This is a genomic window from Candidatus Giovannonibacteria bacterium (assembly GCA_016432405.1).
Lineage (GTDB): Bacteria > Patescibacteriota > Minisyncoccia > UBA11713 > 2-01-FULL-45-33 > MFHE01.
Window position 1 is genome coordinate 1 of record CP066687.1, and the last position, 445,085, is coordinate 445,085.

General features: G+C 47.2%; 500 protein-coding genes, 33 tRNA genes, 3 rRNA genes and 2 pseudogenes (1 of these 538 running past the window's edge). 271 read left to right on the forward strand and 267 right to left on the reverse strand.

Features of this window, described 5'->3' with window-relative positions; all coding sequences use genetic code 11:
• The 5 genes from HYW15_00005 to HYW15_00025 form a co-directional block, all read right to left on the reverse strand.
• A partial coding sequence (locus tag HYW15_00005) for a DNA polymerase III (protein QQG42600.1) occupies positions 1-306 on the reverse strand: 306 nt, incomplete at its 3' end.
• Between the two features lie 274 nt (positions 307-580).
• Positions 581-1,237 carry an MFS transporter gene (locus HYW15_00010; GenBank protein QQG42601.1) on the reverse strand — a complete coding sequence of 219 codons (657 nt, stop codon included), beginning with the start codon at positions 1,235-1,237 and terminating at the stop codon, positions 581-583.
• A gap of 2 nt (positions 1,238-1,239) precedes the next feature.
• Positions 1,240-1,881: a uracil-DNA glycosylase gene (locus HYW15_00015; GenBank protein QQG42602.1), complete on the reverse strand. Its 642-nt coding sequence runs from the start codon at positions 1,879-1,881 to the stop codon at positions 1,240-1,242.
• Positions 1,882-2,068: 187 nt separating this feature from the next.
• A complete protein-coding gene (locus HYW15_00020; protein QQG42603.1) occupies positions 2,069-2,629 on the reverse strand; it encodes a hypothetical protein in 561 nt (186 codons plus the stop codon).
• Positions 2,630-2,698: 69 nt separating this feature from the next.
• Positions 2,699-3,310: a VTT domain-containing protein gene (locus tag HYW15_00025; protein QQG42604.1), complete on the reverse strand. Its 612-nt coding sequence runs from the start codon at positions 3,308-3,310 to the stop codon at positions 2,699-2,701.
• A gap of 35 nt (positions 3,311-3,345) precedes the next feature.
• Here HYW15_00025 and HYW15_00030 point away from each other — a divergent pair, with 35 nt between their 5' ends.
• Both HYW15_00030 and HYW15_00035 read left to right on the forward strand, forming a co-directional pair.
• Complete coding sequence (locus HYW15_00030; protein QQG42605.1) at positions 3,346-3,900, forward strand: hypothetical protein; 555 nt, start codon at positions 3,346-3,348, stop codon at positions 3,898-3,900.
• The gene (locus HYW15_00035) at positions 3,897-6,500 is read left to right on the forward strand and encodes an HAD-IC family P-type ATPase (protein ID QQG42606.1); all 2,604 of its coding nucleotides are present in this window, start codon (positions 3,897-3,899) and stop codon (positions 6,498-6,500) included. Before HYW15_00030 ends, HYW15_00035 begins: the two co-directional genes overlap by 4 nt.
• On the opposite strand, the gene HYW15_00040 is transcribed toward HYW15_00035, so the two are convergent.
• From HYW15_00040 to rplD, 43 genes are all read right to left on the reverse strand, one after another.
• On the reverse strand, positions 6,495-7,637 hold the full coding sequence (locus HYW15_00040) for a hypothetical protein (protein QQG42607.1): 1,143 nt from the start codon (positions 7,635-7,637) through the stop codon (positions 6,495-6,497). The two genes, HYW15_00035 and HYW15_00040, sit on opposite strands and share 6 nt — an antisense overlap.
• A 15-nt stretch (positions 7,638-7,652) precedes the next feature.
• Entirely contained in the window at positions 7,653-8,105 is a 453-nt protein-coding gene (locus HYW15_00045) for an MgtC/SapB family protein (GenBank protein ID QQG42608.1), read from the reverse strand.
• Entirely contained in the window at positions 8,098-8,670 is a 573-nt protein-coding gene (locus HYW15_00050) for a hypothetical protein (protein ID QQG42609.1), read from the reverse strand. The genes HYW15_00045 and HYW15_00050 overlap by 8 nt, the downstream gene beginning before the upstream one ends.
• A gap of 103 nt (positions 8,671-8,773) precedes the next feature.
• On the reverse strand, positions 8,774-9,445 hold the full coding sequence (locus HYW15_00055; GenBank protein ID QQG42610.1) for a hypothetical protein: 672 nt from the start codon (positions 9,443-9,445) through the stop codon (positions 8,774-8,776).
• A gap of 267 nt (positions 9,446-9,712) precedes the next feature.
• The gene (locus HYW15_00060) at positions 9,713-10,747 is read right to left on the reverse strand and encodes a class I SAM-dependent methyltransferase (protein ID QQG42611.1); all 1,035 of its coding nucleotides are present in this window, start codon (positions 10,745-10,747) and stop codon (positions 9,713-9,715) included.
• Positions 10,748-10,802: 55 nt separating this feature from the next.
• On the reverse strand, positions 10,803-12,122 hold the full coding sequence (locus HYW15_00065) for an MBL fold metallo-hydrolase (GenBank protein QQG42612.1): 1,320 nt from the start codon (positions 12,120-12,122) through the stop codon (positions 10,803-10,805).
• Positions 12,119-12,502: a hypothetical protein gene (locus tag HYW15_00070; protein ID QQG42613.1), complete on the reverse strand. Its 384-nt coding sequence runs from the start codon at positions 12,500-12,502 to the stop codon at positions 12,119-12,121. The genes HYW15_00065 and HYW15_00070 overlap by 4 nt, the downstream gene beginning before the upstream one ends.
• Complete coding sequence (locus HYW15_00075) at positions 12,502-13,092, reverse strand: nucleoside-diphosphate kinase (GenBank protein QQG42614.1); 591 nt, start codon at positions 13,090-13,092, stop codon at positions 12,502-12,504. Before HYW15_00075 ends, HYW15_00070 begins: the two co-directional genes overlap by 1 nt.
• Positions 13,093-13,221: 129 nt before the next feature.
• Positions 13,222-13,791 carry a hypothetical protein gene (locus HYW15_00080; protein ID QQG42615.1) on the reverse strand — a complete coding sequence of 190 codons (570 nt, stop codon included), beginning with the start codon at positions 13,789-13,791 and terminating at the stop codon, positions 13,222-13,224.
• 50 nt (positions 13,792-13,841) lie between these two features.
• Positions 13,842-14,717 (reverse strand): MBL fold metallo-hydrolase, encoded by an 876-nt coding sequence (locus tag HYW15_00085; GenBank protein QQG42616.1) that lies wholly within the window; start codon positions 14,715-14,717, stop codon positions 13,842-13,844.
• Positions 14,714-16,117: a ComEC/Rec2 family competence protein gene (locus tag HYW15_00090; protein QQG42617.1), complete on the reverse strand. Its 1,404-nt coding sequence runs from the start codon at positions 16,115-16,117 to the stop codon at positions 14,714-14,716. The genes HYW15_00085 and HYW15_00090 overlap by 4 nt, the downstream gene beginning before the upstream one ends.
• Entirely contained in the window at positions 16,108-16,554 is a 447-nt protein-coding gene (locus HYW15_00095; protein ID QQG42618.1) for a ribonuclease HI family protein, read from the reverse strand. Before HYW15_00095 ends, HYW15_00090 begins: the two co-directional genes overlap by 10 nt.
• Before the next feature lie 2 nt (positions 16,555-16,556).
• Positions 16,557-17,138, reverse strand: coding sequence for an alpha/beta hydrolase (locus tag HYW15_00100; protein ID QQG42619.1), 582 nt, complete (start codon positions 17,136-17,138; stop codon positions 16,557-16,559).
• Complete coding sequence (locus HYW15_00105; GenBank protein ID QQG42620.1) at positions 17,131-18,117, reverse strand: hypothetical protein; 987 nt, start codon at positions 18,115-18,117, stop codon at positions 17,131-17,133. Before HYW15_00105 ends, HYW15_00100 begins: the two co-directional genes overlap by 8 nt.
• A complete protein-coding gene (locus HYW15_00110; GenBank protein ID QQG42621.1) occupies positions 18,072-18,887 on the reverse strand; it encodes a hypothetical protein in 816 nt (271 codons plus the stop codon). Before HYW15_00110 ends, HYW15_00105 begins: the two co-directional genes overlap by 46 nt.
• A 16-nt stretch (positions 18,888-18,903) precedes the next feature.
• Entirely contained in the window at positions 18,904-19,833 is a 930-nt protein-coding gene (locus HYW15_00115; protein ID QQG42622.1) for a phosphoglycerate kinase, read from the reverse strand.
• Complete coding sequence (locus HYW15_00120) at positions 19,830-20,603, reverse strand: triose-phosphate isomerase (protein ID QQG42623.1); 774 nt, start codon at positions 20,601-20,603, stop codon at positions 19,830-19,832. The genes HYW15_00115 and HYW15_00120 overlap by 4 nt, the downstream gene beginning before the upstream one ends.
• The gene (locus HYW15_00125; protein ID QQG42624.1) at positions 20,600-21,595 is read right to left on the reverse strand and encodes an HIT domain-containing protein; all 996 of its coding nucleotides are present in this window, start codon (positions 21,593-21,595) and stop codon (positions 20,600-20,602) included. The genes HYW15_00120 and HYW15_00125 overlap by 4 nt, the downstream gene beginning before the upstream one ends.
• Positions 21,592-22,335: a glycosyltransferase family 2 protein gene (locus HYW15_00130; GenBank protein QQG42625.1), complete on the reverse strand. Its 744-nt coding sequence runs from the start codon at positions 22,333-22,335 to the stop codon at positions 21,592-21,594. Before HYW15_00130 ends, HYW15_00125 begins: the two co-directional genes overlap by 4 nt.
• Before the next feature lie 84 nt (positions 22,336-22,419).
• Complete coding sequence (locus tag HYW15_00135) at positions 22,420-23,091, reverse strand: hypothetical protein (GenBank protein ID QQG42626.1); 672 nt, start codon at positions 23,089-23,091, stop codon at positions 22,420-22,422.
• A gap of 159 nt (positions 23,092-23,250) precedes the next feature.
• A complete protein-coding gene (gene map / locus HYW15_00140; GenBank protein ID QQG42627.1) occupies positions 23,251-24,027 on the reverse strand; it encodes a type I methionyl aminopeptidase in 777 nt (258 codons plus the stop codon).
• Positions 24,024-24,626 (reverse strand): nucleoside monophosphate kinase, encoded by a 603-nt coding sequence (locus HYW15_00145; GenBank protein QQG42628.1) that lies wholly within the window; start codon positions 24,624-24,626, stop codon positions 24,024-24,026. Before HYW15_00145 ends, map begins: the two co-directional genes overlap by 4 nt.
• Positions 24,619-25,884, reverse strand: a complete 1,266-nt coding sequence (gene secY / locus HYW15_00150; GenBank protein QQG42629.1) for a preprotein translocase subunit SecY — start codon at positions 25,882-25,884, stop codon at positions 24,619-24,621. Before secY ends, HYW15_00145 begins: the two co-directional genes overlap by 8 nt.
• On the reverse strand, positions 25,874-26,305 hold the full coding sequence (locus tag HYW15_00155; protein ID QQG42630.1) for an uL15 family ribosomal protein: 432 nt from the start codon (positions 26,303-26,305) through the stop codon (positions 25,874-25,876). Before HYW15_00155 ends, secY begins: the two co-directional genes overlap by 11 nt.
• Positions 26,292-26,774, reverse strand: a complete 483-nt coding sequence (rpsE, locus tag HYW15_00160) for a 30S ribosomal protein S5 (GenBank protein ID QQG42631.1) — start codon at positions 26,772-26,774, stop codon at positions 26,292-26,294. Before rpsE ends, HYW15_00155 begins: the two co-directional genes overlap by 14 nt.
• Positions 26,775-26,778: 4 nt before the next feature.
• On the reverse strand, positions 26,779-27,132 hold the full coding sequence (locus HYW15_00165; protein ID QQG42632.1) for a 50S ribosomal protein L18: 354 nt from the start codon (positions 27,130-27,132) through the stop codon (positions 26,779-26,781).
• Between the two features lie 44 nt (positions 27,133-27,176).
• Positions 27,177-27,722, reverse strand: coding sequence for a 50S ribosomal protein L6 (gene rplF, locus HYW15_00170; protein QQG42964.1), 546 nt, complete (start codon positions 27,720-27,722; stop codon positions 27,177-27,179).
• A 4-nt stretch (positions 27,723-27,726) separates the two neighbouring features.
• Entirely contained in the window at positions 27,727-28,119 is a 393-nt protein-coding gene (gene rpsH, locus HYW15_00175) for a 30S ribosomal protein S8 (GenBank protein QQG42633.1), read from the reverse strand.
• 38 nt (positions 28,120-28,157) lie between these two features.
• Entirely contained in the window at positions 28,158-28,490 is a 333-nt protein-coding gene (locus HYW15_00180) for a tRNA-binding protein (GenBank protein ID QQG42634.1), read from the reverse strand.
• Positions 28,491-28,498: 8 nt separating this feature from the next.
• On the reverse strand, positions 28,499-28,897 hold the full coding sequence (locus tag HYW15_00185; protein QQG42635.1) for a GxxExxY protein: 399 nt from the start codon (positions 28,895-28,897) through the stop codon (positions 28,499-28,501).
• 37 nt (positions 28,898-28,934) lie between these two features.
• Positions 28,935-29,120, reverse strand: coding sequence for a type Z 30S ribosomal protein S14 (locus HYW15_00190; protein QQG42636.1), 186 nt, complete (start codon positions 29,118-29,120; stop codon positions 28,935-28,937).
• Complete coding sequence (rplE, locus tag HYW15_00195) at positions 29,113-29,658, reverse strand: 50S ribosomal protein L5 (protein ID QQG42637.1); 546 nt, start codon at positions 29,656-29,658, stop codon at positions 29,113-29,115. Before rplE ends, HYW15_00190 begins: the two co-directional genes overlap by 8 nt.
• A gap of 2 nt (positions 29,659-29,660) precedes the next feature.
• Positions 29,661-29,969, reverse strand: a complete 309-nt coding sequence (locus HYW15_00200) for a 50S ribosomal protein L24 (GenBank protein QQG42638.1) — start codon at positions 29,967-29,969, stop codon at positions 29,661-29,663.
• Positions 29,970-29,973: 4 nt separating this feature from the next.
• Positions 29,974-30,339, reverse strand: coding sequence for a 50S ribosomal protein L14 (rplN, locus tag HYW15_00205; protein QQG42639.1), 366 nt, complete (start codon positions 30,337-30,339; stop codon positions 29,974-29,976).
• Positions 30,336-30,563 (reverse strand): 30S ribosomal protein S17, encoded by a 228-nt coding sequence (gene rpsQ, locus HYW15_00210; protein QQG42640.1) that lies wholly within the window; start codon positions 30,561-30,563, stop codon positions 30,336-30,338. The genes rplN and rpsQ overlap by 4 nt, the downstream gene beginning before the upstream one ends.
• Before the next feature lie 4 nt (positions 30,564-30,567).
• Positions 30,568-30,762 carry a 50S ribosomal protein L29 gene (gene rpmC, locus HYW15_00215; protein ID QQG42641.1) on the reverse strand — a complete coding sequence of 65 codons (195 nt, stop codon included), beginning with the start codon at positions 30,760-30,762 and terminating at the stop codon, positions 30,568-30,570.
• Positions 30,762-31,172 carry a 50S ribosomal protein L16 gene (rplP, locus tag HYW15_00220; GenBank protein ID QQG42642.1) on the reverse strand — a complete coding sequence of 137 codons (411 nt, stop codon included), beginning with the start codon at positions 31,170-31,172 and terminating at the stop codon, positions 30,762-30,764. Before rplP ends, rpmC begins: the two co-directional genes overlap by 1 nt.
• A 9-nt stretch (positions 31,173-31,181) precedes the next feature.
• The gene (gene rpsC / locus HYW15_00225; protein QQG42643.1) at positions 31,182-31,883 is read right to left on the reverse strand and encodes a 30S ribosomal protein S3; all 702 of its coding nucleotides are present in this window, start codon (positions 31,881-31,883) and stop codon (positions 31,182-31,184) included.
• Positions 31,880-32,212, reverse strand: a complete 333-nt coding sequence (rplV, locus tag HYW15_00230; GenBank protein QQG42644.1) for a 50S ribosomal protein L22 — start codon at positions 32,210-32,212, stop codon at positions 31,880-31,882. Before rplV ends, rpsC begins: the two co-directional genes overlap by 4 nt.
• A 22-nt stretch (positions 32,213-32,234) precedes the next feature.
• Positions 32,235-32,606: a 30S ribosomal protein S19 gene (gene rpsS / locus HYW15_00235; protein QQG42645.1), complete on the reverse strand. Its 372-nt coding sequence runs from the start codon at positions 32,604-32,606 to the stop codon at positions 32,235-32,237.
• Position 32,607: 1 nt separating this feature from the next.
• On the reverse strand, positions 32,608-33,447 hold the full coding sequence (gene rplB, locus HYW15_00240; protein ID QQG42646.1) for a 50S ribosomal protein L2: 840 nt from the start codon (positions 33,445-33,447) through the stop codon (positions 32,608-32,610).
• A 4-nt stretch (positions 33,448-33,451) separates the two neighbouring features.
• Positions 33,452-33,916, reverse strand: coding sequence for a 50S ribosomal protein L23 (locus HYW15_00245; protein ID QQG42647.1), 465 nt, complete (start codon positions 33,914-33,916; stop codon positions 33,452-33,454).
• Positions 33,917-34,044: 128 nt separating this feature from the next.
• Positions 34,045-34,698 (reverse strand): 50S ribosomal protein L4, encoded by a 654-nt coding sequence (rplD, locus tag HYW15_00250; GenBank protein QQG42648.1) that lies wholly within the window; start codon positions 34,696-34,698, stop codon positions 34,045-34,047.
• A gap of 107 nt (positions 34,699-34,805) precedes the next feature.
• Between rplD and HYW15_00255 the strand changes: the two genes are divergently transcribed.
• Complete coding sequence (locus HYW15_00255) at positions 34,806-35,195, forward strand: hypothetical protein (GenBank protein QQG42649.1); 390 nt, start codon at positions 34,806-34,808, stop codon at positions 35,193-35,195.
• A 37-nt stretch (positions 35,196-35,232) separates the two neighbouring features.
• On the opposite strand, the gene rplC is transcribed toward HYW15_00255, so the two are convergent.
• The 9 genes from rplC to HYW15_00300 form a co-directional block, all read right to left on the reverse strand.
• Positions 35,233-35,772, reverse strand: a complete 540-nt coding sequence (gene rplC / locus HYW15_00260) for a 50S ribosomal protein L3 (protein QQG42650.1) — start codon at positions 35,770-35,772, stop codon at positions 35,233-35,235.
• A 3-nt stretch (positions 35,773-35,775) separates the two neighbouring features.
• Positions 35,776-36,132, reverse strand: coding sequence for a 30S ribosomal protein S10 (gene rpsJ / locus HYW15_00265; protein QQG42651.1), 357 nt, complete (start codon positions 36,130-36,132; stop codon positions 35,776-35,778).
• 5 nt (positions 36,133-36,137) lie between these two features.
• Positions 36,138-37,331 (reverse strand): elongation factor Tu, encoded by a 1,194-nt coding sequence (gene tuf / locus HYW15_00270; protein ID QQG42652.1) that lies wholly within the window; start codon positions 37,329-37,331, stop codon positions 36,138-36,140.
• An 86-nt stretch (positions 37,332-37,417) separates the two neighbouring features.
• Positions 37,418-37,762, reverse strand: a complete 345-nt coding sequence (locus HYW15_00275; GenBank protein ID QQG42653.1) for a hypothetical protein — start codon at positions 37,760-37,762, stop codon at positions 37,418-37,420.
• Between the two features lie 315 nt (positions 37,763-38,077).
• Positions 38,078-40,180 (reverse strand): elongation factor G, encoded by a 2,103-nt coding sequence (fusA, locus tag HYW15_00280; protein QQG42654.1) that lies wholly within the window; start codon positions 40,178-40,180, stop codon positions 38,078-38,080.
• Between the two features lie 11 nt (positions 40,181-40,191).
• Positions 40,192-40,581, reverse strand: coding sequence for a hypothetical protein (locus tag HYW15_00285; GenBank protein QQG42655.1), 390 nt, complete (start codon positions 40,579-40,581; stop codon positions 40,192-40,194).
• Positions 40,582-40,740: 159 nt separating this feature from the next.
• Positions 40,741-41,211 carry a 30S ribosomal protein S7 gene (gene rpsG, locus HYW15_00290; GenBank protein QQG42656.1) on the reverse strand — a complete coding sequence of 157 codons (471 nt, stop codon included), beginning with the start codon at positions 41,209-41,211 and terminating at the stop codon, positions 40,741-40,743.
• Positions 41,208-41,621, reverse strand: coding sequence for a 30S ribosomal protein S12 (rpsL, locus tag HYW15_00295; GenBank protein QQG42657.1), 414 nt, complete (start codon positions 41,619-41,621; stop codon positions 41,208-41,210). Before rpsL ends, rpsG begins: the two co-directional genes overlap by 4 nt.
• Before the next feature lie 27 nt (positions 41,622-41,648).
• On the reverse strand, positions 41,649-42,269 hold the full coding sequence (locus HYW15_00300) for a site-2 protease family protein (protein ID QQG42658.1): 621 nt from the start codon (positions 42,267-42,269) through the stop codon (positions 41,649-41,651).
• Between the two features lie 47 nt (positions 42,270-42,316).
• On the opposite strand from HYW15_00300, the gene HYW15_00305 reads away from it, so the two are divergent.
• Positions 42,317-42,523, forward strand: a complete 207-nt coding sequence (locus HYW15_00305) for a 50S ribosomal protein L28 (GenBank protein QQG42659.1) — start codon at positions 42,317-42,319, stop codon at positions 42,521-42,523.
• Positions 42,514-42,584: transfer RNA gene (locus tag HYW15_00310), tRNA-Pro, on the forward strand. Before HYW15_00305 ends, HYW15_00310 begins: the two co-directional genes overlap by 10 nt.
• A gap of 8 nt (positions 42,585-42,592) precedes the next feature.
• On the opposite strand, the gene HYW15_00315 is transcribed toward HYW15_00310, so the two are convergent.
• From HYW15_00315 to HYW15_00340, 6 genes are all read right to left on the reverse strand, one after another.
• On the reverse strand, positions 42,593-43,414 hold the full coding sequence (locus HYW15_00315; protein ID QQG42660.1) for a hypothetical protein: 822 nt from the start codon (positions 43,412-43,414) through the stop codon (positions 42,593-42,595).
• Between the two features lie 7 nt (positions 43,415-43,421).
• Positions 43,422-43,493, reverse strand: a tRNA-Arg gene (locus HYW15_00320).
• 30 nt (positions 43,494-43,523) lie between these two features.
• Complete coding sequence (locus tag HYW15_00325) at positions 43,524-44,006, reverse strand: ribonuclease H-like YkuK family protein (protein QQG42661.1); 483 nt, start codon at positions 44,004-44,006, stop codon at positions 43,524-43,526.
• A complete protein-coding gene (locus tag HYW15_00330) occupies positions 43,984-44,604 on the reverse strand; it encodes a ribonuclease H-like domain-containing protein (GenBank protein QQG42662.1) in 621 nt (206 codons plus the stop codon). Before HYW15_00330 ends, HYW15_00325 begins: the two co-directional genes overlap by 23 nt.
• A complete protein-coding gene (locus tag HYW15_00335; protein ID QQG42663.1) occupies positions 44,588-45,010 on the reverse strand; it encodes a DoxX family protein in 423 nt (140 codons plus the stop codon). Before HYW15_00335 ends, HYW15_00330 begins: the two co-directional genes overlap by 17 nt.
• Complete coding sequence (locus HYW15_00340; GenBank protein ID QQG42664.1) at positions 45,003-45,179, reverse strand: hypothetical protein; 177 nt, start codon at positions 45,177-45,179, stop codon at positions 45,003-45,005. The genes HYW15_00335 and HYW15_00340 overlap by 8 nt, the downstream gene beginning before the upstream one ends.
• 18 nt (positions 45,180-45,197) lie before the next feature.
• Between HYW15_00340 and HYW15_00345 the strand changes: the two genes are divergently transcribed.
• The gene (locus HYW15_00345; protein QQG42665.1) at positions 45,198-46,121 is read left to right on the forward strand and encodes a hypothetical protein; all 924 of its coding nucleotides are present in this window, start codon (positions 45,198-45,200) and stop codon (positions 46,119-46,121) included.
• Here the strand turns inward: HYW15_00345 and HYW15_00350 are convergent.
• Positions 46,111-46,572 carry a TrmH family RNA methyltransferase gene (locus HYW15_00350; GenBank protein ID QQG42666.1) on the reverse strand — a complete coding sequence of 154 codons (462 nt, stop codon included), beginning with the start codon at positions 46,570-46,572 and terminating at the stop codon, positions 46,111-46,113. The genes HYW15_00345 and HYW15_00350 overlap by 11 nt on opposite strands.
• On the reverse strand, positions 46,565-47,566 hold the full coding sequence (locus HYW15_00355; GenBank protein QQG42667.1) for a group II intron reverse transcriptase domain-containing protein: 1,002 nt from the start codon (positions 47,564-47,566) through the stop codon (positions 46,565-46,567). Before HYW15_00355 ends, HYW15_00350 begins: the two co-directional genes overlap by 8 nt.
• On the opposite strand from HYW15_00355, the gene HYW15_00360 reads away from it, so the two are divergent.
• Entirely contained in the window at positions 47,555-47,962 is a 408-nt protein-coding gene (locus HYW15_00360; protein ID QQG42668.1) for a four helix bundle protein, read from the forward strand. The two genes, HYW15_00355 and HYW15_00360, sit on opposite strands and share 12 nt — an antisense overlap.
• A 454-nt stretch (positions 47,963-48,416) precedes the next feature.
• Here the strand turns inward: HYW15_00360 and HYW15_00365 are convergent, their stop codons facing one another.
• From HYW15_00365 to ruvA, 4 genes are all read right to left on the reverse strand, one after another.
• The gene (locus tag HYW15_00365) at positions 48,417-49,052 is read right to left on the reverse strand and encodes a hypothetical protein (protein ID QQG42669.1); all 636 of its coding nucleotides are present in this window, start codon (positions 49,050-49,052) and stop codon (positions 48,417-48,419) included.
• A gap of 158 nt (positions 49,053-49,210) precedes the next feature.
• Positions 49,211-49,978 carry an SIMPL domain-containing protein gene (locus HYW15_00370; protein QQG42670.1) on the reverse strand — a complete coding sequence of 256 codons (768 nt, stop codon included), beginning with the start codon at positions 49,976-49,978 and terminating at the stop codon, positions 49,211-49,213.
• An 8-nt stretch (positions 49,979-49,986) separates the two neighbouring features.
• Positions 49,987-51,234: a UDP-N-acetylmuramoyl-L-alanyl-D-glutamate--2,6-diaminopimelate ligase gene (locus HYW15_00375; protein ID QQG42671.1), complete on the reverse strand. Its 1,248-nt coding sequence runs from the start codon at positions 51,232-51,234 to the stop codon at positions 49,987-49,989.
• A 9-nt stretch (positions 51,235-51,243) separates the two neighbouring features.
• A complete protein-coding gene (ruvA, locus tag HYW15_00380) occupies positions 51,244-51,813 on the reverse strand; it encodes a Holliday junction branch migration protein RuvA (protein QQG42672.1) in 570 nt (189 codons plus the stop codon).
• A gap of 20 nt (positions 51,814-51,833) precedes the next feature.
• Here ruvA and uvrB point away from each other — a divergent pair, with 20 nt between their 5' ends.
• Complete coding sequence (gene uvrB / locus HYW15_00385) at positions 51,834-53,888, forward strand: excinuclease ABC subunit UvrB (protein ID QQG42673.1); 2,055 nt, start codon at positions 51,834-51,836, stop codon at positions 53,886-53,888.
• Between the two features lie 14 nt (positions 53,889-53,902).
• Positions 53,903-54,136 carry a 30S ribosomal protein S20 gene (locus HYW15_00390; GenBank protein ID QQG42674.1) on the forward strand — a complete coding sequence of 78 codons (234 nt, stop codon included), beginning with the start codon at positions 53,903-53,905 and terminating at the stop codon, positions 54,134-54,136.
• A gap of 33 nt (positions 54,137-54,169) precedes the next feature.
• On the opposite strand, the gene HYW15_00395 is transcribed toward HYW15_00390, so the two are convergent.
• The 10 genes and pseudogenes from HYW15_00395 to HYW15_00440 all read right to left on the reverse strand — a co-directional run bounded on the left by HYW15_00395 (position 54,170) and on the right by HYW15_00440 (position 62,976).
• Positions 54,170-55,042, reverse strand: a complete 873-nt coding sequence (locus tag HYW15_00395) for a hypothetical protein (GenBank protein ID QQG42675.1) — start codon at positions 55,040-55,042, stop codon at positions 54,170-54,172.
• Between the two features lie 2 nt (positions 55,043-55,044).
• Complete coding sequence (locus HYW15_00400; protein QQG42676.1) at positions 55,045-56,001, reverse strand: ABC transporter substrate-binding protein; 957 nt, start codon at positions 55,999-56,001, stop codon at positions 55,045-55,047.
• 1 nt (position 56,002) lies between these two features.
• Entirely contained in the window at positions 56,003-56,473 is a 471-nt protein-coding gene (locus HYW15_00405; GenBank protein QQG42965.1) for a response regulator, read from the reverse strand.
• Positions 56,474-56,485: 12 nt separating this feature from the next.
• Positions 56,486-56,836: pseudogene (locus tag HYW15_00410) on the reverse strand (response regulator).
• Positions 56,837-56,854: 18 nt separating this feature from the next.
• On the reverse strand, positions 56,855-58,954 hold the full coding sequence (locus HYW15_00415; protein ID QQG42677.1) for a PAS domain-containing protein: 2,100 nt from the start codon (positions 58,952-58,954) through the stop codon (positions 56,855-56,857).
• Positions 58,955-58,958: 4 nt separating this feature from the next.
• Positions 58,959-59,966: an ABC transporter substrate-binding protein gene (locus HYW15_00420; GenBank protein ID QQG42678.1), complete on the reverse strand. Its 1,008-nt coding sequence runs from the start codon at positions 59,964-59,966 to the stop codon at positions 58,959-58,961.
• Positions 59,967-59,997: 31 nt separating this feature from the next.
• Entirely contained in the window at positions 59,998-61,026 is a 1,029-nt protein-coding gene (locus HYW15_00425; GenBank protein ID QQG42679.1) for an ABC transporter substrate-binding protein, read from the reverse strand.
• 31 nt (positions 61,027-61,057) lie between these two features.
• A complete protein-coding gene (locus HYW15_00430) occupies positions 61,058-61,963 on the reverse strand; it encodes a hypothetical protein (protein QQG42680.1) in 906 nt (301 codons plus the stop codon).
• A 13-nt stretch (positions 61,964-61,976) separates the two neighbouring features.
• The gene (tsaE, locus tag HYW15_00435) at positions 61,977-62,543 is read right to left on the reverse strand and encodes a tRNA (adenosine(37)-N6)-threonylcarbamoyltransferase complex ATPase subunit type 1 TsaE (protein QQG42681.1); all 567 of its coding nucleotides are present in this window, start codon (positions 62,541-62,543) and stop codon (positions 61,977-61,979) included.
• Between the two features lie 37 nt (positions 62,544-62,580).
• Entirely contained in the window at positions 62,581-62,976 is a 396-nt protein-coding gene (locus HYW15_00440; protein QQG42682.1) for a hypothetical protein, read from the reverse strand.
• Positions 62,977-63,097: 121 nt separating this feature from the next.
• Here HYW15_00440 and HYW15_00445 point away from each other — a divergent pair, with 121 nt between their 5' ends.
• The 8 genes from HYW15_00445 to HYW15_00480 all read left to right on the forward strand — a co-directional run bounded on the left by HYW15_00445 (position 63,098) and on the right by HYW15_00480 (position 69,071).
• Entirely contained in the window at positions 63,098-64,111 is a 1,014-nt protein-coding gene (locus HYW15_00445) for a hypothetical protein (GenBank protein ID QQG42683.1), read from the forward strand.
• An 18-nt stretch (positions 64,112-64,129) separates the two neighbouring features.
• On the forward strand, positions 64,130-65,797 hold the full coding sequence (locus HYW15_00450; protein QQG42684.1) for a type II/IV secretion system protein: 1,668 nt from the start codon (positions 64,130-64,132) through the stop codon (positions 65,795-65,797).
• Positions 65,798-66,013: 216 nt separating this feature from the next.
• A complete protein-coding gene (ruvB, locus tag HYW15_00455) occupies positions 66,014-67,057 on the forward strand; it encodes a Holliday junction branch migration DNA helicase RuvB (GenBank protein ID QQG42685.1) in 1,044 nt (347 codons plus the stop codon).
• 24 nt (positions 67,058-67,081) lie between these two features.
• Entirely contained in the window at positions 67,082-67,282 is a 201-nt protein-coding gene (locus tag HYW15_00460; GenBank protein QQG42686.1) for a hypothetical protein, read from the forward strand.
• Entirely contained in the window at positions 67,279-67,785 is a 507-nt protein-coding gene (locus HYW15_00465; GenBank protein ID QQG42687.1) for a PH domain-containing protein, read from the forward strand. Before HYW15_00460 ends, HYW15_00465 begins: the two co-directional genes overlap by 4 nt.
• On the forward strand, positions 67,769-68,344 hold the full coding sequence (locus tag HYW15_00470; protein QQG42688.1) for a YebC/PmpR family DNA-binding transcriptional regulator: 576 nt from the start codon (positions 67,769-67,771) through the stop codon (positions 68,342-68,344). Before HYW15_00465 ends, HYW15_00470 begins: the two co-directional genes overlap by 17 nt.
• Entirely contained in the window at positions 68,341-68,817 is a 477-nt protein-coding gene (ruvC, locus tag HYW15_00475; protein ID QQG42689.1) for a crossover junction endodeoxyribonuclease RuvC, read from the forward strand. Before HYW15_00470 ends, ruvC begins: the two co-directional genes overlap by 4 nt.
• A gap of 86 nt (positions 68,818-68,903) precedes the next feature.
• The gene (locus HYW15_00480) at positions 68,904-69,071 is read left to right on the forward strand and encodes a hypothetical protein (protein QQG42690.1); all 168 of its coding nucleotides are present in this window, start codon (positions 68,904-68,906) and stop codon (positions 69,069-69,071) included.
• A 1-nt stretch (position 69,072) separates the two neighbouring features.
• Here the strand turns inward: HYW15_00480 and HYW15_00485 are convergent, their stop codons facing one another.
• Positions 69,073-70,245 (reverse strand): tyrosine--tRNA ligase, encoded by a 1,173-nt coding sequence (locus HYW15_00485; protein ID QQG42691.1) that lies wholly within the window; start codon positions 70,243-70,245, stop codon positions 69,073-69,075.
• A gap of 52 nt (positions 70,246-70,297) precedes the next feature.
• Between HYW15_00485 and HYW15_00490 the strand changes: the two genes are divergently transcribed.
• Complete coding sequence (locus HYW15_00490; protein QQG42692.1) at positions 70,298-72,754, forward strand: penicillin-binding protein; 2,457 nt, start codon at positions 70,298-70,300, stop codon at positions 72,752-72,754.
• An 8-nt stretch (positions 72,755-72,762) separates the two neighbouring features.
• Here the strand turns inward: HYW15_00490 and dnaN are convergent, their stop codons facing one another.
• Positions 72,763-73,866, reverse strand: a complete 1,104-nt coding sequence (gene dnaN / locus HYW15_00495; protein ID QQG42693.1) for a DNA polymerase III subunit beta — start codon at positions 73,864-73,866, stop codon at positions 72,763-72,765.
• 111 nt (positions 73,867-73,977) lie between these two features.
• Entirely contained in the window at positions 73,978-75,342 is a 1,365-nt protein-coding gene (gene dnaA, locus HYW15_00500) for a chromosomal replication initiator protein DnaA (GenBank protein QQG42694.1), read from the reverse strand.
• A 112-nt stretch (positions 75,343-75,454) separates the two neighbouring features.
• On the opposite strand from dnaA, the gene rpmH reads away from it, so the two are divergent.
• The 4 genes from rpmH to HYW15_00520 are packed head-to-tail and all read left to right on the forward strand — an operon-like array spanning position 75,455 to position 77,127.
• Entirely contained in the window at positions 75,455-75,589 is a 135-nt protein-coding gene (gene rpmH / locus HYW15_00505; protein QQG42695.1) for a 50S ribosomal protein L34, read from the forward strand.
• 21 nt (positions 75,590-75,610) lie between these two features.
• Positions 75,611-75,922 (forward strand): ribonuclease P protein component, encoded by a 312-nt coding sequence (locus tag HYW15_00510; GenBank protein ID QQG42696.1) that lies wholly within the window; start codon positions 75,611-75,613, stop codon positions 75,920-75,922.
• Complete coding sequence (locus HYW15_00515; protein ID QQG42697.1) at positions 75,909-76,667, forward strand: YidC/Oxa1 family membrane protein insertase; 759 nt, start codon at positions 75,909-75,911, stop codon at positions 76,665-76,667. The genes HYW15_00510 and HYW15_00515 overlap by 14 nt, the downstream gene beginning before the upstream one ends.
• Positions 76,654-77,127, forward strand: coding sequence for a hypothetical protein (locus tag HYW15_00520; protein ID QQG42698.1), 474 nt, complete (start codon positions 76,654-76,656; stop codon positions 77,125-77,127). Before HYW15_00515 ends, HYW15_00520 begins: the two co-directional genes overlap by 14 nt.
• Positions 77,128-77,189: 62 nt before the next feature.
• On the opposite strand, the gene HYW15_00525 is transcribed toward HYW15_00520, so the two are convergent.
• The 18 genes from HYW15_00525 to HYW15_00610 all read right to left on the reverse strand — a co-directional run bounded on the left by HYW15_00525 (position 77,190) and on the right by HYW15_00610 (position 95,110).
• Positions 77,190-77,792: a hypothetical protein gene (locus tag HYW15_00525; GenBank protein ID QQG42966.1), complete on the reverse strand. Its 603-nt coding sequence runs from the start codon at positions 77,790-77,792 to the stop codon at positions 77,190-77,192.
• Between the two features lie 31 nt (positions 77,793-77,823).
• Complete coding sequence (locus HYW15_00530) at positions 77,824-78,135, reverse strand: hypothetical protein (GenBank protein QQG42699.1); 312 nt, start codon at positions 78,133-78,135, stop codon at positions 77,824-77,826.
• A gap of 71 nt (positions 78,136-78,206) precedes the next feature.
• On the reverse strand, positions 78,207-79,448 hold the full coding sequence (locus HYW15_00535) for a hypothetical protein (protein QQG42700.1): 1,242 nt from the start codon (positions 79,446-79,448) through the stop codon (positions 78,207-78,209).
• A 15-nt stretch (positions 79,449-79,463) separates the two neighbouring features.
• Entirely contained in the window at positions 79,464-80,036 is a 573-nt protein-coding gene (locus HYW15_00540) for a nucleotidyltransferase (protein ID QQG42701.1), read from the reverse strand.
• Entirely contained in the window at positions 80,002-80,199 is a 198-nt protein-coding gene (locus tag HYW15_00545) for a hypothetical protein (GenBank protein QQG42702.1), read from the reverse strand. Before HYW15_00545 ends, HYW15_00540 begins: the two co-directional genes overlap by 35 nt.
• A 4-nt stretch (positions 80,200-80,203) precedes the next feature.
• A complete protein-coding gene (locus HYW15_00550) occupies positions 80,204-81,391 on the reverse strand; it encodes a hypothetical protein (protein ID QQG42703.1) in 1,188 nt (395 codons plus the stop codon).
• Entirely contained in the window at positions 81,388-82,371 is a 984-nt protein-coding gene (locus HYW15_00555) for a hypothetical protein (protein QQG42704.1), read from the reverse strand. The genes HYW15_00550 and HYW15_00555 overlap by 4 nt, the downstream gene beginning before the upstream one ends.
• Complete coding sequence (locus HYW15_00560) at positions 82,368-82,820, reverse strand: hypothetical protein (protein ID QQG42705.1); 453 nt, start codon at positions 82,818-82,820, stop codon at positions 82,368-82,370. The genes HYW15_00555 and HYW15_00560 overlap by 4 nt, the downstream gene beginning before the upstream one ends.
• Positions 82,821-82,823: 3 nt before the next feature.
• Positions 82,824-84,638, reverse strand: coding sequence for an ATP-binding protein (locus tag HYW15_00565; GenBank protein QQG42706.1), 1,815 nt, complete (start codon positions 84,636-84,638; stop codon positions 82,824-82,826).
• A 1-nt stretch (position 84,639) separates the two neighbouring features.
• A complete protein-coding gene (locus HYW15_00570; protein ID QQG42707.1) occupies positions 84,640-85,302 on the reverse strand; it encodes a hypothetical protein in 663 nt (220 codons plus the stop codon).
• Positions 85,303-85,323: 21 nt separating this feature from the next.
• Positions 85,324-85,728, reverse strand: a complete 405-nt coding sequence (locus tag HYW15_00575; GenBank protein QQG42708.1) for a PrgI family protein — start codon at positions 85,726-85,728, stop codon at positions 85,324-85,326.
• 1 nt (position 85,729) lies between these two features.
• The gene (locus HYW15_00580; GenBank protein QQG42709.1) at positions 85,730-86,359 is read right to left on the reverse strand and encodes a hypothetical protein; all 630 of its coding nucleotides are present in this window, start codon (positions 86,357-86,359) and stop codon (positions 85,730-85,732) included.
• A gap of 4 nt (positions 86,360-86,363) precedes the next feature.
• Positions 86,364-89,348, reverse strand: a complete 2,985-nt coding sequence (locus HYW15_00585) for a hypothetical protein (protein QQG42710.1) — start codon at positions 89,346-89,348, stop codon at positions 86,364-86,366.
• Positions 89,345-90,748, reverse strand: a complete 1,404-nt coding sequence (locus HYW15_00590; protein QQG42711.1) for a hypothetical protein — start codon at positions 90,746-90,748, stop codon at positions 89,345-89,347. Before HYW15_00590 ends, HYW15_00585 begins: the two co-directional genes overlap by 4 nt.
• The gene (locus HYW15_00595; GenBank protein ID QQG42712.1) at positions 90,745-91,779 is read right to left on the reverse strand and encodes a hypothetical protein; all 1,035 of its coding nucleotides are present in this window, start codon (positions 91,777-91,779) and stop codon (positions 90,745-90,747) included. The genes HYW15_00590 and HYW15_00595 overlap by 4 nt, the downstream gene beginning before the upstream one ends.
• Positions 91,780-91,809: 30 nt before the next feature.
• Positions 91,810-92,502, reverse strand: a complete 693-nt coding sequence (locus tag HYW15_00600) for a hypothetical protein (protein QQG42713.1) — start codon at positions 92,500-92,502, stop codon at positions 91,810-91,812.
• Positions 92,503-92,505: 3 nt separating this feature from the next.
• On the reverse strand, positions 92,506-93,324 hold the full coding sequence (gene rsmA / locus HYW15_00605) for a ribosomal RNA small subunit methyltransferase A (GenBank protein QQG42714.1): 819 nt from the start codon (positions 93,322-93,324) through the stop codon (positions 92,506-92,508).
• Entirely contained in the window at positions 93,302-95,110 is a 1,809-nt protein-coding gene (locus HYW15_00610; GenBank protein QQG42715.1) for a UvrD-helicase domain-containing protein, read from the reverse strand. The genes rsmA and HYW15_00610 overlap by 23 nt, the downstream gene beginning before the upstream one ends.
• A gap of 74 nt (positions 95,111-95,184) precedes the next feature.
• Here HYW15_00610 and HYW15_00615 point away from each other — a divergent pair, with 74 nt between their 5' ends.
• The 3 genes from HYW15_00615 to HYW15_00625 all read left to right on the forward strand — a co-directional run bounded on the left by HYW15_00615 (position 95,185) and on the right by HYW15_00625 (position 97,505).
• Positions 95,185-96,297, forward strand: a complete 1,113-nt coding sequence (locus tag HYW15_00615; protein QQG42716.1) for a peptidoglycan DD-metalloendopeptidase family protein — start codon at positions 95,185-95,187, stop codon at positions 96,295-96,297.
• A 116-nt stretch (positions 96,298-96,413) separates the two neighbouring features.
• Positions 96,414-96,728 carry a hypothetical protein gene (locus HYW15_00620; protein QQG42717.1) on the forward strand — a complete coding sequence of 105 codons (315 nt, stop codon included), beginning with the start codon at positions 96,414-96,416 and terminating at the stop codon, positions 96,726-96,728.
• 402 nt (positions 96,729-97,130) lie between these two features.
• Positions 97,131-97,505: a hypothetical protein gene (locus HYW15_00625; protein ID QQG42718.1), complete on the forward strand. Its 375-nt coding sequence runs from the start codon at positions 97,131-97,133 to the stop codon at positions 97,503-97,505.
• Here HYW15_00625 and HYW15_00630 read toward each other — a convergent pair.
• Positions 97,502-99,079, reverse strand: a complete 1,578-nt coding sequence (locus HYW15_00630; protein QQG42719.1) for a YifB family Mg chelatase-like AAA ATPase — start codon at positions 99,077-99,079, stop codon at positions 97,502-97,504. The two genes, HYW15_00625 and HYW15_00630, sit on opposite strands and share 4 nt — an antisense overlap.
• Before the next feature lie 107 nt (positions 99,080-99,186).
• Between HYW15_00630 and HYW15_00635 the strand changes: the two genes are divergently transcribed.
• Complete coding sequence (locus HYW15_00635; protein ID QQG42720.1) at positions 99,187-99,651, forward strand: hypothetical protein; 465 nt, start codon at positions 99,187-99,189, stop codon at positions 99,649-99,651.
• 10 nt (positions 99,652-99,661) lie between these two features.
• Here the strand turns inward: HYW15_00635 and HYW15_00640 are convergent, their stop codons facing one another.
• The 6 genes from HYW15_00640 to rpsO form a co-directional block, all read right to left on the reverse strand.
• On the reverse strand, positions 99,662-100,246 hold the full coding sequence (locus HYW15_00640) for a peroxiredoxin (protein ID QQG42721.1): 585 nt from the start codon (positions 100,244-100,246) through the stop codon (positions 99,662-99,664).
• A gap of 1 nt (position 100,247) precedes the next feature.
• Positions 100,248-100,607 (reverse strand): TraR/DksA C4-type zinc finger protein, encoded by a 360-nt coding sequence (locus HYW15_00645; protein ID QQG42722.1) that lies wholly within the window; start codon positions 100,605-100,607, stop codon positions 100,248-100,250.
• A gap of 169 nt (positions 100,608-100,776) precedes the next feature.
• Positions 100,777-101,640: a hypothetical protein gene (locus tag HYW15_00650; GenBank protein ID QQG42723.1), complete on the reverse strand. Its 864-nt coding sequence runs from the start codon at positions 101,638-101,640 to the stop codon at positions 100,777-100,779.
• A gap of 1 nt (position 101,641) precedes the next feature.
• Positions 101,642-103,786, reverse strand: a complete 2,145-nt coding sequence (locus tag HYW15_00655; protein ID QQG42724.1) for a polyribonucleotide nucleotidyltransferase — start codon at positions 103,784-103,786, stop codon at positions 101,642-101,644.
• A 228-nt stretch (positions 103,787-104,014) separates the two neighbouring features.
• Positions 104,015-104,521: an NYN domain-containing protein gene (locus HYW15_00660; protein QQG42725.1), complete on the reverse strand. Its 507-nt coding sequence runs from the start codon at positions 104,519-104,521 to the stop codon at positions 104,015-104,017.
• Between the two features lie 4 nt (positions 104,522-104,525).
• Positions 104,526-104,795 (reverse strand): 30S ribosomal protein S15, encoded by a 270-nt coding sequence (gene rpsO / locus HYW15_00665; GenBank protein ID QQG42967.1) that lies wholly within the window; start codon positions 104,793-104,795, stop codon positions 104,526-104,528.
• Between the two features lie 62 nt (positions 104,796-104,857).
• Between rpsO and HYW15_00670 the strand changes: the two genes are divergently transcribed.
• Positions 104,858-105,730: a tyrosine-type recombinase/integrase gene (locus tag HYW15_00670; protein QQG42726.1), complete on the forward strand. Its 873-nt coding sequence runs from the start codon at positions 104,858-104,860 to the stop codon at positions 105,728-105,730.
• Between the two features lie 116 nt (positions 105,731-105,846).
• Here HYW15_00670 and HYW15_00675 read toward each other — a convergent pair whose 3' ends face one another.
• Positions 105,847-106,089 (reverse strand): hypothetical protein, encoded by a 243-nt coding sequence (locus tag HYW15_00675; GenBank protein ID QQG42727.1) that lies wholly within the window; start codon positions 106,087-106,089, stop codon positions 105,847-105,849.
• Between the two features lie 292 nt (positions 106,090-106,381).
• Here HYW15_00675 and HYW15_00680 point away from each other — a divergent pair, with 292 nt between their 5' ends.
• Complete coding sequence (locus tag HYW15_00680; GenBank protein ID QQG42728.1) at positions 106,382-107,935, forward strand: HD domain-containing protein; 1,554 nt, start codon at positions 106,382-106,384, stop codon at positions 107,933-107,935.
• Here the strand turns inward: HYW15_00680 and HYW15_00685 are convergent.
• A complete protein-coding gene (locus tag HYW15_00685) occupies positions 107,928-108,476 on the reverse strand; it encodes an HD domain-containing protein (protein QQG42729.1) in 549 nt (182 codons plus the stop codon). The two genes, HYW15_00680 and HYW15_00685, sit on opposite strands and share 8 nt — an antisense overlap.
• A gap of 22 nt (positions 108,477-108,498) precedes the next feature.
• On the opposite strand from HYW15_00685, the gene HYW15_00690 reads away from it, so the two are divergent.
• The 3 genes from HYW15_00690 (at position 108,499) to HYW15_00700 (ending at position 109,198) form a co-directional block, all read left to right on the forward strand.
• Positions 108,499-108,569 (forward strand) — tRNA-Pro (locus tag HYW15_00690).
• A gap of 2 nt (positions 108,570-108,571) precedes the next feature.
• Positions 108,572-108,642, forward strand: a tRNA-Ala gene (locus tag HYW15_00695).
• Positions 108,643-108,832: 190 nt separating this feature from the next.
• Positions 108,833-109,198, forward strand: a complete 366-nt coding sequence (locus HYW15_00700; GenBank protein ID QQG42730.1) for a YraN family protein — start codon at positions 108,833-108,835, stop codon at positions 109,196-109,198.
• A 17-nt stretch (positions 109,199-109,215) separates the two neighbouring features.
• On the opposite strand, the gene HYW15_00705 is transcribed toward HYW15_00700, so the two are convergent.
• Both HYW15_00705 and HYW15_00710 read right to left on the reverse strand, forming a co-directional pair.
• The gene (locus HYW15_00705) at positions 109,216-109,434 is read right to left on the reverse strand and encodes a hypothetical protein (protein QQG42731.1); all 219 of its coding nucleotides are present in this window, start codon (positions 109,432-109,434) and stop codon (positions 109,216-109,218) included.
• Between the two features lie 33 nt (positions 109,435-109,467).
• Positions 109,468-109,686, reverse strand: a complete 219-nt coding sequence (locus HYW15_00710) for a hypothetical protein (protein QQG42732.1) — start codon at positions 109,684-109,686, stop codon at positions 109,468-109,470.
• A gap of 132 nt (positions 109,687-109,818) precedes the next feature.
• Here HYW15_00710 and HYW15_00715 point away from each other — a divergent pair, with 132 nt between their 5' ends.
• A complete protein-coding gene (locus tag HYW15_00715) occupies positions 109,819-110,565 on the forward strand; it encodes a hypothetical protein (protein ID QQG42733.1) in 747 nt (248 codons plus the stop codon).
• Positions 110,566-110,574: 9 nt separating this feature from the next.
• Positions 110,575-110,645, forward strand: a tRNA-Pro gene (locus tag HYW15_00720).
• 7 nt (positions 110,646-110,652) lie between these two features.
• Here HYW15_00720 and HYW15_00725 read toward each other — a convergent pair.
• Positions 110,653-111,018, reverse strand: coding sequence for a hypothetical protein (locus HYW15_00725; protein ID QQG42734.1), 366 nt, complete (start codon positions 111,016-111,018; stop codon positions 110,653-110,655).
• 78 nt (positions 111,019-111,096) lie between these two features.
• Here HYW15_00725 and HYW15_00730 point away from each other — a divergent pair, with 78 nt between their 5' ends.
• The 3 genes from HYW15_00730 to HYW15_00740 all read left to right on the forward strand — a co-directional run bounded on the left by HYW15_00730 (position 111,097) and on the right by HYW15_00740 (position 112,542).
• On the forward strand, positions 111,097-111,885 hold the full coding sequence (locus HYW15_00730) for an RMD1 family protein (GenBank protein QQG42735.1): 789 nt from the start codon (positions 111,097-111,099) through the stop codon (positions 111,883-111,885).
• Positions 111,886-111,901: 16 nt separating this feature from the next.
• A tRNA-Gly gene (locus HYW15_00735) sits at positions 111,902-111,973 on the forward strand.
• Positions 111,974-112,059: 86 nt separating this feature from the next.
• Positions 112,060-112,542 (forward strand): hypothetical protein, encoded by a 483-nt coding sequence (locus HYW15_00740; protein ID QQG42736.1) that lies wholly within the window; start codon positions 112,060-112,062, stop codon positions 112,540-112,542.
• 67 nt (positions 112,543-112,609) lie between these two features.
• Here the strand turns inward: HYW15_00740 and HYW15_00745 are convergent, their stop codons facing one another.
• Positions 112,610-112,897, reverse strand: a complete 288-nt coding sequence (locus tag HYW15_00745; GenBank protein ID QQG42737.1) for an HU family DNA-binding protein — start codon at positions 112,895-112,897, stop codon at positions 112,610-112,612.
• A 1-nt stretch (position 112,898) separates the two neighbouring features.
• The gene (locus HYW15_00750) at positions 112,899-113,741 is read right to left on the reverse strand and encodes a YmdB family metallophosphoesterase (protein QQG42738.1); all 843 of its coding nucleotides are present in this window, start codon (positions 113,739-113,741) and stop codon (positions 112,899-112,901) included.
• Between the two features lie 89 nt (positions 113,742-113,830).
• On the opposite strand from HYW15_00750, the gene HYW15_00755 reads away from it, so the two are divergent.
• Entirely contained in the window at positions 113,831-114,127 is a 297-nt protein-coding gene (locus HYW15_00755; GenBank protein ID QQG42739.1) for a hypothetical protein, read from the forward strand.
• Between the two features lie 145 nt (positions 114,128-114,272).
• Here the strand turns inward: HYW15_00755 and rny are convergent, their stop codons facing one another.
• Positions 114,273-115,799 (reverse strand): ribonuclease Y, encoded by a 1,527-nt coding sequence (gene rny / locus HYW15_00760; protein QQG42740.1) that lies wholly within the window; start codon positions 115,797-115,799, stop codon positions 114,273-114,275.
• A 136-nt stretch (positions 115,800-115,935) separates the two neighbouring features.
• A complete protein-coding gene (locus HYW15_00765) occupies positions 115,936-116,394 on the reverse strand; it encodes a hypothetical protein (GenBank protein QQG42741.1) in 459 nt (152 codons plus the stop codon).
• A gap of 96 nt (positions 116,395-116,490) precedes the next feature.
• Here HYW15_00765 and HYW15_00770 point away from each other — a divergent pair, with 96 nt between their 5' ends.
• Complete coding sequence (locus HYW15_00770) at positions 116,491-118,062, forward strand: 2,3-bisphosphoglycerate-independent phosphoglycerate mutase (protein ID QQG42742.1); 1,572 nt, start codon at positions 116,491-116,493, stop codon at positions 118,060-118,062.
• A 4-nt stretch (positions 118,063-118,066) separates the two neighbouring features.
• Here the strand turns inward: HYW15_00770 and HYW15_00775 are convergent.
• From HYW15_00775 to HYW15_00790, 4 genes are all read right to left on the reverse strand, one after another.
• Positions 118,067-118,138: transfer RNA gene (locus tag HYW15_00775), tRNA-Val, on the reverse strand.
• A 102-nt stretch (positions 118,139-118,240) separates the two neighbouring features.
• A tRNA-Leu gene (locus HYW15_00780) sits at positions 118,241-118,322 on the reverse strand.
• A 7-nt stretch (positions 118,323-118,329) separates the two neighbouring features.
• Positions 118,330-118,725 (reverse strand): 50S ribosomal protein L19, encoded by a 396-nt coding sequence (gene rplS / locus HYW15_00785; protein ID QQG42743.1) that lies wholly within the window; start codon positions 118,723-118,725, stop codon positions 118,330-118,332.
• An 8-nt stretch (positions 118,726-118,733) separates the two neighbouring features.
• Positions 118,734-119,354, reverse strand: coding sequence for an RluA family pseudouridine synthase (locus HYW15_00790; protein ID QQG42744.1), 621 nt, complete (start codon positions 119,352-119,354; stop codon positions 118,734-118,736).
• Between the two features lie 120 nt (positions 119,355-119,474).
• On the opposite strand from HYW15_00790, the gene HYW15_00795 reads away from it, so the two are divergent.
• From HYW15_00795 to HYW15_00825, 7 genes are all read left to right on the forward strand, one after another.
• A tRNA-Glu gene (locus HYW15_00795) sits at positions 119,475-119,549 on the forward strand.
• Between the two features lie 140 nt (positions 119,550-119,689).
• Positions 119,690-120,679 (forward strand): hypothetical protein, encoded by a 990-nt coding sequence (locus HYW15_00800; GenBank protein QQG42745.1) that lies wholly within the window; start codon positions 119,690-119,692, stop codon positions 120,677-120,679.
• Positions 120,680-120,848: 169 nt separating this feature from the next.
• A complete protein-coding gene (gene tsaD / locus HYW15_00805; protein ID QQG42746.1) occupies positions 120,849-122,012 on the forward strand; it encodes a tRNA (adenosine(37)-N6)-threonylcarbamoyltransferase complex transferase subunit TsaD in 1,164 nt (387 codons plus the stop codon).
• Between the two features lie 322 nt (positions 122,013-122,334).
• Entirely contained in the window at positions 122,335-122,889 is a 555-nt protein-coding gene (locus tag HYW15_00810) for a hypothetical protein (GenBank protein QQG42747.1), read from the forward strand.
• Positions 122,890-122,918: 29 nt separating this feature from the next.
• Positions 122,919-125,003 carry a valine--tRNA ligase gene (locus tag HYW15_00815; protein QQG42748.1) on the forward strand — a complete coding sequence of 695 codons (2,085 nt, stop codon included), beginning with the start codon at positions 122,919-122,921 and terminating at the stop codon, positions 125,001-125,003.
• The gene (locus tag HYW15_00820; protein ID QQG42749.1) at positions 124,991-125,710 is read left to right on the forward strand and encodes a PrsW family intramembrane metalloprotease; all 720 of its coding nucleotides are present in this window, start codon (positions 124,991-124,993) and stop codon (positions 125,708-125,710) included. Before HYW15_00815 ends, HYW15_00820 begins: the two co-directional genes overlap by 13 nt.
• A 3-nt stretch (positions 125,711-125,713) precedes the next feature.
• A complete protein-coding gene (locus HYW15_00825; protein QQG42750.1) occupies positions 125,714-126,157 on the forward strand; it encodes an Hsp20/alpha crystallin family protein in 444 nt (147 codons plus the stop codon).
• Positions 126,158-126,505: 348 nt separating this feature from the next.
• Here the strand turns inward: HYW15_00825 and HYW15_00830 are convergent, their stop codons facing one another.
• On the reverse strand, positions 126,506-126,949 hold the full coding sequence (locus tag HYW15_00830) for a hypothetical protein (GenBank protein QQG42751.1): 444 nt from the start codon (positions 126,947-126,949) through the stop codon (positions 126,506-126,508).
• 167 nt (positions 126,950-127,116) lie between these two features.
• Positions 127,117-127,188, reverse strand: a tRNA-Arg gene (locus HYW15_00835).
• Positions 127,189-127,229: 41 nt separating this feature from the next.
• Here HYW15_00835 and HYW15_00840 point away from each other — a divergent pair.
• Complete coding sequence (locus HYW15_00840) at positions 127,230-128,291, forward strand: trypsin-like peptidase domain-containing protein (GenBank protein ID QQG42752.1); 1,062 nt, start codon at positions 127,230-127,232, stop codon at positions 128,289-128,291.
• Between the two features lie 16 nt (positions 128,292-128,307).
• On the opposite strand, the gene HYW15_00845 is transcribed toward HYW15_00840, so the two are convergent.
• Positions 128,308-128,547: a glutathione S-transferase N-terminal domain-containing protein gene (locus HYW15_00845; GenBank protein QQG42753.1), complete on the reverse strand. Its 240-nt coding sequence runs from the start codon at positions 128,545-128,547 to the stop codon at positions 128,308-128,310.
• A gap of 30 nt (positions 128,548-128,577) precedes the next feature.
• On the opposite strand from HYW15_00845, the gene HYW15_00850 reads away from it, so the two are divergent.
• Positions 128,578-129,270: a peptidoglycan-binding protein gene (locus HYW15_00850; GenBank protein ID QQG42754.1), complete on the forward strand. Its 693-nt coding sequence runs from the start codon at positions 128,578-128,580 to the stop codon at positions 129,268-129,270.
• Here HYW15_00850 and HYW15_00855 read toward each other — a convergent pair.
• From HYW15_00855 to HYW15_00865, 3 genes are read right to left on the reverse strand one after another with little or no spacing between them, the layout of a single operon-like run.
• Positions 129,253-129,804, reverse strand: coding sequence for a DNA-3-methyladenine glycosylase (locus HYW15_00855; protein ID QQG42755.1), 552 nt, complete (start codon positions 129,802-129,804; stop codon positions 129,253-129,255). The genes HYW15_00850 and HYW15_00855 overlap by 18 nt on opposite strands.
• Positions 129,786-130,391, reverse strand: coding sequence for an AAA family ATPase (locus HYW15_00860; protein ID QQG42756.1), 606 nt, complete (start codon positions 130,389-130,391; stop codon positions 129,786-129,788). The genes HYW15_00855 and HYW15_00860 overlap by 19 nt, the downstream gene beginning before the upstream one ends.
• Positions 130,392-130,396: 5 nt before the next feature.
• Entirely contained in the window at positions 130,397-131,584 is a 1,188-nt protein-coding gene (locus HYW15_00865) for a hypothetical protein (protein QQG42757.1), read from the reverse strand.
• Between the two features lie 14 nt (positions 131,585-131,598).
• Here HYW15_00865 and HYW15_00870 point away from each other — a divergent pair, with 14 nt between their 5' ends.
• A complete protein-coding gene (locus tag HYW15_00870) occupies positions 131,599-132,123 on the forward strand; it encodes a cob(I)yrinic acid a,c-diamide adenosyltransferase (protein ID QQG42758.1) in 525 nt (174 codons plus the stop codon).
• A gap of 9 nt (positions 132,124-132,132) precedes the next feature.
• Here the strand turns inward: HYW15_00870 and HYW15_00875 are convergent, their stop codons facing one another.
• Both HYW15_00875 and HYW15_00880 read right to left on the reverse strand, forming a co-directional pair.
• A complete protein-coding gene (locus tag HYW15_00875) occupies positions 132,133-132,513 on the reverse strand; it encodes a hypothetical protein (protein ID QQG42759.1) in 381 nt (126 codons plus the stop codon).
• A gap of 49 nt (positions 132,514-132,562) precedes the next feature.
• A complete protein-coding gene (locus HYW15_00880) occupies positions 132,563-133,084 on the reverse strand; it encodes a VIT1/CCC1 transporter family protein (protein ID QQG42760.1) in 522 nt (173 codons plus the stop codon).
• Positions 133,085-133,247: 163 nt separating this feature from the next.
• On the opposite strand from HYW15_00880, the gene HYW15_00885 reads away from it, so the two are divergent.
• The 3 genes from HYW15_00885 (at position 133,248) to HYW15_00895 (ending at position 134,688) form a co-directional block, all read left to right on the forward strand.
• Positions 133,248-133,526, forward strand: a complete 279-nt coding sequence (locus HYW15_00885) for a hypothetical protein (protein ID QQG42761.1) — start codon at positions 133,248-133,250, stop codon at positions 133,524-133,526.
• Positions 133,513-134,334: a hypothetical protein gene (locus HYW15_00890; GenBank protein ID QQG42762.1), complete on the forward strand. Its 822-nt coding sequence runs from the start codon at positions 133,513-133,515 to the stop codon at positions 134,332-134,334. Before HYW15_00885 ends, HYW15_00890 begins: the two co-directional genes overlap by 14 nt.
• A 138-nt stretch (positions 134,335-134,472) precedes the next feature.
• On the forward strand, positions 134,473-134,688 hold the full coding sequence (locus HYW15_00895; GenBank protein QQG42763.1) for a hypothetical protein: 216 nt from the start codon (positions 134,473-134,475) through the stop codon (positions 134,686-134,688).
• Here the strand turns inward: HYW15_00895 and HYW15_00900 are convergent.
• The 6 genes from HYW15_00900 to HYW15_00925 form a co-directional block, all read right to left on the reverse strand.
• Positions 134,680-135,747 (reverse strand): hypothetical protein, encoded by a 1,068-nt coding sequence (locus HYW15_00900; protein ID QQG42764.1) that lies wholly within the window; start codon positions 135,745-135,747, stop codon positions 134,680-134,682. The genes HYW15_00895 and HYW15_00900 overlap by 9 nt on opposite strands.
• 137 nt (positions 135,748-135,884) lie before the next feature.
• The gene (locus tag HYW15_00905; protein QQG42765.1) at positions 135,885-136,904 is read right to left on the reverse strand and encodes a hypothetical protein; all 1,020 of its coding nucleotides are present in this window, start codon (positions 136,902-136,904) and stop codon (positions 135,885-135,887) included.
• Positions 136,905-137,073: 169 nt separating this feature from the next.
• Positions 137,074-137,146: transfer RNA gene (locus HYW15_00910), tRNA-His, on the reverse strand.
• A 17-nt stretch (positions 137,147-137,163) separates the two neighbouring features.
• Complete coding sequence (locus tag HYW15_00915; protein QQG42766.1) at positions 137,164-137,712, reverse strand: hypothetical protein; 549 nt, start codon at positions 137,710-137,712, stop codon at positions 137,164-137,166.
• A 1-nt stretch (position 137,713) separates the two neighbouring features.
• Positions 137,714-137,962 carry a hypothetical protein gene (locus HYW15_00920; GenBank protein QQG42767.1) on the reverse strand — a complete coding sequence of 83 codons (249 nt, stop codon included), beginning with the start codon at positions 137,960-137,962 and terminating at the stop codon, positions 137,714-137,716.
• 73 nt (positions 137,963-138,035) lie between these two features.
• Positions 138,036-138,107: transfer RNA gene (locus HYW15_00925), tRNA-Phe, on the reverse strand.
• Between the two features lie 96 nt (positions 138,108-138,203).
• Here HYW15_00925 and HYW15_00930 point away from each other — a divergent pair.
• Positions 138,204-139,235 carry a sigma-70 family RNA polymerase sigma factor gene (locus tag HYW15_00930; protein ID QQG42768.1) on the forward strand — a complete coding sequence of 344 codons (1,032 nt, stop codon included), beginning with the start codon at positions 138,204-138,206 and terminating at the stop codon, positions 139,233-139,235.
• 153 nt (positions 139,236-139,388) lie between these two features.
• Here the strand turns inward: HYW15_00930 and HYW15_00935 are convergent, their stop codons facing one another.
• From HYW15_00935 to HYW15_00975, 9 genes are all read right to left on the reverse strand, one after another.
• Positions 139,389-139,886 (reverse strand): hypothetical protein, encoded by a 498-nt coding sequence (locus HYW15_00935; GenBank protein QQG42769.1) that lies wholly within the window; start codon positions 139,884-139,886, stop codon positions 139,389-139,391.
• 145 nt (positions 139,887-140,031) lie between these two features.
• Positions 140,032-140,370: a hypothetical protein gene (locus HYW15_00940; protein QQG42986.1), complete on the reverse strand. Its 339-nt coding sequence runs from the start codon at positions 140,368-140,370 to the stop codon at positions 140,032-140,034.
• Between the two features lie 110 nt (positions 140,371-140,480).
• Positions 140,481-140,552, reverse strand: a tRNA-Val gene (locus tag HYW15_00945).
• Positions 140,553-140,586: 34 nt separating this feature from the next.
• Positions 140,587-141,204: an ATP-dependent Clp protease proteolytic subunit gene (locus HYW15_00950; GenBank protein QQG42968.1), complete on the reverse strand. Its 618-nt coding sequence runs from the start codon at positions 141,202-141,204 to the stop codon at positions 140,587-140,589.
• A gap of 83 nt (positions 141,205-141,287) precedes the next feature.
• Entirely contained in the window at positions 141,288-141,617 is a 330-nt protein-coding gene (locus HYW15_00955; GenBank protein QQG42770.1) for a hypothetical protein, read from the reverse strand.
• 81 nt (positions 141,618-141,698) lie between these two features.
• Positions 141,699-143,726, reverse strand: a complete 2,028-nt coding sequence (locus HYW15_00960; GenBank protein ID QQG42771.1) for a sodium-translocating pyrophosphatase — start codon at positions 143,724-143,726, stop codon at positions 141,699-141,701.
• A 163-nt stretch (positions 143,727-143,889) separates the two neighbouring features.
• Positions 143,890-144,249: a hypothetical protein gene (locus tag HYW15_00965; GenBank protein QQG42772.1), complete on the reverse strand. Its 360-nt coding sequence runs from the start codon at positions 144,247-144,249 to the stop codon at positions 143,890-143,892.
• A gap of 242 nt (positions 144,250-144,491) precedes the next feature.
• Entirely contained in the window at positions 144,492-145,721 is a 1,230-nt protein-coding gene (gene nusA / locus HYW15_00970) for a transcription termination/antitermination protein NusA (protein QQG42773.1), read from the reverse strand.
• Between the two features lie 69 nt (positions 145,722-145,790).
• Complete coding sequence (locus tag HYW15_00975) at positions 145,791-146,483, reverse strand: hypothetical protein (protein QQG42774.1); 693 nt, start codon at positions 146,481-146,483, stop codon at positions 145,791-145,793.
• A 98-nt stretch (positions 146,484-146,581) separates the two neighbouring features.
• Between HYW15_00975 and HYW15_00980 the strand changes: the two genes are divergently transcribed.
• From HYW15_00980 to HYW15_01060, 17 genes are all read left to right on the forward strand, one after another.
• Positions 146,582-147,538 (forward strand): HAMP domain-containing histidine kinase, encoded by a 957-nt coding sequence (locus HYW15_00980; protein QQG42775.1) that lies wholly within the window; start codon positions 146,582-146,584, stop codon positions 147,536-147,538.
• Between the two features lie 22 nt (positions 147,539-147,560).
• Positions 147,561-147,935, forward strand: a complete 375-nt coding sequence (locus tag HYW15_00985; GenBank protein QQG42776.1) for a response regulator — start codon at positions 147,561-147,563, stop codon at positions 147,933-147,935.
• Between the two features lie 5 nt (positions 147,936-147,940).
• A complete protein-coding gene (gene tadA, locus HYW15_00990) occupies positions 147,941-149,695 on the forward strand; it encodes a Flp pilus assembly complex ATPase component TadA (protein ID QQG42777.1) in 1,755 nt (584 codons plus the stop codon).
• A gap of 68 nt (positions 149,696-149,763) precedes the next feature.
• Positions 149,764-150,384 (forward strand): CRISPR-associated endonuclease Cas2, encoded by a 621-nt coding sequence (gene cas2 / locus HYW15_00995; GenBank protein QQG42778.1) that lies wholly within the window; start codon positions 149,764-149,766, stop codon positions 150,382-150,384.
• A 126-nt stretch (positions 150,385-150,510) separates the two neighbouring features.
• Positions 150,511-151,737, forward strand: a complete 1,227-nt coding sequence (locus HYW15_01000; protein QQG42779.1) for a type II secretion system F family protein — start codon at positions 150,511-150,513, stop codon at positions 151,735-151,737.
• 2 nt (positions 151,738-151,739) lie between these two features.
• Positions 151,740-152,186, forward strand: a complete 447-nt coding sequence (locus HYW15_01005; GenBank protein ID QQG42780.1) for a hypothetical protein — start codon at positions 151,740-151,742, stop codon at positions 152,184-152,186.
• A gap of 18 nt (positions 152,187-152,204) precedes the next feature.
• The gene (locus HYW15_01010; protein ID QQG42781.1) at positions 152,205-152,687 is read left to right on the forward strand and encodes a hypothetical protein; all 483 of its coding nucleotides are present in this window, start codon (positions 152,205-152,207) and stop codon (positions 152,685-152,687) included.
• Entirely contained in the window at positions 152,687-153,160 is a 474-nt protein-coding gene (locus HYW15_01015) for a type II secretion system protein (protein ID QQG42782.1), read from the forward strand. The genes HYW15_01010 and HYW15_01015 overlap by 1 nt, the downstream gene beginning before the upstream one ends.
• Complete coding sequence (locus HYW15_01020; GenBank protein QQG42783.1) at positions 153,157-154,371, forward strand: hypothetical protein; 1,215 nt, start codon at positions 153,157-153,159, stop codon at positions 154,369-154,371. The genes HYW15_01015 and HYW15_01020 overlap by 4 nt, the downstream gene beginning before the upstream one ends.
• Before the next feature lie 7 nt (positions 154,372-154,378).
• Positions 154,379-155,437, forward strand: coding sequence for a pilus assembly protein PilM (pilM, locus tag HYW15_01025; GenBank protein QQG42784.1), 1,059 nt, complete (start codon positions 154,379-154,381; stop codon positions 155,435-155,437).
• A 1-nt stretch (position 155,438) separates the two neighbouring features.
• Entirely contained in the window at positions 155,439-156,008 is a 570-nt protein-coding gene (locus tag HYW15_01030) for a hypothetical protein (GenBank protein QQG42785.1), read from the forward strand.
• Positions 155,995-156,531, forward strand: coding sequence for a hypothetical protein (locus HYW15_01035; protein ID QQG42786.1), 537 nt, complete (start codon positions 155,995-155,997; stop codon positions 156,529-156,531). The genes HYW15_01030 and HYW15_01035 overlap by 14 nt, the downstream gene beginning before the upstream one ends.
• Positions 156,528-156,806: a hypothetical protein gene (locus tag HYW15_01040; GenBank protein ID QQG42787.1), complete on the forward strand. Its 279-nt coding sequence runs from the start codon at positions 156,528-156,530 to the stop codon at positions 156,804-156,806. Before HYW15_01035 ends, HYW15_01040 begins: the two co-directional genes overlap by 4 nt.
• Positions 156,807-156,833: 27 nt before the next feature.
• Positions 156,834-156,905, forward strand: a tRNA-Arg gene (locus HYW15_01045).
• A gap of 433 nt (positions 156,906-157,338) precedes the next feature.
• Positions 157,339-157,409: transfer RNA gene (locus HYW15_01050), tRNA-Ala, on the forward strand.
• Between the two features lie 64 nt (positions 157,410-157,473).
• On the forward strand, positions 157,474-158,058 hold the full coding sequence (locus HYW15_01055) for an RNA polymerase sigma factor (protein QQG42788.1): 585 nt from the start codon (positions 157,474-157,476) through the stop codon (positions 158,056-158,058).
• A 13-nt stretch (positions 158,059-158,071) separates the two neighbouring features.
• Positions 158,072-158,428, forward strand: a complete 357-nt coding sequence (locus HYW15_01060) for a hypothetical protein (GenBank protein QQG42789.1) — start codon at positions 158,072-158,074, stop codon at positions 158,426-158,428.
• A gap of 220 nt (positions 158,429-158,648) precedes the next feature.
• Here HYW15_01060 and HYW15_01065 read toward each other — a convergent pair.
• Positions 158,649-158,735: transfer RNA gene (locus HYW15_01065), tRNA-Ser, on the reverse strand.
• 67 nt (positions 158,736-158,802) lie between these two features.
• Here HYW15_01065 and HYW15_01070 point away from each other — a divergent pair.
• Positions 158,803-160,032 (forward strand): DNA integrity scanning protein DisA nucleotide-binding domain protein, encoded by a 1,230-nt coding sequence (locus HYW15_01070; protein ID QQG42790.1) that lies wholly within the window; start codon positions 158,803-158,805, stop codon positions 160,030-160,032.
• A gap of 20 nt (positions 160,033-160,052) precedes the next feature.
• Here HYW15_01070 and HYW15_01075 read toward each other — a convergent pair.
• Both HYW15_01075 and HYW15_01080 read right to left on the reverse strand, forming a co-directional pair.
• A tRNA-Ser gene (locus HYW15_01075) sits at positions 160,053-160,139 on the reverse strand.
• A gap of 19 nt (positions 160,140-160,158) precedes the next feature.
• Positions 160,159-160,231 (reverse strand) — tRNA-Lys (locus tag HYW15_01080).
• 63 nt (positions 160,232-160,294) lie between these two features.
• Here HYW15_01080 and HYW15_01085 point away from each other — a divergent pair.
• The 3 genes from HYW15_01085 to HYW15_01095 are packed head-to-tail and all read left to right on the forward strand — an operon-like array spanning position 160,295 to position 162,532.
• Entirely contained in the window at positions 160,295-160,771 is a 477-nt protein-coding gene (locus HYW15_01085) for a DUF4446 family protein (GenBank protein QQG42791.1), read from the forward strand.
• Positions 160,761-162,188, forward strand: a complete 1,428-nt coding sequence (locus tag HYW15_01090) for a GTP-binding protein (GenBank protein ID QQG42792.1) — start codon at positions 160,761-160,763, stop codon at positions 162,186-162,188. The genes HYW15_01085 and HYW15_01090 overlap by 11 nt, the downstream gene beginning before the upstream one ends.
• On the forward strand, positions 162,185-162,532 hold the full coding sequence (locus tag HYW15_01095; GenBank protein QQG42793.1) for a ribosome-binding factor A: 348 nt from the start codon (positions 162,185-162,187) through the stop codon (positions 162,530-162,532). Before HYW15_01090 ends, HYW15_01095 begins: the two co-directional genes overlap by 4 nt.
• 5 nt (positions 162,533-162,537) lie before the next feature.
• On the opposite strand, the gene HYW15_01100 is transcribed toward HYW15_01095, so the two are convergent.
• From HYW15_01100 to HYW15_01150, 11 genes are all read right to left on the reverse strand, one after another.
• A tRNA-Gly gene (locus HYW15_01100) sits at positions 162,538-162,608 on the reverse strand.
• Positions 162,609-162,631: 23 nt separating this feature from the next.
• Positions 162,632-162,713: transfer RNA gene (locus HYW15_01105), tRNA-Leu, on the reverse strand.
• Positions 162,714-162,726: 13 nt separating this feature from the next.
• A tRNA-Cys gene (locus tag HYW15_01110) sits at positions 162,727-162,799 on the reverse strand.
• A 4-nt stretch (positions 162,800-162,803) separates the two neighbouring features.
• A tRNA-Leu gene (locus tag HYW15_01115) sits at positions 162,804-162,889 on the reverse strand.
• A gap of 1 nt (position 162,890) precedes the next feature.
• Positions 162,891-163,196: a hypothetical protein gene (locus HYW15_01120; protein QQG42794.1), complete on the reverse strand. Its 306-nt coding sequence runs from the start codon at positions 163,194-163,196 to the stop codon at positions 162,891-162,893.
• Positions 163,193-163,480 (reverse strand): hypothetical protein, encoded by a 288-nt coding sequence (locus tag HYW15_01125; GenBank protein QQG42795.1) that lies wholly within the window; start codon positions 163,478-163,480, stop codon positions 163,193-163,195. The genes HYW15_01120 and HYW15_01125 overlap by 4 nt, the downstream gene beginning before the upstream one ends.
• Before the next feature lie 9 nt (positions 163,481-163,489).
• Positions 163,490-163,846, reverse strand: a complete 357-nt coding sequence (locus HYW15_01130) for a hypothetical protein (GenBank protein ID QQG42796.1) — start codon at positions 163,844-163,846, stop codon at positions 163,490-163,492.
• Positions 163,847-163,912: 66 nt separating this feature from the next.
• Entirely contained in the window at positions 163,913-164,275 is a 363-nt protein-coding gene (locus HYW15_01135) for a hypothetical protein (protein ID QQG42797.1), read from the reverse strand.
• A 4-nt stretch (positions 164,276-164,279) separates the two neighbouring features.
• Positions 164,280-165,134 (reverse strand): hypothetical protein, encoded by an 855-nt coding sequence (locus tag HYW15_01140; GenBank protein ID QQG42798.1) that lies wholly within the window; start codon positions 165,132-165,134, stop codon positions 164,280-164,282.
• Positions 165,131-166,420, reverse strand: coding sequence for an extracellular solute-binding protein (locus HYW15_01145; protein ID QQG42799.1), 1,290 nt, complete (start codon positions 166,418-166,420; stop codon positions 165,131-165,133). Before HYW15_01145 ends, HYW15_01140 begins: the two co-directional genes overlap by 4 nt.
• Before the next feature lie 2 nt (positions 166,421-166,422).
• Positions 166,423-166,956: a class I SAM-dependent methyltransferase gene (locus tag HYW15_01150; protein ID QQG42800.1), complete on the reverse strand. Its 534-nt coding sequence runs from the start codon at positions 166,954-166,956 to the stop codon at positions 166,423-166,425.
• Positions 166,957-167,079: 123 nt separating this feature from the next.
• Between HYW15_01150 and HYW15_01155 the strand changes: the two genes are divergently transcribed.
• On the forward strand, positions 167,080-167,742 hold the full coding sequence (locus HYW15_01155; GenBank protein ID QQG42801.1) for a hypothetical protein: 663 nt from the start codon (positions 167,080-167,082) through the stop codon (positions 167,740-167,742).
• A gap of 28 nt (positions 167,743-167,770) precedes the next feature.
• On the opposite strand, the gene HYW15_01160 is transcribed toward HYW15_01155, so the two are convergent.
• The 11 genes from HYW15_01160 to lepB form a co-directional block, all read right to left on the reverse strand.
• Positions 167,771-168,130 carry a hypothetical protein gene (locus tag HYW15_01160; protein ID QQG42802.1) on the reverse strand — a complete coding sequence of 120 codons (360 nt, stop codon included), beginning with the start codon at positions 168,128-168,130 and terminating at the stop codon, positions 167,771-167,773.
• 36 nt (positions 168,131-168,166) lie between these two features.
• Entirely contained in the window at positions 168,167-169,300 is a 1,134-nt protein-coding gene (gene ftsZ, locus HYW15_01165; protein ID QQG42803.1) for a cell division protein FtsZ, read from the reverse strand.
• Positions 169,301-169,400: 100 nt separating this feature from the next.
• Positions 169,401-170,615 carry a cell division protein FtsA gene (ftsA, locus tag HYW15_01170; protein QQG42804.1) on the reverse strand — a complete coding sequence of 405 codons (1,215 nt, stop codon included), beginning with the start codon at positions 170,613-170,615 and terminating at the stop codon, positions 169,401-169,403.
• On the reverse strand, positions 170,615-170,974 hold the full coding sequence (locus HYW15_01175) for an rRNA maturation RNAse YbeY (protein QQG42805.1): 360 nt from the start codon (positions 170,972-170,974) through the stop codon (positions 170,615-170,617). The genes ftsA and HYW15_01175 overlap by 1 nt, the downstream gene beginning before the upstream one ends.
• Positions 170,971-171,438 carry a GatB/YqeY domain-containing protein gene (locus HYW15_01180; protein QQG42806.1) on the reverse strand — a complete coding sequence of 156 codons (468 nt, stop codon included), beginning with the start codon at positions 171,436-171,438 and terminating at the stop codon, positions 170,971-170,973. The genes HYW15_01175 and HYW15_01180 overlap by 4 nt, the downstream gene beginning before the upstream one ends.
• A gap of 22 nt (positions 171,439-171,460) precedes the next feature.
• Positions 171,461-171,676 carry a 30S ribosomal protein S21 gene (locus tag HYW15_01185; GenBank protein ID QQG42807.1) on the reverse strand — a complete coding sequence of 72 codons (216 nt, stop codon included), beginning with the start codon at positions 171,674-171,676 and terminating at the stop codon, positions 171,461-171,463.
• 4 nt (positions 171,677-171,680) lie between these two features.
• Positions 171,681-172,001, reverse strand: coding sequence for an HIT domain-containing protein (locus HYW15_01190; GenBank protein QQG42808.1), 321 nt, complete (start codon positions 171,999-172,001; stop codon positions 171,681-171,683).
• Positions 171,998-172,291 (reverse strand): hypothetical protein, encoded by a 294-nt coding sequence (locus HYW15_01195; protein ID QQG42809.1) that lies wholly within the window; start codon positions 172,289-172,291, stop codon positions 171,998-172,000. Before HYW15_01195 ends, HYW15_01190 begins: the two co-directional genes overlap by 4 nt.
• Entirely contained in the window at positions 172,272-172,496 is a 225-nt protein-coding gene (locus HYW15_01200) for a hypothetical protein (protein ID QQG42810.1), read from the reverse strand. The genes HYW15_01195 and HYW15_01200 overlap by 20 nt, the downstream gene beginning before the upstream one ends.
• A 97-nt stretch (positions 172,497-172,593) precedes the next feature.
• Complete coding sequence (gene hisS, locus HYW15_01205; protein ID QQG42811.1) at positions 172,594-173,970, reverse strand: histidine--tRNA ligase; 1,377 nt, start codon at positions 173,968-173,970, stop codon at positions 172,594-172,596.
• 1 nt (position 173,971) lies between these two features.
• Positions 173,972-174,502 (reverse strand): signal peptidase I, encoded by a 531-nt coding sequence (gene lepB, locus HYW15_01210; GenBank protein QQG42812.1) that lies wholly within the window; start codon positions 174,500-174,502, stop codon positions 173,972-173,974.
• Positions 174,503-174,513: 11 nt separating this feature from the next.
• Here lepB and HYW15_01215 point away from each other — a divergent pair, with 11 nt between their 5' ends.
• Positions 174,514-175,071: an aminoacyl-tRNA hydrolase gene (locus HYW15_01215; protein ID QQG42813.1), complete on the forward strand. Its 558-nt coding sequence runs from the start codon at positions 174,514-174,516 to the stop codon at positions 175,069-175,071.
• Here HYW15_01215 and HYW15_01220 read toward each other — a convergent pair.
• Entirely contained in the window at positions 175,068-175,286 is a 219-nt protein-coding gene (locus tag HYW15_01220) for a hypothetical protein (GenBank protein QQG42814.1), read from the reverse strand. The genes HYW15_01215 and HYW15_01220 overlap by 4 nt on opposite strands.
• Positions 175,287-175,375: 89 nt before the next feature.
• Between HYW15_01220 and HYW15_01225 the strand changes: the two genes are divergently transcribed.
• Positions 175,376-175,927 carry a hypothetical protein gene (locus HYW15_01225; protein QQG42815.1) on the forward strand — a complete coding sequence of 184 codons (552 nt, stop codon included), beginning with the start codon at positions 175,376-175,378 and terminating at the stop codon, positions 175,925-175,927.
• Positions 175,928-176,062: 135 nt separating this feature from the next.
• Here the strand turns inward: HYW15_01225 and HYW15_01230 are convergent, their stop codons facing one another.
• Entirely contained in the window at positions 176,063-176,320 is a 258-nt protein-coding gene (locus tag HYW15_01230; GenBank protein QQG42816.1) for a hypothetical protein, read from the reverse strand.
• Between the two features lie 71 nt (positions 176,321-176,391).
• Between HYW15_01230 and HYW15_01235 the strand changes: the two genes are divergently transcribed.
• Positions 176,392-178,326 (forward strand): DEAD/DEAH box helicase, encoded by a 1,935-nt coding sequence (locus tag HYW15_01235; protein ID QQG42817.1) that lies wholly within the window; start codon positions 176,392-176,394, stop codon positions 178,324-178,326.
• Positions 178,327-178,383: 57 nt separating this feature from the next.
• On the forward strand, positions 178,384-179,250 hold the full coding sequence (locus HYW15_01240; GenBank protein QQG42818.1) for an inositol monophosphatase family protein: 867 nt from the start codon (positions 178,384-178,386) through the stop codon (positions 179,248-179,250).
• A 31-nt stretch (positions 179,251-179,281) separates the two neighbouring features.
• Here HYW15_01240 and HYW15_01245 read toward each other — a convergent pair whose 3' ends face one another.
• Positions 179,282-180,433, reverse strand: a complete 1,152-nt coding sequence (locus HYW15_01245) for a S1 RNA-binding domain-containing protein (protein QQG42969.1) — start codon at positions 180,431-180,433, stop codon at positions 179,282-179,284.
• 37 nt (positions 180,434-180,470) lie between these two features.
• On the opposite strand from HYW15_01245, the gene HYW15_01250 reads away from it, so the two are divergent.
• The 8 genes from HYW15_01250 to HYW15_01285 all read left to right on the forward strand — a co-directional run bounded on the left by HYW15_01250 (position 180,471) and on the right by HYW15_01285 (position 186,875).
• On the forward strand, positions 180,471-181,112 hold the full coding sequence (locus HYW15_01250; protein ID QQG42819.1) for an MBL fold metallo-hydrolase: 642 nt from the start codon (positions 180,471-180,473) through the stop codon (positions 181,110-181,112).
• Positions 181,109-181,336, forward strand: coding sequence for a hypothetical protein (locus HYW15_01255; GenBank protein ID QQG42820.1), 228 nt, complete (start codon positions 181,109-181,111; stop codon positions 181,334-181,336). Before HYW15_01250 ends, HYW15_01255 begins: the two co-directional genes overlap by 4 nt.
• On the forward strand, positions 181,333-183,321 hold the full coding sequence (gene ligA, locus HYW15_01260; protein QQG42821.1) for an NAD-dependent DNA ligase LigA: 1,989 nt from the start codon (positions 181,333-181,335) through the stop codon (positions 183,319-183,321). Before HYW15_01255 ends, ligA begins: the two co-directional genes overlap by 4 nt.
• 167 nt (positions 183,322-183,488) lie before the next feature.
• The gene (gene gatC / locus HYW15_01265) at positions 183,489-183,785 is read left to right on the forward strand and encodes an Asp-tRNA(Asn)/Glu-tRNA(Gln) amidotransferase subunit GatC (protein QQG42822.1); all 297 of its coding nucleotides are present in this window, start codon (positions 183,489-183,491) and stop codon (positions 183,783-183,785) included.
• Positions 183,782-185,143 carry an Asp-tRNA(Asn)/Glu-tRNA(Gln) amidotransferase subunit GatA gene (gene gatA, locus HYW15_01270; protein QQG42823.1) on the forward strand — a complete coding sequence of 454 codons (1,362 nt, stop codon included), beginning with the start codon at positions 183,782-183,784 and terminating at the stop codon, positions 185,141-185,143. Before gatC ends, gatA begins: the two co-directional genes overlap by 4 nt.
• Positions 185,140-185,676 (forward strand): hypothetical protein, encoded by a 537-nt coding sequence (locus tag HYW15_01275; protein ID QQG42824.1) that lies wholly within the window; start codon positions 185,140-185,142, stop codon positions 185,674-185,676. Before gatA ends, HYW15_01275 begins: the two co-directional genes overlap by 4 nt.
• A 168-nt stretch (positions 185,677-185,844) precedes the next feature.
• A complete protein-coding gene (locus tag HYW15_01280; protein QQG42825.1) occupies positions 185,845-186,186 on the forward strand; it encodes a helix-turn-helix transcriptional regulator in 342 nt (113 codons plus the stop codon).
• Complete coding sequence (locus HYW15_01285) at positions 186,183-186,875, forward strand: ImmA/IrrE family metallo-endopeptidase (protein QQG42826.1); 693 nt, start codon at positions 186,183-186,185, stop codon at positions 186,873-186,875. The genes HYW15_01280 and HYW15_01285 overlap by 4 nt, the downstream gene beginning before the upstream one ends.
• 230 nt (positions 186,876-187,105) lie before the next feature.
• On the opposite strand, the gene HYW15_01290 is transcribed toward HYW15_01285, so the two are convergent.
• From HYW15_01290 to HYW15_01300, 3 genes are all read right to left on the reverse strand, one after another.
• Entirely contained in the window at positions 187,106-187,429 is a 324-nt protein-coding gene (locus tag HYW15_01290) for a hypothetical protein (protein ID QQG42827.1), read from the reverse strand.
• 142 nt (positions 187,430-187,571) lie between these two features.
• On the reverse strand, positions 187,572-187,898 hold the full coding sequence (locus HYW15_01295; GenBank protein ID QQG42828.1) for a hypothetical protein: 327 nt from the start codon (positions 187,896-187,898) through the stop codon (positions 187,572-187,574).
• 15 nt (positions 187,899-187,913) lie between these two features.
• Positions 187,914-187,984, reverse strand: a tRNA-Met gene (locus HYW15_01300).
• 88 nt (positions 187,985-188,072) lie between these two features.
• On the opposite strand from HYW15_01300, the gene HYW15_01305 reads away from it, so the two are divergent.
• The 5 genes from HYW15_01305 (at position 188,073) to HYW15_01325 (ending at position 190,601) form a co-directional block, all read left to right on the forward strand.
• A tRNA-Met gene (locus tag HYW15_01305) sits at positions 188,073-188,144 on the forward strand.
• A 14-nt stretch (positions 188,145-188,158) separates the two neighbouring features.
• Positions 188,159-188,233: transfer RNA gene (locus HYW15_01310), tRNA-Asp, on the forward strand.
• Between the two features lie 60 nt (positions 188,234-188,293).
• On the forward strand, positions 188,294-188,971 hold the full coding sequence (uppS, locus tag HYW15_01315; GenBank protein ID QQG42829.1) for a di-trans,poly-cis-decaprenylcistransferase: 678 nt from the start codon (positions 188,294-188,296) through the stop codon (positions 188,969-188,971).
• Positions 188,972-189,003: 32 nt separating this feature from the next.
• Positions 189,004-189,456 (forward strand): C40 family peptidase, encoded by a 453-nt coding sequence (locus HYW15_01320; protein QQG42830.1) that lies wholly within the window; start codon positions 189,004-189,006, stop codon positions 189,454-189,456.
• Positions 189,453-190,601: a hypothetical protein gene (locus HYW15_01325; protein ID QQG42831.1), complete on the forward strand. Its 1,149-nt coding sequence runs from the start codon at positions 189,453-189,455 to the stop codon at positions 190,599-190,601. The genes HYW15_01320 and HYW15_01325 overlap by 4 nt, the downstream gene beginning before the upstream one ends.
• 121 nt (positions 190,602-190,722) lie before the next feature.
• On the opposite strand, the gene HYW15_01330 is transcribed toward HYW15_01325, so the two are convergent.
• Entirely contained in the window at positions 190,723-190,929 is a 207-nt protein-coding gene (locus HYW15_01330; protein QQG42832.1) for a hypothetical protein, read from the reverse strand.
• Positions 190,930-191,060: 131 nt separating this feature from the next.
• Here HYW15_01330 and gyrB point away from each other — a divergent pair, with 131 nt between their 5' ends.
• The 7 genes from gyrB to HYW15_01365 all read left to right on the forward strand — a co-directional run bounded on the left by gyrB (position 191,061) and on the right by HYW15_01365 (position 196,351).
• Positions 191,061-193,025, forward strand: coding sequence for a DNA topoisomerase (ATP-hydrolyzing) subunit B (gyrB, locus tag HYW15_01335; GenBank protein ID QQG42833.1), 1,965 nt, complete (start codon positions 191,061-191,063; stop codon positions 193,023-193,025).
• Positions 193,026-193,108: 83 nt separating this feature from the next.
• The gene (gene secE / locus HYW15_01340; GenBank protein ID QQG42970.1) at positions 193,109-193,288 is read left to right on the forward strand and encodes a preprotein translocase subunit SecE; all 180 of its coding nucleotides are present in this window, start codon (positions 193,109-193,111) and stop codon (positions 193,286-193,288) included.
• Between the two features lie 12 nt (positions 193,289-193,300).
• Positions 193,301-193,846, forward strand: coding sequence for a transcription termination/antitermination protein NusG (gene nusG, locus HYW15_01345; protein QQG42834.1), 546 nt, complete (start codon positions 193,301-193,303; stop codon positions 193,844-193,846).
• A 7-nt stretch (positions 193,847-193,853) separates the two neighbouring features.
• The gene (gene rplK, locus HYW15_01350) at positions 193,854-194,279 is read left to right on the forward strand and encodes a 50S ribosomal protein L11 (GenBank protein ID QQG42835.1); all 426 of its coding nucleotides are present in this window, start codon (positions 193,854-193,856) and stop codon (positions 194,277-194,279) included.
• Positions 194,280-194,320: 41 nt separating this feature from the next.
• Positions 194,321-194,881, forward strand: a complete 561-nt coding sequence (locus HYW15_01355; protein QQG42836.1) for a hypothetical protein — start codon at positions 194,321-194,323, stop codon at positions 194,879-194,881.
• 89 nt (positions 194,882-194,970) lie between these two features.
• Positions 194,971-195,909, forward strand: coding sequence for a thymidylate synthase (gene thyA, locus HYW15_01360; protein ID QQG42837.1), 939 nt, complete (start codon positions 194,971-194,973; stop codon positions 195,907-195,909).
• 10 nt (positions 195,910-195,919) lie between these two features.
• A complete protein-coding gene (locus HYW15_01365; protein ID QQG42838.1) occupies positions 195,920-196,351 on the forward strand; it encodes an HIT domain-containing protein in 432 nt (143 codons plus the stop codon).
• Between the two features lie 45 nt (positions 196,352-196,396).
• On the opposite strand, the gene HYW15_01370 is transcribed toward HYW15_01365, so the two are convergent.
• The 3 genes from HYW15_01370 to HYW15_01380 are packed head-to-tail and all read right to left on the reverse strand — an operon-like array spanning position 196,397 to position 198,329.
• Positions 196,397-197,209, reverse strand: coding sequence for a hypothetical protein (locus HYW15_01370; GenBank protein QQG42839.1), 813 nt, complete (start codon positions 197,207-197,209; stop codon positions 196,397-196,399).
• Positions 197,206-197,805 (reverse strand): adenylyltransferase/cytidyltransferase family protein, encoded by a 600-nt coding sequence (locus HYW15_01375; GenBank protein QQG42840.1) that lies wholly within the window; start codon positions 197,803-197,805, stop codon positions 197,206-197,208. Before HYW15_01375 ends, HYW15_01370 begins: the two co-directional genes overlap by 4 nt.
• Before the next feature lie 2 nt (positions 197,806-197,807).
• On the reverse strand, positions 197,808-198,329 hold the full coding sequence (locus tag HYW15_01380; protein QQG42971.1) for a dihydrofolate reductase: 522 nt from the start codon (positions 198,327-198,329) through the stop codon (positions 197,808-197,810).
• Positions 198,330-198,409: 80 nt separating this feature from the next.
• On the opposite strand from HYW15_01380, the gene secD reads away from it, so the two are divergent.
• The 11 genes from secD to HYW15_01435 all read left to right on the forward strand — a co-directional run bounded on the left by secD (position 198,410) and on the right by HYW15_01435 (position 210,641).
• Complete coding sequence (gene secD / locus HYW15_01385) at positions 198,410-199,648, forward strand: protein translocase subunit SecD (GenBank protein ID QQG42841.1); 1,239 nt, start codon at positions 198,410-198,412, stop codon at positions 199,646-199,648.
• A 67-nt stretch (positions 199,649-199,715) separates the two neighbouring features.
• Positions 199,716-200,054 (forward strand): hypothetical protein, encoded by a 339-nt coding sequence (locus tag HYW15_01390; protein ID QQG42842.1) that lies wholly within the window; start codon positions 199,716-199,718, stop codon positions 200,052-200,054.
• Between the two features lie 109 nt (positions 200,055-200,163).
• Positions 200,164-201,693: a lamin tail domain-containing protein gene (locus HYW15_01395; GenBank protein ID QQG42843.1), complete on the forward strand. Its 1,530-nt coding sequence runs from the start codon at positions 200,164-200,166 to the stop codon at positions 201,691-201,693.
• A gap of 20 nt (positions 201,694-201,713) precedes the next feature.
• Positions 201,714-203,951 carry a glycosyltransferase family 4 protein gene (locus HYW15_01400; protein ID QQG42844.1) on the forward strand — a complete coding sequence of 746 codons (2,238 nt, stop codon included), beginning with the start codon at positions 201,714-201,716 and terminating at the stop codon, positions 203,949-203,951.
• An 8-nt stretch (positions 203,952-203,959) separates the two neighbouring features.
• Complete coding sequence (locus HYW15_01405) at positions 203,960-205,003, forward strand: glycosyltransferase (GenBank protein ID QQG42845.1); 1,044 nt, start codon at positions 203,960-203,962, stop codon at positions 205,001-205,003.
• Positions 205,000-205,998, forward strand: coding sequence for a glycosyltransferase family 4 protein (locus HYW15_01410; GenBank protein ID QQG42846.1), 999 nt, complete (start codon positions 205,000-205,002; stop codon positions 205,996-205,998). The genes HYW15_01405 and HYW15_01410 overlap by 4 nt, the downstream gene beginning before the upstream one ends.
• Complete coding sequence (locus tag HYW15_01415; protein ID QQG42847.1) at positions 205,995-206,825, forward strand: glycosyltransferase; 831 nt, start codon at positions 205,995-205,997, stop codon at positions 206,823-206,825. The genes HYW15_01410 and HYW15_01415 overlap by 4 nt, the downstream gene beginning before the upstream one ends.
• A complete protein-coding gene (asnB, locus tag HYW15_01420; GenBank protein QQG42848.1) occupies positions 206,803-208,608 on the forward strand; it encodes an asparagine synthase (glutamine-hydrolyzing) in 1,806 nt (601 codons plus the stop codon). Before HYW15_01415 ends, asnB begins: the two co-directional genes overlap by 23 nt.
• Positions 208,605-209,702 carry a glycosyltransferase family 4 protein gene (locus HYW15_01425; GenBank protein QQG42849.1) on the forward strand — a complete coding sequence of 366 codons (1,098 nt, stop codon included), beginning with the start codon at positions 208,605-208,607 and terminating at the stop codon, positions 209,700-209,702. Before asnB ends, HYW15_01425 begins: the two co-directional genes overlap by 4 nt.
• A 28-nt stretch (positions 209,703-209,730) precedes the next feature.
• A complete protein-coding gene (locus HYW15_01430) occupies positions 209,731-210,171 on the forward strand; it encodes a hypothetical protein (GenBank protein QQG42850.1) in 441 nt (146 codons plus the stop codon).
• A gap of 5 nt (positions 210,172-210,176) precedes the next feature.
• The gene (locus HYW15_01435) at positions 210,177-210,641 is read left to right on the forward strand and encodes a hypothetical protein (GenBank protein ID QQG42851.1); all 465 of its coding nucleotides are present in this window, start codon (positions 210,177-210,179) and stop codon (positions 210,639-210,641) included.
• Between the two features lie 81 nt (positions 210,642-210,722).
• Here HYW15_01435 and HYW15_01440 read toward each other — a convergent pair whose 3' ends face one another.
• Entirely contained in the window at positions 210,723-211,460 is a 738-nt protein-coding gene (locus HYW15_01440; protein QQG42852.1) for a polyprenol monophosphomannose synthase, read from the reverse strand.
• A complete protein-coding gene (locus HYW15_01445) occupies positions 211,457-213,079 on the reverse strand; it encodes a hypothetical protein (protein ID QQG42853.1) in 1,623 nt (540 codons plus the stop codon). Before HYW15_01445 ends, HYW15_01440 begins: the two co-directional genes overlap by 4 nt.
• A gap of 39 nt (positions 213,080-213,118) precedes the next feature.
• Here HYW15_01445 and HYW15_01450 point away from each other — a divergent pair, with 39 nt between their 5' ends.
• The 3 genes from HYW15_01450 to HYW15_01460 are packed head-to-tail and all read left to right on the forward strand — an operon-like array spanning position 213,119 to position 216,508.
• Positions 213,119-213,820, forward strand: coding sequence for a glycosyltransferase family 2 protein (locus HYW15_01450; protein QQG42854.1), 702 nt, complete (start codon positions 213,119-213,121; stop codon positions 213,818-213,820).
• 2 nt (positions 213,821-213,822) lie between these two features.
• On the forward strand, positions 213,823-215,055 hold the full coding sequence (locus HYW15_01455) for a glycosyltransferase family 39 protein (protein ID QQG42855.1): 1,233 nt from the start codon (positions 213,823-213,825) through the stop codon (positions 215,053-215,055).
• A complete protein-coding gene (locus tag HYW15_01460) occupies positions 215,042-216,508 on the forward strand; it encodes a glycosyltransferase family 39 protein (GenBank protein QQG42856.1) in 1,467 nt (488 codons plus the stop codon). The genes HYW15_01455 and HYW15_01460 overlap by 14 nt, the downstream gene beginning before the upstream one ends.
• Here HYW15_01460 and HYW15_01465 read toward each other — a convergent pair.
• Positions 216,502-217,245 carry a glycosyltransferase gene (locus HYW15_01465; protein ID QQG42857.1) on the reverse strand — a complete coding sequence of 248 codons (744 nt, stop codon included), beginning with the start codon at positions 217,243-217,245 and terminating at the stop codon, positions 216,502-216,504. The two genes, HYW15_01460 and HYW15_01465, sit on opposite strands and share 7 nt — an antisense overlap.
• On the opposite strand from HYW15_01465, the gene HYW15_01470 reads away from it, so the two are divergent.
• Positions 217,193-218,632 carry a hypothetical protein gene (locus HYW15_01470; protein ID QQG42858.1) on the forward strand — a complete coding sequence of 480 codons (1,440 nt, stop codon included), beginning with the start codon at positions 217,193-217,195 and terminating at the stop codon, positions 218,630-218,632. The genes HYW15_01465 and HYW15_01470 overlap by 53 nt on opposite strands.
• Here the strand turns inward: HYW15_01470 and HYW15_01475 are convergent.
• Positions 218,576-219,373: a class I SAM-dependent methyltransferase gene (locus HYW15_01475; protein QQG42859.1), complete on the reverse strand. Its 798-nt coding sequence runs from the start codon at positions 219,371-219,373 to the stop codon at positions 218,576-218,578. The two genes, HYW15_01470 and HYW15_01475, sit on opposite strands and share 57 nt — an antisense overlap.
• A gap of 26 nt (positions 219,374-219,399) precedes the next feature.
• Between HYW15_01475 and HYW15_01480 the strand changes: the two genes are divergently transcribed.
• The 24 genes from HYW15_01480 (at position 219,400) to HYW15_01595 (ending at position 243,253) form a co-directional block, all read left to right on the forward strand.
• A complete protein-coding gene (locus HYW15_01480) occupies positions 219,400-220,122 on the forward strand; it encodes a glycosyltransferase family 2 protein (protein ID QQG42860.1) in 723 nt (240 codons plus the stop codon).
• Positions 220,119-220,784, forward strand: coding sequence for a nucleotidyltransferase family protein (locus HYW15_01485; protein QQG42861.1), 666 nt, complete (start codon positions 220,119-220,121; stop codon positions 220,782-220,784). The genes HYW15_01480 and HYW15_01485 overlap by 4 nt, the downstream gene beginning before the upstream one ends.
• Before the next feature lie 9 nt (positions 220,785-220,793).
• Positions 220,794-221,471: a glycosyltransferase family 2 protein gene (locus HYW15_01490; GenBank protein QQG42862.1), complete on the forward strand. Its 678-nt coding sequence runs from the start codon at positions 220,794-220,796 to the stop codon at positions 221,469-221,471.
• 7 nt (positions 221,472-221,478) lie between these two features.
• Positions 221,479-223,422, forward strand: coding sequence for an FAD-dependent oxidoreductase (locus HYW15_01495; protein QQG42863.1), 1,944 nt, complete (start codon positions 221,479-221,481; stop codon positions 223,420-223,422).
• 28 nt (positions 223,423-223,450) lie between these two features.
• On the forward strand, positions 223,451-224,437 hold the full coding sequence (locus HYW15_01500) for a galactokinase (GenBank protein ID QQG42864.1): 987 nt from the start codon (positions 223,451-223,453) through the stop codon (positions 224,435-224,437).
• Between the two features lies 1 nt (position 224,438).
• On the forward strand, positions 224,439-226,178 hold the full coding sequence (locus HYW15_01505; GenBank protein ID QQG42865.1) for a hypothetical protein: 1,740 nt from the start codon (positions 224,439-224,441) through the stop codon (positions 226,176-226,178).
• 4 nt (positions 226,179-226,182) lie between these two features.
• Complete coding sequence (locus HYW15_01510; protein QQG42866.1) at positions 226,183-228,006, forward strand: hypothetical protein; 1,824 nt, start codon at positions 226,183-226,185, stop codon at positions 228,004-228,006.
• A 30-nt stretch (positions 228,007-228,036) separates the two neighbouring features.
• Complete coding sequence (locus HYW15_01515) at positions 228,037-228,657, forward strand: SIS domain-containing protein (protein QQG42867.1); 621 nt, start codon at positions 228,037-228,039, stop codon at positions 228,655-228,657.
• 76 nt (positions 228,658-228,733) lie between these two features.
• Entirely contained in the window at positions 228,734-229,369 is a 636-nt protein-coding gene (locus tag HYW15_01520) for an AAA family ATPase (GenBank protein ID QQG42868.1), read from the forward strand.
• 64 nt (positions 229,370-229,433) lie between these two features.
• Entirely contained in the window at positions 229,434-229,979 is a 546-nt protein-coding gene (locus tag HYW15_01525) for an HAD-IIIA family hydrolase (protein ID QQG42869.1), read from the forward strand.
• The gene (locus HYW15_01530) at positions 229,963-230,697 is read left to right on the forward strand and encodes a hypothetical protein (protein QQG42870.1); all 735 of its coding nucleotides are present in this window, start codon (positions 229,963-229,965) and stop codon (positions 230,695-230,697) included. Before HYW15_01525 ends, HYW15_01530 begins: the two co-directional genes overlap by 17 nt.
• The gene (locus HYW15_01535) at positions 230,685-231,560 is read left to right on the forward strand and encodes a decaprenyl-phosphate phosphoribosyltransferase (protein ID QQG42871.1); all 876 of its coding nucleotides are present in this window, start codon (positions 230,685-230,687) and stop codon (positions 231,558-231,560) included. The genes HYW15_01530 and HYW15_01535 overlap by 13 nt, the downstream gene beginning before the upstream one ends.
• The gene (locus tag HYW15_01540) at positions 231,550-231,957 is read left to right on the forward strand and encodes an HAD hydrolase-like protein (GenBank protein QQG42872.1); all 408 of its coding nucleotides are present in this window, start codon (positions 231,550-231,552) and stop codon (positions 231,955-231,957) included. Before HYW15_01535 ends, HYW15_01540 begins: the two co-directional genes overlap by 11 nt.
• Positions 231,936-232,979: an NAD(P)-dependent oxidoreductase gene (locus HYW15_01545; protein QQG42873.1), complete on the forward strand. Its 1,044-nt coding sequence runs from the start codon at positions 231,936-231,938 to the stop codon at positions 232,977-232,979. Before HYW15_01540 ends, HYW15_01545 begins: the two co-directional genes overlap by 22 nt.
• A 3-nt stretch (positions 232,980-232,982) precedes the next feature.
• Positions 232,983-233,576, forward strand: coding sequence for a GtrA family protein (locus tag HYW15_01550; protein ID QQG42874.1), 594 nt, complete (start codon positions 232,983-232,985; stop codon positions 233,574-233,576).
• Entirely contained in the window at positions 233,573-234,241 is a 669-nt protein-coding gene (locus HYW15_01555) for a methyltransferase domain-containing protein (protein ID QQG42875.1), read from the forward strand. The genes HYW15_01550 and HYW15_01555 overlap by 4 nt, the downstream gene beginning before the upstream one ends.
• 25 nt (positions 234,242-234,266) lie before the next feature.
• Positions 234,267-236,024, forward strand: coding sequence for a dTDP-glucose 4,6-dehydratase (rfbB, locus tag HYW15_01560; protein ID QQG42876.1), 1,758 nt, complete (start codon positions 234,267-234,269; stop codon positions 236,022-236,024).
• Positions 236,017-236,412: an FdtA/QdtA family cupin domain-containing protein gene (locus tag HYW15_01565; protein QQG42877.1), complete on the forward strand. Its 396-nt coding sequence runs from the start codon at positions 236,017-236,019 to the stop codon at positions 236,410-236,412. Before rfbB ends, HYW15_01565 begins: the two co-directional genes overlap by 8 nt.
• The gene (locus tag HYW15_01570) at positions 236,409-237,245 is read left to right on the forward strand and encodes a class I SAM-dependent methyltransferase (protein QQG42878.1); all 837 of its coding nucleotides are present in this window, start codon (positions 236,409-236,411) and stop codon (positions 237,243-237,245) included. Before HYW15_01565 ends, HYW15_01570 begins: the two co-directional genes overlap by 4 nt.
• Positions 237,242-237,760: a class I SAM-dependent methyltransferase gene (locus tag HYW15_01575; GenBank protein QQG42879.1), complete on the forward strand. Its 519-nt coding sequence runs from the start codon at positions 237,242-237,244 to the stop codon at positions 237,758-237,760. Before HYW15_01570 ends, HYW15_01575 begins: the two co-directional genes overlap by 4 nt.
• Position 237,761: 1 nt before the next feature.
• Positions 237,762-238,832 carry a DegT/DnrJ/EryC1/StrS family aminotransferase gene (locus HYW15_01580; protein ID QQG42880.1) on the forward strand — a complete coding sequence of 357 codons (1,071 nt, stop codon included), beginning with the start codon at positions 237,762-237,764 and terminating at the stop codon, positions 238,830-238,832.
• Positions 238,825-240,561, forward strand: a complete 1,737-nt coding sequence (locus tag HYW15_01585; protein ID QQG42881.1) for a hypothetical protein — start codon at positions 238,825-238,827, stop codon at positions 240,559-240,561. Before HYW15_01580 ends, HYW15_01585 begins: the two co-directional genes overlap by 8 nt.
• Before the next feature lies 1 nt (position 240,562).
• Positions 240,563-242,212: a methyltransferase domain-containing protein gene (locus tag HYW15_01590; protein ID QQG42882.1), complete on the forward strand. Its 1,650-nt coding sequence runs from the start codon at positions 240,563-240,565 to the stop codon at positions 242,210-242,212.
• Positions 242,213-242,248: 36 nt separating this feature from the next.
• On the forward strand, positions 242,249-243,253 hold the full coding sequence (locus tag HYW15_01595; protein QQG42883.1) for a GDP-mannose 4,6-dehydratase: 1,005 nt from the start codon (positions 242,249-242,251) through the stop codon (positions 243,251-243,253).
• Positions 243,254-243,287: 34 nt separating this feature from the next.
• Here the strand turns inward: HYW15_01595 and HYW15_01600 are convergent, their stop codons facing one another.
• The 3 genes from HYW15_01600 to HYW15_01610 form a co-directional block, all read right to left on the reverse strand.
• Positions 243,288-243,749, reverse strand: a complete 462-nt coding sequence (locus HYW15_01600; GenBank protein ID QQG42884.1) for a Dabb family protein — start codon at positions 243,747-243,749, stop codon at positions 243,288-243,290.
• Between the two features lie 77 nt (positions 243,750-243,826).
• Positions 243,827-244,933 carry a DegT/DnrJ/EryC1/StrS family aminotransferase gene (locus HYW15_01605; protein QQG42885.1) on the reverse strand — a complete coding sequence of 369 codons (1,107 nt, stop codon included), beginning with the start codon at positions 244,931-244,933 and terminating at the stop codon, positions 243,827-243,829.
• Between the two features lies 1 nt (position 244,934).
• Entirely contained in the window at positions 244,935-246,152 is a 1,218-nt protein-coding gene (locus HYW15_01610) for a class I SAM-dependent methyltransferase (GenBank protein QQG42886.1), read from the reverse strand.
• Positions 246,153-246,236: 84 nt separating this feature from the next.
• On the opposite strand from HYW15_01610, the gene HYW15_01615 reads away from it, so the two are divergent.
• The 3 genes from HYW15_01615 to HYW15_01625 all read left to right on the forward strand — a co-directional run bounded on the left by HYW15_01615 (position 246,237) and on the right by HYW15_01625 (position 248,827).
• The gene (locus HYW15_01615; protein ID QQG42887.1) at positions 246,237-246,959 is read left to right on the forward strand and encodes an HD domain-containing protein; all 723 of its coding nucleotides are present in this window, start codon (positions 246,237-246,239) and stop codon (positions 246,957-246,959) included.
• Positions 246,960-247,028: 69 nt separating this feature from the next.
• A complete protein-coding gene (locus tag HYW15_01620; protein QQG42888.1) occupies positions 247,029-247,628 on the forward strand; it encodes an N-acetyltransferase in 600 nt (199 codons plus the stop codon).
• An 8-nt stretch (positions 247,629-247,636) separates the two neighbouring features.
• Positions 247,637-248,827 carry a glycosyltransferase family 4 protein gene (locus HYW15_01625; protein QQG42889.1) on the forward strand — a complete coding sequence of 397 codons (1,191 nt, stop codon included), beginning with the start codon at positions 247,637-247,639 and terminating at the stop codon, positions 248,825-248,827.
• Here the strand turns inward: HYW15_01625 and HYW15_01630 are convergent.
• Together HYW15_01630 and HYW15_01635 are read right to left on the reverse strand one after the other, a co-directional pair.
• Complete coding sequence (locus HYW15_01630; protein ID QQG42890.1) at positions 248,811-249,647, reverse strand: FkbM family methyltransferase; 837 nt, start codon at positions 249,645-249,647, stop codon at positions 248,811-248,813. The two genes, HYW15_01625 and HYW15_01630, sit on opposite strands and share 17 nt — an antisense overlap.
• A complete protein-coding gene (locus HYW15_01635) occupies positions 249,628-251,139 on the reverse strand; it encodes a hypothetical protein (protein ID QQG42891.1) in 1,512 nt (503 codons plus the stop codon). Before HYW15_01635 ends, HYW15_01630 begins: the two co-directional genes overlap by 20 nt.
• 55 nt (positions 251,140-251,194) lie before the next feature.
• On the opposite strand from HYW15_01635, the gene HYW15_01640 reads away from it, so the two are divergent.
• The 12 genes from HYW15_01640 to HYW15_01695 are packed head-to-tail and all read left to right on the forward strand — an operon-like array spanning position 251,195 to position 262,295.
• The gene (locus tag HYW15_01640; protein ID QQG42892.1) at positions 251,195-251,746 is read left to right on the forward strand and encodes an acyltransferase; all 552 of its coding nucleotides are present in this window, start codon (positions 251,195-251,197) and stop codon (positions 251,744-251,746) included.
• Positions 251,747-251,749: 3 nt separating this feature from the next.
• A complete protein-coding gene (hisF, locus tag HYW15_01645) occupies positions 251,750-252,508 on the forward strand; it encodes an imidazole glycerol phosphate synthase subunit HisF (GenBank protein QQG42893.1) in 759 nt (252 codons plus the stop codon).
• Complete coding sequence (gene hisH / locus HYW15_01650; protein QQG42894.1) at positions 252,495-253,103, forward strand: imidazole glycerol phosphate synthase subunit HisH; 609 nt, start codon at positions 252,495-252,497, stop codon at positions 253,101-253,103. The genes hisF and hisH overlap by 14 nt, the downstream gene beginning before the upstream one ends.
• Entirely contained in the window at positions 253,100-254,374 is a 1,275-nt protein-coding gene (locus HYW15_01655; protein QQG42895.1) for an N-acetyl sugar amidotransferase, read from the forward strand. The genes hisH and HYW15_01655 overlap by 4 nt, the downstream gene beginning before the upstream one ends.
• Before the next feature lie 15 nt (positions 254,375-254,389).
• A complete protein-coding gene (locus HYW15_01660) occupies positions 254,390-255,115 on the forward strand; it encodes an acylneuraminate cytidylyltransferase family protein (protein ID QQG42896.1) in 726 nt (241 codons plus the stop codon).
• Between the two features lie 7 nt (positions 255,116-255,122).
• Positions 255,123-256,028 (forward strand): Gfo/Idh/MocA family oxidoreductase, encoded by a 906-nt coding sequence (locus tag HYW15_01665; protein ID QQG42897.1) that lies wholly within the window; start codon positions 255,123-255,125, stop codon positions 256,026-256,028.
• On the forward strand, positions 256,018-257,010 hold the full coding sequence (locus HYW15_01670; GenBank protein ID QQG42898.1) for a Gfo/Idh/MocA family oxidoreductase: 993 nt from the start codon (positions 256,018-256,020) through the stop codon (positions 257,008-257,010). The genes HYW15_01665 and HYW15_01670 overlap by 11 nt, the downstream gene beginning before the upstream one ends.
• 2 nt (positions 257,011-257,012) lie before the next feature.
• Positions 257,013-257,759 (forward strand): class I SAM-dependent methyltransferase, encoded by a 747-nt coding sequence (locus HYW15_01675; GenBank protein QQG42899.1) that lies wholly within the window; start codon positions 257,013-257,015, stop codon positions 257,757-257,759.
• Positions 257,749-258,981, forward strand: coding sequence for a class I SAM-dependent methyltransferase (locus tag HYW15_01680; protein QQG42900.1), 1,233 nt, complete (start codon positions 257,749-257,751; stop codon positions 258,979-258,981). The genes HYW15_01675 and HYW15_01680 overlap by 11 nt, the downstream gene beginning before the upstream one ends.
• 8 nt (positions 258,982-258,989) lie before the next feature.
• Positions 258,990-260,123, forward strand: a complete 1,134-nt coding sequence (locus HYW15_01685; GenBank protein ID QQG42901.1) for a hypothetical protein — start codon at positions 258,990-258,992, stop codon at positions 260,121-260,123.
• A 5-nt stretch (positions 260,124-260,128) separates the two neighbouring features.
• Positions 260,129-261,073: a polysaccharide deacetylase family protein gene (locus HYW15_01690; GenBank protein ID QQG42902.1), complete on the forward strand. Its 945-nt coding sequence runs from the start codon at positions 260,129-260,131 to the stop codon at positions 261,071-261,073.
• A 37-nt stretch (positions 261,074-261,110) separates the two neighbouring features.
• Positions 261,111-262,295 (forward strand): CDP-glycerol glycerophosphotransferase family protein, encoded by a 1,185-nt coding sequence (locus HYW15_01695; protein ID QQG42903.1) that lies wholly within the window; start codon positions 261,111-261,113, stop codon positions 262,293-262,295.
• Positions 262,296-262,313: 18 nt separating this feature from the next.
• On the opposite strand, the gene HYW15_01700 is transcribed toward HYW15_01695, so the two are convergent.
• Positions 262,314-263,108, reverse strand: coding sequence for a methionyl-tRNA formyltransferase (locus HYW15_01700; protein QQG42904.1), 795 nt, complete (start codon positions 263,106-263,108; stop codon positions 262,314-262,316).
• Between the two features lie 59 nt (positions 263,109-263,167).
• Here HYW15_01700 and neuC point away from each other — a divergent pair, with 59 nt between their 5' ends.
• The 10 genes from neuC to HYW15_01750 are packed head-to-tail and all read left to right on the forward strand — an operon-like array spanning position 263,168 to position 273,664.
• Positions 263,168-264,310 carry a UDP-N-acetylglucosamine 2-epimerase (hydrolyzing) gene (gene neuC / locus HYW15_01705; GenBank protein ID QQG42905.1) on the forward strand — a complete coding sequence of 381 codons (1,143 nt, stop codon included), beginning with the start codon at positions 263,168-263,170 and terminating at the stop codon, positions 264,308-264,310.
• A gap of 2 nt (positions 264,311-264,312) precedes the next feature.
• A complete protein-coding gene (gene neuB, locus HYW15_01710; GenBank protein QQG42906.1) occupies positions 264,313-265,374 on the forward strand; it encodes an N-acetylneuraminate synthase in 1,062 nt (353 codons plus the stop codon).
• 14 nt (positions 265,375-265,388) lie between these two features.
• Complete coding sequence (locus tag HYW15_01715) at positions 265,389-265,811, forward strand: acyltransferase (protein ID QQG42907.1); 423 nt, start codon at positions 265,389-265,391, stop codon at positions 265,809-265,811.
• A 22-nt stretch (positions 265,812-265,833) separates the two neighbouring features.
• On the forward strand, positions 265,834-266,973 hold the full coding sequence (locus tag HYW15_01720) for a DegT/DnrJ/EryC1/StrS family aminotransferase (GenBank protein ID QQG42908.1): 1,140 nt from the start codon (positions 265,834-265,836) through the stop codon (positions 266,971-266,973).
• Positions 266,951-267,907, forward strand: a complete 957-nt coding sequence (locus HYW15_01725) for an NAD(P)-dependent oxidoreductase (GenBank protein QQG42909.1) — start codon at positions 266,951-266,953, stop codon at positions 267,905-267,907. The genes HYW15_01720 and HYW15_01725 overlap by 23 nt, the downstream gene beginning before the upstream one ends.
• Entirely contained in the window at positions 267,891-268,928 is a 1,038-nt protein-coding gene (locus HYW15_01730; GenBank protein QQG42910.1) for an SDR family NAD(P)-dependent oxidoreductase, read from the forward strand. The genes HYW15_01725 and HYW15_01730 overlap by 17 nt, the downstream gene beginning before the upstream one ends.
• Positions 268,928-270,727 (forward strand): ABC transporter ATP-binding protein, encoded by a 1,800-nt coding sequence (locus tag HYW15_01735; GenBank protein QQG42911.1) that lies wholly within the window; start codon positions 268,928-268,930, stop codon positions 270,725-270,727. Before HYW15_01730 ends, HYW15_01735 begins: the two co-directional genes overlap by 1 nt.
• Position 270,728: 1 nt before the next feature.
• Positions 270,729-272,243, forward strand: coding sequence for a sulfatase-like hydrolase/transferase (locus HYW15_01740; protein ID QQG42912.1), 1,515 nt, complete (start codon positions 270,729-270,731; stop codon positions 272,241-272,243).
• Positions 272,244-272,262: 19 nt separating this feature from the next.
• The gene (locus HYW15_01745) at positions 272,263-272,508 is read left to right on the forward strand and encodes a hypothetical protein (GenBank protein QQG42913.1); all 246 of its coding nucleotides are present in this window, start codon (positions 272,263-272,265) and stop codon (positions 272,506-272,508) included.
• Positions 272,501-273,664, forward strand: a complete 1,164-nt coding sequence (locus HYW15_01750; protein ID QQG42914.1) for a CDP-glycerol glycerophosphotransferase family protein — start codon at positions 272,501-272,503, stop codon at positions 273,662-273,664. Before HYW15_01745 ends, HYW15_01750 begins: the two co-directional genes overlap by 8 nt.
• Here the strand turns inward: HYW15_01750 and HYW15_01755 are convergent.
• Together HYW15_01755 and HYW15_01760 are read right to left on the reverse strand one after the other, a co-directional pair.
• A complete protein-coding gene (locus HYW15_01755; GenBank protein ID QQG42915.1) occupies positions 273,632-274,171 on the reverse strand; it encodes a hypothetical protein in 540 nt (179 codons plus the stop codon). The genes HYW15_01750 and HYW15_01755 overlap by 33 nt on opposite strands.
• Position 274,172: 1 nt before the next feature.
• Positions 274,173-274,601, reverse strand: a complete 429-nt coding sequence (locus tag HYW15_01760; GenBank protein QQG42916.1) for an adenylyltransferase/cytidyltransferase family protein — start codon at positions 274,599-274,601, stop codon at positions 274,173-274,175.
• A 68-nt stretch (positions 274,602-274,669) separates the two neighbouring features.
• Here HYW15_01760 and HYW15_01765 point away from each other — a divergent pair, with 68 nt between their 5' ends.
• From HYW15_01765 to HYW15_01780, 4 genes are read left to right on the forward strand one after another with little or no spacing between them, the layout of a single operon-like run.
• Entirely contained in the window at positions 274,670-276,124 is a 1,455-nt protein-coding gene (locus tag HYW15_01765) for a hypothetical protein (GenBank protein ID QQG42917.1), read from the forward strand.
• Positions 276,111-277,706, forward strand: a complete 1,596-nt coding sequence (locus tag HYW15_01770) for a hypothetical protein (GenBank protein ID QQG42918.1) — start codon at positions 276,111-276,113, stop codon at positions 277,704-277,706. Before HYW15_01765 ends, HYW15_01770 begins: the two co-directional genes overlap by 14 nt.
• Complete coding sequence (locus HYW15_01775) at positions 277,703-279,055, forward strand: nitroreductase family protein (protein QQG42919.1); 1,353 nt, start codon at positions 277,703-277,705, stop codon at positions 279,053-279,055. Before HYW15_01770 ends, HYW15_01775 begins: the two co-directional genes overlap by 4 nt.
• Positions 279,030-280,775: a hypothetical protein gene (locus HYW15_01780; GenBank protein ID QQG42920.1), complete on the forward strand. Its 1,746-nt coding sequence runs from the start codon at positions 279,030-279,032 to the stop codon at positions 280,773-280,775. Before HYW15_01775 ends, HYW15_01780 begins: the two co-directional genes overlap by 26 nt.
• A 25-nt stretch (positions 280,776-280,800) precedes the next feature.
• Here HYW15_01780 and HYW15_01785 read toward each other — a convergent pair whose 3' ends face one another.
• Positions 280,801-281,445, reverse strand: a complete 645-nt coding sequence (locus tag HYW15_01785; GenBank protein ID QQG42921.1) for a transposase — start codon at positions 281,443-281,445, stop codon at positions 280,801-280,803.
• A gap of 115 nt (positions 281,446-281,560) precedes the next feature.
• On the opposite strand from HYW15_01785, the gene HYW15_01790 reads away from it, so the two are divergent.
• From HYW15_01790 to HYW15_01810, 5 genes are all read left to right on the forward strand, one after another.
• A complete protein-coding gene (locus tag HYW15_01790; protein QQG42922.1) occupies positions 281,561-281,737 on the forward strand; it encodes a hypothetical protein in 177 nt (58 codons plus the stop codon).
• A 76-nt stretch (positions 281,738-281,813) separates the two neighbouring features.
• Entirely contained in the window at positions 281,814-284,057 is a 2,244-nt protein-coding gene (locus HYW15_01795; protein ID QQG42923.1) for an O-antigen ligase family protein, read from the forward strand.
• Between the two features lie 120 nt (positions 284,058-284,177).
• Complete coding sequence (locus HYW15_01800; protein ID QQG42924.1) at positions 284,178-285,023, forward strand: hypothetical protein; 846 nt, start codon at positions 284,178-284,180, stop codon at positions 285,021-285,023.
• 32 nt (positions 285,024-285,055) lie between these two features.
• On the forward strand, positions 285,056-286,219 hold the full coding sequence (locus HYW15_01805; GenBank protein QQG42925.1) for a peptidoglycan-binding protein: 1,164 nt from the start codon (positions 285,056-285,058) through the stop codon (positions 286,217-286,219).
• 55 nt (positions 286,220-286,274) lie between these two features.
• Entirely contained in the window at positions 286,275-287,057 is a 783-nt protein-coding gene (locus HYW15_01810; GenBank protein QQG42926.1) for an NAD-dependent epimerase/dehydratase family protein, read from the forward strand.
• Here the strand turns inward: HYW15_01810 and HYW15_01815 are convergent.
• Entirely contained in the window at positions 287,042-288,241 is a 1,200-nt protein-coding gene (locus tag HYW15_01815; protein ID QQG42927.1) for a glycosyltransferase family 4 protein, read from the reverse strand. The two genes, HYW15_01810 and HYW15_01815, sit on opposite strands and share 16 nt — an antisense overlap.
• On the opposite strand from HYW15_01815, the gene HYW15_01820 reads away from it, so the two are divergent.
• From HYW15_01820 to HYW15_01880, 13 genes are all read left to right on the forward strand, one after another.
• Positions 288,240-289,652 carry an exopolysaccharide biosynthesis polyprenyl glycosylphosphotransferase gene (locus tag HYW15_01820; protein QQG42928.1) on the forward strand — a complete coding sequence of 471 codons (1,413 nt, stop codon included), beginning with the start codon at positions 288,240-288,242 and terminating at the stop codon, positions 289,650-289,652. The two genes, HYW15_01815 and HYW15_01820, sit on opposite strands and share 2 nt — an antisense overlap.
• A gap of 10 nt (positions 289,653-289,662) precedes the next feature.
• Positions 289,663-290,664 (forward strand): NAD-dependent epimerase/dehydratase family protein, encoded by a 1,002-nt coding sequence (locus HYW15_01825; protein ID QQG42929.1) that lies wholly within the window; start codon positions 289,663-289,665, stop codon positions 290,662-290,664.
• Positions 290,665-290,931: 267 nt separating this feature from the next.
• Complete coding sequence (locus HYW15_01830; protein ID QQG42930.1) at positions 290,932-291,510, forward strand: arginine decarboxylase, pyruvoyl-dependent; 579 nt, start codon at positions 290,932-290,934, stop codon at positions 291,508-291,510.
• Entirely contained in the window at positions 291,507-291,854 is a 348-nt protein-coding gene (gene raiA, locus HYW15_01835) for a ribosome-associated translation inhibitor RaiA (protein QQG42931.1), read from the forward strand. The genes HYW15_01830 and raiA overlap by 4 nt, the downstream gene beginning before the upstream one ends.
• Positions 291,855-291,929: 75 nt before the next feature.
• Positions 291,930-294,581: a preprotein translocase subunit SecA gene (secA, locus tag HYW15_01840; protein ID QQG42932.1), complete on the forward strand. Its 2,652-nt coding sequence runs from the start codon at positions 291,930-291,932 to the stop codon at positions 294,579-294,581.
• Positions 294,582-294,679: 98 nt separating this feature from the next.
• Complete coding sequence (locus tag HYW15_01845; GenBank protein QQG42933.1) at positions 294,680-295,177, forward strand: NUDIX domain-containing protein; 498 nt, start codon at positions 294,680-294,682, stop codon at positions 295,175-295,177.
• A gap of 8 nt (positions 295,178-295,185) precedes the next feature.
• Positions 295,186-295,857 (forward strand): HAD family hydrolase, encoded by a 672-nt coding sequence (locus HYW15_01850; protein ID QQG42934.1) that lies wholly within the window; start codon positions 295,186-295,188, stop codon positions 295,855-295,857.
• Between the two features lie 21 nt (positions 295,858-295,878).
• Positions 295,879-296,025: a hypothetical protein gene (locus HYW15_01855; GenBank protein ID QQG42935.1), complete on the forward strand. Its 147-nt coding sequence runs from the start codon at positions 295,879-295,881 to the stop codon at positions 296,023-296,025.
• Positions 296,026-296,058: 33 nt separating this feature from the next.
• Entirely contained in the window at positions 296,059-297,681 is a 1,623-nt protein-coding gene (locus HYW15_01860) for an efflux RND transporter periplasmic adaptor subunit (protein QQG42936.1), read from the forward strand.
• 5 nt (positions 297,682-297,686) lie between these two features.
• Positions 297,687-298,370: an ABC transporter ATP-binding protein gene (locus tag HYW15_01865; GenBank protein QQG42937.1), complete on the forward strand. Its 684-nt coding sequence runs from the start codon at positions 297,687-297,689 to the stop codon at positions 298,368-298,370.
• Entirely contained in the window at positions 298,367-299,578 is a 1,212-nt protein-coding gene (locus tag HYW15_01870; GenBank protein ID QQG42938.1) for an ABC transporter permease, read from the forward strand. The genes HYW15_01865 and HYW15_01870 overlap by 4 nt, the downstream gene beginning before the upstream one ends.
• A gap of 66 nt (positions 299,579-299,644) precedes the next feature.
• Complete coding sequence (locus HYW15_01875) at positions 299,645-300,274, forward strand: hypothetical protein (protein QQG42939.1); 630 nt, start codon at positions 299,645-299,647, stop codon at positions 300,272-300,274.
• Between the two features lie 10 nt (positions 300,275-300,284).
• Positions 300,285-300,512 carry a hypothetical protein gene (locus HYW15_01880; GenBank protein QQG42940.1) on the forward strand — a complete coding sequence of 76 codons (228 nt, stop codon included), beginning with the start codon at positions 300,285-300,287 and terminating at the stop codon, positions 300,510-300,512.
• Positions 300,513-300,576: 64 nt separating this feature from the next.
• Here the strand turns inward: HYW15_01880 and HYW15_01885 are convergent, their stop codons facing one another.
• Entirely contained in the window at positions 300,577-301,305 is a 729-nt protein-coding gene (locus HYW15_01885) for a hypothetical protein (protein QQG42941.1), read from the reverse strand.
• 103 nt (positions 301,306-301,408) lie between these two features.
• Here HYW15_01885 and HYW15_01890 point away from each other — a divergent pair, with 103 nt between their 5' ends.
• The 5 genes from HYW15_01890 to HYW15_01910 all read left to right on the forward strand — a co-directional run bounded on the left by HYW15_01890 (position 301,409) and on the right by HYW15_01910 (position 304,978).
• Positions 301,409-302,074, forward strand: a complete 666-nt coding sequence (locus HYW15_01890; protein QQG42942.1) for an endonuclease III — start codon at positions 301,409-301,411, stop codon at positions 302,072-302,074.
• 47 nt (positions 302,075-302,121) lie between these two features.
• Entirely contained in the window at positions 302,122-302,964 is an 843-nt protein-coding gene (locus tag HYW15_01895) for an aminotransferase class IV family protein (protein ID QQG42943.1), read from the forward strand.
• A gap of 31 nt (positions 302,965-302,995) precedes the next feature.
• Positions 302,996-303,658, forward strand: coding sequence for a 16S rRNA (cytidine(1402)-2'-O)-methyltransferase (rsmI, locus tag HYW15_01900; protein QQG42944.1), 663 nt, complete (start codon positions 302,996-302,998; stop codon positions 303,656-303,658).
• Positions 303,658-304,365 (forward strand): 16S rRNA (uracil(1498)-N(3))-methyltransferase, encoded by a 708-nt coding sequence (locus HYW15_01905; protein ID QQG42945.1) that lies wholly within the window; start codon positions 303,658-303,660, stop codon positions 304,363-304,365. The genes rsmI and HYW15_01905 overlap by 1 nt, the downstream gene beginning before the upstream one ends.
• Before the next feature lie 133 nt (positions 304,366-304,498).
• Complete coding sequence (locus HYW15_01910) at positions 304,499-304,978, forward strand: hypothetical protein (GenBank protein ID QQG42946.1); 480 nt, start codon at positions 304,499-304,501, stop codon at positions 304,976-304,978.
• A gap of 172 nt (positions 304,979-305,150) precedes the next feature.
• Here the strand turns inward: HYW15_01910 and HYW15_01915 are convergent, their stop codons facing one another.
• Positions 305,151-305,537: a hypothetical protein gene (locus HYW15_01915; GenBank protein ID QQG42947.1), complete on the reverse strand. Its 387-nt coding sequence runs from the start codon at positions 305,535-305,537 to the stop codon at positions 305,151-305,153.
• A 169-nt stretch (positions 305,538-305,706) separates the two neighbouring features.
• On the opposite strand from HYW15_01915, the gene HYW15_01920 reads away from it, so the two are divergent.
• The 10 genes from HYW15_01920 (at position 305,707) to rrf (ending at position 313,851) form a co-directional block, all read left to right on the forward strand.
• Positions 305,707-306,201, forward strand: coding sequence for a 50S ribosomal protein L10 (locus HYW15_01920; protein QQG42948.1), 495 nt, complete (start codon positions 305,707-305,709; stop codon positions 306,199-306,201).
• Between the two features lie 41 nt (positions 306,202-306,242).
• On the forward strand, positions 306,243-306,614 hold the full coding sequence (gene rplL, locus HYW15_01925) for a 50S ribosomal protein L7/L12 (protein ID QQG42949.1): 372 nt from the start codon (positions 306,243-306,245) through the stop codon (positions 306,612-306,614).
• A 5-nt stretch (positions 306,615-306,619) separates the two neighbouring features.
• Positions 306,620-307,288 carry a hypothetical protein gene (locus HYW15_01930; protein ID QQG42950.1) on the forward strand — a complete coding sequence of 223 codons (669 nt, stop codon included), beginning with the start codon at positions 306,620-306,622 and terminating at the stop codon, positions 307,286-307,288.
• A 90-nt stretch (positions 307,289-307,378) separates the two neighbouring features.
• Complete coding sequence (locus HYW15_01935) at positions 307,379-307,642, forward strand: GIY-YIG nuclease family protein (GenBank protein ID QQG42951.1); 264 nt, start codon at positions 307,379-307,381, stop codon at positions 307,640-307,642.
• Positions 307,633-307,704 (forward strand) — tRNA-Val (locus tag HYW15_01940). Before HYW15_01935 ends, HYW15_01940 begins: the two co-directional genes overlap by 10 nt.
• A 24-nt stretch (positions 307,705-307,728) precedes the next feature.
• The gene (locus HYW15_01945) at positions 307,729-308,094 is read left to right on the forward strand and encodes a hypothetical protein (protein QQG42952.1); all 366 of its coding nucleotides are present in this window, start codon (positions 307,729-307,731) and stop codon (positions 308,092-308,094) included.
• Between the two features lie 82 nt (positions 308,095-308,176).
• Positions 308,177-308,242 (forward strand) — tRNA-Val (locus HYW15_01950).
• Between the two features lie 236 nt (positions 308,243-308,478).
• Positions 308,479-309,168, forward strand: coding sequence for a hypothetical protein (locus tag HYW15_01955; GenBank protein ID QQG42953.1), 690 nt, complete (start codon positions 308,479-308,481; stop codon positions 309,166-309,168).
• A gap of 270 nt (positions 309,169-309,438) precedes the next feature.
• Positions 309,439-313,684, forward strand: a 23S ribosomal RNA gene (locus tag HYW15_01960).
• Positions 313,685-313,744: 60 nt separating this feature from the next.
• Positions 313,745-313,851 (forward strand): 5S ribosomal RNA (gene rrf / locus HYW15_01965).
• An 8-nt stretch (positions 313,852-313,859) separates the two neighbouring features.
• On the opposite strand, the gene HYW15_01970 is transcribed toward rrf, so the two are convergent.
• Positions 313,860-314,774, reverse strand: coding sequence for an N-acetylmuramoyl-L-alanine amidase (locus HYW15_01970; GenBank protein QQG42954.1), 915 nt, complete (start codon positions 314,772-314,774; stop codon positions 313,860-313,862).
• A 420-nt stretch (positions 314,775-315,194) separates the two neighbouring features.
• Positions 315,195-315,371 carry a hypothetical protein gene (locus HYW15_01975; protein QQG42955.1) on the reverse strand — a complete coding sequence of 59 codons (177 nt, stop codon included), beginning with the start codon at positions 315,369-315,371 and terminating at the stop codon, positions 315,195-315,197.
• Positions 315,372-315,496: 125 nt separating this feature from the next.
• Between HYW15_01975 and HYW15_01980 the strand changes: the two genes are divergently transcribed.
• From HYW15_01980 to HYW15_02005, 6 genes and pseudogenes are all read left to right on the forward strand, one after another.
• Positions 315,497-316,261 (forward strand): hypothetical protein, encoded by a 765-nt coding sequence (locus tag HYW15_01980; protein ID QQG42956.1) that lies wholly within the window; start codon positions 315,497-315,499, stop codon positions 316,259-316,261.
• On the forward strand, positions 316,258-317,412 hold the full coding sequence (rodA, locus tag HYW15_01985; protein ID QQG42957.1) for a rod shape-determining protein RodA: 1,155 nt from the start codon (positions 316,258-316,260) through the stop codon (positions 317,410-317,412). Before HYW15_01980 ends, rodA begins: the two co-directional genes overlap by 4 nt.
• Positions 317,413-318,245: 833 nt before the next feature.
• The gene (locus tag HYW15_01990) at positions 318,246-319,280 is read left to right on the forward strand and encodes a hypothetical protein (protein ID QQG42958.1); all 1,035 of its coding nucleotides are present in this window, start codon (positions 318,246-318,248) and stop codon (positions 319,278-319,280) included.
• On the forward strand, positions 319,258-320,544 hold the full coding sequence (locus tag HYW15_01995; protein QQG42959.1) for a hypothetical protein: 1,287 nt from the start codon (positions 319,258-319,260) through the stop codon (positions 320,542-320,544). The genes HYW15_01990 and HYW15_01995 overlap by 23 nt, the downstream gene beginning before the upstream one ends.
• Before the next feature lie 41 nt (positions 320,545-320,585).
• Positions 320,586-322,280: pseudogene (locus tag HYW15_02000) on the forward strand (type IV secretion system DNA-binding domain-containing protein).
• A gap of 163 nt (positions 322,281-322,443) precedes the next feature.
• A complete protein-coding gene (locus tag HYW15_02005; protein ID QQG42960.1) occupies positions 322,444-322,953 on the forward strand; it encodes a hypothetical protein in 510 nt (169 codons plus the stop codon).
• A 106-nt stretch (positions 322,954-323,059) separates the two neighbouring features.
• Here the strand turns inward: HYW15_02005 and HYW15_02010 are convergent, their stop codons facing one another.
• Positions 323,060-323,653: an elongation factor P gene (locus HYW15_02010; GenBank protein QQG42961.1), complete on the reverse strand. Its 594-nt coding sequence runs from the start codon at positions 323,651-323,653 to the stop codon at positions 323,060-323,062.
• 25 nt (positions 323,654-323,678) lie between these two features.
• On the opposite strand from HYW15_02010, the gene gatB reads away from it, so the two are divergent.
• Positions 323,679-325,151 (forward strand): Asp-tRNA(Asn)/Glu-tRNA(Gln) amidotransferase subunit GatB, encoded by a 1,473-nt coding sequence (gene gatB, locus HYW15_02015; GenBank protein QQG42962.1) that lies wholly within the window; start codon positions 323,679-323,681, stop codon positions 325,149-325,151.
• 235 nt (positions 325,152-325,386) lie between these two features.
• Here the strand turns inward: gatB and miaA are convergent, their stop codons facing one another.
• Positions 325,387-326,319 (reverse strand): tRNA (adenosine(37)-N6)-dimethylallyltransferase MiaA, encoded by a 933-nt coding sequence (miaA, locus tag HYW15_02020; GenBank protein ID QQG42963.1) that lies wholly within the window; start codon positions 326,317-326,319, stop codon positions 325,387-325,389.
• Positions 326,320-326,354: 35 nt separating this feature from the next.
• On the opposite strand from miaA, the gene HYW15_02025 reads away from it, so the two are divergent.
• A complete protein-coding gene (locus HYW15_02025; GenBank protein QQG42274.1) occupies positions 326,355-326,723 on the forward strand; it encodes a hypothetical protein in 369 nt (122 codons plus the stop codon).
• Positions 326,724-326,776: 53 nt separating this feature from the next.
• Here the strand turns inward: HYW15_02025 and thrS are convergent, their stop codons facing one another.
• Positions 326,777-327,961 carry a threonine--tRNA ligase gene (gene thrS / locus HYW15_02030; GenBank protein QQG42275.1) on the reverse strand — a complete coding sequence of 395 codons (1,185 nt, stop codon included), beginning with the start codon at positions 327,959-327,961 and terminating at the stop codon, positions 326,777-326,779.
• 45 nt (positions 327,962-328,006) lie between these two features.
• On the opposite strand from thrS, the gene HYW15_02035 reads away from it, so the two are divergent.
• Positions 328,007-328,300 carry a hypothetical protein gene (locus tag HYW15_02035; GenBank protein ID QQG42276.1) on the forward strand — a complete coding sequence of 98 codons (294 nt, stop codon included), beginning with the start codon at positions 328,007-328,009 and terminating at the stop codon, positions 328,298-328,300.
• A 16-nt stretch (positions 328,301-328,316) separates the two neighbouring features.
• Here the strand turns inward: HYW15_02035 and dnaE are convergent, their stop codons facing one another.
• Positions 328,317-331,526 (reverse strand): DNA polymerase III subunit alpha, encoded by a 3,210-nt coding sequence (dnaE, locus tag HYW15_02040; protein QQG42277.1) that lies wholly within the window; start codon positions 331,524-331,526, stop codon positions 328,317-328,319.
• Positions 331,527-331,601: 75 nt separating this feature from the next.
• Here dnaE and HYW15_02045 point away from each other — a divergent pair, with 75 nt between their 5' ends.
• From HYW15_02045 to HYW15_02085, 9 genes are all read left to right on the forward strand, one after another.
• Entirely contained in the window at positions 331,602-332,042 is a 441-nt protein-coding gene (locus tag HYW15_02045) for a hypothetical protein (GenBank protein ID QQG42278.1), read from the forward strand.
• Positions 332,043-332,075: 33 nt separating this feature from the next.
• A complete protein-coding gene (locus HYW15_02050; GenBank protein ID QQG42279.1) occupies positions 332,076-332,405 on the forward strand; it encodes a hypothetical protein in 330 nt (109 codons plus the stop codon).
• A 107-nt stretch (positions 332,406-332,512) separates the two neighbouring features.
• Entirely contained in the window at positions 332,513-333,097 is a 585-nt protein-coding gene (locus HYW15_02055) for a ribonuclease HII (protein ID QQG42280.1), read from the forward strand.
• A gap of 60 nt (positions 333,098-333,157) precedes the next feature.
• Positions 333,158-333,700: a hypothetical protein gene (locus tag HYW15_02060; GenBank protein QQG42281.1), complete on the forward strand. Its 543-nt coding sequence runs from the start codon at positions 333,158-333,160 to the stop codon at positions 333,698-333,700.
• Positions 333,701-333,813: 113 nt separating this feature from the next.
• Positions 333,814-334,227 carry a hypothetical protein gene (locus tag HYW15_02065; GenBank protein ID QQG42282.1) on the forward strand — a complete coding sequence of 138 codons (414 nt, stop codon included), beginning with the start codon at positions 333,814-333,816 and terminating at the stop codon, positions 334,225-334,227.
• Between the two features lie 69 nt (positions 334,228-334,296).
• A complete protein-coding gene (gene rpmF / locus HYW15_02070) occupies positions 334,297-334,536 on the forward strand; it encodes a 50S ribosomal protein L32 (protein ID QQG42283.1) in 240 nt (79 codons plus the stop codon).
• Between the two features lie 131 nt (positions 334,537-334,667).
• Positions 334,668-335,564 (forward strand): transcription antitermination factor NusB, encoded by an 897-nt coding sequence (gene nusB / locus HYW15_02075; protein ID QQG42284.1) that lies wholly within the window; start codon positions 334,668-334,670, stop codon positions 335,562-335,564.
• Between the two features lie 2 nt (positions 335,565-335,566).
• The gene (gene rnc / locus HYW15_02080) at positions 335,567-336,280 is read left to right on the forward strand and encodes a ribonuclease III (protein ID QQG42285.1); all 714 of its coding nucleotides are present in this window, start codon (positions 335,567-335,569) and stop codon (positions 336,278-336,280) included.
• A gap of 2 nt (positions 336,281-336,282) precedes the next feature.
• Complete coding sequence (locus HYW15_02085) at positions 336,283-338,430, forward strand: AAA family ATPase (protein ID QQG42286.1); 2,148 nt, start codon at positions 336,283-336,285, stop codon at positions 338,428-338,430.
• Between the two features lie 82 nt (positions 338,431-338,512).
• On the opposite strand, the gene HYW15_02090 is transcribed toward HYW15_02085, so the two are convergent.
• Together HYW15_02090 and HYW15_02095 are read right to left on the reverse strand one after the other, a co-directional pair.
• On the reverse strand, positions 338,513-338,824 hold the full coding sequence (locus tag HYW15_02090) for a hypothetical protein (protein ID QQG42287.1): 312 nt from the start codon (positions 338,822-338,824) through the stop codon (positions 338,513-338,515).
• Positions 338,825-338,848: 24 nt separating this feature from the next.
• Positions 338,849-339,784 (reverse strand): hypothetical protein, encoded by a 936-nt coding sequence (locus tag HYW15_02095; protein ID QQG42288.1) that lies wholly within the window; start codon positions 339,782-339,784, stop codon positions 338,849-338,851.
• A 134-nt stretch (positions 339,785-339,918) separates the two neighbouring features.
• On the opposite strand from HYW15_02095, the gene HYW15_02100 reads away from it, so the two are divergent.
• The gene (locus tag HYW15_02100; GenBank protein QQG42289.1) at positions 339,919-340,548 is read left to right on the forward strand and encodes a hypothetical protein; all 630 of its coding nucleotides are present in this window, start codon (positions 339,919-339,921) and stop codon (positions 340,546-340,548) included.
• A 41-nt stretch (positions 340,549-340,589) separates the two neighbouring features.
• On the opposite strand, the gene HYW15_02105 is transcribed toward HYW15_02100, so the two are convergent.
• The 6 genes from HYW15_02105 to HYW15_02130 form a co-directional block, all read right to left on the reverse strand.
• Positions 340,590-342,689, reverse strand: a complete 2,100-nt coding sequence (locus HYW15_02105) for a copper-translocating P-type ATPase (protein ID QQG42972.1) — start codon at positions 342,687-342,689, stop codon at positions 340,590-340,592.
• A gap of 86 nt (positions 342,690-342,775) precedes the next feature.
• Entirely contained in the window at positions 342,776-343,201 is a 426-nt protein-coding gene (locus HYW15_02110; protein ID QQG42290.1) for a vitamin K epoxide reductase family protein, read from the reverse strand.
• Complete coding sequence (locus HYW15_02115; protein ID QQG42291.1) at positions 343,192-343,554, reverse strand: hypothetical protein; 363 nt, start codon at positions 343,552-343,554, stop codon at positions 343,192-343,194. Before HYW15_02115 ends, HYW15_02110 begins: the two co-directional genes overlap by 10 nt.
• Before the next feature lie 8 nt (positions 343,555-343,562).
• Positions 343,563-344,264, reverse strand: coding sequence for a hypothetical protein (locus HYW15_02120; GenBank protein QQG42292.1), 702 nt, complete (start codon positions 344,262-344,264; stop codon positions 343,563-343,565).
• An 11-nt stretch (positions 344,265-344,275) separates the two neighbouring features.
• The gene (locus tag HYW15_02125) at positions 344,276-344,776 is read right to left on the reverse strand and encodes a DUF1573 domain-containing protein (protein QQG42293.1); all 501 of its coding nucleotides are present in this window, start codon (positions 344,774-344,776) and stop codon (positions 344,276-344,278) included.
• Positions 344,777-344,839: 63 nt separating this feature from the next.
• The gene (locus tag HYW15_02130; GenBank protein QQG42294.1) at positions 344,840-345,214 is read right to left on the reverse strand and encodes a hypothetical protein; all 375 of its coding nucleotides are present in this window, start codon (positions 345,212-345,214) and stop codon (positions 344,840-344,842) included.
• 19 nt (positions 345,215-345,233) lie between these two features.
• On the opposite strand from HYW15_02130, the gene mnmA reads away from it, so the two are divergent.
• The 15 genes from mnmA to rpsI all read left to right on the forward strand — a co-directional run bounded on the left by mnmA (position 345,234) and on the right by rpsI (position 355,903).
• Positions 345,234-346,283: a tRNA 2-thiouridine(34) synthase MnmA gene (mnmA, locus tag HYW15_02135; GenBank protein ID QQG42295.1), complete on the forward strand. Its 1,050-nt coding sequence runs from the start codon at positions 345,234-345,236 to the stop codon at positions 346,281-346,283.
• Entirely contained in the window at positions 346,280-346,975 is a 696-nt protein-coding gene (locus tag HYW15_02140; protein QQG42296.1) for a hypothetical protein, read from the forward strand. The genes mnmA and HYW15_02140 overlap by 4 nt, the downstream gene beginning before the upstream one ends.
• Before the next feature lie 52 nt (positions 346,976-347,027).
• Positions 347,028-348,794 (forward strand): alanine--tRNA ligase, encoded by a 1,767-nt coding sequence (locus tag HYW15_02145; protein ID QQG42297.1) that lies wholly within the window; start codon positions 347,028-347,030, stop codon positions 348,792-348,794.
• A gap of 73 nt (positions 348,795-348,867) precedes the next feature.
• Positions 348,868-349,389: a hypothetical protein gene (locus HYW15_02150; protein ID QQG42298.1), complete on the forward strand. Its 522-nt coding sequence runs from the start codon at positions 348,868-348,870 to the stop codon at positions 349,387-349,389.
• Positions 349,390-349,554: 165 nt separating this feature from the next.
• Positions 349,555-350,724 carry a hypothetical protein gene (locus tag HYW15_02155; GenBank protein ID QQG42299.1) on the forward strand — a complete coding sequence of 390 codons (1,170 nt, stop codon included), beginning with the start codon at positions 349,555-349,557 and terminating at the stop codon, positions 350,722-350,724.
• A complete protein-coding gene (locus tag HYW15_02160; protein ID QQG42300.1) occupies positions 350,708-352,018 on the forward strand; it encodes a hypothetical protein in 1,311 nt (436 codons plus the stop codon). The genes HYW15_02155 and HYW15_02160 overlap by 17 nt, the downstream gene beginning before the upstream one ends.
• 21 nt (positions 352,019-352,039) lie before the next feature.
• Complete coding sequence (infA, locus tag HYW15_02165; GenBank protein ID QQG42301.1) at positions 352,040-352,261, forward strand: translation initiation factor IF-1; 222 nt, start codon at positions 352,040-352,042, stop codon at positions 352,259-352,261.
• Positions 352,262-352,287: 26 nt separating this feature from the next.
• Positions 352,288-352,401 carry a 50S ribosomal protein L36 gene (gene rpmJ / locus HYW15_02170; GenBank protein QQG42302.1) on the forward strand — a complete coding sequence of 38 codons (114 nt, stop codon included), beginning with the start codon at positions 352,288-352,290 and terminating at the stop codon, positions 352,399-352,401.
• 18 nt (positions 352,402-352,419) lie between these two features.
• Positions 352,420-352,806 (forward strand): 30S ribosomal protein S13, encoded by a 387-nt coding sequence (rpsM, locus tag HYW15_02175; GenBank protein QQG42303.1) that lies wholly within the window; start codon positions 352,420-352,422, stop codon positions 352,804-352,806.
• Position 352,807: 1 nt separating this feature from the next.
• Positions 352,808-353,242, forward strand: a complete 435-nt coding sequence (rpsK, locus tag HYW15_02180) for a 30S ribosomal protein S11 (protein ID QQG42304.1) — start codon at positions 352,808-352,810, stop codon at positions 353,240-353,242.
• The gene (rpsD, locus tag HYW15_02185; protein QQG42305.1) at positions 353,239-353,841 is read left to right on the forward strand and encodes a 30S ribosomal protein S4; all 603 of its coding nucleotides are present in this window, start codon (positions 353,239-353,241) and stop codon (positions 353,839-353,841) included. Before rpsK ends, rpsD begins: the two co-directional genes overlap by 4 nt.
• Before the next feature lie 23 nt (positions 353,842-353,864).
• A complete protein-coding gene (locus HYW15_02190; GenBank protein ID QQG42306.1) occupies positions 353,865-354,776 on the forward strand; it encodes a DNA-directed RNA polymerase subunit alpha in 912 nt (303 codons plus the stop codon).
• Between the two features lie 3 nt (positions 354,777-354,779).
• Positions 354,780-355,133: a 50S ribosomal protein L17 gene (rplQ, locus tag HYW15_02195; GenBank protein ID QQG42973.1), complete on the forward strand. Its 354-nt coding sequence runs from the start codon at positions 354,780-354,782 to the stop codon at positions 355,131-355,133.
• 4 nt (positions 355,134-355,137) lie between these two features.
• Complete coding sequence (rplM, locus tag HYW15_02200; protein ID QQG42307.1) at positions 355,138-355,506, forward strand: 50S ribosomal protein L13; 369 nt, start codon at positions 355,138-355,140, stop codon at positions 355,504-355,506.
• Positions 355,490-355,903 (forward strand): 30S ribosomal protein S9, encoded by a 414-nt coding sequence (gene rpsI / locus HYW15_02205; GenBank protein QQG42308.1) that lies wholly within the window; start codon positions 355,490-355,492, stop codon positions 355,901-355,903. Before rplM ends, rpsI begins: the two co-directional genes overlap by 17 nt.
• Before the next feature lie 112 nt (positions 355,904-356,015).
• Here the strand turns inward: rpsI and HYW15_02210 are convergent, their stop codons facing one another.
• The 3 genes from HYW15_02210 to HYW15_02220 form a co-directional block, all read right to left on the reverse strand.
• The gene (locus HYW15_02210) at positions 356,016-356,234 is read right to left on the reverse strand and encodes a hypothetical protein (protein ID QQG42309.1); all 219 of its coding nucleotides are present in this window, start codon (positions 356,232-356,234) and stop codon (positions 356,016-356,018) included.
• A 104-nt stretch (positions 356,235-356,338) separates the two neighbouring features.
• The gene (locus tag HYW15_02215; protein QQG42310.1) at positions 356,339-356,725 is read right to left on the reverse strand and encodes a hypothetical protein; all 387 of its coding nucleotides are present in this window, start codon (positions 356,723-356,725) and stop codon (positions 356,339-356,341) included.
• 16 nt (positions 356,726-356,741) lie between these two features.
• A complete protein-coding gene (locus HYW15_02220; protein ID QQG42311.1) occupies positions 356,742-356,963 on the reverse strand; it encodes a hypothetical protein in 222 nt (73 codons plus the stop codon).
• A 188-nt stretch (positions 356,964-357,151) separates the two neighbouring features.
• On the opposite strand from HYW15_02220, the gene HYW15_02225 reads away from it, so the two are divergent.
• Genes HYW15_02225 through HYW15_02245 form a run of 5 tightly spaced genes read left to right on the forward strand, consistent with a single transcriptional unit; the run spans position 357,152 to position 361,843 of the window.
• Positions 357,152-357,856: a hypothetical protein gene (locus HYW15_02225; GenBank protein QQG42312.1), complete on the forward strand. Its 705-nt coding sequence runs from the start codon at positions 357,152-357,154 to the stop codon at positions 357,854-357,856.
• A complete protein-coding gene (locus HYW15_02230) occupies positions 357,837-358,349 on the forward strand; it encodes a nucleotide exchange factor GrpE (GenBank protein ID QQG42313.1) in 513 nt (170 codons plus the stop codon). The genes HYW15_02225 and HYW15_02230 overlap by 20 nt, the downstream gene beginning before the upstream one ends.
• Before the next feature lie 14 nt (positions 358,350-358,363).
• Complete coding sequence (dnaK, locus tag HYW15_02235) at positions 358,364-360,232, forward strand: molecular chaperone DnaK (GenBank protein ID QQG42314.1); 1,869 nt, start codon at positions 358,364-358,366, stop codon at positions 360,230-360,232.
• Complete coding sequence (locus HYW15_02240; protein QQG42315.1) at positions 360,232-361,341, forward strand: DnaJ domain-containing protein; 1,110 nt, start codon at positions 360,232-360,234, stop codon at positions 361,339-361,341. Before dnaK ends, HYW15_02240 begins: the two co-directional genes overlap by 1 nt.
• Positions 361,342-361,348: 7 nt before the next feature.
• Positions 361,349-361,843, forward strand: coding sequence for a hypothetical protein (locus HYW15_02245; protein ID QQG42316.1), 495 nt, complete (start codon positions 361,349-361,351; stop codon positions 361,841-361,843).
• Positions 361,844-362,007: 164 nt separating this feature from the next.
• Here HYW15_02245 and HYW15_02250 read toward each other — a convergent pair.
• Positions 362,008-362,080, reverse strand: a tRNA-Lys gene (locus HYW15_02250).
• Between the two features lie 80 nt (positions 362,081-362,160).
• On the opposite strand from HYW15_02250, the gene HYW15_02255 reads away from it, so the two are divergent.
• From HYW15_02255 to aspS, 4 genes are all read left to right on the forward strand, one after another.
• Positions 362,161-362,964 (forward strand): hypothetical protein, encoded by an 804-nt coding sequence (locus tag HYW15_02255; GenBank protein ID QQG42317.1) that lies wholly within the window; start codon positions 362,161-362,163, stop codon positions 362,962-362,964.
• A 94-nt stretch (positions 362,965-363,058) separates the two neighbouring features.
• Positions 363,059-364,219, forward strand: a complete 1,161-nt coding sequence (locus tag HYW15_02260) for an SDR family oxidoreductase (GenBank protein ID QQG42318.1) — start codon at positions 363,059-363,061, stop codon at positions 364,217-364,219.
• Between the two features lie 117 nt (positions 364,220-364,336).
• On the forward strand, positions 364,337-365,911 hold the full coding sequence (locus HYW15_02265) for a hypothetical protein (protein QQG42319.1): 1,575 nt from the start codon (positions 364,337-364,339) through the stop codon (positions 365,909-365,911).
• 19 nt (positions 365,912-365,930) lie between these two features.
• Positions 365,931-367,325, forward strand: coding sequence for an aspartate--tRNA ligase (gene aspS, locus HYW15_02270; protein QQG42974.1), 1,395 nt, complete (start codon positions 365,931-365,933; stop codon positions 367,323-367,325).
• 273 nt (positions 367,326-367,598) lie between these two features.
• Here aspS and HYW15_02275 read toward each other — a convergent pair whose 3' ends face one another.
• Positions 367,599-367,994 (reverse strand): hypothetical protein, encoded by a 396-nt coding sequence (locus HYW15_02275; GenBank protein QQG42320.1) that lies wholly within the window; start codon positions 367,992-367,994, stop codon positions 367,599-367,601.
• A gap of 139 nt (positions 367,995-368,133) precedes the next feature.
• On the opposite strand from HYW15_02275, the gene HYW15_02280 reads away from it, so the two are divergent.
• From HYW15_02280 to HYW15_02335, 12 genes are all read left to right on the forward strand, one after another.
• Entirely contained in the window at positions 368,134-368,832 is a 699-nt protein-coding gene (locus HYW15_02280; protein QQG42321.1) for a segregation/condensation protein A, read from the forward strand.
• Positions 368,825-369,370: an SMC-Scp complex subunit ScpB gene (gene scpB / locus HYW15_02285; GenBank protein ID QQG42322.1), complete on the forward strand. Its 546-nt coding sequence runs from the start codon at positions 368,825-368,827 to the stop codon at positions 369,368-369,370. Before HYW15_02280 ends, scpB begins: the two co-directional genes overlap by 8 nt.
• Positions 369,367-370,218 (forward strand): D-alanyl-D-alanine carboxypeptidase, encoded by an 852-nt coding sequence (locus HYW15_02290; GenBank protein ID QQG42323.1) that lies wholly within the window; start codon positions 369,367-369,369, stop codon positions 370,216-370,218. Before scpB ends, HYW15_02290 begins: the two co-directional genes overlap by 4 nt.
• Positions 370,219-370,395: 177 nt before the next feature.
• A complete protein-coding gene (locus HYW15_02295; GenBank protein QQG42324.1) occupies positions 370,396-370,845 on the forward strand; it encodes a hypothetical protein in 450 nt (149 codons plus the stop codon).
• 90 nt (positions 370,846-370,935) lie between these two features.
• On the forward strand, positions 370,936-372,006 hold the full coding sequence (locus tag HYW15_02300; protein ID QQG42325.1) for a hypothetical protein: 1,071 nt from the start codon (positions 370,936-370,938) through the stop codon (positions 372,004-372,006).
• Between the two features lie 3 nt (positions 372,007-372,009).
• The gene (locus tag HYW15_02305; protein ID QQG42326.1) at positions 372,010-373,554 is read left to right on the forward strand and encodes a hypothetical protein; all 1,545 of its coding nucleotides are present in this window, start codon (positions 372,010-372,012) and stop codon (positions 373,552-373,554) included.
• Position 373,555: 1 nt separating this feature from the next.
• Positions 373,556-374,653 carry a putative lipid II flippase FtsW gene (gene ftsW, locus HYW15_02310; GenBank protein QQG42327.1) on the forward strand — a complete coding sequence of 366 codons (1,098 nt, stop codon included), beginning with the start codon at positions 373,556-373,558 and terminating at the stop codon, positions 374,651-374,653.
• Positions 374,650-375,771 (forward strand): UDP-N-acetylglucosamine--N-acetylmuramyl-(pentapeptide) pyrophosphoryl-undecaprenol N-acetylglucosamine transferase, encoded by a 1,122-nt coding sequence (locus tag HYW15_02315; protein ID QQG42328.1) that lies wholly within the window; start codon positions 374,650-374,652, stop codon positions 375,769-375,771. Before ftsW ends, HYW15_02315 begins: the two co-directional genes overlap by 4 nt.
• Entirely contained in the window at positions 375,764-377,068 is a 1,305-nt protein-coding gene (locus HYW15_02320) for a glutamate--tRNA ligase (GenBank protein QQG42329.1), read from the forward strand. The genes HYW15_02315 and HYW15_02320 overlap by 8 nt, the downstream gene beginning before the upstream one ends.
• A 32-nt stretch (positions 377,069-377,100) precedes the next feature.
• Entirely contained in the window at positions 377,101-378,345 is a 1,245-nt protein-coding gene (locus tag HYW15_02325) for a peptidoglycan DD-metalloendopeptidase family protein (protein QQG42330.1), read from the forward strand.
• A gap of 25 nt (positions 378,346-378,370) precedes the next feature.
• On the forward strand, positions 378,371-378,652 hold the full coding sequence (locus HYW15_02330) for a hypothetical protein (GenBank protein ID QQG42331.1): 282 nt from the start codon (positions 378,371-378,373) through the stop codon (positions 378,650-378,652).
• Between the two features lie 44 nt (positions 378,653-378,696).
• Positions 378,697-379,881: a PD-(D/E)XK nuclease family protein gene (locus tag HYW15_02335; GenBank protein ID QQG42332.1), complete on the forward strand. Its 1,185-nt coding sequence runs from the start codon at positions 378,697-378,699 to the stop codon at positions 379,879-379,881.
• Positions 379,882-379,890: 9 nt separating this feature from the next.
• Here the strand turns inward: HYW15_02335 and HYW15_02340 are convergent, their stop codons facing one another.
• The gene (locus tag HYW15_02340; protein ID QQG42333.1) at positions 379,891-380,397 is read right to left on the reverse strand and encodes a DUF5317 family protein; all 507 of its coding nucleotides are present in this window, start codon (positions 380,395-380,397) and stop codon (positions 379,891-379,893) included.
• Between the two features lie 204 nt (positions 380,398-380,601).
• On the opposite strand from HYW15_02340, the gene HYW15_02345 reads away from it, so the two are divergent.
• Both HYW15_02345 and rpmA read left to right on the forward strand, forming a co-directional pair.
• Positions 380,602-381,471 carry a hypothetical protein gene (locus HYW15_02345; GenBank protein ID QQG42334.1) on the forward strand — a complete coding sequence of 290 codons (870 nt, stop codon included), beginning with the start codon at positions 380,602-380,604 and terminating at the stop codon, positions 381,469-381,471.
• Between the two features lie 43 nt (positions 381,472-381,514).
• Entirely contained in the window at positions 381,515-381,787 is a 273-nt protein-coding gene (gene rpmA / locus HYW15_02350) for a 50S ribosomal protein L27 (protein QQG42335.1), read from the forward strand.
• Here the strand turns inward: rpmA and rplI are convergent.
• Positions 381,738-382,208 carry a 50S ribosomal protein L9 gene (gene rplI / locus HYW15_02355; GenBank protein QQG42336.1) on the reverse strand — a complete coding sequence of 157 codons (471 nt, stop codon included), beginning with the start codon at positions 382,206-382,208 and terminating at the stop codon, positions 381,738-381,740. The genes rpmA and rplI overlap by 50 nt on opposite strands.
• On the reverse strand, positions 382,205-383,464 hold the full coding sequence (locus HYW15_02360) for a S41 family peptidase (protein QQG42337.1): 1,260 nt from the start codon (positions 383,462-383,464) through the stop codon (positions 382,205-382,207). The genes rplI and HYW15_02360 overlap by 4 nt, the downstream gene beginning before the upstream one ends.
• A 44-nt stretch (positions 383,465-383,508) precedes the next feature.
• Between HYW15_02360 and HYW15_02365 the strand changes: the two genes are divergently transcribed.
• From HYW15_02365 to recR, 3 genes are all read left to right on the forward strand, one after another.
• Positions 383,509-384,837, forward strand: coding sequence for a cysteine--tRNA ligase (locus HYW15_02365; protein QQG42338.1), 1,329 nt, complete (start codon positions 383,509-383,511; stop codon positions 384,835-384,837).
• 62 nt (positions 384,838-384,899) lie between these two features.
• Complete coding sequence (gene dnaB / locus HYW15_02370; GenBank protein QQG42339.1) at positions 384,900-386,252, forward strand: replicative DNA helicase; 1,353 nt, start codon at positions 384,900-384,902, stop codon at positions 386,250-386,252.
• Complete coding sequence (gene recR / locus HYW15_02375) at positions 386,242-386,835, forward strand: recombination protein RecR (GenBank protein ID QQG42340.1); 594 nt, start codon at positions 386,242-386,244, stop codon at positions 386,833-386,835. The genes dnaB and recR overlap by 11 nt, the downstream gene beginning before the upstream one ends.
• On the opposite strand, the gene rplU is transcribed toward recR, so the two are convergent.
• The 5 genes from rplU to HYW15_02400 all read right to left on the reverse strand — a co-directional run bounded on the left by rplU (position 386,806) and on the right by HYW15_02400 (position 389,186).
• Positions 386,806-387,096 (reverse strand): 50S ribosomal protein L21, encoded by a 291-nt coding sequence (gene rplU / locus HYW15_02380; protein ID QQG42341.1) that lies wholly within the window; start codon positions 387,094-387,096, stop codon positions 386,806-386,808. The two genes, recR and rplU, sit on opposite strands and share 30 nt — an antisense overlap.
• Before the next feature lie 11 nt (positions 387,097-387,107).
• Positions 387,108-388,151: a DNA recombination protein RmuC gene (locus HYW15_02385; GenBank protein QQG42342.1), complete on the reverse strand. Its 1,044-nt coding sequence runs from the start codon at positions 388,149-388,151 to the stop codon at positions 387,108-387,110.
• A gap of 30 nt (positions 388,152-388,181) precedes the next feature.
• Positions 388,182-388,252: transfer RNA gene (locus HYW15_02390), tRNA-Ala, on the reverse strand.
• A gap of 34 nt (positions 388,253-388,286) precedes the next feature.
• Positions 388,287-389,000 carry a hypothetical protein gene (locus HYW15_02395; GenBank protein ID QQG42343.1) on the reverse strand — a complete coding sequence of 238 codons (714 nt, stop codon included), beginning with the start codon at positions 388,998-389,000 and terminating at the stop codon, positions 388,287-388,289.
• Between the two features lie 3 nt (positions 389,001-389,003).
• Positions 389,004-389,186, reverse strand: a complete 183-nt coding sequence (locus tag HYW15_02400; protein QQG42344.1) for a hypothetical protein — start codon at positions 389,184-389,186, stop codon at positions 389,004-389,006.
• A 209-nt stretch (positions 389,187-389,395) separates the two neighbouring features.
• On the opposite strand from HYW15_02400, the gene HYW15_02405 reads away from it, so the two are divergent.
• Positions 389,396-389,467: transfer RNA gene (locus HYW15_02405), tRNA-Ile, on the forward strand.
• A 211-nt stretch (positions 389,468-389,678) separates the two neighbouring features.
• Here the strand turns inward: HYW15_02405 and HYW15_02410 are convergent.
• The 3 genes from HYW15_02410 to HYW15_02420 all read right to left on the reverse strand — a co-directional run bounded on the left by HYW15_02410 (position 389,679) and on the right by HYW15_02420 (position 394,313).
• Positions 389,679-391,800 (reverse strand): 16S ribosomal RNA (locus HYW15_02410).
• Positions 391,801-392,097: 297 nt separating this feature from the next.
• Complete coding sequence (locus tag HYW15_02415; protein ID QQG42345.1) at positions 392,098-393,330, reverse strand: glycoside hydrolase family 1 protein; 1,233 nt, start codon at positions 393,328-393,330, stop codon at positions 392,098-392,100.
• Positions 393,327-394,313: a beta-galactosidase gene (locus HYW15_02420; protein QQG42346.1), complete on the reverse strand. Its 987-nt coding sequence runs from the start codon at positions 394,311-394,313 to the stop codon at positions 393,327-393,329. The genes HYW15_02415 and HYW15_02420 overlap by 4 nt, the downstream gene beginning before the upstream one ends.
• A gap of 24 nt (positions 394,314-394,337) precedes the next feature.
• On the opposite strand from HYW15_02420, the gene HYW15_02425 reads away from it, so the two are divergent.
• From HYW15_02425 to HYW15_02435, 3 genes are read left to right on the forward strand one after another with little or no spacing between them, the layout of a single operon-like run.
• Entirely contained in the window at positions 394,338-394,658 is a 321-nt protein-coding gene (locus HYW15_02425; protein ID QQG42347.1) for a hypothetical protein, read from the forward strand.
• Positions 394,655-395,221, forward strand: coding sequence for a peptide deformylase (gene def / locus HYW15_02430; protein QQG42348.1), 567 nt, complete (start codon positions 394,655-394,657; stop codon positions 395,219-395,221). The genes HYW15_02425 and def overlap by 4 nt, the downstream gene beginning before the upstream one ends.
• Entirely contained in the window at positions 395,211-395,960 is a 750-nt protein-coding gene (locus tag HYW15_02435; GenBank protein QQG42349.1) for a methionyl-tRNA formyltransferase, read from the forward strand. Before def ends, HYW15_02435 begins: the two co-directional genes overlap by 11 nt.
• On the opposite strand, the gene HYW15_02440 is transcribed toward HYW15_02435, so the two are convergent.
• The 6 genes from HYW15_02440 to HYW15_02465 all read right to left on the reverse strand — a co-directional run bounded on the left by HYW15_02440 (position 395,932) and on the right by HYW15_02465 (position 401,195).
• Complete coding sequence (locus HYW15_02440; GenBank protein QQG42350.1) at positions 395,932-396,630, reverse strand: ROK family protein; 699 nt, start codon at positions 396,628-396,630, stop codon at positions 395,932-395,934. The genes HYW15_02435 and HYW15_02440 overlap by 29 nt on opposite strands.
• A 2-nt stretch (positions 396,631-396,632) precedes the next feature.
• Positions 396,633-396,703: transfer RNA gene (locus HYW15_02445), tRNA-Gln, on the reverse strand.
• A gap of 8 nt (positions 396,704-396,711) precedes the next feature.
• Entirely contained in the window at positions 396,712-397,740 is a 1,029-nt protein-coding gene (gene dnaX / locus HYW15_02450) for a DNA polymerase III subunit gamma/tau (GenBank protein ID QQG42351.1), read from the reverse strand.
• A 1-nt stretch (position 397,741) separates the two neighbouring features.
• Entirely contained in the window at positions 397,742-398,398 is a 657-nt protein-coding gene (locus tag HYW15_02455; protein QQG42352.1) for a GtrA family protein, read from the reverse strand.
• Positions 398,395-400,809, reverse strand: coding sequence for a type IV secretion system DNA-binding domain-containing protein (locus HYW15_02460; protein ID QQG42353.1), 2,415 nt, complete (start codon positions 400,807-400,809; stop codon positions 398,395-398,397). The genes HYW15_02455 and HYW15_02460 overlap by 4 nt, the downstream gene beginning before the upstream one ends.
• Entirely contained in the window at positions 400,806-401,195 is a 390-nt protein-coding gene (locus HYW15_02465; GenBank protein ID QQG42354.1) for a hypothetical protein, read from the reverse strand. Before HYW15_02465 ends, HYW15_02460 begins: the two co-directional genes overlap by 4 nt.
• Before the next feature lie 30 nt (positions 401,196-401,225).
• On the opposite strand from HYW15_02465, the gene HYW15_02470 reads away from it, so the two are divergent.
• Positions 401,226-402,821, forward strand: coding sequence for a glycosyltransferase family 39 protein (locus tag HYW15_02470; protein QQG42355.1), 1,596 nt, complete (start codon positions 401,226-401,228; stop codon positions 402,819-402,821).
• Positions 402,822-402,864: 43 nt separating this feature from the next.
• Here the strand turns inward: HYW15_02470 and HYW15_02475 are convergent, their stop codons facing one another.
• The gene (locus HYW15_02475; protein ID QQG42356.1) at positions 402,865-403,386 is read right to left on the reverse strand and encodes a hypothetical protein; all 522 of its coding nucleotides are present in this window, start codon (positions 403,384-403,386) and stop codon (positions 402,865-402,867) included.
• 472 nt (positions 403,387-403,858) lie between these two features.
• On the opposite strand from HYW15_02475, the gene HYW15_02480 reads away from it, so the two are divergent.
• Positions 403,859-405,523: a glycosyltransferase family 39 protein gene (locus HYW15_02480; protein QQG42357.1), complete on the forward strand. Its 1,665-nt coding sequence runs from the start codon at positions 403,859-403,861 to the stop codon at positions 405,521-405,523.
• Here HYW15_02480 and HYW15_02485 read toward each other — a convergent pair.
• The 24 genes from HYW15_02485 to HYW15_02600 form a co-directional block, all read right to left on the reverse strand.
• Positions 405,506-406,165 (reverse strand): hypothetical protein, encoded by a 660-nt coding sequence (locus HYW15_02485; protein ID QQG42358.1) that lies wholly within the window; start codon positions 406,163-406,165, stop codon positions 405,506-405,508. The two genes, HYW15_02480 and HYW15_02485, sit on opposite strands and share 18 nt — an antisense overlap.
• A gap of 116 nt (positions 406,166-406,281) precedes the next feature.
• A complete protein-coding gene (gene serS / locus HYW15_02490) occupies positions 406,282-407,493 on the reverse strand; it encodes a serine--tRNA ligase (GenBank protein QQG42975.1) in 1,212 nt (403 codons plus the stop codon).
• A 24-nt stretch (positions 407,494-407,517) separates the two neighbouring features.
• On the reverse strand, positions 407,518-407,811 hold the full coding sequence (locus tag HYW15_02495; GenBank protein QQG42976.1) for a dihydrofolate reductase family protein: 294 nt from the start codon (positions 407,809-407,811) through the stop codon (positions 407,518-407,520).
• A gap of 23 nt (positions 407,812-407,834) precedes the next feature.
• The gene (locus HYW15_02500) at positions 407,835-407,987 is read right to left on the reverse strand and encodes a hypothetical protein (GenBank protein ID QQG42359.1); all 153 of its coding nucleotides are present in this window, start codon (positions 407,985-407,987) and stop codon (positions 407,835-407,837) included.
• A gap of 18 nt (positions 407,988-408,005) precedes the next feature.
• Positions 408,006-408,083 (reverse strand) — tRNA-Glu (locus HYW15_02505).
• Between the two features lie 15 nt (positions 408,084-408,098).
• A complete protein-coding gene (locus tag HYW15_02510; protein ID QQG42360.1) occupies positions 408,099-409,382 on the reverse strand; it encodes a hypothetical protein in 1,284 nt (427 codons plus the stop codon).
• Positions 409,379-411,076, reverse strand: a complete 1,698-nt coding sequence (locus HYW15_02515) for a penicillin-binding protein 2 (GenBank protein ID QQG42361.1) — start codon at positions 411,074-411,076, stop codon at positions 409,379-409,381. The genes HYW15_02510 and HYW15_02515 overlap by 4 nt, the downstream gene beginning before the upstream one ends.
• The gene (locus HYW15_02520) at positions 411,063-411,407 is read right to left on the reverse strand and encodes a hypothetical protein (protein QQG42362.1); all 345 of its coding nucleotides are present in this window, start codon (positions 411,405-411,407) and stop codon (positions 411,063-411,065) included. Before HYW15_02520 ends, HYW15_02515 begins: the two co-directional genes overlap by 14 nt.
• 2 nt (positions 411,408-411,409) lie before the next feature.
• Positions 411,410-412,273: a 16S rRNA (cytosine(1402)-N(4))-methyltransferase RsmH gene (gene rsmH, locus HYW15_02525; protein QQG42363.1), complete on the reverse strand. Its 864-nt coding sequence runs from the start codon at positions 412,271-412,273 to the stop codon at positions 411,410-411,412.
• Positions 412,274-412,275: 2 nt separating this feature from the next.
• Positions 412,276-412,710 carry a division/cell wall cluster transcriptional repressor MraZ gene (gene mraZ, locus HYW15_02530; protein QQG42364.1) on the reverse strand — a complete coding sequence of 145 codons (435 nt, stop codon included), beginning with the start codon at positions 412,708-412,710 and terminating at the stop codon, positions 412,276-412,278.
• 224 nt (positions 412,711-412,934) lie between these two features.
• Positions 412,935-414,458, reverse strand: coding sequence for a lysine--tRNA ligase (lysS, locus tag HYW15_02535; GenBank protein QQG42365.1), 1,524 nt, complete (start codon positions 414,456-414,458; stop codon positions 412,935-412,937).
• A 3-nt stretch (positions 414,459-414,461) separates the two neighbouring features.
• A complete protein-coding gene (gene greA, locus HYW15_02540; protein QQG42366.1) occupies positions 414,462-414,932 on the reverse strand; it encodes a transcription elongation factor GreA in 471 nt (156 codons plus the stop codon).
• A gap of 307 nt (positions 414,933-415,239) precedes the next feature.
• Complete coding sequence (locus HYW15_02545) at positions 415,240-415,824, reverse strand: hypothetical protein (GenBank protein ID QQG42367.1); 585 nt, start codon at positions 415,822-415,824, stop codon at positions 415,240-415,242.
• Positions 415,825-415,868: 44 nt separating this feature from the next.
• Entirely contained in the window at positions 415,869-417,569 is a 1,701-nt protein-coding gene (locus HYW15_02550; protein ID QQG42368.1) for a hypothetical protein, read from the reverse strand.
• Positions 417,553-417,861, reverse strand: a complete 309-nt coding sequence (locus HYW15_02555; GenBank protein ID QQG42369.1) for a hypothetical protein — start codon at positions 417,859-417,861, stop codon at positions 417,553-417,555. The genes HYW15_02550 and HYW15_02555 overlap by 17 nt, the downstream gene beginning before the upstream one ends.
• Positions 417,858-418,547 carry a hypothetical protein gene (locus HYW15_02560; protein QQG42370.1) on the reverse strand — a complete coding sequence of 230 codons (690 nt, stop codon included), beginning with the start codon at positions 418,545-418,547 and terminating at the stop codon, positions 417,858-417,860. The genes HYW15_02555 and HYW15_02560 overlap by 4 nt, the downstream gene beginning before the upstream one ends.
• A complete protein-coding gene (locus HYW15_02565) occupies positions 418,528-419,580 on the reverse strand; it encodes a rod shape-determining protein (GenBank protein QQG42371.1) in 1,053 nt (350 codons plus the stop codon). Before HYW15_02565 ends, HYW15_02560 begins: the two co-directional genes overlap by 20 nt.
• An 11-nt stretch (positions 419,581-419,591) precedes the next feature.
• Complete coding sequence (locus HYW15_02570; protein ID QQG42372.1) at positions 419,592-420,815, reverse strand: prolyl-tRNA synthetase; 1,224 nt, start codon at positions 420,813-420,815, stop codon at positions 419,592-419,594.
• 49 nt (positions 420,816-420,864) lie between these two features.
• On the reverse strand, positions 420,865-421,536 hold the full coding sequence (locus HYW15_02575) for a transposase (GenBank protein ID QQG42373.1): 672 nt from the start codon (positions 421,534-421,536) through the stop codon (positions 420,865-420,867).
• A gap of 66 nt (positions 421,537-421,602) precedes the next feature.
• Positions 421,603-422,664: a site-2 protease family protein gene (locus tag HYW15_02580; GenBank protein ID QQG42374.1), complete on the reverse strand. Its 1,062-nt coding sequence runs from the start codon at positions 422,662-422,664 to the stop codon at positions 421,603-421,605.
• 8 nt (positions 422,665-422,672) lie between these two features.
• A complete protein-coding gene (frr, locus tag HYW15_02585) occupies positions 422,673-423,224 on the reverse strand; it encodes a ribosome recycling factor (protein ID QQG42375.1) in 552 nt (183 codons plus the stop codon).
• On the reverse strand, positions 423,221-423,829 hold the full coding sequence (locus HYW15_02590; GenBank protein ID QQG42376.1) for a hypothetical protein: 609 nt from the start codon (positions 423,827-423,829) through the stop codon (positions 423,221-423,223). Before HYW15_02590 ends, frr begins: the two co-directional genes overlap by 4 nt.
• Positions 423,826-424,839: a rod shape-determining protein gene (locus HYW15_02595; protein QQG42377.1), complete on the reverse strand. Its 1,014-nt coding sequence runs from the start codon at positions 424,837-424,839 to the stop codon at positions 423,826-423,828. Before HYW15_02595 ends, HYW15_02590 begins: the two co-directional genes overlap by 4 nt.
• A gap of 45 nt (positions 424,840-424,884) precedes the next feature.
• Entirely contained in the window at positions 424,885-426,150 is a 1,266-nt protein-coding gene (locus HYW15_02600) for a UDP-N-acetylglucosamine 1-carboxyvinyltransferase (GenBank protein QQG42378.1), read from the reverse strand.
• A 35-nt stretch (positions 426,151-426,185) separates the two neighbouring features.
• On the opposite strand from HYW15_02600, the gene HYW15_02605 reads away from it, so the two are divergent.
• Together HYW15_02605 and HYW15_02610 are read left to right on the forward strand one after the other, a co-directional pair.
• Positions 426,186-427,094: a hypothetical protein gene (locus tag HYW15_02605; GenBank protein QQG42379.1), complete on the forward strand. Its 909-nt coding sequence runs from the start codon at positions 426,186-426,188 to the stop codon at positions 427,092-427,094.
• A 79-nt stretch (positions 427,095-427,173) separates the two neighbouring features.
• Positions 427,174-427,398, forward strand: coding sequence for a MerR family transcriptional regulator (locus HYW15_02610; protein QQG42380.1), 225 nt, complete (start codon positions 427,174-427,176; stop codon positions 427,396-427,398).
• 62 nt (positions 427,399-427,460) lie between these two features.
• Here HYW15_02610 and HYW15_02615 read toward each other — a convergent pair whose 3' ends face one another.
• The 10 genes from HYW15_02615 to HYW15_02660 form a co-directional block, all read right to left on the reverse strand.
• Positions 427,461-427,808, reverse strand: a complete 348-nt coding sequence (locus HYW15_02615; protein ID QQG42381.1) for a four helix bundle protein — start codon at positions 427,806-427,808, stop codon at positions 427,461-427,463.
• A gap of 72 nt (positions 427,809-427,880) precedes the next feature.
• Positions 427,881-435,026, reverse strand: a complete 7,146-nt coding sequence (locus HYW15_02620; protein ID QQG42382.1) for a DUF5011 domain-containing protein — start codon at positions 435,024-435,026, stop codon at positions 427,881-427,883.
• Positions 435,027-435,204: 178 nt separating this feature from the next.
• The gene (gene trmD / locus HYW15_02625) at positions 435,205-435,933 is read right to left on the reverse strand and encodes a tRNA (guanosine(37)-N1)-methyltransferase TrmD (GenBank protein ID QQG42383.1); all 729 of its coding nucleotides are present in this window, start codon (positions 435,931-435,933) and stop codon (positions 435,205-435,207) included.
• A gap of 46 nt (positions 435,934-435,979) precedes the next feature.
• Positions 435,980-436,627, reverse strand: a complete 648-nt coding sequence (locus HYW15_02630; protein ID QQG42384.1) for a transposase — start codon at positions 436,625-436,627, stop codon at positions 435,980-435,982.
• Between the two features lie 102 nt (positions 436,628-436,729).
• A complete protein-coding gene (locus tag HYW15_02635) occupies positions 436,730-437,056 on the reverse strand; it encodes a KH domain-containing protein (protein QQG42385.1) in 327 nt (108 codons plus the stop codon).
• 57 nt (positions 437,057-437,113) lie between these two features.
• Positions 437,114-437,356, reverse strand: a complete 243-nt coding sequence (gene rpsP / locus HYW15_02640; protein QQG42386.1) for a 30S ribosomal protein S16 — start codon at positions 437,354-437,356, stop codon at positions 437,114-437,116.
• Between the two features lie 81 nt (positions 437,357-437,437).
• On the reverse strand, positions 437,438-438,316 hold the full coding sequence (locus HYW15_02645; protein QQG42387.1) for a hypothetical protein: 879 nt from the start codon (positions 438,314-438,316) through the stop codon (positions 437,438-437,440).
• 69 nt (positions 438,317-438,385) lie between these two features.
• Positions 438,386-439,153 (reverse strand): endolytic transglycosylase MltG, encoded by a 768-nt coding sequence (gene mltG / locus HYW15_02650; protein QQG42388.1) that lies wholly within the window; start codon positions 439,151-439,153, stop codon positions 438,386-438,388.
• Positions 439,137-439,883, reverse strand: a complete 747-nt coding sequence (locus HYW15_02655; GenBank protein QQG42389.1) for a protein-L-isoaspartate O-methyltransferase — start codon at positions 439,881-439,883, stop codon at positions 439,137-439,139. The genes mltG and HYW15_02655 overlap by 17 nt, the downstream gene beginning before the upstream one ends.
• 16 nt (positions 439,884-439,899) lie before the next feature.
• Positions 439,900-440,556: a transposase gene (locus HYW15_02660; GenBank protein QQG42390.1), complete on the reverse strand. Its 657-nt coding sequence runs from the start codon at positions 440,554-440,556 to the stop codon at positions 439,900-439,902.
• 96 nt (positions 440,557-440,652) lie between these two features.
• Between HYW15_02660 and HYW15_02665 the strand changes: the two genes are divergently transcribed.
• Genes HYW15_02665 through rpmG form a run of 3 tightly spaced genes read left to right on the forward strand, consistent with a single transcriptional unit; the run spans position 440,653 to position 443,068 of the window.
• Positions 440,653-440,904 (forward strand): hypothetical protein, encoded by a 252-nt coding sequence (locus tag HYW15_02665; protein ID QQG42391.1) that lies wholly within the window; start codon positions 440,653-440,655, stop codon positions 440,902-440,904.
• A gap of 8 nt (positions 440,905-440,912) precedes the next feature.
• A complete protein-coding gene (locus HYW15_02670; GenBank protein QQG42392.1) occupies positions 440,913-442,892 on the forward strand; it encodes a hypothetical protein in 1,980 nt (659 codons plus the stop codon).
• 17 nt (positions 442,893-442,909) lie between these two features.
• Positions 442,910-443,068, forward strand: coding sequence for a 50S ribosomal protein L33 (gene rpmG / locus HYW15_02675; protein QQG42393.1), 159 nt, complete (start codon positions 442,910-442,912; stop codon positions 443,066-443,068).
• Positions 443,069-443,174: 106 nt separating this feature from the next.
• Here the strand turns inward: rpmG and HYW15_02680 are convergent, their stop codons facing one another.
• Together HYW15_02680 and HYW15_02685 are read right to left on the reverse strand one after the other, a co-directional pair.
• Positions 443,175-443,960, reverse strand: a complete 786-nt coding sequence (locus HYW15_02680; protein QQG42394.1) for a hypothetical protein — start codon at positions 443,958-443,960, stop codon at positions 443,175-443,177.
• A tRNA-Trp gene (locus tag HYW15_02685) sits at positions 443,960-444,033 on the reverse strand. Before HYW15_02685 ends, HYW15_02680 begins: the two co-directional genes overlap by 1 nt.
• Before the next feature lie 86 nt (positions 444,034-444,119).
• On the opposite strand from HYW15_02685, the gene HYW15_02690 reads away from it, so the two are divergent.
• Positions 444,120-445,085, forward strand: the 5' portion of a protein-coding gene (locus HYW15_02690; GenBank protein ID QQG42395.1) for a matrixin family metalloprotease. The gene runs 3 nt beyond the window's last position; only the first 966 of its 969 coding nucleotides appear in the window; the start codon lies at positions 444,120-444,122; its stop codon lies off the right edge, out of view.

Below are 445,085 nucleotides of genomic sequence, written 5' to 3' on the forward strand. Positions count from 1 at the left end.
CCCTACGCCCTCAACCGCCGTAAGTTCCGAAATATTCACCGGAATTTTCTTCTTTAGTTTTTCGTATTCGGCAAATTTACTCCCGCGAAGAAGCGTTTCTATATGGTAAGCGATGCCCTTGCCCACTCCGGGTATATTAAGCAAGGCGCCTGCGCCGCCTTCTTTATAAATCTCCCTTATTTCCCTGTCCAGCGCTTCAACGCCAAGCGCGGCTTTCTCATACGCCTGCGGCTTGAAGAGAACTCCCTCCATCTCATAGAGTTCAGCCATCTCATACAAAATTTTGGCGATTTCCTGATTGGCCATTAAGAATATTTTAGCACCAATAAATCTTATCCACAGCCCCGGCTTGCGCATCCCTTAATGTTTTGGGATAATGAAAGCAGGTAACAATTTGCCCGTTTATCGAGCTGGCGCAAGCAAAGCGTGCCAAAACAATGTTTGCCGTCTGGCAACATCATTAAGCTCAACCGAGCATATCCCGCGCTCTTCGCTCGCGCTAATATTTAGTTCCCTACCATCAACAATATTTCCTCTTTTACCCCCGTGTCCTCGCACCGGGGGACAGTTTTTTATATTATTAATGTTTTGTTGCCGGATTTTTAGGAATCGGCGTAAAGGGCGGAAGGGCGGCCGGCCGAGCGCCGTCAAGCAAAGGGTAAAGACGAATCAAAACAAAAAACACGACGAAGTTTATAGCTCCGGCCAAGATAAAAAGCAATCTAAATCCGAAAATATCCGCGAGCACTCCTCCTATCGCAGCTCCTATTGCGCTGGAAATAGTGAGCCCTCCCACACTAAACAAACTCCACTCAAAGCCCTCCGCTCCTTTGTCCACATGGCGCGCAAACAAGGAATAATAAGACGCCATAAGCGCCGCGGAGCTAAAACCCGCCAATATTTCCAGTGTGTAAAGATGCCAAATTTGCGATATAAAAATGAGGGCAAAAGGATACAATACCTCAATTAGCGCTCCGGCCATGAGGATATAAAAATCATCTCTTTCGCCTTTTTTAGTATCCAAAACTTTCGCTAACGGAATCTGTAAAACTGACTTTGCGATAGCGTAAAGCGCCAAAGCAAAACCGACCGTTTTTAAAGTCGCGCCTTCAATAAAACCCGTGATAAAAATAGCAAAAAGCGGCCCGAAGAGCCCCGCGGCCACGTTAATGGCAAAAAGATAAACCAGCAAAATCTGCACAGCTCGGTTTACGGTGATGTTTATGTGAATGCGCATAATTAGAATAAAGAGGTTTGTTTGGTCGCCTCTCTTTTCTCTTCTATCTTAACACCTTCATCATTTTTTAATAACTCCGGCAATTTTTTAAAATCCGCTTCCAAATCTTTTAAAACCTGCGTTGAACGTAGTGCGGCGGCGGGGTGGTAAAGAGAAACAATAATCCGTCCGTCAATTTTCTGAACCTTGCCGTGGTCTCTGGAAATTTTCGCCTCCGGCAAAAAGTAGGCCATTGCAAACCTCCCGAGCGCGACTATCATTTTTGGATTTATTATTTCTATCTGCTTCGTAAGATACGGCTTATACGCTTCAATCTCCTTCGGCAGTGGGTCTCTATTTTCCGGCGGACGCCTTTTTAAAATGTTGGTGATATACACCCCCACACCAAAATTTTTTGTGTGGGGGTAAACGGCTTCTCGCGGCCAGCCAATACTAGCAAGTAGTTTGTCAAGCAATTTCCCCGCCTGCCCAACGAAAGGCCTTACCAACCTGTCCTCATGAAACCCCGGCCCCTCGCCGATAAACATTACCTCCGCGTCCGGGCTCCCCTCCCCAAAAACCAAATTCGCCGTCCCATAAAGCGGCAGTGATTTATCCGCCTCCATTTCTTTTTTTAGATTCTCTAATGCTTCGTTTTTATCCATAGTCCCAATTTATTTTACATTTCTTTTGAGATTCGGCGATGCATTAATGATCAAAATATTTATCATGGATAGCATAAGGGTATCACTGTGCTCAAAAAATTTCAAACTAAACACTCAAGGCCGAACGGTTAATGATGTTTAGTCACATAATTAGTCGCATAAACAAACCAGAAATTTACGGAGTGCATTATGAAATATTTAGAGTACCAGCACGCCCAATACTAACGATGTGCACAAACCCCCTTAAACCCAGAGCTTCCAATGCCTCAAAAAAAACTTGCGGCATGGGACGTCGCCCCAACCAAACGCTTTTCTGCAACATTTCATAACCGTAACTCGCAAGTTCGATTCTTAACCAAAGCCGTTTTTTGCGATCGCGTTCCGGAATATCAAAGATAATCAAGCGGATAACTCCGTCCTCCGGTGGCAAAACGGGTCTAGGGTTATAATTTACTTTGTGAATAAATTTCTTACCTAAATCCGTGATGTGCCATCCTTTTGTGTTTTTTGCTACTAACTTCTGTCTCTGCAATCTCTGAAGAGTTGAATGAAAAGTCTGCTTAGAAAATCCGTGCGATTTGTCCAATCCTAAAATCTCCCTCCACACTCTCGCTTCCGGATACTTGGCAGGAAAAAATGCGTCAACGGTGCCGTATCCGATTTCTCCCAACTTCTTCAAAATCAAAGTGGCGATACTAGGCCTCCTAATTAAAGGTTCGCTTTTTGGTTTTACCTTGTGGCGCTTCATAAACCTATACTATACACTCAAGACCGGTCGGTCAATATTGTTTAGTCTCTATAACCATCAATTTTATTTTTATTTCTGTGCGTAATTTCTATTTCTTAAAATATGAATCAGTGTTGGCAGGATGGAAACAACAATTATTACCAAAATTATCGGGATAAGATATTTATCCACGCCCGGAATAGTGGCGCCCAAAAAATAACCGAGCCAAGTTATGCCCAAGGCCCAAAGCGCGGCGCCCAAAATGTTATAAAAAAAGAATGTCGGATAATGCATCCTGCCGACCCCAGCCAAAATCGGCGCGAAGGTGCGGACAATCGGCAAAAAACGGGCGAGCACTAAAGTTTTCGCTCCATGCCGCTCGTAAAAAATTCTCGCGCGCTCCAGATGGTCTCTATGAAAAAGCCATGAATCTTCGCAGCTGAAAATCGCCGGCCCGACTTTTTTGCCGAAAGAATAGCCGAAGTTATCCCCCAAAATCGCCGCAAGAAACATAAGCAGGGCAAGCGGCCAGACGTTCAAAAATCCCTGCGAGGCCAAAAACCCGGCGGTAAAAAGAAGCGAGTCCCCCGGCAGAAAAAAACCTATAAATAACCCGGACTCCGCGAACACGATTACAAAAAGCCCCGCGTATCCCGCAGTTTTTATGAGCGAAACCAAATCCCAGCCGGCTAGAAATTCCATAAGTTTTAGCTTAACATAAATATAAAGAAGGTTATATGAACCATAACCAACACGATTTAGTGCAAGACTTGGCGATTATGGCGTTGAGCGTGCTTATCGCCGTCATTTTGGCGACAACCGATATTCTTGCAAAAATACTCGCCTCTGCCCAAGAATTGAAACTTCTTGGCAGTTTTATCGCCGGAATGTTTTTTACATCGGTTTTTACAGTCGCCCCTGCCGTAGTCGCGCTCGGCAAAATCGCCCAAGCCAATTCCGCGCTACAAGTTGCCATTTTTGGAGCGGCGGGAGCGGTGGTGGGCGACTTAATAATTTTCCGCTTCGTCAGGGACCGGCTTTCCGGGCACCTCGCGGAGCTGATGCGGAATCGCGGCGTCTGGAAAAGAATCTCGGCGCTTTTTAAGCTCAAATCCTTCCGATGGGTCGCTTTTTTTGTCGGGGGGCTGATTATCGCCTCCCCTCTCCCTGACGAGGCAGGGGTGAGTTTAATGGGACTTTCAAAAATAAAAACTTCGTGGTTCATCCCGCTTTCGTTCGCGTTTAATTTCGCGGGCATTTTGCTCATAGCCGCGGCCGCCAAAGCTCTATGAAACCCTTAAACAAAGAAGTTGAACGGATGTCTTTTTGGGCGCTTGCGGCGGAGGAAGCCGCAAGCATTCTGCAAACAGATTTGCAAAACGGCCTCTCCGAAAAGGAAATTAAAAATCGCGTCCAAATATTCGGGCCGAACGTGATTGAAAAACCGCGCCGCGCCGCAGGCCTCGCCATTTTTTTAAACCAATTTAAAAGCCCTTTGATTTTAATTCTTTGTTTCGCCGGCCTGACGACGCTTTTTATAGCCCATTACCGCGACGCGATTTTTATTTTGGCGGCGGTAGCCGTAAACGCGATTTTAGGATTTTATCAGGAATATAAAGCTGAAAAAGCACTCGCGGAACTTAAAACTTATCTCAAAGAGCGCTCGCGGGTTGTGCGCAGCGGGGTGGAACGCGAAATTGACGCGGGAAATCTCGTGCCCGGCGACATCATCCGCCTTGCCCAAGGCGACCGCGTTCCGGCGGACGGGAGGATTGCTTCCGCGAACGACTTGCAAGCGGACGAAGCAATTCTTACCGGCGAATCGTTGCCGGTAATAAAATCTGCCGACCCGGCGGGGCGGGGCGCAATCCTCCCGGACCAGAATTCAATGGTGTTTGCCGGAACGCTTATCACTCAAGGGGCCGGCACCGCGATAGTATGCCGCACGGATTTTTTTACGGAACTCGGAAAAATCGCCTCGCTCGTAACTGAATCGCGGAGCGAAGAAACTCCCCTGCAGACAGCTATCAGGCGTTTCAGCGTGCGCGCCAGTATTTTACTTGGGGCGCTTACGCTCCTGATTTTCGGAGCGGGCATAGCGTTGGGACATTCGCCGCTGGAGATGTTTTTGATATCGGTTGCCATTGCCGTCTCGGCGGTGCCCGAGGGCTTGCCCGTTGCCCTTACCGTGATTCTGGCGATAGGGGTGGAACGCATGGCCAAGAAAAAAGGCGTCATCAGAAAATTGGTCGCCGCGGAAGCGCTGGGGAGCACAACAGTCATACTCACGGATAAAACGGGGACGCTGACCATGGCAAAAATGGAACTTAGCAAAATACTGCCTGCTGCAGGAGAAGAGAAAAAACGACTGCTTGAACTGGCAATTCTCAACACCAACGTGCTCATTGAAAATCCGAACGACTCCGTTTCGGAATGGCGGGTGAGCGGCAAGATAATGGAAACGGCTCTGGTGCAGCACGCGGCTCTGCGCGGAGTAACGATGAGCGAAATAAAAAATAAAATGCAGATTTTGGGTTCTATGCCGTTTAACGCCGTAAATAAATTCTCCGCCGCGCTGGTGCATGAACGCGGAAAGCATTTCTTGGTCTTTTTGGGCGCGCCGGATATTCTCATCAGCCACTCCGCTTTGGGCGCGGGGGAGCAAAAAGAGGCCCTGGAACGGGTAAACAGATTGGCCGCCTCCGGTGAGCATGTTTTGGGAGTGGCTCTTAAAAAAATTGGCGCGGAAAAAGATTTTGACTTTTCAAAAGATTTAAAATTAACCCGTCTTTCTTTCACGGGACTGATTACTTTCTCCGACCCAGTGCGGCCCGGCGCCAAAGAAACAATCCGCCGTATTGAGCGCGCCGGGATAAAAACAATTATCGTTAGCGGCGACCATCAGGGCACGGCGGAGGCGGTGGCAAAAGAAGTGGGCATGCAGATTGATAAAGAAAACGTTCTGGACGCGAGCGAACTGGCGTCTTTGTCCGACGCCGATTTAAAAGCGCGCCTGCCAAAGCTTCGCGTCATCTCGCGGGTATCGCCCACCGACAAAGTCAGAATCTTAAAAGCATTTCAAGAAGCGGGCGAAGTGGTGGCCATGACCGGAGACGGCGTAAACGACGCGCCATCAATAAAACAGGCGGATATAGGCATCGCCATGGGTTCAGGGACGGAAGTGGCGCGAGACGTGGCCGATTTGGTGCTCTTGGACAATAATTTAGAAACGATTGCCGCGGCGGTGGCGGAAGGACGCCAAATTATGAATAACATCCGCAAAGTTATTGTATATCTTCTCTCCAGCGCGGCCGATGAGCTGTTTCTCATAGGCGGAGCGCTGGTTCTGGGCATCGCGCTTCCGCTCAACGCCCTTCAGATTCTCTGGGTTAATTTTTTTTCAGACAGCTTTCCGGCGATCGCCTTCGCCTTTGAAAAGGATATTGACGGGCTTGAGGTTCGCGCGCGGAGCGCCAAAGCCGGCATTTTTGACCCGCTGATGAAATTTTTAATCCTCTTCATCGGCATTGTCACAAGCGCCTTTTTGTTCGCGCTTTACTGGATACTGCTCCGGGCCGGGTTCCCTGAAGAGCTTGTAAAAACATTTATCTTCGCAAGTTTCGGAAGCTACAGTCTATTTTTGGCGTTTTCCGTAAGAAGCCTGGAGAAAAACATTGTTGCTTATCCGCCGCTGTCCAATAGTTATTTGGTCGCCGGCGTTTCCATCGGCATTGCGCTGATGCTGGCGGCAATTTATATCGCGCCGCTGCAGCGGCTCTTTGGCACGGTTGCTCTGCCGCCGCTCTGGCTCTTGGGAGTTTTTCTCATCGGCGCGCTGAATATCGCTGCTGTTGAGTTTGGGAAATGGCTTTTCCGGCCGAAAGGACTATAGCACCTGGTAGAAAATTTCGTAGAGAATGCTGGCGGCGAATATCAAAAAGAGCGCGGTTTTCTGGAGCGCCCCGAACGGCAAAAATCTTTCCTCCGCGATGCCGAGTTTTCTCATTTTGTGCAGAATGAAAATAATGAAAAAACTGTCCAAGGCGATAAAAATACCGCCAACAATAGAAATTATTTTTACAAAATCAGTCAGCCCAAAAAGAAAAAAGGCCGCGGGAACTACCACGCTTAAAATCCAAGCGTTGATTTTAGAAATCCCCACATCCAGACGATAAATTTGTTTAAGATCGTATGCTAAAACCAAAAAAGAAGTGAATACCGCTAAAAATCCGACAATCGCCCCCAAAAGCACCGCGGAGCGCCCCAAAACCCCCTCAAGAGAAGAAATCGCGTCCTCCGAGACTAATCCATCTACGGCCATAAGCGCGGCGACAATAAAGATCGCGTATAAAATGAGCGGAATAATCGTGCCCAAAATAATTACTTTTTTTAACGGTTTTTTCCCTTCGACATTTCTGAATATGAAAATATCATAAGCATCCGGTATCACCGAGAGTCCAGTGAGCGCGAAAACAAAAACGCCGAAAACAAAAAACGGGTCTCCGCCATAAATAGGAATATTAGCGACGCCTCCCTTCCCAAAAGCCAAAAAGGAAATAAAAAGAATCGCCAAAATCATAGGCATAGTTAAAATAAAATTTAAAAAACCTATCCCCTCAATATTTTCAAAAAGCAAAATCAGGGCGGAGGCCGTCAAAAAAAATAAAGTCCACCAAAATGAAGAACCGCCGAAGATTGTAGATAAAAAAATCCCGCCCAAGACCGCGTAAATCAGAAGCGTCGCGTTAAAAAAAATTATCTGCCCTGCTTTATTTAAATTTCCGGCAAACTTGCCAAGATAGGCCCTCACATATCCGGGCAAACGATGCCGCTTCTCCGTATTGACGACTATCTCTCCGTAAGCAAGATGTATAGACATAACCGCAAAGAGCGCGAGGCCGGCGGCGATCAAAGACGCCCAAAGGCCGGAAACGGATACGGCGTAAGGCAACGCGAACATCCCGGAGCCGATTATCATCCCGCCGAAAACCCCTACCGCCTCCCAATATGGAGATTTTAAAAATTTCATCCTGTCATTAGTTTATCATTCATTGCCGTGGATAGTGCTTTCCAAAAAACGGAGCGCCCAAAGGACGAGAAGAACCAAAATCGCCGCGTAAACTGCAATCGCCGAAAAGCCGAACCCTGCCGCCATGCCTATGGCGGCGGTCGCCCAGAGCCCGGCCGCCGTGGTAAGCCCCTCCATATGCCCGCCGCGCATAAAAATGAGCCCTGCGCCGATGAAGCCGATACCCACCACAACATTGGCGGCAATTCGCGCCGGGTCAAAAGAAGTGCCCGCGACACTGGCGGAGGAAAGTATCGTAAAAAGCGCCGCCCCCAAAGCGACAAGCGTGTAAGTCCGCAGCCCCGCCGGCTTTCTCCGGTGCTCTCTTTCAAAACCGATTATCATCCCCAAAACCGCGGCCAGCGTCAGCTGTTTTATCATCCAAACGGTTTCCGGAGTCAAAAAATCGCCGTACATAGTTTTAAACATTAATTGTTTTTCCTTTTTTTACGAGCTCCAAAACTTTCTCAACCAGGCGCTTCGGGTCCGGGTCGTAAACAATGTTCCCCGGTCCGCGTTCGGATTTGGCGATGATGTCCTTGATAACCTCCGTGGAGCCGCCGGAGCCGTCCAAAACCCCTATGGGCTTGCCGTCTTCCAGCGCGATGGTAAATTCGTTAATCGTCCCCCATCTGCCGCAGCCGACAATCACCGCGTCAGCCGTGCGCGTGAGCAAAAGATTTCTTCCCGAATATCCGAATCCGGTGTAGACGATGATATCCATATAATCCACAGGCAGCTGATAGGCCTCAATATGTTCCTTTTCGGATGAGGCCGGGGAAAGGCCTATTGTAAATCCGCCGGCTTCTTTGGCGCCAATCGCCGCCCACATCGGGAAGCCGGTTGTGGCGCCATTAACCAAAACCGCGCCGGACTTTGCTATTTCCTGCCCCAAAATTTTGGCTTTCTCCAAAGTATCCGGCGAGCAATGGCCAGTCTCGGCCGCCCCCGACACGCAGATTTTGTATTTAAGATGGATATGCTTTCCGTCCATTGTTTAATTGTAGCAAAAAAATTAAAAAAAATAAAAAGAGACGCCGGATGTTCAGAGCGAACACCCGGCGTTACGGAAAGGGACAAAGAGCCAGAGGGACAAATCAGTTGCGGAAAGAAGCACGGTTCTCGACGTTCCAGCGATCGGCGTGGGCGAACTCGAGGATGCCCACACGCCAGCCATCCGAGTGCCGAAAGGCGAACACCGCGAAGACGTTACCGCCAACCTCTATAAAAAAGATGCTTGCGTAGCCGTCGGTGCGGAGCTTCAGAGGATTTTTCCCCTTCTCGCAGTTGCGAATAAGCTCGTCAATCTGCTTTGGGCTCCAGCACCTTCCTTTCTCGATGAGAGCTCTCTTGAGTTCATTGACGGAGTTGCAGGGGGCCCCGAGATTCGCCGCGGTCATCTCTTGGAACGTCGGTTCCTTGGCGAGTTCAAGTGTCGAGGCGGTTCCCGCGCCTACGGCCGGAACGGTTTCCGGCAGCCAGCGGTCAAAATCCGAGTCGCGGTAGGCGAAGACGCCGTCGCCGATTTTGAAGCAATCCACTGTTTTCACGGCGGGTGCTTCGGATATAGATACTCCGGAGGCAATGAGCTTGAGAAGCTGGGGCATCGGTTCTTTATTTTTCTGGATAGGCGCCCAGCAGGGTTCCTGACGGAGGAACTTTTTGAGCTCTTGCTCCCAAATATCGCCTTCATTGCCGAGAAGATTTTTCTCCAGCTGATGACGCAGTCCGATGTTTTTTCGGAGCGCGTTTCTGAGCATGATGTTCATGGTCAGACTCCTTTCTTTTTGTCAATTTGCGCCTTGCATAAATCAAGGGCTTTATGCTCGCCCCTTGGCTTTATTTAGCCCTATTTTAGCTTTCTGCCTCTATTATACTCCTATCCCTAAACTTTGTCAAATGCAAGTTTGAGAGCGATAGCTGTCAAACTTGTAATCAGTAATATCAGTTATTAGTGCTAAATTTCCACACTCTCGCCGTATTTTGGGGCGAAGGCCGGAATGCCTAGATTATCGCGGAGTTTGAGAAATTAGCTTTTACTCTATAGAATTTGGCTCCAACACGAACCTCATTATCAACAAGTTATGGTCATCAAAAAGTTTCCATATGCCGGCGAAAAAATAAAGATATTTGTTATAATTTTTTAATCCAACTAATTCTATGGCCCTGTTTTTATTTTCTGCTAATCGTTCAAACCAGGCTCTCAAAGTGGGACGGTAATCGTGGATTGAATGGTGGACGATCCTAAAACCGGCCTTCTCAAAGATGTTTAAATGATTTTGAAGCGAAGAAAGTTCGGAACCAGGGAAAATACTAAGTCCGCCCGCTAGCGCGTTAGGGCAAGGCACTTCGTCTATTTGACAGAAAAAATGATGAACTATCCTGCCGTTGGGCTTTATGGCTTTCCGCAACTTTTGAGATAAGAGCAACAAATCTTTTTGTCTTACATGCTCCCAGCTTCCGATAGAGAAAATTTTATCAAAAGAGTTTTCCTGGTATTTCGTGGTTATAAAATCCTTAAATTCAACGTGAAAGCCGTATTTTTCGTTAATATATTTTGTTTGTTCCTCGGATAAAGTATAGCCAACCAAGTTTTCTTTATCGCCGGTAACTTCATAAATTTTTTGCAACATACTGCCCCAGCCGCACCCCAAATCTAAAATTTTTTCACCAGGCCTCGGATCAATTAGATTAACTAAATAATTGGCCTTATTTTCTTGGGCATCTTCGAGGCTCTCTGTTGATTTTATAAAGTCAGCGCAACTGTAAAACATATATTTTTTATCAAGGAAGAGTTTATAAAATTCGTTAGAAATATCGTAATGTTTGGATATGCCATAAGAGTGGCTTTTGTACATTAAAGTATGCCGGTAGTAGGAGATGATAAATTTTCTAAACATTTTTGGCGGATAATGATCCTCAACCCATTTTCTAAACACGCCCGGTTTTGTAATTAAATCCCAGGTTTTTTGCGGATCCAGCGGCTTTTTGCCTATAATCAAGAATTTAAACAAAGCAAAGCCCAAACCGAAAACAATCAACTCTGGTAAAAATAAGATAAATTTTTTCATATTGATAGGTATAGTATTATAAAATTATCAGAAAATCAAGTAGGGGGTGTTTTATTTAAATCTCAACACTCTCGCCGTATTTTGGGGCATAGGCCGGAATACCAAGATTGTCACGGATTTTTTGGACGAGAGCCAAAGAGGATTTCGGCTCGCCGTGGACAGCGTAGACCTTTTTAAGCGTGTCGGAGTGGGCGCGGACGAATTCAAAAAGCGCGTCGCGGTCGGCGTGCGCGGAATAGCCGGAAATCACCTCAACGCGGCATCTGACCGGAATTTCCTCGCCGAAAATCTCAACGCTTTTTGCGCCGTCCTCTATGCGCCTGCCCAGAGAGCCGGGCGCCTGGTAGCTTACAATGAGAAGGGTGCTTCTTTCGTCGGGCAAATATCTCCGCTCATGATGCAAAATCCTCCCACCGGTCGACATCCCCGAACCGGCGATAATAATTTTAGGCGGCGGGACGCCGTTTATTTTTTTGGATTCTTCGGTGGTCAGGGAAAAATTGACGCCGGGAAACTTAAAAAATGGAATCTTCAAATATTTTTCGTAAATTGACGTCGCCTTGATTGAAAGAGGGCTGTCCAGATAAACTGGAATTTTAGGGATTTGTTTTTCTCCCATCATTTTGGATATCACCGATAAAAGCTCCTGCGTCCTCTCCAAAGCGAAAGCGGGAATCATTAAAACTCCTCCCTGTTTTACAGTCCGCTCAATCACCCGTTCCAGCATCAAAACCCTCTCTGCGCTTTCGTGGGCGCGGTCGCCGTAGGTTGATTCCATAATCAAACAAGTCGGTTTTTTGACCACCTCCGCAGACCTTTGCAAAATGCTTTCAGCGTTGCCGATGTCTCCACTGAATAAAATCCGCTCGCCGCCGGAGTCAAAAACGGCCATGGCCGAACCTAATATGTGCCCGGCGTCGTAAAGAGCCGCGGAAAAGCCGCCTATTTTTATCTCCTCGTGCGTTTCTTTTGCTTCCCACAAAGACGCCGCCTTATCCACGTCGGCTTCGGAATACAACGGCCCCTCGCCCTCGCGCCTCGCCTCTTTCTCCAAAACGCCGACGCTGTCTTTTAACATAAGTTCCGCCAGCTCTTTGGTCGCGTGGCTGGAAAAAATCTTTCCGCGAAAGCCGTCTTTTATGAGTTTCGGAATCCTACCGGTGTGGTCAATGTGCGCATGGGTCACAAAAAGCGCATCTATGCTTTCCGGGCCGAACGGAAATGGCTCGCGGCTCCGAATATCGCAGAATTTCGGACACTGAAACAGCCCGCAATCCACCAAAATTTTTGTCCGCCGGCCAGCGGATTCCGATTCAAGCAAAAAACAGCTTCCGGTAACCTCCTGTGCCGCGCCGTAAAAAGAAAGCCGGGTCATATTATAAGGAAAAGGCCAACAGCCCCGCCCAATAAGTCAAAGAATAAATCTGAAAGCGTGTCTTCATAGCCGAGAAAACCGATATTTACGACGTAGCGGTCTAAAATAAATTCAAAAAACTCCCAGAAAACTCCGGCAAATGCGACCGCACCCAAGACGGCTGCAGCAAATAAAAACCTTGGGGGAGAAAATGGCGGACCAAAACGTTTCGCGCACCAATTAAAAACAAGCGACACCCAAACTCCTCCCAAAAAATGGTGCGCCATATCCAGCCACCAAAAGAGATAATAAAGGTTAAACCACAAAGCCAGACCGTGGATTAACAAAAGAAAAACTAAAAATACAAAAATTAAAAGATAGGATTCAAAAAATGGTTTCATCAAAACATCACATTCTCGTCAGCGCGCTTATAATCGTGGATTTCCTCCGGAGCAAACCAATGCTCTATCTCATGCGCCGCCTCTTCTTCGTTTCCGGAAGCGTGCACAATATTTTTAATCGCCCTTTTCTCAACATTTGCAGCTGAGGGAGTATCAATGGAAAAATCGCCTCGGATAGTCCCCGGCAGCGCTTCAACCGGATAAGTATGGCCGACAATTTTCCGTACCACAGTTACAGCGTGCATCCCTTCTATGATGAAAGCGGTTACTGGCCCGGAGGTCAGGTGTTCTGCCAGCCACCCTTTGACCTGTTTGCCGATCGCGACATTTTCGTCCGTCCCGAAATGTTCTTTTACGTCAACATTCTTGGCCTTAAAAAATTCCTTCGTCCGCGCGCCGACATTTGAAAACCAATCTTCATCGGAAGGATAATGTTTATTTACGTGCTCCGCGGAAGGCCAAACCATCTTTAGCGCGATAATTTTAAGCCCCCGCTTTTCAAAGCGCGAAACTATTTCCCCAACGATGCCGCGCATCACCCCTTCTGGCTTTATTAAAACAAAAGTTCTCTCTTCTTGCGGTTTTTGCATATTAAATTGACAATAACAAATCTCCACGCTGCTTTCAAGTTGTTTTTCTTATTATCTTTTTTATCATTAATTACTAAAATTCTATAACGATCGTTTTAAAATTTTAGCAAGCTTGCGCAACAACAATTTTTATACCAATTCCCTAACCGTCCCCGCTTTACCAACTTCTAAAATATGCACACAACCAAGCAAGTGCCTCGTGCGCAAATCTTCCAAAAATCTTTCCGGGATTCTGCTCTTACCTATCCAAACGCTTTTCTGTAACATTTTAAAACGCAAAAACTTTAACGCTTCCCTAATCCAAGCACGTTTCCATTTCTCTTTCTCCGGAATATCAAATAGCACGATTTTCAACTTATCATCGCGGGCAATTTCGTAATCAACCCCACCTCTCTCTTCAAACAATTTAAGCTTATCAAGACCCGCCGCCGTTATTTTCCACAAAATTCCGCTGCTGTTGCTGTTTTTTTCAACCAATCCTTGCCTTTTTAAGTGGTTAAGCAACGAATAAAATTTCTGCTTTTCAATACGTTCTTTTAAATCCTTTTTGGCTGCGAGAGCCCCTGCATATAATGCTCTTCTAGCACTTTTATAAGACCGCTGGTAATTTGGTAAAATTTCATCCAAAATCTCCAAAGTGGCCAATCCTCCACCAGCCAAAACTTTTAAAATTTCTTCTATTTTCTTGGATCTCCGCATTGTGACTATATTACTAAAATTATAATGCGATCGTCAAATAATTTTAGTGACTATTTCCAAACTAAATCGCCATTCCTAATTTCTAAAGTAATCGTTCCGTCTAAATCGGTACGGAAAATTTTAGCGCCGATGGCTTCAAGATTTGATAAAGTTTGCTGATGCGGATGTCCGTAGCGGTTTCTGGCGCCTACGGAAATCACGGCGTATTCGGGTTTTGCGGCGGCCAGGAAAAAATCGTTGCTGGAGGTTTTGGAGCCGTGATGTCCAGTTTTTAAAACATCAACATCACCGATTTTTCCTTCGTCAGCCAAGCGTTTCTCAATATTTTTTTCGGCGTCCGACATAAACAAAATCTTTTTGCCGTTAAAATCCAGCTCGGAAATTAAAGCGGAGTCATGCACGTTTTTTAAAGTTTTTCCCAAAAAAGATTCTTCCGGGTAAATGAACCTCAAAACCGCGTTATTATAAAAATTTAAACCAACGGGGCGCTCAATAATTATTTTCTTAATATTTTTTTCTTTGACCATCTTCTCAAATATTTTCGCTTCTGCTGTATGATAATCCGCTCCGCTTTCTATGAGCATACCGACATCATACTTTTCCAGCACTTCAATGAGTCCCGAGACGTGGTCGGCGTGCGGATGCGTAAGCACAACCACGTCAATATACTTGTCAAAGTATGGCATCCGCTCCCCAAGAAGCGGCAAAATCCTGTTAGGCGGGCCGCCGTCAATTAAAATCTGCGTGCCGTCATAGGATTCAATAAAAATCGAGTCTCCCTGCCCGACGTCAAAAAAGCTGACCATGAGTTCTGGTTTTTCCTGGCTTTGGTAAAACGCCAGCGCGGAAACAAAAAAGAGAGATGCGGAAAGCGCCGAGGAGGCGAAAAATATTTTTTTGCCGTTTGATCTGAAAAAATCTTTCATATGAGCCCGGAGAAAAAATTAACCAAAAAAAGCTGCCAGGAAATCAAAAGATAAGCGGGCGCGGCCAGCGCTTGTCCCAAAGCCCCGGAAATAAAACCGCCCAAAGCGCCCAAAAAACCAAAAAACATAACCGCCGGCACGGCAATTACAACCAGAATGTTCGCCGGAAGAGAAAATACTGAAACCGCATTTCCCCAAGAAATTAAAAGCGGAAGAACAAAAAGCTGGGCCGAGGCGGAAGCGGCGGCCGTTTCGCGGATGCCCCAAAATTTAGGGAAAAGCCAAAACTTTTTTTGGAAAAACCCGGAAAGCAAAATTAGGCCGAGCGTCGCCATAAAAGAAAGCTGAAACCCCCTGTCAAATTTTAAATACATCGGGTTCCACAAAATCATAAAAAGGGCCGCCCAAAGCAAGGAAAGCGCCGGCAATGTTTTCCTGCCCACGCGCAAAGCCAAAAGGCCGATTAAGGCCATAATAGCCGCGCGCACAGCGGCCGGCTCGGCTCCGGTCATTAAAGTAAAGGCCAAAATGCCGAAAATGGAAATAGACCAAGCGAAAGTTTGCGGCAGGAAAAAACTAAAAAACGCCAAAAGCGCGTTGCCGACAATGGTTATATTGTAGCCGGAAAGAACCAAAATATGGATGGTGCTGGTGTTTCTGAACGCGTCAACAATATTTTGAGGTAATACTCCTTCACGGCCCAAAAGCATGCCGTCCGCCAAAGAGGCGTGGGGCTCCGGCAGGATATTTTTTAAACTTTCTTCAAATTTTTCACGAACCCAAACAAGAGCGCCCAAAATAAAGTTTCCGCCGCCGCCTCCGACTTTTTTAATTTCCGGAAAAATCATCTGGGAGTAGATTTGCTGTTTGGCCAGAAATTTGGCTGTGTCAAATCCTGCGTAATTTTCCGGCTCCTCTATTTTTCCCTTAATCTCCAGCTTGTCGCCATACTTGTATTGCGGGTATGGGCGCGAAACAACCAACAATCTGCCCAAATCCGTTTCTAAAATTATTCTGGCGGAATTCGGTTTGGGTTCGCTGGAGACAACCTGTCCGCTCAAAGTTAAAATTTCCCCGTACCGATTATGAAGCTGGTCTTTTGCTATACTATTTTCAAAAATGGAGAAACGCAAAGCGCCGAGGAGAAAAAAGAGCAAGAGCAACCCACACCCCACCCCCTGAAAAGAGAAATACTTTCTCTTTTTTTCCCCCTCTCCTTCACAAGGAGAGGGGGTTAGGGGGTGAGGTATCAATCTTGTGCTAAAAAACAAAGCAATTATAAATCCAATCACCAACCCCAAACCTCCAAATATCCAGCTTTGCGGCACATCAAAAAACGAGCGGACTCCAACTCCCGCCAAAAACGCCGAAAGAAAATAAGGTATGTATTTTATTGCCACAGCTTACCCTGTTCGGAATCAAGCGCCATATTTACCAATCTGTCCGCAGCTTTATTCTGCTCTCTCCGCACATGGCTGAAAGTAACCTTAGCAAAATCCATCTTTAAATTCCACACAAAAATAAACAGCGGAAACAATTTTTCTTCCTCAACTTTGTATTCTCCGTTTAACTGCCTCATCACGAATTCCGAATCCATTTTAAAATTTACCTCCATTTTTTTTGTTTTTTCTTTCCCAAAAAGCGCTTTTATTTTTTTGAGCGCGAAAATCACCGCCGCGTATTCGGCCTCGTTGTTGGTTTTTATGCCGATTTTCTCCCCACATTCTTTAATCACGCGCCCCTTCTCATCCGAAATCACCACTCCCAGCGCCGCCGGCCCCGGATTTCCCCGCGACCCTCCGTCTGTATAAACAATTAGTTTCTCTGATTTAGGCATGTTTATTTTGCCATTTTCATTAATTCCGATAAAACAACGGGTAATTTTTTTACGCCGTCGCTTCCAGAAAAATGGCCTTTTTTATGCTCTAGTATAATCTTCGCACCAAGTTTTCGTTTAAATATTTTTGAATTTTGGACAAAAGGCACATAAAGGTCATTGTCTGAAAATACTGCAACAAATTTTTTAGCTGATTTTTTAACTTTGGCAAAATTTATTTTGGTTTCAAGCCACGGCTTAGCAATTTTTATCTCCCCGGGCTCAAGATTTGTTAAACTCGTCCATCCCGCCACAAAAATAGCTCCACCGATTTTCTTATTCTTTGGCAACTTTTCCAAATATCTCATAATCGCCTGCGTGCCGACGCTATGCCCGACAAAATAAGTATTTCCATCTGCTTTTTTAGCTAGCTTACGCAATTTAGAAACCCAAGTGTTTATTTTTGGCTTGCCGGTTTCCGGCATTTTTGGAATAAAAACTTTAAACCCTCTTTTTTCAAGTTCTTTTTTAAGCCAAGGAAACCATCCTTCTTTCGGATAGCCCCACCACCCGTGAATTATATAAACTATTTTTTGATTAAGCATGTTTATTCAAATAATCGGTGATATTTGAAACTTCACGCAATGCTTCCTTTTTTGTTCTAAAAGGAGCAGATCCAACGACAGCATGTCCTCCGCCGCCATATCGTTTTTCTAAAAATCGCCCTATGTGCGCTGGGTTTTTAGAACGGTTCCAAGGATTTGAGCCAACACTCAAAACAAAATTTTTTCCGTGTTTTACAAGCCGAATAGAGTAATTAGATTTTGGGTAGAAAAAATAAGGCATCCAGCGAGTGCCAACTAGCTCTTTACCCATAGAATTCAAAAACACCATGTTGCCGCGGAGGATAAGCATATTTTTTACTTTTCGCAACGATTCGTCAAATCTTTTTTTATATTTTAAAAATCCGTTCCTAATCCAAGTTGTTTTTGCGGCTGAATACAACGGCATTTCGCTTAAAAGACGGATAAGATTTTTCTGACGCGAGACAGGCATTTTAGCAACGCTGTCCAAATAGAAACCAATTTGCATTGCCGGCGGGTTTAAATTAAGCGCTTCTTTTACCGACCCAAATTGAGCTCTGTCCGTGATATCAACCCAACTGGCGAGGTCGCGCAGATATTTCGGCACTTTGATTTTTAAAGTTTTTGTAAAATGCCTGTAAATTAGTCCGGCACACGACGGACTTTTGACATTGAGCTTATGCTTTAAATCCGGCTGAAAATTTTTTTCCCATTTTTTATCAATAAAAGTCGTTGGGTGATGGTCAAACCAAATTTTCGCCTTGGGATGGTAAAGTATATCAACAATCGCGCTTGGATTTTTCATTTTTAATTTTCTCCACCATTTTTTGTCGACCGGATGCGTCAACGGAATAAATTTTCCGTAACCATCTCCCCGCAATCTTAGAAAATACAAAAGTATCGCAGCCGACGCCGCCCCGTCAAAACACCCCCCGTGAAAATAAATATCGTATTTCATCTCAAATACCCAACCTGCCGGAGCCAGTAATCGTTTTCCCATTCCCAGAGAGTTTTGGCGGCCAAAAATGCTTTTATGTCTTTAAAATAATACGGAAACTCGCGTATTTCAACAATGCCTTCAGCTGGACCCCAATAATGGTCCTCGTGCGAAGAGCCGCAGTGGCCGTTGCTATTACCATTGGAGTCATTGGCTCGCGCTGTCCGCACTTTGTTTCTTCCGCCTTTTTCGCGAAGCGACGCACCGCACCGCAGGCATTTTTTTTGCTGGTCTACCCGCAAAATCCACCGCGTTTCAATATCACGCGGCAAAGCAAGCGCGCGCTTCAAATCGTTTTCCTGAAGCGCTAGAACATAAGCCGCCGTCTGAAGGTTGTATTCCGGATAAAATCCGGTTGAGGTTTTAATATCCAAAACTCCGAATTTCCCGCCTATTGTAGCGAGCGCGTCAACCGTTCCCGCGTAGCGGTGCAAACCCGACCAGATTTGGCGCTCAACATATTCCGGATGGAAAAAAATCTGCCGTTCACCCTGAAATTTCTTGAAGGCGGACGCGGCCGGCTCCACTTCTTTAGGAATCTCAACGGGCTCGCCCACCGCCAATTTCTGAATCGTCTCATGCACCAGCGTCCCCTCTTCGGCAGATTTATTTTTCACCTCCTCTGCCGCCGCGTAGCTTTCCATTTCTTTGAAAAAAATATCCAGCGCCGGCTTCGCTTTTATTGAAAGTATGCGCGTCACTCGCGGATACCACGCGCCGTCTACTTCATGCCCGCAACTTGCTTTAAAATGTTCCGCGTCCCGGTACCACATATTAAGGTAGTATAGCTTATTTTTTGAGCGCTTCAATGCCCGGCAAGGTGCCTTTCGCCAAAAACTCCAGCATCGCCCCGCCGCCGGTTGAAATGAAGATGTTTTTTGGCAAGTTGCGAGGCAGACAATCCGCGGTATCGCCCCCTCCAATAATAATTTTAGCTTTGGATTTTTTTAGAGCGGCGACGAGTCTTTTGGTTCCGGCCGTAAACCCCTTTTCAAGAAAACCCATTGGGCCGTTCCAGACAACGAGTTTAGATTTATTAATAAGCGGCGTCCAGCTCTCAATGGTTTTCGGCCCAACATCGTAAATCCGACCTCCGCTTTCCACCACGTCGATAGGCAGAAAAATTTTCTCTGAAGAGATCATTTTTCGCTTTAAAAATTTATTTCCGATAATTCCGCCCAAGAGCACACAGTCTGTTTTAGCTAAAAGCGCTCGCAACAAAGGAAGTTTGGTTTCGATTTTTCCTCCGCCCAAAATAAGAGTGAGTGGGTGGGGCGGATTAAAAACTCGGGAAAGATTTTTTATCTCCTCCTTAAATAACAATCCGGAAAAGGAGGGCAGAAGCTTAGGCAAAAGCACAATGGAAGCGTGTTTGCGATGCGAATCAGAGAAGGCCTCGTTTACATAGACATCTCCGAGGCTGGCCAGATATTTTGCAAATTTTAAATCATTCTTTTTCTCCCCTGGAAATTTTCTTAAATTTTCAAAAAGCTTTATCTCGCCCATAGGCAAAAATTTTTTGAGATAAGGAAAAAGTTTTTTTGTGCTCGGGGTCTTGCCGTCATTCGTCTCCAAATGAGTAAGTAAAATTATTTTCGCTTTTTTCTTTAAAAGGTATTTTATTGTCGGGAGGGTTTTTAAAATTCGCGGCTCCCGCGGTTTCAACGGCAGCACGTTAAAATCAACTCTTAAAAGAACTTTTTTGCCGCGAAAATTCATTTTATTTTATCAACTGCTTTTACTAAACTAACAAATTTTTTGGCGTTCAAACTGGCCCCGCCGACCAAAAGCCCATCAACCGCGCCCTTGGCGACAAAATCCGCCGCGTTTTTTTCATCAACCGAACCGCCGTAGAGCACCGGTATTTTTGAAGCCGCGCGCTTTCCAAGCGCGCGGTAAAGCTCGCGCCGTATCAAAATCGCCATTTCATAAACGTTTTTCGGAGTATCGGCTTTCCCGCGTCCGCCGCCGCTTATCGCCCATACCGGTTCGTAGGCAATTATTAAATTTGCAAGCAAAGATTTTTTAATTTTGCGGATTCCGCCCAAAAGCTCCTCGCGGACGATTTTCGGGAAAACTTCGCCGGGTTTTCGCTCTTTTTCTCCAACGCATAAAACGGCTCGCATGCCGGATTCCAAAACGGCCTTTGTTTTTTTATTTACCGCCTCATCCGTTTCCCCCATAGCCCGCCGTTCCGAGTGCCCGATGACAACAATCCTTGCGCCGGACGCTTTAAGTTGTAAGGGAGAAATCTCGCCCGTAAACGCTCCTTCTCTTTCGTAAAACACGTCTTGAGCGCCGAGTTTGAATATATTGCGTACGGCGTACGGCGTATGGCGCAAGATTGGCAAAAACACAAACGGAGGAACCAAAACAATTTCTACTCCCCGGACGCTTTTAACTCCGCGCCCGACTTCGTTAGCAAGGTGCAACGCCTCGCGGGGAGTTTGCGGCGCCATCTTCCAGTTTGCGATAATTATTTTTTTCATTTTCTTAAAAGTTTGGCTGTCTCTTCAGGCGAGACCTTGACCACGTCTATCCCCGCGCCGAGCTCAAGCCCGCCCCAAATAGCGACTCTTGGCAAAATCTCCATATGCCAGTGGTAGTGCTCGGCATGCCGTTCTTTCGGCGGAGCGGTGTGGATGAAAAAATTATAATCAGGGTTTTTAATTTTTTTAAAAATCTTCTGAAAAATGAATTTCATCGCTTCCGACAAGTCCCGCCTCTGCGCTTCATCTATAACTTCAAAGCGAGACTCGTGGAATTTTGGAAAAATTCTCGCTTCGTAGATAACGCGGGAGGCATAGGGCGCCAGAACAATAAAACGTTTGTTTTGGTAAATGATGCGCTCCTTTTCTTTAAGCTCGCCCTTTAAAATGTCGCAGTGGACGCAGCGCCTGTGAGCGCGGAAGTATTTGCGCGAGCCCTCCAAGCTTCTTTTCACGTCCGGAGGGATTATCGGAATGGCAAAAATCTGGGAATGCGGATGAGGAACCGTTGCGCCGGCTCTGAAGCCATGGTTATGGATTATAAGAACGTAATCCACGCAGGGCTCGCTGGCCAGCGCCTGAAACCTGGACTGGTACGCTTCCAAAACCAAGTTTATCTCCTCCTGGCTCATAAGCGCGAAGTGTCTTTCGTGTGACCTCGTCACAATGACCTCTTGAAACCCGACGCCGATTTTTTTTTCGTGCATGCCGCGCCTTTCCAGCGGCGGGCAAATACCGGAACGCGCGACAACGGGATATTTATTCGGAAAAATCTGCACCCACCAATCCCTGAAATCTTTGCCTCCGGGCTTGGGCGCCCAAAACAAAACTTTTTCTTGCCTTGATTTTTTTGCGTCGTCAAAAGGGCATTTTGATTTGGGCAGCGGCCTTTCCTCCGGGCGCTTAAAAAAAACGGGTTTTTTCTGAATTCCGGTGGATATCAAAATCCATTCACCTGAAACCGCGTCTTTGCGAAATTCAATTTTGCTCATAGGAAGTACTTGCTTTTTCTTATGTTTCTGCTGATTTTAAAAACCTCCCAGAGCGTATGCAAGTAGCTGGAAAGGCGGACGGCCGTGCGCGGGTCATTTACCCAATTCGCGGGCACTATTCCTATTTTATAATTTAATTTTCTTGCAAGAGCCAGCGCCTCAACGTCAAAAGCCCAGCGGTTGACTTTGGCCAAAGAAAAAATCCGCTCGGCCGCGTAATCTCTAAACGCCTTAAAGCCGCACTGGGTATCCCAGATGCCCCGGACAGCCAAAAGTTGGATGTAAAGATTGCCTAAATTACCCAAGAGTTCTTTCCACAAGGGCTGGCGCACAACCAGTTTTGCTCCCTTGGCGTCCTTGGGGTCTCTAGAGCAAATCACAATATCGTATCCTCCGTCAAAAAGCGGGCGCATTTTGTCAAAATGGGAAATGTCCGTGGCGTTGTCCGCGTCGGCGAAAAGGCGAATTCGGCCGTTGGCGGCCAGCATCCCCTCGCGCACCGTATGCCCCTTGCCCATATTTTTTCCGCGGTCAATGAGCCGCAGGTTTTTAATCTCACCGGCCATCTTGTTTACAACCGCCGCCGTGCCGTCGCGCGAGCCGTCGTTTACAACCAAAATTTCGTAACTGTACGGCTGCGCGGCGAAATATTCATCAAACCTGCGCAATGTCTTCGGCAGACGTTCCGCCTCGTTATACGCAGGAATTATTACAGACAAGTAGATATCCGGTTTCGGCATAAGATTATTTTAACATAAAAAGAGAAAAGGGTCGGCTTTGCCGACCCCTTCGTTTCGAAAGGATAAAAGACAGAAGATACAAGATTAAGAAACTACCTCGCGGGGACGCAGAGAGTCGTGGGCGTGGGAAGGAGGGCACCCGTGAACGCCGAGCCCGCCGCCGTCCCAGCGGACACTCGGAATGCCGCCAACGTAATCGCGAGAGCCGGCGCAGTAAGTGGTGTTTTCGACATCGAGATGCTGGCCGGTTCCCAGATGATAAACGAGGCCGTGTAGAAGCCGCTCGGGAAGCGTCTCGGTAGCGAGTTTCATCTCGCGGACTTTATCAGCGGAGATGTTTTTCAACCTCTTGCTCGGCTCCTGGGTATCCTCAACCCATATAGCATAAGCGCCTTTTCGGGGGTCGCGTTCGTGTTCGGCCACTGCCTCGTCGAGATTCCCTCCGTATATTTTCCAACACGGGAAGTATTCACTGCTTTTGTCGAACAGGGGCTGGGATATCGCCGGCTCCGCGAGGACCAGCAGACAGTCAAATCCCTTCCGGCTCTCTGGTACAAACAGCCCGGAAACATCGAGGTTGTACTTAAAGAAGCCTCGGTAGAAAAACTCCCACCAGCGGAACCACCACTCCACCGAGACTTTCCTGTCTGCTTCGCTGAAAAGCCCGACAATCTTGCGAGCAAAGCCGGACTTTGCGTTCTGAACGAGGTCGGCCATTTGAGGAGAAAAACCAAACCTCCCCAAAGTAACCAGCATCTCATGCGGCTGACCACCAGAAAAATCCGATGGTCGATATATTCGGCTCGCGATTTTCATCGCACGCCTCCTTTCTTTTTTGTTAAATAACACGCCTTGCCTAGATCAAAGGCACTAGGTTCGCCCTATTTCAAACTATTCTAGCCCCATTATAGCAAATTAAGATATTGCTGTCAATATCTCCGCGCCATCTTTTGTTACCACAACCGTATGTTCAAAATGCGCCGCTCTTGAGCCGTCGCGGGTAAGCCACGTCCAGCCGTCGGCGGCGAGTTTAACTTTTGGGCTGCCGTCTGTTGCCATTGGTTCTAACGCAATCACCATTCCCTCTATTAACTCTGGCCCAGCGCCTCGTTTACCAAAATTCGGAATTTCTGGGTCTTCGTGCACAGCATGGCCTACGCCATGCCCAACAAGTTCGCGCACCACACTGAAACCCTGCCCGTCCGGCAAGCTGGCTTCTTTTTCTAAATACTTTTGAATCGCGTATCCGATATCGCCAACATGCGCCCCCACGCGGACCTCCGCGATGCCAATCTCCAAAGATTTTTTTGTTGCTTCAATTAATTTATTTGTCCCGCCGCCGACCAAAACCGTCAGCGCGGTATCTGTACATAGCCCTTCGTACCACATCCCTATATCCAATCCCACAATATCGCCGGCTTTCAAAACCCTGTCCGTCGGCAAGCCGTGCACCACTTCGTCGTTAATAGAAACGCAAAGCGAGCCCGGATAAGGCATGAGCGTGTCTTTTACTTTATACCCCTTAAATGACGGCTTGCCTCCGGCTTTTAAGATTAATTTCTCCGCAAGCGCGTCCAATTCTCTGGCAGAGACTCCGACAATTGCGCGGCGCGCGACTTCAGCCAAAACGGCGGCAAGTTTCTTGCCGCCTTCACGCAAAATTTCCAGCTCTTTTTGGTTTTTTATAATCATAAACCGACGGCTTTTACGATGTCTTCGTGAACTTTTTCTATACTCTGCTCGCCGTTGATTTCTACAAACTTGTGTTTTTTATCTTTTTTATAAAATTCAATGGCCGGAACAACGTCTCTTTCGTAATATGCCAAACGATGCCTAATGCTCTCCGGGCTGTCATCAGATCGCCCACGTTCCTCCATGCGCGCATTTGCCCACTCCTCGCTCACATTCAGCCAAATATGAAAAAGGTTGTTGCGTTCAAGAAAATCAAACATTTCATCCAACGCTTCCGCTTCCAGCGCCGCGCGCGGAGAGCCGTCTACAATAATGTGATTGTTTTCCGTAACCCCGTGAATAAATTCAGTTGTGCATGCCCAAATGGCCAAAGAATTTGGGGTTAATTCGCCGGACTTCAAACTTTTTTTATCCAATAACCTTGCCGTAAAAAACTCCGAGTGGCCGGCGAGTTCCCTCAAGCGAGCGCCAGTATAAACATACAGTATGTTTCCTGCTCCATCCCTCTTTTCCAATAATGTTTTCAAAAGTTCCGCTTGCGTGCCTTTGCCGCAGCCGGAGCGCCCGATGAAAACGATGTTGTAGCGTTTATCATTCATACGCGCGGAGAGAAAGCTGGCCCTGAACCTGTTTAGCGGTTTCCAATACGACCGAAACCACGATGAGCAAGGCCGTGCCGCCGATGGTAAGAGTGGTAATGCCCGTCAAACCCTGCAAAATCAAGGGCAACACCGCCACAGCGCCCAAAAACAAGGCGCCAACGAAAGTTATGCGGGTTACTATTTTTCCCAAAAAACCGGCGGTGGACGCCCCGGGCCTGATTCCGGGCACGAACGCCCCGCTTTGCTGCAAATTCTTGGAAACGGACTCCGGGTCAAACGTGACCGCGGTGTAAAAATAAGTGAAAAGGAAAACCAAAATAAAATAAGCCGACGCGTAAGTCCAGGAACTCCCTAAAAAATTGATTATGAAGGAAGCAATCGCCCGCAAAACCGCGTTTCCGGAAGACGCGAAAAAATTCGCCACCATCTGCGGCAGAAGCAAAATGGAAAGCGCGAAAATTATTGGGATTACCCCGGCTTGGTTCACTTTCAAGGGCAGATAGCTCGTTGTCCCGCCGTACATGCGCATGCCGCGGATGCGCTTGGCGTAATAAACCGGTATTGGCCTGTCGCCCTCCGATATGTAAACAACGGCCGCCACGGTTACGAGGCCGACTGCCGCAAAAGCGATGAGCGGCGGCAGCTGCGACGGGTCAAAAGCCGCGAATGTCTGGGCTAGGTCCGCAGGAAGGCGCGCCACAATGCCGGCGAAAATCAAAAGCGACACGCCGTTTCCGATGCCGTATTCTGAAATCAGCTCGCCTATCCACATAAGCAAAATGGACCCTGCGGCGACGATGATAACATTGGCGAATTTGTCGTAGAAACTAATAAACTGCAAAATCCCCTGCCGTTCCAAAATGGTCAAAAGCCCGAATCCCTGCACCAAAGCCAGGGGCACGGTGAGCAAGCGCGAATACTGGTTAAATTTCTGCCTCCCGGCCTCCCCTTCTTCCTGCTGCAACTCTTTTAACTGCGGAAAAATCATCGTCAAAAGCTGCATTATAATGGAAGCGGTGATATAAGGGCCCACGCCCAGCATCATTATGGAAAGATTCCCCAAAGCGCCTCCGGAGAAAAGATTTAAAAGCCCGAAGAATTGATTTGAATCAAAAAACTGACGCAGACGCAAAGCGTCAACCCCCGGAATCGGCACCGCGGAAATCAAACGGAAAGCGGCCAGAAAGCCAAAAAGATACAAGAACTTGTTTCGGAGCTCCGCTTCCTGCAAAATCAGTTTGACTTTAGCCCACATTGAATTTTTCTTTAACCGGGCGAGACATTAAAATATCTTTGTCAAAAATAAACTTTTTAATCAGTTTGCCCGCCTTGACTCGGCGAGGCAAGCCGCTTCCCAGAATTTTTACCGGCCTTTTGGATCTAATCAAACCGCGCTCGACAAGCAGTTCTTTGGTTATTTTCTCGCCGTCTTTAAACTTCGTTTCCAAATCTCTCAAGTTTACAACCGCAACTTTTTCGGCAAAGCCCCTTTTGAAGCGATAGCCGCGCCTTTTATGGATTTTCTTTATAATATCACGAATTTGCGGGCGGATTCTCCTCCCCGCGCGCGATTTTTGCCCCTTAATGCCCCGGCCCGAAAATGACCCGCGCTTCCCCCCGCGCCCTATTCTCCTGTGTTTTTTATTGCCTGATTTTAGTAAATTATGCGCCTGCATCTTTTTGTTTGTTTCTTTCTTTTAATAATTTCAATGCTTCCAAAGTGGCAAGCGCGTTGGTGAGCTTGTTTTTGGTGTGCGATAAAATTTTGGCGCTGGCGTTTTTTACCCCCGCCAAAGCCAAAACCGTCCGCGCCGCGCCTCCGGCGACCAGCCCCCGGCCGGCTTTTGCCGGCCTTAAGATAACCCGCGCGCTGCCGAACTTTGAATAAACTTCGTGCGGAATTGACTCATCCTTTGTGAGCGGGACGTGAATCAGGGATTTTCTGGCCTTCCTCACGGCTTTTTCAATCGCCTGCGAAGTGTCAGCCGCCTTGCCCAAACCGAACCCCACATCGCCTTTTTTATTTCCGATAACAACCGCTGCCCTGAAGGTGAAGCGGCGCCCGCCGGCGACAACTCTCGCAACCCTCCGGAGATCCGTCAGTTTTTGCTCGTATTCGCTTTTTTGTCTTGGTTCTCTGGCCATAAAATTAAAATTTTAATCCGCCTTCCCTTGCTCCCTCTGCAACTTTTTTGACGCGGCCGTGATATTTAAATCCGCCCCGATCAAACACCGCGCTTTTAATTTTTTTGCTCTTTGCCTTCTCCGCCAAAAGTTTCCCCGTTTCATATGCCTTGTCCGATTTACTCGCCTTTTTTTTAACGTTGATTTCTTTATCCGACGCGCTCAAAATTGTTCTTTGTTTTTCGTCATCAACAAGCTGGAGAAAAATATGCTTGTTTGAACGGAAAACCGAAAGCCGCGGGCGCTCGGCAGTCCCAAAAACCCGCGCCCTCACCCTTTTATGTCTTATCTCCCGTTTGTGTTCTTTTATTTTTGTCATTTGGATTTGTTTAGAAATTAGAAATTTGAAATTAGAAATTGCCGCTAGGCGGCCGCTACGGCCTTTTTGCCGGCCTTGCGCCTTATAATTTCACCCGCGTAATGGATGCCCTTCCCTTTGTACGGCTCCGGGCGCTTCTGCGCCCTGATATTCGCGGCCGCCTCGCCGACTTTTTCTTTATCGGCGCCGCTTACCACAATCATGTTCTTCTCAATTTTGAATGCCACACCTTCCGGCGCGGGAATTTTTACCGGATGCGTAAATCCCAAAGACAAAGAGAGGTCTTTGCCGTCCAATTGCGCTTTGTATCCTACGCCCTCTATCTCTAATTTTTTTTCATAGCCGTCTTTCACCCCCAAAATGGCGCTTTTAAAAATGGAGGCCGCCGTGCCCAGCACCGGATAAAATTCTTTGGGAGAATTTTCTTTCAAACTTATTTTAAATTCGCCGCCCGCGTCTTTTATGTCCACATAATCGGGAAAGCGCTTTTTAAGCTCTCCCTTTGGGCCATTAAACAGCCAGAAATCTCCGGCGCGGTTTACGGAAACGCCTTCCGGAATTTTTATTGATTTTTTGGCGAGCCGGGACATCGTTTTACCAAATTTCAAATAAAACTTCTCCGCCCAATTTCGCCCTTTTCGCTTCTTTATTGGTCATAAGCCCTTTGGGAGTGGAATAAACCGCAATGCCAAACCCTCCGCGCGGAGGATAAATTTCCCGGTGGCCGCGGTAAAACCGCCGCGACGGTTTGGATGCCCGGCGCGCTCCGGAAACTTTCGGCGCGCCGTCCTCTTCGTAAAGCAATTTCATTTCTATCAACTTGGCGTTTTTCTTGCCTCTTTGTTCAACCTGCCCGGCGTAACCGGCGCGTTCAAGCAGTTTGGCTATCTCAAATTTAATTTTGGAGTAACCGAAAGAAACGGCGCCCTTTCTAACCGCCTGCGCGTTTTTTATCCTTATCAACATGTCTGCGATTGGGTCTGTCATAATACTAATTACTAATTTTTTACGAATATACTAATAATTTAAAACATCTTTTTTCCCAACGGGACACTCTTTGTCGGAGACAGAAGCACAACATCTCCATTTTCATCAGGAAGACCGAGCGTCAATACTTCGGAGATAAACGGGCCGATTTGCTTCGGCGGGAAATTGACTACTGCAATCACTTGTTTCCCTAATAATTTTTCTTTCGTATAATGTTCGGTGATTTGTACAGATGATTTTTTAATACCGATTTCTTCTCCAAAATTAATATCCAGTTTATAAGCTGGCTTTCGCGCTTCAGGAAAGTCCTCCACTTTAACCACCTCGCCTACTCTAACATCAACTTTTTCAAAATCTGAATAATTTATCATCGTGGTAATTATTTAATATTAAGTATCCTCCTAAATTTAATGCCGCTTGGGGTAAATTGCGCAAGAATTCCTAATTTTAGACCTGTGGCTATTAGGTAGGCGTAAATTTGGTCAATATTGCTTTTAGCAACTCGTTCGCCTCGTTTCAACTCCAATACAACTTTATCATCCACAAGAAAATCTAGGAAATAATTTCCAATTTTCTCGTCTTTAAACTTTAAAGGAACAAGATATTGCTCTTTGTAATTCAATCCGGCCAATTTTAACGCGGCCGCGGTAGCTTTCTCATAATATTTTTCTTGGTATCCGTAACCTAGCTGATTATAAACATCAAACAAAATGCCAATTATTTTATAGCTTAGCTCTGGATATATTAAATCTGTTCTTATTTCTTTTTTCGTATTCATATTCGTATATTCGTATCAGATTCGTAATTCGTACTCGCTACCAGCTACTTTTTCTAATTCCGGGTATCATGCCTTCGTTGGCAAGTTCCCTGAAACAAATCCGGCAAAGGTCAAAGTCGCGCATATAACCGCGCTTGCGCCAGCATCTGAAACAGCGCCTGACCACCCTGCTTTTGAATTTCGGGGGCTTTAATGATCTTGCGTACGTGGAAGTTTTAGCCATTGCGTTGAAAAGGAAAACCCAATAATCTGAATAGCTCCGCGGCTTCATCGCGTTTTCTGGCGCTGGTTACAATCGTTACCTCCAATCCAAAAATATTTCTCACGTCTTCGCCAACCATTTCAGGAAACACTATATGCTCTTTGATTCCCACTGTCAAATTGCCCGACGCGTCCACGGATTTCAGCGGAATGCCGCGGAAATCCCGGGTGCGCGGGATGGCAAAGCCGACCAGTTTGTCCAAAAAGTCATACATCCTTTTTCCGCGCAAAGTGACTTTGTATCCCACAGTCATTCCCTGCCTTGTTTTAAAAGACGACACAGCGATTCTGGCAGGGCGCGGCGAGGGTTTTTGTCCCGTAATCAGCGCGAGATGTTTCTCCACGGCTTCAATTGCCTCTTTTTTGTCGCGCATTTTGCCGGTTCCGACGTTCACGACAACTTTTAAAACCCGCGGCACAGCCATGGGAGTTCGGAGGCCAAACTCTTTCATCATTTTCGGCACGGCCTCTTTTACATATTTTTCTTTGATTGATTGCATATTCAAATCTCGTTTTTACATTTTTTGCAAACTCGGGCTTTCCGCCCGTTTTCTAAAATCTGAAGTCCAGCGCGGACTCCACAGCCGCAGTTCGTGCAGAATAACATGGTGTTGGAAACATGAATAGGAGAGGGCAAAGTTACAACTTCACCTTTTTGCCCTTGCCTTCTCGGGCGCCGGTGTTTTTTGCGAAGCGCGACTCCTTCCACAACTATTTTTTCTGATTTCGGGAACGCGCGCAAAACCTTGCCCTGCTTGCCGCGGTCTTTTCCGGAAATTATTTTAACAATGTCTCCCTTTTTTATGCGCATAAGTTTAAACTATCTCTTCCGCCAAAGACGCTATTTTGTTAAATCCCTTTTCTTTAATCTCGCGTGGGATCGGGCCGAAAATACGGCCTCCTTTCGGTTCTTCTCCTTCCAAAATAACAATTGCGTTATCGTCAAAGCGGATGTATGAGCCGTCCGGGCGCCGAAAAGCGTTTTTCTGCCGGACCACCAAGGCCTTGTGCACCTCGCCTTTTTTAACCGCCTTTCTCGGCTCCGCCGCCTTTATTGCGACGACAATTTTGTCGCCTACGCCGGCGTAGCGCCGGCGGGTTCCTCCCAAAACCTTAATACACTGGGCGAGCTTCGCGCCGGAGTTATCCGCGATATTGAGCATTGTGCGGTGTTGGATCATAAAACTTTAACCAATTTCCACTTTTTATTTTTAGATATCGGCCGGCACGCTTCCAGCACGACTTTCGCGCCCTCCGGAACGTCCTCCGTAGTATGTGCCTTGTACCTTTTTGAAATCTTAATAAATTTTCCGTAAAGCCGGTGTTTTTTGATGCGCGAAACTTCCACAACTATTGTGCGGCGCATTTTGTTTGAAACAACTGTTCCTTTTACTGTTTGCGGCATGATTTTAATTTTTATTTTGTAACAACGTTAAAATTCTGGCTACATTTTTTCTGATTTCACGCGCCTCTTTGACGTTTTTCGGCTTTGATTCGTGCGCCCTCATTTTAAGCTCCAATAATTTCTCGCGTTCGCCGGATAAAAGCTCTTTAAGCTCCGCCTCCGCCTTGCCTTTTAAATCTTTTATTTTGAGCTTTGCCATTATCTTGAAACAAATTTGGTTCTAATCGGCAGTTTCGCTCCGGCCCTGCGAAGCGCCTCCTCGGCCGCTTCCTTTGTCACCCCGTCCATTTCAAAAAGAATTCTCCCCGGCAACACGGGGAAAACATACCCCTCAACGTCGCCTTTTCCTCCGCCCATCGTCACTTCCGGGGGTTTTTTCGTAACCGGTTTATCGGGGAAAATCCGAATCCAAATCTTTCCGCCGCGCTGGACAAAATTCGTCATCGCTTTTCTCGCCGCCTCCAGCTGTTTGGAATTCACCCAAGCGGCTTCCTCCGCCTTGAGGCCGAACGAGCCGAAAGCCAAAGACACGCCCCGCGTTTCTTTGAGGTTGCGGCGGGTGGCCATCCTCTGCCATTTTCTGAATTTTACTCTTTTTGGAAACAGCATATGTTTAATTTATTTGGCTTGTTTGGTCTTCTTATCAAAAATCTCACCTTTATAGATCCAGATTTTTATGCCCAAATCCCCGTAAGGAAGGTGCGCCCGGCCTCTGGCAAAATCAACATCGGCGCGTAGAGTCTGCAGGGGAACTTGCCCTTCTTTCAGCCATTCGTATCTCGCCATCTCGGCGCCATCCAGCCGCCCGGACAGAGAAATTTTTGCGCCTTTCACTTCCTTGGAGGCGGTTATTTTCGCCATTGTCTGCTTGAGCACCCTCCGGAACGGCAAGCGGCGCTCCAGATCCTGGGCGATTGATTCAACCATAACTTTGGCGTGCTGCTCGGGTGACTTGATTTCTTCAACGGTGATTTTAAGCCCGCTCTTTTGATTTTTGTCTTTTGATTTCGGCGCCGATTTTTGCTTTCTCAATTTATTCAAAAACGCTTCCGTGTCTCTTTTTAATTTTTCAATTCCTTCGCCTCCCCTGCCTATAAGCAGGCCCGGGCGCGCTGTTTTTATAATCAAGTTGATGCTTGCCGGAGAACGCTCTATTTCAACGGAATCAACAAAAGCGCCTTTTAATTTTTTATCCAAAAAATTGCGGAGCATGACGTCTTCCTTCAAAGCGCCGGCGAATCCGCGCGCGGAAAACCAGCGCGACCTCCAAGGCCTCAATATCCCCAATCTCATTGCGTATGGATGCGACGTGTGGCTCATTTGTTTTTTAAAATAATGGTAACATGGCTTTCGCGCTTTCTGATGGGAGCGGCGGAGCCCCTCGCGCGCGGCATAAACCGCTTAAGCGTCGGCCCTTTGTCCACGGTAATGGTTTTTACAACCAAATTTTCTTTCTCAATGTTGAAATTATGCTTGGCGTTGGCGATGGCCGACTTTAAAAGTTTTTTTAATGGCAGCGCCGCGCGCTTCGGCAAAAATTCCAAAACCGCTTCCGCTTCTCCGGCCGATTTTCCTTTGACGGCGCCGGCCGCGAGCCGCACTTTGCGCGGCGCCATCCTCAAATATCTCAAATGCGCTTTTATCTCCATAACAATACTAAATTGGTAATCATTATTTTTTGGCCGGCGCCGTCGCGGCCGGAGATGACGCAGAAGCCGCTTTAGCTTTCTCTGCTTCTTTGGCTTGTAATTCCAACTCTTTTTGCATTTTGCCTCCGTGCTTTACAAACTTGCGCGTGGGCGAAAATTCTCCGAGGCGGTGTCCGACCATCTCTTCAGTAACGCCCACCGGTATAAAATCTTTGCCGTTATGCACGCCGAAAATAAACCCGACCATCTCGGGCGTAATCTGCGACCTTCGCGACCATGTTTTTATAACGTCTTTTCCGCCTGCCTTGCCGGCAGGCAGGCCCGCGCGAAACTTGCCCAATTTCTTGAGCAATTTCGGGTCCGTATACGGGCCTTTTTTTAAACTCCGCGCCATACTAGTTTTTAGTTCGCCTGCTGATAATAAATCTTGAAGAAAATTTATTCGGGTTTCTGGTTTTCACGCCCCTTGTTCCCTTGCCCCATTTGTTTTTCGGACGGCGTGTCCCCCTAAGCGTCCTGCCTTCGCCTCCGCCGTAAGGATGGTCAACCGGGTTCATCGCCGAGCCGCGCACAGTGGGCCGCACGCCCATGCGCCGCGACCTCCCGGCCTTACCGATGACGACAAGGTTGTGCTCCTCATTGGAGACCTGCCCGATGGAAGCCCAGGCATCGTCTTTTATTTTTCTGACCTCCCCGGAAGGAAGCTTCAGCGTCGCGTATCCGCCGTCGTGCGCGACAACTTCCGCAAAAGAGCCGGCAGACCTTACCAAAGCCGCCTTGCTCTCGGCGGAAAGCGAAATATTATAAACAAAAGTGCCAGGCGGAAGCTCCCCCAAAGGCAAGCGATTGCCCGGCAAAATCGGGGCTTTTGCGGACGCCAAAATTTCCCGCCCCGGGCGGACGTCTTTGGGCAAAACCATGTATCTTTTCTCTCCGTCTTTGTATGTCACCAAGCCGATGAAGGCGGTGCGGTTGGGGTCATACTCAACCGATTCAACCCGGCCCGGGACATCTTTTTTATCAAATCTAAAATCAACGATTCGCAAAAGCCGTTTTGCTCCGCCGCCTTTGTGGCGTGTCGTGATGCGGCCGAAGCTGTTCCTGCCGACATCGCGCTTTCTGCCGAATACCAGAGATTTTTCCGGCGCGGAGCGCGGGCGCGTTAAAAGCTCCCGGTAGTTTATTCCGGTCATCTGCCTTCTCCCCGGGCTCCTTGGCGCAAAGGTCTTTATCATAAAATTAAAATTCAGTTATCTTGTCACCTGCCTTTAATACCACTACGGCTTTTTTAAATCCCGATTTTACGCCGAGAATCTGGCCGCGCCTCCGGTTTTTATCTCTCGGGGCGATAATATTTATAAATTCAACGCCGACGCCGTAACGGCTTTCAATCGCCCGTTTTAACGAATTTTTGTCCGCGTTGTCCGCAACTTTAAATACATACCTGTCATCGCCGAGCATCGTCGCTTTCTCAGAAATATGAGGCGCGATAAGTAATTTCCAAGCGATTCCGCTTTTATTTTTGACAACGCCTCGCGGGAAAACACTCGGTGTTTTTGAGGATTCAACACCGAGTGTTGAGGAGCGAGGCGGCGTTGCGGAAGGCGCGCGCCCACGCCTAGAAATTTCATCCGCAGGGCGCGGAGCTTTTTTCGCCTCTTTCCTCCTCCACCCCCCGAAAATTTGCGCTAAATTAAACGGCATACCAGGTAGTAGAAAAATCGATTAGTGATAATGCTTTTGTAAATATAACCTCAAATTTCGGCCCAATATAAAACTGCCGGATAGCCGCTGGATTTCGTAATATCACCAAAAAGCAATCGATTTTTTCACTACCTGGCATAAGTTTTTTCTAATTCTTTAATGCTGGATTTATCCAAAATCAAATATTTGTTATGCAAAAGCTCCATAATGTTCAAATTCCTCGGCTCAATATAAGAAACATACGGCAGATTTTTCGCGGCGCGTTTTGGCGTCTCGGATTTCGGCAGAGCCAAAAGCGCACGCCCGCCCCGCTCGCCGATTTTGTAAATCTCCGCCCCGCTTCGTAAATTTTTAAAAACACTGAACGCCTCTTTGGTTTTGGGCCGCGAGAGCTTAAACTCGTCCAAAATCACAACCTCTTTCTCTTTTAATTTTCTTGAAAGCAGAGAAAGCAGCGCCCCTCGCCTCATTTTTTTGTTCATCTTCACTTCGTAGCTCCTTTCTTTCCGCGGCCCGTGGGCGACTCCTCCTCCGACCCACAAAGGAGAGCGTATTGAGCCGTGACGCGCCCGCCCTGTTCCTTTTTGCCGCCATGGCTTTCTTCCTCCGCCCCGGACCTCACCTCTTGTTTTTGTATGCGCCCAAGGCCGCCTGCGGTTAGCCATCTCGCCGTCAAAAACCTGTTTTACCAGCGCCGGCTTCCAAGCCGCGCCGAAAATCCCCTCCGGCAATTCCGCGGTTCCAGCTTTCTGGCCTTTTACGTTGTAAATTTCCGTTTTCATATTTATAAATAAAAGCTTAAGCTTTTATCCCGACGTACGTCGGGATCGTTGCTAAAGCAACGAAAAACGAGGGGGCAGAACCCCCTCGGCTAAAAACCCGGGATTTCATGCCTTTTTATCCTCCTAAACCGTATTTTGGTTCTCTTCCCACAAGTGATTTAGATGATAGCATATTGACTTTCCAGATGCAACAGGATAACTTAACATCAGAGGAGGGGAAAAATATGGCTAAAATCAGCCGTGAAAAGGTTTTTGGAGTGATAGATCAAGAACTTAGCGAGCGACGGAAATGCTGTTTAACGCCGCAGGCATCGGTCGGGGATTATCTTAAACTCATAGAAATTACTTGCGAAACCGCACAAGGATTTGGCCCGGATATGCTACTGCACGAAATAAGAATTGTGGCTGCAATAGCGGTGGAGTGCATGCAGAACTACGGGGCGCCCAAAGTGTCAGATAAGCCTCGATTAAAGATGCGGCCCCGTGCCCAATTTTAAAGTAAAAATTTTGCCGCCTAGCCCAGGCGGCGCTTTTTTATCCTCTCACTTCCACCAAACTTCCGCGATGCCCCGGAATTGCGCCGGAGACGGCGAGCAGATTTTTTTCGGGGATTATTTTTATTACTTTAAGATTCTGTACCGTGACGCGCTCTCCGCCCATTCGCCCGGGCATGCGCTTGCCTTTTAAGACCCTCTGCGGCCAAGTGGCGCCGATTGAGCCCGGCTCGCGCTCGGAATGCTTCTGGCCGTGTGTCCTCGGACCGCCATGAAACCCGTGTCTTTTTACAACGCCTTGAAAGCCCTTCCCTTTGGAAGTTCCAGAAATATTTACGGCATCGCCCTCTTTGAAAACCGAAATGTCAATTTTATCGCCGACATTAACGGGGGAATCGGCGCGAAATTCTTTTTTCTTTTTGCCGAATCCAACCTGCATAGCAACATACCCGTCTTTCTCTTTGGATTTTTTTTGCGTAACAAAAACCGGCCCGGCTTCCAGCCATGTGACCGGGCGCACACTGCCATTGTCGTCAAAAACCTGCGACATTTCAATTTTTCTCGCCAAAATAAATTTCATAGATTACATTTTAACTTCAATGTCCACTCCCGCCGGAAGATTAAGATTCGTCATCGCCTCTATCACTTTCGGCGTGGGGTTCAAGACGTCAATCAGGCGCCTGTGCACCCGCATCTCAAATTGCTCTCTAGCGTTTTTGTGCACAAAAGTGGAGCGGTTGACGGTGTATTTTCTGATTTCGGTAGGCAAAGGCACGGGGCCCATTATTTCCGACCCGTATCTTATGGCTGTGTCTACAATCTGCTTTACGGACGAATCCAAAATTTTGTGGTCGTAGGCGCGGACGCGGATGCGAAGCTTCTGCTTTTCTTCCGGTTCCGCGGCCTCTTTCGTTTTAATTTTAACAGCCGCCTTTGCCATCCGATTTATTTTATAATCTTGGTGACGACTCCCGCGCCCACCGTCTTGCCGCCTTCGCGGATGGCGAACCTTTGTTTTTCCTCAAGCGCCACCGGAGCGATAAGTTTGACCGTAAATTTTATTGTGTCTCCGGGCATAACCATCTCCGTCCCCGCTGGCAGCGCGACGTCTCCGGTCACATCGGTCGTGCGGATATAGAACTGCGGCTTGTAGCCGGTGAAGAACGGTGTGTGCCGCCCGCCCTCCTCTTTGGTGAGCACGTAAACTTCGGATTCAAAATCCGTGTGCGGGGTAATTGACCCTGGCTTGGCGATAACCTGCCCTCTTTCCACATCTTCTTTTTTGACTCCGCGCAAAAGCACTCCGGCGTTGTCCCCGGCAATCGCTTCGTCCAGTTGCTTATTGAACATCTCAATTCCGGTAATCACGGTCTTTTGCGTGTCTTTGAGCCCGACGATTTCAATTTCATCGTTCAATTTGGCCTTGCCCCGCTCCGCTCTGCCCGTCACGACCGTGCCCCTTCCTTCAATGGAGAAAACATCTTCAATCGGCATTAAAAATGGGCGGTCAATATCGCGAACCGGTTCTGGTATGTATTCGTCAAGCTGTTTCGCCAATTCCAAAATCGGCTTGGCCCACTCGTCTTCCGCGGATTTCGCTTCCAACGCTTTCAAAGCCGACCCGCGGATAATCGGGGTTTTGTCCCCGGGATACTCGTATTTTGTAAGAAGTTCCCTGATTTCCGTTTCAACCAAATCAACAAGTTCTTTATCGTCAACAGCGTCCACCTTGTTTAAAAATACGATAATCGCCGGCACTCCGACCTGGCGCGCCAAAAGAATGTGCTCCCTTGTCTGCGGCATCGGGCCGTCGGAAGCGGAAACCACCAAAACGGCTCCGTCCATCTGCGCGGCTCCGGTAATCATGTTTTTGATGTAGTCGGCGTGCCCCGGCGCGTCAATGTGCGCGTAGTGGCGCTTGTCCGTTTCGTACTCCGAGTGGTGAAGCGCGATTGTAATGCCCCTTTGCCTTTCCTCCGGAGCGTTGTCAATATCTTCAACCTTTTCCACCCTCGCCTTTTTGCCGGCCAAATTCAAAACGTGCAAAAGGGCGGCGGTCAGCGTGGTCTTGCCGTGGTCAACATGGCCGATTGTGCCGACGTTTAAGTGCGGCTTTGTCCTCTCAAATTTCTCTGCCATAGATTTACATAAAAATTAACTTGATAATCTTACAAAGTATATCTTATAGAATAAAAAAGGCGGCGTCAAGCGCCGCTCTCTGCCGCTCACTTTGGATGGTTTTTCACAATCCCCACCAGCCGGTTCTGCTGGTCAAAGATGGCGAACAGGTCCTTGCTCTCCAAAAGCCGCCTCTGCTGCTCCGGCGGCAGTTCAAAGAACTTAAAAGCGGTGGTGCTACCCAATTCGTCCTCGCCCCAATTTATCTGCATGTTTTCGGGGCGGAAGCACACGAAGCCGCTCGGATTTTTTACATTCACGGAGCAAACCGGAACCCTTTTGGTGCGATCAATACTAATCTTGATTTTTGTCCCATCAGGGAGTTCTAACATTGCGCGCCTTTGTCCATCGGAAACCCTAAGTCTTTCGACTTCTATATTTTTTTCTGCCATTATACAGTTCCCCTTTCTCCATAAATTGCTCTAAAGCCATCCTAGCATTAAACCGGCAGCTCGTCAAGTTTTAATTTAGTACTAAACTATACACTCAAAGCCGATCGGTTGAAAGTGTTTAGTCTAACAAAAAGCGACATTAAAGGCGCTGCAAACCAACTTCCAGCGATCGCTGAAAGTTGGTACAGACAATAATGGTTAAGTCCTACACCGGCAAATCGTCAAGTTCGGGCTCCGAATCCAAATCTTCGGCGAGCAATTCGTCGGACAATATTTTTTCTTCTTTCTCTGTGTTTTTTTCGTCTTCGTTTTCCATTATTTCTTCCCCTCTTTAATCAGCTCCGCAATGTTTGCCGGAACTTCTTCGTAATGAGAAAATTCCATAGTGTAGGAAGCGCGGCCTTCGGTCATGCTTCTTAATTTTGTCACATAGCCGAACATTTCGGAAAGCGGGACTTTGGCGTCCACAACCCGCGCGTTGCCCCGCTCCGACATATTTTCAATTTTTCCGCGCTTGGAAGAAAGGTCTCCGGTTATGTCCCCCAAAAACTGGTCGGGCGTCACCACTTCCACTTTCATTACCGGCTCAAGAAGAACGGCTACCGCGCGCCTGACTGCTTCTTGCAACGCGATGGAGCCCGCGATTTTAAAAGCGGCTTCGGACGAATCAACGTCGTGGTATGAACCGTCGTAGAGCGCGGCTTTTATGTCCACCAGCGGGAACCCGGCCACCACTCCTTTTTCCAGCGCTTCTTTCACGCCTTTTTCAACCGCCGGAATAAATTCCTGCGGAATAATTCCTCCTTTGATTTCATTTATGAATTCGTTCCCCTTCCCGCGCTCATTTGGCTCAACTCGCAACCAAACATGTCCATACTGCCCCCGTCCGCCCGACTGGCGAATATATTTTCCTTCTGCCTCCGCCGTTTTTTTAACGGTTTCTTTGTAGGCAACCTGCGGGCGCCCGACATTTGCCCCGACCTTAAATTCACGCTTCATCCGCTCCACGATAATTTCCAAGTGGAGTTCACCCATTCCGGAAATAATCGTCTCCATTGTCTCTTCGTCCCCTTTGATGCGGAAAGTTGGGTCTTCTTCTGAAAGCCGCCTCAAAGCCAGTCCCATTTTTTCCTGGTCTTGCTTGGTTTTGGGCTCAATCCGCAAAGAAACCACCGGTTCGGGGAAAATAATTGATTCCAAAGTAATCGGATGCTCCGGATCGCAAAGCGTGTCTCCGGTCTTTGTATTTTTTAAACCAACGATGGCGCCAATTTCTCCGGCCTGCATTTCTTTAACCTCTTCTCTGTGATTCGCGTGCATGCGCAAAATTCTCCCCACTCTTTCTTTATCTCCAGTGCGCGTGTTTAACACATACGACCCCGCCGGCAAAGCGCCGGAATAAACCCTGAAATAAGTAAGCTGCCCCACGTAAGGGTCGGTCTGTAATTTGAAAGCCAAAGCGGCAAACGGCGCTTCATCTTTGGACTCGCGAAAAATCTCTGTTCCTGTTCTCGGGTCGGTTCCTTTGACCGGAGGAAGGTCGGCCGGCGAAGGAAGATAGTCAACGACGCCGTCCAGCATCAGCTGCACTCCCTTGTTTTTCAAAGCCGAGCCGCAAAAAACTGGGATAAGTTTGTAAGACAAAGTCGCAGCGCGCAGAGTTTGTCTCAATTCGTCCAAAGAAATTTCTTCTCCACCCAAATATTTTTCAGTAAGCGCGTCGTCCTCTCCGGCAACGCGCTCAACCAATTTATGCCTCCAAGTTTCCGCTTCCGCTTTTTTGTTTTCGGGAATTTCTTCTTGAATAATATTTTCTCCATGCTCGCCTCCAAACCTTATAAATTTCATCCGCATAAGGTCAATTACGCCGGAAAAATCGCCTTCCAAGCCAATGGGGATGTTCACGGCCACCGCGTTTGGAGTCAGGCGGTCCAAAATTGATTTGAAACTTTTTTCAAAAGAAGCGCCTATTCTGTCCAGTTTATTTATAAAGCATGTGCGGGGGACTTTGTATTTATCCGCCTGCCGCCATACGGTTTCCGATTGCGGCTCAACGCCCGCGACTCCGTCAAACACAACGACGCCTCCGTCTAAAACCCTTAAAGACCTTTCCACCTCAACGGTAAAATCAACGTGTCCGGGGGTGTCTATAATATTTATGCGGTGTTCGTTTTTCTTATCCCTGGGCAAATATGACGGGGTCCAAAAACATGTCGTGGCGGCGGCGGTAATTGTAATCCCGCGCTCCCGCTCCTGCTCCATCCAGTCCATAATCGCCTCGCCCTCGTGCACCTCGCCGATTTTATGCGAAACTCCGGTATAAAAAAGCACCCGTTCGGTTACGGTCGTCTTCCCCGCGTCTATGTGCGCGATAATCCCGATATCGCGCGTCCTTTCTATCGGATATTCCCGCGCCATAAAAAATAAAATTAGATAAGAGAAGCTTTTATGTCCTGCAAAAGCTTTTCTGCTTTATTTATTGTATCTTTACTTATCGCTCCTCTCCCCTCACTCCTTACGCGTTGTAACAAATCATTCAACTCTTCCCGAAAACGCGATTTCTGATTTTCGTCAGAAACATTGTTTTCAATAATTCTATCAAGGTATCCTACAACCGGCGTAAACCACCATGTTACGGAGTATTTGTTGTGGCTCCATTTGCGCTTCTTTTCAGCGAGCTCGCTCCCAATCTCGGGTTCTGCGGTCTTTTCCTCATTTGTAAGCCAGATGTCCGGATATTCCCCAAAATCATCCAATAAATGATCAATTATTTTCTTTGCTTCTTCTCTCGGATCCAATTGTTCCTTGCCTCCTTCCATAAAATTTTCAAATTTACCCCCACATCAACTTATATTTCTAAAGATGCGCGTATTCTCAATCTAAGCTGCGCAAAAGCCATCGACCTTAACTTCAAATTTGATTCTCTGTCTACTTTGCTCCTTAAAACATAAACATAAAACATAAGTTGGTGTGGGGGCTTACCAGGCGAAATGCGCGAAGGCGCGGTTGGCTTCGGCCATGCGGTGGGTGTCTGTTTTTTTCTTGATGGCGGCGCCTTCGTTTTTCGCGGCCAAAAGAATTTCCTCGGCCAGTTTTTTAGCCATCGGCTTGCCTTTTTTGGCGCGGGAGGCGCCGATAATCCACCTGGCCGCCAAAGCGAATCCCCTCTCCGCAGAAACCTCCCTCGGCACCTGATAAGTCGCTCCGCCGATTCTTCTGGGGCGGATTTCCACCAAAGGCGTCACGTTTTTCAGCGCTTCTTCCAAAACCGCCACGGGGGTTTCAGTTTTTTTACCCTTTTTTATCTCTTCAAAAACGCCCTCCATAACTTTCTGGGCGGTTGTCTTTTTGCCGGAAAGCATTAAATAGTTGGTAAGTTTCGCCACCAGCCGGGAGCCATAAACTGGGTCTGGCCTCAATTCTCTTTTTTCTTTTTTCTTTCTCCTCATGCTTTTGGTTTCTTAGTCCCGTATTTACTGCGCTGTTGTTTTCTGCCCTCAACGCCAGTTGTGTCCAAAACCCCGCGGACAATATGGTATTGCACCCCCGGAAGGTCCTTAACGCGCCCGCCACGTATCATTACGACCGAGTGCTCCTGCAAGGCGTGCTTCTCGCCGGGAATGTATGCGGTTATTTCCATGCCGTTTGTGAGGCGCACTCTTGCTACTTTTCGCAAAGCGGAATTCGGCTTTTTGGGCGTCATAGTTTTCACCGCCAAACAAACCCCTCTTTTGAAAGGAGACGGATAAAAACGCGGCCGGTTTTGGAGCACGTTAAAAGACTTGGCCAAAGCCACGGACTTCGCCTTGTATTCCATTTTTTTTCTGCCTTTTTTAACCAACTGATTTATAGTAGGCATATTGTATCGCAGTTTATCACACTTCAATTAAAAAGCAAAGCCCGTAATCAGGCGGAACAAAAACGCGGCGACTGGCAAAATTATGCCCGAGAGAAAAAATATAAAAATCACAAGGATAATAAGCCCGTATCTTTCAAAAAATACTTCCAAATCTAAAGCGCGCGCCGGTAGAAGGGCAAAAAGAACTTTGGAGCCGTCTAACGGAGGTATGGGTATAAGATTAAATATCGCCAAAATCAGATTAAGAAAAACGATGAAGATGGCAATTTGCAAAAATTGCGGCGGCAAAGCCAGCGCTCCGGAGAAACGAATCAGCGCCCCGAAGACAAGGGCAACCATTATATTGGAGAGGGGCCCCGCCGCGCCGACCAACCCCGGCCCATATTTCTGACTTCTTAAATTGTAGGGATTATACGGCACCGGCCGCGCCCAGCCAAAAATGAACCCGCCAAGAAGATAAGTGATTGTGGGCAAAATCACCGAGCCGAAAGGGTCAAGGTGCTTGAGGGGATTGAGCGTGAGCCGGCCTTCGTCTTTTGCGGTGTTGTCTCCCATCGCGTAGGCAACGGCGCCGTGAGAAACCTCGTGGACAACAACGGAGAAAATCAAAATCAGAATTTGAAAAATAAACTCCAGCGCTTGATTCATGTATAATATAATGCTAATTTACGAATGATATCCGAATATCACAAATTATGGCAAAAATTTGCGCGATTTGCAAAAAGGGGTCGGTTGTCATGGGCACAAGGCGGCTTTTGCGCGCCCACTATAACCCGACCAAAAAATCGCGGAAATATCCCAATCTCCAATGGGCACGGCTTCCCTCCGGCAGCCGCATCAAAATCTGCACAAGATGTATGAAAGCCGGGAGGCATTTGAAGCTTAAACGGAGCGGGCCATAGTATAACGGCAGTACGCACCCTTGGGGTGGGTGTGGCGGCGGTTCAATTCCGCCTGGCCCGAAAGATTGTTTATATTTTTTGGCACCGCGGGCAGAAATAGCCGGAGCGGCCGGAAATTTTTTTGCGGATAATTCCGGCGCGGCATCTTCGGCAGGGCTCGCCTTCTCTATCGTAAATAAATCTTTTTTCAAAATAAGCCCCTCGGGTTCCCTCGGGGTGCAACCAATCGCGCATCGTAGTGCCGCCGGACTTTATGCTGCGGTTTAAAATAAATTTGATTGATTTCCACAAATTTCTAACTTCTAATCCGCTCAAACTTCTAACTTCTCTTTCTGGATGGATTTTCGCGCGCCACAAAACCTCGTCTGCGACAATATTTCCGACTCCGGCAAGATTTTTCTGGTTGAGCAGAAATGATTTGATCTTTGTCCCCCTTAAGGTAAGGGGGATTAAGGGGGTTATGTATTTTGTTTTAAATAATTTCCTAAAATCCCGCAGAGATATTTCTAACGCGTCCTTTCCCAATGTCTTAAAATACGGGTCGCCCAAAACTTTTTTGGAATCTCCATACCAAACAACGCCGAATTTGCGGACGTCGTGAAAAACCAAATCCCCGCCCCCACACCTATCGGATAGGTGTGGGGGTAAACCGGAAAGACAAAAGGTGCGGCGAATATGCTTATCGCGCGTTCCGTGAGGCACAATCAAAAGCTTCCCGCTCATTCGCTGGTGAAACCCCAAAATCTTTCCGCCCGAAAGACAAATTAAAATCGCCTTGCCTTTGCGCTCTATATTTAAAATCTTTTTTCCGCTTAAGTTTAAAATCCGCTTGCCCACAATAAGCGGCTTTAGTTTTCTTACCGTTGTTTCCACCTCCGGCAATTCTGGCATAATTTTGCGTCCTCGCCGAGATTCGAACTCGGATTTCAAGCTTCGGAGGCCTGCGTCCTATCCATTGGACGACGAGGACAATCTCAATCTCAACTTAGACGTCGGATGTCTACGTGTGCCGGTCGGCGACGATTGACGCTCCGAAAGAATTGGGCTTGATTATAGCGTCAAAGCCGTAGCCCCTTACCATGCCGACGACGCCGTCTATGAATTCGCGCGTGGGGCCGTTTTCGCCCACATCAATGTGAATCTGGTCGTTCCAGAAAAATTCATCCCCCAATTTTTCTTTTAAGCGCCCGCGGAGCTCCTGCGCCAAAGTTATGGAGCAGATGGTTTCTCTGTAAATCCGTTCGCGGAGAGTATTGCAACGCGTTTTTTCGGAGCGCGTCCAAAAATGAATCCCGCCGTTCCCCACCCGCCAGATGGTCACCGCAGTCACAAAATTTACTTCGCTTCTCGCGGCAGAATCCGTCCCCACGATGATTTTGTACCGCCGGGACGGCTTTGATTTAACGAAATCGTAAATCGCCTGAACGACTTCTTCCAAGCCAAGCTCCGCTCCCAATATGTTAAAAAATTTTGAGTTGGACATTTTTTTCTGTACCTGACTTCTCCGGCTTATTCCAGGCCACCGGTATCGCCACCCTGCCGCCGGCGCTTCTTGAATAAAAAAGCACGTGGCCGTTCTGCCTCCCGAAGTCGTAAAGGTTTTTTGTAATCTCCACATCCTTCAGGCAGTATTTTTTAATTTCGCCCATTTTCCCTTCTTTATACCATTTCAGCGCCTGAAGTCCATCCCCCGATTTCCTGACGCCCAGAGTCGCCTCCGCCAAGCTGTCCAGATAAAGCCGGTGGCCGAGCGATTTTTTTACGTCGTCCATCAAGTCCAGCGCGGGCAAATTTTTTAAATTCCAGGAAATGTAGGGCTGTAAAACCGCCAAATCAAAATGGCGGATATTAAAGCCGACCACGCGGCCGGCTCTTTGCAGCAATTTCTCAAACTCCGGAATTTCATGTTCCTCAAAAGTCAAGTATTGGCCCAGTCCGTAAACATAAGCTCCTACCACCGAAACTCCGAGTTTTTCGAAACTTCCTCCGTCTCTTGCGGAAATCCCGGCCTCATTGAAAGAACGCTTGGTTTCAATGTCAAAAACAACGTCGTCCGAGTCCATATTATAAAGGCAGGTCAAATGACCATGCCCCGGGACCAAGGACGAGCAAAGCCAAAAGAGCCAGTAAAATCAAAAAATCAAATTCTCGCCCGCCTGCCGGCGAGGCAGGCCCGCCGACAAACGGCTTCCCGCGCTGAACCCAAAAAATAATAACCAGAAATTCTATCGCCAAAACCAGCGCCGCGAGTTGCGTCAAAAGCCCTAAAATCAAGCCAATTCCGCCCAAAAATTCAACCAATGTCACCAGCCACGCCCAAAATTTCCCCGGGCGGAATTTCATTGACTCAAGCCATCCGGCAAATTGGACTTTGTCTGAAACCAATTTCTGCCAGCCGTGCGCCAAAAAAATTGCCCCCAAGGCAAGTCTCAAAATTGTTGGGGCATAGAAACTATAGTCCAAAAATTGCGGGAGGATGCTAAGCATTTTTTTTGTTTCTTCCTAAAATCTCATCTATTCTTTCCTGGCGCTCTTTTCTTTTTTTGATCTCGCTCTTGGTTTCCAGTTCCGCGCGCAAGTTCCTAAGCTCCCGCAAGCCGCGCGGATTTTTTTCCAAGGCAGGAAAAAGCTCGCCCTCTTTTGGTTTTTCACCCATAAGTGTAATATAGCAAATATGAACAAGGATGTCATGTGGCTGATATTCGTGCTTATAATAGTAGGCATTGTCTTCGGCTTCCAAAGAAAAAATATAAATCTGTTCTCGCTCAAAACCGGCACCGAATCAAAACCTTCCGGTTTGTTTCCGGAATCTCCAGAAGCCCCAAGTGTCTCATCGGTAGGAACATCCGCGCCCGGCGCGATAACACCATCGGCTCCGGCGCCGCAAACCCCATCCGGGAGCGCAAACCAGACAACGCCAGCGAAAACCCCGCCCGCGCCGGCTCCTGCGCCAACTCCCGGCGCGCCGCCCGCTCCGGCAAAGCCGCCCGCACTGCGATTGGGCCTCGGGCAGGCCTATTCCACCCAGCCAGAGCAGGAATACGTCGTCCTGGAGCATTTTGATTTTGACAATAAGCAGGCGGCGAATATTTCCGGAATGAAACTCCAAAATAGAGACAGGGTGTCCGGAACCATCGGCAAAGACGAATACGGCGGAAACATTGCCCTCAACTACGGAGAGCGCGCGGCAATAGTGACGGGCATAAGCCCGCTCGGAAAAAATTTCAAACTGAATAAATGCTCCGGATACTTCAACCAGAACAACTCCCTGCCGGTTTACGCGTCCTGCCCGTCGCTTTCCGACTTGCCGCAGCCAAGGAATCTGAATAATAAATGCATACAATACACAGAAAGTTTGGGAAGCTGCGTTGTACCCAATATCAACGCCGACACCGGCATTGATAATACCTGCGCAGAGTTCGTAAGCCAGCACGCAAGCTATGTGGGGTGCGTCGCCGACCACAAAAACGATTCCGATTTTGATCAGCGCCAGTGGCTCATTTACCTCGGCAAAAATGCCGAGATGTGGGGCAACCGCCGCGACCTCGTCCAGCTCTTTGACCAGCTGGGGAAGTTAATTACGGAAATTAGTTACTAAGCGCGTAAAGCGCGATGCCGGCCGCAACTGAAACATTCAGCGATTCTTTTTTGCCGCGCATGGGGATTTCTATAATTTTGTCGCATTTTTCAAGAACCGATTTCGGAATGCCGCTGACCTCGTTGCCCAAAATCAGCGCGATGCCCGACTTGGAAGTCCGGCTTCCAAGTGAAAACTTTTTAAGATTCAGCGACTTTTTTGACTGCTCCAAGGCGATAATCTGAATTTTTTCTTTTTTTAAGCGTTTTATTAAAACTGCGATATATCGCAGTTTTTCCCATTTCATGTATTTCTCCGCGCCCAGCGCGGTTTTTTGAAAATCTTTCCGAAGTTTTCCGAAAATATCGTGCGGCCCCGGCGTGTAGCCAGTTAAATAAATTTTTGAAACCCCCATGGCATCCGCCGTCCGAAAAATAGAGCCGACATTATGCAAACTTCGGATATTATGCAAAACCAAATAAATTTCCCGCTCTAATCTTTTTTTGGATTTTATACGTATTTCCATGTTTCAACAAGCCGAAATAAGAATTAAGTGTTTCGGAAACTAGATTCTCACTTAATCTTTTTATCATCCTTCTTTTTGTGCTTGTCCGCAATACGCGATGGTCGGAAAAATTTACCCATCCCAAAAAATCAACGCCGGAAGCCAAAGTTTTAATGAATAATTTGTCCGGATGTAAATCAAGTTTCAGCTTTTCGCATAAAAAGTTTTTAATCTGCAGAATAAGGCCTTCCAACCAATTCTTATTTTCAGAAAAAATCACAAAGTCATCCGCGTAGCGAAGATAATATCTGGCTTTAAGTTTGTGCTTCACAAACTGGTCAAACTCATTCATATAAATATTCACAAACAACTGCGAGGTTAGATTGCCCAACGGCAAGCCGACATTCTGCCTAGTTGAAGAAAAACTCTTTATAACCTGTTCGAGAAGCCATAAAATATCCGAGTCCGGAATATAAGATTTTAAAGTTTTCATTAAAACCTCGTGGTCAATGCTGGCAAAAAATTTTCTGATGTCGCACTTCAAAACCCAACAGGTTTTGGTGTTGTTCCGGCTGACTTTCCAAGCAAACGCGCGAAAACGGTTGAGGGCTTTGTGAGTTCCTTTTTCAAGGCGACAGGAAAAAGAATCAGCAATAAAAACCCTGTCAAAAAACGGATAGAGCTTGCGGTAAATCGCGTGGTGCAAAAGCCGGTCGCGAACGCTGGCCTTATGGATATGCCTCGGCTTAGGGTCAAAAATATGAAAAGATTTATAGCCGCCGTGCTCGTAAGTATGCTGGGCAAGGTCGTTATGAAGAGATAAAATATTATCCATTAGCCGCAAAGAAAATTCTTGAACATCGCGCTTGTTTCTCTTGCCGCGCACAAATTCCCGCCAGGCCTCTAGTAAGTTTTCTATACCAATGATATCCTCAAAATTATGAGTCAATTGAGTTTTCATAAAAATTTTTCCACTACGCCCCCCCCCCGCAGGGTTTTACCGCTTCTTGAAAAAATAAAAAGCGCATATTTATTATGGTACAGTTATTATCAAATTTTGCCCAAACCACACAGGCATTCTCTTGGTCAGCGAATTGATACGCTTTTTATAGAAACAATCGAGGCAATATCAATTGCCGCTTTTTTGGCTCGCCAGGAAAAACAGCCATATATCCGTCTTGCGATACGAAAAGTTGATACGTTAAATATACTTTTAATGATTCTTTGGGAAACCAAATCGCTGGAAAATAAAAAATATGCCGCATTGTCGATAAAAATAATCGAAATTGGTAAAATGCTTGGGGGATGGAGCGGGCAAATTTTAAAACAAAACTCTCCCAAAACGGGAGAGAAATGAAGAGATTTGCGAAACGGCAAACGCGAACCCATTGTCACGATTCCACCTATTGTCAGGCCTGTCGTTGTACGCGTTCAACCAGCGACCATCATCATTGCGGTTCGCGTTCAGCAAGTTCGGATTGCCATCGGAATCGCACGAAATATCGTCCATGTCACCACCCCTCGAATACTCTCGGGGTTGAATCGAATCCGGCATAGCAATGCCTTAATATCTCGCGCCAAGTATCTTCTTTTTTTGAAGTTTCTGCATGCACCACTCTATCTGCAACCGTGATCGCAGATACTCTCGATGCATGGATACTGGGTTCGGTAGCGGGAAATATAAAATTTATCTCCCGCATATTCACCTACTACCACTCTGGATTTTAACATAAGAAAAACCCCCGCATCCACTATTTCTAGTAGACACAGGGGCAGGACTAAGACCAAAGGACCTAAAAGATCACAGTGTCTTAGTTTTGAGGGCTAACTTGCGAAACGGCAAACGCGAACCCACTGTCACGAGGCCACCTAACGCCAGGCCTGTCGTAGTACGCGAGCAACCAGCGACCATCAGCATCGCGGTCCGCGTACAGCAAGTCCGGAAGGCCATCGGAGTCATTGATGGGTTCGTGCATTGCGACGATCCACCAAAGGCCCATGGCTTTGATCTCCTCGTCCGTGAACTTCTCACGGATGAGGCAAGCCACTTCGGCGTTCGGCTTTTCAAGCTTGCGCTTGTCGGCCTCGGCGCGGATCTTCTTCGTGATCCGGTCGTTGTCCTCGAAGAGCATGCCATTGAGAACGGCGACTTCAGTCGTTACGCCTTTGGTCGGCACGAAGCTCGGCGAACGGAGCACCTGCTTGGCGTAGTCACCCACGCGGAAGCCTTTGCTCTCAAGCCTGGTGACCCAATCCTCGCCAGTCGTGCCATCGCTGATGACCGAGAAGTAGATGACGCCGTCTTCCTTGCGCCACGAACGGGTCGGTTCGGAAACCGAGAGTTCGTCGCGGAGAAAACGGAGCGCCATGTCGTGGCCACCGAGTTTCTTGACGATGGCGTTGAGTTGGCCGGCGGTGAGGTCGGCGGATGCAAATTCTGTACTCATATATGCCTCCTTGCGCTTATTTGCGCGTTTTCGTTTCCCTCTAACCCGAGGTGGGTGGCATTCACCAAAAGTCACCATGAATCTTGGCAAATTAGCCTATTTCAATGTCTTGCTCCATTATACACCCATGAAGTGGGTTTGTCAAGCCCACGTTGCGCTTAGCGAATTTCGTAAGTCAGAGTAACAAAAATATTGATTTCATTCTCGCCGGAAGGCAGAGCGGGGAAATCTCCGCCAAGGCCAAATTCAACCGCCTTTCCGTAAATCGGCACAGGAGGCGGAAAACCACCGCCGGATTCGGAATACGAAACTAATTTTTTAAGATTGATATTTAAACTTTTAGCGAGCTTCGCGGCTTTTTCTCTTGCATCTTTAATGGCCGCGGCTCTCGCTTCTTCTTTTGCCGCCTTCGGGTCGTCCACCGTAAATTGAATGGAGCCAACCTGATTCGCGCCGAATTCAGCGGAGCGCGAAAGTGTGCTGCCCACCTTGCCAAGGTCTCTTATTTTAACTTCAAGATTTTGATGAATTTCATATCCTCTGAATATTTGCGTCCCGTCTTTATAATCATACCTCGGGCTTATGCTGTAAGAAGTTGTTTTGACGTCTTTGTCTTCCACCCCTTCGCGCTTTAGCATCTCCAAAACTTTGTTTATGACGTCTGTCGCGGAACGCTGCGTTGAAACCAAGTCGGCGCCCTGTTTTACAACTCCGATATTTACAACTGCCACGTCCGGCTTAACAAAGACCTTTCCTTCGCCGGAAACGCTGATTGTGGAGGACGGAAACGGCCGGTTGGTCCCGTTAACTTCATTCCACGTGCGCGCGCCGAAAAACACAATGAGCACGGCCAAAAATATCACCAGCGCCCAAAGCGCCTCCTTCGGCGGCCTGATATGCAAATATTTTGATTCGTTTATTTCCATAGCCATTATTATAATCTGGAAAGTTCCTCTCTTGCAACTTCCCTGTCGTCCCACGCTATCTTTGTCCCATTAGGCCCCATAATCCATGGCTCGGCGCCTTTGCCTGTGATGATTACCGTGTCGCCCGACTCTGCAGATTTTATTGCTTCGCGAATGGCTTCTCTTCTATCCAAAACTTTCTTGTAGTTTTGGGTTTGGAATTTGTTTAGAAATTTGGAATTAGAAATTAGAAATTGCGAGACGCCTTTTTCAATATCCTCCAAAATAGCCGAAGGCAGCTCGTCATACGGGTCCTCATTGGTCAAAATAATTTTTTTGCAGAATCTGCCAGCGATTTTCCCCATCTCCGGCCTTTTCCATTTGTCGCGCCCGCCGCCCGCCGAACCCAAAACGCAGATTAAATTGGGCCGTACGCCGTACGCCGTATGGCTTAAGGCGATATAAACTTTTTCCAGCGCGTCCGGAGTGTGCGCGTAATCCACCACCACAGAGAACGGCTTTTTTTGAACAAATTCCAGCCGCCCCGGCACGCCTTCTATTTTCTCCAGCGCGCTTTTTATGGCGCCGAAATCAACTCCCAAAAGTTTCGCCGCGTGATACGCCGCGACAGCGTTTTCCAGATTGAAATCGCCCAAAAGTTTAAGATGAATCCCCGGCGGCAAATCTTTTTTTGAATAAATTATGCGGTTTTGGGCGGGAATTTTTAAAAAATAATCAATTGAAGGGTCATCGCCGTTTAAAATATGGATTTTAGCTTTTTTGAAAAGTTCAGCTTTTGCAGCGCGGTAATTTTCAAAAGTCCCGTGCGACTCTATGTGCTCCGGAGTGACATTGGTCAGGACTGCCATGTAAAAATCAGTCCCGACGTGCCGGAACTGCTTGATTCCTTCAGAAGTAACTTCAAGCACAGCGTACTCGCAGCCAGCGCTAAGGGCCTCTCTCAAAAATTTTTGCAGTTTGAATCTGCCGGGCATTGTCATCTTAAGCGTGTTTCTCCACTCCCGCCCGTTTATGCGAAATCTCAAAGACGACGCAGATGCGGTTTTTTCTCCGGCCTCTTCCAAAATAGCCGTGACAAGATGCACCACTGTGGACTTGCCGTTGGTCCCGGTGACTCCTACGACTTTTAATTTCCGCGATGGGAAATTATACAGCAGAGCCGCTAACCAAGCCAAACACTTGTGATAATGCGGCTGCAATGCCCCAAAAATTTGTTTGGGAATCAATCGCTTGATAAAATTCAAAAGCGCCTCCATTCTATTTTTCTATTTTCCTAACATTTTCAGAGCTTCTTTTAACCTTTTTTCGCGGCCCTGGATGCTCGCCGGAATTTTTTGAAGCATTTCACGGGCTTCGCGCTGGGAATACCCCAGGGCTTCCAGCGCGTCCAAAATATCAGTATCTTCTTTAAATTCTTCCCCGCCTAATGAAACTTTTCCGAATCCCATTTTGTCTTTCAATTCCAAGACAATTTTTTCAGCTGTCTTTCTGCCGATGCCGGAAATCTTTGTCAGATAAGATGTATCTCCGGACGCAATCGCGCGTTTTATTGTGTCTACCGGCGCCAAAGCAAGCACGCCCAAGGCCGACTTTGGGCCGATGCCCGAGATCGAAATCAAAGATTCAAAAAACTCCAGCTCGGCTTGGTGCGAAAATCCGTAAAGCTCAAGCGCGTCTTCTTTTACGTGAAGATGGGTCCAGAACTTGGCATTTTCATTTACGGAAATTTTATTCGCGGGCGCCGGCACAAAAATTTTATAACCAACTCCACCGACATCCAAAACAACATGCCGCTCTCCCTTAAACAAAACCTTGCCTTCTAAGTGTCCAATCATTACTATTACTATACTACAAAATGACCTTATTTAAACTTCACGAGCCCTATAAACCGGCTGGAGATCAGCCAAGAGCGATTAGTGAATTGACCCGGCTTTTGAAATCTAACAACCGGCACCAAACTCTGCTTGGCGTCACCGGCTCGGGAAAAACTTTTACGATGGCGAATGTCATCGCGAATTTAGGCCGTCCGGCTTTGGTGATTTCGCACAATAAAACTTTGGCCGCCCAGCTTTATCAGGAATTTAAAACTTTTTTCCCAAAAAACGCCGTGCATTATTTCGTTTCCTACTACGATTACTACCAGCCGGAAGCATACATCCCGCAGACGGACACTTATATAGAAAAGGATGCAAAGATAAACGATTTCATTGACGCGATGCGCCACGCGACTACCGCCACGGCTCTTACGCGCAGGGATTTCGTGATTGTCGCCTCCGTTTCCTGCATCTACGGCATCGGCGACCCATCTGAATACGAAAAGGCGGCGCTTGAGGTAAAAGAGGGTATGCAGATTTCGCAGCGCGCTTTTTTGAAAAAATTAGTTGAAATGCAATACGAAAGAAATAATTATGATAGGCTTGCCCCGCCATCGGCGGGGCAAGCCGGAGTTTTCAAAGTGCGCGGGGAAGCGGTGGAAATTTTTTCTCCGGCCGGAAACTCGATAATTCGGATTGAGTGGAATGGGAACACTATAGAAAAAATAAGCGGGGGCGGAAAAATTTTCCCCGCAAAACATTTCGTGACTCCGCAGGAAAAATTGGAGCTCGCGCTGGCTAACATAAAACTTGAACTGAAAACCAGAACCGCGGAGCTCAAAAAAGAAGGAAAATTATTGGAAGCCCAAAGAATCACCCAGCGCACTAATTTTGATTTAAAAATGCTCCGCGAGACCGGCTACACGCACGGAATAGAAAACTACTCGCGTCAGCTCGCATTTAGAAAAGCAGGAGAGCCGCCGGCCACTTTGCTGGACTACCTGCCTGCCGGCAAGGCGGGTTTACCGGATGATTTCGTAACTTTTATTGATGAATCGCATATGTCTATCCCCCAAATCCGCGGAATGTACAGCGGGGACCGCGCGAGAAAACAGGTTTTGGTTGATTACGGCTTCCGCCTGCCGTCGGCAATAGATAATCGGCCATTAAAGTTTGAAGAGTTTAATCAAAAAATCAGGCAGGTTGTTTATGTTTCCGCGACTCCAGCGCCCTACGAACTGAATCTCTCGTGTCAAAGAGAAAGCAACCTCTCCCCCGGTCTTCTCTCCTTCGCAAATTCGTATCATTCGCATACCGATTCGCAACATTCGTGTTATATCATTGAACAAATCATCCGCCCGACCGGGCTTTTGGACCCGCGCCTTGAAATCCGCGGCACGGCAAACCAGATGAAGAACGTTGTGTCAGAAATAGAAAAGCGGGCGAGCCGCAAAGAAAGAGTTCTGGTTACCACTCTCACCAAACGCATGGCCGAAGACTTGGCGGATTATTTGAAAGAAAAACCCGCCTCGCCAGCAGGCAGGAATATTAAAGCCGAATATCTTCATTCGGATATAAAAACTTTGGAACGGCACAAAATTTTAAGAGATTTGCGGAAGGGCGTCTACGACGTGATTGTCGGGATAAATCTTTTAAGAGAAGGCATTGATCTGCCGGAGGTGTCTTTGGTAATAATTTTAGACGCCGACAAAGAGGGGTTTTTGAGGAACGCCCAAACTTTAATCCAAACCATCGGCCGCGCCGCGAGGCACACCCAAGGAACAGTAATAATGTACGCGGACACGACGACCGATTCAATGAAAAAAGCGCTGGAGGAAACCGGGCGCAGAAGAAAAATTCAGGAAGAGTACAACAAAAAACATGGCCTGACGCCGCAGCCCATTCAGCGTCAAATCGGCGAGAACATATTCGGCGCAGAATCAGCAGTTAAAAAATTTGATTTAACAAAAATGTCCAAACAAATGTCCCGCGAAAAACTAAAGCAGGAACTGGAAGAAGAAATGCTGGAAGCCGCCAAAAATCTGGACTTCGAAAAAGCCGCCGAACTGCGCGACTTGATTAAAACAATCAAATAAATTAAACTCCTACTATGCCAATAACTTCATCAGCCAAAAAAGCGTTGAGGCAATCCGGCCGGAGGCGGGAAAGAAATTTGGTTTGGAAAGCCAAATTAAAAAGCGCCGTCAAAACAGCCGAGAAAGACAAGTCGGCGGAATCGCTGCGCCTTGCCTACAAAGCCATAGATAAATCCGCCAAAAAGGGCCTCACCAAAAAAAACAAAGCCGCAAGGATGAAATCCAGGCTCGCGAAACTGGTCAAATAAAAATTTTTCATAACCCCTGCTTCGCCGGTTATTTCATTTATTCATCGAAAAAATAAGCCGCTCCAAAATCTCGTAAGAGTTTTTTGGGTCCCTTCGCATGGCGGATTCGGCTTGGATGCCCTTGAAATACGCATCGGCCATCTTTTTTTGTTTTATTTTCCAAAGTAAAGGATAAATAAGCCGTTGCAAATCCTGCCCCGAGGCCTCCGCCTCTTTAAGAGCCAAAAGCGCGCGCGACAACGGCGCCGAGACAAGTTTTTCAACAAAAAGGAATGGGCTTGCCTTGGCACCAAGTTTTGCAAGGACACGCATATCCACCTGCTGGCGGATTGCTCTGCTCGCGCCGTCGCGCTGCGCAAGGTCTTGCAAAACTTGTGCCTTCGGCGGTTCGCTCAAACTCATCTTCTCCAACTCATTCTCCAGCGCCCACTCCGCTTCCCTCCCCGCCCCGGAAACCATCGTTATTTTTCCTTCCCTGCCAAGTTTTACTCCCAGCTCTTTTGCCCGGCGGGCAAGCCACGCCTCCAAACCTGCTTTTTCCAAAATTTTCATCTCCTGAATCTTTTCCGCGTATTTTTTAAAAAACGCCAGCGCCTGTTTTTCCGGCTCACGCTCCCAAAAAACAAAAATGTTTCCGGATTCTTTTAAAAACTTTCCGTTTTCTTGAAGAATTTTAAGCATTCCTCCGTCAGCGCCCGAAATATTTTTAAATATGACCAGCCGCGCGCGGGAAAAAAGACTCTCCTGCCCAAGGGCGGAGTAGAGGTCAGAAGCATTAATTTCCGAGCTTTCGCCGTCAAATTCCTCAAGCGGCAAATTGCCGCGTTTCTTTAAAAACGCCGCCTTAAATTCCCTTATCTTGCGGAGTGCCTGATAGGAATTTGGCCCGAAAAGAAAATAAATCATTGTTATTCAACAAAAATATTTTCTTTGGGCGGCTCCGGAATGAGATTCAATTCAAAGGCCTTTTTTACAAGAGCGTTATGCTCTTCCGGCAACCAGGCAAGGGGATAAATTGCCGGCAGGCGCTCCTTCATCAGGTTGATTTCTTCGGGCCGCTCAAGTCCCAAAATGCCTTTATACTCTTCTATTAACTGCGTGTTTTTCCGAATGAAGATTGCCGCTTCCAAAACGGCTTCTCTTAAACGTTTAACTTTATTCGGATTCTGCGAAATCCAGTCTGCGTGGGCCGCCAAATCCACGAATGGTATGACGGCAGAGCTGGTAATGCCACCCCACTCCCTGCTCAAATTGACTACTTCCCTATAATTGCCGGTTGCCAAAAACCGCGCAGTGGCAACCGCGTTTAAAAACGCGGCCTCTACTTCTCCGTTTGCCAGACGTTGCTCATTTTGCGGAAACGAGCCGAAAACGAGCTTAAAATCGCGCTCCAAATCCAACCCAAGCGTTTTCATCCCCACGGCATGCATAGTGTAAGACGCGCTTCCTTTGGGATGCATGGCAACTCTTGCTCCTTTAAGGTCCTCAAATTTATAGTAGGGAGACGCGGCTTTCACCACCAAGGCCTGGTTGGTTTGATAGGTAGACACAAACGCGCGCAGCTTTATGTTTTTAGCTTGATTGGTAATTGCAATTGACAGCGGATTTATGGTGCCGACCTCAACCCCGTCTACTTTTTCAATCAGGCGACGCTCGGCTTCGGATGGAGGAGAAAAAAGAACGTCCAATTTCAATCCATGTTTCTCTGCAATCCCTTTGTCCTGTAATACTGCCAGTAAAAATTTCAGGTTTTCGGCGTCCGCAAAACTAATTTTAACGGTTTCAACATTATTTAAATCCCACCAGTACCAGCCGGCGAATGCCGCGGCAACTACGATTGCCAAGATAATGATTTTTGTAAACATTCTAAAAATACTTCTTTTTTAAAATGACCTTTATTTTGGAAATTATTTCCCCCGGAGTGAAATGGGCTTTGACCATGAAATCCTCCGCCCCGCCAGAGACGGCCCGGTCCATGTCTTCCTTTTGCCCGAGATTTGAAAGTACGATTATCGGTATTGAAGAAGTGTTTTGGTCGCTCTTCATGCGGCGCAACACTTCAAAACCGTCCATGCCGGGCAAAATAAGGTCAAGCAAAATCAGGTCCGGGCGGTGTTCTTTGGCCATCTTCAGCCCTTCTTCGCCGTCAATCGCCTCAAATGTGGCAAAACCTTCTTTCCGGAGCTTCTGAACGATTAAATCTCTTAAAAACTTGTCGTCCTCAACCGCCAGAATTTTGACTTTTCCGGATTGCGCCTTTCTGTTTGTCCCTTGCGGGGGCGCTTCCGTTGGTGCAGCTTGCGCTTGATAACTGTTTTTCTTTTGCTCGCTAGGCACGCCCAGTACCTTTTCCACTTTATCCAAAACGTCCGCCGGGTTGAACTCCGCCTTAACCAAATAGTCTCTCGCGCCGAGTTTCAGCGCTTTATCCACCTCAACCGGCTGGCCGGAATTTGACACAATTATAATCGGGGTGGTTATTTTATCGTTTTTTAAACGCTCCAAAACCTGAAAGCCGTCCATCTTCGGCAAAATTATGTCCAAAAGCGCCAAATCCGGTTTCTCCTCTTTAATCATGCGATAGCCCGCCTCGCCGTCGGTTGCGACCGAAACCCGGTAGCCCTCGTATTCCAGCTTGGCTTTCATTACATTCAAATGAACCGGCTCGTCTTCTATAATTAATACCTTATAGTCGGCCATAAGCGGATTATACCATACTTAAATCGTTTCCAAAAACTCCTCCAGAGGCGGGCTTTCTTCCGCAGGCACCAGTTCTTTTTTGAGAGGAAGGGTGAAAGTAAAAACCGTGCCGCCGTTCTCTTTAGAGTTAAAAGTTGTGTCGCCGCCGTGGCGCTTTATAATATTACGCACGATAAAAAGGCCTAGCCCGGTGCCCTCGGTTTCCATTTTAATCACATTGGAAGCGCGGAAAAATTTGGAAAAAACCCTTTTTTGCTCCGAGAGAGGTATGCCCACTCCAGTGTCGGAGATGCTTATCACCGCGTAGTTGCTCGCTTTCTCAATCCTCACCAAAACCTCGCCGCCAGCCGCGGTATATTTAATTGCGTTGTCCAGCAGATTATTAATCGCCAAAGACAATTTTTCCGAATCGGCGTAAATCTGCGGCAGAGCTCCGTCTATTTTCTCAAACTTCAGATTTACGGATTTCCTTTTTGCCAAATCTATATATCCCCGGATAGCGCTCTCAAGGAATTTATCCAAGTCAATTTCCTTAAAGTCGTACCCAAATTTTCCTTCCTCTATGCGGGCGGCGTTCAGAAGGTCGTTGACCAGTTTAATCATTCTCTCGTTGATCTCGTAGCCCTTGGAGAGAAAATTGGACTGTTCCTGGGAAAGCGCGCCGGCGTCCCCGTCCAAGAGCAAGCGCAGCGTCCATTTGATTGCCGACAAAGGCGTGCGCAGCTGATGCGCGGCAACTGAGACAAATTCGGACTTAATCCGGCCCAAAAGTCTTTCGCGCGAAACGTCGTGCAAAATTTTGAGAAACCCGCGGACGTTTCCGGCCCGGTCAACGACGTGGGTCATGGTCACCAGCAACTTCAGCTCCGGCACGGAGGTGTGAATTTCCATGGTTTTTGCGGATGGGGTGCCAGGGATGGGCTTGACCCCGGAAGCGTAAGGCGCTGAAGCCGGATACATCAGCTCCACCAGCCCCTTAAATTTCTCGTTGGTCTTGGTAAATTCCGGAGTTATGGACGCGCCGCTGATATCCGCAAGCTTAATGCCAAGAAGCTCCTCGGCTTTCGGATTCATTAAAACAACTTGTGATTTGTCGTTGTATTCTATGACGCCGTCGGAAAGACTGTTTAAAATCGCCTCGCGCTGGTTGCGCTCGGCATAGAAAAGGGTCGCCGTTCTTATTAAATTGAAATAATTCCAAACCAAAAGCAAAAGAAGTAAAATCTCCAGCCCGAAAGAAACTATTGCCGCCGAAAGTATGCGCCGGGAAGAAGATAGGGCCTGCGACCTTAAATTTTCGGCCACTATGGCCCAGCCGGTCAGCTCAAATGGCAGCGCCACGGCAAAAACCTCTTCGTTTTGCTCGTTTAAGTAAATCAAATCGCCGGAGCGCGTATCCGCCTCGCGACCTCCCAGAGCGCTCAAAACCAGCTTCCTCTGCAGAACGTTGGTTCTGCCAAAAACCAAAGACGAGTTTGGGTGCGCTATGATGTATCCGTCGCGGTCCACCACGTAAGCGGCCTCTCCTCCCAGCGAAGAGCCGGCGCTTGCCCCGCGCACAACATCCAAGAGGAATTTCAGGTTGACTTCGGCAACCAGCGCGGAATACCCAGATTTTCTATCCAGCGGGACCGCTATTGTAATCAGCGGCTCCGAAGCACCGGATATTAAAACCGGACTGCGGTAAATCTCCCCGCGCGAAACCGCCAAAAATAGCTCATCAACCGAACGGTCCCTGAAATCAGACGGCGTGATAAGAAGAAATCTATGGCTTTTCGCCTTTTCTTTCCCGTCCAGCCCCAGAATACTCACGGATTCAAACGGCTGGTTTTCCTTCATCAGCCGCGAGATAAGTTCCTGCCTTGAGGAGCCGCTCTGGCTAATGATGTCCGCGGCGTTTTTCAAAGCATTTTCGTGGCGCTCCAGAGAAACGCCGATTTGATTTCTTACGTCAACCGCTATCGCGCGGTGCAGGGCGTACGCGCCGTTATCCAATTCGCGCAATGTCGGAAAAAGCCAGGCCACGTTCGCCGCGATCAGCGCGAAAACCGCGATGCCTCCCAACGCCCAAAGCTGGAATCTGCGTCCTAAAAAAAATTCGTTTAAGCTATCCTGCATTAATTCACTCGTTATAAACCTTGCTGGCCTGAAGGAGCAAGGATTCAGGGATTTTTATACCCATCTCCCCAGCAAGCGCGGCGTTTATCTCAAAAGTCAGAGTTGACGCAAATTCCACCGGGATATCTCCGGGTTTTTCGCCCCCCAAAACCTTGCTTATCATCCTCGCCCCTTGTCTGCCGACATCGTATCTGGAGGCGCCGTAAACCATAAGATAGCCGGAGCCAACGCCGCGCTCAACGTTGAAATCTATAGACGCGATTTTGGTTTTGCGGAGTGACGGAGCGATTAAATCCGAATTGCCGGAAATAGTCGCTTCCGAAGTGGTCATAACCGCGTCCGGGCGATCCTTAACTAAACGCGCCATGGCAGGGGCGACTTCTTCTTTTTTTGTCATCTCATACCACAGGACCTTTATCCCAAGTTTTTTTGCCCCGTCTTCGTGGGCTTTGATGATTTCGTCATAGCTGACGTGCTTGGGGTTTACCAACACGCCGATTGTTTTAAGAGCCGGGTTGAGAGTTTTTAAAATCTCCATCCTTTTCGGCGCGATTGCAACATTGTCAACTATTACGCCGGTCATAAATCCTCCGGGATGCTGGACGTTTTCAATCCCCAGCTCTTTAAAATTGCCGACATCCACGGCTACGACGGGGATTTTGGCGTCTTTATTCGCTTCCTTTATCGCCGATGAGGCGCTGGTGGAAACCGAGACAATCAAATCCGGCTCGGAATTCACAATCTCCCGCGCCATCTTCGTAGTCAAATTTCTATCACCTTTCGGATTTTTCAACTCAATAATAAAATCCCTGCCCTCAACCAAATTTAATTCTTTAAACCCGGCCTTAATGCCGTCAACGGCGGCAAGCTGGAGATCGGACGCCGTAAGCATTGCTACGCGTTTCGGTGCTTGTCGGCCGTTTCTGAGCAAAGGAGGAGAGACGAAAAAAACAAACGCGGCAACGATTAAAAGTATTAAAACTACAACCCAAAAAAACTTTTTGTTACCCATGCCCACATTATATCACCCATCTAATAAATTGTTATTGGTAAATTTTGCTTGCCAGCAATTTAACTGAATCTGGGATTTTAATGCCGACTGCTTCTGCGGTTTTAAGATTAAGCTCCAATACAACATCTTTGGCGAACCAAACTGAGATTTGAGAAATCGGCACGCCCTTTAAAATTTTATCCACCAAAACCGCACCCGTCCTCCCGCTTTCGGCGCGATCGTCGCTATAAGTCGCCGTAAAACCCAAATTGGCTCCCGCGCTGATTTCCGAACTAATGGAAGGCAGACCCGCATTTAATAGTTGGGCGGCCAGTGGTTTGGCAAGCCGCTCAATATCATTGCTTTTACAAGGGCAGGTTATATAGGCATCGCCTAATTTTTTTGTAAGCAAGGGCAGTTTTTGCAAAATCTCATCAGGCGTTTTTGTGTCTATATCAATATAAACCATCTCTACGCCGATCTTTTTAGACACCTCTGCCAATTTTTCCTTAAAAAGTTTTTCGTTGGTGGATTCTTTTTCCACAACCGAGATTACTTTTTTCATATTAGGTACCAGCTCTTTTAAAAACTCCAATCTTTTACCGACAAATTCTACTGTTCCCTCTCCTATGCCGGTAATGAAACTTTCGGGAGACTGCAGGTTTTGCACAAAATCGCGAGGATTGCCTGCGGCCAAAAAGAAGACTTTTGTTTTAAGCTGTCCTTCGTCCTGTAATTTTTTCAACGCTCTTGCGGCGGATGTGGAGCCAATAATTATAACGTCAAGCCCGGTATCGTTCAGTTCTTTCGCGTATTGCAATATAAGATTATTGTCTCCGCCCCCGTTTTTCTCTACATAAACCAAATTCTCGTCAATCTTATAGCCCAAATCCTCCATGCGCTCCTTGAATCCTTTGATGTTGTCGCTTTGGACGTCTTTACTGGTAAGCAAAAACCCTATTTTATAAATTCTTGGCGGCGGCAGAGGGCGGAACACTTTTGAAAAATAATTCCAGCTAAAATAGCCTCCCAGCAAAATAATAACTATAAGGGTTGTGATTATCGCTTGGCGAAACGACATGTTATCTTGTTGTTCATATGCTCCAATTATATCATTCAGCGTTTAGTCTAGCCACAAGACTCGCAAAGCCCAATTCTTCAAAAATAGAGGTTAGTTTGTCTTTATTTGTTTGAAAGTTGGAAATTGGAAGTTGGAACTTAACCGGCGCGTCGCGGCGGATTGTTGCCAGCGTCTTTGAAAAAAACGCTTCTTTTTTATGTTCCTTCAGCAGCTGGATTGTCTTTTCTTTTAAACCACCAACAGCCCCGCCGGCCGCGTTGGCGGGGCTGCCCTGTTCTAATTTTTGATACAAATTTTCCAGCGTGTTGAAATTTTTAATAATCTCCGTCGCTGTTTTCTCGCCAATTCCCTTAATGCCCACAATGTTATCCGATGGGTCGCCTTTTAATCCTTTGAAATCAGGCAGCAGCTCCGGGCCGAAGCCGTATCTCTCTTCAACTTTCTTTTCATCATAAATTACCGTATCTTCAATCCCTTTCCGCAAAGTAAATACAACAACTCTGTCGCCATCAACCAACTGCAAAACGTCCATATCGCCGGAGACGATAATTGTTTTTGTGTCTTTTAGCTTTTTAGTCTGCTCAACAATCGTCCCTAAAACATCGTCCGCTTCAAATCCAGGGGCATCTAAAATCGGGATGCCGAACGCCTCAACGACATCTCTCGCGCGGATAAGTTGTTTTACTAAATCCTCTTCCGCCTCCGGCCGCTTGGCTTTGTAGCCATCGTAGGTGTCGTGACGAAAGGTCGGCTCCGGCCGGTCAAAAGCCGCCACGATATAATCGGGCTTTAGTTCGCGGATAACTTTCAAAAGCATGGCGGAGAGCCCATACAGCGCCCCCGTCGGCTCGCCGGTATTTTTTGACGTAAACTTCGGCAGCGCGTGATACGCCCGATGAATCAAAGCGTGGGTGTCAAGTAGAACCAATGTCTTCATAATTTCTTAATTTTTAATTCCTAATTTCTAATGAATTTCTAATTTTTAAATTTTTAAATATTGATTGAAAATTGAAAATTTCGGAATTGGAAATTCGCAGAGTTCTTTCGTGTGGCAAATGCCCATGTCTAAATCGTAATATCAAAGCGCCACGCGGCATTATTATTTTAACGCGGTTCCCCCATTCTATTAAAATTATGTTTTGAGGATTGCGCATAAAATCGCGCCAATTTAAAATCTTAAAGTCCTTTGATTTTAAGCGGTAAGCGTCAACATGAATGAAATTTTTAAACTTAACAAATTCGGCCGATCGGTTGAGTTTGTTAACTCCGTAAATTTGCATAATCACAAACGTTGGGCTTCTCGGATTTTCTTTAATTCCCAAACCCTTGGCGAATCCCTGCGTGAAAGTTGTTTTACCCGAACCTAGCTCGCCTTCCAAACTTAAAACCGTTGCGGTTTTAAGTTTGTCCGCCGAAGCTTTAGCGAAGGCGAATTTCAATACTTCTTGCGCCAAAATTTCTCCCAGTTTTTTTGTCTCTTTGCCGCTTCTGGTTAAAATCTCCACTTGTTCTTTCATTAACCATAGTTTAGCAAAGAAAAATAAACGGGGCACATCACTGTGCCCCTTCTGCCGGTGCCGGGGTCGGATTTTTTGGAGCGGTGGAAAAATCCACGGTCTCCTCACCGCATCCGAAGATGCTCAAGAATCCGCCCAAACAAATCAGTCCCCCGCTCCTTTTCTTCACAGTCAACGTCGTCCCCGGCGGCGGGTTAATGATAGTCGTCCCGCCTCGGGCGTAGACGCTGTCGGGCGCGTATGGCGAATCGTCGTGGCGCCCGTCGTAATAACGGTCGCCATACCAGCGCCCGCCCCGATCAAACGACGCGTACCGGCAGTGCGGCGTATCACACCGCAACCCAATTCCCTGTGCCTCAACCAGCTGTGGACCGGTCAGCTCGTAGCTCCAAAGCAACCAGAAAATTCCGGCAAAAACAATCATTTTCTTCATAAAAAGACCCTCCTGCCGTTAATTATACTCTTTCCGGCAAAAAAGTCAAGCCAGTTATCCACCTTGCCTGCCGGCTGGCGGGTTGCTTAAAAATTGCCCTCCGTGCTAGGAATTAATCATCATGTCCGAAGCCGCGGAAAAATTTAAAGAGATTGTCCAGAAAGCCGACTCAATCGCAGTAAGCGTGGCCCCCGCGAACAAAGAACTTAATTTGCCGGACAATAAAAAATTGCTCGCGGGCTCAATACTCCACAATTTTTTTCTATCGCTCGGCAAGAAATCCGCGCTGAACGAAACCGCACCGGAAGAAAACGTGCTGATACGGCTGGATACCAAAAAACTTCCAATTTCGGAACTTAAATATGAAAGAGACGGAGACGAACTTAAAATTATCCTCAAAAGCCCGGAGAAATCTCCCGACATAAGCCATGTTTCGGTAAGCAAAGAAATCGCGCCGGCGGATCTTTTGGTGCTCATAGACCCGCCGGAGGATGAAATTCCCGGACTGCTGGAAAAAACGGCGCACCGCGACGTGGTAAAACTGACGGCCAAAGAAAAACATCTTGCCGCAAAGCTTGCGGAGCTTCTGGAAATATTTGATAAAAAGTTTCTGGAAGGAGCCAAAGAAAATTTGTGGATACTGCTCTCCTCCGAAGAAAAAGCGCTTGCGGCCCATTCACAAAACGGGTATCTGCTCTTGCAAAAACTGCTGGAGCTCGGGCTTGACGAGGAAAAAGCGAAAAAAGCGCGGCTGGAGAAAAAATCGGCTTTTTGGAAACTTCTGGGCCGGGCGCTTGCCAGAAGCGAGTATGAAGAAAATATCGGAACGGCTTGGTCTTTTCTGCCGAAAGCGGATTTCCAAAAAACCGGAGCGGGGCAGGACGCCATTTTAGAAATTTTTGAAGAATTCCGGGCGGAGATGGCCGGCGCCGGTTTTTGGGCGCTCTTATGGGAAACCTCTTCGGAGCCAAAAAAAATATCCGCAGTTATCTCATCTGCCGACAATTCAAAACTTGCGCCGCTGGCGGGGCTTTTCGGGGCCTCTTTGGCCTCATCGTGTATTTTTGCGAGCGGCTTTTCGGCTTTTTCCGAAGCCGAAATTAAAATACGCGGCCACATAAAGAAAGTTCTTTGATAATGCTATAATTGAAGAATGCCCAAGGATGACACTATCTCCGAGCTCCGAAAAAAAGAAGAAGAAGATTTGGCGCGGATTTTGGCGCAAAAACACGGACTTACTTATCTTGACCTCTCACGCATCACGATTGATTTGGATTCGCTCAAGATAATTCCAGAAGAGACCGCGCGGGCGAATTCCGTAGCCGTGATACAAAGCGTTGGGAAAAAACTGCAGGTTGCGCTTACGAACCCGGAGCGGCCGGCGGTTAAAGAAGTTTTGGAAAATCTTAAAGCGAAAAAATATGAACCCCAGCTTTTTTTGGTCTCCCCTTCCGGCCTGGAAAAGGCCTTGTCCAAATACAAAGAGATTCCGCGTTTTGAGGAAATCAAGGCGGGGATTATAGACATCTCCCCCGACAAGCTCGCGGCCTTCGCCGAAACCGCCGGGTCTTTTGAAAAATTCAAAGAGGCCGTCTCCGCCATGGCGCGCGAAAAAGAAGCGAAAAAGGCCTCCGACGCGCTTGAGCTGATTCTGGCCGGAGCGTTAGGAGTTGAAGCGTCGGATGTGCATATAGAGCCGTCGGAGAAGACCGCCAAAATAAGATTGCGGATGGACGGAGTTTTGCAGGACGCGGCCGAGATACCGCTGCCGCTTTTTTCGCTGCTGCTCTCCCGGATAAAACTCATATCGGAACTCAAGCTTAATATCCACGACAAGCCCCAGGACGGCAGGTTCACCATAAAAACCCAAAAAGAGGATATAGAAGTCAGGACTTCCGCGCTGCCGGGCCCTTACGGAGAATCCGTAGTTATGCGGCTTTTACTGCCCAAGACCATTTCCATAACTTTTGACGGACTCGGCATGCAGCCCCCGGTTTATAAAATGATGAAAGGCGAGCTTGTCCGTCCCAATGGAATGATTCTTACGACCGGCCCCACCGGCTCCGGCAAAACCACAACCCTTTACTCTTTTTTAAAAACCATCGCTTCGCAGGAAGTAAAAGTAATAACAATAGAAGACCCGATTGAATACCATCTGCCCAACATTACCCAAACGCAGGTGGATCCCGCAAAAGGATACGATTTCGGAAACGGCCTCCGCTCAATTTTGCGGCAGGACCCGGACATCATACTGGTCGGTGAAATCCGCGACTTGGAAACCGCGGAGATAGCAATGCACGCGGCGCTCACGGGGCATCTGGTTTTCTCCACCCTTCACACCAACGACGCCGCCGGAACAATCCCCCGGCTTATAGATCTGGGGGTTAAAACAAATATCATCTCGCCGGCCCTGAATTTGGTCATAGCCCAACGCCTCGTGAGAATACTCTGCAAAGAGTGCAAAATACAGGTTTCTCCGTCGGTTGGAGAAAAAAGGGCGATTTTAAAAACCGTCTCCGAGCTCCCGCCGTCTTACAAAGAGTTATTACCGCCTCCGCCAGCTGGCAGATTCAAAATATGGAAAGCAGCCGGCTGCGCGGCCTGCAACGGCACGGGATTTAAAGGGAGAATCGGCATCTTTGAAGCATTTCTTATTGATAACGAAATGGAGCGGCTGATAATCAAAAACCCGCCGAAAGCGGACATTGAAGAAGCTGCAAAAAAACAGGGAATGGCGACAATGTATCAGGACGGTGCGTTGAAAGTTCTGGACGGGATTACGTCCTTTGAAGAATTAAACAGGGTCGTTTCTGAAGAGTAGTCTCTAGGCAATTGCTCTTCCATGGGTAGATAGAGCTTAGATTTTCTCCGAGGAGTGGCGCCGCGTCTCTTGCGTAAAACAAGGCGCCGAGCCATCCTAGGACTAAGAGAAAAATCCGCTTTCTCCCCGCATAGCGGAGGGAAAATCGCCTAGAGACCACTTTCCGGAAACACGGCTTTTTATAAATCTTTCCCATTATAGCAAATTAAATAGCATATGTCAAGTGTCAGCCAAAACATTGAATTGTCTCCGAAAAAGAAGAGTGAAGACCTGTCTTTGGACGTGGCTTTGCGGCCGAAGTCGTTTGAAGAATACGTGGGGCAGGACAAAGTCAAAAGAAACCTGAAAATTTTAATTGAGGCCGCGAAAAAACGCGGCGAGCCGCTGGAGCACCTTCTTTTTTACGGCCCGGCGGGATTGGGCAAGACCACTCTCGCCTACCTCATAGCCAAGGAAACGGCGAGTCAGATTAAAATCACCTCGGGGCCGGCCGTGGAGAAAATCGGAGACCTGGCTTCAATTCTAACCAATCTTTCGCCTGGAGACATATTATTTATAGACGAAGCGCATCGTCTAAACAAGCTAATAGAAGAAATTTTGTATCCGGCGATGGAGAACCGGTCCTTGGACATAATAATAGGAAAAGGCCCCTCGGCGCGGACAATACAACTGGAGCTTCCGCCTTTCACCTTAATAGCCGCTACGACCAGAATCGCCCTGCTTTCCTCGCCGCTCCGCTCGCGCTTTTCTGGAGGAGCGTTCAGATTGGATTTTTATAATCAACCCGACATAGAAAAGATAATCAAGCGGAGCGCGGGGATTTTAAGCGTCCAAATTGAAGCCGGCGCAGTTCCCTTAATCGCCTCGCGCTCTAGATTTACCCCCAGGATAGCCAACCGGCTTTTGAAGCGAGCTCGTGATTTCGCGGAGGTGAAAGGTCCGCCAGCTGGCGGAGGCGTAGTGACTTCCGCGCTCGCGGAGGAAGCGCTGAAACTTTTGGAAATAGACGAGCTCGGCTTGGAAGCGGTGGACAGAAAAATTCTGGACACCATAATCAGAAAATTCGCCGGCGGGCCGGTAGGACTTTCTACCATCTCTGCTTCCACTATGGAAGAAGAGGACACAATTGAGGAAATCTACGAACCGTATTTGATGCAGTTGGGCTTCCTTGAGCGCACCCCCCGCGGCCGCCTAGCAACCCCTCGCGCGTATGAACATCTGGGACTGAAAGCGCCGAGCGACCAGCAGAAATTGATTTAATGCTTTTAATGCTATTATAGAAGCATGGCTTTCGTTGTGGCGCTGGTTTTGTATGTCTTGTTTCTTGCCGTTTATTGGTTTTTTGTGCTGTCAATTTTGTGGCATGTCCGGGAATACACCATGCCGCAGGACGGCTCGCGCTGGATTATCTGGGCTTTTTTGGGAATAATAGTTTTTTTGAATACAGTGTCCCTCGCATTATTTTTTAGCCTGCCGCTGGCATGATTCATCTTTCCCAAAATGAAAAAGTTTTAATGGTTTTGCACCGCCATTGGATAGTAATCGTCCTGAAATTTCTCATCGGCGTTATTTTGCTGATCTTGCCGGCCGCCGCGGCTCCTTTTTTCCCTGCCGCCGAGGCCGCGGGCGGGATTTCGCAGGTGGTTCTCTGGTTTTTCGCGCTGATTTATCTGCTTATAATTATGGCCGTAATGTTCTTTTTTTGGATTGACTATTATTTGGACGTCTGGATAATAACCTCGGAAAGAATCGTGGACATAAATCAAAAGGGTCTTTTTAACCGCGATGTTTCAGAATTTATGCTGGATAAGGTTCAGGATATCACGATAGAAATCCCGAACATGGCTGCGTCGCTGCTTAGGTACGGCAATATTATAATCCAAACCGCCGGCGAGAGGTCTTTCGCCATAAAGCAGGTGCCGCGAATATACGAAGCGAAAAACTTAATACTGGATTACGCGAAAAAACAAAATGTCGGGGCACTCTAAATGGGCGCAGATAAAATATAAAAAGGGCTTAACGGACGCGAAACGCGGGAAAATTTTTTCCAAGCTCTCGCGGCTGATAACCATCGCTGCCAAGAGTCCGCCGGCTGGCCCCGACGGCGCCGTCGGGGCTGGCGGAGGGCCTGACCCCAAAATCAACTCACGCCTCGCCGCCGCGATAGAAGAGGCGCGGAAAGCAAACATGCCCTCGGACAATATTAACCGAGCGATTAAAAAGGCATCAGCCAAAGAAAGTATAGAGTTAAAAGAAGTTATTTACGAAGCGTACGGCCCAGGCGGGTCGGCCATTATCGTCGTCGCCGTCACCGACAACCCCAACCGCACTACCAATGAAATCAAACACATTCTTTCTGAACACGGCGCGAAACTCGGCGTTGAGGGCTCTGTGATGTGGGCTTTTGATAAAAAAGATAAAGAATATATCGCAAAGTATCCCGTTTCACTCTCCGGCGATGACTCTAAAAAATTTGAAGCGCTTCTGGAAGCCCTCTCCGACCACGACGACGCGCAGGAAGTTTATTCTAACGCGGAAATAAAATGAAAATTTTAGGAATTGACCCCGGGATAGAGAGATTGGGGTGGGGGTTGTTGGAAAAAAACGCGGACGGAATCAGGAGAATTGATTCCGGAGTTAAAAAAACGCTGAAAACCCGAAAAGAAAGCGAACGGCTTTGGGAAATTTTTGAGTTTTTGGATAAATTAATCAAAACAACAAAGCCCGACGCGCTTTCCACGGAAAAATTGTTCTTTGCCAAAAACGTAAAAACCGCTCTTATAATCGGCGAGGTCAGGGGGGTGATATTGGCGGTTGCCCAAAAGCACGGCCTCCCGGTAAGCGAATTCACCCCGTCGGAGGTGAAGATGGCCGTCTGTGGATATGGCCGGGCCAGCAAGGAAAGCGTGGCCTCTATGCTCGCAATTTCCATAAACTTGCCTAAAATCAAGCTGCTGGACGACGAAACTGACGCTTTGGCAATAGCCCTTACCGGACTAGTAAGGAGCCGTTTTCCATAACTTATCCACAAGCCCTGTTTGCGCCCAATTTTAAACTTTCCTAAACTTTGAAAGATAAGATTAAAAGGGCGTAAAATTTTTAAAATATGGCCAATAAGAAAAACAGCGGGTTCGGCGATTCTGTAAGCGACGATGCGCTGAACGGCGATATCGGCGCAGATGAAAAAGATGCCGGTTCGGACGGCGAAAACGACGACGCGGAAGAGTTGGAAAATCCGGATTCGTGGGAGTTGGAAGAGGATGTGGAAGAGTAAATCATTTAACTTCCACTTTTATAAATTTATATTTTCCTATTTTAACAACGCCGTTCTCAACGGCTCCTCCGGCGCGTAAAACTCTGCGCCCGTTCAAATCAACCCCCCCTCCAGCGATAAGCCGCTTGGCATCCGATTTTGATTTTGCAAGTTTCGCTCTCGCCAAAAAATCGGCCCATTCCTCTCCCGTCCGCGCGTAGAAAGTTTTTAAATTTGCGGGGGTTTCCTTTTCGGAAAAAGCTTTTTCAAAGTTTTCTCTGGCTTTTTCCGCCGTTGCCTTAGAATGCAGAAGGCTTGTAATCTCAAAAGCTAATCTTTTTTTTCTTTCCAGAATGGGCAATTTCTCAATCCGTTTTATCTCTTCGCCGGAAAGGCCGGTGAGCAGAAGAAAATATTTTTGAACCAGCGCGTCCGGCACGGACATAACTTTTGCGAACATGCTGTTCGGTTTTTCGTTAAAGGCAATGTAGTTTTCGTAACTTTTGCTCATCTTTCGCGCGCCGTCGGTGCCTTCAAGTAAAGGCATTATCAATATATCCTGCTCGGGGACGCCGAAATGGCGCTGGACTTTTCTGCCCATCAGCAAGTTAAACCTCTGATCGGAACCGCCCAATTCCGCATCGGCTCTTACAACGACCGAATCATACCCCTGCATCAGAGGATAAAGCATCTCGAGCACCGTAACGTCGCGGCCGGCGTCAATCCTCGTCTTAAAATCCGCCCGCCGCAGAATCTGTTGCATACTGCCGGCGCGCGCAAGTTCAAAGAGCACAGCCAACGAATCTCTTGCGCCGAACCACTCGCTATTATAACGGACCTCCGTTTTGTCTATGTTTAAAATTTTGCCGGCCTGTGCAAAATATGTTTTCATGTTATTTTTAACTTCCTTTTCAGAAAGCATTTTTCTTTCCTCCGACCTCCCGGACGGGTCGCCGATTCTGGCTGTGAAATCGCCGACTATTAAAACCGCCTTGTGCCCGGCATTTTGGAATTGCAGCAATTTGCGCAGCGGTACCATGTGTCCCAAGTGTAAATCTGGAGAAGTCGGGTCTATGCCGAATTTAACGCGCAGTTTTCTGCCGGACTTTAAGATTTCTCCGAAATGATTTGCATCAATAATATTCTCAACGCCTCTTTCCAAAATTTCCTTGATTTTCTCGTCGCGCGTTTTCATAACAATATTCTTACACTACCATAACCGCAAAAAATCTTCTATAATAAGCCGCATGAAACGTTTTTTGTTGAGATTGGCCGTATCAGGCGTCCTCTTGGCGGGCGCTCTGCTCTTTTTTGCCGCCTCGGTAAACTTGCCGGACCTGAACGGATTTGAGGAGCGGCGAGTGGCGCAGTCCACTAAAATTTACGACCGCACCGGAGAAGTTCTGCTTTACGACGTACACGGCGAAGAAAAACGTACCATCGTTCCTTTTTCAGAAATACCGAGACACATGAAAAACGCAACAATCGCCGTAGAAGACGATTCTTTTTATCAGCATTTCGGTTTCAGGCCGCTTGCGTTCCTGCGCGCCGTTTTTGTGAACGCTCTCCGCGGCAGTTTTGAACAAGGGGGGTCTACCATAACGCAGCAGTTGGCGAAAACCACGCTGCTCACGCCGCAAAAAACGATATTTAGAAAAATAAAAGAAATAATCATATCCTTCAAAATTGAGGCGAGGTACTCCAAAGATGAAATACTTAATTTTTATCTCAATCAGATACCTTACGGCAACGGCGCCTACGGCGCAGAGGCCGCCGCAGAAACCTTCTTTGGCAAGCACGCCAAAGACCTTAACGTTAAAGAGGCGGCCTATCTTGCCTCGCTGCCCAAAGCGCCGAGCTATTACTCGCCTTACGGCAAACACAGAGACGAACTGGATTCGCGCGCCGCATTCGTCCTGGAACGAATGCGTAAGCTCGGGTTCTTGTCAGAAAAAGAATATAACAACGCAAAAAATGAAGCCGTCAAATTTTCTCCGGCGCGGGCGCAAGGCATAATCGCGCCGCATTTCGTGATTGAAGTAAGGGAGGAGCTGAATAAAAAATTCGGGGAGGACGCTGTGGAAAAATCCGGATTTAAAGTCACGACCGCTTTGGACGTCGATCTGCAGTCAAAAACGGAAGAGGTGATAAATAAATACGCCGAGGAAAACGAAAAAAATTTCAACGCCAAAAATGAAAGCGTTGTGGCGATTGACCCCAAAACCGGCGACGTTCTGGCCGTAGTCGGCTCCAGAAATTATTTTGACATAGAGCGTGAGGGAAATTTTAACATAACCACCGCCCACAGGCAGCCGGGTTCGGCGCTGAAGCCATTCATTTACGCAACAGCCTTTAAAAAGGGATTTACGCCGGAGACGGTGCTTTTTGATCTGCCGACTGAATTTAACCCTCTTTGCACTCCGGACGGAAAACCAACTGCGGGAGTTCAGGAAGACAAATGCTACCATCCGCAAAATTTTGACAATAAATTCCGCGGCCCGGTGCCACTCCGCGAAGCACTGGCCCAGTCGCTGAACGTTCCTTCCGTAAAAACGCTTTATCTCGCAGGATTGGAAGAATCTTTATCCACGGCGCGGGACTTCGGGATAACTTCCCTCAATGAGCCGGAGCGATACGGCCTTACGCTTGTTTTGGGAGGAGGAGAAGTGTCTCTACTTGAGCTGACTTCGGCTTATTCTGTTTTCGCAAACGACGGCGTGAGAAATCCTTACAGATATATATTAAAAATTGAGGATGCTGAAGGAAAAATTATTTATGAAGCCGCATCGGAGCCGCGCAATGTTATTGACAACAACATCGCCAGAGCCATAAACGATATCCTCTCCGACAATAAGGCGCGGGCGCCTTCTTTCGGAGAATTTTCCGCTCTTTATTTTCCGGATAAAAAAGTCGCCGCAAAAACCGGGACCACCAACGACTATCGCGACGCCTGGGTGATAGGATACACGCCGGACGTGGTCGTGGGCGCCTGGGCCGGAAACAACGACAACTCTCCTATGGAAAAAAAGGTTGCCGGATTTATCGTGGCCCCCTGGTGGCACGAAATTATGGAATACGCCGCGGGCAAGCTCCCACCGTCGGAATTTGTGTCTCCGGATCCGTTCCTCCAAAACGTATCCGACCAGAGGCCCTATGCGCGCGGCGAATGGAGGGGTGGAAAAGAATTCACGGTAGATAAAATTTCCGGCGGGCTTGCCACAGAGTACACACCCAAGGAACTTTTGGAAAAAAAGGTGGTCCTTGAAGTGCGGTCAATCCTCCACTGGGTAGATATAAACAGCCCCCAGCTTAAAAACTGGGAGGACCCCGTAAGAAAGTGGGCCGCAGCCAGCGGTCTCACTGACCAGAATGATAACATCATCCCTAAAACGTACGACTCCGTCCATGTTCCTCAAAACTTCCCAAGGATTTCCCAAATTCAGCTGTCTCCGCAAAAAAACGCGTACGATGGAGACGATTTAGTTGTTTTGCGGCCGACAACGGAAGGGAAATATCACATTGAACAAGCCGACTATTTTGCCGGCGATGAATATCTCGGTTCAATAAAACTGCCCCCTTTTGAGTTCGCCCTGAATTTAAGCAAGACAAAAAGCGAATCAAACTTTATACCAGTGAGGGTAAAGATTTACGACGCCGTCGGCAACACGGCCGAGCAAACAATAAATATCGTTCTGAAGAACTGACCGAAGAATTAAATTCCCCGCATCGGCATCACTAAATAAACGTAGGAGCTGTCTCCCTTTCCTTTTATGAGCAAGGGGGATTGGTCGCCGTTTAAGTTAAATTCAATATACTCGCTATTTATTTGAGGGATGCCGTCCGCCAGATATCTCCAATTGAACTTCGCGGTCACTTCGTCGCCCTGGACGCCCGCGCCAACCGACGCAGAATGCTCTCCGACCTCTGAATTGGACGTGCTCATTAAAACGGCTTTTTTGAAGGGGCTGAAAAACAATGTGATGTCGTTCAGTTTCCCGGAAAACACGCTGGCAAGCTTTATGTTGGATAAAATTTCATTTTTTTTAGCTATCGCGACGGTTTTAAAATTTTTAGGGATAATTTGCTCGTAGTCCGGAAATTTGCCGTCCGTGAGCCGGGAGATAAATTTATAATCTTCGCCCAGAATGATTATTTGGTTTTTATTTGCCCCCAATTTGACGTTTTCGTCGTTTTCCAGAAGCCGGAGTATCTCCTGAACGCTGCGCTGCGGAACCAAAAAAGACGTCATTTTTTCTGAGCGCGCTTCTTTTGAAACTATGCTTTTCTCGGCCAGGCGGAAAGAGTCGGTTGCCGCGATTTTTATGCTGTTTTTAAAGATATTAAAGCAGACGCTGGCAAGCTCGGGTTTTATGTCGGATATACTAGCAGCTGTGACTACCGACGCCAAAGAGAATCTCAATTCGGGAGAAGACATTGAAATACTTTCCGCTACGTCAACTTTGGGGAAAATCGGAAAATCTTCCGGCGGATAACCCCTGATTGTTGTCTCCATAGAGCTGGTTTTTATAAACAGATTGTTTTTTTGCGCCTGAAGAATTATTTGCTCCTCCGGAATATTGTTTAAAAAAGAATTTATTGTTTTTGCCGGAACAACCACGCTCCCGGCGCTATGTATTTTCCCAGACACGCTTATTTCAACGGCGGTTTCTAAATTTGTCGCTCTTATTTTTATTGCGTCTTTTTCGGCGCCGATAAATACTGAATTTAATATCGGCAAGGTTTGGTTTTTTGAAGTATTCCTTTCTGCGATTGAAACTGCTGATTTAAGATTCTTATTTAAACATTGTATCTTCATGGTTAAAATTTATTATATTTAATCGCCTTAATATGTGAATTGGGATTAATGTGGCTTTGAAAAGCTGTGGAAGAAAAATGGATAAAATTTTTGTTTTTTTTAATCAACATTTTATTTTTGCTGGTTTTGATATTTTTCCCGTATTCTTTTAATCTCCTCCTCAAGTCTTGAATCCTTTTTGGCCTCCTGGATTATTTTTTCGTAGGCGTGTATTGCCGTGGTGTGGTCCATCCCCCCAAACTTTTGGCCGATGAAAGGATAAGATCCTTTTAAATCCTCGCGTATGAGATACATCGCTACCTGACGCGGGCGCACGACTTCGGTCTTGCGGGTGTGCTCATATATTGATTTTTCCGGTATGTCGTAAAATTCGGCCACGGTCTTGATTATTTGGCTGGGGGTCGCGGCGTTTTTCGGCTTTATATTTCTGCTTAATATGCTCTTTATGTCGTCCTGGCTTAATACTCTGTTCTGGTGTTTTGATTGCATGTAAATTGTGTTTAACGCGCCCTCCAGCTCTCTTATGTTTTTTTGTATGAGCATGGCTATAAGTTCGAGCGTCGTCTCCGGCAGGCCGATTTTCCGCTCGGCCGTCTTGGATTTTAATATAGCCAGCCGCGATTCGTATTCCGGCTCGGATATATCCACAATCACCCCTGCCTCCATCCTGGAGAGCAGCCTTTCGCCGATGTCGGGAATGGATTTGGGCGGCCTGTCGGAGGAGAAAACCACCTGCTTGCCGGCCTCATGCAAAGCGTTGAAGGTGTAGAAAAACTCCTCCTGGGTTTTGGTTTTGTTGGAAAAGAATTGGACGTCGTCTACCACCAGCAAATCAAACTCGCGGTATTTTTCTTTGAAGCTGTGCACGGCGTTGTTTTGCAGGGAGCTGACGAGCTCGTTGCTGAATTTCTCCGACGAGATGTAATAAATTTTCTTGGGCGGCCCGTTTTTTAAGATTGCGTTCCCGATCGCCTGCAGAAGGTGTGTCTTTCCCAGCCCGACGCCGCCGTAAATGAAGAGCGGGTTATAAACCCTGCCGGGGCTTTTAATGACCGCGAGCGCCGCGGCGTGCGCCAGTTCGTTAAACGAGCCGACAATGAAAGTGTCCAGAGTATACTTGGGGTTGAGATTCGTTTTTGGGTCCACGTAAAAGTCTTTGAATTCAAGCTGTTCCTCCGGCTGGGGAGCAAATTCCTTGTGCGGCTTGATTCTCGCGGCTTGGGGCGTTGACGACGCGGCTATGGAGTAATTTATCGCCCTTATCTCCGGCACGCGGGAGCGCAGGGATTTTAGGATAAATTTATGAAATTTGTTTTCCAGCCACTCTTTAGAGAAACCATTGGGCGCGCCGACGGTAACCACCCCGTCCGCAAAGTCTAAGATATGGGTGTCTTTAAACCACGTCACGAAATTTGCGCGTGACACGGCCAGTTCTATATCGTTCAATGCTTGCGACCAAAGCTCCTCGTTATTCATAGATTTATACTATAGGACTTTATTCAAACTTTGCATTGTAGAAAATGTTAATAGATTGTGGATATAATGTGAATATTGCAAAAACAAGAAATTATTGTAAAATTAGCTGATTATGTCTGTCACTTATCAACCCAAAAAAAGGAAGAGGGCGCGCACCCATGGTTTTTTAAAAAGAATGCGGCTAAAAGCCGGGCGGAATGTTCTCCGGCGGAGGAGGCGAAAGGGCAGACGCCGCCTTGCTGTTTGAAAGGCCATGCTCAAAAAATCAATGAGAATTAGCCGTAAAGATTTAGAAAGATTTTTTAAACAAAAATCTTTCGGCGTTCGCGGGGAAACGTTATCCGCGCGAGTTTCGGCGAACCGCATTGGCAAAGCACGCTTTGCTTTTGTGGTTTCCGGGCCGAAGAACCGCGGAGCGGCTTTGAGGAATCTCGCCAGAAGGCGCATGAGTGCGGCGGTGGAGAAATTTTTGGAAACAGCTAAAACTGGCAGGGACATTGTTTTTTTTATGAAAATACAGGACAGGCGCGTCCCGGAATTTAAAATAATTATGGAAGATGTAAAAAATGTCCTTGCTTAAAACGCTGTTTCATGAAATTTTTTACCTGCCGATTTTAAACGCGCTTGTTTTTTTGACGTCCGTTCTGCCCGGACACGACTTGGGGCTTGCCGTTATTTTGCTGACCGCGCTCATCAGGGCGCTGATGTTCCCCATGACGCACAAAATGCTCCATACCCAGAATGCGATGAAGCGCATAGAGCCGGAGGTGAAGAAAATTTACGAAGAGAAAAAAAACCGCGAAGAACAGGCAAAAGCGCTTATGGAGCTTTACAAAAAACACGGCATCAATCCCCTCTCCGGTTTTTTTATGCTTTTGATACAACTGCCCCTGCTTATAGCTATGTATAGAGTTTTTTGGCGCGGCATACCTTTCAATGCTTCGGAGGTTTACGGGCTTTTGAGCGCGTCCGGACCGATAAATCTGATATTTTTGGGCCTTATTCCGCTTACAGAGGCCAGTGTGGGCATGGCCGCCTTGGCCGCAATTTCGCAATTCTGGCAGGCAAAATTAGCGATGCCCCCCAAGGTTTTTTCAGCCAAAGACAAAAACGACCCGCCCGACCGGCAGGCGGGCATGGGCCGTGCCATGCAGTGGCAAATGCTCTATGTGTTCCCCATAATTATTTTTGTCATAAGTTTTAAGCTCCCGGCCGCCGTTTCCCTCTACTGGACGGCGATGAACGTTTTTGCTATAGTGCACGAAGCGGTTGTCCGCAGGTCCGCCAGTCGGCGGAGCGGAGGCGCTTCGTATGGAGGAAAATAAAAAAGAGCAAATAGAATTCGTGGACGGAACAATCCGGGCTGTTTTGGAGAAGATGGGATTTTCCTTTTCTCTGGAATTTCAGGAGGGCGGCGAGGACAGCTGGTTTTTAATCAAAGCGCCGGAGGCGCCTCTGCTCATAGGAGACGGGGGGAAACATCTCGCGGCGTTTAGTTTTTTGGTGAAGCGGATTTTTGAGCAGAAATTTCCGGAGGGCAAGCCGCAATTTTTAATAGACATAAATGATTACAATAAAAAAAGGATAGAAGAGATAAAAGATGCGGCGCGGCTCCATGCCCAGCGCGTGCGTTATTTCAAAAAAGAAGTTGAGATGAGGCCGATGAACGCTTACGACAGGAGAATAGTGCATTCGGTCTTGCAAGAGTATCCTGACATCGCGACGGAATCAACCGGCCAGGGCCCGGAGCGGCGGGTGGTGATAAAGCCGCTGGACTTGGCGTAAATAAAAAAGCCCGATCTGGAGAATTTCGTTTTCTCCAATTCGGGCTAGCTGGCACACCAATCTTACTTCCTCCTTTCGGGGGTAGGCGGCTTGGGTACCGGCAGTCCGCGTTTGCGGAACTGAAACCTAAGCTTTTGAATGGCTTGGATTCCCATTTTACGAGCCCTATCCCCTCCCACACCCAACTTGTGGCCAGTGCGCTCCAAAGTTTCCTCTTCCCAGTAAACCGACTTAAGAAGTTCGGCTTCGCGCGCTGTAAGCGTCGGCAGAGCTTCTTTTAAAAAAGTAATAAGCTCTTTTCTCTCCAGCGCCTCATCCGGCAGAGGCGGAGGCAGCGAGATTAGTCCGTTGGCCTCAAGCAGGGCCGGAGTAACGTCTCGCATGCTCTCCAGCACTTTTGGCAGTTTGAGAAACTCTTTTGAGCGGATGAACTCCGGCCAGAGGTCATCCGGCAGTTTTCCGGTGAGCTTAAAGAGTTTATCTTCTTGGCCCTTAGTGAGTTTTTTGGGAATGCGTTTTAAGTTGATTACTTCTCCGAACCCTTGCTGTGTCATTCCCAGAAACTCTGCGGCTTGCTTTTGCGTCCAGCCGTGGCGCTTTAAGGCCTCGCGCAGATCTCCATGCTTTAAGCGCGCGATCACACTTACGCGAAATTTTTTCTTCATTTTCCTATCCTTTCCGTTTTGCGCGGGGCGCTCAAGGAGCGCCGAAGAGAAGGAGGTACAAATAGTAGGCGTGGTAGATGGCGATTGCGACTATAATAATAGCAGCAAAGCCGACAACCGCAGCGAAGTGACGTGCTACTCCTTCAACAGCGTGACCGACTTGCGCAAGAAGCCAAACCAACAATCCCCAGGCAGTTTCAAAAATTCCGCCGAGCGTCCAGCCGGTCAAGCGAAAGTATGCCAAAGCACCGTGTTGCTGACTGCCGCGCACCGCGCCGGCAAGTACAGCAAATGCCAACCCGCAAAGCCAAAGAACCAGAAGAGCAACAATCAAATCGCTCATTGTAACCTCCCTATCCGTTAGTTTTGTCTATCTGGTTTAATTATAGCTTCTATAAAATATTTGTCAAGCACCTATGGCTTTAATTTCAAGCTCCACAAATCGCCGGAGGATTTGTCGCGGAAGAGGAGATAAGAATCGTCGGCCAGGATTTTTGGAGAAATTACGTCTAGCGGCGTCTGGATAAAAGACGATACCTGACCGGTTGCCGTGTTAATCAGGACAAAATCGTCTTGAAATGAAATTTTGCCTTTCCACCAATCGTCCGGGAGCCCGCCAACACCCGGCGCTGGAGAGTGGGGCGCGGCGCAGTAGGCGGCGTTTTTAAGTGTCCGCGAAAACGCGCACTTTTCGGCGATTGTTTTGACTCCCAAGTCCTTGGTTTCTCCGGTTTTTGCGTCAACAAATCTTAAATCAAAGAAATTTCCATCGGATGTCACTCGGGAATAAAGCGCGCCCGAGCCGTCCAAATTCCAGACCGCGTCCAGACCCAGACCCTCGGCAATTTTCGCGAATTCGCCCGTGTTTATGTTGAGCGAGTAAAGAAATCCGCGCGCAGCGTAGGAGGACTTTGTTTTAAGGGCGATGAGATTTTGCGCCGGCCAGCTGATTTCAAAATTTGGGATGTCGTTGTCAAAAATTTTTCTTTGATTTCCGAAATCAGAATTTGCGATAAAAATATTTTGGCTTTCCCCCACATCATTTATAAACACAACCCGTTTTGAGTCCGGCGAAAAAGCGACGTCGGAAACGCCGTCCGGCAGGAAATTCGTCCGCGGAGTGGAGGTTGAGTAGTCCGTCAAAAGTTTTTTGATTTGTCCGCCCAAGTTGTAAAAAATCACTGCCCGCCTCGCGTCCGAAGCCCACAGAACGCGAAGAATTTGGGGGACGGTGAAATTGGAAGTTCTTTTTTCCTCATCTGTCCCGTCCGCCTTTCTTTCAAAGAGGTGCCCCAGCGCCTCGGCGACATTTTTGTGATAGCGGACGGAGGTTGTTCCGACAAGAGCAATAGATGAAACGTTCTCCTGACTTAGCCGAACCAATGTGCCCACCGGGAGATTTTTCGCGGATTCGGGGGTTAGCGGCAATTCGCCGCCTCCGCCCGGGAAAACACTCGGTGTTTGCCGCCCATCAACACCGAGTGTTGAGGAGGGTGGTCCGCTCGGCGGCGCCGATGACGGGAAGATTCCGAAAAATCCTCCCCCGCTGGTTCCCTGCGTTCCGCTTTTTGACCCGAAATAAAACAAAACTCCGATGATAATTACCACACTAACCCCAGCAATTATTATATTTCTTTTGGTTAATAAATTTTCCATGCCGCGATGATACTATTATATCTTTTTAATTAATAACTTTTCCAGCATTTCGGCCACGCCAATCCTTAAAGCCCACATTTTCAGATATTCTATATCAAGTTCGGAGCCAGAAATTTTTAAGATGGATTCAACGTCTTCCAGCTGACGGCTTGATCCTGATTCTTTAAACCATTGCAATTTTATTAAAATGAGATCTTCTGGCGAGGAAAAATACACTTTTTGGCCAAGAATCTCTTTGGCTATTTTTCTTCGTAGCCGGGAAACGTCAAACGCGTTTCTTTTTAACATCCAAAAGTCAACTTTTACGCCGGTTTCCCCGTCTACGAAATTAAATTCGCCTTCTTGTAAAATTGCTTTTTCGATGGATTGCTTGTCAATATATCCAGCTCCGCTTAATTCTCGCAGGGCCTTTTCCAGCTTGGAGATATCGCTTGTTTTTAATTCCACAACTATGTCTATATCGGCGGTAAATCTTGGTCTGCCCCAAACCAAGACCGCAATTCCGCCAGTAATGATATAGGGAATATTAAGGCGCTCAAGAATTTGCGCGACATTAACCAGAAGTCGTCTCGGATCTATTTGTTCCATGGCTTATTTTATTGCCCACTAAATCTTTAGCCAATCTCCAAAACGCGGAGCCCAATTCCACTTTTTTGTCCGCGGACATTTTTCTGAAAATGTCATCTTGCCGATCTTGGGCAGATTTCTTCTCCGCGATTATTATATTTCTTTTGGTTAAATAGTTTTCCATAAAATTATCTCATTTTTTTAACAAATCCATTTTGTTCCAGCCAATCAAATTTTTGCGCCAATATCTCGTCTGATCTTTTGTCCCCAGTTTTATATTGGCCTCTCGTAAATACATAAGCTTCAACTGTCGTTCCCATATCTTCTGCGGGATTCACTGACGCATAGGGACTTACTAAATCTGCGCTTAATAATTCTGGCAACGCAAAACCCTTATTTTCCCTTTTAGACGTTTCGTAGAGGTTTCTCCATTCTGTGTCTCCATCAAAGTTATTGAATTTTTCTGCTGTAAGAGCATGTGATAACTCGTGAATCGTTGTCCTTTCAAACTCTGTTTCAAACCTTGTTTTTTGACCAGATATTACTTCATAAAAATTTTTTTTATTTACATCATCTCCCAATAAGAAGACTCCATCAACAAATTTATTGTTATGTGCCACAAAGCCCCTACTTGTTCCAACACCAGCTACCTTACTTACTTCGTCCATGGCCGCTCTATTTAATATAGAAACAGGTTTTTTTAACGATTTATAATTATTCGGCATTATATCATATACTCTATTCAATGCCTCTTGGATTTTTTGCTCTGTTGCTTTATCGAATTGCCCATTAGCCACAATCATCTTTTTTCTATTGGAGAAGTCGGCGGCCGCGGTTGTTGGGCGGAGGGCTGTATTTGTGGGGGGCTGTGAAGGCAAAATAATATTTTGCGGAGGCGGCGGTTGCAGAATGTTTGGTTTATAACAAGTCCACTCCTTGTCTGTAATATTATATTTACACTCCTCCGTTGCGGCGCAAAACTTGCTGCTTTGCCCTGGCGGGCAAGCAGGACCCGCGGGCAGTTCTTTAATGTTTAGTTTCAAATTCACCAAGTCGGGGTTTATTGTCCATAAAATTAACCACGAGGCCAGCGCGAGGAGCAGTCCCAAAATCGCCTGGATGATGCGGTCTTTGGCGTCCGCTTTGGCGTCCACGGCTTCGGATATGGCGTATTCAATCCCGCCGATGGTTATCATCACAACTGCCAAAACCGCGGCAAGCCCCAAAATAAAAGGAATAATCCTCCCGACGTATGTCGGGAAGTCGCCCACGCTTTGGCCGGTATGGGGCAGCGGCTGGAGCAAATTATAATCAGCGGCGAAGGCGAACGCGCCGGCGAAGAGGAGAATTGCGATAAATAAAATTTTTAATTTCATAATTCCGCTTTTATATTTAATCTGCCCTCGGCGTTTTGAAACAGCGCCTTCGCGTCTTTGATGGTTATTGAAACGTCCGCGGCCGACTCGGCGCCAGCAGGCGCCTCAAGGTTTAAAAGTCGGGGATTCCCGGCGTCCGGGTTGATTTTTTCTCCGTTCGCTCTCCAATCAAACCCTGCGCGCGAGAGGGAATCCAGGCCAAAATAAAACGGCTCCGCCAAAATTGAAAATTGCTCGCCGGCCCGGGCGAAAAACGACGAGAGCGCCGAGGAGCCCTGTCCTGTAAGCGGATTTGTCTTGTAGAAAACTATCTCCGGGGCGGCTGTTTTAAAGCGCGCGGTTTTGCCCGTGAAGATTTCGTTGTCCGCCGCGCTGACCCGCAGAGAAATTTCGTATTCGCCGCCGCGTATGTCCGCGAGCCGCAAGAGGAGTTTGTTTCTCCCCCCGCCGGATTGGGACAGAAGCGGTTTTCTGTCCAAGGACCATTCGTAAATCAGGTTCTGCGGTTTGAGTTTTGCGCCGTTTCTGAACAAATGCGGCACGGCGATAATTCCAACTTCGCTTCCGGGTGTTGCTAAAGCGGCTCCGCGGTAGAGCAGTGGAGTATGGGTTAAGGGATGGACAACAAAATCTATATCGGCCACGTTGATATTTGCGCGCGCCTCGTAAAAAAGCCCCTCGACAGAAGCCACCTCCACTATTATATTCAGCTCCGTTCCGAGTTTGCCCGCAGTGAAAGTTTTTTCGGAGAGTCCCACTCCGGAATCAACCTTTTTGCCACCCAGAAACCAGGCGAAACTAGCCCTCCGCCCATCAAAGGCGAATGAGCGCGCGGTTACGGTCACAGCGCTTCCGGCGCGCGGGGACTGGGGCGAAACATTTAGCGTGAAATCGTTCGGTGAGGAAAAAGTTTGCGCGCCCGCGCCCCCCGCGGCGGCCAAGAAAATAGCGAATATTAAATTTTTGTAAAAAGTTTTCACGATTTTTTAAATGATGCCAATTTGGCTAATTTTCCCAAAGTCGGCATGTGCCCGGAAAATTCAAAAATTACGGTAAGCGCCGCGAAAGCCGTCCAGCCGGGCAGGGAATTTACGAGCGGCAAAATCTCAATCCCCATCGCCCCAATCAGCGAGAGCAGTGTTTTGAATCCCTTGCTTTCATACATAGACATCCCCAGCATTTTAAGCCACACGTAGAATAAAAGCAGCGCGAACACATCTATTATCCAGTTTACCACCACTCCGATGATGATTAAGGTCAGGAATAATTGCAGCCCGTCTATCAAAAGCGCGGTCAAAACCAACAAAACTGCGTTAGGAACGCTTAATTTCGCGGCTTCGGTCGTCGCGGCTTTGGCCGGCGCGGTATTTTGCATGCTCTCATTCCGGGCTTGCTGGAGGTCTGCGTAATTTGTTGCGGTTTCTGCCATAAATTATGTTTGTTGCTGGCTAAAATCCTGTTTTGCTTTTTTAATCGCCAAAAGCTGGGCAGGGTCGGAAGTAATTAATTGGTCTTCGGTGTAGGAGGCCAAAATTTTAATTGCCACGTGCTTGAGTCCGGCGAAAAACAAACCCTCGCCGACGTCGGATTCCAAAAGCAAAAACTTTTCTTCCTCGGTAAGATTGAAATTCTGCTTCAGAACTTCTATTGACGCCGGGGATTGGCGGAGCAGTATCTGGATTGAAGAGTTGGTGATTAAGGGCTTCCCGTAGGGAGAATTCAAAAAGTCGCCAACATCCTGTGTAATGGTGGCAACCCCCAGATAATATTTTCTCGCCCGCTTGGCGATGCCGTAGAGAAACGACGCTCCGTCCTCGTTTTTCATAATCCACCATGCCTCGTCCACCACCAAAATTCTTTTTTTGAGCTCTGCGCGGACGGCGCTCCAGATGTAGTTGATAATCAGATACATCGCCACCGGCCGAAGCTCGTCTTCCATGTCGCGCACCGAGAAAACCGCCAGCTTTTGGTTTATATCAACATTGGTCGGCTGGTTGATGAAACCAGCCCAGGTCCCTTTGGTGAATTTTCGGAGCCGCTGCGCTAAGGACTCCCCGCCTTCCATATTCGCGAGTACCAGCTCCAAATCGGAAAGTATCGGCGGGACCGCTTTTTGAAAATCGGAGTCGGTGGTTATGTCGCGCGAAGCATAGGTCTCGGTAATAGCCCGGTCAATCACGGCGTCTTCTTCCGGCGTCAGCCCGCCGAGCATTATCCGAAAAAGCCCCACCAGGTTTATGATGTGCGAGCGCAGGACGTCGGCCGGAGACTCGTCCTCCCGGGGCGTCGGCAAGTCAAAAGGATTTATGTGGTGGTGCGAGGTCAGGGATATGTTGAAATATCTTCCGCCGACCGCCTCCGCCAGATATTCATACTCCCTCTCCGGGTCTATGACTATCACGTCCGTTTCAAACATCAAGGAGCGCAGAATTTCCAGTTTGGTCGCGTAGGACTTTCCGGCTCCGGCCTTGGCGAAAATAACCGAGTTGTAGTTTTCCAGAGAAAACCTGTCAAAAAGCACCAAAGAGTTGTTGTGAGAATTTATGCCGTAGAGAATTCCTTTGTTGGAAGTAAGGTCAAAGGAAACGAACGGAAAAATGCTGGACGCCGGGGATGAGTTTAAAAAGTTGTTTACCGCCAGCTTGTCCGTTGCCTGCGGGAATACGGACCCCAGCCCTTCTTTTTGCTGGAAGAGCGCCGGCTTGGCGTAGACAAGACGCGACTCCAGCATTGATTTTATCTCCGCTTCCACCTTATCCAACTCTTCCATTGTATTGCCGTAGACGGCGACATAAAGCCCGAAGTTAAAAAGCCGTTCCTGCGCCTGCTGAAGCTTGTCCCGCAGTGATTCCAGATCCTGGAAAGCCGTGTCCAAAACCGGGTCACGCACCAGTCCTTTTTCCTGGCGGATGGCGATTTGCGACTGCACCTCGGCGACTTTTCTCTGGAGTTTCCGCAGGACTGCGGCCGTGTCAACCGGATGGATGAAAATTGATACGTCAAAAACCTTGTCCAGATTTATCACGGGGCTGAACCAGTTTGAAGACAAAAATCTCGGGAGCGCGAAGACGAAAAGCGTCCGCATCAGTTTTTCCCCAAGCCGCACGTTGTTCGCCGCCACCTCCAAAGCGGCCGGCGCAATGATGTCGCGGAGCTCCAAGGTTCCGGCGCGGTAAATTTCCTCCGGAAAAACCGGAGTTATCTCCGCCGGCTTTTCTTTTTTTCTAAATATATCTAATAGCGCCATTTTATTGCAAGGTCGGGGGCTTGCCTTTATCCAGCTCGCCCGGATTATAAAGCCCGTAAAATAATTCTATCAGCTCCTCGGTGTTAAGCGGCACCGCTCTTACGCCGGCGCGCACGAGCCCCTGGATTACGCTGTCCGCCCTTTGCCAGAGCTGGTTTTTGTATTCCTCAAATTTGTCCTGGGTTAGCCCCGCCCCTTTCTTGGATTGTTTTGTGCCCAATAAGCTGCCTATGCCGCCCAATAATGTTGATACTCCTTCCTTCGGAGTCTGAAAAAGGGGCGGGGTGAAAGGAACGACGGCGTAGAAATTTTTGGTGACAACGTTTGCGGCCCGAACGAAGGCGCGCACAAATTCTATATATTCGGCTATCTGGATTTTTAAAAGCTCGTTGGGCTGCCTTGCCTCGGCGGCTTTCAGGGTTTCAATGTAGGGCTCAATGTTAAGTTTGCGCGACTGGATGAAAAATTGCACGGAAAAATCCATCGCGTTCAAAAAGTTCTGGTATTGCAAAATTACCGCCGTCTGCTCGTCGGCGCTCTTTAAGGCAAAATTCAAGGACGAGGCCATAAGCACCGCCCGGAGCGAGCCGTCTTTTAGGACAAGGACGCCGTCCCTGATTTCCTGTATGTCCAATATTTCCTGTGATGCTTGCGCTTGAGGCATTGGTTTATAGAATTTCTAATTTCATCTCTTTAATTGCTTTTGAATATCCAGCGACCAGGACAGGTCTTGTAATTTGCTTTGGGTGAGCTTTGGAGCCCCGCCCGGCTCCGAAGGTTTCTTCCCGCCGGGCGGGATCGATAAGCTGGGCGGGGTTTTCTTCCATAAATATAATCTCGCCGAAGAAGAATAATTCAATGCGGCCGCGAGCACTTTAATAAACGGCTGGCCGTTTATTTTCAAAAACGCCAGCGCTCCAGTGAAAGCAGCCACCGGCGCGCCCAAAAATATAACCAGCCAAAGCTGAAGATAAACATACATCAAAAAAATAATCGCCGCACCGCCCAGCATGTAGAAAAACTGCTTTGCGGTCAAGGGACCGAAAATCTTGTCTTCTATGTCTATAAATTGCGGAACTTGATGCTGCATATTATTCTATTTGTTCTCTATAAGGGTCTTTCTCGTATTGTGGCTTCTGCTTTGGCGCCGGGGCGTTTAAATCTTTCTCCAGCGCGCTTTTGGCGGCAAGGTGGTTCGGCGGCAACGGTTCTTGTTTGGCCGGCAAGATGTCCGGTACGACCTTTGCAAATTCCCCGACGGGCGGGGGGATATTTTTTACGAAAATTGACGGGATTACCTCCCCTTTGTCCCCTCCTTGATAAGGAGGGGGCGAGGGTGGTGTGGGCGGCGCGATAATATCTTCTCGCTTGGGGAGCGGCTTTAGAACACTTCCCCCCAATCCATGAATTTTCTTCAGCGACTCCCGCACCGGCTGGAAAACTTTTTGGTTGATTTCTTCCGCAATCGCCCGCGCTTTCTCCGGCGCGACCCCGAGCCGCCCCGTCAGATTTTTTACGTACTCCGAAGGCGGAGTGACGCCGAGCATCACAAAGCCGGTTTCTTCGGCAAGCTCCCCTATTTTATCAATCGCGAGCCCGAATTTTTTACCGGCATCCGTTATTGCATTGGAAAAAAACGAAGACACTAAGGCTTTCTGGAGGTCTTCGGGGAGCTCCTGATATTTTGCGATTATCTCTTCTTGTTTAATTTGCGCAGTCATATTTTTAGCCGAATACTTGCTGGATAAATTGCTTTTCTACCGGCGACATAGCTTGCCGCGCCCGATCCCTTAGTTCAACTATCTGCTGGCCTAGCTCTTTGTTATTGTACTTGGTTTCAAACAGCCGGATTATGTCGCCGGGCGGCGCAGCCAAATTATTATTTGTGGCTTCTGCCAGCATTCTTTTTACGGCGTCGGCTTTGGCCGGAGTATCAATAAGGGAAATGAGCTGGGTAATGCCGCCGCCGCCTTTCCTCCCCGTCGGCCCGGGAGTTCCAAGGAAAGCTTGTTTAAATACATCCGTTTCTATGACCTTCGGTTGAGTTCTTTGCGCAATATCCCTGGGCGAGGTGTTTCGAATCTCCGTTGCAGCCCTTTCTTGAAAGTCCGGGCTGGCCGGATCGGCTTCGTCTATAAACTCAACCTTATCTATCGGGTTCAAATATCTTCGATACTTAGCATCAAGGCCTAACTTTTTAATGGCTTTGCCGATGTTCTTCACTTTGCTGCGGTCGGCTATGGTATTGATAAGCGCAACAATCTTATTCTCATCGCCGACTTTAACCAAGATTTCCAGATCTTCCGGAGGCATTGTGGCAATAGCCGTTTTAATTGCGCTTACCGGCTTTGAAGCGACGTTTTCAATGGCTGCTTCTTTGTGTGCTCTTTGCTCCCCGGCGCTGAATCTTGTTTGAATAATATTTTGGGCCGCCGCCTTGTCTGCAGTTCCAACAAGGCCATCAATAAATCTGGCCTGCCCTTTAGCGTCTTTCTTGCGTAGCAATGCCTCTTTGTCGTCATCTTTAAGTTTGGGGAGTCCCGTGGTTGGGTCAAGCGCAAGCCACTCGTTTCTCTGTTCGTTCTCGGGCTTGCGTAAAATGCTGGCAACCTTGAAGCTTTGGTAATCTTTTGGAGCGAAGCGGCTGCGGATAACGCTTTCCGCGGAATCGCGCGCGGGAGCGCCCGGAGTGCCGAGCGAGTCCACGAACTCGGCTCTGTCTTCATCGCTCTTCATCTTGCGCAGCAGCGCTTCTTTATCATCTTCGGTGAAATCCGGTTGAGACCAAGCGGCTGTCTGCGTGCTTTTTGGCTGGCGCGCGACTTTGGCAACCTTGAAGCTTTGGTAATCTTTCGGGCTTAGCCGTGATTTCAATATATTTTCCGCTGACGTTGCGAGAGTCGGGTTAGTGGCCTCCAGCGAGCCAATAAAGTTGGCTTTTTCTTCGTCATTTAGGCCTTTCAAAATTGATTCCTGCGTCTGCGCGTCATAAGTCGCAAACCTCGCTTTCTGCTGGTCTAAAGGCATCCTTCTGAATTCTTCAAGATTAAATTTAGCCTGCTCGGCGGCTGAAAATTGCGGCGAGCGGAGAATGTTTTCCGCTATTGTTTTTTGGCTTCCGGTTAAGCTGTTTACAAATGTGGCCCGCTGTTCCGGCGTCATACCTCTCAACATGGCCTCTTTGCCCGCGCGATTAAGTTTTTGGAAAGAACTGCCCCAGGTGCTTTCGGCCTGCCCCAGCGCTGCTTTGGCCATGTTTTCTGCCTGCTCGGGCGCTTTTCCGCGAGCCGCTAGCCAGCCAGTTGCTTGGCGGGCATAGTAGCCAAGCGTCGGAGATGCTCTAGTGATTCTCCCAATCGCTTGCGATTGCTGCAATCTCGCCCCAATCGGCGCCACTAAGCTCCTGGCCGCCACTCCTCCCACCACCCCCGTGAGCCATTTTCTGCCAGTAGTTGCCCAGCTTAGCGCCAAACTGCCTCCCATGCAGCCCATTTTTTTAGCCAAAAGTAGTGAGGCCAATAACATAACAACCGCTATTATGTTTAGCATGAGCACGGGCATAGATTTTATTGGTGCCGCGCTCGGCACAATTTTTGCTATTTCAATTAAAAAGCTTATGCTTATGTAAAGCAGAAACATAAATGCCGGCAGAAAAAACGCCTGACACAGAAATTCTGCCCACCATGGTTTCCAGAGCCGGCTTTCTGTTTCCGGCAGCACGTAGGATATGAATGCGATTGGAGAAAGTATTAGTAGTAATATTAGCATAGCGCTTCGTATTAAGAAGAAAATTGCGCCGACAAAAAGTATAAAAATTAGTGGCACAAAAAAAATAGTTGTGCCTAAAACCTCGGAGAAATATAAGCTGGCTTGCGTAAAATCCAGGCCGGCTGAATTTTTTATGAAGTTGGTGGCAGCGCCCAAAAATCCGCCCCCGGCGATGCCAAGCGCTACTGGAATGGCCGCAGCGCAGGCGGTTACGGCGCAAACTATTCCTCCTCCTAAAATTCCTCCTATGGTTGTAAGAACAGTGCCTGCCGAAAGTTGAGTCCACGATGATCCGTTGTTTGTAACTGCGGCCGCTTGGGGCGGCGAGTCAACGTTGAATAAATTTTGTAACTTCGTGCCCTCCATTATTTTTGTTGTCACCGCTACGGTGCCGTTGTTGGTTATGGCGTTATAAAATTGAAGCCCGAGTATATTTGCCGCATCAATGATGACGTAGCCCATAGTTAAGCTAAAGTTTATAAGTAATGCGATAACAATGAGTTTTATGAGAAGGGCCTTGGCATTGTGGGTTTGCACGCGCAAAATCGTGGCAACGGCGATTGCCAAAAGTATAAGTATGAAAAACAAGTTGGCCACGTTTCTGGAAATATCCCAGCCGGCTTTAATCGCGGCCGATTGTCGCAAGACGGACAAACTGAAGACGAGCGATGCGTCAAAAGCAGTGCCCGCGATTGTCACCAGCCAAGAGAGAAAAAGAAGAATCGCCGTTATAACAGTATTCAAAGGCCAAAGCAGAAGCGCAGTGCCAATAGATGACGCTTTATTTACATAGCTTTGCTCAAAGGCGGTTTGTCCGGGAATTATGGGCGCTGGGCTTTGCGCCGCCAATGCCAATGTTGCTACTGCGAAACTCAAAACCAAACTCAATAAGATTATTGAAACGAGCGGGATTTGGAGTTTTTTTGCGTTATTTAAAATCATGGATTTACTGCCGGCGGGGCCAGGCACGCGGCTAAGTCGTCTTCGGCCTTTTTCTTGTCGGCGGCGATTCCGGCGTTTTCAAATTGGGCGACGCTCAAGCTCGCCGTTTTTGAAACGTCGGATTGGGTTTTGGTGAACGCGTCCTGGAATTCTTTTACCGTCTCGGCAAGCTGCATCGCCAGCTTGTCGTCTTTTAGTGTCTCTTTGAAAATGGTTTGCTCCACAATGTTATTTTCAACCCTTAATTTGGTTGTGGTCGCCGTTGATATTCGGTTGTCAATGGTGGCAATGGGCTCATTTTTGAGCTGCTTGCAAGCGCGGAGGTTTTGGAGGGTTTTAATCTCATCTGTCACGAGCGCCAGAGAGCTTTCTTTAGTTGTAATCACGCTTTCGGTCAGGAGAACCGCTTCGTCCACGTGCGAGACGATAATCCCGTTTCCTTTTATGGCATCCAAATCCTGCTGGATGCCGATGTTGCCGATGTTCGCTGAGCGGAGGCCCCCTTGCTGGAAGAAGAGGTTTTGAAGCAGGGTCTGGAGCGAGGCCATAAGTATCTCATTAAACGAATCGGCCAGATTCAGCTGTTCGATGTCCGCGGTCGTGGCTTTTGCGAGTCGGTTTTCAAGCCACGCGCCCGGGCTTACGGTTTGGCAGCGTTTTTTTGTTTCGGGCTCGTCATAGCCGCCGTCGGCCTCTATCAGCACGTCTTCGCATTCTTCAAGATTCAAAAATCCGCGCGCGGCGAGCGCTTCGTTAAGTTTCGCCTCCACGGCGATTGTCTGCCGTTTTTCGTTTTCTTCCAAAAGCCCCAGATACGCCCCGTAGGGGTTGTTCTGCACTTCCGTAAGCTGTATCCAGGTTGCCCAGCCGCCGCTGTTGAAATCATTGAAAAAATTCTGCAAATTTCCTGCGACCGCGGAAACCGTGCAGCGGAAGCGGTCCTGCAGAGGCCTTCTGCCGGTGTTGAAAATTATCCGAAGCTGCGGTGCGAAGGGCTCGCAGAGCCGCGTGAGGTTGAGTTCTTTTAAAAATACTCCGCTCGCCTGGTCGGCGGCGTCCAGAAGAAAATCCGACCAGTTGGTCACAAACAGCGGCCCGCCCCCCTGCCCGCCGGTGCGGATTAAATTGACTATCTGGTCGGTCATGTGTTTTACGAGCGTTTTGGCGAAAACCCAAAACATGCTGTTGACCAAATCCTTTTCTGTCCCGGCTCTTTCCTGAACCAAATCCGTGGGCACGGAGTCCTTTATCAAAAGGTCCAAAGCACCGCCCTGAAAGTCGTTTATATCAAATCCGGCTTGCACGTCCGTCTCGGCAATCGCGAAGCCCGGCAATATTAAGCTTGCCCCGAGGGCTCCGCTTAAGAAAACTGTGAATATTTTTTTTGCAAAAAATTTCATTCTGCGCCGTATTTTATAAAATGATTCCCGCCATCGGTGGGTGAAAACGCTATACTGCCCGCTTTAATCTGCCTTGCCATTGATTTGTAAAACGCCGAAAGCCGGTTAACCTGGTTTAAATACGCGGAAAGCCCGGCCAGCCCCCGCACCGGGTCTTTCTCCGAATACTGCATATCGCGGACGGCGAGGGCGATGCCGTAGAAAGTATTCATCAATTCAAGGTGGGGAGCCGCGTATTCTCCCGGAACACGCTTGGTTTTCAAAAAGTCAATGGTTTTCTGGTAGGCGTTTATGTAAGGCAGGAGCTTTTCCAGCTCTTTAAAATTGCCCGTTGTCATCGCGCGGTTTAAAATATTGATTTCCGCCTCCCCCAATCCGGAGAAAGTTTTTTCAATGAAAGCACCGGCGGAGTTGAGGTAGGATTTTATGAAATCGGCCGAGGCGCCGTTTTCAATCAATATATCCTTGTCGGAGAATTTGTTGCTCGCGGGGAGCGTCGCGCCGGCCAAGGATTCTAGAAGCGACTCGGAGACGGCGCGTTTTTGAAAATCGTCCAGCTCCCCGCCCGCTCCGCCCAAAGCCGAAAGGTACTCAACGGCGAATTTTTGGGCTATGCGCTCGGTAAGTGTCTGGGGCGCTGAGGTCGCCGCCTTGCCTTTTGCTTCCTCCGGCGTCTTAAACTTGTCGCTCCATTCGCCAGCTGGCGAACCGTTTTTTAATTTGTATCCCGCAATCAGAGGATCTCTGCCTTCCCGCACTTCCTCGCCGTCGTCGGTGCCGTCTTTGTCGGTGTCGGGATTATTTATGTCCGTTTTCCAGAGAATTTCTTCCCAATCCTTAAGAGCGTCTCCGTCCGAATCACGGGTCGCTTCTTTGTAAGCCGCAAGGAATGATATTTGGGCAGATTTTTGGGCGTTTTTTACCGCCAATGAAGGGGCATTCCATACCCGGAGAGAGAGCCAGCCGGAAAACATCGCCACCAAGATAGCGGAAACAAGGGCTATGAAATTTTTTGACGGAAGATAGCCCATTTCACCACCTTAATTATACCACGCCCTACTTTAAATGGGCGTAAGCAAAGGTGGGGAAAGATTGGAGGCGGGCTCGGGGCCGGTGCCGATGCGGATTATGGGGTAAGCCGAGCCTAAAGATGGCGGTTTTTTGGGGAAAGCGAAGCTAAATACCGCAAAAGCAAGTGAAATTATCTGGAGGCCCGGGATAACGGCGGAGATAAGTTCCGCCAGGCCTTCGCCGAAGGGCCCGGTTATGATAAATTCGCCCAATGGGCCGCTAAACACCGTTCCTATTACCTCGTCGAATTCATTTAATAACGGGGCAACATCTATCAGGCCTGATTCTAGCGCTCCGTCAATTAAATTGCCGGCTGAGAAGCCCCCTATCGGGCTTGGGTTGCCTCTGCACTCTACCGGAACCGGCTCGGCCAGGCCAAGCGTCCAAGTGCCCGGCGTTATGTTGTAGTATTGGTGGATTTTGCTGGAATCTGTCAGAAGGTATTTTTCGCCAACGAATTTAAATGAATGACAAAAAATGTCTTGGCAAACGTTTCGGCCGATATGCAAAAGCAGGCCCTTGGGGTTCTGGCAGGCCTGGATTTTTGTGATTTTGCCGCCGAAGGGCTTGTTTAATTGAAAGTCGGTGGGGTTTATTGCTGCAGACGCGATTAACGGATAGAAAGAAATAAGCGCCGTGAGTCCGGCCAAGAAAACTGCGGATTTGCGTCGGCTTGGTTTCATGTTTTAATTATACCTTAATATTTCAGCCCAGTCCTTGAGCGAAAGTTCCTCGGGGCGCTTGTTTTGATATTTTTCCGGCAATGTGATTTTTTTGCCGATTGAATGCCGCAACATTTTGCGTTTTTGCTGGAAGGCAATTTTTGCAACGGCAAGAATTTTTTCAACACCCATAACTCCCCCAGCCCCTCTTACCTTAAGAGGGGAACTCTTTTTTGCTTTCCCCCTTAAAGTAAGGGGGATTAAGGGGGTTATCTTAATTATTACAGAATCAACTTTTGGCGGAGGCGAGAAAAAATTTTTTGAGACGTAGCGGATAATTTCCGGCTCAGCGTAAGCTTGGACGGAAAGCGCCAGCAAATTCATGCGCGGAGGTTTCGCGCAGATTCTTTCCGCGACCTCTTTTTGCACCATTAGCACAATAAGTTTTGACCGAAACTTAGTTTCGGACAGAAATAGACGTAAAAAGCGCGAGGTTATGTAGTAGGGAAGGTTGGCGACGACTTTAAAATTTTTAAATTTATTGAAAATTGGAAATTGAAAATTGAAAATTTTGAGCACATCTCCTTCAATGATTTCCATATTCTTAAAATCTTTAAATTTTTCGCGCAAAACCGGAATCAATTCGCGGTCTTTTTCCACGGCAATCACTTTTTTGGCGCGCGCGGCCAAAATCTCTGTAAGCGAGCCCATTCCAGGCCCGACTTCCAAAACAATATCTTGTTTTGAAATCTTGGCCGCGCGCGCCATCTCCTCCAGAATTTTTTTATTGTTTAAAAAATGCTGCCCTAGGCGCCTGTTTTTACTCCACGATAATTTCCTCATTTTCTTCCGGCTTATTTACGTAAACGAGCAAATGCTCCGGTATCTCCGCCAAAAACCGCGAGGGCATATTGGCCGCCCTTTCTCCGAAAAGCGTCCGCCGCGCGGCGGAGGTGAGGTAGAGGCGGGTTTTGGCGCGGGTTATCGCCACGTAGCAGAGCCGGCGCTCTTCTTCCAAATCCTCCGGCTCCAAAGAAAGCGCGTGTGGAAATAGCCCCTCTTCCAGCCCGACCACGAAAACGGCCTCAAATTCCAGCCCTTTGGCCGAATGCATGGTCATTAAATTAATTTTGTCCTCAACTGGGTCATATTTATCGTCTACCGCGAAGAGGGAAACGTGTTCCAAAAATTTGTCCGCGTCTTCTATTTTTTCTGCTAACCCCAAAAGCTCTTCTATGTTTTGCCATCTCTCTTTTCCCTTTTCGGTGCCGTCGTCAATGTAATCCCTATACCCTATTTCCCCGATTATTTTTTTTAAAAGCCCGTGCGCTCCCAAGCCCTCGCCTTCTTTGCGGAAATTTTCCATAAGTTTCTCAAAATCTATTTTCTTTTTTTTGCGCGGCGGGACGTTGGCGATTCTTTTGCGGCTTAATTCGTCTTTCGGGTTTCTAATAAGCCGCAGGTAGGATATCAGGTCTTTTATTTCACGCCTTTCGTAAAATCTGACGCCGCCGGTGATTTTGTAAGGTATGTTCCGCTCCAAAAAAACCTCTTCCAACGCCCGCGACTGGGCGTTGGTGCGGTAAAGCGCGGCAATTTCCCCAAGCTTGATTTTTTTTCTCAAAAAATTGATTTCCGCGGCCACGATTTCCGCTTCCCTCTTTTCGTCCTCGGCAAAGACCAGGCGGATTTGTGAGGACTCTTCCACCGCCCGATTTGTCCAGAGATTTTTGGGAATTCTGAACTTGTTGCGGGATATGACGGCGTTCGCCGCCTCCAAAATTACGTCCGTTGAGCGGTAGTTTTCTTCCAAAAAAACAATTTTCGCCTCCGGATAATCTTTCTGGAAATTTAAAATGTTTTTAAAGTCCGCCCCGCGCCAGCTGTAGATTGCCTGGTCAACGTCGCCAACAGCCAGTATATTTTTGCGCTCGCCGGCGAGCAGATTGGAAAGCGCGTATTGCGCCGCGTTGGTGTCTTGATATTCGTCTATATGGATATATTTCCAGCGGTTTTGGTATTTTTTTAAAATCTCCGGCTCGCGCCCGAAAAGCAAAACCGGTTTTAAAAGCAGGTCGTCAAAGTCTAGCTGGTTTTGCTTGCCTTTCTTTGTTTCGTAAAGCCGCCAGGCCCTTCCGAGAATCTCCGCAAAAAAGCCCTCTTCGGCGAAATTTTCCGCCGTGACCAGATGATTTTTCAAAAGAGAAACGCGCCCCCTTATCCGCGACGGGTCAAATTGCTTTGGGTCAACTTTGAGCTCCAACAGGCACTCTCTGATTAATTTTAATGAATCGTCTTCGTCTAAAATAGTAAACCCCCTCGCCAAATTTTCTTTAATTATCAAAAGCCCGAGAGCGTGGAAAGTGCCGATGAAGGGAATACTGTATGCCGTATGCTCTACGCCGTACGGCTTATGGCTTATGGCGGTTCTCTCCCGCATCTCCCCCGCCGCCTTATTCGTGAATGTCACCGCCAAAATATTCTCCGGACTGACGCCTTTTTCAATGAGATGGTTAATTCTCTCGGCTATGACCTTGGTTTTTCCCGCTCCCGCTCCGGCCACAACTAAAACTGGGCCTTCAGTGGCCTCCACCGCCTCTTTTTGCTTCGGATTTAGCTCGCCCGCCATAGTTATGGGGCTATAATACCAGTTTTTGGGGGTGTGGACATCTTTTTGGATGGGGTTGATTTCTCCTTCCGAGAATGCTACTATGGCTTTACGGTCGCGATGGGAGCAGAAAGCCGATACTCCATTTACTTAGACTTTTAACTCTTAAACTCATCTTAAATAAGGAAAATCTTGGGTGGCCTTTTTTGCCGTTTACGGCGGCTATTTTGGCCTGGACGCTCCTTGCCGGCGCCGCGAACGCCGGAATCTTCTCTTTTTTGGAAAAGCTTTTGGGCGGCGGGGGCGAAGAGGCCGCTTTTTATAATTCGCAAAACATCCCTTTGCTAAAAGCGCCCGCTACCACAAACCCCAAGGCGGCCACGGGAGGCGCGGTCATAAATTTCGTTGGGGACTCTTCTTTGCTCCCGGTCGTGGGGCCGATGGGCAGCGTCGCGGACGTGGAAACTTACAAACTTGACCAGATTACGACGTACGTTGTGCGCGAAGGCGACACGCTTTCCAAAATAGCGGATATGTTCAACTTGAGAGTAAGCGATATTTATTGGGCTAATAACTTAAAAAACGGCGACCTGGTAAAGTCCGGCGATACGCTGGTAATTTTCCCGATAAGCGGTTTTCCCTACACCGTGAAAAAAGGAGATACGATTAAAGCCATCGCCGCCAAATACAAAGGCGATGTGCAGGAAATTATTAATTCTAATTCCAATTTCAATCTATCTGCGGATGGCTTTTTGGAAGAAGGAATAACTATTATTATCCCAGATGTTGAAATTGAGGTGCCGCGATACGCGCCCGTGCGCGGATCCGGCAGTTTGTCGTTGCCGGGGTATTTTATGCGTCCGGTTGCGGGGGGGCGAAACTCGCGCGCAACAGCTTCAAACCCGCGCGGACTTCATGGATTTAACGGAGTGGATTTGGCGGTCAGTTGCTTGACCCCGGTCTACGCGTCGGCAAGCGGCACGGTGATTGTCGCCAGAAATTACGGATGGAACGGAGGGTATGGAAAATATGTTGTGATCGCGCATCCCAATGGCACGCAGACGGTTTACGCGCACTTATCGCAGATTTTTGTTTCCGTCGGCCAATACGTGTCCCAAGGATTTATGATAGGCACAGTCGGCTCTACCGGCAATTCATCCGGCTGCCATGTCCACTTTGAAATCCGCGGCGCCGCGCAGATTTATTAGGCGGGCTTGACTTTTTTAGTTCGCGGGTGTATAATGGGATGAGAGTAAACAAGTAATTTCGCTGGCATCTCTCGTATGAGAGAAATTAAAAACCAGTGAAACGAAAGGAGGGCCATATGGCTCAAGAGAAAGTCGCTCGAGAAAAAATCGAAGACGGGCCATCAAAGTTAGACCTTATGCTCGCACTCTTCGATGTCGCTGGCGTGTACGGAAAGTTTCGCCCCGTATCTTTTACCTTAGAAGGCGGACAATCTGTAGGTGTACACATAGGCACTGTGCATCGTGATGATGGTAGCGGAGAGAACTGGGGATTCATAGGCTACACCGTTGGGCGAGAACCGAAAGGAATCAAAGGGTTCTTTTCCACCAGAAATCGAGAAGGGTGGATAGAATTCGATGATTCTCTTCTTTGGTCAACGCCCTGGCGATAAACTATTTCCCACTCGCTAGCGGAGGTTTGGATTTAAAACCCAAACCTCCCTTCCTCCGAGCGCTTGAAGTAATTTGAGCTTTCAGAGGAAGTTGTTCTTTCCCAAAAATCGCCGATGCCGAAAGTCAAATTCAAAATCGGCGACGATATGGAGGTGAATTATGAAGCCGAATCAAAAAGTGTTTCTCTTTTTGGGGAGCGCAGTCATCACCTCAACGCTGGCGTTGGGGGTGATGTATATTCTGCTTTTCTCCGTTGCCGGCCGCTGGCCAATTTTCTGAACCCATTCTGGTTCGAGCGCGTAAGGATGTTCCGCTCCTGCGGAACTCCATCCTTACGCGCTTTATTTTTTAGTTTTCTGGTGTATAGTGATTAAAGAAAAAACCAAAGGAAGGGGACGCGGATGCTGAAAAAATATTTCATTTTTGGGATTATTGTTTTTGTCGCGTGGATTTACGTGGGTGTTGGGTATCAATGGATATACAAAATTCGAGTGAATAGAGCATTCACCGAGTATCAAGGGATTCTTTTAGAAAGCAAAAAGTTCCGCGTGCGATATTATGAGGAACTAGAGCGGCTTTTGATGAGCGCAAGGAATGCGACGCCGTCCGAAAAGCAAAAAATTAGCGAGCGACTCTCTGAAATTAAAGAAGAGATAAAAAAAACGGTAGAAAGATTGGCCGAAGCCCGAAAAAAATTTTGCGACTTGGCCGACGAAGAAGAACTGTTTTGTCAAGAAGAACATAACCCAGTGCCGCGTCAAGGCTGGCCTATCTAAACCAATGATTTCGGCCGGTATTGCAAGGCCTCCAGGATGTGGGGGCTTTTTATGTTGCGCTCGCCCTCCAAATCGGAAATTGTGCGGGCGAGTTTGATGACGCGGTGGTAGGAACGCGGGGAGAGGTCAAGCCGCGCGGCGGCTTGCTGGAGGATGGATTTTGACTCGTCGTCCAGTTGGCAGTATTTTTTAATCTCGCGCACTCCCATCTCGCTGTTTGTAAGCAGTCCTGCCCGTCCCTGCCCGTCCGGCAGGCGGGCGGCAGGCTGGTTCGTCCCGGCGAATCTTTTTTTCTGAATTTCTCTCGCGCGCTCAACGCGTTTTCTGATTTGCGCGGAAGTTTCGCGGGTTGCCCCGCCAACGGCGGGGTCGTCCTCCAGTTTTTTGTGCTCAATGCCGTAAACCCCCAGCCAAAGGTCAATCCTGTCCACAATCGGGCCGGAAATTTTTCTTTGGTAGCGGTTTATCGCGGCTGGGTTGCAGATGCAGGCCTTATTGGAGCCCAAATTTCCGCAGGGGCAGGGGTTCATGGCGATAATCATTGAAATCTGCGCGGGGAAATTCAGCGTCGCTTTGGCGCGCGATATTGTGACAACCTTATCTTCTAGGGGCTGTCTCAAAACCTCAATCACCCGCCGCTCAAATTCCGGGAATTCGTCCAGAAACAAAACTCCGCGGTGCGCGAGCGTAATTTCCCCCGGCTTGGGGTATGTCCCTCCCCCGACCAGCGAAACATAAGAAGAGGTGTGGTGCGGGTTGCGAAACGGGCGCGAGCTTACAATAAATTCTTTTTCCGGCAACGCCCCGGCGATGGAATGAATTTTTGTCACCTCAAGCGCTTCCTCTTTGGAAAGCGACGGCAGTATGGAGGAAAATGCCCGCGCGAGCATGGTTTTTCCCGTGCCGGGAGGGCCGATCATGAGGGCGTTGTGCGCCCCGGCGGCCGCGATTTCCAATCCGCGCTTTGCTGACTCCTGCCCGCGGACGTCGGCGAAATCCAAAAGCGTTTCCGCCCCGCCCAAGCCGATTTTTGTTTTCGGGCATTCTTTTATCGGGTTTTTCTCTTCAAGATGTTCCAAAACTTCTTCAAGGGTTCCGGCCTCAAAAACCTTGAGCCCGTCTATGAGCGCCGCCTCTCTGCCGTTGCCCCGCGGCAGATAGATTTCTTTAAATCCCTCCCGGCGCGCCTCTTCGGCCAAAGCCAGTACTCCTTTTACTGGGCGGAGCGAGCCCTCCAGAGCGAGCTCGCCCAGAAAAACTTTTTCTTTCGGATTGAATTTCGCCTGGCCGGAGGCCAGAAGATAAGCAAGCGCGATTGGTAGGTCAAAAGCCGGCCCTTCTTTTTTAAGGTCGGCCGGGGCGAGGGAAATCACCACCCGCTGGTTTTTCTTTTGCGGGTTTCTGGCGCCCAGATTTTTTATTGCGGCGGAAATTCTTTCTTTTGATTCGGCGACGGCTTTGTCCGCTAACCCGACAATTGCGAAGCTAAAAAGCCCCTGCGAAAGGTCAATTTCAACGTCAATTATTTTTCCCTCAAGCCCGACAACTTCCGCCGAGTGGAGTTTTACCGCCATTCCTGCCACTTTAGCAAACCATTTATAAAAAGCAATTGCATATTTTATGCTATGTGCTATATTGTGTTTGGAATAAATCTAAAAGGAAAAGGAGAAAAATTATGGGAATGCCAAGATGGCAGTTAAGAGAGATGGGGCAGCAGACTTTTCTGGAAAAGTTGCTTCGAGTAGCCGATGAGGAGGCTGGAGATGAATATTATGAGTTTTACCGTTTGGTCGCTTCAGCAATTTTGAAGGTTCTGCCTGCGGCTCTGGAATCGAAATGGAAGAAGCTGAAGCCTGGCCGCTACGTTAAAGCTGATTGGCTTGGGGTGGGGATGCTCGATATCAAAGTAAAACCGGAAAGATTTTTGATTATGACCGCAATGGAGGCCATTCGCCAGTTTAGTCGCACCCCGGAAGAGGCCGTGTATCTTGTCTGGAGATTTGGTGAGAAGTGTTTTGAACGTGCCGGTACACCTTTTACCAGAGGGTATAATTCCCAAAGAGTTGTAGAACAGGAAAAAATCTACGGTGGCCCGGCGACCGATGATGCTCCCGAGGAAGAAGTACAAGCGGCGCTTCGCGACTGAAGCGCCCTTTTTATTTCAACTCCTTGTACACCTTCCCGGCCTTTTTGATGGAGGGTTGCAAAGTTTGCGCGCCTTCGTCCCAGGAGGCCGGGCAGACGTGGCCGGGATTTTTGCGGACGAAATTCAGGGCTTTTAATTTTCTTAAAATTTCGGAAGCGTTTCTGCCGATGGCGTCCGCCACGATTTCCACTGCGCGCAAAATGCCGTCCGGGTCAATTATAAAAACCGCGCGCTGGGCCATGCCGTTATTTTCGTCATAAATTCCCAATTCTCTGGAAAATTTCCCGTTGTGGTCGGCGGCCAGCGGATATTTTAATCCTTTTAATAATTCTTCTGTTTCAATCCATGCTTTGTGCGTGAAAACCGTGTCTGTTGATGCGCCGACGAGCTCTGCTTTTTCTTTCGTGAAATCATCATGCCGCCTGTTTAAATCCAAAAGCTCTGTCGGGCAGACAAAAGTAAAGTCCGCCGGGTAGAAAAATAAAACCAGCCACTTGCCCTCAAAGTCCTTTAAGGATACTCTTACGACCTCGTCTTTTTTCGGGTCATAGGTCTCCAAAGAAAAGTGCGGAAATTTTTGGTCTATTTGAAACATATTATTTCGCGTGCTCTACGCAAGTAACCGCTGCCGGATTCGCGCGGAGCCGCGCCTCATCAATCGGCTCTCCTCCGACCGCGCACACTCCGTATTTGCCGCTTCTCATGCGCTCTAGTGCTTCGTTTACGTCGCGCAAGCGGGACTCCAAATTATATTCCACGCTGGCGGCATTTTCCAACTCCTCCTCAACGTCCGCGACCTCTTCTTTGGCGGCCGGCATAACATTCATATCGGGCTGGCTCACAGTCCAGTCCTCCGGCGCGTCCGGATTCCTGTGCGCGATCGTTCCCAATTCCCCCTCCAACCGCGCCTTTTCCTCTTCCAATTGTTTCCTAAAATAATCTAAATCTAAGGCCATTGGCCTATCTTATCAAAATTTTATCTCGGAGGCAAATTATTTTACAAAAAGAAACCCACCATTTTGGTTGTGTGTCAATACTATAAAAACCTTCAATACAAATACGACACTTTTACACGATCGTACAAACATGTCGTATATCTATTATATACTTTTCTATATTAAGATTTTACCTCGGGGGTAAAGCAATGAGCCGTTCTAAAATTGTTGCAAGCGCCTCGCGGGAGGTGGAGATAATGACATATTGCTTGTTGAAAATGGCATAGCCCAGAATTATTTTACCTCCGCCTCCGCCAGCGGCGGATGGCGGACCGTTTTTTAAAACCCGCGCGTCATTATTTTTTATGATGTCATCTGCCCACGAAAACCGCGCGATGTTTTTAATGTCTTCTTCCGCCAGAAAAGGTTTCCAATCAAACCAAATTGTATGCTCCCATTCCAAAAGCGAGGCCAGGGCGCGCTCAAAACCCCTCGCCTTAAAAATAATAGCCAGATCGCTGGAGGCCTGTCCGTATGCAATAAGCGTGTTGAAATCGGGATTTAAATTGTCCGCGAACCCCGCTGGCGGATTCCATGAAAGCAATGCAACAAAATCCTGGGACGTCATCCCGAACGGGAAATAAATCACCGTGTCAAAGCGGAGGCCTTTTTGTTTTTCATCCAAAAGCGCGCTTATAAGCGAGCCCGGGTCGGATTTTGAAAAAACTAGCTCTTTTTTATCTTCCACCGGCAAAAAACTCGCGGCCGCCGGCTTCGGGGCTTCCGGCTGCGGCTCCGTAGGCGCGGCGAAAAATAATTTGAAAACAAAGTATCCCGCAAGCGCGATAATTAAAACTGCGAGCGCGGAGTAAGTTATTTTTTTCCAGTCCAAGCCGAGCTTTAATTTCTCCGCCAGCCCGCCTGCCGGACGGGCAGGCCCTTCTTCGCCGGCGGCGTAAGCGCTTCGGGTGATATCCAATCGCGAGAGGTTTTTTTCTTTAATAAAAATCTCGGCGTCGGTTTTAAACGTCCTGATTTTAGGGATTTCTTTCATTTTATTTTCTGCGCGGCTTCGGCTGAAGCTCCTGCACGGCTTTGATTGAAAGATTTACCCTTCCTTGGTCGTCAATGCCGACGACTTTTACTTTTACTTCGTCCCCCGGCGCGACTACGTCCGTGACCTGATTTACCCGAAAAGGCGTGAGCTCGGAGATATGTACCAATCCTTCCTGTTTCGGCCCGATTTCTACCATTGCGCCGAATGGGAAGATGCGCGTGACTTTGCCTGTAAACGTTTCTCCGACCTCAAATTCTTTTGTCAGCATTGTGATTTTTTCTTCGGCCGCTTTTAAGCTTTCTTGATTCGGCGAGGTGATGAAAATCGTGCCGTCCTGCTCAATATCAATCTCCGCGCCGGTTTCCGCCACGATTGATTGGATTATTTTGCCTCCCGGGCCGATGACGTCGCGGATTTTCTCCGGATTTATATGCATGGTTAAAATCCGCGGAGCGTAAGGTGAAAGTTCGTCGCGGTGTTTGGGAAGTTCCTTGGCGATGACGTCCAAAATCTGGAGACGCGCCTCGCGCGCCTGCAAAAACGCCTCCCCCATAATGTTTAACGGTATTCCGTCCACTTTCACGTCCATTTGGGCCGCGGTGATTCCACTGCGTGTCCCGGCAACTTTAAAATCCATATCGCCGTGATGGTCTTCCGGCCCCTGGATATCGGTTAAAATTTTGTAATTATTTTTATCTTGCATCATCAGCCCCACTGCAATCCCCGAAACCGGCGCTTTTATGGGAACTCCCGCGTCCATCAGCGCCAATGCGCCGGCCGTTACCGAGCCCATTGAGGAGGAACCGTTGGACGAAAGCGTCTCGGAGACCACGCGGATGGTGTAAGGAAAAATTTCCGCCGGAGGAATTACGGCCAGTAGCGCTTTTTCCCCCAGAGCTCCGTGGCCGATGTCGCGCCGAGCAGGGCCCCTCATCGGTTTTATCTCCCCGACCGAGAACGGCGGGAAATTGTAATGGTGCATAAATCTTTTTTTCGTCCGCACTTCCATTCCTTCAATCAGCTGGACGTCCGACGGCGCGCCCAGGGTTGCCACGGAAAGAATGTGCGTCTCACCCCTGTAAAAAACACCGGAGCCGTGCGTCCTTGGGAGCACTCCCGCCCTTGCGAAAAGCGGGCGCAAATCTTTTACCCCCCTGCCGTCGGGCCTTTTTTCTTTTTCTATGATATTTTTATGGACAATGTCGTTAATCGCATCTTCAAAAAGGGAATCGGCGATATTGCGCGGAGTGTCCGCGAAATTTTCTTCGCATTCTTCCATCCATTGCCTTTTTAATTCGTTCATCGCTTCGTAGCGGTTTAATTTTTCTTTTACGTAAATTGTCTCTTCCAGCTTCGGCGCGATTTTTTTCTGAAATTCGGCTTTCATGTCGGCAGGCGCCTCGGCCAGCGCAATTTCCGCTTTCGCCGCGCCGATCTCTTTTATGATTTTATTCTGGAATTCGCAAAGTTTGTCGTTTTCCGCCGTTGCGAGTTTGAGAGCCTCCATCATTTCGTCTTCCGAGATTTCTTGCGCGCCGGCTTCAATCATATTTACCCCCACACCAAAGGTTTTGGTGTGGGGGTTTACCTTGCCTCCCACACCGCAAATCACCGCGTCTAACTCGGCACCCTCACGCATTTTGTAGCTTGGATTTATCACAAACTCATTTCCTACTTTGCCAATTCTTATTGCGCCAATCGGACCGGCCCAGGGGATGTTGGAAGTCCCCAGCGCCAGAGAAGTCGCCAAAATCGCAAGCACGTCCGGGTCGTTGTCCTCGTCAATTGAGAGTGTAAGCACAATCACCTGCGTTTCGTTTCTTGTTTTTTGGTTAAAAAGCGGCCTTATGCTTCGGTCAATCAGGCGCGAAACCAATATTGCTTCGTCTGACGCTCTCCCTTCTCGGCGCATGAAACGCGAGCCCAAAATCATCCCCGCGGCGTAAAATTTTTCTTCGTAATCAACCGTCAGCGGGAAAAAATCTATTCCCTCGCGCGCGGTTTTAGTCTGAACGGCGGTCGCCAAAACAACCGTGCCGCCGTAAGTGATTAAGCAAGACCCGTTGGCTTGGTGCGCCAAATCGCTAAACTCGGCGGTAAGAGTCCTTCCGCCGACTTTCGTCGTAAATTTTTTTGATTGCATATTTCTTGGGCTGGCCTCCGGATTTTAGGCCGCGTTTTCGCACGGACTACCTATCCAAAGGCCAACAGTGTTAATTAATAATAATTAAATACTATTCTTTAGATTTAGCGATGTCAAGCCCGTCCGGAAATCCCGGCCGGCTTTTTTTATTCATTTTCTGCATATACTCAATTTGTCACGATCGTACGAAAGTGAGTATAGCCACCCTTTTGTAATTTATAAGCGGCGCTACTTCTTTATTATGTACTTCCCCGGCTCTTCGCCCAAATCAATGAATTCGTCGCAGATTTCTTTGAGCTTTCCTGAAGTTGAGCGGCCGAAAGCGATGATTTCAACGCGTCTCCCCTGATTTTTCAAATATTCAACCAAAGGTATAAGGTCGCCGTCGCCGCAGGCAATAATAATGGTATCCACAATCTCCGCTGTGCGAATGGCGTCCACCGCGAGCCCGACGTCCCAGTCCGCCTTTTTAGCCCCGCCGAAAAATTCCTGCAAGTCCTTTTCGCGCGTTTCAATCCCCAACTTGATAAGGGCCTCAAAAAAGGGCTTCTCCTCACCCGTTTTTGTGCGGATGACATATCCGAAGGCGCGGATGAGCTGCCGCCCGCCGATTGCCGTCTGTAGCAGGTTTTTAAAATTCACCCGCCCGCCGAATAAGCTCCGCGCGGAATGGTAAAGGTTCTGCGCGTCAATGAAAACCGCGACGCGCTGATTTTTGTGTTTGATGTCCGGCATAAAATTATTTACGTAACCCAAGTTTTTTAATAAGTTTTTCGTACGACGCTTTATCTTTTTTGGAAAGATACTCCAGAAATTTTTTCCTTTTGGAAACCATCTTTAAAAGCCCTCTCCGAGAGTGGTTGTCTTTGCGGTGCTTTTTTAAGTGTTCGGTGAGTTCGTCAATCCTTTTTGTGAGCAGCGCCGCCTGCACTTCGGCCGAGCCCGTGTCTTTTTCGTGAACGCGGTGCGCTTCCACTATTTTCTTTTTGTCTTTGGATTTAAGCACGATTACGAAATTACTAATAAATACGAATATACGAATAATATCATTATTTATGATAATATCAAAATATGGAAAACGTCGCAAAATTAAAGAAGGAGTTTCTTGAATATCTGGAGATAGAAAAAGGGCGGGTGGTGAAGACCGTGGAAAATTACGACAGGTACTTAAAGCGTTTTTTGGATTTTGCGAAAATCAGCGAGCCCAAAAACATAAGCGAGGATTTAGTGAGAAAATACCGGCTTTATCTCAACCGCGCGGACTTGGACAAAAATACGCAGAATTATTATGTTATCGCGCTTAGGATGTTTTTAAAATATTTGTCCAAAAGGAATGTTGATTCGCTGGATGCCGAGAAAGTTGAGCTAGCGAAACTGCCCCAGCGAGAATTGGATTTATTGGGTTCGGAGGATTTGGAAAGATTATTAAAAGCCCCAGATGGAAACTCCGCCAAATCCTTGAGAGATAAAGCTGTTTTAGAGATGTTTTTTTCTACGGGGCTTCGCATCTCTGAACTTGCCAATCTTAAAGTAGAGGAAGTTTACCCCCACACCAAAAAGTTTGGTGTGGGGGAATTCTCCGTCCGCGGAAAGGGAGGGAAAATCAGGGTGGTGTTTTTGTCGGATAGAGCCAAAAGCGCCGTCTTAAATTATTTGGAAAAAAGGGGCGGCATTGACAATGACAAATTATTTCCGGTGACCTCGCGCTCAATCCAAAGAATGATAAAAAAATACGCGATTAAAGCCGGAATAGTCAAAAAAGTCACTCCGCATGTTCTGCGCCACGCTTTCGCCACTGACCTTTTGCAAAACGGCGCCGATTTGCGCTCCGTGCAGGCGATGCTCGGCCACGCCAACATTTCAACCACGCAAATTTACACCCATTTTACGGATAAGCAATTAAAAGAGGTGCACAGGGCGTTTCATGGGAGGAGGAGAAAATGATTTTGGTCAACTTAACGCGATCGCGTTAGAATGGACAAAAGTAAAAAATGAGAAATAAAAAAGAAACCCCGTCGCGTGATAGCGGCGGGGCGGCCCAATGGGCCTCTGGCAGGATTTTATGTTTGGCCGGTGTAGTCGCCGACGTAGTCCAGATAGATGCTGTCCGGGTACGGTCTGATGGGTTCGGTTTCGACTCGCAAATGTATCAGGGCTGCGAGGTCGAATATGAACCCGAGAACCATCCACACCGCAAGCGGTGTGTTAGGGTCGATGGCGACACGGCTTGCAGTGGCTGCAACTGGTAGCCCTATCATTATAGCCACGCCGATGATTCCAAGCACCCTATCAGTTTTCTCCATTGTCTTATTCATTTCTTTCTCCTTTCCTATTTTTTGCGCACGTTATTTTGTTTATAGAACAATCCGTTTTTCTACCGCTCCCGATGGGACCGCGGAAAGATATGTGAGTGCGCAGCAGTTTATCTGAATCTGCCCCTATTATACTCCTTTTTAAAGTGCTTGTCAAGTGCCCAAAAGCATGCTAAATTGGGCTCATTAGCCCTCGTGGTGAAACGGATATCACGCATGGCTTCGGACCATGTGTTCCCCGTTCAAATCGGGGCGAGGGCATAATCGGCTATACTTAAAAATTATGGCTTATAATATTCCCAAAGAAGTTCGCGCGGCGCTTGCTATTTTAGAAGGAGCGGGTTTTGAGGCGTATCTTGTTGGCGGATGCGTCAGAGATTTGTTATTGGAGAGAACTCCCCAGGACTGGGATATTACCACCAACGCCTGGCCGGAGAAAATACAGGAGCTTTTTCCGAAAAGTTTTTATGAGAATAAATTCGGGACAGTGAGCGTCGTCACCGGCTCGGAAGACCCAAAATTGCGCACGATAGAAATTACTCCCTACCGCCTGGAAGGAAAATATTCTGATAAGCGCCACCCGGACGAGGTAAAATTCGCGGATAAGCTGGAGGACGATTTGGCGCGGAGGGATTTTACAATCAACGCTATCGCGTTGAAATTGGAAACACCCCCCCTTAATCCCCCCCTTGTTAAGGGGGGGAAGAGGGGGGGTAGTCCCCTCCCTGCCCGTCCGGCAGGCGGGCTTTACAAGGAGGGGTTAGGGGAGGTAATCATTGACCCCTTTTCCGGCCAAAAAGATTTAGAGCAGAAACTCATCCGCGCCGTGGGCGGGCCGGAGGAGCGCTTTTCGGAAGATGCCCTCCGCATAATGCGGGCGATGCGCTTTTCCGCGGAGCTGAATTTTGAAATTGAACCAAAAACGGAAAAAGCGCTGAAAAACAAGGCGAATTTGCTCAAAATGATAGCAAAAGAGCGCATCCGCGATGAATTTTCCAAAATAATTATGTCCGAAAAACCTTCGGATGGTCTGGAAGCGCTCCGGGAGGCCGGTATTTTGAGGACTTTTTTGCCGGAGATAGAAGAGGGCTGGGGCGTTGGGCAAAACAAGCACCATATTTATACCGTCTGGGAGCATAATCTGCGCTCTTTGGACCATGCTGCCAAAGAAAAATGGCCGTTGGTTGTGCGGATATCCGCGCTTTTCCATGATATCGGCAAGCCGCGCGCCAAGGAGGGCGACGGGCCGGATTCCACTTTTTACAACCATGAAGTCATCGGCGCCAAAATGTCCTTTGTGGCTCTTTCGCGGCTTAAATATGGAAACGATTTCGTTGAAAAAGTCGCCAAGCTTGTCCGCTACCACCTTTTTTATTACAACGTTGACGAGGTTTCGGAGTCGTCCGTCAGGCGCCTGATTTCGCGCGTGGGACCGGATGATATGGAGGATTTAATTCGCGTCCGCATTTGCGACCGCATCGGCTCGGGCGTGCCCAAAGCCGAGCCCTACAAATTGCGCCATTTCAGATTTTTGGTGGAAAAATTGCAGAGGGACCCGATTACGGTAAAGATGCTCAAAATAAATGGGGACAAAATAATGGAGGTTGCCGGCATTACCCCGGGCCCTAAGGTCGGCATGATTTTAAACGCCTTGATGGATGAGGTTTTGGACTCGCCCGAGAAAAATACGGAGGAATATCTGGAAAGCCGCGCCAAGGAGCTGGCGAAGCTTGCCTTCGGCAAGCTCCGAAAGCTCGCCGAGGCAGGCAAAACTAAGCGCCTCGGCCTGGAGGAGGAAGAGGTTTCAAAAATCAAAAAAAAGCACTACGTCAAATAACGTTGCTTTGTATCTTTTGCCACCAATCCGCCTGATTTTCCGCAAGTTTTTTGTATTCGTTTTCGTAAATGGCTTTAAAAAATTCGTTTCCCGCCGCAATCTCCTCTCGGCATTTGGCTAAAAGCGACATGCGGTCAGCCGTTTTCACCACTTGCGCTTCAATGGATTTTTGCTCGCCCTCTTCATTCCATAAGGAAATATAATGATTTTTGATGTTTTCCGGGAGCCCGTTGAAAACCTCCGCTATCAGCCCCTGATTTACCTTGCGGATGGCCTCATTCACTTCTTTGGAATGATGCTTAAACGGGCTTAAAATATCGCCGGAGAAGCGCTCTTCCATATCATGAATAAGCGCCATGGTTATAGCTTTTTCATAATCAACGGCAATATTTTTTTCGCGGAGCAGCAGGCAAATCAGCGATGTAATATAAGCCACAAAAAATGAATGGTCGGCAACGCTTTCCTCAAAATGCTGGGGACTTGCGCTGAAACGGGTTATATGCGCGAGCGAGCGGTCTTCAATATGCTTGAGAATGCCCATGCTTTATTCTATGATATTTTGGCGGGGTGTAGTATACCGGCAGTACGCGCGCTTCGGGTGCGCGAAGACGGAGTTCAATTCTCCGCACCCCGAAAGGGCCGTTAGTAAAGTGGCATTACGCGGCATTCGCATTGCCGAGTCGCGAGTTCGATTCTCGCACGGTCCAAATCAATCGGACATTCTATTGGTCATTTATGTTGTCCTATAGAATCTTAGGGAACATTGGGTGGTGGTTTAGTTTAACAGAACGTTTCACATGAAACTAAAAGTTATCAGTAAACTCGTGAAACTCTTAGTTTATCGTAAATAAATGTTTCACGTATAAAAAATAAGTTTTGTTTCATGTGAAACACGACATGAAAACTCAAAAGCAAGTAGTAGGGAATATCGGTGAAGATTTAGCATCAATGTTTCTCATGAAACATGGATTTAAGGTTATTGAGCGTAACTACCGTAAAAAGTGGGGGGAGATTGATATTGTGGCAGAGAAAGAGGGAGTTCTTCACTTTGTGGAGGTGAAAGCGATTTCCAATCCTAACTTTCGGCCGGAGGACGCCATGCGCGCATGGAAAAAGCAAAGATTATCACGAGCGATCCGGACCTATCTTTTAGACCATAAGATACCAGATGAAACGGACTTCCGGATAGACATCGCCGCGGTTTTCTTGGATTTTCTCCACAAAAAAGCTAGGATTAGGATGCTGGAGAACGTAAATTTGTGAAAAAGAAAAGGCGCGGATTATTCCACGCCTTTTGTGTTCTTTGAGCGCCACCTGTTTCTTATTAACACCACCAACTCAACCAACATTACTATAATTCCCAGCGCGCCAAATGCAGCTATTATAACCCCCGCGATTAGAAGAAAGGGATTTTTGGCAAAAGCGAAGCCAATGCCAATAATCGTTAATGGGTAGTAAAAAAGAAGTCCCACAAACACTTTTTTAATGTTCCTTTCCATTTTTTCACCTCCCAGTTTTAAGTTTAGCCTAAATCATTCTTTTTCGTGATAATGTATTATCATTGAAAGAATGCTAACTAGGCCAGATGCCACCGCAATGAATACGCCAGCAACGGGCTTATAGCCAGCTGCTGCTGATGCCGCTGTTAAGGCGCTAATTAAGGCGAGTAAAAAAGAACCCATAATAAAACCCATAATCACTACCTCCTTTTCTTTTGGTTGATGAAGCCTTTGGTTTTCAGAAAACTTCAATTTCTGACTTAATTTTAGCGCAATTCTAATAAAATGTCAATAGTGGCGACTTAACTTGCAGGATTTTAGCCATATTGACTTACTTTTAGGGCTAAACCATACTTAAAGTGTTGTCGGAAATACCGACATATTATGAGTAAAGAACGAATTTTAGCTGTTTTATTAGATTCCGGCTTCCAAGAAAAAGAGGCTCATTTATATTTGGCTGGGATTGAACTTGGCGAAGCGACCATTCAGCAGCTTGCAAAACACGCTGACATAAAAAGACCGACCGCGTACGACATTATGGAAAATCTGGAGAAAAAAGGCCTTTTTTCTTTTAGCGAGCGCGGTAAGAAAAAATATTTTTTGGCCGAAGATCCGGAAAATATTTTAAGGATTTTAAAATCCCGCGAGCGCGCCTTTTTAACGGCCCTGCCGGAACTTAAAATGCTTCTTGGCGCCGGGAGCAAAAAACCTCGAGTAAGATTTTTTGAAGGAGTGGGGGGGCTTAAAGCAATGTATTGGGATACGCTTGAAAGCAAAAAAACTCTTTTGGTTTACGGCGCGATAGATAGTATGTGGAGCGCAATTCCTCAAGAATTTAAAAAAGAATATGTGCGAGAACGCGTAAAAAGAAACTTAAGCGCGCGTTGCATTGTGCCCGCAACTCCCGAAGCTCAAGAATACACTAAAAGAGACAAAGAAGAGCTGCGCCATATGATTTTGATACCTTCAGACAGATTTCCATTTAGCAATGAAATAAATATTTATAATAATAAAGTGGCGATTTTTTCGTTTCCGGAGCGTATCGGCGTGATTATTGAAAGCGAAAAAATCGCCGAAACCCAGCGCTCAATTTTTGAACTCGCTTGGCTCGGAGCGATTAAAGGAGTATAAGTAATAAAACGGGCTGGCGTATGATGGTGGTACGTCTGCTTTGGGAGCAGATAGACTGGGTTCGATTCCCAGCAGCCCGAAATTTTCTTACGATCTGTAACTAGCCCAGAGCGCCCAGGCGCCGACGATTATGTGAAGCGCCGTGTCCGCCGGGTTTTGCAATGTCGCGCCTAAGAGCATAGTTTCGCCCAAGACGCTGTAGAGCCCGACCAAAATACCGAGTACTCCTACGACCAAAACCAGCCCTCGCTGCAGTGAATCGCCCAAAACGAAGCTAGCCGCGATTGCCACAATGCCCAAAACCAGGTGCGCCCAGTTTTCGGCGTTGTCAAACCACCAGAATGAGCCGAATATGCTGCTTTCAGTCGTTGGGCCGATTACGCCGAAGAAACCCAGAAGACCCACGATAAACAGCACCACCCCTCCGATTTGAAGAAAACTTTTAGGATTCATATAAAATTAACTTATTTTTCGCAGATTATTGCTCGACCTTTGCTCTCTCCATTATAACATCTGTGATAAAATTAGGTTATGCACGAATTTAAGTCATTCGGACTGGGGGCGCATTATCTCGCGAAGGGGATTAATCTGGCCAAAGTCGCCGACAAGCTGGATAAAAATCTTATCGGCCGGAGGCGCGAGTTTTTGACTTACCTTTTGGGGCCGCATGAGTTTATGTTTATTTTTTCTTTCGGGGCCGTGGTTTTCGCCAACGTGCCTAAAGATACGCAGGCGGCAATCAAAAAATCCCTTTCCAAATTTTTGCTCAACCCTGCGCGCGGCCCCTACGACGAATCCTACGAGCTTAGGGAGGTTGAGCGGAAATTCAACGTGGGCGAGGAGGCGGCGGATTTGCCGGTTGTGGGGCTTGAGGAAGTTGAAATCGCCTCGCGGATTTTGGCGCAGTCAGTAGCGCTGGAATACATTGAAGACATCACGGACGAAATTTTATCCAATATAGAGTCAATGAACGCCGGCTTGGAAAAAGGGAGATTTTTGCGGAACACGAAAGAAATACTCCAGCTCGTCGCGCAAAACAACAACATCATTCAGTTTGTCATCAGCAAGCTTTCGCTTTTGGACAAGCCAGATGTCACCTGGGGGAATGAGCGGCTGGAGACCTTGTTTTCGCAGCTCGCGGACATTTTTGATTTGCGCCCGCGCTTCCGCAATGTTGAATACAAAATCGGCTTCGCGCGGAGCAATTCCGAATTCGCGCTTACCACGCTGGAAAGCCGGCGCGGGAATTTTCTGGAGCTTATCATAATCCTTCTTTTTATTTTTGACATCATCATTTACTTTTTCGGAAATAGGTTTTAAAATCCATTATTAAATCGCGGCTGTAGTATAACGGCCATTATGGCTGCCTTCCAAGCAGCAGACGCGGGTCCGACTCCCGCCAGCCGCAAAAAAATTTAATACTTGCTTTTCTTCGGAGCTTATTTTAAGCTTTCTTTAGGTTTACAAAAAAAAGGAGGAGCCATGGAAAAAAGTATGGATTCGAATGAAGGCGTAGTTACAGTAGAGCTTTTGACCAACGAGGAATGGGAGTTCGTGAAGAGGTTGGAAGTTCCCATCAGGTATGTTAACGGTGCATCGGCTTTAGCTTCGGCGGCAGGTCTAATATCTTTTATCTTGGGTATGCTAGGCGCTCATTACTATTTTCGGGACGTCGTGGATGTTAAGAGCTTCCAGCAGGGCTTATTTTACGTTTTTGGCCCGGGCGTTGCGGCTGGACTTGTCGTGGGGTTCCTCAGTTACCTCTTTTACTTCAGGAAACGCGCCAAAATTAAAATGAAAGAAGTCGCGGCTTTGTCCAGAGACTCTCGCTTCACCGCTGTGCTGCAAAAGTTAGGTAAATTCGAAAAGGTGGCCGACGATATTCGAAAAACAAAAGACCTCGCCCACGCGCTAAATCCTCAAGATGCGCTAAACTCCAAACTCCTACGTCGTTTCCTTGACTCCATCGCTACTTGATACTTCCGCAGTTGCGGAGCCGAAAGGCGCCCCTCCATAAGGCGCCTTTTTTATTAAAGTCGTAAATCTACTTCACCGCTTCTTTGAGGCCTTTTCCTGCGCGGAAGCGGGGGACGGTCATCGCCGGGACTTGGACCACCTCTCCGGTTCTCGGATTTCTCGCGGTGCGTGCCTTGCGCTCTTTTACGGCGAAAACCCCGAACCCGGCGATAGAAACCTCTTCGCCCTTTTTCAGGCAGTCGGCAATGGAGTCAAAAACAAAATCCACCACCTCCTCGGCGTGTTTTTTGGACACGTCCACGCCCTTTTTGGCGTGCATCTCGTAAACCTTCTCCGCCAATCGTGCTTTGTTCATACTAAGTATTATATTGATGAATAATTTCCCGTAAATGCCTGATATCCACAGCCTTGGCCGCCGAAGCTTTGGCGGAGGCGGCTCGACTCGACTCTAATTCCAAATAAATTGCGTTTACCTCAATCGGCCCCGACTCAACCGGATTTAACGTGACTTTCTGCCCGTCGCGGAAGCGCGAGAACGCAGGTTCAATTTCAATGCCGATAACGGAGTTCATGGGGCCAGTCATCCCGATGTCAGAAATATAAGCGGTGCCCTTTGGAAGAATTTTTGCGTCCGCGGTCGGCACATGCGAATGCGTTCCGAAGACCGCCGAGACCCTTCCGTCCAAATACCAGCCCATCACTGTTTTTTCCGATGTCGCGTCGGCGTGCCAGTCCAGAATTTTATAAGGCGTCGCGTTTCCGTACTCCTCTAAAATTTTATCAGCCGCCAGAAAAGGGTTTTCGTATTCAGGCCCGCCTGCCGGTCGGGCAGGTTTCATAAAGACGCGGCCGATGAGATTGATTACAAGGAGTTTTTCTCGTTTCACTTCAAATAAATCTGCTCCCCTGCCGGGAGCTCCGGAAATATTCGCCGGGCGCAGAATCGGCAGAGTTTCGTCATTCAAAATTTTTTCAAAATCTTTTCCTTCAAGCGAATGATTTCCTCCGGTAAAAATATCAACTCCGGATTCTTTAAGTTCGTTGATTTGTTTAATTCCGATGCCTTTTCCGTGCGAAATATTTTCCACGTTGGCGATGACGACATCCGGCGAAAATTCTTTTCGCCACTTCGGCAAAATCGTTTTCACCCCCACTCTTCCCAGTTTTCCAAAGACGTCTCCAAAAATAAGTAGTTTCATGCTACTTATTCTGCCAGTTTCACGCCCCGCCTGTCGCTATTGACAAGTTAAACATATCATGATATCATGCTTAACAGAGAGGAAAAACCATGAAAGGAGAAAGAATTATGTATGGTTTTAGTACAGAGATTCTAGGAGAAAAGAAAAAGTGGATTTTTCTCAGCGTAAGCCGAAACATTAGGAGTGCCCGTGATACTTTTTTAAAAGCCCGTGGTTGGGTGTTTGTTGCAGATTTACAGGTACTTAGTATCGATTATGATACGGCCATAATTAAGACAGAAACTGGGCAATTTAGGCAACTCGTTACCCGGCCGATATTTGAGAAATCAGAAACCGGTATTCACCATTTACTCGTAGCTGATGAAATTGTGATGATGACCCTTTGAGGCGCTTGTGTGCGCCTCGTTTTTTTTATCTCGCACACCAGGTAATGAAACGAAGTTCTACTACCTGGCGTATTCAATCGCGCGGAGTTCGCGGATTTACCCCCACACCAAAATTTTGGTGTGGGGGTGTACGTTCACTTTGATTTTAGCGGGCATATTCTATGGCCCTTAACTCTCTTATCACATTTACCTTAATCTCGCCGGGATATTTTAGTTCGGACTCAACTCGGTCGGCGATGTCACGCGCGAGCTTTTTGGCTTCGAGGTCGCCGATTTTATCCGGCGTGACGAAAATTCTGATTTCGCGCCCCGCCTGGATGGCGTAAGATTTTTCCACGGCCGGGAAGGAATTGGCGATTCCTTCCAGATCCTGCAGCCGTTTTAAGTAATTTTCCACGCTGTCTCTTCGCGCGCCCGGGCGCGAAGCCGAGATAGCGTCCGCCGTCTGCACGATTATTGATTCCAAGGTTTCGTAGGGATATTCCTCATGGTGCGACTGCATCGCCTGAATTACCCGATGGTCAACGTTGAATTTTTGCAAAATTCTCCGGCCGATCTCCACGTGCGTTCCCTGAATTTCATGGTCAACGGCTTTGCCGATGTCGTGAAGGAGCGCCCCTTTTTTGGCTATGGCAACGTCCCCGCCCAATTCGGATGCGAGCATCCCGGAGATGTGCGACATCTCAATTGAGTGCTGCAGGACATTTTGGCCGTAGGAGGTTCTGAATTTTAATCTTCCTAAAAGAGTCAAAAGCCGCGGGTCAATGTCAAAAATGCCAACTTCGTAGGCGGCTTTTTCCCCGGCGTCTTTCACTATTTTTTCAACTTCAATTTTCGCTTTCTCAACCATCTCTTCAATCCGCGCGGGCTGCACGCGGCCATCCAAAATCAGGTTCTCCAGCGCCACGCGGGCGATTTGCCTCCGCACCGGGTCAAAGCTGGAAATTAAAATGACGCCCGGGGTGTCGTCCACAATCAGCTCAACCCCGGCCGCGCGCTCAAAAGCGCGGATATTGCGGCCTTCCTTGCCGATTATTTTCCCCTTAATGTCGTCCGATGGAATCGTGACCGACGTCACAGTGACTTCGGAAGCTGTTGAAGAGGCGACCCGCTGGATGATGGATGCCAGGATGTCCTTGGCTTTTTTATCCAGCGTTTCCAGTCCGAACCGCTCAATTTTCTGGGTCCGGGCCAGAATATCGCTTTCGTATTTTTTCTCAACTCCTTCTATTATTTTGGCTTTGGCTTCCTCTTCGGAGAGCTTGGCGATTTTTTGGAGCTCTTCTTGTTTTTCCGCCTCAATTTTCTCCAGTTGCTCTTTCACCGCCTTCACTTTTTCAAATTTTTCCTGCAGGTCCTGGGATTCCTTGTCCAACTCCGCGGACTTTTTTTCCAAAATCTCGTCTTTGTGGGCGAGCCGTTCTTCAATTTTTCGGAGTTCTTTCTCCTGCTCTTTTTGCTCGCGCCTCGCCTCTTCCAGGACTTTTTCGGCGCGCGACTTGGCCTCGTCCAGGGTTTTTTGGGCGTTTTCTTTCGCGTCCAGTAAGATTTGCTTGGCTTTAAGCTCCAGCGCGTCCTTGCGCTGCTGGGCGATAAGTTGCCTTAAAAAGTAACCGACGGCCGTGCCCGCAACTAGCACAATAGCCGCTTTGACAAGCGTAAGTATGTTCATGTATTTGGTTTTGTTCTATCTTAAAAAGCATTGTTAATAAAATTATAATCCAATTCTAGCAAAACCAGTTTCGGAAGTCAAATAAATAAAAAAGCCCCGCGCGGTTTTCCCCGGCTGGGCAACTCGATCGGCAAGGCTATGCGGCTGCCTGTTCAAAAACAACCCCGAAGGCCTCAGCAAGAGCGAGCACGGCTTTTCCCCATCGATTTTGTTTCTCCAAGGGTTGGAGGTAACCAGACGGCCTTCTCTTGCCAGCGGCGACCTCGGCTTTCATCTCCTCGCTCTGTTTTATGATTTCCTGAACGATGAGTTGAATAGCTTCTTTCTCGGAGCTATCACAATCCTTGGCCAGTCGCTGGCACATGGCTAGGTAGTCCTCGAACGAACTGCCGAAGTAGTCGGCGTATGCTTCGTCGGTGTGCTTCCTTTCTTTATGGCCGAAACCCGCTGCTATCGCGGCAAGGTTGTTTGTGATTGCGTCGAGGTTCTTGGAGTTTTTGGACTCCATCCGAAACCCCAAAGGGTGGGCAAATCCTCGAAGATCGTACTGTGTCATGACGATGGCCCGGTCGATATTTTCCCTTAAAAAAGGCATATAATATCCTCCCCTGTTTGAATTTCTATTTCTATCATAGCAAACTTAAAAGTGTGTGTCAAGTGGTGCTAAGTTGTGCTACAATAAAGCTAATCTATGGCCAAGAAATATAAGCCGGTTGTTTTGGCGGTGCTGGACGGGTTCGGGGTGAATATCGGAAATCCGGAATCTACCTGGAAGCACGCCCAGATGCCGACTTTTCGCGAGCTGGAAAAATTTTATCCTTTCACAACCTTGCAGGCCTCGGGGATTTCCGTGGGGCTCCCTTGGGGCGAGGAGGGTAACTCTGAAGTGGGCCACCTGACGATGGGCGCGGGCAAAGCGCTCTATCACCATCTCCCGCGGATTATTACATCCATCCACGACGGCTCTTTTTTCCAAAACCGCGCGTTTTTGGACGCTTCCGATTTCGTAAAAAAGGGAAAAGGCAAATTCCATATCATGGGGCTTTTGTCCTCCGGCTCGGTGCATGCCTACGTTGACCACCTCTACGCGCTTTTGGACTTCTGCCTCCGGCAGAAATTGGAGCGCGTTTATCTCCATCTTTTTACCGACGGCAAGGACGCCCCGACCACGGAAGCGGCTTTATTTTTAAAACAGCTGGAAGAGCGGCTCGCCGGCCGGTACCCGTTCGCGAAAATCGCTTCCGTAACCGGCAGGTATTTCGCAATGGACCGGGATGAAAACTGGGACCGCGTTGAGAAATTTTACAAATGCCTGACCTCCGGCGGGGGAGCGGTTTTTAAAAGCGCTTCGGCTTATGTTGAGGAGCATTACGCGAAGGGTATTACTGACGAACTTATCCCGCCGGCCTCGCTTGGTTCAAAAGAAAGCAGAATAGAATCCGGAGACGCTGTTATTTTTTTTAATTACCGCGAGGATTCCGAGCGCGAGCTTACCTCCGCTTTCGTTTCAAATAATTTTTCCGGATTTCCGCGCGAAAAACTGGGTAATTTATTTTTTGTGACGATGACGGAATACGACAAGCGTTTTCCGGCGGAGGTTGCTTTCCCTCCGCTGGATGTTGCCTGGCCGCTGGCGCGCGTTATTTCCGAAGCCGGCCTCCGGCAGCTGCACGCGGCAGAGACGGAAAAATACGCGCATGTCACTTATTTTTTTAACGGCGGAAAGGAAACGCCGTATTCCGGGGAGGAGCGTATTTTAATCCCTTCGCCCAAATCGGCGCGCTTTGACCAGACGCCGGAGATGTCCGCGGCAAAAATTACGGATACGATTTTGGAAAATTGGGAGAAATACGATTTTATTTTGGCTAATTTCGCCAACGGCGACATGGTCGGCCACACGGGTAATTTCAACGCTACGGTCAAAGCCATTGAAGTTCTGGATTTTTCGGTCGGGCGGCTTTTGGGCAAGGCGCTGGAGGCCGGAGGAGCGATGATAATTGCCGCAGACCACGGCAACGCCGAAGAAAAAGTTTACTCGTCTTCCGGCGAGAAGCGCACCAAGCACACCGCCAATCCGGTGCCGATTTTTGCGGCGGGCAAGGATTTCAAGCTTGGGGCGGAGCGGAGCGACCGGGAAATTTTTTCAAGATATATGGAGGTAAAAGGATTGCTTACAGATATCGCGCCCACGATTTTATCTTTGATGGGCCTCAAAAAACCCGCCGAGATGACCGGCGTGGATTTGCTGCCGAAGATGAAATAAATTATGCGCGCTCGAGGGATCGAACCCCGGACCTACCCGGTGTAAACGGGCCGCTCTACCACTGAGCTAAGCGCGCAAAACTTCTTTATCCAATCGCGACCGACGCCGCTTTTAAAGTATCTCTCCGGTGTAAATCCGCCGCGGCGGACTCTACCACTGAGCTAAGCGCGCCAATTTTTGCCCAGGGGGGGATTCGAACCCCCAAGCCTTGCGGCACTAGCACCTCAAGCTAGCGCGTATTCCAGTTCCGCCACCTGGGCGCGTTTATTATACAAGAACTTCTATTTTCGGTTTAATTTTTGCTTCGGCTTTGATTGTTTTCATTTTCTTGCGGATTTCTCTGGCAGCCCGCTCGCGGAGATAATAAAGTTTTGCCCGCTTGAACTTTGAGCGCGATTTGATTTCTATTTTTTCAATTTCCGGGGAATAAAGCGGAAAAACTCTCTCCACGCCGACTCCGTCTATCACTTTGCGCACGGTAAAAGTCGCCCCGGGCTCGCGGCCGTGCTTTCTCGCGAGCACCAAGCCCTCAAATGTCTGGAGGCGCGTCTTGTCGCCCTCTTTCACTTTTTGGGTAACGCGCAAAGTATCCCCGGCCCTGAAATCCAGCTCCTTTCTTTTTTCTATGTCTATCGGCGAAATGATTAGATTCAGCGACGGCATAATGGATTTTAAGATAGCATATCCAGAATTTTTTTCAAATCCTCCGGCAAGTCGGCTTCCAAGCGAAGACGGGAGCCGGAAGGTAGATTAAATTCAATCGTCGAGGCGTGCAGAAACTGGCGCGAGAGCCCGCCGGGGCATGTAATTTTTTTTCCGGCATATAATTTGTCACAAACGACCGGGTGGCCGATGGCCGCGAAATGCGAGCGGATTTGGTGCGTGCGGCCGGTTTTTGGATGGGCCTCAAGAAAAGTGAATCCATTAAATCTTTTCAACACTTTATATTCCGTGACGGCATCGCGGATTTTTCCGCGCTGTTCTCCAATGGCAACCCTTTTTAACGGCGTTTTTTTGGAGCGCCCTATGGGCAAGTCAATCGTTCCGCTGTTTTGCTTGAGCTCTCCCGCAACCAGCGCCAGATAAGTTTTTTTGATTTTATGATTTTGGAAAAGCCCCCGCAGATATTCCTGCGTTTTTTCATTCTTCGCGAAAAGAATAACGCCGGATGTGTCTTTATCTAAGCGATGCGCTGGCAAAAGCTCTGGCTTTTCCGCAAGCGCCCAGTCAAAATTCACCCCAGCGGGCTTGTTTAGCGCGACCAAATTTTTATCTTCGTAAATTATTTCCATGCGTTTTTCTTGATTTTAAGCCAATTTTAGGTAAACTCAAAATATCCGGCCCTATCGTTCCCGACTTTACGTCGGGAGACACCATGCTTTTTCACCCGCCCACCTTTAAAAATAAAATGCGCCGCCATCGTCTAGCCTGGTCTAGGACACAAGCTTTTCAAGCTTGGTACCCGGGTTCAAATCCCGGTGGCGGCATATAAAAAAGGTGGGCGGGCAAGCTGTGGGAACACGGGTTCGAATCCCGTTGGGGCCAAAAACAATTATTATTAATCCGAGGTGCTATAAAGAATCGGAGTGCTTGCAAAAATTCTTAAAAAATTCGATAATAATTATTAATGAGACTAGGAGAAATACAAAAAATTTTGGGAGCAAGTATAGATGAGAACCATAAACTAGTACTTAAACAAGAAAGTACATTTGGAGGTCAAGCTTTTCGTGTTAATAACTATATCGAGATTATCTCGGCTCTTGATATGCTGACTAATCAAAAATGGAGCACTTCAGATTATACTCAAATTGAAAATATAAAAGCACAACATTCTGAACTTGTAAATCCAGTTGTTTTGACAACAAATGAATTCAATCAACTGAACTCGTATGTAAATACTTTAAACCAAAAGATTCCAATTTTTTGGTCGTTCCTTAATTCTTTTACTGAGGGACAAGATGAGAAAACTATAAATATTCAACTTCCTACAAACATCGAGAGCTTAGAAAAATTAAATGAATTAAATAATCGTTTGATAGATATTTTTAAAAGATATAATATTGACGGTGAGATAATCTTTCAAGGATTCGATACAGGAACATCATGGTATGTACTACTCATAAAAGGCGTTGTAACATATCAAACTATAATAGCATGTTTAAAAATTGCTCAAGAATATTTTAAAACCAAAACCGAGTATTTTAACTCGAAAGAAGCGCGAATAGCTTATCTAACGGCTCTTAACAAAGATAAAGAATCTAAAGATAACTTGAATCAATTTAAAGATGCATTTCTAGAAAATCTCCTTAAAGAGGGTGTTATGGAAGTCGTAAATAAGCTAGGCGAAACTCACGGATTCACAAAATCGGAATTAAACACGCGCCTAATACAAGCAACAACCAAATTAATAAAAGAACTTGGTTATGGTACAGAATTTCATTTATCTTTAAATCCGCCACCATATGCAGAAGAGCAAGGCGGAGAGCTTAAAATAAATTATCTTGCAATGCAACAAGCATTACCGAAATTAAAGACCAAGCAACTATCAGCTGGAAAAAAGCGGCAAATACGAAAAAATAATAAAAAACCAAATATTGAGCCTCTAACTACATCTTAAAATTAACGGCTTTATAAAAAATAACAATTCCAACATTGTCCCATAAGGCCAAGACCTCAAATAGATTTTTCTAGAGCTTCCAGATTGCCGTCCACGATTTCGTAGGGGTTGGCGAAGCCGGATTTTTTGCCTGTTTTGTGACGGCTTTGATTTATGCTAAAAATATCTTATGAAAATCCTGGCCATAGAAACATCGTGCGATGAAACAGCGGTCGCTGTTTTAGAGATAACCGGCTCAAAAATAAAGCCGAATTTTAAGCTTTTATCCAATCAGGTTTTGTCGCAGATAAAAATTCATAAAAAATTCGGAGGAGTGGTGCCAAATCTGGCGATGAGAGAGCATCGGAAAAATCTGCCGATAATTTTAAAAAGGGCGCTCGCAGAGGCAAAACTCACCCCCCCTCGCCCCCCCTTATTAAGGGGGGGATCAAAAAAGAAAATCTCCTCCTTTACAAGGAGGGGTAAGGGGGAGGTAAACAAACTTGACGCAATCGCCGTGACTTATGGCCCCGGTTTGGAGCCGGCGCTCTGGGAAGGAATTAATTTCGCGGGAAAGCTTGCCCGCCTTTGGCGGGTGCCGCTGGTCGCGGTCAATCATCTGGAGGGGCACATTTACGCTTCTTGGCTTGAAAGTGAGCCGCCAAAATTTCCGTTGCTCGCGCTGATTGTCTCCGGCGGGCATACCGAACTTGTTTTAATGAAAAAGCATCTTAATTATAAAATTTTGGGCGAGACCAGAGACGACGCCGCCGGCGAGGTGTTTGACAAGGTGGCGCGGATGCTCGGGTTGGGGTATCCGGGCGGACCTCAGATTGCGCGGCTCGCGCAATCTGCGCGGAAATACGCAGAAAGTCAGCGTAAGTCTGCGGGGAAATTTAATGAAATCAAATTTCCCAGGCCGATGATAAATTCCGGCGATTTTGATTTCAGCTTTTCAGGGTTAAAAACCGCCGTTCTTTATTATTTGCGCGGCAATCCGTGCGCGGACAAGGCCGCCGTCGCTTATGAATTCCAGCAGGCAGTTGTTGATGTTTTGGTTAAAAAAACCGCTGACGCGTTACGAAAATATGGAGTAAACCCCCACACCAAAAAGTTTGGTGTGGGGGTAAAATCTCTTGTTATCGGCGGCGGAGTTGCGGCGAATCAGGCATTACGCCATGCGCTTGGCGCATTGATTAAAAAATCTTTCCCCAAAGTATCACTTCACGTCTCTCCTTTATGGCTATGCGGCGACAACGCCGCAATGATAGCCGTTGCGGGATATTTCAAAGCCCGCGCAAAAAAGTTCTCAAAGCCGGAAAAAATCAAAGCCCAAGGCAATTTGAAACTGTAAATTTAGTGAAATTATTGTAGTTATAACAAAATTGACCGATCGGTCATAAATGTTATACAAAAAGGCCTAGCAAAGGAAAATTCTTTGCAAAACGACTCAATAACAGTGTCTTGGGCTTCTCTTGGGTACAATGACTTTGGTGGGTTCTTCGACAAGTCATAGTGGAACGTATGACCGATTTCATGCCCCAAAGAATACGCTTGCTCTTCGGGCGGATATAAATCGTTGTATTCTCCTCTCTGAATCAGATAATAAGCTAATTACCAAAAATTTGCAATCTTTTTATTTGTAAATTCGCCGAAAAATTGTCAGGATAAATTATATGGGCAAAGTTGATACGATTCTGGCGGAGTCCATTAAAAAATTTGATTCGCTTTTTGGCGTTTCTATTCAAAAACCGAGAATTAAAATTCTAAAATCCCGCGCCGAAATTAACAAACTTTGGGGCAAAGAAACGGACTCATGGATTGTTGGGTGGCATAAAGAAAATACAATTTACATTCTTGATGAAAATAAATTTGAAAAAGAATCCTCGCATTCAAAATCAGATTTCAACAAGACGCTTATCCATGAATTGCTCCACCAATATTACAAAGAAATTGTTGGCCGCGATAAGCCAGCGTGGCTGAATGAGGGTTTTTGCCTTTATTTCGCGGAGCAGGAGAAAGAAGAGCCGAGCGAGGAAGAAAAAAATCGACTGGATTATTATTTTGACCATTGGGATAAAAACGGATACAAAATGGCGTATTTTTGGGTTAAGCGCTTGCGTGACAAAGTTGGCCAGAAAAATTTTATTGCTTTCTTGAAAAAATTAAAAATAGAAAGAAATTTAAAAGATTTCAAAAAACATTTTTCAGAACTTTTCTACAAATTGTAAATTCGCCCAAAAATTGGCATAATTTCTTTATGCCGTCCGAATTTGATAAGCCGTATAATCCCAAAGAGCACGAAGATAAAATTTATAAGCTCTGGGAAAAGAGCGGATTTTTCGCGCCCGAGGCGCGTCAGCCTCGGGATGATAACCCAAATAAAAATAAATCATTCACCATTGCTCTGCCGCCGCCGAATGTTACGGGGTCGCTACATATGGGGCACGCGCTGAACGCCACAATTCAGGATATTTTAATCCGCAAAAAAAGAATGGAGGGCTACCGCGCGCTCTGGATTCCGGGAACGGACCATGCGGGCATCGCCACGCAAAATGTTGTTGAAAAAGAATTGAAAAAACAGGGAATCAGCCGGCATGATTTGGGCCGTGAAAAATTTTTGGAGAAAGTCTGGGAGTGGAAAGAAAAATATGGAAATATAATTTTAGACCAGTTAAAAAAACTCGGGGCCTCCTGCGATTGGTCGCGGGCGCGCTTTACCATGGACCCGGAATATCAGGAAGCCGTAAAAATGGCCTTTTTGCATTACCAGAAAAAAGGATGGATTTACCATGGGGAGCGCGTAATTAATTGGTGCGCGAGATGCCGCACGTCGCTTTCGGATTTGGAGCTGGAGCACGAGGAGGAAAAAGGGAAATTATGGTTTATTCGGTACCCATTGAAGGAAGCTCCGACGCCCGCCTTGCCGTCGGGCAGGCAAGGTCGGAGCGACAACTTCGTCGTCGTGGCAACGACAAGGCCTGAAACTATGCTTGGCGACTCGGCTGTCGCGGTGAATCCGAAAGACAAGCGCTATAAAAATTTGGTTGGAAAAATCGCAATTTTGCCTATTCAAAATAGAAAAATACCGATTATATCGGACAGAAGAATAGAGATGGATTTCGGCACGGGTGCCGTGAAAATTACTCCTGCCCACGATATGCTGGACGAACAGATCGGGCTTGACCACAAGCTTGCCGCTCCGAAAATTATCGGCGAAGACGGGCGGATGACTAAGGAAGCCGGAAAAGATTTCACGGGCCTAAAAATATTGGAGGCCAGAGAAAAAGTCCTTGAGCGTCTCGGCAAACTTGATTTGATAGAAAAAACAGAAGATTACACGCATAATGTTGCTCAATGCTACCGCTGCGTCTCAACAATTGAACCCCTGCGGAGCGAGCAGTGGTTTTTGAAAATGTCCAAGCTGGCGAAACTCGCGATTCGCGACGTTAAATCCGGCAAAATTAAATTTCATCCCAAGCGCTGGGAAAAAGTTTATTTTGACTGGCTGAATCCGCCAGTTGGCGGACTTAAGGACTGGTGCATCTCGCGCCAAATCTGGTGGGGGCACAAAATTCCAATTGAAGGAGTTGACGATGTTTTGGACACATGGTTTTCCTCTGCCCTCTGGCCATTCGCTACGCTGGGATGGCCCGAGAAAACTCGCGATCTAGAAACTTATTACCCAACACAGGTTCTTTCCACGGCGCGCGACATAATTAATCTCTGGGTGGCGAGGATGGTTTTCTCCTCCGGAGAATTTTTGAGCAAGCCGCCCTTTTCCGACGTAATAATCCACGCGACGATTCTGGCAAAAGACGGAAGGAGGATGTCCAAATCTCTGGGCACGGGAGTTGACCCCATGAATTTGATAGAAAAATACGGGGCGGATGCGACCAGATTCGGCCTCGTTTGGCAGGCGATGGGCGGGCAGGATATCCACTGGGCGGAGGAGCATGTGGTTGCCGGCAAAAAATTCTGCAACAAAATCTGGAACGCCGCGCGGTTTGTTTTGCAAAATAAAAATTTAAAAGCAAATAAAAAAAACTCTGCAGACAAAAAAATCCTCGCTCAACTCAAAAAAACACAAAAAAATGTTTCTCGGCTGATAGAAAAATACGATTTCGGGCGGGCGCTCCATATTCTTTACGAATTTTTCTGGCATGATTATTGCGATATTTATCTGGAGGAATCCAAAAAAAATCCCAATCCGGAAATTTTGAGCCGCGTTTTGAAAGAATCGCTTAAACTCCTCCACCCGTTTATGCCGTTCGTCACGGAGCGGATTTGGCGCGAGTTTTCGGAGAGCGGAAATTTGCTTATGATTGAGCCATGGAAATCTTAAACCAAGTTTTAATCGTTCTTGCTTTGGCGTTTTTACCGCCGCTCCTTTGGCTTTGGTTTTGGCTCAAGGAAGATGAACACCCGGAGCCGAGGCGGGAAATTTTGATTGTGTTTTTGGCGGGGATGGCCGGAGTTGTCTTGGCGATACTTTTGGAAAACGCGTTCTCTTCAGCCAATCTGGCCCTGCAAAAATTTTTCGGGTACGGGCCGCTCATGCTTCAGGTTTTGAACATAATCGGCTTTGCGTTTTTTGAGGAAATTACAAAAATGGCGGCCGCGTTTTTTACGGCCCTCCGGAGCAAATACTTTGACGAGCCGGTGGACGCGATGATTTATCTTGTCACTGCGGCTTTGGGGTTCGCCGCGCTGGAGAACGCGATGTTCATAGGCAAAGCGTTTGAGGGCGGCCTCTCGCAGTCGGCGGCGGTGGGAGCATTCAGGTTTATAAACGCCGTCTTGCTTCACGTCTCCTCCTCCGCGCTCATAGGCGCGGGGTTCGCTTTTTCATTTTTCCATAAAGAAAAAAGGTTCGGCGAGCTCGCCTTGGGCCTTTTTTTCGCAGTTTTGTTGCACGCGCTTTACAATCTTTTTATAATAATAAACGTCGGAGGCGCGGTTTTAAACCAGCTCGCCGTGACCGCCATGGTCGTTTTCGGCGCTTCCACAGCCCTGGTTTTATTTGAAAGGGCGAGGCGTGCTATTATTTAACCAATGGAAAAAAGATCTTTTTTTGAGCGGCTTACCGGAAGCGTAAAGGTGGAGGGCGCCGATGGGCCGAAGCGCGCGAGTCCTGCCCTGAAAGAGCATGTTTTGCCGCAAGACGAAGAGGGCCAGCTTACGATTGACGTTTGGCAGACACCGGAGGAGATAATTTTGCAGGCGATAGTCGGCGGAGTTAAATTGGACGATTTGGACGTTCAGGTGACGCACGATATGGTGACCCTTCGCGGAAAGCGCGAGCGCCAGCATGAAGCGAGCGCCAATGATTATTTTTACCAAGAGCTCTACTGGGGCGCGTTTTCGCGCTCAATCCTTCTGCCGCAGGAAGTTGACGCCGACGAAGCGGAGGCCACGATGAAAAACGGGCTTTTGACCATCCGCCTGCCAAAGCTGGACAAAGCGAGAGTCGCCAAACTTAAAGTGAAGAACGAATAATTTTTAATATAAATTTTTTCTAAAATAAAAGTGCCGAGCGCTGCCAGTACGCTCGGCGTGGAACTTATCTATCTGGAACTAAATGCAACTGCGGCGCTGGCAACGCAGCGACGAACCCCGGGGGGTCAGCTTGTCCCGTGGGTCCCGGCGGCGATGAAGGTCGCAAAAAGTGACAATGTGACGAACAGTGCTCCGCGTTCCGCGGGCGGTGAACAGATATGCTTTCTCATAATTTGGGCCCTCCTTTCATGGCCAAAATTACGTTATTTCTCGGATGCTGCCGAGGTTAGCTAGGGGTTATCCCTCTTTCAGCTATCTACCTCCATTATACTCGCGGGGGGAAATCTGTCAAGGCGTCATGTGCCTTAGCCGGTAATGCCACAAGCCCTTCATTTTCACAAAACCCTCTTTCGGCAACGGCTCATCCGCGCCCGCCTTCTTTTCGCCGTTGGCTGGTGACCGCGCAAGGTCAAATTGGGCCAGCGCAACGCTGGCTATGGTCGCGAGCAGCGACAAAAGAAAAATCATTGTCCAGAAAGGAAACGCGAACTGCTTGTGGCTTGCGCCCAGGAATAACAGCCATGACACGGTGGTTCCTCCGCCGATCATGATGATGCCCAAGAGCCAGATAGCGAAGAGGGCGATTAGCTTGCGGCGCGAATCGCGGTAATACAAGTCGGAAGCGAGTATTGTCGCGGCGATCGCGACGGCTATGACTCCCAAAGTGAGCATTGCAAACGGTTCCGCGACCGAGTAGTTTTCTACTCTCCAGGCGTTTGCCTTAAAAGACATATAGAGCGTTGGCCCCAGGGCTGCTAGGAACAATGAGCAAAGAGCGGTAATAAGGTATCTCATAATGGCCTCCTTTCAAGGCATAAGGTTTTTATCTAATAGTTATTATACTCGCCCACAAAAATCTGTCAATAGCGCCAGTGGTTTTTTTGGAATTTAATTATTTGCGCCCCCACTCCGAGTTGAACGGAGATCTAGGGCTTAGGAGTCCCTTGTTCTATCCCTTGAACTATGGGGGCGTGGTTTCTTTATAGCATAAGCGCATGTTATATTGAATATCATGGACTATCAGGAAAAAATAATTGAGGTCATACAAAAATCTTTGCCGGCGGTGGTGAGCATTGCCGCCTCCAAAAATGTTGAATTGGTGGAAGAGGACTTGATGAAAATGGGAATGGACCCGAGAACGTTTGAAGAGCGTCTTTTCGGAGAGGCCGATGAAAAAGGCAACATCTCCGTCTCCGGCGGTTCGGGATTTATTGTTGACCAAAGCGGCATAATACTTACAAATAAACATGTCATTCAAGACAAAGCGGCGAGCTACAAAGCCATAATTGGACAAGGAAAATATGACATGGAGGTGATCGGGCAAGATCCCCTGTCTGACATAGCCATACTTAAAATCATCCGCCCCCCGACAAATCTTTCGGCGATACCGCTCGGCTTCTCAAAAAATGTCCGGCTCGGGACGGTGGTGGTGGCGATAGGCAACGCGCTGGGGGAATTTCAAAACACCGTCTCCACCGGTATCGTCTCCGGCCTCTCCAGATTTCTTTCCGCAATTACCGATACTGAAGGCCACCAGCAAAGATTGCGCGGGCTCATCCAAACAGACGCCGCGATAAATCCCGGCAACTCCGGCGGGCCCTTGATAAATCTTTCCGGCGAGGCCATAGGAATCAACGCGGCGATAGTTTTTGGCGCGCAAAACATCGGCTTTGCCATACCTATTGACCGCGCCAAAAAAGATTTGGAAGAAATCAAAAAATACGGGCACGTGCGCTCGCCGTTTCTGGGAATCCGCTACGTTCTTTTAAACAAGCACATCGGACGGCATTTTAAAATTCCGGTGGAGCACGGCGCGCTCATTGTCCGCGAGGGCCTGCCCGGAGCGGCGGCCTCTTTGCCGGCGGTTTTGCCGAAAAGCTCCGCGCATGAGGCCGGTCTCGCGGAGCATGACATAATTTTGGCGGCGAATGACAAAGATATCACCGAAAAAGAGACACTGGAGGACATTTTGGACTCCTGCAGCATCGGGGATTCGCTTAAACTGAAAGTTTTAAGAAAGGGCAAAGAGCTTAATCTGAAAGTCAAACTTGAAGACAGGGCCAAATTTTCCTAATTTTCCTAGTCGCGCTTTAATTTGCCCCCAAAAGCTCTTTTATCCTCGGCTGGTCAAAGCCGATTACGATTTTTCCGCCTATGTCTATCACCGGAACGCCCATCTGCCCGGTTTTTTGAATCATTTCATCCCTGCTTCTGGCGTCGGAGGCCACATCATGCTCCTCGTAAGCGATTTTATTAGCTTCAAAAAACTTTTTGGCCATTTTGCAGTAAACGCACCAGGGAGTTGAATAAATAGTTACCTTTTTTGCCATACGATTGATTGTAGCATATAATATAATTTTATGAAATACTTTTTATACACATTTGCCTGCTGGCTGGCTTTTACGGGCATTGCCCGCGCGGATAATCCGGCGCAGGAAATCCATATTTTGCCGGACGGCCAAGTGCGTTTGGTCGGAGCAGAGCTTTTTTTGAAGCATACCTCGAACCTATACACCGTAAAAAGCTGGGATATGAAGTGGATTGTGCCGATTGACCCGATTGACCCCTATATCAAATTTGAATCGGCTTACGGGGCAAAAATTCTCCCGGCGGACGTCCTTGAAAAGCATGTTTTGGAAATTTCAGGCAAGCTTTCTTTTGACAAAAACACTAACGCTTACCAAATCCTGCCGACATTGGTGCGCGACCTCTCCGTAAAAACCGGCGAACCTCCGCCCTCCGTGACCCCTGGCGCAGGGGGGGCGCTTGCCCCTGCTTTGGCCCCAACGCCGGCTCCGGCATCAGCCGCAGAAACCAATTCAGAAAAACTTACCATGGTTTTAAAACTTGGTTATTGGGGAGGGCAGGTGAAAATCTTGCAGGACTTTTTGAAAAAACACGGATATTTCCCAAAGGACGAGCCGACAGGCCGCTATTTCGGGCCTCTGACAAAAAACGCGCTTATGGAATTCCAAAAAGCCAACGCTTTGGAAGCGGTCGGCATTCTGGGGCCGAAGACCCGCGCGCTGATTAACTCACTGCTTAGCAAGTAAAAATCTATAGGGCTTCTTTGCCCATTTGCCGGCATAATTTACGCCGATTCGCGGGGCGCGCTTAATCTGCGATTTTTTTATTTTTGTGCCACTCCGCCAGCTGGCGGACTCTATCCAAAGACCGGCCGCCCGCGCGGCTGGTTTATTGTTGAAACGTTTATCAATTTTTAAAAATTCTGTGAGTTTGGCCGGGCCGTCCAACTCTTTTTGACCGGAAACTCCTCTAATCAAAACTGCGGCGGGAAACTCTTTCGGCCCAGTCACAATGTTCAGCATCCAATGCATCCCGTAAGTAAAATAAACGTACCACCTGCCCGCGGGCCCGAACATCGGGGAATTGCGCGCAGTTTTACCTCTATGTGCGTGCGAGGCCTTGTCTTTGAAGCCGTCGTAGGCCTCGGTTTCGGTAATCATATAGCACTTGGCAACCGGGTTGCCAAGTTGTTGCCTGCAAAGGAATTTACCTAAAAGCTCCCGTGCCACCGAACTAGCCGCCCGATTAAAAAATTTTTGAGTTAAGATTTTCCGCCCCACTTTAATTTCTTGGCCGCTTGCCTGACTTTCTGCCGCCAATTTTTACCGGTGTCAATTTCGGCCAGGAACTTTATTGGTAATTTTTTTAATACAAACTGCCCGCCATTTTGCGGAGACCACCTGTAATGGTGCGGGGTTCTCCGCCACATTTCACGCAAAGCCACAACCGCGCCTTTATTGTTTCCGCGCCAGTCAGTTGATGCGCCCCCGTATAAATCGTTCGGCGTGTAGCGCGCGTTGAGCAGTCTTCCGATCGTAATGTCCCTGTTGGCGTATGTGCGGATATAGACGATTTTAGCCGCCTTTCCCGCTTTTCTTTCAAGCCGCCGGCGCTTTTTTGAGTCCGAGAAATCAGAATCTAAAATTATATTTTTCCGCCGTTTTATTGCGGAGAGTGCTTCTTTTTCCATAATTATTTCAACTTGGCCGTAGCCCCTATTTTGTTTTCTTAGCGCAACCCTGATTGCGTTTGCGCTTATTACTTTCGCGCCGATTAATTTAGCCAAGTACTCGGCTATGGAGCTTTTGCCGGAGCCCGGAAGCCCGACTATGGCAACAACGACTGGTTTTTTTGAAACGCGGCGCATTAAAATTATTCAACCACTTTCACTTTCCCGCGCGTGCCGGGATTTAAATGGTTGTGGTAAGCCCATTCTCCTGCTTTTTCAAAAGTGAAAGAATAGTTTTCTCCGGTGTTAAGCCCCTTTAAAGCGTCAAACCCCGGATAAACTAAGTGCGTCGGGTGGACGGCGGAAGCCGGCCAAACCTGGCGCGATCCTTTGTTCGTCCAAGTGACTTTGCCGCCTCTTTTTATCTTCACCTCCGGCGGCGAAAATTTTCCATTTTCGTCTATAACGACGGTTGCGCTTGTTCCCAAATTAACTTCCTTATCTTGGTCATTCATTTCTCTTTTTTCTTCCGTCTCTCCGCTTTTTTCTTTTTTCTCCATAGATTCTTTTTCAGCTTCGAGCGCCTTAAAACCATTCCTGGCTAGAACCTCCGCCGAGCGCGCCTGCCCGAAGGCCTCGCCGTATTTCTTTTCTCCGAAAACTTGTTTGGCGGTTGCCAAATGCTCTTTGGCTTGCGACAAGTGCCCAGACGCTTGTTCGGAAGGCGCGGCGGCTTTTTGGATTTTCTTTTCCAGCTCGTTTATTTTTTCCTCCGCCTCTTTTATCTGTTCCGCTGATTTTTCGGCGGCGTTTTCTTTATCGTCAATCTCTTTCTCGGCTTCTTTTTTCAGGCGCTCGGCGAATTTTTTCGCGTTGTCCTTTTCCGAGGCCAAAGAAACCACTTCGTCCAAATCGTCCTTCGCGGATTTCGCCAGTTTTTTAATTTCATCCTTATCGTCAAACTCTTTTGAAATGTCTTCAAAAAGCATTTCGTGTTTCGCGGTTTTTTCAACAAGTTTATCAAGCAGCTTATCCACGTTCGGATTCTGGGAGGTTTCTTTAAGCGCCCGGAGCCGCGCCGCCAAGCGGTCATGCGCGCTTAAATAATTTTCCAGCGCTTCTTTCACCGCTTCAATATTCTGCGGGTCGTCTTCGCTTATTTTCTGCGCTTCGGCAGCTTGTTCATTTAAAATGTTAAGCTCCAGTTCCGCCTTTTTTACGGCATTAAAAGTGAACACGCGCTGGATGGCGCGCCTCCATTCTTTAACGAAATAAAACGGGCTTGTGGGCAGAGTGCTCGCATCAACCGCCAAATCCACACCGTGCGCGAAAGCGGCGTTGGCCGCGAGAAAACCGGCAAGAGTCAAAGCTATAAAATATTTTTTGTTCATATAAAATATTATATATGAAGTTCTACACCGGGCAAGGGGATAAGGGCGAGAGCGCGATTTTGGGAGAGAGCTGTAAAATACCCAAAACAGAACCGGTTTTTGACGCCTTGGGCGCACTGGACGAACTGAATTCCTATTTAGGAGTATGCCGAGCTTTGGCCAAAGACGAAAAAGTGACATCTGCGCTACTGGAAGCGCAGGAAAACCTGTTTACAATCCAGGCGGAGCTCGGAGGAGCCGAAAATATTGCCCTCGGCGAAGAAAAAATAAAAGCCCTTGAAAAAACAATTGACGAGTTCGGCGGCTTCGTCGGGCCAATAACCAAATTTACCATCCCCGGCGGCGATTTTCTTTCCGCGTGCCTGGACTTTGCAAGAGCAATGGCGCGGCTTGCTGAAAGGCGCGCGTGGGCGGCGAAAGAAAAGTTAAGCGCGGCGGCTCTGGCATACTTAAACCGGCTCTCCAGCTTGCTTTTTGTTCTCGCGCGCTACGCCAACAAAAAAGCCGGCGTTAGCGAGAATCACCCAAGATACGGCTGATTTATGTATTTATCTAAACCAATCTTTTAATGTTCTGGGCCAACCGACTAAAAGCAGCAAAGCCAAAGGCGCTCCCCAATTAGCCCAGCGCTCAACGAAATCCCAAACCGGCATCCCGACCAGAGGCCTGATGAGCGCAGTCCAAAAACCCCAAAAGGCCATCCAAAGAAGCGCGGCGCGGATTGGTCTTATTAAAATCAAAAGCGCGAGCGCGATATCCATAATGCCGATAAAAAACAGGAGTTGGGCCGCCAGGCCAGCGTCAGCAATCCCGAATTGGGCAAACCAGCCAATCCAATCTTTTTTCCCCTGCAAAGCGAACACGCCGTGCCCTATAAACTCGCCGGCAACCGAGACGCGCAATATCCACCCAACAAATTTTGTGTTCATATTTAATCATTTTTTAATAATCAAGCGACCTTATGGTTTTATTATATCGCTAAACGGCTATCCCAAAAAACACCCTGACTGCCGCCCCGACGATGTAAGCCGCCAAAGCCGCAAGTCCGCCCACCACAAGCATCTCTATTCCGGAGCGCAGCCAATGGGAGCCGGTGACAACGGTCCGGGATGCCCCAACAACAAAGAGCGAAATTGCCGTTGCCGCAATCGCGACGGAAAATTGCGCGCTCGGAGGGATGCCAAAAAAATAAGGAATTAAAGGCAATGCTCCAGCCGAAGCGAAAGCCAAGCCGGTTGCGAGGCCGTGCCGCGAAGGGTGGTCAAGCCGGGTTTCATTTACGCCAACGCGCAGTTCCGCTTCTTTCGTGGAGCGCAAAGACAAATAATTGGAAAGGCCCATGGAGATGCCGTCGGCAACCAAATTCGCCAGGCCCAAAACAATGACTACAAAAGCCGGCAGCCCCGCGCCGGCCGCGCCGGAAATAACGGCGAAAGAAGTTATAATTCCGTCGTTCGCGCCCAAAACCAAATCGCCGATGTAAAAACCTTTCTTTGGCATATCAACCGATTGCTAATATACCCATTATACGCTTTTTCTGGAGTCGCATCGTAGAGGACGTTAGAACTATTATACAACGGCAAAAGGAGTATGTTTATGTGCCAAACCTATCGCCGCAGGGCAAAGATTGATTCGTTAACTTGAGTGTGTTACTTTATATTCTATGAGAGAAATACCCTCTTTTATTACCGAGATTACTACAAAATCTTTACGGTTATTGGTTGGCTTGGTATTATCAGTTCTCCTGTTTAAATTTCTATTACCAACTATTTTTGATTCGGAATTTATAAAATTAGCAGTTAGCGGCGCTTCAATGGCTGGTTTCTTTAAACCATTCTCTGAAATGAAGTGGTATCAAGCATTGATAATGTTGGTAGTTCTCATCGGTATTTTCATTTTAAATAAAGTGCTGGACATCCCTAAAAAATATGAATCAAGATAAATCATTTTTGCGAGAGGTTGCTTCAACCGCGTTGGCAATAATTGCTGTTGTGATTGTTTTATATTTTCTGAATACTTATACCGCCATATTCAAGTCCGAAGAGTCAAATCCTCCAGAGATAACACCAATACCGCCAGTAATTAATGAGTTACCGGGAGCAACTCCGCCAGAGCAAAAAACCTCGTTTGTAGATTTAATTACCACAAAAGATAATTATAAAATTACAGACAATCCTTACTCATCTGAAAACTATAACAAGATGAGCCGTCAACTTGCTTTAATCGGGACTTTTGAAATTGCTAAGCTTCGGATTAAGGGCAATCTATACGATAATAAAGAGCATTTTCTATCAATAAATATTGGGGCTGAAAGTGGTATATATAATGCAGCCCGCAAGTCATCGGAAGGATTAGATGTGTCATTAACAAAAGAAAACGGAGGCGTTTTTAATAAAGACAATCCTATAGATATAGAGGTTGATTTCTTTGGACAACAAACGCTATCTACTACAAAAAACGAGTTTTTATCAACTCGTAAAACAACTAAATTGGTGAAATTTTGGGATTTTATTCAACCTCAACCGCCAGCCCCCAGCGTGAATAAAATATTGGTAGCGCCATTTAATAAAGATGGGATATTTACCGGCACAATAGAATCAATGCGGTTTGAGTATAGTTGCAAAGAAGAAGGTAGTTGTAAGACTGTGGCGTGTCCCAATGATGTTCTGGCAACGAAATGTCTCCTTGATAATTTTGGTGCAAATGCAAAAACAGACTGGGAAAAATGGTATAAAAGCGTAACTAATTAAATTCGGGTTATTTTCTTTTTGCCCTTGCTTCAAATTCGTTAGCCAATCCTTTCCATTTCTTCATTTCCTCTGTTGTGATATAGTGCTATTGACTGATAGTTATCTAATTTGGTAACCTATGTTACACTAAAAATACTTATGAAAAAAGCTTCAAATAAAGCCAAGTTCGGTAAAGTTCCTCAAACCCCTCAACTCCCTCAACTTCTCCGAGGAATAGATTTGAAAGATTATAAGATAATTCCTGATTTTGAATTGAAAGAGAGAATTGTAGGAAATGAAAAAGAAAGCGCTAAAACTAATTTGTTGGAGAAAACTACTGAATTCAGTAACACTACAATAGTTACCTCAAGTTAAAAAGCTCTGTCCACTTGCTGTCAGGTGGAAACGATGGGTTGATGTCTCAATAGTTTTTGAAACAGGATTGCCGTTATCTTCCAAGTGAGCATTTGTCCTAACATAATACTCCCAGATTAGGGTATCTAATTTCTTAATATCCTCTGCTGGGAGTTTTTGATTTTCATAAAATCCAATGTAGTCCTGAATAAATCCCGATTTATATAACGGGCTATTCTTTAATTCCGCGAGTGTAATTGGTCGGTTATGGGAAAGTGTTAATTCTGGGTCAAAGAAAATTTGGCAAGAGTTAGCAAATCCCTCGTCTATTTCCGCCCTTTCTTTCTTTCGCTGAATAATCTTTTGTAAAATGTCTCCACTTAACTTGAACTCATTTTTAGCCATTGAATAGATGTCGTATCCGTATTGGCTCAAAAACTGGTTGTATGCATCACGATTAAAGTTCCATAGATGCTTGGACTCTTTTAATAATCCTTCAACCGATTTCAAAATCCTAAATGCTGGGATAACATTCGTCATATTTTCAAAGATTTTTTCTTCTTTAACTACCCGTTTCTTTTCGGTTGTTTCTTCCACCACTTGTTTCCCTTTCTCTAACGGCGAAGATACCACCAATTGAGGGTCTATTGCTCCAAGCTCTGCCGTTTTGGACATAAGAATTTTGTCAGCTCCAAGAGCTATAATAGTGGCGGCTGATTTTGCAGATTTTGGCACAAGTGTATAAAATTCCGCTTCACTGGTTTTTGCGTATGCCTCGCACACCAAAAGGATTTTCTCCGCCGCTACCGCTTGCCCACCCGGGGAATTTAGAATAAGAAGGAGTGGTTTATGGTTATTCTTGCAACGCAATAAGTCCTCAATGATTGTTGCGTCGCTGTCTATAATTCCCGTGGACGGCTTCTTAAAAACAGAAAAATAAGCCAAAAGGCGACTCCTTGTAATTTTCTCAATTTCTTTCAGAATGTCCCTGCAACGGGCAAATGACGAGTTATAGTTCTTGTCCCGTTGTAATTCATCAACAAGCGTGAAGTGAGATGGTTTGTCTTGGATGGGATACATAGTTACTTATACTTTACAGCAAAATATCAGTTTTGAAAAGCTACCCCATTCCGCTACTCACTATTTATTGAAAACAAAAACAGGCCGTTTCTCTTACGAGTCGTACCTGTGTTTCGGAATTTCGTGAGTTCAAACACTTATTTCTTGGAAGCCAGCATATCTATTCTATGCCTAGCTTCTTCTATGCTCCTTTCGGCCTCAAGCATGGAACTAAGGCGTTCATGCTCCGCTTTCTTTAGTTCGTACTCCTTAAGAAACCACGCCGTCGCCGAGCCGACATAGCAAGCCTCGTTGATGGTGGCAACTTTGCGATCCTTGATGACTGGATGCCGGTATTTTTCGAGCTCGTTACGCAAAGCTATCTCTTCGATTTTGGCCAAACATGTTTTATCAAGCTCCAGCATCCATTCTCGCAACAAACCAAGTTTTCCCAACTCCGACAGCACTTCAATCATCCAGGGTTTAGAAACATCAACCCGACTGCGCGTCGCCCTGATCCGCGCCTCCATTTCTTTTTTGTGCTCTGCCCATGAAGGAACTTCCTTTTCTCTCCATCCCCAGATAAACCTCGCCAAGTTGAGAAGAAAATCTATAGCCCGCTTTTCGTTGTGAGATCGCTCATCGCTGTGAGAAAGATTACGAATGCGAACACCACCAAATCCTCCCTTCTCTGCTCTGAAGAAATTCTGAATGATTGGGAAAAGTCGCTCTGATGCAATCTCTCTCTCCCAAACATCCTTGAGGTTGCCGCGGTCTTCACGCAAGTCCATTCTGAAGAAATTTAAGCAGAGGGCATCAAATGCTTTGAGTGCAAGCCGTTGACGTAGTTCGCTTGGCGTCTTGCGTATGACATTCCCGCAATCGTCCCGGCCAACTTTGTAACTCTTCTCTCCATCTTCCGGGGCTCGGAGCAGATAATTATTATCCCAGCCATCGGCAATGGTGAAGTAGAATACAAGACGGTCGATTCTGTCGTATTCTTTCTCGCAACGATAGTTGCGTTCGAGCGAAACACTAAAACCTACATGGAGTAGGCCGACCATCTCTTCGAGAATCTCGGCGACTTGCCAGCGCCTCAACCATTCGCACCAATTGCTAATCGGTCGAATTTCTCTTGTAAAAAGATCGTGAATCGCTGACTTTTCTGGCTCGTTCATAAAACACCGCCTTTCTTGGGTTATGCCCCGCACTCTGACGGGACGGGTTTATTCTTCTCTATCAAATCTACTCTTATACAAATCTACTCTTATCTTTAATGTTGTCAAGTACCTAGCATTTTACTTATTGATTAAATCAAATATGATGAAAAAAATAAATTTTAGCTTGGGTGGCTGATGGGACTTGAACCCACAACCTCCGGTGCCACAGACCGGCGCTCTGACCATTGAGCTACAGCCACCATCTTTTATTTTGAAACTACGCCTGGCCGCCGAGCGAGGGCCTGGTTTTCAGCGCTTCCACAGCCAGCTTGGCGATTTCCTCCACTTTCTCCAAATAAGGTTTAATGCCGTCAACGTCCGGGTCCGGGACTTTATCTATCAAAATGTCGGCTTTTATCTCTTTTTTAACCGCCTCTCTCTCGCTTTCTATTTTTTCGTCTTTTATGGAAGCGTCAAAAGTGACAATTTTGGAAGATTTGCCGTTTTCATCCTCAAACTCAATAAACACATCAACGCCATGCCAGTGGTCCAGCGGGGAATCAACGGCCGTGTAAATTTTCACCCGGTCCATTGCTTTTTCGTCAACAAGCCCCAGCGCGTCAATCACCGCAAGGCGCAAATCTTTCAGGAAAAGTTTTTTGGGGTTGGTTGGGTCTTCCCTCTGCAAATCTTTGGCAATCTTTATCGCCTCATCATAAGGCACGTACATTTTGATTTCCGAGCGCAAACTTCCCAAAAGGAAATGCTCCGAAGGTTTGCCGCGGCGCTCTTCGCCGCCTCCGTAAAATCTTGCTTCTTTGGACATGCTAGTCAACTTTGCAAATCACCGCACCCTCCTTGGCTTTTTGGGAAAGCTTGATCGCGACTTCGTCGCCTTTTTTGGCGGATGAAACGCCCTTGTGGTCAATCTGCATGGAAACGACGCTGTCTTCAAACTCTTCGCTTCCCTTTTTGACCTTGATAAGGTCGCCTATCTTAAGCGCGCCCTGGAGGTCAACTACCGCCACGCCGATTTTATCGTACCAGTGGGTGATTTTGCCGATTTCCTTTTCCATGATTTTATTGATGAATAATAAATCTCGGCCTTATTTTTAAAGCTTAGCAAAAACGGAGCTCCTAGTCCAATTTTGCCGAGGGGCAGAATCGAACTGCCGACGCCTTGCTCTTCAGGCAAGCGCTCTGCCACTGAGCTACCTCGGCGTAAAAATATGTTAGCAAAATTGACTATTTTTGGCAAAAAAGCTAACTTGTGAAAGTAACGTTCTTTAACTTAACGGAAAGGAGTAACGGACGCAGATGCGCAAAAATAATAATTCCGCCGAACAAGACTATAACGGTAACGGTCTGCTCAATATTTATTTTAAAGAAATGAGCCGGGTTCAGACGCCCAGCCACGCGGAAGAAATGGACTTGTTCGTCGAGCTGGACAACAAGAAAGAGAAATTGCTGAAGGAGATAGGGCAAGGACGCAAAAATATATTGGGCATCTCTCTTTACGCGCTTCTTTTGTGGCTGACACTCCTGCCTGAAAAGGAAAAAAGCGCCAAGCTCGCCGCGGCGGAGCGCGAGGCCATCGCGCAAAGAAATAAGATTATTGAAGTTAACTGGCGTCTAGTCGTCTCTATTGCTCTTAAAAAGAAGTGGAGGGGTTTGGATGTGCTAGACCTTATTAATGAAGGCAATATCGGGCTTATAAAAGCCGTAAGCAAGTTTGAGTGCCAACGCGGCTACAAGTTTTCAACATATGCAGTTTGGTGGATAAATCAGGCCATGGACCGCGCCGCCGCAGATAGGGGAAGCACCATCCGCGTCCCTGCCGGCAGAACACAGGAAATAAGGAAACTGCAGCGTGCGGAGTTTTTTTTGGTGCAAGCGCATGGCTGCGCCCCGGCTCCGGACGAACTGGCCCGGCATCTTGGGTGGAAAAAGAAAACAGTTGAATACATACAGAAAATTGTCCGAGAGCCAGTAAGTCTGGGGGCGCCATTGGACAGCGACGAAAACGCTGACGGCAACACTCTGGGAGATGTTCTAGAAAACCTTAAATCGCCGTCGCCGGAAAATGAGGTCACAAAAAAGCGCCTGGTGGAGCGGATTGACTACCATCTCGGGCGGCTTACCCCAAAAGAAGAAAGCGTGCTGCGCATGAGATTCGGCGTAGGGGTCCCGTACGACAAAACTTTGGAAGAAATCGGGCGAGAACGCGGTCTCACCCGAGAGCGTATCCGCCAGATAGAGGCAAGCGGATTGAATAAACTAAAGCACCGGATGAAACGCGAAGGCGGACAAGGCGGCAGAAGATTTCTGGCCAATGTGCCGAATCAGTAGAATGAGAACTGGGACGTTGGGCGCGCAGCGCCAACGTCTTTTTTATTTTTGAATTTCAGCTTCGGCGGCAAATTCTTTTACAAAAATAAAAAAGGGCCTGCGAGCTTCTGCATACTCGCAGGTCCAAATGCACTATAGCGGAGATGCTTCATATCAAAAGGGGTAGATGTCTAGAGAGTAACGAAGCGTCCAAAAGTCATGACTCGGGGAATAGCGTTGTTTACCCTTCTCGGTGATGATTAACAAAAAGCTTGGCTTTTTTGACTGAATAAGCCGGAGAGCCTTTTTAACACTCTCACCAAATCCTTCGACACGACGAAGTGAGCCATTATTAAGACGCTCTAAACTCACCCCTTTGACCTTACGCAACTTACGTCCGCGACTGTCGAGCAGATAGGCTTCAACATGCACCGATACGGTGTCGCTAAACTTACCGTCGCCTATCCAGTGCTCCTCAGTTTGAAAGATTGAGCGCGGAACGAAGTTTCTGATCTTGCGTACTCCTCTGCGCCGCCATGTAATTCGGTTTGTTCGATAGAATCTACTGGAATATCTACCCGAGTCCTCTCCTGTAGGCGGCAACAGGTCTCCGATAAGAGGCAACCTTTTTAAAAGATCTCTTCTGGTCATTTTGGTTTCTCCTTTCCGCATAAAAGATAGCATAAATAACATAAGTTTGTCAAGGCTATGTCATGGTTCAAATGGAAAACAAAAAGATCAGCATTTCTGCTGCTTCTTGTGTTAAATCACTATGAAAAAATTTTCTTTTCCCAAAATATGGTTCGAGCCGATGTTTTTATTTTCCGCTTTCAACACCAATTTTGAGTTCAAGGTATTTGACTCGGCTCATTAAATCTTCAAACTCTGTTCGTGAAATCATATCTTTTCCAATTTGAGCAACATCGTGCTCTACGGTTGATAATCTAGCATTTATGTGTCCCAGTTCTAAAGCAACTTGCTCAAACCGCTTATCTACTTGCTCAAACCGCTTATCTACTTGCTCAAACCGCTTATCTACTTGCTCAAACCGCTTATCTACTTGCGCGAAACCCTTATCCATTTTGTTGTGGACGCCATCAAAACCCCTCGCGACCATTCCCGCTAAATCCTCTGTTGTCACTTTTTCTTTATCCATTTTTCTATTGTAGCTTAGAGACAATTTGTGTCAAATATTTTGCAATGGTGCGCCCAGGAAGGATTGAACTTCCGACCTTTCGCACTTGCCCCGTTAGATTTTACTTAAATTGCGCGTTGCAGGGATTGAACCTGCGACCTTCACAATGTCAATGTGACGCTCTACCACTGAGCTAAACGCGCATAAAAATCTAACGGGGTGAATCAAGCGAACGATTTACTTTTTGTGATTTTTACCTATGACGCTTTTTGATTTTACGATTTCGTCAATGATGCCGTATTTTTTTGCTTCGTCGGGGTCCATGTAAAAATTGCGGTCGGCGTCGCGCTCTATGTGCGAAAGCGGCTGGCTGGTGTGGTGCGCCAAAATTTTATTTATTTTCTCTTTCACGTGCACAATGTGCTTGGCGTCTATGGCGATATCCGAGGCCTGCCCCTCCGTGCCGCCCAAAACCTGGTGAATCATCACCTCCGCGTTCGGCAACGCGTAGCGTTTGCCTTTGGCGCCGCCAGCGAGCAAAATCGCGGCGCCGGAAGCCGCAAATCCCACGCACAAAGTCGCGACATCCGGCTTTATATGCTGCATTGTGTCGTAAACCGCCAAAGTCGCGGATACCGAGCCGCCCGGAGAATTTATGTAAAGAAATATGTCTTTTTTCGGGTCCTGCAATTCCAAAAATAAAAGCTGGGCGATAATCGTATTGGCCACCGGGTCAATTATGGGTCCGCCCAAAAAAACAATGCGGTCTTTTAAGAGCCGGGAATAAATATCGTAAGCCCGCTCGCCGAACTGCTCCTTTTCTATGACCGTAGGGATTAAATAGGTGTTGTACATCTCGTCTTCCATAACGACAATATATCAGGTTTGGTTTTCTTTTTCAACACAAAAAAATGACCGCCGATCGGCGGTCCACTGCGCTAAGCAAGACGTTTTTCTTTTGTGAATCTGTCAGGAAATTTTTGGCGGAAACCCGCGCAACGGCCGCTTTTATTGATCAGCCAGCAGCGCTCATAAGCCAGTTCTTCATCGCGGATAAAATAGCCCGCTCCGTCGGCCTCCGCCCTGCGCCACGGACGCATCACGCCCCGCGAATCCGGTTTTTTAGGAAAGGGCCTAGCGCCGCAAAGCCGGTAGAAAATCGGGCGGGCTTGGGCGAACAGCTCCACTTTCTTGAAAAACCTACACTCCTCGCATTTGACTATTTTCCTTCTTTTAGAAGGATCGAACAACAAAACTTCTCCCGGCATGGCCAACCCTCCCGAGGTATAAGATTTACTTCTAATCAGAACATAGCATATATAAATCAAAAAGGGAAGCTTTTTTCGCTATTATTTCAAAAATGGCGCCGAAAGCAGAGCCACGATGTTGACTACTTTTATCATCGGATTAATCGCCGGGCCGGCAGTGTCTTTGTAAGGGTCGCCGACGGTGTCGCCGGTGACGGCCGCTTTATGTGCCTCCGAGCCCTTGCCTCCGTAATTGCCTTCTTCAATAAATTTTTTGGCGTTGTCCCACGCTGCGCCTCCCGAAGTCATTGAAATCGCGATGAAAAATCCGGAAATAATCACCCCGATTAAAAGCCCGCCCAATGCCTCGGCCCCCAAGAAAAATCCTGTAAAAATCGTGATTAAAATCGGCAAAAGCGCCGGCAAAACCATTTCCCGCAGCGCCGCACGCGTCACGATATCCACGGTGGCGGCGTAATCCGGCTTTTCCTTCCCTTCCATAATTCCGGGCCTTTCTTTAAATTGCCTCCGTACTTCCAAAACCACCGCGCCGGCGCTTTTGCCTACGGAGCGCATAGCCAAAGAGCCGAAAAGATAAGGAAGCATCGCGCCAATGAAAAGGCCGGTGATTACCAAAGGGTCGGATAGTTCAAAGACCGCGCTTTTGCCTGCCGAAACCAAATCCGAAGCGTAGGCGGAAAATAAAACCATCGCGGCAAGCCCCGCCGAGGCGATGGCGTAACCCTTGGTGACCGCTTTTGTGGTGTTGCCCACGGCGTCCAGCGGGTCGGTGACGGCGCGGACGCTTTTTGGAAGAGCCGCCATCTCGGCAATCCCGCCGGCGTTGTCCGTAATCGGACCGAAAGAATCAATCGCGACGATTATTCCGGTCATTGAAAGCATTGAGACGGCGGAGGTGGCGACGCCGTAAAGCCCTGCGAAAAAATAAGCCAGATACGCGCTGAAAGCGATGAGAAGAGCGGGCAGGACGGTTGATTCCATGGAAAGCGCGAGCCCCATTATTATGTTCGTCCCGTGGCCGGACTTTGAACTTTCAGCGACTGACTTAACTGGCCGGAATTTTTTTGAGGTGTAATACTCGGTAATTAAAACAATCCCCAAGACAACTGTGAGCCCAACCAGCGCTGAGAAAAAAAACCAGACGGGCGAACCGGGGATTTTTACGACGCTTCCAAAAAACTGCCAGCTGGAAGATTCTCCGGGTCTCACGACAAGCTCTTTTATTGCAATCCAAAACGCAGCCGCTGAAAGAATCCCGGAGGCCGCAAGCCCTTTATAAAGCGCGGCCATAATCCCTGAAGAAATTTTTACAAAGAAAAATCCTATTATGGAAGCCCATATCGCGAGTGAGCCCAAAACCAACGGAAGCAAAATCGCGGCCTCCGCCCCAGTAAAAACCGCGCCACCCAAAAGCATCGCGGCAATCAATGTTACCGCATAGGTCTCAAAAAGGTCGGCAGCCATTCCGGCACAGTCGCCGACGTTATCACCGACATTGTCGGCGATAACGGCCGGATTTCGCGGGTCGTCTTCCGGAATTCCCGCTTCGGTTTTTCCAACCAAGTCCGCCCCCACATCAGCAGCTTTCGTGTAAATCCCTCCGCCCAAGCGCGAAAAAACCGAAATTAAAGAACCGCCGAAGCCCACGCCCAAAAGCGCGGCCAGGTCCCGCGCCCACAGCCAAAACCCGGCGACCACCAAAAGCCCAAGGCCAACCACCAAAAATCCCGTGACGGCTCCGCCGCGGAATGCCAGAGCAAATGCCTTAGAAAGTCCGGATTTTGCGGCTTCAGCCACGCGCACGTTCGCCATCACCGCCGTTTTCATTCCCAAATAAGCCGCAAGCGACGAGGCCAAGGCGCCGATTACAAAACCTATTGCTATTAAATTTCCCAAAAAATACCAGAGCGCCAGCGCGACCAAAATGCCCACCCAAAATACGGACTTAAACTGCCTTTTTAAAAACGCACCGGACCCTACGCGTATTGCCTCCGCGATTTCCCGCATTTTTTCATCTCCCTCGGGCTCTTTTTTTACGGAGCTTCTTAAAATAAGAGCGAATAATATGGAAACAATGCTCGTCCCTATCGCAAAATATTCAATGGTCATAGCTTGTAGTATATAAATTTTTTACGAAAAAATCAAAAAGCCCCAGTATTGTTGCCTGAAGCTTTTTTCCAGATCCTCAGCTTATTTGTCCGAAACTAAATTTCGGACTGGCAAGTTTACTGCCTTTAACGTCGGTAATCTTGGTTAACCCGACGGTTGAGAGCTACGGGGTAGATGGGTATAGGGAGCGCCTTACCAACCTCACCTCGCATTGCGGCTTCTTTAGCACAAACTTCGGAAGCCGAATGTGGGCGAAGTCGAGAAGTTGAACCCCATACTCCGCGTAGCCCACCTCGTCAAGAATATGTAAAGCGTAGCCTTCGGCGAGCTTCTGGTCGTTAAAGACCCGCCGGCAGTCGCCAAAAAGCACGCTTACGTATTCCAAGGAGAGCTCGGGCTTCTCCTTCGGGAAATCGGGCTTGTACCAGAGGTTCTCAATCGCTTGCGCGTGAGCAACTCGGTACTCCTTTTTCCCCTCGGAACCCTTGGTTGCAAGGATATAGACGCCATTGTCTGCCGACATGGTCTGCTCCTTTCGGTTAAGGGACGCCCATTAGGTAAGCACCTTACTTACCTTTCCACTTTGGATTATAGCAAATTAAACTTATCTTGTCAAGCGTTTTTGGTGGTTTTTGGCGAAAAAAGGCCTAAAATAGCTAAAAACCCCTTATTTTAAGCCCGCCTTGCGTCGCATAGGCGAGGCAGGCCATTTTTTGGACTGGCTGATTTTGGATTTTAACGCCATTTTGAACACTTTTTAAGCTTTTACTCCGCCGCAATTCCTTCGCCTATAACTTCGCCTTCGGAGGTGGCTTCGGCGACGGTTTCGCCGGTGCGCGAGCGGATATCTATTTTGTAGCCCGTAAGTTTCGCGGCGAGCCGGACATTCTGCCCGCCCTTGCCGATTGCCAAAGAAAGCTGGTCTTCGCTGACGCTGATTTTGGCATGCTTGTGCGCTTCGTCAATTTCCACCTCCAAGACCTTTGCCGGAGAAAGAGAAGAAGAAATAAATCTCTCTTTGTCTTCCGACCACGGCACAATGTCAACTTTTTCTCCTCCAAGCTCCGCGATGACCGTTGTTACCCTGACTCCCTTTTGCCCGACGCAGGAGCCGACAGGGTCAATCCCTTCTTCTTTTGAGGCCACCGCGATTTTGGTGCGCGAACCGGCTTCCCGCGCCACGTTTTTTATCTCAACCGCGCCGGAGGCGATTTCCGGAACCTCAATTTCAAAAAGCTTGGCAACCAGTTTCGGGTGTGAGCGCGAAAGATAAATGCTGGGGCCCCTCGGCATCTTCTCCGCCCGCAAAAGCAGCACTTTTATCCGCTCCCCGATGCGGTAGCGTTCTCCTCTTACCTGCTCGTCCGGAGGCAAAACTCCGATAGTCCGCCCCAAATCCATGAAAACCAGCCGGCCCTCAACCCTCTGGACTATGCCGGAGATGACTTCTCCTTCCTTTTCTTTAAATTCGTCAAAAACCGAATCGCGCTCGGCCTCGCGGACACGCTGCAAAATCACCTGTTTCGCCGTCTGCGCGGCGATGCGCCCGTAATCTTCTTTGGATTCCAGCGGAAAAACCAGCTCCTCGCCCAGCGCGGCGTCTTTTTTGGTTTTTTTAGCGTCTGCCAGCATAATGTGCCGGTCTTCGTTGAACCTCACTTTTTTAACAACATCTCCATCCATCTCTTCCGAGGCAAGCTCCCTTTCGGGCAGTTTGCCGGACCGGAGCGCTTCCGCTCGCGCTTCTTCCTCTGCGGCAATTTCCTCCTCGGATTTTATCATTGACTCGTCCACGACCAATTTTACCTGCCAAAACTCCGTCCCGCCGGTGGCGGGATCAAACTTGGCGCGCACAATCTGGGACTTTTTTCCGTAGTCCCTTTTGTAGGCGGCGGCCAGAGCCAGGTCAATGGTCTCCATTATCTTCTCCTTGGATATGCCTTTTTCCTGGGCAAGCTGGTCCAAAGCCGCGTTAAAATTTTTGATGTCTAACATATTTTTAGTAAAAAAGCCCATCGTAATCATGATGGACTTATTCAATCCTAGCAAAGACAGGAGAGGATGTCAATACGATGGAATGGTCGCATTGAGCAAGAAATTGCCCTTGTGCTCAATCGCCCCACGCACTCGTTTAATGTAATTGTGAATGGCCTCCACCGGAAGCAAACGCGCGGTTCGCTCGTCTACGTTCTGTTTAGTCAGTTTATGTAAACACATCAAAACTTCTCCGCCCAGGTTGGCTGTAAGAAATGCTTTGAGATCGGCGCTTTCAAGATACGAAAACCCGCATTCAACACTTATTTCATCCATCCGCGCTTTTTGCCGCTTGCCGCTTTGACGAACCACGCGCTCGACTTTGTGTTCCCAAAGAACAAATCTGCCCGCCTGGGTTAGAAGAAGGCTTTTCTGCGTAACAAAACGGCAACCGAATTGCGCCCCTGCCTTGTTTTTGCCTTCAGCTTTGCGCCAAAGCTCGGACACCAAAGCGCAACATGTGTTGTTATTTAAATCGTTTCGTTGACAGGGCTCTTGTTTTGTATAGAAGTGAACTACTTCGGGAGAGGTTATACGAAAACTATCTCCCAACCCGCAATTAAGCATCTCTTCGATTGGCCTAAAACCCGAAAAGTGTTCGAGCCACGGGCGGTATTTGCTGAGGACTGTTTCTATAATTTCCAGCCATTCCTTCGGCCGCAGTTCTTCCGCGACTACTTTAAATCCCTCTAGCACCGCTTTTAGTCTGTCGGACGTATCCATTCCCAGACCTCCTTATTTGAAAGTACTGGTTTTATCCAGCCTATTACAAATTTAGCACGCGTAGCATTCAGAGTCAAATTCTTGGTATACTTATTTATATGGCGGGGAGATTTGTTGAGAGTTTGAATCTTAAAAAAACCTGCGCGGAATACCGGGTTGGGCTTTGGCAATGCCCGCAGTTTTTGTTTTTGATAATGGGCGTAATTATTATTTTGGCTATTTTGGTCACTTATGTTGTCGCCAGCCGCTACGAAGAGCCGGAAATCGCGTCCTTGGTGGTTTTGATTCTCACTGCGATTTTATTCGCCATCGGCAATTTGATAGTGCGCGCATTTGAACAGGTGGCGCTCGCGTCCAAATCCAAATCAGAATTCATCAGCATAATGTCGCACCAATTGCGCTCGCCGCTTTCGGCGATAAAATGGCAGCTGAATTTTTTGCTTTCCGGCAGTGAACGAAGCGGGCTGAAAAACGCGGATTCGGGCGCAGTCCAAAAATACCTGCAAATGGTGTATGATCAAAATGAGCGCATGATAAGCTCGGTAAACGACCTTTTGGAGGTAAACCGCATAGAGGATAACGACCTTATTCTGCGGCCGACCAATGTTTCTCTGGCCGAGGTGACCCGGAGAGTTCTTGAAGAATACAAAAACTTCGCCTCGGCCAGCAACGTTGAATTTGAGCTCCGCGCAGAGGACGGCCAGTCGGTGTTCGCTGACGAAGAAAGAATCCGGCATGTGATAGAGCATCTGGCGGACAACGCCGTCAGATACAGCCCCGGCGGGGGGAGAGTTTTAATAGAAATAAAGAAAACGGACGGCGGCATTTTGTGGCAGATAACCGACCACGGCGCGGGCATACCCAAGCGCGACCAAAGCAGGGTTTTTGAAAAATTTTTCAGGTCCGACCACGCATTGCGCTACCAGACCGAGGGCTCAGGCGTAGGGCTTTTCATCGCCAAATCAATTATAAAAAAATCCGGCGGGGAAATCGGGTTTTCCTCATCGCTGGAAAAAGGGTCGACATTTTGGTTCACCCTGCTCTACGGCAGGTAAACTTACCAGCCAAAATTTAATTATGAGAAAAATACTTTTCATAGAAGACGAAGAGTCGCTGCAAAAAGCCATGGGCGACATGCTGGAATCCAAAGGGTATTCGGCTCTGCGCGCCGTTGACGGCGAGTCCGGACTTGCGGCGGCAAGAAGGGAGGCGCCCGACCTTATTTTGCTTGATTTGATTTTGCCCAAAAAAAACGGATTTGAGGTTTTGGAGGAACTGAAAAAAGACCCATCCACGAAAAGCATCCCTGTAATCGTACTTACGAATCTTGAGGGCAGCGCTGAAGTTGAGCGCGCGCTTTCGTTGGGGGCAACCACCTACCTCGTCAAAGCCAACTACAAACTGGACGAGCTTCTCGCAAAAATAGAAACGGTTTTTAATCACCACTCTTAATTTAGATGAAGATTGAACAGCAGCAGCTAAAGGCCTTTTTGCTGGACTCCGAACTTGTAAAAAAAGCCGATTTGGAAAAAGCCGAGGAGGAGGCCAAAAAAAGCGGCAAAAAAATAGAAGACGTCCTTTTGGGGCTGGGAAAAATCACCGACGAGGAACTAGCGCGGCTCAAGGCGTATATTTTGGGGATTCCTTTTGCGAGTTTGGAAGGAGAAAAAATAGACCCGAAGGTGCTGGCGGTCATACCGGAGCCGATAGCAAAAAAACATAACATCGTCTCATTTAAAAAAACTGGAAATAATTTGGAAGTGGCGATGCTTGACCCTGAAGATTTGGAAACGATTGAATTTATAAAGAAAAAATCCGACCTCAAAATTCTCCCGCGCCTCACCGACATCTCCTCAATGAAATACGCCTTGGCGCAGTACCAAAAAAGTTTGGAGGCGGAGTTCGGAGAAATCATCAAGGGCGAGAGCGAAGCCCTAGCGACGGTTTCGAAGGAAGCTGGGGGAGAAGCAGCCGGAATTGAAGATCTTAAAAAAGCGGCCGAAGATCTGCCGATTGTGCGGATTGTGGACACTCTTATACGCCACGCCATTTTACAACGTGCATCCGACATACACGTTGAACCGATGGAAAAAGAGGTCGTGGTCAGGTACCGGATTGATGGGATTTTGCACGACGCCATGGTTTTGCCCAAACAGGTCGCTCCGGGAATCGTCGCCAGAATAAAAGTTCTCGCCAACTTGAAACTGGACGAGCACCGGCTCCCCCAAGACGGCCGGTTTAAAATTGAAACGGAAGAATACAAATACTCATTCCGCGTTTCCGTGCTTCCGGTTTTTGACGGAGAAAAAGTCGTAATGCGGCTCCTGCCGGAAAATTCGCGCGGCTTTACTCTGGAAGATTTGGGGTTGCATGGCGAAGCATTAGAACTTTTGCATAAAAATATCAAAAAACCATTGGGGATGATTTTGGCCACCGGCCCCACCGGTTCCGGCAAAACAACCACTCTTTACACGATTTTGTCTTTGCTAAATATACCCGGAGTGAATATTTCAACCATTGAAGACCCGATTGAATACCGCATGCCGCGAGTCAACCAAACGCAGGTCCGGCCGGACATCGGCTTCTCTTTCGCCACGGGGCTGCGCTCGCTTGTCCGCCAGGACCCGGACATCGTCATGGTCGGAGAAATCCGCGACACGGAAACGGCGTCCTTGGCCGTAAACGCCGCGCTCACGGGGCATCTGGTGCTCTCAACCCTGCACACAAACTCTGCGGCCGGGTCCTTGCCGCGGCTTTTGGATATGAAAATTGAGCCGTTTCTGATCGCATCAACTGTGAACGTCATAATCGCCCAGCGCCTCGTCCGTAAGCTCTACAAAGAACGGACAAAATACTCGCTTACGGAGGCGGAGATAAAACAGCTTGGAGAAAACGTGGACCTTGAAAGAGTTTTGGATTTTCTTAAAAAAGAAAAAATAGTTTCCGCTAAAGCGAGCTGGAAAGACATTCCATTTTATAAATCGAAGCCCTCAGATGAAGCTCCGGACGGATACTCCGACCGAGTGGGCATACACGAAATCCTGCAGATGACTCCGACAATCAAGGACTTGCTTATGAAAAACGCCACCGCTGACCAGATTGAGGCGGAAGCCAAAAAAGAAGGGATGATGACCATGCTTGAAGACGGCATTTTCAAATCCGTCCAAGGACTCACCACGATTGAAGAGGTATTCAGGGTTACCACGGAATAGGCGTAAAAATTCCTGGTTAAAATTCTTGATTTATAAAATGCGATCGCTTATTATAACACAATGATAAAATGGTAAAGACGACTAGATATAATCTCAAAAGTGGTGCGCTGGTTGAGAAAAAAAGTTATCCGCGATGGGAATTAACAAAAAAGATTCTGTTGGTGTTGGGCGGCGGCGCAATTTTATTTTCTTTAATGCTTGCGCCTAATACGGCGAGATTGCTTCAGATGTTTGACCTGGACGGAAAAGCCAGCATTCGCGAACGTTTAAGGCGCCGGGAGCAAATTCGCGGCGCCATTAAGCGTTTAAAAAAGAACCGGCTGGTGGAAATTTACCAAAAAGACGGCGAGGATATTGTGCGGCTGACAGAAACCGGCAAGAAACGGCTTTTAAAATACCAACTGGATAATCTGGAACTAAAAAAAACAAAATTTTGGGACAAAAAATGGAGAGTGATAATTTTTGATATACCGGAAAAAAACAAAAGGGCCCGCGAAGCATTCCGATTTCTCCTTAAAAAACTAGGATTTTATCAACTGCAGCGGAGCGTGTTTGTAAGCCCGTACCATTGCCGGGATGAAATTGATTTTATCTCGGAGGTTTTTGATATCGGGAAATGTGTCCATTATTTTGAGGCAACGTACTTTGATGACAAAGCCAAACTGGAACTTCAATTTCCTAATTTATAATAGATCATGAGCGCAGTGTCACGCGTCGTTGCATTTGGTTATAAAATGCGATCGCCTATTATAGATTAGTAAATTTTAGTAAATTAGTGAAGCAGAAAGCTTTAAAGCGTGATAAAATAAATCCGTATGCCAATCTATCATTACAGGGCGCGGGATAAGGACGGGGGAGACGTTGAAGGAAATCGCGAGGCGAAAGACCAATACGTCCTTGCGCACGCTCTCCGCGCCGAGGGAATGACGCCGCTTTTTGTTTCGGAGGCGGCGTCGGCCGGAGCAAAAAAAATCGCGCTCAAAAATTACATTCCCGCTTTTTTGCAGAGAGTCTCGCTGGAAGAAAAACTGAATTTTACCAGAAACACTGCCGTGATGATCGGCGCCGGGGTCGGCCTTTCAAAAGCGCTGGAAGTGATGGCAAGGCAGGCGCAAAACGAAAAATTCAAAAAAGTCATCGCGGAAATGGGAGAAACCATAAAACGCGGCAAGACCTTCTCGGAGGCGTTAGGAGAGCATCCGGACATTTTCCCTAAATTTTATCAGGAAATGGCCCGCGCCGGGGAAAAATCCGGAAAACTTGAGGGATCGCTGAAACTGGTCGCGCTACAGCTCAAAAAAGATTACGCACTTCGGCGCAAAGTCCGCGGAGCGATGGTTTACCCGATTATAGTCGTCATCGCCATGGTCGGCATAGGAATTTTAATGCTTCTGTACGTTGTCCCGACGCTGGTTTCCACGTTTGAAGAATTGAAAGTTGAGCTTCCTCTTTCCACCAGGTTCATAATTTTCATAAGCAAGTCAATTTTAGAAAGCGGTTTTATTTTTTTGCTTGGAGCGGCCATCTTGGGCTACCTCGCCTACCGCTTGGTAAAATCCTCCGGAGGCAAGGCGCGGATAGACTGGGTTTTCGCGCGCGCTCCGGTAATTGGAGGCATCAATCAAAAGTTCAACGCCGCGCGGACCTGCAGGACTTTAAGCTCGCTTATTTCATCCGGCGTTGAAATTTTGGAAGCGATTTCCATAACCAAGGAGGTCTTGCAAAACCATCTTTATCAAAATGTCCTGGAGGACGCGCGCGGCAAGATACAAAAAGGCGAAACGATAGCGAAAGCGTTTTTGTCTTCCGGAGACATTTATCCCCCGCTTGTCGGGGAAATGGTGGCGATTGGAGAAGAAACCGGCGAGCTTTCAGGGATGCTTTTGCGGCTCGCCGCTTTCTACGAAGGAGAAGTCGCGCAGGCAACAAAGGATTTATCAACAATCATTGAGCCCTTAATGATGATTATTATAGGAGCCGTCGTGGGGTTTTTCGCCGTCGCCATGATTTCCCCGATGTATAATTTAGTCGGAGCGTTTTAAACATGAAAGGCGCGACATTGCTTGAACTTCTCTTGAGCATTTTCGTGGTCGCTGTTATCGCCGGCATTCTGGTGTCGGCCTTTGGCGTGTTCCGCGAATCAAACGATTTGCGCGTCGCGCAAAATACGATTGTTGGCATGCTCAAAGACGCGCGTAGCCGCGCGATCGCCTCGGAAAGCAATTCCGTTTACGGCGTGCATTTTGAAACGGCCAAATCTGTCCTTTTCAAAGGCGCCGCCTACAACGTCTCCGACCCGGCAAACGAAACTTATACTCTCTCGCCCTCGCTCCAGATAAGCAATATAAATCTGGCGGGGGGGACGTCCGACGCAGTTTTTTCGCGGCTTCAAGGAACAACCACTTCTTTCGGAACAATCACTTTGTCTTCAAAAAACGCTCCGTCAAAAACCCGCGTTATAATCATTTATCAAACCGGCCTGGCGCAATAGTGTGCTAAAATAAAACCAATGAAACAGCGCGGGTTCGGGCTTTTGGAAATTGTCATTGCAGTGTCTTTAATCAGCGGGACGATTTTTTCTTTGGCCTTTGTTTTTTTGTTGGCGAACAAGCTGGAGGTGCGCGCTTCCAACCAGGTCCGAGCAAATTTTTTAGCCGAGGAGGGCCTGGAGGTTCTTCGCTCTTTGCGCGATAAATCCTGGTCGGACAATTTGGCGTCTCTCAACGCCGGAACCACTTATTATCTTTCTTTCAATCCGGTCAGTTCAAGCTGGAGCGTGACCACTTCAAACCCCGGGCTTATTGACGGCGTCTACGCCCGTTCTTTCGCCGTCGCCTCCGTGAACCGCGACGACTCTGACAATATTGTAAGCTCGGGCGGGACATTGGACCCGAACACGAAAGAATTCCGCGTCAGCGTTTCCTGGCAGGAGCGCGGGGTTTATTCCACGACGACCGTGAGCACTTATTTATCGGATATTTTTCAAAATTGATGCCGCGCGGGTACACAATTTTAGAAACGGTCGTCTACATCGGGATTCTCGCCGTAATAGCCGTGCTGGCGCTTGGCGCGATTCTTTCCGTATACCAAAGTTTTGCCAAAACGCAGATTGAAAGAAAGCTGGCCTTAAGCGGAGACGTCGCGCTGGAGACGATGGTAAAAGAGCTGCGCGCCGCCACGACCACCAGCCCCGCCGGCGTATTTGGCGCAAGCCCCGGCGCGCTGCAGCTGGGACCGAAAAGATTTTTCATTTCCGGCAGCACGCTTCAAGTAAAAGACGGCGCCGGAAGCCTGGAGAATCTCACCGCTTCCGATGTCACCGTCTCTGCTCTGATTTTCTATAAAACCGCTTCAACCAACTCCGAGATTGTCAAAATAGAAATGGCGCTCCAGGCAGGCAGCGGGATATTTTCAAAAACTAAAAACTTTTACGGCAGCGCAGTGTTAAGAGGAAACTATAAATGAAAAAGGGGCAAGCAGCACTAATAGCGGTGATTTTGATGCTGATTATAATGCTCTCGGCGGTTTTCGGGGCTTCAGCGGTCGCGCTCACGGAATCGCGCGCCGCCAACAAATCGCTCAATTCAAGATTTTCCTTTTTTGCCGCGGAAGCCGGGGTGGACGACGCGGTTTACCGGCTAAAGCGCGGCAAAAACCTGCCTTCGTCTTTTACCATTAACTTAAACGGCGCCTCGGCCCCGACGACGGTGGCAACCAACGGAGGGGTTAAAGAAATAAAATCAGTCGGGGCGTATTTCGGCGCAACCAGAGCGGCGCGGGCCACGCTTTCCAATTCAACCGGCGTTTCATTTTACTACGGCGTGCAGGTGGGAGAGGGCGGGCTTGAGATGGAGCAGAATTCGGAGGTCCGGGGAGCGGGCGGCGCGGCGGGAAGCGTTTATTCCAATGGCAATATTGAAGGCGAGAATGGTTCGACTATAACCGGCGACGCTTTTTTAGCGGGAGCTTCCACGATTTCGGGTGTGACGGTAGGTGGAAATATTCAAACTGGCCAATCGTCTTTGCCGATGCCGATTCCGGATGCCGTGATTCAAGCCTGGAAAAACGACGCGGCGGCAGGCGGAACCATCACTGGAAATTGCGGGGACAACGGCTCTCTGGGATGCAACATCGACAATAACGGCACGCTTCCTTTGGGTCCTAAAAAAATAAACGGCAATCTCGTTTTAACCAAAAAACAAACTTTAATTGTAACCGGAACGCTATATTTCACAGGCCACTTGGATATGGACAGCTCATCCGGCGCCGCAATAAAATGCGACCCGTCTTTTGGAACCAATAGCTGTATAGTGATTTTTGACGGCTGGATGCATATTAAAAATAATTCAGTCTTTCAGGGATCCGGAACTGCTGGAAGCTATATTCTTGTTTTAACTACCCTGCAGAATTGCAACGGACAAGACGGCGCGTCCGGATGCACGCATCACAATGCAGGCATAGATTTGCACAACAATGCCACTGGCGCGATATTTTATGCCGGAGATTCAATGATTAATTTGCATAACGGCGTAGGCGTTACAGAGCTTACCGCTTATAAATTACAATTGGACAATAACGCCGTCGTAACTTATGAACAGGGCTTGGCCAACGCTAATTTTTCTTCCGGACCCTCCGGCGGCTGGGATATTACCGGCTGGGCGGAAGTTGTGCCATAATCAATATATGAAAATCCCGATGCCGAATTTTTTAAAGCTCCCCATCTACGCTTTTGAGCTTTCGGACAGGTCGTACAAATATCTGCGGCTTGGCGAAGTGCGCGGAGGGACGGTTGTGAACGATTTTGGCGAAGGGGAAATTGCCGCGGGGGTGATTGAACACGGAGAAATCAAAAAAAGGGACGTGCTTGCGCCTCTCTTGAAAGAACTTTTTTTAAAAAAGGACATAAGGTTCGTGGCCGTTTCTTTGCCGGAAGAAAAAGGATTTCTGGAAAATGTCCAGTTGGCCGGAGTAAAAGAAGAAGAGATCAGGCAAGCGCTTGAGCTGCAGTTGGAGGAGCATATCCCCCTGCCTCCGGGCGACGTCTTATTTGATCACGAGCTTGCCCGCAAAGACAAAAATCATTTTGATGTGGTCATAAACGCTTTCCCCAGGACGCTCGTGGAAAGTTATCTTGATACTTTTTATTCAGCAGGCGCGCTGCCAACTTTTACGGAGTCGGAGCTTGCGGCCTCGGCGAGAGCGCTCATTCCGCAAAATTTCAGAGGCACCGCGATGGTTATAGACTGGGGTAAAACCCGCACCAGCTTCTATATAGTTGAGGACGGGCGCCTTCGCTTTGCCTCCACTATCAACATAGGCGGAGAGTCGCTTGATGCGGCCATCGCGAAAACCTTGGGCGTCAGCCAAAAAGAGGCGGAGAATTTAAAAATCAAAAATGGGTTGCTGCAGAATCAGGATTCCCTTCAGGTTTTCCAAGCCATCATCCCGACCGTGACGGCGCTTCGGGAAGAAGCGGAGAAATACATAAACTTTTGGCAAACACATTCCGAAAACAAAAAATTCCCGGAGAAAATTTTCCTCTCCGGCGGCGACGCCAATATGAAGGGGCTTGCGGAACATTTTGCGGAAGAACTCGGTGCGGAAACCGCCGTGGCGAATCCATGGGTCAATGTTAAATTTCCAAAATATTATCTGCCGGATATCACCAGGCAGCATGCGGTGCGTTTTTCGGCGTCAATCGGCCTTTCATTGGCGGCTAAAGAAAGAGAAGAAACGATATAATATGTATTTACTCACGCCGGCTTACGAAAAGGAGTTTAGAAAAGAAAAAATCGCGAGAGTCTCGGTAAGCTTTCTGGCTATGCTGATATTGGTTGCGGCGGCAGGTTTTATTTTCATGCTTCCTTCTTATTTCGTGTCGGTTTTTTCAAAAGATTATATTCTGCGGCAACTTAAAGCCGGGGAAGAGGTTTTCGCAAGAAAAGAATTCAAGAGTCTGGAAGAGCGGGTTGCCGGCGCCAACTCCCTGATATTTGCTTTTGAAAGAAACGAGGCCAAAAGATATCCGCTTTCCCCAATTCTTCAAAAAATCGCCCTCCGGACGCCGCCTGAAATCAGGATTGACTCAATTAACTTCGGCCGGGCCGGCCGAGAAGAAAACATATTCAGTTTCGGAATCCAGGGCGAGGCGGACTCGCGCGAAGACCTTTTGAAATATATTGAGGTTCTGCGGAGCATGGAGGAATTCGCCTCGGTAAATTCGCCGGTCACCAATCTGCTTAAAGAAAACCGCGCGTCTTTTTTCTTGGACATTAAAATTAAACCGGAGCGCTACAAATATGCAGAGGAGTAAAAAATGGTTTTGGGCCGCAGCCGCGCTGGAGACGCTGTTTTTGGCGGCGGTTTTGGGGTTCGGCTGGCTCACCTACGTAAAAATGTCCGCCGCTTCAAAAATAATTTCCGAGGCGGAGGCGAAAATGGCGGCTTTGGAGCAAAAAGAGCGGGAATTTGCGGCTTCGGAGGCGAACATAAAAGAGCTGGCCGGAGACATAGCCCTTTTGGAGAATTCTTTTTTGTCCGAGGGCTCGTTTGTGAAATTCATTGAGCTTTTGGAAGACGCGGCGCGGAAAACCGGCGTCAGGTTTTCCGCGCAAAACGCCCGCCTTCCATCCTCGGCCAAAGAAAAGGCCAGCATGACTTTTGAAATCACTGGCACCTTCAGAGTGGTTTTTAATTTCATTTCGCTTTTGGACAAAATACCTTACGCCGGGCTCGTGGAAAGCGCCTCCTTCTCTCCTAAAATAGAACAAGGGCAAAAGCGCACCGGGGAAATTACCGCCAAAATAAATTACATAATTTTTAACTACAATTTATGAATTTTAAGGAATGGATACCAAAAAGACGGGGGCCGATGACCATAGCCGGCATTTGGACAGCCGGAGTGGTTGCAGCGCTCGCCCTGCTCTCGGCGGCGCTCTGGGCGGATTTTCTGCTTTACAAAAATTTTGTTTCTGAAAAGGAAACGGCGGCGACGGAATGGAGCGCAGCCGCGCTCAAAAAAATCAATCTGGAAAGGGCGGGCAAAAAACTTCGCGAAGAAAAATCCTTTCTGGACAATCCAACATTCCCGTTTGTAGAAAGCCCTTTTTAGCGCTATAATTTCCTAGTTTGAAATATTCCCCTCGTAGCTTAACGGACAAAGCGGCGCTCTTCTAAGGCGTTGATGGGGGTTCAATTCCCTCCGAGGGGACAAGATAAAAATAAAAAGCAGGGGAGAATTCCCTGTCTCTCCCCTGTGAGTTGATGCGCCTTCAACGAGGCGCCATTGTTATCTTTTCAGCCCGGAGTATCTAATTCCGAGCCGCCTTCCTGCCTCCATCCTCGGTCGCCTTTTTGGGCGTGGGCTGGCGGTTTTTGAGCCGTCTGGTAGCGGCTCGTTACCATACAGGTACGCCAGTGCGACCTTACCCGAACGTGCCCATTACCAGACGGACGCGATGATCTCCGCTTTGTTGACCTTCGCCTTCTGCGTCAGTGCCAGCTGGAGACACGCGTCGGGTGCGCGTATGCGCTTCATAAAATCACCTCCTTCCGCTTTTAATTTTAGCAACTTGCCAGACGCAGTCAAGTTTGATATCCACAATAGAAATTGATAGAATTTTAATTATTTTGAGCGTGCCTGCGGGCCTATAGTTCAGTGGCAGAACGCATCCATGGCATGGATGAGGCGGGAGTCCGATTCTCCCTAGGTCCAAAACAATAATTCTTATATTTTGTCAAGGTGGCGAGATTTTAGCGTCGTGGTATTATAACTAATCATGTATTTGGAAGCCGAAAGGCCGTTAAATGAAATTCCCGACGAGGTGATTTTAAGAAAATCGCTTGCGAACCCGTCGCTTTTTTCCGTTTTGATTGATAAATACCAGATTCCTTTTGTAAGGAAAGCGCAGGGAATTGTGCATTCCAAAGACGAAGCGGAGGATATTGTCCAGGAGACCTTCACGAAAATTTATCTAAACGCCAGAAAATTCAAAAAACAGCCCGGGGTGGAGTTCAAAAGCTGGGCCTGGCGGATTTTGGTGAACACCTCGCTTACCCATTACCGCAAGCTCAAAAAGACCTTCGGCGACGTTGGGTATTTGGACGAAATTTTATCCGGAGACGAAGAGGCCGAGGCGCTTTTCGCGGTGGAAGACACTCTGGACAGGGACGAAAATATCGCCGGGGTCAGGGACGCCATTGAAAAAATGCCTCCCGAGGCGGCCGAGCTGCTACGGGCGCATTATGTGCAGGACCGCCCCTACGCCGAAATAGCCAGAAAACACGGCATTTCCATAGGGGCATTAAAGATGAAACTTTTTCGCGCCCGCAAGGTTTTAAAGGATGTAATCAAGGAAGTATAAAAGCATAAATAATATGGCTGCTAGCTTAAAAACAAAAATAATGAGGCGGGTTTACGCAATCTGGTTTGTCCGGAGGGTTTTGCCGACCGGTTTTGCCAGCGCGTTTTTCATGAACGTGGCGCTGAAAAAGACGGCAGAGCGCTTTTTCGTATCGCAGATTTTCGCGAATTTTTACGCCGTGGCGAAGGCGAATATCTGGGCTGTGCCGAATTTTATCGCTTCCGCTTTCAATAATGTTGAGCCGTCGGTTTTAGTGCTTATCTCCATCGCCGGCCTTCTAGGCTTCAGTTTGGCTATTGAGCTTTGGAGGAGCGTTCGCAGCGTTGCCGCGGGGGCGCAGCTTGCCGCATTAAGCGCGCGCAGCAAATAACGGCAAAAAATTTAAAAAAGGTCGGTTTAAAATCAGAAAACCTCCCCGATGGGGAGGTTTTCTTTGTTTTATTTTAGATTTAGATAGTACCATACTTTTGCTATCGCCGAAGTATGGTCATAAGAAGCAAGGACACATTATTTTAATTTCGGTAGGGGTGAGATTCCCCGCCTGCCAAAGCTGCGCTTAGGCGTTGCGGGCAGGGAACTCACGATCGGGGCGGAGGCGGGAGGATTCGAACCTCCGAGCCGCTTGCGCGGCTTCCGGTTTTCAAGACCGGTGCCTTCAACCGCTCAGCCACGCCTCCGCGCTCCAAACAAGTTTAGCGCGTTTTTCTTTCATTTTCAATAAAAGCGTTCTATACTCTAAATACTATGCCGTCTTGGTTTTTGGCAAACGCGATTTTTCCCATAACTTTTTCCCTTTGGGGGATAGAGGCGCGGAGCACCCTGGATATTTTGGTCGTGGCGGTTTTGCTCTACGCAGTTATTTTTCTTTTCAAAAAAGCCCACTCGCTTTTTTTATTCAACGGCGTCGGCATATTGGTTCTCATCTACATCGCCGCGCGTTATTTTGACCTTTATTTAACAAGCTTCCTCTTTAGTTTCTTTTTCGGATTTTTCGTGATTATTTTCGTAGTCGTTTTCCAGCGCGAACTGCGGCGGCTTTTTGAATGGCTCTCGGCATGGGGACACTTTTCCTATTCGCGGAGGGAGCTTGTTCCGGAAGCCGCGGCAAACCAAGTAATTCAGGCGGTGGAGCAGCTGGCGAAAACAAAAACAGGGGCCTTAATCGTCTTTCCCGGCAAAGAGCCGATTGACGTCTTAACCGAAGGAGGAATTTTGCTGGGCGGCCGCGTATCCGTTCCGCTGCTTTTGAGCATTTTTGATGCGTCTTCCCCCGGGCACGACGGCGCGGTGATTATTCAGGGAGACCGCGTCCGCGCGTTTGGAGTATATTTGCCGCTTGCCCTCAAGGCGGAGAAGTTAAAAAGTTTCGGAACCCGGCACCGGGCCGCCCTCGGGCTCGCGGAGCGAGCGGACGCGTTTGTAATCGCGGTTTCCGAAGAAAGAGGAACCGTTTCCATTGCCGAAGACGGGGTTCTTACCACATTAAAAAAGCCGGAAGAGCTATCCATTCGCATGCATGAATTTTTGCGGGCCAATTTGCTTGAAACGGACCTCCGCAAAAAATACTGGCATCCCTTCGTCAATTTAAGAGAAAAAATCATCGCCCTCCTGCTGGCCTCTTTTTTGTGGTATGTGTTTGCAGTTCAGCTGGGAGGCGGGACAATCACCCGCAACTTTGACGTTCCCGTGGAGTTTCGCGCTCTGCCTGCGGGATACGTTATTCAAGACGTAAATCCGATAGAGGCCAACCTTTCTCTTTCCGGAAAAACGCAGGACTTCAATTTTCTCAACGCCGAGCGCCTCAAAGTCGTCGTGAACGTTTCGGAGGCGAAAGAAGGAAAACAGCGCTTTACGGTAACCAATGAGAGCATCGTGAACGTCCCCGCCGCGCTTTCGGTGGCAAAGACCTCCCCGAAAACAATACAATTTAACATCAAAAAAATCCCTCAAGAAAAAGCAAAAGCGGGGAATTAAAAACGAACCAAATTCATTTTCGGAAGCGGGAGGATTCGAACCTCCGAAGCCCTTTCGGACTTACCGGTTTTCGAGACCGGCGCCTTCAACCGCTCAGCCACGCTTCCATTTAAATTATTTTGCCTGTCCGCCCAGTAGGAGTTGAACCTACAACCTTGTCCTTAAGAGGGACCTGCTCTGCCAATTGAGCTATGGGCGGATTAATTTTTAGATTATACATTTTTTGCCACAAAAATCAAAATATGGTAAGCTCTTTTACATAATGAATCAGCTGATTAATTTATTTGATAAACACGGCTTTTATTTTTTTCTCGGGCTTTTGGTTTTGAATCTTGCCGCTTTCGCGTGGGTGTTTGTGTTGCGCAGGAATTTCAAGAAAATCTTCGGCGGCTCTCCAACTGGCGGATTGGATTTGGAAAAAGTTCTGCTGGATTTAAGAGACCGCCAGAATTCCGCGGATAGAATTTTTGATGAACTAAAAGGCAGGATAAAGTTTTTGGAAGACGCTTTACCGAAAGACATCCGCAAGGTCGGGCTTGTCAGATACAACCCCTTTTCCGACGCGGGCGGCGACCAAAGCTTCGCTTTGGCGCTTTTAAACGACAAAAACGACGGCGTTGTAATTTCTTCTCTTTACGGAAGGGAGATGAACAGGATTTACGCCAAGCCGATACAGGGCGGCTCGTCGCAGTATCAATTAACGGAAGAAGAACGGACAGCCATACAAAATGCAAAATAGACCGCCAATTGTAGTCGTGATGGGGCACATTGACCATGGCAAGACAGCGCTTTTGGATTATATAAGAAAGACCAATGTTGTGGCCGTGGAATCCGGAGGCATTACCCAGCACATAGGCGCTTATGAAGTTGAACACGCCGGCAAAAAACTGACTTTTCTGGATACGCCGGGGCACGAGGCGTTTTCCAAAATGCGCTCGCGTGGGGCAGTGGTCGCTGACATCGCCATATTGGTTGTGGCGGCGGACGACGGGGTTAAGCCGCAAACGGAGGAGGCGCTGGCCACGATAAAAAGCGCCGGCATTCCTTTTTTGGCCGCCATAAATAAAATTGACAAGCCAGCGGCGGACCCGGAGCGGGTGAAAAACGAGCTTGCCAAAGAAGAAGTGTTTTTGGAAGGGCGCGGCGGAAATGTGCCCTTCGTTGAAATTTCGGCAAAGCAGGGCACGGGAGTGGACAAGCTCTTGGAGACCATTTTACTAATGGCCGAGATGGAAAACCTCCCGGCCGACACCAAAGCGTTCGCGGGCGGAGTGGTTATTGAATCGCACCGCGACCCGAAGCGCGGCGTGACATCCACTTTGCTCATAAGAGGCGGCACTTTGAAAAAGGGGGAGTATGTCGCCGCCGGAGGGGCGGTCGCCAAGGCGAGGATTTTGGAGGATTTCAAAGGAGACCCGATAGATTTCGCTGGCCCGTCTTCCCCGGTTTTGGTTGTCGGCTTTGACAAGCCGCCGCAGGTGGGCGCAGAGTTTAAGGCGTTTTTTTCACAAAAGGAAGCAATTGACGCCGCCCGCACCGCCGGAGAAAAACCCGCGCCCGGTTTCTTCCCGCCGGGAGGTTTTATAGGTCTTGTCATCAAAGCCGATGTTTCGGGCTCGGCGGAGGCGATTGAACACGAAGCGGCAAAGCTGAAAGATATAAAAATATTGCGCTCGGAAGCCGGCGAGGTGTCCGAAGACGACATCAAGCTTGCTTCCACCGCCGCGAATTCTTTGATTCTGGCTTTCAAGGTCGGGCTTTCATCAACCCTTCGCGAGCTTGCTTTGCGGCTGGGCGTGGAGGTGGCGCAGTTTGAAATCATATATGAGCTGGCGGATTTTCTTAAGAAAAAAACAGAAGCGCTCCTACCCAAAGAAGAAATAAATAAAATCCTAGGGCATGCAAGGGTGCTTAAGATTTTCAAGGCGGACGGAAAAACCCAGATAATAGGCGGTAAAGTTCAGGACGGCCTAATTCGCCGCGGAGCGGAATTCAGCGTTTTTCGCCGCGAGAAAAAAATAGGCGAAGGGAAAATCGAAAATCTACAGGAAGGGCGAGTAAACGCCTCCGAGGTTGAAGCCGGAAAAGAATTCGGGGCGCTTGCGAGCTCAAAGATATCAATAGCCGAGGGAGACATATTGGAAATTTTAGGATGATGGCGCACCAAGCGGAAAGATTTTCGTCTTTTTTGAAACGAGAACTCAACGGATTTCTGCAGCGGAACGCTCCGCATGATGAAGGAGTGTTTATTTCCGTTGCGAAAATTCACGCGCCCGAAAGGTCGGACAAGGCCGAGATTACCTTATCCGTTTTCCCGGAGAAAGCGGCGAAGGGAACCATTAAGTCCGTAAAAAAAATGGCTGGGGAGGCGCGCAAATATCTTGCTTCGCGCTCGCGCCGCCGGTTTATACCCAAAATAATTTTTTTGGTAGAAGAAGACGCGGAGAAAACGACCCGGCTTGAAAAATTGCTGGACGGCATGAAAAGTAAAAGCAACTGATTTTTTGCGGCCAGCGAGAATTGAACTCGCGTCTCGTCCTTGGCAAGGACGCATTCTACCACTAAACCATGGCCGCAGAATTATTATTTATTCTAGCATTGGGCAGGGTGGGATTTGAACCCACAACCCTTGCGGGATACGGTTCTAAGCCGTACGCGTATACCAGTTCCGCCACCTGCCCAAACAGAGTTCTTAGGCGCCGGAGGGAATTGAACCCTCGTATAGCGGTTTTGCAGACCGCCGCGTTAGCCACTTCGCCACGGCGCCGATTTGCCCGGGGTGGGATTTGAACCCACAAGCCCGAAAATGGGCCAAGGATTTTAAGTCCTTTGCGTATACCAGTTCCGCCACCCGGGCGTTAGGTTGAGACCGGCGGATTGAGTCCCTGACAGGACGATGGGGAGGGGATTGGGATGGAAGGACTCGTGCCAAAAATGGTCCTGTAAATTGCAAACGTGATTCCCCACATTGCCAGCATCGCAAAGAGCCCGACAATCCCGTAAATAATGTATTTTCGCCCTTCCGCCACCTTTTTTTCATCCCCGCCGGCAATGACATACTGGATTATTCCCCATGAAAAAACAACCGTGGCCACGATGAAAAGCAAGGCCTCCACCTGCCCCAAGACGACGACAATCCTGCAGATTATGGTTGTAATAGTCATTTAAAAAAGTTTTGTAAAACCGTGATAATGGCTTTGGCCGAGGCCATAACGACAAGGCCCAAAATTCCCCAAGTCATGTGTTTTTTTCCTCTGGCGCGGGTTTTGAAGCTCATTCCTCCGGATGGGCTTGCTTCCCCGGCGGAAGCCCCGGCGATGAACTCCACCACTCCGAAGAGAAATACCACGGCGGCCAAAGCAAAAAGCAAAGTCGTTATAGGGTCAATGAGCGACCTTTGCACGATACCAATAATATCATCTATGGTTTTGGCTTCGGCCCGCGGCATCGGCGCTTTTTAAATCTGTGGCCGAACGTCGCCCGGACCGCCGGGGATTACCCCGCCTCCGACTCCGAATTGCGCGACAATCGCCCTGACCACTCCCCAGATGGCTATCATGACGAAAAGTCCGACAAGCCCGAAGATGATAAATCTGCGGCCATCGGCCAATTTTTCCTCATCCCCGCCGGCGGTAACGTATCTGATAACGCCCCAAAGAAAAACAATGGTGGCGACTATCATAAGAATCGGGATGACCCGGTTCAAAACGGATTCAAGCTGTGCCAAGATAGAAGTCACGTTCGCCGCGTAAGCGAAGAGCGGCAAAGCAAAAGCGGAACTTACTGCGATTTGCGTTAGAGTTTTTTTATTCATAGTTTTATTTTAATTTATTTTTTAACTTTTAATGCTTATTGACTTTTTTTTCGACCTTTTTTAATTTTAAAGTTTCTTGGCGAAATCCACTATGGCGCTGGCGATGGCGTAAGCGCCCACCAAAAGCGCCGTTCCGACAATTGTCCAGTAAAAGGTTGATTTGGCTTTTTTGAGCTGTTCGTCGTTGCCCCTTGCCGATACGAAGAGAAACCCAGACCAGACAAGAAACACGGTTGCTAAGGGAATACCTATTTTAACCATAAGGTCAGCGAACCCCTTGACCACTGCGCCGAAAGACCCAGCGTTAATCGGGTTTTTAAGCTCATAAAACGGCTCAACGGCCCTCGCCCGGACTCCTAAATTCACCATAGCATAAACAAGGCCGAAAAGGAAGAACTTAGCGCGGTTTAGCATAGGTTTATTATACATATTTTTAAGGGAAAACCACATGGATGTGGTTTAGCTGTTTAAGCTGGGCTTCCGTAAACGGAGTGCCCCCGTTGCTTATCAAACAACTGGTTTTGCTTGAACGCAAATCTCCATTCTGGCTTTCGCATATTGCCTCTCTGGATAAAAAACTTGCTCTGCGGCGCAGCGCGGTAAGCGCCGGGATTTCAACCGCGCCGGAACAAGACGGTTTAATGTCAACTACCGGCTTGCCTATGCCATGGGTTTGGTGCAGCGCGCCTTCGCCTTCCGTGCCTCCGCTTATGCAAAATCCTCCGGACGTCGCCAGCGCTTTAAGCCCCGCGGCCGCGCCCAGCGGCAGGCCTTTAAGGTCTGTGCAGTTCGTGGTTTGGCCCGCCGTGCACGGGCTTTTATTAATTTCTATGCCGGTATTTTGGAAATACGCCCTTGCCGCTTCTTCTGTTTGGAATGTCCCCGCCGGAGGAGTAATGGGTGGCGGAGGCGCGATTGGAGAAGGAGTCACAATCGGCGCAGGGCAGGCGTTAATTGACTCCCAAGACCACGTTAGCTTGCCTTGCCCCAATGTGTTTATTATTGTGTTCACTATAAGCCACGCTCCGAAAGCGATGAAAATTCCTATAACGCTGGATGTAAGTATATTTTTGCCTTTTTCAATCTGCGCCGGCTTGCCGGAGCTGGTCAGCCACACAATTCCCCCGATTAAAAGCGCGAGCGCCAAAATCGGAAGCGCAAGCCCTTTGAGCAGAAAATCAACTATGTTGCCGGCCAAATACCAGAGATAGCACGGGTCGCACGCCGGATAATTCCCGTATCCGCAAGGAACAAGTCCCGCAATTAAAATTTTATTTTTCGTAATCATATCTCTCCCAACCGGCTTTTGGCTTTTTCCAGGGCGTCGCGCAGGGTCGTAGAGCGGCCAGTGGCGGCGTCCTCTATTAATTCTCTAAAAATAGCGTCGGTTCTCAAGGGATCGGGGTTTGGCCAGATTTGCAGCGCCAAAACGGATTCGGCGAAAGCCGACTTTGCGGACTCTCCCAGATAGTTCGGCAAAATGTCGCGGCGGAGCGACACGTTCGCCGCTTTGTCGGCGTAAGCCGCTGAATTTTCCTGCTCGCTTAAAAATTTTATAAATTCCCAGGATTGCCTCTGATTCCGCGAGGCCTTGGGCACGGCAAGCGCGAAAATCTCGCCGGCGGTTATGTTTTTGGGGGCGTCGGCAAGCTGCGGCAGGGGGCTTACTCCGAAAGACAGATGCGGATTTTTGTTTGTTATCTCAACGTACTCCGATATCCGCCCAAGATACATCGCCAACTTGCCCGCTATAAAAAACTCCTCCGCCTCCGGCAGGGCGCCTGACCATCCTTGAGCGGTTTTTCTCGGGTTTGCGAAGTCCGTCATAAACCTTAAGGACGATTCCGCCGGCCGGAGAGTCGTCTGCCCGACGTTTAAGGGATTGTTTAAGACAACCTCGCCGGAATTATTTATTATTTTCTCGCCGGATTGGAGAAATAAAGCCGTCAGAACCAAGGGAGCGTTTTTGATGTTTGTCCCCCTCCCCAAAGCCGCGCCGGAGATAAGGATATTTCCGGAAGAATCCTTTTTTGTAAGCTTCGCCGCGTCGTCAAGAAATTCGTCCCAAGTTTTTGGCGGGAGCGTGAGCAGGTTTTTTGAAAAAATGTCTTTGTTCCAGTAAAGCACCGCTGCGTCGGCGTAAAACGGCGCGCCGAGAACCTCTTTTTTATCTCCCAGAAAAACAGCGCCCGCGTCAACATAGTTCTGCCGGATTTCCCTTTCCGTAAAGAGAATCGGAGGGGCGGAGGCGAGCTTGTCTTTGTGTTTTTTAAGATAGCCGGCCGGGAAAACTATAACGTCGGGCGAGTTCCCGCTGGCCAGCGCGTTTAAAAGGTCGTTTTCAAAATTTTCCGTGGTAACCCTTTTGTAGCGCACTTCAAAATTCGGCCTGCTCTCTGAAAATTTTAAAATAAGGTCGCGCATCAAGGCCTCGTCGCCGAACCCCCACATAACCAAGTTTGCCGCAGTTCCCTCGTCCATGCGCAGGCCCGGCATTGCGCCGGTAAACACCAGAACGACAACGACCGCCAGTATCACCGCCCCGCCGATTATCGCTATCTGCAGTTTATCCATTATTATTTATTGAAAATTAAGCCGTAATGGTGCGACCCGGCTGCGAATTCCTTGAAAAATTGGAAGCCGGCGCCCTCCATATTTTTTTTGGCCTCCTCGCGGCTGATTCTGTGCTCAAGCGGAGGAACGGCTCCGGAGGCGCTGTCTTCCCATTCCACAACCATCGCGCTCCCGCCTTTTTTTAAAATTCTGTATGCCTCTTTTGCCACCGCGTTTTTGTCTTCCGCCTGAAAAAGTATGTTCGCGATAAGGACTTTGTCCGCGCTTTCGTCGCGCAAGCCGGAGCCCTGCGGGAGCTCCAAATCGGCGCGTTGCGGCTCTATGTTGAAGAGGTGGAAAAGTTTTATTTTGGCGCGCGTGGCCTCCAGCGCTTCCGGGCGGATATCCAGCGCGTAGACTTTCCCCTGCGGGCCGACTCTTTGCCCCAAGGGCAATGAAAAAAATCCCGCCCCGCAGCCAAAATCGGCGACTTTGTCGCCCGGGCGGATATCCCAAACCCCCAAAACTTCTTCGGGCTTCATAAACCCATTTGGCATGAGTTTATTTTAACAAAAAAACAAACCTTTAAGCATACTTGACAATATTGTAAAAAGGAGTATAATTGGACAAGATTAAAGTATTGGCAGTTTCGCATGTGCTTACGCGGACACTTAGCGAAAATGCCCCCTACAACCTCGGGCAGAGGGAAGTTCCCCGCAGACAGCGGAGGAAAGGAGGATTTAAAAATGAAGTATGGCGAATTGACTCTGGGACAGGTGGAAGCCATCGTCAACAAGATTGGCGGGGTGGACGGCGTCAGGCGCCTACTGGCAGGAGAGCTATCGGTAAGGGCCACAGAGGAGTCAAAACTTCTGGAGCTCCTTGGTACCGTGACCATCCCCGCAAGAGCCGAAAGGTTTGTCGTGGCCGAGAAATTCGTGGTGGACACGAGCGAGAACGCCAAAGTGAAAATCTCCTATCTTGGAGAGAACCTCAAGGCCTTGTTTCTCGGCAAAACTGAGAATCCGATGGGTGAGAGCTCACTTTGCTACCACAAGCTTTGCAGGTACTCGCGGGACATTCCTATCATCAGCGAGCTCGGCGAGGAGAAAGCCGAGACCACGCTTGCCGAAATCTACGTTCTCTTGGAGCGGCAGAGAAACGGCAAGAAAGGGGTTCTCCTTACGAATGGAGCCGCGAACATTTTCTATGTTCGCAACATTCATGGAGACCTCTGCGCGGTCCTTGCGCTCTGCCGTGAGGACGGCTGGCTCGTGAACGCGTACTCCGTTGGGTCTCCGCGCGTGTGGAACGTTGGCATCCTCGTCTTTTCCCGCAACTGATACTTTTTATTCCTTTGACCCCTCCGTTTTAGAGCCAAGTGTTTGCAAGCGCTTGGCTCTTTCTTTTTATCTTGATATTATTACGGATGAACTTTGCTGGCATCTCCGGCCAAGGCTTGAGGTGGCAAAATTCCGGTAGGAATTTTTTATTCCGCAAAGCGCGCGCGAGTGTTGCTTTTCCGATTTTGAATTCTTTATATCCTTTTTGAATTTGTTTTTGTAGAGAAGCATTATTTAGTTCAAGAAAATCTTCCATATCTTCAAAATCCACGATACCAGCTATTGGTTTGCCTTGTTTTTCCACCACCACAAAATCGCCGCTTCGTAATTTACCAACGATGCCGGGCAATTTTTCTTTTGCTTCTTGGATTGAAAGTGTTTTGACCATGCTTTTAGTATAGCGTTAAAAACAACACAGTCAAACCTATTTCCTCTGCCTGCGGATGAAGGCGGGGATGGAGTCCCAGTCGGAGTCCTCTTCGGACGCTTGGGGAATCACTTTTTTTGCTCCGTTTTGGGAGGATGTCTGTTGGGCGATTTTAGGCGCGGCCTGCTGGGTTACTTTCATCGGCCCGAAAAGCGTCGCCGATTTGCCGACATGGTCGTCCGGGAAGCCGGAGGCGATGACCGTTATTTTTATGTCTCCTTTTTTAAGCCGTTCGTCCTGAATCGCGCCGAAAATCACTTTGGCGTCTTGGTCTATTGAAGAGGTGATAATTTTCGCGGCCTCGTTTATCTCCCACATTGTAAGGTCCGGCCCGCCGGAGACGGCGAAAAGCACTCCGCGCGCGCCGTTTATGGAAATATCCAAAAGAGGGGAGCTGACCGCCGCCCGGGCGGCTTCTTCGGCGCGCGCTTCGCCGCGCCCCAAGCCGATGCCCATGAGCGCGCTTCCTGCGTTTTGCATGACGGCGCGGACGTCGGCGAAATCAACGTTGATTACTCCCGGGACGGTTATGAGGTCGGAGATGCCTTCAACCGCGTGGCGTAAAACTTCGTCGCACATGGCGAAAGCGGAAAGAAACGGAGTGCTCTTGGCGACAATAGAAAGCAGTTTGTCGTTTGGAATTACAATCAGCGCGTCCACCGCTTCGCGGAGCTTGATTAGCCCTCCTTCGGCAATGCGAGAGCGCTCCAGCCCCTCAAAAGCGAAGGGCTTGGTGACGACTCCGATAGCCAGCGCGCCATCTGCTTTGGCGGCTTGGGCGACTATCGGCGCCGCGCCTGTGCCCGTCCCTCCGCCCATCCCGCAGGTTATAAAAACCATGTCCGCGCCCTTGAGCGCCTCGTGGATTTCGTCTTTTGTTTCTTCAGCGGCCTGCCTGCCAAGCTCCGCGTTCATTCCTGTGCCAAGCCCTTTGGTTATTTCTTTGCCTATCCTGATTTTTTTATGCGCCAAGCTTTGGTGCAGGTCCTGCGCGTCTGTATTTACGGCAATAAATTCCACACCGCGCACTTTGGAGCGTATCATGTGGTTCACGGCGTTTCTGCCGGAGCCGCCAACGCCTACGACTTTAATTCTGGCAAAAGATTCAATATCTGGTTTAATATGCGGCATGAATTTTTGGTTTAATAAAACAACTCTATCTTAGCGACGGAGCAAAAATGCGCAAGGTTGACCCCCACACCAAAACGTGTTGGTGTGGGGGTTGACGCAACTACGGTAAAAAGGCGCGGAGCCAGTGGAAGAGCGAACCCGAGCGGCCGCGGAAAAATGGCGAGGTGCTGGAATTTTGGTCCAAAGCCGTAAGCGCGGCGCCGACAGCGACCGACCAGGCCGGATTTTTAACTTTTTCTTTGAACCCCCCCAAATTTTCCGGCTCGGCGACTCTGGCGTGGAGCTTAAGCCGCTCCCTCGCTAAAATTTCTATGCCCGGCAAGTTCGCGCCTCCGCCCACGAGCGCCACGCCGGAAGCCAAAAGCCCGGCGCGCTCGTATTTTTTTAAATGTTTTTCCGCGAGCTCAAAAATATCGTCCAGCCGCGCTTCTATTATTTCAGAAAGCTTTTTTTTGGAGTAAGCTCCGTAAACTAAATCCTCTCCGCCGCGCGAAGTTTTTTTGGGCGGCGCGCTTTCTTGGCGCAGAGAACCGTAATTTATTTTTAACTTCTCCGCTTCTTCAAGCGTGGTGCGGAATCCCGTCGCGATGTCGTGGGTAATATTGGCCGACCCGAAAGGAAGAACCTCCAGCGAATAAGGGAGCCCTTCTTCAAATAAAATGATTGAGGTGGTGTTTGAGCCGATGTCCATTAGCATCACACCGACCTCTTTTTCCCGCTCGCTCAAAACCGCTTTCGCCGCCGCCAAGGGGCTCGCGATGACCTCTTCTATATTCACATCCGCCTCATCAAAGGCCTTTATGGCGTTTTTTAGGGCTTGTGAAAAAGCGGTAACGAACAAAACTTCCGCTTCCAGCCGGATTCCCAACAGCCCCACCGGGTCGCGCGCCACAATTTCGTTATCCACGCGGTAGATGACCGGGAATTTATGCAGGACTTCCTTATTTTGCAACCTGCTTAAATTGGTTTCGCTCGCCTGCACTGCTCTGGAGGCGTCTTCTTTGGTAATCTCGCCGTCGGCGCGCGATACCGCGACCAGCCCTTTTGATTTTTGAAAAGCAAGCCCGGCGCCGCCGATGCCGATGTGCGCGCCGCGGCTTTTTATGCCGGTTGATTTCTCCAGCGCCCTCACGGCTTCTTTAACCGCCCGCCCTGCTTCCTCCGGCTCGGTGATTGTCCCTTTTCTGATTCCTTTTCCGAGCGCCGCGCCGACGCCGACTACCCGCGCCGCGCTTTCTCCGGGGACGGTCTCAATGGCGACCGCCTTGACCGAATCCGTGCCCAAATCTATTCCGATTGCTCCCGATTGGCGCATTATTTTAAGTTAAGTATGTTTAATGTTTTTAATTCTTTCCTCCTCATTATTTTGTATCCTTTCTCTGTCTTGTGGTTAAAACCCAAGAGATGGAGCGCGCCGTGCGTAAAGAGGCGCGGCAGATTACTTTTCTTAAAATTTAAAAAAATTTCCCCCTTGTTTTTCTCCAGCAAAAACGAAAGCACGTCCGCGGTTTTATTTTTGTTTCTGTAAATCCTGTTTAGCCGCCGCATAAAGGGGGGAGGGGCGAAGACGACGCTTAATTCAAAATTTCTGCGCGCGGAGAATATTTTATTGTAAAGCCGTTTCAGAATTTTCGTGTCCTTGTGGGGTTTGGTAAGGTTTTTAAACTCAATCATGCCGGCTTATTGAGCTCTCTCTTGAGCGTTTCGGAGATTCTGTCGCCCGAGGCTTTGTTTTTGAGCGTGGGCATAATTATTTTCATAACCTTTCCGAAATCCGTTTCGGACGCGGCTCCTGCCTCCCGTATGCCCGCAAGGACAACCCGCAAAAGCTCATCATCCGGAAGCTCCGGCGGCAGGTATCCTTGGAGTATCTTAAGCTCAACTTCCTCTTTTTTTGCCAAATCCTCCCTGCCGCCCTTTTTGTATTCGGCAATGGAATCTTTCCTTTTTTTGGCTTCGGATGAGATTACGCCCAGCACCTCGTCGTCGGAAAGGCCGATGTCTTTTTTTCTCAACTCAATTTCTTTGCCGGTTATGGCGGCCGCCAGCATGCGCAAAGCGGAAAGGCGCGCCGCATCCCCGCCCTTTAGAGCGCTCTTTTGGTCCTCCGCGATTTTACTTTTTAAATTTTCCGCCATCTCTTGTTTTATTTTATACAAATTACTGCACTTTGCCCAGCTTTCTTAAGCGGTGGATTTCTTTTTCCCATTGAATGCGGCGCAGGGCCTCGCGTTTTTTTTGGTAACTTGACTTAGGCGAGGCGTAGTACCTGCCGGCGCGGGCGCGCGCCAAAAATTTGCTTTGCTGGATTATTTTCGCAAAGCGCCGAAGCATGCTTCCTGCCGATTCATTTTCTCTTTTTCTTACTTCAACCATAATTTTATTTCCAGCCGCCTAAAATATGCAGATGCACGTGGTCTATTACCTGCCCGCCTTCGCGGCCGACGTTAAAGACCAGTTTGTAGCCCGCAAGCCCGAGCTTCTCCGCGCCCTCTTTAGCGATGTGTATTAAGTGTCCTATTAAGACCTCGTTTTCATGTCCCACTTCTTTAATAGAAGGGATATGTTTTTTGGAAACGACTAAATAGTGAATTGGCGCCGAAGGGTGAATGTCCCTGATGATAACAGCGTCCGGAGTTTCCTGCAACACCTCCGCCGGGATTTCCTTTTTTACGATTTTACAAAATATGCAGTCATTCATACTTTGTTTTTCAAGCGTTTATAAATTTTATCGCGGCGGTCAGCGGCTAGGAGCTGGACAACATGGTCAGAGCGGAATTTAAACCCTACTCGATAATCGCGTATAATCCGAAAAGAAAATAAACCTTGAAGCGGCGGGCTTAAGGGCTTAGTATGAAGCTGCGCATCAAATGGGTCGTTTTCAATAATCTCTAAAAGTTCTGCAAGCTTATCTTGGCATTCCATTGGTAGTTTGCGAATATCTTTAAGAAAATCTTTATCATAAACAACCTCACTTTTTTGATCGGACATGATTTAAGAAAGATACCCCGTCCGTAAACCGATAAAGGGGGGCTTGGTTTTGCGAACGGCCAAGCATTTTTTTTACGAAAGCGTCTTTATACTCGCCTTCAAGGTCTTTCAATGGAGCAAAAAGAAATTGCTTCATTTGCCGCAGATCACTTTTTAATTCTTTGATATCTCCATCAAGTTTTTTAACAAGAGTTAAAGTAGTCATATTGCATATAGTCTAGCAAATATTAATTATTAATGCAAATGGAGTGTCCACATCTATTTAAAAGCGGGATTATTGAGCGAGTGAATATCCACGCGCTTTATTTTTTCTTGAGTTTAGCTTTTATTTTTTCAATCAATTTGGTCTGCAGTACCGATTCTTGGATGCCTTCCTCCATGTCGCGGATGAGGATTGAGCCGTCCATGGCTTCTTTTTGGCCCAAAATCAAAGCGAGTTTGGCGCCGATTTTGGAGGCGATGTTGAGCTGGGTTTTTAAATTGTCGCGCGAAATGGATTCTCCCGCTTTGATTCCCGCCGCGCGGAGCTCTTCCATAAGATTGAAGCTCCGCTTCTTGGCCGCGGGGCCGATGTGTATCAAAAAAACTTTCGCTTCCTGGTGTGGCGCCGGGGCGATTTCCAGCCGCTTCATTTCGTGGATAATCCTTTCCATGCCCAAACTCATTCCGACTGCGGGCAGGGGTCTTTCTCCCAAAATTGATGCGAGGTCGTCGTATCTTCCGCCTCCGACCAGAGCCGTAGCGGCCGCTCCGGCCGCCGCTTCCGGGCCATCTTGTTTTTTCCCTTCTTCCAGAAAAATTTCAAACACCGTCCGCCCATAATAATCAAACCCTCTGACCAGAAAGTTGTCCAAAAGGTAGGGGATTTGCCCTTCGTCCAGAAATTCCAAAACGGATTTGAAATGCGTTTTGCACGTTTCGCAAAGGCGCTCAATCATCTGCGGGGCCTGGGCTTTTAGCTCCGCGCATTCTTTTTCTTTGCAGTCCAAAATGCGCAGCGGATTGTCTTTGAGCCGGCGCTTGCAGTCCTTGCAAAGATAGTTGAATTTTTTTCGGTAGTAATTTGTAAGCTCTTTTTTGTAAGCAGGGCGGCAGTTTTTATCCCCTATGCTGTTTATGTGAACTAAAAGGTCATTTTTCCAGCCAGAAGCTGGTCCCTGCCCGTCCGGCAGGCGGGCGTCTTTGGCGGAAAATCCGATTTCGCGGAGAATAAGATAGGCGATTTTAATGGTAAGCGCGTCCAAAACGGCGTCGTCGCTGCCCAGAATTTCCGCGCCGAACTGGCGGAATTCGCGGAATCGCCCGCGCTGCGGCTTTTCGTGCCTGAAAAAAGCGCCTTCATAATAAAGCTTCACGGGCTGCGGCCAAGAGCCCATTCCGTTTTCAAAATACGCGCGCACGATTCCAGCCGTTCCCTCCGGCCGGAGCGCCAAAAAATCGCCGCCTTTGGTGCGAAACGTATACATTTCTTTCTCCACGACGTCGCTGGTTTCCCCCAACGGCCTCAAAAAAAGCCCGGCTTGCTCCAGGTGAGGGGTCTTAATCGGCAAAAATCCGTAAAACTCGGCGATCTCGCGGGCCCTTTCCAGAATCATCTCCATGTATCTGATGTCTCCGTGAAGGATGTCGTGCATTCCTTTCGGCGAGCGGATGATTTCTCTTTTTGATTTTTTCGGCATATTAATTTTGGTCGGTTACAAATCCGGCCTTGGCTATCGGCCAAAGGCGCAAAAGCGCGCGCCCCATTATTTTATTTTTCGGCAGTGCGCCCCACAATCTGGAATCGGAGCTGTGGGGACGATTGTCGCCCAAGACGAAATATTCGCCTTCATCAAGTATTATTTTAATGTCAGGAGCGGTTTTAAGCGAATTCTCAAGATACGGCTCTTCAAAGGCGGCGCCGTTTACGGATATTTTTCCATTTTCTATTTCAACCGTTTCTTTCGGCAGGCCGACGATTCTTTTTATGAAAAATTCCGAAGGGTTCAAAGGATACCTGAACACTACAACCTCTCCGCGCTCGGGCGGGCGGAATTCGTACGTAAGCTCGTCTATTATCAGATATTCGCCGTTGTGAAAATTCGGCTCCATGGAAGCCCCGGAAACTATGAACGGCTGGGCGATGTAGGTGCGCACCGGCAAAACTATGGCCAGGGAGACGACAATCACTTTTATAAATTCCCAAATTGCATTTTCTTTTCGTTCTTCCATAATATTCACATATGATACGCTTAATTTTGGGCTTAGGCAACCCGGGCGCGGAATACGAAAATACAAGGCATAACGCCGGCAGAATTGCCGCCCGGCATTTCGCCGAAAAACAGGATTATCCCGAATTTACGTACGATAAAAAATCTAACTCCCTTGTTTCCAAAAAAGGGCGGACAGCGGTTGCTTTGCCGGAGACATTTATGAATAAATCGGGAAGCGCGGCGGTGAAATTAATCCGGCCAAAAAAGGAGCTAAAAGAACTGGTTGTGATTCACGACGACTTGGATTTGCCGCTGGGGCGGTTTAAAATTTCTTACGGCAAAAGTTCCGGCGGGCACAAGGGGGTGGAATCAATCATGCGCGCGCTTAAAACGAAAAACTTCGTCCGTATCCGCATTGGCATTTCGCCAAAAAGAAAGCCGGCGCAAAAGGAAGTGATGAAATTCATAGTCGGAAAGTTCAAACCGGCGGAGTCGGAAATTTTTAAGAAAATAAACAAGCGCGTATCGGACGCGCTCGAGGTTATGGTGAACGGCTCGTTAGAAAGCGCTATGAGCCAATTTAACTAGTTAACTGCGAACTCTATTTTGGCGGAATCATGCTGGCTTACTATCAGGATGAAAGTTTTCCTCGCCAGGTTTCTCCCGCGGATTTCCGTGTGATTTCTGTTGTGCTTAACGGTCGGCCTCTTTGCCGAAATAAAAAATTCTCTCTGCCCGTTCTTCCTTAATAAGACGGTTTTATACATATTCCGCTCCTTTCCGTTATCGTCTACGAAATTCATAGCAATATATTGCAAATTAGTCAATTTCCGGCTATTATTTCTAATTTAACAAACTTGACCGATCGGCATAGTTTGTTAATAATACTATTATGGCATTTAAAAAAACGAGCGCAAATAAAAAACCCACTTTAACTTTCCTGATTTTAAAAACAATTTTTGATTTGGGTGCCATTACTGTAAACTCATTTTTCCCTGCAAAATACCCGCAAGCACGAATCTGGAGACAGCTTTTAGGCTTGGATAAATCTTACAAATTTTCCCGTCAATCATTCGCGGTCATTTTAAGCAGGCTTCAGAAACAAAAATTGATAGCGTGCCAAAATGGCAAGTGGAGCATTACCAGCTTAGGCAAGAAAATAATTGGAGAATCAAAATTTAGACAGAATTCCGAATTGCCTCCGGAAGATGGCAAGGCGCGGTTATTCATTTTTGATATTCCGGAACGAGAGCGCAAAAAGCGTTTATGGCTTCGCCTTGAGCTTATTTCTTGCGGTTACAAGCTTTTGCAAAAAAGCGTTTGGGTTGGCTACCGGCCGTTGCCGGAATATTTTTTGAGGGACTTGGAGGATTTTAATCTAAGATCTCATATTCATATTTTCAGCATTCATCACAGCGGCACTCTCCAAAAGGAGAATTCTTAAACTTAACAAACTTGACCGATCGGTAAGGTTTGTTAAGTCGTGACACAAATAAAAAAGCGCAGGGTTATTCAACCAATGCGCTATCGCAAAACTCGAGACGTCGGCTTATGCTCGGGTATGCGTATGGCACTCTCTTTATTTAAAGAAAGATAAAATAATGCCCATAATCATAATCACCAATGATGTCAGTATCCATTTGTTGTTAATTTTCACCGCCAACCTTACATTGGGATCCCGCATGTTAAATCCTTTTATTTCGTCATGATGAGGTGGGCGGAAAAGACTGAAAATAAGTATCCCGGCTAATCCCGCAAGGGCTAAAATAAGTCCAAAGTAGTGCATAAATCCTCCTTTTCTGCCAACAATCTTAGCAAAATTGTATTCCTTTGTCAATACATGCTAATATTCAACAACTGAAAGATAAGCTAGATAAATTGTTAATAGCAGCGGTTGCCCCCTCTCTTTTGGAAAAGGGGGTGGGTTGGTTTTCGGAAAATTTTTCTAAAATTGAAAAGTTCAGGCGCGAAAATCCGTTTTGGCGGAGGAATGTTTTGATTTTTGAAACAGGACAAAATATAAAACTTTCCGAATTTTTAAGAAGCGTCGCCGAGCTGGGGTACACGAAAGTTTGGGAAACAGAGCGCCGCGGAGAATTTTCCCAGCGGGGAGGAGTTGTCCATATTTTTCCGATAAACTCGGAAAATATTTTCGCGGTTGAGTTTGGTGGGAATTTTTTGGCAGAAATTTGGCAAAGCGAGCCATTTTCGGAGCGCGAGGGCGTCGGAGCCCCCCGAGTCCGCGAGGGAGGGTTAAGACCGAGCGAAACGGAAATGGCGAGCCTTTTTCACCAAGGCGACTATATCGTGCATATTGACCACGGCATCGGTGTATACCGCGGACTTACGCAGACCACAACGCAGAATGACGCGGATATTGTGATAGAATACGCTCCGCCGCGGGACCGCCCAAACTCGCCCGACTTGCTTTTTGTGCCAAAAAAAGAAGCCAAAAGAATCCAGCCGTATCTCGGCTTTAAAAAGCCGGAGATTCACCGCTTGGGGACTCCCTTGTGGGCGCTTACAAAAAAGAAGGCAAAAGAAGACATCATCGCTTACGCCAAAGAACTTCTTAAGATTTTTGCTGAACGAAAAATGGCGGCGCGGAAACCCTACGAGGCAAATAAAGAATTGGAAGACGAGCTCATCGCGGATTTTCCATACGAACATACCTCCGGCCAAAAAGGGGCGCTGGAAGAAATTTTTTCCAATATGACGCACCAGGGGCCGATGGACAGGGTGCTGACTGGAGACGTCGGCTTCGGGAAAACGGAAATCGCGCTCACGGCGGCTTTCCGCGCGGTCTTGAACGGCCGGCAGGTTGCGATTATGGCGCCGACCACTATTTTGGCTGACCAGCATTCGGAAGTTTTTAAAAAACGTCTGGAAAAATATGGGGTTGAAACCGCGCGGCTTACCCGGCTTGAAAGTCCGGCGGAAATCAGGAAAATTTTGGAAGGAATCAAATCAGGCAGAATAGACATTGTGATTGGGACTCATAAAATTTTGTCGGCCTCGGGCTGGAAAAATCTGGGGCTTTTGGTGATAGACGAGGAGCAAAAATTCGGCGTGGCCCAAAAAGAAAAGTTCAAAAAACAAAATCCGGCGCTGGACATCCTGACTCTCTCGGCGACTCCTATCCCGAGAACTTTGCACATCGCGCTTTCCGGAATTAAGCAAATTTCGTCAATTGAAACGCCGCCGGAAGGGCGGATGGAGATAAAAACTTACGTTTTGCCGAAAAACAAGAAAATAATGAAAGAGGCGATTAATTTTGAGCTTGCCAGAGGAGGCCAGATTTATTTTCTTGCCAACCGCATCCACAAAATTCCGGCGCTTTTGGAAGAGATTAAATATTTGAAAACCAGTGCCAAAATCAGCGTGCTTCACGGAAGGATGCCGGAGGCAAGAATTATAAAAACCATGCGCGATTTTCGCGCCGGGAAAATAGATATTTTGGTTTCCACCACGATTATTGAAAACGGGCTGGACCTTTCCAACGTAAATACTTTGATTGTTGAAGATTCCACGAAGCTCGGCCTTTCGCAGGCGCATCAGCTCCGCGGCCGCATAGGCCGCGGAGAAAAAGAAGCGTTCGCGTATTTTCTTTTCACGGCGCAAAAATTAAAAGAAAAAGCCGCGGAGCGGCTTGAGGCATTGGAAAGATATTCCTGGCTCGGCGCCGGTTTGGAGATTGCTAAAAGGGACTTGGAAATCAGGGGAGCTGGAAATATTTTGGGCCGTGCGCAGTCCGGCGTCGCCTTCCGCGTCGGATTGAATCTTTATTTTGAACTTTTGGAGGAGGCGATTTCGGAAGCCCGCGGGTTTGACAAAAAAACCTAGATTTGCTAGCATAATTGAGGTTTTGACAAAAAATTTTGCAAGGGAAAGGGGAAAGATATGAAAGATATAAAAGGTATGGAAGCAGAGGGCAGCGTGGGTATTCTTTTGTGGAGCGAGTGGTTTCATTCTTTTTTCCGAGGTCTGCAACGCCAGATCTTGGATTCTTTCAACGGCATCAGCGAGGTGGAGGAAAAGGCGTCGGCAGATTATGTCGGCGAGCTAGACAAGTTTATTGAAAGGCGTCTTTTTGAGTTTTTGCCAAGGGTGTACGACTATCCCGTTTTAAGCGAGGAAACGCCGAGCCCGTGGCCCCCGGCTTTCAGTAAATTCTGGATTATTGATTCGCTGGACGGGACACACAACTTCTTTGCCGGGCTCCCGCTTTTCGGAACCATAGTTGCTCTAATTGTAAACGGAAAAGCGGTGTTTAGCGCGATTTATCTGCCTATGGATGAGCAGAGTTTATGGCGCGGGCTTTACGTGGCGGCTAAAGGCCAGGGGGCTTTCAGAAGATTGCCTGCGGGGCTTGAGCCTATTCATGTTTCTGGGCAAAATGATTTGAAAAAGGCATTTCTTCTATTGGAAGGTCCCAGCAAAAAGCTTTATACCTTTCATCCAGTACAAAATGCTGTTTTTGCCGCAGAACGCGTTCGCAACGGCCTTTCTTTCGCCTACTCTCTGACTCGGCTTGCCTCAGGCAGTTGCTGGACTAAAGGCGTGGACATCGTTGTTGCTGAAGGCGCGAAGCCATGGGAAGCGTTTGCGGCCGAACTTTTTGTTGAGGAGGCCGGCGGTAAAGCGACAGATTGGAACGGGAATCAGATATCAATGGGAAATTGCAATCTTCTGCGCAGTGATCTTCTGCTTTCCAACGGGCTTTTACATAGAAGTGCAATGAGCTCTCTTCATATGACGAGATTGTAATTAGCCACCCTCGCTCCGGCGAGGGCCTTTTTTATTCCGTTTTTTCTTTCTCTTTTTTCTCTTCTTTCGGAGCTGCGGGCACTTCGCCGTTTTTGCCTAAAAACGAGAGGGAGAGTTTTTTGTCTTCCGGCTTGTAATTTACGATTTGAAAAACGTAAGTTTCTCCGGGCGAGATCACCTCGCGCATTTTTTTCTCCGTTCCGAATTCAGATATGTGCGCAAGCCCGTAAATTCCCGTTTCAAGCGTAACCAGCGCCCCGAATTTGTTTAAGCGCAGCACTTTTCCGGGGACGATATCGCCCTTTTTATATTTTTCCTTATGCGTTTCCCAAGGGTCGGGTTTCAGCGCTTTTACCGAAAGCGAAATTTTGTCTCCGTCCACGGAAATAATCTTGGCTTTTGTTTTTTCTCCGACTTTAAAGAGCGCGTTTGGGTCTTCAACTAGAGCCCAGTCCAGCTCCGATATGTGCGCGAGCCCTTCCAACCCATCTTCAATTTTTATAAATATGCCGAAATCAACCACGCCGGTGACTTCGCCTTCTATTTCGTCGCCGACTTTGTATTTCTCAACCATTTTTTTGAGGATTTCCGACTCCGTGCCCTTTTCTGAAAAAATAAGCTTGTTTTCTTTCTGGTCAAAGTCCAGAACCGTGACGGCTATGGTTTCGCCGACCAGTTTTTTTAGTTCCTCAAAAATCTTTTCTTTTTCCCCGCCTTCCACTCTGGGGTAGTGCGAGGCCTTAAGCTGTGAGGCGGGCAGGAAACCTTTGATTCCTTTCCATTCCAGCACCAGTCCGCCTTTATTGGCTTCCAGCGCTTTGAGGCTCAAAGTTTCCTGCGACTCTTTTGCTTCGTTGATTTCTTTCCAGACAATTTCCGACCCCGCCTCTTTTAAAGAGAGCTCAATCAGCCCGCTTTCATTTTCCAGCTCAACCACTTTCGCCGCGACTTTATCTCCCGCTTTTAGATTTTTGATGAGCTCTCTCGCGTTTTGGTACTCCCTGCCGTAAATTATCCCCGTGCCGTAGGAGCCCAAGTCCATATATGCTTTCGCCCCTTCTTTAAACAGAAAAATCCCGTCAACCAAGTCGCCGATTTTAAGAAAAACCTTGGGCTTCGCCCGAAGCAAGCCCTCCATTATGCTGTTGTCTATTTTGGCCTCCTTTTCCATAACCAACGCCATTGATTGGATTATAGTTATTTTGCTAAAATTGTCTAGTATGGTCATCACTTACTACGGACTTTCGTGTTTTAAGATACAGAGCGGGGATACGGTGCTTGCGATTGACCCTTTTTCAAAAGAGTCGGGGCTTACGCCGCCGAGGTTTGGCGCGGATGCCGTTTTGGTTTCGCATGGGCATGATAATCATAATAATGTTGAGGCGCTGCAGGGCGACATTTTTAAAATCACCGGGCCCGGCGAGTATGAATTTAAAAACATCATTGTCCGCGGAATAGAATCGTTCCACGATTCAAAAAACGGAAAGCAGAAGGGCAAAAACACTATTTATGTAATTGAATGGGAAGGGATGAAATTGGCGCACTTGGGAGATTACGGAGAGGAAACCTTGCGGAGCGAAACGCAGGAAGCGCTGGACACGCCAGACATTATGTTTTTACCGGTTGGCGGGGGAGACACCATTGACGGCGAGGCGGCTGCGAAGCTTGTAAACGAAATTGAGCCGCGCGTCATAATTCCTATGCATTACAAAATTTCAGGGCTTAAAGCGAAGCTGGACGGCGTGGAAGTGTTTATGAAAGAGATGGGAGAGAAAACTGAGCCGGAGGAAAAGCTCACAATCAAAAAAAGCGGTTTGCCGGCGGCGGAAGAGTCAAAAATAGTTATTTTGAAGACGCCGTGAAAGACCCGCTGGATTTCGTAGAAAAACTCCAGCAAAAATCCGAGACGGAGCGGAGGACAATCGCCGCGCTGGTTGTCGTATTGCTTATGACGATAATCATCGGCGTCTGGATTACGACTTTCTCCGCCACATCGTCCAGAGCGGCCGTAGCCGCCTCTGAACCCTCGCCATTTTCTCTCTTATGGAATTTTATAAAAGATTCGGCGGGGCAGATTTACAAATGACCAAATCCGAGGCCAAGGAAAGAATAGAAAAATTAAAAAAGCTGATAGATAAGTATCGCTATCAGTATCATGTTTTAAATAAACTGGAAATTTCAGAGGAGGCGCTGGATTCGCTCAAGCACGAACTGAAAAAAATGGAAGACGAATTTCCGGATTTGGTGACCCCTGACTCGCCGACGCAACGGGTTGCCGGAAAGCCGCTTAAAGAATTTAAAAAAATCAGGCATCAGACCAAAATGCTGTCCTTGGAGGATGTTTTTTCCGAAGAAGAATTTTCGGAGTGGCTCGCGAGAATAAAAAAATTGGCTCCGCAGGGTAAATTTTCGTTTTACGCGGAGCCGAAATTTGACGGCCTTGCTTTAAGCATCGTTTATGAAAATGGGATTTTAAAATACGCCGCTACGCGCGGAGACGGCGAAACCGGAGAAGATGTCACCCAAAACGTGCGTACGATTGAATCCGTCCCCCTGAGCGTTGAGGGGAATGGGAGAAATGGGAGAGTGGAAGTGCGCGGAGAAGCGCTCATCACCAAGAAAAATTTTGAGGCAATCAATAAAGAGCAAAAAAAGAAAGGCGGGCAGATTTACGCCAACTCCAGAAATTTGGCGGCCGGGTCTTTGCGGCAATTAGACCCGAAAATCACCGCGTCGCGCCGGCTGGATTTTTTTTCATACGATCTTTTGGGGATGGATTTTCGGAGTCATAGCGAAGAGCATAAATCCTTACGCGAGCTCGGTTTTAAAACCGGCGAGGATTTGGAGAAGCGCTGCGAGGACGCGGAGGAGGTTTTCAGGCACTATAAAAAAATCGCGGAGAGGCGCGAAAAGCTAGCGTATAATATAGACGGCCTTGTGGTCAGCGTTGATTCCAACAAACTTTATAAAAAACTGGGAGTTGTGGGCAAGACGCCGCGCGGGGCGATTGCTTTTAAATTTTCCCCAAGAGAGGCGACGACGAAAGTTGAAGACATTGTTGTGCAGGTTGGGCGCACCGGCGCTCTTACGCCGGTCGCGGTTTTAAAGCCGGTTGAAATTGGCGGCGTGATGGTAAGCCGCGCGACGCTTCATAATGAAGACGAAATTAAAAGATTGGGATTAAAAATCGGCGATAGCGTGGTTGTCGGACGCGCCGGGGATGTCATTCCGGACGTCAGAAAAGTTTTGAAAGAATTGCGCACCGGGCATGAAAAAGAATTCCATATGCCCAAGCATTGCCCGGTATGCAAAAAGCCAATTGAAAAAAAAGAAAGGGAAGTGCAGGCCAAATGCGTCAATAAACTTTGCCCAGCCCGGCATAGGGAAAATCTTTATCATTTTGTGTCAAGAAAAGCGTTTAATATTGACGGCTTAGGTCCAAAAATTCTGGACGCCTTTTTGGATAATGGCCTTATACAAGATGCTGCGGACATTTTTGAACTAAAAGAAGGAGATATCGCGCCTCTTGAAAGATTCGGAGAAAAGTCCGCGGAAAATATTGTCTTGGCGATAAAAAATTCGCGGAAAATTCCGTTGGCCCGCTTTCTTTACGCGCTTGGCATTTTGCACGTTGGCGAGGAGACGGCGATTGATTTGGCGGAGCATTTTGGAAGTTTGGATAAATTGGCGGAGGCCTCAAAAGAAAATCTGGAGTCAGTCCCGAATGTCGGAGGAGTGATGGCGGAGAGCGTTTACGGGTGGTTTCGTGAAGAAAGAAATAAAAATTTTTTAAAAAAACTTTTGCGTTGCGTTGATATTGAAAATTCAAAAAAGAAAAAACTGGGCAAGCTCGCCGGAAAAATTTTTGTTTTCACCGGTGAGATGGAATCAATGAGCCGGGATGAAGCCAAGGCAAAAGTGCGCGAGCTCGGCGGCGACCCATCGGAGACAGTTAGCAAAAACACTGATTATGTCGTCGCTGGCTCAAACCCTGGCTCGAAATACGACAAAGCCAAAAAGCTGGGAGTTAAAATAATAGACGAAAAAGATTTTTTAAAGATGATTAGATAAAACTTGCAAAGTTTTTAATTTAGTGCTAGGCCTTTTTATTTTTTCTTGCACTATACACTTTTGTACGATCGTGAGGTTTTGTATAGTCTGCTTTTAGGGTAGGTAGTTGGTTTTAGCCCTTCTCTTGGGGCTTTTTTTTATGCATTTTTTCAGCTACAATGGCCTTAATGATTTCCGAAGAAGAAATTGAGCATCTGAAGGATTTGGCGCGGGTTGAATTCGGCAAGACGGAAACAAAAAAACTCGCGAAAGACCTGGGAGAAATTTTGGGGTACGTTGACCGGCTTAAAAAGGCGGACGTTTCAAGCGCTCTGGAGATGACGCACGCGCTGGAGGGAGTAAAAAATGTTTTTCGCAAAGACGAAAAAGGCAAAGATGAGGGAGGTCTAGTCCTTACTAAGGATTTAATAAACGCCTTCCCAGAAAAAGAAAATAATTATCTTAAAGTCCAAGCGATTTTATGACTATTTTAGAATTCCACAATGCCCTGAAAAATAGAAAAACTTCCGCGCGCGAGGTTGTAATTTCTTATTTGGATGAAATTAAAAAGAAAAACAGCGAACTCAATGCATATTTAGAAGTATTCGAGCAAGCCGCGATTGGGCAAGCAAAAGAAATTGACGAGCGCATCGCCTCCGGCGAAACCCCGGGAGGGCTTTGGGGAGTCCCTTTGGCGATTAAAGACAATATTTTAATCCGCGGGGAAATTGCTTCGGCGGCTTCCAAAATTTTGGGGAATTATGTTGCGTCTTACGACGCTTTTGTGATTGAAAAATTAAAAAAAGCCGGGGCAATTTTTTTGGGTAGGACAAACATGGACGAATTCGCAATGGGGTCTTCAACTGAAAATTCTGCTTACGGCCCGACAAAAAATCCGCGCGATATCTCAAAAGTTCCGGGCGGTTCATCAGGCGGCTCCGCCGCCGCCGTTGCCGGCGGCCTTGCCATGGCTGCCTTGGGTTCCGACACAGGCGGCTCAATCCGCCAGCCCGCGGCTTTTTGCGGAGTCGTCGGGCTTAAACCGACTTACGGAGCGGTTTCCCGTTCGGGGCTTATTTCTATGGCTTCATCTTTGGACCAAATTGGGCCGATCGCGCAGACGGTGGAAGACGCGGAAATTTTATTTAACGTGATTCGCGGGAAGGATGAAATGGATTCTACCTCGGTAATATCAAATGTCAAAAGTCAAATGTCAAAAGTCAAAACCATCGGCATTCCAAAAGAGTATTTCAGCGGCGGGCTGGCTCCGGAAATTAAAAAAAATATTGACGAAACCGTAAAAAAACTATCGCAAAAATACGAAATCCGCGAAATTACTTTGCCCCACACTGAGCACGCGCTTTCCTGCTACTATATAATTATGCCGGCGGAGGTCTCATCAAATATGGCCCGGTTTGACGGGATGAGATACGGAAAAAGAACCGATGGGGGTAATTTGATTCAGACATACAAAAAATCGCGCGGTGAAGGGCTGGGCTTGGAAATCCGGCGCCGCGTCCTTTTGGGCACATATGTTCTTTCCGCGGGCTACTACGACGCTTACTATTCGCGCGCGCAAAGAATGCGAGCGCTGGTCGCGGAGGATTTTAAAAACGCGTTTAAGGAGATTGACGCCATCTTGGCCCCGACTGCTCCCACTCCGCCGTTTAAATTGGGCGAAAAATTAAAAGACCCGTTGGCGATGTATCTTTCGGATATTTACACGATTCCGGCGAATCTCGCCGGCGTGCCGGCGCTGACGCTCTCTTCCGGCGCCCAGCTTATCGCCCCGCATTTTGAGGAAAAAAGATTATTTGAATTAGGAAAATTTTTGGAACGATGATTGATTTTATAAATTCGGTTTTTGACTTGTTCTTCAATCTCGCGGATTTTTTGCTGCGCTATGATTATTCGCAGCCGGTTCCTTTGCTAAAAGCTCTGGCTGTTTACATTTCCATCCCGCTGGTTTGGGGCATAATTTACAGCGTCTACAAATCCAATCGGATTTTCCGCGCGATGCACGTTTTTGACGAGCCGCAAAGCGCCCCGCCGGAGAACAACGAAAATCTGGACAACTGGCAGAAAATTCTGTCCCAAGGCGGCTCGGAAAACGAGAACGACAGGAAGCAGGCCGTAATCGGCGCGGATTCTTTGATTGAGAAAATTTTGGCGATGGCGGGATACGGCGGCGAAAATTTAGGAGAGAAGCTGAAAAATATTGAGCCGGCGGATTTGGATTCCTTGGATGCCCTTTGGGAAGCGCATAAAATCAGAAACCGCATCGCCCACGAAGCCGGTTACTCTCTTCCAAAAGAAGACGCCTCGCGCGCGCTTTCCCTTTTTGAAAAGGTGCTGAAAGAGTTGGAATACATTTAAATTTTAAAGGTTGGCAGTTTTAACAGTTAATTTAAAACCTGTTGGGGTAAACCGCCAGCTTTGCCGGCAAAACACAAAAAACATCTAAAAAACGGAGGCTTTTGTTATCCACAGGATATATGATGTAGCGTTGTTGCAACGCGCAGGCGGCTGTGCTAATATAAGTATATGGAAAAAAATAACGAGTTAGGGCAAATTTTAAAGGCATACCGGGAAAAGGCTTTCCCTGATCAGGGCTTACGCAGAGTTGCTGCTAAAATCGGGATAGATTATGCGCATTTATTTCGGATTGAATTGGGGCAATATACTCCAGCGGACGAAACTCTGCTTAAAATTTTAGACACTTATGGCATAAAAGATCTCGATGAAAGATTAAAAGTATTTAATTTGGCGCGATTATCACCAAGTCATCAGGAAGCCATAGAAAAAGTAGCGAAGCAATATGAGGGTAAGCCACAAGAATTTGTTGAAGTATTTTATCGGAAAAGCAGAAAAAATAAATCTAAATGAGTAAAGTTGTTAATAACATTTTGTATTTAAGTAATGAGATGATTGAATCGCATGCAAGCGAGGATCTATTAAAATTTCAAAAAGTAACTGGACATCCTCTTGCGTTTCCGATATACCCAGAAGAAGTTTTAAGGAATATTTGGGGCATCCAAGTTGAATATCTGGACAGAGTTAAATCTCTGGAAGGCGAGGAAGTTCTAGCCTGTTTTATGCCGGGAACCCACTCCGTTCGTTTGAATAACTCAATGCATAGCGTGGAAGGAAGCGTTACGTTCAGCATCGCTCACGAAACCGGACACGTTTCGCTTCACAATTTTCTATCAGATCTAAAGGAAAAACCAACTTTTTGCGAAGGTTCTATTTTTGGCCGGAAAGCATTAAAAACGATTGAGAGGCAAGCGGATAGATATGCGTCAGCGCTTTTAATTCCTCAATATGTTCTGATGCCAAAACTAGAATCCATCGGTTGGTCTTTGGGGAAAAAATTAGATTTACAACTTCACGGCAGGCCATTAAAAGAATATTTTGGGGTTTCCTTTGAGGCATTAGAGCGTCGGCTTGGATTTTTTGGAATACCTACAATAGGAGGTTTTTATAACATTCCATCCAAAAAAATAAAGAATGTTGTTTTTGAAAAAATGGAAGAGGAAAGGGCGAGTTGGGCATTATATGACAAACGACGAGCATAAAAGCAAAAATTATTATGCCAAATCCTTTAAGAAATAGGGGTTACGAAGAAATTATCAGATTTTTAGAGCATTGTGGATGTAGCCCCGGCCCTATTCACGGCGACGATCAAATTTTTTATCATCCAAATAATAAAAATTGGGGCATTAAGGTTAATATAAATCCCACACTAAAAAGAAGCGGTTACCCAATTGGAACGCTTCTGGCTAACATACGTTCCTTAAGAGCAATATCAGGAATTGAGAAGAAGGAGTGGATTAAATGGTTTAGTGAAAAAAGAAATTTCTAACCATTTTGCAATGTTCGCTATAAATGGCAAAACGAAAAATAAAATTCTGTAATTCAATGCCGGTTTTTGATTAATTGCTTTTTCCGACAACTTATTCTCATTTATTGTTTTAAACGTTGCAATGATTCCGTTGTGAACATGGTTTAAAACATCATCTATTGAATTACCAACATCAACGTAACCAGTTTCGTATGTAATCCCAACATAGCCCTCTTTGCCACGATAAATGAGGATGTGAAATGTTGCTGATTTTAATGTATTTTTCATGTCTATTCTATAATGTCATTATAGCAAACCGGTAACAAAAAATTGTTAGATAAAAAGCTGGCTGTGGATAAAAATGACTTAGCGTAGCATAGCATATTGAGCTATTAATTGTCAATGCCAAACCGCCTACAAGACGAGATATTTAAAAAAACCAATAAATCACCGCGGCTAAAAAACCGACTATGAGTATGAAACTGGCAGTCCCCCAAATTACCCACTCCCATATTCTTTTTCTCTCTTCCGGCGCTGCCTCCCTTTTTCCATATATGGTATATAAAATCACTGCTCGGATAACAAAAAGTAATATCAACCATATAAGTGCGTTGATAGCGCTATCGATCAATAGAAAAATATTGGGTTCGTGTACTATCCATGGTGCGATAAACGCGCCGACAAAAACCGAAACAGCAACAACTTTAAATATCCGGTACCAAATTTTCTGATTAAGCTCTTCTGGTTTTGGTCTCATATAGTATGGTTTTTGTAGCGGGGGCCGGATTTGAACCGGCGTCTCAAGGTTATGAGCCTTGCGAGATACCACTTCTCCACCCCGCGATGTAAAACAAATTTTACTCCGTTTTTTTGAAAAAGCAAGTTTCAAGCTGGCAGAAACTTTAAAAATGTTATATATTAAGTCGTAACTGCCGGCGTAGCTCAGTGGCAGAGCGAGGGACTCATAAGCCCTAGGCCGCAGGTTCGATCCCTGCCGCCGGCAAATGCGAAAATTATGCAGCCGTAGTGTAGCCCGGTTAACACGCCTCCCTGTCACGGAGGAGATCGTGGGTTCAAATCCCATCGGCTGCGCCCCGAACCAGAAAGGAAATATAGTGACTTTATAATTCTATATTAAGATTATACCTATATATGCAGGATACGCCGTTATGCGTAGGAATCATTTTGGATGGAAACAGGCGTTGGGCGAAGGAGCGCGGGCTTCCTTTTTTTGAAGGCCATCGGCAAGGGCTTGATAATGTTGAGCCGATAGCGCTTGCCGCGCGCGATATGGGCGTAAAGCACCTCGCTCTCTACGCTTTTTCCACGGAAAATTGGGAGAGGCCCAAGAAAGAAGTTTCCATGCTGATGTCGCTTTTTGAGACGATGGCCAAAGACAAAGCCGACCGGCTCATAAAAGAAGGCGCCAAAGTCCGATTTGCGGGCCAGCTTTGGCGCTTTTCCGAAAACCTCCAAAAATTGATGCGAGAGGCGGAAGAAAAAAGCCCCGCCGAGCCAAAAATCACGATCTGGATATTGCTTTCCTACGGCGGGCGGGCGGACATTGCCCAAGCGGCCGGAGCGCTTGCCAAAAAAGGCGAAGCCGCAAGCGAAGAGTCATTGGCGCGCAATTTATGGACTGCCGGAATGCCAGACCCGGATATCATCATCCGCACCGGCGGCGAGCAGCGCCAATCCAATTTTCTTTTGTGGCAGGCGGCTTACAGCGAACTTTTTTTCCCGAAAACTTTCTGGCCGGAATTTACAAAAGAAGAATTTGAAAATATCATAAATGAATACAAAAAGCGCGAACGCCGCAACGGGGTTTGATTCAGAACCTTTTTTGTTTTATATTTTAAGAAATGGCGGAGAAAGAAACCCAGATTTCGCGGCTGATTAAAATTGCCAAAGGATTGGTCGGCAGGCCTTACAAATACGGCGCGAAGATGAAAGACGCGCCAAGTTTTTTTGACTGCTCCCTTTTTACCCAATATGTTTTTAAGCAAATCGGCGTGGATTTGCCAAGAAGCACGATACTGCAGGCGGATAATGGGATTGAGGCGAGCTTGGAGGACATAAAGCCGGGGGATCTCTTGTTTTTTCACGGCGAGCGCGGTTTTTACAACAAAAAATTTCCAGAAGGCATCGGGCACGTGGTTTTATACGCGGGAGATGGCAAAGCCGTTCACGCCGCTTCCGAAAGAATTCAAGAAAACCCGGAAGTCGTTGAGCGCGGCGAGGTAGAGGAAAAAGGACTTGATTATATAATTGACAAATGCGGACCTCTCATCGTTGTTAAGCGGATAATCAAATGAATATTGAAATCAAATCGCCGGAGGAGGCGGAAATGAAAAAATTTCTTGAGGAAAGACACGACGCGGAAGCAAAAAGAATTTTGCGGTTTTTAAATATGCCGGACTTGTCGCGCGCGGAGGGGAGCCCACTCAAAGAAATAGTTGAGCGGGCTTCAAAGGTTAATAGCCTTGAAGGGTTTGATGTTATACAAATCCCCGAAATTATACCTACCAATATTTTGTTTGATCTCTTTAATATGCCGCCGGGGCATCCCGCCCGCAGCAAATCAGACACTTATTACATCGGCGATGATTATGTGCTTAGGACCCATGATACGGTGTTTTGGTACTATTATTTAAATTATCCTGAAATTAAAGAAAGAATCGCCAACAAGGAAATCTTAGGCGTGATTTGTTATGGAAAAGTATACCGAAAAGATGAAATTGACCGAAGCCACATGAATGTATTCCACCAGTTCGGCGGGCTCCATATTGGGCCTGACGATAAAAAAACCATAACGCCAGAAGATTTAAAAAATACTCTTTCGGAAGTTGCCAGAAGTATTTTTGGAGATGTTAACTTTAGGTTCTACGATCACAATTTTCCTTATACGGATCCTAGTTTTGAAATGGAGGCGGAAATTAACGGGCAATGGATGGAAATGCTCGGCTCTGGCATGGCAAGGAAAAGCGTATTGGCAAATTTTGGCCTTACTGGTTATCACGGCTGGGCTTTTGGTTTTGGTTTAGAGCGGCTGGCGATGGCTTCCATGAGCTTACCTGATATCCGGCTTTTGTGGTCGGAAGACCCGCGGATTAAAAAGCAACTGCGCTTGGGAAATAAATATATTCCGGTGAGCAAATACCCGCCGATTACACGCGATATATCTTTTGTCGCGGACAAAAATTTTATTCCAAATAATTATTTTGATTTGCTAAGGGATTTGGGCCTGCCTGCCGGCAAGGCAGGGGGCGATTTGATTGAAGAGGTCGGTTTGATTGATAAATATGAAAACGCCGAAAAATTCGGGGAAGCCAAAACCAGCTACGCTTACCGGATAGTTTTCAGAAGCAACGAAAGGACTTTAACTTCCGGCGAAGTTGATGAGATAATGTCCAAAATTTACTCCGAAACCGCCAAGCAGTTTAAGGCGGAGTTGAGGTAATTTAGCCGCTTTAAGTTTTGTTCATTCTAACGCGATCGCGTCAAGTTGGTCAAAAATAAAAAAAGCGCGGTGAGCGATGTTTTGCTCCCCAACGCATTTTTCTTTTTAGTGGTTATCCGTTTTAGTGGAGTGCTCTCATGCGCCTTGGAATGTCGTTGATTTTTTCCTCCAGCGCCTTGATTTCTGCCTCAAGGCGTTCGCGTTCTTCTTCGCTGAGTTCGCCGCGAATTGATTTTTTCGCGAGAGCCACACGTTTCTCTGTAACTTCGTTGGTAAGCTTAAACCCTTCGGCTAAAAGAGCTTTTACCTCGTCCAATGTTTTATTCATGGATACCACCTCCTTTTCTGATAAATTTACCTTATTATATACTAGCAAATTATGGTTATTTTGTCAAGTTTTGGGGTTTGCGCCCTGCGGATTTTTATGCTAAGATTTGGGTATAAATTCGGATAAGATTTATGCCAAAAAAAGCCGGTAAAATTAAGCCCAAAAATGAGGGGGGGAAAGGGGGGAGTTATACCGCCAAGGACATTTTTGTGTTGGAGGGCTTGGAACCGGTTAGGAAGCGCCCGGGGATGTACATCGGCTCAACCGGCCCCGACGGCCTTCACCATCTCATTTGGGAAGTGGTGGACAACTCCATTGACGAGGCGATGGCCGGGTACGCCAAAAATATCGCCGTGACTTTGCTGCCGGCTCACCGCGTGCGCGTTATTGACGACGGCCGGGGAATCCCCATTGAAATCCATAAGCAAACCAAGAAATCCGCTTTGGAGACGGTGATGACAATGCTGCATGCCGGGGGAAAATTCGGCGGAACGGGATATAAAGTTTCGGGAGGACTCCATGGAGTCGGGATTTCCGTGGTCAACGCTTTGTCTTCCTGGATGCGCGTGGAGGTTTGCCGCGAGGGCGAGCAATGGGCGCAGGAATACCAGAGAGGCAAGCCAAAAACCAAAGTTCAGAAAGTTGGCAGATGCCCGCGCAACGGCACGGCCGTTACTTTTGACCCTGACCCGGAAATTTTTGCCGGTAAAGACGGTAAAATTCCCGAATCTGACTGGAAAAGGATTTTGGAGCGCATGCGACAGCAGGCCTATCTTACTAAGGGCATAAAAATTTCCGTGCATGACGAGCGCGCCAAAGACAAAGCGGAGCATAAATCCTACGCTTTTTATTTTGAAGGCGGCGTGGCTTCTTACGTCGCGTATCTCAATGAAGGGTTTCAGCCCAAGCACGACACAATTTTTTACACCCAAAAAGAATCAGAAGGGATTATAGTGGAAATAGCTTTGCAGTACGTTGATGACCTTCAAACGAGGGAGCTCGCTTTCGCGAATAATATTTTAAATCAGGAAGGCGGCCAGCACGCAACCGGTTTCCGGACGGCGTTGACGCGCTCTTTGAATTTATACGCGCGAAAAAACGGGTATCTGAAAGAAGCGGAGGAAAATCTGACGGGAGAAGACGTCCGCGAGGGGCTGACTTCCGTAATTTCCGTAAAACTTAAAAATCCGCAGTTTGAGGGGCAGACCAAAGCCAAACTCGGCAACCCCGAGGCGCGTACGGCGGTGGAAGACGTTTTCGGAAAAGCGTTTGACGCGTTTTTGGAAGAGCGGCCGCAGGACGCGCGGGCGATTTTGGAAAAAGTCGTCTTGGCTCTCAAGGCGCGCAAAGCAGCCAAGGCGGCCAAAGACACTATTTTGCGGAAAGGCGCTTTGGAGGGCTTGGCGCTGCCCGGAAAACTGGCGGATTGCCAGTCCAAAAACGCCGCCGAGTCGGAAATTTTCATAGTTGAAGGCGACTCGGCCGGAGGCACGGCCAAGCAGGCCAGAGACAGAAGATTCCAGGCAATTTTACCATTGCGGGGCAAAATTTTAAATGTTGAGAAAGCGCGTCTGGACAAAATGCTGACCTCGCAGGAGATTAAGGCGCTGGTGATTGCCTTGGGCGCGGCGATCGCGGAAAGTTTTGACATATCCAAGCTCCGCTACCACCGCGTTGTGATTATGACGGATGCGGACGTGGACGGCGCGCACATACGGACGCTGCTTTTAACGCTTTTTTACAGATACTATCTGCCGCTGGTTCAGCAAGGATATGTTTACATCGCCCAGCCGCCGCTTTATAAAATCCAAAAAGGCAAAGATGTAAAATACGCTTACGCCGAAGAAGAAAAAAATAAAATGACGAAAGGAATTGACGGGCAAAACATCCAGCGCTACAAGGGTTTGGGGGAAATGAACGCTGAGCAGCTTTGGGAGACGACCATGGACCCGGGGCGGAGAGTGCTTAAGCAGGTGACGATAGAAGACGCCAAAGCGGCCGACCATATTTTTGACGTTTTAATGGGCGACGAGGTGGAGCCGAGGAAGCTTTTCATTCAGACCCACGCCAAGGCAGTGAAGAATCTGGACATTTGACATATTTCGCGCACGGAGTATTATTGAAATGTAAGAGCCCCGCGGGGCTTTTAAAAATGGCAAATTAGTGGATTAGCATCATGTTGGATAAACTGACAAATTATCTCAAAGAAACGAGGATTGAGATGAAAAAAGTGAACTGGCCGACGAGGCAGGAAACCGTGCGATATACCATTACCGTGATCGCGGTTTCTTTGGCCGTGGCCGCGGTTTTGGGCGCGTTTGATTTTATATTCTCGCGCGTAATCCGGCTATTTATTTGATTTTTTAAATTTATGCCGAAACAAACATCCGAATTCGGAAAAAATTGGTACGCCGTGCACACCTACTCCGGCTACGAAGACGCGGTCGCAAGAAATCTCCGCCAGAGGATTGAGTCATTGGGGATGGAGGGCCAGATTTTTCAGGTTGTGGTGCCCAAAGAAAAAAAGATAAAAATCAAAAGCGGCAAGCGCCGGGTGGTTGAAGAAGAAATTTACCCAGGGTACGTTTTGGTTGAGATGATTGTGACCGACGCTTCGTGGTATGTTGTCCGAAACACCCCGCGGGTCACCGGATTCGTGGGCTCGGGAACGACCCCGGTGCCCTTGGAGAAAGAGGAAATTGATTCGCTTTTCGCCAGAATGGGCAAGGAAGAGCCGACGCACAAAATTGACGTCGGCGTCGGCGAGCCGGTTAGAATCATAGACGGGCCGTTCAAGGATTTTGAGGGCAAAGTCGGAGAGATTGACGAGGCGCGCGGCAAAGTCAAGGTGTTTGTTTCCGTATTCGGCCGGGAAACGCCCGTGGAGCTGGATTTCCTGCAGGTTAAGAAGTTATAAAAACAAAATGGCAAAGGCGATAAAAACAATAATAAAAATTCAGCTGCCGGCGGGCAAAGCCACACCCGCGCCTCCTTTGGGCCCGGCGCTTGGCCAGCACGGAGTGAACATCGGCGAATTCGTCAGCAAATTCAACGCGGCCACCGCCAAAATGGAAGGCGACATAATCCCTGCGGAAATTACCATTTATCAAGACCGGACTTTTGATTTTAAATTAAAGACCCCGCCGGCCTCCGACCTTCTGCGCAAAGCCGCCGGAGTGGAAAAAGGCGCGGCAAATTCTCTTGCGAGCAAAGTCGGCAAGGTCTCGCGCGTTAAAATTCGCGAGATTGCGGAACGAAAAATGGAGGACCTAAACGCCAACGACGTTGAGGCGGCCATGAAAATCATAGAAGGCACGGCCCGCAACATGGGGATTGAAGTGACTGATTAGATTTGTTAAAATTTCTTCAGAGATTCCCGATCGGAGGATATATGAAAGAAACTCCGCTGTTTGTTGCCATTGAAGGGGTTAGCAGTATTGCCCAGAAAATGCTTTCGGAGGAGCTGGAGGTTTACTTTGCCGCCCAACTCGGCTTAGGCGTCGTAGCGGTAAAAGAGCCGAGCGACGGGCTTATTGGACATCGTATTCAGAAGATTATTGACGGAAAACTGCCCGCGCTCAAGACAAATTATGAGTTTCAGCGGCTGTGCGTTGAAGACCGGTTTGAGAATATCCGCCGCGTAATCCGGCCGCATCTCCAGCTGGGGAACTGCGTGCTCTCCATCGGATATTGGCTTACTACGCTCGCTCACGGGATGTTGGACGGTTCTTTGGAACAATACCTGCAATTGCACAGAGATATTATCGGCATAGAAATGATTTTCCCGCATCTTTCCATTCTTTTGGACGCGCCAGCGAATTCCCCTCTCCGCGCTAACTATCTTTGGCTTGCCGAATGCGGACACTTTGGCAACATTCATATAATCAACTCCGCCAGGCCAGAAGACGAAACGCTGTCCTCGGCCGTCGCCGCCATCAAGCCCTTGCTCTAACGGGGCTTGTTTTTTTATTTAAAATTGCTAGGGTTTGGAAAGAGTTCTAACCGAATACCAACGCTACTAAAACAGAGGAGGGATAAGTTATGGAGCAATTCTTGAATTTGATTGACACGGTTCTGACCAAAGGGAAGAAAAGAACGACTAGCGTCCAAGGGCCGGGCACTATCGTCTACCCGGGGTATGAGATGCGTTTTCGGATGGACGATGGCTTTCCGCTTATTACCACAAGGAGCTTGAAGGGTTCATGGAAAGCGGTACGGGCAGAACTGCTTTGGCTTCTCTCCGGTTCAGATGACATAGCCGACCTTCATAAAGACGGCGTTCATCTATGGGATTCCTGGGCGACACCGGAAATTTGCGCTCAATACGGACTTCCGCCGGGAAGATTGGGGCGGATTTACGGCCCGCAGTGGCGGCGATGGCCGAAGCGGGAAAATGATCTGGTTGATAAGATTGCGGATATAATCGCCCGGGTGGAACCACTCAACGGCGAGAAAATCCGTGCCATAAAAAAGTTGTTAGAAAATCGTCCGCGCGGCGGAGAGACGATTGACCAGATAGCGAACCTTGTCCATGAGATCAAAACCTTCCCCGATTCAAAGAGGATGAAAGTTACCGCTTGGAATCCGGAAGACGTTGATAAGGTTTTTATCGCTCCTTGCCATGGGGATTTTAAATTCATCGTGGCCGAAGGAGGCCTTTACTTGATTTTATCTCAAAGAAGCGCGGATCTTCTCGTAGGGGTCCCGTTCAACATTGCCGGATATGCGCTTTTCCTGAAAATGATGGCCCAGGTAACGGAGTTAAAAGCGGTTGAATTTGTTCACCAACTGATTGATGTGCATATCTATTTCGACCAGATCGAGTACGCAAAGATACAGCTCGAGCGGGTTCCAAAATCGTTGCCCGGGGTGAAGCTTAACCCCGCAGTGTCCGACCTCTTCCGTTTTCAGTTGAACGATTTCGTTCTTGAAAACTACGATCCGCACCCGCCCATCAAAGGAATTCCGGTGGCAATTTGAAAGGAGGCCTATGATTATGGGAAAAGATTTTGTTGATCTGCGTCATGCCAAGAGTAAGGACTACTGCGCGGTGCTGAAGGAAATTAAAAAAGAAGGCAAGTGTCCTTTTTGCCCGGAGAACTTTCGTTGGCATCCGAAACCGATTCTAGAGAATTATCAGAGATGGTTTCTCACCGAAGCGAATTGGCCGTATGAGAATGCCCGCAAGCATTTTCTAATTATCTGCAAAGAGCATAAAGAGGATTTTTTAACTCTTACTCCGAACGACTTTTCGGAAGTTTACGAGCTTGTGAGTCAAGCCATTGAGGATTTCAGGATTCGCGGCGGCGCCGTTACGCTTCGTTTCGGAGACACTGCATACACCGGGGCTACGGTGAAGCATCTTCACTTCCATTTGATTGTTCCCAAAAAAAGGAAAGTGGTGGACTTTCCGATCGGATAAAAAAACAGCCCTGACGCGCGGCGAGGTTCGCGCATCAGGGTCTTTTTATTTGACGAATATCAGTTCAATTCCTCTCGCTTTCAAGATGTTCTCGACGTCAAGATAGGCATTTCCGGAGGCGAAGAAGCATCTTTTGATGCCGGCTTCGGCGAGTATGCCGGAACAGGTAATGCACGGAAACACAGAAACATAAATATCAGCTTCTTTTATCCCGCCTCTTGCCGCTAGAACCTGCTCCGCGTGGATCGTCGGAGTAATTTCGCTTTGTTTTCCGGCTTCAACGAAATCCCTGATGTTGCCGAAAGCATAAGGCCGGTACTCGCTGATAGGATCTTTGTTGTATGCTTTTCCAATAACCACTCCATCTTTCACCGCAACCGCTCCAACTTGTCTCCACCAATCCGGGCTTTTCTTGCCTTCTTCTATCGCTTGGCGCATCAACTCTCTGTCAAAAGGACTCGCAGATTCCCTGTCGTATTTGATGTCTGTGCGCGAAACAATGCTTCGCTCATCCCATCGGAGAAAGGAGGAATCGTACCAGATATTACAGCCCGGCAGATATTTTACCGCAAAGCGCCGGGTGATGCTCTCGTCCGATGTGATAATATTGCATCCCTCGAGCCGTTGCGCGGCGGAAGCGTCTAAAATCTCAACATTCTTGAAATAACCGCTGGCCTCCACGAGCTTTTTAGCCGTCGCGGAATCAATGGCCCGGATTTCCCGAACCAAAAATTTACACTTTTCCACAAACTCATCGCCGAGAATGAAAAGCCCGTCAACCTTCGCGGAGTATTTCTCAAAAAGATTGAGATAGCCCTGATGGATGACCGGAATGTAAAGCACAAGAAATGTCTTCATGGCTTGCCTCCTCTAGCGTCGAGCAGCGACATCATCGCGGAAAGATTTTTTTTGAGCGCTTCCTGGATTATTGCGGTGCTGGAAGTATTTTCCGCCTGCCGCGGCAGAACTACCAGCTTGCGGCAGTATTTCTTTATCTCCCGCTTCTGCTCCGGAGAATAGCTGTCTCCCTCAACCGCTATGAACACATCCGGCCGAATGCACTTCAAAAGGCCGCATTTCCACCTTCCTTTTTCATCCATATCGTCAAGCAGCGTTACGAAATCCACGGGGAGTTGGTAACTCAACATTTCCATCCGTTCCTCTTCCGGAATGATGGGGCGGTGCGCGCCTTTTGTCTTTTTGACAATGCGGTCGCTGTCAGTCCCCACAATCAGGATATTGCCCTTTTCCTTTCCAGCTATAAGATAGCGGACATGTCCTATATGGAGCATATCCCAGGAGCCAATCGTGAGCACTATTTTATAGCCGGCCGCGCGGAACCCGTCCGCGATTTTCGCGACGGCGCGGTAATCGCGGACGACTTTTTTCCGAAGCGTGAGCACTAAGTCAGACAGAGAATTATTCTGGGAATTGGGTTTCTTTTTCTTGTGCATCTTCATTCTCCCTTCCTAAGTTTTCTTTCGAGGCGCCACCAAAGAAAATCGTATTCATTTTTTTCGTCTGCCCCTACGCATTTCTGTTCTGCATACTCCCACTCGTCCGCATTCCATTTTGGAAAAAACGTGTCGCCATCAACTTCCGCCAAAACAAGCGTTATGTACATCGTGTCTGCGTGAGAAAGCGCTAGCTTATATATCTCCGCGCCACCAATGACGAATACTTCTTTTTCGCCCTCGGCCAGTTTCAGCGCCTCCTCCCACGAATGCGCTATCAGGCATTCGGGTGTATGCCAGTCCCTTTGTCTTGTCAGCACAATGGTTTTTCGGTTAGGCAGGGGCTTGCCGATTCGTTTAAGTATTGACTCGTGGGTTTTTCTCCCGACTATCACCGCGTGCCCTAAAGTTAGATCTTTGAAGCGCTTAAGGTCAGTAGGCAGATGCCAAGGAATCTCGCCGGCTTTTCCGATTACTCCGCTATTTTCTGCCATCGCCACGATTATGGAAATTTTTACGCCCATATCCATTATTTGTTTCTCCCCTCTTTGTAAATTTTCTTCTATTGGCAAATTAGCAAACTTGCTGTAAATTATCAAGATATATGAAAATCCGGATTTTGGCTTTAATTATTTTGCTCATCGGTCTCGCCGCAGGATTTTTTGATTTTTGGGGCTGGAGCCCGTTCCGGCTAGGGCTTGATCTTCAAGGCGGGACGCATCTGGTTTACCGCGCGGACACCTCTTTGATTTCTTCCGCGGAAGCCGGCGAAGCGATGGCTGGAGTAAGAGACGTTATTGAAAGGCGCGTAAATCTTTTCGGCGTCTCCGAGCCGATTGTGCAGACGGAGCGGGTTGGAGGAGAGCGGCGGCTCATCGTGGAGCTTGCGGGCGTTTTTGACATAAAAGAAGCCATAAAAGCCATAGGGGAAACTCCTTACTTGGAATTTAGGGAATTAAAAGGGGAAGATTTTGTGACCACGAATCTGACCGGCAGGTATTTAAAGCGCGCTTCTTTGAGTTTTGAGCAAAATTTGGGCGAGCCGCAGGTTTTTTTGGAGTTTAACGACGAAGGCGCGGAAATATTTGAAAAGATTACCGAAAGAAATGTCGGCAGTCCCGTGGCTATTTTTTTGGACGGCGCTCCAATCAGCGCGCCGGTAGTGCAGGAGCGCATCAGCGGAGGTCAGGCGCAGATAACCGGGCGATTCACTCTGGAAGAAGCGAAACAACTGGTCAGGCGGTTTAACGCCGGGGCTTTGCCGGTTCCAATCACTTTGCTTTCGCAAGAAAGCGTCGGCGCTTCTTTGGGCAAGGACGCGCTTATAAAAAGTTTGCGCGCCGCGATTTACGGGACGCTCGCCGTCATGCTCTTTATGATTTTATGGTACCGGCTCCCCGGCGTAATTTCAGTTTTGGCGCTCGGCGTTTACGGCGCGCTCACTCTGCTTTTGTTTAAATTGATTCCGGTGACGCTTTCGTCCGCAGGCATCGCCGGATTTATTTTGTCGGTGGGCATGGCGGTGGACGCCAATATTTTGATATTTGAGCGCATGAAAGAGGAGCTCCGTTTTGGGCGCTCGCTGGATACTGCGATGGCCGAGGGCTTTCGCCGGGCATGGACATCAATACGCGATTCCAATGTCTCCAGTCTGATTACCGCGGTGATTCTTTACTGGTTCGGCACGTCAATCGTCCGCGGATTCGCGCTGACCTTGGGGCTGGGAATTTTGGTTAGCATGTTTTCGGCAATCACCGCCTCGCGCTATTTTCTTTTCTCTCTGCCGCATAAAACACAGACAAAACTCGCACATTTTCTCTTCGGCGCTGGATTTTCTCGCTAATTGACTCTCTTTATTTGCTATGCTACCTTGATTTTAGAAACAAACTTTCGGCGAAAGGAGATTAAAAATGGTTTTGAAGCAATTAGGAAGTAAAAATGGCCATCCGTTGATAGAATGTGATGGCAAGAAAATAGCCGTCGGCGATTTTCTTAAGATGTCTGACAGAGCGGACAGGCCGCCTTTTTACGGAGTTGTCACAGAGATTGTTGTTTTTCGGAATGGCCGCAAAATTAGATCTTGCAATATTCTTCTTGAAGATGAGGCAAAACTTAGGTCTCATTTAATAAGTTTAGGCCCCAACTGTGTTTTGGCAGACAGCATCACGGTGCTAACAGCTTCACAGCTTGTCAACGAAATAAACGATCTTCAAAAAAGGTGTTTTGATGCGCTGATGGTGGTTGCATAATATATCGTCAAAAGCCGACTATTAGTTTTTTGGTTCCTTGCGCTCGAGGGAGTAACCCCCGAGCGTTTTTTATTGATTGTAAAATTTTATCATGTTAAGCTCATCGGTAATGAACTGGTTCAACAGGTTCACAGCAAGCCGATGGCGTTTTTTGTTGGCGATGATGTTACTTGGCGGAGCAAATTTTGTCTATGGAGCTTCCGGCGATGTCGCGATTTCCGAAATTTTATTTGACCCGGCTGGAGGGAATGATACGGGTTTGGAATACGTTGTCGTAAAAAATTTTGGCGCTTCGCAGATAAATCTATCCGGCTGGCATTTATATCCGGACGGCATTGGCTATTTTGCTTTCCCGGACTTTGTTTTGAACGCCGGGGCGTCAGTTGAAATCCATCTCCGCGCGAGCGGTGCGGACGACGACGCAAATTTATATTTTCCGGCTGCCTCCGGCAATATGGGAAATTCCTCCGGCTCGCTTGCGCTTTTTTCAAGCACGACTCATTCTAAAGACACAATTGTTTCTTATGTAAGATACCATAATCCCGGGAGTTCCGAGAAAAAAACTTGGGAGACCACCGCCGCAAGCGCTGGCGTCTGGACCGCCGGGACTTTCATTGATATTGCCGCGGGAGCCGAGGGAAAAATTTTAAAGTTAAACAATTTCAATCAGCGCGCAAGCATAGTCGGCTGGACTATATCCAATCCGGCTCCGGACTCAACGCCGCCAGCGGAAGAAAGCGACGCTACGGACGCGTCCGTTTCTGAAACTCAAACCAGTGGTTCGGTTGCGCCCAGGCCGGTTGCCCAAATTAAGGCCTACGCGGGAGAGGACCGCTCGGCGATAGCCGGGGCTACAATATTTTTTGACGGGTTTGCGGAGGGCCTTGCCGGCGAGCCGTTGGACGGCGCAAGATTTTCGTGGAATTTCGGTGACGGCTCGCCTATTTTAGACGGCAAAAAAATCGGACATGTTTTTCTTTATCCGGGCGTATACACGGTTTCTTTGAATATTTCGTCGGGCGAGTATTCTGCGATGGATACGGTCAACATTGCTGTCACGGCGAGCCCGCTCGCGATTTCAGAAATTAAAACGGGGCCGGATGGCTGGATTGAAATCAAAAATAATTCCGCGCGGAAAATTGAAATATCAAGATTTGGCCTCTCATACGGAGATAAAGTATTTATATTTTCAGAAAATACATTTGCGGCCCCTTACGCGGCGCTAGTTTTGGGCACTACTACTCTCGGTTTCTTACTGCCTGCTTACGGAGGAGAAATAAAATTTATTTATCCAAACGGTTCCATTATGTCTTCTTTAAATTACCCGGTTTTAGCGCTCGCGAAAGGAGAAAGTTTGAATTTCAATAACGGCTTTTGGGTTGCGGCCGCAGCGACTCCGGGCGCAAAAAATGAAGTAGTTAAGGAGGTTAAAAGCGGCGCTGCTGCGCACCAAGAGCAGCCCAAAATTAGCGGCAATGAAGAGCCGCAACAAAATCAAACTGCTTCCGTAATAAATATTGAAAGCTCTGCCGGCGCCCGGGCTTTTTGGGGCGGGGATTATTTCTGGCTTTTTGCCGGACTCGGCGCCGGCGTAGTGGCGGCTCTCGTTTTCTTTTTGGGCAAACGATATTGGGCTTAGAGCGTTATATAATTAATTAAATGAAAGGTGAGCTCAAAAAGCCCGTAATTTTTGTTTTTTCTACTGCCTACTTGCCGTTCATCGGCGGAGCTGAGGTTGCGATTGAACAAGTTGCGAAAAGATTCAAAGACATGTTTGATTTTGTTATTTTTACTTCCCGGATGCGCGGAGATTTGCCGACAATGGAAGTCAGAAGCGAGGGGTTGGTGATTAGAGTTGGATTCGGAAATAAATTTGATAAATTTTTGCTTTTGTTTTTTGGATGGTTTAGGGCATTACGAGAGCTGAAAAAACGCCGCGGTAGAATGATTTTTTGGGTTATGGATTTTTCGTTCGGCGCTGCAGTTGCCGGGTTTTTGAAAATTTTTTATCCCAAGATTCCTCTGGTTTTCACAATTCAATACGGCTACGGAGAGGAAAGGGTAGCTAGGGGCAGGTTCGGGCTTATGAATTTGGCGTTTCGGCTTATTTTAATGCAAGCGGATTATGTCACCGCGATTTCAAATTATTTGCTTGATTTGTGCAAGCAGTACGGTTATATCGGCGAGGAGGCGGTGATACATAACGGGGTGGATTTAAAAAAGTTTACGAATCAAGAATCACGATTAGAAAATCGTGTGATAATTTCAACCTCACGGCGGGTTTACAAAAATGGTTTGGATATTCTGGAGAAGGCATTTGAAATTGTAAAAAAGAAATTTCCGGATGCCGAGTTGAAAATTATTAGTGACATTCCATATGATGAATTGCCTAAGTATTTATGGAAAGCCCATATTTTCGTCAGACCCTCGCGCTCGGAGGGGATGGGCAACGCTTTTGTTGAGGCGCTGGCAGCCGGGTTGCCGATTGTCGGCACGCCGGTCGGCGGAATTTTGGATATTATAAAAGACGGCGAGACGGGGCTTTTCGCGAAAGTGGACGACCCGAAAGATTTGGCTGAAAAAATTAAAATTTTGTTGGCGGATAAGGCGCTGGCGCGAAAAATTGTTGAAAACGGCAGAAAAATGGTTGAGGAAAGGTTTGATTGGAACAAAATCGCGCAAAATTACTCGGATATATTTAATCACGAACTTAATCTTAAAAAACGTGTTTTAATTGCGACCGGAATTTTTCCTCCAGAAGCCGGCGGACCAGCCACTTACAGCAAAATTCTGCTGGACGAGCTGCCGAAAAAAAACTTTGGAGCGAGGGTTTTGAATTTCAGGTCAGTTCGGCGCTGGCCGAAAATAATTCGCCATTTTATTTATGGCTTGAAGCTTATGGCTTACGGCAGAAATGCCGATATCATCTTCGCGCAGGATCCGGTGAGCGTGGGGCTAGCTGCTGCAATTGCTGCAAAAATTCTGCGCAAGAAATTTTTGCTCAAAATCGTCGGCGATTACGCTTGGGAGCAGGGAGTCCAGCGGTTCGGAGTCAAGGAAGTTTTAGACGAATTTTTGAAAAATAAACCCCCACACCAAAAATTTTGGTGTGGGGGTAAATATCGGTGGGAAGTTGAGCTTTTGCGCAAGGTACAGAAATTTGTCGCCAACCGCGCGGAGAAAATCGTTGTGCCTAGTGAGTATTTAAGAAAAGTTGTTAGGCAATGGGGTATTAATCATGATAACATTCATGTTGTTTACAATACTTTTGAGTGGCCAACGAACCTTGTTAAACCGGGCTTTAGGGATTACAAATCTGATAAACAAGATTATTTACAAAATCCAATTAAGTTTAAAAATAAAAAACGAGTTCTTTTGTCGGCTGGTAGATTGGTTCCATGGAAGGGATTTTCTGCACTGATTGAGATATTGCCGCAATTGTTAAACGATTTTCCTAATTTGAGATTGATTATTGTTGGTTCTGGTCCGGAAAAGGACAAATTGAAATCCCAAGTTATCAATCAGAAATTAGAAAAAGAGGCAATATTAACTGGTTCTGTGCCACGCCAAGAGTTATTGGAATGTCTTTCTAGCGCCGATGTTTTTGCACTTAATACTGCTTACGAAGGGTTTTCTCACTTGATTTTAGAAGCAATGGCGCTTGGTGCGCCCATAGTAACAACAAAAGTGGGCGGCAACCCAGAGATTATAAAAGGCGAAAATGGTTTTTTGGTTGGCTTTAACGACAAAGAGGCTCTTTATCGAAAAATCTACGAGTTATTAACTAATCCCTTTTTGGCCGAAAAATTTTCAAATAATGGTTGTGCTACAGTGGCGCAATTGGCAAATAAAGAATTTATGCTTAATCATACAATAAACATTTTTAAAGACTTATGAGGGTTTTCATGATAAGCGGGGATCCGGGGGTTTTAGAACCGCAATCGGAGACCGGAAAAAGAACGGAAGAATATCGCAAAGCCCTCGGCAAGCTGGATGTTTTGGTTTGCCGCGGAAGTATTTTTAGTTTTATTTTCGGGTTTTTGGGAGGACTTAAAATACTTTGGCGCAATAAGTACGATGTGATTACGGCGCAAGATGTGGAGCACACGCTTCTGGCATGGGTATTTTCAAAATTTTTCAAAACCCCGTTTCAAATGCAAATACACGCCGATATTATGAGCCCGTATTTTCGGCGGGAATCGCTTAAAAATAAAATCCGCGTCGCGCTCGCAAAATTTTTAGTCCCGCGCGCGGATTGCGCGCGGGTGGTTTCGGAGAGAATTAAAAATTCAATTTTAAGGACGTCGGACGTCCGTTCGGACGTCCGACGTCCAATAATTGTTCTCTCAATTTTCGTTGACACAGAAAAAATCAAAAACTCGCCAATCAAAACCGATTTGCACAAAAAATATCCCGGGCGGTTTATAATTTTGATGGCGTCGCGGATAACAAAAGAAAAAAATATCGGATTGGCGATTGAGGCAGTGAAGGGGCTAATAACCCACCCCTTAAACCCTCTACTTCTCATTGTTGGAGACGGGCCGGAGATTGAAAATTTAAAATTTAAAACTTACAAGCTGGGGCTGAATGAAAATATCGTTTTTGAGCCGCATACTGACGATTTAATCTCTTACTATAAAACCTGCGATTTATTTTTACTGACCTCAAATTACGAAGGATATGGGCGCACTCTGGTTGAGGCCGCTGCCGCGTCAAACGCGGTTGGCACAGCGGGGGCGAAAATTATATCAAGCGACGTCGGCATCGCGCCGGAAATTTTGGAGCCGGAATGTATTTTCAAAGTCGGCGACAAAAATAATTTAATTGAAAAATTAAATTCAGTTTTCTTGGGTAACATCAAGACACCGAAACTACTTGTTTCTCAAACAAAAGAGGATTATTTAGGGTTATATAAAAGCAGTTTTGAGGTATGCGCTCATAAAAAATGAATCTTTTAATCCTCACTCAAAAAGTTGATAAGGACGATGATAACTTAGGGTTTTTCCATCGCTGGCTGGATGAGCTTGCAGAAAGAGCCGACAAAGTGTTTGTCGTGGCGAATTTTGTCGGCGAGCATAATTTGCCGGCCAATGTCCAAATTTTTTCTTTGGGAAAAGAGAGGGGATTGGGCAGAATCAGGCGCTATATAAATTTTTATAAATATCTGTTTTCTGCTCTGCCGAAAGCAGATGCCGTGTTTGTGCATATGATTCCGATCTGGGTTATTCTCGCTTGGCCTGCGGCGGCGATTTTCGGAAAAAAAATATATTTGTGGTACACTCACAAATCAGTGACATTGTCTTTGCGGCTTGCCGAAAAACTGGCTGCAAAAATTTTCACGGCCTCACCAGAGAGCTGTCGGCTCCGCTCTAAAAAAATTATGGTCACTGGACATGGCATTGATACCGAGCATTTTAAGCCGAAAGATATGCCGAAAACCGAGGCGCTTAAACTTCTTAGCGTGGGGAGGATTACGCCATCCAAAGATTACAAGTTTGTTATTGAAGTCGTTGGTTTAGCAAGCGGAAATGCGGTTTTAGACATAGTTGGAGAACCAATCACAAAGGTTGACGTTACATATAAAAGGAAGCTGGAGATGCTGGTTTTGGAGAAAAATTTGCGCGACAGAGTTATATTTTTGGGCGCAAAGAATCAAGACGAAATGCCGGATATCTACAACGGCCACGATATTTTGCTTCACGCAAGTGAAACCGGCAGTATGGACAAGGCGGTGCTGGAAGCAATGTCCTGCGGGCTTCCGATAATAACCACCAGCGAAGCGTTTAAAAATCTGCTTGCGGTTTTGCCGAAGGATACCGCCGTGGTTGCGGGAAAAATTATTCAAGCGGCCGGCGCAGGAAAAAATTTGGCTTTGCGCGAATTGGTTATAAAAAATCACAATCTTGAAAACACGATTGAAACAATTATCGCCAATATGAGATGAATAAAATACCATGCTCCGTCGGAATACTGACCCTGAACTCCGGAGCCACATTGCGCCGCTGTTTGGATTCGCTCAAGGACTTCGCGGAAATTGTAATTTGCGACGGCAACAGCACGGATAATACTTTGGAAATCGCCAGCGAGTACGAGGCAAAAATAGTAAAGCAATACGATTCGGACGAGCCCAATTTGCGCTGCGTCAAAGACAAGGCGAATGTTCGGCAAAAAAACATGGACGCGGCTTCCTACGATTGGTATTTTTTTATGGATTCAGACGATGCTTTATCCACGGAAGTTATTGAAGAAATTAGAAAAATATCCACGAATCTGCGTCCGGAGTTTTTAGTTTACCGCATGCCCACAAGGATTTTTATAGACGGCAAAAAAATAAAACGCGAAGCGAGTTACCCTTCGTATCAAACAAGATTGATAAACCGCAAAATCAATCCGTATTTTAAGGGGAGGGTACACGAGCGCCTGAAGTTTGACCGCGCGAGATATAAAGTGGGCGAACTGCGAAGCTATTACGACTTTCACTGGTCGCGGGAACGCGCCGAAAATTACTGGCGATACTTGAAAATGTACGCAAACTGGGAAGCGGAACTTTTAGAATACGGTCCGCTGGGACCGTTTCTTTACTGGTGCGTCTGGCGCCGGCTTCGCATCATCGCCGGGTATCTGTATCGGATTCCTAGGATGTATCTGCTTTACGGATTTAAAAATTCCATGCCGGCGCGGATACAGTTTTTGACTTTGTGGTACCATTTTTATCTTTTATATTTATTCATAAGAACAAGGATCGCCTATGTGCGCAATAAACGGCTTTAATTTCAAAGACGAAGGGCTGATTTTGAAGATGAACCAGGCAACGCGCCACAGAGGGCCCGACGGCACCGGAATTTTTTTGGACGACAAAGTTTCTCTGGGGCATAACCGCTTAAGCATCATTGATTTAAGCGAAGAGGCCGCGCAGCCCATGACAAGCGCGGATGGAAGATTGGTGATTACTTTTAACGGGGAAATTTACAATTTTAAGGAATTAAAACGCGAACTTGCCGGCTCCTACGATTTTAAAACGTCAAGCGATACTGAGGTGATGTTGGCGGCTTACCGGAAATGGGGATATGGCGCGGTGAAGAAATTTAACGGGATTTTTGCATTTGCGATTTGGGACAAATTAAAGCAGGAACTTTTTTTGGCGCGGGACCACATCGGCATAAAGCCGCTTTATTATTTTTGGGCCCCCTCGACAATCTCGGGGCAGGGCGGCAAATTTGTTTTTTCTTCTGAAATCAAGGCCATTTTGGAGCACGCCGTCGCTGGAAAATTAAACCGCAAAGCATTTAATATCTATTTTAGGACTCTCTACGCGCCGGAACCGCTTACAATGTTTGAGGGGATTTATAAATTCCCTAAGGCGCATTACGGCGTGTTTAATGGCGGCCAACTAGCACTAACTAAATATTGGGAGATCTCTGGCGTAAACTATTTCGATGAGCCGTTTAAGGTCCTGGCGGAAGATTTACGCGAGGAAGTCTTCAAAAGCGTCCGCGCTCAATTGGTCTCCGACCGCCCTGTGGGACTTTATCTTTCCGGCGGGATTGATTCCAGCGCCGTACTGGATGCGATGAGCGCGGCCCGCGGGAACATAGACACTTTTTCTATCGGGTTCACTCTGCCCGATAAAAATGACGAAGAAAAATTCAACCAGGATTTTTATCTGGCAAAGCGCACCGCCGGGCACTACGGCGCGCGCCACCACGAAGTTTTGCTTGCGGAGGAGGAAATCCCGGATTTTTTGGAGAAAGCATTTTTTCAATTAGATGAGCCAATCGCCAATCCAACCGCGATTCCGATGATGAAGCTGGCTGAATTTACCAAAAACAAAGGGGTGGATGTGGTTTTGGGTGGCGACGGCGGCGATGAGATTTTCGGCGGGTACGAAAGATACCGCTTGAGCCGAATTTTGAGTTTTTTGCCCAAGTTTCTTTTGCCGAAAGAAGCGGAGAGATTCGCCAGATTTATGTCCCAGAAAGACATGATTTTAGGCGAAGTTCTGCGTGACGAATTTTTTGAGAAAGACGCCGCAGCGGATTTTTTCGCGGAAAATTATTTTTCCAAAAACCAATTCAAAACATTTGAGGAGCTTTTCATGTCTGTGGACAGGCAATCCTGGCTTGTGGACGAATCGCTTCTGCGTACGGATAAGATGGCCATGTTTTCTGCGGTTGAGGCGAGAGTGCCTCTCTTGGACAAAAATCTTGTTGAATTCGCTGCGAAAATCCCCAGAAAATATAAGCTAAACGCGTTTAGTACAAAAATTATCTTAAGAGAAGCGTTTCGCGGCCGGATTCCGGATTTTTTGCTTAACCAGCCCAAGCGCGGATGGTTCTCTCCGGCGGCTAAATGGTTGAGAAACCCGAAAATTCACGCCATAGCCCAAAACATTCTCTCCAAAAGTTACTGCGCCGAAACCGCGCCGATATTTAATTGGGAAAATGTCAGTAAAATTCTAAAAGACCACGTTGAGGGCAGGAGATACAACCTCACGGTTTTGTGGGCGCTGATAAATTTTCAGGTTTGGGCGAAAATTTATAAAGTAAAATCATGAAAAAACTTATTTACATAGCAAATGCCCGCATTCCCACCGAAAAGGCGCACGGGATTCAGATTATGAAAGTGTGCGAGAGCATGAGTAAAAATATGGAAGTAAGGTTAATTGTGCCGCGCAGATTAAATCCCATCAAACAAGACCCATTTGATTATTATGGGGTGAAAAGAAATTTTAAAATCATCAAATTGCCGACGCTGGATTTCATCACGCTGGGGTTGGGCCAATTCGGGTTTTTCACCGAGACGCTTATATTTTTAATTACCGCGAAGATTTATTTATTTTTCAGAAAATATGATATTTTGTACACCCGCGAATGGCTGGCCGGATTGTTTTTTAAAGACATAGCGCTTGAAATTCACTCTTTGCCGGCGAAGCCGAGTTTTATTCATAAAAAGGCGTGGCAGAGAGCCAAAGCGCTTTTGGTTTTGACGAGTTTTATTAAAAATGAGCTTGTAAAATCGGGCGTGGACGAAAATAAAATTCTTGTTTTGCCTGATGCCGTAGATTTAGCAAAATTTGACATAAAAATCTCCAAAAAAGACGCCAGAAAAAAATTAAACTTGCCGCAAGATAAAAAAATTCTTTTATACACTGGCAGTTTCTATCTTTATTATTGGAAAGGAGTGGATATTTTATTGGAAGCGGCCAAGAATTTCGGAGAAGATTTTTTGTTTTTACTTGTCGGCGGGTCGGAGGAAGAAATCTCAAATCTTAAAAATATTAAATTAATTGGCCACAAGCCCTATGCTGAAATTCCATATTATTTAAAATCCGCCGATGTTTTGGTTTTGCCGAATAAGACAGGACATAAAATGTCGGAGCAGCATACTTCGCCGTTAAAAATGTTTGAATACATGGCTTCCGGACGGCCGATTGTTGCATCTGACTTGCCGTCTCTTCGTGAAATTTTGACGAAAAAAGAAGCGGCGTTTTTCAAACCCAATGACGCGGCCGATTTGGCGCGCGCGATCAAAGATGTTTTATCAAATTCGCAGCTTGCTTCCGAAATCTCCCAAAACGCCTTCCAAAAAGTCCAAAATCACACCTGGCAAAACCGCGCCAAACGCGCCATTGACTTTTTAACTAGGTAGGCGTATAATTAAGGCGGAGGTAATCTGTATGTGGATGCTAAAAAGTTCTTTGATTTTGGCGTTTTTGGCTTCGCTATTTTTTGCCGGCACCGCTTTGTCGCTGAAGCTGGTTACAGGAACAGGGCCGCGTTCGGATACAATAATTTGGTTAGGCGCGGCTGTTTTCTCCATCGGTTGCGTTTGGAAGTTTGTTGAGGGCGGGGCATTTAGCTGGTCTTTGCCGTTCATTAATTATTCAATACTCTGTGGCGCATTTTGGACTCTGGGTATGATATGCGTACTCTTGGCGTTTGAATTGGGGTCTGTCACTTTAGTTACGCCAATGTATAACATCAACACACTTTGGGTTATGCTCGCCGGTTTGATTTTCTTTAAAGAGTATGAGAAGGTTTCGGTTCCCTATGCGCTGATCGGAGGGGTACTGATTATTTTGGGCGGAAGCATTCTTGGATTTGCGGAGAGGAGGTGATTTGATTGAAATACGATGTCGTTGTGCCGTTTGCTTTCGGGTTGCCGTCGGAGTTGGGGTCTAACGAAGAAATTCTTAAAAGAGCAGCTCTACTTGGCAAGGAGTCGGGTCTACCGGTTTTTGCCGAATGTGTATTTTCGACAAAGTATCCAGAAGTGCAGTTAGCTCAATCGGATGGCTGTTATTCCTCCACACTGAAATTGGTCAAAGCTTTAGCCGACAGAGCCAAGAAAAGGGGCTGGAGAAACGTTTTGGTGGTTGCTCAGCCGCACCATGCCAAGCGATGCATTAGGGATCTCGGAAGATTTGGTTTTAACGCCGAAGCAGATTGCCATTTTTGCGTTAATGGAATGTATCTGTATGACAAAAAATCCCTGCAGTGGCAAACGCGCTCGGCATGGCAATTTTGGCTGCGCGAGGCGCCGCTTCGTCTTTTGCCTTGGTGGCTCTATTCCCGAATAGCCGGTTGAGTTTGCACACTCTCCGGCTTTTATTTTCTTTTAAATTTAACAAACTTGACCGATCGGATGAACTTGTTAAATTTTTCTTTTTTATCTCTTTTTAAATTTCAGCGCAAATACGACGCGCAAGGAATCAAAGATGTCGCGGAGGGTGCTTTTTGAAGAGCCGCCGCGGCGCTCTAAAAATTGAATCGGAATTTCTTTTGTTTTGGCGCCCCGGCGCAGCATTTCGTAGAGAAACTGGATTTTGTAGGCGTAATATTTTGATAAAACTTTGTTTTCATCAAGCGGCAGCAACTCCGCGAAATTTTTTACGCGGGAAAGTTTAAGGCCGGAGGTCGTATCGTTTACCGGAAGCCCTAAAACAAACTTGGCGGTGAAACCGCCAAGTCGGCTTAAAAATTTTCTCCAAAGCGCCCACTCTTTTGGAATGGAGCCGCCTGGGACGTAACGCGAGCCGATGATATAGTCATATCCTTTATCAAATTCGGCAACCAGCCGTTTTATGTCTTCTGGATTATGCTGCCAGTCGCCGTCAAATTCTACCACAGCGTCAGCACCCAATTTTTCTATCGCGTATTTCATTCCTGCGACATATGCCGCGCCGATGCCGCGCTTTTCTTTTTCTTTGATTAAAAAAATGTTCTGGTGGCGTCGGGAAGCTGCGGCGACGGCTTCGGCCGTGCCATCCGGTGAGTTCCCGTCCACAACCAAAACTTTCATCTCATGATTTTGAATTGCTTTGAATACTTTTCCGCAAAGCGCTTCCAGAATCCCGCCGACGGATTCTTTCTCATTGTAAGTTGGAATTATTACGACTATTTTCATCTGTTGATTTTATATATTTTTATCTCCGGCCCCAGCTCTTTTAATTTAAATAAATCCAGCGGGTTTGCCAAAAACTGGCTTTCCGCCAAAGACAATTTCGTCTGGCCGCCGCCGAAAGCGGCAAGCTCTTCGCCTTTTTCCAACATGCTTTGGAAATATTGGCCATTGCGATAGTTCGGCTGAATAATCACGTATTCGTAGTTGTTTTCTTTAGCATAGTTTTCCAAATTTTCGTAAAAATTTTGATTGTTTGCGTCAAATAAATTCAGGGCGTGAAAATTTTTCTCTCCAAGTTCGGCGTCAGCTAAATCAACTTTTCTTAAAGATGCAGGGTCAATAATTTTCTGTTCTCTTGCCGCTTCTTTATTCGTCGGGAGCCGCGTGAGTCGCGCGAGAGTTATGATTTTTGTCCCGGCCCGGAGGTTTTTCTCCGCCCAAGAACGCGCCAGAGCGCGCGAATCGTTTTTTAATGCCAGCCGTCCCAGCTGCAGAACAAAAATCAAAGGCAGCAAAAGTAAGAGCATAAATAATTTTGATAAAGCGGCGCTAGAGATTCTTTTTTGTATTTCATAGAAACCATACCCCGCGAGAATTATAAATAACGGCAGTATACCCATGAAAAATCTCGGTTCAAATCGGAAAATCAAATAAAAAATCACGCTGTAGGAGTAGATAAAAATAAAAAAAGTCCAAAAAACATTTCTGGCGCGCCATAAAGCAAAACCGAGCCCCAAAACGGCAAACAAAATAAGTATCGGCTCGCTGAAGGCTGCCGTTTTTGCAAAAAACACCGGACTGGCCAGCGCGCCCCAGAGCGTTTTTGCTGATTCGGTGGTGACATCCGCTCTGAATCCCAGGCTCCCCGGATAAAGCAGGTAAGGCAGCGCAGCCAATCCGGCAAAAAGCGCGTAGAGTTTATAGAAAAATTTGTCTTTGAGCAGATTCAACCAATGTTTTTTTTCGTAGAGAAGGCACCAAAAAGCAATCAGCAGAATTAAAACGGCGTTTATTATTGCAAAACCGACTCCCAACCCGGCGCTGAAGACCGCCAGCAAGTATCTTGTTTTATTGGGAAGCGCGGGGCGGGAGAGCCAGAAAAGGACAAGCGCCGTGAAGAAAAAAACTGAAAGCCAGTGGCGGCTTACCATAGAAAGCGCGATATGAATCAGGCTGGTGGACACAAAAAAGGCGGCAAAAAGAGCGGCGCGAGAACTTTGAAAAATGCTTTCAGTAATTTTATAGATGAGAAAAACGGACGCCGCGCCCAGCATGAGGTTGATTGCGCGCGCAATGATAAAAAATTGAGAGAGGTCCGTAAGCAAATAAGACGCGAAGAGCGCGGCGGGACCGCTGTAAAATAGAAATTTTATCCCGACAAGCGCCGCGAAAAACGGCAAATATAAATAAGAAAAATACGGCGGGTAGTAAAGAACGGTTTTAAAGTCCGCCGGATGGAGAGCAGGAAGCAGGGTTTTTAATTCCAGCATCTTCAGAGACGCTAAAACAAACGGGGGCTCGTCGTCCACTAACCAAAGCGGTAGCCCGTAAGCGACGCCCGCTATTCTTGTTAAAAGCGCGAAAGTTAAAATTAAAAAAAGCGGTTTCGACAGAGCATTCATTGCGTTTACTATACCCGATTTTTTGGTTATAATCCAGAAATGAAACTTTCCATTATCGTCCCCGTTTATAATGAAAAAAATACTATTTTAGAGGTTATCAAAAAAGCGGAGTCGGCGGATGTCGGCGCGCTGGTGAAAGAAGTTGTCGTCGTGGACGACGGCTCAACCGACGGCACGCGCGAAATTTTAAAAAATTTAGAGAAAAGCGGAAAATATAAAATTTTCTACCAAACAAAAAATCAGGGCAAGGGCGCGGCGCTGCGCCGCGGATTTTCGGGAGCAACAGGCGATTTTATTATTGTGCAAGACGCGGACTTGGAGTATGACCCGGCTGAATATAAAATTTTACTCCAGCCGCTTTTGGACAACAAGGCAGATGTTGTTTATGGCTCAAGGTTTATGGGGGCTTCGGCGCATCGGGTTTTATTATTTTGGCATTATGTCGGCAATAAATTTCTCACTACGCTTTCAAATATTTTTACGGACCTTAATTTGACCGATATGGAGACGGGGTATAAGGCCTTTGGACGCACGGCGCTTTTGAAAATTTTGCCGAAACTCAAAAGCAGCCGGTTCGGCATTGAGCCGGAAATTACAGCCCGCGCGGCCAAGGCCGGCTTGCGCGTCTACGAAGTCGGCATTTCCTACAGCGGCCGGACTTATAATGATGGTAAAAAAATCAGCTGGCGGGATGGCATCGCCGCAATCTGGGCAATTATCAGATTTAATTTATTTGACTGATTTTGGGCTGGCTAAAAAATCATAAAACCGAGATTTGGATTTTTCTTCTGGCGTTTGGAATAAGATTTGCCTACGCGGTTTTGGTGCAGTTCAAATTCGGGGCGCAGGGGTTTTTGGCCTACTCGGATGCCTTTTCTTTTTATCTTCCTCTGGCGAAGAATTTGGTTGAAAATCATGTTTTCAGCATGGGTTCCGTCCAGCCATACGTGCCAGACGCCTATCGCACGCCTCTTTACCCGCTTTTTTTGGCCTCGTTGTTGTGGTTTAAGTTGCCGATTTTTGCGATTATTTTCGCGCAGAATATTTTGGCTGGATTTATGGCCGTTTTAATCTATAAAATAGGTCTAGAAATTTTTAATTCAAAAAATATTAGTTTATTCGCAGCTGTTTTAATTAGTGTTGAGCCAATGTCCGTTTACTGGGGTAATCTTTTGATGTCTGACTATTTGTTTGCCTTCTTATTTATTTTGGCTTTTTATCATTTTGTTTTAAGGCGCTATTACTGGTTTGCTTTATTTTTTGGTTTGGCAACACTTACGCGCTCCGTTGGTTTATACTTTTTCCCGCTGTTTTTAATTATAATGCTTTGGAGACGGGTCGGCTGGAAAAAGATTATTGTGTCTGCCGCGCTGTTTTTGGCCGTGCTTTTCCCATGGATGCTTAGGAACAAAATCGTTTTTGACACATGGCAATTATCCACCGCTTCTTGGTATAATCTTTACGGCGTTGTTACGTCGATATTCGCGGATAGAGAGGGATTTATACTGCCGCGCCCGGAATCGCTGCCGTACGACCCGGCAAGCGTGCCGTTTTACAAAGAGCACTTTTTTGAAATTTTTAAAGAAAGGCCATGGGCCTACGCCAAATTTTACGCCTCCGTGGTTCGGGAGTCGCTTTCCAAAAATCCGTATTTTTATCTCGCCAATTATGTTTTAAGACCGAAATTGCCGCAGCTTTTTGACGGGAATTTTGGAAAGTGGATTTTTGCCGCCGCCGCGGCGGTTTGGGCGTTCTGGGCACTGCTTTGCGCGTTTGCGCTCTTTGGTTTTTTTGAAAAAAAAGCGAGGACTTGGTTTTATTTGGTCTTTCTCATTTTTTTGGCAAATGCCGCTTCGGTAGGAGCTTTGGGGTTGGGCGCTGATATGAGCAGGTATATGCTGCCTTTGACGCCTTTTATTCTTTTGTTCGCCGGCGCCGGATTTAATTTTATTTATAAAAAATATGCCGCGGGATAATCTGATTTTAACTTTTCTATTTATTATTTTGATTTTGTTTGGCGTATGGCGCTTGCCTTACAGCCCTGCTACTTGGTTTGACGAGGGGATTAATTTAGGCATTGCAAAAGGATTAATAAATCATGGAGTTTTTAGTTTGGAGATTGCGCCAGGCGAATTTGTTGAGACGCGCCAATTTTTGATTACCAGCAATTATCCTGTTTTGCTGCCGGCGGCTTTATCAATGAAATTATTCGGCCTTAATTTGGTTGCCGCCAGAGCGCCTATGGTTTTGTTTTTATTTTTATTCGCGCTCGCCGCCTATTTTTTAGTAAAAAAGCTTTACGGAAAAACCGCCGCGATTATGAGCGTGGCGCTGATTGTCAGCTTCACGCCGTTTTACGGAAACGGCAAAAATGTTTTGGGAGAAATCCCGGGATTGTTTTATTTTTTATGCGCGCTTTTGATCTTGGGCCGAACTCTCGCGGATGAAAATTCTAGGCGTGGGCGCGCGCCCGAGTCCGCGAGGGCAGGGATAAGGAATTTTCAGATGCGAGAGTTCGGCCAATTGTTTCTGGCTGGTTTATTCATTGGCCTTTCCGCCGCCACGAAGCCGTTTTTTTTGATTGTTCCTGCGGCGGTTTGGGCCGGCGAAATAGCCTGCCGCAGAGGCGATTTTAAAATTTTGCTGAAACGGCTTTTGCTTGTTGCTTTTGGCGCTTTTCCTCCGCTCGTTTTTTGGTTTTACACGATTTTGCCGAGTTTTTCTTTAGCCGGACTCTTTTCTGCGTTTAACTATTATTCAAACTCCTACGCTTCTGTTAGTTTTGGCGGCCTTATTTTCACGAATTTTTTGAGATTTTTCACGGAGTCCACGCCAATTCATTTCCTCCTGCTCTTTGTGGCTTCGGCAGCGTTTTTAATTTGGAATAAGAAGAATGGCGAGAAAATTAAAGAGGCGGAAATCATATTCTCGGTTTTTATCCTGCTTGCTTTGGCATTTTATTTAAAAACTCCGGGCTGGTACCGCTACTTTTTCCCTGCGCATATGGTTTTGTTTCTGGTCTTTCCGGCCGCCGCACTCCGCTTGGTCGGCAGGAAAACCGCCGTCTTTCTGATCGCCCTGCTTTTTATTTTCCAGACCTCCTACACCATAAGCCAGCGGAACTCCAGTTTATATTACTCCGATGAAGCTGAAATTTTTTCCGAATATGTTGCGGAAACAACCGCGCCAGATGACAAAATTTTTATTATCAATGCCCCAAGCGCCGCTTTTTTGATTGAAGGCAGGCAAGTTTATCAGTATCTGCAAATAAACCCCGTTTTGTCTTTTGGGAAAACCGATATAGAAAATTATAATTATGTTGCCGTTTCTGGGGAGGGCGTTGATATATTCTCCGACGCTTTGAAAGCCGGTTACAAAATACAAAAACAAATCGGCCGCTACTCTTTATATAGAAAACTTAGTCAGTAACTAAGCCAGATTTTAATTATATCTATAAGCATCCGGAGAGAATCTCTGGCTATTTTGATATTGGACTGGCCGGCGTTTTCTAAAATCACCGGAACCTCCTGGATTTTTAGGCCGGCTTTTTCGGCCTCAACTAAAAGCTCTAAATCAAAAGCAAAGCCGTTGATGTTTAATTTCGGGAGAATCGCCTCTGCCGCTTTATGGCTCATTCCTTTAAGCCCCGCCTGGGTGTCGGAGAACTCCAGACGCAAAAGATTTCGGACTAAAAGTCCGAAGCCCCAATGAGTAAAACGTCTCACAGCGCTAATGCCAAATTGGTCAACCTGCCAGGTTGACCACAGGTGACGGTTTGCGATGACCAAATCAGTTCTCCCTGAGCGCAGAAGCTTAATCATTTCTTTAAAATGTTTTGTGCCGTACGGTAAATCTGCATCGGTGAAAATAATTGCCGCGCCGGAGGAGGCGGCAATGCCTTCGCGGACGCTCGCGCCCTTGCCCAAATTTTTCGCTCTGTTTATAAAACGAATCGCCTGATATTTTTTCAATTTCTCTTCAACTATTTTTGCCGTGGCGTCTCTGCCTCCGTCATTGATTATTAAAACTTCGGCGTTTAAATTTTCGCTTTGGATAAAATTCATCAGCGCTTCAACGCTCTTGCCGATGTGGGCGGCATCGTTATAAACTGGAATGATGATAGAAATCTCCGGCGCTAAGCTCGTGGTTGCTTTTTGGGGGGGCATTGCCGCTTTTTTATTTGCTGTTATTTTCGCTCTTTTTTACTTCGGCTATTTTAAAAACGACTTATTTTCTAAAAAACTTTTTTATATTTCCGCAATCTCGCTTTTCGCGCTGGCTTTCTTAAAGCTCATAATTTTTTATTTATATCCTTATAATTATATCGCCGACCGGCTGATTTTTTACGCTATCCCGTCACCCAAGGCCCTGGGATGGACGTGGCTGGCCGGCACCGCGCTCCTTTTCATGCTATTTTTGCGTTTTCGGGAGAGGATGGAGCGGGTTGCCATTTTTAAATTTCTCTTCGCGCTCTATGTTTTTTTTGTGCTTTTCAGCATCGGTGTGGCGGCCGTCCGCGAAGGTTTTTTCAGCGTTTATGAGCCGTTCACCCGCACCCATTTTGAGTATACCGGGAATCTTTATTTGATAAAAAACGCCTCCGATTTTCTGAAGAACTTTGTTGATTTAAGCCAGTCCTTGTCAATACACACCCGCATACACCCGCCGGGGTATACCCTCATTCTTTATTTTTTCCAGAAATACTTGCACGCGGGTTTCGGCGGTATGGCGACGCTTACGGTTATGCTCGGCGGTCTTGCCATTTTTCCACTTTACTATTTTTTGAAGAATTTTGCCACCGAGGAGGAGGCAAAAAAAGGCCTTGAGCTTTTTGTCTTTTTCCCTAGCTTCGTGATGATGAGCGCGACTTCAATGGACGCGGTTTTTTTGTCTTTTGTTTGGATTGCCATAACTTTAATCTATATCGGCTGGATGAGAAGCGCTATTTTGTCTTTTTGGGGCGGCGCGGCCTCTGCCGCCGCGCTATTTTTAAATTATTTGTTTTTGCTTGCGTCCCCGCTCTTTTTAATTTTGCTTTTTATGGCTTACCGCAAAAGCGGCGAGGCCAAGCGCTTGATTTTTAGAACCGCCGCGGCGGTTGCCGGCCTCGCGCTTTTTTTCGCGGCCCTTTACTTGGCTTATAATTATTCAATTTTGGAAAATTTTTGGGTTTCGCGCGCCGCGCAAAATATGGAAATCAGGAGCAACTTTGAATCGCTCTTAATTTATTTTGTTTACTTTTTTATGAATTTGTCTTCGTTTGCAGTTTATCTCGGTCTTCCTAACGTTTTTTTGCTGGTCGGGCGGATTAAGGAGTTTCTGCGGCGCGAGAATTTAGCCGCATCGCTCGGATTTATCATGGTAGGCATTTTTCTGCTTATAGGAATTTTCCAGGGCGAGGTTGAGAGAATATGGCTCTTTTTAACCCCGCTTTTTGTTTTGCCGCTGATTAAAATAACCAAAGATTGGGAGCCCCTGCGGTTTAACGCGCTTTTATCATTGTTGTTTTTCCAGATTATTACTTTGCAGATTCTGTTTTACACTTATTGGTGAGCTTCGTGCCGGTTTTTGGAGCACGCAGATTACTGAGACCCCGAAGGGAAAATTTATCAAGCGAAGAGCCCGCGCCTCCAAAGAAAAAATTTTCTCAAGGGCGTAATTCAGCGGTTTAGGCAGCATAAAAAAATCCGACTCGCCCTCGTTAAGATTAAGTATTTTCCTTAATGCTCTGAAGCCGAATATCGGCGCGAACATAAAGAAATTAAAATAACTTAATTTATTTATTGCCAAGTTTGTGTTAGAGCGTATCATATCGCGCAAGCCAGTTTTGGTGTATCTGCGCTTATGATGAAGCAGTTTATCGTGCTCGGTCCATAAAAAATCAAATGCGGGCACGGTTATAAGCGCCAGTCCGCCGGGCGCGAGCAGTTCTTCTATCTGTTTAAGCGCCGCGCCGTCGTTTTCAATGTGTTCCAAAACGTCCAGCAGGGTTACGATGTTATATTGTTCGTGCAGGTGGATTTTGGGGAATTCGCCTTTAATTAACGTAAAGTCCGGGTTTAGCTTTTTTGCGAGATCGGCGGCGACATCGGAAAAATCAAGCCCAAAAATGTTTTTTGAGAAATTGCCAAGGAGGGCGGCGTTAAAACCCGTGCCGCAGCCGATGTCCAGTGCCCTCTCAACTTTTTGGGCGCAGAACAATCGCAGGCATTCGGAGATAATCTTGCGGCGGCCGCGAAACCACCAATGGTCCTTTTCCGTGTTATAAAGTTCTATGTATTGGGCTCTTTCCATGCTATAATTTTATTTTGTAAATTGTTATGCAAAAAATTGATTTTTCCATAATAGTGCCGGTGTATAACGAAGAGAAGCGCATACCAAGAAGTATAAACCAGATTTTTAGTTTTTTTAATAGTTGCGGCGATGCGGTGGAGGTGATTTTTGTCAGCGACGGGTCTACCGACGACACGGAAAAGGTTCTGGAAAGTTATCAGGCGAAGCAGGGTTTTAAAATCATAAAATACGGCAAGAACCGCGGGAAGGGTTATGCTGTCCGACAAGGCGTTTTGGCGGCCAGCGGGCGCTGGATAATTTTCTTTGACATTGACTTGGCAGTTCCCCTAAGCGAGTTCTCGCATTTTAAATCTTTCGTTGCGGACGGCGATCAGGTAATTATCGGCAGCCGCCGGCTGATGGATTCGCGAATAAACAAGCGCGAGCATTGGCTGCGTGAATTTCTCGGCGCCGGATTCAGCGCGCTGTCCCGCGTTTTTGTTCGCGAGGTCGCCGATTTTACATGCGGCTTTAAATGTTTTTCCAAACAGGCCGCTGAACAAATTTTCCCCATTGCGCGGATAAACAGATGGGCGTTTGACACGGAGCTTCTGTATATCGCCAAATTAAAACGCATGCCAATCCGCCAGATGCCGGTAGAATGGTCGCATGATGATGATTCCAGAGTAAGGGTTTGGAAAGATGCGCTGGTTTCCTTAAAAGAACTCGCGCAAATAAAAATTAACCAGTTAAAGGGACTCTACGCATGAAAGCGATAATTTTAGCCGCGGGCAGAGGGAAAAGGATGAGACATTTAACGGACGATTTGCCGAAACCGCTTTTAAAGCTTGCCGGAAAAACGTTTTTAGACTACATATTTGATTCTTTCACGGAAGAAATAAACGAGGCCATCTTGGTAATCGGCTATATGGGCGAGAAAATAAAAGAATATTTGGGAGAAAATTATAAAGGGCGGAAAATTTATTATGTTGTGCAGAGAGAGCTCTCCGGCACGGGCAATGCGGTGCTTCTTACAAAGCATTTATTCAAGGAAAAAGAGCGTTTTTTGATATTTTACGCGGACGAACTGGTTTCAAAAGACGACGTGGAAAAATGTTTGGAAAATGAATTCGGATGGCTGTGCTGGGAAGTAGAAAACCCGAGAGCGTCCGGCATCGTTACGATCTCTCCGGGAGGATTTATCACGGAGATAATAGAAAAACCCCAAAACCCGAAGTCAAACTTGGGCGGCGGAGGGTTAATGCTTGTGAACGCCGATTTGTTTGGATGCGCTCCCGACAAGCACGAGACCGGAGAATATTATTTAACGTCCATGATGAATAAATTTGTAAAAGATCATAAGGTAAAAGCAGTCGTGTCAAAAAACCGGCCGTCTTTCACCTCCCCGGAAGACATTAATAGAGTTATATAGCTTATGAAAATGATTTCGGTAGTAGTCCCGGTTTATAACGAAGAGCATACAATAAGCGAGCTTCACGAACGTCTTGTGAAAACGCTGGCGGCCTGTTGTGATTCTTACGAGATTGTTTTTGTCAATGACGGCTCAACCGATAACACGGAAAAAACAGCGCTGACTTTGAAGCCGCTTGAATTGATTTCTTTTGCAAAAAATCAAGGGCAGACCCCGGCGCTGAATGCCGGAATACGCAAAGCGAAAGGCGACATCATTGTGTTTTTGGACGCTGATTTGCAGAACAACCCCGAGGACATCCCGAAACTTTTGGAAAAAATTTCGCAGGGTTGCGGCGCGGTGGTGGGTCGGCGCGAGCATCGGCAGGACCCTGCCGCTCGCACCATATTTTCCAAAGTGGCAAATTTTATCGCCCGTTTGCTTTTGGGCGTAAAAGTCCATGATTTCGGCTGCGGGCTTAAAGCATATCGCGCGGAATTTATCAAAAACTTTGAGCTTTGGGGGCAGGTGCAGGTTTTTTTGCCGGCAATTGCCAAGGCGCGCGGGGCGAAGGTCTGTGAAGTCGGCGTTGCGCATAACGACAGAAAAGCCGGGGTCTCCAAAATAAAAATTTCCAATATGGTAAAAGGCGGCCTGGGCCTTTTAAAAATCGCTTTTATTGCTAGATTTTTAAATCCTTACAGGTAATCCGCTTATGAAACAGCGTCCAAAAATTTTATTAATCGGCGCGGGGAGATTCGGCAAAAATCATTTAAGAGTACTGCGATTATTAGAAAAGCGCGGCAAATTGGCTTTGGCCGGAGTTGCCGTAAAGAGCAAGGCGTCGGAAAAATTCGTCAAAAGAGAATACGGCGTGCCGGTTTTTAAAAAAATAACCCCGGCGCTTCTTAGTTCCGTGGATGCCGTTGATATCGTAACGCCGCCCCATACGCATTTCGCTCTGGCCAAGCAATGTCTGCGTTATACGAATGTGTTTATTGAAAAGCCGTTGGCTGAAAAAACAAGCGACGCGGAGCGTCTCAATAATCTCGCGCGGAGCAAGGGGCGGGTTTTGATGGTTGGGCATATTTATCGCTACCACCCGCTTGCGCAAAAACTGAAATCAATGTTGCCGAAATTGAAAAATCTGGAAAAAATAGGCGGCGCGTTTATCAGCCCCATCGCGACTTACAGGGGCCAAGACCCGCTTCTGGAAGAGCTTCATTGGTTTGATGTTCTGGACTATTTATTCGGCAAAAAGCCGGACGCGGTTTGGAGCGGGGGCACAAAATATTTGCGGGACGTTTATTTGCGCTATCCGGGCGGCGCTGATGCACATTTGAAAATTGGCTGGGAGAACGGCCAAAAAATCAGGGCGCTGAATTTCGTTACGAAAGGAGGCAAAAAAATAGTTTGCGATTTTGAGCGCCCGGCGGCCGCAGAACCGCTGAAAAAAGAGCTTGAGGCGTTTATCGGCGCTCTTTGCGGACAAAAAAACGCTTACCCGAATGGCGAGGTTGGGGCCAGGATTGTTGAGATAGCCGAGCGGGCGAAGAGGCATTCCCCGCCAAAAACGCCGCGCGTCGCGGTCATAGGCGGAGGGATTTTCGGCGCGACCGCCGCGCTTGTTTTGGGCAGACATTTCCCGGTAGTTTTATTTGAAAAAAATCCGGATATTTTCGGTGAAGCAACGCTGGCCAATCAATACAGGCATCACTATGGGTATCATTATCCGCGGAGCCCCGAAACCATAAAAGAGGTTCAGGAAGCGAGGCGCGATTTTGAATCGGTTTATCGCGAGGCGGTATCCTCCGGATTCCCAAGTTATTATTGCGTTTCCCGAAAAGGGTCGCTGGTTTCCGCGAAACAATTTTTGGAAGTTTGCAAAAAAAATAACCTGCCTGTCAAAATCGCGTATCCGCCGGACATATTTTTAAACCGCAATACGGTGAGCGTTTCCATCCGGACGCCGGAGGCAGTGTATGATTATAAGAAATTAAAGGGCTTGGTCTGGCGGACACTTCGCCAAAATCCGAATATTAAAGTCAAGCTCAACTCGGAGATTGTATCCGCACGGCTGAACAATGCCGGGAAGAAAATCTTGGTTATCAAAGCCAAAAGCGGCGCAAAAGGCCCGGAAGAATTTGACTATGTGATTAACGCCACTTACGCCCGATACAATAATTTTTGCGGCTGGCTCGGCTTCCCTCTGAAAAATTTGAATTTCCGGCTGAAGGAACTGGCCGTTGTGCGCCTCAAAACGCAGGAGAAGTGCGCTGTCACCATTATGGACGGGCCTTTCGCTACAATTGTGCCGATGGATGGCCGCAGCGATTTATACACTTTGGGGGACGTGCCGCTCTCCGTCCACAAAAATTACAATAATTTAAAAGGCCTTTCTTTGGATAAAATCCGCAAACTTCCGGCATCGCGCTGGGAGAAAATGAAGAAAAGATGCTCCGAATGGTTCCCGGCGCTAAAAAACAGCGAGTACATTAAATCAATGTTCGTTATTTTGCCGACAGAGCCCGCTTCCGCCGGAACAGACGCGCGCCCGACCGTCGTCGCTTCCCACGGGTTCGGCTGCTTCTCAATCTTCAGCGGCAAAATTATAACCGCTGTTTCCGCCGCCAAACAAATCCTGCGGGAGTTGCAATGACGGAAATTTTATAGTTGTATATATTAATATGCAATCGTCAATAATATTGAGCAGAGTGCCGTTTCGGCTGCCATTGGGCGGAGGGTCTACGGATATGCCCTCGTATTATAAAAAATACGGGGGGTTTATATTTACCGCCGCAATCAATATGTATATGGACGTCTTGATTAAAGCGACCCGTTCGGACGATCTTATCCACGTGCATTACAAATCTTTTGAAGCCGTGCCTTCGGTTGGAGAAATCCGCCATGAGCTGGCCAGAGAGGCGCTGAAGATGACCGGCCACGAAAAAGGCATAGCCATTTCTTTTAAGGCGGATACGCCCGCCGGCACCGGCCTTGGCTCCTCCGGCGCGTGCTCCGTGGCTTTGCTTAAAGGGCTGTCGGCTTACAACGGAAACGAGATGCCGAGCGAAGAAGCCGCCGAAAAATCATTTGAGATAACCCAGTCCCTTGGGCTTCACGACGGCAAACAGGACCCATACGCCTGCGCCCTTGGCGGCTTTTCCGTTTTGGATATTGATACCGACGGCAAAGTAAATGTTACAAAACCGGTTTTCGCCAAGGAGACAGTAGATAAATTTTTAAATAATACCCTGCTTTTTTACACCGGCGTCAGCCGGGAGAGCGACCCGATATTGGCCGCGCAGGATAAAGAAAAAGTTCTGGAGTTGAAACACAAAACCAAAGCGATTGGCCTCGAGGTTTATAAAGCGTTTCAGAACGGAGATTTAGACCGCTTTGGCTCTTTGATGGACGAGCATTGGCGGGTCAAAAAATCAATGTCTTCGCAAATGGCCAACCGGCGGTTTGACGAAATTTACGAAGCGGCGAAAAACGCCGGCGCTTTGGGCGGCAAAATTCTGGGAGCCGGCGGCGGCGGATACTTTTTATTTTACTGCCCGTCGCAAAAATCCAAAGAGTCCGTGCGCGCCGCGCTAAGCGGCTACGGGCTGCGGGAGATGGATTTTAGCATTGACTATAAAGGCGCTCGCGTCCGGAGAGTTAATTTTTAAAATGTCCGGATTTTTAAAAGAGCACAGGTTTATACTGATTTCCGCGATTTTTTTGGCGCTTGCGGTTATCTCGCCTACACTGCTGTTCCCGCTCCTCGCCGGCGATTCGTATAAGGGCATCAATCTTGGCGAATGGGACGACGACGCGGCATATATTGCCAAAGGCAGGGAAATTCTTGAAAGCCATTCTTTGGGCAATATTTTTCTTAAAATCGGCAAAAACGATTCGTCTGACCCTCACCAGGTTTACATAGAATATCTTCTTCTCGCGCCGGTTAGAATGCTGGGGCTTTCCAGCGTAGCGAAAAGTCATATCGTGGCGCTTTACGGCTTTTATGCTTTTTTGGGCGTTGCTTTGTTGATTTTATTCATTTATTTTTTTGTTCTTAACTTATCCGGCAATAAATTGCTTTCAGCCGCAGCCGCATTGTTCGCAGTCGGCGGCCACGAGTTAGTAAAGCTGTACCACCTTCCGGTTACCGCCGTCGCCTACAATTTCAACATATTTTCCCGGCCGATTATGCCCGTTTACGGGCTTCTTGCGCTTTTTATTTACATAAATTTACTGGCAAAAAGTTTGCGTGAATCGGGATGGAGGTGCGTTTTTTGGGCAGGAATTTCTTTCGGCGCGTTGTTTTACGTTTACCCCTACACATGGACTTTCGCCCTGGCGCTGACAGGGAGCTTGTTTCTGATTTATCTTTTTTTGAGGGATTGGGGGCAGGCCAAAAAAGTTTTTTACATTTCGGCGATCGGTTTTGCTGTTGGATCTTACGCGCTCGTTTTATTTTTATCGTTTATTTCTTCGGAAATTGGCAAACAAATCGCCGGCTTTACAACGTTTATTTCCCACGCCCCCGCGCCTTTCAGCAAGCTCTCTTTTTTGATTTTGATTATGGCAATTATTTACGCCTATAAAAATCGCGATAAAAAAGACTACCCGATTCTTTTGGCGATTATTCTAGCCAGCTGGATAACCCTAAATCAGCAGGTAATTACCGGGCGCGATCCGCAAGGAGTTGATCATTACTTTTGGTACTTTACCATTCCTACTTCCATTGTGGCGGGGTCTTATGTTTCGTGGGCGCTTGTGTGGGGCTGGGAGCGCGGGAAATTAATATTGCAAAAATACGGAAGCGCTTTGCTTGGCATTGTAATCATCGTTGCTTTTTTAAATACCGCGGGACAGCAATACGCAAGGACGATTGTGATGATGGGCACCAAAGAATACGCCCAGAGTTACCGTCCGATTATTGACACGCTGAATCGCGATCCGAAACCGGGAGTTATTTTAAGTTCAGAGCTTTTCTACGGAGAGTTTTTCCCAGTATACACCGACCACGATTTATTTTGGGCCATGCACGCATTCAATTTCGCTACCCCGATAGAAAGAATGAAAGACGCGCTTTATTTGTACGCGTATTTAGATAAAGAGGCCAGAGGCGATTTTGCCGGCGCGCTTTATAAGATAGACGCCGGCGGAGTTAAAAAAGCGTATGGGCGCCATTACTCATCAATCTATACTGCTTTAAGCAGAGAGAAAACCATAGATTTGCTTTCCGGCGAATACAAAAAAATAGTTGATAATCCCGAAGGAATCATTAACATTTTAAAGAAAGCCGAAGTCAATTATATCGTCTGGGACAAGAATACAAACCCGGAGTGGGACCTTTCCCCGCTTGCTAATAATCTTCAAGAAATTGCCGCGTCAAACAATATTTATTTATATGCGTTGAAATAAATACATGTCTAATTTTTTTACCGAACATAAATTTATATTGATTTCCGCAGTCGGTTTGGCGCTTTTGGTGATATCGCCGGCCCTGCTTTTCCCGTTTATGGCCGGCGATGCGTATAAGGGCATAAATGTTGGTGAGTGGTCGGACGACTTCCATTATATCGCCAAAGGCAGAGAGATTCTGGAAGGCCATTCTTTGGGCAATATTGTTCTTAAAATCGGCAAAAACGATTCGTCCGACCCGCACCAGGTTTATATAGAATATCTTCTTCTCGCGCCGGTTAGAATGCTGGGGCTTTCCCGCGCGGCGGCAGATTATATTGTTCCTATATACACTCTTTACGCTTTTTTGGGAGTTTTCCTTTTAATCCTCTCCATTTATTTTTTCATCCTGCGCCTCTCCGCGCATAAATTATTGTCCGCGGCGATAGCGCTATTTACAATAGGCGGCTACAGTTTGGTGAAGCTTTACCATGTGCCGATTACTGCAACCAATCCGGACCCCAACATATTCAGCCGGCCGATTATGCCCGTTTACGGGCTTCTGGCGCTTTTTATTTACATCAATTTGCTTGCGAGAAGTTTAAAATCATCGGAGAAAAAACATATTCTTTGGTCCGGCATTGCCTTCGGAGCGCTGTTTTACGTTTACCCCTACACATGGACTTTTGCCCTGGCGCTGACAGGGAGCTTGTTTCTGATTTATATTTTTTTGAGGGATTGGGAATCAGCGAAAAAAGTTTTTTGGGTTTTTACAATCGGGCTTGCCGTTGGCGCTTACACTCTTTTTAAAACGTTTTCATTTCAGTATTCGGAAATCGGCAAACAAATTTTATATTACGGGATTACTTTAAACCATAGTCCGGCGCCTTTCAGCAAGATTTTATTTTTGGCGTTAATTTTGGCAGTTATCTTTGCGTGCCGAAATAAATGGAGCAGGAACGCCCCCTTGCTTTTGTCTATTGTTCTCGCAAATTGGATAGCTTTGAACCAGCAGGTAATTACCGGGCGAGTCCCGCAAATAATGCACTATTTTTGGTATTTTACGATACCGACTTCTATCGTCGTTGGGGCTTACCTTGGATGGGCGCTTGTGTGGGGCTGGGAGCGCGGGAAATTAATATTGCAAAAATACGGAACCATTTTTTTGGCGGCGCTAATTATCACCGCTTATTTTAATGCGGCTTCGCGGCAGTATCAGGTGACGCTGATTACGCGGGAGGCCAAAGAATACAGGCAGAACTACCGCCCTATTATTGACGCGTTGAAGTCGGATGCCGAACCGGGAGTTATCCTCGCGTCATCCCTGCCTTACGCAATGTTATTTCCGGTGTACACGCATCATGATTTATTTTGGGGGCATGCTACTGCTTTGGTTTACAATACGCCGATGGAAAGAATTAAAGATGCGCTGTACGTGTATATGTATTTGGATAAGAGCGCCAGAGACAATTTTTTGGGCCGGCTTCGCGATGTAGATGCCGGATACGGAGTTGGAGGCGAATGGGGAACCAGTTTTTACCCGCTTATTTATTTTTTTGTGGCCGGTTTTAATTCCGGTTTTGATTACGAGGAATATGGTTTTCGTTTGGCCAAGGGCGACCCGGCGACGGTTAAAAGCAGAGACGAAACGTCGGCCTTACTTTTCCGCGGATATCAAAAAGTAGCCAGTCCGGAAGGCATTGCAGGCATTCTGAAAAAAGGCGAGGTCAATTACGTCGTTTGGGATAAAAACAAAAATCCGGAGTGGAATTTGTCGCCCCTTTCCGGAAATTTAAGAGAGGTTGCCGCGTCTAACAATATTTATTTGTACAAATTTGGCGGTGACTGATAAGCGCGGCGGAGGTTGTATAATAAAGCCATGCAGCAGAGCGACCATATAGAAACGTATTTAAACGAAGTTGTAGAGATTACAAAACGCATAGACCGTGGCTCTATACGCAAAATCGTCGGGATCTTGCGGGATTTAAGAAATAAAAAAGGGCGCCTGTTTATTATCGGCGTCGGCGGTTCGGCGGCAAACGCCTCGCATGCTGTTAATGATTTCCGAAAAATTGCCCATATTCAATCTTACGCTCCAACGGATAACGTCGCCGAGCTTACCGCTAGAGTAAACGATGACGGCTGGGATTCTGTTTTCGCGCGCTGGCTAGAGCATAATCACATAACGCCCAATGACGCAGTTTTGGTTTTGTCAGTTGGCGGAGGCAACGCTGAAAAAAACATAAGCGCAAATATTGTACATGCGCTGAATCACGCCAAAGAGCGCGGCGCAAAAATATTGGGCATTGTGAGCCGCGACGGCGGGTATACAGCTAAAGTCGCCGATGCCTGTGTTTTGGTGCCGGTTGTGAATCCGGACAACGTGACGGCGCACGCGGAAGCATGGCAGGCGGTGCTGTGGCACGCGATTGTTTTTCATCCTGAATTAAAAATGACTGAAGGAAAATGGGAAAGCATAGAAAAACCGATGTTGTCTTAGAGACAACAATTTTTCTTGACTAATATTAAAGGATTTGCTAGCATAGCGGCTAGAAAATAAAACCCGGAGGTGACTCGTGATAGCAAATTTCCGTTTTGCGTTGGACAAACCAACGCTCATTTTGGGCGCGGGCATAGCAAGCAGCGGGAAAAGCACGGTTTTCAGGCCGATTGCGGCCGCGTTGTTTGATTCGGTGTATGTAGAAAAGGACCTGATTAACGATGCTTTTTTATGGATGCCCAAAAGCGGGGAAAGGCGGGACATGTCCCGTTATCTGGTTTCCGAGCGCATTTCAAATCAGAGTCCCATTTACAGGGATCACATATGGCTGCAAAGCTACCACTGCATGCTGATGTTGGCGCGGCAGGCGCTGGAGTTGGGGAAGCACCCGATCTTGGAAGGAAATTACGTTAAGGAAATTCGGTGGGGATATATTGAAAAGGTTTTGTTGCCCCAGCTCGCCGGTATCAACTATAAGCTTAAAATTCTTCTTGCGCATGCTCCGGCTGATTTGATTCGCGAAAGGATAATAAAACGCGACGAAGGCCGCGACAAAAAAGTAATAAGTTCCGACGAAGAATGGCAGCGCTTGCTTGCCGAACAGCCGCCCATCCCGCCAGAGATTGAGAAGTACCCGCATATGAAAATTGACACCTCCGAAGCGTTGTCTCTCCAAGCGCTTTTTGAGATCATGAGGTTTTTGGCTGATTAGTTTTTGAGAGCCTCGGCTCGCCGCGTTACTGGCGGGCCTTTTATTTTGTTATTATTTTAGACATATGGCGCATGTCGGCAACAAAGCTGTTTTTTTTGACAGGGATGGCGTGATTCTCAAAGCGGTAGTAGATGCCGGCGTGCCGCGGCCGCCGTACAGCGTTGCTGAATATAAAGAGAAAAGCGGAATTATGCCTGGGGCAAAAGAAGCGGTTGAAGCGGTGCGCAGAAACGGCTTTCTTGCTATTTTGGCAACGAACCAGCCGGATATTCGGTATGGGAGGATCACAAAGGAAGACTGGCAGTGGATACAGAACCAGATTGTGGATATTCCGTTTGACGATATTTTTATATGCTTTCACGGACGAGATGACGGGTGCGAGTGCAAAAAACCGAAGCCGGGAATGCTGATTGCGGCCGCAAAAAAATGGGGGATTGATTTAAAAAAAACTTTTATGGTCGGGGATTCTGAAAGCGACGTGAAAGCCGGCCAAGCCGCAGGATGCAAAATAATTTTAATAGACCATGAACAAAATAAAAATTTGGAGCCCGATTTCAGGGTGACAAATTTATCGGAAGTGGTAAAATTGATAAATGAAAATATTTATTGATAGCGCGAATTTAAACGATATTGAGGAGGCCTTAAAACGCGGATTCGCGGAGGGGATTACGACAAATCCGTCTCTTCTGGCAAAAGAGCCGAAATCCTCTTTTGAGGCGCACATCGGAAAAATTGTGGAGCTGATTAAAAAACATCAGCCGGGTATTCATTTGAGCGTGGAAGTTTTTTCGCGCGACCAAAAAATTATTTTGGAGCAGGCACAGAAATTTATGAAGCAGTTTGCTTATCCGCAAATGAGCATTAAGGTGCAAGTTGGGTGGGATGAACTTGAAACCATTAAAAAATTGAGCGCGGCTGGCATTTCGGTAAACTGCACTGCCTGTATGAATGTGACGCAAGCCGTGATGGCCGCGCGTGCTGGCGCAAAATACGTCAGTTTGTTTTGGGGCAGAATCCGCGACGGCGGGACAGATGCGGCAATGTCTAAAGAGCGAGATGAAGCCGTAAATAAAAGAGCTTTAGACAGCGACGATTTCAATCCTTTTAAGGTTGTTCAGGCGACGCGGCAGATTTTTGACCAGGACAAAATTCCATCAGAAATTATCGCGGGCAGCATGCGCAGTGCCGTTGACGTCAGAAACGCGCGTTTAGCCGGCGCTCATATTGTGACCGTGCCCCCCAAATTTTTTCCAGATATGATTTCCCACTTCAAAACCGACCAAGTCGTCAACCAATTTTTGACTGATTTTGAAAAATGGATGAGCTAAAAAAAACTATAAAAAATTTAATAATCTCAATGCGGCCAAGGCAGTGGATAAAAAACCTCTTTCTTTTTGCCGCCATAATTTTCGTAAAGCAGTTTTCGGATATTGAGAAGCTGGCGGCTGTTTTTGAGGCCTTTATCATTTTCTGCTTCGCCTCAAGCGCGATTTATCTGCTAAATGACGCAGTGGACGCGCCGTATGACCGCAGACACCCGCAAAAACGCCTAAGGCCGATCGCCGCTGGAGAGCTCCCAGTATTCGGAGCTGTTTTCGCAGCCGCGGTTTTCGGAGCGCTCTCCGTTTTTTGGAGTTTTTACATAAATAATTTTTTCGCGCTTGCCGTTATCGGATTTTTGGCGCTTAATGTTTTATATTCGTTTTATCTCAAGCGTTTCGTGATAATTGACGTGATAACAATCGCTTTGGGTTTTGTCATCCGCGTCATCGCCGGCGCAGTCGCCATAGACGTCCGGTTTTCGGAATGGCTGATTCTTTCAACTTTTTTCCTGACGCTTTTTTTGGCTATTTCCAAGAGGAAAAACGAGCTTATGCATGCAGAGGAAACCGAAGCGCGCGAGGGGCTTGGCAGATATTCTCTCGCTCTCTTGGACCAGATGAATGCGATTGTTTTGCCTTCCACCATTATCACCTACGCTTTTTATACGTTCAGCTCCGAGCACAGCAAGCTTCTCATGATTACAATACCCATCGTGCTTTACGGGCTTTTTCGGTATTTATTTTTGATAAACATAAAAACGCGGAGCGACGATGGTCCCACGGACGATTTGCTTTTAGACAAACATTTGCTCGCCACTGTTTTTATCTGGCTCGCGGTTTCCGTAGCAATGATTCTTTATGCCGGATAGATTTTTTGAGGAGCTGGATATGCCGCGGCAGGGGGCTGTGATTTTTTTGGACATTGACGGCACTTTGCGGCCGGACGGAGATCAAGGAATGAGTCAGGAGGTTTTAAATAAGCTGGCGGAGCTTAAGGCCAAAAACGAAGTTCATTTAATCAGCAATAAAGGCAACGGCGCAAAAAAGCCGAGCCGAGAAGCGGCAGAGGGCGTTGATATGGCCGGGAAAAAAGTTGTGGTGATAGGCGATAAATTTTTGACGGACGGGCTGTTCGCGAAAAATATCGGAGCCGAATTCGTTAAAGTCAGAAGAAAAATTTCAGGCCGGGAGAATTTTTTTGTTAAAGTCGCGTATTTTATTGACGATTTTATTTCTGCTATATTATGGAAACAAAAAAATATTTAATAACAGGCGGCGCCGGGTTTTTGGGAATTAACCTCGCGCGTTTTCTGCTCAAAAAAGGGCAGAAAGTAAGAATTCTGGATTTGGCCCAGTTTGATTACCCGGAGAGAAACAAGGTTGAGGCGCTGCTCGGGGACACAAGAGATAAATCAGGCGTTGATAAAGCGATGGACAGAATTGACATTGTTGTCCATGCGGCGGCCGCGTTGCCGCTTTATTCGCAAAAAGACATATACTCCACGGAAGTGGACGGAACAAAAAACGTTTTAGAAAGCGCCGGGCGGCGCAACGTTGACAGATTTATACATATTTCCAGCACGGCGGTTTACGGCATTCCCGACCACCACCCGATTTACGAAAATGATAAGCTTCAGGGAGTTGGGCCTTACGGCGAGGCGAAAATTCTGGCGGAGAAATTTTGCGAGGAAGCAAGAAAAAATGGAATGTGCGTTACAATTCTCCGGCCGAAATCTTTTGTGGGACCCGAGCGGTTGGGGGTTTTCGCGCTTTTTTACGATTGGGCGGGCACCGGGCACAATTTCCCCATGATCGGCAACGGAAAAAACAGCTACCAGCTTTTAGACGTTGAAGATTTATGCGAGGCGATTTTTCTTTCGGCTACCTTGCCGAAAGAAAAGGCCAACGACACTTTCAATGTCGGCGCAAAGGATTTTGCGACGATGCGCCGGGACTGGCAGGCGGTTTTGGACCGCGCGGGATTCGGCAAAAAAATTATCGGTTTGCCCGCTGCCCCCATGATTTTTGTTTTGAGATTCTTGGAGATTTTGCGCCTTTCACCTCTTTACAAATGGGTTTATGAAACCGCAGGCAAGGACTCTTTTGTGTCAGTGGAAAAAGCTGAACGGATTTTGGGATTCCGTCCAAAATATTCCAACAAAGAAGCGCTCGTCCGCAACTATGAATGGTATTTGGCTAATCTGGATAAATTTAAAAACCAGACCGGGGTATCCCACCGCGTCCCGTGGAAACAGGGGATTTTAAAAATCGCTAAGCTTTTTTTTTGAGTTATGCGGTTTGACCTTTTGCGGGCCGCAATTGTGGGGGAAGCCATCGCGCTTTTGACTTTGCCGACGTTAAAAAATATAAATTTTTTTGAGCCGACATTTGTCGCCGTCTGGCTGGTCTTCGTGCCCGCGGCGGCGCTCGCCGGTTTTTATTTGATTTATTTGACGTCGGCGAGGCGGCCCGTCTTGCTGGAGTTGGGAAAATACGGCCTCGTCGGATGCTTCAATTTTTTTCTGGACGCGGGCATTTTCAACTTTTTTATTTTAATTACTGGCATTGCCAGGGGTTGGCCGGTGGACGTTTTTATAATAATTGCTTTTGCGATAACGATAACGCAAAGTTTTTTGTGGAATAAATTCTGGATTTTTAAGGCGAACGATTTGGCCAATGCGCGCGCGCAGTACGCAAAATTTTTCAGCATGACTGTTGTCACTTCCCTTTTAGGGCTTTTGTTTATGCATCTTATGATAAATACCATCGGTGCTCCCTCCGGTTTTGATTTGAAAGTTTGGGCGAATCTCGCGCTTTTAGTTTTGATACCGACGTCTGCCCTGGGCAATTTCCTTGGCTATAAGTTTTTTGTTTTTAAAAAATGACTCACGCCGAATATTGCAGCAAGTTTATTCCCGCCGGCGGCAGGGTCTTGGATGTGGGCTCCGGCAGGGGCGATTTTCTGCGCGAGATGGCCGGCTTGGGATTTGACGCGTGCGGAGTTGAGCCGAACACCGAGCGGATTTTTTCCGCAATAGGCGGACCAGCCTTTGGCCGGGAAAAGGTTGTGAAGGTAAGCGCCGAAAACTTGCCGTTCCCCGATAATCATTTTGATTTTGTAAATTGCGCCGAGGTCAGCGAGCACGTTGACGATCCTTCTAAGATGCTCCAAGAAATTTTTCGGGTTCTAAAGCCCGGAGGGAAATGCTACACAAGTTTTCACAATCGCTTGGGGGTTTACGACTATCATTATCGGCTTTATTTTATAAACTGGATGCCGAGGGTTTGGACAGAGCCGATTTTAAAATTTTTAGGAAAACAAAAAGAGGACGGCCCGGCCGGACGCCAGAAACTGACCACGATGCATTATTATACTTACGGACAAGTTTTGAAAATGCTTCACAATGCCAGTTTTTCCGCAGAAGACATCCGAAAAGAGAAAATTAGACAATTCTTCGGCATCACGCGCTTGCCGTTTTTTATTTTATATTTCACATTGCTTCGTCCGTTATATTTCAACACCTTCCATTTTTTGCTTGCCAAACCTTAATCCGACCTGATAAGTTATAAGAGATATGAGATTTCTTGTAACCGGAGGGTGCGGATTTATGGGGTCAAATTTTATCCATTATGTTTTGGATAATTTCCCCGAGAGCGCTGTCATAAATCTTGACCTCTTGACGTACGCCGGAAACGAGGAAAATCTTCGCGGCGTCCCGCCATCCAGATACCGGTTTGTGAAAGGTGACATTTGCGACACGGAGCTCGTAAAAAAGCTGATGCGGGAATCCGACTTCGTCGTAAACTTCGCCGCCGAGAGTCATGTGGACAGGTCAATCCATTCCGACGCCGACGATTTTGTCCATACCAATGTCGTAGGAGTCCACTCGCTTTTGAAAGCGTTGAGGGGCTCGCCTAACGTTAAAAAGATGGTTCATATCTCGACGGACGAAGTCTGGGGCGATTTGCATTTTAAGTCGCAGGAGAAGTTTACCGAAGAGTCGCCGCTTAGGCCGAGTTCTCCGTACGCCGCTTCCAAGGCCGCCGGCGAAATGCTTGTGCGTGCTTATCATAAAACCTATGGCCTGCCGGTGGTCATTTCGCGTTCGGTCAACAATTTCGGGCCGAGGCAGCATCCGGAAAAAGTGATTCCGTTTTTCGCCATGCTGGCAATGGACAACAAGCCCCTGCCGATTCACGGCAGCGGTTTAAATGTGCGGTCGTGGATTCACGTAGACGACCACACCCGCGCCGTCCTCGCTCTTTTGGAAAAAGCTCCCTCGGGGGAGATATACGGCGTTTCCGCAGATGAAGAGTGCTCAAACATGGATATTGCCGGAAAAATATTGAGAATTTTAAACAAGCGGGAAAACCTGGTTACTTTCGTTGAAGACCGTCCGGCAAATGACAGGAGGTATGCGGTTAATCCGTCAAAGCTGCTCGCTTTAGGATGGCGCCCCCAGCGTTCGCTGGACAGCCACATCCCGGTGACCATTGATTGGTATAAAGAAAATCAGACATGGCTTAGTAGTGTTGCCAGGAAGTATGAAAGCACGAGCGAAGAGATGCGGCGTTCGTCCGCAGATATCAGAAAAAGGGCGCTTGCTGGTTCGCCCGCCAGATCTCTTTCAATTTTTTTCCCGTGCCTTAACGAGAAAGGGACAATCGCCACAATGGTTTTGGAAGGCAGAAAAACCGCCGTGTCGCTCACGGACGATTTTGAAATTATTGTCGTAGACGATGGCTCCACCGACGGCAGCCGCGAGCTTCTTTTGGAGCTTCAAAAGAGCGTTCCGGAATTAAAATTAGTTTTTCGCGAAAAGAGGGGTTACGGCGCGGCGCTTAGAAATGGATTTAAGGCGGCAACAAAAGAGCTTGTTTTTTATACCGATGGCGACGGGCAATATGACGTGAGTGAATTACCGATGCTGTGGAATAAATTAACCAACGAAGTAGATATTGTAAATGGCTACAAAATTAAACGAGCCGACCCGTTGTACCGCATTATCATTGGTTTTATTTATCAGCATGTTACAAGATGGGCGTTTTGGTTGCCAATTAGAGACCCTGATTGCGACTTCCGCTTAATTCGCAGAAAAGTGTTTGACACGGTTGAGCTTAAAAGCGATACCGGCACCATAACTATTGAGATTGTAAAAAGAATTCAGCAAGCCGGCTTCCGTTTTGTTGAAGTTGGAGTTTCGCATTACAACCGCACATATGGAAGTTCTCAATTTTTTAACTTCCGTAGGATCGTTGTCACATTATGGCGTTTGGCTTTTTTGTGGGTGGAGCTGATTATATTTTCGGGCAGACGAAAAAATCATGGATGAAATCATATTAAAATCGGTTAAGGGGCCGGTTGGCGAGCTACACGCAGGCAAGATCTACGAGCAAATACCGTTTGCCATAAAAGAGTTTTACGTTATACAGAATGTCCCCAATCGGCAGATTGCGCGCGGGATGCACGCGCATAAAAAACGGGAGCAGGTAATTTTTTGCCTGCAGGGCTCATTCACGCTCCATATGGATGACGGAAACAAAAAATGGAGCGTTGTAATGAATGACCCGGCGCGCGGCATGCGGCTTAAAAAAAGAGTGTGGCATTCAATGACGGATTTTTCCAAGGACTGCATTATGCTTGTCGTGGCAGACGATTTTGAAGACGCAAGCGATTACATCAGGGATTACGACGAGTTTTTGAAGTTTGTAAAAACATGAATCAAGCCAGATGCACAATATGCGGCAACGCTGCCAATAATCTGACTAAAGATGCCGAGCTTTTTATTTACGAGTGCTCTTTGTGTAGCCATGTGTTTGCTGTTATACCTGCGGACCAGCAAAAAAAATATAATCATGATTATTTTACCAAAGAACACGAGAACTGGTTTAAAAATCCGAACACGAAACTTTTTCGCTTTATAGCCGGTCAAATCAATGCGCATTTTGGTCAGAAAAATATTGCGCTTTTGGATGTTGGCTGCGGCAACGGAGATTTTCTAAAATTTTTTTACCGGCACCGCGGCAATTCAACGTTATGCGGCATAGACGTTGCTCGGCTTTTTGAAGACGCAAACATTTCTTTTTTACATGGCGATTTTAATACGATGGAGCTCAAGCAAAATTTTGACGTTGTTACCAGTCTGATGGCTATTGAGCATATAGAGAATCCTGTTTTATTTACTAAAAAGATTTTCAGCGCTTTGGAGCGCGATGGCATGGCTGTTGTGGCGACTATCAACAGCAACGGCCTAATTTATCGTTTAGCCGGCTTATTGAAGGCGCTGGGCATTCGAGGCCCGTACGAAAGGCTTTATGACCACGCGCATCTGCAGCATTATACAAACGCGTCTTTGAAAAAACTTTTGGAAAACTGCGGATTTGAAGTTCTTTTGCAAAGAAATCATAATTTCCCGCTAGCCGCCTTAGATGTGCCCAAAAGCAATGTAGTTTTAGAAACCGTTTATCGCGCCGGAGTAGCCGCTATTTTTACGCTTACCTCGGTTTTCGGCGGAGGCATGGACCAGACCATAATTTGTAGAAAGGCCCCATGATTCAATTTTTTGACTTTCACAAAAATTATTACACGGGAATAAAAGGCGTATATTTTCGTAGAATTTTAAAAAAAATAATAAAAATAGGTGATTTGAGCAGTAAACGGGTGCTTGATTTCGGCTGCGGGAGGGGCGAACTAAAAAAACTTTTGCCGAGCGTTGTGGGCTACGACATTTTGCCTGATTTGAGCGACGTAGCGGACTGGAGAAGCGTTAAATTTGACACGGTGGTGGCGAACGAAGTATTCTATCTTTTTTCCAAAAAAGAGCTTGAGATTTTTTTAGACGAACTTTATAAATGCAATCCCAAAGCAGAATTGATTGTCGGTATCAGCAGGCAGAGTATTTTAAACAACATCGCCAAATATCTCGGCGACGTAAAAGACGCTTATGCTGGGACTAAGCTTTCGCCGAGCGAGGAATTGGCTGTCTTGAAAGACAGAATGAATGTGATTGACAAAAAAACTGTATGGTTTATGTGTAATATATACTTACTTCGTTTTAAACATTTGTAGCATGATTAAATTCGTAGATTTTACAAGAGAATACATATCTATAAAGAGCGAAATAGACGCCGCTATCAAGAAAGTCTTGCGGCGCGGAGTTTTCATTTTGGGTCCGGAGGTGGAAAATTTTGAAAAAAAATTCGCGAAATATTGCGGCGTCCGATACGCCGTGGGAGTCGCGTCCGGCACGGACGCGCTCTATTTGAGCTTGCTGGCTTTGGGTATTGGGCGAGGAGATGAGGTGATTGTGCCGGTAAATACCGCTTTGGCGACTGCTATGGCCGTTAAGATGAGCGGAGCCAAGCCGGTTTTTTGCGACTCTGATGAAAATTTTTTGATAGACATAGACAAAATCCCGGCGCTTATAAATAAAAAAACAAAAGCGCTTATCCCAGTGCATCTTTACGGCAGGGCGTGCAATATGGATAAATTAAGAGTCGTCGCAAAAAAACACAAACTATTTTTAATAGAAGATTGCGCGCAGGCGGCTGGGGCAAAATGGCGCGGCAAAAAAGCCGGCGGCTGGGGGGATTTTAGCTGCTTTAGTTTTTATCCGACAAAGAATTTGGGCGCTTACGGGGATGGGGGAGCCGTAACAACAAATAGCGAAGACCATTATAAAAAATTACGGGCATTGCGCTTTTACGGGGCGCACGACCGGATAACCAGCGCGATGTTCGGCATAAACAGCCGTTTGGACGAAAAGCAGGCCGCGATTTTGAGCGTTAAGTTGAAATATCTGGATAACTGGAACAAAAAAAGAGCGTCCCTGGCCGATCTTTATAGAAAACTGATTACTAATAAAAATATTACTTTGCCTGCGGCAAATTCTGGCGAACACGTCTATCATTTATTCGTCGCGCGCGCGAAAAACCGCGACGCTCTGATGAACGTGCTGAAAAAGAAAAGCGTTCAAACTATGATTCACTATCCGCTTCTTCTTCATGAGCAGCCGGTTTTTAATTACAAAGGCAAATTTGCCAACGCCGAAAAATATTCCAAAGAAATTTTTTCTTTGCCTATTCATCCGTTTTTGAAAAAAGAAGAAGTAGCGCGGATAGCCAAAATTTTAAATGCGTGAACACGGCTTGATTATTATTTTGGGGCTCCTTCTGACTCTTTTGATTGAGGCGCCGCTTTTGGTGTTTCCTTTTGTTTCAAAAAATTATCAGGGCATCAACATTCCGCATTTCGGCACCGATTCGCATTTTTATTTAAGCCGCGCCAAAGAAGCTTTGGAAGGGCGCGGCATGGGCAATCCGTGGCTGCGCGAAGGCAAGGAGCGGCAAGACATTATGTTTATGTATAACGAGCGCGCGCTTACTGCGCCGATAAGATTTCTGGGGCTTGCTGATAGAATCAATGTTGTAACTCTGTATAACATCTATAATTTTATCGGGATTTTTATTTTGATTTTACTTGCTTATTTTTTTGTTTGGCAACTTTCGGGAAGCAAACTTTTATCCGCCGTCGCGGCGGTGTTTGCGATCGGCGGCTACCATATTGTCTACAGGCAATTTCTTTACAATGATTTCAACATCTACGGCCGGCCGATGTTTCCTTACATGAGTTCTTTGGCTTTTTTTGCGTATTTAAATCTTTTAGTGTTATGGCTTAGGACGAAAAAATTTATTTACGGGCTTTTCTCCGCCGTCGCGCTTGGTTCGCTTTTTTACATATACTTTTTTGCCTGGACTTTCGCTTTGGCTTTAAACGGAGCGCTGTTTTTGCTGTATTTTCTAAAGCGCGAATGGGCGCCCGCAAAATCGCTGACTCTTATTTCCGCGGCCGGCGTACTTATCGGGTTTTATAATCTTTTTCAGATGTGGGCGCTCTTTCAATCCGACATCGGCGCGCAGATTGCGTATTTCCATTGGTCAAGCCGCACGCATCTGCCGATTTTCAGTAAAATCGGCGCCGCCATGCTTTTGCTCCTCGCGTTTTTTTGGTACCGGAAACGAAATAATGAAAGGATTATTTTAATTTCGGCTTTGATTTTGGCCGGCTGGATTTCTTTAAACCAACAAATAATCACCGGCAAGGCGGTTGAGATCGGGCATTACTACTGGTATTTCATTGTCCCGCTTTCCATTCTCGCCGGCTTGTACATGTTATGGGAACTGCTGGATAATTTCGCGTGGCGGAAGCAGTTGTTTGCGTCTATGCTGGTTGTCGTATTTTTGCACGGCGCACTGGGGCAGTATCGTTCTTTTTTCATTACCTTGCCGGGGAAGGAATATGAGCAATCATACCGGCCGATAATTGCGGAATTAAAAAAAGACGCTGCCCCCGGAGTTGTATTGGCCGCGGACGACTATTTGGCTTATCTGATTGCAATTTATACCGACCGTGATTTATTTTGGGCGGGAGCGGCTTCGCAGACGATAATGCCTTTTTCGCGTTTTTCCGACATGCTTTATGTTTACGCATATTTAAATAAAGAGGCGCGAGGGGATTTTGCCGGCTACTTGCGCAGCTTGATGAGCGATGCAACCGACGACTCTTTTTATAAAGGCCTTTACGGATTTATAGAGGGGTTTTCCTCCGGCATGGATTATTATGATTATGTTTATAAAGCGAAAACAGACAAAAATGTTATAGGTCCGCACAGGGAGCGGCTGATTGCCGATCTCGCTCGCGAATATTCTCAATTGACGGGCGGCGGCGGGATGGCCGGCTTGTTGAAAAAATACGGCGTCAAATACATTGTTTGGGACAAAAACAGACATCCCGAATGGGACTTGTCTTTTCTGAAATTTAAACTGCTTCTTGAGCATAACAATATAGACCTTTACGAGGTTATATATTGATATGCAGAGCGGCAGGGAAACTATCGTAATCGTTGGCTATGGCTGGGTGGGGCAGGCAAACGCCTTGGCGCTTACTCGGATGGGACACGAGGTTTTTTACTATGACATCGCGCCGCCTGTTTTGAGATATGCGGATAAGCACGCCGAGCTTTATGAAAGAATAAAACCGCTCGGAGAAGTTTTAGAAAAAGACGGCGAAAACACTTGGTATATTGTCGCCGTGGGAGACAGGGTGCTGGAAGACGGCTCGCAGGATATAACGCTTATAAAAAAAACCTTGGACGCGTTGAAACCGGCGCGCGGCAGAATAATTTTGCGCTCAACCGTTTTGTCGCAAAATTTGGAGAAGCTCAATTTTGATTTTTATGTTCCGGAATTTTTGCACGAACGCCACGCGGTTGAAGAATGCTTGAACCCGTATTATTTTGTTTTGGGCAAGCGAGGCAATATAGATGAACCAAATTTTTTGATGGACTGGCGGCTCCGGGCTAAAAAAGTTTTTAAAGGCACCCCCAAGCAGGCGTCCTACATCAAATATCTCTCCAATCTTTGGAACGCGGCCAGAGTCGCTTTTATAAATGAATTCGGTGACTTGGCGCGGGACGAGGCGGTTATTGATTTTGTTTTTGAGAAAAAAAATTATTTGAGATATGGACAGGCGTTCGGCGGGCATTGCCTGCCCAAGGACCTTTTGGCGTTCTGGAGCGCGCACGCGGCGGATAAGAATGTAGAGCTCCTTCGCGCGGCTTATTTAAGCAATGAGCTCCACAAAAAAAGCGAGGCGGAGCAGGGCCCTTTGCCGGAATGGTTTTCGTCTTGGGAGGAGGAGCGGCGGGCGCTCGGCGAGATGCGCACGGGGGCTTTTTTGTGGAATAAATTTAATTTAGCGCCGCCGGTTCAGGCGGCGCGGAGGAGATTAAGGTTTTTGGTGAATATCGCCTCGCGCCTTACTCCGAAGAGGTCGTTGGGAAACGTTAAAGAGATTTGGAATGATTTGGCGCGCAAAAACGCCAGATATTTCACGAACACCAAAACGCCGAGCGGCCGGGACGTAAATGAATTTGAGCTTCGGGAAACTGGTTTGGCGGATTATGAAAAATATGTCGCCGAGGATACTTTGCTCGCGCCGGTTTTGCGCAATCCGCCAGCTGGCCCCGACGGCACCGTCGGGGCTGGCGGACAAAATCAGTCAAGCGTTCTGGAGGTCGGCTGCGGGCTTGGGAGAATGACGGAATTTTTTCCGCGGCATTTTGCCAAAACTTCGGCTATTGATATCTCGGATATTATGGTGGAAAGCGCCAAAAAAAGGGTGGCGGACGCGAAAAACATAGATTTTAAAATTTCTGACGGCAAAACCATTGCCTTTCCGGACAATCATTTTAATTTGGTTTTTTCATACCAGACGCTTCAGCATATCCCCGCGCGCGAAATTTTGGCTGAAAAATTTACAGAAATTTATCGGACATTGAAGCCCGGCGGGATGGCGAAACTGCATCTTCGCACTGGGCGTGGCCCCTACAAATGGCACTGGGCGTACGGCGTTTCGGTAACGCCCGTTGAAACAAAAGGGCTTGCCGAAACCGCCGGTTTTAAATTTATCAAGCACGAAATAGAAAACCCAAAAAGCTTATGGGTTTGGCTTGCTAAATAAAAACACCCTTGTTATAATCCGTAAGGAGGTAAAAATATGAAAAAAATACTGATAACCGGAGGGGCGGGGTTTATTGGATGCCATTTATCCAGGCACCTATTGGACACGCATAAAGAGGATTTAGAGCTGGTTTTAGTTGACAATCTCCAGCGTGGGACAATGGATGAGGATTTTAAGAAGGTTTTGGAAGACAAACGGGTAACGTTTCTGAATCTTGACCTTACCGATCTTGCCTCTTACGCCAAGCTGGGCGCGGGATATGACCACGTCTATCATCTGGCGGCGATTAACGGAACAAAGCTTTTTTACGAAATCCCGCAGGAGGTTTTGCGCATAAACGCGCTCTCGCTTATCTATATGCTGGAATGGTTCAAAAAGCATAGTGCTCAAGGCAAGTTTTGTTTTACTTCGTCAAACGAAGCATACGCAAGCGCCCTCTCCGCTTTCGGGAAGCTTCCGATTCCTACGCCGGAGAAAGTTCCTTTGGTGATTGACGATCCCTACAACGCGCGCTGGTCGTACGCTTCCACCAAGCTAGTGGGTGAATTGTTTGTGATTCACTACGCCAAGGCGTACAACTTCCGGGCGCTTATCGTGCGGCCGCATAACTTTTATGGTCCGCGCGCTGGGTATCATGGCCACGTCATACCTGATTTTTCAGAAAGAATCGCGGCTAAAGTTGACCCATTTCCGATTTTCGGCGCGGATGAGACGAGGACATTTTGCTATATCTCTGACGCCGTGCGGGCTATGCGGATGCTGATGGATTCTCCAAAAACCGACGGCCAGCCGATAGAGACCGTGCATATCGGAGATTTCCATGAAATCACAATGAAGGGACTCGCGGAAAAGTTGTTTGAAATCACCGGCTGGAAGCCGGAAAAATTGGATATCAAAACCGCGCCTCCCGGAAGCGTCCGGCGCCGCCTGGCGGACGTTTCCAAACTTCAAGCCCTTACCGGCTGGAAGCCGGAAGTTTCGCTGGAAGACGGCCTCAAACACACCTACGACTGGTATTTAGCGAATCCGAAAAAAGGATAAAAAAAGAGCCCCAATGGGGGCTTTTTTGTCTGGTCTATTTGTTATTGCACCGGACGCAGACCCAGTCTTCTCCTTTTATTTTGACTATGTCCCGAAGCGGGATTTCCCCATCCGGATCGTAGAGCCGTGTTTTTATCATCGCCTCGCCGCATCTGGGGCAGGAACTTTCCGTTGTCTTGCCGAGAAATGCAGGGTAGTGAATATCACCAGCCCGCCAGTCGGCGATATTTTTCAAGATGTTGGTAAGCTCAACGTGTTTAGGGTGTTTTCTATAAGCTTGGAATGCCTCGTTGCTCTCAAAAATACCGATTTCAACGAGATGAAAATTCTTTCGCAGGTCGAGGTTCCAGTCCACTTTCCAGAAGAGGATTCCTGCTTCTTTGCCGCCGCAATCTTGATCTAATGTCTGGTAGCGATCATAGACCTCTTGTCTCTTCACCGCCGTAGAGTACTCTTTAAATGAAATCAAAACTACGTGCCATAGAGCTCTTTGCATATTCGGCCCTCCTTTGTATTTTCAGTCTAGAACTAGAAATATACTAGCAGATCGCGGTTTATATTGTCAAGCGGATGTTATTTCGCAAAAAACTTTTTTATCTCGTCGCAAACTCTTAAGATATCCTCGTCCGTCAGCGTGAAGGCCGAGGGAAGCCAGAGGGATTTCGGCAAAAGCTCGGTGCTCACCGGAAAATTGTCATCAGGGAGCTTGTAGGGAGTTTGTCTGTGGATAGGATGCCAGTATTTTCTGCAATCAATATTTTTTTCGCGAAGATATTTTTCAAGTTCGTCTCGTTTGTCCGTCATAATATCCGTCCATTGCGGCATTTCTTCACTCGTGGACGGAAAAATTTTTATTTCTTTAACATCTTTTAAGTTTTCCGCGTAAAGCTCGTAATTTCTCTTCATCCTTGCGAATCTTTCCGAAAGATGCGCGAACTGCCCAAGTCCTACGGCAGCCTGCAAATCAGTCATGCGGAAATTGTAGCCGATTGTATCATGCAGGTCGTCCCCTCCCGTGCCGCGGACCGGGCGGCCTTGATCTTTCAGCGGGCGCAATTTTTTTAAAATTTCATCGCTGTTCGTCACAATCATCCCGCCCTGCCCGGTGGCTAAGGTTTTGTTGGCGGCGAAAGAAAAACATCCGGCATCTCCGAACGTGCCCAAATATTTCCCTCCGCCGGAGGCGGAATGTTTTGAGCCGAGCGCTTCGGCAGCGTCTTCCACCACGAAAATATTATTTTTTTTGGCGATGTCCAAAATGGCTTCCATGTCGGCGACTCTTCCGGTAACATGCACCGGGATTATCGCTTTGGTTTTGGGCGTTATGGCTTTTTTTACGGCCTCAACGCTCACCGTAAGCGTTTTTGGGTCAATGTCAACTAATACCGGTTTCGCGCCTGTGAGCTCCACGGCGTTTGCGGTTGCGATAAAAGTCGCGTCAGGCACGATGACTTCGTCCTCATGCCCGACGCCGACGGCTTTTAAAGACAAAAAAATGGCCGCTGTGCCGCTGGTCGTCGCTACGGCGTGTTTCGCGCCAACGAAATAAGCGATTTTCTTTTCAAATTCCTCCGTAAGCGGGCCTTCGTTTATAAAATTGGTGTCCAGCGCTCGCTTGATGAATTCGTAGTCCTCTTTTTCAACCCGCGGCTGCCACCAGGGGATTTTTTTATTTTCCATATTACTTTATTATTTTTGGCGTTGGCAACGGCATTATAAATTTGCCCTTATATCCGTTTTTGCGGAGTATCTTCATAAGCTCTTCTCCGATGTGCCAGGAAAGCACTAAAGCGTAGTCCGGCTGGTCTTTGAATAATTTGTTTTCCTCGAGCACGGGAATATGCGTTCCGGGGGTGAAGAGGCCGATTTTGGGCGAGCCGGCTTTTTCAACGGAATAATCAAGAATCCGGCTGTCTATTTTCGTAAAGCCCAAAAGGGTGTTGGAGCGGGCGGAACTGGTTATCCCCGCTATTTTTGCCCTTTTTTGTTTTAAATCAATCAGCAGTTTCAGCAGATTATTTTTCGCGCTTATTGCCTGCGTTCTGAATCGCGCCCAGTTTTTTGGGTCGTAAAGTCCGGCGCGCTCTTCATCGCGGATAAGTTTTTTGGCGCGTTCGGACATTTTCTTTTTTCCGGCCGCCGCGTAAACCCTTATTGACCCGCCGGCGGCGGAGATGCGCTCGGCGTCAATCAAGCTCATCCCGGCGAGAGCAAAAAGCTTGATTAAGGGCTTGAGAGAATAAAACCGCAGGTGCTCATGGTATATAGTGTCAAATTCAAATTTTTCCACGATATCCATAAGATATTGCGATTCGGAAACAAACACTCCGTCCGGCGCAAGCACGTTTTTGATATTTTTTGTAAGCTCAACTGGGTTTGGGATATGCGCAAAAGTGTTTGTTGCGGTGACGATTTTCGCTTTTCCGTATTTTTTTAATATTTTCTTCGCGGTGCTTTGTGTGAAATATTCCTGTATTGTCGGGATGCCGCGTTTATTCGCGTCTTTCGCGGCGTCAGTCGGCTCTATCCCCAAAACGCGCACGCCTTTTTCTTTAAAACCCTGAAGGAGTGTTCCGTCGTTTGAGCCGATATCTATGATTAAGTCATTTTTGGAAAGATTATATTTTTTTTCCACGGAGCCGGCGAGCTCGCGGAAATTCCTGATAAGCATATTCGTAAGCCCGGTGCGGTACGGATAGTTTTTCGGGAAAACGAGCTCGGGAGCAATGATTGAATCCAGTTGCAAAAGCCCGCATTTCGCGCAGCGGCATAAATTGAGCGGATAAGTCATTTCCGGTTTGCCCAGTTGTTGTTTTGTTAGATACGCCTGCACAATCGGCTGATGCCCCAAATTCAGCACCGACTCCAGTTTTTTATTTCCGCAGATTTGACATTTCATGACTATATTATAACCTATTGCATTTAAATTGGTTTTAGTATATACTCTACGTTCAGATGCCCAAAACACAGAGGAGGGCTGAAGATGAAGACATGGGAGAGATACCCAAATTTGGCTAGAGCGGTTAAAAGGACGCATGAGGAGGTGGAAAGGGAATTCAACGTTCAGGCGTTCCATTGCCATGATTTTTTCCACGCTTTCCGCGTCAGCAACTGGGCGGAGAGAATCGCACCTGATCCCGAAACCGCCCGGAAAGCTGGAGTCGCAGGGCTTCTGCACAACGATGACAGAATTATGCAAATAAAGCTCGGCCTTGGGTTTGCGGACAAAGTTCCCACTGATTTGCGGGTGGAGATGATGATCAGCTGGCTTGATGCCGAGCCCACCGGGACATTTTTGCCGAAAGAAGAGAAAGAAATCATTAATGCGGTGCTCAAGCATTCCAATCGTAATGGGCCGGATGACAGCTTGGTGCTGATTACATTGATGGACGCGGACAGATTAGTGAATCTGGAAGCGGATTGCATTATTCGCAACGGGCAGTATTTCGGAAACGCGCTGCAGGTCGTTGACCCGGTCTATCTCTTGGATGACCCGAAAGCCAACTTTCGAGATCCACGCTCGATTTTGTGGACGATGCCCACGCGGTTTGATTGGGAGCAAGAAGGCGGATTTGTTGGGTTGCGGCTGCCAAAGGCCCGCGAATTCGCAAAGAGGCGCTTCGCCTTTTGGCGGCTCTTTATCCAAGAAACGATTGAACAAATTAAAGAATCCGGAGCCGTCCCATTCCCGGATTTTGAAAGCTAGAAATCTAGCGAGCAACCGCCAGCCGAGCTGGCGGGTTTTTTATTATTATGTTAATTTATATCGTATCGCATGGATAAAAATCCTAATCAATTAAATTCTCCGCAATACGATAAATCTCTGCTCAAATCGGCGGGCGAGAATGTTTTTATCAGCGCGAATGTGGAAATCAGAAGGCCGCATTTAGTTTCTATTGGAAGTAACGTAGATATTGATTCTGGGTGTTATCTTACACCCGGATTGGAAATAGGCGATTATGTGCATATTGCGGCCTATGTTACTGTTATTGGTTGGCCAAACGGGTTTCTCAAAATGGGAAATTTTACCAATATCGCCGTGGGCGGAAGAATCATTTGCGTTTCGGATACTTTTTCGGGCGACGGGCTTATCGGCGCGCAGGGGATACCGGATGAATTCCGGAAGCTCAAAATCGCGCCCGTTGTTTTTGAAAATTTCGCCAATGTCGGCGCGGGGGCGATTATTTTGCCTGGGGTGACATTGCGCGAAGGGTCGGTTGTCGGCGCGGGGGCGGTTGTCACCAAAGACACGGAGCCGTGGACGATTTACGCAGGAAATCCGGCCAGGCCGATTAAAAAAAGGCCCAAAGAAAAAATGCTGGAATACGCCGCCAAGCTGGGGTATCCGAACGGCCATAAAACATTTAACACTTAACATGTGACATGAGGATTGTTTTTGTCACTTCCAAACTGAATTTCAAAACCGCGGGCGGCTCAATTGAGGAACTTGATTTACTTATGCAGACTTTGCAAAATTTAGGGAACTCCGTTAAAACAGTTACCGCTTTTTCCGCCAACAACGTTATTCCGGAAAAACGCCCCTACGAAGTCATAGAGGAGCAAATTACTTCCAAGCGTCTTTTGGGCATCGCCTGGCAGCTTTATAAAATTTTAAAAAAATATGAGCAGATGGCCGACATTTTCCACATTGACGGCCATATTTTTTTATACGGCGCTGGGCTCTATAAGCTTTTGGGCGGGCGGGATGCACGCCCCGTGGCGGCGTATTTTAACTATTACCTGATGTGTTGGGAGGACACGGCTATCAGTTTGACGTCGCCGCCTGAAGAAAATATTTTGATTCGCGCAAAAAAGAAAATCCGCTGGCTGATAGAAAAATGTATCGGCATGCCGCTTGCTAACCGCATTGATATTTTTGCGTTTGTCAGCCCGAATTTGAAAGCGGTATACGAAGATTTCGGCCTGCGAAAAGACCCAAACACTTTTGTAATAGGCGACTTGATTGATTTTCAGAAAATTATGCGTGAGAACGGAATTTCGGAAGATACTTACCTGAACCGGAACAAGCGCACGGGGCCGTTTCTCCTTTTTTACTCCAGTCGGATGATCCGCGGGAAAGGCTTTGATTTGCTGCTTCACGGATTTTCACGTCTCCGGAACAAAGAGAATTTTAAATTGATTTTGACCGGCATCGGGCCGGAGGCGGAGACGCTCAAAAAAATGGCGAAGGACCTGGGAATTGAAAAATACGTTGAGATGCCCGGATGGGTCACGTGGGAACGCCTGCTCCAATACAACAAGGAGGCGGATATTTACATACAGGTGGGCTGGAAGCCGGAGGGTACCTCTATTTCCCAGCTCTACGCGATGGCTTTCGGCGTGCCATCTATCTTGCCCGGAGGCGGAGGGCTTGAGTGGCAGGCAAAAAACACCGCGATTTACGTCCGAAACGGCGCTCACGACGATTTGGCGCGCGCCATAGAAAAACTGGCGGGCGATTTTGAGCTCCGCGCCGAGCTTTCCAGAAATTGCTACAAGCGCATCAAAGAAAATTCAATGGATTACAGAAAACAGATTCCAATCTGGAACGAGAAACTTAAATCTTTGGTTTGACGCAATATAAATTCACGAATTCGCCGAAATTTGTGCCATCGGCGGATTTGGGTATGAATCTTGCGTAGTCGGCGTCACTTGTCGCCGGACTTAATTTTGACAAGCCCTGTTTTGTGATGGCGAAAATTTGGAAGCCGAAGGACTCAATGAAATTTAAAAAATTTAACGGCGTGTTTCCGGCCGCTCGAACCCACGCGGGGGCGAATTCAATGATTAAGGCCAGATTTTTGTTTTCTGAAAGTATTTTTTTCATACCTTGAAGAGCCGCGTACTCGCCACCTTCTATGTCCATTTTTATAATATCCACCTTATTTACGTCGTTTTTTTGCAGGAATGAATCTAGGTTGGCTGCCCGGACGCTTATTTTTGTTTTTTTAAAATCCAGCGGTACGTTGGGCAACACACTGCCCACGCCGCTTTTTTCATCGTAGTGGTAAAAATCAATCTGACCGGTTTTGTCGGATATGGCAAGCCGGTATGATTTTATGTTTTTCAGCCGCCCGATATTTTTTTGCAGCAGGATAAAATTTTCCGGGTCTGCCTCAAAAGCGTAAACTGTTCCGCTGCCCCCAACTAATTCCGAAGCAATCCGGGCGTAATAGCCGATATGCGCTCCGACGTCAATTATTGTCATTCCGGGCTTTACGATTTTTTTAAAAAGAGAAATTGTTTCCGGCTCGTAGAGGTCAAAAAGCATGTCCAGTTTCCAGCGCCTGATATAATTTTTCGGAAAGTGGTAGCCCACGGAAAAAGCATAAACATCAACCAAGGCGTCAAACAGCTTATGCAAAAACAGCGCTCTATATATCTTTCTTAGCATACGATTTAATTTTTTTTGCCAAGAGATCGGCCAAGGGCTCCAGGACGGCCCGCTTTTTTCCCAAATCGGCTTCGTGCTCCCAGATATATGACAGGTCCAGCGGAGCGGCGTCTTCCAACATTCCTTGAATGTACGCTAAAAGCTCTTTCTCATCAAAATTAAACCGCCGGAGCTGGTCTTCTACGATATATGGCAGCATATCTATCTGCTCGCATTTTTTTACCATGGATATGGCGTTGTAAAACTGGTCGCCGAATGTGATGACCGGTTTTCCCAGAAAAAGCGCTTCCCAGCCCGCCGTGCTTGTGATGGTTAGCACAAGTTTTGCTTTCGGCAATATCTCAAAGCTTGTTATTGACGGGTCCAGCAGTTTGACGTTCGGTATTTTTTTGAGCTCCTTATAATATGAGCGCGGCCGGAAAGGCACCATTTGCGGATGTTCTTTGATGTAGAGTTTAAAATGAACCGGCAAAGAGCGCGCGATTTGCCGGACCAGCGTCAGCTGGTTGGCGTGGAACGGCGCGTGGAGGAGCGTGGAAATTTCCGGCTCCATCTGCAGGGTGTAATAAGCAAAATCCACATCCGGGTTAAAAGCATCATATAGGTCTTCCACGCCGATGAGGTTTCTTATTTTGCGTTTGGCGCGGTCATAAAGAGAATACAGGGGATTAATGTAGGTATAATCGCTTCTATCAATTTTAGCGGCATAGTCGTAAACCTCTTTAGAATAAACGCGCACGAATCTTACAAAATTTTTTGGTTTTAAAAAATTAAAGTGGCTTGCTCTCTTTACGGCCAGCTTTTTAATGTCCACCCCTTCATAGTAAGGATGCGGCGCGCTTCTGAAATCGCGCAGAAAATTGGAAGCTTTCTCCAGCCGCTTGAAATCGGTGCCCCCGGCCATAATCTCTTTTGCTATTTCCTCCACCTCCGTAAATCGGTCGTATCTCTTACTGATTATGGTTTTGTTTTTTGTGTATCCCGGCAGAATCGCTATCGGCTGAATTCCTTTTTTCACGGCTATCTCGTGCAAAAGATATCCTCCCATGCCGCCGAGCACGGAGAAGACAAGCGCGTCCGGTTTTTCTTTGTCCAAAAATTCAATAATCGCTTTGGCCCTTACTTGAAGGATGCGCATCATCTCTTCGTGAGTATAGGGCGGAGCGGCGTACGGATACTCGCGCACCAGCTGGTTAAACATTACGACCCTGTCAACGGCTATGTACGGCCATAGATTTGGAATCCCGTAGGCGCGCTCCAGCCAATTTAAATACGCCAAATCAAGCGGCTCCGTTTTGTACCGCTTATGAATCTCCTCGTCAAAAATTAAAGAGCTGTATTTAATCTCTTTTTGGTTCGCCAAAAAATCATGGCTCGTCCTAAGCGAAGTATAGCCGCAAAATTCGGTTATGCCGTATTTTTCCTTTAGCGTGATTGCAAGGCAATGCGCGATATAAGCGAAGCGGCGCTGGGCCAAAAAGCAAATTTTCATGGTTATAATTATGTAACAACCGGGGTTTAAATGTGGTTATTATATATGACATACCATGGCGATTCAAGAAATTTTTGAGCGGATAAAATTCTGGCGGACGGCTGACAGGATCGGGCCTGATATTCCATGGACTCATTGGAAACTGCATTTTAATTCCACGATGCGCGCGTTTTGTAAGAAGAAGTTCAGGCATTTTGACGCGACCGCGGAATTGCGCCCCGGCTCTTATTTTATCTGCCCTTCCAAAATCAGTATTGGCAAAGGCGTTATTGTCCGGCCAGGCAGTTTTTTGGCCGCCAATCCAAAAGACGGAGAGCATGGGATTACTATAGAAGACGAAGTGCTTTTGGGGCCCGGGGTTCACATGTATACAACCGACCACGAATTTAAAAATCCGGACGTCCCTATTTGTTATCAGGACTATAAGCCATCCAAGCCGATAGTTGTAAAGCGAGGGGCGTGGATTGGCGCCAACGTCGTCATTTTGGCTGGGGTTACCATAGGAGAAAACAGCGTAATTGGCGCGGGCAGCGTGGTGAGTAAAGATATCCAGCCGCGCGTCGTCGCCGCCGGAAGCCCGGCAAGAGTCGTGCGCTCGCTTTCATGAATTATGAAAAATATCCGCATCATACCGCGGCTGGACATAAAAGGGCCGAATGTTGTAAAGCCGGTGCATACGGAAGCGCTGCGCGTTGTGGGCGACCCGAAAGAATCGGCTATACGTTATCACAAAGAGGGCGCGGACGAGCTGATTTACTTGGACATCGTTGCAAGTTTATATCAGAGGAATCTTGATTTTGATTTATTAAAATCCGTAACCGAAAATATTTTCATACCGGTAACCGTCGGCGGCGGCATCCGGACGATTCATGACATAAATAACGCTCTGCGTTCGGGAGCGGATAAAGTCGCGATTAACACTTACGCTGTCCGCCACCCGGAATTTTTAAGCGAGGCGGCAAAAGAATTCGGCTCTCAATGTATTGTGCTTTACATTGAAGCAAAAAAACAGCCCAACGGCGCTTATGAGGCGTACACAGATGGCGGAAGGGAGCATTCTGGGCTTGATGCCGTAGAATGGGCAAGACGCGGTATTGAGCTTGGCGTCGGCGAGATTTTGGTGACATCGGTTGACCGCGACGGAACCAGACGGGGGTATGATTTGGATTTAATCCGACGAATCAGCGCCTTCTCGCCGGTTCCGGTTATCGCGCACGGCGGCGCTGGGGATTTGGAATCTTTGGACAAAGTTATTATGGATGGGAAAGCAGATGCCATTTCTGCATCCTCAATTTTTCATTACGGAGATTTTAAGATAGGAGATGTTAAAAATTATCTAAAAGCAAAAAATATAAATGTCCGAACCTAAAATAACAATTATTGATTACGGTGTTGGAAATCTGCATAGTCTGCGGCGGGCATTTAAGTTTTTTGAAATTGATGCGGCGATTTCTGAAGACGCGGATGAAATTTTAAACTCGGATGCCGTAGTTTTGCCCGGGGTCGGTTCTTTTGAGGCGGGAATGAGAGGCCTTAAGGTTCGCGGGCTCGTTGATGCCGTGAAAGAATTTGCTGTCAGCAACAAGCCGATGCTTGGCATATGTTTGGGCGCGCAGATTTTGCTTTCAGAAGGGCATGAGTTCGGGGTTTTTGAAGGGCTGGACATAATTCCTGGCAAAGTTACGCGTTTCCCGGAGCTTGCCGGCGGGGAGAAAATACCGCATATCGGATGGAATAGAGTCAGCTCGCCCGGCGGAGACGCGTGGAACAAAGATTTTTATTTCGTACATTCTTATATTTTGCGGCCGGAAAAAAGGGAGCACATTTTCGGGCTTACAACTTACGGCGGGCAGGAATTTTGCTCGGTTGTGAAAAAAGGCAACATTTACGGGACGCAGTTCCATCCGGAGCGCAGCGGCGATGCCGGGCTTGAGATAATTAAAAATTTCATTAAGATCGCATGATTTCAAAAGTTAAGAACACGCAAGTCAAATACGGTTTGCCGCAAGAGGTTAAGTTTTGTAAAAAGTGCGTAATTTCCAACCAGCGGCCGAATTCAGCAATTGAATTCGCGCACACAAGCGACACTCGCAAAGCCACGATTAACTTTGATGCTGAAGGAGTTTGTGATGCGTGCCGCTTTGCCAAAATAAAAAAAACTCAAATTGACTGGGCCGAACGTGAACGGCAGTTGGCGGCATTGTGCGGTAGATACCGCAAAAATAACGGAGAATACGACTGCATCGTTCCGGGGTCCGGGGGCAAAGATAGTTTTTACGCCGCCCATATTTTGAAATATAAATACGGCATGCACCCGTTGACGGTGACTTGGGCGCCGCATCTTTATACCGATTGGGGGTGGAAAAATTTTCAGGCGTGGATTCACGCCGGGTTTGACAATTACTTGCATACGCCGAACGGCAATGTGCATCGCTTATTAACCCGCCTTGCTCTTGAAAAACTTTTTCATCCCTTCCAGCCGTTTATTTTGGGGCAAAAATCCCTCCCGCCAAAATTAGCCGTATCTTTTAATATCCCCTTGGTTTTTTACGGAGAAAATGAAGCAGAATACGGCAACCCAATTGCGGATATGTCCACTGCCAAACGCGACCGGTCTTATTTCACGGCGAAAGATCAATCCAAAATTTATTTAGGCGGCGTATCCGTAGCGGATCTTAAACAGCGCTACGATATTTCAGATAACGATCTTCAGCAGTATTTCCCCGCCGATCCGGCAAGAATGGAAAAAATCGCTTTGGAGGTACATTATCTGGGATATTATTTAAAGTGGCATCCGCAATCCTGTTATTATTACGCGGTGGAACACGGTGGCTTTCAGGCCGCCCCGGAACGCAGCCCGGGGACATACGGAAAATATACCAGCATTGATGATAAAATGGATGACTTGAATTTTTACACAATGTTCATAAAATTCGGCATTGGGCGCGCGACTTGGGATGCGGCGCAGGAAATAAGATCGGGCGATATAACGCGCGATGAAGGGGTATCGCTTGTGAGAAGATTTGACGGAGAATACCCCGCAAGATTTGAGGACGAACTTTTTCAGTATTTAAGCATTACGAAAAAGGACTTTTCGCCAAAGATTGTTAAAATGTTTGATTATCCTGCGATGAACAAAAAATATTTTATGAAATTAGCCGACGAATTTAGGTCGCCGCATTTATGGGAGCGTCTGCCGAACGAAGAGTGGCGATTGAAACGCCAAGTCAGTTAAAAAAGTTTTAAAAGCATGAAAGAAAAACTTTTGGCCATTATTCCCGCAAGAGGGGGGTCTAAACGCATTCCCAATAAAAACATCAGGAATTTTTTTGGCAAACCTTTGATTGCGCATACGATTTTGCAGGCAAAAGAAAATTCTTTTATTGACAGGGTGGTTGTGGACACGGATTCCCAAAAAATTGCGGCGATTGCGCGAAGATGCGGAGCGGAGGTGCCGTTTTTGCGCCCCAAGCGCTTGGCTGCAGACAAAGCCAGCGTCAATGATTCGGCCGTTTATTTTCTAAAGAGATTAAAAAAAGAAGAAGGATACGAACCGGAATATGTAATGTTTTTGCACACAACCTCGCCGCTTCGCGAACAAAAGGACATTCATGAATGCTGGGAATTTATGAAAAAAAGCGGCGCCACAACCGTTCTTACCGTGTGCCCCACGCATCCGCGCCTTTATTATCTGGGCGCGAAAAATAAAATCATTTTGGCTAACAGCCCCGGAGACAAGCTGCCGTCTAATGTCCAGCAATGGCGCAAGGCGTACATTTTAAACGGCTGTTTCGTGTATATTGTAAAAACATCCGCGTTGCTTAAAGAAAAAGACATTTTTACCAGCGATACAAGAGCCGTGGTTTGTGACAGGTGGCGGTCGGTTGATTTAGATAATCCCGAAGATTGGGTTTTGGCGGAATTGCTCTACAAAAATCGGAAAAAACTGGGTAAGCAAATTAAAAATTTTAAATAAATTTTCTATGAAAATCGGCTTAATCGGATTCGGTTCAATAGGACAGCGGCATTATAACAATTTAGTTAAGCGTACAAAAAATGTCATTGTGTTTTCTAGAAGGGACGATGTCAATTTGCCGCGTCAGGTTAAAAATTGGCGCGAATTTAAAAAGTGCGGTCCGTATGACGGCATTATTATCGCGAACGAAACTTCTAAACATGTTGTGACAATAAAAAAATGCATTGCTCTATCCGCCGGCTGGCGGACCAAAGCGCTTTTTATAGAGAAACCGCTATCGCATAATTTAAAAAATCTGAATTCGCTCGGTCGGCTTTTGCTGAAGAATCGGATAAGCGCTTTTGTTGGATACTGCTTTCACTTTTTCGGGCCATTTATTAAAATTAAAAAAATTATCAAGAGCGGCAAACTGGGCCGAATTTATTACTTGCGCGCGTCGGTGGGGCAGGACCTGAAAGAGTGGCGGCCGGGGCGCGATTATCGCAAAATTTATTCTGCGAGAAAAAATCTTGGCGGAGGGGTTTTGCTGGATTTAGTGCACGATATTAATTATCCCGCATGGCTTTTGGACGATGTTTTAATCCCGCAACGTTCTTTGGTCAAAAAGATATCTGATTTAAAAATAAATACGGAGGATTTGGCGGAAAGCGTTTTTGTCGGCAAAAAGACTGGGGTAATCGTGTCCGTGCACCAGGATTATTTAAGAATTCCCGGCAGACGGTCCCTGGAAATAGCGGGCTCCAAGGGTAGTTTAATATGGAATTCGTCGGACGCCGAAGACCGCGGTAAGATGTATCAAAGAGAAATTAATTTTTTTATCGGTTTGATAAAAGGCGGCAAGTATTTTTCCAATTGGGATGAAGCCGTTTGGGATGTTAAAAACATAGAATATTTGAAAAAACATGGCGGATAAGCTTACATTTTTGCAAATTGGGCTTGGGTCAATGGGTAAGCGGCGGGTGCGCAATCTTTTTGCCAACGGCGAGCAGAATGTTGTCGGCCTTGATTTTTCGGCGGAAAGGAGAAAAGAAGCGGAAGAAAAATACGGCATTAAAACATTTGATAATTTAAATAAAATTCAGGTTGAAAACATTGATGCGGTGAGCATCTCCACGCCCCCAGACAAGCACGGGGATTACATCCGCTGGGCGCTTGCCAATAAAAAACATTTTTTTGTTGAGCTCGCGACGACAGACGACGGTTATGAAGAAATCCGCCGGCTGGCGGATAAAAATTCGGGCATTGTTATGGCGCCCTCCTGCTCATTTCGTTTTTTTCTCCCGATTAAAATGGTGAAAAAGTTTGTTGACAGCGGGCGCATCGGGAAAGTTTTGGCTTTTCACCATCATGCGGGCCAATATTTGCCGGAATGGCATCCGTGGGAAGATTACCGCCAAATTTATTTTGCCAAAAAAGAAACCGGCGCTTTCCGCACGATGTTTTTATTTGAACTTAGCTGGCTGAATTGGCTTTTCGGGCATCAGGCCAACGTCGTCTTCGGTTTTACGGATAAAATTTCGGACCTGGAGTTGGAAATGGGCGCCAAAGATATTACTTGGGCTTACTTAAAATATCAAAATAAAATTTTAGGCAGTCTGTTGATTGATGTCATTTCGCGCAAGCCATTCCGGACGCTGCGTGTTTTGGGAAGCGATGGGGTGCTGGAATGGGAGTGGCTTGAGAATGTTATTAAAATTTACGATGCTAAAACAAAATTAACCGATAATATTGATGTTCCGAAAGGCAACTCTGCAACCGGCTATTTGACCGCCGAGGATATGTATAACGACGAAATGAAAGCATTTGTTGACGCTATCTACGGCCGCGCGCCTTATCCTTATACTTTTGAAGAAGACTTGCGAAATTTACGGACTCTATATAAACTTGAGGAATAAATATGAGTACGCAAAACCCGTTTAATAAAAAAATTGTTCGAGAGCACGATAAGTTATATTTAAGCGAGAATCGCAAACTTAAAGTTAAAGAGAAGTTTAAGTCAATAATACGGATTGCGGATCGTCATTTGCGGAAACTTACGCGCCCTGAAATATTGGATGTCGGCTGCGCGACCGGCGACTTTCTCCACTATCTGCGCGCGCGCTATCCCAATGCTTCGCTTACCGGATTGGATATTATGCCCGCGCTTTTGAAACTGGCAAAACGCGAGGTGCCGCAGGCAAGTTATGTGCGCGGCGATATTTATACGGGAAGAGGACTGCCCAAGAGTAAATTTGACGCGGTATTTCTTCTGGCCGTGCATAGCATATTTGATGATGTTGGTTCTTGGTTAGATAATTTACTTCGATTGGTAAAACCCAATGGCCATATATTTGTCGATGGGCTTTTCAACCCCGAGGATGTTGATGTGGTTATGCGCGTGCGTTATGCAAAGCCGGGTTCGCGCTATCAGCGCGGATGGAATATGTTTTCGCAGAAAACAGTGCTTGAACATTTGCGCAAACGAGGCGCGAAGGGCGCCTTTCATCGCTTCGTTATAGGAATCGATATCCCGCGGCATAAGGACGACCCCCTGCGATCATGGACTTTTAAGCTTGAAAACGGCGAACGCGCTATCATCAACGGAACGCAAATACTCCACCAGTTCTACTTTTTAGAAATTACTCTCGGCAAAAATGATTCTTAATAAAGGCAGGATTAAGAAAACAGAAAGTGAGACCCTCAAAACTTTTCGGGAAGAAATTCCTTCGCAATACTTTTCCCATAAAAACGAAGCCGCGTACAGGGATTATGTAAAGAACGCCGAATTTGTTTATAGAGAGCTGTTCAAATTCCCTCCGCAAATGTTTCGCGGCGCGGAACTTATAGACTTCGGGGCGGGAACGGGGGAAAACACCGTGTATCTTGCAAGCTGGGGCGCCAAGTGCACGCTTGTTGAAATGAATTCCAAAGCGCAGAGCATCTCAAAAGAGGTGTTTAAACAATACGCGCGGAATTTTGACGACCATACTTTTATTTGTTCATCGATTTTTGATTATAGCCCGGAGAGCGGCAAGCTGTATGACATTGTTCATTGCAGGGCCGTGCTCTCGCACACCGCAGCAAAGGAAATTGCTTTCCAAAAAATCGCGAGGATGGTCAAACCGGGCGGATTTCTGATTTTCGGAGACCCAAATAAGGCCGGGGGATTCCAGAATATGCTGCAGCGCTTCGCTGTCTATCATTTTGCTTCAACGCCCGACGAAATGGTAGAGGTTTGCGAATTTCTTTTTAAAGAAGACATTGACCGCAGTGAGAAGTTTATTCCTCGCACGCGCCGCGCCATCATTTTTGACAGATGGGTAATTCAATCCCAGGACGACCCTTCTGTTGCGGAAGTTACTGGCTGGATAAAGAAGAGCGGCATGCGTTTATATTCGTCATACCCCTCGTTCACGATGCCCCTTTTGGGGGACTCGCTGCATCACCAGCCAAAGTTTGATGCTGCATCTGTATCTAATCTTGCTAGTCTTGGCGCGCTTACCGAACTGGTTTGGATGCTGCAGACAGAATCGGATAGCAAGGTCTTTCCCAAATTCATGAGCGGGCTGAATCCGCTTGCGGCGGCGCTTGCGAATCTTACATCATATGTGGCGAACTTCAATAAAAATACAAAGCTCGATGTTGGCCGTTTTCAAGAATTATCGCGCGCGCTGGCAAATTCTTCCGACGCGCTGAATTTTCTCCAGCCCCTTCGCGAGAAGCTTCTGCGAGCTCTTGGGGAAGCCGACGAGTTTGTTAGTTTGGTTCATACATCCGACTTAAATAAACTGCGCAAGTTTATAGAAAAAACAGAGGTTCTTTTTAAGGGCGCTTGCGGCTTGCGCCATGCGGATTTCATCGCTTACAAACCAATAGAGAATCGTTAAAAAACAATATGAAAATCAACAGTCATAACGAATGGGACAAACTTCGGGAGATTATTGTTGGCCGCGGCGAAGGCCAGGCGCCACTTTTGTTTACAGAGCCCGGCCCGATTTCGGAGACTCTTTTGGAAAAAGCCAATCGTTTGGCGCGCGAAGCCTCGCCCAAATGGCTAATTGACGAAATAAATGAAGATTTAGAGGGATTAAGCGACGCGCTTAAATCCTTCGGCGTTAAGGTACATCGGCCGGAGACGTCGCATATAAATAATTTCTTTGCAACGCCTTACTTCCGGGCGGCCGGAGATTATTGCTACAACATGAGAGACCTTCATCTTGTTGTTGGAAATACTGTTATTGAATCTCCATCTCAAGAAAAACATAGATATTTTGAGGCATCTGGTCTCTATGATATTTGGTATGAATATTTCAAAGAAGGATTTCGCTGGATTGCCGGGCCGAAGCCGAAACTTGCCGGCAATCCCATGATTACTTATTATGATGGCGAAAAAGATGAGTACGAAGACGGGCAGAAATTTATAAAATTAACCGAAAATGAAATTCTTTTTGAGGCAGCCAATACCGTGAGAATGGGCAAAGACTTGCTTTATCTGGTATCCAGATCAGGCAATAATCTTGGCGCAAAATGGTTGCAGAGCGTATTGGGTGATGAATATCGCGTGCACACTACTGAAAAAATTTACCGCTCCAGCCATATTGACTCAACTGTTTTGGCTTTGCGTCCTGGTCTTGTTTTGCTTAATGCGACAAGGGTGTCGCCGGAGACTTGCCCTCCGATTTTAGATTCGTGGGAGAAAATTTATTTTACTGATATTGTTCCGGCGCCGGAGTCAACTGTAAAATTTCACAAAGAGGTTCGTAAAAAGGTTCATGCCGAGCTTGCGTCTTTGGGCGTTCAATCAAGCCTTGATTCTATAGCATCGGATTGGATTGGCATGAATATTCTTTCGGTGGATCCAAGCACCGTAATCGTTGACGAGCGGCAGGTTTCTTTAATCAATCTTTTAAAAAAACACAAAATTACTCCGGTCCCAATCCGCTTCAGACATTCTTATTACATGGGCGGCATCCATTGCAGCACACTGGACACGGTCAGAGAAAGCAAGCTGGAGAGCTATTTCAGTTAAAATCTATGGCATATCCAAAAAAAATTCCGCACGGGATTATGTTTCATCACTTTTATAATGAAGCGCATCCCCGGGGGCAGGGCGCCATTTCCGCCGACGATTTAGACAACATATTACGCTATGTTGGCATTGAAAGAATTTTGCCGCCGCTTGAGTGGTTAAAACGATTGAAAGAAAGCAAATTAAAAGACGGGGATGTTTGCCTGACTTTTGATGACGCCCTTTTATGCCAGACGGAAATCGCCTTGCCTGTTTTAGAGAAATACGGTCTTAGGGCTTTTTGGTTTGTTTACTCCGGCGTTTTTGAAGGAAGACTGGAGAATCTGGAGCTCTACAGATTTTTCCGGGTAAAACATTTTGATAACATAGATGATTTTTATCAATTATTTTTAAAAAAAGTTTCTGATTTGGGAATGACTGTACAAGTAAATTCGGAGTTTGAAAAAAAGATGCTGGCGGACTTCCCGTTTTACTCCGTAAATGACGTCCGATTTCGTTTTTTGCGCGACAAAGTGTTGGGAAAAGAGGATTACGAAAAAATAATGAATACTATGTTAAAAGATTATGGCTTGGACAAAAAAGAAATGTCGAAAAGTTTATGGATGTCGAACAGAAATTTAAAATATCTTAGCGATAACGGACATATTGTTGGATTGCATTCTTATTCTCATCCCACATCATTTGCGGATTTGCCTTTTAAAGCGCAACTTGACGAGTATAAAAAAAATTACTCGCACATAAAACGAGTCACCGGCCAAAACCCGGTTGCCGTAGCGCATCCGGTGAATTCCTACAACGCGGACACGCTGAAGATTTTGGAAGAGCTAGGCATTATTTGCGGTTTTCGTTCAAATATGTTTCCAAAAACAAAAATGGGGGCGCTTAACGCCAACGCTTTTGAAATGGCCAGAGAAGACCACGCCAATATTGCAAGGATGATGGAAACGTGATAAGGTTCCGAAAGATTACATAAGAGGAGGTGAGGCGATGTCTGAAGCCAAGATATGGATTTTGGAGAGGGGAGCAAAAAATGTTCTCTTGGCGTGTGGAAATCCGGGCGCTTATTCTGTCGTCGGTCCGTTGGTCGCCGCGCTAAAAGAAGACGCGCTCTGCGAGACAATTATTGTTCTGACCTCGGGTTTTTCCAACAATGCGTTTGCCGAACAATTCGGAAAAGATTTTGTTCTGGTCGCCGGGCATAAGCTGGTTTTGGCGGATTTGCTTGATCTTGCGGGACGAAAATGCATTGATATTGTTTTCGGAACGCTTAATGCCTTTAATAGTCCGGACGGCGTTGTGCTTTTTGGAGGAAAAAGTGTTCTTGGGGCTAAAAAGATATTTCTAGTTCTTGAGAGCTGGGGACAGCGGTTTAATCCGATTTTCGCGCCAAACAAGAAAAGAATGGACGAGATAAACGGTATTTTTGTAAATGATGAGCTGGCTAAGGCGATTTTCGTTGAGAGCTGCGGTTTCCCGGAAGAAAAAATTTTTGCTACAGGCACGCCGAATTTAGATTCATTGGATGTGGCGAAAGCTGATAGTCACCGCAAAATGGCGCGAAACGAATGGGGCGTTAGCGAGGGCGATATTGTTATTTTGTACATCGGCGGCATCTCCAGCGAACTCCGCGATTGGTATGGTGCTAGGGAATATCTTGACGAAATTTCTTTTCGGATTTTGACGGACGAAGTTCAAAGCATTGCCCTGCATTTTCCCGAGAAGAATTTTGTTCTGGTCTTGCGGCCGCATCCCAGAGATTTGCAAAGAGAAGCCAAGCGCGCTTTGATTAGAAGCGCCGGCGTTTCAAAGAATTTAATTTTCAAATCCGGCGGGCCTCCTTTTACCATAAACGACGCCGCTTACGGGGCTGACGTGATCTGCGGCATTATAAGTACGGAGAATTTTCTAGCGCCGCTTCGCGGCAGAAAAGCGATTTTCCTCGGCCTTAAAGGCAAAAACATGGGTTGGGAGACGTTGGAAGAAGTTTATGGAAAGCCGGGGATTGAGGCGATTGCCAAAATTTCGCCGGATGTCAAAATAGCCGATTCGCCGGAAAGTTTGGAGGATATTTTGGCCGATTTTGTGACGCGGCCGCGGACCAAGCCGCGCCTTGCTCCGGATTTTAAATCGGCAAAAAAGATTTTAGATATGGCTTTAGCGCAGGCGCAGTAACTCATTACTGCGCTCTTTTTATCCAATATACGGATTTAGAAATTTTGAGAAGTCGCGATTTTTTAATTTTCCCAAAACCGTTTCCGGCGCGGGCAAATTATCCAGATAATCTCGCGCCACCTCATCGGTGAAATCCGCGCCTCTAGTGTATTTTATCTGCAAAGATTTATCCTGCGGCACCGGCGTCATTTTATCAATCTTGCCGTTTTTGATGTTTTCAATTAAACCTTTGTGGGCGGCTTTTACCGCTCTCATGCCTAGCAGGAGTGGGTCGCCGATCGGCTCGGGGAACGCGTGAAAAAGCATATCGCCGGAATCCAAACCGCGGCTTAAAAGATGAATTGTTGCGCCAACATAATCAAAGTTTCCATGATAGGCCGCCCAAAAATTGCAGGAATTCCCGCGGTAATAAGGCGAGGTTCCAATATGGATGTTGTACGTTCTATTCTTGACCAAAAACTCAACCAGCGGGCCTTTTATATAGCTTGAGCCAAAGACAATGTATTTATCCGATTTTAAGGCATCCGACAAAGTCTCCATGTTCAGCATGCTTAAATCGCCGGCTTTTATTGACAGCACCCGCACATTTTTAGGCAGAAATCTTGGCGCGCCGAAAATTTGCCTCTCCGGTTCAATAACCGCGCTCTTAAAATATTTCTGCATTATTTCCGTTTTGTTGTAAAAATCAGCCACCTCGCCGGTGAAAACGGTAAAGGATTCTATTACCGCGTAAACCTCCTCGGCAATTTTGGACAAATCTTCTATTAAAGAGATGTGGCGCGCCTGATTGCTTGTGAATATGGTTATTTTCATTTCTCAATTATTATAAATGCGCAGAAAACTTAATGCAAGCGCCGTTTGTTTAAATATTAATGAGGGAAATCGCTTATGTTTCGGGAACGCGGGCGGATTTTGGGCTGATGGCGCCGGTTTTGCGCGCTGTGCAAAAAAGCAAAAAACTGAAACTCCAGCTTTATATAACCGGCATGCATCTTATGCCTCGGTTCGGCAAAACCATAAATGAGGTGAGGAAATTTTTTCCAGCCGCCAAACACATTGACGCCGTTTTTGAAACGGATGATAGATTTGGCATGGCGCGGTTTGCCGGAGAATTTTTAAAAAAAGTCGCGGCGGTTTTTGAAAAACAGAGGCCGGATACAGTTTTAATTTTGGGAGACCGGATTGAGATGCTGCTTACGGCCGCCGCCGCGCTTTATCTCGGCGTTCCCGTCGCACACATCCACGGAGGCGAAAAAACTTTTACTTTGGACGAAGTCGCGCGGCACGCGATTACGAAAATGGCGCACATCCATTTCGCGGCCACAAAAGAATCTGCTGAAAGAATTAGAAAGATGGGGGAGGAGGCGCGGAGAATCCATGTTGTCGGCGCGCCGGCGCTTGATGTAATTTTAAATGAAAAATTGCCGACTCGGGCGGAACTTTTTCAAAAACTGGGGATTAATCCTGAAGAGAAAGTTATTTTGCTAACCCAGCACCCTGTTAGCGAGGAGTTTAATGACGCCGGCAGGCAGATAAAAGAAACTCTGGCCGCGGTGAAATCTTTCGGGTTGCCCGTTGTGGCTATTTACCCGAATGCCGACCCCGGCGGAAGAGAAATTATTAAAGCCATTGAGAAAGAAAGGAAAAACCCGCTATTCAGGATATTCAAAAGCTTGGGGCATAAAGATTTTTTGGCGCTGGAGCGGGAAGCCGCGGTCTGGGTTGGGAATTCCAGCGCCGCGATGATTGAATCCTCGTCTTTTAAGACGCCGTGCGTGAACGTAGGCGCGCGCCAATTGGGCCGCCGGCGCGGGGGAAACGTGATAGACGTCGGCTACAGCCGCTCTGAAATTAAAAAAGCAATAAAAAAGTCCTTGTACGATAAAAAATATCTGGTCCGGCTGAAAAAAATAAAAAATCCGTGGGGCGACGGCAAAACCGGCCCTCGTATTGCCAAGATTTTGGAGGATTTGGAAATCAACCGGAAATTATTGACTAAGCAAATCACTTATTAAAAATGAACGGCTTGATTATCAGCGGCTACGAAGTAAATTACGGCAATCCGCCGTTTATTATTGCTGAAGCGGGGGTTAATCATAACGGCGATTTTGATTTGGCGCTGAAACTAATTGACGCCGCGTCAAACGCGGGAGCTGACGCGGTGAAATTCCAGACATTCCGTGCCGAGCAGGTTGTGACCGGAGCGGGCAAGATGGCCGATTATCAGAAAAAGAACATTGGCGCCGAAGAAAGCCAGCTGGAGATGTTAAGGAAATTGGAATTAAAAGAAGACTGGTATCCCGCATTGATCAAGCGCGCCAAAGAAAAAGGAATAATTTTTCTTTCTACGCCGCACGGCGGCTTCCAATCGGTTGATTTGTTGGAGTCCTACGATGTGCCGGCTTTTAAGTTCGGCTCGGGAGACCTTGCGAACACTCCGCTTTTGGAATACGCGGCGCGCCTCGGCAAGCCGATGCTTATATCAACGGGCATGTCTAATCTGGAAGATGTAAAAGAAGCAGTTGATGCGATAAAAAAAGCCGGCAACGACCAGATTTTGGTTTTTCATTGCACAACTGATTATCCCTTATCGTCAGAAGATGTTAATCTGCGCGCAATGCAGACATTGATGAAAGAGCTCGGCGGGCTTGTGGGGTATTCCGACCACACCGTGGGGCCGCAAGCAGCCATCGCGGCAGTTGCTCTTGGCGCCTGTATGATAGAAAAGCATTTTACTTTGGATAGAAAAATGAAAGGGCCGGATCACATTGCTTCCACCGAACCAAAAGAATTTCAAGAAATGGTTGCAATGTTAAAACAGGTGCCGCTAATGATGGGCAGTGGCGTAAAAGAGCTTCTTCCTGCCGAGCGCCAATACGTGACCGTGGCGAGAAAAAGCATTGTTGCCGCCTGCGACATTAAAAAAGGCGAAAAATTCACTCGCGAAAATCTGGATATCCGCCGCCCCGGCACCGGAATGCCGCCAAAATACTTAAATCAAATCATCGGCAAGACGGCCAAGTCAGGCATTCCAGCCGAAACCTTGATTAGCGAGGAAATGTTTTCTAATCAGGGTTAGTTAAGGAGGACGATATGTCTAGAACTAAAGCAAGATTCAAAAATTGGAGAGTGCCGAGAATTCGGCACGGTAAGCCGACAAAATATAATTGGGTGGTCTTGCGGCCGGAAGGATTAAAACTCGGCAAAAATACGGACATCGGCGCTTATACTTTGATTGCGGCCCACTATGGCGTGGAAATAGAGGACGACGTGCAGGTTGGCTCGCACTGCTCGCTTTACTCGTATTCCACGATTGACAATAAAAAGGGGAAAGTGGTGCTCAAGACAAATTGCCGCATCGGCACGCATAGCTCCGTGATGCCCGGAATTACAATTGGCGAAAACACCATCGTCGGCGCGCATAGTTTTGTAAATAAGAGTTTGCCGCCCAATGTAATTGCCGTCGGTGTTCCCGCAAGGGTTTTGAGAAAATTGTCCAAGAAACCCCGAGCGTAGTCTGGGGGTTTTATATTTGATCATGAAAAAATATCCTAGCGCAAAGCCGCATATCACCGCTAAAGAAAAAAAATACGTAATAGAAGTTTTAAACTCCGGTATTTTAAGTATCGGCCAAAAACAGGAACAATTTGAAAAAAAATTCTCGGAGTTCGTGGGCACCAAGTATGCCATTGCTGTCTCTTCCGGCACGGCGGGGCTGCATCTCGCTATGATTGCGGCCGGCATTGGGCCGGGCGATGAAGTAATTACAACGCCTTTTTCGTTTGTCGCGTCCGCCAACGCGATTTTGTACGTCGGCGCCAAGCCGGTTTTTGCGGATATTGACCCTTTGACTTACAACATTGACCCGAATAAAATTGAACAAGCTATAACAAAAAAAACCAAAGCGATTTTGGTCGTGCACATCTTCGGCCAGCCGGCGGAAATGGCTCCTATTTTGAAAATCGCCAAAAAGCATAATTTAAAAATTATTGAAGACGCCTGCGAATCTCTGGGCGCGAAATACAAAGGCAGGATGGCCGGGACATTCGGCGAATCGGCCGTTTTCGCTTTTTACGCGAACAAGCAAATGACTACCGGCGAAGGCGGAGTCATTGTAACCGGCGATAAAAGGATTTACGAGCTTTGCAGAAGTTTGCGCAACCAAGGCAGGGCCGAGAATATGCAGTGGCTGGACCACAACCGGCTCGGTTATAATTACCGGATGGACGAGATGAGCGCGGCCGTCGGCCTTGCGCAGATTGAGAATATTGATTTTCTTTTGAGCGAGCGCCGCATCGCCGATTGGTATCATGAATTTTTGGCGCCGCACGGCGGCTTGATTCAAGCTCCTCAAACGCATCCGCACAACACCCACACATGGATGGTTTACGTTGTCCGCATCAAAAACCTGCCCGACGGCAAGGCGGGTAAAAATATTAATCGCGACAGAGTCATACTTGACCTTCAAAAACAGGGAATTAGCACAAAGCCGTATTTGCCTTCAATCCATCTTTTCAGTTTTTACAGAAGCAGGTTTGGATTTAAACCGGGCGATTACCCGATCTCCGAAGCCGTGAGCGCAAGCGCGCTGGCTTTGCCGTTTTATATAGGCCTGAAAAAACAAGACATTAAATATATATCCAATAAAGTCGCTGATGCCGTCAAAAAATACAACTAAAGTATTGATTTGCGGGGGCGCCGGCTATGTCGGCGGACATCTCGCCGATTTGCTTATGGAAAAAAGATACAACGTTGCCGTTTATGATAATCTTATCTACGAAGATCGCTATTTGAAAAATATAAATTTTATTTACGGAGATATCCGCGATAAAGAAAAATTGGGCCGGATTATAAACAATTTTGACATTGTTATTTGGCTGGCGGCTATAGTTGGGGATGAGGCGTGCGCGATTAATCCTACTGTTACCAGAGAAATTAATCTCTCCGCCGTTCAGTGGCTTACTAGAAATTATAAAGGCAAAATAGTTTATACTTCCACCTGCTCTGTTTACGGGAAAAACGACGGCTTGCTGGATGAATCGTCGGAGGTCAAGCCATTGTCGCATTACGCTGCAACCAAATTGAACGCAGAAAAAGAAATTATGGCGCGTTCAAACGACTATCTTATATTCAGGCTCGGCACTCTTTTTGGCGCAGGAGACAGGCACGCGCGGTTGAGATTTGATCTCGCCGTTAATTTGCTGACCCAAAGAGCCGCCGCGAATGAGCTCTTGACGGTTTTCGGCGGCGAGCAATGGAGACCGCTAATGCACGTCAAAGACGCCGCGGAGGGAATAGTGTTCGGAATAGAAAATAACCTGAACGGCCTGTTTAATTTAAGCGCCAAGAACTACAAGGTTTCTGAAATCGCGGATACGATAAAAAAGATAATTCCCGACGCAAAAGTTGAACACGATAATGTCACGTTTGAAGACTTGAGAAATTATAAAGTTTCTTCTGCAAAGTTCATGTCATACGGATGGAAGCCGCGGTATAGTTTGGAAGACGGCGTGCGGGAAATTTACCAGCTTATCACGGCCGGCAGGATTCGCGACCCAAAAAACGCCATTTATTCTAATGGCCAATATTTAAAAAATGCAGAGCGAATTTAAAAATAAGAATATTTTAGTCACTGGCGGCACAGGCTCAATCGGTTCTGAAATCGTCCGCCAGCTTTTGAAATTTAAGCCGAGAGTTGTCCGTATTTTTGCCAGGCACGAAGATCGGCACTACCAGCTGATGCATGAATTCGGATTGGAAAACAACAAACTGCGTTTTGTTATCGGGGATATTCGCGACAAAGACCGCCTGCGAATGGCAATGGAAGGGGTTGACGTGGTTTTTCATGCCGCGGCTTTAAAACAAGTGGCAATGTGCGAATATAACCCTTTTGAAGCCGTGAAAACCAATATTATAGGCACGCAAAATATCATAGAAGTTGCGCGGGACCTTAACATACCTAAAGTTATCGGCATATCCACCGACAAGGTTGCCGAGCCAGAGGGGATTTTGGGCGTGTCAAAACTTATGGCTGAAAAATTATTTTTGGCTTCGTACTATTACAAAGGCGACAAGAAAACCAAATTCGCTTGCGTCAGATTCGGCAATGTTTTGGGCAGCCGCGGGAGCATTCTTCCTTTGCTAAAAAAGCAAATTTTAAGCAATGGCGCCGTGACCATCACCGATCCGCAGATGACGAGATTTGTTATGACAATTCCTCAAGCGGCCAATTTGGTGTTGGAGGCTGCCGGATTGATGCGGAGGCAGGAAATTTTTGTGCTTAAGATGCCGGCGGTCAAAGTTTTAGATTTGGTTAAAACCGCCGTCAGGCATTATGCGCCGCTTTTTGGCAAAAAAGAGCGGGATATAAAGGTCAATATTATCGGCAGGCGCGCCGGCGAGAAAATACATGAAAAATTGCTGGCCGACCATGAACTGCCGCGGGCGTTTGAGACCAAGGATATGTATATTTTGACTCCGCATGAAAAGGTTGTAGGGAAAGAATACAAAGAAAAGTATCCGGCAAAGTTGATAGCCGCAGAGAATAAAAGTTTTTCTTCGGAATTTGCGCCAAAGCTTTCCGAAGACCGCCTTTCGGCGCTGGTCAAAGAGGCGGATTCACGCCAAATTTGATGGTTGTAATGCAAAGCGCCGGCAAAAAGATTTTCGGTTTATTTAGATTATTCGGCGAAGCCTTCGGCGATTTTAAATGGGCGGTTGCGGCTTTCGCGCTTTTGAGTTTTTTAAGCAGTGTTTTGGAGGGCATCGGCATAAATGCTGTTATTCCTCTTTTTTCTTTTCTTAACAACGGCGCCGGCGGCACCGATATTATTTCGCGGATGATTGGGAAGTTTTTTAATTTTTTTTATTTGCCGTTTACTTTGCAGTATTTGGTTTTGTTTATTGTCGTCGTTTTTGTTATAAAAGCCATCGTTTTTTTTGCGGCCAGTTTTATCGCGGCAAAAACAACCTCGGAGTTTGCCCGCAGGAAGCGCAGCTTGCTTTTTAGCCAAACCCTTTTCGCGGATTGGCCATATCTTACCAAACACAAACTTGGTTATTTGGATCAGATTTTAACAACTTACATCAATAACAGCTCCGCCCTGTTTTCCTACGTCAGCAGTTTGATTATTGTTGCCGCTAATCTTTTAATTTACATTGTTTTGGCAGTCAATATATCGGCAACCGTCGCTTTCGCGGCATTTTTTCTGGCGTTGGCGTCCTTTTATGTTTTTAGGCCTCTTTTTAGAAAAAACGCAGCCGCGTCTTCGGAGATGAGCGCGATTTTTAAGGATGTGGCACATTTTATAAACGAGAGCATTTTGGGCATCAAAACAATTAAATCCATCGAGGCCAAAGATAAAATTGCAGAGCGCGCTGACAATTATTTTGATCGGCTGAAGGAGCTTGATATAAGAATTACTCTGGCGTCCATATTAACCAGCGCGCTCATTCAGCCGCTAGCCCTTTTTTTTATAATGGCGGCGCTCCTTTATTTTTATATGTCGGATCAGGGTCTTAATATGGCATCTTTTGCGGTAATTGTCTATGCCATTAATAAAATTTTTACTCAAGCGCAACAGGGGCAATCTTTTTTCCACTCAGTCATTTCTTACGAGCCTTACTTGCGCGGATTAATGCATTATGAGAACGAAATCCGCGGGCGCAAGGAAAAGGATTTAGGCGAGCGCGATTTTAATTTCCGGGATCGTTTGGAATTTAACAACGTCCATTTTACTTACGGCGCTTCTTACGGGCCGGTGCTTAATGGAATCAATTTTTTTATCAAAAAGGGGGAGATGGCCGGGCTTATTGGGCCTTCCGGCGTTGGCAAAACCACCATTGTTGACCTCATACTGCGCCTTTTGGAGCCGCAAAGAGGCGCAATTACTTTAGACGGTGTTGATATTTATAACCTTAAGCTCAAGGAGTGGCGAACCAGGGTCGGCTATGTTTCCCAGGATATTTTTTTGATGAATGACACCGTGGAAAATAATATAAAATTTTACGGAGAGAACGTAACTGATGATGATATGATTGAAGCGGCCAGAATGGCCAACATTTTTGATTTCATTGAATCTTTGCCCGAAAAATTTAAAACATTCGTTGGCGAGCGGGGCATTCAGCTTTCGGTTGGCCAGCGTCAGCGCATAGCCCTGGCGAGAGTTTTAGCCAGACATCCAGAAATTTTACTTTTGGACGAGGCCACCAGTTCTTTGGATAACGAATCCGAAATTTTAATTCAAAAATCAATTGAGGGTTTGAGGGGCAAAATAACCGTGCTGGCCATTGCTCACCGCTTGTCCACGGTTAAAGCTTCTGATAAGCTTATAGCATTGGATGCCGGGAAAATTATTGAAGAAGGGTCTCCGGCAATGCTTCTCAAAAATGAGGATTCTTATTTCTTCAAAACTTATAATTTAAGAGCATAACATGAGACGATTATTTAACTTGCCTATCCACCAATTTTTATTCGCGATATTCCCGGTCCTTTCCCTTTTTTTTCACAATAGAGACGAGGTTTCATACTACGAAGCCGTGCTCCCTTTTTTCGCCTCCGCCGCCGGCGCGCTGTTATTCTTTCTATTTTTAAGTTTTGTTATTAAGAATTACAAAAAAGCCGGAATCATAACGTCATTATTTATTTTGTTCTTCTTTTCTTTCGGGGCCGCTTACGGATATTTTTTCCTCGGCTTTGCGCGGACAAGATATATTCTTGCTTTGTGGCTCCTATTATTCTTTTTGAGCGCTTACTTTATCTGGAAAACAAAGAAGGATTTGGATGACGTGACGCGCGCCCTGAATATCGCGAGCATTGTCCTTATGGCGATGCCGCTCGGCGCGCTCCTTTGGTACGAGTCAAGGATTGCGTTTTCGGCCGTGTCCGGAGATCCTAAGGCGCGCCAAAATGAAAGTCGGGCCGCGTATCCGGAATACAATAGCGGGCGAGGCGCGCCCGATATTTATTACATCGTCTTGGACGCGTACGCGAACGAAAAAACCCTTAAAGAACTCTATGGCTACGACAACAAAGAATTTATAGATTATCTTACTGGTATGGGATTTCACGTTGTGCGCGAGAGCAGAAGCAATTACCCGCACACTTCATTGTCACTGGCGTCCACATTGAATATGAAATATGTTAATTATCTTGTTGAGGAATATAATGGAGACTATCCAAAAATTGCCAACGCGCTAAAACAATTAATAGAAGATAGCGAGGTCGCGCGTATATTAAAACACTACGGCTATTCCGTTGTGCATTTAAGCTCCGGCTGGGGAGAAACAAATTACAACCGGCGCGCCGATTTGAGTTTCCGGGTTGACAATTCAATGGACCCGTTTTCAATCTTGGTTCTGAAAACAACTGTTTTGGGTCCTGTATACCAAAGGTATTTCACATATATTCAGCGAGAAAGGGTTCTGTATACTTTTAAAACGTTGCGCGAAATGCCTCGCCTGCCGGGCCCTAAATTCATTTTTGCCCACATATTGTCGCCGCACCCGCCGTTTGTGTTTAAGCAGAATGGTGAAGAAGTGCCGAATGGCAAATATATGCTGGAGGGAGATATTTGGAAGCAAAAAGAGCAATATCTTGACCAATTAATCTTTATAAATCAAGTAGTAAAAGAAACGCTTCGGGAAATAATATCGGCGGACAGCGATGCCATTATTTTAATACAGTCGGATCATGGCACCTCAACGCTTGACAAACAGGACGCCTCCGCCGCGGCTTTTTTTCAAGAGAGGATGAGAAATTTTAACGCGTACCGTCTCCCGGGAATCAGCGGCGTTGAAGAGCGCGCGACCAATGTAAATACGTTCAGGATAATTCTTAACGAGCAATTCGGCTTCGATTTTGATTTCTTGGAAGACCGGAGTTACTATTCTGATAGCGCGACTGCTTATGACTTGATTGACGTGACTGACAAAGCCGATTACCATTAAAGTATCTCGCTAAGGTATTATGAAATATTATAAAACAGCGTTGTCCGGCATTTTGCTTTTAGGCCTTGTTTTTCCGGTTGTTGCTTACGCCTATTTGGATCCGGGCACCGGAAGCTACATTCTTGGAATAATTATCGCCCTTTTTGCGGGCGTTGCCGTCGCCTTCAGGGTTGTTTTGCGCAAAATTATAATTTTTCTCGGCAGTATTTTTTCAAAAGCAGCGCAAACGAAAAAAAAGGACGACGGGATAAACGGAAATGCTTGAGTTAGTAAGAGAAATAAAAGATTTCTGCCGTTTTTTTTGGAGAACCCCCGGAGTAAAAAGGGGAATAGTTTTTTACGCCGAAGACGGCGGTTTTTATCCCTACTTTGAAGGATTGATTAATGAGCTTATAAGCAACTACAAACAGGATATTTATTATATTACTTCCGGACGTGGCGACCCCGTGTTAAAAAGTCATCCTTTTAAACTAAAGCCGTTTTATTTAAATAAACTTCTGCCCATTTTTATGCCCCTTGTTAAATGCGGGGTTTTTGCGGCAACGCTGAATGACCTGCACCGGCTGCACATTAAAAGGTCTATCTACGACGTCCATTATGTCTATGTTCCGCACACGCTCGTGAGTACGCATATGGTTTTTAGATTCGGCGCTCTTGATTATTATGATTCAATATTGTGCGCCGGGCCGCGCCACATGGAAGAAATTATAAAAAGCGAGCAACTGTACGGCTTAAAACCGAAAGAGCTGGTTAACGCCGGATATTACCGCTTGGAGCGGATTTTTAAAAAATATCATGCGCGCGGCGCATCCGCCGACGTCCGCGCCGGCGGCAAAAAAACCGTTCTTGTCGCGCCGTCTTACGGAAAAAATAACGTGATTGAAAGCTGCGGAGAAAAACTTGCCGGCATGCTTTTAAAAAGCGGATATAAAGTTGTAGTCAGGCCGCATCCCGAGACCACCAAACGATTCCCCGCGTTGATAAACCGTCTGCGCGAGCGGTTTTTTGCGAACCCCGATTTCTTGATAGATGAATCCATTGAGTCAGATGAGCAAACGATCAGAGCCGATGTTTTGGTGTCGGATTATTCCGGCATTTCTCTGGAATACGCTTTTGGAACGGAGAGGCCGGTATTGTTTATTGACGTGCCGCTTAGAGTCAACAATCCAAGATATAAAGAGTTGGGTTTGGAGCCGATAGAAATTTCATTGCGCGGTGAAATCGGGCTGGTTTTATCGCCGGAGAAAATAGATTTGGCTCCGGATTTTGTTTTAAAACTGATAGCCGAAAAAGAAAAATACAGGGAAAAAATAATTGGTTTAAGGCAAAAATATATTTATTCTTTCGGCCGCTCCTCTGAAATAGGGGCCGAGCACATAATGTCTCATTTATTCGCGCGGCGCGAAAACGACACCTTGTAGTTCCAGGATCTTTACTCCTTTTTCTCTGCAGGTTTTCCTTGCCCTTTCAACAAGTTCTTCAAAGAGCTTATTATCAGCGAGGACATTAACATAAAGGTCGTCTTTATCAAACATAATATGCGTTGCGAGAATGCTGTCTATAATCTCGGCGAGTTTTTCAACGCCCGCTTTCGTTTCAATTTTCGGCACCAGATTTATGTTCCCGGGAAGGCGGTTTTTGATTGCCGCAATTGCCAAGGGCGTTTCAACGTTTGACACGGCGAAATGTTTAATTTGCTTGTAGCGCGGAACAAGCTCCAAGACATCGTCCAAAGAAATTGTCGGGAGAGGCGGTTTTGACCGTCCAGAAGGATAATCAAGATAAATATCGCCCGCGGTTTTATTGAGTAAATCCTCAAGCTCGCTTTTTTCCCGCAGCCACGCGACGTTAACGCGCGTCACCGCGCTTTCTCCGCGGAGAGATTCTACCGCGCCGTTTTTGAACAGGTGGTGAGAAACAATAAACATATTAACTTTTCTTTATGCGTTTTATAAGGTCGCTTGTTGAGATGCCGTCATGATAGTCAAGGCGCACGACGGAGCCGCCAATGGAAAGCATCGTTTCTTCTCCCGGCATAATTTTATTGCTTTTGTCCCATCCGGCGCCCGGCCCTTTGGCTAAAATGTGGGGTTTGTGAAGAAGTATGTTTTTGTCTGGCTTTAATTCGTCTTGCACAACCACTTCGTCAACATAAACGCAGTGCTTGAGGACTTCAATGCGGTGCTTGAGCGTTATTGCTGGTTTTCGCTTAAAACTTTCCGCGACGTCGTCTGTAAAAAGCCCGACTATAAGATGGTCGCCAAGCGCCTTCGCTTCTCTTAAAAGCTTCACATGGCCGCTGTGAAATAAATCAAAGACGCCGTAAGTATAAACTCGTTTTTTACGTTTTTTCGCCATTATGTAGAATAATATACCTTATTAGTCGCGGCGTTGCAAGATGCCGGCGGCAAAGATACAATAATTCAATGAGGATATTTTTAATGTCATGGTCGGGCAAGGAAGTCGGGATGATAGAAATCGTAAAGCGGCTCAAAGAAGGTGGCCACGAAATTGTTTATTGGGTTTGTGATTTTGGCAAAGAGGCGGATTATAAAACTTTTCCAGGCACGATTTTTCACGACCACTACGAAGCAATAGCGGGCAAGCCGGCCCCGGGCGTTAACGCCGAAGAGTTCCCTTCGGTCGGACGGGACGCAATCCAGCAATTTTACGCCACCGAGTCGGTTGTTTTAACCATGATGAACAAGAGGTTGGGACACTTAGCAATCAACGAGAGGAAGCATTTGTATTATCATATTTTGCAGTACTGGCGCGGAGTATTTGATAAATATAACCCGGATGCGATTCTTTTTCTTTCCGCGCCGCATGCGCTTTATGATTACATTGTTTACGCGCTGGCTAAAAGCAGAAATGTTAAAACGCTGGTGGTTGAGGTTTCGGTAGTGAACGATCGGCTGCTGCTTTATGAAGATTTTAAAGACGGGCATCCGTCGCTTAAACCGCAGGTTTGGAAAAATCAATCGGGTAAATTTAGCGTCGCGAATTTAAGCGAGGATTTGCGGGATTACTATTCTAAACACAGAAAGTTGTCTCAAAGCCCCGAGGACATTTCGGATTTTAGAGATGCGACATATAAGGAAATTAATGTTTTTTTAAAAGGAAGATTTGGCGCAGCGCATGCCTTTAAAGAACGGCTGCGGCTGATTGTGAATAGCGCCAAAGACCTTTCTTTGCCTAAAAAATCCATAAGGTTTTTTATCAACAGGCTTGGCCCCAATATGAAAAAAGAATATTTATCAGTTCAATCTCCTCCGGATTTCAGCAGAAATTTTGTTTATGTTCCGCTTCACACGCAACCAGAGCAAAACACCGTCACCCAGGGAGATGTTTTTGTAGATCAGCTTTTAATGCTGGAAATTTTAGCGGCGTCTTTGCCGAAGGGTTGGCTAATTTATGTCAAGGAACACCCTTTTCAGTGGTTGCCTCGCGGCCCGGCATTTTTTAACGATCGCCCGCGGGGTTATTATAAATCTATTGCTGCCCTGAAAAACGCGAGAATAATGCCGATTGGAACGAACACGTTTGAGCTGATTCATTATGCTAAAGCGGCGGCCGCGGTTACCGGAACCGCCGCGTGGGAAGCAGTAATGAGGTCAAAACCCGCTTTGCTTTTTGGGCATGTTTGGTTTCAAAATAGCCCCGGGGTTTTTCGGGTGGATAGCGTTGAATCCTGCCGCCGGGCTTTTGCTGAAATTGAAACTTGGCGCGGATTTGATGAAGCCGAACTAATCAAGTTTTTAACGGCCTTTGATAAAGCCAGTTTTCGCGGCTACACCGACCAGGAATACGCAGCATGCAGTGATTTGAGCAGGGAAGAAAATATAAACAATTTTTTACGCGCCATATATGAACAGCTATGATATGAACCGGCTTACAAGGGCCATCTCCTTATTTCTAATACTGGCTTCGCTTGCGTATCCGATTTTTGTTTTTACTATTTTCCCGAACTGGGTTATTGATGACGCTTTTATCACTTTTAGATACGCGGAAAATTTGGCGAAGTCCGGTGAATTTACTTGGAACGTCGGCGAGCCGCCGATTGAGGGATATACCGGCGTATTTTTGCCCGCGGCGCTCGCCGTTTTTATAAAATTTGGTTTTGACCCGATTAACGTAAGCCGCGCCATCGGCGTTTTTTCTTTCTTTTTGGGGTGGCTTATGCTTTTTTTATCGCTACGGCTGCTGAAGTCCGATAAATTTGTCCTCGGCATTATATTGCTGCTTTACAGCACGACGCCGATTTTATTTACTCACGCCTCTTCCGGGCTGGAAACAATGCTTTTTATCGCTTCTATTTTAGCGTCGTCATATTTCTTACTGCGGTTTTTATTGCGCGGGGAGAGCGCGCCCTTGTTTTTGTCTCTGCTTCTTACAAGTTTGGTGCGGCCGGAGGGCGTTGCGCTTGCCGGGTTTTTTGCGGCTGCCGCGGCGCTTTATGAATTTAGACAACGGCGCGGAAGTTTAAAAATTTTTATAATCGGCTTCGCGATTTTTTACTTTGTGCCCGCGCTTCTTTATTTCCTGTGGCGATTAAATTATTATCATGCCCTCTTGCCGAATACTTATTACGCAAAAAGCGACGTCGGGTTTAGCGTGGACATTTTAATTGACATTTTCAGGTTTCTGCGCGGAAACTTTGCGCTCCCAATTTTGGCGGGCATAGCGCTCTTACTGCCGGAAATTGACTGGTTTTGGGCGCGGATAAAAAGTCGCGCGGGAGGGTTTTGGGAATCCAATATTTTATACGTTTTTCTGCCGACCGCGGCTTTCGCGGCTTTACTTATGCTGTTTTATGCGCGCTCTCACCTTACTACGAATTTCTCCGAGCGTTTTTATACTTCGTTGATGCCGGCAATGTGGCTGGGATTGGCTTTCGCATTTAATTTTGGTTTTGCGGTTCTTAATTATATTAAAGGCAACAAAAAACTTGGTTATAAGTTGGCAATATTTTTGTTCTTTGCTTTAAGTTCATATCAAATTTTATTCCATGCGGCGAAACTGAAAAACGAAATAACTTTTGCCAATGATGAAAAAACCGAAAAAGAGAGTCAGCATTATTTAGCTGGCGGGTTTCTTCAAAAAAATCTGTCGCCGACAGATTGGGTGGTAATTTATTTGGATGCTGGCGCGGTGCCGTATTTTTCTAAAATGAAAGCCGTTGATTTCGGCGCGCTAAACGACCCTGTTTTGGCGCGCGGCAAGCTGTCGCCCAAAGAGCGCATAGATTATTTTTATTCTAAAAATCCGGCGGCGATTTTTATTACCAGTTCTTCTTTAGAGAGAGTGGAGTCCGACAAGGAGGCCATGGCGATTGCCGGCGACCCGCGCTTTCAAGGATATGCGCTTGCGCAAAAATACCCATCGCCGTTTGCTTACCGTTATCCGGTAATAAACCATCAACTGCTTTTTTTACGAAACGACATATATTCTAAATTAAAATGATTTTAGATGTCATTAAATCGCGGCGCACCCAGCGGCATTTTTCCGATAAGCCCGTGCCGGAGGAATATGTTGAAAAAATTCTTGAGGCGGCCAGCTGGGCGCCGAGCTCCTGCAATATGCAGCTTCTGGGGCTGATTCGCGTAACCGACCCGGCGCTCCGCCAAAAACTTGTTTATGAAGCGAAGTCCGCCGGCGAGGCCGCGAGAGCCCCGGTGCTTTTTGTGGCTACTTACGATAAAAGATTCAGCCAGGAATACCATTCAAACATCCAATCCGGCGCGGCGGCGATTCAAAATATGGTCCTTACCGCGGAAAGTCTTGGTTTGGGAGCTTATTGGGCGGCGAGCGTTGGGAAAGAAGAAATTGTGCGGAGCATTTTTAAAATACCTGAAAGGCGCGAGATTCTTGCTTTGGTTATGTTCGGCTGGCCGGACAAAAAGCCGATTCCTCCGCGGCGAAGGCCGCCGGCGGAGTTTGTGCATAATAATTTCTACGACGGCAGCCGCGACCTGCCGCTTTCCGGGGACCCGGACGACTGGCCAATTGAGCAGTTGAAAGCATTTCAGGAATTCAGGGTCTGGAGCGGCGCGAAATACCGCCCCTATCTTAGGGAGGAGTTCTCGGCGGTTCTTGATTCAATCAAAGCGCACGCGCCCGCTGACGCGAAGGAATGGATTGATTTTTTGCCGTCAACCGGCGCGTATTTGGAGGGCTTGGTCAGGATTTTTCCGCGCGCGAGATTTAAAATTCTGGAGATTGCCGACCAACTGGCGCGTTTTTCAATAGAAAGAATCGGCGGCGCGGGCAAGCCGGAGAACCCTGTTGATTACGCCAATTACAATTTTGCGGGCGCGGAAAGCAGAGCCGACGCGGTTTCCTGCCTTTTTCGTTTGGAAGCGTATCCGACCGATTTGCATGAAAAAATACTGGAAGATCTGTCGTCTTTGGTAAAGCCGGGCGGTATGCTGATTTTAGGCGTCTGCAACAAATTTTCTTATTTTTTGCCCCTGCACCGCCTCAAGGCGCGCCGCAAAAAAGAAATTCGTTTTCCGGTGATGACTCCGCAGATGGTGGCGCCATTCAAGCCGGTTGATCCGGACTGGACTTGTGGGATATTAAGGAGAGCTGGGTTCAGTTTGGAAGCGCGGGAATGTTTGTTTCTTTTTCCGACAATTGAAGAGCTGACTCCTTATTACAGCAAGTCCCCGCCATTGCCGTTTTCATTATTTGTCAAAGCCGCGAGGATGTTTTCTAAAATGATGCCGCGGCAGGTTTGGAGAAAATACGCGAAGATACAATTATTTTTTTTGAGGAAGGAGAACGATGGACGCCCCTCTGGGATTTCTTAAAAAAGCGTCCGGCGCACTTTGGGGCGCCTCGGAGAGGAACGGAAATATTTTTTGCGCGAAACACGGAGTTGAACACACCGGAAAAATCGCTTACGCGGCGATATTGAATTTGGAGCTTTTTGACGCGACAGGCGAAGCGGAATATTTAAAGCGCGCGAGGATTTACGCGGAGTTCGTGTATTCTAAAATAAAACCCGAGCCCTCGGAAAAATATTGGATAGTCTGGCCCGGGAATTATTCAAGATATAATATGTCCAATTCAAGTTTGGACGCCGGGGCCGGGATTGACGCGCTTTCATCTCTTCTGCTTCATCCAAAGAGCGGCCTTTCGGGTGAAACGATAGAAAAATATCGTGACGCCGTGCGGAAAGTCGCCTCCAGCTATCTCACGGAAGCGGCTTCAGAAAAGCCGATTACCAACCAGAGATTATGGGCGGGGACGGGGCTCGCCGCCGCTTACGCTTTATTCCGCGAAGACAAGTGGAAAGACGCCGTTTTAAAAGGCATTGAGCGCGCTCTTCGGGAGCAGTGGGCGGACGGTTTTTTTTCTTACCATCCTTCTCCGGAGAAATCCGGCATGCCGGACTCCGCGCGCGACCTCACTTCCTTTTACCATTCCCGGCACATCGGTTTTATATTGTATTCTCTGGCCCGGCTGGGGGTTGATTGGCGCGCGTACGAAGCAAATTTAAGCAAGGGGATTCGGGCGCTGGTCGCGCTAATCGGCAGAGACGGGCTAAAAAACGTCCGGGCCGAAGCCAAACGCTGGTATTGGCACTCCTTTTACGAGGTGGCGAGTTATTCTTTTGACCTCTACGCGCTTTTGGTATGGGGCGAACGCGCCGGAGACGAATTGGCAACAGAGTACGCGCGGCTTATGTGGGAGCGCTTGGAGAGCGAGCAGGCAAAAGACGGCTGGATTTTGGCTTCCAATGCGGGAGAAAATTTTCAATGTAAAATTTTCTGGACTTGCCAAACCGCCTGGCTTGCGCGCGTGCGGAATTTTGTTCCGCAAAAAACAAATATGCCGCAAGACGAATATACTTACTTCCCTGACGCCGACATTTTGCGCGTCGGGAAGCCGTCGTATCTTGTAACTCTGCGCGGAAAGACGTTTGCTCCAACAATGAGCTGGGGTTCCGGCTACGGCGGAGGCAATGCGCTTTATTTTGGTAATGCTTCCGAAGGATTTGCTAATAAATACCCGGCGCGCCATGGAGAGGTGGAGAGCGGCACGGGCTATGGCAGTTGGGTGGCTGCGCCGTCGTCTTTTTCGCTTCGCGCGCGCATTCAGCGCGCGTTAAAGCTTCTTAAAAACGAGCGGCACGAATTGAAAAGCCACATGTTTTATATGTTTGTTGAGCTCCGCGCCGGAAATATCCGGGCTTTTGGACACCTCTTCGCTGGACATTTTTTAAAACGCATCTTGTCCGCATTTTCGCCTTTGATTTCCACGGAGTGGAGCAGGGATGTTGCTGCCGACGTTTCTCCGCGCGCGGCATTTTATAAAGTGGCTCCGGCGGCGCGCGACGGAGAAGTGCGCGACGATTTTATTTTGGAAAGAAAATACATATTCGGGGAAAATACGGTCTCCGTCCGCGACCAAGTGACCGTTAAACGGCCGCTTCGTTATCTTGCGCTGGTTGAGGGCGTGGGCGGAGAAACCCGCGTTTTTCATCCGAAGCAAAACGACACAATTGTCATAGAATATGAACTATGACGCACTTGGAAGTCCGGCTTCCAAGTTAATCAAACAATAACGTTTCCAGCTCTTTGTAAAGCTGTTTACGCGCCAATATGTCTTTGAGCGATTCTTTTGCGAAAGTTTTATACTCCGCAATGTTTCTAAATTGATCTAGGATTATTTTTTTCTCACAAGTCCCTTTTTGTTTTTCTACATATTCTTCCCAACTCGACTTGGAAGCTCGGCTTCCAAGTCGGTGGATGCGGTCGTTTAAATTTACATAAGCGCTTATATGCAGAAGATACTCATTGGAGTCAATATGGCGAGATTTAAATTTACCTTGGAACAATACTCCACTGCGGTGATATTTATTATTAAAATAGTTTGTAAAACCAGTGCCGAGTCTTTGCATAAATTTTTCTACGCCCCTTTCTTCGGTTTGCTGAAGAATAAAATGATAGTGATTTGGATTAAGGCAGTAAGCTACGCAATTTACTAATTTGCGTTGCTTGGAAGCCGAACTCCCAAGTTGATTTTTTACGAAAGAATTCTCATAAATACTGCCTATTGGTTTTAACGTGTTAAATTCCTGCATGCTTTGCAGAAATCTCTCAAAATCGTATTTATCCAAAAAAATTTTTCGCTTATCGGTTCCGCGATTATAGATGTGATAAAATTCCCCAACGGAGAATACCTCTTTTCTCATATTGTTATATTAGCACTTGGAAGTCCGGCTTCCAAGTATTGCCGGATAGAGTTTTGCCATAATCACTTGACAAAAATCATTGAAAAAGCTAGGGTTACAGAAAGGAGGGGAAATTATGCTTGGTCACATGGAAAAACCGGCAGAAGTTGCTAGGTCCGCGAAAGATGTAGTTTTGGAAGTATTGGATGAGTGGGACAAAAAGATCAAGAAGATGGAAGAAGAAAACAATCTCCCCAACCCGACTACTTTGCTGGACTACGTCCGCAAAGACATCGAGAAAGCACTGGCTTAGCCGCGCGAATGGGCCCAATCTTGGGCCTTTTTCTTTTGCCTTGCCGCAGGGTTTGGTTTTAGGTATCATTTAAACCATGTCGCAAAAAACAATAGACATCATTGTTAAAATAATCAAAGTCGGGCTTTGCGTTTTGCCGGCCGCCACGCTTATCGTGGGCGGAAATTTTTTCGCCAATATTTTTCTCCCCGGGGTGGGGGATTTATTTTTTCCGTTCATTACCGGAAAAAACTTTTTCTTCAGGATAGTTGTTGAAATTTTGTTCGCCCTCTGGGCGCTGGCGGCGATTTTTGACAAGCGCTTCCGCCCGACATTGTCGCCCGTTTTTTGGGCGGTTTCGGCCACGCTCGTAATTCTGGTTTTATCCACTATTTTCGGGGAGAATCCTTACCGCAGTTTTTGGTCCAATTATGAACGAATGGAGGGGCTCGTGGGGCATCTTCATCTTTTTGCGTATTTCGTAATGCTCATCGGCGTTTTTAAATCGCAAACCGACTGGCGGAGATTTTTTTACTCAAGCATCGCAGTAAGTTTCATAATCACGACTTATTCGTATCTGCAGTTTATGGGGAGGTTGGAAATCCATCAGTCAAGCGATCGGCTTGACGCGACTTTAGGAAACGCGACGTATCTTGCGATTTACATTATTTTTCACCTCGCGCTTCTGGCTTATTATTTATTTCAACCTGCCCGCCAATTGGCAGGCGGGGAAAAACGAGTTTGGATAAAAGGTCTTTTTGCGGCGCTCATTGTTTTGGAGACCCCGATTGTGTTTCTTACCGCAACCAGAGGCGCGATTTTGGGGCTCATGGGGGGCGCGGTGCTTTTTGCTTTGCTTTTGGCGCTGTTGGATTGGGGTGCGAAGAGCAGGCTTTATAAACTTGTTGCCGCCGGGCTTGTTGCGGCTGTTTTTTTAATGGTCGGCGCGTTTTTTGCGTTAAAGAATACTAATTTTGTCCAAAAAAATTATGTGCTTAGCCGCTTTGCCCAGCTTTCGCCGCAGGAGCAGACAACCAAATCGCGCTTTACTATCTGGAGCATGGCGCTGGAGGGGTTTCAGGAACATCCTGTTTTGGGAGTAGGACTTGAAAATTTTAATCTTGTCTTCAATAAGCACTATAAAGCCATGTTGTGGCCGCAGGAGCCGTGGTTTGACAGGGCGCACAACGTATTTTTTGACTGGCTGGCGCAGGGCGGGGCGCTGGGGCTGATTGCTTACCTCGGAATCTTCATTGCGGCTATCTTCACGCTTTGGAAAAATCAATCGGATAAGTTCGCCACTGCCGCTTTCACGTCGCTTTTCGCCGCTTATTTTTTCCACAATCTTTTTGTTTTTGACAATCTTACCTCCTATTTCATTTTTTTCTCGGTTTTGGGTTTCGTGCAATTTTTGGGAAGCGTTCAGCAAAGAGATTTCCGACCCCCCGCTGAATCTTTTGCCAAATACGTCGCCGTCATTTTTGTTTTTCTCGCAGTTTTATTCTCTTTATATTTTTTGAATTTTAAACCGCTTTTGGCAAACCAGAGATTGCTTGACGCGCTGAAGGGCATGGCGACGGATTCCGGAAACGTTGACAAAGTTTTGGCGGATTTTGACAGGGTGTTTGAACTTAAGACCTTCGGCAACGGGGAAGCCAGGGAGCAGCTCGCCGGCTACGCAAACAAAATCGCAGGATTTAACGTCCCGATGGAGCTCAAGGTTAAGGCGGTGCAAAAAGCCGTTTCCGAGATGGAGCGCCAGGTTGCGGAGAACCCGAAAGACGCCCGCGCGTACCTTTTTCTTTCGGCGCTTTATTTGAAAATCGGGCGGATTGACGACGGGCTCGCAATTCTCGCCAAGGCGCATGAATTGTCGCCGCAAAAACAGCAAATTTATTTTTTACTGGCTGACGCGCACATTACGAAAGGGGACAACAAAAAGGCCCTGGAAATTTTACAGGAGGCCTACGACCTTGACCCGACTTACGGGGAGGCGGTGAGAAACCTGGCTTTGGCCGCCATAATTAATGGGGACGAAAATTATGCCGAAAAAGTTTTATCAAAGGTTTTTAAAAACGGAATAACTAACGACCAAAACCTTCTTGCGGCTTACGCTAGAGTGGGGAACTACAAAAAGGTCCGCGATATCTGGCTGCTCTTTATAAAACTGGAACCCCAAAACGCCCAGTACCGCGTGAGCTTGGCGGCAACTTATATGCAGCTGGGGGAGCGTCAAAATGCCATAAAAGAGCTTCAAAAAGCCATAGAGCTTAATCCACAATTTAAGCCGCAGGGAGAGTATTTTATAGAGGAAATACGGGCAGGGAGAAATCCCCAGTAAGCCCGCTCCGACACGACGTCGGAGTTATCCACAACCGGCCTGTTGGCGCATAATGCTATAATAGAAACAGTTTAAAGCGTCGAACTTTAATTATTCGTTTTTATTAGCATTAAAATTTTTATGAAGAATTTTCTTCTGTCAAAGAAACAGTCCATCACCGTGGCGGCGTCTGGACTTGTTTCCGTACTAATGGTCGCGGGGATTGTTTATTCCGCAACCACTATTAGCACTAATGTAAACACCGGAGGGACGCTCACGGTTTCGGGCGCCTCCACTCTTACGGGGACTGTTGCGGTCGCGTCTTCCACTCCGTCCGATACCGCCATGGTTTCGGTCCAGGGCAATGTGTATATTGCGGGCAATTTGATGAACGTTTCCAATATCACCGCAACCGGCACACTTTCGGTAACAGGCGCTTCAACGCTGACCGGAGCCATAACTACGGGCAGCACTTTGGGAGTTTCAACTTCCACGCCCTTTGCCTTGGTTGGCAATAGTTTGGCGGTTCAGGGCAGCGTTTACCTTTCCGGCGCTTTAGTGAATGTTTCCAATGTCACCGCAACAGGAACGCTTGCGGTAACAGGCGCAACCACTTTAAGCAGCACTTTAGGAGTAACCGGCCTCACTACTCTCGGCTACGCTTCTTCCACCGGCGGTATTTCAATTTCTACCGGCGCTAACTCATTAATGGTTTCCGGCACTGCCACAACCACGGGATCCTCCGGACAGTTCGCGACCCAAGGGTTCATCGGCGCGGGGGGGACTTCCACTCCGGCGGCGGAATTGTCTGCTACAAGTGCCGCTACTACGACTTTATATTTAGATACCAGCGGAACAAAGAAAGGCAGCTGTATTGAGCTTGTGCGGTCACATGATGGTGTTGTGTTCAGACTTTCTGTTGGCACGACAACGTTAGATAACTTTAACACAACGGTTTTGCTGGTTGAGGCAGGCGCTTGCAAGTAAGTTTGACAAGTAAATAATTACAAAAATTACTCATGAAAATTTACTTTAAAATTTTCGCCATCTTAATGTCAGTTCCTTTTGCCTTTGCCTCGGCTGTGGGAGACGCGACTCTACAGCCGGGCGTCATAATTACTTTAAATGGCAAAAATTGGACTGTTTCAGGAAACGCGTCTGTTATGGATTCTATAACGGTCAATGAGGCCGATTTTTCCGTGACTATGTCCGCAGGCCAGACCATCAAGCTGAATTCCACGGACAGAGTGACTCTAACCGTGCCGGAAACCGCTTCAATACAATCCAGCGCGGCTTGCACTTCGTCAGATAATACTCACACAATAACCAACCCATCCGGCGGCGCAACCGCAACTTTTTCCGTTACCGGTAACACTACTACTTGCAGCACTGGCGGTGGAGGCGGCGGTGGCGGAGGAGGAGGCGGTGGTGGCGGTGGTGGCGGCTCTTACGCGCCAACCGTTCCGGTTGTGTCGCAAACACCGGCCGCAACGGCCGCCCAGCCATCTCCAGTAGCTCAAGCCGTAAGTCCGGTTTTTAACAGCGATCTGGCCATTGGTTCAAGAGGCAATGACGTGACGCGACTCCAACAATTACTGGCTCGGGATGAAAGTATTTATCCGGAGGGGACAGTCAGCGGTTATTTTGGGAATTTGACTGCGCAAGCGGTTAAACGTTTCCAGGCAAAATACGGCATCTCGCAAGTCGGCAGAGTAGGCCCGCAGACAAGGGCAAAACTGGAAGAAGTTTTCGGGAAAGCAACCCCGGCCGCGCCCGAAGTGGCCCAACCCCCACCGATTACACCGCTTTTCTCATCCGGCTTGAGCATCGGCGTGGTTAGCGAAGATGTGAAGTTCCTGCAGCAGATTTTGAACTCCGACCCCGATACTCAAGTTTCTTCTTTCGGCGTCGGCTCTCCGGGTGAGGAGACGACTTATTTCGGCTCTCTTACCGGGCGCGCCGTTCAAAAATTCCAGGTGAAATACGGAATTGCCAAAGCCGGCGATCCCGGCTATGGATATGTGGGGCCAAAAACTCGCGCAAAGCTGGGAGTAATTTTTGGAGTCGCTCCCGCCCCGACTCCCACGCCCGCGCCTGCACCGACGCCAACTCCGGCTCCGACGCCGTCTTCAAGCGAAGTCCCATGGTTCCTGCAGCTGCAATCCGCTCCGAGAGCCCAATAATCCGAAATTGATTTTCAAAACCACCCCGCGAGCGGGGTGGTTTTACTAATATAATATGAAAGTTCTTGTAACCGGCGGAGCCGGGTTTATTGGATCGCATTTGGTTGATGCCTTAATAGAAAAAGGGCATGAAGTGCATATTATTGATAATTTAGAAACGGGGAAGCGCGAAAATATAAATCCGAAAGCCGTTTTTCACCAAGCTGATATAAAAAATTATAATGTGCTTCGCGCCGCGCAAAAAGCCGGAGTCAAAAAACTGATTTACTCCAGCTCATCCTCGGTGTATGGAAAAAACTCCACGCCTTTCCGCGAAGACATGAAGCCCGATCCGTTGAATCCGTACGCGGCCCAAAAACTCATGGGCGAGTTGTACTGCAGAAATTTTTCGGAGCTTTATGGCTTGCCGACCGTGATTTTAAGATATTTTAACGTTTACGGGCCGAGAGAAATTTTGACCGGGGCATACGCTACTGTTATCGGCATTTTCCGCCAGCAACTAAAAGAAGGGAAACCAATGACTATGGTGGCGGATGGGAATAAAAAAACGCGCGATTTCACACATGTTAAGGATGTTGTCTGCGCGAATATTTTAGCGATGGAATCCACAAAAGTAGGCAAGGCGGAGATAATAAATATCGGCACTGGCAAAAATTATACCGTAAAAGAGCTGGCAGATATGTTTGGCGGGCCGATTCAGATTATCCCCGCGCGTATCGGAGAGACGGCGGTTACTTTGGCTGATAATTCAAAAGCCCGCGAGATTTTAGGCTGGGAGCCAACCACTTCTCTTCCGGAGGGCATTGCGGGACTCAAAAAACTTCACGGCTTGGTATAAATGTCAACCGTCTCTTTGAGCATCTTATCAAACGAGAATTTTTGGGAGACGAGTTCGTGATTTTTCTGCCCCATTTGTTGGCGGAGCCCCCCGTCGTCTAAAAGTTTTTTTATGGCCCCGGCAAGCGCTTCAGGGTTTTTCGGCGGAACCAAAATGCCGGATTCGCCGTCTTTGATTATCCACGGGATTCCGCCGACTTTGGTCGCGACAACCGGAAGTCCGGCTTGCCCGGCTTCAATAAGCGTATACCCGAGCGCTTCGGTAACAGACGGCAAAACAAAAATATCAAAGGATTTAAAGTATTTGGCGGCATCCAGCACAAAGCCCAAAAGAAAAACTTTGTCTTGCAATTTTGTGTCAGAAATTTGAAGCCGGAGTTTTTCGCCGTCCTCACCTGACCCGAGTATTAAAAGCCGGAAATCATGGTCGGTCAGTTTGCCCGCGGCTTCAATTAAATAAACAACTCCTTTATTTTTAGTGAGTTCCGCGACGCATCCGACCCATAGGCCCGGAAACTCTTTGTTGCCTGAATTTGTTTTACTTAGAGCGCCAGTAAGCTCTTGTTTTGCTTCTTCTCTCGGCAGCAATTCTGCGGGCCGCAGGCCTTGCTCCGTGAAAAAAATTTTTTTTCTGGAGAACGGGAAATACATCGCTTGGCTGTGCATGGCTCTGGAGAGCGTAATAATTTTGTGGCAGAAGATAACCGTAATCCATTGCGCAAGGAAAATAATAAGCCGCGCGACGTAAGGCCTGTCTTCATTAAAGCCCCAGCCGTGGGCGGTGAAAACTATGAGTGGCCCGCTTCGCCCGTGAAGCGAGGCGAGCGAGTGACGAGTGACGAGTGACGAGATTCTTGCGGCTAATGCCCCGAGCCCGCCCGCCTTGCTGCTGTTTAAGTGAATGATGTCCGGGCGCTCGCTTTTGAAAATTTTCAAAAGAGCAAAAAGCGATAAAAATTCTTTTATGATGCTGATGTCGCGCTGCAAAAAAGGAATTGGTATGGTGCGGATGCCGGCTCGGTTCAACTTCTCCGTTAAAACGCCTTCTCCGCCGGCGGCGACTGCGATGTCAAACACTTCTTTATCCAGAGAGGTTGCGGTATCATAAACGTATCTTTGGGCCCCACCCCAGTTTGATTTGGTAATTACGTATAAAATTTTCGTCTTTTTATTTAAATCAGGCATGTATAATTGGAATGTCAAATCAAAGTTTCTTGTTCTGGTCCTGCTTTTTGGCGATTTGCTGTCTTTCGTCTTGGCCCTTTGGGCGTCCTTGACCGTCCGCTTTTTTTTTCTGCCGTACGGGAGTTATCTTTGGTCATATAGGGTTTTTTTGGAAGACCACTTATTGCCATTCAGCTTGATATTTTTGATGTGGATTTTGGTCTTGTATCTCGCTGGGTTTTACAGCACTCTTGTAATCGGCTATCGGCTTTCTCTGGCGCAGGCCTTGGTCAGGGTCCATGTTATAAACAGCGTGATAGCGGTTGTTTTCTTTTATATTTTCCTGCCGTATTTTTTTCTGGCGCCGAAAGCGAATTTAATCTTATACCTTATTTTTTCTTTCGCGCTTTTGTTTTTATGGAGAGCGTGGAATATGCCGTTTTTGAAAAACGCTTTCGGCGCCGCCACCCTTTATTTTATCGGGCCGGGTCCGGAGCTCCGGGAGCTCGTTATGGCTTTTTCGCACAATCCTTACTACAGCAATATAAGGGTGGTCGGCGCGAAGCGCGCCGAGGAAATAAAATCGGCATCTGACATAGATCTTTCCGCGCTGGAGCGCGCCGCCGCCGCAGGCGGATTCGCCGCCGTGGTTTCGCCGACTTCCATAGGAGCGCCCTATCAACATAACGAAGCGATTGTAAGAAAGTTTTACGAGCCGATATTTAAGGGCGTGCAGTTTTTCAGTTTTCAGAAATTTTATGAATCCGTTTTCCACAAGGTTCCGGCGTCTTTGGTTGACGAGGCGTGGCTTTTGGAAAATATATCCTCTCCCTCCCGCGCTATTTACGATTTTGCGAAGAGGTTCGTTGATATAATTATTTCATTGTCCGCCGGAATAATTTCTTTGATATTTTACCCGTTTATAATTTTGGCCATGAAACTGGACGACGGCGGGCCGGTTTTTTACGTGCCCGAACGCGTCGGACAGAACGGCAGAAAGTTCAGGCCCTTTAAATTTCGCACGATGAAAGTGGGGGCGCCCGTCAGCTGGTTTGAAAAGGGCGACCCGCGCGTCACGAAAATAGGCAGATTTTTGCGGAAGACGTCTTTGGACGAGCTGCCCCAGCTCTGGAACGTTTTTTTGGGCGACATAAGCTTGGTGGGCCCGCGGCCGGACGTGGCGGATTTCGCGCGGGAGCTTGAACAAAAAATTCCTTATTATAAAGTGCGCACGCTGGTTAAGCCGGGGCTTACCGGCTGGGCGCAGGTTTCCCAAAAAGTCAAAGGAGAGAACCCCAGCTCGATGGAGGAAACAAAGGAGCGCTTGACGTATGACCTTTACTACATCAAAAACAGGTCGTTTCTTCTGGACTTGGCGATAATTTTAAAAACACTGCACTTGGTCTTATCCAGAATCGGGTTTTTCAAATAAAATTATAACCATGAAAATTTTTATAACCGGAACGTCGGGATACATAGGCGGGATGCTCGCTGACCGCTTTGCTGAAAATCAGGAAGTTGAAAAAATAATCGCTTTGGATACGAATTCGGACTTGGCAACTCGGTTGCCAAGTGGCAACCGAGTTGCTTTGGTTCAGCATAATCTTGGCGACCCCGGCTGGGAAGAAAAGGTCTTGGCCGCAGGCAGGCCGGACGTTGTTATCCATTGCGCCTACGTTATCCGCGAGGGCTACGGTAAAAAAAGGGCCTGGCAGATAAAATCCAATATCACCGCGGCCGAGAAGGTTTTTGATTTTGTTTCAAAAAACAAGATACCGCGGCTTATACATTTTTCAACCGTCGCTTCTTACGGCGCGCTTCCCGGTAATTCCACGAACTATAAATTCAAAGAATCCGACCCTTTCCGCGAGGAAAAGTATCTTTACGGCGCGGATAAAAAAATAATTGAAGAAAAATTAAAAGCCGCGCTTCAGCCGTCTTCCGCGACGCAGGTTTTGGTAATCCGCCCGTGCGCCATCACGGGTCCCCGGGGGCAGTTTATGTTCAAGCGCTTCGGACTTCTGCGCGCGGTAAAATTTGGCCTCCCGGTTGTGCCGGTGACTGGGCCGGATTCCGCGAGGCAGTTTGTCCACGAAGACGATATCTGGGAGGCCGTCCGGTTTATGGCAGACGGAGAGGTGTCTTCAAAATACGAAGTTTTCAACGTTGCTCCGGCCGACTTCTTTTTGCTGAAAGATATGGCGAAAGAAATCAGCAAACTCTCAATAAGGGTGCCGATGTGGCTGGGGAAACTATGCTTCGGCGTTTTGTGGCATCTTTCGCGGGGGAGGATTCCAACGGTCCCGGCGGGCATCAATTCTTACACTTACCCGATTATCGTTGACGGCTCAAAAATCACAAACTATGGATTTAAGTACCAATACACCGGCCGCGAGGCGCTTAAAGCGGATAGGGGCTACTACAGCCGTTTTGTGGATAAATAACTTGACAAATATAATGGATTTGCTAGGATAGGGGCATGTGAGTGTTTCCGCCGATAAGGCGGGTACATGTCTATGTCTGCACAAAGCCCGCGATTTATCACGGGTTTTGTGTTTTTTAATGGCACTTTTCGCGCTTGAGGGGGCTACGGAGGGTTGTACTCCTTCTATGTCATTTATGTGAGTGCCGGCTCCGTAACCCCCCAAAGCGCAAAAGCCGATTATCCACATATTGATATTAGCACCGTATAAATTAATATTAAATTACGGATGGTCCCCAAAAAAATATTTTTTACGAAAGGAGTCGGCGCGCATAAAGAAAAACTGGCGTCTTTTGAGCTGGCTTTGCGGGATGCCGGCATTGCCCACTGCAATTTAATTTTGGTCTCCAGCATCTATCCTCCGGGAGTCAAAAAAATTTCCAAGGAAGAAGGGGTAAAATCAATCAGGCCGGGCGAAATTGTCTTTTGCGTCTACGACCGCGAGTCCACCAACGAACCCAACCGTCTCATCGCGGCTTCTGTGGGGCTGGCTATTCCGGCCGACCCAGAACAGCACGGCTATCTTTCAGAGCATCACGCTTACGGAGAGACCGAAGAAAAAGCCGGAGAATACGCCGAGGATTTGGCGGCGAGCATGTTGGCCACGATTTTGGGCATTGAGTTTAACTCGGATACCGCTTGGGATGAGAGAGAGCAGCTTTTTAAAATGTCCGGTAAGATTGTGCGCACGTCAAACGTCACCCAATCGGCTATCGGCAACAAAGACGGCCTTTGGACGACGGTCTTTGCGGCCGCGGTGTTCGTGGAAGATAACAATGATAACGCGCCGGAACAAAAAACAACATGAGAGTTTCGCTGAAAGGCACGAATATCCAGCTTTTGGAATCAACCCGGGAATATGTTGATAAAAAAATCGTGCGATCTGCGGAAAAACTGCTGGTTCACGATGGCGATGCCCTATCTTTGGAAATTGAAGTTGGTAAAACCACCCGCCACCACAAAACCGGGCCGTATTTCCGCGCCGAGGCGAATTTGTCCGTCGGCAAGACAATGCTCCGCGCCGAGGCCTTGGGCGAAACCTTAAACGAAGCCATTGATTTGGTTGAGGGGGAACTTACGCGCGAAATAAAAAAATTCAAGGAAAAAAAACGGACGATGCTTTTGAGAAGCGCGAGAAAAATAAAATTGTGACTATACTCAATTATTCACGATCGGACGAAAGTGAGTATATCGACTTTTCGGGTTTTTTTGTGTAAAATATGCATCATGTCATTTTTTGGGAAAATTTTTGGCGGCTCCAATGAAAGAGCCATAGACGAGCTTCGGCCGGTTGTTGAGGAAATAAACAATCTGGAAAAAGATTTTGAGAGGATATCGGACGAAGAATTAAAGAAAAAAACGGAGGAGTTCAGGAGACGGCTAGGAGAAATGGGGAGAGTTATTACTTCTTCGCTGGACGAGATTCTTCCCGAGGCGTTCGCAGCCGTCCGAGAGGCCGCAAAACGCACGCTCGGCCAGAGGCATTTTGACGTCCAGCTTATGGGCGGGATTGTGCTCCACAGAGGAGGAATTGCGGAGATGAAGACCGGAGAAGGGAAAACTTTGGTCGCGACTTTGCCGGCGTACTTAAATGCCATTTCCGGTCCGCCAGCCAGTGGAGGAGTGCATATTGTGACGGTCAACGATTATCTGTCGCGAAGAGACGCCGCTTGGATGGGGCAGATTTATAGCGCGCTCGGCCTTTCCGTCGGCGTTTTAAACCACGAGGCGAGTTATTTATACGACCCGGAACATAAAGAGCTTGATCAGGCCCGCGACACATTGGGCGCTTTCAAAGTCGTCCACGAATTTTTAAGGCCGTGCTCTCGGCGAGAGGCCTACGCCGCGGATATTACTTACGGCACGAACAACGAATATGGCTTTGATTATTTGCGGGATAACATGGTTTATTCCACGTCGCAAATGTCGCAAAGAGGGCAAAACTTCGCGATTGTTGACGAGGTTGACTCAATTTTAATTGACGAAGCGCGGACGCCGTTGATTATTTCCGCCCCCGATACGGAGTCGGCGGAACTTTATAAGGTTTTTTCAAAAATCGTCCCGCGGCTTAAAGAAAACGAGGATTATAATGTTGACGAGAAAATGAAAACGGCGCTTGTGACAGAATCCGGAATTGAAAAAGTGGAGCAGATGCTCGGGCTCAAAGACATCTACACCGAGCGAGGCATGAGATATGTGCATCATCTGGAGCAGGCGCTCCGCGCCCGCGCTCTCTTCCAGCGCGACAAAGATTATGTGGTGAAATCCGCCGAGCATGGCGGAGGGGAAGTAATCATTGTTGATGAATTTACCGGCCGCTTGATGCCCGGGCGCAGGTGGTCTGACGGGCTCCATCAGGCAATTGAGGCCAAAGAAGGCGCGCTTGTCCAGCAGGAATCCCGCACGCTTGCGACAATTACTTTCCAAAATTATTTCAGGATGTATAAAAAGCTGGCGGGTATGACGGGCACGGCGCAAACATCCGCCGAGGAATTTCATAAAGTATATAATTTGGATGTCACCGAAATCCCGACGAATAAGCCAATGGTGCGGCGCGATCTGTCGGACAAGGTTTTCCAGACGGAGAAAGGCAAATTTCAGGCGCTGGTAAAAGAAATAAAAACCAGAACCCAAAAAGGCCAGCCGGTTTTGGTTGGCACGGTTTCTATTGAAAAAAACGAGAAAATTTCAGCGCTCCTCTTGCGCGAAGGCGTAAAACACAAAGTGCTGAACGCTAAAAATCACGAGGAGGAAGGAGCGGTTATCGCGCAGGCGGGGAGATTCGGCTCGGTGACAGTCGCGACCAACATGGCCGGCCGGGGAGTGGACATAATTTTCGGGGGCAATCCGCCGGATGCCGCAGAGGCGGGGCGGGTTCGCGAAGCCGGAGGGCTTTTAGTTATCGGCACGGAGCGGCACGAAGCACGGCGCATAGACGACCAGCTCCGGGGGAGAGCCGGAAGGCAGGGCGACCCGGGCGAGACGCAGTTTTTTGTTTCTTTGGAGGACGACCTTATGCGGATTTTCGCGCCGGAGAGGGTGAAAAATTTAATGGGCAAACTAGGCATTCCGGAAGATGAGCCGGTGGAAAACAAAATGGTCTCAAACGCCATAGAATCCGCGCAGGGCAAAATTGAGGGATTTAATTTTGACACCAGAAAGCATGTTTTGGAATACGACGACGTGATGAACAAACAAAGGACGGCGGTTTATTCGCGAAGAAAAAAACTGCTTTTCGCGACACCCGAAGAAATAGAAGCGGAGGCGCTTGGTTTGCTGAAAGGAGTGGCAAACAAAATAATTTTAGTACATACTGCCGGTTCGCCGGATGAATGGAATAAAAAAGAGATTTTTGAAAACTTCGTGAGTTTGGGAATGGGGATAACCCACTCCCCGGAGGGTTTCGTCTTTCGCGAGCGAGTTGAGAAAATGGAAAGCAGAGAAGAGCTGGCCGAGCTCGCGGAGAAAGAGATTGAAGCGACATTCGCCAAGAAAAAAGAGGAGGTCGCCGGATTTACCGATGCGCTTCGTATGGTTATGCTTCAGGCGATTGACGCGCTGTGGACGGAGCATCTGGAAGCGATGGAATATATGCGCTCCAGCGTGCAACTTCGCGTTTATGGCCAAAGGGTTGCTTTGGTAGAATACAAAAACGAAGGCGCTAAGATGTTCCAGCAATTGGAAGTGCACATCAACGCCTACATCGCCAATTTAATTTTCAAAATCGGCCCCGCGCTGGACCAAAGTACCCCGCCTACGCCAAGAGCTTCGGCGGGTCCTCAATTTGGCAACAGCGCCAAAGGCGCTGGCCAAATTGGGAGAAACGACCTCTGCCCCTGCGGTTCAGGTAAGAAGTATAAAAGGTGTCATGGGAGATAAAAAAACCGCTCTAGGTTGGCCTAGGCGGCCGGCGGCAAGATTTGGGGCTTGATTTCTTCTTCTAATGCTAGCAAAGATTTGATATAATGTCAATAATTATGCCGCAAGAAAATCAATATCTTCATGAAGTGGCGATTACGGCTATTGTTGTCAAAGGTGGAAAATATCTGATTACCAAGCGCTCTCCGAACAAAAAGCGCTGGCCGAACTTATGGACGGTCCCGGGCGGAAGGTTGGAAACGAGCGACTATTTGGCTATGCCCAAAGACACGGAACATTATTGGTACAATGTTTTGGAGCGCACTCTGCAGAGAGAAGTAAAAGAAGAAGTAGGAATTGAAATAGATAATATTGAATACGTAACAAGCTTGGCCACTGTGCACGCGGACGGCAGCCCGTCGCTGGTTATTTCCTGCATGGCGGATTGGAAATCCGGCGAGGTTAATCTTCAGGAAGAAGAATGCAATGAATTTACGTGGGTAAGTTTGGAGGAAGCGAAAAATTACAAGTTGATTGACGGAATTTTGGACGAGCTCGCGATGGCTGAAAACCGGCGAAAAGGCAAAAAATCGGAATGGCAGAGGTTTGATAAATAAAAAGTATCATGAAAAAGAAAAAACTTTTATTTATTTGGGATTTTCACGGAGTTTTGGAGAAAGACAACGAATATGCTGTTCAGCGTATTTGCAGGCAGGTTGTAAAAGAGTTTGGTTTTAACACAAAAGTTTATTTAGAAGATGTCCGCCGCTGGTACGGACTTAAATGGATTGAATATTTTTTTAATTTAACTGAAGAACAGGACAGGAGAAAATTGAGGAAAATGGTGAAACGGGCGCGAGAGGTCAGCCAAAAAATCGTGCACAAATATTTAAAACCTATGAATCACGCGGATTACGTTTTAAGCCAGATAAAAAAATCAGGCGGCGTAAATGTTATTGTTTCCAATGCTAGACAAGATAGAATTGAGGATTTTGTGAAAATTGTGGGCTTACAAAAATATTTGTACAAGGTGATCGGCATAGATGGGCATACGAGGTTTAAATTCAGCACGCCCATGGAAAAAGCCAATGCGATTAGCAGATTGTCGGCCGGCAAAAATTATGCTAGAAAAATTATTATTGGCGATTCCGAAAGCGATATTCTAGCCGGTAAAATGGTTGGAGCAAAAACTTACCTGTTTGTAAAAAAAATGAACAGCAAAAAAGTCAGCGATATCAAGGCGGATAAGACAATTGACGATTTACGCAAAATCCTCCCAGAAATCCATACGGCGTAACCAAATATAAAAAATAAAAATATGGAAAATCAAAACCAATATCTTCATGAAGTTGCGATTACGGCTATCGTCGTGAAAGGCGGGAAATACTACGGAATTTTGGACGAGCTCGCGATGGCCGATGACCTGCGCCGCGGCAAGAAAACCGAATGGCGGAGATTTGAATAAAAAACCGGCTTGAGCTATGCTGAACGGAGCATTATGCGGAATTTTTTTAAAAAAATCGCAAAGAAAAAGCTTTGGGCTGGTATTGCCGCGCTCGCACTGATGATTGCGGGCTATTTTAGCTACCAGTATTTCTTTGGAAAAGATGAAGCCGTTCGTTATCTGACCGCTGAAGTTCGCCGCGGGACGCTTGAGGTCTCCGTAAACGGCTCCGGGCAGGTTTCTGCCTCCAATCAGCTGGGTGTGAAATCAAAAGTTTCGGGAGATGCGGTTTATGTCGCGCCGGTTGAGGGGAGAGAAGTCGGCGCCGGCGCGCTGATTGTGCAGCTTGACGCGAGAGACGCTCAAAAAGCTGTGCGGGACGCCGAGGTGAACTTGGAAAGCGCCAAGCTCGCCCTTGAAAAATTGCGAGGCCCTGCAGAGAGCGATATTCCGCGCAATAAAAGGAACGCCCAAGACGACCTGAAAAGGGCCTATGATGACGGCTTTACCGCCGTGTCTAACGCTTTTTTGGATTTGCCCGCGGCGATAACCGGACTTAAAGACCTCCTTTTCGGAATAAATTTTTCGGGCGGCCAGAGCAATATGAATTATTACGCCGACGCGGTAAAAAATTACGACACGCGCTCGCTGGATTACAGAGATTCCGCCAACACGAACTATCAAAAAGCCAGAGCATACTACGATAAAAATTTTGATGATTACCGCATGACCGGCCGCGAAGCGGAACGTGCGGAGATTGAGGCGTTGATAGATGAAACTTACGGAACGGCGATTAGTTTGTCGGATGCCGTAAAATCCGCCAACAACCTCATTCAATTTTACAAGGACCGGCTTACTGAAAGGGACTTAAAGCCCAATTCTTTGGCGGACACGCATCTTGCGCAACTGGACGCCTACACCGATAAAACCAATACCCACATAGCGGCGCTGCTTAACATGAAAAATCAGATAAAGAATTATAAAGACGCCGTGTCAAACGCGGATTTGGACGTAAAAACACAGGAACTTGCGGTCAGACAGCGCGAAAACGGCTTGCTGGACGCTAAAGAAAAACTGGCCGATTACTATATCCGCGCGCCGTTTGCTGGGGTTGTGGCCGAAATTAATGTTAAAAAAGGCGATGCCGTTTCGCCTTCGCTCGTTGCTGCCACTTTGATTACCCGTCAGAAAATCGCGGAGATTTCTTTGAATGAAGTTGATGCAGCTGGCGTCAAAATTGGGAACAAGGCGTTTTTAACTTTTGACGCCCTGCCTGATGTTAAAATCTCCGGAGAGGTTGCTGAAGTTGATACGCTGGGGGCGATAAATCAAGGGGTTGTTACATACGGCGTTAAAGTTATTTTTGAAACTGACGATGAGCGCGTAAAAACCGGCATGAGCGCGAGCGCCGATATTGTCGTAAACACCAAAGCAGCCGCGCTTTTGGCGCCGAATTCCGCGGTCAAATCCAGCGGAAGCCAAAAATACATTGAGGTTTTGTCCGATGGCGAACCGCGGAGAATTAATGTGGAAACTGGCTTGGCCAGCGAGGAGCTGACTGAAATTTTAAGCGGCGTTAATGAAGGAGACGAGATAATAACGAGAACAATAAGCCCGGCAAATCAAACACAGCAGGCCCCGAGCATCTTCGGTCCGCCCGGAGGCGCGCGGCGTTGAAATCCATGATTGAAATCAGAAACATCACTAAAACATACAAAACCGGAGAGGTTGAATTCCGGGCCCTTTCCGGAGTGAGCTTTAAAGTTGAAGATGGAGAGTTTGTGGCAATCGCAGGCCCATCCGGCTCCGGCAAATCAACTCTCATGCACATTATCGGTTGCTTGGACACTCCCACCAGCGGCGAATATTTTCTTGACGGGCGCGACGTCTCCGCTCTTTCCGACAACGACCTCGCCGACATCAGAAAGAACCAAATCGGCTTCGTTTTTCAGGCGTTCAATCTTCTGCCGCGCACGACCGCGCTGCGGAACGCCGCCCTGCCCTTAGTTTACGCCGGAGTCGGAAAAGAAGAGAGGGATGCGCGCGCCGCGGGAGCCCTCAAAACGGTGGATTTGGACGAGCGTCATTTCCGGCATTTGCCCAGCCAGCTTTCCGGAGGGCAGATTCAGCGCGTGGCCATCGCCCGGGCGCTGGTCAACAACCCATCGCTCATTTTGGCAGACGAGCCGACGGGAAATCTGGACACAAAAACCGGAGACCTTATCATTCACGCTTTTAAAAAATTGAACGAAGAAGAAAAACGCACGATTATTTTAATCACGCACGAGCGCGACATCGCGAAACATGCCAGAAGAATAATCAATATTCGCGATGGCTTAATTGTAAGCGACGAGATAATGCTATGACTATTTTGGACACTCTGGAAGAAACTTACACGGCCGTTTCCGCTAACAAGGCGCGGTCGGGGCTTACAATTTTAGGGATTATTATCGGTATCGCGTCGGTAATCGCCATGATTTCCATTGGTGAGGGCGCGCGCAGTTCAATTGAGGCAAGCATTGAAGGGCTTGGTTCAAACCTGCTTACTATTCTCCCCGGCGTAGTGCAGCCGGGCAGAGGCATTGTCTCCTCCGGGCGCGGTTCGGCGCAGACGCTCACAGACGACGATTTGGAGGTTCTTGAGCGCATTGACGGCATTGAGGTGATTTCGCCGGAGGTCTCAAGGCGATTCCAAATCTCTGCGGCTTCCGGGAACAACACCAACACAACGGTAACCGGAATTTTGCCGGCGTATCTTTTCGTCCGCAATCTTTCTTTGGCGGACGGCGTTTTTATTTCGGATAGCAACGTCCGCGGCTTGGGCCGAACGGCTGTTTTGGGTGCGACCGTGGCCAAAGATCTTTTCGGCGGCGAAAATCCGCTGGGAAAATCAATCAGAATAAATAACGCGTCATTCCGCGTCATCGGGGTGCTCAACCAAAAGGGCGGTTTTGGTTTTTCCGGCCCCGATGATATGGTGCTGATTCCGCTCTCAACCATGCAAAAAGTTGTCTCGGGGGTTGATTATCTTACCGGCATATCCATCAGCGTTAAGGACAAAAATCGGATGACCGAAGTGCGCCTTGCAGCAGCTGACGCGCTGCTTCGGGAACACCGCGTTTCCGAGCCGGACTTCTCAATAATTTCACAGGAAGATATTTTAGGCACGCTGACGCAAGTGGTGGACACTTTCACTATTTTTCTGGCTTCCATCGCCGGCATTTCTCTGGTTGTCGGAGGAATAGGCATTATGAACATGATGCTCACGACCGTGACCGAGCGCACGCGCGAGATAGGGATTCGCAAGGCAATCGGCGCAAAAAGACGGGATATTACTTTTCAGTTTCTCGCGGAAGCCATTATGCTCACCTTTCTCGGAGGTTTTTTCGGCATAGTTCTTGGCTGGTTGATTTCTCTGGGGGTTTCGCAATTTGCCGGCATCGCCACGTCTGTTTCCATTCAGGCGATTTTGCTGGCTTTCGGGGTTTCGGCGGCCATCGGGATTATTTTCGGATATTATCCCGCCCGCCGCGCCGCCTCGCTTAATCCGATAGAGGCCTTAAGGTATGAATAAGGGTTTTCCACAGACGCACTCTTTTGTTTTTTAAAGATATGCTATAATTAAAGAACTGCTCAAAATATGGCTAAATCGCACTTAAAACGCGCTTTGATAACCGGAGCTATGCTAGTAGCGCCGATTTTGGTTTTGGCGGAGGAGGATGTAAATACCCGCGGCAACTTGCGCGCTGAACGCCAAAATATAAGACAGGAAGCCCAGCAGAAGCGGCAGGCGGTTATGCTTGAGGCGAAAAACAAACGCGAGGCGTTCAAAGCGGAAGCGCAAAAACGGGTTGACGCGCTTAAAAAAAGAGTGGGCGAGGAGCGGGCAAAGAGAATAGAGCAATTCTTTAACCAAATGGTTAGAAAATTTGAAAATGCCATTGATCGTCTAAACGGCTTGGCCGACCGCATTGAATCGCGCTTGAATAAATCGGAAGAGGCGGGCAATGATGTTTCCAAAATAAAAGACCAGCTGAAATCCGCGCGGGATAAAATCTCCGCTGCGGAAACGGCGTTAAACGAAGCCAAAGCTAAGTTCAAAGAGATGGCTAACAGTCAAAATCCTAAAGAAGCGTTTAGGCAAGTAAAGGCGCTGGTGCAGGGCGTGGCGCAAAAAATAAAAGACGCGCACCGCGCGTTGGTTGACGTTGTAAAATCAATTAAAGGGTTGCGGCTTGGTAGCGAAGCCACTTCAACTTCGTCAAGATAATTTTAAAAACATGGAAGAAAACAGGCATTTAGGATGGTGGGTAGCGGGAATCATAGCGGTTTTAGTCGTTGCGGCGTTTTTGTTTTACTATCTAAGATATACTCCTGTGGGAACTGGCGATTACGGAGTTTTGCCGCCGTCGGACGCGACTCAATCAATAGAGGCGGACCTCAACGCCACTGATTTGAACAATCTGGACGCCGAGCTTTCGGACATAGACAAAGAACTGGCGCAGTAAAAATAATTTTTTGGGTAAACAAAAAAGGGGCTCACGGGCCCCTTTTGGATGGCATTCTTGTTGTTTATTTCACCACATCGCTCCAGTTGAAGCTAAATATGGCTCCTGCGCCAACGACGAATTCTGTTTTCCGGCCATCGCGCACCCTGGTCAGGGGCGTCGATGCTTTCAACATCGGTAGCTGAACTGTTAAATTCTTGTTCAGCTTCCAGGAAAAGTCGGCTTTGTACTGACCGATCACGGCCGAATCATTTCCGAAAGCGCCGTTATCATACTTGAGCGCGGGCTCGTGGTTGAAGTCCAGGAATTCCAGCAAATGCCACGTGTGCGCCAAGCCGGTGGCGAAGATCGCGCCGTGTTGCGGGATGTTGCCGGAAGCCGGCCAGTAAAGCTCCAGTTTTCCGTAGGGCGTAAGCGTGTGCTTGCCGACGATAAATTGGCGTTTCAGCTTCACGAACGGCTGGAAAACATCGCTAAAACCTCTCGGCCAAATGGCAAAATAGGCAATACCGATTTCGGCCCAGTCGTTGTCATACCAGCCGGTGAAGTCCACTTCTTTGCCGAAGCCATTCTTGCCATCCAAGGAGTAAGACCCCCAGATGTCCCCGCAAAACCCGCGGTAGCAAACCGTTGTACCGCTCTGATGAACCGGTTTGTCGTAGAAAATCCCGCCATTGCCCCCAAGATATTTCCCGTACACCAGTGAATACACGGAAATCGAAGGGCTCTCGGCGCGAGCTTGCGCACTTGCGAAAAGCAGACACATTGTCAAAATAACCAAAATTTTCTTCATTCTTCACCTCCTGATGCGAAGCTAGCATAATTTTAGATGTTTGTCAAGCACTATTAAAATTAAACGAATTTAGTTTAAAATATACCCAATGCGAAGTTTTACTATGGAGAACGCTAAAAAAGAGAGTTTGGAGAAGCGCAAGAAAAGAGCGGCTGAGATTTTACGAAGATTAAAAAAGGCGTATCCCAAAGCGAAAATCGCGCTTAAATACGGAAACAATATCCAGCTTTTGGTTGCGGTTATTTTATCTGCTCAATGCACCGATAAGAAAGTAAATGAAGTTACGGAAAAGTTATTTAAAAAATATAAAACGGTAGATGATTTTGCCAGCGCGAATTTGAAAATTTTTGAGCAAGAGATAAAATCAACAGGATTTTACAGGGCAAAGGCAAAAAGCATTATTACTTCAGCGAAAATAATTAAAAAAGATTTTGGCGGCCGTTTGCCGCGGACGATGGCAGATATGCTGAAATTGCGAGGGGTGGCGAGAAAAACCGCAAACATCGTCTTGGGCAACGCCTACGGCGTTGTTGAGGGGATCGGGGTAGACACACATGTCAGGCAGTTTGCCAACTACTGCGCTTTATCGTTTGAGCATGACCCAAAAAAAATTGAGCAGGATTTGATGCGACTTTTTCCCAAAAAAGATTGGTTCGGGTTAACTTACAAAATAATTGATTTTAATCGAGAAATGAGAAGCCGACAAAACCGCGAGAAAGCCAAATCCAAAATTCATTTACAAGATATTTGCCCGACTTCCCCGGTTTAATATTCTGTGCTAGTTTGTAGGCAGATTTAAATAAAAGGAGAACCGAAATGCAAACTGCGGTTTATTCTAACGGCGTGTGGCAAGAAAGCTGTTCTCGCGAAGCTGACCTCGGCCTCCACCGGAATGAGGGCGGAGTTGAAGTTTTGGTGGCGAAGGGGGATGTGCCGTTTCATTGGTACGACCACCATTCTAGATTGCGCGGGTCGTGCGGATATTACGGCATTTCTTTAGAGAAGCTGCTGCCCGGGCAGAAGATTCTTGAGCAGATTAAGCTGATGCTTAGCAGAGAGGGCTGCGAACGCGGACAGATCCATGTTTTGGTGACCAGCGGAGATTCCGAAGACCTTAAAACGCCGTCTAGCTCGCCTCGGCTTTCTTTGAATATTTGGCCGTTTTTTCAGGGGAATCCGCCGCCGCTTAGCGTGATGCCTGTTAATGAAAGGCGGATTGTGCCGCGGCACAAGCTAACTTTTCATTATGGTAATGTCGGTCCTAATTTGAAAAAGGCCAAAGAGGCAGGTTTTGACAGCTTTCTTTACTCCGATGAGAAAGACGGGCTCTTGGAGGGTCCGTACGAAAATCTGTTTTTTGTAAACGATGCTGGCGAGCTTATAACCCCGGCTTTCGGCGCGCTCCCAGGCGTAACAAGACGAATATTGCTCAATTTGGCTCAAAAAAGCGGGCTTAGAGTCCTTGAGCAGCCGGTACGCCTCTGGCATCTGCGACGCATGAAAGAGGCATTCTTTAGCTCCACCACCAAGGGCGCCGCTGCCATCTCCAAAGTCGGCGAGTACGAGCACTTTGAGGTTGGGGAGAGAACTCTGACCGCCCAGCTCAAGAAACTCTTTTTTGAATATCAGGAGCGCTACTACAGCGAACGCGGAGCTTAACAAGCCCGCGTTTTTTCTTTATTATTCTCTTATGCCCAAACTTTTTATCGTAGCCACGCCCATCGGGAATTTAAAAGATATCACTTTTCAAGCAGTTGATGTTTTAAAATCTGTTGACGCCATTTTGGCCGAAGATACGAGGGTAACCAGAAAACTTCTGGCGCACCTCGATATTCCCGGGCAAACAATTTCTTTCCGGGAGCATTCATCTCCGAAAATTTTAGAAAAGATTCTGAATTTAATAAAAGAAGATAAAAATTTGGCGTTGGTTACCGACGCCGGGACCCCGGGGATTTCAGACCCGGGGCTGCGCCTGATAAACGCGGCGAAAAATATTGCTGATATTGTCCCAATACCCGGTCCCTCGGCGCTTTCGGCCATAATTTCGGTGAGCGACATTAATCTTTCGGAGTTTTGTTTTTTTGGCTTCCCGCCGCGCAAAAAGGGCCGGCGGGCGTTTTTTGCGCGAGTTGCCAACATGAATACGCCGGCGATTCTTTTTGAGTCGCCCCACCGCGTCCAAAAAACTCTGCGAGAACTGGAGTTGGCTTGCGGCGACAGATACGCAAATATCGGCAGGGAGCTCACCAAAATTCATGAAGAGATTTTCAGGGGAAAATTATCCGAAGCCAAAAAGCATTTCACGGGTGAACGCCAAAGAGGGGAATTTACTATGATTATTGATACAAAATAATGCACAGGTTTTATCTGCCGCAGGAATTAAATAAAGAAATTTTGGTGGTGAGGGACCGCTCGGTAATCCACCAGATTAAAGACGTTTTAAAAATTCGCAAAGGAGAGCAGGCCGCGTTTTTCAGCGGCGCGCCGGAGGATCTCGGCTTTGATTTTGTCTTTGAGCTCAAAAATATTGAGGCCGGCTCCGCCGCCTTTATGCTTAGGGGAAAACTTGAAAACACAAGAGAGCCCTCAAAAAAATTGATTTTATACCAGTCGCTTATCAAAAAAGACAAATTTGAATTGGTTTTAGAGAAAGCCGTTGAGGTCGGGGTTTCGGAGATTGTGCCGGTAATATCTGCAAGATCAGAAAAGAAAAGCTTAAATACGGAGCGGTGCGCAGCGATTTTAAAAGAAGCCTCGGAGCAATCGGGGCGAGCGATAATTCCAAAACTGCATAAGGTTTTGTCTTTTGAGCGGGCGGTAAGCCAGGCGCAGGCTTCGGGAGCCAGAACCTATTTCATCTCAACTTCTGAAAAAGAAAATATGATTAGGGGCGCCGGAGACAGGCAGATAAACCTTTTTGTGGGCCCCGAGGGCGGCTGGGAGGAGCAGGAAATTTTCGCCGCAGGGCGCGCAAATTTTGAAATTATCTCTCTAGGACGTTTGACGTTCCGTTCCGAAACCGCCGCCGTGGTTGCGGCATACACTTTACTTTGGGGATAAAATAAAAAAGCTATACTATGCATATTGATCTAAAGAGCATCCTATTTCCACCTCGGTTTTAAAAGCGGTTCTTGCTACGGCCGTTGTTGGGGGAGTTTTAACTACTGCATTTATTGCGCCTGGGCTGGTTGCTATGGCTGGAAAAAACATAGCAGTCAAGCGCAAAGAAAAACGCGAAAGATATCAACAAATGTGGGCAAGGTTTCATGATTTAAGAAAACGCAAAAACCTTGAATATATTGGAGAAAACAAGGACGGCGAATTGATTTACAAATTTAGCGACACTGGGCGGACTATCGCCAAAAAATTTCTAGTAGAGACTTTGGCAATTGAATATCCCAAGAAATGGGATTGCAAATGGCGCATTATTACATTCGATATTCCTGAAAAATATAAAAAAGCTCGTAAGGCGTTTCAGCAAAAATTAAAAGAGCTTGGTTGCTATCCAGTCCAAAAAAGCGTCTGGATCCACCCATTTCCCTGCGAAGCGGAGATCGGTTTTCTAAAAGATATCATGGCTATTCAGCCATTTGTTGAAATATATTTAACAAAGGAGATGCCTAACGGAAAAGCTTTGTACTATTTCCGTGATTTGATAAAAAAATATATATAAATATTTACACTGCGTTATACTATGTATATTAACCTATCGTCCGTAATACGTAGTATGAAGATTTGTATGGGATTGTAGAATTGTTGGGGAAAAATAAAAAAGCGGGTATTGGGACTTGCCACATTTTACGTGGTTATCCCTCACCGCTTTTAAAAGATTAGCTTGGTATTTATTACGTAAAAAACCGAATTGCATCTGCCTCGTTCTCGAATAGATAGCCACAAAGGAAGCAGCACCCATCTTCTTCGTCATCTCCGTAGGTTACGAAGAATTTTTCAGTAGCTCGGTCGGCCTCCTTCATATTAAAGCTAATGCTAATGCTTGGAGTAGAACCGCCGTCAAATGTTAGTTCCATCACCATTGCTCTGAAGAAGAGTTTGTGCTCCCCTTTCTTCCCACTATGCATAGGACACATACACGAGCTGAGGCGCAAAGTGATTCCCTTTTCTGTTACGTTTGTTATTTGCCCCACACCGAAGGTCTTTCTTTTGAAGCCGAAGTACATCGACTTTAGTGCAGCTATAACTTTTCCGGCGCCACATATCTTAAACTGATTCATGGAAACCCCCTTTCTATCTTTTGATATGCTAGAATATCTACTAAAATTTGTCAATATTGCGTGATTTCGGTGGTTGGCTAGAATACTCTTAAGCCGTAGAAGTGAGGCGGGGATACCGTAAGACCTACAGAGGCGAGATGAGCGGCTTTTGGGCCGCTAAAATTGTTTTATGATTACACGAAAACAAAAAGAAGAGGCGGTTAAAAAGATCAAAGACAAATTGGGCGCGTCCGGCTTTGTCGCGTTTTTGAATTTTCATGGCTTGAGCGTTGCCAAAGGAATGGAACTTAGGCGGGCGTTGAAAAAAGCCGGCGCTGATTATTTGGTTTCCAAAAAAACACTTTTTGGAGTCGCGGCAAAGGAAGCGGGATTGGAAGTGAGCCGTGAGAAGTTGGAAGGCGAGATTGGGGCGGTTTTCGCGAAAGGCGAGGACGAAGCGCTGGCGTCTTCAAAAGAAATCGCGGTTTTTGCCAGAAAAAATAAGGATATGCTGAAAATTATCGGGGGGTTTTGGCAAAAAGCATGGATTAGCGCTGACGAAATCAAAAGATTGGCGGCGATACCGCCGCGCGAGGTTTTGCTTACCCAGCTAGCGTTTGTGCTGGCGCAGCCGATGGCAAGTTTTGCCAGAGTTTTAAACAAAATCGCTGAAAAACAAAAATAAACGGTCGATTAGTATATTAGTAAAAGTTAGTAATTAGTAATATGGCAGATTTAGAAAAAATAGTGGAAGAAGTTTCAAAGCTTTCGGCGCTTGAGCTTTCAGATTTGGTCAAAAAAATTGAAGAGAAATTTGGGGTTAGTGCGGCCCCGACGCTTGCGGTCGGGGCTCCGACTCCGGAGGACGTCGGAGCTAAGGATGAGCAAACAACTTTCAGCGTGGAGTTGAAATCGGCCGGAGGCACGAAGATTGCGGTAATCAAGGTTTTGAGGGAAGCTTTGGGTATGGGTTTGGCCGACGCTAAAGGAGTTGCCGATTCCGCCCCCAAAGTGGTAAAAGAAAGTATGGACAAAGCCGCAGCCGAGGAGCTTAAGGCCAAGCTTGAGGCCGCCGGCGCGACAGTGGAACTGAAATAATCCAAATGCAGATTTTAGAAAAACTTTTTGGGGGCGGGGCGAGAGTCAAACTCTTAAGGTTTTTCCTGCTTTCTCCGGAAAAAGTTTTTGAATCGAAAGAAGCGGCAAAGATTTTGCGCGTATCTTCAAGCGCGGCCTCAAAAGAAACCAGGTTTTTGCTCTCGGTCGGCTTTTTAAAAAGGGCGAGCCGTACGGACGCTTTCATTAAACCCCGACGTAAAGTCGGGGTCCCGACCAAAGCGTCGGGAAAATCTTATAAAATCATGAAAAAACGCGTGAAAGGCGTCCAGCTTTCGCAAACCTTCCCTTACCTTTCGGCTTTGAGAAATCTGTTGGTTGACGCTTCGCCTGCGTCTCGCGAGAAGATGCTTAGATTTTTCAAAAACAAGGGCAAAATCAAACTCTTGGTTTTAGGCGGCGTTTTCAGCAACGATTTCGCGGCGGATGCTTTGGACTCCTCCGGCCGGCTGGATCTTTTGATAGCCGGCGAATTAAAACGCGGGGCGGCGGAGCGGTTTATCAAAAAAGTTGAGGCGGATGTAGGCAAGGAGCTGAATTGGACTTTGATGAGCGCTCCGGAATTTGAGCGTCGGCTTGCCATGCACGACAAGCTTCTGCGCGACCTCTTTGACTACCAGCACGAATTTTTGATAAATAAATTGGGGATAGAATAGGTGGCGCATAGCCCCGACGTTTCATTTTTAATACGATAATTGTAGTCGGGGTCCCGACCAAAGCGTCGGGACTCAGCGGCAAAACGTTTTATGGCGTATGTATATATATTAAAAAGTTTGAGAGATGGCAGGTTTTATATTGGTAGCACTATCAACTTAATACAACGACTAAAACACCATGCTGGAGGTTTTACACCAAGCACAAAAAGATTGGGGAAGATTGAGTTGGTATTATCTCAAGAATATTCTACACTAAGTGAAGCTAGAAAAATTGAGGTCAGAATAAAAAAGTTAAAACGCAAAGATTTTATTGAAAAAATGATAAAAGACGGCTTTATTAAATTGCGCCCTTAGCTCAGTGGTAGAGCATTCCGTTCACATCGGAAAGGCCGTAGGTCCGATCCCTACAGGGCGCACTATGATTGTGCTATGATTTTTACATGGCAGAACAAACTCCGAAGCTGGAAAATAAAAAGATTTATTTTGGTGAAAAAAATCTTAAAGCTGATGAAGTGATTCGTCAGCAAGGTTGGGCTTATGCCGGAGACCAATTGAAGGGCGAAACAATAACACGCTTTGAGAAGCCAGATAGTTTACAGGCGGTAGAGATAGAGTCCCTGATAGCAGGAAGCGATGTGCATAATTATTTGGTTTGGGATGAGAATCTAGCTCATGTGGAAATAGTGAAATTAGCTACGCCGGAAGGTAAAAAACGATGGCAGGAATTAAACGATTTAGGATATACAATAATAGATTCAAATATAGGCCGAACAGTTTTTGTGAAAAGCAAAATAAAAATGAATTAATCTAAATGCGCCGAGTTGCGCATAGCCCCGACGTTTCATTTTGAATATCAATAATTGTAGTCTGGGTCCCGACCAAAACGTCGGGATTTAGCGGTAAAACGCTCCGTTCACATCGGAGAGACTCTAGGTTCGACTCCTAGTGCGCCCAAAATTAAGCTTATTTTTATCCACACCCTGCGCCAATCCGCCAGCTGGCGGAGGGTTGTTTTATGTTAAAATGAAGCTATAAAGCCAAATACGGCTCAAATAAGCATATGGTCGATACAAACGCTTATTGACCGTCAACGAGGGCTTCTCGAGGGCTCTGGTTGCAATTATTAGAAACCCCGACGCCTTAGGGTCGGGGCTCCGACCGAAGCGTCGGAGTTAAATAATTAAATTATTATGTTAGTACAAACATGGGGCGATGTCCTTGTGCTGTCTTTCCAAGAACTTTGGGGAGGCGTTGTGGCCTTTGTTCCGAAATTGGTTGTGGCCATCATAGTGTTCATTATCGGCTGGGTTATCGCCGTAGCTCTGGGTAAGATAGTTGAGCAAATTGCCCGCGCCATAAAAGTTGATACGGCTCTAAAGAGCGTCGGGGCGGACGAGGTTGTTTCCCGCGCCGGCATGCGGCTTGACTCCGGAGCGTTTTTGGGCGGCTTGGTGAGGTGGTTTGTAATATTGGTGTTCGTGTTGGCCGCCGTTGACGTGCTGGGCCTTTCGCAGGTGACTGAATTTTTGCGTTCCGTCGTGCTTGCTTACATTCCGCAAGTCATTGTGGCCGCGTTAATCTTGGTTGCGGCTGCGCTTTTGGCTGAAACTGTCAGCAATGTTGTTGAGGGCAGCGCGCGCGCGGCTCATTTGCCTTCGGCCCGGCTTTTGGGCGGGGTTGCCAAATGGGCCATCTGGATTTTCGCGATTCTGGCGGCGCTTTACCAATTGGGCATCGCCGGCCCGTTTGTTCAGACGCTGTTTACGGCGGTTGTGGCTATGCTTGCTTTGGCCGGGGGCTTGGCTTTCGGTTTGGGAGGCAAGGAGGCCGCGGCTCGCTACATAGACAAGCTTCGCTCGGACATTTCTAACAATCGTTAAGCGCCGATTATCCACAAGCCCCCCGCGTTGCGGGGGGCTTGACTTGTTTTTCGGGGCGATTATAATGGGCTTACACAATCTATGAACAGTATTTTTAATCTATCAGGAATAACAAGCGGGTGATTCTCGTTTTTTGCGCGTTTCCCCGCTCCTGATGAGCGGATTTTTTGTTTATAGAGAGTGCGCACTTTGACAAGATAGTGAAATTTGTAAGCGCATTTTCTAACAAGACGGCCCCGATCTTGCATCGGGGCAGGTTACACCCCCGCTTAGCGGGGGTAAAAGGGCGTATGGCGGATGGCTCGAGATAAAATGGGCGACGAAGGGCGTGGCGTGACTGCGTTAAGCTTGGGGGAGGTGTCTAGCAACCTTTGATCCCAAGATTTCCGAATGGGGAAACCCGTTCCGACGATAAGTCGGAACGCCCCGACTGAAACGTCGGGGCGCGAACCCGCTGAAGTAAAACATTTCAGTAAGCGGAGGAAAAGAGAATAATAATTTATTCCCCCAGTAGCGGCGAGCGAAAAGGGAAGAGCCCAGATCTTTTCTAGTTTTCTAGTTTACTAGTTGGCTAGTTAAGAAGTAGTAAGTTTAGTCCGTCCCGAGAGGGGGAGAGTTCAAGTATTAAGGTTTGTCTAGCAGAACGGCCCTGGAAAGGCCGGCCAAAGAGGGTAATAGCCCCGTAAGCGAAAGTCACCTTTGACTCTCTGGACTAAACCCCCACACCAAAATTTTTTGGTGTGGGGGTGAACTTGAGTACCTCGAAAAATGTGTAGTTCGGGGGAATCTGCCGGCACGAGCCGGTAAGGCTAAATACCATTTATCATCGATAGTGAACCAGTACCGTGAGGGAAAGTTGAAAAGCAGCCCGGTGAGGGCGGTGAAATAGTACCTGAAACCATATGCTTACAAGGAGTCGGAGCCCCGATGCGCAAGCATCGAGGGTAACGGCGTGCCTATTGAAGAATGAGCCAACGACTTATTCAGCATCTTTTGTCTAAGGGCGCAGAGCCCGGAGGCGAAGGGAAACCGAGTCTTAAAAGGGCGATTTTGGTATTTATTTATCAAAAAAGGTGCTGGATAGACCCGAAGCCGGATGAGCTTGCCATGGCCAGGGTGAACCCCGCCGAAAGGCGGGGGGAGGCCCGAACCGTTTAGCCGTTCAATACTATCGGATGAGCTGTGGCAAGGAGTGAAAAGCTAATCGAATTCGGTAATAGCTGGTTCTCTCCGAAATAGCTTTAGGGCTAGCGTCCGCCAAAAATTAGCAGGTAGAGCTACTAGAAGGTTCGTATAGGGCGAAAGCTCGACGATCCTACTAAACTCCGAATGGCTAATCTATTTAGGCGGATAGTCAGACTATGGGGGCTAAGCTCCATTGGTCAAAAGGGAAACAGCCCAGATCTCAATCTAAGGTCCCTAAATTTCTGCTAAGTGCAAAGAAGGTGGTGGAGTTTCTTAAACAGCGAGGAGGTTGGCTTAGAAGCAGCCATCCTTTAAAGAGTGCGTAACAGCTCACTCGTCAAGAGACTTCGCGCCGAAAATTATCGGGGCTAAGCAGAGTACCGAAGGTGAGAATTTTGTCCTAAACTTAGTTTGGGACAGAGTGGTAGGAGAGCGTTCCAAATGCAGTGAAGCCCACGGCGCGAGCCGGAGTGGAGCGTTTGGAAGCGAGAATGTTGGCACAAGTAACCACAAGTCCGGTGAAAGCCCGGACCACCGAAAACCCAAGGTTTCCTTGGCAATGACAATCAGCCAAGGGTTAGTCGGCCCTAAGCCAATGGCGAAAGCCGGAGGCGATGGACAGCAGGTTAATATTCCTGCACTGCGTATAGTTTTGACGGCAGGACGGAGTCTAGTATGCAAAGCGCATTATTGGATTTGCGTTCGGGCTTTGAGGATAGAGCGCAGGCAAATCCGCGCTCAAGCGCTTTAATGCGCGTTATCCAAGAAGAGCGAAAATTTTTTCCGCAAGGTTAAGAAATTTTGCAAAGCAGGCTTCCCAGAAAAATGTCTAAAATTATCTATACGCAACCGTACCGAAATCCGACACAGGTGGGTAGGTCGAGTAGACCAAGGTGAACGAGTGAAAGATCCCCAAGGAACTCGGCAAAAAAGCATCCGTAAGTTCGCAATATGGATTTCCCGACCTCGCAAGAGTGTCGGGACGCAGCGAAAGTACCCCTGGCGACTGTTTAACAAAAACACAGCTCCCTGCAAACTCGTAAGAGGAAGTATAGGGGGTGACGCCTGACCAATGCGAGAAGGTTAACGCTGGCGTTCCTCCGACGTTACGTCGGAGGGGTGACCGGCCGAAGCCCTCGTCAATGTCGGCCGTAACTATAGAAATTTGTCCGTTGTAGTTACGTTAAAAAATCTCGCTATATGCGGGAAACTCTGGCAGGATTCACAGCTACTCATCGCAGTCGAGCGAAAGTAACAATGCTGTGATGCAGACAATCCGCAGGAAACTTCTTTGATTAAAAAATCAAATGACTGAATGGATAAAAACCATTGATCCAAAAATCGGTTATTACATAGCCGGATTTACAGACGGAGAAGGAAGCTTCAATGTTTCTGTAAAAAAAGAAATGATTATAAGGATCAATGGAAACTTACAGCTTCGTTTAACATCTCTCAAAAAGATCGCGTAATCTTAGCGCAAATCAAAAACGTGCTTGGATGCGGGACTTTAAGAGAAAGACCGGATGGAGTTGTGTACTACGAAGTGACCAATGTTCGGTCGCTTCAAGAAAAAATTATTCCTTTCTTTGAGCGGTTTGGGTTTCTATCCGCAAATAAAAAAAGAAACTTCTCGATTTTCAGAAAAATTGTTGAGGCAATGGCAAAAAACGAACATCTTACAAGAGATGGCTTCAGAAGAATTTTGCAATTGCGCGAAACATTAAATGAAGGTCGGGGCAGAAAGCGTAAATATCAATTATCAGATGTTTACAAAGAAGGCTCCTCAGAGACTATACGCGAGACCCCGCCATCGGCGGGGAAGATATAGTCCGATCTCATGGGCGACTATGAGCTAACACAAATAAACGGTCCTAAGGTGGAATGCCTGCCTTAGTAAAATTCTGCTGTATCGGTGAACACCCGCCAACATCTGCGAAGTTGTGGCGGGCAATACCGAGGGAAGTGCGAATACTGATTTTTGGAAAAAATAAAAAAAGGAAAAAGGGTCAACTTTTTGACCCCTTAAAAACCCTGCGAAAATCTTCGATAAACTTTATTACGGCGTAAATCAGAACTGCTGCCACTCCTACAGACAATAAGCTAGCCACGATATATAGCGAAGTTTGCATGGCTTGTCCCTCCTCTGTCTTAAAGTTATCATATATTGTTTATTATGTCAAGTACCCAAATTTGACTCCAAAAATCAGTATTCGTACCCCGTAGAGACTATACGCAGAAGTCGCCTCAGGCGACAAGATATAGTCCGACCTCCGTGGCAACACGGAGAGCTAACCAGAAATGAGTTAGCCCGTAATGTTTTGGTCAATTGCCAAATGTTAATTGTCAATTGTCCAATTGTTACGCAGTAACAATTGTGAGCGCAATTCCTTGTCAGGTGAGTTCTGACGCGCACGAAAGGCGTAACGACTGGGGGACTGTCTCGGGGATTTGCTCGGTGAAAATGCGATACCGGTGAAGATGCCGGTTAGGTGTAGTTAGACGAAAAGACCCCGGAAGCTTTACTGCAAGTTGTTATTGGCTTTACGTTTTTACTACGTAGCGTAGTGGGGAGCCGTTGAAATCCCGCTTTTGGGCGGGACGGAGGCGCCAATGAAACACCCATTTTTAAAAATGTAAAATCTAACTCCGACGGCAAAAACGTCGGAGGACAGTAGCTGCTGGGCAGTTTGTGTGGGGCGCAATCCTCCTAAAAAGTAACGGAGGAGTTTATTAAGGTCGGCTTAGCGCGGATGGACATCGCGCCGGACCTGTAAGAGGAAAAGCCGGCTTAACTGCGAGGGGGGCATCCCGAGCAGGTGGGAAACCAGAATCTAGTGAACCGACCGTTGGCACTCGATGCCGCGGAAGATTAACGGATAAAAGCTACTCCGGGGATAACAGGCTAGTTCCGTCCAAGCGTCCATAGCGACGACGGAGTTCGGCACCTCGATGTCGGCTCATCTTATCCTGGGGGTGGAGAAGCTCCCAAGGGTTTGGCTGTTCGCCAATTAAAAAGGTACGTGAGCTGGGTTCAGACCGTCGTGAGACAGGTTGGACTCCTATCTACTACACCCGTTGATTCTTGAGGGGGGTTCTTCCTAGTACGAGAGGACCGGAAGGAGGCGACCTCTGGTTTGCCTGCTCTGCCGCCAGGCGGAACGCAGGGTGGCTAAGTCGCTAAGTGATAAGCGCTGAAAGCATCTAAGCGCGAAGCACGCCCCAAGATTAGGAATTATTGATTCCTCGAAGACTACGAGGTTGATAGGCTCTAGGTGTAAGGACCGCAAGGCCTTAAGCCGAGGAGTACTAATAGATCAAACAACCTGATAAGATTTATCCGTCTTGTTAGGAAACGCGCTTATAAATTACAAAAATAAATTGAATCTTTTCATTCGGCGGCTTGAGGCGGCGGAACTACCTCTTCCCATTCCGAACAGAGAAGTAAAACGCCGTACTGCCGATGATACTCCTTTGGGGGAAAGTAGGCAGCCGCCGGTTGAAAGGGTTTAATTTTGTCTGAAAAAATTCGCAAGGCCCCTGTGGGTCGCCTCGGCCAATTCGCGCAGCACAAAAGGCCTCAATTCCTTGTTTAAAAATTTTGATTCGTAAATATATCCGTATTCTATCAATATTGAAACGCCATCTCTGGAAGCGTTTGAGCCGACGGCGATAAGCTGCTGGTCTTCTATCAGAATCTCTTTTTCTTTCGGGAAATTGCTTCCGTCGGCGATTTTATCAAGTTCCTCTTTTATATATTTGGCCACTTCCATGCTTGCTTTGCCGTTGGGGAACTGGTCGTCCGGCACGTATATCGCGAACCCCGCGTATTTCCCGGGCATATCGTATTTTCTCCCCGGGTAATCGTTAAGATGTATGTGGAGCACGATATCCGCGCCGTTGTCGTTCGCCCATTTGTTTATGCCGTAGAGAATCTGCGAGGTATTGTCCGCGGCAGGGTTATGATATACTTTTGTTTCTTTTTTGACCGCGCCGATTTTAACGGCATTTTTAAAAACGGCTTTTACCTTTTCTTTAAACGCGGCGATAGCCGTGTTTTGGGTTTTTATGTAATCCAAAATCCAGTCGTTGTGCTCGCCCGTGATTTTATTTGTGATAAAAACGGAAAACTTTCCGTCTCTTCGCAAAGAATCAAACAGATAATTTCCCAGCTCGGCGTTGATGCTTGCTTCCGTAGTCCCGCGGTATTGCGTTCCGTAATTTTCTTTGTCATGCCCGGGGACTATTAAAATTTTTATGTCGCCGCTTTTATATTTTTCCAGGAGCTCTTCGGCGCGCACTTCTTTTCCGAAAAATATTCCCGCGAGATAATAAGCCGCCGTGCCCACGTAGGCGATGTTTAGATAATAAGAAACCATAAGCATCAAAATGGCCGCGATCGTCAGTTTTATGCGCCTTGGCATTGTTTAATTATAGCAGGTTCTGTATGTTGACGCGGCTGGCCTGTTTGCTATAATGGTTACGCAGACGCTAAAACCCCCTAAGCGCTGCCGGCTGTGGTGCCGTTGTTCGGAAATGGGGGAGGCGTGAACAGGCGAAGGGGGCGCTTTTTCTCCGAAGCGAGGTGCGGTCCAGGCTATAACGGCCGCTACGCGCCCCTTCGCCACCCATATTTGTTCTTTCTGAATTTTTAAATAAATATGCTATAATGCAGTTCTTAAGCCCTTGTCAACTGGCAAGGGTGTTTTTTATTTTTTGCCGATTTTTACCGGTACTATACACTCTTGACCGACCGGCCTTGAGTGTTTAGTTATGATTATAAATAAAAAAGACCCCCCGGGATTGCCCAGAGGGTCTTGGGGGTCGGAGCTGGCACGCGGCTTTTACCAAGAAGGCAGGAATGAGAGGACGCTCTTGGCGAGGCCGGAGAGGCGCTGGCCGAACCTCATGCTCGGGCTGCGCTTCCGTTTGGTCTCTTGCCTATGTTTTTCCTCTCGCCTTTCCCTTTTCACTTTTCTTTTTTCGCGCCTCATCCGGCGCGCTTCTGCGATGTTCTTCATATTTTTCCGCTCCTTTCGTGGTATTTTTATTTTGTGTCTATTTCTTATTATACTCTTTATAATTATCTTGTCAAGTAATAAGTAGGGCAATTTTTTATTTTCAAAAATTATAATATACTTAACCTATGCCTATTTTTTCGTGGGGAGTGAGAAGGCAACTAGGGGTTTTCGCGGTTTTTGCGGCCGTGGTTGTTTTAATCGTTGGTGGGCTGATTTATTTTTTCCGGCCGGAGCCGACCTGTTTTGACAATAAGCAGAATCAGGACGAAGAAGGGGTTGATTGCGGAGGGGCCGAGGCGCGCTGCGCGCCGTGCTCGGAGAAAATACATGACATCGCCATTTTATGGACTAGATTTTTTCCCATCCGCGAGGGGGTTTACGACGCAGCAGCTTTGCTGGAAAACGGCAACCAATTTTTAAAGACGAAAAAATTCGTCTATGCGATAAAGCTTTACGACGCCAACAATGTTCTTGTCTCAATCCGCGAGGGGGCGACATTCATACAGCCAGGAGAAAAATTTTTGGTTTTTGAGCCGAACATCGTCGCCCAAAACCGCTTTCCCAAGACCGCCGTACTTGAGATGAGAAGCGTGTCTTGGGAAGCCGGAGAGCCGGAGCCCTTAAAAATAGACGTTTTACGGAGAGACATTTTTCTTGCCGACGTGTCTTCGCCGCGGCTTGAAGTAAAGGTTAAAAACCAATCAACGAGCGTTTACCGCAATATAGAAGCGGCCGCCCTGCTTTTGGGGAGCGGAGACGTTGTTTTGGGTGTTTCCAAAACCAAAATAGACCGCTTGGATATCGGCGAGGAACGCGCGGCGGTATTTACCTGGCCGATGGCGATAAGCGGAGTGGAGAGAGCCGATGTTTTTTTGAGGCAAATCCCATGATGCGGGCGCTTCGGATGCTTGGCGGCGTTGACTGGGTTTTAATTTTAAGCGTGTTCGCGCTTGTTGTTTTGGGGCTTGCTACAATGAAATTTTTCGGCCCCCCCGCCGGCGCCGCGGAAGATTATTTTTTCAGCCGGCAACTGGTCTGGGTTTTGGCCGGGGTTACCGTGTTTTTGATTTCTGTCCTTGCCGATTGGAGTTTTCTTAAAACTAACAGCATTTTTTTGCTTATTTTATATTTTATTTTGGTTGCCGCGCTTTTATTTTTAATTTTTTACGGCAAATCTGTGCGCGGCGCTTCCAGCTGGTTTCAAATAAAAGGATTAAGTATTGAGCCGGTTGAGCTTATAAAGCCGGCGCTGGTTTTGGTGTTGGCGAAATATTTCTCCAAGCGCCATATTGAGATAGCGCGCTTCGCGCGCCTGGCCGTGTCTTTTATTTACGTCGCAATTCCTGCGGTTTTGGTTGCCACACAGCCGGATATGGGCTCGGCAATCGTTCTTGTGGCGATCTGGCTTGGCATGGCTTTGGCCGGAGGAATAAAAATGCGGCAGCTTTTTTTTCTTTTGCTCTCCGGCGCGGTTTTGGGCTTGATTCTTTGGAGCTTCGTTTTGCTCCCGTACCAAAAAACAAGGATAATTTCATTTTTTGACCCCGCGCGCGACGCGCGGGGAGCCGGATACCACGCGCTTCAATCGGTCATCGCCATAGGGTCGGGCGGGCTCTTTGGCAAAGGCGTTGGATACGGCACGCAGTCCAGATTGGAATTTTTGCCGGAGCATGAGACGGATTTTATTTTCGCGGCTTTCGCGGAGGAATGGGGTTTTGTAGGCGTTTTATTTTTGCTCTTTTTTTTGGGCGTGGCGCTTTGGCGGATACTGCTCCGGGGCATTTACGGAGAATCAAATTTTGAAAAGCTCTACGCGGCGGGGCTCGCTATTTTTATATTTTTCCAGTCGGCAATACATATCGGCATGAATTCCGGACTTTTGCCGATAACCGGCTTGGGAATGCCGTTTCTTTCTTACGGCGGGTCAAGCTTAGTGAGCTTGTTTTGGGCATTGGGGATTTTGGAAAGCTTTTCCATCCGCAAACGCGGCATCTTTTTGGGCTCCGAAGGTCGCTTCAGCGAGGGCATTTTAGGGGCTTGAATTTTTAGTTATTCCCCGTACATCGTTTTCTTCCGATCGTGAGAAAACAGTGTATGGCAAGAAAGGGTTTTGTGGCAGGGGAACCACTATGATATATCATAGTAGTTGTGCGGTGGCTGTGTGATAGTTGCGTGGTGGCTACATATACGACACTTTTGAACGATCGTAAGAAAGTGTCGCCTAACAAATCTGGCAAAAACAGAGCTATTGATTGTTGGGTAGGTTGTATTATTATTTAAAGCATTAGCTTGTAGTACTTAATCCAATTATGGAATCATTTATACTTTTATCAGTTGTTGCTGGAATTGTAATCGTTCCTTTGCTGTTGCTTTATTTTGCTAGTAGGTATGATTGGCGTTTTAGAAAACTTAATAATAAGAACTTGGAGAAACGACGCAGAAAGGATCGGGAAAGTTAGAGATTATTTGGATATATTTTAATACTTTCTGTTTTGGGTATCTCTATCGCTCCCAGTTCATCATTAGCAGATACTCCTCTGTGGGTACGCGGCATTGTTTTCATATTCGGCGTCGCAATAATTTATGTTTCTTATGAAAAATCAAAAAATAACACATAGCTTTATGTTTTATGCCTCAAGCTTTAGTCGCTAAGGGCAAATTGGAAAGTTTGGGTTCAATTATCAATTATTTGCTCATATTTGCAATTTGCTTGCTATAGCGTGAAGATTGCAAATTCAAAAATGGTTTATACTTCAGCGATCGCAAAAGAATGAACCTAAGCAAAAAAGATATACTGGCGCGCGGCTAAAGAGAATTTTATAGAAGCTCTTGACACGATTTGGGGCTATTTGCTAGTATATTTTTATACCACTTATGAAATATCAGCTGCCAGTTCATCCGGAGGAAGCCACTAAAAAGCTTTTCGGCGTGTTGCCCAAAAGGACAAAGGACGTTTTGGAGCGGCGTTTTGGTTTGGGCAAAAATCCGGAACGGCTGACGCTTGAAGCCATAGGCCAAAAATACGGCATTACGCGCGAGCGGGTGCGCCAGATTGAGGCCGATGGGCTTGGCAGGATAAGGAAATCTCCCACTATGGCGGAGCTTAAGGGCGTTTTTGAGGGGCTGGAGGCGTATTTTAGCCAAGAGGGGCGGGTGCTTAAAGAGGGCGCCGTTTTAGAGGCGTTGGCTCCCCACCCCAGACACGCAAATCATGTTTACTTTCTGCTTTCTTTGCATAACCCGATGGTGCGGCTCCACGAATCCGACGAGCTCCACGACCGCTGGGCTTTGGGGGCGGAGGCGGACGCGGACGCGCGCAAATCTTTAGACGGCGCAATTGACGCGTTGAGAAAATCGGGCAAGCCGGTTCAGGAAAACGAACTTTTTGAGATTTTGTCGGCTTCAGCGAAAAACGTTTTGGGCGACGCGCCTCCCGGCGCGGTTTTGGGCAATTGGCTCGGGCTTTCCAAACTTATTTCTAAAAATTATTTCGGGGAATGGGGGCTTGTTGAATTTCCTGAAATCAAACCGCGCGGAGTCCGGGACCTTTCCCATATGGTGCTTTCCAGGCTCCAGAAGCCCCTTCATTTTTCCGCGGTGGCGGACGAAATAGGGAAGCTGGTTGGCAAAAAAGCGCACACGCAGACCGTCCACAATGAGCTTATAAAAGACGAAAGGTTCGTCTTGGTAGGGCGCGGACTTTACGCTTTAAAAACGTGGGGATACTCCCCCGGCGTTGTCAGGGATGTGATTTGCGATTTGCTTAAGAAAAACGGGCCTATGGCCAAAGAAAAAATAATTCCGGCCGTTTTGAAGCAGCGCTTCGTAAAACCAAACACGGTTTTCATCAATCTGGAGAACCGAAAATATTTCAAAAAATCTCCCGATGGTAAATATTCTCTTAAATGACCCTATCGTAAGGGAGGCCGTCTATTGGCTCGGCGCAAGCTGGTTTTTCTGGGTACCCGCGGTGCTCATTTTTATTTTTTGGGAATCCTGGGTGAGATATGTGCGGGCTTACGCCATCGCAAGGAGAAAATTCATCGTGCTGGAAATTAAAATCCCCAGAGAAGTCGCCAAAAGCCCTCAAGCGATGGAAAGCATTTTCGCCGGCATTCACGGCACGGCGCGAAGAGGCAATTTAATTGAACGTTACTGGAACGGCTGGATAACCGCATGGTTTTCTCTGGAAATCGTGGGAGACGGCGGCGAAATTCATTTTTACATCTGGACTCACGATTTTTTTAAGAGGATGATAGAGGCGCAAATTTTTGCCCAATATCCTTCCTGCGAAATCAAGGTGGTTGATGATTACGTCAAAGACATGCCCGCCGCCCTGCCGAATCGGGACTGGAGCATTTGGGGCAGCGAATATGTCCACACCAAGCCGGACGCGTATCCTATTCGCACTTACGAGGATTTTGCCCTGGAAGACATCAGCGCCAAAGAAGAAGAGAGGAAAATTGACCCGCTTTCATCTTTGTTTGAGTTTCTGGGAAATTTGCGCCCGGGCGAAAAAATTTGGATTCAAATGTTGGTCCGCCCCGCCATGAGCGACCGCTGGAAAAGAGAAGGCGAGGCACTGGTGGCGAAGATGGCGGGCAAAGCCGCGCCTCCGAAGGTTGGTTTTCTGACTTGGATTGTGGATATTGTCCACGGCGCGTTGATGGCGGCTGTGGCGCCGCCGGCGAAAAAGCCAATGAAGAAAGAAGCAGACCAGTTCAGGATTTTAAATCTTTCTCCCGGCGAGCGCGCGACCATGGAAGCAATAGAGCGGAATATTTCCAAAATCGGGTTTGAAACCGTGGTCCGTTGGATTTATCTGGCTCGTCCGGACGTTTATAATTTTTTGGCCGTTCCGGCAATTAACGGCATCTTTAGGCAGTTTAATTCTCAGTCATTAAACGGTTTTGCCGGAAATGGAAAAGTTGTCACCAGCGTTGATTATTGGTTTGTGGAAACGCGCAACATGCTTAGAAAAATCAGGTTGTATAAATCTTACCGTTTTCGCTCGGCGTTTCACCCGCCGTACAACGGCAGAAGCAGGCCGATTGTTTTATCAAGCTCGGAGCTTGCGACAATTTATCATTTCCCGGGAATGGTGGTAAGCACTGCGGCGGTTCCCCGCACTGAAGCCAAAAAAGGAGCCCCGCCTCCCAATTTGCCGATTTAGGATATAATTAATAAATAGTGAACGACGAGCAGAAAGCCACGTATTTTGGGGAAACGAACTTCAGGAATCAGCTGAAGCGCTTTGGCATTAAAAAAACCGACCGCCGGAAGCATATGTACATCATCGGCAAAACCGGCATGGGCAAAACCACGCTTCTGGAAAATATGGCCGTGCAGGACATTCAAAACGGCGAGGGGATGGCTTTTATAGACCCGCACGGAGATACCGCCGAACGGCTTTTGGATTTTGTGCCCAAAGAAAGAATTAACGATGTGATTTATTTTAATCCCTACGATACTGCTTATCCAATCGGTTTCAACGTAATGGAAAACGTGGACCCGGAGCGAAGGCACTTGGTGTCCGACGGGCTTATGGGGGTTTTTAAAAAAATCTGGTCTGATGTCTGGTCTTCGCGCATGGAATATATTTTGGCAAACGCGATTTTGGCGCTTTTGGAATATCCCGAAGCCACGATTTTGGGGATAAACCAGATACTGATAAACAAGGATTTTAGAAAAAAGGCGGTTGAGCACATAACCGACCCAGTAGTGAAGTCATTTTGGACGCAGGAATTTGCCAAATACACCGACCGTTACGCCGCCGAAGCCACCCCGGCTATTCAGAACAAAGTCGGGCAGTTTGTTTCCAACCCTTTAATCAGAAACATCATCGGCCAGCCCAAATCCGCTTTTGACATAAGGCGCGCGATGGACGAAAAGAAAATTATTATCATCAACCTCTCCAAGGGAAAGGTGGGCGAGGATAATTCGCGGCTCATTGGCGCGATGCTGGTGACAAAGCTTTACCTCGCCGCGATGAGCCGGGTGGATACCCCGGAGCCGGAACGCGCAGACTTCTTTTTATACGTAGATGAATTTCAAAATTTCGCTTCCGAGTCCTTCGCCAATATTTTGTCCGAGGCGCGAAAATACCGCCTGTCTTTGATTTTGACGCATCAATATGTCGCGCAGATGGATGAAAAAGTCAGGGACGCCGTTTTCGGGAACGTCGGAACAATAGCGACTTTCCGCGTTGGGGCGGAAGACGCCGAGATGCTGGAAAAAGAATTTTCACCTGAATTTTCCGCGCAGGACATTGTAAATCTTGGATTCGCCCATATTTATTTGAAGCTTATGATAGACGGCGTCGCCTCGCGTCCGTTTTCGGCAATGACCCTCCCGCCGATACAAAAACAAGCCGAGTCCTTTAAGGAGCAGATTATAGAAGCGTCCAGAAAAAGTTACGGCGGCGTGAGAGAAGCGGTGGAGGAAAAAGTTAACAAGTGGATGGAGGAAATCGGCGCGATGGAAACGGGCGCGGCCTCGGCCAGGGGGCGGCTGGCGAGAGAGCCGGTTGCTCCTCTGAAGCAGCCCACATCGCCGCTTTACGACGCAATCTGCGCCGTTTGCGGAAAAAGGACGCAAGTTCCTTTTCCGCCAGACCCCACGCGCCCGGTATTTTGCAAAGAGCATATCGGGATGGCCGGAAGATTTAAAGAGTTGATGCGGCCGCGCCAGGCGCCTCCCAGACCAGCGAGAGGAGAATTTGTGGCAAAACAGCCATCTTTGCGCCCGCACACGGAACAGCCATTTAGAAAGCCGGAGAATCTCCAGGCCTTGCGCGAGGCGCTGAAAAAATCGTTAGACGCGCAAAAAAATAAGCCGGAACCGGAACCGGCGCCCAAAAATGAATCCGGCTCCGGAACTTTAAAGCCCGGAGAGAGGATTGAGTTATAGTTTGACTTAACAAAATAAACCGATCGGACAAGTTTGTTAAATTACCAATTAATCCGCTATAGCGGATTAATTGGTAATTTGCTAAGAATTCTGATTTGAAAATTGGGCTCTGGACAAAAATACTATAGTATGCTAGGGTGTAGCTAGAAAAGGAGGGCGAGCAATGATTGATATTGATAGAGAGCTTGTTGCATTCGTCGTTGAGGCGAAAAAGTATACCTATGCTGCAGCCGAAAGCAAGGAAGAGGTATTGCCAGATGGCGGCAGGAAGCTGGTTTTTGAAGCGGACGGGTACATTTATGAAGACATTTACTGCGGCCTTTGCGAATTTTATGGAAGGGAGGTTGCTTATAAAAAAGACATCGTCAACCCTCGCAAATGGGTTATGCAGTACTCCGGACTCATCCCGGCTGATCTTAAGCAGCTTGCAGATCCTAGAGAAATCTATGCGGATCTAAAAGCGGCTTTACGAGAAGTATACTTTGGATTGCCATTTAGGGGCCCGCGGCTTTTTACTGGAAAAAAGTTTGGTTACTTTATGGATGCTCATGGAGATCCAAACTTTTTCTGGGGACATGAATCTTTAAGAGGCCCCGTTTATGACTTTCGTCAGTCTTTTCGGGAAGAGCTAGTGTACTTCGGCGCCTTTCACGGCATGATCCAGCAGGAATAAGAACAGAATAAGGCCCCCGCGGGCCTTATTATTTTTTCTCGGCGCGTTCCACGTATTCGCCGGCTTGCCCCGTTAGAAATTTTATTTCTAACGGGGTGAAAGGTGTTTACATTTTTTCAGCTCTCTCAACATACTCACCAGTCTGTGTATTCACTCTTATCACGTCGCCTTCGTTTATGAACATTGGCACGTTAAGCGTGAGGCCGTTTTCAAGTTTTACGGTTTTGGAGCCGCCGGTGGCGGTGTCGCCCTTGTAAGAAGGCGGAGCTTCCACAACTTTGTAATCCATTTTCACGGGCAATTCAATATTAATTATTTTGTCGCCGAATTTATACGCGAGGACTTCCGTGTTCGGTTTTAAAAATTTGGCTTGGTCGGCGATTGCACCCTCTTTTAATTGAAAGCGGTTTTTTGGATTTCCTTTTTCGCAGAACCAAAATTCCCCGCCTGCCAGTTGGCGGGCAGGCTTGCGACTTGAATAAAGAAATGTTATCGGCTGTTTTTCTATTTCGGCTTCCGAAAAGGAATCGCTTTGCTGGAATGATTTTGATACGATTTTGCCCGTAATCAGGTTTTTTAATTTGGTCTGTACGGTGGGCTTTCTTTGCTGCATGCGCAAAAAATTGTATTCCAAAACAAGGTATGGCTCGCCGTCCATTTCAAAAACAACCCCTTTGGTTAAATCGGTATATGAAAGCATTGAAAAATAGTGTATATTATTTTCTATGGAATGGCAAATTACGGTAGGCATGGAAGTTCACGCCGAGCTTCGGACCAAAGCGAAGATGTTTTGCTCTTCCAAAAACGACCCTGACGAAAAGCATCCGAACATCAACGTTTGCCCGGTTTGCATGGGCCACCCCGGGACCTTACCTGTGATAAACGAGGAAGCGGTGAAATTGGTTCAGCAGGTTGGCTTGGCTTTGAAGGGAGAAGTCCAAAAATTTTCGCACTTTGACCGTAAAAATTATTTTTATCCGGACCTCCCGAAGGGATACCAGATTTCGCAATATAAACATCCGTTGGTTTTGGGCGGCGTTTTGAACGGCGTCAGAATCACACGCGCGCACTTAGAAGAAGACGCTGGCAAATTAATGCACGACCCCAATGGAAAATTCAGCTTAGTGGATTTTAACAGGGCCGGCGTGCCTTTAATGGAATTGGTCACGGAGCCGGATATAAAATCCGCTAAAGAAGCTAAAAAGTTTGCGGAGGAGCTGCAATTAGTCCTGCAATATCTCGGCGCCTCCGAAGCAAATATGGAAAAGGGAGAGATGAGGTGCGAGGCGAATGTTTCTGTTGCAAAGGCAACAAGATTGCTACTTGGCAACCCGGTTGCCAAGTCTGTTTTGGGAACTAAAGTTGAAGTGAAAAATCTCAATTCGTTTCGCGCGGTGGAGCGGGCGATTGAATACGAAGTCCAGCGCCAGATTGGACTTTTGGAGAGCGGTAAAAAAGTGGTGCAGGAGACACGGGGCTGGGATGAAAACAAAGAGGCGACTTTTTCCCAGCGCTCCAAGGAATCGGCGCACGATTACCGCTACTTCCCGGAGCCGGATTTGCCTCCGATGGAATTTTCGGATGAATACATTGAGGCGCTCCGCGCGACGATTCCGGAGTTGCCCGCAGAGAAAAGAAAAAGATTTACGGAGGAATACGGAATAGTAACAAGCTCGGTTGAAACCTTGGTTAATGAGCGAGCTCTTGCGTCTTTTTGGGAGAAAGTTATTTCTGAATTAAAAGAATGGATGAAGGAAAAAGATTCTAAAAAGTTCTTTGAAGCTATGAAAGTGGCGGTTAATTATTTTACCTCTGATTTTCTCGGGCTGATTAAAGAAAAAGAAATTCCGCCGGAAGAACTTTTAATTACTCCGGAAAATTTTGCGGAATTAATCAAAATGATTTATAAAAAAGAAATTACCTCGCGAATAGCCAAAGATGTTTTGCGGGTTATGATTGAGCAAGGAGGCGATCCATCAACCATCATAGAATCCAAGGGGCTCAAGCAAGTAGGGGATGAAAAAGCATTGGAGGAAATTGCCAAAAAAATAATTTCCCAAAATCCGAAAGCAGTTGAAGATTTTAAGAAAGGCAAACAGCAGTCTCTCCAGTTTCTTGTTGGCCAAATAATGAAAGAAACTAAAGGCGCGGCAAATCCAGAACTGATAAAAAGCGTGTTGACAAGGATAATCGGGTAGATATACTAGTAAAAGTGCTAGTGTGGTTCGATGGCCTGCGGTTGGCAAACGCAAAGTCCACGGAGATTCCCAGAGGGTACCGACCCACCCATCCACAGAGGGCCTAGGCTAGATAGGTGGATGCTGAAAGCCGTAAAAAATCCGTGGCACCGTGGGGAGGGATGGGGACCAGCAGATGGAGGGATTAGCCCTTTGAAGTTTGCTGGAGCATCCCCATCCCTCCGTAAATATTTTTTTAAACTCTTTGTGCAATTTGCAAAGCTTCTTTTTCAGAGGGGATCCAGCGGATCTCCTTATTTTTTTTAAACCAAGTCATCTGGCGTTTGGCGTAGTGCCAGGATTCGGTGAGAATGCTTTGCGCCATTTCGTTTTTTGTCAGTTTGCCACGCAGATAAAGCGACACATAACGATATTCCAGACCTAAATCGTGGAGGCGTTTCCAAGAAACTCCGCTTCGGTGGAGTTTTTTTGTTTCGCGGATAATGCCGGGCAGGCGCTTTAGAAGCCGCGAGCTGATTCGTTTTTTTAATTCCTCCGGTGGATGTTTGATACCAAGCCATACTATCGCCATTTTATTAATTTTGCTTTCCTCGCGACCGCCAAGCGGTCCTCGGGGTTGCGTGCTCGCAAAACCCGCAAAATCAACAAAATGTCGCTTTTTACTCCACAAAACAATCTCAATTACCCGAATCAGCCGCCGGGGATTTTTTTGTTCAATTGTTTTTGCGCGTTTCGGGTCAAGTTTTTTGAGCATTTTCAAAAGTTCCAGAGCAGATTTTTTGGAAAGCCGTTTGCGGAGTTTTAAATTTGGCGGCACCCCGCCCAATTTTATTCTGCCTAAAGCCGCGTCAATGTAAAAACCTGTCCCGCCGACTATTATCGGAGTTTTTCCGCGCGATAAAATATCAGCGATTGCGCGCTCCGCGCATTTTTTAAAATCCAGCGCTGTAAATACTTTTTTCGGATTGGCAATGCTCAAACAATAATGCGGCACCCTGCGCATTTCTCTTTTTGTGATTTTTCCGGAGCCGATGTCCAACCCTTTATAAACTTGCCGCGAATCCGCGGAGATAATTTCCCCATTTATTTTTTTGGAGAGCATAACCCCTAACTCCGATTTCCCCGAAGCATTTGGACCAACAATTATGATTAGTTTGCGTTTTTTCATCACTTTTGCTAGTATTGAATCAGGAGGATAGTTATATGTCAATTAAAAAATTTAAGGTTTTGAACATTCGCTATTTGCCGCTCGGCTTAAGCGATGCCGTAGGCCTGTCTGAATTGGTGCTGGATGCGCATACAAAAATTTCAACTAAGCGAAGATTTTTTAGGCAGGAACTCAACCACCCGAGGTACGGCCGCCAGCAGCTTGACTACTACCCAAGAGAACGTACAGTCGTTGTTGAGTGCTTGGATGTGATCAGCTTCGTGGATGTTCTTGAGAAAACCGGCTTGGCAGGAGAGAAAAGGTGTGTTCCTCAAGCGATTTTTGAAGAAGCTCTCCGGCAGGCGGCTGTAGAAGAAGAGATTTGGCGCCAAGAACTTGGCGAATTCTGGAAAGCGCCGTCTTAGGCAGCTGGAGGACGGACAAAGCTTTCGGCGGTCTTTAGAGGAGGCCGCTTTTTTTATTTTACCATTTTCAAAAATTCATCAAGAGTTTTTTCGCCCAAATTTCCTTTGCCGCGCTCGCGCACTGCTACTTTATTTTCTTTCATTTCTTTTTCGCCAATCACCAAAAGATAAGGGATGCGCTGGGTTTCAGCGTCCCTGATTTTTTTTGCGATGGTTTCATTCCGGCTATCCAGTTCAGCGCGAATGTTTTTTTCTTTAAGTTCTCTGTAAAACTTTTCAGCGTAATCTGAAACCTTATCATTTATTGTCAAAACTGCGACTTGAGTTGGGGACAGCCAAAATGGAAGCGCGCCGTCAAAGTGTTCCAGCAAAATTCCGATAAACCTTTCAAACGAGCCGAAAATCGCGCGGTGGATGATAACCGGGCGCTGTGATTTGCCGTTTTCATCTGTATATTCCAGCTCAAATCTTTCCGGAAGCTGAAAATCCAGTTGCGCGGTGGCAATTGTCCAGACTCTTCCTTGGGAGTCTTTTATGTCGAAGTGAATTTTCGGCCCGTAAAACGCTCCTTCGCCTTTTAAAATATTATATTTTAACCCCAGTTCGCTTAAAGCCTCTCTCAATATTTTTTCAGCCTCATTCCATGTTTCTTGGCTGCCCATTGCTTTTTCCGGGCGGGTGGCCAGGCCGTAGTTTACTTTAAGGCCAAGACGTTTATAAAACTCTTCAGTCATTTTAAGCACGCTCACAAGCTCTTCTTTGATTTGGTCAAATCGGCAATAAATATGCGCGTCATCCATTGTCATCTGCCTCACTCTTAAAAGGCCACCTAAAACGCCGGAGAGTTCGTTTCTGTGCAGCCGGCCGATTTCCGCAAGTCTCATGGGAAGATCGCGGTAGCTTCTGATTTTGGTTTGGTAAACCAAAGCGCTTTCCGGGCAGTTCATTGGTTTTAAGGAGTAGGTTTCGTTTTCCACGTCAAAATAAAACATATTTTCCTTAAAAAATTCCCAATGGCCGGACTGCTCAAAAAGTTTTTTCTTGACCATGATCGGCGTTGAAATTTCAGCATAGTTGTGGTCATCCTGGAGCTTGCGGATATATTTCTCAAGTTCTTTTACTATAATCATCCCCTTGGGATGCCAAAAAGGCGCCCCGGGCGCGATTTCATGAAACGAAAATAAATCCATCTCCCGCCCCAAATCCCGGTGGTCTCTGTGCTTCTTGCTTTCCGGCATGCTTTTATGCTAACATTTTTTAAGATTTTGAGGAAGGAGAAAACAATGGCACAAATCGGAAGAGTGATTGGATATTCTGACGAAGTCCCCGAATACGCCAAAGCCATAGTCATTGATGGTTTAGGAAACTTATCGCGATTCCGCCCGGGCGCTTCTATGCGCATCGGGGGGAAAGCCATAGTAGAACTTACCGAAGAATCTGTTCTTAAAAATCTTAAAAAAACCAAAGACGACCTGGTGCTCATTGAAGATTTTTACGACGGCTCTGCGGTGATCGCGTTCGCAAAACTCGGCAAAATTTCAGAGATTAAACTAAATGATGCCATTGAAACCATCTAGCCCCACCCAGGGGCTTTTAAATTTTCTTAATCTCCTCCGCAATAATTGAAGGCGCGCCGTTGCGGAAGGAATATTTGCCGCGGATGGCGACGCAGTTGTTTTCCGCAATGTGTTCGGCGGCGTCGCGGAGCGCCCGCGGGAAAACAACTGCTTCAATCTCGTCTGTCGTATCCTGAAGCTTCAAAAAATACATTGATTCGCCGGTTTTCGTAAAAATCCGGCGCGTTGCCGCGATAAGCACGGCCAGAGTCACCGGGGCAGCCGGTCTTTTGTTTTTAAAAACTTCTATGGTAAGAAGATTTTGATTGGCGAGCTTGGCCCGGGCTTTGTCCAGCGGATGGCCTGAAATGTAGAGCCCCAAAAGCTCTTTTTCCCAATTCAGTTTTTCATCCAGCGTGGCCGGCCTGGTTTTTTCCAAACGGAGCGGCGGGACGGATGTTTTGTCGGACATTACGCTAAAGAGCGAGGATTGGCTGGCGGAGGCGGCCTGATGCGAGGATTTGGCGTATTCCAGAATTCTGTCCATATTCGCCAAAATCTCGTTCCTTTCGCCGAGTTCGTCCAAAGCGCCGGCTTTAGCCAATGATTCAATGGATTTTTTGTTCAGGTCTTTTGATTCAACTCTTTCCAAAAATTCAGCCAAAGATTTATAAGCGCCGTTCCGTTTCCTTTCGGCAATAATGGCCTCTACTATTCCGGCGCCCACATTTTTAATTGATAGAAGTCCGAAGCGAATCTGGTCTTCTCCGCCAGCTGGCGGAGGAGCGCCGCCGCTTTTAATTAAAGTAAAATCTTTATTGGAAACATTAATGCTCGGCGGGAGGACCGGTATTTCCATCCTTTTGCATTCGGTTATTATTTGCCCGATTTTTTCCGTGTCTCCGGCTTCAGCCGTAAGTATGGCGCACATGTATTCTCCGGGATAATTGGCTTTCATATACGCCGTCTGGTAAGCTACCCGGCCGTAGCTTGCCGCATGGGCTTTATTAAATCCGTATCCCTGGAATGGTTCAAATAATTTCCAGATTTTTTCCGCTTCCTCCTTTTTTATGTTGCTATGCTCCTGGCATCCTTTCACGAAAATTTCATGCTGCCTGGCCATTTCGGCCGGTATTTTTTTACCAACGGCCTTGCGGAATTTATCAACTGACCCCCAGTCGTATCCGGCAAGCTCCATGGCCGTAAACAAAAGGTCATCTTGATAAACCAGAATGCCATAGGATTTTTCAAGAAACTTCGCTACTTTGGGGTGAAAATATGTCACTTTCCGCTCGCCGTGCTTGCGCGCGATATATTCGGGGATATTATTCATAGGTCCCGGCCTGTAAAGGGCGATCATGGCGTTAATGTCATGTATGGTCGAGGGTTTGAGATCAGTAAGGTGTTTTGTCATTCCCGCTCCGTTTAACTGGAAAACGCCCTCCGTTTCTCCCCGTGCGAGCATCGCAAAAGTTTTGCCGTCATTGAATGGAATTTTTTCAATGTCAATCGTTATGTCGCGGTACTTCTGCACCATGCGGACCGCGTTTTCCAAAATTGCCAAATTGCGGATGCCTAAAAAATCAAGCTTAGTCAGCCCCACGCCGTCTTCGCCGACGGTGTACATATCGTATTGCGTTATCAGGTTATCGGTTCCCTTCGGGTCGTATTGTATTGGCACGTATTCCACGAGCGGCTTGGGCGCAATTACCACTCCGGCCGCGTGCACGGAAACGTGGCGAACCGTGCCTTCAAGTTTTTTTGCCGTATCAAGTATCTCGCGCGCTTCCTGGTTATTTTCATAAAATTTTTTCAGCTCCGGCTCAAGCTCCATGGCGTGCTCAATTGTCATCGGAAAGCCCTGCGAGCCCATCGGTATCAAGCGGGCAATCCGGTCTCCGGTTTCATACGATTTTCCGGTCGCGCGCGCAACGTCCCGCACGGCGCCTCTTGCCATCATTGTGCCGAACGTGCCGATTTGGGCGACCTTGTCGGCTCCGTATTTATTTTTGGCGTAGTCAATAACTTCCTGCCTGCGGTTGTCGGCAAAGTCCATGTCTATGTCCGGGGCCGAAGGGCGGAAAGGATTTAAAAAACGCTCAAATGGCAGTTGGAATTCCAGCGGGTTTACGTTGGTAATGCCGGAGAGATACGCGACCAGTGAACCCGCGACCGAGCCGCGAACGGTGGTATAAATTTTTGCTTCCCGCGCGAAACGTATGAGGTCGGCCACTACCAGAAAATAAGTTGAGTATCCTTTTCCTTCTATTACGCCAAGCTCGTACCGCAAGCGCTCTGTCGCCTCGCGGTCGCCGCGGAGGCCGTGCTCATCTGTCCCTTTTAATGTCAGCTCTTCCAGCATTTGGTCGGCCGTTTTTTTGGGTTCCGGGGGGAAATTTGGGAAAATGAATTTGCCCAATGTGAGATTCACGTTGCATGCCTCCGCGATCTCTTCCGTGTTTTTGACTGCTTCCGGGATATCTTTGAAATATTCATTGGCTTCCTCGGTAGAAATTAAATGATAGTCGCCTCCTTCGGAGAAGATGGCGGTGTCTTCAAGGTCGGAGTTTGTTGAAATCGCGACTAAGGTTTTATGTGCAAGCTTGTCTTCAGGATGCGGATAATGCGAGTCCTGCGTCGCCGCCAGAGGGACGTTAAGCGCGCGCCCAAGTTTAATAAGAGCGTCTTTCCATTCGCGGTAATGCGGCATTTCCGGATGGTGCATGATTTCCAAGTAGTAATTTTCTTTCCCGAAAATTTCACGGTATTCTTTTATCACGGCATCGGCCTTTTCCATGTCTCCGGATTGTATTGCCCGCCCAAGCTCGCCGGCGGGGCATCCGGAGAGCGCGATGAGTCCCTCCGAATGCTTTCGGAGAAGTTCTTTATCAACTCGCGGCTTGTAATAATATCCTTCCAAGTGCGCGGCCGTCGTGATTCTTATCAAATTTTGGTAGCCGGCGTTGTTTTTCGCCAAAAGAGTAAGATGATAGCGCCTGTTGTCCACGTGCGGTTCTTTTTGAAATCTGGAGCGGTTGGCAATATACGCTTCAACTCCGATAATCGGTTTTACTCCCTGCTTTTGGCATTTTAAATAAAACTCAATTACGCCGTACATCGCGCCGTGGTCGGTAATTGCGATTGCCGGCATTTTATGCTTTTTCGCAAGCCGCACGATATCGTCTATCTTGGAAAGGCCGTCCAGAAGCGAGTAGTGCGAATGGGTGTGGAGATGTACGAAGCTCATGTTGCCATTCTAGACAAAAAAATTGCGATATGCTAGCTTGGGTTTAGGAAAAAAACTAGAGGGAGGGTCTAGATTATGGATACTGCGAGGATAGTGGAAGTGAATACCGCGGCGCGCTCGCCTGAAGAAAGGCGACAGCTTTTTGACAAAATAAGAAATCAGCGTGATCCAGAAGCTTTCTGGGTTCTTTATGAACTCTATTTCGGCGATATGTGGGCGAAAGCGTTCCACTCACAGGAACGGAAAGCGATGCAAGAAGTCGTGCTCAATTTACTTGATTGCGTACTGGATGATTTCAAAAATAAAGATCAGCGCAGGGCCGCAGCATTTTTAGAGGCCACTATGCCGTTTTTACAGAATTCCGATCTTTTTCGGCTGGATTTGGTGGCGGTCAGCAAAATAGCAGACGCGCTGGCTGGCGAGCGCGATGCCAAAATCCATGATTCTCTAAGCAGAGTTCTCGCCGCCATAAAAGAGCGTTATCAGAAAGCGCAAGCAAAGAGCGAACCTGAATAGCTATTGTCAGATTATGGAAGGAGGAGTAATGTTATGGCTCGCATTATTATTTCAGCGACTATCGTTTGGCTGGTTGTCGGCATAGCTAGTCTTTATTTTCTTGACGCCAAAGAAGAATCAGACAAAGAAGACAGAGCGTTCCTTGATTTATGGAGGAAGCGAGGCAAAAACTCTCAGGCCAGCTGGAGCGACAAGGGCATGATTTGGGTTCTCAATCTTTACGAGTTGTTCGGGGTATTAGTTGGCCCGCTGGTTCTTTTGAAGACTTGCCGTTTTATCTTGCGATCATTTGCCGTTAACCTCGTTTCTTCCAGGCCTTTTCGCGCCACGTTTTTGGGTTTAGGGCTACTCCTTTTAGGGTAGCCATTTTTATTTTCCGCCGAATTTATAGTACTATACACTTTTGTACGATCGTGAGATTTTGTATAGTGTGTTTTTAAATAAGAAATGCGGGTGTATGATTTAAGAAAATGGCAAAAAAATATATCATAGGCGTGGACGAAGTTGGCAGGGGGCCTTTGGCGGGGCCCTTAACGGTTGCTGCAATCTTAAAGTGGGGCAGGATTAATTTTCGCGGGATCAAGGACTCCAAAAAATTAAGCGCCAAACAAAGAGAAAAATGGCTTTTCAAAATTAAAAATCAAAAATTAAAAACCGAAAGTTTTGAGATTGCGGTCGCATCCGTCGGCGCGCAGATAATTGACAAAATCGGCATAACCGCCGCGGCGCGCGTGGCTGTCGGGCGATCTTTGCGAAAATTTAAAATTAAAAATTCAAATTTTAAAATCTTATTGGACGGCAGTCTTTACGCGCCGCGGACATATTTAAATCAGGAAACAATTATAAGAGGTGACGAAAAAATACCGCTTATCGCGGCCGCTTCAATTATCGCCAAAACGCACCGCGACAAAAAAATGACAAAGCTCCACGAGCAGTTTCCGCAATACCGTTTTGACCTTCATAAGGGCTACGGCACAAAACTCCACCGCTCGCTTGTAAAAAAACACGGCCTTTCTGATATTCATCGTAGAACCTTTTGTACAAAGTTTATATAAACATCAAGTAACTACTCGCTAGTAAGTATCATACGCCATCGCGTGTTATACTGATTATATATGAGATATGGCAAATTAACCACTAAAATAATTTCTCTTCTTGCCGGAGGCTTGGTATTTAGTTTTGCTAGGGGACGAAGACAGAAAAACGAGATTTTAAAGGAATGCGATAGAATTTGGCTTTCCATTGATAGAAATCAACTTTTTCATGCGTTAAACGTTTTGAAATTCGGCAAATTCTTAGAAATTAAAAACAAGGCCGATGGGACAAAATATGTCAACCTTACTTCCAAAGGAAAAAATAGGGCAGACAAGTTTTCATTGGAGGAACTCACTATTAAAAAACCGAACCGATGGGACAAGAAATGGAGGATTGTTATATTTGATGTTCCGGAAGATAGGAAAAGTTTGCGAGATGCATTGCGGAGGCGCCTAAAAATTTTAGGTTTTGCGGAATTTCAAAAAAGTGTATTTGCCTTTCCTTATCATTGCGAAGATGAAATAAATATTTTGATAAATTTTTTTGGTCTTCACGATCACGTCCGCTACCTAGAATCAACTTTGTCTTACGATTCAGATCTGCGCAAGCTTTTTGGTGTATAGTCATCAATTAGTATACTACGCTATCGCGTATGATATTGAATGGTTAAAGTGAGTTAAACAGCTTGCCCTATTTTTTAGGGTTTGTTAGTATATCATTAGACAAGGAGGCATTTATGGCAAAGCCAAAGAAAGAGAAGGTTTGGTTATTTAAAAAGCCGGTCGGAGATTCGGAAGTTATACAAAGGGGTAATTTGATGCGGAGGACGACCAGCGCCTTTACTTGCGGATTTTGCGGAACGCATCACAAAGAATTGAGCGAGACCGATGATGGACGCACCATTTTCCGGCTCCTAGGGCGCGATGGAGTTATGGAGTGTTGCGGCAAGCTTGTGGATATTATCTACAGCGAGTGGAAAAACAACTTTGCCGAACATTTCCTTGGGGAGGAATTTTTTGCAAACCTCTTAGATAACAGGTTCTATATTCTCCGAGGCACATTACTTCGAGCCATTGAGAAGTGGAAGCGTGAAGCTGATGAGGCAAGAAATAAAGCGGCCGAAGCGGAGGAGTTGGCAGTTGGTTTATAACCAGATGATAGCAAGGGCGGGAAATCCTGCCCCTTTTCTTTTTATAAATTAGGCGCTAAAATAAGTTTTATGACAGTCCGAATGAGACATACGCCCTCGCATACGAAAAACCGGCGCTCGCACCACGCGCTCGCGCCGGCTTTTTTGGCAAAGTGCCCAAAATGCGGCGCGAAGGCCCTGCCGCATACTGTTTGCGGAAATTGCGGGTTTTACAAAGGCAAAGAGGCGGTGGACGTGCTTAAAAAACTTTCTAAAAAAGAGAGGAAAGAAAAAGAAAAAGAATTAGCTCAAAAGGAACATGCCGGGTAGTGAAAAACTCGATTGTTTTTAATTTTAAAAATACAATTTATAACGATAAATAGTGTTATTTGAAAAAAAGTAGTTATTAAATTAGCAATGTTAAAAACGAATTATTTTTAATCGAGTTTTCTACTACCCGGATGGCCAATAGGCACCTTTCAAGATCCATAGCAATGCAGTCCCTTTTTGAGTGGGATTTCAACGAAGGCCAAAAAGACATTAAGGCCCTTTTGGAGCGCGATTTAAAAGAGTTCGGCCCGGGTTTGGACGACGGCGGATTCGCGAAAAAGCTCGCCGAGGGAGTAGTGAAAAAGCAAAAAGAAATAGACGGCATAATAGAAAAAGCGGCGCCCGATTGGCCGATATCCCAGATTGCTCCAGTGGACAGAAACGTGCTGCGCGTCGGAATTTATGAGCTTCTCTTCGGCAACCACAAAGAGGTTCCGCCGAAGGTGGCCATAAACGAGGCGATTGAGCTTGCTAAAAGCTTCGGAGGCGATTCTTCCGGCAGATTCGTCAACGGCGTTTTGGGTACGATTTACCGCGAGCTTGGCGAGCCCGGCAAAAACGATACGTCGCAAAAACAAAAATACGAGCTGGATTTGGAAAAACTGCCTAAAGAGGACTTGGTCGGAGCGGTAGTGGTGCGGCGCGATAAAAATCAAATTTTTTTTGCTTTAGTTCATGACGTATTCGGCTACTGGACTTTTTCCAAGGGGCATTTAGAAAAAAACGAAGAGCTTGAAAAAGGCGCTATGCGCAAAGTGAAGGAAGAGATGGGTGTTAAAAATTTGGATATAATAAAAAAAATAGGAGAGAATGAATATATCGCTTCTGACCCCGAGACCGGCCCTACGAGGCGCCGAGTCAATTATTTTTTGGCGGAGACGAAAGAAAGAGAGCTTAAATTGGCAAGCTCCGGAGGATTGGACGACGCGCGATGGTTTACTTTGGAAGAAGTCAGGGGACTTAAGATGTATTCGGACATAAAACCGATTTTGGACGCCGCTCTTAAAGAATTAAATCTTAAATTATAAAGATGAAAGACCTGAAAGCATTTGAAAAAATTTTGGGAGTAGAATTTAAAAACCGGGAGATTTTGACGCAAGCTTTGACCCATCGGTCTTATCTGAATGAGAATCCGGAAATTTCCGGCGGGCCCGCCTCATCGGCTGACAAGCACAACGAACGTCTGGAGTTTTTGGGAGACGCCGTTTTGGAGCTTGCGGTGACTGAGCATATTTACGGAAAGTTTCCGGAAAAGCCCGAGGGCGAACTTACCTCACTCCGCGCGTCTTTGGTCAACGCCAATATGCTGGGCGACATCGCCCGGGATTTGGATTTCAATAATTTTCTCCTCCTCTCCCGGGGAGAAGCGAAAGACGTGGGGCGGGCACGCCAGTATATTCTGGCGAACGCTTTTGAGGCCGTAGTCGGCGCGATTTACATGGACCGGGGGTACGGCGCGGTGCGGGATTTTATTATTAAAGTTCTCGCGCCGAAAATTTCTGAAATTTTAGAAAAAAAACTTTACAGGGACGCCAAGAGCTTTTTCCAGGAGCAGGCGCAGGAAAGGGTTGACGTTACTCCGACCTACGGCGTTATCAAAGAGTGGGGCCCTGACCACGACAAGCATTTTATCGTCGGAGTTTATTTGGGAAAAGAATTGGTCGCGGAGGGCGAGGGGCCATCCAAACAGGAAGCCCAGCAGCAGGCCGCTGAGGCGGCGCTTAAAATAAAAAATTGGGAATAGATATGCTTTTAAAACGCCTTGAGATATCCGGCTTTAAGTCATTTGCCAAACCGATAACGCTGGAATTCCCGACGAAAATCACGGCAATCGTCGGGCCGAACGGCTCCGGTAAATCAAACATAGCGGACGCCATCCGCTGGGTTTTGGGCGAGCAGTCAATGAAGCACCTCCGGGGCAAAAAAGGAGAGGATTTGATTTTCGGCGGCACTGCGCAGATAGCCCGTCTGGCCAAAGCGTCGGTGTCTCTGGTTTTTAATAACAAGGATAAAATTTTTCCTGTGGAATTCGGCGAGTTGGTTGTATCCCGCCGCGTTTACCGCGACGGCGCCAATGATTATGTTTTAAACGACTCGCAGGCGCGCCTCAAAGACATAATTGAGCTTTTATCCAAGGTCGGGCTGGGCGCGTCGCAGCACCATATTATTGCGCAAGGGGATTCAGACCGCATTCTTTACGCCTCGCCTAAAGAAAAAAAATCAATGGTGGAAGAATCCTTGGGCCTTAAAATTTTTGAGCTCAAAAAAAACGAGGCATTAAGAAAGCTGGAGGCTGCCGAAAACAATATTAAACAGGTTGAGTCCTTAAAGCGCGAAATCCAGCCGCACCTGAAATATCTGGAGTCACAAGCGGAAAAAATGAAAAATGCTGCCCAAATCCGCAAAGATTTAAGTTCGCTGACGGAGGAATATGTGGGGAGGGAGCTTAAAACTTTGTTCTATGAATCCACTGAAGCCAAAAAAGAAAAAAACCCTCTGGAGGCGCGCGTCAAAGATTTGGAGAAAGAGATTCGGGAAAGCGAAGAAGCTCTGGGCAGGGAGGGCGAGGCGGAGAAGTTTTTCTCGGAAATAAAAAAACTGGACGAGGCACAGGACGCCATTTCTAAAAAAAGGAGGGGATTGGAAAGAGAAGCAGGAAGGGCGGAAGCCGCTTCCGCCCAGCTCTCCCCGGCCGAAGGAGTGCCAAAAGATAAAATAAAATCCGTTTTGATGGACTTGGCCTCCGATTTGGAAACCGCCTCGCGCTTTGGAATAATGGAGGCGGTGAGGAACGCAATTTTCGCAGTTACGCAGAAAATTTATAGGTTTTTAGAATCCGTAAACGGAGAGCCGCGCCAGAAAGAATCCCTCTTGCCGGAAGGCGTAAAGTTAAAAGAAGAAATCGCGAATTTGGAGAAAGAAGAGAAAGAAATTTCCGGCAGAAGGCGCGATCTCCAGAAAAATTACGAAAGCAGAGCGCTTAAAATCCAAAAGGAGGGGGCGCTTTTGAGAACAAAGATGGAGGAATTGGCCGGAGCAAAAGATTCTTTGAGAGCGATTTTGGGACGCGAGGAGCGAATGAGCATCTTAAAAAAAGAATTTGAATTGGAATTCGGGCAGTTTTTAAAAACCGCAAATCCTGCGGGCGAACTCTTGGGAGATGCCCAACGCGCAGATTTTAGAAAGAAAATTGAGCGGCTTCGCATACGGCTGGAGGAGGCCGGCGGGGTTGATGAATCCGCGCTTAGCGAATTTGAAGAGACAAAAAAACGCGATGAATTTTTGGCCAAGGAACTTGAAGATTTAAAAACAACCGCAGCGTCACTAAAAAATATTTTTGATGAGCTTGAAGAAAGAATAGCCAAGGACTTTGACGCAGGACTTTTCAAAATCAACAAGCTTTTCGGGGATTTTTTCAGGGAAATTTTCGGCGGGGGCAAAGCGGAGATAAGAATGGAGCGTCCCGAAAAGAAAAGAAAACCTTCAGAGGAAAACCCTGAAGAGAACTGGCAAGAAGAGATAGAGGAGGAACCGGGGCTGGAGATTACGGTAGATATACCCAGAAAGAGAATTAAATCGCTCGCGATGCTTTCGGGCGGCGAGCGGGCGCTTACATCAATCGCTCTGCTTTTTGCGATGTCCACGGCGAACCCGCCGCCATTTTTAGTTTTGGACGAAACAGACGCGGCTTTGGACGAAGCAAACTCGGCGAGATATGCCGCCATGCTCAAAGACCTCGGCAAAAAAACCCAGCTTGTTGTCGTCACCCACAATCGAGAAACAATGAAAGTCGCCGATGTCCTTTACGGCGTCACAATGGGCGCTGATGGCATCAGCAAACTTCTCTCCATCAAATTTGAAGAGGCCGAAAACGTTTTGGCGAAGAAAAAATAATTATCATCGCAATCTTTTATATATTCCTATATACTCCACAATTCGCGCGAATCGTAGAATGAATAAAAATAAAAGAGCCGCTTCAGGAGCGTTTTATTACATAAATAAAATTACTCAAAGCGGCTTCTAATTTTATCGCTGACATCAAGAGTACTAAAGTAACGGCTATAAGAGAAGACAGAAAGCTAATCAGTACACAATAATAAGCTCCTAGTGTTATAGGCCATAAATTGTGCATCCAGAGCGTTTGGCTCCAGCCCAATGCTTTTCCGTTACGTTGTATGATAGGATTTTTTTCAGATGACCAGTCCCATTTATCTTTTCTGGCGCAGCATAATGAACTTAGAGTATCCAATAAACACGAAAAAAGAAGAATTAAAAGAGCAATCTTCATTCTACTTTACCCCCTTAATTTATCCTACCTCGCTTTTTCTGGTTTGTAAAGGTCTTTATCTATTTTTCTGTCAAAGCAGGTTTGGTCAGCTCCGTGCGCCCAGTTTTCGTTGCCGTAGTAAATATTTTCAGGATAAATAGGCACGGCGCGTTTGGGCGTATTTGCGGACTGGTCTAAGCTCGACAGATTAAATGTCGCGCAGAGTTTGAAGTTTTCCGCTCGGGCGGTTTCATAAATATATTCTGCGCCGCTTTCCGGGTCTTTGGGGATGGCGACTCCGCGAATCGGGTCATTAAGCTCGTTCAAATTTTTTGGCAAAGCTGCCTTTTTTACCCAATAATTTATTATTTCTGATTGAATTAACTGGAGATGCTGAACTCTTTGGTCGTCAAATTTCCGGGCGCGCTCTTCTTTTGGGGAACCCACAAGAAAAAAACCGGCGGCAATCGCCGCAAGGATTATCAAAGACGCGCCGTAGCAAAAAACTTTGTGCGGCGCCTTGTTTTTAATGTCTAAAATATAATATCCGAAAACAGCGCCGGCTACCGCCAATACTGCAAAAATTTTCAGCAAAAATCTCGTCGTCATCTCGCCCTGGAGGAGATTATAAATCAATGTCACCAGGTCTCCGATGATTATTATCCCTGCCAGAAAAAGCGTGAAATAAAGCAGCCATTTTCTTATTTTCATCTCTCGCTTTTCGGGAGTGGCGGCATACCCTTTGTTCAAAAACCACGTTGCCCAGATATAAACCGGGAAAACCACGATCAGGCTCGCTATCGCCCAGCGGACGGACGAGCGCGCGGCAAGGAGCGTGTAATAATTTTCCGAAAGCGCGTCCGGCAGCCAGATGTTGATGTAACTGAAAATCAAATTTATAAACATCCCCGCGCTGACATAAAGCGCGATGATATTTAAAAGCTGAAGAAATACATCCTTGGGTCCTGTTTTTTCATTCATAAGCTAAATATAACATTTTTTCCGGCGATTCCCAATCCACAGCTTGCGCGTTGCAATGAGCCGGATATTCTTGCTATAAAAAAGCAGGAGCGTTCCGTTGATAAAAATCCATTGCTAAAAAGGAGGCATTGCAGATGGTGACATCCAGAAAGGGCTCGCAGCTTTGGCTTTCGGGGTTCACGGACGTGGTTCAAAAACCGGAGGAGCTGGCAACCAACCTCGCTATTCTGAAAGAGTGGCGGAGGAACGCCTGCTTTAAGATTGAACTTTCGGAAGAGCGTTTCAGGGCATGGATTAGATATGCCCATGCCAAAAACGGCAACGGTCATCTGACTTTTTGGCCGAATAACGGCCAATGGCTTTTTGAATGGATTGCTGCGGCATTGCCCCAAAAAGATGCCGCCGCGCCGTTTTTCTTGCGTTGCCGGTGCGGATTGCTGCCGGTTTTTTCCAAGAAATGCGCTTGCGGGAAGCTTAGCTGGTGCCAGCATCACCGGGATTCGGACGCGATGTATGATCATCTTGACCATGAATGTTCGCTTTGGTGCTGCGAACACTTGCATGCCTACCGTAGCAGAGAGGAAAGAATCTGGACAGCGGCGGAAATCTCGGGATTGGTTGAGAAGTTGAAAATTGCGCTTGCTGAACCGCAAGCGATAAACGGCGCGGTTATTCTCCAGGTGGAATGCCGCCAACATAGCGGCAATCTGGAATTGGTATCCGCGCTCAAGTGGTTCAAAAAAAACGCAAGAGTGGCAGACTAATTCTTGTAGGGGCGTGTTTCATCACCGCCCCTTTTTATTTATTATTCCTTAAGCCGAGGTTCAACGCGCTTCAGAAGCACGGCGTTGGTAGCCACTATTATTGACGAGGCCGACATAAGAAGCGCGGAAATTTCCGGGCGCAAGGACCAGCCGAGGGAGCTGTAAAATACTCCGGCCGCAATCGGGACAGCAAGCACGTTATAAATCGCCGCCCAAAACAGGTTTTGCTTCATTTTAACCACCGTTGCTTTCGATAAGCGAATCGCGGCCACAATATCGTAAGGATCGGATTTCATCAGCACAATGTTGCCGGTCTCTATGGCGACATCGGTCCCCGCTCCAATCGCGATGCCGATATTTGCTTGCGCCAAGGCCGGCGCGTCATTGATGCCGTCGCCGACCATAGCGACGAATTTTCTTTCATTCTGCAATTTTTTTACATACTTTGCTTTATCGCCAGGGAGGACTTCGGCGAATACTCTGTCAATGCCAAGTTCTTTCCCGATGCCCTCGGCAACTTTTATGTGGTCGCCGGTAATCATCACAACTTCCAATCCCATGCTCTTCAGCGCCGAGATTGTTTTTTTGGAATTTGCTCTGGGAGGGTCAGCGGCGCCGACGACGCCGGCAAAAACTCCGTCAACGGCGAGCAAACTCAATGTTTTACCTTCTCCGGCAAGCCGGTCAAGCGCGCCGCGCCCGGGCGCGGTTGATACTCCGTTATCTTTCAGCAGTTTTTCCGTTCCGGCTAAAATTATTTTGCCCGCTTCGCCAGAGCCCAAGCGAGGCGAGCTGCCAATCCGCGCTTTAAGTCCGTGGCCGGCAAGCGACTCAAAATTTTCCATCGCATTTAGCGGCAAAGCGCCGCGCCTCTCGGCTTCTTCCAAAATGGCTTTCGCAAGCGGATGATTTGACCCTGCCTCAATGCTGGCTTCGTAACGCAAAATGTCGTGCGCGCTAAAATTATTAAAAGCAATGACATCAATAACCTTCGGTTTTCCCTCGGTAAGAGTTCCTGTTTTGTCAAGAATAATGGCGTTGATTCTTGAAGCGTTCTCCAAAGTAGCCGCGTCTTTGATGAGAATATTGTGTTTGGCGCCGATGCCCGTGCCCACTGCAACCGCGGTTGGTGTGGCCAGCCCCAAGGCGTCAGGACAGGCGATCACGACAGCGGATATCGCGAATGTCAGCGCGGTTAAAAGCGCCGCGCCTGCCGCAAAATACCAGCCCAAAAACGCTGCGACTCCGGAGCCGATGGCGACCAGCACAAGCCAGCCCGCGGCTTCGTCGGCAATCCGCTGGCCGGGCGCCTTGGAATTTTGGGCGGTTTCCACCAGTTTGATGATTTGCGCCAGAACCGTTTCCGACCCCACCTCAGTGGCTTTGAATACAACCCTGCCGGTTTGGTTTACGGAGCCGCCTATCGCCTTATCGCCGATTTTTTTTGCGACCGGGATTGATTCGCCGGTAACAAGCGATTCGTCAATTGAGGACTCTCCTTCAATAATAAGGCCGTCCACCGGTATTTTATCTCCGGGTCTAAGCACCACGATGTCGCCTTTTACAACTTCTGCGCTCGGAATGCTAATCTCTTTGCCGCCGCGAATTACTTTTGCCCGCGGCGGCACGAGATTAAAAAGCGCGCGAAGCGCGTCGGATGTGCCCCGGCGGGAGCGCATTTCCATCCAATGCCCGAACAGGACGAAGGTAACCAATAGGGCGGCCGCTTCGTAAAAAGTTTCGCCGCCTATGGTGAAAGTCAAAAGAACGCTGAATAGATAGGCCGCGAGCACGCCGGTCGCGATTAGAACCGACATATTTAATTTGCGGGCCTTGAGCGAGTAATAAGTTCCGGTGATAAAGATTGAACCGGTCCAAAAGACGATCGGAGTCGTCAGAATAAAAAGCAGCCAATTTGCTGGAAGGGGTGTTGGCAGAGTTAGTTTAAAATAATTCAGTCCCAGAGGAGAGTAGAGGACGATGGGGACGGAGAGAAAAAATGAAATCCAAAACCTGCGCCGCATGTCGGTTTCCATTTGTTTCGCCATCTGCGGATTGGTCATAGCTGCCTCGTGGTCTTTGTGGCTTAATTCCGAGACATCGTAACCGTCTTTCCTTTTTTCTTTGGGAATTAGCGCCATGCCGCAGCCCGGACAATTTCCTGGTTCGTTTTTAATTACCTCCGGATGCATCGGGCAGGCGTAAATAGTTTGTTTCATTAATTTAATTATACTCTTCTTAGCAAGCCCCGCCCCTGCGTCAATAAAATATACAAGCCGATAATAAAGAGCGTCGCGGAAGTTGCGGCCGAAATCAGACAGTAGAAACAGAGCGCTTTTATGACGAATATTTGGAGATACAAAAACCATACCGATACCAGAAAGCCGACGGGCGTGAGCCCGGCGGCGACAAAGAGGAATCGTTTTTGTTTCGTCGCTAGGTAGCACAGAAGAAAAGCGATAAGAAGCAGATAGTAAATCGCGCCCAAAAGCGCCACGGGTAATCCGGCGAATACCGAATAGGCGCTGGCCAAAACCTTGTCGCAGCCCTCAAGCGCTCCGCAAGCGACGTTGGCGCCGGCATAATGGGTGGCCGTAAGATAAACGGCGTCAGTGAATCCTATAAAACCAATGAGCAGAAATATCAGCAGCATTGTTTCATTTTTTCTTCCAGTAATTCGCGCGCCTTTGTGTTTTGCGGCTCGGCAGTTTCAATTTTTCTGAAAAATAGGAAGTACGCAAGCCCGGCGACAACAACAAGTTCCAACAAAAACACGGGAAAAGTCATATTGCGTACCGCCAAAAAAGCAAGCAGCATGCCGACGGCGATTATCATGGGTTTTTGCTTTTCAAACTGGTAGGCAATGCCTACAACCGTTCCGCCCATGAGAAGCGCGATGAGCGGCAGAAAAGTTTCGGACGGCAGATATCCGGCGAGGACCAGCGCCGTAAGGGCTAGCCATGTTCCCGCGACGGCTGAGCAAATTGGACAAATTCTAAGACGCATATTTTAAATTATAGGAGATAAATAATAATCCCTAAAATCACCATCGCAAGCCCTGCCCACGCTTTTTCGGCGGATTTTTCTTTTTCCTGCCAACCGCGCACGCGCTCCAGGAGGTTTTTATTGCTTGAGATGAGCAAAACCGCGATCAGGGGCAGGACGAATATAAGGTTATAGACCAACAGATACCCCGCTCCGCGGAGGTAGGTGGTTTTATCGTTTAGGAGCCCTACGGCCGCGAGGTAAGGCCCACCGGTGCAGGGAAATTCGCAGAGCCCGACAAGCGCTCCCAAAAGAAAAGCGGCGGGCAAAGATCCTTTTTCAATGAGCGCCGACATTTTATGGTGAGCGGCGTTTGGAATTTTCAATTTAATCGGAAATTTCGGGAAGAACCAGTTTATAATGTTGATTCCACCGAGGGCAATCAGAAGCGCGGCTCCGATTTTTGCCATGAAATGCGGGGTATTAAAGAGGTGCAGGACTTGCAGCAGCCCCAGGCCGATTGCGAGATACACCAGAAAAACCCCGGCGATGTAGAAACCGCCGACGGCGAGGATTTTTGAGCGCAGATGCCCTACTGAAAAAAGGAAAGCGATGGTGAGGAGCAGAATGGAAAAAGCGCAGGGGTTGATGCTGTTAATGAGCGCGGAGGCGGCTATGAGCGGAAGAAGCCATTCTCCGCCGTTTGATAAACTCCAGACGATTTCGGTCATAGGTTTTAATCCTAGGGCGTAACAATCGCTTTAATTTTTAATTCCTTCACGCCGCGGTCGGTGTCCAAATAAATCACCCGTTCAATCGGGCCGACTCCGGCCGGCCCGTGCGCCGCCGGATCAAAGACGGCTTCCAGCTCGGTTTCCTCGCCGGAGGCGAGTTTAATGTTTAGTTTCGGAGTAAAGCCGTGCCCGGGCATCCCGAAAGGCCCCCACTCTCCGGCTGCGGTTTTAAGCGTTGCCGCGGTGCACATGCAGGAAGTGTATATTTTGTTGACGGTTACCGGCTCTGCGCCTGCGTTTTTGATTTTAAACGCGTGCCTGACATTGCCGGCGGCCATTGAGATTTTTCCGAAGTCAAAATTTTCTTCTTCGGCCGCGAGCCCGCCTCCGGCAGCGGAGGAATTTTTGCCGGGGCTGTCGGCTTTTTGGGCATTGCCAAGCCAGATTATCCCTCCAAGGATAATCGCGCTGGCCAAAGCCCCCACGACAATATTTTTATTTTGTTGCATAAGAGAAAATTAAATGAATAAAAAGCGCCCATTAAAAACGGGCCTTGAAAAGAAAAATCAAAGTTAGCGGCTGTTTTCGCGGAGCGCCAGCCACTCTCTTAGAGATTTCGCGAGCGGGGAGAGTTTGATTTCAGCAGAATTGAAAACAAAGCTGGATTTTGTTTCGGGAGAGAAAATCTTCGGCGCGGGAATTGAAAAGATTGCGTATCCTGCCAGAAGGAGCGTGAAGATTAAGGCCAACGAGAAACTTTTGAAGGCGGTCGTATGGAAAAAGGCGACTGCGAAAGCATTATTTTCGGGGCAGATTGAACCGGCAAGAGTTGAGGCCAAACAAATTCTGTGCGCCATATTTTCGTCCATCGCCAAAAATCCGAACGCCGCGAGGGCGGTAAAACTCAAAATCAGCCAAATTGCGCCTATGGACTTCATTGATTCCATTATATTATAATGTCACCGCATGTCAAAGGAGACAAAAAAACAAAAGGTGTTTGTGGCGATGTCGGGAGGCGTGGACTCTTCCGTGGCGGCTTTGATTTTAAAAAATCAGGGATATGATGTCACTGGAGTTCATATGCTCTGCTGGGATGGTTGCGAAAATAATGAAGACAAGCGGGATGCGACGCGGGTGGCGGCGAAGCTCGGCATCCCGTTTTTGGTTTGGGATTTTAAAAAAGAATACAGGGAATACGTTTTTAATTATATGGTGCGTGAATATGCCGAGGGGCGGACGCCAAATCCCGATGTGATGTGCAATAAGGAAATCAAGTTTGGAATTTTTTTGAAGCGCGCACTAGAGGCGGGGGCTGACTATATTGCGACTGGACATTACGTTAAAAAAAACAGCGATAAACTTTTTGCCGCGAAAGATAAAAACAAAGACCAGTCCTATTTTCTCTGGACGCTAACTCAAGACCAGCTTAAACATTGTCTTTTCCCGATAGGCGATTATTTAAAAAGCGAAGTCAGGGAGCTCGCGCGCGGATTTGGCTTGCCGGTGGCCGATAAAAAAGATTCGCAGGGTCTTTGTTTTGTCGGCAAAATTGATTTCGGAGAATTTTTAAAAAAAGAGCTTCCTAAAAAAATCGGCGCGGTTGTTTCTTCGGACGGGGGAAAAATCGGCGAGCACGACGGCGCGCATTTTTACACTATCGGCCAAAGACACGGATTGAATCTCGGCGGCCAGCCCCGGCCGGTTTTTGTTGCGGAGCGAGACGTCGCTACAAATACTTTGGTGGTGGCAAGAGGCGCAGACGACCCGGTTTTGTATCGCCAAGAGATTACTGTAGAGAACGTCAACTGGATAGCTCGCCCGAGAGGAGTTTCTCTTCTTACTCGCATCCGCTATCGCCAACCATTGCAGACATGCCGCATTTCGGGAAAAAGAGTGGTTTTTGACAAGCCCCAAAGAGCCGTAGCCCACGGGCAATCCGTCGTTTTTTATAAAGACGGCCCCCTCGATGATGCCCGGGGCAGGGAAATGCTCGGCGGTGGTATAATAGAAAAATGATCTATCCTTATACGGCGTTTTTGCATCTGGCGATGACGATTTTATCTTTAGCAAGTTTGGTTTATCTTTTTTACCGCAAGCGGAGTTTAAACAGCGCCGCGGTAGGCAATTATTTTAACTGGTTTTTGCTTTTCTTTTTGTACAACATTTTTCTTATTTTACCGCTTGCTCTTTTTGGCGAATTAAATTTTATTAGCGGAATTTTTTATAATTTTGCCCTTTTGTTTTTGGGGTTGGGCGCTTGGCAGGCCTTGGCGACTGCGCTTGATTTCATGGCTGCAAACAGTTTGCTTAAAAAGACTGTTTCAGCTCTTTATTTGGCGGGCATTGCTGCTGCTATTGGTCTCCATTTTGCTTTTCCTGAAATCCCTCGCGGGACGCTGGATGGCAACTGGGTTTTGTGGTATTCCAATCAATCCATTTCCCTTTTTTACACTTTATTTATGTTTATAGCCGGCTGGTTATTTGCTTTGACGTTTTTGAAAGGAATTAACGCCATGCCCGCGCTTTTAAAATTCAGGGGATATTGCTTTGTGTTCGCAGGATTTGTTCTGCCGTTCGCCGCTTTTTATTATTTTGGCGCGAAAAACGTTATGCACATTTATTTTGCTTTCTCTTTTTCTATTTTAGGGCTTTTACTCTTCGCCGCCGGGAATATCCTTGTTGGACTTTTCAAAGAGTCCGCCTCTTGATTTTTCTTCCGCTGCCATTTTTTAATTTAAAATTTGATGCTAAAATCTTCTTATGTCCTCAAAAGAACTTAGGCAGAAGTTTTTGGATTTTTTTTCCGCACGCGGGCACAAAATCGTGCTTTCTTCTTCGCTGATTCCCGACGACCCGTCGGTGCTTTTGACCACCGCCGGCATGCAGCAGTTTAAGCCCTATTTTTTGGGTAAAGCTGATCCGCTCAAAGATTTTGGAACACGACGCACGGCATCAATTCAAAAATCGTTTCGCACTTCGGATATTGACGAAGTTGGAGATGAAAGCCATCTTACTTTTTTTGAAATGCTTGGACATTTTTCGTTTGGAGATTATTTTAAAAAAGAAACCATAGAATGGACATACAAATTTCTTACCGAAATTCTCAAAATTCCCAAAGAGCATATATCGGTAACTGTTTTTGCTGGAGATAATAAAATCCCTTTTGATAAAGAATCGTACGATGCCTGGTCTAAATTTTTACAGGCAGAAAAAATTAAAAAAGGCCCGCGCGCAGACAATGTTTGGGGACCGGCGGGTCCGGAGGGACCTTGCGGAGCCGCCAATGAAGTTTATGTTGATGATTTAGAAGTGGCCACGCTGGTTTTTATGGAATATTACTGCGCCAAAAATGGAAGTTTAACTCTGCTTCCGCAAAAAGGAGTTGATGTCGGCTGGGGATTTGAACGGTTGGCTATGATAGTTCAGGACAAAAAAAACATTTTTGAAACGGATTTGTTTGAGCCGCTTTTTGAGCTTTTACCAGACAATGTTTCGGAAAAGCATAAAAGAATAATAGTTGACCATATCCGCGGGACAGCGTTTTTATTGGCTGACGGAGTGCGGCCATCAAACAAAGAGGCGGGGTATATTTTGCGGCGGCTTTTGCGGAGGGTTTTTGTTTACGAATATCAAGCTAAATTATCAAAGCACGTTTTAGACGGAATTTTACATGACATTATTCACGAATACGGCGAGTTTTATTCGGAGCTTTTGAAAAACGCCGAAAGTATTCACGAAGAATTTAAAAAAGAGCGTGACGAATTTTCAAAGACCTTATCGCGCGGGATTAAAGAAGTATATAAATTTGATAAAATCGATGCCCCCACGGCATTTAATCTTTACCAGTCCCTTGGTGTTTCTTTCGAAATCATAAAAGACGTTGCCGGAGATAAGGCAAAAAATCTTACTCGAGAAGAATTTGATAAAGAATTTGCCAAACATCAGGAAATCTCGCGGGCGGGGCGGGAGAAAAAATTCGGAGGGCATGGGCTTTTGCTGGATACCGGGGAGCTTAAAGCCAAAGACGGAGAGGAGCTGAAAAAAGTTACGCGATTGCACACAGCGACGCATCTTCTACAGGCGGCTTTGAGAAAAGTTTTGGGAGAGAGCGTAAAGCAGGCTGGCAGTGACATCACCGCGGAGCGGACAAGATTTGATTTTGCGTTTGACAGAAAACTTACTGACGAAGAAATCAAAAAAGTTGAGGATTCGGTAAATTTGGCGGTTAATAAAAAATATCAGGTTGATATGAAAGAAATGGTTTTGGAGGACGCTTTAAAATTGGGCGCTCTTAGTGTTTTTTCCGCCAAAGGCGGATCCGCCTTTGGCGGAAAGGAAAAATACCCAGAGAAAGTAAAAGTTTATTCGGTCGGCGATTTTAGGGCAGACCCGCCGGAGATCTTCTCTAGGGAGCTTTGCGGCGGCCCGCACGTAAAAAATACTTCCGAAATCGGCCGGTTCAAAATTTTAAAACAGGAAGCAGTCGGCTCCGGCACCCGCCGTATCCGAGCAGTTGTTATACTATAAGTGCGACAACGCAACAATTGCAAACATAACATTTTGCTACGATCGGGAGAAAGTGTTATATTAAGCATAATACATGTTTAAGAAAATAATTTTAAAAGGCGTACGTAAACCATCCGTGGCAGAATTGGTGCTTTTGGCGCTGAAAAGAACAGTAGATTGCCCATTTGAAATACTGATGGAATATAGCAGAATAAGAAATCAGCTTAGACCGGAATTTGTGAGAGTAGCTACAAATCGCTTAAAAAAACGGAATTTAATCCAAACGGAACGCAGAGGAAGGCAAATTCTTTTTACACTAACCGGAGAAGGTGAAAAGGAAGCAGAAAAAATTAGGTTAAAATTGGAAATGACTAAATCTAAACCTTGGGATGGAAAATGGCGTATTATTGTTTTTGATGTCCCAGAAAAGTTGCGTGGCAAACGAGATCTATTGCGGCGGGAATTAATTAATTTCGGTTTTAAACAACTTCAAAAAAGCGTCTGGGCTTACCCACATTCTTTACCGCAAGAATTTACTGATTTATGGGAAGAGATTGGAATTCTTAGACATTGTATAATTTTTGAAACCAGTAAGATAGAAAATGCTAGAATTTAGTATAACAATTCTGCTCGATCGGAAGAAAGTGTTATACAGTTTAGATTACTTGCAAGGATATAAAATAAAAATAAAAAAAGCTCCATTTTGTTTTCAGCCCTCCTTTCTCTGCTCGCCATCATAGCAATTGCTTAAAATTTGTCCATAGCGTGCTATAATATTCTCATGCTTTCATGGATTTTTGGGCACAAAAAAAAGACGACGCACATCTTGGCGATTGACTTGGGAACAGCATCAATTTCCGCCGCGGTCGTCGTGCGCCATGAAAAAGCCGGACCGAACGCCCCGGCCGGGCTCTGCGAGATTAAAAAAGTTTTGAGGCATCCCTTAAACCTTTTGGGCTACCAGCTTGCCGCGGACGCCGGCAAGCTCCCTTATATTTTAAAAGACGGCTTCATGAAAGTTTTTAAAGACGCTTATGCCGCCTCCCGCCACGCAGACGTTATTTTAATCGCGCTTTCCGAGCCGTTTTTTTTGGATAAGAAAACGCAAAGAGAAGAGGCGCGCCCTAACCCGTCTAAGCCGATCAGTCGAGCCGAGATTGACACCATCGGAAAATTTTTAAGCGAAGACGTTTTGGTGGCAAACAGGCGGCTCGCGCCGGTCGGGCGGAATATTCTTGCCATGCGAGTGAACGGATACGACATCGTCGACGCAATCGGGTATAAAGGCAAAACGTTGGGGGCCGAGGCCGTGTTTACTTTAGTGAGCGCGACTTTGAAAGATTACGTAGATGAAGCGAAAGAAAAATTTTTCCCCCGGAGCGCGGTTTCTTTTTCTTCCGATACCTGGGTTCTATGGAAGCTGCTAAAATCCACGGAGAATTTGTCCGGTCCGGTTTTGGTTGTGGACATCGGCGGAGAAGTGACCGGAGTGTTTGGAGCCGGCAAAAACACGATTGAGCACATGGGCGCCGCCGCTTTCGGCATAAGGACTCTCGCCAGGCGCATCGGGGCGGCGCTAAAAATTGGGCCAGAGGAGGTTGAGCCGATTTTGCGCAAGTATACTGCCGGCGCGCTGGATGAGCGTTTGAAAATGAAGGTGGACAGGGTTTTATCTGCGGCGCTTTTTGATTGGTGGGCAAGCATTAAAAATTTCGCGAGCGCGCCGGCGGCGTTTAAAAAAATATTGCTTTCCGGAGGCGGGGCTGACTTCTCCGTTTTCTCCGATTTTCTGAAAGATTGCCTGAAAAAGGATTATGGCGCGGATGTGTCTGTGGAGCTCTTGCGCGCGGAGGCGTTCAATGATTTTTTGGACCCGGCCGGCGCGCTCTCCGGCGGCGGCGACGTTATTTTAGCGGCTTTGAGCATTTTTGCTGATGCCAAGACAGACTAAAGAAAGTTTTATAGACATTCTCCCCTCAAGCGGCAAGCGCGTGATTTCGGATGTTGTGATTGCGCCAAGAAAAGAAATTACTTCTCAGTTTTTCAAAGAGCCACCGGCGGCGATCAAGCCCCCGAAGCGCTATTTGAGGACGGGACGCAGGGGCAGGTCCGTTTTTACGATTTTGGCGCTGCTTGCGCTGGCTGCCGTCTTGAGCGCGGTTTTCGGGAAAGTTGAAGTGACGGTAACCCCGAAAGCGTTGTCTGTCCAAATGGACAAAACTTTGCCGTTGAGCAAATCCCGGGACGGCTTGCCTGACGGCAGCGCGGGCAATTTTCTGATTTTCAGGACTCTCACGCTGCCGCATAAGGAGAGCGGTTCATTTAACGCCACGGAAGAGAAATTCCAGGACCGGAAAGCGCAGGGTATAGTCGCCCTTTTTAACAAATCTAAGGCGCCCCAGATTCTTATCGCTTCCACGCGCCTTGAGGCGCCGGACGGCAGAATTTATCGGATTCCAAAAACTATAGTCGTGCCCGGTGCCAAGACACAGGGCGGGCAGGCGGTGCCCGGTTCGCTGGATGTGACGGTAATTGCGGACAAGGCGGGCGCGGAATACAATATCGGGCTCTCGGATTTTACTTTGCCCGGTTTTAAAGATTCTCCCAAATACGAACTCGTCTTTGCAAGGTCCAAAGCCGAAATATCCGGCGGAGCAAGCGGAAAACAAATTGTGGTGGGCAAATCGGACACGGATTCCGCTCTGACGGCACTTATGCTGCGAGTGCGCGAGGCCGCGCCTAAACTTATTTCCGGAAAAATACCAAAGGAAGAATTTTTAATTGCGGAGTCGGTTGAATATGCAGCCGCCAAAGAGGGTTCGGACCCCGCCCCGGGTTCGCCGGCGGAAAAATTTGATTTCAGCGCGGAAGGAGAAATCAGGGGGGCAAGCGTTGAAAGGCGGGCTTTAGAGGAGGCGCTTTTGAAGAATTTGCCCGAACTTGCGGCGCTCGAGGGAGCTCCGGTGCGCGTAAAAAATCTGGACAAACTGCCGATGAAATTAATCGGCTATAAATTTGAAGCGCGCAGTTTTACGCTGGCCGTCCGCGGCACGGCGGAGATTGAGGCGGTTGTGGACACCCAGACGCTAAAAAGCGCGATTTTGGAGCATGGCGTCAGGGGCGCGATTCTGCGGTTTTCCGCTTTGCCATCAATATCCGGAGTGGAGGCGCGTTTTAAGCCCTTTTGGTGGCGCAAGACCCCCTCCGACCCCAGCCGCATTGACATTATTTTACAAGGGAGCTAAGATAGGGACTATTCGTTGTTAATGCCAGCTTCGCCAAAAGACAAACTTATTAAAGAAGGGCAGGTTATTGAAGCGTTGCCTTCGGCGACGTTCCGTATTTTATTGGGAGACGGCAAGGAAGTCATTGGGCACCTGTCGGGCAAGATGCGCGTCCATTACATCAAAGTGCTGGTCGGCGACCGCGTTTTGGTTGAATTCAGTCCTTACGACGAATCCAGGGGACGAATTGTTAAAAGGTTATAATTATTTATATTGAGCGAAATCAAAATATGAAAGTAAGGGCTTCGGTAAAACCAAGGTGCGCGAGCTGCAAGGTCGTCCGCAGGGGCGGCAGAGTTTTTATCGTCTGCAAAAATCCGAGGCATAAGCAGAGGCAGGGTTAAATACTTAAAGATTTAAAGATGGTCAGAATCGCAGGGGTTAATATCCCGGACAATAAAAAAATTCCCGTTTCTCTCGCCTACATTTACGGCATAGGGAGGCCATTGGCGCGCCGCATTTTGTCTTCCGTGAAAATTGACGAAAATAAGCGCGCCAAAGAACTGGCCCCGCAGGAAATAAGCAAACTCCGCGACCTAATTGAAAAAAAATATAAAATTGAGGGGGAACTAAGGCGGGAAGTCACCTTAAACATTAAAAGGTTAAAAGACATAAAATCCTACAGGGGCGTCCGGCATATGAGAAATCTCCCCGTCCGCGGCCAGCGCACAAAAACAAATTCCCGCACCCGGAGAGGCAACGTCCGCAAAACAATGATGTCCGGCAAACGCAAACTGGAAAAGAAATAAAATGGGCAAGAAAAGAATAATTCAAAAAGCGGATTTGACTACGGACGAGGGCAGGGCCTCGGCCGTTAGGGTTGCTTCCCCGAAGAAAAAAATTACGGACGGAGTCGTCCATATACTTTCCACTTACAACAACACGATTATTTCCATAAGCGACCAGAGGGGGGACGTGATAATGTCTTCTTCTTCGGGCGCCCTCGGCTTTTCCGGTGCTAAAAAGGGGACGCCGTACGCGGCGACAAAGCTGGCGGAATTTTTGGGAGACAAAGCCAAGGCCGCCGGTGTGAAAAATTTAAGCGTTTTAGTAAAAGGCGTAGGCGCCGGGAGAGACGCGGCATTAAGGTCGCTTGTCGCGCAGGGGTTTGATATTTATTCAATCCGCGACGCAACTCCGGTTCCCCACAACGGCCCGCGTCCGCCGAAACCGAGAAGAGTATGAGAACAAATTGTAAAACTTGCAGGAGGTTGGGTATGTCTGTTTGCGGGCGCGAGAAATGCGCTTTTAAGCGCAAGCCCTACCCCCCGGGCATTCACGGAAAATCTTTCCGGCGCGGTCTTTCGGAATTCGGCACGCAGCTTAAAAGCAAACAAAGGGTGAAGTTCCTTTACGGCCTTCGCGAACAGCAGTTTAAAAATTACGTGCTTTCCGCTGTTTCCCAGCACGCCATTCCCGCCGGCGAGGCGATAGTGCGGAGCTTGGAATCGCGTTTGGACAACGTTGTCTACCGTCTGGGGTTCGCCCCGACGCGCGCCGGAGCGAAGCAGGTGGTGAACCACGGCCATATTTTGGTGAACGGCAAAAGAATCAACATCCCTTCCTGCAGGATTAAAATCGGGGACGAGGTTAAAATACGGCCGGGAAGCGTCGGCAAAGGAGCGTTTTTGAATCTTCCCGTGACCATAAAAAAATACGCTCCTCCGGAGTGGCTGGAGATTGACAAAGACGCTTTTTCCGGTAAAATAATTTCAGCGCCACTCGCCGATGATTTAATAAGGTCTTACAATTTAAACTCAATAGTCGAATATTATTCGCGTTAACAGCTAATTTTTTGCTTAATTTTATGGATCAGAGCACGGTTTTGCCAACCCATACCCGCGTCGTTTCCGAAGAGGATTCCAAGGGAACATACGAGATAGACGGCTTTTACCCGGGCTACGGCCATACTTTGGGAAATTCGCTTCGGAGGATTTTGCTCTCCTCGCTTTCCGGCGCGGCCGTGACGAAAGTAAAAATAGAAGGGGCGTCTCACGAGTTCGCCACGCTGCCGGGGGTTTTGGAAGATGTCGTTACGATTTTGCTCAATATTAAACAGCTTCGTTTTAAAATCCATACAGACGGGCCGGAGACGGCGACTCTGGAAGTCAGGGGCGTTAAAGAAATCAAAGGAAAAGACATAAAATGCCCCACTCAGCTTGAGGTTATGAATAAAGACCTCTATCTTGCAACCCTTACCGACAAAAACGCCAGTTTCAACGCCGAGTTTACCGTGGAAAAAGGCATTGGGTTCGTGCCCTCCGAAGAGCTGGTCAAAGACAAGATTTCGGTGGGAACCATAGTGCTGGACGCGATTTTTACTCCCATCCGGCGAGCCACTTACGAAGTTGAAAATATGCGCGTAGGCGACCGCACGGATTACAACCGCCTGCGCCTTTTTATAGAAACCGACGGGACAATTTCTCCCCGCGCCGCGCTTAAGGAAGCGCTCCGGATTATGCGCCGGCAAATAGAGCATATTGAAAATTTTGAAGGCGGCGCCGAGCCCGGCGCGGCGCCGGGCAAAGAAGAGGGCTTCGGCGAGATGAAGCTTTCCCAGCGCACTAAAAATGCGCTAATCTCCGCCGGCATCAGCACGCCGGAGGAATTGTCCCAAAAATCCGAAAGCGAAATCAGGGACCTAGACGGCGTCGGCGAGAAGGCGGTTGCGGAAATTAAAAAAGCGCTGGCGAAACTGCAGCTTTCTTTAAGGGAATAAAAAATAAACGCGGTGAAGAAAGCGAGAAAATTCGGAAGAGAAAGAAACCAACGGCGGGCGTTTTTAAGGAGCTTGGCGGTTAGTTTGATAGCACGCGGGAAAATTAAAACTACGCTCGCCCGCGCCAAGGAGCTCCGGCCGGTCGCGGAGCGACTGGTGACGCGCGCCAAAAGGAGCGAGAACCCTGTTTTGGCGCACCGCGATGCAAGAAGATTTTTACCGAAAGAGGCGGCCGCTAAACTGGTCAAAGAAATCGCGCCCAGATACGGAACGAGAAACGGCGGATACACCAGAATTATAAAACTTAACCGAAGAAGCGGAGACGCATCGCGGATGGCGTTCATAGAGTTTGTGTAAAAATATGACGAAAGAAATTATAATTGACGCGAAAAACAAAAAGCTCGGGAGGATTGCCTCGGAGGTTGCCAAGGCGCTAAGAGGCAAAACAGACGCCGGTTTTTTGCCGCACACGGTTGTTTTGCCCAGGGTCATTGTGAAAAACGCCGGCAGCATCGCTTTTTCGGAAAAGAAACTCAAGGATAAAGAGTTTTGGACGTACTCCGGCTACCCTGGCGGCAGAAAAGTAAAAAGTGCCTGGGAAGTCGCTGAAAAATCCACTGGCTGGAGGAGCGATATTTTGCGCCACGCCGTCTCGGGGATGCTCCACAAAAACCGGCTTAAAAAATTAATGATTAAAAATTTGATAATTTATAATGGAGAAGACAAATAAAAACGGATACTTTGAAGCGGTTGGACGCCGGAAAACTTCGGTTGCCCGCGTGCGCCTTTTTAAAGAGAAAAATGCTTTGCCGAATATTTCCATAAACGGCAAGGCGCATTCGCAATATTTTCCTACTTTGGAGCTCAAAAAAATAGCGGAAGAGGGGCTGGGCGCGGTGCGCGCGGAGGGTGTGTACAGGGTTTCGGCGAAAATTTCCGGCGGGGGAATCCATTCGCAGGCGGAAGCATTGCGCCACGGCATCTCCCGCGCGCTTTTAAAAGTTGACGCCGAAAACAGGAAACCCTTAAAGAGTTTAGGATACTTAAAGCGCGACCCGCGGATGAAGGAACGCCGCAAATTCGGTCTCAAAAAAGCCCGCAAGGCCCCCCAGTGGGCGAAGAGGTAGAATGTTACTGAAAAACGATTTTGACCAACTTAATGCGATCGCGTTAGAATGACCAAAAAAAATTTTATAGGAAGAAAAATAAAATGGCCCCGTCGTCCGCGACGGGGCCTGCTCAATTTTGCGAAGATAGGATGACGTTGGGGACTATTTTCCAGGTTAGGTTGTAAGTAATACGACACTCAGATTTTTGGCCACCAACTTCAATTGTTCGTTGCGACCAGTGTGGTGTGATATGACCCCTCTTTTCGTCGTCGCAAACGAAGATAACATCTCCAATTTTTAAAACTTCTTCGCAACCTTGAGCGGGTTCTATTTGTGCCTTTTTAGCCATAATAGAGCCCTCCTCTCTGTTTCCATTATGAGCAGATAAAGAAGAGCTTGTCAACGATTACAAAATAAAAAAAGAGGGGCGGCAGTTGCCATCCCCCTATGCATTCAGACCCAGTACCGTTCTGCAGACTTCTGGACACGCCGACTTGCTTCTGCGGTTTTGCGCTCACAGAGCACCTTAAAGTTGCGCTGAACTCTTGCTATGGCGTTTTCGCTCACCTCGCCACCCGCCTTTCGGCAGATCTCCATCATTTGCGCTAGCACCACGTCCGCGATTTCCCTAGGCCATTGTTTAGGCCGGATTGCTAGAGCAACATGGCTTGACAGGTTTTTCTTTTCCACCTGTCTAACGCAGAGATCCACTTCATGCGCGCTGCTTATCCGCCCCAATATGTGCCTGCATTCCTCGGGCGTAGTAAGTTCGCGCATAACGATGAAAACCGTCCCGCTTTCATCTGCCGGGTCCATCCATACTTCAACTTTTTTCCCCATAGCTGTCTCTCCTCCTTTAGTTTAATGTCGGTATGTCGATGAATTGTTTCAAGAGCTCGGGATTCTTGCGCACATTCTTCTTAGCGAGAAGAGCGGACTTGGCAACTTGGTCAAGAATATTGCAAAGCCGATCTTTGTCCAAGCCAGCCGCCTCTTTTTCGGTAAGCCCGCGAAGTCGGAGTACATAAGACCCGGGTTCTTTTGGATGCGGAACAAAACAAAGTTCATGGCAGTCCATAAAACCCTCCTTTCTGGAGCTTAAAGCCCCTCTGATATCAGCTTATGCCGGAAAATCAAAAAAGTCAAGCTTGCCTGCCCTGCCTACCGGCAGGCAGGCGGCAGGCAGGTGGGGAAACCAGGGACCGCGAGGCGCGTTAGCACTCTTGACTGGAGAGTGCTAACTTTGATATATTACTAATTACGAATATGATACTGGAACAGAGGAAAGAAAACATTTTGGATTTTATAATAAGGGACTATATTAAGACGGCAACCCCCGTGTCTTCAGGCCGTATTTCTTCTCGCGGAGCGCTGGACGCGAGCCCGGCGACAATCAGGTGGGTGATGCAGGCGCTGGACGAAGAAGGGTATCTCTATCAGCCGCACATCTCCGCTGGCCGCGCCCCGACCGACAAAGGATATCGCTATTTTGTGGAAAACTTAATGTCCGTGCGCGAGCCGGCTTCCGAACTCCGCGGCGAGCTTGACCGCATTACTGAAAAAATGAATTTGGAGCTGAACTCGGCTTTCGGCGAGCTCTCCCGCGTTTTGGCTGGGCACCTTAAACTTTTTTCCGGCATAGGAATATTGGACGAAGAGCGCATTTTCGGGCACGGCCTCCCGGAGGTCTTGAAGGAGCCGGAATTTTTACGGCGCGGCATGGCCGCGCGCTTTGCTGATTTCGCCGAAAACATCCACCGCGACATAAAAACATTTTCGGATACGGAGGTTGACGTAAAAGGTTTTGGAATCGTGAGCGTGCTCTTTCGCGACGAAAATCTCGGCGAATGCGTTATTTTCTCCGCCGGCCCGCAGCGCATGAATTACGAAAGGGCAGCCTCCGCGGTTCGCTATGCCGCCGAAGACATTAAGAAAAGTAGAAAGACAAAAAATGCAAAACGAAAAAGATGATATTATAGAGAGTGAAGTCGTGGAGGAGGACGGGCTTGGCGATAAATTAAAAAAACTGCGCGAGGAGCTTAAGGTTTGCCAGAAAGAAAAGGCGGAATATCTGGCGGGCTGGCAGAGGGCAAAAGCGGATTTTATCAATGCAAGGAAAGACGAGGAGAAAGCCAGGGCAGAGTTTGCAAAGTTCGCCGGTGAGAGGATTTTGCGGGAGATGCTGGCGGTAGCCGATTCGCTTCTTGCCCGCCGTAGCTTTAGCGAAGGCGGGGAGGACCCGATTTACAATCAGTTGCTCGATATATTAAAAAGAGAGGGCGTTGAACAAATTGAGGCCAATGGCGGGAGATTTGACCCGATGTATCACGAGGCGCTTGAGCGGGTTGGGGTTTCTGAAAGAGAAAGAGACGGCGTTATAATTGAGGAGCTGCAAAAAGGATACATGATTTATAACCGCGTCCTTCGGCCAAGCAAAGTAAAAGTGGGAGTTTATAAAGCTTAACTAATTAAACAAACATGGCAAAAATTCTAGGAATTGACTTGGGGACGACTAATTCGGCGATGGCGATTGTTGAAGGCGGAGTCCCGAAAATACTGGAAAACGCGGAGGGGGCGCGAACCATGCCTTCAATGGTCGCGTTTTCAAAATCCGGCGAGCGATTAGTCGGGCTTTTGGCAAAAAGGCAGGCGGTGACTAACCCAAAAAACACTATTTTTTCGGTAAAGCGGCTGATTGGGCGGAAATTCAGCGACGCGGAGATTAAACGAGATAAAACTCTTTTGCCTTACGAAATCAAAGAATCCGCCAACGGCGGAGTAGAGGTCAAAATCAATGAAAAATGGTACCGGCCGGAGGAAATTTCGGCTATGATTTTGACGAAATTAAAAACCGACGCCGAAGCCAAACTCGGCGAAAAAATTGAGGAGGCGATTATCACCGTGCCCGCCTATTTTGACGATTCGCAGAGGCAGGCCACAAAAGCTGCGGGAGAAATAGCGGGATTTAAAGTTAAAAGGATTTTAAACGAGCCCACCGCCGCCGCGCTGGCTTACGGGCTTGATAAAAAAAGGAACGAACAGATTGTGATTTACGATTTGGGGGGAGGCACATTTGACCTTTCGGTGCTTGAAATCGGGGACAACACCATTGAGGTCCGCGCGACCGGCGGGGACACCCACTTGGGCGGCGACGATTTTGACCAAAGAGTCATCCAGCATATTGCCTCGGAATTTAAAAAAGAATCCGGGGTTGACGTCACCAAGGACGTCTTGGCGCTCCAGCGCCTAAAGGAAGCCGCGGAGAAGGCCAAGCACGAGCTCTCAACCGCGCTTGAGACCGAAATAAATATTCCCTTTATTACTTCTGACGCCTCCGGCCCGCGGCACCTGATTATGAAATTAACTCGCGCCAAGCTGGAAGATTTGGTGCGCGATTTTTTGGACAAATCTTTTGAAATCACAAAAAATGTCGTCCGCGAGTCCAAGTTTGAATTAAAAAACATTGACGAAATTGTCTTGGTCGGCGGGCAGACGAGGATGCCCGCGGTTCAAGAGGGGATTAAAAAGCTTTTTGGGAAGGAAGCCAATCTTTCCATTAATCCCGACGAAGTCGTGGCCGTGGGTGCGGCGGTGCAGGGCGGAATTTTGCGCGGCGACGTAAAAGACGTTTTGCTTTTGGACGTGACGCCGCTCTCTTTGGGTATTGAGACCTTGGGAGGCGTGATGACAAAAGTCATTGAAAAAAACACGACGGTGCCAGTCGCGCGTGCGCAGGTTTTCTCAACTGCGGCTGACAACCAGACCTCCGTTGAGATTCATGTTTTGCAGGGCGAAAGAGACATGGCGGCGGATAACAAAACTTTGGGCAGATTTATTTTAGACGGCATCCCGCCTGCGCCGCGCGGTATGCCGCAGGTTGAGGTTAGTTTTGACATTGATGCCAACGGGATTTTGTCCGTCAAAGCCAAGGACAAAGCGACGAATAAAGAGCAATCCATAAGGATTGAAGCGTCTACAGGGCTCTCTAAGGACGAAATTGAGAAGATGAAGAGAGACGCAGAACTTCACGCTGATGAGGATAAAAAGAAAAAAGAATTGGTTGAAGCCCGAAATCGCGCGGATGCTTTGGTTTATACAGCGGAGAAATCTTTGCGCGATGCCGGGGATAAAGTTGAACAAGCAACCAAGGACGAAGTCAATCAAAAAATAGAAACGCTCAAAAAAGCCAAAGACGGCGACGATGTTTCCGAAATCCGTAACGCTGAAACCGCCCTTGCCCAGTCCCTCTCCAAAATCGGCGAAGCGATGTATAAAAAACCGGAAGGAGGCGGCGGGCCAGATGTCAAAGACACGGATTATAAAGACATTGATGGAGATAAAAAATAATGGCCAAGGACTACTACGAAATTTTGGGGGTGAAGAAGGGCGCTTCGCGGGAGGAGATAAAGAAAGCGTATAGAAAACTTGCGCATGAGCATCACCCGGATAAAAAAGGGGGAGATGAGAAAAAATTCAAGGAAATAAACGAGGCCTATCAGATTTTGGGTAACGAGCAAAAACGCCAGCAGTATGACCGGTTTGGACAAACCTTTTCCGGACAGGGGCCGCAATGGGGAGGTAGTGATTTTGAAGGATTTGACGGCGGTTTCGGGGATATTTTTGAAGATATTTTTTCCGCCCAAGGCGCTGGCGGGAGCCAGGCCTTTGGCTGGGAAGATTTTTTGGGCGGGCTGGGGGGTTTCTCCGCCAGAGGCGGACAAGGGCGGAGAGCAAAACGGGGCAGCGATATATCTTTGGGCATTGATGTTTCGTTTAAAGAGTCAGTTTTCGGCGGGCGGAGAAGCGTGGTTATTGAAAAATCGAAAAAATGCGAAATTTGCAAGGGTTCCGGGGCGGAGCCGGAAAGTTCACTCAAAAAATGCCAGACCTGCGGCGGCACGGGGACGGTGCGCGAGACGCGCCGTTCGCTCTTCGGCTCCTTTACGGCGCTTTCGGAATGTACGATTTGCCGCGGGCGCGGGGAGGTGCCGGAGAAAATCTGCAGGCATTGCCGTGGTTCGGGTATTTTAAAAAAATCGGAGACGATTGGCATAGATATTCCCGCGGGCATCCGCGACGGCGAGGCAATCAAATTCACAGGCATGGGTGAAGAGGTTGCTAAGGGGCAGGCGGGGGACCTTTATGTCCGGATACGCGTTTTGCCGCACCATGCTTTCCGCCGCGAAGGATTTGATATTTTAACTGACTTGCATTTGCCGGTATCACGCATGCTTTTGGGAGGGGAAGAAATCATAGAAACGCTGGATGGCAAGGCCTCGGTGCGTATTCCGGAGCTTTCCAAAGCGGGGGATTTTTTGCGCCTCCGCGGGAAAGGGGTAGTCAAAGAAAGAGGCGGTAGGGGAGATTTATTAGTCCGCCTTTTTCCGAAGTTGCCCAAAAAACTTTCGCATCAGGCGAAAAAGCTCCTTTCTGATTTGGAGAGGGAGGGGCTATAATATATTTATGGCATCATTTTTATCTTTGCTCAAAAATCCGGCATGGGACGCCGTTTTGGTGTTTATGCTGGTGGCCGCTGGATTTTTTTGGGGCGTCTCCGGCGGCAAGAAAAAGATGGCTTTGGGAATTTTGGCTCTTTACGCCCTGCTCGCTATTTTCCCTTACATCCCGATTGATACTTTCGCCGCCGGCCGCTCGCCAAGCGAGATTTTTATGTTCCGCGCCGGAATTTTTCTGACGCTTCTTTTGTTGCTTGCGCTTTTTTTGATGCGCTCTTTTAAGGGCGCGACGGGGTATTCCGGCGGGCTTTGGTGGGAGATTTTGGTTTTATCAATTTTAGCCGCCGGATTTTTGGCCGCGTCTATCATAAAACTTGCTCCGGAAGATATTATAAAAAACAATCTCTTAAACCTCTCGCCGTTTGTTCTGCAAGTTTTTACTTCTTCCGCCTACGCCAAATGGTGGTTTATCCTTCCTGCCTTCGGCGTTCTTTTTCTTTAATTTAGCGGGCCTTTCGGGAGCGGCGCCCGCGGCGCTCCCATTTTTCGGTTTTGGAGCGGCGCTTTCTGTCCAGCGCTTTTTTTGTCAGGTCATCGCCGTGAAAATACCGCGCCCCTTTCCTTACGCGCTTTTTCATGGTTTTATTTTAGCACCTTTCTAAAGTGTCCGCCCACCAGGAATCGAACCTGGAACCTTCTCCTTAAAAGGGAGCTGCTCTGCCAATTGAGCTATGGGCGGATTTGATAATTCTACACGATTTTTGCGGCCCTTGCAATATCTAGGCGGACGTGCTAAACCGAGGTTAGGAGGACCTTTTTATGAAAGCAAAAAATGTGCGGAGCACCGATGTTTTTCAGGTTATCGTTGTTATCGTTTTAACCCTGTTGGTCCTGTTCGGCGTTTCCTGTGTCCCTGCGGCAACGGTGAGAAGGACAAGCGTTTCCCAGCCCTTGCCTCCGGAACCCGCTCCTGGACAGCCGGGAGCTACGGCGCCGGCTTATGCTGGCAGGAAAGCCACTATTTCAATGGCGCCTGTGGAAGGCATTAATCTTATCCCGGTGAAGTGGGGCGGGGTAGGGGTTGCCCCGGAAATCAATTCCGTATTTGAAAGCGCTCTTGCTGACACCGGACGCTTCCGGACCGTCAGCAGGGAAAAAATTAAAAATGTCCTTGCCGAGCAAGACCTGGCAACCGCAGGAAGAGTGCGACAAAGCACGGCTGTAAAAACCGGTGAGATCACGGGGTCAGACCTCATGATTATCGCAAAGATTACCGGCTTTGACCCGGGAGATTCAGGGGTAGGCGCGGCGGTCGGCGCTGTCGGCAGGACTTTGGGAGGTTGGATCGGCGCTTTGGGAGTATTGGCTGGAGGGATTAAAACTTCTAGTCTTGTTATGGACGTCCAGGTTATGGACGTCCGCACGTCGGAGATAGTTGTCTCCACGACCGTGGAGGGAAGTTCCGTTGACTGGTCAGCCGGAGGAGCGTTCGTTGGCCGTTCTCTTGGCGCGGGCGTTGCCGGGTGGAAGAACACGCCAATGGAGAAAAATCTGCGCGTTGTGGTGGAAAAAGCCGCCGCGGAGGTTTCCGCTAAACTTCCGCCGGAGTATTTCAAGCACTAGCCGGTTATCCGGCGCGAGCCCCTTGATTTTCAGGGGCTTTTTTTGTTAGGATTTAGGAAGGGTACAACTAATCAAAAACGAACGGAGGAATCATATGAGAATATTACTTACGGGTGTAACTGGCCTTGTGGGGTCTTGTTTAGCCCCGCTATTGCAAGAAAACAACGAAGTTTTGTGTTTAATCCGACCTGACCGCCAAAAAGACGCTCATGCCCGCCTTGTGGAAACGCTGCCTTTCTCGAAAAAGAATATCATGGCTATAAACGGCGACGTGACCCTGCCCAAAGCCGGAATGAAATCGGCTGATATAGATAGATGGAAAGGGAAAATAGACAAGATTGTCCACGGAGCGGCTTCAATAAGGTTTGACGAGCCGCTTTCGGATGAGACAAAACGTGTCAACGTTGGCGGGACGCAAACTATGCTTGACCTTGCGAGAGAATTGGAGGTAAAAGAGTTTCATTTTCTTAGCACCGTATACGTTGCGGGCAGCGCGCGATCTTTTACGGAAAATGACTTTGATGTGGGGCAGACAACCCGCAACGCATATGAAAAATCGAAGCTTGAAGCCGAGCGTCTCGTCAGGAATTGGAACGGCGGGAAGTTTTCCGTCCACCGCATGAGCATCGTAATCGGCGATGCAACGAGTGGCTACGTTAAAGAATTCAACGGTTATTACGGCTTTTTTGTCGGATTTTGGCGGTTGCGCAACAGCTTGTATGAGCGGTGGTTAACTGGGGGGAAAGACAGGTTAATTCGTCAGGGAATAAGCTTTGACGAGGAAGGGTTCTTGGAATTGCCGCTTAGCATCGACTGTTCGCCGGTCTCGAAACTGAATTTGGTGAATTCCAACTGGCTGGCAAGGATCTTGAATAAATTAATCAGCCTGTCGGCTGCGAATCAGACATTTCATTTAGTGCATCCCTCCCCGCCGAGAGTCCAGTGGGTTATCGAGGTTTCTTTAGATTATCTGAAGATCCGCGGGATACAATATCGGGATGGCAACAGCGCGGCTAGCCAAATGCTGAGAAGGATGCAGAGGGCTCTTGACCGGAAAATCAACCGGTATTTGCCCTATGTCACGCATGAGCCGATTTTCGGAAGAGACAATCTTCTCCGAACACTCGGGGAATCATATGTTTCTGCTCCGGCTATCAGCGAATCAATGTTGCAACGTATGCTGGACTACGCTATTAAGGTCAATTTCGGCCAAAAGAATAAGGAAACCAGCGAATCTGTACGCCGCATCGCCTGAATGCGGCTTTTTTTTATGCACGCCGGCTGTTATAATTAGTCTAATCGCTTGTAAAGAATAAAAATGCTAAATACATTCGCCATTTCCGGAATACTTATAGTCATTACCTGCACTTTAATGGCTATTATCATGCTTGCTAGGGCAACTGCCCGTTTGCATCTGATCTGGGGCATTTTTTGTATAACAGTTATGTTGTGGGGGCTGGGAGCTTATCAGATAGGTATCTCAAAAGATCCCGCGCGCGCATTATTTTGGTGGAAATTTGCCTATATTGGAGTAATTTTCATCCCAATAATGTTTACGCATTTTGTATATATTTTTCTTCAAAAAGAAAATAAATTTTTTATTTTATTTTTTTACGTTTTAGGCGGCGTTTACCTTATTGCAAATTTATTTACGGATTCTTTTATAAACGCAACGCATTTGATGTTTAATCAAATTTATTTTTTAACGCCAACCCCTCTTTATAACTCATACTTTGCGCTATTTATAATCCTGGTAATATACTCGCACACTCTTCTTTTCAAGGAGTACAAACGAGCAGTGGGATTGCGCAAGCAACAAATCCAATATTTTTTTATTGGATCTTTTTTGGGATTTTTCGGAGGCAGTTTTAGCTTTTTGCCGGAATATCATATTAATATCTATCCTTTCATGAATCTAACGGTCTCTTTCTATCCCATAATTATGGGCTTCGCGATTCTTCGCTATAGATTGATGAATATCAATGTGATTATGGCGCAACTCCTCGTCGCGTCTTTATGGGTATTTATTTCTGTGCGCACGCTGATTTCTGAATTTGGAAGTCATGAGCAATTGCTGAACATCGCGCTCTTGCTGATTACCATTATTGTCGGCATCCTGCTTAATAACAGCGTTATAAAAGAAATTAAATCGCGCGAAGAAATTGAGAAATTGGCCAAGGATTTGGAGGCGGCCAACGAGAAATTGCGGAAGTTTGACGAAGCGAAATCGGAGTTTATTTCACTTGCCGGGCACCAATTAAGGACTCCGCTCACGGTGATTAAGGGTTATACCTCCATGCTTATGGAAGGGACTTTCGGGGAAATAGACAAAAAAGCCCTTGCGCCGATGGAAAAAGTATTTGCGGCCGCCAATAACTTGACTAAATTGGTATCGGAGCTCCTGGACCTTTCCCGGATTGAGTCCGGCCGGTTAAAATATGAATTTAAAATGATTTACTTCGACAACATTGTTGAAGAAGTCGTGAAGGAATTTAAGCAGGTGTCCGAGGAGAAGCGCATCGCCGTAGAATTTGTAAATAAAAATAACAGGACATTCAAAATTTACGGAGATGCTGATAAGTTGCGCGAAGTCGTTATGAATTTGCTGGATAACGCGTTTAAGTATTCTGAAATCGGGCCGATCGTCGTGACTTTAACGCCCAAAGCCAAAAGCATGCTGCTGTCGGTGGCCGACAGGGGCTTTGGCATGCCCAGAGATGAGATGCCTCGGCTTTTTCAAAAGTTCGGCCGCACGGAGATAGCTAAAAAAGAGCGGCCCGAAGGCATGGGTATAGGCCTTTATTTCGTCAAAAAAATCATTGACGACCACAAGGGCCGGATTTGGGCGGAGTCGCAGGGCCTCGGCAAAGGGAGTATATTTTTTGTGGAGCTGCCCGTCAAATATGATTTTCAGGAGGAAAATGAGCGATTTCTTAGCGCGCTCTGATTATGTTATGCTTACCAGCATGCGCACTCTGGCCAAAGACGCGGTAAATAAAATAGGCGAGGAAGTTACGCTGATGGGCTGGGTTGCGGCGAGGCGCGACCACGGTAGGATTATTTTTATTGACTTGCGCGACAGATGGGGGGTGGCGCAGGTTGTATTCAGCCCAAAAAATAAAGAGCTTTTAAAATTAGCGGACGGTCTTCGCTCCGAATGGGTCGTCAAAATTGAAGGAGCTGTAAGAGAGAGGCCGGGCGGAATGCAAAATCTGGAGCTTCCAACCGGCAACATAGAAATTGAAGCGACTAAACTTGAAATTCTGGCCGAAGCCAAAACGCCGCCGTTTGATATCTCAAGCGACGGACATGAGATAGGTGAGGACAATCGCCTGAAATACCGCTATTTGGATTTAAGAAGGCCGCGGCTCTTAAAAAATTTAACGATGCGTGATAAAATCATTGCTTTTATGCGCGAGTGGCTTCATCAAAAAGATTTTATTGAAATAGAAACGCCGATTTTAACAAAATCCACTCCGGAAGGCGCGAGGGATTATGTAGTGCCATCGCGGCTCCACACCGGGCAGTTTTATGCCCTTCCGCAGTCGCCGCAGCAATATAAACAGCTTTTGATGGTTGCCGGGATTGAAAGATATTTTCAGATAGCAAGGTGTTTCCGGGACGAAGACACGAGAGGCGACCGCCAGCCGGAATTCACCCAGCTTGATTTGGAAGTGAGCTTCGCGAGCCAGGAGGAAATTCTGGTTCTTACCGAAGAAATTTACACTGGAATTATTGAGGCGCTTTATCCTGATAAAAAAATATCGCAAAAGCCGTTTCCGCGCATTAGCTACACAGAAACGATGGAAAAATATGGCACGGATAAGCCGGATTTAAGAAAAAATAGAGATGACAACAACGAGCTCGCCTTCGCGTTTATAGTTGGTTTCCCGATGTTTGGGTGGAAGGAAACGGAAAAACGCTGGGACGCCGTGCACCACCCGTTCACGAAAATCCGATCCGCCGACTGGCGGACAGAAATAAATAAAGAAAACGCCGGAAATTTAGCGGCCCAGCAGTATGATTTTGTCTTAAACGGCTGCGAGATTGGCGGCGGGTCAATCCGCGAGCATAATCCCGAAATTCTGGAGAAAGTTTTTGAAATTATGGGGAACAAAAAAGAAGACATCCGCCGCCAGTTTGGGCATCTTTTAGAATCTTTTGAATACGGGGTCCCGCCGCACGGAGGAATCGCCTCGGGGATTGACCGGCTGGTCATGATTTTGGAGGGCGAACCGAGCATCCGCGAAGTAATCGCGTTTCCCAAAACCGGCGACGGGAGGGATTTGATGATGGACTCTCCTTCGGAGATTTCAAAAAAGCAGCTTAAAGAGCTCCGCATAAAAATTGAGAAAAAATAGTTTTATTTCACAATAAATAAATTCGCTACAATATTTAATTTACTAAGGCATTTTGACGACCGTTAAGTTGTCTTAGTGGATTTAAATTGGTGGAAAAGACGATTAAGTTAATTCTTTTACGGAACCGGCTTTGGATACTTCTAAAATATGAACAAAATTTAAGAGGTTTTTGTCTTTAAGATCAGATAAAAATTCTTGATTAATCTTATTTTTGCCAAACCACACGCTTTTCTGCAACATTCTAAAACCTAAAGCCAATAATGCCTCTCTTAGCTAAGCGCGTTGTTTTTTCAATCTTTCTGGTATGTCAAAAATTATGATTTTGATCTTATTATCTGACGCCGGCGTGTAATTTATTTTATTGTCTTTAAACCATCGTAGCTTATCTAAGCCCGTAGCGATTATATTCCATAAAGAACCGCTAATACTTTTCTTTTTCACTATAAATCCTTGTCGTTTTAACCCATTAAGCAATGAATAAAAACACTGTGTTTCAGATGACGACGAATGCGCAAAAACTTGTCTAGGCATCTGGCCACCGAATAATCTGCTTCTAGCCCTTCTATAAGATTCTGGATAATTAAAAAATTCGTCTAGAATCTCGACTGTTAGCAATGCGCCATTTCCCAGTGTTTTTAGAATTAATTCTGCCTTACTGCCTCTTTTCATAAGCATAGTTTACTAAACTAACTAAACGGTCGTCAAGTTGCTTTAGTATATAATGGGTTGGCCAATTTTTGTTTCAATGATAAGAAAAACGCAGTTTGGTTTGATATTTTTGTTTGCTTAGGATAAGATATCTAAATTGATGACATATCAACTTACTTTAGAAAAATTTTCGGGGCCGCTGGATTTGCTTTTGAACCTTGTTGAAGAAGACAAGCTCTCCGTAAATGAAATTTCGCTCGCAAAAATCGCGGAGCAGTATATTGCGTATTTAAAATCTTTGGAAGAAATGCCGAAAGAAGAATTGGCGGAGTTTTTGGTAATTGCCTCAACCTTAATGCTGATAAAATCTCGCTCGCTGATTCCGGGGATTAAACTTTCAGAGGAGGAGGAGTTGGACATCCATGAGCTGGAAAATAGGTTAAGAACATATAAATTTTTTAAAGAGCTTTCTTTGCATATTAAAAATTTAAATAAGGAGAATCTGCATCTTTTCGGAAGAGAGGCCTACGCTGGAATGTCAGCAGTGTTTTTTCCACCCGAAGGGCTAACCCTAGCAATTCTTAAAAAAACCCTGGTTGAGATTTTGGAGGCCGTTCCGCAAAAAGAGGGCCTGCCGGAAGAAGCAATTTTAAAGACTGTCTCTCTGGAAGATAAAATGGAAGAGTTAAAAAATCGGCTTGAGCGGTTTATGCAGTTTACTTTCTCTGGCGGAGAAGAAAAAACTGATGTTATCGTGAGCTTTCTCGCCGCGCTTGAGCTTATCAGGCAGGGGTTTATGATATTTGAGCAAAAAAAATTATTTGGCAGCATTGAGCTTAAGAAAAATCACAATGGATGAACTTGCTAAAAAAATAGAAGCGCTGCTGTTTGTTTCCGGCGAGGGGATGGCGATTTCACGCCTCGCCTCGCTTCTTAAAAAAAATGAAAAGGAGATAAGAGAATCTTTGGATTGGTTGGAAAAACATTTGGCAGGGGAGCATGCGCTCGCGATTCTCCGTGACCAGGATAGAGTTTCTTTGGTAAGCTCCAAAGAAGTATCCAAACTGGTGGAGGATTTTGCCAAAGAAGAATTCGCCGGCGAGCTCACGCGCGCCGCGCTGGAGACGCTTACAATCATATCCTACAAAGGGCCGCTGAAACGCTTTGACATAGATTATATACGCGGGGTGAACTCTTCTTTTATAATCCGCAATTTACTTATGCGCGGGCTGATTGAGCGCGTAAGAGACCAAAAGGACTCGCGCGCCTTTTTGTACAGAATTTCGGCGGATTTTCTTAAATTTTTGGGGGTTGCCTCAATCTCTGAACTGCCGGAGTACGGAAACTTCTCTCAAAAGCTTGATGAATTTCTTAAGACCGCCTCCGAAACGGAATGAAAATGAAGAAACCGACGATTTTTATCTCTGTGCTTTTATTTCTACTTATTTCTTTTTTTGTAAGAGTTGAGAAAAAAACCGCGTGGCCGGGTGTTTTGCCGCCTTCTCCGGAAATTGAAGCGAAGGCGGCTTTGGCTAAAGATTTGGTAAGCCACGAGGTTTTATTCAAGAAAAATGAAAAAGAGGCGTTGGCGCTGGCAAGCTTGGCTAAGATTATAAGCGCGCTTCTTGTGCTGGATAAAAATAAGCTGGACGAGGAAGTTGTCATATCCCAAGACGCCGTGCTGGCTCCGGAACCGAGTTCTTTGAAGGTGGGGGAGCATTTTAAGGTAGGCGATCTTCTGGCGATGGTTATGGTTGAGTCCTCCAATGACGCGATTTCCGCGCTTGTTGAGCACACAATTCAAAAAGAGAGCAAAGACCGCGATTGGTTTTTGGATTTAATGAGGCAAAAAGCGGAAGTATTTGACGCGCTTTCAATGAATTTTTACAATATCTCCGGCCTTGATATTTCCGCAGAAATATCCGGCGGCTACGGCTCGGCGGAAGACGTCATGAAAATTGCCGAATCCTCGCTCGGCTCGCCTTTGTGGCAGTTCGGGGAAGCGAGAGAAATAATTTCCCGCGAGAGGATAAAGCACGCGCTCAAGCCGACGAATAATCTTGCGCCGGAACTAACTCCTTTAATCGGCGCAAAAACCGGATACACGGATTTGGCGGGCGGAAATTTGCTGGTAATTGTTGAATATCCTATCGGCCACCCATTGGGAATTGTGGTTTTGGGCTCTTCGGAGCAGGGCCGTTTCTCTGACGTCAAAAAGATTTTGGAATGGATTAAAAGTCGCTAAGGAACACTTACCCCTCCCACCCCACCCCTTGTAAAGGGGAGGGGTTTTTTAGTAAAAGCTCCCCTCCTTACGAAGGAGGGGGCTGGGGGAGGTTATCAAAAAACCCTTATAAAATAAGGGTTTTTGAGGGCTTGACTTTATATCTAAACGGGTGTATAATAAAAGCAGGAAAACGGAATGTGCGCGAAAATCAACGCTCGCAAAAAAGGAGGATTTATGTTCGCAAAATATCTACCGGTCATTGGGTGTGTCGGTATCGGGGTGTTCGTTGCAACTTTAGTAATCTGGAACCCACTTAGCCGCTTTTTTAAAGAAACCACTCAAACTCGGGAACAGTTCGCCACCGAGCTCGCCGAAACCAATCGGCAGGCCGATGTGGCAAGTCAGCTTCGGGCGGCGGAGAGAGGCGATTTGATCAAGATGAGAAACGGTGCAGTTGCAGCTGTTTGGCGTGAGGTCAAAGAAGAATCCATACTTCTCGCTTGGGGAAGTTGCAATGAAAGCATGACTGAATATCCGTTGGATTTGCTTTCACGGCGCGCTGATGAGGTGATGAAGTATTACCCCCCGTCGCCTAAGTACGCGGAAGTAGCGGCTATTTATATACGCTGCGAGCGGGTAAAGTAGTTTTAAGGCCGGTTCTTTGCGGAGATTCTATAAAAAGAGTCTTCGCGAGGGCCGGCTGTTTTTTATTCTAAAAATTGTTAAACTAAAATTATGCAGCAGGATTTGATTTTGAACATCTATAAGGTGCTCGGGCTGGGAGGGTTTGCGTTTTTTTTGGGTGTGGCGCTGACGCCGATTCTGACGCATTTCCTTTATAAATACAAAATGTGGCGGAAGGACGTCCGCACAACCTCTCCCGATGGCTCGCCGACGCCGATTTTTAACCAGCTCCACAAAGAGCGCGAGACGAAGGCCCCGCGGATGGGAGGCGTCTTAATTTGGGCGACGGTGCTTATTGTCGCCGCGATTTTCAGGGTTTTGCCGGTCGTTTCAGACGACCCGATTTTTTTAAAGCTTAATTTTCTTTCCCGCGGACAGACATGGGTGCCATTGGGAATTTTGTTTATGGGGGCGATGGTTGGGCTTTTGGATGATTTGACCTTGGTTTTTCAAAAAGGGGCATACCGCGGGGGCGGGCTTACTTTCACCAAAAGATTTTTTTTAATCACTATTATCGCGGCGTTTGGGGCTTATTGGTTTTATTTCAAATTGGGGCAGGATTCGGTTTTTGTCCCTGGGGTTGGAGATTTATGGCTGGGAGTTTATTTTATCCCGCTTTTTATTTTGGTTATGTGGGCGACTTTTTCGGGCGGGGTGATTGATGGCTTGGATGGGCTTTCGGGCGGAGTGTTCGCGGTAATTTTTTCCGCTTACGCCGGCATCGCTTTTTTTCAAGACCAGATAAACATTGCGGCGTTTTGCGCGGTTATCGCCGGCGCGATTTTGGCGTTTTTGTGGTTCAATATCCCGCCCGCCCGATTTTACATGTCGGAGACGGGCATCATGGCCCTAACCACGACTTTGGCGACAGTGGCTTTCTTTATAAACGCGGTCGCCGTTTTGCCGATCATTGCCTTTCCGCTGGTTTTGGAATCGCTCTCCGTGATTATCCAGCTTTCCTCAAAAAAACTTTTTGGGCGCAAAGTGTTTTTGATTGCCCCAATTCATCATCATTTTGAGGCAGTCGGCTGGCCGGCCGAAAAGGTCGTCATGCGCTTCTGGGTGCTCTCAATCGTTTTCGCGATTTTGGGCATGATTTTGCATTTTGTAAGCAGGGTTTAAATCATGGCTTTTTCTATTTTGATAAAAAACGGGACGGTGCTGGATGGTTCAGGAGGCGCGCCTTATTTGGCTGACGTGGGTATCTCGGCCAATCGCATCGTAAAAATTGGAAATCTTTCAGATGAGGCGGCCGAGCAAATTATTGACGCCACCAATCTCTACGTAACCCCGGGTTTTGTGGACATTACCAACCACTCCGATGTTTACGGCACGCTTTTTTCCGTGCCTTCCCAGGAAAGCTTATTGCGGCAAGGGATAACGACGATTTTGCTCGGAAATTGCGGAGAATCTTTGGCGCCGGTGGTAAAGCGCGAGTCGCTTTTTGGGCTTGAGCGCTGGACAACTGGATTTTCCGTGCCGATAAACTGGAACTCCCTCCCGGAGTATTATGAAAACATAGAACGTCTCGGTGTCGGGGTTAACGTCGCGACATTGGTGGGCCATGAAACCCTGAAAAGAAACGCGAATTCCAAAGATGAGCGGCTGTTTCTCTTGGAAAAATCCTTGGCTGAAGGCGCTTGGGGGATGAGCAGCAATTTTTCTTTCGCGGATTGGAACGGAGACGAGGAGGACGAGCTTCTTGGATTGCTCAGCGCAGTAAAAAAACAAGGCGGACTTTACAAAGTGCATATCCGCGATGAAGGCAAAAACTTTCTGCCGTCCGTGTCTTCTGTGGTTTCCTTGGCGCGAAAAAGTTCCGTGCGCACGGTGATTTCCCACTTCAAGGCGGTTGGCAGGGGAGCTTGGACTGACTTTGGGGGAGCGCTTGGAATAATAAACGCCGCCCGAAATGAAGGAGTGGAAATATCTTTTGACGTCTTCCCATATCTTCGCACGGGTTCAATGCTTGTTTCTCTTTTGCCGACCTGGGCAAGGGAAGGCGGGAGCGAAGATGTTTTAAAAAAACTTGGCGACCCGGCAATAGCGGCAAAAATCCTGGCCGAACTCAAATCGGCGACGTTGCACCCGAAAAGAATTCTTGTTGCCTCCGCTCTCAACGACAAAAGCGCCGTCGGCAAGGATTTGGGAGAGCTTTCGGAGAAAACCGGCATTGAACCGGAGGCGCTTCTGGTTGAGCTTTTGAAAATAAACGACTTGAATGTTTCCATATTTGGCAAAACCTTAAATGAACCGAATCTGCTTGCGGGCGCAAAATACGCCGGGAGCATAATCGCTTCCGACGGCGCCGGATATGATGTTGCAGAGAGCCGTTTCGGGAACTTGGCGCACCCGCGGTCTTTCGGCGCTTTCCCGAGGTTCTTTAATTTAATATCTGCCAGGGCGAAAATTCCTTTGGGCAACGCAGTCGCCAAAATGACTTCTCTGCCGGCAAGGGCAGCCGGGTTCGGCGACCGCGGCCTTTTGAAACCGAAATATATTGCCGACGTCGCAATTTTTCATCCTGAAGAATTTAAAGACCGAGCGACTTATAAAAATCCTTACAGATACGCGTCAGGACTCCGTTTTCTCTTGATTTCCGGCAAGTTTGCCATTGAGGACGGAGCGGTTTTGCCGGAAAGGTACGGAGTGGTTCTAAGAAAAAAATGAAATGAGGAGGGCTGGCTCGTACGATAAAATATTTTTCTTCCTTTCAATTTTTCTCACTCTTTTCGGGCTTTTTATTTTGGCGTCCGCGTCAATCGGGTTTTCAATGTCCAAATTCGGCTCGCCGTATTATTATTTTCTGCACCAAGTCCTCTACGGCGTTTTGCCGGGTCTCGCGCTGCTTTGGGCAACATATAAAATCCCCTACGAAAAATGGAAAAAATTCGCGTTGCCCCTTCTGCTTTTAGCGATTTTTCTGATGTCTTTGGTTTTAATCCCCGGCATCGGGCTTCTCCACGGCGGCGCAAGGCGCTGGCTGGCTTTTGGGGGCGTGTCTTTCCAGCCGGCTGAATTTTTAAAGCTGGCTTACATTATATACCTAGCCGCCTGGATTGAGTCCAAATCAAAATCCATATCCTCTTTTAAATTTGGCCTCCTGCCTTTTGCCATTATGAGCGCTTTCATCGCTTCTTTTTTGGTTATGCAGCCGGATATCGGAACTTTGATGGTTTTGATGATTTCGGTTTTGGCCCTCTTTTTTATAAGCGGAGGAAGTTTTAGGCAGATAGCTTTGCTTTCCGCCGTCGGGTTGGTTATTATAAGTGTACTCGTGGCGGTTGAGCCATACCGCAGAGAACGTTTGAAAGTTTTTTTAGATCGTCAAAGCGATCTCCAAGGAAGCGGTTACCAGATAAATCAGGCGCTTATCGCCGTGGGCTCCGGGGGGCTTTTTGGCAGAGGGCTTGGGCTCTCGCGCCAGAAGTTCAGCTATTTGCCTGAGCCGATAGGGGATTCAATTTTCGCGGTTTTTGCTGAAGAGCTCGGTTTTTTGGGCGCGATTTCGTTCCTCGGAGCGTTCCTTTTATTTTTTTTGAGGGGCATGTGGATGGCCAGCCGGGCGCCGGATATTTTTGGAAGTATGCTATGCGCCGGAATTTTATTTTTAATCATGTTTCAGGTTTTAATAAACATATCCGCAATAATCGGGCTTATGCCGCTTACGGGGATACCTCTTCCTTTCGTAAGCTACGGCGGATCTGCTTTGGCGCTTACTTTAGCCGAGGTCGGCATTATTCTTAACATCTCCAGAAGAAAAAAATGAAAATAGTTTTTACTGGCGGCGGGACTGGCGGACATTTCTACCCACTGATTGCTGTCGCCAGATCTCTCAAAAAGATTGCCGAATCAGAAAACATAGCGCGGCTGGATTTATTTTTTGTCTCGGATGAACCGGCGGACAAAGAACTTTTGCTGGCCGAGGATATAAAATTTATAAAAATCCCGGCGGGCAAAATGAGAAGGTATTTTTCCTTAAGGTATTTGCCCGATACCTTCAAGACCGTCGTCGGCGTGTTTTTGGCTTTTTGGAGGGTGTATCTCTTGATGCCGGATGTCATTTTTTCAAAAGGCGGCTACGCCAGTTTTCCGACCTTGCTTGCCGCGCGCGTTTTAAAAATCCCGGTTATAGTCCACGAGTCCGACGCCGTCCCCGGTCTTGTAAGCCGCTGGACCGGCGGGTGGGCGAAGCGGATAGCGCTTTCCTTCGCAGAAGCGGCGAAGTATTTCCCCGGCAAAAATGCGGCTGTTACTGGTAACCCTGTCCGCCAGCAGATAATCGGCGGGAATCTGGCAGAGGCGGTTGAATATTTTAAATTGGAAGAGGGGACTCCTGTGATTTTGGTTTTAGGCTCGTCGCAGGGTTCGGAGAAAATAAACGAAACCGCGCTCGCTATGCTTCCTGACGCGGTTAAAAAATACCAAATCATACACCAGACCGGACGAAGCAACTTTGAAGACGTCTCCGGGCGCGCGCGGGTTATTTTGGCAAAAAGCGAATATAAAAGCAGATACCATCCATATGGCTTTTTGGGGGAAGGGGAGCTCCGGAACGCTTCGCGGGCCGCAAGCATAATCGTCTCAAGGGCCTCTTCCATGATTTTTGAGATAGCCGCTTGGGGGGCTCCCGCGATTTTAATACCGCTTTCTTCCGCGGCGCAGGACCACCAGCGGGAAAACGCTTACATTTACGCCAGATTCGGCGGAGCCGAAGTGATAGAAGAGACGAACCTTACGCCGCATTTGCTTTTGTCGGAGATTGATAAGATTTTGGCTGACCCGGAAAAAGTCAAAAAAATGAAACTTGCCGCGCAGGCCTTCGCCCGCCTGGACGCCGCCGATAAAATCGCAAAAGAAATAATTAAATTGGGAGTCCATGAATAGTAAGGTGCGCACGCGATTTGCTCCGTCTCCGACAGGGTTTTTGCACGTTGGGGGGCTTCGCACGGCGCTGTATAATTATCTTTTCGCGAAGCAAAATGGAGGCAAATTTATTTTACGCATAGAAGATACTGACCGCGCGCGCACTGTGGAAGGAGCAGAAAAAAATATTATTGAGACATTGCGGATTTTCGGACTGGGTTTTGACGAGGGACCGATTCGGCAATCCGATAATTTGGCAAAATATAAAAAATATTCCAAGGAATTGGTAGCCAAAGGCGCGGCTTACGAAGACGACAGCGCCGTCAGATTTAAAATGCCGAAGGACGGCGTAACTGTCTTTGCCGACATTATTCATGGCGAAATTCAAATAGACAATAAGACGCAGGAAGATTTTGTGATTTTAAAATCGGACGGTTTCCCGACTTACAATTTGGCCCATTTGGTTGACGACCACGATATGGCCATAACGCATGTCATCAGGGGGGACGAATTTATCTCTTCAATGCCGAAATACATCGCGCTGCATAAAGCATTCGGCTGGGAGCTTCCTCAATATGCCCACCTGCCGCTTCTTTTGGACAAAAACCGCGCCAAGCTTTCCAAGAGGGAAGGGGAGGTGGCGGTTCATGATTTTTTGGACGACGGATATCTCAAAGAGGCCGTTTTAAATTTCGTTGCGCTTTTGGGATGGCACTCGAAAACCGATCAGGAAATTTTTTCATTGGAAGAGTTAATAAAAGAATTTAAGCTTGAGCGCGTTCAAAGAGCCGGCGCGATTTTTGATACTACGAAACTAGATTGGATGAACGGAGAATATATACAAAAAAAACCCTTAAAAGATTTGGTGGAATTAAGTAGGGGTTTTTTCCAATTTTCAATTTCCAATTTCCAATTTTCAAATGAATATTTAAAGAAAATCATCGCGCTGGAACAACCTCGCCTTAAAAAACTCTCGGAGCTTCCGGAAAAAACCAACTATTTTTTTAAAGAACCGGAATATGATGCCACGCTGTTAAAATGGAAAAATATGGATAATAAAGAAATTAAAAAATCGCTGGAAACCTCAAAAGAAATAATTTCCAATTTCCAATTTCCAATTTCCAAACACGACATAGAAAAAATATTTTTAGAGCGCGCAAAAAAGTTTAAAGATAGGGGAGAACTCTTATGGCCCCTCCGGGTTGCCCTAACTGGCAAAAAGGCCTCCCCGGGCCCGTTTGAGATAATGGAGATTTTAGGAAAAGAAAAAAGCATCGCCCGCGTTGCCTCGGCTTTAAATATGCTAAAACCCCGTTAGAAATATTATTTCTAATGAGGTAAAATAAGATTGTGAAGCCGAAATTTAAAATCATTATTATGGCGGCGCTTTTGGCGCTGGTTTTATATTCTCTCTCTTTCGCCGCCGAGTCGGATGATTTGAAAAGCCAGATTGACCAGAAAAACACGGAAATCCAGCAATTGGAGACGGAGATTAAGCAGTATCAGGAGGGTATAGAAGAAGCCGAGTCAACCGCCGATACTCTCAAGGGTGAGATAAAGCGGCTGGATAACGAAATTAAAAAATTAAACGCGCAAATCTCGCTCACCCAAACGCGAATCTCAAAAAAAGAGCTGGAAATAAAAGAATTGGGCAAGAACATCACCGACACCTCGGCGTCCATAAAAAACCGCCAAGCGGCGCTCGCCAAGATATTGGAAGGACTTAACGCAAGAGAGAGCGAGGGGACTTTGACCGCGCTTTTAAAATATGACACAATGTCGGATTTTTTTGACGAGCTTGAGCGCATTAAATCTTTAAATGAAAGCATCCGCGAAAATTACGAGGAATTAAAAATGCTGAAACTTAATCTGGAAGACCGCAAACAAAAAGCGGAGGCGGCCAGGCGGGATTTGAAAAATCTTCAGAACGAGCTTCTGGCGCACCGCGAAATCCAAAAAGACGCGAGGGCAGAAAAAAATAACTTGCTTGCCGCGACGAAAAACCAGGAAGCGCTTTACCAAAAACTGCTCCGGGACCGCGAAAAGCGCCGCGCAGAAATTTACGAAGAGATAAAGCAGATAGAAAACGAGCTTAAAAAACAGATAGATTTCGGCTCTTTGCCGACTTTTGGCAGCGGAATTCTTTTAAACCCGATTGATGGGGGAGTGATAACGCAAGAATTCGGCCGCACGTCGTTTTCCAGATACACCGACGTTTACGGCAACGGTTTTCATAACGGAATTGATTTTAGGGCTGCGGTCGGCACGCCGATAAGAGCGGCTGACGGCGGCGTTGTTAAAGCCACCGGCAACACAGATTACATTTGCCCCAGGGGCTCATACGGCAAATGGGTCTTAATTGACCACCCAAACAAACTGGCGACTCTTTACGCGCACCTTTCTTTGGTGCGCGTAGGCCCTCGCCAAGAAGTAGGAAAAGGTGATATAATTGGATATAGCGGAAACAGCGGTTATACCACCGGTCCGCACCTTCATTTTACCGTTTACGACGCGCGCACGGTGCAGTTGAGAAAAAGCCGCGTCTGCGGGGTTTTGCCATATGGAGGATACCTTGACCCCGCAAATTATTTATAAATTATATATAAAAATTCAATAAAAAATGCGAAAACAGGGCTTTATACAAATAATAATCATAGCGGTGCTTTTGGTGATAATATTGAGCTTGCTTGGGGTTTCCTTAAACTCGCTTTTTTCCAATCCGGTTCTTCGGGAAAACTTCGGTTTTTTGGGGCAGTGGCTGGGGATACTTTGGGATAATTATTTTTCCGCGATTTTTAACTATTTTTGGAACATCTGGGTCAGCATTTTCTGGCAGCCATTTTTGGATACGATGAAAGGGCTTCAGAAAGGTATAAATCCTTTTACTCCAACAAACCCCTAAGCTAAGGGTCGTAAAAGATATAATGTGCGACGTATAATATACGTATGCGAACCTCCTACTCCGCGCTGGCGACGTACCAGCAATGCCCGCAGAAGTTTAAATTTGAAGTAATAGACAAAATAAAAGCGCCAAAGTCGCCGGAGGCGCTTTTTGGAAGTTCCATGCATGGGGCGCTTAAATTTATGTTTTCGCGCGACCCTCTGTTCCCCACCCTAGACGAGGTTTTAATTAATTTTTCCGAGAATTGGAAAAATGCCGCAGCCAAAGCGTCCAAATCCTTGGCATCAGAACTCGCGAAAATCTACGACGAAAGCGGGCGGAAGATGCTCAAAGAGTTTTTTAAATCAAACCCGCCGTGGAATTTCTCCGTCGTGGACACGGAATCACGCTTTGAGGTTTTACTGTCGGACACCCAGACCCAGGAAACTCATATTTTGGCCGGCATCATAGACCGGATTGATAAAATCGGCGACGGCGAATATGAAATTATAGATTATAAAACGAATAGAAAGCTCCCATCGCAGGAGGCGGCCGACCGGAATCTACAGATGTCGCTTTACCATATGGCGCTTACGCGCAGATGGCCAAGCATTTCTCCGGATAAAATCAAGCTCTCGCTTTATTTTTTAAAACACGACGAAAAAATATCTTCAAAAAGATCCGCGGAAAATTTAAAGACCACGAGGGATTCCGTTTTAAAAACAATCAGGCAGATAAGCCAAAGCCAGGCGCAAGATAACTTCCCCACCATTGTCTCCAAGCTTTGCGACTGGTGCCCCTATAAGCCGATTTGTCCGGCCTGGAGGCATTTATATGAAAAAACAGAATACCCTGCTCCAGATGAGGCAGCATTGCAGAGCGCGCTTAGGGAATATTTTACAATCAAAGAAACGGACAATAAAAACGCGGCGCGCGTTAAAGAATTGCAAGAGATTATAAAAACCTATATGGATGCCCAGAAGATTGACCGCGTTTTTGACGAACGCGGATATTATATTTCAAAAAAACTTCAACAGAGGTTTAAATATGATTTTGACAAGGTAAAAGAAATTTTAACCGCCGCTGGTTTGGAAAGCGCGTGGCAGAGCATATTGGAAGCGGACGATAAAAAACTAAAGATAATTCTTAAAACCCTCTCCCCCGCCCTCCGTGCCCAGATTGAATCGCAAAAGATTTTAGCAAAAGAATTTATCGTTTTAACTCCCTCATCAAAGCCGGCGAAAAAATAAAAAGGAGGGTCAGAACCCTCCTCCAGTGTTCAAATATACCTCAACTGCGGACGCATGACTCCCAACTACAAATAAAACGTCTCCGATGCTGAATGCCATAGTTGGGTCTCGCAATTGCAATATATCCCCCAAAAACCGTAGCTTGGTTTTTTCATTAATTGGTGCGTACCGCTCTTGTTCAATCGGATCGGCTGTTTCAAATACTCTAGCAGGAGTAGGCATTTTCATGCCATTCAATACAATTATCAAGTAATTAAATAGCACGCCAGCCGAAGTTAAAAAGGCAGATACCCTGATTTCGTCAAAAAATATCCCTAATCCGAGAAACGCGGCCGCAAGAAGGATTTTTCTGGCCTTCCTGCTTTCTATAAGATCCCCGAGCAGATATACTGCGGCCCCAACCGGCGCAATCAATAGGATATTGCCGATTTTTATGGACAACACATACAGTGTTGATATGCAAAAAACAGCAAAACCAAACTCTAGAATTTTTCGTATAACCAACTTTTCCGACATTTGTTAGCCCTCCTTATTCGGAATTCGGGTTTCTTTACATAGCTAAGCATATGAACAATAGATTGTCAACAAGATGTGGTACTACCCTCCGCTGTCCGACACTTAGTTTCGGACATGACCCCGGACGATAAAAAATTAAAAAAGAATTTACGGTGTTGACTTCTTCTACAAGGCCTGTAAACTTGGGATAGAAAGGAGAGTTCAATGAAAATTCTTTTACACGAGGATATTCCTCGCTGGTATAGCTTTGAATGGCAGGACAAGCCACCGCGAATACTTGTGTCGATTCACAAACGTTTCTTGGAGCATCTGCGGCCTTATCCAGATGGAGATAGCACCATTGAGCATCTCAAAGAAGAATTCGGTTTTACAAAGTTTGACTGGAGTTTCCGAAAAGGTTTTGGGTTTGACGACGCGATACGGCTCGTCAAAGATGAAGAATTTAAAGTTTTTGAGGCAAGGTTGCCGAAAGTGTTTCAACTGACCGATAAGGTTTGTCGAAATTGTGAAGGCACTGGGCGCGATGAGCTCCGTGGCGGAAAGTGTCTTTATTGCGAAGGGAAGAAAAAAGAGCACGATTATGTTTGGACTCCAGCTTTCGCTGTTTCGTGCAGCTTGAACCTTTTTCTTGACTCCGCCTATTACTTCCAAGAATCTTCTGGAACACCCAAAAAACAGCTTCTGTGCGTCCAATTGCATACTGCTCATGGTATGCATGGTGGAGAGTTGAGCGGTGTATATAGTCCTTCATTGGTGGAATGGCTTAGAGCGCACCGAGGCCGTATTCCAGAGATGGAAGATGCGATGCGTAGAGCATACGTTAGAATGCTTAGGGCTGATTATCTGGATAACTTAAGCTTTATAGCTTCAGTAGAAAACGATAAAGGTTGGCTCAATGTCTCGTGCCCCGGAAGCGCCTGCGGGTTACATCCAACGGATCATTTTATGCGCGACGGATATGGTTTTCAATTCAGCTCCCATAACGTGGACACGCCCGCCCAACAATTGACATTGCTAGCAGGGCTGGCGGCTCTCTATAATAAAGTTGATCAAGATCTCAAGGCAGGGCGCTAACGCCTTGCTTTTATTTTTAATTGATGATAAGTTATTAACTAATATGGCGCATACGAAGGCGGGAGGGTCAACGCAAAATAACAGGGATTCGCAGCCCAAGTTTCTGGGCATTAAATTATACGCCGGGGAGAAAGCCAAGCCCGGTGCGATTTTGGTGCGCCAGCGCGGCACGAAATTCATACCCGGAGCGGGAGCCAAAATCGGCAAAGACGACACAATTTACGCAGTGACGGAAGGAATTGTAAAATACGAAACCAAACGAAAAATCAGGTTTGACGGCTCAAAGAAGCAGATTCACAAAGTATCTGTAGTTTGATTTCTTCGTTCCCCAGCACTATTTTGGCATCGTGCTTGCCGGTTGTTTTGATCGGCTCTGCAATTTTCACCATATCCTCATTTAAATTTGCCGACAGAGGGAAACCTAACACCTTCATCGCGTCCAAAATTTCTTTCGCAGAGACGGCAGCGTATAATTTTCCATTTTTGTAGGCCTTTTTTCTGACCACTATCCCCTGCTCCGCAAGAACGGTTTTTAAAGCGCGGAATTCTTCGTGAGCATGCTCTCTTTGCGTTTTTTTGCTTTTTACCTCCGCCTCCGTCTTTTTTATGTTTTCCTCTGTCGCCGGCGCCGCGAGATTTCTCGGGATTAAAAAATTCCGCGCGTATCCGTCGGAGACGTTTTTAATATCCCCTCTTTGGCCGAGCTTGGCCACGTCTTTTAACATTATGATTTTCATTTCCAGTTGTTTAAAATTTCCACTGCGCGTTCCATAACCGGGTCTCTTCCGGTGTTCGTGTCTTCTTTTGTTACTTTAACTTCAATATCCGGCGCAAGACCGCCCTCGGAGATAGATTGTCCTTTGGGCGTGAGCCATTTGGCTATGGTGACTTTCAGGGAAGTGTCCGCGGTAAGCGGAACCAGTTCCTGCACGGAAGCTTTCCCGAACGTCCGCTCGCCGACAAGTTTAGCGATGCTGTGGTCGCGCAAGGCACCAGCCAAAATTTCGGAAGCCGAAGCGGAGCCCTGATTTACCAATATGACTATCGGGGTGTTTTTAAATACGTAGTATCCCCTGCTCCGGTGGATTATTTTTTCCGATTTTCCCCCGAAATCTTCCTGCACGACAACTTCTCCCTGCGGCAAGAACCAGCTGGCCATGTCCACCGCTGCTTCCAGATAGCCCCCGGGGTTGTTGCGCAAATCTATAATGAGTTTGGTGCGGCCTTTTTCAAGCATTTCCCGAAGAGCGTCCCTGAATTTTCCCGGAGAGTTTTCAGAAAAATTATAAAGCTTGATTATGAAAATATCCCCCAAATCCCTTTCTCCTTCCCCTCCCCTCCCGGCGCCGGCGGTTTTGGTTCCCGTATCCACTACCGGTATTTTAATCACATCGCGCGTGATTTCTATAATGCGGCTTTCATCTTCTCCGTTTCTCAAAATAGTCAACTTTACTTTTGTGCCCTTCGGGCCGCGGATAAGGCCTACCGCCCTTTCAACGCTTAGGTCGGAAGTGATGCGGTCGTCTATTTTAAGAATTTTGTCCCCCGCTTTGATGCCCGCTTTCTCCGCAGGCGTGCTTTTTAACGGCGCTACGACTATCAAAACCTCCCGCCTTATGGCAATTTCCATCCCTACGCCTTCAAATTCCCCTTTTATGTCACTTTTGAAAATTTTATTTTCTTCCGGAGCAAAAAACACTGTGTAGGGGTCGCCCAAGGATTTAACCATCCCAGCTATCGCGCCGTAAATCATCTCTTTTCTTTTAACTTTGTCTATGTCCACGAATTTTCCCTCCGCGATATTCCAAGCGTGCCAAAATTCCGAAAAGTCAACTTCTTCCCTGTCCGTGCCTATTTGCGGCGTTGTGTTCACAACGCCGACTAATTTGCTTGCAGCCGGCGTTTTTACGCCAAAATAAAACCCAACAGCGAAGGTTGAGGCCAAAATTAAGGCCGCGATGAACGCTAAGCCGAAGCGTTTTTTTATGTCCATATTCGGCTATTATCGCAAAATTTTTTTTGTAGTACAATAGTGTAATGCCGCCGCTTAAAATTTATAATTTTCTAAGCCGGAAAAAAGAAGTTTTCAGGCCTATAAAGAAAGGGCTGGTCGGTTTTTACGCCTGCGGGCCGACGGTATACGACTACGCCCATATCGGAAACCTCCGCACCTATATTTTTGAAGATGTTTTGCGGCGCACTCTTGAATACGCGGGATATAAGCTAAAACACGTGATGAATATTACGGATGTGGATGATAAAATAATCGCCCGCGCGCGCTTGGCCCAAAAAAACATCGGCGATTTCTCCGCGCCGTATAAAACGGCGTTTTTTGGTGACATTAAAAAAATAAATATTTTGCCGGCTTGGAAATATCCTGAAGCGACCAGGCATATTCCGGAGATGGTTAAGATGGCGAAGCGGCTGCTCCGAAAAAAGATTGCTTATCCCGCGAAAGACGGAATTTATTTTGACATTTCAAAATTCAAGTCCTATGGCCGGCTGGCGAACCCGAGGCCGGGCGACAGAAAAGATTTTGTCATTTGGAAGTACGCCAAAAAGAATGAGCCCTTTTGGAGGTCGCCGTTCGGCCCCGGGCGGCCCGGGTGGCATCTGGAGTGCTCGGCAATGTCAATGAAATATCTGGGAGAGAGTTTTGATATCCACGCGGGCGGGGTTGATTTACTTTTTCCGCACCACGAAAACGAGATTGCGCAGTCAGAGGGCGCGACTGGCAAAAAATTCGTAAAGTACTTTGTTGAGGGCGAGCATCTTTTGGTGAACGGCAAGAAAATGTCAAAATCGCTCGGCAATATTTTTACTTTGCGCGATTTGGAGCGGCGAAATTTTAATCCCCTCGCTTTTCGCTACCTCGTTCTCTCCGCTCATTACCGCTCGCAACTTAATTTCACTTGGGAGTCGCTTAAGGCGGCGGAGAATTCGCTGGAGAGATTGCAGGAGTTTGTGCTATCGCTTAAATTGACCGAAACTAAGTTTCGGTCAATTACTGACCGAAACTTAGTTTCGGGCAAAGCTTTTCAAAAAGCCATCTGTGACGACCTAAACACCCCAAAAGCGCTTGCTGTGGTGTATGCCGTGATGAACGAATATTATACAAATAAGGAAAAATTTGATGCGCGAGCCGTTCTGGCCCTTTTATATGATTTTGACAAGGTTTTGGGGCTTGGATTGGCCGGTATAGCACCAAAGGCCCCGCCGCCGGAAGCGTTAAAATTGTTGAAAGAGCGCGAGGCGGCAAGAAAATCGGGCGATTTTAAGAAAGCCGATAAAATTCGTGAAAAAATAAGGCGTTTGGGCTGGCAAATCAAAGATACGCGAACCGGCCCCGAACTTATTCACGCATAATTCACTTTTGATTCACCCCGCGGCTATTGCATTTAAGTATTTAAATATTTAAAATGTAGGTAATGGCGCAGGTATTTTCACCTTTCAGCGTTTCGCGGATGCCCCCGCAGAGTTTGGACGCGGAGATTTCGCTTTTGGGCTCAATTTTGCTGGATGGCGGCACGATTGACCGCGTTGCCGACATTGTGAGCCATGAAGATTTTTATAAAAAAGAGCATCAGATAATTTTTGACGCCGCGATTTCCCTTTTTCAAAAAAGGAGCCCGATAGACGTGCTTACCGTGGGCGATGTTGTGAAGGCGGAAGGCAAATTGGATGAGATCGGAGGCAACGCTTACCTTACAACGCTCGTAAACAGCGTCCCGACTGCGTCCAACGCCGTTTATTACGCCGAAATCGTCAGAAAAAAGAAAATTCTGCGCGACCTAATTTCGGTTTCTCACGAGATTTCGCAAATGGGCTATCAGGAGGGCGAAGACGTGAATCTTTTGATGGACGAGGCGGAAAAGCGCATTTTCGCGATTTCCCAAAAATCTCTAATTAAGGGTTTTGAACCGGTATCCGGGGCGTTGGAAGAGGCATGGGAGAGGATAGATAAGATTCATAAAACGGGAGGGCTTCTGCGCGGAGTGCCCACCGGATTTAAGGTGCTGGATAACAAGCTTTCCGGCCTTCAGCGCTCTGATTTCATAGTTTTGGCCGCCCGCCCGTCCTTGGGTAAAACGGCTTTGGCGATGGATATTGCCAGGCACGCGGCGCTTGAAGAAGGAGTCCCGGTGGGAATTTTTTCTTTGGAAATGTCAAAAGAGCAGCTGGTGGACCGACTGATTGCGGCCGAAGCGCAGGTGAATTTGTGGGATTTGCGGACGGGCCGGCTTTCCTCGGAGGACGAATTTGAGATGATTCGCGATGCCATGGGCAGATTAAACAGCGCGCCTCTTTACATTGATGATGACGTGTCTATTAATATTCTTCAGATGCGCGCCAAAGCAAGAAGGTTGCAGACGGAAAAAGGCCTCGGGCTTTTGATTGTGGATTATCTCCAGCTTATGGTGCCCAGAATCCAATCCGACAGCATGGTTCAGCAGATTACGGAAATTTCGCGCTCGCTTAAGGCGCTGGCAAGGGAGCTTAAAGTCCCTGTTTTGGCAATTTCCCAGCTTAGCCGCGCAGTGGAATCCCGCCCGAATAAAAAACCCCAGCTTTCGGATTTGCGCGAATCCGGCGCGATTGAGCAGGACGCCGACGTTGTCGCATTTATTTACCGCGAAGACAAGGTGAAAGAAAATTCGGACAGAAAAAACCAGGCCGATATCATTATCGCCAAGCACAGGAACGGCCCGACTGGCGAGGTTCCTTTGTATTTCAATCAGGAGAAAGCCAGCTTTACCTCCATAGAAACCAGTGAATTCTGATTATCTAGCCCAGCTTAGAAAATTATTTGAAAAGCTTCCTGGAATAGGTCCCCGGCAGGCCTCGCGTTTCATCTGGGCGCTTTTGGATTTCGCGCCGGAAGAGAGAAAAAATTTGTCGGAACTCATCGGCGCTTTGGATAAAAATCTGGCCAGGTGCGCCGAATGTTTCAGGGCCGGCAAAACCAGCTTCTGCTCTTTTTGCGCGAAAGGCGGAAGCCGTGACCGCTCTAAAATCATGGTTGTGGAAAAAGACAGCGATTTGGTAAATATTGAAAAATCAAAAATTTACGGCGGACTTTACCACGTTTTGGGGGGCGCGCTTGACCCGCTGGAGGATTCGGCGAGCGCGGCGCGCGAGCGCGTAAAAGCGCTCTACAAGCGCGCAGAGAGCGCGAAACCAAAAGAAATCATACTTGCGCTCTCTCCTACCAAGCTGGGCGAATTTACGGCAAGTTATATAACAAAAATTTTGGAGCCCTTGAAGATAAAAACCACCCGCCTTGCCCGCGGCCTCGCCACCGGAACTGACTTGGAATACGCCGACGAAGCGACTTTACGTCAGGCTCTTGACAACCGCAAGTAGCATCTCTTGGCGATGCCCTTTCTTTTTGCGGTATCTGGTTTTTGAGTGATATTTGAAAATAGTGACTTTGGGCAGCCGTTTTTCGCCGATGATTTCCGCCGTTACTTTTTTGCCTGCGAGATAGGGTTTGCCAATTTCAATTTTATCGCCGTCCGCCAGAAGCAAGACCTTGTCAAAAACAGGATTTTTCTCTACTTGTATTTTTTGTCCTTCGAAAACAAGATATTGTTTGCCCCCGGTTTCTATTACCGCGATTTTCATATTAATAAAGCTTACTCCAACTCTTCTGGCTTGTCCAGCAGCGCCGGCTCGTATTCGCCGCCACGGCCTGCTATCCGTAAAACGTCTTTGTCTATCTTTTTGAATTCTTTTGAGGCGCTGTTGTATGCACTTACCGTAAGTCCCAGATTTTTGCCGATTTTATTCATAAAGTCCTCGTAGCTTATGAGATGCTTCCCGAGTTCTTCCACCCGTTTTTTTATCTCTTTTGCCGATTCTTCAATTTGAAGTGCTTTAAGCCCCTGAAGCACGGTCTGCAGATACGCCAAAAACGAAGTCGGTGAGACGATAATCACTTTTTTTTCTTTGAAAGCGTATTCAATAAGGTCCCTGGTATTCACCTTAACTGCCCCCACCTGCGCTACCAGGAGGTCATAATAAATCGCCTCGTGAGGTATGAACATAAACGCGAATTCCATTGTCCCCTCCTCCGGCTTTACGTATTTTGAGGTTTCGTCAATCCGCATCTTAAGGTCGTTCCGGAACGCGCGCTCCAGCCGCTCTTTTTCCGCCGGGTCGCGCTCTTCGGCAAGCCGGTTATAATTTTCCAGCGAAAATTTTGAGTCAATGGGGATAATTTTGTTTTTGACAAAAACAACCGCGTCCACGATTGTCCCGTCGGGGAAGGGATACTGCATCTGGTAGCTTCCCGGAGGCAGGACGTTTTTAAGCAGAGTTTCAAGATAATATTCCCCCAGGACGCCGCGCTGTTTGGGGTTTTTTAAGATGTCCTGCAGGTTCTGGAGCTGGTCGGCGAAATTGACCACCTGCCGGTTTGTTTCGTCCAGCTTGGTGAGCCGCTCGGTGACATCGCGGATGATTTTTGCCGATTCGCCGAACTGGCTCTGGAGTATTTTGGTGGACTCTCCCATTTTCTGGTCCACTGCCCGCGCAAGCTCGTTTATCTGGTTCTGGAGCATCAGCATCGCCTGCCCACCATCGCCTTCGCCGCTCCGTTTTTTCGCGAAAAAATAAAAAATAACCGCCCCTATGGCAATCCCCGCCAAAACCGCGGCCAATAAAACAATCTCATTCATAAAACCAGTTTAGCATAATACATTTATTTTTGGACCCGGGGAGAATCGAACTCCCGTCTGCCGCGTGCAAAGCGGCCGTTCTGCCATTGGACTACGGGCCCTCGGCATAAAGAATACATTATTTATCGGGAAAAATCAAAGCCGGAGGAGCGCTGCGGCGAAATTTCCGGCCAAGAGGCCGAAAATAAGCGGGTCCAAAGAAGTGAAATAACTTAAAAGCACGGCGAAGGCGCCGACAAGCACTCCGTAGGCGGCGGCGCTTTTTCGGGACGAAAAAGCGGAGGTAACCGGTTCAATGAGCATTACTGCCATAAAAAAAATCAATGTCCCGTCAAAAAGCTGTGTGGAAAAGAGCCCCAAAGCATAAACCGCCAAAAACGGCAAAACAATGCGCCATTTGTTTATTTTCCATACAATGAATACCCCGACCAGAAGCAGGGTGATTAAACTCAATGTGTTTGTGCCTGCCAAAGACGGCGCCCACCATGAAATTGACGGTGTAAAAAAATAAAGAATCCCCAGTGAAAACGCGGCTGGGTTGAAAATATGCCGTCCCTTATTCCAGTGGAGCGCCTGCTTGCCAAAAACCGCCAAAAACGCCAATGCGGCCGCATAAGCGGCGTTTGCCGCCGGAGCGGCGATTAATCCTAAGATAAGGCCCGAAATCAGAGATGAGGTCGGGAAATACCAAATTTTACGCTTTAAAAAAGTCCAGAGAAGGTCAAAAGCCGCGTAAAACGCAACGATTAAAAACCCCCACAAAATGCGTTCAGGTTCGCCCAAAGCGAAAGCGGCGAGGACCAGCATCAGCGCCAAACAGCCGACCATAAAGGGTTTGATCGGCGGCATGGATTATTTTTTGCCTAAAATTCTGAACATTTTGGTGCCGCATTTCCCGCAAGTTCCTGTCATTGCCCGGCGCTGCACTCCTCCTTTTCCTTTCATCGCCACCTCTCTGGGGTTTGTCATATTGCGTTTGTCGCGGCATTTTACGCAATATGCCTGAACCGGTTCGTTTTGCTGGTTTCCAGCCATAGTATTAAAAAACTGTTATAAATAAGGGTTTTTGGACCTTTACCGCCTTTGGCGCGGCTTTAAGCCATCTTAGCACAATTTACGAATAAATAAGCGTGAGTTATTCACAAGCGGCTTCAAAATTGCTAGGATTGAAATTAACAAATTTGGGTGTGTAGTTCAGTGGTAGAACGCTGTCCTGACCTGCCCGCCGAACAAACCAAAATTTTGGATGCGTAGTTCAGTGGTAGAACGCTGTCCTGATAAGACAGAGGTCGGAGGTTCGATCCCTCCCGCATCCATAATCCAAAATTTTGGGTCGGCTTTGGCAGGCGGGTAAGACAGAGGTCCCAGGTTCGATCCCTGGCACACCCATAAAATAAAAGCACTTTTTCTTTTGTCCCGGGTCTCGAATTGAAGCTTCCGAGACCAACGCTTCACGTCAAAAATGACGCGATCGACACTTTAATTGTTGGACGCTCCGACGAAAAGTCGGAGTTGAGTACAAAAATTAAAATTGAAACTCCACGACCAGCTTCCGCTAGCCGTGCCTTGTTACGACTTACTCCCTGTCATCCCGCCATCCTTATTCCCCGCTAAGCGGGACTTTTGGGTCGGCGGGACTTCCTTGAGTTGACGGGCGGTGAGTACAAGACTCGAGAACGTATTCACCGCAGTATAGCTGACCTGCGATTACTAGCGATTCCGTCTTCATGCGCTCGAGTTGCAGAGCGCAATCCGAACTGGGCCGGCCTTTGGTGAGATTAGCTCCGCCTCGCGGCTTCGCGACTCATTGTGGACGGCATTGTAGCACGTGTGTAGCCCAGGGCATCAAAGGGCCATGCTGACTTGGCGTCATCCCCGCCTTCCTCCCCGCGGTGCGGGGCAGTCTCTTGTGACACTTGTAACACAAAATAGGGGTTGCGTTCGTTGCCCCACTTAAGGGAACAGCTCAAGCCACGAACTGACGACAGCCATGCAGCACCTGTCCCGACGTCCTTGTGAGACGCACGCCTTTCGGCGGGCTTATCGTCGGGATTTCAAGCCCTGGTGAGGTTTTTCGTTTAACATCGAATTGAACCACATGCTCCACCGCTTGTGCGAGTCCCCGTCTATTCCTTTGAGTTTTAAACTTGCGTTCGTACTTCCCAGGCGGATGACTTAACGCGTTAGCTTCGCCACTCGAAGGGTCGATACTTCCAATGGCTAGTCATCATCGTTTAGGGCGTGGACTACAAGGGTATCTACAAATTTGTTACAACTCAATTTTACTAATCGGTGCTAATTTTTGGAGTCAAGATTGGTGCTTGACAAATAAATTTTTATATGCTATGCTTGATATGGAGGTGATTTATGCTTGTATGGATTTGTGAGAAAACCGGGCCGCAAGGTTTAGCCCGACTTGTCTACAAAGAGTTCCTCGCGTGGATGCTCCTTGCGTCTTTGCTTGGTCAGGTTTATCTTTTGCTCCGGTAGAACCGAGGATCAAGCGATAAGAGGGAATGGAATTAAACGCTATTCCCTCTTTTTTATTTCCAAAAATTAGCACCGATTTTTTCTTGAGTGAGCAGAATATTTCTATCTGCTTCTGCATATCGCTATGCAGTTCGGACTATATCATGTCGCCTTTTCGGCGACCTCGGCGTATAGTCTCTACGGGGTCATGTCCGAAACTAAGTGTCGGACAGCGGACTTCCCTCGGGATTGTCCTCCGACGCTTCGGCCGGAGGGGTTTCCCCGATATAGCTCCGACGAAAACCTCTCGGTTTTGTCGGAGTCCGACTTCACTATTAAAATAAATAGTGCGTCGGACCAAGTTTTTTATCCTCGGAATTTATTCCGAGGGGACTAAGCTGCCTTGTAAACAGCATTTGTTAATCCTTTTTGATCCCCACGCTTTCGTGTTTCAGGGTCAGGAATGCCCCAGCAAGCTGCCTTCGCCTTTGGTGTTCCCCACGATATCAACGGATTTCACCCCTACACCGTGAGTTCCGCTTGCCTCTGGCATCCTCCTAGTTTTGCCGTTTCCCGCCCATCTCTCCGGTTAAGCCGGAGTTTTTAAAACGGGACTAACAAAACCCCCTACACACCCTTTACGCCCAGTAAATCCGGATAACGCTCGGGCTCCTCGTATTACCGCGGCTGCTGGCACGAGGTTAGCAAGCCCTTATTCTTAGGGTACAGTCATTTTTTTCCTCCCTTAAAAAAGCAGTTTACGCCCCGAAGGGCTTCCTCCTGCACGCGGCGTCGCTCGATCAGGCTTTCGCCCATTGTCGAATATTCTCGGCTGCTGCCACCCGTAGGTGTATGGACCGTTCTCAGTTCCATTGGTGGGGGCCAAGCTCTCACTCCCCCTAGCCGTCGTCGCCTTGGTGGGCCATTACCCCGCCAACAAGCTGATAGCCCGCAGGCCTCTCCCAGAGCCAATCTAAGTGTTTTAATCTCACGATACTATCGGGAATTAGCTCCGCTTTCGCGGAGTTATGCCCGTCTCTGGGGTGAGTTCCTACGTGTTACTACCCCGTCTGCCACTATCCCGCACCTTTTATTGCTAAAGGGTGCGGGACCGTATGACTTGCATGCCTTATCCACGCCGCCAGCGTTCATCCTGAGCCAGGATCAAACTCTCAATAAGAAAAATTTCTTGCGAAATTTTTCTACTACGGGACAAAAGAAAAAATGCTCAAAATTTAACTGACTTAATTTTTTGGTGCAATTTTCTAAATTTTCAAGGTTCTCTTTTTGGGTCAAAACTCCTCAACAGGGCTCGGAGTAAATAAACCCGCGATAAGACCCCAAAGATCCTATCGCGGATTTACTATGCTAATTTTTCAAAATAGATTCAAAATAGATTAAAAGGTATCTGTGCCTCCGGCCATCTCAATATAAGTTAACCTATAATAATTCCATTATACTCGCCTAAAAAACGCCGTCAAGGGTCTGTTTCCACAGCGTTTTCCTTGGCTATTTTGGCGTATTCCAGAGCGCTTTTCCTGATTTTTCGTTCCATTGTCTTGTAATTTATCTCAACCAGCCCAAACCGCTGCGTAAAACCGCTATCCCATTCAAAATTATCCAAAAGCGACCAATAAAAATAACCCCTTACATCTACGCCCTCGGAAGTGGCTTGATAAATCCAGCGCAGCATTTCTTTAATAAACCTTTCTCTATAGATATCTCCTGCGTCAGCTACGCCATTCTCGGTAATAAATATCGGTTTTCCATAACGCGCCGCGCGTTTCAAAAGATGATAAATTCCTTCCGGGTAAATCCACCACCCAATATCGCTTACCCAATCATTAGGATTTTTTAATTCAATTGGCCCCCAACGGCCTTTGCCTAATTTCAAATTAATAACATCGGTATGGTAGTACTGGATGCCAATAAAATCAAATTTATTGTTTAACGTGGCGAAAAATCTCCAATTTCTGACATAATCTAAAATTTTTATCAGTAACCAATTCCACGGCAAATTTTTATATGGAGTCATGTGTACAGCGTAATTAGCCGTCCCAACTAATGCTCCGTCGTTAACTTTATGAATAATATCATAAGCTTGACGATGTGCCGCCATTAAATTTTTAAATGCGCGATTAGCGCGGGTTAGGTTTTTTACTTGCGGCGGTCTGGAGCCCTGTATATACCCCAACCCCACAAAAGTCCCGGGCTCATTAAGAGGCATCCAATATGTGACACTTTTTAACGATCGTACGATTTTGTCGACATAGCGAGTGAAATCATCTATTGTTTTTTTGTTTTCCCAGCCGCCTTGTTTGGCAACCCAAACCGGCAAAGTCCAGTGCCAAAGCGTCACAAACGGCTCAATCCCCCGCTCGCGCAAAGCGTCAATCACTTCCTGATAATGCGCGATTTCTTTTTCATTAAATTTTCCTTCCTCCGGCTCAATCCGCGACCACTCTATTGAAAAGCGATGCGCGTTGTGGCCGAGCGATTTTGCAATATCAAAATCTTCGCGGAAACGGTTGTAATGGTCGCAGGCGCGACCGGATTCTTCGTGTCTAGTAACTTTCTCCCACTCCGACCAATCATTATGATTTCCTCCCTCAACTTGATGCGCGGAGGTCGCCGCCCCCCAGAAAAACCCCGCAGGAAAAGTCAAACGACTTTCCAACGGGGCAAGATTTTTTGGAGATTGAAGTTTCATTGCTTATTTATTAAATCTTTTACGGTATTCCACATCTCCGGTTTCCCCTGTTTCTCTTTCATAAAATACCACCATTCCGCGCCCCAAAGATATGCTTTCGGGAAACCGGAGCGTTCGGCATAATCAATTATTTCATTAAAAATTTCCGGATTCATCACCCCATTATTCCACGGTTCGGCTTGGAGTTCTGAAATTAAAATCTGTTTCCCCAAAACACGCTCCGCCCACCATGCTTTAATTCTAAAATAATATGCCGGAACCAGCGAGTATTTTATTTCGCCGAACCATTTGTGGGTTACGTATCTATAGAGAGTTGTCCCAAAAATATCTGACTTCGCCGCAAGGTATGGCCAGGCGAATCCCAGCTCGCCGGAGTCGGTTAGAATAATTGAACGAGTATCAAGCGATTTAACTAATTTAATTTCTTGATTTAATAAAGAAATCGGAGTCATGCCGCACTCGCCAAACGGAAACAATGGTTCATTTTCAACCTGCCAAGCAATTATGGCAGAGCTCTTTTTATAATGTTCAACGGCGGTTTTTAAATAAGTTAAAAGACTTTCTTGATATCTTAGACGTCCGACGTCGATAATTAGACTATCGACGTCGGACGTCCATAGTTTCTGCGCCCACACGGGAATATGGCACTCCGGCCACCTTGGCGCTTTCCGCCCTACAACTAAAATAACCTTTGCGCCGCGCTTCTCTGCCTCCGTAATCTGCCAATCCAAATCATTAAAATCAAATTTGCCTTCTTCGGGCTCTGTCAAATCCCAATAAGCCACCAGCCGCAAATCTTTTACTTTCAAATCATCTAAAATCGCCGAATAATTTTCGCGCCAATTTAACCCCAGTTCTTCCGAAAACTTTTGCGAGAAAGTAACGCCGTAGCTCAAATTTTGTTTTCTGGGCACGGAATAATTTACAAGCAAATATAAAATTATCAAAATGCCAACTAGCCAAAATAACGTTTTTATGGGCATGATATAATTAAATTGTAGTAAATTATGCCAAAGCCGGCAAAAAATGAAATAAAGGCGTTTATTGATTTTTTCTACGACGCCTGCCAAAAAATCCGCAAGGAAAAGGCGGTTTTTGAGCGCGGGAAGGACGGCAAACTGGTAAAGCTGGCGCTTAAAAAATTTTCCAGCGTCCAGCTTGAGATGCTGGCGGTTTGGTTTTTGGCCAAAAAGCCCAAGCTTCAGCCCAAAATAGGCGCTATGCTTTCCAAAAATATGCTGGAGGAGCTTGAGAGAAAGATTAGGCAGGCCATTTTTTGGAAAGACCTGGACATGATTTTTGAAAAATATTACCCTAGGCAGACATGATTTTACAGACCCGCCTGCCGGACGGGCAGGAAGAAAACAAAATATTGCGCAAAAGCGCCGATTCTGTCCAAAGCCAAAACCTGCCGGAAATTAAGGCGCTCATCAAAAAAATGGCCGCAGCGATGTTCGCGGAGCCCGATGGCATCGGCATTGCCGCTCCGCAAATCGGGGTTTCTCTCCGGATTTTTTTGGTTGCCAAGGAAGCGGCCGTAAAAAATGCCGAGGAATTGCATGAAAGAATCGGAGATAAAAACAAAAAGAGAAATACAGAGCATTTAGTTTTCATAAACCCCGTACTCAAAAAATTCTCATCTAAAAAAATAAGGGACGTTGAAGGATGCCTTTCTGTGCGCGGGGTTTACGGCGAGGTGCCGAGGGCGGAACAAATTACAATTGAGTATTGTGACGAATTCGGGAAAAAGCGTCAGCGCGGCGCCTCGGGGCTTTTTGCGCGGGTCTTACAGCACGAGCTGGATCATCTGGACGGCATTTTATTTATTGATAAAGCAAAGAACTTGAAACGAATTTCCAATTCTCAATTTCCAATTTCCAATGAAAATTGAAAATCTAAAATTAAAAATTGTTTTTTTCGGCGCTTCGCCGTTTTCATACGTCTATCTTGACGCTCTTAAAAATTCCGGTTTTGAGATTGTCCCGCAAGCCGAGGATGCGGACCTCGGCGTTATTGCCTACTACGGCAAAATTATACCGAAAGCGGTTTTGGAGCTCCCTAAGTACGGGTTTTTAAATGCCCACCCCTCGCTCCTCCCGCGATGGCGGGGGGCGTCTCCCGTGCAATCCGCTATTCTGGCCGGGGATAAAATTACGGGTGTAACTATACACATAGCGACGGAGAAGCCGGATGCCGGGCCGATTTTAGCCCAGAAAAAAATACCAATAGAGCCAAAGGATACTTGTTTAAATTTAACAGGGAAACTCGCCCGGGAAGGCGCCGCGCTTTTAATTCCAACCATTGAAAAACAGCTTGCCGGCGAAATCGCGCCAAAAAAACAGGACGATTCCAAAGCGACTTACACCAAGTTGCTTAAGAAAAAAGACGGGGAAATTGACTGGTCAAAGCCGGCCGACTATATAGAAAAAATGGTACGGGCTTACAGCCCATGGCCGGGGGCGTATACCAGAATGAAGAACGGCAGAATTTTAAAAATAAAAAAGGCAGAGGTTGTAAATGGAGTTTTAAAGCCCCTCATCGTTCAGCCGGAAGGCAAAAAAGAAATGCCCTGGGAGGCGTTTTTGCGCGGGCACAAAGACGCTATCGAAATAACATCGCGGCCCCAATAGCCACTGAGTTTTTGCCAAGCTTAGATTTTTTGACCGGCAAGCCCAGCGTTTTTTGAAGCTTGTCGGAGAAATTTTCTCTTGCCGCAACTCCACCGCCAATGATAACTTTCTCTGTTTTATAGGTCTCAATAATGCCTTTCAGCTTTTTTGCCAAAAATATTGCGAGTTCGTCGTCATTACGGCTATCCCTGATTTCTTTGTACTTTTTTTCCCAGCGCGCCGGGTACTCAAAACTTTTTATTTTTAGAATCTTGCCGTCCTTACTTATCGCGCGGCCGATCCCCGTCCCAAGAGTCAGAAAAAGCGTCGTCCGCTTGTCTCTATGTTCGGCCCGCGCGAAACACCTCGCATCGTGGTCAACCTTTACCCCCACACCAAACTTTTTGGTGTGGGGGTTTACTTTTGCGCCGCCAAAAAACTCGGCGAAATTAAAATTTCGAATATAGGGCATATTTGTCGCTGAAACAAAAACAGCGCCCTTTATTCTTCCGGGCACAGCGATACCGATTTTAGAATGGCCCCCAAACAACTTTCTTAGAATTTTTTTAAATCCGCCCAAATTTTTCGGCGTCTTCGCCTCTCGCGCCGCCAAAACCTTTTTGCCGTCCCACAAAACTGCCCGTATTTTGGACCCGCCGATGTCCAATCCAACAATTATTTTTTTCCTCATTTCTGCCGGGCTTGGATTCGAACCAAGATACTGGGCTCCAAAGGCCCATGTCCTACCATTAGACGACCCGGCAATAAAATACTATTTAACATAAGTAGCTATCTTAATCAACGCGAGTTCCAGGGGAAGGTGAGCGATAAAATCGTCCGCGGGGGCGCGGAGGGCGTCAATCAATTGGCGGACGGCGTATTCGGAGCGGGCTAAGCCCGCACCAGATTCTTTTTTGAAAAAAGTTATCTCGTCGGATGCAAACTCATGCTCCAGAAGCCGCTCCGTTTTCGGGTCCAAAGCCAAAAATAAAATTGCCCTGAAACTGCGCAAAAGAAGCTTCCCTAAAAACATTGGGTCAATCCCTTCCTCCAAAATTTTATCCAAAACCTCAAGCGTCTCTTTTGGCTTCCCCCCAAAAGAAGCGGAGACGAGTTTTTCCACCTCTTCTTCCTCCGGAGCGCCCAAAAGCCCGCGGACGTCCGTTTCTTTGACCGATTTTTGTCCGAGCCCCGCCATCTGAAATAAAATATTTTCAGCGTCGCGGAGCGAGCCGTCCGCAAAAAAAGCGATTAGCTTGAGCGCGTCTTCGTCCGCGTCAAGTTTTTCTTCCGCTGTTATTTTTGTAAGCTCCCGCACAATGTCCGGTATGGATATTTTTCTGAACTGAAAATGCTGCGTGCGGGAGATGACCGTGTCGGGAACTTTGGCAAGCTCTGTTGTCGCCAAGATAAAAATCGCATGCTCCGGCGGCTCTTCCAGGGTCTTAAGAAGCGCATTGAACGCCTCCTTTGTCAGCATATGCACTTCGTCTATGATGTAAACTTTGCAGGGCGAGCGAAGCGGCAAAATCCATACTGCTTCTCTTAAAGCCCGCGCTTCGTCTATCCCCCGCGAAGAGGCGGCGTCAATTTCAACAATATCCTCCTCGTATGAGCCGACTTCTTTCGCTAAAATCCTGGCGACCGTGGTTTTGCCGGTGCCGCGCGGGCCGGAAAAAAGATAAGCGTGGGCAACGCGTTTTTTTGAAACTGCGTTTTTTAAAATGCGGACTGTGCCCTCCTGCCCAACCACTTCTTCAAAGCTTTTTGGCCGGTATTTTCTGTAGAAAACCTGCGACATGCTATTTTTTAAACACTATAAATTTAAAACCGGTAAAATTCCAGATAAGCACGGCGATGTTGGCGATAAATTTCGCGTAATTCAGCCATTTTGACGACCCGACCGTCTCAATGATTGAAGCCGGCGCGTAAGTGGTGAGAACCACAATCAACACGCTGTTTATAATAAGTCCGCCAACGCCAACGGCGAAAAATTTTGGGAAGTCATGAAACAAGCTGATTTTGTCCGAAACTAAGTTTCGGTCAGTAAGTGACCGAAACTTAGTTTCGGACGTTTCGGACGAAAAAACCCAGAGTTTGTTCCACAAGTATCCGTTTATCACCGCAATTAAAAATCCGGGCGCATTGACCCAGCCGACAATTATGCCGGCGGTCACGCCTGTAAGATAACTTGTCAGGTTGAGAACCGCAAAGTCAATCGCCGTGGAAAGAAACCCCGCGGCGGCGTAGCGGCCGAATTGCGAAAAAAACGGTTTCACTCGCGCCCCGAGAAAGTCCCCGAACCAAACCCCCGCCGCCCAGAGAACCGGCAGTAAAACCAAAGCGGCAAGATTTTGGTACGGGAAAGAAATTTTTAAAAAATACAAAATTGCCAGCGTAAGCGCCCCGGTCAAAATTCCCGCAACCGCCCCGATCCAATAATCTTTTTTGATAATCATAATAATGCCTGATGCCTCCTTCTAATTTCCTCCTCTACTTCCTCGCGCGGGCGCGAGTATTTGGAGCGCGAGAGCTCTTTTATGTAATCGGCTGTATCCCCGCGGCCGCTTTCCGGAGGCAGAGTTTTTATATTAAAGGGCTTTGAGGTCTGGCCGTCAATCAGCAATTTGAGATAAGCGCTGAAATTATCAATGTTTAAAAGGTCCTCCGCGGAAAACACCGGCTGGAATTGTTTTTCCATATACTCGGCGTCGTCGGAGCCGATTCTAAAAGAGCAGATGGAGCCGACGTTTCCGAAAATCGCCTTTTTAATGTCCTCGTCAAGCTGGCCTATGAACTGGTGCGCAACTATCATGTTCAATTTATATTTTCTCGCCTCGGAAAGGATTGTGGCAATGGATTTTGTGGTCACGTTTTGAAACTCGTCAATATAGAGGTAAAAATCGCCGCGCTCTGCCTCCGGTCTGTCCACTCTTGATAGCGAGGCCATTAAAATCTTGCTAACTATAATGAGCCCCAAAAGATTTGAATTGAGCTCGCCGAGTTTCCCCTTGGATAAATTCAAAAGAAGGATTTTTTTCTGGTCCATAACGCCGCGCAGATTAAAGGCGGACTTTTGCTGGGCGATTATCGGGCGCATAATGTCATTGGATAAAAATCCGTCAAACTTGCTCACAACGTAAGTCGCCATGTTGGCAATGGATTGCTCTCCCGAGGCGCGCTCCGCAATCTGCTTCCAAAAGGTCTCCACGACTATATTTTTGGAGCGCGAGAGCTTAAAGTCGCGGAAGGATTTATCCGCGAAAACCCTCTGGATTTCCAAAAGCGTGTTGCCGCTCTCCAGGTCTTCCATAACCAGCATCGCCGCGTTTCTGAAGTATTGCTCAAACATCGGCCCTCCGGCAACCGACATATTAAAAAGCTTGTTAAAAATTTCCAAAAGCTCGTTGACGATTAAACTTTTCTGCTCGGGATAGCGGGGGTCAAACTCCAGCATGTTGAGGCCCATCGGGCGCGCAACATCCCCGGGGTCAAAATAAATTACGTCATTTGCGCGCTCTGCAGGAATTAAAGGCAGGATTTTTTCAATAAGGTCGCCGTGCGGGTCCACAATTGCCACCCCCTCGCCGGCCAAAATGTCCTGACTGACCATGTTTTGCATAAGCGCGGATTTTCCGGTGCCCGTCTGCCCAATGATGTAAAAATGCCTTCTGCGGTCGTCTTTTTTTAGCCGCACTTCGCGCCCCTCGCCCCGGAATGAGCTTTTGCCGAGCAAAACGCCCTCTTTCGGCAAATTGACCGGCGGAGCGGACTCTTTCGCTTTTAAGGTGCGCACGGAGGGAGCGGCCTTTTTCAGATATGGAAAATGGTAAATGCTCGCGATTTCCTCAACGTTTAAAATTATTTTGGCTTCTTCGTCAAAAAGGCGGAAAGAAAAACGCTCAACCAATTTTCTTAAACGTTTTCCACCAAGCTCTTTAATTTTCAGGCCGTTGCCCTCCGGATTTTCATACTGCAAAAAAGCCCCGGCAAGCCCTTTCAAAATCTTATCAGCCGAGAGCGCGCTCTCGGCTGAGGCAAGAATGCGTATATTGCATTCAAACGCCGGCTTTGAGGCCTTTTCTTCAAAAAGCTTTGCCGTTTCTTCGTCGTAACTTGCGCCGCTTTTTTCTTTACCGATCTTTGACGGGGAAAAAATTTTCAAAAACGCTTTCCAAAAACCGCTTTTGCCCAGCGCTTCTTTTTTACTCTCCCCTTCTTTCATTTTTTTTGCCGCCCCATGCGCGCGGCTTTTGATATTTTCCCCTCCGACTCTCAAAATTATCTGTAAAGCCGCGCCCTCGCCGAATTCTTTTATGCTGGAGAGAGCCGAAGTTATCGTATCCAACTGATCGCTTCCGGATTTCTGATAGGTTTTTATGGGCAGCAGTTCTGATTCGGCGGAAAACGCGGAGGCGCCGGCTGTTGCCCCCTCTAAATTGAAAATATTATAATCAGGCCTTCTTTCTATTTTGGCTTCCGGAAAGGCGCCGTGAAGTTGATTTTGAAGCAGAATTTCATATGCTCTCGGGAAAGCTATGTAGAAAAATATCTCGCTCCCGCGGTTGTGCGCGGCGATCTCAAACGCAAACTGCGGATTTCCTAAAATTTTGCCGGCGATTCCTCTTCTTTGAACTCCGCCCAAGCCGGTGAGAAAATTTTCCATTTTTAAAATAAAATCCTTCGCCGCCTGCGCCTCCCCCGCTTTTTCGCCTCTTGCCTCCGGGATACTGACCAGATAAAGTCCCAGGCCAAGCCCGGCGCTTACCCCACTGGAGCGCCTTTCCCTTTTTATCCAAATTACGGAAAAAAGCCAGAGCCAGAGCGCCAGCGTTATAAATAAAAAAAGGTAGAAAGCGGCCGGATTCATTTAATTTTTCTGGACTCTAAAAGTTTTTCGTAATATCTGTCCGCCAGCGTGTCGTGAAATTCATCCAGAATATGCGGATTTTTCAACGCCTGCGCGACTTTCATGGCCGAAGCCATCCCTTTGGTGAGCGCGAGCTCCACCAGAGAATCAATTATTTCGGCGTGCTCTTTTTCCTGCAGCTCATACGCTTTTTGCTTAGCATCATCGTCCGCAAGCTGGCTTTGCTGAAGCGGTGTTGGCGATTTTGACCCGGCGGCGTCTTTTATGACTTCTCTAAAAATCTCTTTTTCGTGCTTTTGCTCACCGCTTCCGGCCAGCTCCCTTTTTTTGGCCTCCAGCCGCTCTTCAAGCAATTTTATTTCCTCGTGTAACCATGATTCAGGCATAATGAAATAATAACATGTTATAATAATTTTATGAAAAACCACTGGGTTTTAGTGTTGTTGATATTGGCCTTGGCAGCGTTTTTCCGTTTTTGGGATTTAAAGAGCGCCCCGCCGGGGCTTTGGGCGGATGAGGCAGTAAATGGCGTCAACGCGCTGCGGGTTATTGAAACTAATCCGCCAGCTGGCGGATGGAAAGTTTTTTATCCGGAAAATTTCGGCCGCGAAGGCCTTTTTATAAACATTCAATCCGTTTTTGTAAAATCATTCGGCACCGAGCCGTGGGTATTGCGCTTGCCGTCGGCGATATTTGGAGTATTAACTATTTTAGGACTATATTTAATGACTTTGGAATTGTTTAGGAATTCGAAATTAGAAATTGAAAATTCTCATGGCGAGTTCATTGCTTTGGCATCATCATTATTTCTCGCCACGAGCTTTTGGCATATTAATTTCTCGCGGATAGGATTCCGCGCGATTATGGCGCCGTTTTTTTTGGTGTGGAGTTTTTATTTTTTACTAAAAGGAACGTCGAGACGTCCGACGTCCTATGGACGTCGGACGTCCATAATTATTCTCGCCGGCTTCACTTTCGGCCTTGGCTTCCATTCATATATCGCTTATCGCATCGCGCCGGTAATTGCGCTGTTACCGCTGTGGAAATTTTACAAAAACTGGAAAAATCAGGAAGCCGGACTTCCACTTGGAAGTCCGGCTTCCAAGTACTGCGCTCCGTGCTTTATTGGACTTTTTATTTTCGCCGCTTTCATCGCCTCGCTCCCCCTTCTTTGGTATTACGTCCAAAATCCGCAGGATTTTTTGGGGCGGACGGCGGCGATTTCAATTTTTGACGCTCCCAGCCCGCTCGGACAATTTTCAGAAAATCTTATAAAAACGCTGGGGATGTTCAATATCGCTGGCGATTTCAACTGGCGGCACAATCTCACCGGCTCTCCGCAGCTTTGGTGGCCAGTGGGAATTTTATTTTTAATCGGCATATGGAAATCGCTTAAAAAATTACAGTGGCCATATAGTTTTGTGTTGCTGTGGTTTATAACGATGCTTTTGCCGGTTGCCGTTTCCAATGAATCTTTGCCGCACGCGCTCCGCGCGATTATTTTAATTCCGCCAGCGATGATTTTCGCCGCCTTGGGGCTAAATTGGCTTTGGGAAAATGTCAAGCCGCAGTTCAGGATTTTTATTTATATTTTTTTGGCCACCGCCGTGCTTCAGGCCTACAGCCAGTATTTTTTACACTGGGCGCCGAATTTCAACGTTCATCAGGCATTTCAGACAGAAATTACCGAAAAGGCACGCTGGCTTAAGGCAGAGCCCAAAGACATAAAAAAATACGTCGTTACCGACGCGGTTGACCAAGCGGACACAACCGGCACGCCGATGTCCTTTCAGCCGATAGTTTTTATCACGGACACCTTTTATTCGCAGAAACAGGCGGAGAAAAATATTTATTATATTTCTTTAAAGAATCTTGATTACGCGGATTGTTCCCAAAAATGCGAGTTTCTGCCCGTGGAATACCGCCCAGCTATTTTTAAAACAATCAAACAAAAAATCCCGGGCTTGCGCTTAGACGCCTCTTCGGGATTTGTGGTATTAAAAAATTATTGAACTATACAAGTACTCACGATCGTATAAATTTGTATAGACGCATCTATTTAGTATTTATAGTGCCCTTATTTTGTACCGTGAAAATATGAATGTTGGACATTAAGTTCATCTCTTCTAAATTTTCTAAGAATTCCTGAGGTAACGGTCGCTCCCCCATCCATACACTTTTTTGTAAAGGCTTAAAATCGTAGGCAACTAGTTCTATTCTTAACCAATCGCGCTTTCTTCGCTCGCGCTCTGGAACGTCAAATATTACAATCCTTAAAATGCCGTCTTTTTTGGGCAAATCAAATGCGTTATCCGTTTTTGTGTTTTTGATAAATTTTTTACCCAAATTCGTTATTCCCCACGTGTTATTTTTTCTTTCCACCAAGCCTTGTTTTTGCAATCTGGTCAAAATAACGGAAAAGGTTTGACGTTTAAATTGATAGTTTGAATCCAGCCCTAAAAGTTGCCTCCAGGCTCTTGCTTGCGGATACTTTTTTGGAAAAAAAGAATCCAGAGTCGCAAAACCTAAGTCGCCGATGGTTTTTAGGGTCAATTTAGTAAGATTTAGTTTTTTCATGTTTCAATATTGTTCCAATACTACCATACTATACACTTTTACACGATCGTTGGAATTTGTATAGACCATTGTGAATTAATCCGGTACTAATTTTCGGAGTCAAGGATTGGTGCTTGACAGGCTAAAATTAGATATGGTAAACTTCAACAAGAATAAGGAGGGAAGGAGGGCTAGAGTATGATAGAGATAACAGAGTGTAAGGATAGCATAATCATTATTTCTTGGCATCCAGGACACTTTACAGCAAACGAGGGCGCACAGCATGACCGTATCAGAGATTTAATGAGGAGGGGCTATAGACTGATTTCCAACGGAGTAACGTCTGAAGGAGCTATCACGTTACAAGCAATTCCTCCTGTTACCAAAGACTGAAGAATGATATGTCCTGCATCCGTACAGATGGCGCATCGCTTTTATAGATGCGCTATTTCTTTTTCCAAAAATTAGCGCTATTTAATGATAGAATGAGGGTATGGATAAATATGCCAATGTTTTAGCGGTTTTGATGCTTGTAGCGATGTTCGGGCTGATGCTTGCTTCCAGTTGGAACGATTCGGCGATTTTTGACGAGGTGGCGCATATCGGCGCGGGTTATACTTATCTTAAATATCTGGACGGGCGGTTAAATCCGGAGCACCCGCCGCTTCTCAAGAGCATGGCCGCTTTGCCGCTTTTGTTTTTATCCGCCAGTGGGCGGATTAAAGAAAATATCGCGGCGCAGCCATTTTGGACTATGGAGAATGTAAATGACCGCCAATGGGCCACGGGTAATTATCTTTTATATGAGGCGGGCAATGACGCGGACCGGATTCTTTTCTGGTCGCGCCTGCCGATGATTCTGCTTACGATATTGTTTGGCTGGATATTATTTTCTTGGGTAAAAAAGCGCTATGGCGCAGCGGTGGGGTTGCTTACTTTGTTTTTCTTCGCTGTCTCCCCCACTTTTTTGGCGCATGGCCGATACGTAACAACAGACGTCGGCGCCGCGCTCGGATTTTTCCTGGGAATAATTTTCTTTTTGCGGTTTTTGGAACGGCAAGATTTAAAGTCAGCAACTTGGCTCGGTGTAGTGTTGGGGCTTGTCTTGCTTTTTAAATTCTCTTTAGTTTTATTACTCCCGATTTATTTAATAATTTTAATATTTAAAAATTGGAATTTGATTGAAAATTGGAAATTGAAAATTAGAAATTTAGCGTTAGCCACCATTATCGCGCTCGCTGTAATTTACGCCGCGTATATTCCGCAAATCTGGGGTTATCCGCATGACCAGCAGATGAAAGACGCGCGCTACATCCTTGCCGGCTATCAGTATCCCTCTTTGGCCAAGCTGGATTTTTGGCTGACCGAACAAACGCTCACAAGGCCGCTTGGGCTTTACCTGCAAGGATTTTTGATGGTTGCGCGGCGCACCGCCGGTGGGAACACGGCCTATTTTATGGGTGAAATTTCATCAAAAGGATGGTGGTCCTATTTTCCGGTTCTGGCAATCACAAAAGAACAGCTGGGGTTTTATATTCTGGCGATAATTGCTTTATTTACGGCGATTAAGAATCGGGCTCGGCCGGATTTTAATTCGCTCGCGGCTATTATTTTTATAATTTTTTACTGGGCAAGCTCAATTTTAAATCCTCTTAACATCGGCGTACGGCATGTTCTGCCGACTTTCCCTTTTCTTTACTTTTTGGTTGCGAAAGGCTTAATTTCAGGACGTCCGACGTCCTATGGACGTCGGACGTCCATATATTTAATTAGCACTTGGATGATTATAGAAACACTTTTTGCTTTCCCATATTATCTTTCTTACTACAACATTTTGGGCGGCGGCGAAGAAAACGGATATAAAATCGCAACCGATTCAAACTACGACTGGGGGCAAGACCTAAAACGTTTGACGTTTTGGGTGAAAGAAAACAATCTAGATAAAATTTATCTTGATTATTTCGGAGGCGGCTCGCCTAAATATTATCTGGGCGATAAATTTGAGCCGTGGTGGCCAGCAAAGGGCGCACCTCCCCGGGAAAGCTATTTCGCGATCTCTATAAATAGTTTAGCCGGGTCGGAGAATTTATATCCTTGGCTGAAAAGTAAAAACCTCGCTGCGCGCGCCGGCAGTTCAATCTTAATCTACAGGTTTTAATTTATAGAATGCCTTATCTGGAAAGCGCATATCTACATATTCAAGCGCCTGGCGCCTCTCTCCGATTTTTTGTTCCAAAAGCAATTTAAGATCTCTCGCAGTTTTCTCCGGTGGAAGCTCTGCGGACGCCAAAATAAACCATCCTTCTTTTAAATAAATATCAATTTCGCCGAAGGAAACTCTTATCCTTTTCGGCATCACTGACATATTTTTAAGCGCGCTCGTAAAATACGTGAGGAAACCAGCTTCTTTCTCGCTTAAAATTCTATCCCCTATTTGAGCCGTGATTTTTTGGCCAAAGGAGAGCTCTGGCAGCGGACTTTCGCTGAAACGCGGAGTGCGATCTCCCAACTCGCCGGATTGCGTTATATAAAAACAGGTGTTTTCCGCCGGGCAAAAAATAAGCCACGGCAAAATCTCCGGAAAATTTATGCTCAAACCGCGCGGAAATATTTTCTTAACCGCAGGCACGCCGAAATCTTTGTCTTTTAAAATATTTTCAATGCTCGCCGTATCCAGAAACCAAAAGCTGTTCTGCGGCAGAAAAATTTTATTTCGCGCCTCCAAATGAGATTTTATCGCGCCCCTTACGCTCTCTGCGTCCGGATAATTATAAATTTTAATTTGAGTTACACGGAACAAGGGTATCCAAAAAAATCCCCACGAGGCGGCGAGCAGAGATAACAGAAAAAAGAAAGAAATTCCCCATCTCCTTGCTGCCGTTTTCCTCCTTTTCTGCCGATAATAATCCTGGAGGTTCACAAATATTTTTGCAGCGCAGCGGGGATTTTTATTTCACCGTCTGGTTCCTGATGGTTCTCCAGAAGCGCTTCCAAAATCCGCGGCGTAGCGATGGCGGTATTGTTTAATGAATGCACGAAATGAATTTTGCCGGAAGAATCCTTATATTTAATATTTAACCGCCTTGTCTGAAAATCATGGAAATATGACGCCGAGTGCGTTTCGCGGTATCTTTTTTCTGATGGAATCCAGGCCTCAATATCGTATTTTTTGACCTGCCCCAAGCCCAAATCGCCTCCGCAATTTATAACCACGCGGTAAGGAATTTCAAGTGCTTGCATAATCTCTTCAGAATTTTTAGTAAGCTCCTCATGCCACCTCACCGATTCCTGGTGGTCTGCGCGGCAAAGCACAACCTGCTCAACTTTAAAAAATTCGTGCACGCGGAAAAGGCCTTTCGCGTCTTTGCCGTAACTGCCGGCCTCTCGCCGGAAACACGGTGAAAATGCGACGTATTTTTTCGGCAAATCCTCTTCTCTTAATATTTCGTCTGCATGATAGCCCATCATGGGAACTTCGGCCGTACCGGAGAGATATAAATCGTCCTGCGTCTTATAAACGTCCTCTCCCTCCTCCGGCGTAGTCCCGCCAACCCACCCCGTGCCAATCAAATTTTCTCTTCTTACCAAAACCGGCGCTAAAAATGGCGTAAACTCTTTTTTAACCAGAACATCCAGAGTAAATTGCCAAAGCGCCATAGATAAAAGCGCCGCGTCGCCCTTCAAAAAATATCCGCGGAAGCCGGAAACTTTCGCTCCGCGCTCAAGGTCGAGCGCGTCGCGCAGCTGCATCAGGTTTAGATAATTTTTTCCGTGCTCAACTCTTATCTCTCCCCATTTGCGGATTTCTACATTTTCAGCGTCGGATTTCCCCTCCGGCACCGACGGGTCCGGGACATTTGGCACCAGTAGCATCAGCTCTTCAAACTCTTTTTCCACGGCGCCAAGTTCAAATTCTTTATGGGAGAGCTTGTCTTTTGAAATTTTTGCTTCTTCGGATGCCCCGGTAAATTTTTTATGTTCCTGCCTTAAATTATCTACCTCTTGAATCATCGCCCTCCTCTTTTCGTCAACCGCCAAAAGCCGGTCAACATCAACAATCACACGCTTCTTCCTTGCCGCTTCTTTTATTAAATCCTTATTTTCTCTGATAAATTTTATATCCAGCATAGATTCATTTTCCATAATTTCTGCTTATTTTACAAGATAATGCAACTGAACAGTATCTTTATTGAGTTTTTTAATTTCAAGCAAGTCAAGTTCATACTCAAATTCCGAAGGAGCAACCACTTGAATACCTTTTCCAAATATCACCGGTTCAACATCTAAATATATTTCGTTTATAAGTTTTTCTTTCATAAAGGAGGCGTTAAGTGCGCCGCCGCCAGCCAGGAAAACGGTAGTAAAACCTTTTTCTTCCAACATCCGTAAGATTTCGTTTGGATTAGCATCAGTGATAATAACTTTATCTCCCCACTTATTCTCAATACTTTCGTGAGATACAACAACATTTAATAAGTATTCTTCCCCATAACGATGTTCCCGGCTTTTTTGCTGTTTTCAAAAAAACCTTGCAAATCTTCCTGCGAAGTCCATTCAGAATTTCCGTCTTCCTTTGCTATATAACCATTGGGCGTAATGCCCATATAGAGTATTGTTTTCATTTTAGAATCATTGTTGATTGGCGCCGTCACCGGGATTTGAACCCGGGTTACACGGATGAGAACCGTGCGTCCTGAACCAAACTAGACGATGACGGCATGCATGCTGGGAGCTTATTCTTTATTCTTCCAATATTTATCTTGTCTGGCAAGTAAATTTGCCGCTTCCTCTGGATTGGCCATAAGCTCTTCGGTCACGCGCTCCATCCTCATTGACTGCGACCCTTTAACCAAGACAAGGTCGCCTCCTTTTATTATTTTTTTAAGATGCGCCGCGGCTTCGCGCGCTTCGGAAAAACTGGCGACTTGTTCTTTCTGCATGCCCTCTGCCAAGGACTCCTCGGCGGCAAAGCGCGACCGCGGCCCCACGGTCACAAAATAATCCGCGGTCTTCGCCACTTTCTCGCCCACCGCTTTGTGGGCCACAATGGTAAATTTGCCGATTTCCAGCATATCGCCGAAGGCCACTATTTTTCTTGAGGCCTCCAATTCTTTTAAAGTATCCAGGGCGGCATGGGTTGCCAAAGGGGATGCGTTGTAAGAATCGTCCAAAATCATGCTATTTTTAATTCCGGGAATCAGCCGCATTCTCCCCGGAAGCGGCTCGGCCAGGGAAAGCGCCTCGGAAATTTCAATAAGATTCATCTCGTGCGCGATGCCTGCTGCTGCGGCGGCAAGGGCCGAATAAATATAATGTTTGCCGAAAACATTTTTTAATTTGACCGGCACCGAAGCGCCTTTATATTCCATTTTAAAAGAAATGCCTGCCCCGCCGATGGCGGGGCCCTCATCTGAAATTCTATAATTGGAGGCGGTCACATCCGCGCCCCTGCCCAAGCCGAAGCTTATCACCCGAGCTCCGGTTTTTGATTTCATATCCAAAACCGCCAAATCGTCAAAATTCAAAATAGCCCAGCCGGCCGCGGGGAGAATTTTTATCAGCTTTGATTTCTCATGGGCGACTTCTTCCGGCCCGGAAAAAAATTCAACATGCACGGGCGGCTCCCCCATAGCCGTAACTATGCCGATGTCCGGCTTTACGATATTGAGCATCTTTTCAAAATCGCGCGGGCGGTCAACACCCATCTCCAGCACTAAAATTTCCGGGAAATTTTTGCTCAAAACTTCTTTAAAACCATAAAAAACATTTTTTATCCATCCTAAAGGGCTCCGCCAGGCGGTTTTGAGCCCCAAGACGGCGAGCGCCAGGCCAAGTTCGCTGTTGTAACTTTTTAAGCTTTTTCTCACGCGGCCCTTTCTTTCCAGCACGGCTGCAACGGCCTCTTTCGTGGAAGATTTGCCCACGGAACCGGTAATGCCTATAATTTCCGGCTTATGCCGCTTTACGGCTATCTTCGCTTCCCAAACCAATATTTTTGTTAAAATTTTCTTAATCATCTGTCCGGAGGTATGGTATAGTAATTTATTAAAAACTCAATCAGAGACCTGAAGGTATCGGTCATTGATTGAGAGGCATATTTCACGCCCTGCGGGCGTTCTAAAAACATAAGAATCAAAAATCTGGGATTGTAAGCCGGGAAGTAGCCGAAAAAAGAGTGCAGAAATTCGTCGGAGTACCCCTTGCCGCCGGCGTTGGGCATCTGGGCAGTTCCCGTTTTCGCGGCAATGGAATAATGCGGCATCTTGGCCCGCCCGCCGGCCAAAGACATGTCTACCACGTCAACAAGCATTTTTGTGATTGTCTCGGAAGTTTCTTTTTTTATAACCTGGCGCTTGAATTTTGGCCCGGCTCCGTCCTTCAAATATGGCTGCATAAGCTTGCCGCCGTTTGCGACAGCCGAGAGCGCCATTGCAAGCTCAAGCGGCGTCACGGCTATTCCCTGACCGAAAGCCGCCGTGGCAAACTCAATCTCACGGCCGGATTCCAGATTGCTCAAATCGCCTTTAAGCTCGCCCGGCAGGTCCACGCCGGTTTTTTCTGCGAGTCCGAACGCGTGAAAATATTCCTTTAACTTCTCGCCGCCGACCTTTTGCATCGCAAAAACCGCGCCGGTGTTCAACGATTCTTCCAAAACCTGCGTCATGGTGCGCTCGCCGTGGGCTTTGCCGTCAAAATTTCTAATAGTTCTGCCGTTTATGGTCACCTCGCCCTTATCAATATAGGTTGTTTTTGGCCCAACCGCGCCCTGGTCTATTGCGGCAGACATGGTAAGCGGCTTAAACACCGACCCAAGCTCAAATATTTTTTCCGCGAAAGGGTTTAAAAAAACGCCGAGATCTTTTTCTTTTTGATATTCGTTCGGATTAAAATTGGGGACTCCGGCAAGCGCCTTTATCTCGCCGCTTTTCGGGTCAATAATTAAAATTCCCCCGCTTTTCGCTTTCCATTTGGTTTTTAATTTTGCTAATTCCGCCTCGGCAACGCGCTGAAGCGATGGCTCAACAGTCAAAACGATGTCTTCCCCCTCCGCAGCGTCTACTTTGAGCTCTTCGGTAAGCGCGATAAAAAAACCATTGGCGTCCTGGTCGCCGGCAATACTGCCTCCTGCTCCCAGCAAAGCATCGTCATAATATTTTTCAACGCCGTATTTGCCGCTCGGCTCTTCATTTGAGTCCTCTGCGGAAACAAACCCTAACGCGTGGCTGCTCAAAGCGTCCCCGGTATAATACCGCCATCTTTCTTCCTCAATGCCGACACCCGGCAGCTTGAGCGCGGAGATTTTCTCGGCCTCTTCCCATCCTATGCGGCGCTTCAAAATTTCATAAGGGTCGTTTGTCTTTTTTATTATTTTATAAAACAATTCTTTGTCTATTGAGGTAATGGAGTCCAGTTTACTTAAGACGCCGTCGGGGTCATCCAGCAGTTTCATGTTTAAATAAATCGTCGCCCCGATTTTCGTCGTGGCGGCTTTTACAAGTTCCCCATCCTTTGTTTTAAAATAAATATCCCCCCGTTCCGCGGCAAGCATGCGCTTGAATCCCTGCTGATTTTTCGCAAGCTCCAGATAATAAGAGTTCCGCACAATTTGAACAAAAAAAAGCCGCCCTGCAGCAGACGCCGATAAGGCGATAATCAAAAAAACCAGGAGAATCAGCCGATTTCCTCCGAAAAATATTTTATTGATAGACAAAGCTCGCGCTTTTGATAATTTCAAGGTTTTTGGGCTCTTCGTATCCTTGGGCAAAAAAATATTCAAGATTCTTGCCGTAACTTGCCGCGACGAACGCGGTCTCGGTTTCCATGTTTTTCTGAAGCGCTTCGTCAGCCGCGGCAGAGAGCGCCGCCCTTTCTGCGGTTTTTGAAACGACCGCGCCGGCAAGGTAAAGATGCACTGAAACAAATAAAATAAAAAGAGAAATCATGCTTTTTAAAATAAGCATTTTTTGTTTTAAAGGCAAATCGGCGGCCTCTTTGCCCGCCGAGATATACGGCCTTGCGTATGAAAACGTTAAATGAAACACGCTCATATTTTTTCTAAAACTCTTAATTTTGCCGACCTCGCGCTTGAGTTGCGTCTTACTTCTTCATCTCCGGCAACAATCGGCTTTTTTGTTAAAATTTCGGCTCTCCCGTCGGCGCTCAATTTCTTGAAAAAATTCTTCACAATGCGGTCCTCCAAAGAATGGTAGGATATTGCGGCGAGCCGCCCGCCCGGAAGCAAAATTTCAAATCCTTTCAGAAGCCCTTCCAAAAGCGCGGCCAGCTCGTCGTTTACGGCTATGCGCAGCGCTTGGAAAACCCGCGCAAGTAACCTCTCTTTTCCTCTTATGTCATCTATCCCCAAAGCCGCCAAAAAATCTCCTACCGAAAGCATCTTCCCTTTCTTTCTGGCCAAAACCAGTTTTTTCGCAATCAGCCGCGCCCTTGGCTCTTCCCCGAATTCTCTGAATATGCGGGTGAGTTCGCGCTCGCTTGTCTGATTAACTATCTCCGCGGCGCTTTTCGCGCCGGCTCCCAAATTCATCAGCAGCGGCTCTTTAGACCTGCCAAAGGAAAACCCGCGCCCGCTTTGCTCCAGATGCCACCGCGACATTCCCAAATCAAAGAGTATTGCTTTTGCTTTCCCGAAACCTTTTTGCTTGGCCAAAAGGTCAATGTTTCTGAAATTACCCAGCGCCGTCAGAAAATTTTTATTCTCGGGCATCAGTTTTATCATTGCTTCGTCCTGGTCTATGCCCAAAATAATTCCCTCGCCGCCGACAAGCCCCAGCATCATCTTTGCGTGCCCGCCGCCGTCCATTGTCGCGTCAATCGCTTTATCGCCCTTCCCTAGATTTAAAAGAGCTTTTAACTCTTCCGTCAGAACCGGGGTGTGAATCGCCTCCATTTTCAGTAAAGTCCGCTCTCTCCTAATTTCTCCGCTATCGCCTCAACGCTGTCCCGCGAAAGCTCGCTGTAGTTCGCCCACAAATCCGGATTCCAAATCTCCACTCTGCTGTAAAGTCCGACAACAACTGCCGCCTCCGCCAATTTCGCGTAGACCTTGAGATAGTCGGGAATTAAAATTCTCCCCAAAGAATCTATTTCAGCGTCAGCGGCTCCCGCTATCATTGTGCGCACAAAGCTGCGGTTCTCGGCTTTGCCCCAAGGGAGTTTGGCGAGCTTTTCGGCAAGCTCTTTCCATTCACCCAATGGATATAAAAACAGGCACCTATCCAGCCCTCGCGTCAGCACCAGCCGGGTTCCCAAATCCTTGCGGAATTTTGAAGGTACTGAAATGCGGTTTTTCTGGTCTATTGTGTGTAAATATTCGCCTATTAGCATGGTGTTATAAGCTCCGACGCTCTGGTCGGAGCTCCGACTTCTTGAATCTAATTTTTAATGGTGCGTCGGAGTTATCCACATTATCCACAGATTTATCCACATTTTCCCACTTCATATTCATTCTAACCCACACTAGCTCAATTAGGCAACAAAAAAATGTCCCACTGTGTGGGACAAAATAAAGCTAAATCTACTTATTTATTCACAGCTTGTCCCCAAATATATCATTTCGGCTTCATTGTGGGGAAAATGATAACTTCCTTAATATTGTGCGTATTCGTTAAAAGCATGGCCAGACGGTCTATGCTTACGGCAAGTCCCGCGGCCGGGGGCATGCCGTATTCAAGCATTTCTATAAACTCCTCGTCCATCGGATGGGCCTCTTTGTTTTCCGCGGCTCTTAATTTCTCCTGCGCCTCCAGGCGCCTCCTTTGCTCTTCCGGGTCGTTAAGTTCGGAAAAGCCATTGGCAAGTTCCAGGCCGCCAACAATAAGCTGAAAACGGTCAACAATCTTCGGGTTGCCGGAAATACCCGCCTTGCCGTCGGGCAGGTTTTTCGCCAAAGGAGACATTTCTATCGGGTAGTCCACGACATAGACCGGATTTGTCATCTTGGGGCGGCAGATTTTTTTGAAAATCTCATCCGATATTTTTTCTTTTGTTTCCCATCCTTCGGAATTTATGCCGAATTGTTTCGCGCGTAAAGCCAAATCCTCGCGGTTCAACTTTTCGGCTCCGGGAAGCAGGGCGTACCTTTCAAGCGTCTGCCAGAATTTTATCGTAGGTACTTTTTTTGGAAATTTGAGCGCCTTCCCTTCAAATTTAAACACCGGCGCGCCCAAAACGCTTTTAATCAGCTTCTCCAAGGTCTCGGAAATAAAATCCCTAAGGTATGCCGCGTCTTTGTAAGCGGCGTAAAGCTCTACGGTGGTAAATTCAGGATTATGGGTCGCGTCCAAGCCCTCGTTCCTGAAGTTTTTTCCAATTTCGTAAATTTTATTAAATCCCGCCGCGAGCAATCTTTTTAAATAAAGCTCCGGGGCGATTCTTAAATACATATCCATCTCCAGCATGCGATGGCGCGTCTTAAACGGCTCTGCCAGCGCCCCGCCGTATATCGGTTGGAGTATCGGGGTTTCCACTTCTATATAATTTTCCTTGTCTAAAATATTCCGCAAATTTCGTACGATGCCGGATCGGAGTAAAAAACGCTCCATCACCTCCGGATTCATCAAAACGTCCAGATACCTTTTGCGGAACCGCTCCTCAATATCCTGAAGCCCGTGCCATTTCTCCGGCAGCGGAAGAAATGATTTTGCCAGCATCTGCCAGCGCGCGGCTTCAATGGTCGGCTCGCGCTTTTTGGTGTAAAAAGGCCTGCCGCAGACCGCGACGAAATCGCCAACGTCGGCCGCATCCGCAAATAATTTATATGGCTCGGCGCCTACTTTATCTTCTCCCATGAAAATCTGAATCCTCCCGCCTGCGGCGAGTCCGCCAGCTGGCGGATTAGAACCATCAAAAATATCAAAAAAAACGGCTCCGCCGTGCCCGCGCTTGGCCATAATTCTCCCGGCAGCGCACACGGATTTTTTTGCCGCGGCCCGCTTCTTAAAATTTTTTTTCACGGCGCTTATTTCCGTAAGCGCGAACGGCGCGGCGGCGGGATAAGGGTCAATCCCAAATGAGCGCAAAATGCCGGTTTTCCTGACGCGATGTTTTCTTATTTCTTCTCCCGAAGAAGACATATTTTAAATTATATCAACGATTTTATACAAAACCGCGCCCTTTGGCGTTTGAGCCGAAACGGAATCGTATTTTTTACGTCCCAAGAGCGCCTTGCCCAGCGGGGATTCGTTTGAAATCTTGTTCTCGGCGGGAGAGGCCTCGTTTGAACCAACGATGGTGAAGGTGAGCCGCTGGCCGGAAGGGTCTTCAACCGTGATTTTTGACCCTATGTTCGCGGCGCCTCCTTTGGCGCCGCCTTCAACTACTATGGCCCGGCGGAGCATATCTTCCAGCTCTGCTATTTTGGCCTCGTTTAATATCTGCGACTCTTTCGCCTCCTGATATTCCGAGTTTTCCGACAAATCACCCAAGCTCTTCGCAAACTCAAGCCGGTCGGCTATTTCCTTCCGTTTTTTGGTCTTAAGCGCTTCAAGTTCTTTTTTAAGCTTTGCCAGACCTTCTTTTGAAAAATAAGCTGAATCTAGATCGTTCATAATTTAATTTGTCTATTTGGGGAGTATATCATTATTACAAATTTATACCAATGGGGATATTATTGAAGCATTTAAGCAATAAGAATTCCCAAAAACTGAATTATAAATCTGAGCGCTATCGCATTCAAACTTAGAATTCCAAATTTGCAATTTTCACGCTATAGCAAGTAAATTGCAAATTCAAAATTATACATACTTTTACGATCGTGAGAGAATGAACAAAAATGACAAAACAAAAAGGCCCCTGGTACAATAACCAGACAGGGCCTTTCTTTTTTGTTGATTTTGCGGAGGAGCGGACGAATCGTCACAGAACAGCTGGGAATTTCGGGAGGCGACTGCCTGGCATATCAACATTGAAACCAGCGATGAGAAAATGGATGAAGTCAGTCCACTGGCATCTGTATAACCTGTTTCCTTTCTGAAGGACTTTCATTTCCTCCAGAAGTAGGGAGATGCGTCGAAGGATGATGGGTACCACCCTACTTTTCTTGTCAAGCTCCTTCTTAAAATTCGTTGTTCTGCCATCTTCCCACTCCCACATTACACCGTCGTAAGCTTGTCTTAAGCGGCTCATTACTTCATTCTCACTAAGACCAAGCTTATGGCCGTTGAAGAGTGCCACTGCGACACAGACGGGGAGTGGCATAAGAGGCAACGAGCCAGAATCGGAATCCTGGCCAACAACTATAGCCAGCAATTCCGTATTGTCAGGAGCTTTCCCGAGCCACGTTTCAATCTCTTTCAAACTTTCCCGATCCTCGTGCATAGAAACATTCAAGACAACATTTGTCCTCGGCTCCTCTTCCATTTCTCCAACGGGAATGAGAAACGCTAAGAATGTACGGAGCCTTCTTAGTTGTTCTCTGAGCGATTTATTAACATTTTCCATTATTAAGCTCCTTTTTGTGAATGGGCTACTTTGGCTAGCCTGCCCTATTCTCTGCCCCCATTATACTCCCAAAAAAGCTGTTTGTCAATAGTATCTAAAAAACCCGTGTCCGCCGCCCACCGGAAAACTTCCGAAGCGACGTATGTCGCGCCAATCGTGTTTTGCCGCGGCCCAGATTCAAGCAATATCGCAAATGCCAGCCGCGGAGCGCCTGCCGGCAAAAACCCTATTGACCATGAATTCACCCTGTCTTTTTGGCCAAGCTCCGCAGTGCCCGTTTTGGCCGCGATCTCCAGCGGAATGCCGCCGAGCCCGGCCGCCGTGCCGCGGAGCGCCGACGCCCTCATCCCGTCTTGGATAACTCTAAAAATTTCCGGCGGCAGCGCCAATTTTTCTTTCTGGGGGTAGCTAAAAACCTGAACCGGTTTTTTGTTTTGGTCTAAAACCGCGGTAACTAAATGGGGATAAACAATTGCCCCTTCCCCCGCTATGGCCGATGCGTAAACTGCTGCCTCAATCGGCGTTATGGAAATATTCCCCTGGCCGATGGAGATGTGATAAGTGTCGCCCACGGTCCAATCTCTCCCGCCTTGTTTTTCCAACGGGTCCGGCAGGTGCCCGGACGCCTCCCCCGGCAAATCAATTCCGCTTTTTGAATCCATCCCGAACATGGATAAATATTTTTTTATGTTCCACGGCCCGAGGCCTTTCCGGCCCTGGTATCCTCCGCCGATTTCATAAAAATAAACGTCGCTGGACTGGGCAAGTGCTTGGCGCATATCAACCCATCCATGGGCTTTCCAATCCAAAAATATATTTGGCCGCGACGGGTCGTAGGGATTCGGCAAGCTTATGCTCCCGGTGCTTAAAATTTTTTCCTCCGGAGTTATAATATTTTCAAAAAGCGCGCCGGCCGCCAGCGCCGGCTTGACTATTGACCCCGGAGCGTAAAGCCCGGAGACGGCCCTGTTTAAAAACGGCTTGCCGGCGTCGCCAAGAATCCTGTTTACCTCCTCCGGTTTGTTTCTGCCTGCGAGCAGATTGGGGTCAAATTCCGGCGCGCTTACAAGGGCAAGAATTTCGCCGCTTCGCGCGTCCATAATCACTCCGGCTCCGCCCCGAAATCCTCTGGAGCGCATTGTCTCGTCCAGCGCCTCCGCAAGCTTTTGCTGAAGGTCGTAAGAGATGCTTGTTAAAATATTTTCGCCCGGCTTGCCTTTCTCCAAAATCCCTTCGCCAATCACGTTTCCTTTCGCGTCAACTTCCTCAATTCCTTTGGCGGGCTCTCCCCGGAGCACTTCGTCGTAAGACGATTCAAGCCCGCTCGCTCCATAAGCAAGTTCACCCTGCTCTTTGCCGGAATAACTTAAAAAACCCAAAACGTGCAGAAATCCGCGCGGCGGATATTTTCTCACGCCGCCGGAGACGGCGGTTTCGTTGTAGGCAAGAGGGCGCATATCCCTGTCGTAAATTATCCCCCGCTCAACGCGTTGGCTCACCGCTCTCAAAAAATTTTTCTCCGCGCGCGCGAGAAACGCCTCCCCGTTTACGATTTGAAGAAAATAAGCGCGCGAACCAAAAAACAAAAACGTCGCGGCGATAACTGCGGCCAAAAACCAGAACATTTCCTTCTTTACCGGATTTTCTATCATGCCCTCAAGATTTTCCTTGCGGAAACCGGGCGAGTTTTTTTGGTCCAGAAAAATCTCGTCTATTTCTATTTCTCTTTTATCCTTCCGCGCCATAAAATATGCCCGCAATGATTAAGAAGGGCGATAAGTAAGCGGCGATGTGAGTCAGCGCCTTGGCGGACGGCAAAACGCCGCCGCCCAAAAAAATCGTTAAAAACAACATAAGCGCGGCCCCTGAAATCCAGGCGACGGCCAGATTCGCAAGCCTGGTTGTAAAAGGAAGCGCGCTCAGCAAAGCCGCGGCGACCATTAAAGGAACCAAATAAAATCCAAAAGGGCCCGCCCCAAAACTTTCAAACACAATACCGTATAAAAACGCCGAAATTAAAATCTTATAATCAATCATTTTTTCAAAATCACCCTGACTTCGTAAAGCTCGCCCGGGTAAAATGGCGTTCTTATGAAAACTTTTTTTAACTGGCTCCCCTCTTCAACCGCGATTTTATCCACAAGCCCGGCTATGTAGTCAGGCAAATCCGAAAAGCGCGCCGCATCCCCGACTTTAACGTCCGCGCCGGCCGGAAGTTCTGCGACAAACTCGCCTCCCCCTCGCCCCCTTGCCTCCACCGGAGAGCCGGGCTCCTTGCCCAAGCGCAGCGCCGCCTCCTCGCCAATTCTGCCGGAAAGCAAAACCTTGCTCCTGCCGTTTAAGCTTTCGGAAACCCTTCCAACCAAAACGCCGCCTTCTGAAATTACCGGATCTCCCGGCTCCACCCCCGCATCATTCCCAATGTTAACGAAAACCGCGTCCATAAAAAAATATCCGCCGCCAAAGATAACTTTTGCGGGGAGAGAGCGCGGCGCCCGCAGGCCCAGAGAGTTTTTCAAAAGCCCGTTTTCGCGCTCAAGGTCCGCTATTCTCAAAAGCAGGGCGAGGTCTTGGCGGCTTGTGCGCAGCCCTTCCGACTCCGGAGCGAAAAATAAAACAGCTCTCGCAGTAATATTTTTCAAAAACACCTTTGGTGCGTTAAAAAAAAGAAGCGTAATTATCGCCGCCAATAAAATAATTTTTTTATTTCGGCGGAATGTCATAGTCGTCTTCAATAAAAACTTCGCGGAGTCCCTCCAAATCCTCCAAAATTATGCCGGTGCCGCGGACGACCGCCGTGAGCGGGTCTTCCATCAGATAAACCGGCATTTTTGTCTCCCTTTCCAAGAGCCGGTCCAGGCCTCTTATCAATCCTCCTCCGCCCACAAGCAATATCCCGCGGTGCATAATGTCCGCCACAAGTTCCGGAGGGGTGTCTTCAATGGTCGCTTTCACCGCCTCAACGATTGTCTTAGTTGATTTTGAGAGAGCCGCCCGCACGTCGCTGTCCGTAATCAAAACTTCTCTCGGCAAACCGGTGACCAAATCCCGGCCGCGCAAAGTCCCCTCCAAAACCTCATTTGTTTTCCAAACGGAGCCGATTGAAATTTTAACATCCTCCGCGGTGCGCTCGCCGATAAGAAGCTTAAATTCGTCCCTGGCGTAATTGGCAATATCTTCGTTGAATCTGTCTCCGGCAATGCGTAGATTGCGCGAAGCGACTATCCCCCCAAGCGAAATTACCGCTATATCCGTGGTCCCTCCGCCCAAATCTATAACCATGCTTCCGACCGCTTCTTGTATGGGCAGGCGCGCGCCGATGGCGGCGGCCATCGGCTCTTCCACCAAATAAACTTCCCTCGCGCCGGCGCTGTGAGCCGCGTCTCTCACGGCTCTTCGCTCAACCTCTGTAATGCTTGAAGGAATGCCGATGACGACTCTGGGCCTCGCGAAAAGCTGAGAAGTCGCGCTATGCACGCTTTTTATAAAATAAGTAAGCATCTCCGCCGTCACCTCAAAATCAGAAATCACGCCCTCCACCAAAGGGCGCATGGCCACGATATGCCCCGGCGTGCGGCCGACCATTTTCTTCGCCTCGTTGCCGATAGCCACCACCTGCCCGGTTTTTTGGTTAAGCGCGACGACGGACGGCTCGTTTATCACAATCCCTTCGCCTTTTACATAAACCAGGGTGTTGGCCGTGCCTAAATCAATCCCCAGGTCTTTTGAAAATGCTCCGAAAATTTTATTAAACATGACACTACGAATTACGAATTTTTACTAATATACGAATAAAGATTGGAAGTTTTAATGAGTTCAATTTTGTTTGAATCACGCTTTTTAATTTCCACCGAGCCGTTTTTCATCGTCCGGGCGCTTAAAACAACCCTTACTGGCGCGCCGATGAGGTCGGCGTCAACAAATTTTTCTCCGGCAGTCGCGCCTCGGCGGTCATCATATAACACTTCCCTCCCCTCCGCAACCATCCTGGAGTAAATTTTTGAGGCGTCTTTATCCAACTCTATTAAATGTATCTGGAACGGCGCGATTTCCTTAGGCCAAATTATTCCGCGCTCATCGTGCCCCGCCTCCACCGCCGCCCCCATTACGCGCGTCGTGCCCAACCCGTAGCATCCGGCTGAAACCAGTCGTTCTTTTCCTTTGGCGTCTTTGAACTTCAAACCGAAATCCTCGGCGAATTTTTCTTTTAACGGGAAAATATTGCCCGCTTCTATTGTTTTAATTTCTTCCGTTCTCCCGCCGCACTTTCGGCATTTTTCGCCGCCGGCGGCGATTTCTTTATTTCGCGCGAAACCGCACTTTCGGCATAAGAACAAAATGTCTTCTCCGGCGGCCGAAGCAACCTGAAACTCCAGCGAAAGCTCCGAAAAAGTTCCGCCGGACGCCTCCGCCACTATCACCTTAAGCCCAAGCCGCCGGAAAGTTTTGAGATATGCCCTTTTCATCTCTTCATAAAACTTGTCGCGCTCTTTATCGCCCGCGTGAAAGCTGTAAAAATCCTTCATCCGAAATTCGCGCGAGCGCAAAAGTCCGGCTTTTGCCCTTTTTTCGTCCCTGAACTTCGTCTGAATCTGATAAGCCTTAATTGGCAGGTCTTTATACGAGCTTAAAAAACGCTTAAGCAACGGATAAATTATTTCTTCATGCGTCGGGCCCAAAGCATACCTGCCGCCAAAACGGCTTTCGGTTTTAAAAAGCGCGTCAAACTTATTCCATCTGCCTGTCGCCTCCCAATTTTCGGCGGGATGCAGCGCAGGCATCAAAATTTCTGCGCCGCCGATTCTGTTCATTTCCTCCCGGACGATATTTTCTATCTTATTTAAAACCCGGAGCCCCAAGGGCAAAAAGGTATAAACCCCAGCCGCTTCTTTTTTGATAAACCCGCCCTGCTCCAAAAAAATGGCGTTTGCGCTCTCCTCGTCCTTTGGCGGAGTCCTCCGGGTTTTAGTAAATAATTCCGAAAGCCGCATAGATTTATTATAGATTTATTATACCTATAATCAACTTCAACGCAATTGGTCAACCTGCCAGGTTGACCAAAAAATCTTCATAATCCTTTGCTTTGCTGCTGCTTACAAACGCGCCGTACTCTTCAGAACTAGAAAATTGATCCAACAAAATAGACCTGTTTATAAAATTGCCGAATCTATTCGAACCGATATAATCTTGATAACTAGACCATGGATACTTAGATTCTTTATTGCGCCAACCAATCAACTCTCTAGGATTGCGGTGAATATACGCAGATAAATGCAAAAGATATTCATTGGTATCAACCAATATTTTATGGCAGTGGCTGCTGAACAAGTAGCCACTGCGCTTGTGTCTAAGGTTGAAATATTTAGTGTAGCTATTTCCTAATCTGCTCATAAACTTACTAATTCCATTTTCTTGTAATTCCAGAAGCATCAAATGGTAGTGATTTGGCATCAAAACAAATCCAATAAGCTCAACGATCTGCGCATTAAAAATGTCTCGCTCAATTTCTTGAAGCGCCGACGTGCCACGTTGACCAAATTTTTTCGCTAGGCTGGAAATGTGATTGAAAAATACATTACCCTGAAGCGCGCAGAGCAAAAATAAAAATCTATTTCTGTCGTCGTCATCAGCAAAAATATCACGTTTTTCCACGCCTCTGCTAAAAATGTGGTATACCGAATGCTCGCCCTCAAAAGTTATTTTCTTGTTCATGTCGTTATATTACACCCGCAGGCACTTTTTGGTCAACCTGGCAGGTTGACGGTTGACCAGTTGGTCTCAGAAGATTTTAGCAATGTCGCGGTAGGTTATGGCAAGCATAAGGGCGATTAAAATCATAAGCCCCAAGCTGTGAGCCAAAGCGCTGGTTCTGGAAGAAATGCGCTTGCCGCGCAAGGCCTCAATCAAAAGAAAAAATAATCTCCCGCCGTCCAAACCCGGAAACGGCAGAATATTGACTAGGGCAAGATTAACGGATAAAACGGCAATTAATATAAGGAGTACGCCGAAGCCCAGATTGATTGCGGAAGAGGTAATGTTGAAAATTCCAACGGGACCCGCCACTTCAACAGGCAAAGCTTCTCTTTTAAAAAGGCTTTGGATAAGCCCCCACAGTCCCAAAACCGTTCCTTTTAAAATTTCCCAAGTGAACTTCGCGCCGTCTATCGGAGCCAGATACCACGGAGATTTTTTTACGCGCACAAGCCCAAGAGCAATTCCCAACGGCCCCTCGCCTTCCGGCGGATTCTGGCGGGACAGAGCGCTGACCGCAAGCGATTTTTCTCCCCGAATCAGAGAAAGCGAGATATTTTTGCCTTGGTTTTGTTTAATAAAGTTTTGCACTTCTCCTATTTTTTGAAATCCTGGGATTTGGTCTCCTGGTATTATACCGGCGCGCTCGGCGGGTGAATCCGGGGCGATATCCATAATAATTATTTTGGCGTCGGGATAATTGCCGCTTTCTTCTTCGGAGACGGCTTGCAGGACGCCCAAACCACTGACCAAAGTAAGCGCGAAATAAGCCAAAATAATATTGGCAAATACTCCGCTGGCCAGTATCACGGCTCTTTTTGGCGCAGATTTTGAGCCGAAACTGCCCAGCTTATCGCCGGCGTCTCCTTCCTCGCCGAAAATTTTTACGAACCCGCCGAAGGGCAGAAGGTTCAAAGAAAAAAGCGTCCCGCGCTTGTCCCGCCATAGCTCCAGAATGCGCGGCGGGATTCCAAAGCCGAATTCTTCAACTTTTATTCCGAAAGCCCGCGCCGCGAAAAAATGCCCAAATTCATGGGAAAGAACCAAAATTAACAATATTGCTATAAAAATGAATGCCGTGATTATCATTGAAAATTCTAGATTTCCATTATCTCTTTTTCTTTTTTTTCAGAAAGTTTTTTTATTTTTTCATTGACGTTTTCAGTCATTCGCTCCATCTTTTCTTTTTGCGAATATTTTTGGGTTTCGGAAATCAATTTTGCCCGCTCCTCCTCCTGGATTGTTTTCCAAATATCATCCCTTCTTTTTCTGACTTCTATTCTTGCTTCTTCCTCTTTTTTGCCCAAGAGCTTAACAAATTCCTTCCGGCGTTCCTCCGTAAGCGCCGGGAAAACCGCTCTAACCTGGTCCCCTTCAGAAATAATGGAAAGCCCTAAATCGGCTTTCTCCAAAGCGGCTTCTATCGCCAGGAGCAAATTTTTGTCCCACGGTTTTATGAGCACGCTCTTTGGGTCCGGCGAGGACAAAGCGGCCAAGTGCGCGAGCGGGGTCGGCGCCCCGTAAGAATCCGCCGTAATCCCTTCCAAGACGGCCGGGGACGCCCTTCCTATGCGGATTTTTTTTAACTCTTCCTCAAAATTAGCCAAAATTTTTTTAAATTCTTTTTCTTCTGCGGAAAAATCAATCATGGCGCCATATTTAAGTATTCTCCGATTAAACGTTTATTCGCCGTCGGGTCGGCGGAAAGAGCGCAGGCCCGGAGCGCTTTCTCCAATTTTAAAATATTGTCCCGGTTTAACCCGGCGCGCAGCGCATCCTCGCTGCTCATAAGCGATTTTTTGAGGCGGAGCTCAAACTCGTCTCCCCCGCTCCGCTCGGCGAACGCGGATTTTGAAAAAAATCTGAAGGCCGAAAAACGCGATTTAATCGTGAGAGGAATCGCCCGCGTGTTTTTTGTGGTCGCGATGATAATTGAGCCGGCCGGCGGCTCTTCAAGGATTTTCAGCATGGCCGGCGCGGCCTCGCGGCTTAGGTTTTCAATACTTTCCACCAGAAAAACGTTTTTGGGGCTCACAATCGGCCTTCGCGATGCCTTGGACTTAAGCGAACGCACGTCTTCTATCGTAATAGGAGCGGATTCAATTTTAAAAAAATCCGGACTTTTCTCGGCTTGTTCCCCCAAAAAACGGCCGAGCAAAAATTTTATCGCCTCGCTCTTCGCCCTCTCGTCGTTGCCGTAAAAGAGATACGCGTGATTTGGAAATTGGAAATTGGAAATTGGAAATTTCATCATCTTTTGGCGATTATGCTTTTTTTATAGGACTCAAGATGCTCCATGGCGATGCCGGTTCCTTTGGCCACGCAGTAAAGCGCGTCTTTGGCCACCGCCGCCGGCACGCCGGTTGACCTTGAAACCAAAACGTTGAGGTTTCGGAGAAGCGACCCTCCGCCGGTCATCACTATTCCGTTTTCAATTATGTCGGAGGCAAGTTCGGGAGGAGTGTTGTGCAAAACCTGCTTTATGGCCTTCACTATATCCCGCAGCTCGCCGTCTATCGCTTTAACCACTTCGTTCGTGCGGATATCAATTGACCTCGGAAGTCCGGTGAGAAAATCCCTTCCTTTTATGGCCATCGTGAGCTCTTCCTCAATAGGAATCGCGGAGCCGATGCCGATTTTTATCTGCTCGGCGGTTGAGTCCCCTATCGCCAGATTAAATTGCCTTTTAATGTAGTCGGCGATTGCCTGGTCTATTTTATTGCCGGCGACTTTTACCGAAATTGAGCTTACTATCCCGCCCAATGAAATCACCGCCGCGTCCGCCGTCCCTCCGCCGATATCCACCACCATATGCCCCTGGGGCTCGTGTATCGGAATGCCCGCGCCGATGGCGGCCAGCACCGGCTCTTTTACGACGTACGCCGATTTTGCTCCGGCCTTAACCGCCGCCTCAACCACTGACCTGCGTTCCGTTGAAGTCACGCCCGCGGGCACGGAAACCAAAACCTCCGGCTTGACGAGATTCCATCTGCCGGTCGTCTTGGAAATAAAATAGCGCAGCATCGCCTCCGTCACGCGGTAGTCCGCGATTACGCCGTCTTTCATCGGCCGGTAAGCGACAATCGTCTCCGGCGTGCGGCCAATCATCACCTTGGCTTCGTTGCCCACGGCCAAGACGCGGTTTTCCGGGAGCGTCACCGCCACAACCGAGGGCTCGTTTAACACTATTCCTTTCCCGGGAATATAAACCAGCGTGTTGGCCGTGCCCAAGTCAATTCCGATTTTTTTTATGAAAAAATTCATCGTAAAGATGCTTCATTTATAGCATTTTTGTGTTGGAATGTAAAATTACTCCACTCTTTTAATCTCCGCTCCGAGTTTGCGGAGGCGTTCGTCTATTTTTTCGTACCCGCGGTCGATTTGGTAAATGTTGCCGATTTGAGATTCCCCGTTGGCAATGAGCGCGGCCATTAGAAACGCAAGCCCAGCCCGGATATCCGGCCCCTCTAGATTCCATCCCGCTAAATTGGACGGGCCGTGCACAATTGCGCGATGAGGATCGCAAAGAGTAATACGCGCCCCCATCTTATTTAAATCTTCCACGTAACTTAAGCGGCCTTCAAAAATAGTTTCATGTATCATGCTGGCGCCCTCCGCCTGCGTTGCAAAAACAACGTATGGCGCCTGCAAATCAGTGGCAAAACCCGGATATTCTTTTGTTTGAATGTTAACCGCTCTCCCGACGTAACGTCGGGATTGCTTCAAAGCAAGCTCGCCATTCCCGATTTCATATTCAACTCCGGCGGCTTTTAAAACCGCAAGCAGGGCTGTAAGTTCTTCTGCCGGAAAATTTTTAATTGTCATTTCTTTTGCGGCAACAGCCCCGAGGATCGCCAAGCTCCCGGCTTCTATGCGGTCTGGCGGAGCAAAAAATGGAACTTGCCCGGAAAGCGGTTTTCCTGCACGGCCTTCTATAGTTATCGTGTGCGTGCCGGCTCCGCGGATCTCCGCGCCGTTTTTATTCAGCCAATCTGCTAAACTCGCAATTTCCGGCTCTTCGGCGGCATTTCTTAAAACAGTCTGCCCTTTGGCTAAAATAGCCGTCATCATCAGCCCTTCGGTTCCGGTAACGCTCGGCACACGAAAAATAAAATCGCAGCCTTTAAGGCCTCGAGGCGCGCTGACTTCATAAATCGTTAAATTATGGACGTCCGACGTCAATAGTTTACTATGGACGTCGGACGTCGATATATTAGCCCCCATTGCTTTCCAGCCGTCTAAAAAAACATCAATCGGCCGCGCGCCGATCACGCATCCTCCCGGGTGCGGAAAAGAGGTTTTGCCGAAATGCGCCAAAGCTGGCCCCACTGCCAAAATAGAAGCGCGGATTTTTTTTGCGATCTCATAATCAAATTGCCCGCCATTTACACTATCCAGAAGCTCTTTCATTCTTTTGATATCTTCAATTTCCGGAAGGTTTTGAAAAGCCGGTCCGCCAGCTGGCGGAGAAAAAAGCAGCGAGGCAGCCAGAGCCGGCAAAGACGCGTTTTTGGAGCCGGAAACCGAAATATTGCCTTCCAGCGCCTTGCCTCCTTTCACTAAAAATTTTGCCATTGGCTTAAATTTATGATAGATTAAGCCGAAAGGCAATGTTAACCAAAAGAAAGCGCAGAATATTTTTCTACATATCTATTTTTGTTTTTTTGCTCGCCGCCCTTCCCATAATTTTTTACAGCCAAGGATATAGATTGGGGAAAGACCTGGCCCTGCACAAAACCGGCGGAATTTTTATAAAGGCATCCGAATCCGGAGCCGTCATAAAAGCGGATAAAAAGACCAAATCAACTTCTCTAATCAACAAATCCGCTCTCATCAAAAATCTCCTTCCGGGTGACTATCAAATCAGCGCGGAAAAAGAGGGGTTTTGGCCGTGGGCAAAGAGGATTGAGGTTTTGCCGGAGATGGTAGCGGAACGAAGCGCGCTTTTAGTGCCCAAAAATCCAAAAATGGAAAACCTTGGGACAACCTCGCTGCAGATTGAAAACCCGAAACCCCCGTATCCATCTGTTAAAAAATTCTGGGAAGTCCCAAAAACCGGGGACTTCATTGTCTTGGGGGAGGACGGCAATTTTTACAAAAACCGCGCTCGCCTGGACGTAATCGGGCTTTGGGGCACGACAACCTATAATATTTTAAAAAGCAAAAAAAGCAGCTTTTTTGACGAAGATTTCTTAAAAATCGTCTATTGGGACACTCACTCGGTTGGCGCTTATTGGTTCGGGGACTTTGAGCGCGCGCCTAAATGGCAGAAAGAAAGGGAACTGGACATATTTTACTCGGATTCGGAGCTTGCGGACGCAAGATTCTATCCCGGCTGGCCGGATTATCTCATAGCCGTAAGCGGCGATGGGATATACACTCTGGAGATGGACTCATCCGGCGGACAGAACATCGCCCCGCTCTACAAAGGAAGAAAACCGAAAATAGTGTTTATGGATAAAGAGACCCCGGCTTTAATTATCTTTGACTCTGGCCAATACATCCAGCTCAAACTTTAATAAACCTTAATAAATTATCCACAGCTTATAAACAAGCTTTCGCTCGACAGCCGGCTTTTCATTTTTTAGAATAAAAAACATGGAGGCGGCTAAAAAGTATTTAACCATCAACCAAACCGCGAAGCTGGTCGGCGTAACCACGCTTACATTGCGCAACTGGGACAATGCGCGCAAATTCCGCGCCGCGCGCCACCCAATAAACAACTACAGAATGTATACCCTTGAACAAATAGAAGTACTCTTAAAAAAAATGGGATTGCCCAGACCTCCAAGAAAACTCGTGATTCAAGTTTTGGAGGACTAATTCTAAAACAATTTTTAATTTTCAATTTCAAATTTTAAATGAATTTTCAATTCAATAATTTTTTAATGATTAGCCATGGTTGCTGTTATTTTTCCAAAAATTAGCGTGAGCTGCTGAGCTTCTACCCACAATTTTTTGGCATCAGTTTCCGATTTTTTGTCAGTATTGGCAATAATTCTTAGCCAATATTTTGTTTCTTGCGCTTCTTTCTTGCAGATGTGGATTTTGTTTCTAAAATCTTTTCTTGAACTTGCCCCATTCGCTTCGCAATAATTGGCACCGACAGAAGTACCCGCCCTTACCAGCTGTGAAATCAGCGGTAAGGTTACTGGATTTTTATCTATTTTTGAAGCCAAACTTATTACGCTTTCTGCAAATTTAGCCGTTCTTTCTTCCAAATCGTAATTCATAATTTAACATTAGATTTAACATTGGATCATTAGATAATTGATTCAAAATTTGAAATTCAAAATTTAAAATTTTTATTGAACCACCTCCACCGTCCTTACGGCTGTCGCGCTGTTTCCGGCGCTGTCGGTCGCGGAGTAAAGAATCGTGTGCGTGGTGGTGGTTGAGGTGTCCAGCGAAAGCCCGTCTCCTTGCGAAAGTGCCGGTCCCCCATTTAAAGAAGCAGTGTAACCGAGATTTGAATCAACGTTATCCGTGACGGTTACTCCCATATCCGCGTAACTCGCGCCCACGTTAATCGTCGCCGGGTTATTTCCCAAAATTGTGATTACCGGCGGGATAACATCGGGTGTTGAAGAAGAAACACCCGATGTTGAGGAGCCGGCGGCGCCGCACGCTCCTGCTTCCGATTTCAAAACCCCATTCTCCGAAAACACGCAGACCGGCCCGCCGGTGGCGCGGTCATAAATTGTGAATCCCTGCGGCCCGGTTACGGTGAGTTTTTGCGTTTCAATTTCCTGAACAATCAATTTTCCGTTTTCATCTATACTCCACAATCCGGAGGCCGACAAAATCTTGCGGACGTTTATGATGTCGTTATTTTGCAAATCCAAGAGACCGGTCGTTCCCAAAGCAAGCCCTGAAATCTTCGCGTTCAATTCCTGAATCGCTTTTGCCAAAACCGCGGTCAGGTTCGCGTATTTAACATTGACCGGCGTAGAGGACGCGTCAAGCGTGACCAGCCGCGGGTCAATGCCGAAAACTTCTTCCGCGATTAAACCGACCTGTTCTCCCTTAACTCCGATGTCGTCATTATAAAGGAACGATACCGGGCGCAAATTTAATACCGTTTCAAGCGCTCCGGCGCCAAGCGAATTAATGTCGTGCTTGAAACGTTGCGAAGAACCCGTGCAGGCCGCGCCATCGCTATATGTGACTTCCTTGTTCGCGGAGAGACAGAGAGCTCCGGCTCCGGCTCCGGCCGTAAGCCCGGAAAACGCCGCCGTCCCCGCAACCGACAAAGTCCTCCACGGCGTCGTGCTTGCGATGCCGAAATCTCCTCCGTTATTAATATATGATTTGTCGGTGCTCAAAACTGGATCGGAAACAATTTTAATCACAGTATCGCCAGCTTCATTAGTCATTGAAAAACTTGCTTGCTGATTACTGTCCATGCCGAGCTGATGACTAACTGAGCCGCTTGGTCTAACTATATTAACACCGAGAGGTCTTGGTGATGTTCCTAGACCTAACTGAATTTCAAGCGCGCTTTCACTTGTCGGCACACGGCCAATTCCTACTCTTTTGGTCACGCCGTCAACCGAGATAATTGGGGGGCCTACAGTTGATGAGGTTGCGATGCTCCACGCGTTAATTACTTGCGGAATTGTTGAGGTCGCGGATTTTTGATAGGAGAAAGTCAGCGCGGCCGCGGTGCTTGAAGAATAGGTGATGAGGTTGGAGTCAAGATAAGCGTTCCCCTGCACGGAAAGCAAACTTGCCGGACTCGTCGTCCCGATGCCGACGTTGCCGGTGGTTGCTGCAACAACCAAATGGTCTGCCACGCCACCTTCTCTTATGCCAAAGTTGGTATCTGAACTAGAGTTGCTAACATTGCGACCAATGAACCAATCTGGCCCGTCGCCAGTATCAAAATACAAACTCACACTTGCCCCAGCGCCGGTGACCGTGTTGGAAAGTCGTATTTGTGCGGGATCAGTTGTGCCCGCGTCAATGTTTAATGAATAGGTCCCGGGGTTTGCCACCCCAATACCCACATTCCCCGTAAAATATCCATTTCCCGCAACTGAAAAGAGCGAAGCCGGACTCGTCGTCCCGATGCCGACGTTGCCGCCTGTTGTTATTACAAATTCATTACCTGTAAAATCAGCGTCCTCACTAATCTTAAAGGAATCCGAATCTGAATTATCTATGCCTGCATACCATGAAATGACATCAGGCAATTGCCAACGCAATGTCGCATCCCCCGTCCCAGCTTGTTGAATTTTAATTCCCGCCGAACCAGTAAGGGCATCATTATTTCTTACAACGAGAGACTGGTCTGGACTCGTCGTCCCAATGCCGACGTTGCCGCTTGTTTGCTGGACCACGAATTGGCTTGTGCCGATAGTGAAGCCACCTGTCCCGAATGTACTCGTCGCTGTGCCACTCACCGCGAGCGTTCCCGTCGCCGTAAGACCCGCCACAGAAAGATTGCTGGAGAACAGCCCGGCTCCATGCACCGAAAGCAAACTCCCCGGACTCGTCGTCCCGATGCCGACGTTGCCGTTATCAATTACACTCAAAACCTCCGTAATATTTACCAAGGCGGTACTGGCATAACCAAGACTTATTCTAGAATTAGAGCCAGTAGAAAAATTTTCAATTCCTACACGAGTACTACCGCCAGCGTTCATCGCAATCCCATTCCCCGCGGCACCATTAGAGAAATAAATCTTTGATGCCGCTCCGCCAATTTCCACTTTAGTCGTAGGATTCGCTAACCCGATGCCGACATTGCCGCCATTAAGCAGAGTTAATACAGGCGGAGTTGAAGTGGCATACGCATCAGTTGATGTTCCCACATAGAGATTCCCTCCCATTGACGATAAGAGCCAATGTTTCAGGTTTGCTCCGGCAGAAGTATCGGAAAGCGCGAAAGAAGGCCTCGTCCCCGCCGCCTGCAGGAGCCAGTTCGGCGTCGTCGTCCCGATGCCGACGTTGCCACTGATTATTGCTCCATTAGTTGGTGGAGTGGCTCCCCCGTCAGCGTAAGTTCCCACAGCTATGCCCTGATAGCCGACAGAAAGTGAGGGGGCTGTAACTCCATTACTTCCGGTACCTTTAAGGTCTATTCGAACAGGACCCGAATCCGAAGCGCTGGCTCCGCTCTGTACAAACCGTATTTGTGCGTACCCGTCACCCTCACTAAAAAATAGATTATTAGCATTTACACCAAGAGCTCGTATCACACCGAGTTCGTCTCCACTGGCAGTCTGAGAAAGCGTGTCTACGCTTGTTCCAACAGATTTTCTGAAAGACAGAGTGCCACTATGAGTTAGAGTGGCGCTGTAAGCAGATATTGTTTGGACTGTATCGGCAGATGCTCCAGCCAGTTCTAGTAATGAACTCGGGCTAGCGTCCCCGATGCCGATTCTGCCGTTTTGATTTACTCCGCCAACCACAAATGACGGCGTTGAACTTCCGGTATTTGATATCACGAACGAATTTGTCTCCGTTCCCTGTTCAACCGACAACAACCCCCACGGACTCGTCGTCCCGATGCCGACGTTGCCGCCTTCTGCAATAGACATCCTTATGGCACTTGAGCCGCCGCCTATTGGGTCTGTATAAAAGTTCAATACATTATTGGTCTCGTCCCACTGAATGTAGGCGCGGTCCACGCCATTTTCATTGAAGCGGATATTTGAACTCCCCTCCGCACCATCTAAAATCAATTTATCGGTGTTGGCCGAATTAAAGATATGCAAGGCGTTAGCCGGACTCATCGTCCCGATGCCGACGTTGCCGTTTTCCGCCACATACAAGCTGTTGGCGGTTGCTCCGCGATTTACAACAAAAGCGGTGTTGTTGCCAACAGTAAGCCCTCCAGAAATAGTGGAAGTGGCGGTGGTGGAAGTCGCGTTGAAAATAGGGATATTGAGAGTCCCGTAGCTTGTGATGCTTGAATTAAACAATCCTCCGCCCGCCACCGAAAGCAAAGCCCCCGGACTCGTCGTCCCGATGCCGACGTTGCCTCCGCTTAACAATGTCATCACAATAGCATCATTGATAGCAAATTGAATTGGGTAAGTGCCAGTTGATTGAAGCACACTTGCGTATGCAGATGCTCCTGTTAGTAATCCTCCAGTAGTGCTCCAATTTTTACCCAACTCAAATGTACCGCCAGTATTTATAATATCGATATATGCATAGTTTGTGCCTGTAGTTGATGTGATTTTCATCCTTCCAGTTTCACTTTGAATATCAAGTGGCAGTGTTGGATTCGTCGTCCCGATGCCGACGTTACCGCCGGATGTAGCCAGATACGTTGAGCCGGTGGTGGTTAATTGCGTCCCCGAAGCATTTCCAAAAGTTAGAAGCCCAGTAACATTCAGCGTTGAAGTCGCCGTTATCGCCCCGCCGAAGAATCCCGTGCCGGAGAAGTATCCGCTTCCCTGCACCGAGAGCAATGCCCCCGGACTCGTCGTCCCGATGCCGACGTTGCCGGCAGCATTTATCGTTATAGCCGGTGTTGTAGCTAACGCTCCGAGAGGCGCGGTATAGAACTTCAAACCAGCATCGTTGTTTGTGGCACTTTGGATAAAACCGCTTATCCGACCCATTGGTAAGACATCACTCCGCTGTTTGAAGTCTATGCTTATCTCGTCATTTGCAAGCATCTGGAGGTCGGAATATGACATACTGAGCAAAGTAATTTGTGTTGCGGCTCTATTTCCCCCTACCACATCTAATTTATACAAAGGCCCCGTCGTCCCGATGCCGACGTTGCCGCCATTAGTAACTATGAAATTCGTTGCCGTTGAAGAGCCAACCACGAATGAAGGGACACCCGCGCCAAGAGCGTTCGGATTTACCGAAAGAAGCCCCCACGGCGAAGTTGATGCGATGCCGACGTTGCCGGTGGAGGTGACATTAAAAAGCGAAGAGTCAGATGAAGAAAGGACGCGGAAAAGGTCGGCGGATTGGCTGGTAACTCCCTTGATTGTTAAAGGAATGGCGGTGGTGGAAGTAGCTCCGATTGTGAGCACGGAAAGTCCGGAGTGAGTAGTGGTGCCGAAAGCGGCCTGTCCCGCGGCCGAGAAGACAAATCTGGTTGTGGGCTCGCTGGCGCCATCCTGAAGCCGCAAAAGGTCTCCCGAAACGGTGGAGTTCCACATTGTGTATGCGGCGCCGGTAGTGGTGGCCAAATGAGTAATTCTTCCCTTAAAAATATGGCTGTCGGCGTTGGGGGCGTCTCCCATTGTAAATTGATTTTCAACAGTGAAGTTGGATGCGGTGGTGGAAGCCAAAGTTGTGCCGCCAACGGTGGTCAGTCCATTTGCAAAAACGTCCCCGTCAGCATCAACAAGGAAGCGAACCGCTCCGCCGACAGCTATGCCCAGAAGATTGGTATCCGCCGCCGCCGAAGCCGGATTGATGACCACAACCGAGTCCGTGACCGCGGAGTTGGCAACGCCAACAGCCCAGGTGCCGAAAGTGTGCGAAACCGTCGGGCTTTTTGTGACTAAAAGCTGTTCGGTGAGAGTCGTGGTGGAGTTTACATTCATTGAAGCGCCGGAGACGTTAAGCCCGCCGCTCGCAAGTATGTCTCCCGAAACCGAAAAAGTTGCGCTGGGAGTCGTGGTGCCTATGCCAATTCTGTAGTTTTTTGTGTCAAAAGTAAGAAAAGGAGTGACGGAAGTGGAAGTGGCGAAAGAGAAAGCGTTGATTAAGGAAGAGGCGATGGTGGTGGTGGCCTGGTTGAAGAAAGCGAGATTTCCGTAAAGAGTCATGTCCCCCGTAAGTTGGAGGGTGGAAGAAGCGTAAACGGCGCTGGCGAAGTCGGAGCGGCCGGAGACGGTAAGAGCGCCGATGGAAGCGGAAGTTGAGTTAAGCGAGGTTGAGGTCAGAGAAGCCAAGCCCGATACCGCTCCGGCTGAAGTTACGTTCCAGACGTTTGAGGTTATGGATACGTTTTTGCCTTCAGCCCCAAGAGTCACGTTTCCTGAAGCGTTTAAATTGCCGCCGGTGGAAATTCCGTTGGAGAAGTCCCCGAAAGAAGCCGAGACGCCGGAGCCGGTCTGGGGAGGAGACGAAGCGTAAGGGCCGGGGATTGAAGTCGTGAGAAAGACAACCGGATTTTGGACCTGGTTGGAAGGAAGCCGTTTTTCCAAAGCGGCAAGAGAAAGCTGGACCTGTGCCAAGACGGCTTGGTTGAGAGAAGAGAGGCGCTGGTCAAGCTCTGTTTGGGAGATGCCTGCCTTGCCGGCAGGCAGGCCGGAGACGACGCGTTCAACTACTCCGACGCTCGGCTTTGCCGAGGTCGGAGCCCCGACCAAAGCGTCGGGGCGGGATGGAGGTGTGGAAGTTGATTCTCCAAATGTGATAATTTTACTTCCATCTTGAGGTAAATTGGGAGCCGGAGGAGTTTCCGCGGCTTCAGGCGGTTTAACCGAGAAAAAATCCATTGCCACCAGCTTCAGGTCGCCCCCCAAAGACGCTATGTATCCCCGCCAGCCGAGGACATTGTTTATAAATCTGTCTTTAATATCCGAGAGAGAGAGTTTGGCGTCTTTAAAAGTAAAGGGCAAAGAAAAGGTAGCTCCGACGTCAGGAAGTCGGAGTCCCGACCAAAGCGTCGGGGGAAGCGAGAATTCGGGCAAAGCAAGAGCCAGCGAGGGGAGTTTGATTTCCGGCCAAGCGAAAAGTTCTGTGAGAGGTTGGAAATTTGGAAGTTGAAAAGTCGGAAGTTTGAAAGTAAGTTGAGGCAGTTTTGGTTTTGGTAAAGTTAATTTTGGAAGTTTGATTTCGGGCAGGGAGAGGGCTAGAGAGGCTCGGTCTTTGATGCTTTGAAAAACGTTTCCGAGCACTGCTTTAATGTTAACCTCACCTCCCAACCCCCTCTCCTTACGAAGGAGAGGGGGCGGAGGGGGTGAGGTAAGGGTCTCAAAAAATCCGGCTGCAAATTTTTTCGCAGAGACAATAGAATTCCCAATTTCATCCGCGACGACGAAAATCTCACCTGCCAACTCTTTCACGGAGACATTAATATTTTCGGTTGCATCCGCAATAGAATTTTTGATTGCGCCCGCGTTATAAAAAATCAGCACGGCAATCAGTACTGACGAGAGAGAAGCCGCTCCCAGCGACCATTGCTTCAGAGAAAATTTCGGAAACCGAATTTTTGGAAATTGAAAGTATTCTTTCTCTTTCTCCCCCAAAATCGCCTTGTCCCACTCATCTGTTGTATGAAAGATTTCCGGCTTTGTAAGGATAACTTGCGGCTCTGTTTTCTCTTGCGTCCGCAAGATGGATTTTTTGTAATCCAAAATAGATTTTTCGGAAACCATCCAATCGGTGCCGAATTTTTTTCCTTTTACTTTTTCCTCGCGGCAAAGCTGTCCGACATAGATGCGTGTATAGCCGCAAAGAGCCGCGGCCTCGGAAGCCGTGATATATTTTTCCCCTTCTAAGATAATTTCACGAGAATCTTTCATAGAAAGCTTTCATAAGAAATATTCTTTTTAGAACATTCTATATCTTTCAGTATAAGTCCGCGGATTTTTTATTTAAACAAAAAATCCGCAATTTTCTGTGGATAAGTATTAAAAAAATTTTAAATTTAAAATTTTAAATTTAAAATTAAGTTTTAATAAACGTTATTAAACCTTGATACTAACTAGCTTTATTTGCCTGTCGCCAGGCGGCTATTTTTTTATGATTCCCGGAAAGAAGGATTTTGGGGACTTTATATGTTTTCCCCTTCCATTTGAATATTTCCGGCCTTGTGTAGGCCGGCACGCCGATGCCGTGCCTTTTTTCTTCAAGCGATTCGGACTTGCCCAAAACCCCGGGAATTTTTCTTAAAACTGCGTCAACAATAACCATCGCGGGGAGTTCCCCGCCGGTGAGGACATAGGGACCTATGCTCAAATTTTCAATTTTTAACCCGCCTGCCGGACGGGCAGGTTTCCAATTTTCAATTATTGATTTAACGCGCTCGTCAATGCCTTCATAGCGGCCGCAGATAAAAATAATCCGTTTATATTTCTTGGCGAAATCTCCGGCCATTTTAGAATTAAATTGTTTTCCGGAAGCGGAGAGTAAAATTATCAAGACGTCCGACGTCTTCTCTGACTTAGACGTCGGACGTCTAAGTTGAAGAATTGAATCAAGAGCTTTGGCAAGCGGCTCAATTTTCAATACCATCCCCGGGCCGCCGCCGTAGGGCCGGTCGTCAACCCGCCCAAAGCTACGCATTGAGGCGGGCAAGAAATTTCTTAAATCCCAGATTTTTATTTTTGCCAATTTCTTTTTTTGGGCGCGCGAAATTATGGACTCGTTAAAATAATCCCTAAAAACTTTCGGAAAAATTGTGATGATATCGAAACGCAAGTTTGACATTTTTTTATTTTTGCCCCGCTTAGCAATCCGATTGCTAAGTAAATCTCTATTCACATAACAAATCCTCCATTTCTTTAAATAGCCGCTTTCGCTCCAAAATATCGTTGAGGGAGCTTTCCGCAAACTTCCTATATTCATCGGCGCTATCAAACTGTTCAAGAATAATAGCCGATCTGCAAAGGGAAGATTTAGATTTTTGCTTAGAAAAATATTCTTCCCAACTTGATCTAAACTTTTTGTTGCCTTTAATTCTGTGCGCTTTATTGTTTAGGTTTACGTATGCGCTCAAATGCAATAAATACTCGTTTGAATTGATATGTTTAGCTTTGAATTTTCCTTGGAGAAGAACGCCTGTTCTGTGATATTTAAAATTGAAATGTTGAGTAAACCCGGTCCCTATTCTTCGCATATATTCACTGATCCCATTGTCTACCCTTTGGCGCAAAATCATATGATAATGATTGGGGTTAAGACAAAAACACACGACGTCCACCAACTTAGCAATCCGATTGCTAAGTAGAAGTTTTCTAAAAGAATGTTCAAAAATACTGCCAATTGGTTTTACGGAATTAAAATCTTCCATGCCTTGAAGAAATCTTTCGAAATCATAACCGTCCAAAAATATATCCCGTTTATCTACACCGCGATTATAAACGTGATAAAACTCTCCGTTTGTAAATCTAAATTTACGCATAATTAAAACAATAGCACTAAGCAATCGGATTGCCAAGTAAACCAACGGCTCGCATCCAAAAAATGCGAGCCGTTGGTTATTATTTCGCTTTTTCGGCGAAATTTAAAGTTTAAGGTCGTCAACCATGTCGTCCACGCCCCGGCTTCTTGGAACATGAGTCCCTCCTTCCGGTTCCTCAATCTTGAGGTTCACCCGCGCGTGGTTTTTTATTCCGACCACGCGCAGAAGCGTGCGGAGCGCCTTGGCGGTGTTGCCTTGGCGGCCGATGAGCTTGCCGACGTCTTCTTTGCCCACTTTCACGGACAAAAGGACGCCCATCTCATCAACCTTCCTCGCAACCTTGACAGCGCTGGGATTATCAACGAGCGCTTTGACCACATACTCCAAAAATTCCTCGTCAGAATACGTGCTAGATGCTTTTGCAGCCATTGTAGCAAAGTCCGTTCTTTAGCCCTGTAATATCCGAATTTTCGACCATTTTCGGCGTTATTTGGTAATTATACCACCTTTAATCAGTAAACTGCGCGCCGTAGCAGAAAGCTGGGCGCCGTTTATTATCCAGCGCTTAATGCGTTCGCTTTTAAAAAGTGCTTTCTTCGTTTTCGGGCTGTAAGAGCCGAGCGTCTCCAAATAGCCGCCGCTTTTGGGGCCCCTTTTGGAATCCGTAACCACCAGCCGGAAATTCGGGTCGTTTTTCCTCCCGACGCGCTGTAAGCGGATAATTAACATATAAAAAGAATCCTACACCAAAATAAAAAATCCCGCAAGGGCTTTTATATGTCAATGTGTATTAAAAAAAGCCCGGGAATATCATCTCCGGGGCTTAAGAACTTTTTGGCTTTCCTGAACAGCGTCCACGTCGGCTTTGTGGCCGGAGTAGAATGAAATAACCCGCGCCGCGAGGAGCCCAATAGGATTAACCACGCTAAGCGCCCCCAAAAGATCTCCTAAACGGTGCAATACCGTGGCGCGCAAGGTTTCGTCAGCCCCGAGTTCCCGCAGCCAAGTTATATTTTGGTGATGCGGCCACCAAATCTTAGACGCCAGACGGGAAAGATGATAAGTCCAGTTCGGCCAGCCCAGAGCGCAGGCTTCCAACGCGATTTCCAACATCCTTGCGTCAGCGGGAAGATTTAATTCCAACAATTCCGTGCCGATGCCGTGGTAGTGGCAAGTTATGGATATGTCCAGCTCTGGGGATTCCTTGGGCTGAATTTCGGTGTAGCCAATTTTGGTCTCGCGTTTTATCGGCCGCCCGACGGTAATCCATTCCATCTCGCTTCCCAAATCGGAATGGCAGGCAATTTTTATGTGCCGCCAGAGTTCGTATGGCCGGCCATAATATGGAGGCCAGGCAGTGGACTGGATTATTATCCGTTCCAGACCCAGCCAGCGCAGAACCCCGATATGCTCAAAAACTTCCAGCTTAGCCCCGTGATATTCAAGCCGGGTACGCCTGAACTTATGATGAAGCAAATCCGCAGTAATCCTAACAGGCTCCATCCTTGGATCATAAAGCCAAAACCAGCCCTTTTTGTCGGTCGGCAAAAACTTAATCCAGGCATCTCTTCCCCAATAATCTTTGCCCCAGACAACAATTTCCCGGCCAAGCCGGATAGGGTGCAGTTTTCTTTCTTCTATCTCCTCTATCTGCTCAATAATCCAACTTTCTCGCTCTCCGTAAGCCATAAATCTCCCTCCTTTTTGCCAAAGTAAACTATCAAAAACATATCATTGGAAAAATATTATGTCAAGTAACTATTTTAGATATTTATATTTATTAAGCGCGTGCTCTTCCAATGTCTTGGCGTAATGCGTTTTGCCGCCTTTATCCGTAAGGTAATAAAAATATTCGGAGCCAGTCGGACGCAAAGCCGCCAAAATCGCGTCCATCCCGGGGTTGGAAATCGGCCCGGGCGGCAAACCGCGATAACGGTAGGTATTGTAGGAAGAATCGTATTTTAAGTCCGCCTCCGTCAGCTCGCCGCTCGGTTTGCCCAAAACGTAAGTAAGCGCGGCGTCAACATTAAGCCCCATGCCAAGCCGAAGCCGCTTCCACAAAATCCCCGCTACTATTTTCCTGTCCGCGGTGCTTTTAACTTCTTCTTCCAAAAGCGAGGCCATTATTATAATCTGCTCCAAGGTCTTGCCGGAGCTCTTTGCCTCCGCCAAAATCTCGGGGGTTATCTTCTTATTGAAATTATCCCTCATTTTGGCTATCACCTGCTCCGGCTTCGCGGTTTTGTAAAATCTATAAGTGTCCGGGAACAAATATCCTTCGTGCTTTTGGGCCTCCAAAACAAATTCGTCTTTTGAAAAAAGCCCCGCTTTCTCAAGCGCTTCCCCTATCTGGCGGACGCTGTATCCTTCCGGAATGGTCACGGCCGCCTCATTGGAAACCATTCTTTCTTTTTCTTTGTATTTTATGTAAGCCGGAAATTTTCCCAAAAAGAAAATACCCGAAAGGAGAAGGAAGAGCGCGAGGGCCGCGGTTAAAAGTTTTTTAATGTCACCGTTTTGAATCATTGTCGGAAATTAAAGGCACAAACACAAAACCGGGATGCTCGGTCGCATCAAATTTATGCGCTGTATTAGCGGGCGCGGTTTTATTTTTTTTAATAAACCCACACACCAAACAGTTTGGTGTGTGGGTAAATTCAAAAATACTGCCGCCGATAGGGGCGACGATTTTGCCGCCGATTTTTAATTGATTCCGCCAAGTAGCCGGCAAATGCCCCAAACCCAAATGCCCCAAACCTGGTTTGGGGCTAGCGGAGGCCGCGGCGATTATTTTATCAAAGCCACCTATTTTTTGAGCAATTTCAGGGAGACCCGGAACGCCGTCCTGGCAATAAAACCTTACCTCCCCCCTCCCTTCCTTATTAAGGAGGGGATTTAAGGGGAGGTTAAAAAACTCCTCAAAATTTTCTTTTCCGAATTTACAAAGTTCCGGCACCCTTTCAATCGCGTAGACATTTGCGCCTACATAGGCCAAAAGCGCCGTCTGCCAGCCGGAGCCGTAGCCAACCTCCATAATATTATCCCCGGACTCCGGGTTTAAAAGCTCAAGCATAAAAGCCACCGTCCACGGCTGGGAAATCGTCTGCCCCTCACCTATCGCAAGCGGCTCATCAATATATGCGTAATCCTCAAATTCTTTTGGCACAAAATTTTTTCTATCAACTGCCCGGAACGCCTCAATCAGCCGAGGTGTTTTCAGAACTCCTCTTTTGATTAAATTGTCAGCTAAAGCCATACCAAATGTCCGAAACTTAGTTTCGGTCATCTAATGTATAATTATCATTTCTGGCGGTTTCAATAAAACGTCTCACCTCTCTTCTATCAGAATCAAAATAATTGAGCAGGAAATCTGTCTTCAACAACTCCCCCCACCTGTTTTCGCCTATGTAATCCTGGAAGCTGGACCAAGGATATTTATGCTCCCGTCTTTTCCAACCCTTGATATCTTTGGGATTAAGATGCGCATATGCCAGTGCTCGCAACAAATAATTATCGCCGTTTAAATATTTAGCATCAAAAGTTCTTTCAAAAACATGCCCGCGTCTTTTATACTTCAAATTAAAGTATTTTGCATAGCTAACAAGTAGTTTGTGCATAAATAAAGAAACGTTGCCGTCTTCTTTTTCACGCAAAATTAAATGAAAGTGATTCGGCATAAAACAAAAGCCGACTATATCTATTAAATTATCTCCGATATCTATCTTTCTATTCCTTATGTCCGAAACTAAGTTTAGGTCAGGAAAGCGGTCCAGGTGTGAAATATCGCGTTTTCCATTAGCCGCAAATAAAGTAGTTAAAAATCGTTTGTAGTCGCGGTCGGTACCAAACAAAGCCACATCGCCAATGGCGTGAGAATAAACATGATAATGTTCCCCTTCCGTAAAAGCGTACTTACGCATAATGCTCATATTATTGTCTGAAACTTAGTTTCGGTCAAGTTTCAATTAAATCATCCACAGGCGCCTATTTTCAATGTTAACACCCCGTGGTAAAATTAGAATAACGTGGAGATTCAAGATGTTAAAACAAAACTGGTTTTGGCGGCCATCCTGCTTGTAGCAGTCGCGGCCGGAGCTTGGTATTGGTTTGCGGGAAGGCCCAAGCCGATTAAAACCCCTGAAGATATTGTTGAGGCAGTGACGAACCCGAATCTGGAGGTGCCCTCAAATCCGGTTCAAAATAAAGTGCCGGAGCTAAATCCGATTGACCGGGCAAACCCATTTAAAGACGCTTATAAGAATCCTTTCGCGGAGTAAAATAAAATATGAAAAAAGCGATAATTTTGGCAGGATTATTAATCGCCGCGATGCAGGTAAGCGCCGGCGGCGGCAATGCTTCCTTTTCGCTCCAAAAAGACAAGAGCACCGACCTTTTTATATTGAATATGCGCGACTCCCAAGGCATCCGCAGTTTCGCCCTTGTTTTCCCGACAGACAAGCTCCCCTACAGCGGCGATCTGAACGGGTGCCCCCAAAGCCGCAAAATAGACAATGTTTTGATAAACGAAATCTCCGATTTTAAGCCGATGATGAAAGCGGTAATCGTTGACTGCCGCGGAGAGGAAACGGAATTTGAAATAACCGCGCCGGTAGGCGGAGTGGCCCAGGTTAAAAAAGTTGAGCCGCCTCCACCCCCGCCGCCTCCGCCACCGCCTCCGCCGCCTTCTCCCCTCCCGACGCCCGCCGAAGGCGGGGTCGGGACTCCGACTACAGAAGTTTCTAAAACAAACGTTGGAGCAGCCACGCCGGCAACTTTAGAATACCCGATTAAAGAACTTGGCGGGTGCGAGAGTCAGGAGGCCTGCAAAACTTATTGCGACGCCCCGGCGAACCTTGAGCGCTGCATCGCCTTCGCCGAAACAAACGGGCTTTTAACGAAAAGTGAAATTGAACGCGGCAAAAAATTCGCCGCGATAGTCAAATCCGGCGGCGGGCCAGGAGGATGCAAAACCGAGGCATCCTGCAAGGATTACTGCAACGACGTGGGGCGGCTTGACGAGTGCGTCGCTTTCGCGGAAAATAGCGGCCTGGTTTCCGGCGCGGAGCTGGAAGAGATGAAAAAAATTCAAAACGTCGTTAAGCGCGGGACTAAATTCCCCGGCAACTGCACCAACCGCGCCGCCTGCGAGCTTTACTGCAAGACACCGGAGCACGCGGACGAATGCGTTGCTTTCGCCAAAGAAGCCGGATTCATGAGCGAAGAGGAATCCAGAGAAATGGAGAAAATTCTTCCCTTAATGAGAAGCGGCCAGATGCCCGGCGGATGCACATCAAAAGAATTATGCGAGGCGTACTGCGAAGACGAGGGGCATTTTGACGAATGCGTCGCTTTCGCCCAAAAGGCGGGATTGGTGTCAGAAAAAGAGCTTGAGATAATGCGAAAAACCGGCGGCAAGGGCCCGGGCGGCTGCCGCGGAAGGGCATGCCAGACGTTTTGCGAAAATCCGGCAAACCAGCAGGCCTGTTTTGAATTCGGCAAACAGTACGGCCTTATCTCGGAAGAGGACTTAAGCAGAATGGAAGAAGGTAAGCGGCTCATCCGCGAACAGCTTGAAAGCGGGCCTCCGGAAGTTCAGGAATGCCTTAAGTCGGTGGTGGACGTGACCGTTTTAGAATCAGAGGGTTTCGCGGGCGGGCCGGAATTGGGCGAAAAGATGAAAGAGTGTTTCGAAAAAATGATTCCAGAAGGCATGGAAGGGAAATTTGAGTTTGGCGCAAACGGAGAATTTAAAGGCCCGGGCGATTGCAAGTCGCGCGAGGAGTGCGAGACATATTGCACATCAAATCCGGAAGCATGCGGCGAGAGCGGTGACCGCGGCGGCGAGGAATGTGTAAAACAAGGGGGCAGTTGGAACGGCGAAACTTGTAATTTCCCCGGCAGTGATCGCGGCACAGAAGAATGCGCCAAGCAGGGAGGAACCTGGGACGGAACAAATTGTAATTACCCCCACATTGAACGCGGCGGCGAGGAATGTGTAAAACAAGGGGGCAGTTGGGACGGGGCGAACTGCGATTTTTCTAACTCACAGCGACCCCCGCAACAGCCGCCATCACAAGAGCAATACCAGCAACAATATCAACAGCAATACCAACAGCAGTATCAGGAAGAGGTTCGGAAGCAATGCGAATCCCAGGGCGGAGTTTGGGACGGCGCTCAATGCAAAGCCCCCACAAATTTCCAGCAACCGCCAGCGGAACTCTCGCCCGGCTCGGCGCTGGACGCTCTGTTGCGGCTGGTCAGGTAATCTGTTAAAATGCTTCTATGTCTCAAGACAATCTGATAAAATTGCAGTGCCAAAGCTGCAAAAGAATCGGCTATTGGTCAAGCAAAAATAAGAAAACAGTGGAACGCAAAATTGAGCTAAGTAAGTTCTGCAAATGGTGTCGGAAACATACCACACACAAAGAAGGTAAAAAGTAAGCAACCCCGACGCCTAGAAGGGTCGGGGCTCCGACCGAAGCGTCGGAGATGGTGCAGAAAGCATACGGAGCACAAAGAAGGGAAAAAATAAATTGTCTACTTACATCTAGTTCTGTTCGATTAGTAGTACACGAATAGGTATGCCGAGTGTATTGGTAGTTTTATTAAATATTGCCGTCACAAAAACTTTTAGTTGAGAACTCAAACCTTGCCTAGACCAAGCACGGGCATAAGCTACACAATTTGGCTCCAAAACAACATCTTTAAAACCAGGCAAGCTTCCAAATCCCTCAATCAAATCTCTATTAATAGCCAACACACGTCCCTCACGAAGAATAATCACCTTATTACTCCCTTCGTAAGCAATACAAATATTTTCCGTTTGATTTGGGGCATTAGCACCCATTTTAATTTCAAGAGACTTTAATAAACCTAGACCCTTATCAGAAACCAAAAAAGACAACGATCTAGGTTGCCCCCCTCCGATAACTAAGGGGATTGAAGGGAAAATATATACAGAGTAGATAATAATCCAAATTATTAAAAACAAAAATACAAATTCCAACCACAACGATTTAAACATTCGTTCTCCTATTTTTTTAAAAAACAAACCAAAATCATTGGCATGACAATAAATATTGATAAAAAAATAACTCAGAAGCTTTCCTAATACTTTTAAAATAGAGAAAAGAATTATAGTTAGGAAAAAGAAAAAAAATCCAGTTATAATAAATCTTGCTTTAATAATTTCGTCTTCAATAAAACCCAGAGTATAAAGGTAAACATTCCAAATCACGAAACCAAATACTAAAAGTGTTATCGATATGATAGAGAAATAAAGTACCAAGTTTTTACTTTCAAGTATTTTAACTATTAAATTAAAAACTCTCATGGCGGGAGATGAGGGAATCGAACCCCCGATAGCGGTTTTGGAGACCGCAGTTATGCCACTTAACTAATCTCCCATCAAAAAGATTATAACAAAAAATAAGAAACCCGGCTAGAGGCCGGGGATTTTTATTTGATTGAATATCGGTTAAAATTAGTATTTATGAATAAGGCGGTCAAAATTACGCTTTTGATTGCCGCGATCGCGGCTCTTGTTTACGCCTTCCGTGGGCAGATTCAAGAAAAAATCAGCGGAAAAATTGAGCTTCCGCTGGCGAATTTTGAGCTGCCGTTCTCCGCCCCCCTCTCCCCTTGCCAAAAACCGATTGCTTACGGCTTGGGAGCATTTGACGAAAAATTCGGCCTTACCCAAAAAGATTTTTTGGACGCCGTATCCAAATCCGAAGACGTCTGGGAGCGCCCGATGGCGCTGGAGCTTTTTTCTTACAAGCCGGGCGGAGCGCTTAAAATAAATCTCATCTATGACTACCGCCAGGACGCGACTTTGAAACTCCAAAAACTGGGAATCGCGGTTAAAGACACGAAGTCCTCCTACGAAACGGTTAAAGCGCAGTACGAAGCAATGAAAGTTTCTTACGGAACCCTTAAAACGGCGTACGAAAAGCGCTTTGCCGAGTTTGAAGCGCGCCAAGAGGATTACAACGCCGAAGTGGCATCATGGAACCGGCGCGGAGGCGCGCCTAAAGATGTCTACGACCGCCTGACGGCGGAAAAAAACGCGCTTGACCAGGAATTTTCAAAAATAAAAGCGCTGGAAGCAGAGCTCAACGCAAAAGTAGACGACATAAACGCCTTTGTCGTCGTGCTGAATAGATTGGCGCAGACGCTCAACCTCAACGTCGCAAAATACAACGAAATCGGCGGCAGCGCCGGGCGAGAGTTTGAAGAAGGAACCTACCGGAGCGGCTCCGGGGGCGAGCAAATAGACATTTACCAGTTTGACAGCCGGCAAAAATTGGTAAGGGTGCTGGCGCACGAGCTTGGGCACGCGTTGGGGCTGGAGCATCTGGAAAACTCCAAAGCGATAATGTACCGCCTAAACAGCGGGGCAAACGAAACCGCAACCCCCGACGACCTTGCGGCGCTGAAGGCGCTCTGCGAGATAAAA

Bases quoted from the DNA above. Each gene is read 5' to 3' on its own strand.
- HYW15_02255 (QQG42317.1), top strand. From the start codon at position 362,161: ATGAAAGCAAAAAATGTGCGGAGCACCGATGTTTTTCAGGTTATCGTT.
- HYW15_02595 (QQG42377.1), bottom strand. From the start codon at position 424,839: ATGAATTTTTTCATAAAAAAAATCGGAATTGACTTGGGCACGGCCAAC.
- HYW15_00975 (QQG42774.1), bottom strand. From the start codon at position 146,483: ATGGATACGTCCGACAGACTAAAAGCGGTGCTAGAGGGATTTAAAGTA.
- HYW15_01865 (QQG42937.1), top strand. From the start codon at position 297,687: ATGATTGAAATCAGAAACATCACTAAAACATACAAAACCGGAGAGGTT.
- HYW15_01510 (QQG42866.1), top strand. From the start codon at position 226,183: ATGTCTAATTTTTTTACCGAACATAAATTTATATTGATTTCCGCAGTC.
- HYW15_01330 (QQG42832.1), bottom strand. From the start codon at position 190,929: ATGAATAAAACATTGGACGAGGTAAAAGCTCTTTTAGCCGAAGGGTTT.
- HYW15_00180 (QQG42634.1), bottom strand. From the start codon at position 28,490: ATGATAAATTATTCAGATTTTGAAAAAGTTGATGTTAGAGTAGGCGAG.
- dnaK (QQG42314.1), top strand. From the start codon at position 358,364: ATGGCAAAAATTCTAGGAATTGACTTGGGGACGACTAATTCGGCGATG.
- HYW15_01365 (QQG42838.1), top strand. From the start codon at position 195,920: ATGATTATGGGAAAAGATTTTGTTGATCTGCGTCATGCCAAGAGTAAG.
- HYW15_02465 (QQG42354.1), bottom strand. From the start codon at position 401,195: ATGCCTGAATCATGGTTACACGAGGAAATAAAATTGCTTGAAGAGCGG.
- HYW15_01565 (QQG42877.1), top strand. From the start codon at position 236,017: ATGGATGAAATCATATTAAAATCGGTTAAGGGGCCGGTTGGCGAGCTA.
- HYW15_00915 (QQG42766.1), bottom strand. From the start codon at position 137,712: ATGTCCAAAGAAGCAAGATTTTACGGAGGCGGCGAAGAGCGCCGCGGC.
- HYW15_00965 (QQG42772.1), bottom strand. From the start codon at position 144,249: ATGTCGGCAGACAATGGCGTCTATATCCTTGCAACCAAGGGTTCCGAG.
- gatC (QQG42822.1), top strand. From the start codon at position 183,489: ATGATTTCCGAAGAAGAAATTGAGCATCTGAAGGATTTGGCGCGGGTT.
- HYW15_01245 (QQG42969.1), bottom strand. From the start codon at position 180,433: ATGGCGTTGGTTATGGAAAAGGAGGCCAAAATAGACAACAGCATAATG.
- rsmI (QQG42944.1), top strand. From the start codon at position 302,996: ATGCCCAAACTTTTTATCGTAGCCACGCCCATCGGGAATTTAAAAGAT.
- HYW15_01690 (QQG42902.1), top strand. From the start codon at position 260,129: ATGGCATATCCAAAAAAAATTCCGCACGGGATTATGTTTCATCACTTT.
- HYW15_01015 (QQG42782.1), top strand. From the start codon at position 152,687: ATGCCGCGCGGGTACACAATTTTAGAAACGGTCGTCTACATCGGGATT.
- HYW15_00670 (QQG42726.1), top strand. From the start codon at position 104,858: ATGGAAAACGTCGCAAAATTAAAGAAGGAGTTTCTTGAATATCTGGAG.
- HYW15_02550 (QQG42368.1), bottom strand. From the start codon at position 417,569: ATGGCGCGGAAGGATAAAAGAGAAATAGAAATAGACGAGATTTTTCTG.
- dnaN (QQG42693.1), bottom strand. From the start codon at position 73,866: ATGAAGATACAATGTTTAAATAAGAATCTTAAATCAGCAGTTTCAATC.
- HYW15_01035 (QQG42786.1), top strand. From the start codon at position 155,995: ATGCAGAGGAGTAAAAAATGGTTTTGGGCCGCAGCCGCGCTGGAGACG.
- HYW15_01935 (QQG42951.1), top strand. From the start codon at position 307,379: ATGGCGTATGTATATATATTAAAAAGTTTGAGAGATGGCAGGTTTTAT.
- mraZ (QQG42364.1), bottom strand. From the start codon at position 412,710: ATGCTAATAGGCGAATATTTACACACAATAGACCAGAAAAACCGCATT.
- HYW15_01970 (QQG42954.1), bottom strand. From the start codon at position 314,774: ATGCCAAGGCGCATAAAACTGACGATCGCGGCCATTTTGATGCTTATG.
- HYW15_00365 (QQG42669.1), bottom strand. From the start codon at position 49,052: ATGAGTACAGAATTTGCATCCGCCGACCTCACCGCCGGCCAACTCAAC.
- greA (QQG42366.1), bottom strand. From the start codon at position 414,932: ATGAACGATCTAGATTCAGCTTATTTTTCAAAAGAAGGTCTGGCAAAG.
- HYW15_00095 (QQG42618.1), bottom strand. From the start codon at position 16,554: ATGCCTAAATCAGAGAAACTAATTGTTTATACAGACGGAGGGTCGCGG.
- HYW15_01525 (QQG42869.1), top strand. From the start codon at position 229,434: ATGGCGCATGTCGGCAACAAAGCTGTTTTTTTTGACAGGGATGGCGTG.
- HYW15_01820 (QQG42928.1), top strand. From the start codon at position 288,240: ATGTATAATTGGAATGTCAAATCAAAGTTTCTTGTTCTGGTCCTGCTT.
- HYW15_02225 (QQG42312.1), top strand. From the start codon at position 357,152: ATGATACTGGAACAGAGGAAAGAAAACATTTTGGATTTTATAATAAGG.
- HYW15_00885 (QQG42761.1), top strand. From the start codon at position 133,248: ATGAGAGAAATACCCTCTTTTATTACCGAGATTACTACAAAATCTTTA.
- secD (QQG42841.1), top strand. From the start codon at position 198,410: ATGAAAATCCGGATTTTGGCTTTAATTATTTTGCTCATCGGTCTCGCC.
- HYW15_01555 (QQG42875.1), top strand. From the start codon at position 233,573: ATGACTCACGCCGAATATTGCAGCAAGTTTATTCCCGCCGGCGGCAGG.
- HYW15_01980 (QQG42956.1), top strand. From the start codon at position 315,497: ATGCCTATTTTTTCGTGGGGAGTGAGAAGGCAACTAGGGGTTTTCGCG.
- dnaX (QQG42351.1), bottom strand. From the start codon at position 397,740: ATGTCGCAGGTTTTCTACAGAAAATACCGGCCAAAAAGCTTTGAAGAA.
- HYW15_00825 (QQG42750.1), top strand. From the start codon at position 125,714: ATGGAAAAAAGATCTTTTTTTGAGCGGCTTACCGGAAGCGTAAAGGTG.
- ligA (QQG42821.1), top strand. From the start codon at position 181,333: ATGACCAAATCCGAGGCCAAGGAAAGAATAGAAAAATTAAAAAAGCTG.
- HYW15_02130 (QQG42294.1), bottom strand. From the start codon at position 345,214: ATGGAATCAATGAAGTCCATAGGCGCAATTTGGCTGATTTTGAGTTTT.
- HYW15_00755 (QQG42739.1), top strand. From the start codon at position 113,831: ATGAAAGGAGAAAGAATTATGTATGGTTTTAGTACAGAGATTCTAGGA.
- tadA (QQG42777.1), top strand. From the start codon at position 147,941: ATGAAGATTGAACAGCAGCAGCTAAAGGCCTTTTTGCTGGACTCCGAA.
- HYW15_01675 (QQG42899.1), top strand. From the start codon at position 257,013: ATGAGTACGCAAAACCCGTTTAATAAAAAAATTGTTCGAGAGCACGAT.
- rpsH (QQG42633.1), bottom strand. From the start codon at position 28,119: ATGACAGACCCAATCGCAGACATGTTGATAAGGATAAAAAACGCGCAG.
- nusG (QQG42834.1), top strand. From the start codon at position 193,301: ATGCCGAAACAAACATCCGAATTCGGAAAAAATTGGTACGCCGTGCAC.
- HYW15_00030 (QQG42605.1), top strand. From the start codon at position 3,346: ATGAACCATAACCAACACGATTTAGTGCAAGACTTGGCGATTATGGCG.
- HYW15_01945 (QQG42952.1), top strand. From the start codon at position 307,729: ATGGCAGAACAAACTCCGAAGCTGGAAAATAAAAAGATTTATTTTGGT.
- HYW15_01400 (QQG42844.1), top strand. From the start codon at position 201,714: ATGAAAGGTGAGCTCAAAAAGCCCGTAATTTTTGTTTTTTCTACTGCC.
- HYW15_00070 (QQG42613.1), bottom strand. From the start codon at position 12,502: ATGAAACCATTTTTTGAATCCTATCTTTTAATTTTTGTATTTTTAGTT.
- rpmG (QQG42393.1), top strand. From the start codon at position 442,910: ATGTCTCAAGACAATCTGATAAAATTGCAGTGCCAAAGCTGCAAAAGA.
- HYW15_02305 (QQG42326.1), top strand. From the start codon at position 372,010: ATGGCTTTTTCTATTTTGATAAAAAACGGGACGGTGCTGGATGGTTCA.
- HYW15_00745 (QQG42737.1), bottom strand. From the start codon at position 112,897: ATGAACAAAGCACGATTGGCGGAGAAGGTTTACGAGATGCACGCCAAA.
- HYW15_01130 (QQG42796.1), bottom strand. From the start codon at position 163,846: ATGAATAAAAAAACTCTAACGCAAATCGCAGTAAGTTCCGCTTTTGCT.
- raiA (QQG42931.1), top strand. From the start codon at position 291,507: ATGAGAGTTTCGCTGAAAGGCACGAATATCCAGCTTTTGGAATCAACC.
- HYW15_01395 (QQG42843.1), top strand. From the start codon at position 200,164: ATGAACTGGTTCAACAGGTTCACAGCAAGCCGATGGCGTTTTTTGTTG.
- nusA (QQG42773.1), bottom strand. From the start codon at position 145,721: ATGTTAGACATCAAAAATTTTAACGCGGCTTTGGACCAGCTTGCCCAG.
- HYW15_00045 (QQG42608.1), bottom strand. From the start codon at position 8,105: ATGTTTAAAACTATGTACGGCGATTTTTTGACTCCGGAAACCGTTTGG.
- HYW15_01685 (QQG42901.1), top strand. From the start codon at position 258,990: ATGAAAATCAACAGTCATAACGAATGGGACAAACTTCGGGAGATTATT.
- HYW15_00730 (QQG42735.1), top strand. From the start codon at position 111,097: ATGCACGAATTTAAGTCATTCGGACTGGGGGCGCATTATCTCGCGAAG.
- HYW15_01250 (QQG42819.1), top strand. From the start codon at position 180,471: ATGGTCATCACTTACTACGGACTTTCGTGTTTTAAGATACAGAGCGGG.
- HYW15_02010 (QQG42961.1), bottom strand. From the start codon at position 323,653: ATGCTTTCATATACCGATTTAACCAAAGGGGTTGTTTTTGAAATGGAC.
- HYW15_01500 (QQG42864.1), top strand. From the start codon at position 223,451: ATGCAATCGTCAATAATATTGAGCAGAGTGCCGTTTCGGCTGCCATTG.
- rplC (QQG42650.1), bottom strand. From the start codon at position 35,772: ATGAAATTTATTTTGGCGAGAAAAATTGAAATGTCGCAGGTTTTTGAC.
- rpsQ (QQG42640.1), bottom strand. From the start codon at position 30,563: ATGCCGCAAACAGTAAAAGGAACAGTTGTTTCAAACAAAATGCGCCGC.
- HYW15_01615 (QQG42887.1), top strand. From the start codon at position 246,237: ATGAAGACATGGGAGAGATACCCAAATTTGGCTAGAGCGGTTAAAAGG.
- ftsW (QQG42327.1), top strand. From the start codon at position 373,556: ATGAGGAGGGCTGGCTCGTACGATAAAATATTTTTCTTCCTTTCAATT.
- HYW15_02635 (QQG42385.1), bottom strand. From the start codon at position 437,056: ATGGCTGCAAAAGCATCTAGCACGTATTCTGACGAGGAATTTTTGGAG.
- HYW15_00020 (QQG42603.1), bottom strand. From the start codon at position 2,629: ATGAAGCGCCACAAGGTAAAACCAAAAAGCGAACCTTTAATTAGGAGG.
- HYW15_01135 (QQG42797.1), bottom strand. From the start codon at position 164,275: ATGTATAATAAACCTATGCTAAACCGCGCTAAGTTCTTCCTTTTCGGC.
- HYW15_02210 (QQG42309.1), bottom strand. From the start codon at position 356,234: ATGGCTAAAAAGGCACAAATAGAACCCGCTCAAGGTTGCGAAGAAGTT.
- HYW15_01700 (QQG42904.1), bottom strand. From the start codon at position 263,108: ATGAAAATAACCATATTCACAAGCAATCAGGCGCGCCACATCTCTTTA.
- HYW15_00335 (QQG42663.1), bottom strand. From the start codon at position 45,010: ATGCTTAGCATCCTCCCGCAATTTTTGGACTATAGTTTCTATGCCCCA.
- HYW15_01955 (QQG42953.1), top strand. From the start codon at position 308,479: ATGTTAGTACAAACATGGGGCGATGTCCTTGTGCTGTCTTTCCAAGAA.
- rplK (QQG42835.1), top strand. From the start codon at position 193,854: ATGGCAAAGGCGATAAAAACAATAATAAAAATTCAGCTGCCGGCGGGC.
- rpmA (QQG42335.1), top strand. From the start codon at position 381,515: ATGGCGCATACGAAGGCGGGAGGGTCAACGCAAAATAACAGGGATTCG.
- HYW15_00875 (QQG42759.1), bottom strand. From the start codon at position 132,513: ATGAACACAAAATTTGTTGGGTGGATATTGCGCGTCTCGGTTGCCGGC.
- HYW15_02680 (QQG42394.1), bottom strand. From the start codon at position 443,960: ATGAGAGTTTTTAATTTAATAGTTAAAATACTTGAAAGTAAAAACTTG.
- HYW15_01085 (QQG42791.1), top strand. From the start codon at position 160,295: ATGAATCAGCTGATTAATTTATTTGATAAACACGGCTTTTATTTTTTT.
- HYW15_00680 (QQG42728.1), top strand. From the start codon at position 106,382: ATGGCTTATAATATTCCCAAAGAAGTTCGCGCGGCGCTTGCTATTTTA.
- rpmJ (QQG42302.1), top strand. From the start codon at position 352,288: ATGAAAGTAAGGGCTTCGGTAAAACCAAGGTGCGCGAGCTGCAAGGTC.
- HYW15_01240 (QQG42818.1), top strand. From the start codon at position 178,384: ATGAAAGATATAAAAGGTATGGAAGCAGAGGGCAGCGTGGGTATTCTT.
- HYW15_02055 (QQG42280.1), top strand. From the start codon at position 332,513: ATGGCAAAAAAATATATCATAGGCGTGGACGAAGTTGGCAGGGGGCCT.
- HYW15_00820 (QQG42749.1), top strand. From the start codon at position 124,991: ATGGAAATCTTAAACCAAGTTTTAATCGTTCTTGCTTTGGCGTTTTTA.
- HYW15_00640 (QQG42721.1), bottom strand. From the start codon at position 100,246: ATGTTTCAAATAGACCAAAAATTTCCGCACTTTTCTTTGGAGACCTAT.
- HYW15_01880 (QQG42940.1), top strand. From the start codon at position 300,285: ATGGAAGAAAACAGGCATTTAGGATGGTGGGTAGCGGGAATCATAGCG.
- HYW15_00585 (QQG42710.1), bottom strand. From the start codon at position 89,348: ATGATTTTAAATAACGCAAAAAAACTCCAAATCCCGCTCGTTTCAATA.
- secY (QQG42629.1), bottom strand. From the start codon at position 25,884: ATGTGGGCTAAAGTCAAACTGATTTTGCAGGAAGCGGAGCTCCGAAAC.
- HYW15_02500 (QQG42359.1), bottom strand. From the start codon at position 407,987: ATGAAAACAATACTCTATATGGGCATTACGCCCAATGGTTATATAGCA.
- gatB (QQG42962.1), top strand. From the start codon at position 323,679: ATGGAATGGCAAATTACGGTAGGCATGGAAGTTCACGCCGAGCTTCGG.
- HYW15_00165 (QQG42632.1), bottom strand. From the start codon at position 27,132: ATGACAAAAATAAAAGAACACAAACGGGAGATAAGACATAAAAGGGTG.
- HYW15_00675 (QQG42727.1), bottom strand. From the start codon at position 106,089: ATGGAGAAAACTGATAGGGTGCTTGGAATCATCGGCGTGGCTATAATG.
- HYW15_00305 (QQG42659.1), top strand. From the start codon at position 42,317: ATGGCAAAAATTTGCGCGATTTGCAAAAAGGGGTCGGTTGTCATGGGC.
- tsaE (QQG42681.1), bottom strand. From the start codon at position 62,543: ATGAAAGAACAAGTGGAGATTTTAACCAGAAGCGGCAAAGAGACAAAA.
- HYW15_00840 (QQG42752.1), top strand. From the start codon at position 127,230: ATGGACTATCAGGAAAAAATAATTGAGGTCATACAAAAATCTTTGCCG.
- HYW15_00950 (QQG42968.1), bottom strand. From the start codon at position 141,204: ATGTACAACACCTATTTAATCCCTACGGTCATAGAAAAGGAGCAGTTC.
- HYW15_00200 (QQG42638.1), bottom strand. From the start codon at position 29,969: ATGCGCATAAAAAAGGGAGACATTGTTAAAATAATTTCCGGAAAAGAC.
- HYW15_01325 (QQG42831.1), top strand. From the start codon at position 189,453: ATGAATATTGAAATCAAATCGCCGGAGGAGGCGGAAATGAAAAAATTT.
- HYW15_02590 (QQG42376.1), bottom strand. From the start codon at position 423,829: ATGATGAAATTTCCAATTTCCAATTTCCAATTTCCAAATCACGCGTAT.
- HYW15_00400 (QQG42676.1), bottom strand. From the start codon at position 56,001: ATGTTTACAAAAATCATTATCTTGGCAATCGTAGTTGCCGCGGCATTC.
- HYW15_00355 (QQG42667.1), bottom strand. From the start codon at position 47,566: ATGAAAACTCAATTGACTCATAATTTTGAGGATATCATTGGTATAGAA.
- HYW15_00300 (QQG42658.1), bottom strand. From the start codon at position 42,269: ATGAATCAAGCGCTGGAGTTTATTTTTCAAATTCTGATTTTGATTTTC.
- HYW15_01830 (QQG42930.1), top strand. From the start codon at position 290,932: ATGGTCCCCAAAAAAATATTTTTTACGAAAGGAGTCGGCGCGCATAAA.
- HYW15_02545 (QQG42367.1), bottom strand. From the start codon at position 415,824: ATGGAAAATGTTAATAAATCGCTCAGAGAACAACTAAGAAGGCTCCGT.
- HYW15_00565 (QQG42706.1), bottom strand. From the start codon at position 84,638: ATGGCGCTATTAGATATATTTAGAAAAAAAGAAAAGCCGGCGGAGATA.
- HYW15_00845 (QQG42753.1), bottom strand. From the start codon at position 128,547: ATGGCAAAAAAGGTAACTATTTATTCAACTCCCTGGTGCGTTTACTGC.
- HYW15_01460 (QQG42856.1), top strand. From the start codon at position 215,042: ATGCCGCGGGATAATCTGATTTTAACTTTTCTATTTATTATTTTGATT.
- HYW15_00450 (QQG42684.1), top strand. From the start codon at position 64,130: ATGCCCAAGGATGACACTATCTCCGAGCTCCGAAAAAAAGAAGAAGAA.
- gatA (QQG42823.1), top strand. From the start codon at position 183,782: ATGACTATTTTAGAATTCCACAATGCCCTGAAAAATAGAAAAACTTCC.
- HYW15_01150 (QQG42800.1), bottom strand. From the start codon at position 166,956: ATGCCAAATGGGTTTATGAAGCCCGAAGAAGTTTTGGGGGTTTGGGAT.
- HYW15_01120 (QQG42794.1), bottom strand. From the start codon at position 163,196: ATGACTATTACAACCATAATCTGCAGGATTGTCGTCGTCTTGGGGCAG.
- HYW15_00145 (QQG42628.1), bottom strand. From the start codon at position 24,626: ATGAATGATAAACGCTACAACATCGTTTTCATCGGGCGCTCCGGCTGC.
- HYW15_01905 (QQG42945.1), top strand. From the start codon at position 303,658: ATGCACAGGTTTTATCTGCCGCAGGAATTAAATAAAGAAATTTTGGTG.
- HYW15_02385 (QQG42342.1), bottom strand. From the start codon at position 388,151: ATGAATGAGATTGTTTTATTGGCCGCGGTTTTGGCGGGGATTGCCATA.
- HYW15_02365 (QQG42338.1), top strand. From the start codon at position 383,509: ATGCCGCCGCTTAAAATTTATAATTTTCTAAGCCGGAAAAAAGAAGTT.
- HYW15_01930 (QQG42950.1), top strand. From the start codon at position 306,620: ATGCAGATTTTAGAAAAACTTTTTGGGGGCGGGGCGAGAGTCAAACTC.
- HYW15_01160 (QQG42802.1), bottom strand. From the start codon at position 168,130: ATGGTCAAAACACTTTCAATCCAAGAAGCAAAAGAAAAATTGCCCGGC.
- HYW15_00015 (QQG42602.1), bottom strand. From the start codon at position 1,881: ATGGATAAAAACGAAGCATTAGAGAATCTAAAAAAAGAAATGGAGGCG.
- HYW15_01875 (QQG42939.1), top strand. From the start codon at position 299,645: ATGGCTAAATCGCACTTAAAACGCGCTTTGATAACCGGAGCTATGCTA.
- HYW15_00655 (QQG42724.1), bottom strand. From the start codon at position 103,786: ATGCAATCAAAAAAATTTACGACGAAAGTCGGCGGAAGGACTCTTACC.
- HYW15_02360 (QQG42337.1), bottom strand. From the start codon at position 383,464: ATGGACATAAAAAAACGCTTCGGCTTAGCGTTCATCGCGGCCTTAATT.
- HYW15_02400 (QQG42344.1), bottom strand. From the start codon at position 389,186: ATGGCTGGAAACCAGCAAAACGAACCGGTTCAGGCATATTGCGTAAAA.
- HYW15_00615 (QQG42716.1), top strand. From the start codon at position 95,185: ATGCTACTATGGCTTTACGGTCGCGATGGGAGCAGAAAGCCGATACTC.
- HYW15_01220 (QQG42814.1), bottom strand. From the start codon at position 175,286: ATGAATTTCGTAGACGATAACGGAAAGGAGCGGAATATGTATAAAACC.
- lysS (QQG42365.1), bottom strand. From the start codon at position 414,458: ATGTCTTCTTCGGGAGAAGAAATAAGAAAACATCGCGTCAGGAAAACC.
- HYW15_00080 (QQG42615.1), bottom strand. From the start codon at position 13,791: ATGCGGAGATCCAAGAAAATAGAAGAAATTTTAAAAGTTTTGGCTGGT.
- ftsZ (QQG42803.1), bottom strand. From the start codon at position 169,300: ATGCCGCATATTAAACCAGATATTGAATCTTTTGCCAGAATTAAAGTC.
- HYW15_01600 (QQG42884.1), bottom strand. From the start codon at position 243,749: ATGCAAAGAGCTCTATGGCACGTAGTTTTGATTTCATTTAAAGAGTAC.
- HYW15_01140 (QQG42798.1), bottom strand. From the start codon at position 165,134: ATGATTACGAAAAATAAAATTTTAATTGCGGGACTTGTTCCTTGCGGA.
- HYW15_01735 (QQG42911.1), top strand. From the start codon at position 268,928: ATGGTTGTAATGCAAAGCGCCGGCAAAAAGATTTTCGGTTTATTTAGA.
- HYW15_00850 (QQG42754.1), top strand. From the start codon at position 128,578: ATGAAATACTTTTTATACACATTTGCCTGCTGGCTGGCTTTTACGGGC.
- HYW15_01425 (QQG42849.1), top strand. From the start codon at position 208,605: ATGAAAAAACTTATTTACATAGCAAATGCCCGCATTCCCACCGAAAAG.
- pilM (QQG42784.1), top strand. From the start codon at position 154,379: ATGAAAATCCCGATGCCGAATTTTTTAAAGCTCCCCATCTACGCTTTT.
- HYW15_00715 (QQG42733.1), top strand. From the start codon at position 109,819: ATGAGTAAAGAACGAATTTTAGCTGTTTTATTAGATTCCGGCTTCCAA.
- HYW15_00860 (QQG42756.1), bottom strand. From the start codon at position 130,391: ATGCGCCGCGTTTCAAAAAAACCAGTCGTTGTTGCCATAGTCGGGCTT.
- HYW15_00625 (QQG42718.1), top strand. From the start codon at position 97,131: ATGCTGAAAAAATATTTCATTTTTGGGATTATTGTTTTTGTCGCGTGG.
- HYW15_01390 (QQG42842.1), top strand. From the start codon at position 199,716: ATGGTTTTGAAGCAATTAGGAAGTAAAAATGGCCATCCGTTGATAGAA.
- HYW15_01515 (QQG42867.1), top strand. From the start codon at position 228,037: ATGCAGCAGAGCGACCATATAGAAACGTATTTAAACGAAGTTGTAGAG.
- HYW15_01610 (QQG42886.1), bottom strand. From the start codon at position 246,152: ATGAAATGTCAAATCTGCGGAAATAAAAAACTGGAGTCGGTGCTGAAT.
- HYW15_01890 (QQG42942.1), top strand. From the start codon at position 301,409: ATGGAGAACGCTAAAAAAGAGAGTTTGGAGAAGCGCAAGAAAAGAGCG.
- HYW15_00125 (QQG42624.1), bottom strand. From the start codon at position 21,595: ATGAGCAAAATTGAATTTCGCAAAGACGCGGTTTCAGGTGAATGGATT.
- HYW15_00830 (QQG42751.1), bottom strand. From the start codon at position 126,949: ATGTCTTTTAAGGCAAACGCCTGGAGAGTAGAAAACTACTCGGTCGCG.
- HYW15_01295 (QQG42828.1), bottom strand. From the start codon at position 187,898: ATGAGACCAAAACCAGAAGAGCTTAATCAGAAAATTTGGTACCGGATA.
- HYW15_01860 (QQG42936.1), top strand. From the start codon at position 296,059: ATGCGGAATTTTTTTAAAAAAATCGCAAAGAAAAAGCTTTGGGCTGGT.
- HYW15_01405 (QQG42845.1), top strand. From the start codon at position 203,960: ATGATAAGCGGGGATCCGGGGGTTTTAGAACCGCAATCGGAGACCGGA.
- HYW15_00645 (QQG42722.1), bottom strand. From the start codon at position 100,607: ATGGCCTTAGATTTAGATTATTTTAGGAAACAATTGGAAGAGGAAAAG.
- HYW15_00510 (QQG42696.1), top strand. From the start codon at position 75,611: ATGAGAATTAGCCGTAAAGATTTAGAAAGATTTTTTAAACAAAAATCT.
- HYW15_00545 (QQG42702.1), bottom strand. From the start codon at position 80,199: ATGGAAAACTATTTAACCAAAAGAAATATAATAATCGCGGAGAAGAAA.
- rpsL (QQG42657.1), bottom strand. From the start codon at position 41,621: ATGCCTACTATAAATCAGTTGGTTAAAAAAGGCAGAAAAAAAATGGAA.
- HYW15_01800 (QQG42924.1), top strand. From the start codon at position 284,178: ATGAAGAATTTTCTTCTGTCAAAGAAACAGTCCATCACCGTGGCGGCG.
- HYW15_00460 (QQG42686.1), top strand. From the start codon at position 67,082: ATGGCTTTCGTTGTGGCGCTGGTTTTGTATGTCTTGTTTCTTGCCGTT.
- HYW15_01895 (QQG42943.1), top strand. From the start codon at position 302,122: ATGCAAACTGCGGTTTATTCTAACGGCGTGTGGCAAGAAAGCTGTTCT.
- HYW15_00255 (QQG42649.1), top strand. From the start codon at position 34,806: ATGCCTTTTTATCCTCCTAAACCGTATTTTGGTTCTCTTCCCACAAGT.
- HYW15_01040 (QQG42787.1), top strand. From the start codon at position 156,528: ATGAATTTTAAGGAATGGATACCAAAAAGACGGGGGCCGATGACCATA.
- HYW15_00105 (QQG42620.1), bottom strand. From the start codon at position 18,117: ATGGGAAAACGATTACTGGCTCCGGCAGGTTGGGTATTTGAGATGAAA.
- HYW15_01845 (QQG42933.1), top strand. From the start codon at position 294,680: ATGCCGCAAGAAAATCAATATCTTCATGAAGTGGCGATTACGGCTATT.
- HYW15_01180 (QQG42806.1), bottom strand. From the start codon at position 171,438: ATGGCGGAAAATTTAAAAAGTAAAATCGCGGAGGACCAAAAGAGCGCT.
- HYW15_01715 (QQG42907.1), top strand. From the start codon at position 265,389: ATGTCTAGAACTAAAGCAAGATTCAAAAATTGGAGAGTGCCGAGAATT.
- HYW15_01225 (QQG42815.1), top strand. From the start codon at position 175,376: ATGGCATTTAAAAAAACGAGCGCAAATAAAAAACCCACTTTAACTTTC.
- HYW15_00595 (QQG42712.1), bottom strand. From the start codon at position 91,779: ATGGGCTATCTTCCGTCAAAAAATTTCATAGCCCTTGTTTCCGCTATC.
- HYW15_01145 (QQG42799.1), bottom strand. From the start codon at position 166,420: ATGGATAAACTGCAGATAGCGATAATCGGCGGGGCGGTGATACTGGCG.
- dnaB (QQG42339.1), top strand. From the start codon at position 384,900: ATGGCGCAGGTATTTTCACCTTTCAGCGTTTCGCGGATGCCCCCGCAG.
- hisS (QQG42811.1), bottom strand. From the start codon at position 173,970: ATGCCGAAAAAATCAAAAAGAGAAATCATCCGCTCGCCGAAAGGAATG.
- HYW15_02300 (QQG42325.1), top strand. From the start codon at position 370,936: ATGCAGCAGGATTTGATTTTGAACATCTATAAGGTGCTCGGGCTGGGA.
- HYW15_01850 (QQG42934.1), top strand. From the start codon at position 295,186: ATGAAAAAGAAAAAACTTTTATTTATTTGGGATTTTCACGGAGTTTTG.
- HYW15_02100 (QQG42289.1), top strand. From the start codon at position 339,919: ATGGTGACATCCAGAAAGGGCTCGCAGCTTTGGCTTTCGGGGTTCACG.
- HYW15_00470 (QQG42688.1), top strand. From the start codon at position 67,769: ATGTCGGGGCACTCTAAATGGGCGCAGATAAAATATAAAAAGGGCTTA.
- HYW15_02005 (QQG42960.1), top strand. From the start codon at position 322,444: ATGATTGATATTGATAGAGAGCTTGTTGCATTCGTCGTTGAGGCGAAA.
- HYW15_01915 (QQG42947.1), bottom strand. From the start codon at position 305,537: ATGAATCAGTTTAAGATATGTGGCGCCGGAAAAGTTATAGCTGCACTA.
- rplD (QQG42648.1), bottom strand. From the start codon at position 34,698: ATGAAAACGGAAATTTACAACGTAAAAGGCCAGAAAGCTGGAACCGCG.
- HYW15_01740 (QQG42912.1), top strand. From the start codon at position 270,729: ATGAGACGATTATTTAACTTGCCTATCCACCAATTTTTATTCGCGATA.
- HYW15_00620 (QQG42717.1), top strand. From the start codon at position 96,414: ATGGCTCAAGAGAAAGTCGCTCGAGAAAAAATCGAAGACGGGCCATCA.
- rsmH (QQG42363.1), bottom strand. From the start codon at position 412,273: ATGGAGGCGATTCACACCCCGGTTCTGACGGAAGAGTTAAAAGCTCTT.
- HYW15_01765 (QQG42917.1), top strand. From the start codon at position 274,670: ATGAGGATATTTTTAATGTCATGGTCGGGCAAGGAAGTCGGGATGATA.
- HYW15_02565 (QQG42371.1), bottom strand. From the start codon at position 419,580: ATGTTTAATAAAATTTTCGGAGCATTTTCAAAAGACCTGGGGATTGAT.
- HYW15_01190 (QQG42808.1), bottom strand. From the start codon at position 172,001: ATGAATGACTGCATATTTTGTAAAATCGTAAAAAAGGAAATCCCGGCG.
- HYW15_02025 (QQG42274.1), top strand. From the start codon at position 326,355: ATGTCAATTAAAAAATTTAAGGTTTTGAACATTCGCTATTTGCCGCTC.
- HYW15_01095 (QQG42793.1), top strand. From the start codon at position 162,185: ATGATGGCGCACCAAGCGGAAAGATTTTCGTCTTTTTTGAAACGAGAA.
- HYW15_01030 (QQG42785.1), top strand. From the start codon at position 155,439: ATGTATTTACTCACGCCGGCTTACGAAAAGGAGTTTAGAAAAGAAAAA.
- HYW15_01285 (QQG42826.1), top strand. From the start codon at position 186,183: ATGAGTAAAGTTGTTAATAACATTTTGTATTTAAGTAATGAGATGATT.
- HYW15_01505 (QQG42865.1), top strand. From the start codon at position 224,439: ATGTCCGGATTTTTAAAAGAGCACAGGTTTATACTGATTTCCGCGATT.
- HYW15_01670 (QQG42898.1), top strand. From the start codon at position 256,018: ATGGCGGATAAGCTTACATTTTTGCAAATTGGGCTTGGGTCAATGGGT.
- HYW15_02660 (QQG42390.1), bottom strand. From the start codon at position 440,556: ATGAGCATTATGCGTAAGTACGCTTTTACGGAAGGGGAACATTATCAT.
- HYW15_02340 (QQG42333.1), bottom strand. From the start codon at position 380,397: ATGTCGGAAAAGTTGGTTATACGAAAAATTCTAGAGTTTGGTTTTGCT.
- HYW15_01790 (QQG42922.1), top strand. From the start codon at position 281,561: ATGCTTGGTCACATGGAAAAACCGGCAGAAGTTGCTAGGTCCGCGAAA.
- HYW15_00315 (QQG42660.1), bottom strand. From the start codon at position 43,414: ATGCCAGAATTGCCGGAGGTGGAAACAACGGTAAGAAAACTAAAGCCG.
- HYW15_00550 (QQG42703.1), bottom strand. From the start codon at position 81,391: ATGAAATTAAAAATTTTATTTATCGCAATTCTCCTCTTCGCCGGCGCG.
- neuC (QQG42905.1), top strand. From the start codon at position 263,168: ATGAGGGAAATCGCTTATGTTTCGGGAACGCGGGCGGATTTTGGGCTG.
- HYW15_01730 (QQG42910.1), top strand. From the start codon at position 267,891: ATGCAGAGCGAATTTAAAAATAAGAATATTTTAGTCACTGGCGGCACA.
- HYW15_01200 (QQG42810.1), bottom strand. From the start codon at position 172,496: ATGACTACTTTAACTCTTGTTAAAAAACTTGATGGAGATATCAAAGAA.
- HYW15_01770 (QQG42918.1), top strand. From the start codon at position 276,111: ATGAACAGCTATGATATGAACCGGCTTACAAGGGCCATCTCCTTATTT.
- HYW15_00445 (QQG42683.1), top strand. From the start codon at position 63,098: ATGTCCGAAGCCGCGGAAAAATTTAAAGAGATTGTCCAGAAAGCCGAC.
- HYW15_01070 (QQG42790.1), top strand. From the start codon at position 158,803: ATGCCGTCTTGGTTTTTGGCAAACGCGATTTTTCCCATAACTTTTTCC.
- HYW15_02050 (QQG42279.1), top strand. From the start codon at position 332,076: ATGGCTCGCATTATTATTTCAGCGACTATCGTTTGGCTGGTTGTCGGC.
- HYW15_00905 (QQG42765.1), bottom strand. From the start codon at position 136,904: ATGAACGAGCCAGAAAAGTCAGCGATTCACGATCTTTTTACAAGAGAA.
- HYW15_00285 (QQG42655.1), bottom strand. From the start codon at position 40,581: ATGGAAGGAGGCAAGGAACAATTGGATCCGAGAGAAGAAGCAAAGAAA.
- HYW15_02415 (QQG42345.1), bottom strand. From the start codon at position 393,330: ATGAAACTTCAATCTCCAAAAAATCTTGCCCCGTTGGAAAGTCGTTTG.
- def (QQG42348.1), top strand. From the start codon at position 394,655: ATGATTTTACAGACCCGCCTGCCGGACGGGCAGGAAGAAAACAAAATA.
- HYW15_02290 (QQG42323.1), top strand. From the start codon at position 369,367: ATGAAAATGAAGAAACCGACGATTTTTATCTCTGTGCTTTTATTTCTA.
- HYW15_00750 (QQG42738.1), bottom strand. From the start codon at position 113,741: ATGAAACTACTTATTTTTGGAGACGTCTTTGGAAAACTGGGAAGAGTG.
- HYW15_01410 (QQG42846.1), top strand. From the start codon at position 205,000: ATGAATCTTTTAATCCTCACTCAAAAAGTTGATAAGGACGATGATAAC.
- HYW15_01990 (QQG42958.1), top strand. From the start codon at position 318,246: ATGAAATATCAGCTGCCAGTTCATCCGGAGGAAGCCACTAAAAAGCTT.
- rpsJ (QQG42651.1), bottom strand. From the start codon at position 36,132: ATGGCAAAGGCGGCTGTTAAAATTAAAACGAAAGAGGCCGCGGAACCG.
- HYW15_02190 (QQG42306.1), top strand. From the start codon at position 353,865: ATGGATCAGAGCACGGTTTTGCCAACCCATACCCGCGTCGTTTCCGAA.
- HYW15_00920 (QQG42767.1), bottom strand. From the start codon at position 137,962: ATGGAAAAGGAAATCGGCAAAATCACCCACTGGTACGATAAAATCGGC.
- HYW15_01550 (QQG42874.1), top strand. From the start codon at position 232,983: ATGCGGTTTGACCTTTTGCGGGCCGCAATTGTGGGGGAAGCCATCGCG.
- HYW15_01465 (QQG42857.1), bottom strand. From the start codon at position 217,245: ATGCCCCCCCAAAAAGCAACCACGAGCTTAGCGCCGGAGATTTCTATC.
- HYW15_01760 (QQG42916.1), bottom strand. From the start codon at position 274,601: ATGGCGAAAAAACGTAAAAAACGAGTTTATACTTACGGCGTCTTTGAT.
- lepB (QQG42812.1), bottom strand. From the start codon at position 174,502: ATGGAAGAACGAAAAGAAAATGCAATTTGGGAATTTATAAAAGTGATT.
- HYW15_01920 (QQG42948.1), top strand. From the start codon at position 305,707: ATGATTACACGAAAACAAAAAGAAGAGGCGGTTAAAAAGATCAAAGAC.
- HYW15_01355 (QQG42836.1), top strand. From the start codon at position 194,321: ATGAAAGAAACTCCGCTGTTTGTTGCCATTGAAGGGGTTAGCAGTATT.
- rplV (QQG42644.1), bottom strand. From the start codon at position 32,212: ATGGAGATAAAAGCGCATTTGAGATATTTGAGGATGGCGCCGCGCAAA.
- HYW15_00960 (QQG42771.1), bottom strand. From the start codon at position 143,726: ATGACCATTGAATATTTTGCGATAGGGACGAGCATTGTTTCCATATTA.
- rplI (QQG42336.1), bottom strand. From the start codon at position 382,208: ATGAAAATCATAATGTTAAAAGACGTGGCCAAGCTCGGCCAAAGAGGG.
- HYW15_02240 (QQG42315.1), top strand. From the start codon at position 360,232: ATGGCCAAGGACTACTACGAAATTTTGGGGGTGAAGAAGGGCGCTTCG.
- HYW15_00980 (QQG42775.1), top strand. From the start codon at position 146,582: ATGGCGGGGAGATTTGTTGAGAGTTTGAATCTTAAAAAAACCTGCGCG.
- rpsI (QQG42308.1), top strand. From the start codon at position 355,490: ATGGAGAAGACAAATAAAAACGGATACTTTGAAGCGGTTGGACGCCGG.
- HYW15_01380 (QQG42971.1), bottom strand. From the start codon at position 198,329: ATGGGCGTAAAAATTTCCATAATCGTGGCGATGGCAGAAAATAGCGGA.
- HYW15_00765 (QQG42741.1), bottom strand. From the start codon at position 116,394: ATGCCTTTTTTAAGGGAAAATATCGACCGGGCCATCGTCATGACACAG.
- HYW15_02615 (QQG42381.1), bottom strand. From the start codon at position 427,808: ATGAATTACGATTTGGAAGAAAGAACGGCTAAATTTGCAGAAAGCGTA.
- HYW15_00100 (QQG42619.1), bottom strand. From the start codon at position 17,138: ATGCTTAATCAAAAAATAGTTTATATAATTCACGGGTGGTGGGGCTAT.
- HYW15_00900 (QQG42764.1), bottom strand. From the start codon at position 135,747: ATGTATCCCATCCAAGACAAACCATCTCACTTCACGCTTGTTGATGAA.
- rpsP (QQG42386.1), bottom strand. From the start codon at position 437,356: ATGTTAATTATCCGCTTACAGCGCGTCGGGAGGAAAAACGACCCGAAT.
- HYW15_00035 (QQG42606.1), top strand. From the start codon at position 3,897: ATGAAACCCTTAAACAAAGAAGTTGAACGGATGTCTTTTTGGGCGCTT.
- HYW15_01975 (QQG42955.1), bottom strand. From the start codon at position 315,371: ATGAAGAACATCGCAGAAGCGCGCCGGATGAGGCGCGAAAAAAGAAAA.
- HYW15_02160 (QQG42300.1), top strand. From the start codon at position 350,708: ATGCCAAGACAGACTAAAGAAAGTTTTATAGACATTCTCCCCTCAAGC.
- serS (QQG42975.1), bottom strand. From the start codon at position 407,493: ATGCTGGATATAAAATTTATCAGAGAAAATAAGGATTTAATAAAAGAA.
- HYW15_00110 (QQG42621.1), bottom strand. From the start codon at position 18,887: ATGTGGTACCGGGACGCGGAACATTTTAAAGCAAGTTGCGGGCATGAA.
- HYW15_02425 (QQG42347.1), top strand. From the start codon at position 394,338: ATGCCAAAGCCGGCAAAAAATGAAATAAAGGCGTTTATTGATTTTTTC.
- rplS (QQG42743.1), bottom strand. From the start codon at position 118,725: ATGCCGTCGCTGAATCTAATCATTTCGCCGATAGACATAGAAAAAAGA.
- cas2 (QQG42778.1), top strand. From the start codon at position 149,764: ATGGTAAAGACGACTAGATATAATCTCAAAAGTGGTGCGCTGGTTGAG.
- HYW15_02630 (QQG42384.1), bottom strand. From the start codon at position 436,627: ATGCGTAAATTTAGATTTACAAACGGAGAGTTTTATCACGTTTATAAT.
- HYW15_01625 (QQG42889.1), top strand. From the start codon at position 247,637: ATGAGGATTGTTTTTGTCACTTCCAAACTGAATTTCAAAACCGCGGGC.
- mnmA (QQG42295.1), top strand. From the start codon at position 345,234: ATGTCAAAGGAGACAAAAAAACAAAAGGTGTTTGTGGCGATGTCGGGA.
- asnB (QQG42848.1), top strand. From the start codon at position 206,803: ATGTGCGCAATAAACGGCTTTAATTTCAAAGACGAAGGGCTGATTTTG.
- HYW15_00865 (QQG42757.1), bottom strand. From the start codon at position 131,584: ATGAACAAAAAATATTTTATAGCTTTGACTCTTGCCGGTTTTCTCGCG.
- HYW15_02115 (QQG42291.1), bottom strand. From the start codon at position 343,554: ATGCGTCTTAGAATTTGTCCAATTTGCTCAGCCGTCGCGGGAACATGG.
- trmD (QQG42383.1), bottom strand. From the start codon at position 435,933: ATGTCAAACTTGCGTTTCGATATCATCACAATTTTTCCGAAAGTTTTT.
- HYW15_01640 (QQG42892.1), top strand. From the start codon at position 251,195: ATGGCGATTCAAGAAATTTTTGAGCGGATAAAATTCTGGCGGACGGCT.
- HYW15_01195 (QQG42809.1), bottom strand. From the start codon at position 172,291: ATGTCCGATCAAAAAAGTGAGGTTGTTTATGATAAAGATTTTCTTAAA.
- HYW15_02110 (QQG42290.1), bottom strand. From the start codon at position 343,201: ATGCTGCTGATATTTCTGCTCATTGGTTTTATAGGATTCACTGACGCC.
- ruvA (QQG42672.1), bottom strand. From the start codon at position 51,813: ATGATTGGACACTTAGAAGGCAAGGTTTTGTTTAAGGGAGAGCGGCAT.
- HYW15_01155 (QQG42801.1), top strand. From the start codon at position 167,080: ATGCCCCCTACAACCTCGGGCAGAGGGAAGTTCCCCGCAGACAGCGGA.
- HYW15_02065 (QQG42282.1), top strand. From the start codon at position 333,814: ATGGCAAAGCCAAAGAAAGAGAAGGTTTGGTTATTTAAAAAGCCGGTC.
- HYW15_02090 (QQG42287.1), bottom strand. From the start codon at position 338,824: ATGAAGATTGCTCTTTTAATTCTTCTTTTTTCGTGTTTATTGGATACT.
- HYW15_01885 (QQG42941.1), bottom strand. From the start codon at position 301,305: ATGAAGAAAATTTTGGTTATTTTGACAATGTGTCTGCTTTTCGCAAGT.
- HYW15_01290 (QQG42827.1), bottom strand. From the start codon at position 187,429: ATGAAAAATACATTAAAATCAGCAACATTTCACATCCTCATTTATCGT.
- HYW15_02215 (QQG42310.1), bottom strand. From the start codon at position 356,725: ATGGGGAAAAAAGTTGAAGTATGGATGGACCCGGCAGATGAAAGCGGG.
- HYW15_02345 (QQG42334.1), top strand. From the start codon at position 380,602: ATGAAAATTCTTTTACACGAGGATATTCCTCGCTGGTATAGCTTTGAA.
- rplP (QQG42642.1), bottom strand. From the start codon at position 31,172: ATGCTGTTTCCAAAAAGAGTAAAATTCAGAAAATGGCAGAGGATGGCC.
- HYW15_01470 (QQG42858.1), top strand. From the start codon at position 217,193: ATGATGATAGAAATCTCCGGCGCTAAGCTCGTGGTTGCTTTTTGGGGG.
- HYW15_01805 (QQG42925.1), top strand. From the start codon at position 285,056: ATGAAAATTTACTTTAAAATTTTCGCCATCTTAATGTCAGTTCCTTTT.
- HYW15_00610 (QQG42715.1), bottom strand. From the start codon at position 95,110: ATGGCGGGCGAGCTAAATCCGAAGCAAAAAGAGGCGGTGGAGGCCACT.
- HYW15_02610 (QQG42380.1), top strand. From the start codon at position 427,174: ATGGAGGCGGCTAAAAAGTATTTAACCATCAACCAAACCGCGAAGCTG.
- miaA (QQG42963.1), bottom strand. From the start codon at position 326,319: ATGAAAAAACGCAAACTAATCATAATTGTTGGTCCAAATGCTTCGGGG.
- HYW15_00685 (QQG42729.1), bottom strand. From the start codon at position 108,476: ATGGGCATTCTCAAGCATATTGAAGACCGCTCGCTCGCGCATATAACC.
- HYW15_00570 (QQG42707.1), bottom strand. From the start codon at position 85,302: ATGCCTCAAGCGCAAGCATCACAGGAAATATTGGACATACAGGAAATC.
- HYW15_00465 (QQG42687.1), top strand. From the start codon at position 67,279: ATGATTCATCTTTCCCAAAATGAAAAAGTTTTAATGGTTTTGCACCGC.
- HYW15_00185 (QQG42635.1), bottom strand. From the start codon at position 28,897: ATGAATACGAAAAAAGAAATAAGAACAGATTTAATATATCCAGAGCTA.
- HYW15_02555 (QQG42369.1), bottom strand. From the start codon at position 417,861: ATGATTGATTATAAGATTTTAATTTCGGCGTTTTTATACGGTATTGTG.
- HYW15_00325 (QQG42661.1), bottom strand. From the start codon at position 44,006: ATGTCCAACTCAAAATTTTTTAACATATTGGGAGCGGAGCTTGGCTTG.
- HYW15_00065 (QQG42612.1), bottom strand. From the start codon at position 12,122: ATGACCCGGCTTTCTTTTTACGGCGCGGCACAGGAGGTTACCGGAAGC.
- HYW15_00890 (QQG42762.1), top strand. From the start codon at position 133,513: ATGAATCAAGATAAATCATTTTTGCGAGAGGTTGCTTCAACCGCGTTG.
- HYW15_00340 (QQG42664.1), bottom strand. From the start codon at position 45,179: ATGGGTGAAAAACCAAAAGAGGGCGAGCTTTTTCCTGCCTTGGAAAAA.
- HYW15_00135 (QQG42626.1), bottom strand. From the start codon at position 23,091: ATGCTGGTTACTTTGGGGAGGTTTGGTTTTTCTCCTCAAATGGCCGAC.
- HYW15_01595 (QQG42883.1), top strand. From the start codon at position 242,249: ATGAAAAAAATACTGATAACCGGAGGGGCGGGGTTTATTGGATGCCAT.
- HYW15_02510 (QQG42360.1), bottom strand. From the start codon at position 409,382: ATGATTAAGAAAATTTTAACAAAAATATTGGTTTGGGAAGCGAAGATA.
- HYW15_00880 (QQG42760.1), bottom strand. From the start codon at position 133,084: ATGCCAAAGAAAGGTTTTTACATCGGCGATTTGGTTTTGGGCGCGAAC.
- HYW15_00660 (QQG42725.1), bottom strand. From the start codon at position 104,521: ATGCCGGACATCAAACACAAAAATCAGCGCGTCGCGGTTTTCATTGAC.
- rplM (QQG42307.1), top strand. From the start codon at position 355,138: ATGACGAAAGAAATTATAATTGACGCGAAAAACAAAAAGCTCGGGAGG.
- HYW15_02335 (QQG42332.1), top strand. From the start codon at position 378,697: ATGCGAACCTCCTACTCCGCGCTGGCGACGTACCAGCAATGCCCGCAG.
- HYW15_00010 (QQG42601.1), bottom strand. From the start codon at position 1,237: ATGCGCATTCACATAAACATCACCGTAAACCGAGCTGTGCAGATTTTG.
- HYW15_00630 (QQG42719.1), bottom strand. From the start codon at position 99,079: ATGGCGGTAAAACTCCACTCGGCGGAAGTTGTCGGGCTTGAGGGAAAA.
- HYW15_01415 (QQG42847.1), top strand. From the start codon at position 205,995: ATGAATAAAATACCATGCTCCGTCGGAATACTGACCCTGAACTCCGGA.
- rplF (QQG42964.1), bottom strand. From the start codon at position 27,722: ATGTCCCGGCTCGCCAAAAAATCAATAAAAATTCCGGAAGGCGTTTCC.
- HYW15_02095 (QQG42288.1), bottom strand. From the start codon at position 339,784: ATGAATGAAAAAACAGGACCCAAGGATGTATTTCTTCAGCTTTTAAAT.
- rplB (QQG42646.1), bottom strand. From the start codon at position 33,447: ATGATAAAGACCTTTGCGCCAAGGAGCCCGGGGAGAAGGCAGATGACC.
- HYW15_01785 (QQG42921.1), bottom strand. From the start codon at position 281,445: ATGAGAAAAGAGGTATTCTCCGTTGGGGAATTTTATCACATCTATAAT.
- rpsD (QQG42305.1), top strand. From the start codon at position 353,239: ATGAGAACAAATTGTAAAACTTGCAGGAGGTTGGGTATGTCTGTTTGC.
- HYW15_00650 (QQG42723.1), bottom strand. From the start codon at position 101,640: ATGAAAGAAATCCCTAAAATCAGGACGTTTAAAACCGACGCCGAGATT.
- HYW15_00955 (QQG42770.1), bottom strand. From the start codon at position 141,617: ATGCCGGGAGAAGTTTTGTTGTTCGATCCTTCTAAAAGAAGGAAAATA.
- HYW15_01540 (QQG42872.1), top strand. From the start codon at position 231,550: ATGCCGGATAGATTTTTTGAGGAGCTGGATATGCCGCGGCAGGGGGCT.
- HYW15_00770 (QQG42742.1), top strand. From the start codon at position 116,491: ATGGCCAAGAAATATAAGCCGGTTGTTTTGGCGGTGCTGGACGGGTTC.
- map (QQG42627.1), bottom strand. From the start codon at position 24,027: ATGATTATAAAAAACCAAAAAGAGCTGGAAATTTTGCGTGAAGGCGGC.
- HYW15_00155 (QQG42630.1), bottom strand. From the start codon at position 26,305: ATGCAGGCGCATAATTTACTAAAATCAGGCAATAAAAAACACAGGAGA.
- HYW15_01370 (QQG42839.1), bottom strand. From the start codon at position 197,209: ATGAAGACATTTCTTGTGCTTTACATTCCGGTCATCCATCAGGGCTAT.
- HYW15_02440 (QQG42350.1), bottom strand. From the start codon at position 396,630: ATGAGGAAAAAAATAATTGTTGGATTGGACATCGGCGGGTCCAAAATA.
- HYW15_01605 (QQG42885.1), bottom strand. From the start codon at position 244,933: ATGGAAAATAAAAAAATCCCCTGGTGGCAGCCGCGGGTTGAAAAAGAG.
- hisF (QQG42893.1), top strand. From the start codon at position 251,750: ATGAAAAATATCCGCATCATACCGCGGCTGGACATAAAAGGGCCGAAT.
- secA (QQG42932.1), top strand. From the start codon at position 291,930: ATGTCATTTTTTGGGAAAATTTTTGGCGGCTCCAATGAAAGAGCCATA.
- HYW15_02120 (QQG42292.1), bottom strand. From the start codon at position 344,264: ATGACCGAAATCGTCTGGAGTTTATCAAACGGCGGAGAATGGCTTCTT.
- HYW15_00535 (QQG42700.1), bottom strand. From the start codon at position 79,448: ATGGAAAATTTATTAACCAAAAGAAATATAATAATTGCTGGGGTTAGT.
- HYW15_02105 (QQG42972.1), bottom strand. From the start codon at position 342,689: ATGGCGCTAATTCCCAAAGAAAAAAGGAAAGACGGTTACGATGTCTCG.
- HYW15_00700 (QQG42730.1), top strand. From the start codon at position 108,833: ATGAAAACTCAAAAGCAAGTAGTAGGGAATATCGGTGAAGATTTAGCA.
- HYW15_00375 (QQG42671.1), bottom strand. From the start codon at position 51,234: ATGGAGGCGCTTTTGAATTTTATCAAGCGATTGATTCCCAAACAAATT.
- HYW15_01060 (QQG42789.1), top strand. From the start codon at position 158,072: ATGGCTGCTAGCTTAAAAACAAAAATAATGAGGCGGGTTTACGCAATC.
- HYW15_00635 (QQG42720.1), top strand. From the start codon at position 99,187: ATGCCAAGATGGCAGTTAAGAGAGATGGGGCAGCAGACTTTTCTGGAA.
- HYW15_01375 (QQG42840.1), bottom strand. From the start codon at position 197,805: ATGCACAAGAAAAAGAAACCCAATTCCCAGAATAATTCTCTGTCTGAC.
- HYW15_00815 (QQG42748.1), top strand. From the start codon at position 122,919: ATGCCGTCCGAATTTGATAAGCCGTATAATCCCAAAGAGCACGAAGAT.
- HYW15_01570 (QQG42878.1), top strand. From the start codon at position 236,409: ATGAATCAAGCCAGATGCACAATATGCGGCAACGCTGCCAATAATCTG.
- HYW15_01005 (QQG42780.1), top strand. From the start codon at position 151,740: ATGAAAGGCGCGACATTGCTTGAACTTCTCTTGAGCATTTTCGTGGTC.
- HYW15_02395 (QQG42343.1), bottom strand. From the start codon at position 389,000: ATGCCGCCGATCAAACCCTTTATGGTCGGCTGTTTGGCGCTGATGCTG.
- rpmC (QQG42641.1), bottom strand. From the start codon at position 30,762: ATGGCAAAGCTCAAAATAAAAGATTTAAAAGGCAAGGCGGAGGCGGAG.
- HYW15_01780 (QQG42920.1), top strand. From the start codon at position 279,030: ATGGACGCCCCTCTGGGATTTCTTAAAAAAGCGTCCGGCGCACTTTGG.
- HYW15_00040 (QQG42607.1), bottom strand. From the start codon at position 7,637: ATGAAATTTTTAAAATCTCCATATTGGGAGGCGGTAGGGGTTTTCGGC.
- ruvC (QQG42689.1), top strand. From the start codon at position 68,341: ATGAAAATTTTAGGAATTGACCCCGGGATAGAGAGATTGGGGTGGGGG.
- HYW15_01630 (QQG42890.1), bottom strand. From the start codon at position 249,647: ATGCTAAGAAAGATATATAGAGCGCTGTTTTTGCATAAGCTGTTTGAC.
- HYW15_01755 (QQG42915.1), bottom strand. From the start codon at position 274,171: ATGTTTATTGTTTCTCACCACCTGTTCAAAAACGGCGCGGTAGAATCT.
- HYW15_00370 (QQG42670.1), bottom strand. From the start codon at position 49,978: ATGGAAATAAACGAATCAAAATATTTGCATATCAGGCCGCCGAAGGAG.
- HYW15_01485 (QQG42861.1), top strand. From the start codon at position 220,119: ATGAAAGCGATAATTTTAGCCGCGGGCAGAGGGAAAAGGATGAGACAT.
- HYW15_01590 (QQG42882.1), top strand. From the start codon at position 240,563: ATGCAGAGCGGCAGGGAAACTATCGTAATCGTTGGCTATGGCTGGGTG.
- HYW15_00540 (QQG42701.1), bottom strand. From the start codon at position 80,036: ATGGAACAAATAGATCCGAGACGACTTCTGGTTAATGTCGCGCAAATT.
- HYW15_02275 (QQG42320.1), bottom strand. From the start codon at position 367,994: ATGAAAAGAGGCAGTAAGGCAGAATTAATTCTAAAAACACTGGGAAAT.
- dnaA (QQG42694.1), bottom strand. From the start codon at position 75,342: ATGAATAACGAGGAGCTTTGGTCGCAAGCATTGAACGATATAGAACTG.
- HYW15_01430 (QQG42850.1), top strand. From the start codon at position 209,731: ATGTGGATGCTAAAAAGTTCTTTGATTTTGGCGTTTTTGGCTTCGCTA.
- HYW15_02060 (QQG42281.1), top strand. From the start codon at position 333,158: ATGAGATATGGCAAATTAACCACTAAAATAATTTCTCTTCTTGCCGGA.
- HYW15_01775 (QQG42919.1), top strand. From the start codon at position 277,703: ATGATTTTAGATGTCATTAAATCGCGGCGCACCCAGCGGCATTTTTCC.
- HYW15_02150 (QQG42298.1), top strand. From the start codon at position 348,868: ATGTTTAAGAAAATAATTTTAAAAGGCGTACGTAAACCATCCGTGGCA.
- HYW15_01855 (QQG42935.1), top strand. From the start codon at position 295,879: ATGGAAAATCAAAACCAATATCTTCATGAAGTTGCGATTACGGCTATC.
- rpsG (QQG42656.1), bottom strand. From the start codon at position 41,211: ATGAGGAGAAAGAAAAAAGAAAAAAGAGAATTGAGGCCAGACCCAGTT.
- rodA (QQG42957.1), top strand. From the start codon at position 316,258: ATGATGCGGGCGCTTCGGATGCTTGGCGGCGTTGACTGGGTTTTAATT.
- HYW15_02655 (QQG42389.1), bottom strand. From the start codon at position 439,883: ATGGCTTTAGCTGACAATTTAATCAAAAGAGGAGTTCTGAAAACACCT.
- rpmH (QQG42695.1), top strand. From the start codon at position 75,455: ATGTCTGTCACTTATCAACCCAAAAAAAGGAAGAGGGCGCGCACCCAT.
- HYW15_01575 (QQG42879.1), top strand. From the start codon at position 237,242: ATGATTCAATTTTTTGACTTTCACAAAAATTATTACACGGGAATAAAA.
- HYW15_01655 (QQG42895.1), top strand. From the start codon at position 253,100: ATGATTTCAAAAGTTAAGAACACGCAAGTCAAATACGGTTTGCCGCAA.
- rpsC (QQG42643.1), bottom strand. From the start codon at position 31,883: ATGAGCCACACGTCGCATCCATACGCAATGAGATTGGGGATATTGAGG.
- HYW15_01810 (QQG42926.1), top strand. From the start codon at position 286,275: ATGAAAGTTCTTGTAACCGGCGGAGCCGGGTTTATTGGATCGCATTTG.
- HYW15_02645 (QQG42387.1), bottom strand. From the start codon at position 438,316: ATGGCTTACGGAGAGCGAGAAAGTTGGATTATTGAGCAGATAGAGGAG.
- HYW15_01995 (QQG42959.1), top strand. From the start codon at position 319,258: ATGGTAAATATTCTCTTAAATGACCCTATCGTAAGGGAGGCCGTCTAT.
- HYW15_02140 (QQG42296.1), top strand. From the start codon at position 346,280: ATGATCTATCCTTATACGGCGTTTTTGCATCTGGCGATGACGATTTTA.
- rpsK (QQG42304.1), top strand. From the start codon at position 352,808: ATGGGCAAGAAAAGAATAATTCAAAAAGCGGATTTGACTACGGACGAG.
- HYW15_01450 (QQG42854.1), top strand. From the start codon at position 213,119: ATGAAACTTTCCATTATCGTCCCCGTTTATAATGAAAAAAATACTATT.
- HYW15_02295 (QQG42324.1), top strand. From the start codon at position 370,396: ATGTGCGCGAAAATCAACGCTCGCAAAAAAGGAGGATTTATGTTCGCA.
- HYW15_02600 (QQG42378.1), bottom strand. From the start codon at position 426,150: ATGGCAAAATTTTTAGTGAAAGGAGGCAAGGCGCTGGAAGGCAATATT.
- HYW15_00725 (QQG42734.1), bottom strand. From the start codon at position 111,018: ATGAATCCTAAAAGTTTTCTTCAAATCGGAGGGGTGGTGCTGTTTATC.
- HYW15_01635 (QQG42891.1), bottom strand. From the start codon at position 251,139: ATGAAAATTTGCTTTTTGGCCCAGCGCCGCTTCGCTTATATCGCGCAT.
- HYW15_02155 (QQG42299.1), top strand. From the start codon at position 349,555: ATGCTTTCATGGATTTTTGGGCACAAAAAAAAGACGACGCACATCTTG.
- HYW15_01020 (QQG42783.1), top strand. From the start codon at position 153,157: ATGAAAAAGGGGCAAGCAGCACTAATAGCGGTGATTTTGATGCTGATT.
- HYW15_00130 (QQG42625.1), bottom strand. From the start codon at position 22,335: ATGCCGAAACCGGATATCTACTTGTCTGTAATAATTCCTGCGTATAAC.
- HYW15_02145 (QQG42297.1), top strand. From the start codon at position 347,028: ATGTCCTCAAAAGAACTTAGGCAGAAGTTTTTGGATTTTTTTTCCGCA.
- HYW15_00025 (QQG42604.1), bottom strand. From the start codon at position 3,310: ATGGAATTTCTAGCCGGCTGGGATTTGGTTTCGCTCATAAAAACTGCG.
- uvrB (QQG42673.1), top strand. From the start codon at position 51,834: ATGACCTTATTTAAACTTCACGAGCCCTATAAACCGGCTGGAGATCAG.
- HYW15_00120 (QQG42623.1), bottom strand. From the start codon at position 20,603: ATGAAAAAAATAATTATCGCAAACTGGAAGATGGCGCCGCAAACTCCC.
- rplU (QQG42341.1), bottom strand. From the start codon at position 387,096: ATGAAAATCGCGGTAATAGAAACCGGGGGCAAACAATATCTTGTTTTC.
- infA (QQG42301.1), top strand. From the start codon at position 352,040: ATGCCAGCTTCGCCAAAAGACAAACTTATTAAAGAAGGGCAGGTTATT.
- scpB (QQG42322.1), top strand. From the start codon at position 368,825: ATGGATGAACTTGCTAAAAAAATAGAAGCGCTGCTGTTTGTTTCCGGC.
- nusB (QQG42284.1), top strand. From the start codon at position 334,668: ATGGCCAATAGGCACCTTTCAAGATCCATAGCAATGCAGTCCCTTTTT.
- HYW15_00075 (QQG42614.1), bottom strand. From the start codon at position 13,092: ATGCAAAAACCGCAAGAAGAGAGAACTTTTGTTTTAATAAAGCCAGAA.
- HYW15_02125 (QQG42293.1), bottom strand. From the start codon at position 344,776: ATGCAACAAAATAAAAATATTGTCGTGGGGGCTTTGGCCAGCGCGATT.
- HYW15_00115 (QQG42622.1), bottom strand. From the start codon at position 19,833: ATGAATTTTCGCGGCAAAAAAGTTCTTTTAAGAGTTGATTTTAACGTG.
- HYW15_00520 (QQG42698.1), top strand. From the start codon at position 76,654: ATGGAGGAAAATAAAAAAGAGCAAATAGAATTCGTGGACGGAACAATC.
- HYW15_00895 (QQG42763.1), top strand. From the start codon at position 134,473: ATGAAAAAAGCTTCAAATAAAGCCAAGTTCGGTAAAGTTCCTCAAACC.
- HYW15_02670 (QQG42392.1), top strand. From the start codon at position 440,913: ATGAAAAAAGCGATAATTTTGGCAGGATTATTAATCGCCGCGATGCAG.
- HYW15_01280 (QQG42825.1), top strand. From the start codon at position 185,845: ATGGAAAAAAATAACGAGTTAGGGCAAATTTTAAAGGCATACCGGGAA.
- HYW15_01055 (QQG42788.1), top strand. From the start codon at position 157,474: ATGTATTTGGAAGCCGAAAGGCCGTTAAATGAAATTCCCGACGAGGTG.
- HYW15_01440 (QQG42852.1), bottom strand. From the start codon at position 211,460: ATGAAAATAGTCGTAATAATTCCAACTTACAATGAGAAAGAATCCGTC.
- HYW15_00490 (QQG42692.1), top strand. From the start codon at position 70,298: ATGAAACGTTTTTTGTTGAGATTGGCCGTATCAGGCGTCCTCTTGGCG.
- HYW15_01445 (QQG42853.1), bottom strand. From the start codon at position 213,079: ATGAATGCTCTGTCGAAACCGCTTTTTTTAATTTTAACTTTCGCGCTT.
- rpsE (QQG42631.1), bottom strand. From the start codon at position 26,774: ATGGCCAGAGAACCAAGACAAAAAAGCGAATACGAGCAAAAACTGACG.
- HYW15_02470 (QQG42355.1), top strand. From the start codon at position 401,226: ATGAAAAACCACTGGGTTTTAGTGTTGTTGATATTGGCCTTGGCAGCG.
- HYW15_01815 (QQG42927.1), bottom strand. From the start codon at position 288,241: ATGCCTGATTTAAATAAAAAGACGAAAATTTTATACGTAATTACCAAA.
- HYW15_00590 (QQG42711.1), bottom strand. From the start codon at position 90,748: ATGAAATTTTTTGCAAAAAAAATATTCACAGTTTTCTTAAGCGGAGCC.
- HYW15_01910 (QQG42946.1), top strand. From the start codon at position 304,499: ATGGCTGGAAAAAACATAGCAGTCAAGCGCAAAGAAAAACGCGAAAGA.
- HYW15_01620 (QQG42888.1), top strand. From the start codon at position 247,029: ATGGATAAAAATCCTAATCAATTAAATTCTCCGCAATACGATAAATCT.
- rny (QQG42740.1), bottom strand. From the start codon at position 115,799: ATGAACATACTTACGCTTGTCAAAGCGGCTATTGTGCTAGTTGCGGGC.
- HYW15_00050 (QQG42609.1), bottom strand. From the start codon at position 8,670: ATGGACGGAAAGCATATCCATCTTAAATACAAAATCTGCGTGTCGGGG.
- HYW15_01480 (QQG42860.1), top strand. From the start codon at position 219,400: ATGCAAAAAATTGATTTTTCCATAATAGTGCCGGTGTATAACGAAGAG.
- HYW15_01125 (QQG42795.1), bottom strand. From the start codon at position 163,480: ATGCCGCGGGCCGAAGCCAAAACCATAGATGATATTATTGGTATCGTG.
- HYW15_00940 (QQG42986.1), bottom strand. From the start codon at position 140,370: ATGGATAAAGAAAAAGTGACAACAGAGGATTTAGCGGGAATGGTCGCG.
- HYW15_02480 (QQG42357.1), top strand. From the start codon at position 403,859: ATGGATAAATATGCCAATGTTTTAGCGGTTTTGATGCTTGTAGCGATG.
- HYW15_01275 (QQG42824.1), top strand. From the start codon at position 185,140: ATGATTGATTTTATAAATTCGGTTTTTGACTTGTTCTTCAATCTCGCG.
- dnaE (QQG42277.1), bottom strand. From the start codon at position 331,526: ATGAGCTTCGTACATCTCCACACCCATTCGCACTACTCGCTTCTGGAC.
- HYW15_01215 (QQG42813.1), top strand. From the start codon at position 174,514: ATGATACGCTTAATTTTGGGCTTAGGCAACCCGGGCGCGGAATACGAA.
- aspS (QQG42974.1), top strand. From the start codon at position 365,931: ATGCGCACTCTGGCCAAAGACGCGGTAAATAAAATAGGCGAGGAAGTT.
- HYW15_02580 (QQG42374.1), bottom strand. From the start codon at position 422,664: ATGATAATCACGGCATTCATTTTTATAGCAATATTGTTAATTTTGGTT.
- HYW15_02435 (QQG42349.1), top strand. From the start codon at position 395,211: ATGAAAATTGAAAATCTAAAATTAAAAATTGTTTTTTTCGGCGCTTCG.
- HYW15_02035 (QQG42276.1), top strand. From the start codon at position 328,007: ATGGCACAAATCGGAAGAGTGATTGGATATTCTGACGAAGTCCCCGAA.
- rnc (QQG42285.1), top strand. From the start codon at position 335,567: ATGAAAGACCTGAAAGCATTTGAAAAAATTTTGGGAGTAGAATTTAAA.
- HYW15_00480 (QQG42690.1), top strand. From the start codon at position 68,904: ATGGCCAATAAGAAAAACAGCGGGTTCGGCGATTCTGTAAGCGACGAT.
- rplE (QQG42637.1), bottom strand. From the start codon at position 29,658: ATGCAATCAATCAAAGAAAAATATGTAAAAGAGGCCGTGCCGAAAATG.
- HYW15_02575 (QQG42373.1), bottom strand. From the start codon at position 421,536: ATGAACAAGAAAATAACTTTTGAGGGCGAGCATTCGGTATACCACATT.
- rpmF (QQG42283.1), top strand. From the start codon at position 334,297: ATGACAGTCCGAATGAGACATACGCCCTCGCATACGAAAAACCGGCGC.
- HYW15_01695 (QQG42903.1), top strand. From the start codon at position 261,111: ATGTCTGAAGCCAAGATATGGATTTTGGAGAGGGGAGCAAAAAATGTT.
- HYW15_02245 (QQG42316.1), top strand. From the start codon at position 361,349: ATGGCATCATTTTTATCTTTGCTCAAAAATCCGGCATGGGACGCCGTT.
- HYW15_00415 (QQG42677.1), bottom strand. From the start codon at position 58,954: ATGCAGGATAGCTTAAACGAATTTTTTTTAGGACGCAGATTCCAGCTT.
- HYW15_00740 (QQG42736.1), top strand. From the start codon at position 112,060: ATGGATTCGAATGAAGGCGTAGTTACAGTAGAGCTTTTGACCAACGAG.
- HYW15_01680 (QQG42900.1), top strand. From the start codon at position 257,749: ATGATTCTTAATAAAGGCAGGATTAAGAAAACAGAAAGTGAGACCCTC.
- HYW15_02280 (QQG42321.1), top strand. From the start codon at position 368,134: ATGACATATCAACTTACTTTAGAAAAATTTTCGGGGCCGCTGGATTTG.
- HYW15_01010 (QQG42781.1), top strand. From the start codon at position 152,205: ATGAAACAGCGCGGGTTCGGGCTTTTGGAAATTGTCATTGCAGTGTCT.
- HYW15_00440 (QQG42682.1), bottom strand. From the start codon at position 62,976: ATGAAGAAAATGATTGTTTTTGCCGGAATTTTCTGGTTGCTTTGGAGC.
- HYW15_01725 (QQG42909.1), top strand. From the start codon at position 266,951: ATGCCGTCAAAAAATACAACTAAAGTATTGATTTGCGGGGGCGCCGGC.
- rfbB (QQG42876.1), top strand. From the start codon at position 234,267: ATGAGATTTCTTGTAACCGGAGGGTGCGGATTTATGGGGTCAAATTTT.
- hisH (QQG42894.1), top strand. From the start codon at position 252,495: ATGTCCGAACCTAAAATAACAATTATTGATTACGGTGTTGGAAATCTG.
- HYW15_00345 (QQG42665.1), top strand. From the start codon at position 45,198: ATGAACAAGGATGTCATGTGGCTGATATTCGTGCTTATAATAGTAGGC.
- HYW15_00560 (QQG42705.1), bottom strand. From the start codon at position 82,820: ATGGCAGAAACCGCAACAAATTACGCAGACCTCCAGCAAGCCCGGAAT.
- frr (QQG42375.1), bottom strand. From the start codon at position 423,224: ATGATTGATTTTTCCGCAGAAGAAAAAGAATTTAAAAAAATTTTGGCT.
- thrS (QQG42275.1), bottom strand. From the start codon at position 327,961: ATGCCGGAAAGCAAGAAGCACAGAGACCACCGGGATTTGGGGCGGGAG.
- HYW15_00395 (QQG42675.1), bottom strand. From the start codon at position 55,042: ATGATTTATTTTCTTTTCGGGCCAAATTCCTATCAGGCACTCCGCAAG.
- HYW15_01580 (QQG42880.1), top strand. From the start codon at position 237,762: ATGATTAAATTCGTAGATTTTACAAGAGAATACATATCTATAAAGAGC.
- HYW15_01750 (QQG42914.1), top strand. From the start codon at position 272,501: ATGCTTGAGTTAGTAAGAGAAATAAAAGATTTCTGCCGTTTTTTTTGG.
- HYW15_00530 (QQG42699.1), bottom strand. From the start codon at position 78,135: ATGAGCGATTTGATTGTTGCTCTTCTGGTTCTTTGGCTTTGCGGGTTG.
- HYW15_00800 (QQG42745.1), top strand. From the start codon at position 119,690: ATGAGACTAGGAGAAATACAAAAAATTTTGGGAGCAAGTATAGATGAG.
- HYW15_01000 (QQG42779.1), top strand. From the start codon at position 150,511: ATGCCAATCTATCATTACAGGGCGCGGGATAAGGACGGGGGAGACGTT.
- HYW15_01475 (QQG42859.1), bottom strand. From the start codon at position 219,373: ATGGAAAGAGCCCAATACATAGAACTTTATAACACGGAAAAGGACCAT.
- HYW15_00525 (QQG42966.1), bottom strand. From the start codon at position 77,792: ATGAAGAAAAAATTTCGCGTAAGTGTGATCGCGCGCTTAAAGCATGGA.
- HYW15_00600 (QQG42713.1), bottom strand. From the start codon at position 92,502: ATGAAACCAAGCCGACGCAAATCCGCAGTTTTCTTGGCCGGACTCACG.
- HYW15_00515 (QQG42697.1), top strand. From the start codon at position 75,909: ATGTCCTTGCTTAAAACGCTGTTTCATGAAATTTTTTACCTGCCGATT.
- HYW15_02330 (QQG42331.1), top strand. From the start codon at position 378,371: ATGCGAAAACAGGGCTTTATACAAATAATAATCATAGCGGTGCTTTTG.
- tsaD (QQG42746.1), top strand. From the start codon at position 120,849: ATGAAAATCCTGGCCATAGAAACATCGTGCGATGAAACAGCGGTCGCT.
- HYW15_00575 (QQG42708.1), bottom strand. From the start codon at position 85,728: ATGCAGCATCAAGTTCCGCAATTTATAGACATAGAAGACAAGATTTTC.
- ruvB (QQG42685.1), top strand. From the start codon at position 66,014: ATGTCAAGTGTCAGCCAAAACATTGAATTGTCTCCGAAAAAGAAGAGT.
- HYW15_01660 (QQG42896.1), top strand. From the start codon at position 254,390: ATGAAAGAAAAACTTTTGGCCATTATTCCCGCAAGAGGGGGGTCTAAA.
- rsmA (QQG42714.1), bottom strand. From the start codon at position 93,324: ATGAGGAAATTATCGTGGAGTAAAAACAGGCGCCTAGGGCAGCATTTT.
- HYW15_00870 (QQG42758.1), top strand. From the start codon at position 131,599: ATGAAGTTCTACACCGGGCAAGGGGATAAGGGCGAGAGCGCGATTTTG.
- ftsA (QQG42804.1), bottom strand. From the start codon at position 170,615: ATGCGCCAATCGGGAGCAATCGGAATAGATTTGGGCACGGATTCGGTC.
- HYW15_00060 (QQG42611.1), bottom strand. From the start codon at position 10,747: ATGAAAAAATTTATCTTATTTTTACCAGAGTTGATTGTTTTCGGTTTG.
- neuB (QQG42906.1), top strand. From the start codon at position 264,313: ATGAACGGCTTGATTATCAGCGGCTACGAAGTAAATTACGGCAATCCG.
- HYW15_00190 (QQG42636.1), bottom strand. From the start codon at position 29,120: ATGGCTAAAACTTCCACGTACGCAAGATCATTAAAGCCCCCGAAATTC.
- HYW15_01545 (QQG42873.1), top strand. From the start codon at position 231,936: ATGGAAACAAAAAAATATTTAATAACAGGCGGCGCCGGGTTTTTGGGA.
- HYW15_00390 (QQG42674.1), top strand. From the start codon at position 53,903: ATGCCAATAACTTCATCAGCCAAAAAAGCGTTGAGGCAATCCGGCCGG.
- HYW15_01495 (QQG42863.1), top strand. From the start codon at position 221,479: ATGAAACAGCGTCCAAAAATTTTATTAATCGGCGCGGGGAGATTCGGC.
- HYW15_00985 (QQG42776.1), top strand. From the start codon at position 147,561: ATGAGAAAAATACTTTTCATAGAAGACGAAGAGTCGCTGCAAAAAGCC.
- HYW15_02265 (QQG42319.1), top strand. From the start codon at position 364,337: ATGGCTATTATCATGCTTGCTAGGGCAACTGCCCGTTTGCATCTGATC.
- HYW15_00810 (QQG42747.1), top strand. From the start codon at position 122,335: ATGGGCAAAGTTGATACGATTCTGGCGGAGTCCATTAAAAAATTTGAT.
- HYW15_02420 (QQG42346.1), bottom strand. From the start codon at position 394,313: ATGCCCATAAAAACGTTATTTTGGCTAGTTGGCATTTTGATAATTTTA.
- mltG (QQG42388.1), bottom strand. From the start codon at position 439,153: ATGATTCAAAACGGTGACATTAAAAAACTTTTAACCGCGGCCCTCGCG.
- HYW15_02605 (QQG42379.1), top strand. From the start codon at position 426,186: ATGTTAACCAAAAGAAAGCGCAGAATATTTTTCTACATATCTATTTTT.
- HYW15_01720 (QQG42908.1), top strand. From the start codon at position 265,834: ATGAAAAAATATCCTAGCGCAAAGCCGCATATCACCGCTAAAGAAAAA.
- HYW15_00275 (QQG42653.1), bottom strand. From the start codon at position 37,762: ATGGCAGAAAAAAATATAGAAGTCGAAAGACTTAGGGTTTCCGATGGA.
- HYW15_01585 (QQG42881.1), top strand. From the start codon at position 238,825: ATGCGTGAACACGGCTTGATTATTATTTTGGGGCTCCTTCTGACTCTT.
- HYW15_00430 (QQG42680.1), bottom strand. From the start codon at position 61,963: ATGAAGACATTGGTTCTACTTGACACCCACGCTTTGATTCATCGGGCG.
- HYW15_00085 (QQG42616.1), bottom strand. From the start codon at position 14,717: ATGAAAGATTTTTTCAGATCAAACGGCAAAAAAATATTTTTCGCCTCC.
- HYW15_01795 (QQG42923.1), top strand. From the start codon at position 281,814: ATGTCGCAAAAAACAATAGACATCATTGTTAAAATAATCAAAGTCGGG.
- HYW15_00580 (QQG42709.1), bottom strand. From the start codon at position 86,359: ATGACTGCGCAAATTAAACAAGAAGAGATAATCGCAAAATATCAGGAG.
- HYW15_01535 (QQG42871.1), top strand. From the start codon at position 230,685: ATGGATGAGCTAAAAAAAACTATAAAAAATTTAATAATCTCAATGCGG.
- HYW15_02460 (QQG42353.1), bottom strand. From the start codon at position 400,809: ATGAATCCGGCCGCTTTCTACCTTTTTTTATTTATAACGCTGGCGCTC.
- HYW15_02220 (QQG42311.1), bottom strand. From the start codon at position 356,963: ATGGACTGCCATGAACTTTGTTTTGTTCCGCATCCAAAAGAACCCGGG.
- HYW15_02045 (QQG42278.1), top strand. From the start codon at position 331,602: ATGGATACTGCGAGGATAGTGGAAGTGAATACCGCGGCGCGCTCGCCT.
- HYW15_01870 (QQG42938.1), top strand. From the start codon at position 298,367: ATGACTATTTTGGACACTCTGGAAGAAACTTACACGGCCGTTTCCGCT.
- HYW15_01175 (QQG42805.1), bottom strand. From the start codon at position 170,974: ATGATTGAGTTTAAAAACCTTACCAAACCCCACAAGGACACGAAAATT.
- HYW15_01320 (QQG42830.1), top strand. From the start codon at position 189,004: ATGGCGGAGAAAGAAACCCAGATTTCGCGGCTGATTAAAATTGCCAAA.
- HYW15_00485 (QQG42691.1), bottom strand. From the start codon at position 70,245: ATGAAAACGCGCGACGAGAAAATCAAGGAAATTTTGGAAAGAGGCGTT.
- HYW15_00930 (QQG42768.1), top strand. From the start codon at position 138,204: ATGCGCAAAAATAATAATTCCGCCGAACAAGACTATAACGGTAACGGT.
- thyA (QQG42837.1), top strand. From the start codon at position 194,971: ATGGAGCAATTCTTGAATTTGATTGACACGGTTCTGACCAAAGGGAAG.
- HYW15_00245 (QQG42647.1), bottom strand. From the start codon at position 33,916: ATGCCGTTTAATTTAGCGCAAATTTTCGGGGGGTGGAGGAGGAAAGAG.
- HYW15_02260 (QQG42318.1), top strand. From the start codon at position 363,059: ATGAGAATATTACTTACGGGTGTAACTGGCCTTGTGGGGTCTTGTTTA.
- HYW15_02455 (QQG42352.1), bottom strand. From the start codon at position 398,398: ATGATTATCAAAAAAGATTATTGGATCGGGGCGGTTGCGGGAATTTTG.
- HYW15_01745 (QQG42913.1), top strand. From the start codon at position 272,263: ATGAAATATTATAAAACAGCGTTGTCCGGCATTTTGCTTTTAGGCCTT.
- HYW15_02570 (QQG42372.1), bottom strand. From the start codon at position 420,815: ATGCGGCTTTCGGAATTATTTACTAAAACCCGGAGGACTCCGCCAAAG.
- HYW15_02315 (QQG42328.1), top strand. From the start codon at position 374,650: ATGAAAATAGTTTTTACTGGCGGCGGGACTGGCGGACATTTCTACCCA.
- HYW15_02620 (QQG42382.1), bottom strand. From the start codon at position 435,026: ATGAAAGATTCTCGTGAAATTATCTTAGAAGGGGAAAAATATATCACG.
- HYW15_02475 (QQG42356.1), bottom strand. From the start codon at position 403,386: ATGAAAAAACTAAATCTTACTAAATTGACCCTAAAAACCATCGGCGAC.
- gyrB (QQG42833.1), top strand. From the start codon at position 191,061: ATGCCAAAAAAAGCCGGTAAAATTAAGCCCAAAAATGAGGGGGGGAAA.
- HYW15_00425 (QQG42679.1), bottom strand. From the start codon at position 61,026: ATGTCGTTTCGCCAAGCGATAATCACAACCCTTATAGTTATTATTTTG.
- HYW15_00935 (QQG42769.1), bottom strand. From the start codon at position 139,886: ATGCGGAAAGGAGAAACCAAAATGACCAGAAGAGATCTTTTAAAAAGG.
- HYW15_00055 (QQG42610.1), bottom strand. From the start codon at position 9,445: ATGAACATCATGCTCAGAAACGCGCTCCGAAAAAACATCGGACTGCGT.
- HYW15_00790 (QQG42744.1), bottom strand. From the start codon at position 119,354: ATGGAAATAATTTACGAAGATAAAAATTTGGTCGCGCTAAACAAGCCC.
- HYW15_01825 (QQG42929.1), top strand. From the start codon at position 289,663: ATGAAAATTTTTATAACCGGAACGTCGGGATACATAGGCGGGATGCTC.
- rplN (QQG42639.1), bottom strand. From the start codon at position 30,339: ATGATCCAACACCGCACAATGCTCAATATCGCGGATAACTCCGGCGCG.
- rplL (QQG42949.1), top strand. From the start codon at position 306,243: ATGGCAGATTTAGAAAAAATAGTGGAAGAAGTTTCAAAGCTTTCGGCG.
- uppS (QQG42829.1), top strand. From the start codon at position 188,294: ATGCAGGATACGCCGTTATGCGTAGGAATCATTTTGGATGGAAACAGG.
- HYW15_01490 (QQG42862.1), top strand. From the start codon at position 220,794: ATGATTTCGGTAGTAGTCCCGGTTTATAACGAAGAGCATACAATAAGC.
- HYW15_01185 (QQG42807.1), bottom strand. From the start codon at position 171,676: ATGGTTGAAGTAAGAAAAAGAGAAAATGAATCGGCAGGAAGCATGCTT.
- rpsM (QQG42303.1), top strand. From the start codon at position 352,420: ATGGTCAGAATCGCAGGGGTTAATATCCCGGACAATAAAAAAATTCCC.
- HYW15_01665 (QQG42897.1), top strand. From the start codon at position 255,123: ATGAAAATCGGCTTAATCGGATTCGGTTCAATAGGACAGCGGCATTAT.
- HYW15_00420 (QQG42678.1), bottom strand. From the start codon at position 59,966: ATGGGTAACAAAAAGTTTTTTTGGGTTGTAGTTTTAATACTTTTAATC.
- HYW15_02085 (QQG42286.1), top strand. From the start codon at position 336,283: ATGCTTTTAAAACGCCTTGAGATATCCGGCTTTAAGTCATTTGCCAAA.
- HYW15_01090 (QQG42792.1), top strand. From the start codon at position 160,761: ATGCAAAATAGACCGCCAATTGTAGTCGTGATGGGGCACATTGACCAT.
- tuf (QQG42652.1), bottom strand. From the start codon at position 37,331: ATGGCAGAGAAATTTGAGAGGACAAAGCCGCACTTAAACGTCGGCACA.
- HYW15_00705 (QQG42731.1), bottom strand. From the start codon at position 109,434: ATGGAAAGGAACATTAAAAAAGTGTTTGTGGGACTTCTTTTTTACTAC.
- fusA (QQG42654.1), bottom strand. From the start codon at position 40,180: ATGGCGCGGGAATATCCGATAGAAAGGACGCGCGATATCGGGATTATC.
- rpsS (QQG42645.1), bottom strand. From the start codon at position 32,606: ATGGCGCGGAGTTTAAAAAAAGGCCCGTATACGGACCCGAAATTGCTC.
- HYW15_02560 (QQG42370.1), bottom strand. From the start codon at position 418,547: ATGACATTCCGCCGAAATAAAAAAATTATTTTATTGGCGGCGATAATT.
- HYW15_02230 (QQG42313.1), top strand. From the start codon at position 357,837: ATGCAAAACGAAAAAGATGATATTATAGAGAGTGAAGTCGTGGAGGAG.
- HYW15_02320 (QQG42329.1), top strand. From the start codon at position 375,764: ATGAATAGTAAGGTGCGCACGCGATTTGCTCCGTCTCCGACAGGGTTT.
- HYW15_01530 (QQG42870.1), top strand. From the start codon at position 229,963: ATGAAAATATTTATTGATAGCGCGAATTTAAACGATATTGAGGAGGCC.